Origin of the sequence: Microbacterium sp. Cr-K32 (assembly GCF_000708345.1) — a bacterium.
Taxonomy (GTDB): domain Bacteria; phylum Actinomycetota; class Actinomycetes; order Actinomycetales; family Microbacteriaceae; genus Microbacterium; species Microbacterium maritypicum_A.
Map to the genome: position 1 here is coordinate 223,903 of NZ_JARD01000028.1, position 346,483 is coordinate 570,385.

At 68.8% G+C, this 346,483-nt stretch carries 331 protein-coding genes, 2 tRNA genes, 1 pseudogene and 1 riboswitch; of the genes and pseudogenes, 151 read left to right on the plus strand and 183 right to left on the minus strand.

Translation table 11 applies throughout. The features are described 5' to 3' along the window. Nucleotides 1-61: 61 nt before the first annotated feature. Nucleotides 62-1,753, plus strand: a complete 1,692-nt coding sequence (locus GZ64_RS0115540) for an ABC-F family ATP-binding cassette domain-containing protein (RefSeq protein WP_029267463.1) — start codon at nucleotides 62-64, stop codon at nucleotides 1,751-1,753. Nucleotides 1,754-1,840: 87 nt separating this feature from the next. Here the strand turns inward: GZ64_RS0115540 and GZ64_RS0115545 are convergent, their stop codons facing one another. Genes GZ64_RS0115545 through GZ64_RS0115555 form a run of 3 tightly spaced genes read right to left on the minus strand, consistent with a single transcriptional unit; the run spans nucleotide 1,841 to nucleotide 4,562 of the window. After that, nucleotides 1,841-2,500, minus strand: a complete 660-nt coding sequence (locus GZ64_RS0115545; RefSeq protein WP_029260003.1) for a response regulator — start codon at nucleotides 2,498-2,500, stop codon at nucleotides 1,841-1,843. Further along, entirely contained in the window at nucleotides 2,497-3,768 is a 1,272-nt protein-coding gene (locus GZ64_RS0115550) for a sensor histidine kinase (protein WP_051668092.1), read from the minus strand. Before GZ64_RS0115550 ends, GZ64_RS0115545 begins: the two co-directional genes overlap by 4 nt. Nucleotides 3,769-3,800: 32 nt before the next feature. After that, entirely contained in the window at nucleotides 3,801-4,562 is a 762-nt protein-coding gene (locus GZ64_RS0115555; protein ID WP_197020537.1) for a DUF998 domain-containing protein, read from the minus strand. A gap of 228 nt (nucleotides 4,563-4,790) precedes the next feature. On the opposite strand from GZ64_RS0115555, the gene GZ64_RS0115560 reads away from it, so the two are divergent. The 4 genes from GZ64_RS0115560 (at nucleotide 4,791) to GZ64_RS0115575 (ending at nucleotide 11,453) form a co-directional block, all read left to right on the plus strand. Beyond that, entirely contained in the window at nucleotides 4,791-9,371 is a 4,581-nt protein-coding gene (locus tag GZ64_RS0115560) for an ATP-dependent helicase (protein WP_029267469.1), read from the plus strand. A 23-nt stretch (nucleotides 9,372-9,394) separates the two neighbouring features. Beyond that, entirely contained in the window at nucleotides 9,395-10,192 is a 798-nt protein-coding gene (locus GZ64_RS0115565) for an EI24 domain-containing protein (protein WP_029267471.1), read from the plus strand. Beyond that, the gene (locus GZ64_RS0115570) at nucleotides 10,192-10,965 is read left to right on the plus strand and encodes a DNA-formamidopyrimidine glycosylase family protein (protein WP_029267473.1); all 774 of its coding nucleotides are present in this window, start codon (nucleotides 10,192-10,194) and stop codon (nucleotides 10,963-10,965) included. The genes GZ64_RS0115565 and GZ64_RS0115570 overlap by 1 nt, the downstream gene beginning before the upstream one ends. Before the next feature lie 80 nt (nucleotides 10,966-11,045). After that, entirely contained in the window at nucleotides 11,046-11,453 is a 408-nt protein-coding gene (locus GZ64_RS0115575) for a DapH/DapD/GlmU-related protein (protein ID WP_017829277.1), read from the plus strand. A gap of 21 nt (nucleotides 11,454-11,474) precedes the next feature. Here GZ64_RS0115575 and GZ64_RS0115580 read toward each other — a convergent pair whose 3' ends face one another. From GZ64_RS0115580 to GZ64_RS0115590, 3 genes are all read right to left on the minus strand, one after another. Next, nucleotides 11,475-12,674, minus strand: coding sequence for an Ig-like domain-containing protein (locus GZ64_RS0115580; protein WP_029267475.1), 1,200 nt, complete (start codon nucleotides 12,672-12,674; stop codon nucleotides 11,475-11,477). A 102-nt stretch (nucleotides 12,675-12,776) separates the two neighbouring features. Continuing rightward, nucleotides 12,777-13,436: a LuxR C-terminal-related transcriptional regulator gene (locus tag GZ64_RS0115585; protein ID WP_029267477.1), complete on the minus strand. Its 660-nt coding sequence runs from the start codon at nucleotides 13,434-13,436 to the stop codon at nucleotides 12,777-12,779. Next, a complete protein-coding gene (locus GZ64_RS0115590) occupies nucleotides 13,429-14,676 on the minus strand; it encodes an ATP-binding protein (RefSeq protein WP_029267479.1) in 1,248 nt (415 codons plus the stop codon). The genes GZ64_RS0115585 and GZ64_RS0115590 overlap by 8 nt, the downstream gene beginning before the upstream one ends. Before the next feature lie 114 nt (nucleotides 14,677-14,790). Between GZ64_RS0115590 and GZ64_RS0115595 the strand changes: the two genes are divergently transcribed. Genes GZ64_RS0115595 through GZ64_RS0115610 form a run of 4 tightly spaced genes read left to right on the plus strand, consistent with a single transcriptional unit; the run spans nucleotide 14,791 to nucleotide 18,187 of the window. Further along, nucleotides 14,791-16,365: a PspC domain-containing protein gene (locus tag GZ64_RS0115595; RefSeq protein WP_029267482.1), complete on the plus strand. Its 1,575-nt coding sequence runs from the start codon at nucleotides 14,791-14,793 to the stop codon at nucleotides 16,363-16,365. Beyond that, complete coding sequence (locus tag GZ64_RS0115600; RefSeq protein ID WP_029259993.1) at nucleotides 16,365-16,676, plus strand: hypothetical protein; 312 nt, start codon at nucleotides 16,365-16,367, stop codon at nucleotides 16,674-16,676. Before GZ64_RS0115595 ends, GZ64_RS0115600 begins: the two co-directional genes overlap by 1 nt. Before the next feature lie 10 nt (nucleotides 16,677-16,686). Next, nucleotides 16,687-17,427 carry a LysR family transcriptional regulator substrate-binding protein gene (locus tag GZ64_RS0115605; protein WP_036271716.1) on the plus strand — a complete coding sequence of 247 codons (741 nt, stop codon included), beginning with the start codon at nucleotides 16,687-16,689 and terminating at the stop codon, nucleotides 17,425-17,427. A gap of 43 nt (nucleotides 17,428-17,470) precedes the next feature. Next, entirely contained in the window at nucleotides 17,471-18,187 is a 717-nt protein-coding gene (locus tag GZ64_RS0115610; RefSeq protein WP_029267484.1) for a glutamine amidotransferase-related protein, read from the plus strand. Between the two features lie 29 nt (nucleotides 18,188-18,216). Here GZ64_RS0115610 and GZ64_RS0115615 read toward each other — a convergent pair whose 3' ends face one another. Both GZ64_RS0115615 and GZ64_RS0115620 read right to left on the minus strand, forming a co-directional pair. Continuing rightward, on the minus strand, nucleotides 18,217-18,687 hold the full coding sequence (locus tag GZ64_RS0115615; protein ID WP_029267486.1) for a hypothetical protein: 471 nt from the start codon (nucleotides 18,685-18,687) through the stop codon (nucleotides 18,217-18,219). Continuing rightward, a complete protein-coding gene (locus GZ64_RS0115620; protein WP_021201196.1) occupies nucleotides 18,684-19,898 on the minus strand; it encodes a cation:proton antiporter in 1,215 nt (404 codons plus the stop codon). The genes GZ64_RS0115615 and GZ64_RS0115620 overlap by 4 nt, the downstream gene beginning before the upstream one ends. A 116-nt stretch (nucleotides 19,899-20,014) precedes the next feature. Here GZ64_RS0115620 and purU point away from each other — a divergent pair, with 116 nt between their 5' ends. Continuing rightward, nucleotides 20,015-20,866 carry a formyltetrahydrofolate deformylase gene (gene purU / locus GZ64_RS0115625; protein ID WP_021201197.1) on the plus strand — a complete coding sequence of 284 codons (852 nt, stop codon included), beginning with the start codon at nucleotides 20,015-20,017 and terminating at the stop codon, nucleotides 20,864-20,866. Nucleotides 20,867-20,992: 126 nt separating this feature from the next. On the opposite strand, the gene GZ64_RS0115630 is transcribed toward purU, so the two are convergent. Then, nucleotides 20,993-22,039, minus strand: a complete 1,047-nt coding sequence (locus GZ64_RS0115630; RefSeq protein WP_029267488.1) for an NAD(P)H-dependent flavin oxidoreductase — start codon at nucleotides 22,037-22,039, stop codon at nucleotides 20,993-20,995. 152 nt (nucleotides 22,040-22,191) lie between these two features. On the opposite strand from GZ64_RS0115630, the gene GZ64_RS0115635 reads away from it, so the two are divergent. Together GZ64_RS0115635 and GZ64_RS0115640 are read left to right on the plus strand one after the other, a co-directional pair. Continuing rightward, entirely contained in the window at nucleotides 22,192-22,464 is a 273-nt protein-coding gene (locus tag GZ64_RS0115635; protein ID WP_029259987.1) for a DUF6412 domain-containing protein, read from the plus strand. Nucleotides 22,465-22,530: 66 nt separating this feature from the next. Beyond that, on the plus strand, nucleotides 22,531-23,310 hold the full coding sequence (locus GZ64_RS0115640; RefSeq protein ID WP_029267490.1) for a YidC/Oxa1 family membrane protein insertase: 780 nt from the start codon (nucleotides 22,531-22,533) through the stop codon (nucleotides 23,308-23,310). Here the strand turns inward: GZ64_RS0115640 and GZ64_RS0115645 are convergent. From GZ64_RS0115645 to GZ64_RS0115655, 3 genes are all read right to left on the minus strand, one after another. After that, nucleotides 23,282-24,199 (minus strand): EamA family transporter, encoded by a 918-nt coding sequence (locus GZ64_RS0115645; RefSeq protein ID WP_029267493.1) that lies wholly within the window; start codon nucleotides 24,197-24,199, stop codon nucleotides 23,282-23,284. The genes GZ64_RS0115640 and GZ64_RS0115645 overlap by 29 nt on opposite strands. Before the next feature lie 50 nt (nucleotides 24,200-24,249). Next, on the minus strand, nucleotides 24,250-25,134 hold the full coding sequence (locus GZ64_RS0115650) for an SDR family oxidoreductase (RefSeq protein WP_029267494.1): 885 nt from the start codon (nucleotides 25,132-25,134) through the stop codon (nucleotides 24,250-24,252). A 202-nt stretch (nucleotides 25,135-25,336) separates the two neighbouring features. After that, on the minus strand, nucleotides 25,337-25,684 hold the full coding sequence (locus tag GZ64_RS0115655) for a DUF7882 family protein (protein ID WP_021201203.1): 348 nt from the start codon (nucleotides 25,682-25,684) through the stop codon (nucleotides 25,337-25,339). Nucleotides 25,685-25,875: 191 nt separating this feature from the next. On the opposite strand from GZ64_RS0115655, the gene GZ64_RS0115660 reads away from it, so the two are divergent. The 3 genes from GZ64_RS0115660 to GZ64_RS0115670 are packed head-to-tail and all read left to right on the plus strand — an operon-like array spanning nucleotide 25,876 to nucleotide 27,355. After that, nucleotides 25,876-26,355, plus strand: coding sequence for a hypothetical protein (locus tag GZ64_RS0115660; protein WP_021201204.1), 480 nt, complete (start codon nucleotides 25,876-25,878; stop codon nucleotides 26,353-26,355). Continuing rightward, nucleotides 26,352-26,765 (plus strand): CBS domain-containing protein, encoded by a 414-nt coding sequence (locus tag GZ64_RS0115665; protein WP_021201205.1) that lies wholly within the window; start codon nucleotides 26,352-26,354, stop codon nucleotides 26,763-26,765. Before GZ64_RS0115660 ends, GZ64_RS0115665 begins: the two co-directional genes overlap by 4 nt. Further along, nucleotides 26,762-27,355, plus strand: a complete 594-nt coding sequence (locus tag GZ64_RS0115670; protein WP_231479912.1) for a CinA family protein — start codon at nucleotides 26,762-26,764, stop codon at nucleotides 27,353-27,355. The genes GZ64_RS0115665 and GZ64_RS0115670 overlap by 4 nt, the downstream gene beginning before the upstream one ends. 17 nt (nucleotides 27,356-27,372) lie before the next feature. Here the strand turns inward: GZ64_RS0115670 and GZ64_RS0115675 are convergent, their stop codons facing one another. The 6 genes from GZ64_RS0115675 to GZ64_RS0115700 all read right to left on the minus strand — a co-directional run bounded on the left by GZ64_RS0115675 (nucleotide 27,373) and on the right by GZ64_RS0115700 (nucleotide 33,934). Beyond that, nucleotides 27,373-28,461: an alcohol dehydrogenase catalytic domain-containing protein gene (locus GZ64_RS0115675; protein WP_029267498.1), complete on the minus strand. Its 1,089-nt coding sequence runs from the start codon at nucleotides 28,459-28,461 to the stop codon at nucleotides 27,373-27,375. A 10-nt stretch (nucleotides 28,462-28,471) separates the two neighbouring features. Further along, on the minus strand, nucleotides 28,472-29,179 hold the full coding sequence (locus GZ64_RS0115680) for a phosphonatase-like hydrolase (protein WP_029267500.1): 708 nt from the start codon (nucleotides 29,177-29,179) through the stop codon (nucleotides 28,472-28,474). Then, entirely contained in the window at nucleotides 29,176-30,315 is a 1,140-nt protein-coding gene (locus tag GZ64_RS0115685; RefSeq protein ID WP_029267502.1) for a TIGR03364 family FAD-dependent oxidoreductase, read from the minus strand. Before GZ64_RS0115685 ends, GZ64_RS0115680 begins: the two co-directional genes overlap by 4 nt. Beyond that, nucleotides 30,312-32,069 (minus strand): phosphonate ABC transporter, permease protein PhnE, encoded by a 1,758-nt coding sequence (gene phnE / locus GZ64_RS0115690; protein WP_021201210.1) that lies wholly within the window; start codon nucleotides 32,067-32,069, stop codon nucleotides 30,312-30,314. Before phnE ends, GZ64_RS0115685 begins: the two co-directional genes overlap by 4 nt. Next, on the minus strand, nucleotides 32,066-32,896 hold the full coding sequence (phnC, locus tag GZ64_RS0115695; protein ID WP_029267504.1) for a phosphonate ABC transporter ATP-binding protein: 831 nt from the start codon (nucleotides 32,894-32,896) through the stop codon (nucleotides 32,066-32,068). The genes phnE and phnC overlap by 4 nt, the downstream gene beginning before the upstream one ends. A 108-nt stretch (nucleotides 32,897-33,004) precedes the next feature. Beyond that, a complete protein-coding gene (locus tag GZ64_RS0115700; protein WP_029267506.1) occupies nucleotides 33,005-33,934 on the minus strand; it encodes a phosphate/phosphite/phosphonate ABC transporter substrate-binding protein in 930 nt (309 codons plus the stop codon). Between the two features lie 169 nt (nucleotides 33,935-34,103). Between GZ64_RS0115700 and GZ64_RS0115705 the strand changes: the two genes are divergently transcribed. Continuing rightward, entirely contained in the window at nucleotides 34,104-34,847 is a 744-nt protein-coding gene (locus GZ64_RS0115705) for a GntR family transcriptional regulator (RefSeq protein WP_029259976.1), read from the plus strand. A 254-nt stretch (nucleotides 34,848-35,101) separates the two neighbouring features. Here GZ64_RS0115705 and GZ64_RS0115710 read toward each other — a convergent pair whose 3' ends face one another. Continuing rightward, the gene (locus GZ64_RS0115710; protein ID WP_021201214.1) at nucleotides 35,102-36,244 is read right to left on the minus strand and encodes a sensor histidine kinase; all 1,143 of its coding nucleotides are present in this window, start codon (nucleotides 36,242-36,244) and stop codon (nucleotides 35,102-35,104) included. A gap of 227 nt (nucleotides 36,245-36,471) precedes the next feature. On the opposite strand from GZ64_RS0115710, the gene GZ64_RS0115715 reads away from it, so the two are divergent. Then, nucleotides 36,472-37,128, plus strand: a complete 657-nt coding sequence (locus GZ64_RS0115715) for a response regulator (RefSeq protein WP_021201215.1) — start codon at nucleotides 36,472-36,474, stop codon at nucleotides 37,126-37,128. Here the strand turns inward: GZ64_RS0115715 and GZ64_RS0115720 are convergent, their stop codons facing one another. After that, a complete protein-coding gene (locus GZ64_RS0115720; RefSeq protein WP_021201216.1) occupies nucleotides 37,129-37,992 on the minus strand; it encodes an EamA family transporter in 864 nt (287 codons plus the stop codon). Nucleotides 37,993-38,230: 238 nt separating this feature from the next. Beyond that, entirely contained in the window at nucleotides 38,231-43,771 is a 5,541-nt protein-coding gene (locus GZ64_RS0115725) for a DUF11 domain-containing protein (RefSeq protein WP_029267508.1), read from the minus strand. Nucleotides 43,772-43,920: 149 nt separating this feature from the next. On the opposite strand from GZ64_RS0115725, the gene GZ64_RS0115730 reads away from it, so the two are divergent. The 3 genes from GZ64_RS0115730 to GZ64_RS0115740 all read left to right on the plus strand — a co-directional run bounded on the left by GZ64_RS0115730 (nucleotide 43,921) and on the right by GZ64_RS0115740 (nucleotide 47,274). Beyond that, nucleotides 43,921-45,204 carry a M18 family aminopeptidase gene (locus GZ64_RS0115730; RefSeq protein WP_029267511.1) on the plus strand — a complete coding sequence of 428 codons (1,284 nt, stop codon included), beginning with the start codon at nucleotides 43,921-43,923 and terminating at the stop codon, nucleotides 45,202-45,204. Nucleotides 45,205-45,271: 67 nt separating this feature from the next. Beyond that, on the plus strand, nucleotides 45,272-46,714 hold the full coding sequence (locus tag GZ64_RS0115735) for a purine-cytosine permease family protein (protein WP_029267512.1): 1,443 nt from the start codon (nucleotides 45,272-45,274) through the stop codon (nucleotides 46,712-46,714). Beyond that, nucleotides 46,711-47,274: a cysteine hydrolase gene (locus GZ64_RS0115740; RefSeq protein ID WP_029259971.1), complete on the plus strand. Its 564-nt coding sequence runs from the start codon at nucleotides 46,711-46,713 to the stop codon at nucleotides 47,272-47,274. The genes GZ64_RS0115735 and GZ64_RS0115740 overlap by 4 nt, the downstream gene beginning before the upstream one ends. 15 nt (nucleotides 47,275-47,289) lie before the next feature. On the opposite strand, the gene GZ64_RS0115745 is transcribed toward GZ64_RS0115740, so the two are convergent. After that, nucleotides 47,290-48,000 (minus strand): MBL fold metallo-hydrolase, encoded by a 711-nt coding sequence (locus GZ64_RS0115745; protein WP_029267514.1) that lies wholly within the window; start codon nucleotides 47,998-48,000, stop codon nucleotides 47,290-47,292. An 82-nt stretch (nucleotides 48,001-48,082) separates the two neighbouring features. Between GZ64_RS0115745 and GZ64_RS0115750 the strand changes: the two genes are divergently transcribed. Beyond that, a complete protein-coding gene (locus tag GZ64_RS0115750) occupies nucleotides 48,083-48,607 on the plus strand; it encodes a TetR/AcrR family transcriptional regulator (RefSeq protein ID WP_021201222.1) in 525 nt (174 codons plus the stop codon). A 69-nt stretch (nucleotides 48,608-48,676) separates the two neighbouring features. Here GZ64_RS0115750 and GZ64_RS0115755 read toward each other — a convergent pair whose 3' ends face one another. Together GZ64_RS0115755 and GZ64_RS0115760 are read right to left on the minus strand one after the other, a co-directional pair. Next, nucleotides 48,677-50,050, minus strand: coding sequence for a pyridoxal phosphate-dependent decarboxylase family protein (locus GZ64_RS0115755; RefSeq protein ID WP_021201223.1), 1,374 nt, complete (start codon nucleotides 50,048-50,050; stop codon nucleotides 48,677-48,679). Between the two features lie 10 nt (nucleotides 50,051-50,060). Then, nucleotides 50,061-50,747, minus strand: coding sequence for a TetR/AcrR family transcriptional regulator (locus GZ64_RS0115760; protein ID WP_081859774.1), 687 nt, complete (start codon nucleotides 50,745-50,747; stop codon nucleotides 50,061-50,063). 68 nt (nucleotides 50,748-50,815) lie between these two features. On the opposite strand from GZ64_RS0115760, the gene GZ64_RS0115765 reads away from it, so the two are divergent. From GZ64_RS0115765 to GZ64_RS0115790, 6 genes are all read left to right on the plus strand, one after another. Next, complete coding sequence (locus GZ64_RS0115765; protein ID WP_029267518.1) at nucleotides 50,816-51,856, plus strand: agmatine deiminase family protein; 1,041 nt, start codon at nucleotides 50,816-50,818, stop codon at nucleotides 51,854-51,856. Then, entirely contained in the window at nucleotides 51,856-53,571 is a 1,716-nt protein-coding gene (locus GZ64_RS0115770; protein WP_029267519.1) for an amidase, read from the plus strand. The genes GZ64_RS0115765 and GZ64_RS0115770 overlap by 1 nt, the downstream gene beginning before the upstream one ends. Nucleotides 53,572-53,634: 63 nt before the next feature. Continuing rightward, nucleotides 53,635-54,486: a tryptophan 2,3-dioxygenase gene (locus GZ64_RS0115775; RefSeq protein WP_029259964.1), complete on the plus strand. Its 852-nt coding sequence runs from the start codon at nucleotides 53,635-53,637 to the stop codon at nucleotides 54,484-54,486. Beyond that, nucleotides 54,486-55,436: a hypothetical protein gene (locus tag GZ64_RS0115780; RefSeq protein ID WP_051668094.1), complete on the plus strand. Its 951-nt coding sequence runs from the start codon at nucleotides 54,486-54,488 to the stop codon at nucleotides 55,434-55,436. Before GZ64_RS0115775 ends, GZ64_RS0115780 begins: the two co-directional genes overlap by 1 nt. Before the next feature lies 1 nt (nucleotide 55,437). Continuing rightward, nucleotides 55,438-56,676, plus strand: coding sequence for a kynureninase (locus GZ64_RS0115785; RefSeq protein ID WP_029267523.1), 1,239 nt, complete (start codon nucleotides 55,438-55,440; stop codon nucleotides 56,674-56,676). Further along, nucleotides 56,666-57,487, plus strand: a complete 822-nt coding sequence (locus GZ64_RS0115790) for a PaaX family transcriptional regulator (protein ID WP_029267525.1) — start codon at nucleotides 56,666-56,668, stop codon at nucleotides 57,485-57,487. The genes GZ64_RS0115785 and GZ64_RS0115790 overlap by 11 nt, the downstream gene beginning before the upstream one ends. Before the next feature lie 99 nt (nucleotides 57,488-57,586). Here the strand turns inward: GZ64_RS0115790 and GZ64_RS0115795 are convergent, their stop codons facing one another. Continuing rightward, nucleotides 57,587-58,081 carry an FBP domain-containing protein gene (locus GZ64_RS0115795; protein WP_029259960.1) on the minus strand — a complete coding sequence of 165 codons (495 nt, stop codon included), beginning with the start codon at nucleotides 58,079-58,081 and terminating at the stop codon, nucleotides 57,587-57,589. 297 nt (nucleotides 58,082-58,378) lie between these two features. Here GZ64_RS0115795 and GZ64_RS0115800 point away from each other — a divergent pair, with 297 nt between their 5' ends. Continuing rightward, on the plus strand, nucleotides 58,379-58,726 hold the full coding sequence (locus GZ64_RS0115800) for a hypothetical protein (RefSeq protein WP_029267527.1): 348 nt from the start codon (nucleotides 58,379-58,381) through the stop codon (nucleotides 58,724-58,726). A gap of 52 nt (nucleotides 58,727-58,778) precedes the next feature. Here the strand turns inward: GZ64_RS0115800 and GZ64_RS0115805 are convergent, their stop codons facing one another. Next, nucleotides 58,779-59,156 (minus strand): hypothetical protein, encoded by a 378-nt coding sequence (locus GZ64_RS0115805; protein ID WP_231479913.1) that lies wholly within the window; start codon nucleotides 59,154-59,156, stop codon nucleotides 58,779-58,781. A gap of 215 nt (nucleotides 59,157-59,371) precedes the next feature. On the opposite strand from GZ64_RS0115805, the gene GZ64_RS0115810 reads away from it, so the two are divergent. Continuing rightward, nucleotides 59,372-59,578: a CsbD family protein gene (locus GZ64_RS0115810; protein ID WP_017829324.1), complete on the plus strand. Its 207-nt coding sequence runs from the start codon at nucleotides 59,372-59,374 to the stop codon at nucleotides 59,576-59,578. 75 nt (nucleotides 59,579-59,653) lie between these two features. On the opposite strand, the gene GZ64_RS20085 is transcribed toward GZ64_RS0115810, so the two are convergent. Beyond that, a complete protein-coding gene (locus GZ64_RS20085) occupies nucleotides 59,654-59,818 on the minus strand; it encodes a hypothetical protein (protein ID WP_017201713.1) in 165 nt (54 codons plus the stop codon). 123 nt (nucleotides 59,819-59,941) lie between these two features. On the opposite strand from GZ64_RS20085, the gene GZ64_RS0115820 reads away from it, so the two are divergent. The 4 genes from GZ64_RS0115820 to GZ64_RS0115835 are packed head-to-tail and all read left to right on the plus strand — an operon-like array spanning nucleotide 59,942 to nucleotide 63,599. Continuing rightward, entirely contained in the window at nucleotides 59,942-60,208 is a 267-nt protein-coding gene (locus GZ64_RS0115820) for a DUF7218 family protein (RefSeq protein ID WP_021201234.1), read from the plus strand. Nucleotides 60,209-60,216: 8 nt separating this feature from the next. Continuing rightward, nucleotides 60,217-61,314 (plus strand): carboxylate-amine ligase, encoded by a 1,098-nt coding sequence (locus GZ64_RS0115825; RefSeq protein WP_036331651.1) that lies wholly within the window; start codon nucleotides 60,217-60,219, stop codon nucleotides 61,312-61,314. A gap of 60 nt (nucleotides 61,315-61,374) precedes the next feature. After that, nucleotides 61,375-62,772 carry an MFS transporter gene (locus GZ64_RS0115830; protein ID WP_029267533.1) on the plus strand — a complete coding sequence of 466 codons (1,398 nt, stop codon included), beginning with the start codon at nucleotides 61,375-61,377 and terminating at the stop codon, nucleotides 62,770-62,772. Continuing rightward, nucleotides 62,769-63,599, plus strand: coding sequence for an endo alpha-1,4 polygalactosaminidase (locus GZ64_RS0115835; protein ID WP_029267535.1), 831 nt, complete (start codon nucleotides 62,769-62,771; stop codon nucleotides 63,597-63,599). Before GZ64_RS0115830 ends, GZ64_RS0115835 begins: the two co-directional genes overlap by 4 nt. Before the next feature lie 13 nt (nucleotides 63,600-63,612). Here the strand turns inward: GZ64_RS0115835 and GZ64_RS0115840 are convergent, their stop codons facing one another. Beyond that, on the minus strand, nucleotides 63,613-64,464 hold the full coding sequence (locus GZ64_RS0115840; RefSeq protein WP_029267537.1) for a phytanoyl-CoA dioxygenase family protein: 852 nt from the start codon (nucleotides 64,462-64,464) through the stop codon (nucleotides 63,613-63,615). A 94-nt stretch (nucleotides 64,465-64,558) separates the two neighbouring features. Next, nucleotides 64,559-65,404: a helix-turn-helix domain-containing protein gene (locus GZ64_RS0115845; RefSeq protein ID WP_051668096.1), complete on the minus strand. Its 846-nt coding sequence runs from the start codon at nucleotides 65,402-65,404 to the stop codon at nucleotides 64,559-64,561. Nucleotides 65,405-65,559: 155 nt separating this feature from the next. Here GZ64_RS0115845 and GZ64_RS0115850 point away from each other — a divergent pair, with 155 nt between their 5' ends. Both GZ64_RS0115850 and GZ64_RS0115855 read left to right on the plus strand, forming a co-directional pair. Beyond that, nucleotides 65,560-66,615, plus strand: a complete 1,056-nt coding sequence (locus GZ64_RS0115850; protein WP_136025437.1) for an iron-containing redox enzyme family protein — start codon at nucleotides 65,560-65,562, stop codon at nucleotides 66,613-66,615. Next, on the plus strand, nucleotides 66,612-66,815 hold the full coding sequence (locus GZ64_RS0115855; RefSeq protein WP_021201241.1) for a CDGSH iron-sulfur domain-containing protein: 204 nt from the start codon (nucleotides 66,612-66,614) through the stop codon (nucleotides 66,813-66,815). The genes GZ64_RS0115850 and GZ64_RS0115855 overlap by 4 nt, the downstream gene beginning before the upstream one ends. 29 nt (nucleotides 66,816-66,844) lie before the next feature. Here the strand turns inward: GZ64_RS0115855 and GZ64_RS0115860 are convergent, their stop codons facing one another. Together GZ64_RS0115860 and GZ64_RS0115865 are read right to left on the minus strand one after the other, a co-directional pair. Next, nucleotides 66,845-67,720 (minus strand): heme o synthase, encoded by an 876-nt coding sequence (locus GZ64_RS0115860; protein ID WP_029267545.1) that lies wholly within the window; start codon nucleotides 67,718-67,720, stop codon nucleotides 66,845-66,847. 6 nt (nucleotides 67,721-67,726) lie between these two features. Continuing rightward, the gene (locus GZ64_RS0115865) at nucleotides 67,727-68,506 is read right to left on the minus strand and encodes a YggS family pyridoxal phosphate-dependent enzyme (RefSeq protein ID WP_051668098.1); all 780 of its coding nucleotides are present in this window, start codon (nucleotides 68,504-68,506) and stop codon (nucleotides 67,727-67,729) included. 80 nt (nucleotides 68,507-68,586) lie between these two features. Between GZ64_RS0115865 and gabT the strand changes: the two genes are divergently transcribed. Further along, entirely contained in the window at nucleotides 68,587-69,924 is a 1,338-nt protein-coding gene (gene gabT / locus GZ64_RS0115870) for a 4-aminobutyrate--2-oxoglutarate transaminase (RefSeq protein WP_021201244.1), read from the plus strand. Nucleotides 69,925-69,939: 15 nt separating this feature from the next. Here gabT and GZ64_RS0115875 read toward each other — a convergent pair whose 3' ends face one another. Continuing rightward, nucleotides 69,940-70,602, minus strand: coding sequence for an HAD-IA family hydrolase (locus GZ64_RS0115875; protein WP_197020538.1), 663 nt, complete (start codon nucleotides 70,600-70,602; stop codon nucleotides 69,940-69,942). Between the two features lie 69 nt (nucleotides 70,603-70,671). Between GZ64_RS0115875 and GZ64_RS0115880 the strand changes: the two genes are divergently transcribed. Further along, the gene (locus GZ64_RS0115880; RefSeq protein ID WP_029267551.1) at nucleotides 70,672-71,682 is read left to right on the plus strand and encodes a type I glyceraldehyde-3-phosphate dehydrogenase; all 1,011 of its coding nucleotides are present in this window, start codon (nucleotides 70,672-70,674) and stop codon (nucleotides 71,680-71,682) included. Next, entirely contained in the window at nucleotides 71,679-72,410 is a 732-nt protein-coding gene (locus GZ64_RS0115885) for a glutamine amidotransferase (protein WP_021201247.1), read from the plus strand. The genes GZ64_RS0115880 and GZ64_RS0115885 overlap by 4 nt, the downstream gene beginning before the upstream one ends. Nucleotides 72,411-72,507: 97 nt before the next feature. Here the strand turns inward: GZ64_RS0115885 and GZ64_RS0115890 are convergent, their stop codons facing one another. Continuing rightward, nucleotides 72,508-73,053: a carboxymuconolactone decarboxylase family protein gene (locus GZ64_RS0115890; protein WP_021201248.1), complete on the minus strand. Its 546-nt coding sequence runs from the start codon at nucleotides 73,051-73,053 to the stop codon at nucleotides 72,508-72,510. Between the two features lie 123 nt (nucleotides 73,054-73,176). Here GZ64_RS0115890 and GZ64_RS0115895 point away from each other — a divergent pair, with 123 nt between their 5' ends. Next, nucleotides 73,177-74,028, plus strand: a complete 852-nt coding sequence (locus tag GZ64_RS0115895; RefSeq protein ID WP_021201249.1) for an AraC family transcriptional regulator — start codon at nucleotides 73,177-73,179, stop codon at nucleotides 74,026-74,028. 35 nt (nucleotides 74,029-74,063) lie between these two features. Here GZ64_RS0115895 and GZ64_RS0115900 read toward each other — a convergent pair whose 3' ends face one another. The 4 genes from GZ64_RS0115900 to GZ64_RS0115915 all read right to left on the minus strand — a co-directional run bounded on the left by GZ64_RS0115900 (nucleotide 74,064) and on the right by GZ64_RS0115915 (nucleotide 77,912). Continuing rightward, nucleotides 74,064-75,176 carry a DegT/DnrJ/EryC1/StrS family aminotransferase gene (locus tag GZ64_RS0115900; protein ID WP_029259940.1) on the minus strand — a complete coding sequence of 371 codons (1,113 nt, stop codon included), beginning with the start codon at nucleotides 75,174-75,176 and terminating at the stop codon, nucleotides 74,064-74,066. A gap of 43 nt (nucleotides 75,177-75,219) precedes the next feature. Then, nucleotides 75,220-75,290 (minus strand) — tRNA-Cys (locus GZ64_RS0115905). Nucleotides 75,291-75,303: 13 nt separating this feature from the next. Beyond that, nucleotides 75,304-76,554: a pyridoxal phosphate-dependent aminotransferase gene (locus tag GZ64_RS0115910; protein WP_051668101.1), complete on the minus strand. Its 1,251-nt coding sequence runs from the start codon at nucleotides 76,552-76,554 to the stop codon at nucleotides 75,304-75,306. Continuing rightward, entirely contained in the window at nucleotides 76,551-77,912 is a 1,362-nt protein-coding gene (locus GZ64_RS0115915) for an aminotransferase class I/II-fold pyridoxal phosphate-dependent enzyme (RefSeq protein WP_051668103.1), read from the minus strand. The genes GZ64_RS0115910 and GZ64_RS0115915 overlap by 4 nt, the downstream gene beginning before the upstream one ends. Before the next feature lie 100 nt (nucleotides 77,913-78,012). Between GZ64_RS0115915 and GZ64_RS0115920 the strand changes: the two genes are divergently transcribed. Together GZ64_RS0115920 and GZ64_RS0115925 are read left to right on the plus strand one after the other, a co-directional pair. After that, entirely contained in the window at nucleotides 78,013-78,798 is a 786-nt protein-coding gene (locus GZ64_RS0115920) for a DNA/RNA non-specific endonuclease (RefSeq protein ID WP_029259937.1), read from the plus strand. Nucleotides 78,799-78,827: 29 nt separating this feature from the next. Next, on the plus strand, nucleotides 78,828-79,562 hold the full coding sequence (locus tag GZ64_RS0115925) for a hypothetical protein (protein WP_051668106.1): 735 nt from the start codon (nucleotides 78,828-78,830) through the stop codon (nucleotides 79,560-79,562). Here GZ64_RS0115925 and GZ64_RS0115930 read toward each other — a convergent pair. From GZ64_RS0115930 to GZ64_RS0115945, 4 genes are all read right to left on the minus strand, one after another. After that, on the minus strand, nucleotides 79,526-80,614 hold the full coding sequence (locus tag GZ64_RS0115930; protein ID WP_029267556.1) for an alkene reductase: 1,089 nt from the start codon (nucleotides 80,612-80,614) through the stop codon (nucleotides 79,526-79,528). The genes GZ64_RS0115925 and GZ64_RS0115930 overlap by 37 nt on opposite strands. Nucleotides 80,615-80,692: 78 nt before the next feature. Next, nucleotides 80,693-81,223 carry a MarR family winged helix-turn-helix transcriptional regulator gene (locus tag GZ64_RS0115935; protein ID WP_029267558.1) on the minus strand — a complete coding sequence of 177 codons (531 nt, stop codon included), beginning with the start codon at nucleotides 81,221-81,223 and terminating at the stop codon, nucleotides 80,693-80,695. Between the two features lie 54 nt (nucleotides 81,224-81,277). After that, nucleotides 81,278-81,772, minus strand: a complete 495-nt coding sequence (locus tag GZ64_RS0115940; protein WP_231479914.1) for a MarR family winged helix-turn-helix transcriptional regulator — start codon at nucleotides 81,770-81,772, stop codon at nucleotides 81,278-81,280. Continuing rightward, nucleotides 81,735-83,477 carry an MDR family MFS transporter gene (locus GZ64_RS0115945; protein ID WP_029267562.1) on the minus strand — a complete coding sequence of 581 codons (1,743 nt, stop codon included), beginning with the start codon at nucleotides 83,475-83,477 and terminating at the stop codon, nucleotides 81,735-81,737. The genes GZ64_RS0115940 and GZ64_RS0115945 overlap by 38 nt, the downstream gene beginning before the upstream one ends. Nucleotides 83,478-83,605: 128 nt before the next feature. Here GZ64_RS0115945 and GZ64_RS0115950 point away from each other — a divergent pair, with 128 nt between their 5' ends. Beyond that, the gene (locus GZ64_RS0115950; RefSeq protein WP_029267564.1) at nucleotides 83,606-84,496 is read left to right on the plus strand and encodes an alpha/beta fold hydrolase; all 891 of its coding nucleotides are present in this window, start codon (nucleotides 83,606-83,608) and stop codon (nucleotides 84,494-84,496) included. 13 nt (nucleotides 84,497-84,509) lie between these two features. Here GZ64_RS0115950 and GZ64_RS0115955 read toward each other — a convergent pair whose 3' ends face one another. After that, a complete protein-coding gene (locus tag GZ64_RS0115955; protein ID WP_029267566.1) occupies nucleotides 84,510-85,271 on the minus strand; it encodes a glycosyltransferase family 2 protein in 762 nt (253 codons plus the stop codon). 84 nt (nucleotides 85,272-85,355) lie between these two features. On the opposite strand from GZ64_RS0115955, the gene GZ64_RS0115960 reads away from it, so the two are divergent. After that, nucleotides 85,356-85,970 (plus strand): HAD-IA family hydrolase, encoded by a 615-nt coding sequence (locus tag GZ64_RS0115960; RefSeq protein ID WP_029267568.1) that lies wholly within the window; start codon nucleotides 85,356-85,358, stop codon nucleotides 85,968-85,970. A gap of 57 nt (nucleotides 85,971-86,027) precedes the next feature. On the opposite strand, the gene trpS is transcribed toward GZ64_RS0115960, so the two are convergent. The 3 genes from trpS to GZ64_RS0115975 all read right to left on the minus strand — a co-directional run bounded on the left by trpS (nucleotide 86,028) and on the right by GZ64_RS0115975 (nucleotide 89,645). Next, nucleotides 86,028-87,068 (minus strand): tryptophan--tRNA ligase, encoded by a 1,041-nt coding sequence (gene trpS, locus GZ64_RS0115965; RefSeq protein ID WP_029267570.1) that lies wholly within the window; start codon nucleotides 87,066-87,068, stop codon nucleotides 86,028-86,030. Nucleotides 87,069-87,256: 188 nt separating this feature from the next. Further along, nucleotides 87,257-88,558 (minus strand): aspartate--tRNA(Asn) ligase, encoded by a 1,302-nt coding sequence (aspS, locus tag GZ64_RS0115970; RefSeq protein WP_029267571.1) that lies wholly within the window; start codon nucleotides 88,556-88,558, stop codon nucleotides 87,257-87,259. A 139-nt stretch (nucleotides 88,559-88,697) separates the two neighbouring features. Next, nucleotides 88,698-89,645, minus strand: a complete 948-nt coding sequence (locus GZ64_RS0115975; protein WP_231479915.1) for a DMT family transporter — start codon at nucleotides 89,643-89,645, stop codon at nucleotides 88,698-88,700. A 47-nt stretch (nucleotides 89,646-89,692) separates the two neighbouring features. On the opposite strand from GZ64_RS0115975, the gene GZ64_RS0115980 reads away from it, so the two are divergent. Further along, entirely contained in the window at nucleotides 89,693-90,289 is a 597-nt protein-coding gene (locus GZ64_RS0115980) for a TetR/AcrR family transcriptional regulator (protein WP_029267575.1), read from the plus strand. A 9-nt stretch (nucleotides 90,290-90,298) separates the two neighbouring features. Here GZ64_RS0115980 and GZ64_RS19220 read toward each other — a convergent pair whose 3' ends face one another. Both GZ64_RS19220 and GZ64_RS19515 read right to left on the minus strand, forming a co-directional pair. Beyond that, nucleotides 90,299-91,450 carry an MFS transporter gene (locus tag GZ64_RS19220; RefSeq protein ID WP_081859776.1) on the minus strand — a complete coding sequence of 384 codons (1,152 nt, stop codon included), beginning with the start codon at nucleotides 91,448-91,450 and terminating at the stop codon, nucleotides 90,299-90,301. Continuing rightward, nucleotides 91,371-91,661 carry a hypothetical protein gene (locus GZ64_RS19515; protein ID WP_029267579.1) on the minus strand — a complete coding sequence of 97 codons (291 nt, stop codon included), beginning with the start codon at nucleotides 91,659-91,661 and terminating at the stop codon, nucleotides 91,371-91,373. The genes GZ64_RS19220 and GZ64_RS19515 overlap by 80 nt, the downstream gene beginning before the upstream one ends. A 101-nt stretch (nucleotides 91,662-91,762) precedes the next feature. On the opposite strand from GZ64_RS19515, the gene GZ64_RS19225 reads away from it, so the two are divergent. Further along, nucleotides 91,763-92,158 (plus strand): winged helix-turn-helix transcriptional regulator, encoded by a 396-nt coding sequence (locus GZ64_RS19225; RefSeq protein WP_029267580.1) that lies wholly within the window; start codon nucleotides 91,763-91,765, stop codon nucleotides 92,156-92,158. Here GZ64_RS19225 and GZ64_RS0116000 read toward each other — a convergent pair. Further along, nucleotides 92,155-93,036: a hypothetical protein gene (locus GZ64_RS0116000; RefSeq protein WP_029267582.1), complete on the minus strand. Its 882-nt coding sequence runs from the start codon at nucleotides 93,034-93,036 to the stop codon at nucleotides 92,155-92,157. The two genes, GZ64_RS19225 and GZ64_RS0116000, sit on opposite strands and share 4 nt — an antisense overlap. A 28-nt stretch (nucleotides 93,037-93,064) precedes the next feature. Next, the gene (locus GZ64_RS0116005) at nucleotides 93,065-93,445 is read right to left on the minus strand and encodes a hypothetical protein (RefSeq protein ID WP_029267584.1); all 381 of its coding nucleotides are present in this window, start codon (nucleotides 93,443-93,445) and stop codon (nucleotides 93,065-93,067) included. Between the two features lie 144 nt (nucleotides 93,446-93,589). Here GZ64_RS0116005 and GZ64_RS0116010 point away from each other — a divergent pair, with 144 nt between their 5' ends. The 3 genes from GZ64_RS0116010 to GZ64_RS0116020 are packed head-to-tail and all read left to right on the plus strand — an operon-like array spanning nucleotide 93,590 to nucleotide 96,944. Then, nucleotides 93,590-94,255, plus strand: coding sequence for a response regulator transcription factor (locus tag GZ64_RS0116010; protein ID WP_051668107.1), 666 nt, complete (start codon nucleotides 93,590-93,592; stop codon nucleotides 94,253-94,255). Next, nucleotides 94,252-95,640 (plus strand): sensor histidine kinase, encoded by a 1,389-nt coding sequence (locus GZ64_RS19520; RefSeq protein WP_051668109.1) that lies wholly within the window; start codon nucleotides 94,252-94,254, stop codon nucleotides 95,638-95,640. The genes GZ64_RS0116010 and GZ64_RS19520 overlap by 4 nt, the downstream gene beginning before the upstream one ends. 59 nt (nucleotides 95,641-95,699) lie before the next feature. Then, the gene (locus GZ64_RS0116020) at nucleotides 95,700-96,944 is read left to right on the plus strand and encodes an LCP family protein (RefSeq protein WP_029267589.1); all 1,245 of its coding nucleotides are present in this window, start codon (nucleotides 95,700-95,702) and stop codon (nucleotides 96,942-96,944) included. A 45-nt stretch (nucleotides 96,945-96,989) separates the two neighbouring features. On the opposite strand, the gene GZ64_RS0116025 is transcribed toward GZ64_RS0116020, so the two are convergent. From GZ64_RS0116025 to GZ64_RS0116065, 9 genes are all read right to left on the minus strand, one after another. Continuing rightward, complete coding sequence (locus GZ64_RS0116025; RefSeq protein ID WP_029259916.1) at nucleotides 96,990-99,524, minus strand: helix-turn-helix transcriptional regulator; 2,535 nt, start codon at nucleotides 99,522-99,524, stop codon at nucleotides 96,990-96,992. Between the two features lie 67 nt (nucleotides 99,525-99,591). Continuing rightward, nucleotides 99,592-100,293, minus strand: a complete 702-nt coding sequence (locus GZ64_RS0116030) for a class F sortase (RefSeq protein ID WP_051668111.1) — start codon at nucleotides 100,291-100,293, stop codon at nucleotides 99,592-99,594. A 118-nt stretch (nucleotides 100,294-100,411) separates the two neighbouring features. Continuing rightward, nucleotides 100,412-101,926 carry an Ig domain-containing protein gene (locus tag GZ64_RS0116035; protein ID WP_029259914.1) on the minus strand — a complete coding sequence of 505 codons (1,515 nt, stop codon included), beginning with the start codon at nucleotides 101,924-101,926 and terminating at the stop codon, nucleotides 100,412-100,414. A gap of 638 nt (nucleotides 101,927-102,564) precedes the next feature. Then, the gene (locus GZ64_RS19900; RefSeq protein ID WP_029267593.1) at nucleotides 102,565-106,740 is read right to left on the minus strand and encodes a PQQ-dependent sugar dehydrogenase; all 4,176 of its coding nucleotides are present in this window, start codon (nucleotides 106,738-106,740) and stop codon (nucleotides 102,565-102,567) included. Nucleotides 106,741-106,942: 202 nt separating this feature from the next. After that, entirely contained in the window at nucleotides 106,943-107,695 is a 753-nt protein-coding gene (locus GZ64_RS0116045) for an ABC transporter ATP-binding protein (protein ID WP_029267595.1), read from the minus strand. Further along, complete coding sequence (locus GZ64_RS0116050; RefSeq protein ID WP_029267597.1) at nucleotides 107,685-108,446, minus strand: ABC transporter ATP-binding protein; 762 nt, start codon at nucleotides 108,444-108,446, stop codon at nucleotides 107,685-107,687. Before GZ64_RS0116050 ends, GZ64_RS0116045 begins: the two co-directional genes overlap by 11 nt. After that, the gene (locus GZ64_RS0116055; RefSeq protein ID WP_231479916.1) at nucleotides 108,443-109,558 is read right to left on the minus strand and encodes a branched-chain amino acid ABC transporter permease; all 1,116 of its coding nucleotides are present in this window, start codon (nucleotides 109,556-109,558) and stop codon (nucleotides 108,443-108,445) included. The genes GZ64_RS0116050 and GZ64_RS0116055 overlap by 4 nt, the downstream gene beginning before the upstream one ends. Next, nucleotides 109,542-110,426 (minus strand): branched-chain amino acid ABC transporter permease, encoded by an 885-nt coding sequence (locus GZ64_RS0116060; protein WP_029259909.1) that lies wholly within the window; start codon nucleotides 110,424-110,426, stop codon nucleotides 109,542-109,544. Before GZ64_RS0116060 ends, GZ64_RS0116055 begins: the two co-directional genes overlap by 17 nt. A 7-nt stretch (nucleotides 110,427-110,433) precedes the next feature. Further along, complete coding sequence (locus tag GZ64_RS0116065) at nucleotides 110,434-111,669, minus strand: amino acid ABC transporter substrate-binding protein (RefSeq protein WP_197020539.1); 1,236 nt, start codon at nucleotides 111,667-111,669, stop codon at nucleotides 110,434-110,436. 126 nt (nucleotides 111,670-111,795) lie between these two features. Here GZ64_RS0116065 and GZ64_RS0116070 point away from each other — a divergent pair, with 126 nt between their 5' ends. From GZ64_RS0116070 to GZ64_RS0116080, 3 genes are all read left to right on the plus strand, one after another. Next, nucleotides 111,796-112,809 (plus strand): LacI family DNA-binding transcriptional regulator, encoded by a 1,014-nt coding sequence (locus GZ64_RS0116070; protein WP_029267606.1) that lies wholly within the window; start codon nucleotides 111,796-111,798, stop codon nucleotides 112,807-112,809. Between the two features lie 61 nt (nucleotides 112,810-112,870). Next, nucleotides 112,871-113,044, plus strand: coding sequence for an antitoxin VbhA family protein (locus GZ64_RS19525; RefSeq protein ID WP_168441008.1), 174 nt, complete (start codon nucleotides 112,871-112,873; stop codon nucleotides 113,042-113,044). Further along, entirely contained in the window at nucleotides 113,031-113,717 is a 687-nt protein-coding gene (locus GZ64_RS0116080; RefSeq protein ID WP_081859777.1) for a Fic/DOC family protein, read from the plus strand. The genes GZ64_RS19525 and GZ64_RS0116080 overlap by 14 nt, the downstream gene beginning before the upstream one ends. Nucleotides 113,718-113,773: 56 nt before the next feature. Here GZ64_RS0116080 and GZ64_RS0116085 read toward each other — a convergent pair whose 3' ends face one another. Together GZ64_RS0116085 and GZ64_RS0116090 are read right to left on the minus strand one after the other, a co-directional pair. After that, on the minus strand, nucleotides 113,774-115,273 hold the full coding sequence (locus GZ64_RS0116085) for an arylsulfatase (RefSeq protein ID WP_029267611.1): 1,500 nt from the start codon (nucleotides 115,271-115,273) through the stop codon (nucleotides 113,774-113,776). Between the two features lie 85 nt (nucleotides 115,274-115,358). Then, on the minus strand, nucleotides 115,359-116,252 hold the full coding sequence (locus tag GZ64_RS0116090) for a formylglycine-generating enzyme family protein (protein WP_021201277.1): 894 nt from the start codon (nucleotides 116,250-116,252) through the stop codon (nucleotides 115,359-115,361). 77 nt (nucleotides 116,253-116,329) lie between these two features. On the opposite strand from GZ64_RS0116090, the gene GZ64_RS0116095 reads away from it, so the two are divergent. Next, on the plus strand, nucleotides 116,330-116,641 hold the full coding sequence (locus tag GZ64_RS0116095) for an NIPSNAP family protein (RefSeq protein ID WP_021201278.1): 312 nt from the start codon (nucleotides 116,330-116,332) through the stop codon (nucleotides 116,639-116,641). Between the two features lie 2 nt (nucleotides 116,642-116,643). After that, on the plus strand, nucleotides 116,644-117,660 hold the full coding sequence (locus tag GZ64_RS20235; RefSeq protein ID WP_231479917.1) for a GNAT family N-acetyltransferase: 1,017 nt from the start codon (nucleotides 116,644-116,646) through the stop codon (nucleotides 117,658-117,660). 133 nt (nucleotides 117,661-117,793) lie between these two features. On the opposite strand, the gene GZ64_RS0116110 is transcribed toward GZ64_RS20235, so the two are convergent. After that, the gene (locus GZ64_RS0116110; protein WP_021201280.1) at nucleotides 117,794-118,621 is read right to left on the minus strand and encodes an SDR family NAD(P)-dependent oxidoreductase; all 828 of its coding nucleotides are present in this window, start codon (nucleotides 118,619-118,621) and stop codon (nucleotides 117,794-117,796) included. Between the two features lie 119 nt (nucleotides 118,622-118,740). Between GZ64_RS0116110 and GZ64_RS0116115 the strand changes: the two genes are divergently transcribed. Genes GZ64_RS0116115 through GZ64_RS0116125 form a run of 3 tightly spaced genes read left to right on the plus strand, consistent with a single transcriptional unit; the run spans nucleotide 118,741 to nucleotide 124,464 of the window. Next, nucleotides 118,741-121,644 carry a YhgE/Pip domain-containing protein gene (locus tag GZ64_RS0116115; protein WP_029267613.1) on the plus strand — a complete coding sequence of 968 codons (2,904 nt, stop codon included), beginning with the start codon at nucleotides 118,741-118,743 and terminating at the stop codon, nucleotides 121,642-121,644. Beyond that, nucleotides 121,641-123,821 (plus strand): YhgE/Pip domain-containing protein, encoded by a 2,181-nt coding sequence (locus tag GZ64_RS0116120; RefSeq protein ID WP_029267615.1) that lies wholly within the window; start codon nucleotides 121,641-121,643, stop codon nucleotides 123,819-123,821. Before GZ64_RS0116115 ends, GZ64_RS0116120 begins: the two co-directional genes overlap by 4 nt. Nucleotides 123,822-123,846: 25 nt before the next feature. After that, complete coding sequence (locus tag GZ64_RS0116125; RefSeq protein ID WP_021201283.1) at nucleotides 123,847-124,464, plus strand: TetR/AcrR family transcriptional regulator; 618 nt, start codon at nucleotides 123,847-123,849, stop codon at nucleotides 124,462-124,464. A gap of 120 nt (nucleotides 124,465-124,584) precedes the next feature. On the opposite strand, the gene GZ64_RS0116130 is transcribed toward GZ64_RS0116125, so the two are convergent. The 3 genes from GZ64_RS0116130 to GZ64_RS0116140 all read right to left on the minus strand — a co-directional run bounded on the left by GZ64_RS0116130 (nucleotide 124,585) and on the right by GZ64_RS0116140 (nucleotide 125,774). Then, complete coding sequence (locus GZ64_RS0116130; RefSeq protein ID WP_231479918.1) at nucleotides 124,585-125,073, minus strand: BLUF domain-containing protein; 489 nt, start codon at nucleotides 125,071-125,073, stop codon at nucleotides 124,585-124,587. 32 nt (nucleotides 125,074-125,105) lie between these two features. Then, nucleotides 125,106-125,360 (minus strand): hypothetical protein, encoded by a 255-nt coding sequence (locus GZ64_RS0116135; protein ID WP_029267617.1) that lies wholly within the window; start codon nucleotides 125,358-125,360, stop codon nucleotides 125,106-125,108. A 63-nt stretch (nucleotides 125,361-125,423) separates the two neighbouring features. Next, entirely contained in the window at nucleotides 125,424-125,774 is a 351-nt protein-coding gene (locus GZ64_RS0116140; RefSeq protein ID WP_051668116.1) for a hypothetical protein, read from the minus strand. 138 nt (nucleotides 125,775-125,912) lie between these two features. Between GZ64_RS0116140 and GZ64_RS0116145 the strand changes: the two genes are divergently transcribed. The 3 genes from GZ64_RS0116145 (at nucleotide 125,913) to GZ64_RS0116155 (ending at nucleotide 128,228) form a co-directional block, all read left to right on the plus strand. Next, complete coding sequence (locus GZ64_RS0116145; RefSeq protein WP_021201287.1) at nucleotides 125,913-127,313, plus strand: threonine/serine ThrE exporter family protein; 1,401 nt, start codon at nucleotides 125,913-125,915, stop codon at nucleotides 127,311-127,313. Nucleotides 127,314-127,595: 282 nt separating this feature from the next. Then, nucleotides 127,596-127,871, plus strand: coding sequence for a hypothetical protein (locus tag GZ64_RS0116150; RefSeq protein ID WP_029267619.1), 276 nt, complete (start codon nucleotides 127,596-127,598; stop codon nucleotides 127,869-127,871). Nucleotides 127,872-127,997: 126 nt separating this feature from the next. Further along, nucleotides 127,998-128,228 carry a hypothetical protein gene (locus tag GZ64_RS0116155; RefSeq protein WP_021201289.1) on the plus strand — a complete coding sequence of 77 codons (231 nt, stop codon included), beginning with the start codon at nucleotides 127,998-128,000 and terminating at the stop codon, nucleotides 128,226-128,228. A gap of 141 nt (nucleotides 128,229-128,369) precedes the next feature. Here GZ64_RS0116155 and GZ64_RS0116160 read toward each other — a convergent pair whose 3' ends face one another. Next, entirely contained in the window at nucleotides 128,370-128,666 is a 297-nt protein-coding gene (locus tag GZ64_RS0116160) for a DUF7882 family protein (protein ID WP_021201290.1), read from the minus strand. Between the two features lie 87 nt (nucleotides 128,667-128,753). Then, on the minus strand, nucleotides 128,754-129,278 hold the full coding sequence (locus GZ64_RS0116165; protein ID WP_021201291.1) for a hypothetical protein: 525 nt from the start codon (nucleotides 129,276-129,278) through the stop codon (nucleotides 128,754-128,756). A 59-nt stretch (nucleotides 129,279-129,337) separates the two neighbouring features. Between GZ64_RS0116165 and GZ64_RS0116170 the strand changes: the two genes are divergently transcribed. Continuing rightward, the gene (locus tag GZ64_RS0116170; protein ID WP_029267621.1) at nucleotides 129,338-130,381 is read left to right on the plus strand and encodes a hypothetical protein; all 1,044 of its coding nucleotides are present in this window, start codon (nucleotides 129,338-129,340) and stop codon (nucleotides 130,379-130,381) included. Nucleotides 130,382-130,412: 31 nt separating this feature from the next. On the opposite strand, the gene GZ64_RS0116175 is transcribed toward GZ64_RS0116170, so the two are convergent. The 3 genes from GZ64_RS0116175 to GZ64_RS0116185 all read right to left on the minus strand — a co-directional run bounded on the left by GZ64_RS0116175 (nucleotide 130,413) and on the right by GZ64_RS0116185 (nucleotide 132,801). Beyond that, nucleotides 130,413-131,423 carry an alpha/beta fold hydrolase gene (locus GZ64_RS0116175; RefSeq protein WP_051668117.1) on the minus strand — a complete coding sequence of 337 codons (1,011 nt, stop codon included), beginning with the start codon at nucleotides 131,421-131,423 and terminating at the stop codon, nucleotides 130,413-130,415. 65 nt (nucleotides 131,424-131,488) lie between these two features. After that, on the minus strand, nucleotides 131,489-132,172 hold the full coding sequence (locus GZ64_RS0116180; RefSeq protein WP_029267625.1) for a type 1 glutamine amidotransferase domain-containing protein: 684 nt from the start codon (nucleotides 132,170-132,172) through the stop codon (nucleotides 131,489-131,491). After that, a complete protein-coding gene (locus GZ64_RS0116185; protein WP_051668120.1) occupies nucleotides 132,169-132,801 on the minus strand; it encodes a TetR/AcrR family transcriptional regulator in 633 nt (210 codons plus the stop codon). Before GZ64_RS0116185 ends, GZ64_RS0116180 begins: the two co-directional genes overlap by 4 nt. Nucleotides 132,802-132,895: 94 nt before the next feature. On the opposite strand from GZ64_RS0116185, the gene GZ64_RS0116190 reads away from it, so the two are divergent. Both GZ64_RS0116190 and GZ64_RS20090 read left to right on the plus strand, forming a co-directional pair. Further along, nucleotides 132,896-133,840, plus strand: a complete 945-nt coding sequence (locus tag GZ64_RS0116190) for an NAD-dependent epimerase/dehydratase family protein (protein ID WP_021201296.1) — start codon at nucleotides 132,896-132,898, stop codon at nucleotides 133,838-133,840. A gap of 211 nt (nucleotides 133,841-134,051) precedes the next feature. After that, nucleotides 134,052-134,213, plus strand: coding sequence for a hypothetical protein (locus GZ64_RS20090; RefSeq protein WP_167255440.1), 162 nt, complete (start codon nucleotides 134,052-134,054; stop codon nucleotides 134,211-134,213). Between the two features lie 34 nt (nucleotides 134,214-134,247). Here the strand turns inward: GZ64_RS20090 and GZ64_RS0116200 are convergent, their stop codons facing one another. Both GZ64_RS0116200 and GZ64_RS0116205 read right to left on the minus strand, forming a co-directional pair. After that, a complete protein-coding gene (locus GZ64_RS0116200) occupies nucleotides 134,248-135,285 on the minus strand; it encodes a methionine synthase (protein ID WP_197020542.1) in 1,038 nt (345 codons plus the stop codon). Nucleotides 135,286-135,305: 20 nt separating this feature from the next. Then, entirely contained in the window at nucleotides 135,306-136,310 is a 1,005-nt protein-coding gene (locus tag GZ64_RS0116205; RefSeq protein ID WP_021201299.1) for a DUF1852 domain-containing protein, read from the minus strand. Nucleotides 136,311-136,432: 122 nt separating this feature from the next. On the opposite strand from GZ64_RS0116205, the gene GZ64_RS0116210 reads away from it, so the two are divergent. From GZ64_RS0116210 to GZ64_RS0116220, 3 genes are all read left to right on the plus strand, one after another. Beyond that, the gene (locus GZ64_RS0116210; protein WP_029267628.1) at nucleotides 136,433-137,374 is read left to right on the plus strand and encodes a LysR family transcriptional regulator; all 942 of its coding nucleotides are present in this window, start codon (nucleotides 136,433-136,435) and stop codon (nucleotides 137,372-137,374) included. A gap of 271 nt (nucleotides 137,375-137,645) precedes the next feature. After that, complete coding sequence (locus GZ64_RS0116215; protein ID WP_029267629.1) at nucleotides 137,646-138,083, plus strand: hypothetical protein; 438 nt, start codon at nucleotides 137,646-137,648, stop codon at nucleotides 138,081-138,083. After that, nucleotides 138,080-138,364, plus strand: coding sequence for an SHOCT domain-containing protein (locus GZ64_RS0116220; protein ID WP_029267630.1), 285 nt, complete (start codon nucleotides 138,080-138,082; stop codon nucleotides 138,362-138,364). The genes GZ64_RS0116215 and GZ64_RS0116220 overlap by 4 nt, the downstream gene beginning before the upstream one ends. A 76-nt stretch (nucleotides 138,365-138,440) precedes the next feature. Here the strand turns inward: GZ64_RS0116220 and GZ64_RS0116225 are convergent, their stop codons facing one another. Next, nucleotides 138,441-139,136, minus strand: a complete 696-nt coding sequence (locus GZ64_RS0116225) for a response regulator transcription factor (protein WP_081859779.1) — start codon at nucleotides 139,134-139,136, stop codon at nucleotides 138,441-138,443. Between the two features lie 177 nt (nucleotides 139,137-139,313). Here GZ64_RS0116225 and GZ64_RS0116230 point away from each other — a divergent pair, with 177 nt between their 5' ends. Then, the gene (locus tag GZ64_RS0116230; protein ID WP_029267634.1) at nucleotides 139,314-140,612 is read left to right on the plus strand and encodes a sensor histidine kinase; all 1,299 of its coding nucleotides are present in this window, start codon (nucleotides 139,314-139,316) and stop codon (nucleotides 140,610-140,612) included. Then, nucleotides 140,609-141,691: a hypothetical protein gene (locus GZ64_RS19530; RefSeq protein WP_029267637.1), complete on the plus strand. Its 1,083-nt coding sequence runs from the start codon at nucleotides 140,609-140,611 to the stop codon at nucleotides 141,689-141,691. The genes GZ64_RS0116230 and GZ64_RS19530 overlap by 4 nt, the downstream gene beginning before the upstream one ends. On the opposite strand, the gene GZ64_RS0116240 is transcribed toward GZ64_RS19530, so the two are convergent. From GZ64_RS0116240 to GZ64_RS0116255, 4 genes are all read right to left on the minus strand, one after another. Then, the gene (locus tag GZ64_RS0116240) at nucleotides 141,619-142,590 is read right to left on the minus strand and encodes a class C sortase (protein WP_081859780.1); all 972 of its coding nucleotides are present in this window, start codon (nucleotides 142,588-142,590) and stop codon (nucleotides 141,619-141,621) included. The genes GZ64_RS19530 and GZ64_RS0116240 overlap by 73 nt on opposite strands. 84 nt (nucleotides 142,591-142,674) lie before the next feature. After that, the gene (locus GZ64_RS0116245) at nucleotides 142,675-144,180 is read right to left on the minus strand and encodes a SpaH/EbpB family LPXTG-anchored major pilin (protein WP_051668123.1); all 1,506 of its coding nucleotides are present in this window, start codon (nucleotides 144,178-144,180) and stop codon (nucleotides 142,675-142,677) included. 44 nt (nucleotides 144,181-144,224) lie between these two features. Continuing rightward, the gene (locus GZ64_RS0116250; protein ID WP_136025380.1) at nucleotides 144,225-147,920 is read right to left on the minus strand and encodes a DUF11 domain-containing protein; all 3,696 of its coding nucleotides are present in this window, start codon (nucleotides 147,918-147,920) and stop codon (nucleotides 144,225-144,227) included. Between the two features lie 303 nt (nucleotides 147,921-148,223). Further along, nucleotides 148,224-148,655 (minus strand): SHOCT domain-containing protein, encoded by a 432-nt coding sequence (locus GZ64_RS0116255; protein WP_051668125.1) that lies wholly within the window; start codon nucleotides 148,653-148,655, stop codon nucleotides 148,224-148,226. A 247-nt stretch (nucleotides 148,656-148,902) separates the two neighbouring features. Between GZ64_RS0116255 and GZ64_RS0116260 the strand changes: the two genes are divergently transcribed. The 4 genes from GZ64_RS0116260 (at nucleotide 148,903) to GZ64_RS19240 (ending at nucleotide 154,623) form a co-directional block, all read left to right on the plus strand. Beyond that, nucleotides 148,903-149,112 (plus strand): hypothetical protein, encoded by a 210-nt coding sequence (locus tag GZ64_RS0116260; protein WP_029267649.1) that lies wholly within the window; start codon nucleotides 148,903-148,905, stop codon nucleotides 149,110-149,112. Between the two features lie 210 nt (nucleotides 149,113-149,322). Further along, nucleotides 149,323-152,031: a DUF7927 domain-containing protein gene (locus tag GZ64_RS19235; RefSeq protein WP_081859781.1), complete on the plus strand. Its 2,709-nt coding sequence runs from the start codon at nucleotides 149,323-149,325 to the stop codon at nucleotides 152,029-152,031. A gap of 49 nt (nucleotides 152,032-152,080) precedes the next feature. Further along, nucleotides 152,081-153,559, plus strand: a complete 1,479-nt coding sequence (locus tag GZ64_RS0116270) for a SpaH/EbpB family LPXTG-anchored major pilin (RefSeq protein ID WP_029267651.1) — start codon at nucleotides 152,081-152,083, stop codon at nucleotides 153,557-153,559. Nucleotides 153,560-153,690: 131 nt separating this feature from the next. Further along, a complete protein-coding gene (locus GZ64_RS19240; protein WP_051668128.1) occupies nucleotides 153,691-154,623 on the plus strand; it encodes a class C sortase in 933 nt (310 codons plus the stop codon). Here the strand turns inward: GZ64_RS19240 and GZ64_RS19535 are convergent. Beyond that, on the minus strand, nucleotides 154,620-154,844 hold the full coding sequence (locus GZ64_RS19535) for a hypothetical protein (RefSeq protein ID WP_029267655.1): 225 nt from the start codon (nucleotides 154,842-154,844) through the stop codon (nucleotides 154,620-154,622). The genes GZ64_RS19240 and GZ64_RS19535 overlap by 4 nt on opposite strands. A 9-nt stretch (nucleotides 154,845-154,853) precedes the next feature. Here GZ64_RS19535 and GZ64_RS0116285 point away from each other — a divergent pair. From GZ64_RS0116285 to GZ64_RS0116295, 3 genes and pseudogenes are all read left to right on the plus strand, one after another. Next, nucleotides 154,854-155,141: pseudogene (locus tag GZ64_RS0116285) on the plus strand (LysR family transcriptional regulator); the annotation flags it as partial. A gap of 115 nt (nucleotides 155,142-155,256) precedes the next feature. Next, a complete protein-coding gene (locus GZ64_RS0116290; protein WP_051668131.1) occupies nucleotides 155,257-155,511 on the plus strand; it encodes a type II toxin-antitoxin system VapB family antitoxin in 255 nt (84 codons plus the stop codon). Further along, nucleotides 155,508-155,912, plus strand: coding sequence for a PIN domain-containing protein (locus GZ64_RS0116295; protein ID WP_021201302.1), 405 nt, complete (start codon nucleotides 155,508-155,510; stop codon nucleotides 155,910-155,912). Before GZ64_RS0116290 ends, GZ64_RS0116295 begins: the two co-directional genes overlap by 4 nt. A 436-nt stretch (nucleotides 155,913-156,348) precedes the next feature. On the opposite strand, the gene GZ64_RS0116300 is transcribed toward GZ64_RS0116295, so the two are convergent. From GZ64_RS0116300 to GZ64_RS0116310, 3 genes are all read right to left on the minus strand, one after another. Continuing rightward, nucleotides 156,349-158,391, minus strand: a complete 2,043-nt coding sequence (locus tag GZ64_RS0116300; protein WP_029267660.1) for a hypothetical protein — start codon at nucleotides 158,389-158,391, stop codon at nucleotides 156,349-156,351. Nucleotides 158,392-158,557: 166 nt separating this feature from the next. Beyond that, nucleotides 158,558-159,466, minus strand: a complete 909-nt coding sequence (locus GZ64_RS0116305; protein ID WP_231479919.1) for a tyrosine-type recombinase/integrase — start codon at nucleotides 159,464-159,466, stop codon at nucleotides 158,558-158,560. Nucleotides 159,467-159,483: 17 nt separating this feature from the next. Next, nucleotides 159,484-159,708 carry a hypothetical protein gene (locus tag GZ64_RS0116310; RefSeq protein ID WP_029267665.1) on the minus strand — a complete coding sequence of 75 codons (225 nt, stop codon included), beginning with the start codon at nucleotides 159,706-159,708 and terminating at the stop codon, nucleotides 159,484-159,486. Between the two features lie 162 nt (nucleotides 159,709-159,870). On the opposite strand from GZ64_RS0116310, the gene GZ64_RS0116315 reads away from it, so the two are divergent. Together GZ64_RS0116315 and GZ64_RS0116320 are read left to right on the plus strand one after the other, a co-directional pair. Further along, nucleotides 159,871-160,974 (plus strand): restriction endonuclease, encoded by a 1,104-nt coding sequence (locus GZ64_RS0116315; RefSeq protein ID WP_136025512.1) that lies wholly within the window; start codon nucleotides 159,871-159,873, stop codon nucleotides 160,972-160,974. A 799-nt stretch (nucleotides 160,975-161,773) separates the two neighbouring features. After that, nucleotides 161,774-162,844, plus strand: coding sequence for a hypothetical protein (locus GZ64_RS0116320; RefSeq protein ID WP_051668133.1), 1,071 nt, complete (start codon nucleotides 161,774-161,776; stop codon nucleotides 162,842-162,844). Nucleotides 162,845-163,144: 300 nt separating this feature from the next. Here the strand turns inward: GZ64_RS0116320 and GZ64_RS0116325 are convergent. Next, a tRNA-Ser gene (locus tag GZ64_RS0116325) sits at nucleotides 163,145-163,235 on the minus strand. Nucleotides 163,236-163,298: 63 nt separating this feature from the next. Further along, nucleotides 163,299-164,345, minus strand: coding sequence for a hypothetical protein (locus GZ64_RS0116330; protein WP_029267671.1), 1,047 nt, complete (start codon nucleotides 164,343-164,345; stop codon nucleotides 163,299-163,301). Nucleotides 164,346-164,477: 132 nt separating this feature from the next. Between GZ64_RS0116330 and GZ64_RS0116335 the strand changes: the two genes are divergently transcribed. Then, nucleotides 164,478-165,254, plus strand: coding sequence for a hypothetical protein (locus tag GZ64_RS0116335; RefSeq protein WP_021201304.1), 777 nt, complete (start codon nucleotides 164,478-164,480; stop codon nucleotides 165,252-165,254). 45 nt (nucleotides 165,255-165,299) lie between these two features. Here the strand turns inward: GZ64_RS0116335 and cydC are convergent, their stop codons facing one another. The 5 genes from cydC to GZ64_RS0116360 are packed head-to-tail and all read right to left on the minus strand — an operon-like array spanning nucleotide 165,300 to nucleotide 171,798. Continuing rightward, a complete protein-coding gene (gene cydC, locus GZ64_RS0116340) occupies nucleotides 165,300-166,988 on the minus strand; it encodes a thiol reductant ABC exporter subunit CydC (RefSeq protein ID WP_051668135.1) in 1,689 nt (562 codons plus the stop codon). Beyond that, nucleotides 166,985-168,643 carry a thiol reductant ABC exporter subunit CydD gene (gene cydD / locus GZ64_RS0116345; RefSeq protein ID WP_029267676.1) on the minus strand — a complete coding sequence of 553 codons (1,659 nt, stop codon included), beginning with the start codon at nucleotides 168,641-168,643 and terminating at the stop codon, nucleotides 166,985-166,987. Before cydD ends, cydC begins: the two co-directional genes overlap by 4 nt. Continuing rightward, nucleotides 168,640-169,668: a cytochrome d ubiquinol oxidase subunit II gene (gene cydB, locus GZ64_RS0116350; RefSeq protein ID WP_029267678.1), complete on the minus strand. Its 1,029-nt coding sequence runs from the start codon at nucleotides 169,666-169,668 to the stop codon at nucleotides 168,640-168,642. Before cydB ends, cydD begins: the two co-directional genes overlap by 4 nt. Before the next feature lie 14 nt (nucleotides 169,669-169,682). After that, on the minus strand, nucleotides 169,683-171,098 hold the full coding sequence (locus tag GZ64_RS0116355) for a cytochrome ubiquinol oxidase subunit I (protein WP_029267680.1): 1,416 nt from the start codon (nucleotides 171,096-171,098) through the stop codon (nucleotides 169,683-169,685). Then, a complete protein-coding gene (locus GZ64_RS0116360) occupies nucleotides 171,085-171,798 on the minus strand; it encodes a helix-turn-helix transcriptional regulator (protein WP_029267682.1) in 714 nt (237 codons plus the stop codon). The genes GZ64_RS0116355 and GZ64_RS0116360 overlap by 14 nt, the downstream gene beginning before the upstream one ends. A 100-nt stretch (nucleotides 171,799-171,898) precedes the next feature. Between GZ64_RS0116360 and radA the strand changes: the two genes are divergently transcribed. Then, the gene (radA, locus tag GZ64_RS0116365) at nucleotides 171,899-173,266 is read left to right on the plus strand and encodes a DNA repair protein RadA (protein ID WP_021201310.1); all 1,368 of its coding nucleotides are present in this window, start codon (nucleotides 171,899-171,901) and stop codon (nucleotides 173,264-173,266) included. Between the two features lie 28 nt (nucleotides 173,267-173,294). On the opposite strand, the gene GZ64_RS0116370 is transcribed toward radA, so the two are convergent. The 4 genes from GZ64_RS0116370 to GZ64_RS0116385 form a co-directional block, all read right to left on the minus strand. Further along, nucleotides 173,295-173,705 carry a hypothetical protein gene (locus tag GZ64_RS0116370; protein ID WP_021201311.1) on the minus strand — a complete coding sequence of 137 codons (411 nt, stop codon included), beginning with the start codon at nucleotides 173,703-173,705 and terminating at the stop codon, nucleotides 173,295-173,297. A gap of 352 nt (nucleotides 173,706-174,057) precedes the next feature. Continuing rightward, complete coding sequence (locus GZ64_RS0116375; protein WP_021201312.1) at nucleotides 174,058-174,708, minus strand: hypothetical protein; 651 nt, start codon at nucleotides 174,706-174,708, stop codon at nucleotides 174,058-174,060. A gap of 68 nt (nucleotides 174,709-174,776) precedes the next feature. Next, the gene (locus tag GZ64_RS0116380; RefSeq protein WP_021201313.1) at nucleotides 174,777-175,277 is read right to left on the minus strand and encodes an amino-acid N-acetyltransferase; all 501 of its coding nucleotides are present in this window, start codon (nucleotides 175,275-175,277) and stop codon (nucleotides 174,777-174,779) included. Nucleotides 175,278-175,376: 99 nt separating this feature from the next. After that, nucleotides 175,377-177,911: an ATP-dependent Clp protease ATP-binding subunit gene (locus GZ64_RS0116385; RefSeq protein WP_021201314.1), complete on the minus strand. Its 2,535-nt coding sequence runs from the start codon at nucleotides 177,909-177,911 to the stop codon at nucleotides 175,377-175,379. A gap of 205 nt (nucleotides 177,912-178,116) precedes the next feature. Between GZ64_RS0116385 and GZ64_RS0116390 the strand changes: the two genes are divergently transcribed. From GZ64_RS0116390 to GZ64_RS0116410, 5 genes are all read left to right on the plus strand, one after another. Beyond that, the gene (locus GZ64_RS0116390; RefSeq protein WP_021201315.1) at nucleotides 178,117-178,746 is read left to right on the plus strand and encodes a hypothetical protein; all 630 of its coding nucleotides are present in this window, start codon (nucleotides 178,117-178,119) and stop codon (nucleotides 178,744-178,746) included. Next, on the plus strand, nucleotides 178,746-179,381 hold the full coding sequence (locus GZ64_RS0116395) for a hypothetical protein (RefSeq protein ID WP_029267684.1): 636 nt from the start codon (nucleotides 178,746-178,748) through the stop codon (nucleotides 179,379-179,381). The genes GZ64_RS0116390 and GZ64_RS0116395 overlap by 1 nt, the downstream gene beginning before the upstream one ends. After that, on the plus strand, nucleotides 179,381-180,154 hold the full coding sequence (locus tag GZ64_RS0116400; RefSeq protein WP_029259877.1) for a hypothetical protein: 774 nt from the start codon (nucleotides 179,381-179,383) through the stop codon (nucleotides 180,152-180,154). The genes GZ64_RS0116395 and GZ64_RS0116400 overlap by 1 nt, the downstream gene beginning before the upstream one ends. Beyond that, nucleotides 180,151-180,387 carry a helix-turn-helix domain-containing protein gene (locus GZ64_RS0116405; protein WP_021201318.1) on the plus strand — a complete coding sequence of 79 codons (237 nt, stop codon included), beginning with the start codon at nucleotides 180,151-180,153 and terminating at the stop codon, nucleotides 180,385-180,387. Before GZ64_RS0116400 ends, GZ64_RS0116405 begins: the two co-directional genes overlap by 4 nt. Nucleotides 180,388-180,535: 148 nt before the next feature. Then, nucleotides 180,536-181,960 (plus strand): dicarboxylate/amino acid:cation symporter, encoded by a 1,425-nt coding sequence (locus tag GZ64_RS0116410; protein WP_029267686.1) that lies wholly within the window; start codon nucleotides 180,536-180,538, stop codon nucleotides 181,958-181,960. Between the two features lie 81 nt (nucleotides 181,961-182,041). Here GZ64_RS0116410 and GZ64_RS0116415 read toward each other — a convergent pair whose 3' ends face one another. After that, a complete protein-coding gene (locus GZ64_RS0116415) occupies nucleotides 182,042-183,772 on the minus strand; it encodes a cation:proton antiporter (protein ID WP_021200012.1) in 1,731 nt (576 codons plus the stop codon). A 54-nt stretch (nucleotides 183,773-183,826) separates the two neighbouring features. Between GZ64_RS0116415 and GZ64_RS0116420 the strand changes: the two genes are divergently transcribed. Both GZ64_RS0116420 and GZ64_RS0116425 read left to right on the plus strand, forming a co-directional pair. Continuing rightward, nucleotides 183,827-184,873, plus strand: coding sequence for an LLM class flavin-dependent oxidoreductase (locus tag GZ64_RS0116420; protein ID WP_029267688.1), 1,047 nt, complete (start codon nucleotides 183,827-183,829; stop codon nucleotides 184,871-184,873). 125 nt (nucleotides 184,874-184,998) lie between these two features. Beyond that, nucleotides 184,999-185,208 carry a hypothetical protein gene (locus GZ64_RS0116425; protein ID WP_021200014.1) on the plus strand — a complete coding sequence of 70 codons (210 nt, stop codon included), beginning with the start codon at nucleotides 184,999-185,001 and terminating at the stop codon, nucleotides 185,206-185,208. Nucleotides 185,209-185,291: 83 nt separating this feature from the next. Here the strand turns inward: GZ64_RS0116425 and pheA are convergent, their stop codons facing one another. Next, nucleotides 185,292-186,242 (minus strand): prephenate dehydratase, encoded by a 951-nt coding sequence (pheA, locus tag GZ64_RS0116430; RefSeq protein WP_029259873.1) that lies wholly within the window; start codon nucleotides 186,240-186,242, stop codon nucleotides 185,292-185,294. A 79-nt stretch (nucleotides 186,243-186,321) separates the two neighbouring features. Between pheA and pgm the strand changes: the two genes are divergently transcribed. After that, on the plus strand, nucleotides 186,322-187,965 hold the full coding sequence (gene pgm, locus GZ64_RS0116435) for a phosphoglucomutase (alpha-D-glucose-1,6-bisphosphate-dependent) (protein WP_029267690.1): 1,644 nt from the start codon (nucleotides 186,322-186,324) through the stop codon (nucleotides 187,963-187,965). Between the two features lie 88 nt (nucleotides 187,966-188,053). Here pgm and GZ64_RS0116440 read toward each other — a convergent pair whose 3' ends face one another. The 6 genes from GZ64_RS0116440 to GZ64_RS0116465 all read right to left on the minus strand — a co-directional run bounded on the left by GZ64_RS0116440 (nucleotide 188,054) and on the right by GZ64_RS0116465 (nucleotide 194,966). Next, the gene (locus tag GZ64_RS0116440; protein ID WP_051668137.1) at nucleotides 188,054-189,187 is read right to left on the minus strand and encodes a glycerate kinase; all 1,134 of its coding nucleotides are present in this window, start codon (nucleotides 189,185-189,187) and stop codon (nucleotides 188,054-188,056) included. Next, entirely contained in the window at nucleotides 189,184-190,254 is a 1,071-nt protein-coding gene (locus GZ64_RS0116445; RefSeq protein WP_081859783.1) for a LacI family DNA-binding transcriptional regulator, read from the minus strand. The genes GZ64_RS0116440 and GZ64_RS0116445 overlap by 4 nt, the downstream gene beginning before the upstream one ends. Before the next feature lie 142 nt (nucleotides 190,255-190,396). Further along, nucleotides 190,397-191,293, minus strand: a complete 897-nt coding sequence (locus GZ64_RS0116450; RefSeq protein WP_051668139.1) for a sugar phosphate isomerase/epimerase family protein — start codon at nucleotides 191,291-191,293, stop codon at nucleotides 190,397-190,399. Then, the gene (locus tag GZ64_RS0116455) at nucleotides 191,290-192,567 is read right to left on the minus strand and encodes a dihydrodipicolinate synthase family protein (protein WP_029267698.1); all 1,278 of its coding nucleotides are present in this window, start codon (nucleotides 192,565-192,567) and stop codon (nucleotides 191,290-191,292) included. Before GZ64_RS0116455 ends, GZ64_RS0116450 begins: the two co-directional genes overlap by 4 nt. A gap of 7 nt (nucleotides 192,568-192,574) precedes the next feature. Further along, entirely contained in the window at nucleotides 192,575-193,738 is a 1,164-nt protein-coding gene (locus GZ64_RS0116460; RefSeq protein WP_029259868.1) for a Gfo/Idh/MocA family protein, read from the minus strand. 271 nt (nucleotides 193,739-194,009) lie between these two features. After that, complete coding sequence (locus GZ64_RS0116465) at nucleotides 194,010-194,966, minus strand: LacI family DNA-binding transcriptional regulator (protein WP_029267700.1); 957 nt, start codon at nucleotides 194,964-194,966, stop codon at nucleotides 194,010-194,012. A gap of 205 nt (nucleotides 194,967-195,171) precedes the next feature. On the opposite strand from GZ64_RS0116465, the gene galT reads away from it, so the two are divergent. The 3 genes from galT to galE are packed head-to-tail and all read left to right on the plus strand — an operon-like array spanning nucleotide 195,172 to nucleotide 198,594. Then, nucleotides 195,172-196,374, plus strand: a complete 1,203-nt coding sequence (gene galT / locus GZ64_RS0116470; RefSeq protein WP_029259866.1) for a galactose-1-phosphate uridylyltransferase — start codon at nucleotides 195,172-195,174, stop codon at nucleotides 196,372-196,374. Further along, nucleotides 196,371-197,564 (plus strand): galactokinase, encoded by a 1,194-nt coding sequence (galK, locus tag GZ64_RS0116475; RefSeq protein ID WP_029267702.1) that lies wholly within the window; start codon nucleotides 196,371-196,373, stop codon nucleotides 197,562-197,564. Before galT ends, galK begins: the two co-directional genes overlap by 4 nt. A 49-nt stretch (nucleotides 197,565-197,613) precedes the next feature. Then, the gene (gene galE / locus GZ64_RS0116480; RefSeq protein WP_029267704.1) at nucleotides 197,614-198,594 is read left to right on the plus strand and encodes a UDP-glucose 4-epimerase GalE; all 981 of its coding nucleotides are present in this window, start codon (nucleotides 197,614-197,616) and stop codon (nucleotides 198,592-198,594) included. A gap of 3 nt (nucleotides 198,595-198,597) precedes the next feature. Here galE and GZ64_RS0116485 read toward each other — a convergent pair whose 3' ends face one another. From GZ64_RS0116485 to GZ64_RS19540, 4 genes are all read right to left on the minus strand, one after another. Further along, nucleotides 198,598-199,935 (minus strand): MFS transporter, encoded by a 1,338-nt coding sequence (locus GZ64_RS0116485; protein ID WP_029267706.1) that lies wholly within the window; start codon nucleotides 199,933-199,935, stop codon nucleotides 198,598-198,600. Further along, complete coding sequence (locus tag GZ64_RS0116490) at nucleotides 199,932-200,879, minus strand: polysaccharide deacetylase family protein (RefSeq protein WP_029267708.1); 948 nt, start codon at nucleotides 200,877-200,879, stop codon at nucleotides 199,932-199,934. Before GZ64_RS0116490 ends, GZ64_RS0116485 begins: the two co-directional genes overlap by 4 nt. Nucleotides 200,880-200,968: 89 nt before the next feature. Further along, on the minus strand, nucleotides 200,969-202,117 hold the full coding sequence (locus tag GZ64_RS0116495; protein ID WP_029267709.1) for an ROK family transcriptional regulator: 1,149 nt from the start codon (nucleotides 202,115-202,117) through the stop codon (nucleotides 200,969-200,971). A gap of 265 nt (nucleotides 202,118-202,382) precedes the next feature. Then, nucleotides 202,383-203,915 (minus strand): HNH endonuclease signature motif containing protein, encoded by a 1,533-nt coding sequence (locus GZ64_RS19540; protein WP_051668141.1) that lies wholly within the window; start codon nucleotides 203,913-203,915, stop codon nucleotides 202,383-202,385. Nucleotides 203,916-204,675: 760 nt separating this feature from the next. Here GZ64_RS19540 and GZ64_RS0116510 point away from each other — a divergent pair. Both GZ64_RS0116510 and GZ64_RS0116515 read left to right on the plus strand, forming a co-directional pair. Then, the gene (locus GZ64_RS0116510; protein WP_051668143.1) at nucleotides 204,676-205,455 is read left to right on the plus strand and encodes a M23 family metallopeptidase; all 780 of its coding nucleotides are present in this window, start codon (nucleotides 204,676-204,678) and stop codon (nucleotides 205,453-205,455) included. A gap of 53 nt (nucleotides 205,456-205,508) precedes the next feature. Next, a complete protein-coding gene (locus tag GZ64_RS0116515; RefSeq protein WP_029267716.1) occupies nucleotides 205,509-206,033 on the plus strand; it encodes a GNAT family N-acetyltransferase in 525 nt (174 codons plus the stop codon). A gap of 80 nt (nucleotides 206,034-206,113) precedes the next feature. Here GZ64_RS0116515 and GZ64_RS0116520 read toward each other — a convergent pair whose 3' ends face one another. Continuing rightward, nucleotides 206,114-207,565, minus strand: a complete 1,452-nt coding sequence (locus tag GZ64_RS0116520) for a gamma-aminobutyraldehyde dehydrogenase (RefSeq protein ID WP_029267717.1) — start codon at nucleotides 207,563-207,565, stop codon at nucleotides 206,114-206,116. Nucleotides 207,566-207,664: 99 nt separating this feature from the next. Here GZ64_RS0116520 and GZ64_RS0116525 point away from each other — a divergent pair, with 99 nt between their 5' ends. From GZ64_RS0116525 to GZ64_RS0116535, 3 genes are read left to right on the plus strand one after another with little or no spacing between them, the layout of a single operon-like run. After that, complete coding sequence (locus GZ64_RS0116525; RefSeq protein ID WP_021200288.1) at nucleotides 207,665-208,132, plus strand: Lrp/AsnC family transcriptional regulator; 468 nt, start codon at nucleotides 207,665-207,667, stop codon at nucleotides 208,130-208,132. A 49-nt stretch (nucleotides 208,133-208,181) separates the two neighbouring features. After that, the gene (locus GZ64_RS0116530) at nucleotides 208,182-209,585 is read left to right on the plus strand and encodes an NAD(P)/FAD-dependent oxidoreductase (RefSeq protein WP_029267720.1); all 1,404 of its coding nucleotides are present in this window, start codon (nucleotides 208,182-208,184) and stop codon (nucleotides 209,583-209,585) included. Next, nucleotides 209,582-209,929 carry a cupin domain-containing protein gene (locus GZ64_RS0116535; protein ID WP_021200290.1) on the plus strand — a complete coding sequence of 116 codons (348 nt, stop codon included), beginning with the start codon at nucleotides 209,582-209,584 and terminating at the stop codon, nucleotides 209,927-209,929. Before GZ64_RS0116530 ends, GZ64_RS0116535 begins: the two co-directional genes overlap by 4 nt. Nucleotides 209,930-210,001: 72 nt before the next feature. Here GZ64_RS0116535 and GZ64_RS0116540 read toward each other — a convergent pair whose 3' ends face one another. The 3 genes from GZ64_RS0116540 to GZ64_RS0116550 are packed head-to-tail and all read right to left on the minus strand — an operon-like array spanning nucleotide 210,002 to nucleotide 213,584. After that, the gene (locus GZ64_RS0116540) at nucleotides 210,002-210,739 is read right to left on the minus strand and encodes a phosphatase PAP2 family protein (protein WP_051668145.1); all 738 of its coding nucleotides are present in this window, start codon (nucleotides 210,737-210,739) and stop codon (nucleotides 210,002-210,004) included. Continuing rightward, nucleotides 210,736-212,247, minus strand: a complete 1,512-nt coding sequence (locus tag GZ64_RS0116545) for a carboxylesterase/lipase family protein (RefSeq protein ID WP_029267724.1) — start codon at nucleotides 212,245-212,247, stop codon at nucleotides 210,736-210,738. Before GZ64_RS0116545 ends, GZ64_RS0116540 begins: the two co-directional genes overlap by 4 nt. A gap of 29 nt (nucleotides 212,248-212,276) precedes the next feature. Further along, nucleotides 212,277-213,584, minus strand: a complete 1,308-nt coding sequence (locus GZ64_RS0116550; RefSeq protein ID WP_021200293.1) for an MFS transporter — start codon at nucleotides 213,582-213,584, stop codon at nucleotides 212,277-212,279. A 159-nt stretch (nucleotides 213,585-213,743) separates the two neighbouring features. Between GZ64_RS0116550 and GZ64_RS0116555 the strand changes: the two genes are divergently transcribed. After that, a complete protein-coding gene (locus tag GZ64_RS0116555; RefSeq protein ID WP_029267725.1) occupies nucleotides 213,744-214,313 on the plus strand; it encodes a TetR/AcrR family transcriptional regulator in 570 nt (189 codons plus the stop codon). 9 nt (nucleotides 214,314-214,322) lie between these two features. Here the strand turns inward: GZ64_RS0116555 and GZ64_RS0116560 are convergent, their stop codons facing one another. The 5 genes from GZ64_RS0116560 to GZ64_RS0116580 all read right to left on the minus strand — a co-directional run bounded on the left by GZ64_RS0116560 (nucleotide 214,323) and on the right by GZ64_RS0116580 (nucleotide 219,083). After that, on the minus strand, nucleotides 214,323-215,288 hold the full coding sequence (locus GZ64_RS0116560) for a DNA-methyltransferase (RefSeq protein ID WP_036331750.1): 966 nt from the start codon (nucleotides 215,286-215,288) through the stop codon (nucleotides 214,323-214,325). A 59-nt stretch (nucleotides 215,289-215,347) separates the two neighbouring features. Continuing rightward, on the minus strand, nucleotides 215,348-216,397 hold the full coding sequence (locus GZ64_RS0116565; RefSeq protein WP_029259853.1) for a lipoate--protein ligase family protein: 1,050 nt from the start codon (nucleotides 216,395-216,397) through the stop codon (nucleotides 215,348-215,350). Between the two features lie 37 nt (nucleotides 216,398-216,434). After that, a complete protein-coding gene (locus tag GZ64_RS0116570; RefSeq protein WP_231479920.1) occupies nucleotides 216,435-217,226 on the minus strand; it encodes a DUF1684 domain-containing protein in 792 nt (263 codons plus the stop codon). A gap of 212 nt (nucleotides 217,227-217,438) precedes the next feature. Further along, nucleotides 217,439-218,290: an alpha/beta fold hydrolase gene (locus GZ64_RS0116575; protein ID WP_029259852.1), complete on the minus strand. Its 852-nt coding sequence runs from the start codon at nucleotides 218,288-218,290 to the stop codon at nucleotides 217,439-217,441. Nucleotides 218,291-218,345: 55 nt separating this feature from the next. Beyond that, entirely contained in the window at nucleotides 218,346-219,083 is a 738-nt protein-coding gene (locus tag GZ64_RS0116580; RefSeq protein ID WP_021200299.1) for a copper homeostasis protein CutC, read from the minus strand. A 59-nt stretch (nucleotides 219,084-219,142) separates the two neighbouring features. Between GZ64_RS0116580 and GZ64_RS0116585 the strand changes: the two genes are divergently transcribed. The 3 genes from GZ64_RS0116585 (at nucleotide 219,143) to GZ64_RS0116595 (ending at nucleotide 221,274) form a co-directional block, all read left to right on the plus strand. Next, nucleotides 219,143-219,583: a MarR family winged helix-turn-helix transcriptional regulator gene (locus tag GZ64_RS0116585; RefSeq protein ID WP_021200300.1), complete on the plus strand. Its 441-nt coding sequence runs from the start codon at nucleotides 219,143-219,145 to the stop codon at nucleotides 219,581-219,583. A gap of 5 nt (nucleotides 219,584-219,588) precedes the next feature. Continuing rightward, nucleotides 219,589-220,923: an MFS transporter gene (locus GZ64_RS0116590; protein WP_029267728.1), complete on the plus strand. Its 1,335-nt coding sequence runs from the start codon at nucleotides 219,589-219,591 to the stop codon at nucleotides 220,921-220,923. Nucleotides 220,924-220,986: 63 nt separating this feature from the next. Beyond that, complete coding sequence (locus GZ64_RS0116595) at nucleotides 220,987-221,274, plus strand: hypothetical protein (protein ID WP_021200302.1); 288 nt, start codon at nucleotides 220,987-220,989, stop codon at nucleotides 221,272-221,274. Between the two features lie 114 nt (nucleotides 221,275-221,388). On the opposite strand, the gene rocD is transcribed toward GZ64_RS0116595, so the two are convergent. From rocD to GZ64_RS0116645, 10 genes are all read right to left on the minus strand, one after another. Further along, on the minus strand, nucleotides 221,389-222,630 hold the full coding sequence (gene rocD / locus GZ64_RS0116600; RefSeq protein WP_021200303.1) for an ornithine--oxo-acid transaminase: 1,242 nt from the start codon (nucleotides 222,628-222,630) through the stop codon (nucleotides 221,389-221,391). After that, nucleotides 222,627-223,505, minus strand: a complete 879-nt coding sequence (ddaH, locus tag GZ64_RS0116605; RefSeq protein ID WP_029267732.1) for a dimethylargininase — start codon at nucleotides 223,503-223,505, stop codon at nucleotides 222,627-222,629. Before ddaH ends, rocD begins: the two co-directional genes overlap by 4 nt. Nucleotides 223,506-223,782: 277 nt before the next feature. Beyond that, on the minus strand, nucleotides 223,783-224,796 hold the full coding sequence (locus GZ64_RS0116610; RefSeq protein ID WP_029267733.1) for an NAD(P)-dependent alcohol dehydrogenase: 1,014 nt from the start codon (nucleotides 224,794-224,796) through the stop codon (nucleotides 223,783-223,785). Beyond that, nucleotides 224,793-225,023 carry a helix-turn-helix transcriptional regulator gene (locus GZ64_RS0116615; RefSeq protein WP_021200351.1) on the minus strand — a complete coding sequence of 77 codons (231 nt, stop codon included), beginning with the start codon at nucleotides 225,021-225,023 and terminating at the stop codon, nucleotides 224,793-224,795. Before GZ64_RS0116615 ends, GZ64_RS0116610 begins: the two co-directional genes overlap by 4 nt. Continuing rightward, nucleotides 225,023-225,457, minus strand: coding sequence for a hypothetical protein (locus GZ64_RS0116620; RefSeq protein ID WP_029267735.1), 435 nt, complete (start codon nucleotides 225,455-225,457; stop codon nucleotides 225,023-225,025). Before GZ64_RS0116620 ends, GZ64_RS0116615 begins: the two co-directional genes overlap by 1 nt. 81 nt (nucleotides 225,458-225,538) lie before the next feature. Beyond that, nucleotides 225,539-229,189: a proline dehydrogenase family protein gene (locus GZ64_RS0116625; RefSeq protein WP_029267737.1), complete on the minus strand. Its 3,651-nt coding sequence runs from the start codon at nucleotides 229,187-229,189 to the stop codon at nucleotides 225,539-225,541. Between the two features lie 103 nt (nucleotides 229,190-229,292). Beyond that, the gene (gene pntB, locus GZ64_RS0116630; protein WP_029267738.1) at nucleotides 229,293-230,690 is read right to left on the minus strand and encodes a Re/Si-specific NAD(P)(+) transhydrogenase subunit beta; all 1,398 of its coding nucleotides are present in this window, start codon (nucleotides 230,688-230,690) and stop codon (nucleotides 229,293-229,295) included. Further along, nucleotides 230,687-232,240, minus strand: coding sequence for a Re/Si-specific NAD(P)(+) transhydrogenase subunit alpha (locus GZ64_RS0116635; protein ID WP_029267740.1), 1,554 nt, complete (start codon nucleotides 232,238-232,240; stop codon nucleotides 230,687-230,689). Before GZ64_RS0116635 ends, pntB begins: the two co-directional genes overlap by 4 nt. Nucleotides 232,241-232,438: 198 nt before the next feature. Further along, on the minus strand, nucleotides 232,439-232,819 hold the full coding sequence (locus tag GZ64_RS0116640) for a hypothetical protein (RefSeq protein ID WP_136025510.1): 381 nt from the start codon (nucleotides 232,817-232,819) through the stop codon (nucleotides 232,439-232,441). Between the two features lie 133 nt (nucleotides 232,820-232,952). Then, on the minus strand, nucleotides 232,953-233,513 hold the full coding sequence (locus GZ64_RS0116645) for an acyl-CoA thioesterase (protein WP_021200345.1): 561 nt from the start codon (nucleotides 233,511-233,513) through the stop codon (nucleotides 232,953-232,955). Nucleotides 233,514-233,644: 131 nt separating this feature from the next. Here GZ64_RS0116645 and GZ64_RS0116650 point away from each other — a divergent pair, with 131 nt between their 5' ends. Next, nucleotides 233,645-234,154, plus strand: a complete 510-nt coding sequence (locus GZ64_RS0116650) for a GNAT family N-acetyltransferase (protein WP_029267742.1) — start codon at nucleotides 233,645-233,647, stop codon at nucleotides 234,152-234,154. Nucleotides 234,155-234,236: 82 nt separating this feature from the next. Here the strand turns inward: GZ64_RS0116650 and GZ64_RS0116655 are convergent, their stop codons facing one another. From GZ64_RS0116655 to GZ64_RS0116670, 4 genes are read right to left on the minus strand one after another with little or no spacing between them, the layout of a single operon-like run. After that, nucleotides 234,237-235,388: an acetyl-CoA C-acetyltransferase gene (locus GZ64_RS0116655; protein ID WP_029267744.1), complete on the minus strand. Its 1,152-nt coding sequence runs from the start codon at nucleotides 235,386-235,388 to the stop codon at nucleotides 234,237-234,239. A 33-nt stretch (nucleotides 235,389-235,421) separates the two neighbouring features. After that, nucleotides 235,422-237,113, minus strand: a complete 1,692-nt coding sequence (locus GZ64_RS0116660) for a cytochrome b/b6 domain-containing protein (protein ID WP_029267746.1) — start codon at nucleotides 237,111-237,113, stop codon at nucleotides 235,422-235,424. Nucleotides 237,114-237,115: 2 nt separating this feature from the next. Continuing rightward, complete coding sequence (locus GZ64_RS0116665; protein WP_029267748.1) at nucleotides 237,116-238,087, minus strand: electron transfer flavoprotein subunit alpha/FixB family protein; 972 nt, start codon at nucleotides 238,085-238,087, stop codon at nucleotides 237,116-237,118. A gap of 1 nt (nucleotide 238,088) precedes the next feature. Continuing rightward, on the minus strand, nucleotides 238,089-238,865 hold the full coding sequence (locus GZ64_RS0116670; RefSeq protein ID WP_029259516.1) for an electron transfer flavoprotein subunit beta/FixA family protein: 777 nt from the start codon (nucleotides 238,863-238,865) through the stop codon (nucleotides 238,089-238,091). A 140-nt stretch (nucleotides 238,866-239,005) separates the two neighbouring features. Between GZ64_RS0116670 and GZ64_RS0116675 the strand changes: the two genes are divergently transcribed. From GZ64_RS0116675 to GZ64_RS0116685, 3 genes are read left to right on the plus strand one after another with little or no spacing between them, the layout of a single operon-like run. Further along, nucleotides 239,006-239,542, plus strand: a complete 537-nt coding sequence (locus GZ64_RS0116675) for a MarR family winged helix-turn-helix transcriptional regulator (RefSeq protein WP_029267750.1) — start codon at nucleotides 239,006-239,008, stop codon at nucleotides 239,540-239,542. A gap of 1 nt (nucleotide 239,543) precedes the next feature. Beyond that, entirely contained in the window at nucleotides 239,544-240,014 is a 471-nt protein-coding gene (locus tag GZ64_RS0116680; protein ID WP_029259515.1) for an SRPBCC family protein, read from the plus strand. After that, nucleotides 240,011-240,454, plus strand: coding sequence for a YdeI/OmpD-associated family protein (locus GZ64_RS0116685; RefSeq protein WP_021200337.1), 444 nt, complete (start codon nucleotides 240,011-240,013; stop codon nucleotides 240,452-240,454). The genes GZ64_RS0116680 and GZ64_RS0116685 overlap by 4 nt, the downstream gene beginning before the upstream one ends. Before the next feature lie 68 nt (nucleotides 240,455-240,522). On the opposite strand, the gene GZ64_RS0116690 is transcribed toward GZ64_RS0116685, so the two are convergent. Genes GZ64_RS0116690 through GZ64_RS0116705 form a run of 4 tightly spaced genes read right to left on the minus strand, consistent with a single transcriptional unit; the run spans nucleotide 240,523 to nucleotide 244,966 of the window. Continuing rightward, on the minus strand, nucleotides 240,523-241,299 hold the full coding sequence (locus GZ64_RS0116690) for an enoyl-CoA hydratase-related protein (RefSeq protein ID WP_029267752.1): 777 nt from the start codon (nucleotides 241,297-241,299) through the stop codon (nucleotides 240,523-240,525). A gap of 28 nt (nucleotides 241,300-241,327) precedes the next feature. Further along, nucleotides 241,328-242,233 carry a 3-hydroxyisobutyrate dehydrogenase gene (gene mmsB / locus GZ64_RS0116695; protein WP_029259512.1) on the minus strand — a complete coding sequence of 302 codons (906 nt, stop codon included), beginning with the start codon at nucleotides 242,231-242,233 and terminating at the stop codon, nucleotides 241,328-241,330. Beyond that, nucleotides 242,230-243,435: an acyl-CoA dehydrogenase family protein gene (locus GZ64_RS0116700; protein WP_029259511.1), complete on the minus strand. Its 1,206-nt coding sequence runs from the start codon at nucleotides 243,433-243,435 to the stop codon at nucleotides 242,230-242,232. The genes mmsB and GZ64_RS0116700 overlap by 4 nt, the downstream gene beginning before the upstream one ends. A 28-nt stretch (nucleotides 243,436-243,463) precedes the next feature. Then, nucleotides 243,464-244,966: a CoA-acylating methylmalonate-semialdehyde dehydrogenase gene (locus GZ64_RS0116705; RefSeq protein ID WP_029267754.1), complete on the minus strand. Its 1,503-nt coding sequence runs from the start codon at nucleotides 244,964-244,966 to the stop codon at nucleotides 243,464-243,466. Between the two features lie 417 nt (nucleotides 244,967-245,383). On the opposite strand from GZ64_RS0116705, the gene GZ64_RS0116710 reads away from it, so the two are divergent. Then, nucleotides 245,384-245,968 (plus strand): antibiotic biosynthesis monooxygenase, encoded by a 585-nt coding sequence (locus GZ64_RS0116710; protein ID WP_029267757.1) that lies wholly within the window; start codon nucleotides 245,384-245,386, stop codon nucleotides 245,966-245,968. A 24-nt stretch (nucleotides 245,969-245,992) separates the two neighbouring features. Here GZ64_RS0116710 and GZ64_RS0116715 read toward each other — a convergent pair whose 3' ends face one another. Then, on the minus strand, nucleotides 245,993-246,886 hold the full coding sequence (locus GZ64_RS0116715) for a LysR family transcriptional regulator (RefSeq protein WP_029267758.1): 894 nt from the start codon (nucleotides 246,884-246,886) through the stop codon (nucleotides 245,993-245,995). A 95-nt stretch (nucleotides 246,887-246,981) separates the two neighbouring features. On the opposite strand from GZ64_RS0116715, the gene GZ64_RS0116720 reads away from it, so the two are divergent. Next, nucleotides 246,982-247,647 carry a type 1 glutamine amidotransferase domain-containing protein gene (locus GZ64_RS0116720; protein ID WP_021200330.1) on the plus strand — a complete coding sequence of 222 codons (666 nt, stop codon included), beginning with the start codon at nucleotides 246,982-246,984 and terminating at the stop codon, nucleotides 247,645-247,647. 40 nt (nucleotides 247,648-247,687) lie between these two features. Here GZ64_RS0116720 and GZ64_RS0116725 read toward each other — a convergent pair whose 3' ends face one another. The 6 genes from GZ64_RS0116725 to GZ64_RS0116750 form a co-directional block, all read right to left on the minus strand. Next, entirely contained in the window at nucleotides 247,688-249,175 is a 1,488-nt protein-coding gene (locus GZ64_RS0116725; protein WP_029267759.1) for an MFS transporter, read from the minus strand. Nucleotides 249,176-249,346: 171 nt separating this feature from the next. Then, nucleotides 249,347-250,480 (minus strand): bifunctional 2-methylcitrate synthase/citrate synthase, encoded by a 1,134-nt coding sequence (locus GZ64_RS0116730; RefSeq protein WP_029267762.1) that lies wholly within the window; start codon nucleotides 250,478-250,480, stop codon nucleotides 249,347-249,349. A gap of 2 nt (nucleotides 250,481-250,482) precedes the next feature. After that, the gene (gene prpB, locus GZ64_RS0116735) at nucleotides 250,483-251,385 is read right to left on the minus strand and encodes a methylisocitrate lyase (RefSeq protein ID WP_029267764.1); all 903 of its coding nucleotides are present in this window, start codon (nucleotides 251,383-251,385) and stop codon (nucleotides 250,483-250,485) included. Further along, nucleotides 251,385-252,911 (minus strand): MmgE/PrpD family protein, encoded by a 1,527-nt coding sequence (locus GZ64_RS0116740; RefSeq protein ID WP_029267765.1) that lies wholly within the window; start codon nucleotides 252,909-252,911, stop codon nucleotides 251,385-251,387. The genes prpB and GZ64_RS0116740 overlap by 1 nt, the downstream gene beginning before the upstream one ends. A gap of 3 nt (nucleotides 252,912-252,914) precedes the next feature. Further along, nucleotides 252,915-253,616: a GntR family transcriptional regulator gene (locus GZ64_RS0116745; protein ID WP_021200325.1), complete on the minus strand. Its 702-nt coding sequence runs from the start codon at nucleotides 253,614-253,616 to the stop codon at nucleotides 252,915-252,917. Nucleotides 253,617-253,650: 34 nt separating this feature from the next. Further along, a complete protein-coding gene (locus tag GZ64_RS0116750; protein ID WP_081859784.1) occupies nucleotides 253,651-254,703 on the minus strand; it encodes an EamA family transporter in 1,053 nt (350 codons plus the stop codon). A gap of 39 nt (nucleotides 254,704-254,742) precedes the next feature. Between GZ64_RS0116750 and GZ64_RS0116755 the strand changes: the two genes are divergently transcribed. From GZ64_RS0116755 to GZ64_RS0116785, 7 genes are all read left to right on the plus strand, one after another. Next, nucleotides 254,743-255,279 carry a CGNR zinc finger domain-containing protein gene (locus GZ64_RS0116755; RefSeq protein ID WP_029267770.1) on the plus strand — a complete coding sequence of 179 codons (537 nt, stop codon included), beginning with the start codon at nucleotides 254,743-254,745 and terminating at the stop codon, nucleotides 255,277-255,279. Between the two features lie 355 nt (nucleotides 255,280-255,634). Continuing rightward, nucleotides 255,635-256,210: a glucose-6-phosphate isomerase family protein gene (locus tag GZ64_RS0116760; RefSeq protein WP_021200322.1), complete on the plus strand. Its 576-nt coding sequence runs from the start codon at nucleotides 255,635-255,637 to the stop codon at nucleotides 256,208-256,210. Between the two features lie 9 nt (nucleotides 256,211-256,219). Next, on the plus strand, nucleotides 256,220-257,710 hold the full coding sequence (xylB, locus tag GZ64_RS0116765) for a xylulokinase (RefSeq protein WP_029267771.1): 1,491 nt from the start codon (nucleotides 256,220-256,222) through the stop codon (nucleotides 257,708-257,710). Next, nucleotides 257,686-258,693 (plus strand): phosphoglycerate dehydrogenase, encoded by a 1,008-nt coding sequence (locus GZ64_RS0116770; RefSeq protein ID WP_029267773.1) that lies wholly within the window; start codon nucleotides 257,686-257,688, stop codon nucleotides 258,691-258,693. The genes xylB and GZ64_RS0116770 overlap by 25 nt, the downstream gene beginning before the upstream one ends. Further along, a complete protein-coding gene (locus GZ64_RS0116775; protein ID WP_051668147.1) occupies nucleotides 258,690-259,649 on the plus strand; it encodes a shikimate dehydrogenase family protein in 960 nt (319 codons plus the stop codon). Before GZ64_RS0116770 ends, GZ64_RS0116775 begins: the two co-directional genes overlap by 4 nt. Continuing rightward, the gene (locus GZ64_RS0116780) at nucleotides 259,649-260,620 is read left to right on the plus strand and encodes a phosphotriesterase family protein (RefSeq protein WP_029267777.1); all 972 of its coding nucleotides are present in this window, start codon (nucleotides 259,649-259,651) and stop codon (nucleotides 260,618-260,620) included. The genes GZ64_RS0116775 and GZ64_RS0116780 overlap by 1 nt, the downstream gene beginning before the upstream one ends. Nucleotides 260,621-260,702: 82 nt before the next feature. After that, nucleotides 260,703-260,999: a putative quinol monooxygenase gene (locus GZ64_RS0116785; RefSeq protein WP_029267779.1), complete on the plus strand. Its 297-nt coding sequence runs from the start codon at nucleotides 260,703-260,705 to the stop codon at nucleotides 260,997-260,999. Nucleotides 261,000-261,014: 15 nt separating this feature from the next. Here GZ64_RS0116785 and GZ64_RS0116790 read toward each other — a convergent pair whose 3' ends face one another. From GZ64_RS0116790 to GZ64_RS0116810, 5 genes are all read right to left on the minus strand, one after another. After that, nucleotides 261,015-261,596, minus strand: coding sequence for a VOC family protein (locus tag GZ64_RS0116790; protein WP_029267782.1), 582 nt, complete (start codon nucleotides 261,594-261,596; stop codon nucleotides 261,015-261,017). Nucleotides 261,597-261,738: 142 nt separating this feature from the next. Then, nucleotides 261,739-262,740: an ABC transporter substrate-binding protein gene (locus GZ64_RS0116795; RefSeq protein WP_021198327.1), complete on the minus strand. Its 1,002-nt coding sequence runs from the start codon at nucleotides 262,738-262,740 to the stop codon at nucleotides 261,739-261,741. Between the two features lie 155 nt (nucleotides 262,741-262,895). Continuing rightward, nucleotides 262,896-263,930 carry an ABC transporter permease gene (locus GZ64_RS0116800; RefSeq protein ID WP_029258495.1) on the minus strand — a complete coding sequence of 345 codons (1,035 nt, stop codon included), beginning with the start codon at nucleotides 263,928-263,930 and terminating at the stop codon, nucleotides 262,896-262,898. Next, nucleotides 263,930-265,432, minus strand: coding sequence for a sugar ABC transporter ATP-binding protein (locus GZ64_RS0116805; RefSeq protein ID WP_021198325.1), 1,503 nt, complete (start codon nucleotides 265,430-265,432; stop codon nucleotides 263,930-263,932). Before GZ64_RS0116805 ends, GZ64_RS0116800 begins: the two co-directional genes overlap by 1 nt. A 189-nt stretch (nucleotides 265,433-265,621) precedes the next feature. After that, nucleotides 265,622-266,491, minus strand: a complete 870-nt coding sequence (locus GZ64_RS0116810; protein WP_029258496.1) for a sugar phosphate isomerase/epimerase family protein — start codon at nucleotides 266,489-266,491, stop codon at nucleotides 265,622-265,624. Nucleotides 266,492-266,702: 211 nt separating this feature from the next. On the opposite strand from GZ64_RS0116810, the gene GZ64_RS0116815 reads away from it, so the two are divergent. After that, nucleotides 266,703-267,704, plus strand: coding sequence for a LacI family DNA-binding transcriptional regulator (locus tag GZ64_RS0116815; protein WP_029258497.1), 1,002 nt, complete (start codon nucleotides 266,703-266,705; stop codon nucleotides 267,702-267,704). 129 nt (nucleotides 267,705-267,833) lie between these two features. On the opposite strand, the gene GZ64_RS0116820 is transcribed toward GZ64_RS0116815, so the two are convergent. Genes GZ64_RS0116820 through GZ64_RS0116830 form a run of 3 tightly spaced genes read right to left on the minus strand, consistent with a single transcriptional unit; the run spans nucleotide 267,834 to nucleotide 270,569 of the window. Then, a complete protein-coding gene (locus GZ64_RS0116820) occupies nucleotides 267,834-268,253 on the minus strand; it encodes an RbsD/FucU family protein (protein WP_021198322.1) in 420 nt (139 codons plus the stop codon). Nucleotides 268,254-268,300: 47 nt separating this feature from the next. Further along, nucleotides 268,301-269,287 carry an aldo/keto reductase gene (locus GZ64_RS0116825; RefSeq protein WP_029267784.1) on the minus strand — a complete coding sequence of 329 codons (987 nt, stop codon included), beginning with the start codon at nucleotides 269,285-269,287 and terminating at the stop codon, nucleotides 268,301-268,303. After that, nucleotides 269,274-270,569 carry an L-fuconate dehydratase gene (locus tag GZ64_RS0116830; protein ID WP_029267786.1) on the minus strand — a complete coding sequence of 432 codons (1,296 nt, stop codon included), beginning with the start codon at nucleotides 270,567-270,569 and terminating at the stop codon, nucleotides 269,274-269,276. Before GZ64_RS0116830 ends, GZ64_RS0116825 begins: the two co-directional genes overlap by 14 nt. Before the next feature lie 124 nt (nucleotides 270,570-270,693). On the opposite strand from GZ64_RS0116830, the gene GZ64_RS0116835 reads away from it, so the two are divergent. Together GZ64_RS0116835 and GZ64_RS0116840 are read left to right on the plus strand one after the other, a co-directional pair. After that, nucleotides 270,694-271,554, plus strand: coding sequence for a fumarylacetoacetate hydrolase family protein (locus GZ64_RS0116835; RefSeq protein WP_029258500.1), 861 nt, complete (start codon nucleotides 270,694-270,696; stop codon nucleotides 271,552-271,554). Further along, the gene (locus GZ64_RS0116840) at nucleotides 271,536-272,300 is read left to right on the plus strand and encodes an SDR family NAD(P)-dependent oxidoreductase (protein ID WP_029267788.1); all 765 of its coding nucleotides are present in this window, start codon (nucleotides 271,536-271,538) and stop codon (nucleotides 272,298-272,300) included. The genes GZ64_RS0116835 and GZ64_RS0116840 overlap by 19 nt, the downstream gene beginning before the upstream one ends. Before the next feature lie 167 nt (nucleotides 272,301-272,467). Here GZ64_RS0116840 and GZ64_RS0116845 read toward each other — a convergent pair whose 3' ends face one another. Continuing rightward, nucleotides 272,468-273,442 (minus strand): amidohydrolase family protein, encoded by a 975-nt coding sequence (locus GZ64_RS0116845; protein ID WP_029267790.1) that lies wholly within the window; start codon nucleotides 273,440-273,442, stop codon nucleotides 272,468-272,470. A 46-nt stretch (nucleotides 273,443-273,488) separates the two neighbouring features. Between GZ64_RS0116845 and GZ64_RS0116850 the strand changes: the two genes are divergently transcribed. Then, nucleotides 273,489-274,166 carry a FadR/GntR family transcriptional regulator gene (locus GZ64_RS0116850; RefSeq protein ID WP_029267791.1) on the plus strand — a complete coding sequence of 226 codons (678 nt, stop codon included), beginning with the start codon at nucleotides 273,489-273,491 and terminating at the stop codon, nucleotides 274,164-274,166. 29 nt (nucleotides 274,167-274,195) lie between these two features. Here GZ64_RS0116850 and GZ64_RS0116855 read toward each other — a convergent pair whose 3' ends face one another. Further along, a complete protein-coding gene (locus tag GZ64_RS0116855) occupies nucleotides 274,196-274,858 on the minus strand; it encodes a transaldolase family protein (RefSeq protein ID WP_029267793.1) in 663 nt (220 codons plus the stop codon). A gap of 118 nt (nucleotides 274,859-274,976) precedes the next feature. On the opposite strand from GZ64_RS0116855, the gene GZ64_RS0116860 reads away from it, so the two are divergent. Genes GZ64_RS0116860 through GZ64_RS0116880 form a run of 5 tightly spaced genes read left to right on the plus strand, consistent with a single transcriptional unit; the run spans nucleotide 274,977 to nucleotide 278,705 of the window. Continuing rightward, entirely contained in the window at nucleotides 274,977-275,951 is a 975-nt protein-coding gene (locus tag GZ64_RS0116860; RefSeq protein ID WP_029267795.1) for a ribokinase, read from the plus strand. A 37-nt stretch (nucleotides 275,952-275,988) separates the two neighbouring features. Continuing rightward, on the plus strand, nucleotides 275,989-276,393 hold the full coding sequence (gene rbsD, locus GZ64_RS0116865) for a D-ribose pyranase (RefSeq protein ID WP_029267797.1): 405 nt from the start codon (nucleotides 275,989-275,991) through the stop codon (nucleotides 276,391-276,393). Next, on the plus strand, nucleotides 276,393-277,205 hold the full coding sequence (locus tag GZ64_RS0116870) for a GntR family transcriptional regulator (protein WP_029267799.1): 813 nt from the start codon (nucleotides 276,393-276,395) through the stop codon (nucleotides 277,203-277,205). Before rbsD ends, GZ64_RS0116870 begins: the two co-directional genes overlap by 1 nt. Before the next feature lie 42 nt (nucleotides 277,206-277,247). Beyond that, nucleotides 277,248-277,604, plus strand: a complete 357-nt coding sequence (locus GZ64_RS0116875; protein ID WP_029267801.1) for a cupin domain-containing protein — start codon at nucleotides 277,248-277,250, stop codon at nucleotides 277,602-277,604. Between the two features lie 42 nt (nucleotides 277,605-277,646). Continuing rightward, entirely contained in the window at nucleotides 277,647-278,705 is a 1,059-nt protein-coding gene (locus GZ64_RS0116880; protein ID WP_029267803.1) for a PLP-dependent cysteine synthase family protein, read from the plus strand. 29 nt (nucleotides 278,706-278,734) lie between these two features. Here the strand turns inward: GZ64_RS0116880 and GZ64_RS0116885 are convergent, their stop codons facing one another. Continuing rightward, nucleotides 278,735-281,971 carry a hypothetical protein gene (locus tag GZ64_RS0116885; RefSeq protein ID WP_136025509.1) on the minus strand — a complete coding sequence of 1,079 codons (3,237 nt, stop codon included), beginning with the start codon at nucleotides 281,969-281,971 and terminating at the stop codon, nucleotides 278,735-278,737. Nucleotides 281,972-282,278: 307 nt separating this feature from the next. Between GZ64_RS0116885 and GZ64_RS0116890 the strand changes: the two genes are divergently transcribed. Continuing rightward, nucleotides 282,279-282,794, plus strand: coding sequence for a glycine cleavage system protein R (locus GZ64_RS0116890; protein ID WP_029258509.1), 516 nt, complete (start codon nucleotides 282,279-282,281; stop codon nucleotides 282,792-282,794). Between the two features lie 19 nt (nucleotides 282,795-282,813). Here GZ64_RS0116890 and GZ64_RS0116895 read toward each other — a convergent pair whose 3' ends face one another. Next, a complete protein-coding gene (locus tag GZ64_RS0116895; protein ID WP_021198307.1) occupies nucleotides 282,814-283,497 on the minus strand; it encodes a FadR/GntR family transcriptional regulator in 684 nt (227 codons plus the stop codon). A 165-nt stretch (nucleotides 283,498-283,662) separates the two neighbouring features. Here GZ64_RS0116895 and GZ64_RS0116900 point away from each other — a divergent pair, with 165 nt between their 5' ends. The 4 genes from GZ64_RS0116900 to GZ64_RS0116915 are packed head-to-tail and all read left to right on the plus strand — an operon-like array spanning nucleotide 283,663 to nucleotide 288,146. Beyond that, entirely contained in the window at nucleotides 283,663-284,898 is a 1,236-nt protein-coding gene (locus tag GZ64_RS0116900; protein ID WP_029267808.1) for an aminotransferase class V-fold PLP-dependent enzyme, read from the plus strand. Between the two features lie 54 nt (nucleotides 284,899-284,952). Then, the gene (locus GZ64_RS0116905) at nucleotides 284,953-286,263 is read left to right on the plus strand and encodes an ABC transporter substrate-binding protein (RefSeq protein WP_036331671.1); all 1,311 of its coding nucleotides are present in this window, start codon (nucleotides 284,953-284,955) and stop codon (nucleotides 286,261-286,263) included. 3 nt (nucleotides 286,264-286,266) lie between these two features. Next, nucleotides 286,267-287,229 carry a carbohydrate ABC transporter permease gene (locus GZ64_RS0116910; protein WP_021198304.1) on the plus strand — a complete coding sequence of 321 codons (963 nt, stop codon included), beginning with the start codon at nucleotides 286,267-286,269 and terminating at the stop codon, nucleotides 287,227-287,229. Further along, complete coding sequence (locus GZ64_RS0116915; RefSeq protein ID WP_029267812.1) at nucleotides 287,226-288,146, plus strand: carbohydrate ABC transporter permease; 921 nt, start codon at nucleotides 287,226-287,228, stop codon at nucleotides 288,144-288,146. Before GZ64_RS0116910 ends, GZ64_RS0116915 begins: the two co-directional genes overlap by 4 nt. Before the next feature lie 102 nt (nucleotides 288,147-288,248). Here the strand turns inward: GZ64_RS0116915 and GZ64_RS0116920 are convergent, their stop codons facing one another. Genes GZ64_RS0116920 through yczR form a run of 3 tightly spaced genes read right to left on the minus strand, consistent with a single transcriptional unit; the run spans nucleotide 288,249 to nucleotide 291,248 of the window. Next, complete coding sequence (locus tag GZ64_RS0116920; RefSeq protein ID WP_029267814.1) at nucleotides 288,249-289,262, minus strand: aldo/keto reductase family protein; 1,014 nt, start codon at nucleotides 289,260-289,262, stop codon at nucleotides 288,249-288,251. A gap of 53 nt (nucleotides 289,263-289,315) precedes the next feature. Then, nucleotides 289,316-289,825 (minus strand): hypothetical protein, encoded by a 510-nt coding sequence (locus tag GZ64_RS0116925; RefSeq protein ID WP_136025508.1) that lies wholly within the window; start codon nucleotides 289,823-289,825, stop codon nucleotides 289,316-289,318. Between the two features lie 10 nt (nucleotides 289,826-289,835). Continuing rightward, nucleotides 289,836-291,248, minus strand: a complete 1,413-nt coding sequence (gene yczR, locus GZ64_RS0116930) for an aminotransferase-like domain-containing protein (protein WP_029267818.1) — start codon at nucleotides 291,246-291,248, stop codon at nucleotides 289,836-289,838. 112 nt (nucleotides 291,249-291,360) lie between these two features. On the opposite strand from yczR, the gene GZ64_RS0116935 reads away from it, so the two are divergent. Beyond that, entirely contained in the window at nucleotides 291,361-291,669 is a 309-nt protein-coding gene (locus GZ64_RS0116935; protein WP_029258516.1) for a hypothetical protein, read from the plus strand. Nucleotides 291,670-291,709: 40 nt separating this feature from the next. Here the strand turns inward: GZ64_RS0116935 and GZ64_RS0116940 are convergent, their stop codons facing one another. Together GZ64_RS0116940 and GZ64_RS0116945 are read right to left on the minus strand one after the other, a co-directional pair. After that, nucleotides 291,710-293,350 carry a DUF4407 domain-containing protein gene (locus GZ64_RS0116940; RefSeq protein ID WP_029267820.1) on the minus strand — a complete coding sequence of 547 codons (1,641 nt, stop codon included), beginning with the start codon at nucleotides 293,348-293,350 and terminating at the stop codon, nucleotides 291,710-291,712. A gap of 86 nt (nucleotides 293,351-293,436) precedes the next feature. After that, a complete protein-coding gene (locus tag GZ64_RS0116945) occupies nucleotides 293,437-294,009 on the minus strand; it encodes a TetR/AcrR family transcriptional regulator (protein WP_029267822.1) in 573 nt (190 codons plus the stop codon). 65 nt (nucleotides 294,010-294,074) lie between these two features. Here GZ64_RS0116945 and GZ64_RS0116950 point away from each other — a divergent pair, with 65 nt between their 5' ends. Next, nucleotides 294,075-294,698, plus strand: a complete 624-nt coding sequence (locus tag GZ64_RS0116950) for an NAD(P)H-dependent oxidoreductase (RefSeq protein ID WP_029267824.1) — start codon at nucleotides 294,075-294,077, stop codon at nucleotides 294,696-294,698. Here the strand turns inward: GZ64_RS0116950 and rlmN are convergent. Beyond that, on the minus strand, nucleotides 294,647-295,948 hold the full coding sequence (gene rlmN / locus GZ64_RS0116955; RefSeq protein WP_029267826.1) for a 23S rRNA (adenine(2503)-C(2))-methyltransferase RlmN: 1,302 nt from the start codon (nucleotides 295,946-295,948) through the stop codon (nucleotides 294,647-294,649). The genes GZ64_RS0116950 and rlmN overlap by 52 nt on opposite strands. Before the next feature lie 71 nt (nucleotides 295,949-296,019). Between rlmN and GZ64_RS20330 the strand changes: the two genes are divergently transcribed. The 4 genes from GZ64_RS20330 to GZ64_RS0116975 all read left to right on the plus strand — a co-directional run bounded on the left by GZ64_RS20330 (nucleotide 296,020) and on the right by GZ64_RS0116975 (nucleotide 298,794). Next, nucleotides 296,020-296,580 (plus strand): ribosomal protein L7/L12, encoded by a 561-nt coding sequence (locus GZ64_RS20330; protein ID WP_029267828.1) that lies wholly within the window; start codon nucleotides 296,020-296,022, stop codon nucleotides 296,578-296,580. Between the two features lie 62 nt (nucleotides 296,581-296,642). Further along, nucleotides 296,643-297,281 (plus strand): bifunctional 4-hydroxy-2-oxoglutarate aldolase/2-dehydro-3-deoxy-phosphogluconate aldolase, encoded by a 639-nt coding sequence (locus GZ64_RS0116965; protein WP_029267830.1) that lies wholly within the window; start codon nucleotides 296,643-296,645, stop codon nucleotides 297,279-297,281. A 179-nt stretch (nucleotides 297,282-297,460) separates the two neighbouring features. Beyond that, nucleotides 297,461-298,048 (plus strand): ankyrin repeat domain-containing protein, encoded by a 588-nt coding sequence (locus tag GZ64_RS0116970; protein WP_231479921.1) that lies wholly within the window; start codon nucleotides 297,461-297,463, stop codon nucleotides 298,046-298,048. Next, nucleotides 298,045-298,794 carry a sulfite exporter TauE/SafE family protein gene (locus GZ64_RS0116975; protein WP_029267832.1) on the plus strand — a complete coding sequence of 250 codons (750 nt, stop codon included), beginning with the start codon at nucleotides 298,045-298,047 and terminating at the stop codon, nucleotides 298,792-298,794. The genes GZ64_RS0116970 and GZ64_RS0116975 overlap by 4 nt, the downstream gene beginning before the upstream one ends. Before the next feature lie 44 nt (nucleotides 298,795-298,838). Here GZ64_RS0116975 and GZ64_RS0116980 read toward each other — a convergent pair whose 3' ends face one another. Together GZ64_RS0116980 and GZ64_RS0116985 are read right to left on the minus strand one after the other, a co-directional pair. Continuing rightward, a complete protein-coding gene (locus GZ64_RS0116980) occupies nucleotides 298,839-299,669 on the minus strand; it encodes an SDR family oxidoreductase (RefSeq protein WP_021198290.1) in 831 nt (276 codons plus the stop codon). 46 nt (nucleotides 299,670-299,715) lie between these two features. Beyond that, nucleotides 299,716-300,474: an SDR family NAD(P)-dependent oxidoreductase gene (locus GZ64_RS0116985; RefSeq protein WP_021198289.1), complete on the minus strand. Its 759-nt coding sequence runs from the start codon at nucleotides 300,472-300,474 to the stop codon at nucleotides 299,716-299,718. Between the two features lie 169 nt (nucleotides 300,475-300,643). Between GZ64_RS0116985 and GZ64_RS0116990 the strand changes: the two genes are divergently transcribed. The 6 genes from GZ64_RS0116990 (at nucleotide 300,644) to GZ64_RS0117015 (ending at nucleotide 304,389) form a co-directional block, all read left to right on the plus strand. Then, on the plus strand, nucleotides 300,644-301,093 hold the full coding sequence (locus GZ64_RS0116990) for a hypothetical protein (protein ID WP_029267834.1): 450 nt from the start codon (nucleotides 300,644-300,646) through the stop codon (nucleotides 301,091-301,093). A 247-nt stretch (nucleotides 301,094-301,340) separates the two neighbouring features. Beyond that, on the plus strand, nucleotides 301,341-301,790 hold the full coding sequence (locus GZ64_RS0116995) for a hypothetical protein (RefSeq protein WP_136025507.1): 450 nt from the start codon (nucleotides 301,341-301,343) through the stop codon (nucleotides 301,788-301,790). Beyond that, the gene (locus GZ64_RS0117000; protein WP_036331674.1) at nucleotides 301,780-302,316 is read left to right on the plus strand and encodes a signal peptidase II; all 537 of its coding nucleotides are present in this window, start codon (nucleotides 301,780-301,782) and stop codon (nucleotides 302,314-302,316) included. The genes GZ64_RS0116995 and GZ64_RS0117000 overlap by 11 nt, the downstream gene beginning before the upstream one ends. Beyond that, nucleotides 302,313-303,251: a cytochrome c oxidase assembly protein gene (locus tag GZ64_RS0117005; RefSeq protein WP_029267840.1), complete on the plus strand. Its 939-nt coding sequence runs from the start codon at nucleotides 302,313-302,315 to the stop codon at nucleotides 303,249-303,251. Before GZ64_RS0117000 ends, GZ64_RS0117005 begins: the two co-directional genes overlap by 4 nt. Before the next feature lie 65 nt (nucleotides 303,252-303,316). Next, a complete protein-coding gene (locus tag GZ64_RS0117010) occupies nucleotides 303,317-304,042 on the plus strand; it encodes an aminoglycoside 3'-phosphotransferase (protein ID WP_029267841.1) in 726 nt (241 codons plus the stop codon). Continuing rightward, a complete protein-coding gene (locus GZ64_RS0117015) occupies nucleotides 304,039-304,389 on the plus strand; it encodes a CHY zinc finger protein (protein ID WP_029267843.1) in 351 nt (116 codons plus the stop codon). Before GZ64_RS0117010 ends, GZ64_RS0117015 begins: the two co-directional genes overlap by 4 nt. A gap of 6 nt (nucleotides 304,390-304,395) precedes the next feature. Here the strand turns inward: GZ64_RS0117015 and GZ64_RS0117020 are convergent, their stop codons facing one another. The 3 genes from GZ64_RS0117020 to GZ64_RS0117030 form a co-directional block, all read right to left on the minus strand. After that, entirely contained in the window at nucleotides 304,396-305,175 is a 780-nt protein-coding gene (locus GZ64_RS0117020) for an energy-coupling factor transporter transmembrane component T family protein (RefSeq protein ID WP_029267845.1), read from the minus strand. After that, nucleotides 305,172-306,641 carry an ABC transporter ATP-binding protein gene (locus GZ64_RS0117025; RefSeq protein WP_029267847.1) on the minus strand — a complete coding sequence of 490 codons (1,470 nt, stop codon included), beginning with the start codon at nucleotides 306,639-306,641 and terminating at the stop codon, nucleotides 305,172-305,174. The genes GZ64_RS0117020 and GZ64_RS0117025 overlap by 4 nt, the downstream gene beginning before the upstream one ends. Further along, a complete protein-coding gene (locus GZ64_RS0117030) occupies nucleotides 306,638-307,294 on the minus strand; it encodes an ECF transporter S component (RefSeq protein WP_197020541.1) in 657 nt (218 codons plus the stop codon). The genes GZ64_RS0117025 and GZ64_RS0117030 overlap by 4 nt, the downstream gene beginning before the upstream one ends. Beyond that, a riboswitch (TPP riboswitch) is annotated at nucleotides 307,287-307,396 on the minus strand. It overlaps the preceding gene by 8 nt. Nucleotides 307,397-307,478: 82 nt before the next feature. On the opposite strand from GZ64_RS0117030, the gene GZ64_RS0117035 reads away from it, so the two are divergent. After that, complete coding sequence (locus GZ64_RS0117035) at nucleotides 307,479-309,110, plus strand: D-alanyl-D-alanine carboxypeptidase family protein (RefSeq protein WP_051668155.1); 1,632 nt, start codon at nucleotides 307,479-307,481, stop codon at nucleotides 309,108-309,110. Between the two features lie 117 nt (nucleotides 309,111-309,227). On the opposite strand, the gene GZ64_RS0117040 is transcribed toward GZ64_RS0117035, so the two are convergent. Both GZ64_RS0117040 and GZ64_RS0117045 read right to left on the minus strand, forming a co-directional pair. Then, on the minus strand, nucleotides 309,228-311,492 hold the full coding sequence (locus tag GZ64_RS0117040; protein ID WP_029267852.1) for an ABC transporter ATP-binding protein: 2,265 nt from the start codon (nucleotides 311,490-311,492) through the stop codon (nucleotides 309,228-309,230). Next, nucleotides 311,489-313,216, minus strand: a complete 1,728-nt coding sequence (locus GZ64_RS0117045) for an ABC transporter ATP-binding protein (RefSeq protein ID WP_029258535.1) — start codon at nucleotides 313,214-313,216, stop codon at nucleotides 311,489-311,491. The genes GZ64_RS0117040 and GZ64_RS0117045 overlap by 4 nt, the downstream gene beginning before the upstream one ends. Before the next feature lie 267 nt (nucleotides 313,217-313,483). Between GZ64_RS0117045 and GZ64_RS0117050 the strand changes: the two genes are divergently transcribed. Together GZ64_RS0117050 and GZ64_RS0117055 are read left to right on the plus strand one after the other, a co-directional pair. Beyond that, nucleotides 313,484-314,548 carry a hypothetical protein gene (locus GZ64_RS0117050; protein ID WP_029267854.1) on the plus strand — a complete coding sequence of 355 codons (1,065 nt, stop codon included), beginning with the start codon at nucleotides 313,484-313,486 and terminating at the stop codon, nucleotides 314,546-314,548. Further along, on the plus strand, nucleotides 314,542-314,940 hold the full coding sequence (locus GZ64_RS0117055) for a GntR family transcriptional regulator (protein ID WP_051668157.1): 399 nt from the start codon (nucleotides 314,542-314,544) through the stop codon (nucleotides 314,938-314,940). Before GZ64_RS0117050 ends, GZ64_RS0117055 begins: the two co-directional genes overlap by 7 nt. Nucleotides 314,941-314,981: 41 nt before the next feature. Here GZ64_RS0117055 and GZ64_RS0117060 read toward each other — a convergent pair whose 3' ends face one another. Continuing rightward, a complete protein-coding gene (locus tag GZ64_RS0117060; RefSeq protein WP_029267858.1) occupies nucleotides 314,982-316,043 on the minus strand; it encodes an enoyl-CoA hydratase/isomerase family protein in 1,062 nt (353 codons plus the stop codon). Between the two features lie 113 nt (nucleotides 316,044-316,156). On the opposite strand from GZ64_RS0117060, the gene GZ64_RS19770 reads away from it, so the two are divergent. Next, nucleotides 316,157-318,166 (plus strand): ATP-binding cassette domain-containing protein, encoded by a 2,010-nt coding sequence (locus GZ64_RS19770; protein ID WP_081859787.1) that lies wholly within the window; start codon nucleotides 316,157-316,159, stop codon nucleotides 318,164-318,166. A gap of 102 nt (nucleotides 318,167-318,268) precedes the next feature. Here the strand turns inward: GZ64_RS19770 and GZ64_RS0117075 are convergent, their stop codons facing one another. The 11 genes from GZ64_RS0117075 to GZ64_RS0117125 form a co-directional block, all read right to left on the minus strand. Then, nucleotides 318,269-318,718, minus strand: a complete 450-nt coding sequence (locus GZ64_RS0117075; protein WP_021198274.1) for a hypothetical protein — start codon at nucleotides 318,716-318,718, stop codon at nucleotides 318,269-318,271. 210 nt (nucleotides 318,719-318,928) lie between these two features. Beyond that, entirely contained in the window at nucleotides 318,929-320,251 is a 1,323-nt protein-coding gene (gene hemL / locus GZ64_RS0117080) for a glutamate-1-semialdehyde 2,1-aminomutase (protein WP_029267860.1), read from the minus strand. A gap of 22 nt (nucleotides 320,252-320,273) precedes the next feature. Then, nucleotides 320,274-321,251, minus strand: a complete 978-nt coding sequence (gene hemB / locus GZ64_RS0117085) for a porphobilinogen synthase (RefSeq protein ID WP_029267862.1) — start codon at nucleotides 321,249-321,251, stop codon at nucleotides 320,274-320,276. Next, entirely contained in the window at nucleotides 321,248-322,045 is a 798-nt protein-coding gene (locus GZ64_RS0117090) for a uroporphyrinogen-III synthase (protein WP_021198270.1), read from the minus strand. Before GZ64_RS0117090 ends, hemB begins: the two co-directional genes overlap by 4 nt. Next, on the minus strand, nucleotides 322,042-323,037 hold the full coding sequence (gene hemC / locus GZ64_RS0117095; RefSeq protein ID WP_021198269.1) for a hydroxymethylbilane synthase: 996 nt from the start codon (nucleotides 323,035-323,037) through the stop codon (nucleotides 322,042-322,044). The genes GZ64_RS0117090 and hemC overlap by 4 nt, the downstream gene beginning before the upstream one ends. Before the next feature lie 4 nt (nucleotides 323,038-323,041). After that, nucleotides 323,042-323,722, minus strand: a complete 681-nt coding sequence (gene hemQ, locus GZ64_RS0117100; RefSeq protein ID WP_021198268.1) for a hydrogen peroxide-dependent heme synthase — start codon at nucleotides 323,720-323,722, stop codon at nucleotides 323,042-323,044. Between the two features lie 79 nt (nucleotides 323,723-323,801). Continuing rightward, nucleotides 323,802-324,074, minus strand: a complete 273-nt coding sequence (locus GZ64_RS0117105; RefSeq protein WP_029267864.1) for a hypothetical protein — start codon at nucleotides 324,072-324,074, stop codon at nucleotides 323,802-323,804. After that, entirely contained in the window at nucleotides 324,061-324,468 is a 408-nt protein-coding gene (locus tag GZ64_RS0117110; RefSeq protein ID WP_021198266.1) for a phage holin family protein, read from the minus strand. Before GZ64_RS0117110 ends, GZ64_RS0117105 begins: the two co-directional genes overlap by 14 nt. Before the next feature lies 1 nt (nucleotide 324,469). Continuing rightward, nucleotides 324,470-324,928, minus strand: a complete 459-nt coding sequence (locus GZ64_RS0117115; protein ID WP_021198265.1) for a hypothetical protein — start codon at nucleotides 324,926-324,928, stop codon at nucleotides 324,470-324,472. Between the two features lie 162 nt (nucleotides 324,929-325,090). Continuing rightward, entirely contained in the window at nucleotides 325,091-326,692 is a 1,602-nt protein-coding gene (locus GZ64_RS0117120; protein ID WP_029267865.1) for a protoporphyrinogen/coproporphyrinogen oxidase, read from the minus strand. 46 nt (nucleotides 326,693-326,738) lie between these two features. Further along, the gene (locus tag GZ64_RS0117125) at nucleotides 326,739-327,071 is read right to left on the minus strand and encodes a metalloregulator ArsR/SmtB family transcription factor (RefSeq protein ID WP_021198263.1); all 333 of its coding nucleotides are present in this window, start codon (nucleotides 327,069-327,071) and stop codon (nucleotides 326,739-326,741) included. A 67-nt stretch (nucleotides 327,072-327,138) separates the two neighbouring features. Between GZ64_RS0117125 and GZ64_RS0117130 the strand changes: the two genes are divergently transcribed. After that, nucleotides 327,139-328,041: an NAD(P)H-binding protein gene (locus tag GZ64_RS0117130; protein WP_029267867.1), complete on the plus strand. Its 903-nt coding sequence runs from the start codon at nucleotides 327,139-327,141 to the stop codon at nucleotides 328,039-328,041. A 2-nt stretch (nucleotides 328,042-328,043) separates the two neighbouring features. On the opposite strand, the gene hemE is transcribed toward GZ64_RS0117130, so the two are convergent. Next, nucleotides 328,044-329,066: a uroporphyrinogen decarboxylase gene (gene hemE, locus GZ64_RS0117135; protein WP_029267869.1), complete on the minus strand. Its 1,023-nt coding sequence runs from the start codon at nucleotides 329,064-329,066 to the stop codon at nucleotides 328,044-328,046. 87 nt (nucleotides 329,067-329,153) lie between these two features. Here hemE and GZ64_RS0117140 point away from each other — a divergent pair, with 87 nt between their 5' ends. From GZ64_RS0117140 to GZ64_RS0117155, 4 genes are all read left to right on the plus strand, one after another. Further along, the gene (locus GZ64_RS0117140) at nucleotides 329,154-330,449 is read left to right on the plus strand and encodes a glutamyl-tRNA reductase (RefSeq protein WP_029267871.1); all 1,296 of its coding nucleotides are present in this window, start codon (nucleotides 329,154-329,156) and stop codon (nucleotides 330,447-330,449) included. 87 nt (nucleotides 330,450-330,536) lie between these two features. Continuing rightward, nucleotides 330,537-331,292, plus strand: a complete 756-nt coding sequence (locus GZ64_RS0117145; protein WP_029267873.1) for a class I SAM-dependent DNA methyltransferase — start codon at nucleotides 330,537-330,539, stop codon at nucleotides 331,290-331,292. 14 nt (nucleotides 331,293-331,306) lie between these two features. Beyond that, nucleotides 331,307-331,879 carry an HhH-GPD-type base excision DNA repair protein gene (locus GZ64_RS0117150; RefSeq protein ID WP_029267875.1) on the plus strand — a complete coding sequence of 191 codons (573 nt, stop codon included), beginning with the start codon at nucleotides 331,307-331,309 and terminating at the stop codon, nucleotides 331,877-331,879. Continuing rightward, entirely contained in the window at nucleotides 331,876-332,301 is a 426-nt protein-coding gene (locus tag GZ64_RS0117155; RefSeq protein WP_029267877.1) for a DUF1801 domain-containing protein, read from the plus strand. The genes GZ64_RS0117150 and GZ64_RS0117155 overlap by 4 nt, the downstream gene beginning before the upstream one ends. Before the next feature lie 129 nt (nucleotides 332,302-332,430). Here the strand turns inward: GZ64_RS0117155 and GZ64_RS0117160 are convergent, their stop codons facing one another. Next, nucleotides 332,431-333,579: an epoxide hydrolase family protein gene (locus tag GZ64_RS0117160; protein ID WP_029267879.1), complete on the minus strand. Its 1,149-nt coding sequence runs from the start codon at nucleotides 333,577-333,579 to the stop codon at nucleotides 332,431-332,433. A gap of 68 nt (nucleotides 333,580-333,647) precedes the next feature. Between GZ64_RS0117160 and GZ64_RS0117165 the strand changes: the two genes are divergently transcribed. Further along, complete coding sequence (locus GZ64_RS0117165; RefSeq protein WP_029267881.1) at nucleotides 333,648-334,607, plus strand: helix-turn-helix transcriptional regulator; 960 nt, start codon at nucleotides 333,648-333,650, stop codon at nucleotides 334,605-334,607. A gap of 49 nt (nucleotides 334,608-334,656) precedes the next feature. On the opposite strand, the gene GZ64_RS0117170 is transcribed toward GZ64_RS0117165, so the two are convergent. Then, nucleotides 334,657-336,042 carry a glycine--tRNA ligase gene (locus GZ64_RS0117170; protein WP_029258549.1) on the minus strand — a complete coding sequence of 462 codons (1,386 nt, stop codon included), beginning with the start codon at nucleotides 336,040-336,042 and terminating at the stop codon, nucleotides 334,657-334,659. A gap of 115 nt (nucleotides 336,043-336,157) precedes the next feature. Between GZ64_RS0117170 and GZ64_RS0117175 the strand changes: the two genes are divergently transcribed. Beyond that, nucleotides 336,158-337,627 (plus strand): peptide MFS transporter, encoded by a 1,470-nt coding sequence (locus GZ64_RS0117175; RefSeq protein WP_029267883.1) that lies wholly within the window; start codon nucleotides 336,158-336,160, stop codon nucleotides 337,625-337,627. Nucleotides 337,628-337,667: 40 nt separating this feature from the next. Here the strand turns inward: GZ64_RS0117175 and GZ64_RS0117180 are convergent, their stop codons facing one another. Further along, nucleotides 337,668-338,357 carry a GNAT family N-acetyltransferase gene (locus tag GZ64_RS0117180; protein WP_029258551.1) on the minus strand — a complete coding sequence of 230 codons (690 nt, stop codon included), beginning with the start codon at nucleotides 338,355-338,357 and terminating at the stop codon, nucleotides 337,668-337,670. Between the two features lie 100 nt (nucleotides 338,358-338,457). Here GZ64_RS0117180 and GZ64_RS0117185 point away from each other — a divergent pair, with 100 nt between their 5' ends. Then, nucleotides 338,458-339,897, plus strand: a complete 1,440-nt coding sequence (locus GZ64_RS0117185) for an MFS transporter (protein ID WP_081859788.1) — start codon at nucleotides 338,458-338,460, stop codon at nucleotides 339,895-339,897. A gap of 18 nt (nucleotides 339,898-339,915) precedes the next feature. Here GZ64_RS0117185 and GZ64_RS0117190 read toward each other — a convergent pair whose 3' ends face one another. The 5 genes from GZ64_RS0117190 to GZ64_RS0117210 all read right to left on the minus strand — a co-directional run bounded on the left by GZ64_RS0117190 (nucleotide 339,916) and on the right by GZ64_RS0117210 (nucleotide 345,247). After that, nucleotides 339,916-340,317: a hypothetical protein gene (locus GZ64_RS0117190; protein ID WP_029258553.1), complete on the minus strand. Its 402-nt coding sequence runs from the start codon at nucleotides 340,315-340,317 to the stop codon at nucleotides 339,916-339,918. Between the two features lie 29 nt (nucleotides 340,318-340,346). Further along, nucleotides 340,347-341,312, minus strand: a complete 966-nt coding sequence (locus GZ64_RS0117195; protein ID WP_029267885.1) for a serine hydrolase — start codon at nucleotides 341,310-341,312, stop codon at nucleotides 340,347-340,349. 110 nt (nucleotides 341,313-341,422) lie between these two features. Then, complete coding sequence (locus GZ64_RS0117200; protein ID WP_029267887.1) at nucleotides 341,423-343,387, minus strand: M13 family metallopeptidase; 1,965 nt, start codon at nucleotides 343,385-343,387, stop codon at nucleotides 341,423-341,425. Nucleotides 343,388-343,397: 10 nt separating this feature from the next. Then, a complete protein-coding gene (locus GZ64_RS0117205; protein WP_029267889.1) occupies nucleotides 343,398-344,546 on the minus strand; it encodes a sensor histidine kinase in 1,149 nt (382 codons plus the stop codon). 2 nt (nucleotides 344,547-344,548) lie between these two features. Next, nucleotides 344,549-345,247, minus strand: a complete 699-nt coding sequence (locus GZ64_RS0117210; protein WP_029267892.1) for a response regulator transcription factor — start codon at nucleotides 345,245-345,247, stop codon at nucleotides 344,549-344,551. Nucleotides 345,248-345,414: 167 nt separating this feature from the next. Here GZ64_RS0117210 and GZ64_RS0117215 point away from each other — a divergent pair, with 167 nt between their 5' ends. Together GZ64_RS0117215 and GZ64_RS0117220 are read left to right on the plus strand one after the other, a co-directional pair. Beyond that, nucleotides 345,415-345,870 carry a DM13 domain-containing protein gene (locus GZ64_RS0117215; protein ID WP_029267894.1) on the plus strand — a complete coding sequence of 152 codons (456 nt, stop codon included), beginning with the start codon at nucleotides 345,415-345,417 and terminating at the stop codon, nucleotides 345,868-345,870. Further along, nucleotides 345,867-346,373: a DoxX family membrane protein gene (locus GZ64_RS0117220; protein ID WP_051668161.1), complete on the plus strand. Its 507-nt coding sequence runs from the start codon at nucleotides 345,867-345,869 to the stop codon at nucleotides 346,371-346,373. Before GZ64_RS0117215 ends, GZ64_RS0117220 begins: the two co-directional genes overlap by 4 nt. Nucleotides 346,374-346,483 lie beyond the last annotated feature (110 nt).

The window sequence follows — 346,483 nt, forward strand, 5'->3', positions numbered from 1 at the left end:
CGTGTCACGGCCCGGCAGGGGCTCGGTGTCAGTGCACCCTCGCACTCGACAGGAGACACTCATGTCAACTCCCACCACTCTTCACGCGTCGGTCATCCTCGACCGGCTCACCTTCACCTGGCCCGACGGCTCGGTCGCGCTCGACGGCGTCTCTGGCGCATTCGGCTCGGGACGCACCGGCCTGGTCGGTCGCAACGGCGCGGGCAAGTCGACGTTGCTGCGGCTGATGGCCGGCGAGCTCGAACCGACCTCGGGCATGGTCACGGCATCCGGCGAGGTCGCGTACCTTCCGCAGCAGCTGACTCTCGATGTCGACCGCCGCGTCGCCGAGCTTCTCGGAGTGTCGGAGGCGCTCGATGCCGTGCGGGCGATCAGCGCCGGCGACGTGGATCCCGCCCACTTCGACGCCGTCGGCGACGACTGGGACATCGAGGCGCGCGCCGAGGCGTCCCTGGCGGAGGCCGGACTCGCCTCGGACTTCCTCGACCGCAGGGTCGGCGAGCTGTCGGGCGGGGAGGCCGTGCTCGTCGCGATCGCCGGCATCCGTCTGCGCCGCGCACCGATCACGCTCCTCGACGAGCCGACCAACAACCTCGACCGTGACGCCAGGGCGAAGCTCGCGGCGATGGTGCGCGCCTGGAAAGGCACGCTCATCGTCGTCAGCCACGACCTGTCGCTGCTCGAGCTGATGGACGATACCGCCGAGCTCTACGCCCAGACCTTGAGCGTGTTCGGCGGTCCGTATTCGGAATGGCGTGCGTGGCTGGACGCCGAGCAGGATGCCGCGAAGCAGGCCGAGGTCACCGCCGCCCAGGTGCTCCGCAAGGAGAAACGGCAGCGGATCGAAGCCGAGGTGAAGCTCGCCCACCGCGCGCGCACCGCGAAGAAGGCGGAGATCGAGAAGCGGGTCCCGAAGATCGTCGCGCACGGCCGGAAGATGGCCGCCGAGGTATCGGCCGGCAGGCTCCGCACCGAGGTCGGAGCGAAGGAGGATGCCGCGCGCTCGGTTCTCGACGAGGCCGGGCGACGGGTACGCTCCGATTCGTCGATGAAGATCGAGCTGCCCGACCCGCAGGTGTCGCGCAGCCGCCGCATCGCGACGGTCGGCGATCACGAACGCGCGTGGGTGATCCAGGGGCCGGAGCGGGTCGCGCTGATCGGACGTAACGGCGCGGGGAAGACCACGCTGCTGGAGCGGTTGGTCGCCACCGGCGTTCACAGCTCAGGAGCAATGACTCCCGTCGGGCCGCAGGGGCGGGAAGGAAGCGGATCCGAGACGGAGGTCCTGAGTTCCGTACGGCCAGCCCTGCATGCCGAGGCCCATACCGACCTGATCGGCTACCTGCCGCAGCGGGTCGACGGCCTCGACGAGGAGCGGTCGGTGTTCGAGAACATCGCCGCCGCAGCGCCGCACGTGCCGGAGAAGGAACTGCGCAACCGCCTCGCGCGGTTCCTCATCCGCGGGGCCACCGCGGAGCGACCGGTCGCCGCCCTCTCCGGTGGCGAGCGCTTCCGCGTCGCGCTGGCGAAGCTGCTGCTCGCCGACCCGGCACCCCACCTCGTGGTGCTGGACGAGCCGACGAACAACCTCGACCTCGACACGGTCGACCAACTCGTCGACGCCCTCCGCGCCTACCGCGGGGCCGTGCTCATCGTGAGTCACGACGATGCGTTCCTGCGGCGGCTCGACCTCGATCTGACACTCCAGATCGACGCCGACGGCGCGCTCCAGGAGGTCTCGCTGGAGCAGTGACGTGCGGGAGGACGACAACGCGCGGAAGACGACGACGCGCGCCGGGACTCCGTTTCCTCGGCGCGCGCCGTCGTCGCACCGGAACCGTCAGACGAGGCCGACCTCGTAGGCGAGGATGACGGCTTGCACGCGGTCGCGCAGATCGAGCTTGAGCAGGATGCGGCCGACGTGGGTCTTCACCGTCGACTCCGACACGAACAGGCTCTCGCCGATCTCGGTGTTGTTGTATCCCTTGGCGATCGCGAGGAAGACATCCCGCTCGCGTTCGGTCAACACGTCCAGCCGTGAATCGACCGCCTCGGCCTGTCGGGGAAGACGGGTGGCGAACAGGTCGAGCATCGACCGTGTGACGCGCGGCGAGACGAGGGCGTCACCGGCGGCGATCGCGCGGATCGCGGCGGTCAGCTGCGCGGGCGGGGTGTTCTTCAGCAGGAACCCGCTCGCTCCTGCGCGGAGGCTGCCGAACGCGTACTCGTCGAGGTCGAAGGTCGTGAGCACCAGCACCCGGCTCGACGGCGTGCTCCGCACGATGCGCCTGGTCGCCTCGATCCCGTCCATCTCCGGCATCCGGATGTCCATCAGGATCACATCGGGTCGCAGATCGGCCGCGAGGTGCACGGCCTCCGCTCCTGAGACGGCCTCCCCGACCACCTGCATGTCATCTTCGGCATCGAGCACCATCCGCATGCCGCGACGGATCAACTCGTGGTCGTCCACGATGAGCAGCCGGATCTTCTCCTCGGTCATCCCTGTTCCTCCTGTTCGGGAAGTTCCACCCGCACGCGCCATCCGCCCTCGGGGAGCGGACCGGCGTCGACCGTCCCGCCGGCCAGCCGCGCGCGTTCCCGCACGCCCACGAGGCCGCGGCCCGATCCGACCGAGACCGCCGGCGGGCCCTGCCGGCCGTCATCGGTGACCTCGATCACGAGGACCTCTCCACGGAAATCGAGACTCACGAGCACCTCACGCGGGTCCTTGGCATAGCGCAGCGCATTCGTGAGCGCCTCCTGCACGATGCGGTGGATCGTGTTCTGCAGCGCCGGTGCCCCGGGCGCCGCCCCTTGCATGTGCACCGTCACCGGCAGACCCGCGGAGCGGAAGGTCTCGACCAGGGCCGTGAGTTCCGCCAGTCCGGGGTTGGGGCGCAGCGGGCTCTGCTCCTCGCCGTCGTCCGCGTCGTCGCCGAGCGCGCCCAGCAGCTGGCGCATCTCGACGAGCGATTGCCGTCCGACCTCGCCGATCTCCTGGATGGCGCTGCGCGAACGCTGCGGATCCTTCTCCGCGAGCGCGCCGGCGCCGTCGGCGAGCGACACCATGACCGACACGCTGTGCGCGACGACGTCGTGGATCTCGCGGGTGATCCTCGCGCGCTCGGCCAGCGTCGCGATCCGCGCCTGCTGGTCGCGTTCGCGTGCGAGCTGGTTGGCGCGGTCGAGGATCGCCCCGATGTAGCGCCGCCGGTCACCCACCGTGACTCCGAGGAGCGCGGCGATCAGCATCACGACGAGGAACAGCAGGCTGCCCGGCACATACGTGAAGCCGCCATCGGGGGCACCGCGGCGCAGCCAGTCGAGAGCGGGGAGCACCACGACCCCGGCCAGCACCGTCACCCCGAAGGCGACCCATCCGCTGCGATTCGAGCGGTAAACGAAGAGCGCGTAGAGGGCGAAGCCGACGCCGATCGGCTCGGCAGGCGTGTCGGCGATGAGCGCCACGACCGCGACGACCGCGAAGACCCCGAACGTGAGCCACGGTCGATACCTGCGGAAGAGGAGTCCGATCGCCGCGAGCACGCCCAGCACTATCGGGACGACGATCGGAGCGAGCGGGGACCAGTCGCCCGAGGAGAGGGGAGCGACGACCGCCCAGAACACACTCACGATGAGGTACGCGAAGGCGAGCAGACCGTCGAAGAGCCAGGGGTGGTTTCCCCAGAACCGCCGGACGATCCCCGGCGGCCGCGGCAGGTCCACCGACCGGGCCCCGCTCTCGCCGACGGATGCTGACTCTCGCATATGACGACTCTACGCACCGCACGTCGGGTTCCTCAGCGGGAGACGGCGACGAGCGCACCCGTCGCAGTGCGACGCGCGGTGCTCTGATGCGAATCGAGGGTCGGCGCCACCGGTTTCCACGTCTCGCGCCGCACCCGTCGACGCCGCTGCGCGACCGCCGTGTCCATTCCGAGGATCGCGAGCCACCCCATGCCGATGGTGGTCGCGACGAGCTCGAAGATGCTGCCGATGTCCGTGCGGAACTGCAGCAGGGAGAGGATGCCTCCCGCCGCGGCGATCACGGCCGTCGAGACGCCTGCGCCGAGCGACAGCACCCGGAGCGTGCGCCGACCTTCGACGAAGGAGACCTGCAGCATCGCGAACGCGGCCAGGGCGAAGGCGAGCACGGCGACCGTGGTGTGCACCAGATCCTGCCAGGTGAACGCGGGCCCGACCGGCAGCGGGCACCCGGTCGTGCACGTGACCTGCGAGGCCACCAGGAACAGCGATGATGCCATCGCCACCGAGAACGACGGCGACCAGATGCTCAACCACGGCACCGTCGAACGCAGCCCGCGCGAGGCCCAGGCCACAGCGAAGCCACCGGTGACGAGGAGCAGCAGTGCGAGCTCGAACCATCCCGCGGTCGGCTCGCCGTCGGCTCCGAGTCCGCTCACATACAGGACGCGGTCGATGCTCAGACGGGCGACCCAGATGATGGTCAGCGCGACGGCGACGAGCAGGCTTCCGACGATCGAGGCGACGATGCGGAGAGTGGTTCCGGCAGGGCGAGAGGCGGTGTTTTCGGTGGGCATAGGGAGACGGTATGAGCGGAGGCCACCCCGTCGCGTCGGCCCGAAGTGCCCACTGTCGAGGGGCGTCGTACCGAGGTACGACGCCCCGTCGTCGCCGCGATGCGGGGGAACGACCTCTGCCGAAAGCCGTCCCTTCGCGGTCGCGGGAGGTGTGCGCATGCGAACCTCCCACCTTCCGCCGACATCGTTCACGACCCCGATGTCCCCGGCCTCGACGAAGATGGAGGGATGAGCGACGTGCTCGACCGATTCACCCCCGCGACGCAGGACTGGTTCCGGGGTGCTTTTCCCGCGCCCACGCCGGCGCAGGCAGGCGCCTGGAATGCGATCTCCGCGGGCAAGCATGCGCTCGTGGTGGCACCGACCGGGTCGGGCAAGACACTGTCGGCGTTCCTGTGGGCGATCGACAGCGTCTTCCGGGAGCGCATGGCGGAGACCGCCCCTCCGGCGAAGGGCGAGCCACGCACGCGCATCCTCTACATCTCTCCGTTGAAAGCGCTCGGCGTCGACGTCGAGCGCAACCTCCGCTCGCCCCTGATCGGCATCGGACAGTCGGCCAGACGGCTCGGAGCCCCGGCGCCGGCGGTGACGGTCGGCGTGCGCTCGGGCGACACGACCTCGAGCGACCGACGCAAGCTCGTGTCCGACCCGCCCGACATCCTCATCACGACCCCCGAGTCTCTGTACCTCATGCTGACGAGCCGCGCAGGTGAGACGCTGCGCGGCGTGCACACCGTGATCATCGACGAGGTGCACGCGGTCGCCGCCACCAAGCGCGGCGCGCACCTCGCCGTGAGCCTGGAGCGCCTCGACGCGCTGCGCCGCGCGAACGGCATCGAGACTCCCGCGCAGCGCATCGGACTCTCGGCCACCGTCCGCCCGATCGACGAGGTCGCCCGGTTCCTCGGCGGCTCGGCTCCGGTCGAGATCGTCGCGCCCCCCGCATCCAAGACCTTCGAGCTCGGCGTGGTCGTGCCGATGGATGACATGACCAACCCGCCGCCCCCTCCCGGTGTGCCGGGGGATGCCGCCGATGCCGAGTACTCCGAGGTCACCGGCTCGGTCTGGCCGCACGTCGAGGAGGCGATCGTCGACCGCATCCTGCAGAACAACTCGACGATCGTGTTCGCCAACTCCCGTCGGCTCGCCGAGCGCCTCACCGGGCGTCTGAACGAGATCTACTCCGAGCGGATCGGCGTCGAACTTCCGGCGGCGACCGTACCCGCCGCCATGATGGCGCAGGCCGGAGCGACCGCAGGTGCCGATCCCGTGCTCGCGAAGGCGCACCACGGTTCGGTCTCGAAGGAGCAGCGCGCGCAGGTCGAGGAAGAGCTCAAGTCCGGCGTGCTGCGCTGCGTCGTCGCGACGAGCAGCCTCGAGCTCGGCATCGACATGGGAGCGGTCGACCTCGTGATCCAGGTCGAGGCACCACCCTCGGCGGCCTCCGGTCTGCAGCGGGTGGGCCGCGCCGGTCACCAGGTGGGCGAGATCAGTCGCGCCGCGCTCTTCCCGAAGCACCGCGGCGACGTGCTGCACACCGCGATCGTGACCGAGCGGATGCTCGCGGGCAAGATCGAGGCGATCCAGGTGCCGCGCAACCCGCTCGACATCCTCGCGCAGCAGACCGTCGCCGCGAGCGCCCTCGGAGCCATCGGGGTCGAGGAGTGGTTCGAGACGGTTCGCCGGTCGGCGCCCTTCCAGGCTCTTCCGCGTTCGGCCTACGAGGCGACGCTCGATCTGCTGGCCGGTCGATTCCCGTCCGACGAGTTCGCCGAGCTGCGCCCCCGACTGGTGTGGGATCGCGATGCCGGCACGCTGACCGGGCGACCGGGAGCACAACGGATCGCGGTGACCAGTGGCGGCACGATCCCGGACCGCGGCCTGTTCGGCGTCTTCGTGGCCGGCGAATCGACGGGCGCGCGGGTCGGCGAGCTCGACGAGGAGATGGTCTACGAGTCGCGGGTGGGCGACGTGTTCACGCTCGGTACGACGAGCTGGCGGATCGCGGAGATCACCCACGACCGCGTCAACGTGATCCCGGCCTACGGGCAGCCGGGCAAGGTGCCGTTCTGGCACGGCGACGGGATCGGCCGCCCGTTCGAGCTCGGCGAGGCTCTGGGCGCGTTCTCCCGCGAGGTGTCGGCGGCCACGCCCGAGAAGGCGGCGCAGAGACTGATCGACGCCGGACTCGACGAGCAGGCGCGAGCGAACCTGATGGCGCACCTGACCGAGCAGCGCGAAGCGACGGGCACGCTCCCGACCGACCGCACGCTCACCGTCGAACGCGGTCGCGACGAGGTCGGCGACTGGCGTGTCATCCTGCATTCCCCCTACGGCATGAAGGTGCACGCACCCTGGGCGCTGGCGATCAACGCCCGGGTGCGTGAGCGCCTCGGCGTCGAGGGGTCGGCGGTCGCGAGCGACGACGGCATCATCGTGCGCATCCCCGATGCCGAGGCCGAGCCGCCCGGCGCAGAGCTGTTCTTGTTCGAGCCCGACGAGCTGGAACACCTGGTCACCGAAGAGGTGGGCGGCTCCGCCCTGTTCGCGTCCCGCTTCCGCGAGTGCGCGGCGCGGGCACTGCTCATGCCCCGCATGAATCCCAACAAGCGCACCCCGCTGTGGCAGCAGCGACAGCGGTCGGCTCAGCTGCTCGAGGTGGCCAGGCGCCATCCGACCTTCCCGGTGATCCTCGAGACCCTGCGCGAAGTGCTGCAGGACGTCTACGACCTCCCCTCGTTGCGCACCCTCGCGACGTCGATCGCCGACCGCCGCATCCGCCTCGTCGAGACCGAGCCCGGCCAGCCCTCGCCGTATGCCCGTGACCTGCTGTTCGGCTACGTGGGCGCCTTCATGTACGAGGGCGACTCCCCTCTCGCCGAGCGCAGAGCGGCCGCTCTCTCGGTCGACCCCGCACTGCTCGGCGAGCTGCTGGGCACGGTCGAGCTGCGCGAACTGCTCGACCCCGACGTGATCGCCCAGTTCGAGCGCGAGGCGCAGCGTCTCGACCCCGATCGCCGAGCGCGCGGACTCGAGGGCGTCGCCGACCTGCTGCGGATGCTCGGCCCCCTCGACGCCGACGAGGCGACGGCCCGCCTCGACCCCGACTCGATCGTCGACACCTCGGCAGCCGCCCTGCTCGACGAGCTGATCACCGCGCGCCGGGCGATCCCCGTGACCATCGCCGGCACGAGCCGGGTCGCGGCGATCGAAGATGCAGGACGCCTGCGCGATGCCCTGGGCGCTGCGCTCCCGACCGGTGTCCCTGTCGCCTTCCTCGAACCCGTCGCCGACCCGCTCGGCGACCTCGTCGCCCGCCATGCCCGCACGCACGGCCCGTTCACGACGGATGCCATCGCCGCCCGGTTCGGACTCGGCGCCGCGGTGGCCCGGCACACCCTGCAGCGCCTCGAGACCGCGGGGCGGATCACGAGCGGCTACTTCCTGCCGGAGGCGGCGGGCAGCGGCGATGCGATCGAATGGTGCGACACCGAGGTGCTGCGCCGCCTGCGGATGCGCTCGCTCGCCGCGATCCGTGGATCGGTCGAACCGGTCTCCCCCGAGGCGTACGCCCGATTCCTGCCCGACTGGCAGCACATCGGTCGCCCCCTCGACGGCGTCGACGGCGTGCTCAGCGTGATCGAGCAGTTCGCCGGTGTTCCGATTCCCGCGAGCGCCTGGGAATCGTTGGTCCTCCCCTCCCGCGTGCGCGACTACTCCCCCGGGATGCTGGATGAGCTGACGGCCGCCGGCGAGGTCATCTGGTCGGGGCACGGCACGCTTCCGGGGCGCGACGGCTGGGTGTCGCTGCATCCCGCCGACATCGCGCCCTTCACCCTCCCGGAACGCGACGCCGAGATCGCCTCCGACTCCCTGGAATCCCGCATCCTCATCGCCCTCGACGTCGGCGGCGCCTACTTCGCCGGGCAGCTGAAAGACATGGCCGCGGCCGAGAACGAGCAGTCCGTGCTCGAGGCGCTGTGGTCGCTGACGTGGTCGGGCTACGTCACCAACGACACCTTCGCCCCGATCCGCTCTCTTCTCGCCGGCGGCTCGCAGGCACACAAGGTGAAGCGCCGCGCCCCCCGCGCCCGCACCTACCGCGGCGTGTCCTTCACCGGATCCGCCGCACCGCGACCCGCGTCGATCGGCGGACGCTGGTCGCTGCTGCCCGCACTCGAGACCGATCCCTCCCGTCGGGCGACCGTCACCGCCGGCCTCCTGCTCGACCGCTACGGCGTCGTGACCCGCGGCGCCGTGCAGGCCGAAGGCGTGCCCGGCGGCTTCGCGCAGGCCTATCGAGTGCTCGCCGGTTTCGAAGAGGCAGGGCACTGTCGCCGCGGCTACGTGATCGAGAAGCTCGGCGCCGCGCAATTCGCCGCCTCAGGCACCGTCGACCGACTGCGCACCTACGCGGGCCTCGCCGATCCACCACCCCGCACGGCCGTCACCCTCGCCGCGACCGACCCCGCGAACCCCTACGGTGCGGCGCTCGGCTGGCCCAAGCTCGACGGGGTGTCGCACCGCCCCGGGCGCAAGGCGGGAGGTCTGGTCGTCCTGGTCGACGGCACCCTGGTGCTCTCCCTGGAACGCGGTGGCCGCACGGTGCTGTCGTTCAGCGATGACGTCGACGTGCTGCGTGCCGCCACCGCCGACCTCGCCGCCACCGCGCGCAGCCGACGCCTCGATACCCTCACCGTCGAGAAGATCAACGGCGAGGGGGTCTACGGCACCGCACTCGCGCTCGCCCTGCAGGAGGCCGGCTTCGTGGCGACGCCGCGCGGATACACCCTCCGCAAGGTCGTCTGAGCGATGCCCCTACGCTGGAAGCCATGATCCGAGAGTTCGCCGCCGGCATCCGCACGCTGCTGCGGGGATTCGGCCTGTGGCGCACGCGGCCCGGCCTCATGGTGCTCGGCCTGATCCCCGCGATCATCGCCCTGATCCTGCTCGCCGCCGCACTCGTGCCGCTGATCATCTCGCTGCCGTCGGTCTCCACCTGGCTGACGCCGTTCGCCGAGGGGTGGCTCGAACCGTGGCGCGGACTGCTGCGGTCCGCAGTGAGCTTCGTGATCGTCGCGGCGGCGCTCGCCCTGGCCAGCGTCGTGTTCAGCGCTCTGACCCTGACGATCGGCGACCCGTTCTATCAGCGCATCTGGCACGCGGTCGAGGTCGATCTCGGTGACGCTCCCCCTGCCGACGGCGGCAGCTTCTGGAGCGCCCTCGGCGAAGGGCTCCGACTGGTCCTGCTCGGCATCCTGATCGCGATCCTCGTACTGCTGATCGGCCTCATCCCGGCCGTCGGTGGATTCCTCGGCCCCATCGCCGGTGTCGTGCTCACCGGTCGACTGCTCGCACGCGAACTGACGGGCCGCGCCTTCGACGCCCGCGACCTCAACCCCGCCGACCGAGCCGTGCTGTTCTCCGGCAGCCGCGCACGGGTGCTCGGCTTCGGTGTCGCGACCCAGCTCTGCTTCCTCATCCCCGGCGGCGCCGTCGCGATCATGCCCGCCGCCGTCGCCGGCAGCACCATGCTCGCGCGGGACATGCTCACCCGCGCCGGAACCGCTGCGCTGCCCACGACGACGACCCCGACGCCGCCCCCGCCGGCGCCCCTCGGGGCTTCCTGATGCCCGAGGGCGACACGGTCTTCCGCACGGCCCGACGCCTCGACGAAGCGCTGGCCGGTGCGGAGGTCACCCGCTTCGACCTCCGCGTCCCCCGGTTCGCCACGCTCGATCTGACCGGGCAGCCCGTGCACGGCGTGGTTCCCCGCGGCAAGCATCTGCTCATGCGCATCGGCGACAGCACACTGCATTCGCATCTGCGCATGGACGGCGCCTGGTTCACGTACCGCCCGGGAGAGAAGTGGCGGCACCCGGCGTTCAAGGTGCGCGGCGTCGTCGGCACACCGCGGAGTGAAGCCGTGGGCGTCGACATCGCCGAGATCGAGGTCGTCGCCACGCGCGACGAGGACCAGCTCGTGGGGTACCTGGGGCCGGATCCCCTCGCCGACAGCTGGGACGCGGCCGAAGCGGTCAGGCGTCTCGGGGCCGATACGCGCAGCATCCATGTCGCGCTCCTCGATCAGCGCAACGTCGCGGGGTTCGGCAATGAGTACGCCGCGGAACTCCTGTTCCTGCGCGGAATCCTGCCGACCACGCCGACGCCGGACGTCGATGTGTCCACCCTCATCGATCTCGGCGTCCGCACCATCCGCGCCAATCGCGACCGCCGCCACCGCACCTTCACCGGCATCGATCGCCCGGGTCAGGGCACCTGGGTGTACGGTCGCGCCGGACGCCCGTGCCGACGCTGCGGAACCCTCATCCGACGCGGCGAGCAGGGCGCCGATCCGACCCGCGAGCGCGTCACCTTCTGGTGCCCCTCCTGCCAGCGCTGACCACATCCATCCGCGGGAATGAATCCGCCGCTGCCGTGGTTGTTGATATATCCGGAGAACTCCGGAGCACGGGAGGAATCGTGGGCAAGAACTACGTCGACATCGAGAACGACCAGGGCGCGACGCTGCGGTATCGCAAGCACGCGAACGGCCGGGGTCTCGTCGCGCACGGCGCGAAGGTGCACCCGAAAGCGCACATCGAAGCCGGTGCGTATATCGAACCGGGGGCGCGCGTCGGCGCCGGGGCCACCATCGCCCGCGGCGCCTGGATCGACGAGGATGCCGTGATCGGCGAAGGCGCGTTCGTCGACGCGCACGCGCACGTCGGCCACGGTGCGGCGATCGGCGATCACGCCTACGTGGGTGTCCGCACCGACATCGGCGCCGGAGCGCGCATCGTCCGCGGCGCCAGGATCGGCGACGACGAGACGGTCGCCGCGGGACTCACCATCGCGACGGACCAGAAGGGCCTGTGGCTCGCGGCCTGACCGCCCGAGCCCTCGGCAGCATTACTGCTGCCTTTCCAGATGCCGGAACCGGCGTGAGCCGGTGATCGCCAGAACACCGAGCGTGACCAGTACCACGCCGAGTCCCGGTAGCGCGCTCGGCGACAGTCCACTGTCCGCCAGCGTGTCGGCTTGCGATGTACCGCCATCCGACGTGTCCGGGTCAGGCTCCGGCGGGAGCGGGATGAGTGTTCCCTGCCCGACGCCGCGTGCGGTCTGACGTTCCGCGAACCCGACGAACGAGACGGTCTGCGTGGACCCCGCATCGCTCGTCGCAAGCACCGCCTGGAACTCGGGCTGTTCATCCGAAGTGATGCCGGCGATGAGCCGGAACTCGCGGAGCGTTCCGGCCGGCACCTGTGCTTCCGGCACGACGCTGACGACCTGCGTGGCCGAATCGAGTCCCCCCGACACGGGCGTGCAACTCGCGGTCGGGATACCGACTGGGGCACCGAACTGCGCGTCGCTCGGATACGGATCTCCCGGCGTCCACGCGGCGTCGCGGTATTCGAGCTGCAGCGCCGCGCAATCCACGACGCTGGCACCATCCATCAGGGCGAGATCGAGGTTGTACAGCGGAATAGCGCTGAAGTACCTCCACTCGAGGGATGTGTCGTCGAGCACCGTTCCATGTACGCCTACGGCCTCGGTACTGACGTCGGTGATGCGATAGATCCTCACCGTTGCAGGGAACTCGCCACTGGACACCGCGATGGGGATGCCGAAGGCCGACGGCGTCGCTGCGGCGGCCGAGGCGCTCACCCTGGCTTGAAACGTCCCGGAACCGCTGACGGCGGTATGCGTGTCCACGTACGCGGCGAACGTCACCGTCACGGTGTCGCCTGCCCCGGTGCCGATGGCGATCGTCTCACCGTCCGCGGAAAGGATGGGGAAGGGCGCCAGGTCGGCGACCGACGTCGTGACGCCTCCAGAGCTCCGGAACGTCATGGTGGCGGTGTCGCCGGCTGTGGCCTCGTCGGGGAGGGTGAAGGCGAACGACACATCGACGAGCGATCCATCGGGAATCGACGTGGGATCACTCGTCTGCTGCCACGGCGTTCCCAGCACCGGCGAGATCGTGATCGAAGTGAACACGTCCCCGATCTCGGCGGCCGAAGCCTGCCGTGGCGGCGAGGCGAATGCGAAGGCGAAAGCCAGCAACGAGACGGCCCCGATCGCTCCGAATGCTCTTCCTGCACTCATTTTCGCTCCGTCCCGCTGTGCTGCCGATGGCTCGGCGCCCGGTTCGTTCAAGGCCAGAGTCTCGCGAATCGGAGCGACGCACAAGCCGGTTCTGCGCCACGACTACAGCAGGCGCCGCTCCGACGCCCATGCGGTGAGTTCGTGCCGCGACGACAGCTGCAGCTTCCGCAGCACCGATGACACGTGCGTCTCGACCGTCTTGATCGAGATGAACAGCTCCGACGCCACCTCCTTGTAGGCGTACCCGCGGGCGATGAGGCGCATGACCTCCTGCTCGCGCGCCGAGAGCCGGTCGAGCTCGTCGGTCGCGGTGGCGGTCTCTCCGGAGACCGCCCCGAACGCGTCCAGCACGAAGCCGGCGAGTCGCGGCGAGAACACGGCGTCTCCCTCGGCCACCGCCCGCACCGCGCTGCTGACCTCGATGCCGGACGAGCCCTTGGTGATGTAGCCCCTGGCCCCCGCACGGATCACCCGCACCACGTCGGCCGCCGCATCCGAGACGCTCAGCGCGAGGAACCGTGCGCTGGTGGGTGCCGAATCGCGGATCACGGCTTCACCGCCGGCCGCATCGTCGCCGCTTCCGCCCGGGAGATGCACGTCGAGAAGCACGACATCCGGCTGTGTCGCGCCGATCACGGTGATGGCGGAGGGCACGTCGGCCGCTTCGCCGACCACGTCGACGCCCGCGTCGAGATCGGCACGCAGGCCGGAGCGGAAGATCGAGTGGTCGTCGACGATCACGACCCGGATGCTGTCAGCCACGTTGTTCCTCCCGAGCGGGTGCCGGCCGCGCGGCCGGACGATCCTGGAGCGGGCCCGTCATGATCCGCAGGTGCACCTCGGTGCCGTTCTCGTCGCTGCGGACCGCTCCGCTGCCACCCGCACGCCGCATGCGCCCGATGATCGACTCCCGCACGCCCAGCCGATCGCTGGGCACGTCGTCGAGGCGGAACCCTGCACCTCGGTCACGGATGAACACGTCGACGCCCGAAGCGCTCCCCTCGATGTACACCGAGATCTCGCCACCCGCATGACGGGCTGCGTTCAGGATCGCCTCCCTGGCGGCCGCCGCGAGCTCCCCGCTCGCACGTTCGGTCGACAGTCCGGCCGAGACCACGTCGATGCGCACCGGATAGTCGAGCTCGAGCGCTCCCGCATAGTCGCGCAGGTCTGTCGGAAGGTCGCTGTCGGCCGGGGCGTCCCCGTCGTACAGCCACGCACGCAGCTCGCGCTCCTGCGCCCTGGCGAGGCGCGCGGCCTCGCTGGAGGCCCCCGCCCTGTTCTGGATCAGCGCCAGCGTCTGCAGCACCGAGTCGTGCAGGTGCGCGGCCATCTGGCTGCGCTGCTCCTCGCGGATGCGGCGCACGCGTTCACCCGAGAGCTCGCGCCATCGGGGGATCAACGTCGACGACACCACGGCCGCGAGTCCGCCCAGAGGAAGGAGCACGAGTGCCACGCCGGATCTGGCGACGGACCAGGACAGCAGGATCATGAACAGCAGAGCCAGCAGCAGGATCGAGAGGATCCGGATGCTCAGGGTGTGCCGGGGTCCTCGAGCCGTGTCCGTGCGGTCGATCAGCGTGGCCCAGAGCCCGGCACCCGTCGCGAACGCCGCCGTACCGCCCACGACCAACGCGGCGAGGTCCGGCGGGATCGATCCGCTCAACCAGTCGCTGCCCCCGCGCCAGACCAGCACGACGAGCATTCCCACGGCCGCGGGAGCGAGCAGCAGCCAGGCCACCGGCATCCGCCTCGTCGGCGCACCCTCCCCCTGCTCCCACGGCGTGAACATCCAGCACCAGGCGTAGAGGAGCACTCCTGCGCCGCCGCACAGGGTGAGGGCGATGAACAGTGTCCGCACGGTCCACACCCGCACGCCGAGATGACGCGCGAGCCCGGTGCTGACGCCGGCGACCAGGCAGTCGCGATCGCGGCTCAACGGCGGGCGCGGCGGTGCCGCGGCACGCGGGGGTCGCGCGGGAACGTGCGCCGAAGAGGACATGTGGCAATCCAATCACCCGCACGTGTGCTCCGGGGGCTCCCCTGCCCGGAATCAGGGTCCGTTCAGGGGTTCCCCCCATGGCAGCAATCCCGCTGTCGCCGCCAGGATCGAAGCATGACGATTCCGACTGCGCCCCCACCCCCCGCCGACCCCGCCGCTCCGGCCGTCGGCGCTCCGGGCACCGACATCCCGCGCGGTGCCGATCGCTTCCTGCTCTGGGTCGCCGGTCTCGGCGTCGCCCGTTCCGAGGGCTGGCTCGGCGGTGTCGCCGCCGGCATCGCCGCCCGCCTCCGCATCGACCCGCTGATCGTGCGGGGTGTGCTCGTGGTCGCGGCCCTGTTCGGACTGCCGGTGATCTTCCTCTACGCCGCCGCCTGGGCACTGCTGCCCGACATCGACGGACGTGTGCACGTGCGCGACCTCCTGCGCCGCGATTACCAGCCCGTGCAGTGGGGCATCCTGGCGATGGGCGTCATCGGCCTGTTCCCGACCGCGCCCCTCGCCGGCCGCCTGTTCGGGCTCGGATACGACGGCTGGTCCGCTCTGTCCCTCATCAGCTGGATCCTCGGGCTGGTGCTCGTCGCCGGCCTGCTCTTCCTGATCGTGCGCGCGGCCAGCCGCACGCCGGGAGCTTCCGCGTCCGATCTGCCGATGGCTTCCGCAGATCAGACGGCCCCGGCCGCGTCCGCTCCCCTCGACGGTTCGGGTACCGCCGAGGGGGCGGACGCCACTCTCTCCACGCAGGCGCTCCCCGCTGCCGACACCGTGACGGAGCCCGCCGCGCCGGATGCCGGGCTCGGGCTGACCCCGCCGGCGCCGCCGGCCCCGCTGCCGCCCGGATCCCAGGACCCTCTCGCCCTCGAGGCCTGGCGCGCTCAGCACGCCGCCTGGAAGGAGCAGGATCAGGCATGGCGCCGCCAGCAGCAGGATGTCGAACGGGCCGCCCGTGACCAGCTGCGCCGCGAGCGTCAGGCTGAGGCCGCCGTGTTCGCCGCGGAGGCGGCCGAGCGCCGCCGCATCCGCCGCGCATCGAACCCGCGAGCGGGCTTCGCCTTCGCCGCGACCATGATCGGCCTCGCCATCATCACGGGTGCCGCCGTCGGTCTCGTCGCCGGTGGGGAAGCCCTCTGCGGGGCACTGGGCCTGCTCGCCGCCGCCCTCATCCTCGCCCTCGGGATGATCGTCGCCGGGGCGTTCCGTCGGCGGAGCGGCTTCCTGGCCTTCGCGACAGTGCTCACGCTGGTGGGCGGACTGGTGGCCGGTGCATTCTCGGCCTTCCCCGGCGTCACACTCGGCTATGCCTCGATCGGCAACAACGCGCCCGCTCATGTGCGCCAGCCCTTCGGAGATGTGTACGTCACGCTGAACCCGCACGACGACGGCCCCCGGTCGATCGTCGTGGACAAGGGTTCCGGGAACACCTTCATCTACGTGCAGCCGGGAGTGGAGCTCGATCTGCGGGCCACCGTCGATACGGCCACCGTCTCCTGGACGCGGCAGGATGAGGAGAGAGGCGGGATCGTCGACAGCGGCGTCTGGCCCGTCGAGGAACGCGACGGACGCTCGTCCGTGTCGGAGAAGATCGCCGCGGAGAACGCCTCGACGACCACGGTCCAGCCGGTCACCATCCATCAGACCAGCGGCGAGATCGCCGTCATCGTCATCGAGCCCGCGAAGGAAGACCAGTGATGAGCACGCCGACGATCACCGAGACGACCACCCCGCCCCGCACCCGTTGGGCCGCCATCATCTGGGGGCTCCTGTTCGCCGCCATCGCGGGAGGTGCCCTCTGGGCGCTCGCCGACGAAACCCGACGCGAAGCGGTCGCGGACGCGCTCCTGGCTCTGACTCCACCCACGATCATCACGATCCTCCTGCTGACCGCGGGCGTGCTGCTGCTCGTCGGCGGCGCCACGGGACTCATCCGCCGGGCGCAGCGCAAGCTCGCGGCCGCGACCCCCGCTGCGTCACCGGAGGTGCCGGGGCCGCTCGCCGAGTAGCCTGGTCCCCATGGCGAATCAGGGAAGACGGCCCGCGAAGGGCGCAAGCCGCGGCACACCGGTTCGCCGGAACAAGGCCGCTCCTGCCGAGCGCTTCCCCCCGCAGAAGCCGAAGAAGAAGACCACCAAGGTGGTCTTCGACTCTCCGCAGCCCGAACCCGAGGCACCGCGCACCTTCCGTCTGGGCGCGGTGCCCGGCGCGACGCCCGGCAAGTGGGTCGATGCGTGGAAGCAGCGGATGCCGCACGTTCCGCTCGAACTCGTGGAGATCGAGGCGGCGTCCTCGCGGGCAGCGCTGGACGATCTCGATGCCGCCCTGGTGCGCCTGCCCCTCCTGGACGAGTCGTTGCACATCATCCCGCTCTACGACGAGCTCCCCGTCGTGGTCGCCGCGGCGGACTCGCATCTGATGGCGGCCGATGACCTCACGGCGGCAGACCTGGAGGGCGAGATCGTGATCGCGCTGACCGACGATGTGCTCGGTCCCCTCGATCTCCCGGGCGCACTCCCGGCGACGTTCGCGGCGCTCCCCACCGATGACGCGATCGCGACCGCGGCATCCGGAGTCGGCATCGTGATCGTCCCGATGTCGCTCGCCCGCAAGCACCACCGCAAGGACGCCGACCACCGCATCCTCACGGACGGACCGACCTCGACCGTGGCCCTGGCCTGGCCCCGCGAGCGCACCACACCCGATGTCGAGACGTTCGTGGGCATCGTCCGCGGCCGCACGGCGAACTCCTCGCGCTGACGACCGCGACGGCCGACCGCCGCACGCTCGTTAGAATCTCCTGATGGCCTCGCTTCTCTACATCTGCGTGCGTCCCGAGATCGGGGCGGCGGATGCCGAGCACGCTTCGTTCCGGCGGGCGCTGGGCGTGGACGTGGTCGACCGGCTCGACCTGCTGCAGACGCCGTTGCACATCGAGCGCCTGCGCGGCTACCGCGGCGTCGTGGTCGGCGGCTCGCCCTTCAACGTCTCCGACGCCGTGAAGACTCCGGAGCAGATGCGCGTCGAAGCCGATCTGCGGACTCTCGCCGATGCGGCGATGGCGGCAGAGATCGCGGTGTTCTTCACCTGTTTCAGCATCGGAGTCGTCACCCGCATGCTCGGTGGAGACGTCGTGACCGACACCCCCGAGCCCGCGAGCGCCACCGTGATCGAGACGACCCCCGAGGGCGCGCTCGACCCGGTTTTCGGTCCCAGCGGCTCCGCCCTCACCGTGTTCACCGCGCATAAGGAGAGCGCAGCGAACGTGCCTCCCGGTGCGGTGCTGCTGGCGACGAACGAGGTCTGCCCTGTGCAGGCCTACCGCGTGGGCACGCACCTGTATGCGGCGCAGTTCCACCCCGAGCCCACCCCTCGCGACTTCGCCGACCGGATGACCTTCTACCGCACCACCGGCTACTTCGACCCCGACGAGTTCGACGCGGTGCAGCAGCAGGTGCTCGCCGCATCCGTCACCGAGGGCGCTGCACTCCTGCGCCGCTTCGCCGAGACCTTCGCCTGAGTCGGTCCGCCGGAGTCGCTTCGCCGGCGTCAGCTCGACGCGGAGTCGCGCAGCAGCGCCACGCGCTCGCGCAGGTATGCCTCCAGCGGCATGAATCCACCGGCGGTGCTCCACCGCACGGAGGGGACCGCATCGATGAGGGCGAGCGGACCCGAGGAACCGCCGGCATCCACCGCATCGACGTCGATCACGCTCCACCCCACGTGCACCACGTCGCCCTCGTCGAAGCCGCCGCGCAGGGCCTCGGCACGGCGCTCGGCGCGCTCCCTCGCCGACTCGGCCGTGTAGCCGCGGCGACCAGGGTCGGCGGCGCGCAACACTTCATTCGTGGCCAGCGCGTGCGTATCGGTCAGCAGCAGCACGCCCAGGTGCCAGGCCGCGCCGACCCGCACGATGCGACGCCCGCGCCACCGGGAGTCGCGCTGCTCGCCGAGGCCCTCCTTCGGAGCGTCCTTCAGGTCTCTCGCGGCCTGGGTCAGGAGGGCGGATGCGGTGGTCACAGTTCTCCCTGCGTGGATTCGGCGGCGTGCGTCGGCCCGACGACCTCGGCGCGATCGCCGCGGAGCGTCATGCCGATGAGCGGATACAGCAGCACCGACAGCATGCCGGCCCCGACCAGCGCCGCGGCCGTGCCGGTGTCGAGCATCTTCTGGTCGACACCGATGGCCGTCACCGCGACGATGATCGGCAGGCCGGTCGCGGCGAGGAGCCCGAGGGCCGCCCGATCGCGCACGCTCGCACCGTGCGGAACAGAGAGCTGCGCCGCCGATCCACGGATCACCAGCAGGGCGACCAGGAAGATCGGCACCAGTGCGAGCGCGGACGACGAGGTGAGCAGCGCCTGCAGGTCGAAGGTGACGCCGGTGTAGAGGAAGAAGATCGGCACGAGGAAACCGAAGGCGATCGCCTCGATCTTGCTCTCGACCTCTTCCGCGTCCTTCTTCGGGGCGCGCGCCATGATGATGCGCCAGATCGCACCTGCCACGAAGGCGCCGAGCAGCATGTCGAGGTCGAGCATGACGCTGAGGCCGACGAGCGCGGCGATGAGGAGGATCACGAAGCGTACGCCGAACTGGTCGGAGGTGTGCAGCGTGGCGCGCACGATACGGTGCAGCCGTCCATGCGGCACACGATTGGCGAGAAGCACGGCGAGACCGGCGAGCACGACGAAGGTCAAGAGGATCACGGTGGCGATCGGCGTCGTCCGCGTGCTCAGGAAGATCGAGATCGCGATGAGCGGCAGGAACTCGCCGACCGCGCCGATCGCGCTGATCGCACGGCCGAAGGGGGTGTCGAGCTCGCGGGCATCGCGCAGGATGGGCATCAGCGTGCCCAACGCGGTCGAGCTCAGCGCGATGCCGATCACCACCATGCCCTCCCCCGGCGCGAAGAAGAACCCCAGCCCGATGCCCAGCAGGACGCTGAGCAGCCACCCGAGCGATGCGCGCGCCAGCGGCTTGCCCGCGACCATCTTGAAGTCGATCTCGGTTCCGGCGACGAAGAACAGCAGCGCCAGGCCGAAGTCGCTGAGCTTCTCGAGCAGCGGTCCCGGCTCGACCCAGCCGAGCACGGCCGGGCCGACGAGGATGCCGAGCACGAGCTCGAACACGACGATGGGCACCCGCACCACGGGTCGCACACCACGCGCGAGCAACGGCGCGGCGACCGCCAGCAGGGGGATCAGCACCAGACCGAGGTCGCTCGCTTCCATGCTCTCAGGGTAGGTGAGCCCGCCGCCTCGCGGGTGACGCGCTGCGGGTGATCTTTCGCGATTCGCCCGCTCGGCGCATCCACGGCAGAATCGATGCACACCCTCGAGGAGCCCCCATGTCTCAGCCCGATACCGCCCGCCTGCTCATCGCCTGCGACGACCAGCCCGGCATCGTCGCCGCCGTGGCCGGCGTGCTCGCGCAGCACGGGGCGAACATCATCTCGCTCGATCAGCACTCGACCGACTCCGAGGGGGGCCGCTTCTTCCAGCGCACGGTCATCCACCTCGACGGGCTGGCGGCCGCGCGTCCCGCACTGGAGGCCGACATCGCGGTCGTCGCCGAGCGCTTCCGCATGGAGTGGTCGCTGCATGACGTGGCCCGTCGCAAGCGCGTCGCGATCTTCGTCTCGAAGTACGATCACTGCCTGATGGAGCTGCTCTGGCGCACCCAGCGGGGACAGCTCGACATCGACATCACGATGGTCGTCTCCAACCACCCCGACCTGGCGGAGGCCGTCCGCTCGTTCGGGGTGCCGTTCGTGCACATCCCCTCCGGCGACAAGTCCGCGATGGAGGAGCGACAGCTCGAACTGCTGCGTGGCAACGTCGACCTGGTCGTGCTCGCCCGCTACATGCAGATCCTCACCGACGACTTCATCACCCGTCTCGAAGCCCCGGTGATCAACATCCATCACTCGTTCCTGCCCGCGTTCATCGGGGCGAACCCGTATGCGCGCGCCAAGGATCGCGGCGTCAAGCTCATCGGCGCGACCGCGCACTACGCGACCGCCGACCTCGACGAGGGACCGATCATCGAGCAGGATGTCACGCGCGTGACCCACTCCGAGTCGGCGGCCGAGCTGCAGAGCCGCGGTGCCGACGTCGAGCGCCTGGTGCTCGCCCGCGCCGTGCAGTGGCACGCCGAGGACCGCGTGATCGTGCACGGAAAGTCCACCGTCATCCTCTAGAGCAGCGTCTGGCTCGTGGAGCAGCGTCTGGCTCGCGAGGGTTCCGGTCGCACTCCCTGTCGCTCCGAGGCCGTCAGCGCGGCAGGAACTGCGACCGGAACGCCGCAGAGCGAGCGTCAGCGAGCATCAAGGAGCCCCCGGAACCCCCGCGAGCAGTTCGGCGAACACGTCCGCGGCGGTTTCATGGCGCACCAGCGGCGCGGCCTGCCCCATCCACAGCGACTGCAACGCGCCCAGGTTCTGCTCGCCGGCCGCTGTGCGAAAACGTCCGGTGAGCCAGTTCTGCATCGGGAACGGCGCGATCGTGCCGCTCGCCTCGATCGCCCGCACCACGCGGTTGCGCGCACCCCGGGCGAGGCGTCCGCTCATCGCGCGCGTGAGCACGGTCTCGTCGGCGGCGGTCGAGCGGATCGCGTCACGGTGCGCCTGGTTCGCCGCCGACTCCGCCGTCGCGAGGAAGGCCGTACCGACCTGCACACCGGCGGCGCCCAGAGCGAACGCCGCGGCCGCGCCGCGCCGGTCGGCGATGCCTCCCGCCGCGATCACGGGCACGTCGACCGCATCGACGACCTGCGGGATCAGGGCGAACGTCCCGACGAGCGACTCCTCGGCAGGGCGCAGGAACGACACCCGATGACCGGCGGCCTCCGCGCCGGTGGCGACCACGGCATCCACTCCTGCTGCGGCGAGCGCGACCGCCTCCGCCACCGTTGTCGCCGTGCCGACGATCCGGACGCCGCGACGTCGGGCCTCCTCCACCAGCACGTCGGAGGGCACCCCGAACACCACGCTCAGCACCGCGGGGTCGATCTCCCAGATGGCGTCGAGCTGCTCATCGAGGGAGGGCGTATAGCGCTCGGGTCTTCCGGGAACCTCGACCCCCACGGCTTCGTAGAAGGGCTCAAGTGCCTGCGCGAACACCGTGTGCTGCGGGTTCGGTTCGACCTCATCGCCTCTGGGCAGCCAGATGTTCACCGCGAACGGTCGATCGGTCAGGGAACGCAGCTCGGCCCCGGTCGCGCGGATGCGATCGCGGTCGTAGCCGTACAAGCCGAACGATCCCAGTCCGCCCGCATCGCTCACGGCCGCGGTGAGCGCCGTCGAGGAGAGCCCGCCGAAGGGGCCGAGGATGATCGGATGATCGATGCCGAGCAGGGCGCGCAGGTCACTCATGCTTCGACGTTACGCCCGCGGTGCAGGTATCGTCCCCGTTCGGATCGCGCGAACGGTTGCATTCGAGCCGCCGATGCGACGCTTCGCGCGATTCGAAGCCGGGGCGAAGCGCAGACCCCGGTGATACCCTCGTCGCAGGGAGGAGCGCGCACATGAGCGAGTGGTTCGGGCAGATGCTGAGCTTCGTCGCGACCGCGCTCGGTCTCGTCTCGATGCCCGACGCGGCGGCTCTCGGCCTCGCGATCGCGCTGCTCGCCGTGACCGCCCTCACGCTCGCCATCGTGCTGAGCGTGCGCCCCGGGGCCACAGCCGACGCCCCGCATCCGCTGCGGGCCATCGACGTCGGCACCCTCCTCACGCAGAGCGATCCCGATGCCGCGGGGCATCCGCGCCCTCGGGCGCCGGGAGTCGCGACCGCCGCGTAGTCCGTTCACACGACGGGACCACGCGGCTTTCGCCGACCCTTCCCGACGCCACGAACGGACACCCGCATGGACATCTTCGCCTTCCCCCCTCTCGCCGCCCTCCTCGACGCCGCCTACGGCGCCCTGACCGGGCTCTCCGACCTCCTCACCCCCCTCGCCGGTGCCTCTGCGGCCGCCCTCGCGGTGGTCCTCGTCACTCTGCTGGTGCGGGCGCTGCTCATTCCCGTCGGCATCTCCCAGGCCAAGGCCGAGCAGACCAGGGCGCGCCTCGCCCCGAAGCTGCGTGAGCTGCAGCGCCGCCACAAGAAGAACCCCGAGCGCCTGCAGAAGGAGACGCTGGCGCTGTACAAGGCCGAGAACACGTCGCCGTTCGCCGGGATGCTTCCCGTGCTGGCGCAGGCTCCGGTCGTCGGCATCCTCTACACGCTGTTCCTCCGACCGGAGATCGCGGGGCACCCGAACGAACTGCTCGCACACGACCTGTTCGGTGCGCCGCTCGGGACGAGCCTGGTGTCGGCGCTCTTCGGCGGCACGGCGACCACTGCCACGTTCCTCGTCTTCGGCGCGCTGCTGGCGGTGATGATCGTCGTCGCCGAGATCACCCGTCGCGTCTTCCGTCCGGCACCGGTGGCGGGCGACGGCTCTCCGCTGAACTCCCCCGCCATGCTGCGCGTCGTCTCGGCGATGCACTACCTCACCGCCGTCTTCGCCGCGTTCGTCCCGCTCGCTGCCGCGCTGTATCTCACGGTCACCGTGGTGTGGACGCTCGTGCAGCGTGTCATCCTGCGGCGGCGGTTCCCGCTGCCGACGCCCGCGGTCAGTCGGGCAGCGGTATCGGCGCGGTGAAGGGGCCGGAGGGGCCGCCGTCGCGACGGTCCCTCCGTACGCCGAGCGTGGTGCCGACGCTCGCGGCGATCACGAGCCCGACGGCGAGCATCCGCAGCGGTGTCGCGTCCTGCCCGAGGATGAGCCACCCGGCGAGGGTCGCGAACGCGGGTTCGAGGCTCAGCAGCACCCCGAACACCCGCTGCGGCAGACGGCGCAACGCCGCGAGTTCGAAGCTGTAGGGGATCACCGACGACAGCACCGCGGTGATCGCCGCGAGCAGCAGGAGCTGCGGGTCCATCGCGACCGTCGATGCGGCGGGGATACCGACCGGGATGAGGAGCACGGCCGCGACCACGAGGCCCATCGCCAGTCCGCTGCTCCCGGGGATCAGCGCGCCGACACGGGCGCTCATCCGGATGTACATCACCCAGAAGCCGGCGGCGATGAGGATGAACACGACCCCGCGCGGATCGAGCGGCTCGGCGCCGATCATGCCGTCGATGCCCAGGACGACCATGCCGAGCAGGGCGACCCCGACCCAGGCGAAGTCCGCGAGCTTGCGGGTGAGCACGGCGGCGAGCACGAGCGGACCGAGGAACTCGATCGCGACGGCGGGGCCCAGCGGGATGCGATCGATCGCGGCGTAGAAGAAGCCGTTCATCGCGGCGAGCGAGACACCGAAGAGCACCGCGGCGAGCCACTGCGGGCGGGTCCACTTCCGCGGTCGCGGGCGCACGATGACGACGAGCAGGATCGCGGCGATCGCGACGCGCAGCGAGGTCACGCCCCACGGCCCGAGCACGGGGAAGAGCTGGGCCGCGACCGCGGCCCCGAAAGGGAGCGAGAGGCAGGAGCCGATGACGAGCGCGACCCCCACGAGGGGACTGGACGCGGCGGGCTTCTGCACCAGACAAGCTTAGGCGGCGGCCCCCGGCCGGACCGCCGCCTCGACGCAGATCAGAGAGCCTTGCCGCCCGTGACCGCGATGACCGATCCGGAGGTGTACGACGACTCGGACGATGCCAGGTACACGTACGCCCCGGCCAGTTCTGCCGGCTGTCCCGCCCGGCCCAACGGGGTGTCGTCTCCGAAGGTCGCCAGCCGCTCGGCGTCCCACCCGGTCGCCGGGATCAGCGGCGTCCAGATCGGCCCGGGCGCGACGGCGTTGACCCGGATGCCCCTGGGCCCTGCCTCCTCCGCGAGCGCCTTCACGAACGCCACCTGCGCCGCCTTCGTCATGGCGTAGTCGATCAGTCCCGGCGAAGGGTTGTACGCCTGCACGGACGCGGTCACGATGATGCTCGCTCCAGGCTCGAGCCGGGGGTAGGCCGCCCGTGCCGAGAACAGCATTCCCGCGAGGTTGGTGTCGAACACCCGGCGCATCCGCTCCGTCTCCAGGTTCTCGAAGCCGTCGATGTCGTGCTGGTAGCCGGCGTTGAGCACGAGCACGTCGAGTCCGCCGAGCGCACTCCGCGTCCCCGCCACGATCTCGGTCGCGAACGCCTCGTCCCGCAGGTCACCGGCGAAACCCACTCCGGTGCGTCCCGCCTCGCGGACCAGGGCGAGGGTGTCCTCCGCGTCGTCCTGCTCCTCGGGCATGTGCGCGATCGCGATGTCCGCGCCCTCGCGTGCGAAGGCGATCGCCACGGCCCGCCCGATGCCCGAGTCTCCGCCGGTGATGAGGGCGCGGCGTCCGTCCAGGCGGCCGTGGCCGACGTAGGTCCGCTCGCCGTGGTCCGGTTCGGGCCTGGTCTCCTCGGTCAGTCCCGGCTGGTCCTGGTGCTGTGCGGGGAAACCCTCCTCGCGGTGCGCGTGCCGTGGGTCGGTGGTGTCGTCGGTCATGGCCGATCCTCCTCGTCTCGTCGGACGTGTCGTCGTCGGAGCAACCCTCCCCGATCGTCCCGTCCTTCGTCAGGGGGTTGACAGATCTCGCCGTTCGCCAGGGTGCCGTCGATGTCCGGGGCGCAACGCCGAGACCCACCGACGGATGCTCCGCGCCGGTGGGTCTCGATGAGGTGCGTGGGCTCGAGGAGAGCCCCGGAGGTCAGAGCGGGGGCGTGACCGGAACCTCTCCGGCACCGGGCTCGTCGCCGGCCTCGGCCGGTTCGGGAACCAGGTACAGACCGCTCGGAGCGTTCGCCGTGAACGCCAGCGCCTCGATCCACGCGCGGTTGATCGAAGGCTGACGGCTGCCGAAGTACTTGAAGACGAGCGAGCTCCCGGGCTGGATCCAGACGGTCGTGCGCCCGCCGCCCACGCTCGCATCTTCGCGCCAGCTGAACGGGAACGGCTCGCCGCGCCGCAGCTTCGCGGTGATGACGAGTTGCAGGTGGGTGAGGGCGCGGTCCTCGATCTCGGTCTTCACGCCGCCTTCGTAGACGAACTTTCCCATTGGTGGTGCTCCTTGGTCGCTGCCTGGCCGAGACGACGGCTTCGATCCATTGTCGCGCACTCCTCCGCCGGATGCCGCCCTCACGGGCGGGTGTGCCCGATGCCGACTCGATACACCGAAGTCAACCCCCTCGGCGAGACATCGACCGGAGCCTAGCCTCGGGGTCACTCGAACTCGAGAAGGGCAATGCCATGAACGACCGACACATCGACGACCGTCCCGACGAGGGCTACACGCCGACGACCACCCACGCCCAGTGGGGCGCGGGAAACCCGCGGCTGCGCATCACGCGGGACGACGAACGCACCGAATTCGCCCTGGAAGACGACGTGGTGCGCATCGGCTCGGCCGACGGCAACGAGCTGCGCCTCGCCGACACCGACCCCGTGCATGCCACGATCACGCACGACGACCGCGACGAGTATGTGTTGACGATGCACGGCGAGGGCGAGACGAACGCGAGCCTGGGTGTGGACGCGACCCATGTCGATGAGGACTCCGAGACACTGCGCACGGGAGCGCACTTCACGGCCGGTCCGTGGACTCTCGTGTTCGCGCGGGATGAGTTCGCCGATCACGGTCGCCCGTACGGAGGCCGCGCGGGCGGCGAGTACTCCGACCAGCCGCTCCAGCCTCCTCGCCCCGACTATGACGAGAGCGAAGAGCGATGACCACCACCCGCGACCTGATGACGCCGAGTCCGCGGTGCATCGGGGTGAACGATTCGCTGCGCATCGCCGCGTCCGTGATGGCGGATCTGGATGTCGGCGCCCTGCCGATCTGCGGCGAGGACAGCAAGCTGAAGGGCATGCTCACCGACCGCGACATCGTCGTCGGAGCGATCGCCCTCGGGATGGACCCGGAGACGACGCCGGCGTCCGCTCTCGCGAAGGGCAGGCCGGTCACGGTCGACGCCGACGACGACATCCGTGTGGCCCTCGATCGGATGCAGGAGAACCAGGTGCGACGCCTGCCGGTGATCGCCGATCGTCGGCTGGTCGGGATCGTCAGTCAGGCGGACATCGCCCGTTCGCTCTCCGCGGCGACGACCGGCAAGACAGTGGAGAGCATCTCACGGTGACCCTGCACGACGACCCCACAGCCGATCCGGACACCGAGACGGACGACGCGAACGACACCGAGGCGGACGGCACGAGCGGCGACCCCGGCATACGCAGCCACATCGCGCGACTGAGTGAGCTCGCCGCCGAGCGACCGTTGCGGGTCGGGGTGGCGGAGTCGCTCACGGCCGGCCTGCTCGCGCACACCATCGGCTCCGGCGACGCGGCCTCGGACTGGTTCGCCGGCGGCGTCGTCGCCTACCGGACGGACGTCAAGGAGCGAGTGCTCGGGCTGACGCCGGGGACCGATCCCTGCTCCTCCTCGTGCGCAGAACAGCTCGCCGCGGGGGCACGGCACCTCTTCGACGCCGACATCGCCGTGTCGACCACGGGCGTCGGAGGCCCCGAGCCGCAGGGGGGTCACCCCGCGGGGACCGTCTACCTGGGCTGGGCCACCGCTGACGATACGGGTCATCGGAGGCTCGCTCTGGTCGGCGACCCGGAAGAGGTCCTGGCCGCGACCGTCGCCGCCGCCGTCCGCCTGCTCGCCTTCCATTCCGAGGGGCTCCGCCCGCTCGGGCCCCTGCGCGGTCAGGACGCCGACGAGTAGCGTCGGCGATCCGGGCGTCACTGCCCCGGGATGAGCCCGATCCGCAGGGGCGCGCCCGGGCTAGCGGCTGCCGCCAGAGCCGCGTCGATCTCGAACAGCCCGCGCACCGCGCCGACCGCATCCGCGAACGGGTAGGCCCGCCCCCGTCCGGCGAGGAAGGCCACGGCATCGGCCAACTCGGCACCGGTGTAGTTGTGGACACCGGCGACCGTGACCAGCCGTCGCACGATGCTCTCGGCATCGAACGGCACCGGGTCGGCGGGGAACACGCTCCCGACGAGCACGACCGTGCCCCCGACCGCGACACCCGCGAGTGCCTCGGCCACGGCATGCCCCGAGGCCTCGATCACCACGTCGGGTTCACGGGCGAGACCCGTCGCGCCGAAGCGTGCGGCGAGCGCACGTCGATCCGGATTGGGGTCGAGCACCTCGACGGTCGCGCCCTGCTCGGCTGCGATGGCCGCAGCCGACAGCCCGACAAGTCCGGCCCCGTGAATCCGCACGGCGGCCCCGTCCAGGTCGCGGTCCTTGGCGGCCCTCGCCACCGCCGCCCAGGCGGTCGCCGTGGCGCACGACGCGGGGGCGAGCACCGAGGCGGGGAGCGCCTCCGGCACGCGCACGATGGCCGTCCCCTCCCGCAGCTGCACATGACTCGCGAAGGCTCCGGTGAGATCGCCGTGCGCGCCGACGCGGTCGTGTCCGTACTTCCCCAGGTCGCGGCATTTCTGCGGCATGCCCTGCAGGCAGCGGTCGCAGCACCCGCACGACACCGTGACCGACCAGACCACCCGGTCGCCGATCCGCAGCGGAGTGCCGTCGACGGTGAGCGCTCCGGCGTCGCCGGTCGCGATCACCCGCCCGACGCTCTCGTGTCCGAGCACGAGGGGCGTCGGCGCGGATCGACGGCCCTGCACGGTGTGCACATCGGAACCGCAGATCGTCGACATCTCGACCGCCACGAGCACATCGCCGTCGGCGAGCGCGACCCCGGGCACGGCGATCGTCTCATGCGGATGGCCCTCGCCGATCCAGACCATCGCGGTCGCCGCCGGGCGCAGAGCGACGTCTCTCCGGTGTCCGGGAGGACGGATCAGCAGCGTTCCCATGTCGGGCCTCTCAGGAGGTGGCGACGAGCGGGAGCAGTTCGCGCTGGACGAGCACGCCGCGCAAGGCGGTCACATCGCTCAGCACGGCATCCGCCCCTGCGGCGCTCAGCGCCGGACGATCGTGTGCACCGGTCAGCACGCCCGCGACAAATCCGGCACCGGCTCGGCGGCCCGACTCGACGTCGCTGACGGTGTCGCCGGCGACAGCGACGGCCTGGACAGAGGCGGTCTGCGTGCGCAGCAGCGCGGTGAGCACCAGGTCCGGGGCGGGACGCCCGCGTCCGGCATCGATCGGCGACAGGACGAGGTCGACGAGATCGCCCCAGCCCAGACCGTCGATCAGGGCGTCGCGGGTCACCGGGGCGAAGCCGGTGGTGAGCACGACCGTCAACCCGGCATCCTTCAGCCCCTGGATCGCGTCGGCGGCGCCAGGGACCTCGGAGATTCCCTGCTCGGAGACGATCTCGGCGTACGCGCCCTCGAACGCGGCGGTCGCCCGTGCGGCCGACTCGGCGTCGCCGCCGGAGAGGTGCGTGAAGACATCGATCTTCGACTGCCCCATCGTCACACGCACGTAGTCGAGCGCCTCGTCCCACGGCATCCGGTCCGCGACGCCCGTACGCTCGGCGGCGCGCTGGAACGCCTGTTCCACGACGCCGTCGTCGAGCACCGTGGTTCCCGCCATGTCGAGGACGACGAGTTCGAGAGGAGTGGTCATGATGTTCCTTCCATTGCTGCCGCCCACCCGAAGGCGGCGGTGAGATTCTCTTCGGCGAGCCCCAGCCCTGTGGTCATCCCGATGCCGGTCGTGGCGGCGAGCACCAGCACACCGTCGTCGGTCCGGTCGATCAGGAACTCCTGCCGCCCCTTCGCGTATACGCCCTGCCACCGCTCGATCACGCGGGGAGCCGGTGCGTCGAACAGCGCCTCCGCCTCGGCGAGGAACGCGGTGAACGCGGCCTCGGGCTGGAACGGCGCCGGGGCCACGGCCGTCGCGTGCGAGTCGCCGATGATGAGCGTGCCGTCGGGGAGCTGCGTGTACATCTGGTTGAGGTCGATCGCGGCGAGGTCGGGCCGCTCGGTGTGCAGGCGCTCCCGCAGCACGGCGGCCTCGGGTCCGTCGGAGAACCGACCGTAGCGGACGAGCGACCAGCCGGTGAGCAGCGGCGCCGCCAGCGGATGCCGGAACGACACGGCCGCCCGCATCATGTCCAGGGCGCAGCGGACCACCCCGTGCCGTTCGGCGACTTCGGGGAGCAGCTGATCGATGTCGTGGTTCACAGCGACGACGACGCTCCCGCAGGCGATCGGACCGCGGGTGGTCTCGACACGTCCGTCTCCGACCGCGGTGACGGCGGTACGGAAGCGGAACTCGACGCCCAGACGAGCCAGGTGACGCACGATGGCATCCGCCGCGGTGCGCGGATCCGTCTGCAGGTCGGTCTCGATGTGCGCGCCGCCGATGAGTCCCTCGGCACGGAGCGGGGCGAGACGCAGGAGCTCCGCGGAATCCAGCATCCGGATCCCGCCCTCGCGGGACGCGGCCTCCAGCACGGCGAGCTCATCGTCGTGCCGGGCGGCGACCAGCGTGCCCGACTCGCGCAGCCAGAAGCCCGCATCCTGGGAGAGGCGCAGCCACAGGTCGCGCGAGATGTCGGCGTACCGCCGGGCCTCCCCGCCCTGAGCCCCGATGCAGAGGTGCCCGAAGTTGCGGATCGTGGCGCCGACCGGTGCCTCGGTGCGGTCGACCACGATCACGCGCAGACCGTGCCGGACCGCCGCGTAGGCCGCACCGAGACCGACGATCCCGGAGCCGACGACGACCACGTCGGCCGTGTCGAGAAGACGATTCATCGGAACACCTTCCGCATCCACATCGCGAGCCCTTCGACCACCAGCACGGTGGCGAGGATCATCAGCACGATCGCCGTCACGGTCTCGTAGCGAGAGCCCTGGCTGGCGTTGAGCAGGTAATAGCCGACGCCGCCGCCGCCGACGATGCCGAGGATCGTCGCCGCGCGGATGTTCGTGTCGAGCATGTAGAAGCTGTGGCCGATGAGCGCCTGCATGCCCTGCGGCACTGTCGCCGAGGTATAGGTCTGCAGACGCGTCGCGCCCACCGCGCGAAGTGCGCGTTCCGGTCCGCGGTCCACTTCTTCGAAGGAGTCGGCGATGAGCTTGCCGAGCAGTCCGATGCCGCCGATGGCGAGAGCGATGACGCCGGCCTGCGCGCCGAGTCCGGTGATGACCACGAGCACGATCGCGAGGATCAGCTCCGGGATGCCGCGGATGCCGACGAGCAGCAGACGTGCCGTGCCACGGGCACCGGAGCTCGGGGCGACGTTGCGTGCCGCGAGCGAACCCAGCAGCAACGACGGGAGCAGGGTGAGCACGGTGGCCGCGAGGGCGATCGCGACGGTCTCGCGCATCGCCTGGAACATCGCGCTCGCGTCGTAGTTGCCGAACGACGGCGGCCAGAACTTCGCCGCCACCTCTGGCAGCTTGGCCCAGAACGTGATGAGATCCATCCAGTTGATCTGGCTGACCACGACGCTGCCGATCACCACGAGCACCGCGACGACGCCGGCGATCGTGTGGCGCACGCGCTGCGCGGTCCAGGGCCGCCGCACCGCGGTCTCCGGGCTGGCCGCCCAGGCGGGGCGGGCGTCGGGTGCCGATGCGGCGTTCGCGCCGAGACGCGGATGCAGGATCCTGTCGATCCACGATCGGGTGTGCTTCTGCTCGCCGAGCATCGCGCCGCGGACCATGCTCGAGACGATCTCCATCGCGACGCACAGGATGAAGATCACGAGGGCGATGCCGAGGCCCTTGCCGTAGTTGAGCGACTTGAACGCATACGACATCTCCAGGCCCAGACCGGCGACGCCGACGTAGCCGAGAACCACGCTGCCGCGCAGGTTGATGTCGTTGCGGTGCAGCACGGTGGCCACCCAGCTGGGCAGCACCTGCGGCAGGATGCCCGACGTGAACTCCTGCATCTTCGAGCCGCCCGCCGCACGGATGGCGAGGCGGGGGCCTTCATCGATCTGCTCGATCGCATCGGCGAACATCTTCGAGATCATGCCGATCGAGTGGATGCCGATGGCGAGGATCCCGGGAAGGGTGCCGAGCGAGAACATCAGCACGAACGCCATCGCGAGCACCACGTCGGGAAGCGCACGGGTGAGCACGCCGATGAACCGCGCGGCTGCGCGCCATCCGTTGCCCGGCGTGGTGTTGGCGGCGGCGAGGTAGGCGATCGGCACCGACAGCACGGCGGCGAGCAGCGTGCCCACGAGCACGAGTCCCACGGTGAGGGCGATCAGCCAGGCGAGGTCGCCAGGGGCGGGGAAGGTGAGACCGCCGACGCGTGCCATGAAGTTCTCGGCATTGCCCCAGCTCTGCACCATCGCCGGGAGGGAGATGTCGACATCGCGGACGGCGAGGATGCCGAGCACCACGAGGGCGACCAGGGTGAGGGATGCCGCGATCCGCTCCGGCGAGATCGGACGCCTCGGGGCACGCTCGGCGACGCTGCGCCCGCCGCCCTGAGCCACGGGGCCTCCGCCGCGTGTGGCGGCATCCGTCGCGGAATCGAGGGCCGTCATGATGCGGCCACCTGCGCAGCCGCCTCGACCAGCTCCTCGGCCACGGCACGGATCTCGGCGGTCGTGGTGGCGACGCGGCCATAGATCTCCATGACCTCGGCCTTGGTGAGATCGTCGGTCGGGGTGTCCAGCACCACTTCGCCGTGACGCAGACCGACGATGCGGTCTGCCCACGAGATCGCGAGGTCGACCTGGTGCAGGCTGCAGACGACGGTGAGTCCCTCGTCGGCGGCGATCTCCCGGATCAGCGCCATGACCTGCTCGCTCGACTCCGGGTCGAGCGAGGCGACCGGCTCGTCGGCGAGCAGGATGTCGGGCTTCTGCATCAGGGCCCTGGCGATGGCCACGCGCTGCTGCTGCCCACCCGAGAGGGTGTCGCTGCGCTGGTAGGCGCGGTCGAGCAGACCGACGCGATCGAGGTGCTCGAGTGCGGTGAGCTTGGCGGCACGCGAGTATCCCCAGAGGCCGAGGCGCGGCCCGCGCACGCCGGACAGCGATCCGGTGAGCACGTTCTCGAGCACGGTGAGCGAGGGCACCAGCTCGAACTGCTGGAAGATGAAGCCCACGCGGCTGCGGAGGTCGCGCAGCGCCCTGCCCTTCAGCGCCGGCACCTGTGAGCCCAGCACCTCGACCGAGCCCGCGGTGGGGGTCTCGAGACCGTCGAGGTGGCGCAGCAGGGTCGACTTCCCCGAGCCGGAGAGGCCGAGGAGCACGACGATCTCGCCGCGGGACACCTCGAGCGAGGCATCCTTCAGTGCGGTGGTCGTCCCGAAGGTCTTCGTCACGCCGTCGAGGCGGATGAGGGCGTCGGATGCCGAGGCGGTCATGTCGTAGCTCCTGTGGTGTCGTGAGTCGTGCGGTGGTGCCCTCCGTCCCGTCCGTGCGCGACGGAAGGGACGGAGGGCGCCGGGTGAGGGGAAGCGGTCAGGCCGGGCTCAGGCCTGGCACTGCTCCGCTTCGGTCTCCTTGCAGATGTCGCGGATCAGGTCGTAGTACGCGTCGTCGACCGGCTTCGTGGCGTAGAACACGCTGCGGAAGGCGTCGGTGTCGGCACCGTCGATGCCCGCGGCGATGATGTCGTCGATCGTGATCTCGGCGAGGCCGTCGATGAGCTTCTTCGAGACGTCGTCCGGGAGCGTGGAGGAGTAGACCAGCGGCGCACCGGGCACCATCGTCTCGTCGACGACCTTCACCTTGTCCGACTTCTCGACCTCGGAGTCCTCGGCGAAGCCCGCCTCGCACTCCACACCCTCGCCGACCTTGGTGACGCTGACGTCGTGCTTACCCGCGAAGACCGGCGTGATGTCGGTCTTGGGGTCGATGCCGGCCTTCAGCAGGTTGTAGGACGGGAACAGGTAGCCCGAGGTGGAGGACGGGTCGACGAAGCAGACCTTCTTGCCCTTGAAGTCGTCGATGCTCGTGATGTCGCTGCCGACCGGGACGATCGCCTGCGAGAAGTAACCCGGCTCCTGGCCCTCCTCGGTCACGATCGAGGAGATCGGGGTGAGCTTGGCACCGTTGTTGGTGGCGGTGACGTAGGTGAATCCGGAGAACGACGCGACGTCGACCTTGCCGGCGACCGCGGCCTCGATGAGTGCGGCGTAGTCGGTCGACTCGTGGTACTCGACCGTCTTGCCGGTGATCTCGGCGATGTAGTCCATGAGCGGCTGGTAGTTCGTCTCGGTGTCGACCGAGTCGGGCACGACGCCGAAGACGAGCGTGTTCTCGTCGACCGCGAATCCGCTGGCGGAGGACGACTCGTCGGCACCGGGTGTGCCGGCTGCGTCGGCCGAGCCGGAACAGGCGGCGAGGCCGAGGGCGAGGAGCGCGACGCCGGCGAGGGCGGGAAGAGCGCGAAGCTTCATGAGGACCTTTCAGGGTGTGAGGGGTGATCCACGGAAGACTCTCTCAGGTGCCACGCCGAGATATGTACCTAACTCGGAAGAGTTCAGGGCTCGTTTACCGAGCATTCGCCTGGATGAACACTCCTCGAACGTGATCGCGCCCACCGAGATGGCGAAGTAATGTACCTATGTGGCCGAAGCTGTGTACACCCAGATCGCCGACGACCTTCGCGCGCAGATCGCGGCGGGCACCCTGCGCCCGGGCGACGACGTCCCGACCGAGGCGGACCTCGCCGAGAAGTGGCGCACATCTCGCGGTCCGATCCGCAACGCCCTGGCCGCTCTGCGCGGCGAAGGTCTGATCGAGACGAGCCGCGGGCGGCCGGCGCGCGTGGTCGCCCGCAAGGCCAATCAGGCCGTCGACGTGTCGGTGCCGTTCACGCGCTGGGCTCGGGAGCTGGGCGTCACCCCGGGGGCGCAGACGCAGGAGCTGAGCCTGCGGCGCGCCGGCGATCTGGGAGCAGCACTCGGAGTCGACGCGAGCGACACCATCGTGAGCGTGGTCAGGCTGCGTCTGCTCGACGGCCGGCCGACCATGCTGGAGCGCCTCCACTACACGGAGGTCGCGGGACGACGATTGTTCGAGGTGAACCTCGACGAGGTCTCGATCACGGAGTACCTGGGCTCGGTCGGACACCCGATCGTCACGCTGCAGCACGTCATCGATGCGGTGGCCGCCGACGACCAGGATGCCGCACTGCTGCGCGTGCCCCGTGGCACGCCCATCCTGCGCCTCACACGCACGTCGCGCGATGCGGAGGGGCGGATCTTCGAGGCCTCGGAGGACCGCTACCTGAGCGAGGTCGTGCGCTTCACGGTCGCCGCGTCGGGGATCTCCACCGACGGCCATTTCATGCGTGCCGTCGGCGCCTAGCAGGACGTGCATGAGCACCGGTCGGGAGGCCGGAGAATCGGCCGTTAACGCAGAAGGCGATCGCGAGCGCGCAAGGTGTTTCAGAAGCCAGAAAGACCGCGCCCGCGATCGCAGCGCTGGGGACGCTTTATCTGGGGAGCCTTCAGATTACGGGAGGCTGCAACGCGTTCCACAGGGTCGAACGTCGAGACTTCTCTAGACTTTCGTCTAGGTTCTCGCGGATCGTGGAAGGGGTGCTCACACACTCTAGAGCATCAGACGACCGGAAGTCGGGCCGACACGACCCAGAATCCCTCGACTTCGCCGGCGCTGAACTCGCCGCTCGCGCCCATGACGCGCTCCGCCATCCTTCCCAGGCCGGTGCGACTGGAGGAGAGCTCGCGGCGCGGCGTCGTCGGGAGCGGGCTGCGCAGCGTGAGGTGGGCGACGTCGTCGTCCACGGCGAGGTCGATCTGCACCTCACCGGGTCCTGCGTATTTGAGGATGTTCGTGGCGGACTCGCGCACGATGCGCGCGAGGACGATCTCGACGGCACGCGGGATGCGCTCGTCGCGGGGGTCTCCGTCGCGGGCCACGGAGTGACCCGCGGATTCGAACTCGCTCTGCGCCTCGTCGATCGCCGCTGCGAGGTCGCCCGTCTGCACACTGGACGACTGCGGACCGTCGTCCGCCAATTCGATCACGAAGCGAAGATCGGTCATCGCCTTGCGCGCGGCGACACGGATCGCTTCCTGCGAATCGGTGCTGGTCTCGGGGTCTTCGAGCATCTGCACGTGCAGCGCCACCACCGTGAGGTGGTGCGCGATGCTGTCGTGCAGCTCACCGGCGATCCATCGTCGCTCGGCGAGCACTGCTTGACGTTCTTGTTCCGCGCGCTCCTCGAGTTCGCGCTCGAGGCGACTGCCCCGAGCGAAGGCGAGCCGCAGGGCGAACCCGACAGCTCCGGCCACCGTGGCGAAGATGAGGAACAGACCGACGTTCACATCGGTGTCGGCATCGCCGTTGGCGACGAGTGCTGCAGCGATGAGGAACGCACCGGTGTACGACAGGATCAGGGAGGTCCATCCCAGCCTCATGACCAGCCCGGCCGCGACAGCGGCTGCGGTCAGAACCTGGGACTCGGTTCCCACGAGGAATGATGTCGCGAACACGACGCCGAGGGCGCATGTCGCGATGAGTGGATTCCAGAGATAGAGGGCGAACGCTGCGGTACATGCGACGCTCACCAAAAGTGCGACCGGGTTCACACCCGGCGTGGTGAAAAAACCTATGACGTCCGTGGCGATGGTGATGGAGACGATGACCAGGACGACGATCCGCTCGATCGCGCTGAGCTTCTCGCCCCGACCCAACCGGAACGAATCCGCAGATCGTCGGGTGGACTGGTCGAAGGCCATGGTTCACTATCTCCTATTCGCCAGGTACGCTAGCGGACGAGACCAAAAAACTTGCCAACCTGCTGCCAGAAAGTCATTACGTTCACCTCCATTATGTAGTCGTTCGTCGATGTCTGTATTCATCTTCTCGGCGAACAACGCGGCGCACATCTGTCTCACGTCTAGAGGTTTTTGGCCAAAGGTCTACATGACGTCATCGAAGCGCTCCCGCCGTTAGGCTTCCCCCTATGCAGGAAATCCGTGTCGTGATCGTCGACGATGATCCATTGGTCCGTTCGGCGCTGTCGCACTTCGTGTCGCGTGACCCGGAGATCACCGTGATCGCGCAGGCGGAGGACGGCCTCGAGGCGATCGCCACGGTGGAACGCGAGCAGCCCGATGTGGTGATGATGGACGTGCAGATGCCCGAGATGGACGGCATCGAGGCCACCGGCGTGATCGCCGAGCGCTGGCCGCACGTCCGCGTCCTCGCGGTGACGACGCTCGACGGCAGCGACACGGTGCTTCCGATGCTCAGCGCCGGCGCCTCCGGCTACCTGCTCAAGGACTCCAGCGCCGACGACATCGTCACGGGCGTCCGCGAAGTGCACAGCGGCGCCAGCTCCCTCTCTCCCCGGATCGCCTCGATGCTGATCAAGCACGTCCGCGAATCTACGCCCGTGGCGGCCGACGCCGACGCCCTCGAGCCGCTCACCGAGCGCGAGGTCGAGGTGCTCCACTGCCTCGCCCAGGGCATGTCGAACGCCGAGATCGCCAAGGCGCTGATCGTCTCCGAGGGTACGGTGAAGGCGCATCTCGGCCGCATGATGTCCAAGTGGCACCTGCGCGACCGCGTGCAGATCCTCGTGACGGCCGCGCACGCTGGTCTCGTCAGCTTCCGCTGATCACCACGCGAGCAGGACGATCCCCGCGACGACGACGAGCGACGCCGCGATCCGCCAGGCGGGACGCGACTCCCGCAGCACGAACACCCCGAACAGGCTCACCAGCACCACGCTGACCTCGCGCAGGGGGGCCACCAGCGCGACCGGTGCGATCTGGATCGCGGTCAGCACCAGGATGTACGACAGCGGCGACAGGATGCCGAAGGCCAGGATGCGGCGCCATTGCGTGCGCCCGAGCGCCCATACCGCACCCCAGCGCCGACGCACCGCGATCGAGTAGAACGGCACCTGCAGCAGCGTGGTTCCGACCATGAACGCGACCGGCGAGAGGCCCCAGGTGCGTACCGCGTGCGCGTCCCAGATCGTGTAGACGGCTATCGCGACACCGGTGAGGAGCCCGAAGACGATGCCGGGATCGAGCCGCCGAGAACCCGCCCCTCTCCCCCGGTCGACGAGTCCGATGGCGACGACGCCGACGATCACGGCGGCGACGCCCACGAGGGCGACCGCCGAAGGACGCTCGCCCAGCAGCAGCACGGCCACGATCACCGAGAGGAAGGGGCCCGTGCCCCGCGCCGTCGCGTAGACGGTGGAGAGGTTGCCCTCCCGGTACCCGCGCTGGAGCACCGCCATGTAACCGACGTGCAGCACCGACGAGACGGCGACGCCGAGGGCGAACGACCCCAGGTCGTCGGCCCCGAGACCGCCGGTGAACGGCACCGCGCCGATCCACACGACGGTGCTGCCGACCGATCCCCACCACAGGAACGGCGCTCCGGCCCGGCTGATGCCGTGCGCGATGATGTTCCACGCCGCGTGGGCTATGGCGGCGCCGAAGACCAGGACGAAGGCGAGTGGAGACACGACGAGACCCTTCCGTCCGACGCGCGGCGCGACGAACAGGGTCCTCCGGGCTTTTGTCCTGTCAGATGACGGCTCTCCTGTGGAGGAGGGCCGTGGCGCCGCTCGGACCAGACGGGCGCGAACCCCGGAACCCTAGGCGCTATCGGGACGAGCCTAACGCGATCGGATGAACGGCGGGGAAACGACGACGCGCCCCGCTCGATCATCGGGCGGGGCGCGTCGTGCGGATGGAGCGGCGTCAGACCTCGACGTCGCGGCGACGCACGCGGGCGATCAGCAGCACCAGGGCACCGACCGCGAGCAACGCGAGCGCCCAGCCGATTCCGGTGATCACGCCACCCGTGGCGGCGAGCCCGTTCAGGTCGACCGTCGCGGTGGCGGCAGCCGTGACCGTCACGGCCCCGCCGACGCCACTCGCCGTGGCCACGTTGACGACCGTGCTCGCCGCGATGTCCGCCGTGGTGAGGGCGTAGGTCACCGGACCGCAGCTCGCCGTGGCGCCGGGAGCGAGGGCGGGGATCGCGCAGTCGACGACGCCACCCAGCTTCGGGTCGTCGATCTTCACGTTCGTCAGCGTCACCGCTCCCGTGTTGGTGACGGTGAACCGGAAGGCGATGGTGTCGCCCGCGTTCATCTTCCCGTTGCGGTCGGCATCGACGTAGTCGCCGCCGGTCTTCGTCAGGGCGATGGCCGGCTGTGCCACGAGCGGGGTCACCACGGTGTCGGTCGCGACCGGCGGGATCTCCGAGGTGCCGGTTCCCGTGGCGGTGGCCGTGTTCTCGATCTCGCCCGCATCGATCTCGGCCTGCGTGAGCACGGCAGGGGCGCCGGCCGCGCAGACGGTCGACTCACCCGGGGCGAGCTCGGTCGCATCGCACGTGACCGCCGCCCCGAGGCGCGGGTCGCTGACCGTGACGCCTGTGAGGGTCGTCGTGCCCGCGTTCGTCACGGTGAACGTGTACGCGATGGTGTCACCGGCATCCGTGCGTCCGTTGCCGTTGGCATCGACCACGGCTGCCGCGGACTTCAGCAGCGTGATGTCGTCGGTGCCCGCGACGCGCACGTCGGCCTCGTCCTGGGCGTCGGCGCTGCCGTTGCGCGACTGCCCCTCGACGGTGGCCACGTTGTGCACGGTCCCGTCGTCGACGTTCTGCTGCGTGAGCACATAATCGACCGGCCCGCAGGTGACCTCGTCACCCGGACTCAGCTCGAGACCGTCAAGAGCGGCGCAGTCGACCCTGCCACCCAGCAGTGGGTCGTCGAGGACGATGTCGCGCAGCACCGTCGTGCCGCTGTTGCGGATCGTGAACGTGTAGCCGACCGTGTCACCGGCTCCTGCCCGACCGTCTTCCCCGAGCGCGATCGCTCCCGGGGTCTTGGTCAGCTCGATCGCGCTCGTGCCCGTGATCACGACGTCGGCCGATGCGTCGTCGCTGACCGGACCGAGCGGGCTGGTGCCGGTCGTCGTGGCGGTGTTGCGGACGATCTCGGCCTCGATGTCGGCCTGGGTCAGCGTGTACGTGAACGAGCCGCAGTCCGAGGTGCCGCCCGGCGCGAGAGCACCGACTGCGCAGAGGGTTCCCGCACCGAGCATCGGGTCGGTGATCACCACACCCGTGAGGGTGGTGGTGCCGAGGTTGCGCACCGAGAAGGTGTAGTCGACCGTGTCACCGGCACCGATGAAGCCGTCGCCGTCGGCGTCGAGCACGCGCCCGACGTTCTTGAGCAGTTCGATCGCCGCGGTACCGGTGATGTCCACGTCCGCCTGCGCGGTGTCGGTCACCGTGCCGATCGGTGCGTTCGCCGTGACCGCGGCCTCGTTGTGCACGAGCCCGCCGTCGATGTCGGCCTGGGTGAGCGTGTAGGTGATCGGTGTGCAGGAGACCGACTGCCCCGGTGCGAGCGCGATTCCATCGAGCTCGGGGCACGTCACGGTTCCGCCGAGCATCGGGTCGGTGATCACCGCGTCGCGCAGCGTCGTCGTGCCGTTGTTCGTGACGGTGAACGTGTAGTCGATCGTGTCACCGGCTCCGACGGCGGAGTCGCCGTCCACGTCGACCACGGTCGACGGGTTCTTGGCGAGACTGATGCCGTTGGTCGCCGCGATCGTGACGTTCGCCTCGGCATCGTCGGTCGCGGGGCCCTGGGCCGACTGGGCCGTCACCGCGGCGGTGTTGCGCACCGTCCCGGCATCCACGTCCGCCTGCGTGAGCGTGTACGAGACCGGCGCGCAGGTCACCGTGCCGCCCGGTGCCAAGGGTGCGGCGAAGGCCGCGCACGCCACCGCACCGCCGAGCAGCGGGTCGGTGATCGCGGCACTGGTGAGCGTGACGTCGCCGGTGTTGCGGACCGTGAAGGTATAGGCGACCGTGTCACCCGCACCGATGCGTCCGTCGCCGTCGGTGTCGGTCGGAGCGCTGACGCTCTTGACGAGTTCGACCTGCGGCGTTCCCGAGACCGGAACGGTCACCGTCGAGGTGTTGTCGCTCGGGTCGGGGTCAGGAGTGTTCGAGGTCACCGTCGCCGTGTTCGACAGCGTCGCACCCGCGATCGACGGGTCGACCGTGCCGCTCACCGTCGCGGTGAAGGTGGCGCCGACCGCGAGGGTCGGCTGCGTGCACGCGAGCTGCGATCCGGTGACCGTGCACCCGGGGGTGGCGGTCGACGGATTCAGCAGGCCGGCGGGAAGGGCATCGGAGACCGCGACGGCGGAGGCGATGCTCGGCCCGCTGTTGGTCACGACGAGCGTGTAGGTCACGGCGCCGTTGAGAGGAGCCGGGTTCGCCGAGATCGTCTTGACGATCGCGAGGTCGGCGGAGGGCGTGACGGTCACCGACGCGGTGCCGGTGTTGTTCGACGTGTCAGGATCCGGCGTACGCGAACTCGCCGTCGCGGTGTTGGTCAGCTGTCCTTCCGTGTTGACGGTCGCGGTGACGGTGATCGTCTCGGAGTCGCCCGGCAGCAGGGTGCCCACCGTCCAGCGCGCGTCCTCCATCGACCACGTGCCTGTCGACGGCGTGGCTCCGGTGAGCATGAACCCGACGGGGAGCAGCTCGTCGAGCACCACGCCGGCGGCCGCCGACGGACCTTCGTTGGTGACCGTGACCTCGAACGTCGCGGTCCCGCCGAGCGGAACCGTCGGGGTCGAGGTCGTCTTGACGACGCTCACGTCGGCGTTCGGCGCGAGCGTGACGTCGACCGTCGAGGTGTTGTTGTCGGTGTTCGGATCCGGAGTCCCGGAGGTGGTCGTCGCGGTGTTCGACACCACGCCCGTCGCGGTCGTGCTCCACGTGCCCGTGACCTCGATCGCCACCGATCCACCGGGAGCGATGTCGCCGAGCTCGCACCCGACCGTCCCTCCGACGATCGAGCAGCCCGGTCCGTTGACGACGACGTCGAGGAATCCCGCCGGGAGCGTGTCCGAGACCGAGGCGCCGCGGGCGACGGAGGGCCCCGCGTTCGCAACCCGGAGCGTGTACGTGAAAGAGCTCCCCGGCTCGCCCGTCGTCGGCGCCGTCTTGACGATGCTCAGGTCAGCGCTCTGGACGACCTCGACGTCGACCGAGCTGGAGTTGTTCGTGGTGTCCCGGTCGGCCGCGGGGGCCGCGACGGACGCGGTGTTCGTCACGGTGCCGACGGGTGCATCGGCGTCGACCAGAGCGTGCACGACCACGTTCGACGGTCCCCCGACGAGGAACGACGCCCAGGTGCACATGATCGAACTCGCGGTGGATGTGCACGTCGCGCCGGGCGGGGCGTCGACACCCGTCACCGAGAACCCTTCGGGCACGGTGTCGACGAGCGCCACGTTCACGGCGTCCGACGCACCGAGGTTGCGTACAGCGAGAGTGAAGTCGATCGTGTCGCCGGCCGAGACCTGCGCGGCGGAGGCCGTCTTCACGACGGCCATGTCGGCGATCACATCGGGCTGGAAGCTGGTCGACGAGACGTTGTTCGCCGGGTTCGTGTCGGTCGTGCTGGTCGTCACCGTCGCGGTGTTCTGCAGCACAGCGGTGGCGCCGGGGTTGATCTCCACCACGACGAAGGTTTCGACGGAGCTCGCGCCGGGGGCGAGCGTACCCACCTGGCAGGTGAGCATCGACCCCTGAGCCGCGCACGTGCCCTGGCCGGGATCGGCGCTGATGAAGGTCGTGTCCGGGTCCAGCGGGTCGGTGACCACGACGTTGCGCGCCTCGGACGGCCCGGCGTTGAAGACCGAGAGGGTGTAGGTCACCTGCTCGCCGGCGACCGGCGTGGACGGGGAGAACGTCTTGACGATCGACACGTCGGTCTGGGCGGACATCGTGCTGACGACGCTCGCGGTGTTGTTCGCGAGATTCGGATCGGTGCGGGTGCCCGAGACCGTGGCGGTGTTCGACAACGAGGCCCCGGGGTCGCCCGACGGGGAGAGCGTTCCGGTGATCTTGATCTCGGTGCTCTGCCCGACCGCCATGTCCGGTACGGCGCAGTTCACCGTCGCGGTGACGGTGCACGTCACGTCACCCGAGTCGACCGTGACGTTCGTGATGCCTGCAGGGATGGGGTCGGTGACCGTCACCCCTGTCGCGGTCTGCGGGCCGTTGTTCGTCACACCGATCGTGAACGTCACCGGCTGGCCGGCGACCAGCGGATCCGTGTCGATGCTCTTGGTGATCGCCAGGTCGGCGGCGGCGTTCACAGGGGTCTGGGTCTCCTGGCTGACCGAGGTGCGGTCCTGGCCGACGACGTTGTCGCGGAAGGCGACCCGTGCCTCATTGACGATCGTGGTCGCCGCGGCCGAGACATTGACCTTGGCGTCGAAGGTGTAGCTCGTGCTCGCGCCCACGCCGATGGACCCTCCGGCGGTGGCGGTACCCCCGTCGCCGAGGCGCACCTGCACCGTGCGGCTCCCCGAGGTGTACGAGCCGCGGTCATCGCCGGCGGCGTCGGTGAGGGCGCCCGTGCCCGCTCCGCTGATGATCTTGAGCGAGCCCGGGACGAAGTCGATCCCTGCGGCGAGCACGTCGGACGACACCGACTGCAGCGCCGGGTTCCCGCCGCCGTTGTTCGTGGTGACCGTGTAGCGCAGCGTGTCGCCCACCTCAGCGGTCGTGCCTCCACGCGTCAGATTGGTCACCGACTTGTTCGTGATGAGACAGGGGCCGGTTCCGAAGGTGATGTCGTCGAGGAAGTTGCCGACGGAAGCGCTGCCACCAGCCGAGCTGACCGCCTCGAAGCCGAAGCGCGTCACCGTCTGACCCGCGGGAACGGTGTACGTGCCGGTGTGCGCGCCCCAGGCCGTGTTCCCGTCGGAGAGGTTGGGGCCGCTCTGCACGAGGGCTCCGGTCGGGGTGCCGATCACGACGCGCATGACGTCGGTCCCGGTGCGCCCGCGGTGCTTGAGCGACCACGACAGCGTCTGGCCCGGCGTCGTCGCCACGTCCTGATAGAGCCGGCTGGGGCTGTTCGCGTTGAGCTCGGCGAACTGCCGCCCCGCGGCGGCGGTGACGCCGTTGAATCCGCTGCTCCACAGCTCGATCTGGTTCAGGCTGTCGTTCGTGAACCACCCGGGGACCTGATTCTCGTCGGGGAGCGACACCGAGGCGTTCGGGATCACCGGCGCCTCGAACCCGCCGTTGACGAGGGCGACCGTTCCCTGACAGCTGGTCGGGGTCTGCGCCGCCGATGCCGATGTCGGAGCGACCGCTTCGGTGACGACGGTGAGGCCAGCAGCCAGCAGCAGTACCGAAGTCGCCCCCGCGATGGCGCGACGAATGGACAGACGTGGGTGTGCACGCATGTGAAGTTCTCCCCGGTTCACGGAAGAGCCCGAACCGGCATCTCCCCCGCTGGAAGGCTAACCCGGGTGTAGCCGAAAGTGGTAGACCCGCCTTCGGACGAAGTCCCCGACTACGCTCGAAGCACCGCGTTCTCCAGGAAGGTCACGACATGCCCGTCACCCCCGCAGCCCTCGCCCACGCCGAGGACCTCGCCGACTTCGTCGCCGCCTCGCCCTCGAGCTACCACGCGGCGGCCGAGGTCGCTCGACGACTGGAGGAATCGGGGTTCACGCGGCTGCAGGAGGAAGATGAATGGCCTCTTCAGCCCGGTGGGCGCTTCGTGGTCGTGCGCGACGGCGCGGCGATCGCCTGGGTCGTGCCGTCGGACGCCGCGACCACCATGCCGGTGCAGATCTTCGGCGCGCACACCGACTCCCCCGGGTTCAAGCTCAAGCCGCAGCCGACCACCGGTTCGCGGGGCTGGCTGCAGGCTGCAGTCGAGGTGTACGGCGGACCGCTGTTGAACTCCTGGCTCGACCGCGAGCTGCGCCTCGCCGGGCGACTGGCGCTGGCCGACGGCCGTGTCGTGCTGGCGGACACCGGCGCCCTGCTGCGCCTGCCGCAGCTCGCGATCCACCTCGATCGCGGCGTCAACAATGGGTTGGCCCTCGACAAGCAGACCGAGACGCAGCCCGTGTGGGGGCTGGGCGACCCGACCGAGGCCGACATCCTCGCCGAACTCGCCGCAGCGGCCGACGTGGCAGCGTCCGAGATCCGCGGATACGACGTGGTCATCGCCGACTCCGCACGCGGCGCGGTGTTCGGCAAGGACGACGCGTTCTTCGCCTCCGGCCGTCTCGACGACCTCGCCTCGGTGCACGCCGGCGTGGTCGCACTCGCGACGCACGAACCGCCCGCGGGCGCACCGATCGCGGTGCTCGCCGCGTTCGACCACGAGGAGCTCGGCTCGGAGTCCCGTTCCGGGGCCGCCGGCCCCTTCCTCGAAGACGTGCTCGAGCGCGTGTACTCGAGGCTGGGCGCCGATGGATCCGCGCGCCGTCAGGCGTATGCCTCGTCGTGGTGCCTGTCGAGCGACGTCGGACACTCGGTGCACCCGAACTATGCCGCCAAGCACGACCCCGTAGTGCAGCCGGTGCTCGGCTCGGGACCGATCCTGAAGATCAACGCCAACCAGCGCTATGCGACGGATGCGATCGGCACGGCGTCATGGCGGAGCTGGTGCGAGCGCGCAGGCGTCGCGACGCAGGAGTTCGTGTCGAACAACAGCGTGCCGTGCGGCTCGACGATCGGCCCGATCACGGCGACCCGCCTCGGCATCCGCACGGTCGACGTGGGCATCCCCATCCTCTCGATGCACTCCGCACGAGAGCTCGCCGGGGTCTCCGACCTGCACGATCTGGCCCGCACCGCGCAGTCGTTCTTCGCCGGCTGAGCACGCGGGCGGTTCCGGCCCACGCGAAGTCCGCCCGGCCGCGCCCCCGCAGTGCCAGGATGTGAGCATGACGGACATCAAGCCGGCCCTCATCGAGCGTGCGGGCATCGAGATCATCCCCGAATCCGAGCGCACCGCGAAGCCTCGTGACCTGTTCTGGCCGTGGTTCGCGGCGAACGTCTCGGTGTTCGGCATGTCGTACGGTTCGTTCGTGCTGGGCTTCGGCATCTCGTTCTGGCAGGCGACGATCGTCTCGGTCATCGGCATCGTGGTGTCGTTCCTGCTGTGCGGGCTCATCGCGATCGCCGGCAAGCGCGGCTCGGCCCCCACCATGGTGCTCTCCCGCGCGGCGTTCGGCGTGCAGGGCCAGAAGGTTCCGGGTATCGTCTCGTGGCTGACCTCGATCGGCTGGGAGACATTCCTCGCGATCATGGCGGTACTCGCCACCGCGACCGTCATCACGCAACTCGGAGGTGACGGCGACAGCATCTGGCTGCGCATCGTCGCGACCGTCATCGTCGCAGCGCTGATCGTGACCGCCTCCGTGCTCGGCTATCACACGATCATGAAGCTGCAGTCGGTGCTCACGTGGATCACCGGCGTGGTCACCGTGGTCTACATCGTCCTCGCGGCGCCGGCGATCGACTTCTCCGCCGTGCTGGCCCGCCCCGACGGCGGTATCGGTCAGGTGATCGGCGCGCTCGTGATGGTGATGACCGGATTCGGGCTCGGCTGGATCAACATCGCCGCCGACTGGTCGAGGTACCAGAAGCGCACGGCGTCCGACGGGGCGATCGTCGCCTGGAACACGATCGGCGGCTCCGTGGCACCCGTGATCCTCGTGGTGTTCGGCCTGCTGCTCGGCGGCTCCGACGAAGACCTCATGAACGCGATCGCCGCCGACCCGATCGGCGCGCTCGCCTCGATCCTTCCTCCCTGGGTACTCGTGCCGTTCCTGCTGACGGCCGTGCTCGCGCTCGTCTCGGGCGCGGTGCTGGGCATCTACTCCTCCGGGCTCACCCTGCTCAGCCTCGGCATCCGCATCCCGCGCCCGTCGGCGGCCGCGATCGACGGCGTGATCCTGACGCTCGGCACGATCTTCGTGGTGTTCTTCGCGACCGACTTCCTGGGGCCGTTCCAGAGCTTCCTGATCACGCTCGGTGTGCCGCTCGCCTCGTGGGCCGGCATCCTGATCGCCGACATCCTGCGCCGCCGGAAGGACTATGACGAGGAGGCCTTGTTCGATCAGAACGGTCGTTACGGCGCGTGGGACTGGACATCGATCGGTACCCTGGTCGTCACGAGCGTGATCGGTTGGGGCCTGGTCGTGAACAACTTCGCCGAGGATGCCGCGTGGAACAACTGGCAGGGCTACCTGCTGTTCCTCATCGGCGGCAGGGACGGCGAGTGGGCATACGCGAACCTCGGGGTGTTCTTCGCGCTGGTGCTGTCGTTCCTCGGGACCTACGTCGCCAGGGCCGCGAAGATCCGGCGCCAGGAGGCCGTGTGAGCACTCCGGCGGCCGGGGACACCTGGCTCGTGGTGATCGATCCGCAGGCGATCTTCGCCTCGCCGGCGTCTGCGTGGGGTTCACCTTTCTTCGCCGAGGCGATGCCGAGCATCCGCGCCCTGGCGGAGGCGTTCGGCGACCGCGTGCTCGTGACGCGCTGGGTGCCGACCGCCGATCGGTCCACGTCCTGGGGCGACTACTTCGCGGCCTGGCCGTTCGCCGACCAGCCGCCGGGCGACCCGCTGTTCGCCCTGGTGCCCGAAGCGATCGACCTCTCCCCGCATCCGAGCCTCGACCTGCCGACGTTCGGCAAGTGGGGCCCCGAGCTCGAAGCGGTGGTCGGTCGCGGAGGGCGCCTGGTGCTCGCCGGGGTCTCGACGGACTGCTGCGTGATCTCGACGGCTCTGGCCGCGGCCGACGCGGGTGCGCACGTCACGATCGCCGCCGATGCCTGCGCCGGCTCGACTGCGGAGAACCACGCGACTGCGCTGCACGTCATGGGACTGTATCCCCCGCAGATCACCGTGAGCGACACCGCCACCGTGCTCGGCAACCGCTGACGGCGGGCGTGGGCCTCAGTCCGAGGCTCGCACGGCGGCGGCGATGTCGGTCGGGGAGCCGTGCCAGGGCGCGCCGTGACCCGGCAGCACCCAGGAGGCCGAGACCGCGGCCAGGCGGTCGAGCGAGGCGAGCGCCTCGTCGGGCTCGTCCGTGAAGGGCGCGCGCTGCGCCCCGGTCCGTCCCGTGAGCACGTGCCGAGTGGTCAGCGCGTCGCCGACGAACACCGCGTCGACGGCCGGCACGTGCACCGCGATGCTCCCCGGCGAGTGGCCGGGCATCCCGATGACGACCGGAGCACCGGGCAGATCCAGCACGTCGCCGTCGCCGACTTCCGTGACGACCGACACGTGATGTGTGCGCAGGGCGTTCTTGCGCAGGCCGTAGGCGAAGAAGCCGAGCGTGGGCCCGATCTTCGCCGGTCCCATCGCGGTCTTCGGCTTCTCCCCGGTGCGCACACGATGGCCGTCGGCCGCATGGATGAACACCGGCACTCCCGCCTCTGTGCGCAGCCGCTCGGCGAAGCCGATGTGATCGCCGTCGCCGTGGGTGAGGACGAGTCCGCGGATGTCGGACAGCGGGCGACCGAGCGCGGCGAGTTCGCGCTGCAGATCGTGCCAGTGCCCTGGCAGCCCCGCGTCGATCAGGGTGATGCCCTCGGGCAGGTCGATCAGGTACGAGGCGACGATGTCGTTGCCGAGGCGGTGCAGGTGCGGTGCGAGCTTCATGGCGGATCCTCTCGGGATGATTGCGATGGCTACGTTACGTAGCTATCATGGCTATTGTCAATAGCCATCCAGGGAGGATCCGATGCCGACACCGGAACGCACGTCCACCGACGAGATCGTCGCGGCCGGCCGGGAGATCCTCGAGGTCGCGGGACCTTCGGGCCTCACGATGCAGGCGGTCGCGAACAGGGTGGGCGTCCGCGCCCCCTCGCTCTACAAGCGGGTGCGGGACCGGCATGCTCTGCACGCCGCCGTCGCCACCGCGTCGATCGATGCGCTCACGGCGCGGCTCGAAGCCGCGGGCGACGACATCGGTGCGCTCGCTCATGCCTACCGCGACTTCGCGCACGCGCATCCGGAGGGCTTCCGGATCATGTTCACGATCGCGGCTCCGCATGACGCGCTGGAACGTTCGGCGGCACCCCTCATGCGCGCCGCCGCCTCCCTGGTCGGTGACGACGACGCGCTCGACGCCGCCCGTCTGTTCACCGCCTGGGCGACCGGCTTCCTGCAGATGGAGCTGTCCGGAGCGTTCCGACTCGGCGGCGACGTCGACCGCGCTTTCGAGTACGGCCTGCGTCGACTCATCGCCGGGATGGCCGGCTGAACCGCCACGGGTTCGATCACTGTCGCGCACCGGCATCCGCAGCCGGACTCGCGCACCGGGGCCGCCGGGCTACTTCATCGTGTCGAGGATGCCGACGAGGTCTTCGAACGTGGTGAGGGGATTCAGGATGGCGAAGCGTGTGTTCGGACGCCCGGCATGGGAGCTGGGGACCACGAACGCCCGCTGCGAGTCGAGCAGGGCCGCCGACCATCGGTCGTAGTCGGCACGCTCCCAACCGTCGCGCTCGAACACCACGATCGACAGCTGCGGGTCTCGCACCAGACGCAGCTCCGGACGTCGGGCGATCTCCGCGGCGATCCGTCGCGTCAGCGCGAGTCCGGCACTCACCGCCTCACGGTAGGCCGTGACCCCATAGGTCGCGACCGAGAACCACATGGGCAGGCCGCGCGGGCGACGCGTCAACTGGATGGAGTAGTCCGAGGGGCTGAACTCGTCGACGTCGGTGAGGATGTCGAGGTATTCGGCATGCTGCGTGTGCGCCCGGCGCCCGCTGTCGGGGTCGCGGTAGATCAGCGCGCAGCAGTCGAACGGTGCGAACAGCCATTTGTGCGGATCGACGATGACCGAGTCGGCGCGCTCGACGCCGGCGAAGATGTGCCGCGCTTCCGGCGCCAGCATCGCGGTGAGACCGTAGGCACCGTCGATATGCAGCCAGAAATCGAACTCGTCCTTGAGCGCCGCGATCCCCTCGATGTCGTCGACGATGCCGAAGTTGGTCGAGCCGCCGGTCGCGACGACCGCACAGATCTCGTCACCGTGCGCGAGGAGGGCTTCGCGCACGCCCTCCGCGCGCAGCACGCCGTCGTCGCCCGCAGGAACCAGCAGCACGTCGGCATCCATCACCTTCGCGGCCGACTTGTTCGAGGAGTGCGCCTCGACGCTGCACAGGATCTTCCATCGGCTCGGCAGCTCCTTGCCGGCCGCGATCAGCCGCGCCTTCGCCGCCTCGCGCGCGGCGACCAGTGCCGAGAGGTTGCCGATCGTGCCGCCCTGCACGAACACTCCGCCCGCGGTCTCGGGCAGCCCGAACTCGCTCGCGAGCCACGACAGCACCTCGTTCTCGGCGTGCACGGCCCCCGCGCCCTCGAGCCAGCTGCCGCCGTAGAGCCCGGATGCCGACACGACGAGGTCGAACGCGATCGCCGCCATGGTCGGCGCTGTCGGGATGAACGACAGATACAACGGGTGACTCGTGGTCAGGCACGCCGGGGCGAGGACGTGCTCGAACACGCTGAGGGCACGCGCGGCCCCGAGTCCCGCATCGGTGATCGTGGGCCCGACGAGGCGGTTCAGCTCGGCCTCGGACTGGGGCTTGTCGAGCGGCACGTCGGCGGCGAGCATGCGACGACGCGAGTAGTCGAGCACGGCGTCGACGATCGCCGTCGATTCGGGCGAGGCCGCGTGCATGCGCACAGCATCCATGGGCGTTCCTTTACTTGTCATCAGATCGGGAGTCGGCAGATCGGGTGTCGGCAGATCGGGTGTCGGGCGGTGCGGTGTCGAGCGGTGCGGTGTCGAGCACGGCCGACAGTGCACGCCTGGCCAGGTCGGCGCGGTCGCGGGGCGCCCACTTCACGAGGGAGTGCGCGTTCATTCCGTCGACCATCGCGAGCAGCAGCCACGCGGCCATGTCGGCGCGGCCGGCCGCGATCGCACCGGTCGCCGCGGCCCGGGCGAAGATCTGCTCCAGCGCGCTCTGCCACGCGTCCATCTCCTGCCGCACGCGGGCGGCGAGCGCCTCGTTGCGAGCACCGAGCGCCCACGCCTGCACCCAGATCAGGGTGACGTCGTCGCGGTCGGCGTCGAGGAGTGTCTCGATCAGGCGCAGCAGACCGGCCCGCAGCGCGGCGGGGCCGTCGGCGCCATCGAACGCGGCGATCACCTCGTCGCGCTCCGCCGCCACGATCAGCCCGAACACATCGGCGACGAACGCGTCCATCCCCGGCCGGTAGTGCGCCACGAGCGCCGGAGTCACCCCGACGCGAGCGGCGACCGCCCGCACGGTGAGGCTCTCGAGACCACTCTCGCGCGCAAGGCCGATCGCGCCGTCGAGGATCGAGTGATCGCGCTCCTCCGGCGACATCCGGCGAGCGCCCGCACCTGTTGACGTGGTCTTCATCAGGGGTTACCGTAACACCTGTTGATCGCATGTTCAATAGAAGAACCGGCAGCAGCGAGGAGATCACGATGAGCTGGCGCATGCCCACCGAGACCGCACGTCACGAGCGCACCTGGATGGCGTTCCCTGCAGAGGGCGAGACCCTCGGCGACACCGACACGGCGCGCGAAGAGGGCTACGCCACCTGGACCGCCGTCGCCCATGCGGTCGCAGAATTCGAGCCCGTGTCGATGCTGGTCGACCCGAGCGAGGTCGACAGGGCCCGGCGCATGCTCAGCAGCAGCATCGAGATCGTCGAAGCGCCGGTCGACGAGTTCTGGATGCGCGATTCCGGGCCGACGTTCGTGGTCGACGACGACCGGCCGGGAGTGCTCGGTGCGGTCGACTGGATCTTCAACGGCTGGGGTGCGCCGGAATGGGCCGAGTGGCGCAAGGCCGCGCAGCACGCGCGCATCGTCGCCGGCGCCGTCGGGGCGGAGCTCGTGAGCTCCACACTCGTGAACGAGGGCGGCGGCATCCACGTCGACGGCGAGGGTACCGTGCTGCTCACCGAGACCGTGCAGCTCGACCCTCGGCGCAACCCCTTCGCCGACAAGCAGCGGATCGAGGCCGAGATGGCCCGCACTATCGGCGCGACCAAGGCCGTGTGGCTGCCCCGTGGGCTCACTCGCGACTATGACGACTTCGGCACGAACGGCCACGTCGACATCGTCGCCACCATCGTCTCGCCCGGGCGGCTGCTGCTGCACGATCAGCAGAACCCCGAGCACCCCGACCACGCCGTCACCCGTGAGCTGCGCGCCCTGCTCTCGGAGCAGACCGATGCCGCCGGACGCCGCTTCGAGGTGATCGACCTGCCCGCACCCTCCACGCTGACGGACCAGGAGGGGCCCGTCGACTGGAGCTACGTCAACCACCTGGTCACGAACGACGGCGTGGTGGCGTGCGGCTTCGGCGACGAGAAGGCGGATGCCGCGGCGCGCGCGATCCTCGCCGACGCCTACCCCGGACGCCGGGTCGTCACGGTGGATGCGCGCCCGCTGTTCGACCGCGGCGGAGGGATCCACTGCATCACTCAGCAGCAGCCCGCCCTCGACGGAAGCCACTGATGTTCGACGTGGTGGAGGCATCCATCGCCGAGCTGCGGCGCGCCCTCGAGACCGGCGAGACGACCGCGGTCGAACTCATCGACGCCTACCTCGCGCGCATCGCCGCCTTCGACGCCCCCGGCACGGCTACGGCGCTGAACGCCGTCGTCGTCGCCAACCCGGAGGCCCGTGCCGAGGCGGCGGCATCGGATGCTCGTCGCGCCCGCGGCGAGGCCCTCGGGCCCCTCGACGGCATCCCCTACACAGCGAAGGACAGCTACCTCGTGCGCGGCCTCACCGCCGCCGCGGGAAGTCCCGCTTTCGCGGAGCTCGTGGCCCAGCGCGATGCCTTCACGATCGAGCGGCTGCGTGCGGGCGGAGCCATCTGCCTCGGGCTCACGAACATGCCTCCGATGGCGAACGGCGGCATGCAGCGTGGCGCCTACGGTCGCGCGGAGAGTCCGTACAACGCGGCCTTCCTCACAGCGCCCTTCGCCTCCGGCTCGTCGAACGGCTCCGGCACGGCGACGGCGGCGAGTTTCGCCGCTTTCGGCCTCGGCGAGGAGACCTGGTCGAGCGGCCGGGGCCCCGCGACCAACAACGCGCTGTGCGCCTACACCCCCTCACGCGGCGTGATCTCGACCCGCGGGAACTGGCCTCTCGTGCCGACCATGGACGTCGTTGTGCCGCACACCCGCTCGATGGCCGATCTGCTCGAGGTGCTCGACGTGATCGTCGCCGACGACGCCGAGACCCGCGGCGACTTCTGGCGGGCGCAGCCGTGGGTCGAGCTGCCCGCCGCATCCGCCGTCCGCCCGGAGTCGTATCGCGCCCTCGCCGCGGACACGGCGCGCACGCTCGTCGGTGCACGCATCGGTATCCCCCGCATGTACATCAATGCGGACCCGGATGCCGGCAGCACCGACAGCCCGGGCATCGGCGGCCCCACCGGTCAGCGCATCGACACACGGGCGAGCATCATCGCGCGCTGGGAGGCCGCCCGCCGCGTCCTCACCGCTGCCGGAGCGACCGTGATCGAGGTCGACTTCCCCGTGGTGTCGAACTACGAGGGCGACCGTCCGGGGGCGCACACCATCGCGACTCGCGGCCTGGTGCCACCCGAGTACCTGCACCGCGAGATCGTCGACCTCTCGGCGTGGGCGTGGGAGGACTTCCTGCAGGCGAACGGCGACCCGGGCCTGCGCTCGCTCGCCGACGTCGACGGCGCCAGGATCTTCCCGCATCCGGTGGGCGCGCTTCCCGACCGTTACACGGGGTTCGACGACGATATCGCCGAGTATCCGGACTGGGTGCGCCGCCATCCCGACGTCTCGTTCAGGGACATGCCCGAGCTCGAAGACGGGCTGCGCGGCCTGGAGGAGACGCGCCGCCGTGACCTCGAGGTGTGGATGGACGTGCTCCGGCTCGACGCCGTGGTCTTCCCCGCGGTGGCCGATGTGGGGCCGGCCGACATGGACGTGAACCCGGAATCCGCCGACCTCGGCTGGCGCAACGGCGTGTGGATCGCGAACGGCAACCTCGCGATACGTCACCTCGGCATCCCGACCGTCACCGTGCCGATGGGACTGATGAGCGACATCGACATGCCGATCGGGCTGACATTCGCGGGACGGGCGTACGACGACACGCGACTGCTGCGTTTCGCCTCGGCATTCGAAGCGGCAGGCGGCCCCGGCACGCGTCGCACGCCGCCGACGCGCACCCCCGCGCTCTGAAAGAGCCGCCAGCGTGACATAACACTCCTGTGACGCTCGCCACGATAGTGATATGTTCGGCGCATGCACACCGAGAACGAACGCGCCCTCGAATCCGGTATCGTCACCGACCTCTCGGGGCGGATGACCTACGGCTCGTACCTGGCGCTCGACCAGCTGCTCACCGCGCAGCACCCGGTGAGCGCACCGCAGCACCACGACGAGATGCTGTTCATCATCCAGCACCAGACCACCGAGCTGTGGCTCAAGCAGCTGCTGCATGAGCTGTCCTCCGCTCGCGAGCTGCTCGCCCGCGACGACCTGCGCGAGGCCCTGAAGCGCATCGCCAGGGTCAAGCGCATCCAAGACGTGATGACACAGCAGTGGTCGGTGCTCGCCACGCTCACCCCCACCGAGTACGCACAGTTCCGCGGGGCACTGGGCAACTCGTCGGGCTTCCAGTCCGTGCAGTACCGGGCGGTGGAGTTCGCCCTCGGCAACAAGAATGCGAAGATGCTGAGCGTCTTCGCCGACCACCCCGCCAATCTCGCTCTGCTCACCGCCGAGTGGGAGAAGCCGACCCTGTACGACGAATTCCTGCGTTTCGCCGCCCGCCGTGGGCTGCCGATCCCGAGCTCGATCCTCCAGCGCGACGTGCGCGAGCCGTACCGGGAGACCCCGGAGCTGGTGCCGGCGATCCGCGAGATCTACCAGGACCCGAGCCGGTACTGGGACCTGTACGAGGCGTGCGAAGACCTGGTCGACCTCGAGGACAACTTCCAGTTCTGGCGCTTCCGGCACCTCAAGACCGTCGCCCGGACCATCGGAATGAAGGTCGGCACCGGTGGCTCCAGCGGGGTCGGATTCCTGCAGCGCGCGCTGGACCTGACGTTCTTCCCCGAGCTCTACACCGTGCGCACCGAGATCGGCAGCTGATGAAGGCCGCGACGTTCTTCGACGGGACCGCATGGCGCGAGGGCGTCGTCGAGCTCGCCGACGGGCGCGTGCGGCTGCGCGATGAGCGCCCCACCCCCGACCTCCCCCGCATCCCCGGCGCCATCACCGGCGGATTCACCGACCACCACGTGCACCTGCAGCTCGTCGCGCACGGCCTGCTGGCAGGGTCGCGCCTCGGCCGCGTGATCGACCTCGGCGGCAACCCCCAGGTGCTGAGCCGGCTCGCCGTGCAGGCGGTCGCGATCGACTATGCCGGCGCTTTCCTGACCGCTCCGGGCGGTTACCCCTCCGACCGCGACTGGGCCCCGGAGGGCTCCGTCCGCGAGATCACCGACGCGGATTCCGCTGCCGCTGCGGTCGCCGGGATGGCGGCGGCCGGAGCCACCCGTCTCAAGGTCACCAGCAACAGCACCGCAGGACCGGTGCTCTCCGACGACCTCTTCCGCGCGATCGTGCGGGCGGCCGACGAGCACGGCCTCGCGGTCGTCGTGCATGCCGAAGGGGCGGGCGAAGCGCAGCGCGTCGTGCGTCTCGGAGCCTCCCACCTGGCCCATGCCCCGTTCACGGAGCGCCTCGACGACGCGGAGATCGTGCGCCAGGCGGCCTCGGCCTCGTGGATCTCGACGCTCGCGATCCACCAAGACCCCGAGCGCGCGATCGCGATCGACAACGTGCGTCGCTTCCACGCCGCAGGCGGGACCGTGCTCTACGGCACCGATCTGGGCAACGGGCCGATGCCGGTCGACCTGAACCCGCGCGAGATCGCCGCCCTCCGCGAAGCCGGGCTCGACGACGCCGCCCTCCTGAGCGCACTCGCGCCCGGGGATCCGTTCGACCCCACCTCCGTGCTCCTCCTCTCGGGAGGACCAGCCTCGACCGCCGATCCGCTCGACGCCCGCCCCCTCACCCCCGCAGATCTGAAGGTGTGACATGACCACGACATCCGCCCCCTCGCTCCTCGCGCACGCCCGCGCTCTCGACGCCGCCGATCCGCTGCGCGCCCACCTCGACGCGTTCGCCGAAGCCCCGGGCGTCACGGCCTACCTCGACGGCAACTCCCTCGGCCGACCGCTGCGCGACATGCCCGACAAGCTCGCCGCGTTCGTGCGCGACGACTGGGGAACACGGCTGATCCGCTCCTGGGACGAGCAGTGGATGGCGCTGCCGATGGAGCTCGGTGACCGCATCGGGCGGGTGGCGCTCGGTGCCGCTGCCGGGCAGACGGTCGTCGCCGATTCGACCAGCGTGCTCATCTACAAGCTCATGCGCGCCGCCGCGAGCGCCGATCCCACCCGCACCGAACTCGTGATCGAGGCCGGCAACTTCCCCACCGACCGGTTCCTCGCCGAGGGGGTGGCCGTCGAGACCGGGATGACTCTGCGCTGGCTCGAACCCGACCCGGTGCACGGGGTGACCGTCTCCGACGTCGAGGCCGTCGTCTCCGCACGCACGGCGCTGGTGTCGCTGAGCCATGTCGACTACCGCTCGGGCGCCCTGGCCGACATGCCGGGCATCACGGCTGCCGCGCATGAGGCCGGAGCACTGATGATGTGGGATCTGTGCCACTCCGCCGGCGTGGTCCCGATGCAGCTCGACGAGTGGGGTGTCGACATGGCCGTCGGCTGCACCTACAAGTACTTGAACGGCGGACCGGGCTCCCCCGCCTTCGCCTACCTCCGCCACGGACTGCAGGGTGTGCTGCGCCAGCCGATCCAGGGCTGGTGGAGCGCCGCCGACATCTTCGCGATGGGGCCGGAGTACGTACCAGCGGGCGACATCCGCCAACTGCTCAGCGGCACGCCGCCGGTGACCTCGATGCTCGCGATGCAGGGCATGCTCGACCTCATCGAGCAGTCGACGGTCGAGGGCGTGCGGGCGAAGTCGCAGTCGCTGACCGATCTTGCGGTGCAGGCCTACGACGAGCTGCTCGCCCCTCTCGGCGTGCGACTGCTCAGCCCCCGCGACGCCGAGGTGCGCGGCGGTCATGTGACGATCGGCCACCCCGACTTCCGTGAGGTCACGCGGCGCCTGTGGGCGGACGGCATCATCCCCGACTTCCGGTTCCCGGATGGCATCCGCCTCGGCCTCTCCCCGCTCAGCACTTCGCACGTCGAGACGGTCACCGGCGTTCTCGCGGTGCGTGACGCGTTGGAGTCCGGTGACCTCTGACCCCGCCGTCGCCCCCGTGCTCGACGACATCGATGCGCGCCCCGGCAGCACCGCCTCGCTGCTGCGGACGTTCATCGGCGTCTTCCTGCGCCCGCTCGGCGGATGGATCTCGACGGCCGACCTGGTCGCTTTCGCCGGCGACCTGGGCATCGAAGCGGCACAGGCACGCACGGGTGTCGCCCGCCTCAAGCAGAAGGGCCTGCTGCTCGCCTCGCGCGAAGAGCAGATCGGCTATCGCCTCAATCCCGCAGCCACCGGGATGCTGGAACGTGGGGATCGACGCATCTTCGAGATGCGGGAGATGACGGATGCCGACACCTGGTGCCTGGTGTCGTTCTCGATCCCCGAGAGCGCACGGAGCGTACGCCACCAGTTGCGTCGACGGCTGCAGTGGATCGGCGCGGGTGTCGTATCGCCGGCGCTGTGGATCTGTCCCGGCCACCTTCAGGCGGAGGTGGAGCAGATCCTCCAGGAACTCGACGTGCGCGGCTGGGCGACGCTGTTCCCGACATCCGTGCCCGTCCCCGCCGGCACGCTGATCGAGGCCGCGGCGCAGTGGTGGGACCTGGAGGCGCTGCGCGGCGAGCATCTCTCTTTCCAGGGCGCGCTCGCGACGCTGCCCGCCGAGCCGTTCGCCGCGTACGTGCAGCTGATCGACCGTTGGCGGGTGCTGCCGTACACCGACCCGGGGCTTCCCCCCTCGATGCTGCCGACCGATTGGCCCGGTCGTCGCAGCTTCGACGAGTTCGCCCGTCGGTCGGCGGAACTGGCCGCACCCGCCTGGGCGCATGTGCGCGCCCGGATCGCCTAGTTCCGTCATCCACCCCGCCGTTCCGGTCGCACTTTCTGTCGCCTGCGCGCCTCGCGGGCGACAGGAAGTGCGACCGGAGCAATCCGAAGCCGGGATCGCCTAGCCCGCCTGCCCCGCGACCTCGGCGAGGAAGCCGGCCACGTGCTCCTGCAGTCGCAGGATGCGCAGGTCGCGCGCGAACTCGCGGTCGAACCCCTGGTAGGCCAGGGGCGGCAGGATGCGGACATTGTGGTTGCAGCCGAACTCGGCGCAGGTGAGCACGCCCACGCTGTCGCCCTTGCGTCCGGCCGGCCCGGCCTTGCGCGCGACGTACAGCTGCACGTCGTTGCGGAGCGTGACGTCTTCGCACCATGAGCATTGCGCCCGCGCGATCACGCGCTGTTCGGCGCGCTGCAGGAAGACGCCGACCGGGGCGTCGTCGATCCAGCTGACGACGTAGGCCCGGCGGGGCATCTTCGGGTCAGCCCAGCCGAGGAAGTCGAGGCGATCGAAGTCGATCTCGGCGAAGCCGTGCGGCAGGGTCAGGTCGGAGACCTCCTTGCGGGAGGCGTTGAGGAAGGAGGCGCGGATGCCGCGCTCGTCGATGGGACGCATGAGAATGAGTGCTTTCGGGGTGGTCGCCGCGAGGGCGAGTCGATGGGAGGAAGGTCCCGGACGCGGATGCCGGGTACGTCACGACACCGGGGACGGGGGTTCCGCCTCCGGTGGGTCCTCAGCCTCTGTCTGCGGCGCGGAAGGCGCCTGCAGCTCCGTTCTGCGCCCCGTGGGCGCTCATCGACGACAGCACCCGGCGAGCTTACACCCGTTTGTTTCACTCCGTGTCGGCCCGCCTGGGCACAGCGCGACGGGCGTCTTAGTCTTTCCGGAACGTCCGACCAGAAGGAGACCACCGTGTCCACGCCGCTGAACCGCCTTTCGCCCCTCCCGGTGCGTGAGCGTGCGGCGTGCATGTGCAGCCACGGCGGCCGGTGCTCCTCCTTCGCCCCCGGCCATGCTCTGCACCTCATCCAGGCACGCATCGCCTCGGCGACGCCCACGGAGTGGATCGACGCCCTGGTCGAGTCTGCCGACGCGGTATCGGGAGACCTCGTGGTGCGCACGCTCGACGGCGAAGCGCACGATCTGTGGAGCGGCTCCGGCGCTGCGCTCGAAGCCGCCCCAGGCACCCCCGTCGCACTCCACGCGCGCTACGGCGTGCTGGCCGTCGGCGGCACGCAGTACAACGTCGCCGCGGTCTGATCGCGCCCTGAGCCCGCCCCCGGTTCAGGCGTTCAGGTTCAGGCGCTCCGGTTCAGGCGCTCGCCATCAGCATGTCCTTCATGGCCGAGCAGGCGTCCATGCAGGCCTGGCACGCCTGAGCGCACATCCGGCAGACGTCGCTCTCGTCGGCATGCCGCGCGCACGCGTCCATGCACGTCCTGCACATCGCGATGCAGGCGTTCAGCATCGCCATCATCGACGCCGGGGTCATGCCCTGCATCCGCATCATCGACCGCATCATGGTGTTGCACATGTCGGCGCAGTTCATGCACGCCGGTGAGCAGTCCATCATCTGCGTCGAGCACACCGTGCAGGCCTGCTCGCAGGCAGCGCACGCATCCATGCACGCCTGCATGACGGCCATGTCCATCATCTGCATGTCGGGCATCGACTCCATGTTCTTCGACATGGCGCCCATCATCATCGAGTCCATCGCACACCGCTTCCTTGGTCGAGGTCCGCGGGCAGGACCACCCGCCTGGCGCCAGGCTAGTCCTTCCCGGTGCATGAGTCGATGGGCGCCGAACGTTGTCATGGTGCGAGCCGATTGTCAATCCCGTGGCCGCTTCTCCGCAGGAGTGAGAGTGTCGGAAGCAATCGATCCGCCTACGAGAGGAGCCGCACATGAGTGCCGCAGACGACATCAAGAACGCCGCCGAGAAGGCCGCCGGAAAGGTCAAGGAAGGCGTCGGAAAGCTCACCGACAACGAGAAGCTCGAAGCCGAGGGCAAGGCGGATCAGGTCAAGGCCTCCGCCAAGCAGGCCGGCGAGAACGTGAAGGACGCCGCGGGCAAGGCCGGCGACAGCGTCCGGGACGCGTTCGAGAAGTAAGACGCCCCACACACCGAAGAGGTGAGGCCCGCCGAACGGCGGGCCTCACCTCGATGGGTCAGACGTGTGGAGTCGTCAGACCTTGCGGCTGCCGCTGATCGCTCGGATCAACCAGGCGATCACAGCGATCGCGAGGAGGACGAGCCCGACCCACAGGAGGAACTGGAGCGACTGCACCAGTCCTCCGGTGATCGCAAGGATCACTGCGACGACGATGACGATGATCAGGAGGATGTTCATCGGTCTTTCCCTTCTTTCGGCAGGCGCGAACGCCCGACTGTGGTGCCTCCACGCTAGCCGTGGGAAGCGTTATGCCCGAGGGGGTTGACTTACCCCCTCCGAGTGCGCGAAGGAGACGAGCACATGCCAGGAAGACGCGACAACTCGCTGAAGGATCCCGAGCTGTACGAAGAGCTGAGGAAAGACGGCGCCTCGAAGGAGAAGGCCGCGCGCATCTCGAACGCCGCGGCGAAAGAGGGGCGCAGTGCCGTGGGGCGCCGCGGCGGCGAACACGGAGACTACGAGGATTGGACCGTGCCGGAGCTGCGCGCGCGTGCGAAGGAACTCGGTCTGACCGGCTACAGCGGCAAGCGGAAATCCGAGTTGATCTCCGCGCTCAGGAATCACTGAGGCCGCGGATGGCGCGCTTCGGCATCGAGGAGGAGTTCCTCTTCCTCGATGCGCACTCGCTGGTGCCCGTGACGCTCGCCGCCGGCACTCGCGAGCGCATCACGCGCCTCAAGACGGGCGGAGTGGTGACCAGAGAGTACCTGACCTCGCAGATCGAGTGCCTCACCGAGCCGGTCGCGACCGCGACGGACGCCGAAGCGCAGCTGACCCATCTGCGCGGCCTCATCGGATGGCACGCCCAGGATCAGCATGCCATCGCCGCCGGCACCGGCACCCCGTTCGCCTCGACCCGGTCCTCCGCCGTATCGCCCTCGCCGCACTACGACGACGTCGCGTCGCAGCTCGGACATCTCACGCGCGACCACGAGGTCAACGGGCTGCACGTGCACGTCGAGGTCACCGACGACGAGGAGCGGGTCCGCGCCCTGAACCGGGTGCGCGGCTGGCTCCCCGTGCTGCTGGCGCTCACCGGGAACAGCCCGTTCGTGAACGGACGGGATTCCGACTTCGCCAGTTGGCGCAGCATCCTGATCCGTCGGCTACCGTCGTCATGGGCCCCGCCATGCTTCCGCGATTACGACGACTATCGCTCGGGTGTGCAGCGTCTCATCGACGTCGGCGCGCTCACCGATGCGGCGTCGCTGTCATGGTCGGCCCGGATATCGGAGCGGTACCCGACCGTCGAGGTCCGGGTCTTCGACGCCCAGCTGACAGCCGAGGAATCGGTGTCCGCCGCGCTCCTCTCCCGCGCGCTCGTGCTCACCACCGATCTGCCGCTCGCCGACATCGGCGTCGACGGCATCGACGCCTCTCTGTGGACGGCGGCCCGCCGAGGGATGGACGCACGCCTGCTCGATCCGACGACCGGCGAGGCCGAAGACGCCTGGAAGCTCGCCGACCGCATGCTGTCCGCGATCGCTCCCACGCTCCGCGAACTCGGCGACGAGGATCGGGTCCGCGACGGCATGGATCGGCTGCGCACCGACGGGTCCGGTGCGCAGCGCCAGCGACGCGCCGTCGCCGAGGGCGGGACGCGTGCCCTCGGCGATCTTCTCCGCGCAGGGACAGCCGCACCGCTTCCCGCCCCCGCAGAGCAGCCTGCCTGATCTTCGCCGGCCCCGATCTTCACCGGCCCCGGCGTCCGATGACGGCGGTATGGTCGGCCTGTGGCCTCCTTCGCCCCGCTCCAGCGCCTCGTGATCTCGATCGCGGTGCTCGCGTCTTTCGTGACGTTCCTCGACGGCACGGTCGTCAACGTGGCGCTGCCCGCGATCAGTCGCGAACTCGGAGGCGGCATCACCACCCAGCAGTGGGTCGTCGACGCCTATCTGATCACTCTGAGTGCCCTGATCCTGCTGGCCGGATCGGTGTCGGACGCCTACGGCCGGGTGCTGGTGATGCGTATCGGGCTGATCGCCTTCGGCGTGGCATCCATCGCCGTGGCCGCGGCATTCGATCCACTCGTCATGATCATCGCCAGGGCCGCGCAGGGGGCAGCGGGTGCGCTGCTGGTGCCGAGCTCGCTCGCACTGATCACCGCGACCATGCGCTCCGATGTGCAGTCGAGGGCGATCGGCGTCTGGACGGCGTTCACCACGGGAGCACAGCTGGTCGGTCCACTGCTGGGCGGATTGTTCGTCGACTACCTGTCCTGGCGCTTCGTCTTCCTCATCAACGTGATCCCGATCGGCATCACTCTCCTCCTGCTCTCCCGTCTTCGTCTGCCCGAGCATCCCCGTGGCATCACGGTCGACTGGTGGAGCGGGGCGCTGTGCGCGGTCGGACTCGGCGCCGTGGTCTTCGCACTCATCGAACAGCCGAATCTGGGGTGGCAGTCGCCCGCGATCTGGATTCCGGCCGTGGCCGGCGCCGCCATGTTCGCCCTGTTCCTGTGGCGTCAGCAGCACTCGGCGTCGCCCCTCATGCCCCTGTGGCTGTTCCGGGTGCGCGACTTCGGCTGGGGCAACCTCGCCACCTTCTTCGTGTATGCGGCTCTGTCGCTCAACGGCTTCGTGGTCGGCGTCTACCTGCAGCAGGGGGCGGGCCTCAGCGCGACCGCCGCGGGATTGGCCAGCCTGCCCATGACCATCCTGATGATCCTCGTCAGCTCGCGCGCGGGCCAGTGGGCCGGCCGGTGGGGACCGCGCATCTTCATGACGGTCGGACCGCTGCTCATGGCGGTCGGCGCCCTCATGCTGCTTCTCGTCTCGGTCGACTTCGACTACTGGTGGCAGGTGCTGCCGGCGATGATCGTGATGGGCCTCGGGCTCTCGCTCACGGTCGCTCCGCTCACGGCCGCGATCCTCGGAGCGATCGACGAGAACCACTCGGGTATCGCCTCGGCCGTCAACAACGCCGTCTCGCGTGTCGCCGGGCTGCTCGTGGTGGCGATGCTGTCGACGATCGTCGGCGGTGCGCTCGACCTCGACGGGTTCCACAGCGCGGCATGGGTCACGGCGACGCTGCTCGTGATCGGCGGCGTGGTGTCGTGGATCGGCATCCGCCGCAATCCGGCCGAACCGACACCGGCCGACGCGGCCGCGACCGGCCCCGTGCCGCGATGACCGTGGCCGCACTCGCGCGAGGCCGATGGGCCGGTCTGATCGTCGTCGGAGCGCTCGCGCTGACGGCCTGCTCCCCCGCGCCCGCGCATTCGCCTTCGTCGGGCGTCACCCTTCCGCCCTCCGGCGCGGTGCCCGACTACCAGCTGGGCGGAGCTTACGCACCGGGCCCCGAGGTCGGCATCGTCGGGCGGGACCGGAGCGCCGAGCCCGTACCCGGCGTGTACTCGATCTGCTACGTGAACGGCTTCCAGACGCAGCCGGGCGAACTCGCAGACTGGCCGCGCGATCTGCTGCTCCAGCGCGGGGGCGAGGTCGTGTTCGATCCGGACTGGCCGGACGAGGCACTGCTCGACACCTCGACCGCGGAGCATCGAGACAGGATCTCCGAGACGGTGAAGCCCTGGATCGACGAATGCGCGGATGCCGGCTTCGACGCGGTGGAATTCGACAACCTCGACTCGTACTCACGGTCCGATGGTTCCCTCTCGTTCGACGACAGCCGGGCACTGGCCTCGCTCCTCGTCGATGCAGCCCACACCGCGGGGCTCGCCGCCGGGCAGAAGAACGCCGCCGAGGACGCGGCTCCGCTCCGCGCGCGGGTCGATTTCGACTTCGCGGTCACCGAGGAATGCGCCGCGTACGAGGAGTGCGAGGCCTACACGTCGGTCTACGGCGACCACGTCATCGACATCGAGTACGCCGACGAGCTCCCGCGGTCCTTCGCCGAGATGTGCGCCGACGACGCCTCTCCCGCCGCGATGGTGCTCCGCGACCGCGATCTCGTCACACCGGACGACGGCGCCTACGTGTTCGCGACCTGCGGCTGAGCGATCCGGCTGCTCAAAGACCGTCGTCCTCGTGCCAGTGCTCCTGCCAGCGCCAGTCGATCGGCTCGGATGCCCGCTGATAGCGGATGTCGGTGGAGAGACGGATACGCCCCTGCGGGTCGACGTTGTCGGTGCTGGCGTGCACCACGTACGACGAATGGACCATCACGTCGCCGGCCCGGTAGTCGGCGAGCAGCCACCGCGCATCGTGCGCCTCGGCGAGAGAAGGGAGGTCGGCCGTGATCGACGCAGCCGGGGGCCTGTCACCGCGATCCCGCTCGGCGGCGAGGGCCCAGTGGTGGCTGCCTTCGAGATAGGTGAGACCGCCCTGCTCGACGGGACAGTCTCCCAGGGGGATCCACATCGAGAGCACGCGCTCGCTTCCCTCGCGCAGATAGACGAGGTCGTAGTGTGCCTGTGTGGCGGTGCCGATGCCCGATTCGCCCGGACGGATGTGGCGGATGATCTTGCGCCGGTGCAGGTGCACGTCATCGCCGAGGAACCATTCGAACCACCCGCGGATGTCGGGGTGTCCGGTCAGCGCCGCGTATCGCTCCCCCGGAACGATCTCGTCGAACAGGGCGGCGCGGATCTTCGCCCTGTCGATCTCTCCCTGCGCGCCGATGCCGACGGCGGGATCGGAACCGTGCTCCGTGATCCCGGTGTCCGCCATCGCCGTGAAGTAGTACTCGCGGAACGAGGCGACCAGCTGCGGATCGAGCTGCTGCGGCAGATAGAGATAGCCGTCGCGACGCAACCGATCCCACAGCGCATCCTTGTCGCTGCGAATGGCGTCCGGCACGGGCTCCATCCTGCCCAGGCGGGACGGAGAATCGTCGAGGGTGTATCCGTTGGAGGTGAGCATGACTCCAGCGTCGGCGACACTTGGACTTCCGTCCATGGACTTTTCCGCCGGATCATTGGACTATCCGCGATGAACCGACCGCGACTTGGAGTATTCAGTCGAAGCGCGATCGGGCCTGCTGCCGGCGGAACGCCGATGGCGCGACCCCCGTGCGCCGCCGGAAGAGTCGGGAGAAATAGGCCGCGTCCTCGTAGCCGATCTGCGCGGCGATCTGCCCCACATCGAGCCTGGTCTCCGCCAGGAGCGACTGGGCCTGCGCGATGCGCACCTCGATGACCAGATCGTTCACTGTGAGCCCGGTCGCGGAACGCACGGCATCCCCCAGCTCGCGCGCGGTGAGCCCGACGGCGGCTGCCCGCTCGGCGACCGAGAGGGTCCGGGTCGCGCCACGAGTGACGAGGTCGACGATGGTGGCACCGGCCGCCGCCCCTTCCGCCGGATCCGCGGCATCGAGGATGGCGAGCAGGAGCCGTTGCGTCGCGACCGATGCGGCGATCTCCGCCCGCGCCCCCACCGCGGCGACAGCCACGCAGAGCTCACGGAAGATCGCATCCGCGTCTTCGACCGGCCGGAGGAGTTTCTGCACGGGCCGGTGGCGCCCTCCCAGTCCGGTCGTCTCGAATGCCGCGAAGGGCTCGCCCTCGAACAGCACCCAGTGCTCCGACCACCCCCGGGCGTCGGAGCCGTATCCGTGGCGCACTCCGGGCGTGAGCCAGATCACCGCCGGGCCCTCCACCGGCACCTGCAGGCCGCGCGGCTCGTACTCCTCGTAGGTGCCGCGCCCCTCGGAGATGTAGACGAGGCCGCGGGTCGGGAGTGCCCGCTGACGGAAAGGCGGCTGCAGGCCCGCCTGTTCCCCGGCTCCATGGCACGAGATCAGGAATCGTCGCATCGCATGGCGCGGTGAGGCGTAGTGGGACCAGGAGGCCGTCGGCGTCATCGACGTCAGCCTACTGCCGCGCCCGCAGTCCACCCCGCGCATCGCTCCGGCAGCTCCCGCGCGTGGCTCACGGAAGAGCCCACGTCAAGTCCCTGGCCGGATCCCACCGTTCCGCGCAGGATACGGAGTGTCCGCATCGATTGGGAGCTCGACACATGACCTCATCCGCCCCGGCAACCGCCCCGGCATCCGCACCAGCCCTGGAATTCTCCGACAGAGGGCCGGTGAGCCGCGCCGTGATCGCGCATCTCACCGGCGCGGAAGACGCCGGCGACCACACCACCCTCGCCGAGGAGGTCGTCGCGGCGAGCGCCGACGTCGTCCGCGACGACGACGTCCAGCTCGCCCTGTTCGTGCTCTACGCCTCCGCCTACGGATCGCTCCCGCAGCTCGATCCCGATCGGGAGTGGGATCCCGCGCTCCTCGCGACCCGGCGCCTGCTCGAAGCGGCCTTCGAGGGCGAGCTGCGCGCGAAGGTGCCGATGCCTGACCTCCCGGAGCCGACGGTCGATGCCGTCGGTCGAGCGCTCTTCGCGCTCGCGGGCGCCGATTCCGGACCGAGTCTCTCGCGGTACTTCGCGAAGAAGGCCACCGAGGCGCAGGCACAGGAGATGCTCATCCAGCGTTCGGCCTACACACTGCGCGAGGCGGACCCGCACTCCTGGGCGATTCCTCGATTGGACGGACGCGCCAAGGCGGCGCTCGTCGAGATCCAGTCCGACGAATACGGCGGCGGACGCCCGCATCGCGTGCATGCCACCCTCTTCGCGCGAGCGATGCGTGCGGCCGGTCTCGATGACACCTACGGCGCATACATCGACGATCTGCCCGCCGTCACGCTCGCGTCACTCAACATGATGTCGATGTTCGGACTCAATCGCCGCCTGGTCGGTTCGATCGTCGGACACCTGGCCGCCTACGAGATGACCTCGTCGATTCCCTGCCGCCTGTACGCCGACGGTCTGCGCCGGCTGGGGTTCGCCCCCGATGTCACCGAGTACTTCGACGAGCACGTCGAGGCCGACGCGGTGCACGAGCAGATCGCCGCCCGAGACCTCGCCGGCAGCCTCGCCGAGGACCGCCCGGAGCTCCTGCCCGACATCATGTTCGGTGCCGCCGCCGGCCTCACGATGGACGGGTGGGGCGGGGCGCACATCCTGGAGTCCTGGTCCGCGGGTGCCTCATCCCTCCGCGAACGGACACCGTCGTGAGCGGCGAGGATCGCGCGACGATCACGCCGTACCCCGACGGCCCGCTGCTCGTGCGGGGTGAGATCGATCTGCGCACGGCCGACGGCGAGCGGATCGCACCGCACCGCCGCACGGTCGCACTGTGCCGCTGCGGCCTCTCGGCGCTCAAGCCCTTCTGCGACGGCACCCACAAGGCGGCGGGCTTCCGCACCGACGACTGAGGCTGCCTCCGCGGCTCGGCGCCGGCGCGTCACCGCGTCAAGAGCGGATCGATGCCCACCGCCAGGAACAGCACCGCGAGATAGACGATCGACGCGCGGAAGACGAGCATGGGGCGCAGGTCCGCACCGCGCCGGTCGCGCACGCGCATGCGGTACGCAGAGAAGAGGAAACCCGCGCCTGCGGCGAGTGCCGTCACCACGTACAGTCCGCTGACTTCGGCGACGAGCGGGAGGGCCAGCGAGCACACGACCGTCGCCACGGCGAACCCGATCACCCTGACGGCGACATAGGCCGGGGCGCGCGTCGCACCGAGCATCGGCACTCCCGCACGCCGGTAGTCGTCCCGGTACCGGATCGAGAGCGGCCAGTAGTGCGCCGGAGTCCAGAAGAAGACCACGAGGAACAGCACGACGGCCGGCCATTCGATGCCGCCTCGCACCGCGCTCCAGCCGACGAGCACGGGAACGCACCCCGCGACACCGCCCCAGACCACGTTCTGCTCGGTGCGACGCTTCAGCAGTACCGTGTAGAACGCCACGTAGAGCACGAGTCCCGCTGTCGAGAGCGCAGCGGGCAACGGACCGACCAGGGTCAGCATCCACACGACGGAGCCTGCGGCGAGCACCCACGCGAAGGTCAGCCCAGCCCGCGGTGAGACGATGCCGGTGACCAGCGGACGCTGAGCCGTCCGTTCCATCAGCGCGTCGCTCTCCCGCTCGATGTACATGTTGAACGCACCGGCGGACCCGGCACTCAGCGCCCCGCCGATGAGCACCGCCGCCATCAGACCCAGATCGGGCAGGCCATCGGCAGCGAACACCATGACCGGGATCGTGGTGATGAGGAGGAGCTCGAGGATGCGGGGCTTGGTGAGTTCGACGTACGCGCGCAGGGTCTGCAGCACGCGCGTTCAGCCCTCGGGCCAGTAGTAGCTGTCCGGGAGCGCGCGGGCTCCGAAGATCGCCTGCCCCACGCGCACGCAGGTCGCCCCCTCTTCGACGGCGATCTCGTAGTCGCCCGACATGCCCATCGACAGCTCGCCCGCACCGATCAGGTCGGGGGCGTCTTCTCTGGCCTGATCTCGCAGCGTGCGCAGCAGGGAGAAGCACTCACGTACGCGGGTGTCGTCGGGGGTGAGGATGGCGAGCGTCATCAGGCCCCGCACCCGCAGCGTCCCGTAGGAGGGAAGCGCCTCCAGGAATGCCGGGAGCTCTTCGGGGGGCATCCCGAACTTCGAGTCCTCGGCCGAGGTGTTCACCTGCACGAAGACGTCGAGGCTGCGACCCGCGGCCTGGAGACGCCGATCGAGCGCCTCGGCGACGCGCAGCCGGTCGAGAGCCTGGAACTCCGCAGCGAATGCGGCGACGTCTCTCGCCTTGTTGGTCTGCAGGTGTCCGATGATCGACCACGACACATCGAGGTCGGCGGTCTCGCCGTTCTTGCGCACCGCCTCCTGCACCTTGTTCTCGCCCAGCAGGCGCATACCCGACTGGATCGCGACCCGGACGCGATCGGTCGGAACGGTCTTGCTCACCGGCAGCAGCGTCACCTCGTCCGGGTCACGGCCCGCTCGGTGCGCCGCCGCGGCGATGCGTGCTTCCACGCCCGCGAGGTTGCGCCGGAAGTCCTCGACGGTGAACGCCGTGGGATAGCGGTCGTCGGAGCCGACCGGTGCTTCCATTTTTGACATAGGTCAAACTGTAACATAGTCTTAGGCCGATTCGACCGGGCGAGGCCCTTCGCTCGGCACCGCTCACCCAAGGAGCCGCCATGCCCTCGTCTCTCGTCCTCCCCGACGCGTCCGCCGCGCCTTCCCTCCTGACCGAGGTGCCCGGCCCGCGCAGCCGGTCGATCCACGAACGTCGCACGAGAACGGTCGCGCGCGGTGTCGGGAGCATTCTGCCGGTGTACATCGCGCACGCCGAGGGTCCCTGGGTGACCGATGTCGACGGCAACCGCTTCCTCGACCTGGGCAGTGGCATCGGCGTCACCACCATCGGGCACGGCAATCCGGCCGCGATCGCCGCCGCCGCCGCACAGCTCGAGCAGGTGACGCACACCCTCTTCACGGTGACCCCCTATGAGGGCTACGTGCGACTGGCGGAGCGCCTCGCCGAGAAGACGCCGGGCGACCATGAGAAGCGCTCGGTGTTCGTGAACTCCGGCGCGGAGGCCGTCGAGAACGCGGTCAAGATCGCTCGTCGATACACCGGTCGCCGCGCGGTCGCCGCCCTCGACCACGCCTTCCACGGGCGCACCAACCTCACACTCGCGATGAACCACAAGGCCGCGTACGGCACCGGGTTCGGGCCCTTCGCCCCCGACATCCACCGCGTGCCCAACTCGTACCCCTACCGCGATGGACTCACCGGCGCGCAGGCGGCGCAGCGGACGATCGCCCACCTCGAACAGCGCATCGGCACCGCCGACCTCGCCGCTCTGATCGCCGAACCCATCCAGGGCGAGGGCGGATTCGTGGTTCCTGCAGACGGATATCTCCCCGCCTTGCAGGAATGGTGCACGCGCAACGGCGTGGTGTTCATCGCCGATGAGATCCAGACGGGGCTCGGCCGCACGGGCACCTGGTTCGCGAGCGAGCACTTCGGCGTGATCCCCGATCTCGTGCTCACGGCGAAGGGCATCGCGGCCGGACTCCCGCTCGCCGGCGTCACCGGTCGCGCCGAGATCATGGATGCGCCCGACCCGGGTGGGCTCGGGGGCACCTTCGGCGGCAACCCGGTCTCCATCGCCGCCGCCCTCTCGGTCTTCGACGAGCTCGACCGCGGCGACTTCTTCGCGGAGGCTCTGCGCATCGGCGCACGCCTCCAGGACCATCTCGCCGCCCTGGCCTCCCGCCACCCGTTGATCGGAGACGTCCGCGGGATCGGCGCGATGTACGCGTTCGAGCTGAGCGACCCCGACACGTCGCTGCCGGCAGCCGGGGCCGCGTCGGCGATCGCGGCCTACGCGGCCCAGCACGGCATCCTGCTGCTGACCGCGGGCAGCGACTCGAACGTCATCCGATTCCTGCCGACGCTCACGACCACCGACGATCAGATCGACATCGCCATGGACGTGATCGACCGCGCCCTGACGACGCTCGGCTGACGCTCTACCGGCACGTCAGTCGACCCCGCCGGCGGTGTCGACCACGAGGACGCCGTCCCGCCACCGAACCGCGCGGAGGTCTGCGACCACCACGTCGGGATCGCCGTCGGCCGATCCTGCTCCGACGCCGACGACGAATCCGGCACCCGCCGCGCGAGCCGAGCGGATCCCCGGGACCGAGTCCTCGAACACGATGCAGTCCTCGGCAGCACGCGCCAGCCGGTAGGCGCCGAGGAGGTACGGGTCGGGTTCCGGCTTGCCGCGAGGCACGTCCTCCGCCGCAACCAGGGTCGGAGGCCGTGGCACGTGGGAGCTCTGCAACCGGGCCAGCGCCACGGCGCGATTGCTGCTCGTCACGACCGCCCAGACATCACGCGGCAACGACCCCACGAGGCGTGCGGCACCGGGGATCACTCTCGTATGCACGGCCGCCTCGATCTCGAGGGCGACCAGTTCTGCAGTCGCGGCGGCCGCGGCATCCGGGCCCACCAGACCCGCGACGACTTCACTCGGCCTCATGCCATGCGGCGCATCCCGGAGGAAGTCGAACGACGGGGCGTGCCGACGCGCCCAGGCCTCCCAGGCGGGAGCCGCCGACGCGACCGAATCCACCAGGACGCCATCGCAGTCGAACAGCACGCCGGCGCGTTCGAACTCCCAGGAATCTCCGCTTCGCACATGTGATAATTTTGGCATAGGCCAAAACTATCATCGGCACGGGGGGACCGCGCCACGGAGGGGACCACCATGCCAACGAGGATCGCCGTCAACGGGCTCGGCCGGATCGGCCGCAACCAGCTCCGCCTGCTGCTCGCCCGCCGCTCGGAGCTCGAGCTCGTCGCGGTGAACGATCCGCGCGGGCCCCGTGCTCTCGCCGAGCTGCTGCAGCGAGACGGTCACAGCGGTCCGTCGACCCGCGGCGTGCGGTTCGACGACAAGCACCTCTTCCTCAACGGCCACGCGATCCGCATGTTCACGGAACGCGATCCGCTGCGGCTTCCGTGGGCGGCACTGGGGATCGACATCGTGATCGAGTCCACGGGGGCCGAGACCCGGTCCGACGACGCGAGGAAGCATCTGACCGCAGGGGCCAGGAAGGTGATCATGACCGTTCCCACCGCGGGCGACGACGGCACGTTCATGCGCGGGGTCAACGAGCACACCTACGACCCGACCCGGCACCACGTCATCTCCAGCGCCTCCTGCACGACGAACTGCCTCGCCCCCGTGGCGAAGGTCTTCCATGAGGCTTTCGGCATCGACGCCGGCCTCATGACGACGATCCACGCCGACTCGACAGACCTTCTCCTGCAGGACATCCCGCACTCCGATCCACGATCCGCCGGAGGGAAGGGCACGAAGATCTCCGCCGGCGACACCGGGGCGGCGCTGGCCATCGGACGCGTGATCCCCGAACTCGAGGGCCGTCTCGACGGCTTCGCCCTGCGCGTCCCGGCGATCAGCGGTTCCATCACGCATCTCACGGTCACCGCTTCCCGTCCGGTCACGGTCGACGAGGTCAGAGCCGCTTATGAGACCGCCGCCGACGGCCCGCTGAAGGGCATCCTGCGCTGCGCCGACGACGAGATCGCCATCGCCGACACCGTCATCGATCCGCATTCGTCGATCCTCGATGCCGGGCTGATCCGGGTGATCGGGTCGCAGGTGAAGATCTCCGCCTGGTACGACGACGAGTGGGGGTACTCGCACCGTCTCACCGAGCTCGCCGAATACGTCGCAGAAAGGCTGCCCGCATGACGAACGCCACCCCGTGGGAGCGCACCGCGCTCGCCTTCCGGCACGTGCACTTCGAAGACCTGGGAAACATCGAACCGCTCCTGCGCGAACGCGGGTATCGCGTGCAGTACGTCGACCTCGGGATCGAGGCCATCGACATCGAGCGGGTGGATGACGCCGATCTCCTGGTCGTCTTGGGGGGTCCGATCGGCGTGCACGACGCCGACGGCTATCCGATGCTGCATGCGTCGAAGGAGGCCGTCTCCCATCGACTCCGCTCCGGGCGGCCTCTGCTGGGGATCTGTCTCGGCGCGCAGCTGATCGCCGAGGCGCTGGGTGCCGAGGTGCGCCCGACAGGTGCGGTCGAGATCGGCTATGCACCGCTCGACCTCACCACGGAGGGCCTCGATTCGCCGTTGCGTCCGCTCGACGGCATGCCGGTGCTGCACTGGCACGGCGACGCCTTCACGATTCCCCCGAACGCCCGCCATCTCGCCTCTACGCCCGAGTTCCCGAACCAGGCTTTCAGCACGGACGCCGTGCTCGCCCTGCAGTTCCACCTCGAGGCCGACCACCGCACGATCGGTCGCTGGCTGATCGGCCACGCGCACGAGCTGCACCACAACGGCATCGATCCGCGCATCATCCGCGAGGATGCCAGAGCCTACGGACCGAAGCTCGAGAAGGCGGCTCGTTCCACCATCGCCGCCTGGTTGGATGCGGTCGAGAAGCCGACTTCCCCCGCCTGACGCCGCCGCCTACGGGCGCGCAGCACACGCAGAAGCCGACCGTGCACGCAGAAGGGGCCGGGTCCGCACGGACCCGGCCCCTTCTGCGTGGCGGCGTTCAGCTCGCGCGACGCAGCGCCACGCTCGGGAAGTCGATCGGGACATCTAGAGCGATGTTCACGTAGTTCGTGAACAGATTCAGCGCGACCTGTGCGATCGTCTCGACGATCTGCTCGTCGGTCCAGCCCTGCGCGCGCACGGCGTCGACGTCCGCCGAGGACACCTGGCCGCGTTCCTCGACGAGCTTCAGCGCGAAGGCGAGCAGTGCCGCCGTGCGCGGGTCGTCGGACTCGCCGCTCTGCGCGGCGGTGAGCGTCTCGCGGCTGAGACCGGCCTTCTTGCCGAGGGCGGTGTGCGCTGCGAGGCAGTACTGGCACGAGTTCCGGTCGGCGACGGCGACGGCGATCTGCTCGCCGAGCGCCGCGCCGAGGGATCCTCCGCCGAAGGCACCGAATGCGCTCCACATGCTCGTGAGAGCAGCAGGAGAATTGGCGACGGCGCGGAACATGGCCGGCACGGCTCCGAAAGCGCCGGCGATCTGGTCGAGCTGCTCCTTGACGTTTCCGGTGGCGTTGTCGCGGTCGATGAGAGGGACGTTGGGCACGGGATGCTCCTTCGATGACGGGATGGGCCCGGATCCGGGCTCACTTCAGTCTTTCGAAACATATCGGACGATACGCACCAAAGAGTCTTGCTTTCATGACATATCGTCCACGATACTGAAGGTATGCCCGCCGTCGACCGCCTCTCTCCCCTGCTCGAACGCTTCCGCGTGCGGACCCGGCTGTTCCACAACGGCCCCCTCTGCGGAACGACGGTCTTTCCGGCGAGCGGCGGCCACGGCTTCCTGCACGTCCTGCGCCGCGGCGAGATGGAGGTGACGCACCGCCGTGCGGACGGCAGCTCAGAGCGCGAGGTCATCACCCGACCGAGCCTGCTGTTCTTCCCCCGCCCGATCGACCACTCCTTCCTCAACGCACCGACCGATGAATCCGACTTCGCCTGCGCGACGCTCGACTTCGACGGCGGCGCCACGCACCCGCTGGTGCGCACTCTGCCGTCGTCGATCGTCCTGCCGCTCGACGAGGTCGAGACGCTCAGCCCCGCACTCGACCTGATGTTCTCCGAGGTCGACAACGTGCGGTGCGGTCGCCCCCTGGTGGCGGATCGCATGTTCGAGGTCGTGCTCATCCAGTTGTTGCGGTGGATGCTCGATCACGCCGAACGACTCGACCTCCCGCCAGGCTTGATACCCGGCCTCGCCGACGAGCGGCTCGCCCCCGCACTGGTCGCGATGCACGAGGCCCCAGGAGAGTCCTGGAGCCTGGAGGCCCTCGCCCGCACCGCCACGATGTCGCGAAGCGCATTCGCCGCCCGCTTCAAAGAGGTGCTCGGGCGCTCCCCCGGCGACTATCTCACGGAGTGGCGGCTCACGATCGCCCAGGAGCAACTGCGCGCGGGCGTGTCCGTGAGCACCGTGGCGGCGGAACTGGGCTACGCCAGCTCATCGGCGTTCTCGCGGGTGTTCGCTCAGCGCATCGGGCACTCGCCTCGAGCGTGGCTGACGCTCGCCGCGTGATGATCGACCGTGACAGGTCCGTGTGACGGAACCGATCAGCGACCGGCCGCGAGCACCGCTCGGAGCCCATCGATCACCCGTTCGAGATCGGCGGACGAGAGTGAGGGATGAACCGGGATGGAGAGCACTTCCTGCGCTGCCCGCTCGGTCTCCGGCAACTCCGCTTCCGGGGCGAACCTCTGCAGGGACGGCAGCCGATGGTTCGGGATCGGGTAGTAGACGCCTGCGCCGACCCCATGCTCGTCCCGCAGGGCATCACGCACACGATCCCGCTCGCCGTCGGCGATGCGGACGGTGTACTGGTGGTAGACGTGCTCGGCTTCGGGAGCGACCGGAGGCACGGTGAGACCGGGGAGGCCGGCGAGCTCGGCATCCAGCAGGGCGGCGTTCCGCTGTCGCTGCCGCGTCCACTCTCCCACCTTGCGCAACTGCACACGCCCCACCGCAGCATGTACCTCGCTCATGCGGTTGTTGTACCCGACGATCTCGTTCGCGTACTGCGTCTCCATCCCCTGATTGCGCAGCAGGCGGACGGTCCTGGCGAGATCGTCCCGAGCACACGAGACGATGCCGCCCTCGATGGCGGTCATGTTCTTGGTGGGGTACAGGCTGAACATCCCGAACGCACCGATGGTTCCCGCCGGACGTCCGCGCCAGGCGGCTCCGTGCGCCTGCGCGGCATCCTCGTAGATGGCGAGTCCGTGCTCTGCCGCCAGCGCTTCGATGCCATCGACGAGGAAGGGGTGCCCGTACAGGTGCACGGGCATGATCCCCTTCGTCCTCGGGGTGATCGCCGCCCGCACCCGTTCGGGGTCGAGGGTGAAGTGCGCCGGCTCGATGTCGGCGAAGACCGGAGTCGCCCCAGCGAGGACGACGGAGTTGGCGACGGCCGCGAAGGTGAAGGAGGGGACGATCACCTCATCCCCCGGACCCACGCCTGCGGCGATGAGCCCGAGCAGCTGACCGCTCGTGCCGGAGTTGACGGCGACCGCCGTCCGTCCGTCGAGGAACTGCGCGGAGAACTCGGCTTCGAAGGCTGCGACTTCCGCCCCCTGGGCGAGCATGCCGCTGCGGAGCACGCGTTCGACGGCGGCGACCTCGTCATCGCCGATGATCGGCTTGGCGGCGGGAATGAATGCGCTGTCCATCGTGGAAGCCCTTCGTCGGCGGCGGCTCGCATGAGCCCGGTTGAGGTGGAGGCAGGAATCGAACCTGCGTGCACGGTCTTGCGGACCGCGACCTGGCCACTCGGTCACTCCACCGGGTCGGATGTGCTCAGCGTCCCGGCGGCGAGTACCCGTTCAGGAACGTTCCGAGCCGACGGAGCGCGTCGGTGAGCACTTCGGCCTCCGGAAGGAAAGCGATCCGGAGGTGGTCGGGCGTCTGCAGGTTGAAGGCCCTGCCGTGTACGAGGAGGATCCGCTCGGCGTCGAGGAAGTCGAGCACCAGCTGCTCGTCGTCTTCGATGCCGTGCACCTCGGGATCCAGTCGCGGGAAGAGGTAGAGCCCCCCACCCGCCGGCTGCGTATCGACCCCGGGAATCGCCTCGAGCGCTTCGAGGGCCGCATCCCGTTGCCGCGTCAGCCGGCCGCCGGGCGCCACCAGAGCGTCGAGCGAGTCGTCGTGGGTCAGGGCCGCGGTGATCGCGTGCTGGGCCGGCACCGACGCGCACATGCGCATCGAGGCGAGCAGACGCACCCCGGAGAGGAAGGGATCGTCGCGGTGGAACCCCGTCGTCGTCATCCATGCCGCACGGTAGCCCGCGACACGGTGGGTCTTGGACAGCCCGGCGAACGTGACGCACGGAACGTCGGGGGCGATCTGCGCCATGGACACATGCGCGTATCCCGGAAAGACGACCCGGTCGTAGATCTCGTCCGAGAGCAGCAGGAGGCCGTGGCGCCGCGCGAGCTCGGCGATCCGCTCGAGGACCGTACGCGTGTAGACCGCACCGGTCGGATTGTTCGGGTTGATCACCACGATGGCCGCGGTTCGCGGACCGATCGCCGCCTCCATCGCGGCGAGGTCGGGCGTCCATCCTTCGGCCTCGAGGCACGGATAGTGCACCGCTCGCCCTCCGGCCAGCACGGTCGACGCCGTCCATAAGGGGTAGTCAGGGCTCGGGATGAGCACTTCGTCGCCCGGCTCGAGCAGCGCCTGCAGCGTCAGCCCCACGAGCTCCGAGACGCCGTTCCCCACGGTGATGTCGTCGATCCCCAGTGCGGGAAATCCGGGGCGCAGCGCGTAATGCGCTCCGATCGCTTCGCGGGTCTCGGGAAGACCGGCCGACTCGGAGTAGCCGTGCGCCTGAGGCAACGCCGAGCGGAGAGCCTCGACGATGGCCGGCGGGGCGTCGAAGCCGAACGGGGCGGGGTTGCCGATGTTGAGACGGAGGATGGACTCTCCGCGCTTCTCCAATTCGGCCGCGCGCTCGGCAACCGGTCCGCGCAGGTCGTACAGGACGCCTTCCAACCGCGAGGAGCGTCCGATCCGATGATCGGCCCTCTCCGGCCGGGACGGGGTCACGCCTCCACCCCCGCCGCGCTCGAGCCCCCGGCGACCCCGACGAGGTCGTCGACGAGGCGCTGCATCTCCGCGTCGTCGAGCGTGTGCACGGTCAGGCGAAGCTGGGTGGAGCCCTGCGAGCTGCCGGGATCGAGCGCGAACTCGGAGCCGGGGCGCACGAGCCACCCGCGCGAAGCGAGGCGACGGCTGATCTCCGTCGCATCGTCGCGGACGTCGACCCACACGTTGAGCCCGCTGTCCGCCTGCGCATGCATCCCCTGTTCGACGAGCATCGACACGAAGAGGCGGTTGCGCCCCGCATAGTGCGCGCCCGCCTCGATGATGAGCTCCCGGGTCTCGTCATCGCGCAGCATCGTGGCGGCGAGCCGCTGCATCACATGGCTCACCCACATGGTTCCGGGGCTCAGGCGCAGCGCCAGACGCTGAGCGGTCACGCGATCGGATGCCGTCACCGCGAGGCGCATGTCGGGCCCGAGGAACTTCGACACCGAGCGGACCAGCGCCCACCGCTGCTGCGTGGGGGCGATGATGCTCTCGTAGGGCGTGGGTGCGAGCATCGAGAAATGGTCGTCTTCGATGACGAGCACGTGCGGATGATCGGCGAGGACCTCGCGGAGCTCTCGTGCGCGTGCAGGACTGGTGCCGACACCGGTCGGGTTGTGGGCACGCGGCGTGCAGACGATCGCGCGCGCGCCGCTCTCGAGGGCCGCACGCAGGCCGGCGACGGTCATCCCTTCGCGATCGACGGGGATGGTGACCGGCACGTATCCGGCGAGACGCGCGGTGTGGATGCTGGAGAGGAAGCACGGGTCTTCGAGCCCGACGCGGTCGCCCTGCACCAGGGTCTGGGCCAAGAGGCGCTCGACGGCATCGACCGCCCCGGCGGTGATCGACAGGCGGAACGGACGCGGATGGTCGGCCGCGATCCACTCGGTCGCCCATTCGGCGAGGTCGGCGTCGATGACGGACTCACCGTAGAGCACGTGGCCGGGCGTGACAGCGGCGAAGGCGGCTGCGAGGTCGGGAAGGTGGGCGGGATCGGGATTGCCGCTGCCGAGATCACGCAGCACCGAGCCGGGGGTGAATCCCTCGTCGGGGTTCTGCGCCGGCCCGAGCACCGTGGTTCCGGTGCGGCCACCCGTGGCGGCGATGCGCGCGGTGACCAGCGAACGATAGGCCGCCAGCACCGTGTTCCTGTTCACGCCGAGGCGAGCGGCGAGGGATCTGACCGACGGCAGCTGGTCTCCCGGAGCGTATGCGCCCCGCTCGACGAGGTCGCGCACGCTCTCGGAGATCTCCGCCGCGGTCGACCCGACGATGCCATCTTCGACGTCTTCGCGATCGGGTGCCTGGGCCATGGTTCGACCGTAGGCGATCTTTTGACCTATGTCAAAAGATCCGCATGGTCTGCTTCGACTTCGGGGTGCGCACGTCGGAGGCACCGGGCACGATGGGGGCATGACCGACGGCTACGAATCGGACTTCCTCGGGAAACGGCTCCCCCTCCCCTGTCCCGAACGCGAGATGCGTTCGCTCCCGTATCCGCGATTCACGGTGCTGCTCGACCCCGAGCGGCGTCTCGCGGCGGTCACGGCGGTGAACATCGACGGCGCCACGCTGCAGGACCTGCCGCGCACCGGCGACTGGCGACTCGACGACCGCCTCCCGGCCGACGAGCAGACGGGACCCGAGGTGTACACGCGGAACGACCTCGACCGCGGGCACCTCGTGCGGCGACGAGACCCGGGATGGGGACCGACGCAGACCGCGCGCGCCGCCAGCGAGGCGACCTTCTTCTATCCCAACGCTGCACCGCAGGCTGCGGGATTCAACCAGTCGAAGGAACTGTGGCTCGGCCTCGAAGACCACGTGCTCGCTTACGCCGAGAGCACCGATCAGCGCCTGTCGGTGTTCACCGCCCCGGTGCTCGCCGAGAGCGATCCTCCCTACCGAGGCATCCGCGTGCCCCTCCGCTTCTGGAAGGTCGCCGCGTGGCAGGGACCGGATGGCCTCGCCGCCGCGGGCTTCGTGCTCGATCAGTCCGACCTCGTCGACATGCGGGATGAGACGCTCGCCGTCCCCCCGCTCGGCGCCTTCCGCACGTTCCAGGTGCCGATCGCCGACATCGCCGCACTCACCGGCATCGACCTCGGAGCACTGGTCGAGGCGGACACGCTCCCGCGACCGGGAGCGCGGGAGTCCGGATGGCGGACTCTCGACACCGCGGGCGACATCGTGCTGTGATCCGGGAGCGATCGCGCCACACTGGACCGATGGAGTACAGCGGAGTGGTCCCGACCGATGCCCCCGACCCGAGCATCGAGTCCGATGCCCGATTGCAGAGCCTCCCCTTCCCGGTATTCGAGCTGAAGCCGCAGCGCGCTCTCACGCGACTCCCCGTGGCCGGCTTCATGGAGATCTCCGGCGCAGCGGGCCGCGACGAGGTTTCGGCATCGTTCAGCTACACGCTGTGGCGGCACCCCGACGACCATGCCGATCCCCGCAACGAGATCGAGCTGGACGAACCCACACGGCGCTCCCTCACGGAAGAGCCGCCCTGGGGTCGTCCGGCCTGGCTGATCGCGCAGGTGCAGGCCCTCCGGTACCCGATGCTGTGGGAGGCGGTGCGGACGACCTGGCATGCATCGCCCGGCCGGGAGGGGGCCTCTCTCGCCGAGCAGCTCGCCGCGCACACCGACCACATCCTGCGCAACCGCTTCCGCGGCGAGCTCGGCCTCTCGACCGACCCCCGTGCCGACGCCGACGGGACCGGGAAGACCACGGCCGCCTCGGCATCGGACGCCTCGGTCGAGGTCGACGGCGAGGAGCATCCCGCGCTGTGCGTCGACACCGACCCGTTCGTCTACAGCATCGGCTTCCGGGTCGACGAGCACGTCGTGTGCACCGCGGTGATCCCGCGGGACGCTCTCGCCCTCATCGACCTCGCCCTCACGCGCTTGTCGACGCCGCCTCAGACTCCGGCGCGCACCGACTCCAGCGACGGGTAGTCGCTGTATCCCTCGGCGGTCCGGCCGTAGAACAGTTCGGGACGCGGGTCGTTGAGCTCGGCTCCCTGGATCCAGCGCTCGACCAGGTCGGGATTCGCGATCACGGGACGACCGGCGGCGACGGCGTCCGCCCGTCCGTCGGCGACGAGCGACTCGGCCTCATCCTTGGTCGTCTCCGCCGCGAAGCCGGTGTTGACGATCAGGGGCGCACCCGCCGTGCGACGGATGTGCTGCACGAGCTCTCCGGCGGGGTCGGCGTTGAGCACGTCGATGAACGCGAGGCCGAGCGGCGCGAGACCCTCGGCGAGGGCCGTGTAGGTCGCGCGGACATCCGCATCGTCCTCCTCCAGCACACCCTGGATGTTGTGCTGCGGCGACAGGCGGATGCCGGTGCGGTCGGCTCCGACAGCACCGGCGACGGCCGCGGTGACCTCGATCGCGAAGCGCGCGCGGTTCTCGGGCGATCCGCCGTACGAGTCCTCGCGGATGTTCGACACCGGCGAGAGGAACTCGTGCACGAGGTACCCGTTCGCGCCGTGCACCTCGACACCGTCGAAGCCGGCGGCGATCGCGTTGCGGGCGGCCTGCGCGAACTGCTCGACGACCTCGGGGATCTCGTCGAGGGTGAGCGCATGAGCAACCGGCAGATCGGCCTTGCCCTCGGGCGTGCGCGTCTGCCCGGGTGCCGCGAGCGCACTCGGACCGACGACTCGCGCCTCGCCCGAGATGGCGGGGTGCCCCACACGGCCACCGTGCATCAGCTGCATGACGATCGTTCCCCCCGCGTCATGGACGGCTGCGGTGATCGGCTTCCACCCCTCGATCTGCCCGGGCGTCACGATGCCCGGCTGCCCGGGGTACGACTTGCCTTCGGCGACCGGCCACGTGCCCTCGGAGATGATGAGCCCCTGCCCCGCACGCTGCCGGTAGTACTCCTCCATCGTCGCGGTCGGGACACCGTCGTCATCCGCACGGGTGCGGGTGAGAGGCGCCATGACGACGCGGTTGGACAGCTGCAGGGCGCCGAAGACGGCGGGCTCGTAGAGATTCACAGTGGGAGGTAAGGCGCGAGGGGATCAGCGTATTCCCGGTCGGCGTTTCGCTCCGCCGGACGAGGTCGGTCGTCTCCCTCAGCCGCCGAGGCCGGCGAGCAGATCGGCGAAGTGGTCGAGATCGGCCGCGGTCCAGTTGCGCAGCCGCTCGCCGATGCGCCCCTCATAGCGCGAACGGGCGAGCGCCACCCGCTCCTGCGCCAGGTCGGTCGCCACGAGCACACGGGCCCTGCGGTCTTCCGGGTCCGGCACGCTCTCCACGAGTCCGAGCTGTTCGAGCTGTCGCACCTGGCGGCTCACCGCCGACTTGTCGGTCTGCAGCCGTTCGATGATCGCTCCGGCCGAAGTCGCCTTTCCCGTCGCTATGGAGGTCAGCACCTGATAGCCGAGGGGCTGCAGATCGGGATGCACGGTCGCTGCGGCCTCACGCCAGCCGATGCGGATCCGCGCGAAGAGTCGACCCAGTTCCTGCTCGACCCTGGTGACGGCCTGGTCGAGGTCGGCGTCGCCCAGCAGGTCGGTCGCGGCAGCGGATGCACGGGTCTCGCCAGGGGCCCCCGCGGCATCATCGGCGGCTTCATCGGCAGGGGCGTCGGAGGAGGCGCTCATGCTCGCCAGTGTACGGCGAAGCCCCGCCGTCGATCGTGACGGCGGGGCTTCGGGTCAGACCTCGGCCAGCAGCCGGAAGGCCTTGGACGCCGCCCGGATCTCTTCGGGAGTCAGCTCATCGATCACGGCCTGGAGACGGGTGCCGTAGTCGCGGCGGACCGCGGCGAGCGCATCACAGGCCGTGGCGGTCACGCTCAGCACCCGCAGCCGACCGTCGCGCTCGTCGGGGCGGGACTCGAGGAGACCGAGCTCTTCCAGCATCCGCACCTGACGGCTGATGACCGACTTGTCCATCTCGAACCGCTCGGCGATCTCGTGCGCGTTGGCCGTTCCCGCCCTGTCGATGAAGGTCAGCAGTTTGTAGCCGGCCACCTGCAGCTCCGGGTGGACCCGGGCTGCGGATTCCTTCCACAGCGACCGGGTCCTCGCGAAGATGAGGTTCAGATGCGCCTGGAGGTCACCGAGCGCACTGTCGACATCCGACGCCGCGACCGCTGCCGAGGCCATGACCTCAGCGCTCCCCGTCCCGGTCTTCGCGGGCAACGTCATCACGGGCACGATCGTCGCGCTCGAGAACGCGGACCGCACCGGTCGCGGGGGCGCTGCCGGCACCCTCGATCCGGATGGTTCCGGTGGAGAGCGAGGCTCCGACCTCCGCCTCGGAGACCTCGATCACCGATTCCTCAGCCTGCTCGAGCATCTGCTCGGCGGCGTTCTTGGTCGACAGCGGCTTGTTCTTGATGAACGCGATCGCGATGATCGCGATCACCGCGAGCGGGATCGCGATGATGAAGGAATCGGCGATGCCGTGACCGTATGCTCCTTCGACGATCGTGCGGATCGTGTCGGGCAGCTGACCGACCTTGGGGACGTCACCCGAGGCGAGGTGCTTGAGCGCGTCGATCTCGGCGGGTGTCGACGGGACGAAGCCGTCGAGCGCATCGGTGATGTAGTTCGCGACGCTGGTGGACAGCAGCGAACCCATCACGGTGACGCCGATGGTGCCGGCGATCGTGCGGAAGAAGTTCACGTTCGACGAGGCGGCGCCCAGTTGCTGCGGAGCAGTGTCGTTCTGCACGATCAGCGTGAGGTTCTGCATGACCATGCCGAGGCCGGCGCCGAGCACGAACATGTAGACGGCGACGAGCGGGAACGGGGTGTCGTAGCGGAGCGTGGCCATCAGGCTGACGCCGGCGGTCGCGAGGACCGACCCGGTCAGCATCCAGCCCTTCCACTTGCCGAAGCGGCTCACGAGCTGGCCGATGATGATCGACGCCCCCATCTGGCCGATGATCATCGGGATGGTCATGAGGCCGGACTCGGTGGGCGTGGCGCCACGGGCGAGCTGGAAGTACTGCGCGAGGAACACCGACGTCGCGAACATCGAGACGCCGATCGCGATCGAGGCGATGACCGACAGGGTGAAGGTGCGGTTGCGGAACAGCGACATCGGGACGATCGGTTCCTTGACGAAGAACTCGACCGTGATGAACGCGGCGATCGCGACGGCGGCGGTGACGATCAGCATGATGCTCGTCGAGGAGTCCCAGTCGAACTGGTTGCCGCCCATCGAGACCCAGATCAGGAGGGTCGAGACGCCGACCGCGAGGAGCACGATGCCGAAGTAGTCGATCGAGACCTTGGTGTCGCGCTGGGGCTTCGGCAGGTGCAGGGTGAACTGCAGGAGCACCAGGGCGAGGATCGCGAACGGCACGCCGACGAAGAAGTTGGAGCGCCAGCCCCACACGTCGGTGAGGAGTCCGCCGAGCAGCGGGCCGCCGATGGTGCCGAGGGCCATGATGCCGCCGACGACGCCCATGTACTTCCCGCGCTCACGCGGGGAGATGATGAGGGCCACGGCGATCATGACCAGCGACATCAGGCCGCCGACGCCGATGCCCTGGATGACGCGGACCGCGATGAGCATGTTCGTGTCGGTCGAGAAGCCGGCGATCACGGTGCCGACCGTGAAGAGGATGAGGGAGATCTGGACGAGCACCTTGCGGTCGACGAGGTCGGCGAGCTTGCCCCAGATCGGGGTCGAGACGGCGGTGGCCAGAAGGCTCGCGGTGATGACCCAGGTGTACTGGGACTGCGTGCCGCCGAGGTCGGCGATGATGACCGGCATCGAGGTCGACACCACGGTGCCCGAGAGCACGGCGACGAACATGCCGACGACGAGTCCGGAGATCGCGGTGAAGACCTCGCGAGCCGACCGGGTCGTCTCGGGGGGTGCGGATGGGGTGTGTGTCACGGGGTAACGCTCCTGCGTAGAAAGTTGATCGAGGTCAACCATACGCCTTTAGTTGCCAAAGCGCAACTAAAGGCGTATGTGCTCGCGTCGTGCTTCTGCTCGGCGGAACCGAGCGGTACCGTGTCAGCGTGTCGACTGATTCCAGGAGCGGACGGGCGCCCGGCGCCCCGGCCTCTCTCGACGCGGCCATCGGGGACGTCGACTGGACCGTGCCTCCCGCCGGATCGACGAGTTCGTGGTTCCGTGCCCCCAGCGGCGAGTTGTCCGTGATCTCGCTGGGCGCACCCGAGCGTCCGCGCGTGGTCCTGGTGCCCGGGGCCACCGGCTCCAAGGAGGACTTCGCCCTGATGCTGCCGCTGCTGGCCGAGGCGGGGTACTTCGTGCAGTCGTTCGACCTCGCCGGGCAGTACGAGTCGCACGCGGCCGGCGCGGACTCCGCCTACACGTACGAGCTGTTCATCGCCGACCTGGTCGCATTCCTCGACGCGGGCGCGCCGGCGCATCTGCTCGGGTACTCGTTCGCCGGCACCGTCGCACAGCTGGTCGCCGTCCGTCGCCCCGACCTCGTGCTCTCCCTCACGCTCCTGACCACTCCTCCCGGTTCCGGCAACGTGTTCGCGAGCATGAAGTGGCTGGGACCCCTCGCCCCGATCGCGAGTCCTCGTCGCGGCGCCGGCCTCATGATCTGGGGGATCGTGACGAACAAGAACCGGGTGCCCCCACGGCGGCTCGAGTTCGTCCGCTCGCGGTTCGCGCTCACGAGCAGACGCAGCGTCGATGAGATCGTCGGCCTGATGATGGCCGCTCCCGATCTGCGCAGCCGCGTGCGGGGATTGCCGATGCCCAAGCTCGTCGTCGCGGGATCGCACGACCTGTGGCCGCTCGCCGCCCACGAACGGTATGCACGCGAGATCGGCGCGGAGTTCCGGGCGTACCCGACGGGACACAGCCCGAGCGAGACCACACCGCACCAGCTGACCGCCGACCTGCTCGATCTCTACGCGCGGGCTCGCGACTGACCCGCCTCCGGCGTCACCGACCGGCTGCGGACCTATCGGCCTCGCGCCGAGCCCGGCGCCGCTGATGCAGAGGCTCCGGCGACAGATGCAACCGCACCGTGGGCAGCACGTAGCTCAACCGCCGTCGCAGAGACGCCCAGTCCTGGAACGGTCGCGCCGACACCTCGACCACGAGGCCCCGATCGCGCAGCACCGTCATCTCCGGACGCACATGGAACGACAGGTCGAAGTCGTCGTGGATGTTCGTCGCCTCCCGATGCACCTCTCCGCTCAGCACCCGCCAGACGGAGGCACGCATCGCCATGTTCGATCCATAGAGGGGTGCGTGCCCGAGGACCGGAGCCATCGAGGCGTACATGCCGCCGATGTACAGGTGCGTCCCCATCCAATGCACCAGAGGCGTCGAACCGTAGAAGCGCGGTTCGCCGGTGACGAAGTCGACGTCGGGGCGGTCGCGGAAGGTGCGCTCGATCCGCTCCACCCAATCCGGCCCCGGGCGGGAATCGGCGTCGAGCCGGGCGATGATGTCGCTCGTCGCTGCGTCGTAACCGGCCGCCGATGCGCGCGGGATGCCCGGGACCGGCTCGGTGACGACCCGTGCCCCGAACCCCTCGGCGACGGCGACCGTGTCGTCGCTGCTGCCGTTGTCGACGATGACGATCTCATCGGCGATCCGGGTCTGATGCTCGAGTGCCCGCAGACACACCTCCAGCAGGCGGGCATCGTTCCGCACCGGGATCACCACGGACACGGAACGAGAGAAGGCGGTCGTCATCGTCCCCCTCCTTGGGCTGGTCGGCACTCAGACACAGTCTCCACCGTGCGCGGCCCCCGGGCGCGATTGAGCCAGGATGGTCGGATGATCCGTGTTGTCCTTTTCGACCTCGATGGCGTGATCCGGCACTTCGATCCGCAGAGCGTCGTCGACATCGAATACCGGCACGAGCTGGCGGCGGGAGTCATCGAGAGCGTCGCCTTCACCGCCCCGTTGGTCGACGATGTCACGACCGGGCGGATGAACCGAGCGGAATGGCTGCGTCGGATCGGTGAGCGGATCGGAGATGTCGATGCCGCTGAGGAGTGGGGTGCACAGACCCCGACCGTCGACGAGTCGGTGCTGGAACTCTCCGACGACATCCGGCATGCCGGCCTCCGCACCGCGGTCTTGACGAACGGCACGGACACGATCCCCGCTGAGGTCGCGGCACACGGCATCGCGACCAGGTTCGACGCGTTCTTCAACTCTGCCGACATCGGATATGCGAAACCCGACGCCCGCGCGTTCCAGCATGTCCTCGATGCGCTCGGAGTCAGGGCGGAGGAGGTCTTCTTCACCGACGATTCCGCGTCGAAACTCGCAGGAGCGCATCGTCTGTCCATGCTCACCCACCAGTACGAGGGCGTCGAGGCCCTCCGCACCCGACTGATCGAGGTGGGAGTGGACATCCCCGCCGCGGGAAGAATCGCCCTATGACGGATTCTTCGCGGCACTGATCGAGGCCAACGTCTGCTCCGCGGCAGGCATGCGTACTCAGTACACGGTCCCCATCGCCTCCCGCACCTCGTCGAGGGTCGCGTCGGCGATGCCACGGGCACGCTCGTTCCCCCGGCGGAGCACGGAGCGTACGAGGTCGGGATCAGCGGCGAAAGCTCGGCGGCGCTCCCGCAGGGGAGCGAGGAACTCGTTCACAGCGGTGGCGGCGAGCGACTTCAACGCGCTGCTGCCGCCGTCGCCGATGCGATCCGCCAGCTCCTCGGGAGAGACGTCCAGGCACAGAGCGGCCGTCGTCAGAAGCGCCGAGATGCCGGGGCGATGCTGCGGGTCGAAGGTGATCCGCCGATCCTGATCGGTCCGTGTGCGACGGATCGCCGCGACGGTCTCGTCCGGTGTCATCGACAGCGCGATCGCGTTGCCGTAGCTCTTCGACATCTTCCGGCCGTCGAGCCCCGGCACCTCCGGGGTCGCGGTGATCAGCGCCTCCGGAACCGGGAAGATCGCGCCGTACCGGTCGTTGAACCGCCGAGCGATCACCCGCGTCATCTCCACATGCGGCAGGTTGTCCTTCCCCACCGGCACGAGGTTGCCCTTGCAGAAGAGGATGTCGGCGGCCTGATGCACCGGGTAGGTCAGCAGCAGCCCGCTGAGCGCCCGCCCCGACGCCTCGAGCTCCGATTTGACCGTCGGGTTCCGGTGCAGCTCCGCCTCGGTGACGAGGCTGAGGAACGGCAGCAGCAGCTGGTTCAGCGCCGGAACCGACGAGTGGGTGAAGATCGTCGTCCGCTGCGGGTCGATCCCCGCGGCGAGGTAGTCGAGGACCGCACCGTACACGTTGTCGCGCACGTGCGCCGTCGTGTCGCGATCGGTGATGACCTGGTAGTCGGCGAGCACGAGGAACGTCTCGACCCCGGCATCCTGCAGCCGCACGCGCTCCCGGATGGTGCCGAAGAAATGTCCGAGGTGGAGCGCCCCGGTCGGGCGCTCCCCCGTGAGCACGCGGAACCTCTCCGGGTGCCCGGCCACGGCGTCGGCGACCTCCGTCGATCGCTGCGCGGTCGCGGTGAACGAATCCATCTGTCTCTCCCTGCGTCGGGAGCCGCACGGAGTTCTCGGGTGCTGTCACGAACTGCCGCGCAGCCCGTGATCATGCTTCAACCGGCTGCTATCGCAGCCACCACCATGCGGAGAGGTTGAAGTTCATGGAACAGATGCTATCGCGCACCGCGACCCGCGGAGTCACGACGGATGCCGACGCCGACCGCTCACGGGGTCAGCCGGTGCAGGTCGCGTGGGAAGAGCGTCACCTCCCGGATGTTCGACGCCTCGATGAGCCGCGACACCCAGCGCTCCAGGCCGATCGCGAAACCGCCATGCGGAGGCATCCCGTGGGCGAAGGCCGAGAGGTACGCAGAGTAGGCGTCGGGCGATTCGCCCCGCGCCTCGATGGCCGCGACGTACTCGGAGTGACGGTGCAGGCGTTGCCCGCCGGTCACGAGCTCGAGGCCACGGAAGATCAGGTCGAAGCTGTTGCTCCACCGCGGGTCGTCCGGCTGGGGGTGCGTGTAGAAGGGCCGCTTGCGCATCGGATACCCCTCCACGGCGAGCACGTCGCTGCCGTACCGCTCCTTCGCCCATTCGCCGAGAGCGCGCTCGTGCGCCGGAGCCAGGTCGGGCTCGTCGTCCGGGGCGCCGACCCGTCGCAGCGCGTCCTGGAAGTGGATCACCGGGATCTCGTCGGGGATCGTCGGAAGAGCGAGACCGAGGCGCTCGACGGCCTCCGCGCTCTCGGTGCGGATGCCGTCGATCATGCCGAGCAGGACCCGATGCAGCAGCGCGAGCACATCGCGATGGTCGCGGATGAAGCCCAGCTCGGCGTCGAGCGACACGTATTCGGCGAGGTGCCTCACCGTGTCGTGCGGCTCGGCTCGGAACACAGGCCCCGTCTCGTAGACGCGCTCGAAGACGCCGACCAGCTGCTGCTTAAAGAACTGCGGACTCTGCGCGAGGTAGGCGGTGGTGCCGAAGTAGTCGACGGGGAACACGTTGGCCCCCGACTCCGTGACGGAGTCGACGAGCTTGGGCGTCTGGATCTCGGTGAATCCCTCGGCGTCGAGCGTGTGACGGAATGCGCGCATGCTCGCCGCCGCCAGCTCCCACTTGGCACGCTGGGCAGGATGCCGCCAGGTCACGGCCGCATGGTCGAGCACGGTCGGAAGCGCGGCGTCGAGTGTGGGACGCCACAGCTCGACGACCGGGGTGCGCGCGGGCTCCGAGAGCAGGGCGATGTCGGGAGCGGTCACCTCGATGCCGCCGGGGGCATGCGCGTTCGCCGTGGCCGTGCCTTCGATGCGCACGACCGTCTCCTCACCCGGCAGGCCGCCGTCCGGCAGCTGTTCGGGCCGGAACACGATCTGCGCGAGTCCGGTGCGGTCGCGCAGGATCAGGAACGACACGGTGGCGAGTTCCCTGCGCCGATGCACGTGTCCCATGAGGGTGATGCGCGCGCCAGGGGGCGTGAACGGAAGCCGGGCGGCGAGAGTGCGAGCGGGGTCGGATGACGACATGATTCCTCCAGGTGGCGAAAGCCCTGGAGGTGCGGGCGGGGGCTAGATCGCGGTGCCACCACACCTTCGCCGATCGCTCATCGGCCTCTCGTCGATACGCCGGACGCGCGGGAGCCGCCTGCCCGAAGGCCGAGGGTCGTCACTCCCTCGCAGCTGCCGTCGCCATCGTAACATCGCGCTCACCCTCTCCCCCGGCGCGTGCTTCGCTCACGAGCACGGCCGCGACGCCGGCGGCGCACAGGACGAATCCGAGGAGCGTGATGACGGTGAGCGGCTCCCCGAGCAGCAGCGCTCCCGCGGCTGCGGTCGTCGGAGCGACCAGGAAGAGCAGCGCGTTCAATGCCGTGATGCCCACCCGGCGCAGCAGCCACCAGTACAGCCCGTAGGCGGCGAGAGTCGGGAAGGCCGCGGCGAATCCTGCGGCGAGCCAGAACGAGACGGATGCCGGGGGCGCGAGCGCTCCGAAGACCGCGGCGATGGGCACGAGTGCCACGGCCGTCACGGTCACGTGGATGGCCAGGGTGACGAGGGTGCCGGTCCGCGGCGCCGAGCGGCGCTGGAGGAACGTGCCGACGATCAGGCAGGCCATCGCCAGCGCCGGCCACACATAGCTGGACGGGTGCGCCTCCGAATCGTCGAGCTGCGACCGCACGACCAGGAGCACACCCGCCGCCCCGACGAGGAGTCCGGCCCACTGCACTCCGCGGACGCGCAGGCCCAGCAGCGGACCGACCAGGACCGCGACGATGAGCGGCTGCACTGCGTCGATCAGCGCGGTCGTCCCTGTCGCGACGCCCGCCGCGATCGCCGCATAGACCGATGCGCAGTAGCCGAACTGCGCGAAGAGGCCGATGAGCGCCTGCCGCCCGACATCGACGCGAGTGATGCCCTCGGAGGCCCCGGTGAGCACCACGATGACGACCAGGATCACCGCGAGCGGCACGAACCGCCACACGAGCAGGGTCAGGGGTGCCACGGCCTCGACGGCGATCGCGGGCACGAGGAAGCCGGAGCTCCACGTCACGACGAACGCCGCGGAGGCCAGCACCGTCACCACGAGACGAAGTACACCGATCTGTTTACTCATCTCGATGACTATACAGGTCGGTGTAGTCAGAGCGGTATAGTGATGACATGGCCGTCCCGGTTCCCGAACTCGCCCCGCTCACCCCCGGCGCCACCCGTGTGCTCGACGCGGCGTCACGACTCTTCTATGAACGCGGCATCCATGCGGTCGGCGTCGACACCATCGCCGACGCGGCCGGGGTCACGAAGAAGACGCTCTACGATCGGTTCGGCTCGAAGGAAGCCCTGGTCGTCTCCTACCTCCAGCACCGCGACGCACTCTGGCGCGCGCACGTCGCCCGGCACCTCGACCGCACTCCCGAGCCCGGCATCGATCGGGTCCTCGCCGTGTTCGACGCGGCGATCACCTGGTCCGACGAATACAGCCCGAAAGGGTGCAGTGCCATCAACGCCCGAGCGGAGATCGGCGACGGCCACGACGGCCACCCGGTCTTTCCCGAGGTGTCGCGGCAGAAGGCCTGGCTGCTGGAGCTGTTCTTCGAGCTGTGCCGCGAAGCGCGCCTCTCGAAACCCGCCCTGATGTCGAAGGCCATGATGCTGCTCTACGAAGGTGCGATCGTCACGGTCGGAATGGAGACCTTCGCCGAGCCGTTCCAGGTGGCGCGAGAGCTGGCGCGCACCGCTCTGGAGCAGGACCGGCGCTGACCGACCCCGTCAGCCGATCGACTGCTGCGGAGCCACGGTCCGGCGACGGACGAGCGGCATCACGGCAGCGGCGACCACGACGATCGCGGCGACGAGCACCGCCGTGGTGAAGCCGCCGACGACCACCGCGGCGATCGTTCCCAGAACCGCGATCCCGAGACCGCCGCCCAGCGCGAAGCCGACCTCCTGGATCGCGCCGACCTGACCGGCGTCGTCTTCGGTGGTGACATCGAAGAGCGCGGTGGCCGCGAGCGTCGCCCCGATGCCGAAGCCGAAGCCGACGAGAGCCAGCGGCGCGGCGACGACCTCGGGATCGGTGAAGAGCCACGCCATTCCGCCCGCCTGCAGCAGCAGCGCACCGACGGTGAGCGCTTCGGCCCGCACCCAGCGGAGCGCGATCGGGGCGATCACTCCGCCGATCGCGATGGCTGCCGCCTGCGGGAGGATCGCGAGACCGGCCTCGGCGGCGCTCCATCCTCTCGTGTCCTGCAGGTGCAGGCTCACCAGGAGCACGGATGCCGAGGAGACGCCGCTCGCGACAAGGATGCGGGTGATGGCGGGACTGAATCCCGGGATCCCGAACAGGCGCATGTCGATGAGCGGTTCGGACAGCCTCCGCTGGCGAAGGACGAAGAACACGAGACTGCCGACGGCGACCACTGCGGCGATCCCCGCCGGCACGGGGGCGACGAGCGCCTCGTGCAGGGCGAAGGCGAGCGCGCCGAGAGCCACGATCGACGTGGCGATGCTCGGAAGATCCCATGACGGCGCCCGGGAGCTGCGGGAATCGGGCACCAGCCAGAGGGCGAGCACGCCGGCGAGCACTGCCAGGGGCACGCTCCCCAGCAGCAGCCAGCGCCATCCCGGCCCCTCCGCGAGGAGCCCACCCAGAACCGGTCCCAGCGCACTGCCCACTCCGAACGTCGCCGTCCACAGCCCGTACGCCAGCACTCGTTCCCTGGCGTGGTACTTCGCACCGATCGTGGCGACCACGCCGGCGACGACGAACGCCTCGGCGACGCCGAGGAGCGCCCGGACCGCGATGAACAGCAGTCCGCTCTGCGCGAATCCGCCGACCCCGTTAAGCACCGCGAATCCGGCGAGGCCGATCAGCACGATCCGCTTCCGCCCGAAGGCGTCGCCGATCCGCGCCGCGAGGATGAGCGTCGCTGCGAGCGAGAGTGCGTAGACGTCGCGCGAGCCAGAGACCCTCGGTGTCGCTGAGGGCGAGCTCGCCGCGGATGGCCGGAAGCGCCGTGGAGACGCTGCTGATGGCGAGCGCGCCGATCAGGATCCCGAGCAGCAGAGGCACCATCGCGAACCAGAGACGAAGGGTCGAACGCGCAGCGGTCACGGTGGGGGCGGAAGTCACGTGTTCAGTCTGTAAAGTACAGACAGAAGCTGCAAGTACGGTCATTCCTGTCACGTACTGACACAGTGGATACTATGGGCGACCGGCACGAGGAGGGTGCGATGAGGGAGAAGACCGAGCGGATCGTGCGCGACTGGTCGGAGTCATGCGACGCCGAGGTGTCGATAGCGGTCCTCGGCGGGGCCTGGAAGCCGAGCATCCTCACGCTTCTCGGCGAGCACGAGGTGCTGCGGTTCGGAGAACTCGGGCGCCTCTTGGAGAACCCCACCGCGCGCGTGCTCACCCGCCAGCTGCGCGAGCTGGAGGAGGACGGACTCATCACCCGCACGGTGTACCGGCAGGTGCCGCCGAAGGTCGAGTATCGCCTCAGCGAACTCGGCACGACCGCGACGCCGCTGCTCGTCGAACTGACACGGTGGGGCACGCAGTACGCCGAACGGCAGCGCGCCTCGGTGACAGCCGGCACGTCCGACGACCGGGATCCGGTCGTCGCCTAGCGGTCTGCTCCGTCGCTGTCGAGGAAGACCCCGACGCGCTCGCCGTCGTACACGAACTGCAGCGCCGTTCCCGAGGGGAACCGTTCGCTGAGTTCCTTCGGCGCGCTGCTGTCGAACGGCACCTCGACGGTCGCGGGGAACGTGCCGACGGCGCAGCCGGTGTAGATGGGTCCGTCGTAGCTCCAGCTCGAGGAGGCGTCGAACTCCTCCACTTTCGGAACCTGGTCGGCCCGGGCGACGGTGAAGCACTCGCTCCCGATGCCCCCGCCGCCATACCCTCCCGTGGTCTCCATCAGAGCCAGGCCGTAGAAGTCGAACACGGCGGAACTCGGGCCGGCTCCCATCCACCCTGCCGGGATCTGCAGGGCCGACGTGGGTTCGAGGGTGGCGATCTGCGGCGCTCCGGAGGAGACGGCGACGGGAGCGATCTTCACGAGAGCGAAGGTGACGGCCGCCGAGATCGCGGCAGCAGCCACGATCGCGACCCACCAGAGGACCGTGGTCGTGCGCTCCGAGAACCAGGCCGCCATGCGCTCCGCCGGTTCCTCCTTCGGTGCGACCGGACCCGACGGATCGGCGGGAACATCGGCGGGGGCGTCGGCGAACACGTCGAGCGCGTCCCCCTCCGGCTCCGGCGCGCCTTCTCCCGGCCATGTCTCGTGCCGAGCGGAGTCGGCCGATCGGTTTCGGGCAGCCCGCCCGAGCTGCTCGACGTCGGGAACGGGCACGATGGCATCGGCCACCGCGGGCTTCGGCTGCCGCATCGCTTCCAGCTGCTGGAGGCGCCGGAGTGCGGCCGGGTCGTTCTCGATGTCCGCCGTCGGACCATAGGCGCGGGCCCGCAGGACGCGGAGCTCGTCTTCAGCAGCAGTGCTCATCTCCGGCATCGTCTCACAGGCCGGAGGATCAGCCGCAGAACGCCGAGGCCGAGTCCTTGAGCTGCTCGATCGCCTCGACCGTCTCTGGAGCCTGCAGGTCTGTCATGCCGCCGATCTGCGTGGCACCCGAGCGGATGAGGTCTCCCAGCTGGCCGTCGACGTTCGCCGCGAGCCCCTCGAGCGATGCGACGAGCTCATCGCGGGCGGCATCGGCCTGCTCCGCCGAGACCTCACCCTGGTCGAGCAGCGACTGGTACTGCCCGTAGGCGTCGTCGATCGTCGTGCAGGTCGCCTGCACGTCGATGCCCACGGCGTCGCCGGCCATCTGCGTCACCTGCGAGCACCCGGCGAGGAGCCCGGCGGCGAGTCCGGCAGCGAGGACGACGGGGAGGACCACGATTCGGCGCATGGCACGAGGGTAGCCGGTCCGCCTGACGGCCTCCTGCGCCGCGTGCGATCTCCTGCGGCGCGTGCGACCACGGGCGTGGAGCATGCGCACGGGCGCGCCCGTCTATCATCGCAAGCGCACGATGGCCGAGGAGGTGGGCGCCTGATGAAGGTCATGCTCGTGGACGACGATGCGGAGATCCGCCTCGGTTTCACGACCGCTCTGCGACGCCGGGGTCACACCGTCGATACAGCCGAGGATGTCGCCTCGGCCCGCCGGCTCGCCGCACTCATCGTCCCGGATGTCGCGATCATCGACGTCATGCTCCCGGACGGCGACGGGTTCTCGCTGTGCCGAGAGATCCGCACCCGATGGGGCTTCCCGACCGTGATGCTCACCGCGCGAGACGAGGATGCAGACGTCGTCGTCGGCCTCGACGCCGGAGCCGACGACTACATCGCCAAGCCCGTCAGCGTGGCCGTGCTCGAAGCACGCCTGCGGACGGTTCTGCGTCGCAGCTCCCGCCTCACCGTGGAGCCCCTGCGTGTCGGGTCGCTCGAACTGCACGAGGACTCCGCCGAGGCGCTGGCCGACGGCGAGCCCCTCCCGCTGAGCGCCACCGAGTTCCGGCTCCTCCATGAGCTGGCCCTGAATGACGGACACGCTCTGAGCCGCTCCCGACTGATCGACGCGGTCTGGGCGCAGTCGCCGCCCGACACCCCGCGGGTCGTGGACACCGCCATCCAGCGGCTGCGTGCCAAACTGACCGCAGCGAACGTCTCGACGCCGCAGCTGGAGACCATCCGCGGGATCGGGTACCGGCTGCGATGACCGCACGTCGGCGTCGCCCCACCCTCCGTGCGGCGATCGCGCTCGCCCTCGTGGGCAGCACGATCGCGGTGTCGGTCCTCGTCACCGGGGTCGTGGTGCTCACCGCGGGACGGATCGTCTACGAATCCCGGCAACAGGGGCTGCTCGACGAGTTCTCGACCACCGCGGACGCCCTGTTCACCTCCATCTCCACCGGGTCCCCCGAGGACACCTGGAAGTACTACGCCGAGATCCTTCCCGGCGAGACGGTCATCATCGACCTCGACAGCGGCCGGAGCGCGGGCGAGCTCCGGCCGGACCAGGTGCCGGATGCGCTCGCCATCGACGACACCCGTCGCTCCGGAGACCTGACGTCGCTGATGACCACGCTCGAAGGGCGCGACGTCTTCTTCGTCTCCGTGGTGCGGGACGATCTCCCCCAGGACCCGAGCGCCCGACTCGCCGTGGTCACGGCGTACTCGATGGAGCCGCAGCGGGAGCAGGTGCGGGAGCTCGTCATCTCCGGGGCGCTCCTGAGCGGCGGCGTGGTGGTGCTCGTCGTGCTGCTCGAACGCCTTCTCGGCGGAGCGTTGACACGCCCGCTCCGCCGTCTGGTCGACACCGCGCAGGCGGTCGGGTCCGGCGAGGGGCCACCGGCGTGGAAACCGTCGTTCGACGACGTCGACCGGGTGGCCGATGCTCTTCGCCTCTCCTCCGAACAGTTGGGGTCCACCATCGCGCAGCTGCAGCGCCGGGAAGCGGAGTCCCGACGGCTCGTCAGCGACGTCGCCCATGAGCTGCGCACGCCCCTCACGTCGATGATGGCGGTCGACGAACTCCTCGACGACGACGAGCAGACGACGGCGGAGGAGCGGGCGGTCGCCGCCGCGGTCGTACGCACCGGAACCCGCCGCCTGCACTCGCTGATCGAGCACCTGCTCGAACTCTCCCGCCTCGACGCCGGGGTCGCGCGCGTGCACCGCACGACCGTCTCTCTCCCCGATCTGCTGCACGACGTGATCGACGCGACAGGGGTCGATCACGTCGAGGTGTCGATCTCCCCCGATCTCCGCATCCACACCGACCCCGCCCGGCTGCACACCGTGGTGGCGAACCTGCTCACGAACGCCTCCAGGCACGGGCGACCACCCCTCACCGTCCGGGTGCACGAAGACGGGGACGCGGTGCACATCGACGTCGGCGACCAGGGCCCCGGCATCGCCGAGGCCGACACGGAGCGGGTGTTCGACCGCTTCGTCACCACCGACCGTTCGCGCTCCGACGGGGTGGGAACGGGGCTCGGTCTCGCGATCGCCCGCGACAACGCACGGCTCCTCGGCGGAGACCTCACACTCCTGGTCCGGTCTCCCGGGGCGACGTTCCGTGTGACCATGCCCCGCGTGTGACACTCGTGTGACATTCCTCCTCGACACTGGCCGTTCGCCGATGTCGAGAGGTCGTGCCCATGAGTCTTCCCCCGTCCCCTTCTCCGCGCAGACAGGCGTCTCCGAGCGGACAGCGCCGGAGACGCCTGCGGCGCTTCCTCACCCTGACCGCAATCGCCGTCCTGGTCATCGGCGGAGGAACGGTCGCGGTCGCGGCGATCCGGTTGTCGCAGAACGTCACCACGGTCGACCTGCACCCCGCACGCACGGACGAGCCACCCGTCGTCGCGGATTTCGACGGCGAGTTCGACGTGCTGCTCGTCGGTTCCGACGGTCGCGCAGGGCAGGGGGCACAGTACGGTGAGGGCGGCGACGTCGAAGGCAGCAGGAACGACGTGACGCTGCTGCTGCACGTGAACGAGTCGCACGACGCGGCCACCGTGATCTCCTTCCCGCGCGATCTGCTCGTCGACATGCCCGCATGCACCGACCCCGACTCCGGGAAGACCTGGGATGCCGGTCACCGGGTGCAGTTCAACGAGTCCCTCGCCCGCGGCGGACTGGGGTGCGTCGCCTCCACGGTCACGGCACTCACCGGGATCGATCTCGCCTACGCGGCGGAGATCAGCTTCACCGGGGTGATCGACGCTTCCGACGCGGTCGGCGGCGTGCCCATCTGCTTCGCCGGCCCGGTACACGATCGGCACTCCGGCTTGGAGATCCCCGAAGCCGGGACCTACGACCTCAGCGGAGAACAGGCTCTGGCGCTCCTGCGCTCCCGCTACGGCATCGGCGACGGGAGCGACCTCGCCCGCATCTCGACGCAGCAGGTGTTCCTCTCCTCTCTGGTGCGCACGCTCCGCGATCGGTCCACCTTGACGGATCCGGTGAAGCTCTACGGGATCGCCGATGCGGCGACCAGGAACATGACGCTGTCCACGCCGCTCGCCGACCTCGGCACCCTCGCGTCGATGGCGAAGGTCTTCAGCGACCTCCCCCTCGAGAACATCGCGTTCGTCTCCTATCCGCACCTTCCGGCGGGCGATCGTGTCGTCCCCGATGAGCAGGCCGCGGCCGCGCTGATGGAAGGGGTGACCTCGGGCGAGACGGTGAACATCAGCGCCGACCACACCGGCCGCGGCAGCGAGCTGGCCACCCCGCCGGTCGCCTCGCCGTCCGAAGGACCGACGACGACGCCCGGAACCGAGGCGCAGCCCGGCACCGAGACGCAGCCCGGCACCGAGACGCAGCCCGAGAGCCTGCCGGCGAACGTCGACGGGCAGAGTGCGGCGCAGGACACCTGCGTGCGCCCGTACTCCGGGTAGCGCGGGAGACTCCGCCGCCACCCGGGACTTTCGACGGTTCGACCGTCACAAAGACCTCTCGGGAAGGTACTCGGCGAGGTCTCGGCGGCTGGTCGTCGCGGTCTTCTTCATGATGCGGTGCAGATGGCTCTCCACCGTGCGCACGCTCAGCACCAGCTCCGTGGCGATCTGCTGGTTCGACCAGCCCATGGCTGCCAAGCGCGCGAGTTGGATCTCGCGCTTCGTCAGCAGGATATCCGCGCTGCGGAAGCGTGCCGCGTCGAACGTCCCCGGTTCGAGACCGGCGATGAGTTCCTCCCCGGCACGGCGTACGCGTTCCGCATCCTCCGCATGACCCGCGTCTTCGAAGAGCTGTGCCGCGCGGTCGTAGGCGTTGACGGCGAAGCCGGCGCGTCCGGTGCGCAGGAGCCGCGGTGCGGACTCCTCCAGTTGCGTCGGATTCTTCGTGACGAGTGCCTCGACATATGTGCGAAGGGCGCCGACGAACTCCCCCTCGACGGCATCGAGACGCGGACGGAGCTCCTCGAATCGCTCGGGATCAGGCCACAATTCCAACTCGATCAGATGCACCAGCACCGCGCTCCACCGTGCCCCGCGTCGCCAGAGGCGCTCAGCACCCTGGAGAAGCTCCTGACGTGCGGTATCGGCGCGCCCGGCGGCGAGCTGAATCTGGCTGCGCGGCCAGCTCGTCGACATGGCGGGAAACGGTCCATCCGAGATCGCGAGGCGCTCCGCCTGGTCCAATCTCGTCTGGGCGAGGCCTGCGCTCCCGGTGCGTCCCGCCACGATGCTCCCGATACACAGCGCTCCCAGAAGCGAGGTCGGCGCGTTCGAGCTCGGAGTCCCGACCGCGAGCGCCGTCTCCACCAACGTCGTGGCCTCCCGATAGTCTCCGCGGACCAGCTGGCACAGCGCAGCGAAGTAGGCGGTCGTGCGCACGGCGGTGGCATCCGCGGAGGCGCGCGCGTGATCGAGCGCACTGTAGGCGAGAAGAGTGGCTTGGGCATGTTCGCCTTTCGCGAGGCGCACCAGGCCGCGAACGGTCTCGTGATCTGCCCAGTCCGCGCCCAGACTGTGAGGATCCACTTCAGCCAGCTCCTCCTCCGCGGCCATGATCCGTCCGGCGATGAGGAGTCCGGCGGCCCGGATGACGCGGACGAATCCGCGAACGTCATCGGGGAGCCCCTCTGGTGGCGCGACTTCATCGCGGATGTCTCCGTCGTATCCCTCATAGAGCAGCTCCAGACGCATCCGCGCCGCCTGCAGCGCTGGACGGAACTTCCCTGCAGACGACTCACCGTCGCGCAGCAACTGCTTCGCCTGTGCGACGCTTCCCCGTCCGGCGAGCCAGGCCGAGTGCCAGCCCCGCAATCGCACACTCGCCATGAGGTCGTCATCATGGACCGTGCGGTCGAGGATCGAACGAACCTCCCGCTGTCCGAGGTCACCGGCGCCCAGCGCGAGCAGATACGCGAAGGCGTTCCTCGCGCTCGGGTCCTGCTCCCATCCGGCTCGAGCGAGAAGGAGTCGCGCGCGGGCCGCGTCCTGCACCGAGCGAACGAACATCGCGTCCGGCTGCGCGGCGTGGAGGTCGCTGACGTCGGTGACCCCGCGAAGGATTGATTCATCCGCGATGTATCCCGCGTCCCCGCGCGCCAACCGGGCGGCACGCGCAGGAAGCGCGAGGTGTCGGAAGTACTCGGCGATCAGAGGCGGAGCGACGGCCGACCGCAGTTGACCGTTGACCGGCTCGAATGTGAGAAGGGCCTTTTCCTCGAGCTTCTCGACGAGAGCCCCACCGAGGAGAGCCACGGTGCTGTCGAGATCGAGCGGGCCACCGAGACTCAGGCGTTCGAGCGCACCTCTCTCCCGTCGCCCCAGCGGTCCGATGTGGCGTTCCACGAGACGACCGAGCGTCGGGCTCCACAGCTCACTCTGCGCCACCCATACGCCGTCGACCAGAACCAGTTGCCCCTCCTGGATACCGACCTCCCAGATGCCGATGGCGAGGCCCGCGAGCCCTCCGGACTTGCCGAAGATGCGGCTCAACGTCGCGGGGTCGATCGCCGCGTCGGCGCGCTGTTCCAGCAGAGCCTCGAGTTCATCCAGCCGCAACGGCTGCAAGCGGAGTTGGTAGGCGCGTCCGAGGTGAGGGTTGCGCGCTCCCTGAAGCACTTCCTTGACGCGGCGGTGCGTCGTCACGACGGGGAACATCATCTGGTGCTGAACCGCCCGGATGACCCCCCACGACGCGTCGTCGAGGTGGTCGGCATCATCGACGAGCACGACGAAGTCCGCCTGCGCCGCCTCTCTGAGGCGTTGGGAGTAGCCACTGACGTCCGGCAACCGCGACACCTGCGCGGGGTCACCGAAGAACGCCGCGAGTGCTCCCAGCGGAACGCGCTTCAGTCCGGGCGCGCCGGCAATCAGCAGGACGGAGAAGCCGCTCGCCCGCAGCACCTCCTGAAGGCGGCGCAGGAAGGTGGTGCGTCCGTTACCCGGCCGACCATAAACCGCGACGTCGACACCGGATCGGACGTAGGCGACCGCATCGGTGAGGGCAACCTGATTGCCGAACATGCGTTCAGTTTGGCCTGGAAGGACAGAAGAAGCGAGGGATCGGAGGAATCGAGACCCCGATCGGGTCTCAAGAGGCAACGAGGTGGGCTTCGATCACCGTGTTCTGGACCGAGCGCGCGCCGGAGGGAAGCTGCTGACAGGTGATGATCACGAGCCGTCCCGGACGGTCGGCCCACAGCGCGGACTGCGCGGAGAGCTCCCCTTTGTCCACCGAGTACGACGAGTCCACCGCGTAGACCTTCTCTCCCACCAGCACCTGCGCACCCGCGGGCACGGCGGCACGTCCGTCGGCGACATCGATCAGGTAGTTGCCCGGCGCGACGCCAGGAGCGGGGATCGAGTGCATGACGACGTAGGTCGTGCCCGCAGACGGATCATCGGGGACGCCCAGGTTCCGCACGGTGTACGCCGATGTGAACCCCGGTGGGGTGATCTCACCATCGACCATGTCGAGCCCGCCGAGCGGCACGTCCAAGCCCACCGACGGTACGGCGAAGCGCTCACCGAGGTCCTCGACGACGTTCATGAGGGCGAGGGACTGAGGGGTCTGGATCGGGTCTTCGAGCACCACCGCGTTGCCGGCCATGTCTCGTGTCGATTCCGCAGGCGCGGAGGGCTCCTCGCCCGCGCCGAAGAGAAAGGGAAGTGCTGCCGCGACGACGATCAGAACCGCTGCGCCGGCGATCCACACGAAGGGGAGCCTGCGCTCGCGCCGGACGGACGCGGTGTCGGCATCGCCGGGAGTCGGGGAGACGGTCGGAATGTTCATGTCATCGAATCTGTCAGGAGGGAGCGGGAGAAAGGACGAGCCCGCGAAGGACGAGACGCACCGAGAAGCCGGCCCACGTCGTCATCGAGACGATGGGGCCGACCTCGGGACGGAGGACTCAGCTACGCTGCGCCCGGACCTTGCGGAAACCGATCACACCGGCCGCCGCCGCCAGCAGTGCGAGCAGCGCGGATCCGCCGACCGCCCAGGGAGCCGTCGAGTCCGCATCGGCGGCGAGCGCTCCTCCGGTGTGCACGGAGGGTCCACCCGCAGTCGCCGTGCCACCGTCGGAGGTGTCGGCCCCGGTGCTGTCATCCGGGATCGGTGCGGATGCTGCGCTCACGGTCCAGAGGAACGTGGTGTCGACCGTTGCCGCCGAGTCGGAGGATGCCGACACGGTGACGGTGTACTCACCGGCCGCAGTAGGAACGCCCGAGATCACACCGGTCGCGGAATCGATGGTCACTCCGTCCGGCAGGTTGTCAGCCGAGTAGCTCAGCGCGGATGAGTCGCTCGACGACGCCTCGACCTGAACCGCCACATCGTCGCCGACGGTGTTGACCTGGTCGTCGACTCCGGTCACGGTGATGGCCGGCACGGGAATGTCGTCGGAGGCGGCGACGGTGAGGGTGCTCGTGGCCGCGGCCGTGGGAGTGATCGCGCCCGTCGTCGGGTCCATTGCTGCTTCGAGCATGCGGCCCTCGGAACCGAACAGAGGGTGGAAGCCGTATCCGCCGGCAATGACCTGCAGGGCGGAACCCTCGGCCGTGTCATCGTCGACCGTGACCTGGAACGTGGCGGTCTCAGGGTCTCCCGAGCCGTTGTCGCCGACACCGGCGGGGTCGAGCTCGGCGGTGCTCCAGTGGAGGCGGTTGTCTGCATCGATGTCGACGGAGCCGCTCGTGGTCTGCAGCGAGCCGTCGACGAGGGTGGCGTGCGTGAGAAGGTCCGTCAGATCAGCTGCGGCGACGACGTTCTCGTTCGCGTTCCACAGATGAGTGAGCGCCGTGAGCGAGTAGGTGATCGTATCCCCCGCCTGCACCGTGCCCCCGGTTGCGGGAGTGCTGGCGAGTGTGAGTTCCTCCGAATACCACTGCGGGACATCCCATGTCGCGCGACAGTCCGTTTCGGTGCCGGTCTGGCAGTTTCCCGGCACCGTGTCGGTGCTCGTGGTGAGCGTGCTCGCCGAGACGGTGGCGTACTCGGAGTGGGTATCCGTGGTCCACGCTCTCATGGTGAACGGAGCAGAGACGAGAGCAGTCTTTCCTGCGGGGACCTCGAAGCTCAGGTGCTTCTCCTGCGTTCCGGACCAGGTGAGCGGAACTTGGGAGCCGTCGATCGTCACGGTCGGTGCAGACGTGTGGCCCAGGATGTCCTGTCGCCATTCCTGACCGTTCGTGCCGGAGACGCCGAAGGTGAGGTCGACGACGCCGGATTCGTCGGTGTTGTTCGAGGCAGCGATGCTGACGATCTGCTCGTCACCGTTGGCCCACTCGGAGGTGGGGTTGACGGCGACGTCGAGAGCATCCGTCTCCGCAGCGCTCGCGGCAAGCGGGGCGGCGAAGAGCCCCCCGGCGAGGATGGCGACCGCGCCCGCGCTGAGCGCGAAACGGCCGGACTTGGTGTTTCTCATGCTGTTCCTTACCTCGGCACCCGAATGGAGGATCGGATGCTGCTGTCGATGGGCACGGTTCGTGTTGTGCTGTCCCCCAGATCCGCGGACCGTGCACAACCCACCCCACCGCACCGCGGGGAGCTCTCCAGAGGATGGGATCCCCTTGACGTGGCACTTCCGAGCGATTGCAGTGATGGCCACGAGTCGCCTCAGTGGCCGCGCACGCCGGCATCAGAGGAAGTGCCGCCGGGGAATCGTGACGCGCCCCGCGTCCTCCCGCCGATACCTACGTCGACGGCGGCGACCACTTCACGCCTTACGAACGGCACCTCAGTCGGGGGACATCGATACGGAGTCGAAGCTGAACTGCGATCGAACGACTCTCCGGCTGATGTGATGGGACCGGTGATGCAGGCGGTGGGGACCGTCTTCATCTCGGGAGCGGCCTCTTCCGCTCCTCCCACTGCTGGCTCCCCGGCCAGCGGAGGTGGGTGACCCGCGCTCTCCCCAGTGTCCCGGTCACCCCCTCCATCCTCCTCGGGCGCGATCTCCGGTCGGTCGACTCTCGGACGCGGTCATCGACGGAGCGGGCCCCGGGAGGATCTGCTTCCCGGGGCCCGCTCCTTCGCACGACGTGGACTATCGTGCGGCGCTCGTCACGGCGAACCACCCGTCAGGGTGAACGGGACGGTCGTGGCATTGCCCGCCACGTCGTACACGATCAGAGTGTTCGCCCCGGCGACGGCTCCGAACGCTCCCGGCTTCACGAAGTTGAGGTCTGACCAGACGTTGTCCGTCAGGTCTTTCCCCACCCCGTTCAGGACCAGCCGATCCACCCTGCCCGCGTCGTTGAGCTTGTACGACACCAGGCCGTACGAGCCGCCCGCACCGACGGTGAACGCTCCACCGTCTTTGACGGTGACGGCGGGACCGGTGACGTCGAGGGTGAATCGCACGGTGGTGGCGTTGCCGGCCACGTCGTACACGACCAGGGTGTTCTCCCCCTCGACCGCCCCGAACGCGCCGGGGACGACACCGTTGAGGTCCGACCAGACCGCGTCCGTGAGGTCCTTCGGCACCCCGTTCAGCGTCAGCCGATCGATCATCCCGACATCCTGGAGCTGGAACGATGCCCTGCTGTAGGCGCCGTCCCGTCCGACCGTGAACTCCGCACCGCTCTTGACCGTCACCGCGGGCGCCGTGGTGTCCACGGCCGCCGCGGTGATCGAGAGGTCGCGCAGGCGCCCGAAGTTGTCGAAGGAGCCGAAGCCCACCCGGCCCTCGGGGAACGTCGTGTCGTTCGCGGTCATCAGCGGGGTGTCGAGGCCGTCCACGTAGACGGCGATTTCGCCGCTGTCGACGCAGCGGACCACACGCACGTCGTGCCACTCCTCGTCCGTGACCGCCGGTGGAGCACCGATCGCGCCGTCCCACTGATCGTCGATCCGCTCCCGATCCGCCTTGTTCACCTTGAAGATGCCGTTGTGCGGGTAGATCGAGTTGTCCTGCGAGAGGTGTGCGTAGTAGTACTCCGTGTCCGACTTCCAGCCGAACACGATGATCACGTCGCGGTTGTTCACGGAGGCCTTCTCGTCGAGGCGCACCTCGCCGGTGAGATCGAACGAGCCGAGCTCCGGCCCCTCGGTGAGCACGGCGTACTCGAACGGCCGGCGGATCCCGTCGTTCGGGTTGGTCCCCGCCTCGGTGAGCACGATCTGGTCACCGGGGAAGTCCCACTTGGCCGGTGTCCGCGGCGCCCAGTCGCCCTCCTCCATCACGTCGGTGATGACCTCGCCGTCCGGTGTGCAGGTCGGCGGCGTCGGCGGTTCGACCGGCGGCACGGCGTACAGCGCATACTGCGCCGCGACCTGCTCGGCCGTCGGCACCGTGTCGAGCAGCATGATGTCGTCCATCCGCCCGTTGAACGGATTGGCCTCCTTCGTGTTCTGCGGGAAGCTGCCGCCGATCTTGATGCCGGCCGGTGCGGTGTCGGACGTGGCTCCTCCACCCCACGGGTTCGCCGCGGTGTACTTCCCCGCGAGCTCCTCGCCGTTCATGAACAGCTTCATCTCGCCCGCCGCGAAGTCGAAGGTCGCCGCGAGGTGAACCCACTGCCCCTTCTTGAGGATCTCGTTCCACGGCAGGTCGGCCGCGAACGTCCACGAACCTGCGCCGTCGACTCGACGCCCGAGCGCCACGAGCTTGAGCTCGCCGTCGACCGTGATGACCTCGAGCAGCGCCCGCACCGCGTGACCGTCGGAGGTACCGGTGAGCACGCCCGCGAGACCGATCGCGTTGTACACGTCGTCGGGGTTCGCCGTGCCCGAGTTCGGGGCCGGGTGATCGCCGGTCGGCTTGAACCACCCCATGACGGCGGCCTTGTCGGTGTCGGCGAACGCGCCGAGCGAATCGACGCCGTCCGCGTCGTAGATGCCCGCCTTCCAGTCGTCGTTCGACGCGGTCCGCGGACTCATCTGCTGTGTCTGCAGGGCCTCTCCCGCACCGGGATAGGCGCGGTCCGCGACCCGCATCTCGACCCCGCCGTTGATCAGCGAGATATCGGTGCCGGAGCGCCCCTGATCGACCTCGATCGTCGGCGTCGCCGCGTCCGGGTGGTCGAAATCATGGTGCGTGACCACGTTCGGGGCGAGCGCCGGAAGGACGAACGGGGTGGTCGGCTCATCGACCGTCCGCGCCCCTGTGACCTTCCAGATCTTGCCGTTCGCCTTGGAGACGAGGTAGAGCTCGCCGTCGGCGTCGGAGCCGAACCGCAGGTCGACGCGTGTGTCGCCGACCAGCTTCTGGAACGTCGTCTCCTCACCGTCGGCGAAGACCCGCAGTTCCTCGATCGTGGCGAGGTCGTCGATGTCGCCGTCGTTGCGCACCATCTCCTCGGCATCCGTGGACAGCACCCAACCGCGCACCAGATCGGTGAAGAGGTAGCGCCCCTGGAGTTCGGGGATCTCACCGCGATAGACGAATCCGCCGTTCACGGCCACTCCCGCATCACCGGTCTGGCCGGGGTCGCGATTGTGATCGTAGGCGGCCACCGGGTAGGTGAAGCCGTTCTCGGCATCGTCCTTCGGCAGCGGGAAGATCTGCCGGTTCTCGGCGAGAAAGGAACCCTCCCGCACCGACCAGCCGAAGTTGTCTCCTGGTTCGACGGCGTAGATCGACTCGACCTGCCACTCGCCGATGTGCGCGAGATACATGGTGTGGTCGCCCTCGGTGTCCCAGCTGATGCGGTGCGGGTCGCGCATGCCCACCGCGTAGATCTCCGGCAGGGCATCCGCCTCGTCCACGAACGGGTTATCGGACGGGACGCCGTACTCGCCGTTCTCGCTGTCGTCGCCCGTCGGGCTCACGCGCAGGATCTTGCCCTGTGGTGTGGCCAGATCCTGCGGGTTGCCGTTGCCGACACCGTTGCCGCCGTCTCCGACCAGGATGTAGAGGTTGCCGTAATCGGCATCGCCCTCCGACACCGTCGGGTTGAACGCGATCTGCTGCACGGTGTGCACACGACCCGCGAACGGGATGCGCATGACTTCGCGGTGCGTTCCGGCGAAGGTCTCCGCCGACGGGTCGTCGGCCTTCCACTCGGTGATCACGCTGTGGAACGCGGTGGTGCCGAAGGCCGGGAAGTCCGGGGTGTCTTCGGTCAGCGCCGTGCCGCCCTCGGTGTGGACGGTGTAGAACAGCCCGTTCTCGGCGAAGTCGGGGTGGAACTCCGCGGAGCCGAGGCCCGTCCCGAGCCCTGCACTGTTGTGGAAGTTGTCGATGAACTCGTTCCGGACGTTGAGGTATGGGACGTATTCGCCCGATTCCTTGTCGACCAGGTAGAGGATGTCGTTGTTGTCGGGCACCATCAGCCGGCCGGAGTCGTCCGGCACCTCGTCGAGGTGCGTGATGCGGTTGTGGCGCACGAGGCGCGGGTCCTGCGTGGCCGGCGTCGTCTGCGACGCGGGCAGCTGCGCGAGCTCGGTCACCTCGATGCCGAGGTCGGCCATTCCCGGGTCGGGCAGCGGGTTCAGCAGCGGCTCATTCGCCGTGCCGCCCGGTGCGCAGTCGCCCGGGTTGCCCGTCGCGATCGCGAGGTTCTCGCCCGTGTTGTCGACGGCCACGTCGTCGAGCAGGAGGCGACCCATGCTCGTGGCGCCGTTCTTCCAGAAGAATCGGTCGAGCGCGCCGTTCACCGCCTGGCGGAAACCGAACTGCTGCTCGGCGCCCTCGGGGAGGCGGGTCTGCTGCTCGTATGCGCCGCCCTGGCTGTACACGGTGACCTTGTCGGCCGCGTTGTCGGCGACGATCCACACGCACTGCCAGGCGTCCTTCGACCACACGCCCGCCGGCGCGAACGACCCGCCGTCGCGCACGCGCAGCACGTCGTCGTTCTGGTTGTTCACGTAGGCGCGGCTGTGCGCGTAGTCGTTCGGCGCATCCACATCGGTCACCCCGAAGGAGGTGTCGACGCTGCCGGTGCGCAGGAAGCGGAAGAACAGCGTGCCGGTGGTGCCCTCGGCGATGGCCGGGATCGCGCGATACGACTGCTGACCGCCGCCGACGGACTCGACGACCTGGTTGTTACCGTTGAGCGGATCGGCGATCACACGGGGAGCCGCGGACGACGTCCATCCGTCCTGCCCGTTCAGTGCGACGCGCTCGTAGGCCTCGAAGTCGACGAGTTCGGTGAACGGCTCCGCCGCGACAGCAGGGCTCGTGGTCAGCAGCGCTCCGACCACGGCGGCCGCGGCGACGACCGCACCCGTTCGTCGTATGCCGAAGGATCGAGGAGGAGGTGCGACCGATCGGGAACTCGAGCTCGCGGTTCGCATGATTCGTTCGTGCATCAGAAACCTCTCAACGTCGTCGTCGTGTGGTGTCGTGCCGATGGTCGTGCCCCTCTCCGGGCCGGCACTACAGCGGAGAAGGCTCGAGCGGTACTGCAGTTCGGGGCATAAGCGCCTTCGGAAGCGCTTTCGCCGGATGGACGGGAAAGGCGGAAGGAGGCCGTCGCTGCCTCCTCCCGCCCGGGTTTCATCCCGCGTCGGGGACGGCGGGCTTGCCGCCGAGATACAGCGCGGCGAGGGTCGGATCGGCCAGGAGCTCGGATGCCGGACCTGAGATGTGCACGCGGCCGAGGTCGAGGACGCACCCGATGTCGGCGGTCTCCAGCGCGCGCCGGGCGTTCTGCTCGACGAGCAGCACGGCGGTGCCCGCATCGCGCATGCGCACGATCTGCTCGAACACCTTCTCGGTGGTCTTGGGGTCGAGACCCATCGACGGCTCGTCGAGGAGCACGACCTTGGGGCTGACCATGAGCGACCGTGCGAACTCGACCTGCTTCTGCTGGCCGCCCGAGAGCAGGCCGGCGAGCTGCTTCCACCGCTCCCCCACGATGGGGAAGAGGCTCTGCACGAACTCGACGCGCTCCTGGATGACCTTCTGATCCTTGAGCGTGAAGGCGCCGAGCATCACGTTCTCACCGACCGTCATCTCGCGGAACACGCTGTGTCCCTGCAGCACGTGCGCGAGCCCGTGACGCAGCATCGACTGCGGCCCCTCCCCCGTGATGTCTCGGCCGTCGACCTCGATCGTCCCCGACCGGGGCTTGAGCATGCCGCTGGCCACCTTGAGCACGGTCGACTTGCCGGCCCCGTTGGGGCCCACGAGGCAGACCACCGACCCGGGCGGCACTTCGACGGTGAGACCGCGCAGCACGAGCGCCGCACGGCCGTAGCCCGCCTCGATGTCGCGCAGCTCGAGCAGATTCTTCGCTTCAGACTCCAAGGTAGGCCTCCAGGACTCGGGGGTCTTGCTGGATGATCGCCGGGGTCCCCTCGGCGATCTGACGCCCGCGGTCGAACACCACGACGTGGTCGCACAAGCTCATGACCATCTCCATGTTGTGCTCGACGATGATGAACGTCTTGCCCTCGTCGTTGAGCTCGCGCACCAGGGTGGCGATGCGTCCGATGAGCGCGGGGTTCACGCCTCCCGCCGGCTCGTCGAGCATGATCGTGTCGGGTTCGGCCATGAGCACCCCCGCGAGCTCCAGCAGCTTCTGCTGGCCGTAGCTGAGGTTGCGCGCCTCGGCGTGCTCGAGGTGGTCGATGCCGACGCGTCGCAGCCATCCCCGCGCCCGTTCCAACTCGTCCGGGTCGGCTGCCGATCGGAGCTGATGCCAGACGCTCGGACTGCGTACCGCGACGAGCAGGTTCTCCATCACCGTCATGCGCGGGAACACCCGGCACAGCTGGAAGCTGCGTCCGATCCCGGCGCGGGCGATGCGGTCAGGCGACTTGCGGGTGATCGCCTGCCCCCGGTAGCGCACCTCTCCCGAGTCCGGCTTGATCATGCCGGTCACGCAGTTGAAGAAGGTGGTCTTGCCCGAGCCGTTCGGCCCGATCAGGCCGTTGACCTTGCCCTCCTGGAACGTGACCGTGGCACCGTCGACCGCTGTGACGCCGCCGAAGGACTTGGTCATCGAGACGGTGCTCAGGCTCTCGAGCGTCGTGGACTGTGCGGTGGGGGCGTTCATGACGAGGTCTCCTTCGTCGGGACATCCGCTGTTCGGGTCTTGTTCTGTTCGAGCAGTTCGCCGGCCGTCACCTCACGGATCGACGCCGCGTGGGACTTCCGGGTGAAGAGCCCCTTCACGGCCGGGATGATGCCGTCGGGCATGAAGAGCACGACGATTCCGAGCAGGATGCCGGTGGCGATGAGGTGGAACTGGGTGTCGCCGAACTCGAGCTTGAAGTACTCGAGCGCGATGCCGACGACGACGGCCCCGAGCAGCGGGCCGAAGAGATTCCGCACCCCGCCGAGCAACGCCATCAGCACCATGTACGAGCCGATCAGGATCGAGAACTGGAAGATCGGGTCGAGATCGCCGAACCACAGCGCGTAGAGTCCGCCGCCGAGCGCGACGAACAGCGCCGAGAGCACGTAGGCGATGAGCTTGTACCGCGTGGTCGGCACCCCGAGCGCCTGGGCCTTGTCCTCGTCCTCGCGGATCGACTTGAGCGCCGTTCCGAACTTGGACCGGTCGATGATCCACCACACCACGAGAGCTGCGGCCAGCAGCCCGGCGAACAGATAGTAGAAGATGCGGTGGTGCTCCGGCCGCAGCACGTCGAACGGACGTGGCACGTTCAGTCCCTCGGATCCGCCGGTCACGTCACGCCAGCTCTGGAACACCAGCAGCATGATCAGCACGAAGGCGATGGAGACGATCACGAACGAGGCGCCACGCACCCGGAGGGCGGCGATGCCGATCGGGATCGCGATGATCACGACGAGCACGGCGGCGAGGATCCAGGCCACGAACCCGGGAAGGTCGAGGAACTTGATCAGCAGTCCGGTGCCGTAGGCGCCGAGCCCGAAGTACGCGGCATGCCCGAGGGAGATGTAGCCCGTGAATCCGCCCATGAAGTTCCACCCCGTCGACAGCACGGCGTAGTTGAGGATCACGACGCCCGCCGAGAGGATGTACGGGTTCGGGGCGATGGTCGGGAAGGAGAGCACGAGCGCGGCCCCGACGATCAGGAGGACGATGCCCACCCACTTCGTGGAGGGGCGACGCACAGGGGCGGGTGGAGCGATCACGACCGTCTCGGTGGCGATCGGCTCTCTGCTAGAAGCGCTGGGCAAGACGACCTCCGAAGAAACCTTGCGGACGGAACATGAGCGTGGCGAAGAGCGCGACGTAGAACACCGTCTGCGCCCACGTCGGCCCCAGCGGAAGCTGGAGCAGGCTCTGCGCGACTCCGAGGATGAGAGCGGCGATGGCGGCACCGGGGATGCTGCCGAGTCCGCCCACGACGATGATCGCCATGAGCGGTCCGATCCAGTGCCAGTGCAGGGAGGGGTAGATCGTGGCGTCGAGCGAGAGCGCGGTGCCGCCGATCGCCGCGGTGGCGAGCCCGAGTCCGAATCCGTACCCGGCGACCCGATCGGTGTTGATGCCGACGAGCCGCGCAGCCTCGGGATGCTGGATCGTCGCCCGCAGCGCCTGACCGAACTTCGTGTACTTGAGCAGCACGAAAAGGAGCGCGAGGGCCACGGCCGCGAGACCGAACGCGATGAGCTTGACCACCGGCACCTGTGCGCCGAAGAAGTCGAGGCTCGCGCTGGCGTACGGCAGCGGGATGCGGCGCTGGGTCCCCGTGAAGAAGAACCCGAGAGCTCCCTCGATGATCAGCGCGACGGCGAAGGTGAGCAGCACCGACATCATGGTCAGAGTCAACGGCTTGAGTCGCGAGACGAGCAGCCGCTGCATCACGACGCCGGTCACGAAGAACAGGGGCACGGTGACGATGAGCGAGACGAGCGGATCGATGCCCGTCTCCCGGTTGAACCACCACGCGAGGTAGGCGGCCAGGATGAGGAAGGCCGAGTGCGCGATCATGACGACGCGCATGATCCCGAAGTACAGCGTGAGCCCGGCCGCCAGGAGGGCGTAGAGCCCTCCCAGCAGGACGCCGAGGATCAGGCTTTGCAGCAGCAGTGATCCACTCACGGGTGGATCACCACGTCGGCTTCGGGAAGAGGAAGTCGGCTTCCTTGACGTCCTCGGGGAGGACGATCAGGATCTCGCCGTCGATCCACTGCTGGATGAGGTGGGCGCCGGTGGGCTTGCCGGTCTCATCCCAGCTGAGCGGACCGACGACGGTCTCGACCTCGTTGTCGCGCAGCCAGTCGATGAGCTCCTGCTGGCACTCGCCCTGCTCGGCACAGCCGACGGCTTCCACCGCAGCGGCGACGACCTGACCGGTCGTGTAGGCGTTGGCCTCGTCCTCCGACGGCGGGTTGCCGTGCATCTCGGTGTACTTCTCGACGAACTCGATGTTGCTGGGGAACTGCGACTTCGGCGAGTACCCGGTGGGGGCGAGGATGCCCTCGCTCGCACCGCCGATGGCGGCGGCGAACTCGGGGTTGGTCGGAGCGGTGGAGAATGCGGCGAGCTCCGGCTGATAGTTGAGCTGCTGCAGCGCGATGATCAGGTTGACGGCGTCCTGATACTGCGTGCCGCCGATCACGATGTCGGCGTTCGACTGCGCGATCTTCGCCGCGATGGTGGAGAAGTCGGTGGTGTTCGGCGGGTACACCTCGTTCACGAGGATCTCGACGCCGGCATCCTCGAGCTTGTCCCTGAGGCCGTAGGCCGTGCCCTGCGCGAACGGGTCGTCCATCGAGGCGACGGCTGCCGTCTCCGGGCGTTCGCCCTCCGGGAGCGCGAGCAGGTAGTCGGCGAGGTTGTTGTAGTGGTCGTTCGCGATGGCGGGAGCGGCGTAGAAGAGGTTGTCGAAGCCCTGATCGAAGACTTCCTCCGCGGCACCGGCCGGCTCGACGAAGAGCATCCCGTACTCCTGCGCGACGCGGGCGGAGGGAACGACGAGACGTGTGGAGAACGGGCCGAAGACGAGGTCGACCCCGTCCTGCGCGATCAGCGATTCGTAGTCGGAGACGACCCGGTCGGCGTTGGACTGGTCGTCGAGGATCTTCAGTTCGACCCGTCGGCCCAGGAGGCCGCCGTTCTCATTGACGATGTCGCGCCAGGCTTCGTAACCGCGCTCGACGCCTTTGCCCGGCTCCGAGAAGTCTCCCGTGAGCGGCAGCGAGATGCCGATGACGATCGGATCGTCGGAGCCACCCCCCTCGGTTTGATCGCCGGTCGCCGAGCAGGCCGAAACCGTGAGCGCGGCGATCGACAGCGTTCCGATCGCTGCAGCGATCCGTCGACCGTATCTGGGTGCAGTCATCCGAGTCTCCTACGTCATCGTAGCGAAAGCGCTTTCGTAAGCGCTTCCGCCACTATAGTGGGACCGAAGAACGAAGAGCAACCTTCCGCGCAATCAGCGTTGATCTTGCTCCATGGGGGAGGTTTCGTGAAGCGTGAAGGGGCGCCACGACTCATCGATGTGGCCGAAGCCGCCGGGGTCTCGCTCGCGAGCGCGTCACGAGCCATGACCGGCGGCTCCGGAATCTCTCCGGAGGTGGCCGCGCATGTACGCGGGATCGCGACGCAGCTGGGATACGAACCCAACATGCACGCACGGGGCCTCGCCGGGGGGCTCGTACCGACGATCGGCCTCGTGGTGCACGAGATCGGCGACCCCTACTTCTCCGACATCGCGAGCGGCGTGATCCGCAGCGCGGCTCTCGAGAACCGTTCGGTGCAGATCGCCCAGGCCGACCGCACGCCCGACAGCGAGCTCGCGCAGGTGAAGTCGCTGCTGCGCCAACGCGTGGGGTCGATCATCATCGCCGGATCGGGATACGCCGATCCGGATCGCGAGCAGGGGATGTCCGAGGCGCTGCTGGACTTCACCCTGGCCGGCGGCCGTGCCGCGGTCATCGGCCGCCACCACCTGCCGGTCGATGCCGTACTGCCCGACAACCAGCGCGCCGGAGTCTCCGTCGGACGGCACCTCGCGGAACGGGGACACCGCCGGATCGGCGTCGTCGCCGGTCCACTCGACCTCAACACGGTCGCCGACCGTATCGCGGGCCTGCGTGAAGGCACGGACGGCACCGGCGTCGAGCTGACGGTGGTGTCCAAGGCATTCACCCGCGAGGGCGGCATCGAAGGCGCCCGCGAGCTCCTCGACCGCGACGTCACCGCCATCGTCGGGCTCAACGACGCGATGGCGATCGGCATCCTCAGCGAGCTGCGGCAGCACGGCATCCGGGTACCCGACGAGATGTCGGTCGTGGGCTTCGACGACATCGCCGTCGCCGCGGACGTGGCCCCCGCCCTCACCACCGCGCGTATCCCGATGTTCGAGATGGGCCAGCACGCCGTCTCCCTCATCCTCCGCCCCGCGAGCGACGAGGCGCGGACGATCGAGACCGCGCACGAGCTCATCATCCGTCAGTCGTCGGGCCCGCCCCGCGGCTGAGCGGACACCCACGCGGATGTCTCACGCGACGCTTAGAATGAGGGGGCGGAGGGAGGCAGACATGACGATCGCTCAAGCTCGATCACGTCGGGTCGAAGACACGATTCACAGCGCAGAGATCGAGGGCCTGGAGGTCACGCCCGAGACCCGTGCTGACGCCGACTCCTACGTTGCAGGAACGATCGACTCGGATGAGCTCGTGGATCGGGTGCGCGCACGGTATGGACTCTCCTGAGTTCACCGACCCCTATCTGATTCCGCACAGCAATGTGCTCCGGAACCTCGTCGGAGCCGCAACAGCCGAGACGCTCGCCGCCGCTGAGGCCGACCTCTCCTTCGCCCGTGCGCTACAGCTCCTCGATGCACCTGTCACCCCGACCAACGATCTCCGGGAGCTCCAGGCAATCCACCGGCACCTCTTCCAAGACCTCTATGACTGGGCGGGGAGTCTCCGCACGGTTGATGTTCGCAAGAACGTTCCCGGCGCTGACTGTTTCCTCCCTTACGGCTTCATCGAGCGTGCGTCCGGCATCTGCTTCTCCGAACTCGCCGCCGATCACTTCCTGGCCGGCCTGCCTCGCGCTTCCTTCGTCGAGCGGCTCGCCTACCACTACGAGAAGATCAACTACATCCACCCCTTCCGCGAGGGGAATGGGCGGACCCAGCGCATCTTCTGGAATCGCGTTGCGCTCGAAGCGGGCTGGCAACTCGACTGGCGCCCGGTCCACGGCGAGGAGAACCACCTGGCCGCGCGAATCGGGTCCGATGACCAGGACCTCCGTCCCCTCATCTCTATGTTCGACAGGATCGTCACGGAACCCGATACCTTCGACTCTGCCGGCTGGACGGCCGACGAGATACGACGCCTCTCGATCAATCGATCGGATGATCGAGGCACGCACGCCTGATCCAGCCGATCCCCCCTCGTCCGAGCCACCCCGGGCTGAGGGACTGTCGTGGACCGTCAGGAGTTGCCGGCCGTCGACTCCAGCTTCGCCATCACCTGGTTGATCGTGAACGACGCCGATTCCTGCCGTGCCGGGAACTCGACGAGCGTCTGCAGCATCCGCGCGACGTACGCCTGTGCCGGGACGAACAGGAAGACGTGGTCGAGCACCCAATCCCAATAGGTGTTCGATGTGATGTCGGCACGCTCGTATGGATCGGTGCGGAGGTTGAACAGCTTCGGGAAGCGCAGCTCGATGTAGGGCTCCTGCCACACCTGCAGCGTCCCCACGGCACGCTGCTCGAGGAACACGAGCTTCCAGTTCTCGAAGCGCAGCGCCGTGAGGTCGCCGTCGTCCGAGACGTAGAAGAAGTGTCGACGTGGGCTGTGCTCGACGGCACCCGTTATGTAGTCCAGTTGGTTGTTCCCGTCCAGGTGCACCGTGAAGTCCGTGCCGTGCAGCTCTGTTCCCGCCTTCAACCGCTCGGCGATATCGGTGTCTCCGACGGCGGCCAACAGCGTGACGAACCAGTCGTTGTGGCTCACGATGCCGTTGAGCGTCGTACCGGCGGGGATGTGTCCGGGCCAGCGGACCATCGCGGGCACGCGGTACGCGCCCTCCCAGTTGGAGTTCTTCTCATTGCGGAACGGGGTCATACCCGCATCCGGCCAGCTGTTCATGTGCGGGCCGTTGTCGGTGGAGTACATGACGATCGTGTTCTCGGCGAGCCCGAGCTCGTCGAGCAGATCGAGCAGACTCCCCACGACGTCATCGTGGTCGAGCATCGTGTCGTGATAGTTGGACTGCCAACGCCCGGCCCGCCCCTTGCTCTCCTTCTTGGTGTGGGTGCGGAAGTGCATGTGCGTCGAGTTGAACCAGACGAAGAAGGGCGTATCATCCTCGGCCTGGGCGCGGATGAAGTCGGCGGCCGCATCGCGGAACTCCTCGTCGACGGTCTCCATGCGCTTCTTCGTCAACGGACCGGTGTCCTCGATCCGCTGGGTGCCGTCCTCGTTCGCCCACGAGTGGAGCACACCCCGCGGGCGGAACTTCTCACTGAAGCCCGGGAATTCCTCGTCGGTCGGATAGTCGGGGTGCTCCGGCTCCTCCTCGGCATTGAGGTGGTACAGGTTGCCGAAGAACTCGTCGAAGCCGTGCGCGGTCGGCAGATGCTCGTCACGGTCACCGAGGTGGTTCTTGCCGAACTGCCCGGTGGCGTAGCCGTGGTGCTTGAGCGCGTCGGCGATCGTGGGGTCTTCGGGTTGCAGACCCAGCTTCGCCCCCGGCATCCCGACCTTGGTGAGTCCGGTGCGATACGGGTTCTGGCCGGTGATGAAGGCCGCGCGCCCCGCGGTGCAGCTCTGCTCGCCGTAGTAGTCGGTGAATTTCACACCCTCGTCGGCGATACGGTCGATGTTCGGCGTTCGATAGCCCATGAGGCCGTCGGAGTACGTGCTCAGGTTGCTGATGCCGATGTCATCGCCCCAGATGATGAGGATGTTGGGCTTGTCAGCCATGACGACTCCTTGCTTCGACGCGTGAGACGGGGCGATCGCCCTCGCTCGAAGCCAAGCACCTTCTCGCGGCTGTGCCCAGGGCGCCTCACTCGGAGCGGGTGAGACGGAATCCGATGTGCGACATACCGGTGTCCTCGGCCTGCGGCGAGCGCGCAGCCGGGCGGAAGCGCAGGCAGTAGTCCGGTGAGCAGAGGTGCGACCCACCCTTGAGCACGCGGCGCGGGATGTCGGGGAAACCCTCCTGCGCGCTGGCGACGGCGAGCAGGTTGGTGCGCTTGCCGGCGTCGACGGGGGTGTCGGAGAGGCGGATGTGCCGAGGGGTGTAGAAGTCGGTCGTCCACTCCCAGACGTTCGCGATCATGTCGTAGAGGCCGTAGCCGTTCGGGGGGTACGAGCCGACCGGCGCCGTACCTCCCACGCCCTGGTTGTCGTAGGGGAAACGTCCGAGCCACGAGTTCGCCTGGGCGATGCCGCCCGGGTAGGCCTCGTCGCCCCAGGCGAAGGGGGCGCCGTCCACTCCCCCGCGTGCCGCGTACTCGTGCTCGGCTTCGGTGGGCAGCCGCATCCCCACCCAGTCGGCGTAGGCGACCGCGTCTTCGAACGCGACATGCACGACCGGATGCTGCAGGCGATCGTCGATCGTCGAGTCGGGTCCGAACGGACGACGCCAGTACGCGCCGGGCTGCCAGCGCCACCAATTGCGCCAATCGCCCAGGTTCGTCGGCCCGGAGGTCGGTGTGAACACCATCGCGCCCGGCACGAGATCGGCGGGATCGGCGCCGGGGAACGCGGCAGGATCGAGCTCGCGCTCGGCGACGGTGACGTACCCGGTGGCGTCGACGAACTCGGCGTACTGTGCGTTCGTCACCTGGTAGCGGTCGATGAAGAACGAAGCGACCTCACGCCGGTGCGCCGGGCGCTCGTCGGGATAGAAGTCGTCTGACCCCATCAGGAAGGTCCCGCCCGGGATGTGGACCATATCGCGCGCGTTCGTCACGTGCTCAGCGTAGTGTCCGGGCTCTGCGACATCCGGACCGATCTGGAAAGATCATCCGCATGATCACCGTTCATCTGCGCTACGAGATCGACCCCGACAAGCTGGACGACTTCACCGAGTACGGGCGCACCTGGATCCGGCTCGTGGAGAAGCACGGCGGCACCCACCACGGCTACTTCCTGCCGAGCGAAGGCGACAGCGACGAGGCCTTCGCACTGTTCACCTTCCCGTCCCTCGCGGAGTACGAGGTCTACCGGACGGCCTCGAAGACCGACCCGGAGTGCGTCGAGGCGTTCGACTTCGCGCGCAGGACGCGGTGCATCCGCCGCTATGAGCGCCGCTTCCTCAGTCCGGTCTTCGAGGGGGTGTAGGCATGAACCCGCCGGCCGTCGACGTCTCGGCGCTCACGGACGTCGCCACGCTGTCGACCCCGCGACTTCGCCTCGAACCCCTGGGCGTCGCCCACCTCGACGGCGTGTGGGAAGGGTTGCTCGACGACGAGAGCATGCGGCTCACGGGCACGCGTCAGGTGTTCACCCGCGAGGCGGTGGTGCGACACCTCGATTCCCTCGCCGACCGCGACGACCGCGCCGACTGGGCGATCATCGAGCTCGGCTCCGAGGAGTACGTCGGCGAGATCGTCCTCAACGAGCTGGAGTCGGACGATGCGTCGATGAACTTCCGCATCGCGCTGAATCCCGGCCGGCTCGGGCGCGGCTTCGGCACCGAGGCGACCCGCGCCGTTCTCGATCACGCGTTCGACCGCATCGGGCTTCACCGCGTGAGTCTCGACGTCTTCTCGTTCAACCCCCGCGCGCAGCGCTCCTACGAAAAGGCAGGGTTCCGGTACGAGGGCCGCCAACGCGACACGCTGTTCTGGGACGGCGAGTGGGTCGACTCGATCCTCATGTCGGTCTTGAGCACCGACGAGCGGCCCGCCGCTCCCGAAGCCGCTGACATCGCGGATCGCCCCGAGAGAACCGCGGTTCCGAGGCACCTGAGCGACTTCCCATTGCACGCGTCCGTCGCCGTGTCGGACATCGACCGCGCCGTCACCTTCTATGAGGGCACTCTGCGGCTCCCCCTGGCACGGTCGGGTCCGAGCGCGCGGATCTCGGGTGGCAGTCGCGTCTATCGCTCAGGCGGCGACGAGGCATTGCACGTCTATCAGTCGACGACCGCAGGCACCTCGCAGGCGACCGTCGCGACCTGGCACGTCGACGACCTGGATCAGGTCGTCGACGAGCTCGCGGCGAACGACCTCGATTTCCTGCGCTACGACGGACTCAGCCACGATGCTCGGGGCATCACGGCGAGGGCCGGCGGAGGTCGGATCGTGTGGTTCGCAGACCCCGATGGCAACACGTTCGCCCTGGAGAGCGACCGCTGATCGCCGCTGCTCCGACGCGGGTTCTTCGGAAGTGCCGTCGGATCCGGGTCGGAGGTGCCGGCGCCGGGCTGCGGTCAAGACGAGGCCCGACCGGCGACCGCGCGCGATCGACGAGCGCGTGCGGGCGGAGTGATCAGCCCGCCGCGATCCACGATCGCGTGAAGCCGAGCACGCCGCTGCCGTCGGTGTCGGCGAGCGAGACGCCGACGAACCGCGTCGCCCCCTCCGAGCTCTGCCAGCGAAAGCGGTATTCGTCGGAGAGGACTGCCGCCGCGATCGCCGCCCCCGCGGATTCGGCGGACTGCGCGTTCGCGAAGGCCCCGGTGCTGCGCGCGATGTACGCATCCAGGAGCGAACCGTAGGGACCACCGCTCTCCGGCCGGATCGCGTTCTCGACGAAGGCGCTGGCGACCGCGGCTGGCTCGATCACGCTGATCCCGACACCGAAGCGCTCGGCGACCACCGCGAGCGACTGCATGAAGCCCTCCACGGCGAACTTCGCCCCGCAGTAGGCGTCGGCGAACGGCTGGCCGACCGCCCCGCCGACACTCGTCACGGTGAGGATGCGGCCGTTGCCACGCTCGCGCATCCCCGGCAGCACGAGCTTGGCGAGGTTGACCGGCGCCAGGTAGTTGATGTCGAGCTGCGCCTGGATCTGCTCCATCGTCAGCTGCTCGGCGGTGGCGACGTTCCCCTGTCCGGCGTTGTTCACCAGGACGCGGATGCCGCCGAGCTCCGCCTCGATCTCGGCCACCAGCCGGGCCGCGGCCGCATGATCCACGACATCGAGGGCGCGCACGTCGACCTCGACGCCCGCCTCGGCCGCAGCGTCCCGCAACGCCCCGGCCTTCCCGGTGTCGCGCATGGTCGCGACGACGTGCAGGCCTCGTCGTGCCAGTTCGACGGCGGCGTGGAGTCCCATTCCGGACGAGGTGCCGGTGATCAGTGCGATGTCGTTCATCAGGCGACTCTACGACCCGCGGTCCGGAATCCCCTGACGGTCACGACCCTGGACTGACGCATGCACCCGCTTCCAGCTAACTTGCACGTTGATGTGCACGTAATGTGTAAACTCGTCCTGTGAAACAGAGCTGGCGGGTCTACAAGCGCGACGTCAAGAGACTCTCCCGCGTCCCCAAAGCGTGGATCATCATCATCGGGGTGCTCATCACCCCTGCCCTGTACGCATGGTTCAACATCAACGCGTTCTGGGACCCCTACGCCCACACCGCGAACATCCGCGTGGCGGTCGTCGACCTCGACGAGGGCGCCACCTCCGACCTCACCGGCCACATCGACATCGGCGCGCAGGTGACGGAGCAGCTCGAGGACGACGACCAGCTCGGCTGGACCTTCATGGGCGAAGACGAGGCCCAGGAGGCCGTGAAGAAGGGCGACGTCTATGCGGCCATCGTCATCCCCGCCGCATTCAGCGAAGACCTGCTCAGCATCACCAGCGGCGACTTCACGCAGCCGTCGCTGCAGTATTACGTCAACGAGAAGGCCGGGGCGATCGCGCCGAAGATCACCGACGTCGGCGCCTCCGAGCTCGACAAGCAGGTCACGAGCGCGTTCAAGGAGCAGGTGGCACTCGCGGCGACGAACGCGCTCAAGGACGTCGGCGACTCCACCGAGCTGCGGCTGCTGAACGCGAGGGACAACACCCTCGATGCGTTCGACCAGGCGACACAGACACTCGCCTCGGCCCGCGAGAACCTCGCCGAGACCCAGGACGGGCTCGCCTCCTCGCGCGGCACGCTCTCGTCCGCACGGAACACGCTCGGCGACGTCGACAAGACGCTCGGCGATGTGCAGAAGTCGCTCGCCCAGACGCAGTCGATCATCGCGGAGACGCAGAAGGAGGTGATCGCGTTCAGCGACAGTGCCACCACCGCGTTCCTGCGGGGCACGACGCTGCTCGCCGACGTCTCATCGAAGGCGAACGTCTCGATCACCCGTCTCACCCAGAGCCTCGTGCAGGCGGGGGTGCGCATCGACGCCGGGATCGACGACGTCTCGAACGTGCTGAAGGCGAACGAGGCTGCGGTCACCCGGCTGCAGGCGCTCCTGGACGACACCGATCTCAGCGAGGACACGAAGCAGCGCCTGACCGAGGTCATCGCCTCGCTGCAGCAGCGCAACGCCACCGACCAGCAGCTGCTCGCCGACCTCAAGGACCTCAAGACCGCCGCCTCCGACACGGTGCGCTCCGTTCAGGCGACAGCCGACGCGGTCGACCAGGCGATGCAGGACACCCGCGACGCTTCATCGGCGATGCGCGACATCCTCACCCGCACCGTCCCCTCACTGAACAGCGCCATGTCGCAGCTGTCGGCGAGCGTCGGATCGTTCTCAGGGGCGCTGGACGCGCAGAAGGGCGTCCTCGCACAGGCCGATCAGCTGCTGGCAGGGTTGGACTCGCAACTCGTCGCCACCTCGTCGGCACTGGAGAGCTTCGACAACGACCTCGCGGGCATCGAGCAGGGTCTGCAGACGTCGCGCACCGACGTCGTCGCGCTAAACGCTGCATCCGAATGGGGCCTGCTCGGTACCCTGACCGATCTGGAACCCGAGCAGATCGCCCAGTTCATCTCCTCTCCGGTCGAGGTCGACGAGCACCTGGTGTTCCCGGTCGACACCTACGGGTCGGCGATGGCCGCGCTCTTCACGAACCTCTCGCTGTGGATCGGCTCCTTTGTGCTGATGGTGATCTTCCGCGTCGAGGTCGACACGGAGGGCGTCGAGGGCGTCACGGTGCGCGAGGCCTACTTCGGCCGCTTCTTCCTCTTCGCGACGCTCGCCGTGGGCCAGGCGCTGATCGTGTGCATCGGAAACCTCATCATCGGCGTGCAGACCGTGAGCGCCGCCGCGTTCGTCGGCACCGGTGTGCTCATCGCCCTCGCGTACGTGAGCATCATCTACGCCCTCTGCGTCGCGTTCGGGCACGTCGGCCGCGGTCTGTGCATCCTGCTGGTGATCATGCAGATCCCCGGTGCGTCCGGCCTGTACCCGATCGAGCTGATGCCCGGATTCTTCCGTGCGATCTATCCCCTCCTCCCATTCTCCTACGGCATCGACGCCATGCGGGAGACGATCGGGGGCTTCTACGACGGCCACTACTGGCGCTTCCTCGGCGCCCTCGCCGTGTTCGTCGCCCTCGCCTTCCTCCTTGGACTCGTCCTGCGTCGCCGCCTCGCGAACTTCACCCTGCTCTTCAACCGGCAGGTGCTCTCGACCGACCTCCTCATCGGCGAGAAGGTGCAGGTCGTCGGCAGCGGATACCGGCTCACCGACGTCATCCGGGCGCTGTCGAACCGCGCCGAGTACCGCGACGACCTCGCTCGGCGGGCCGAGCCGTTCACACGCCGCTACCCGACGCTGCTGAAGGCGACAGTGCTCACGGGTGTCGCGGGGCTCGTCGTTCTCGGCGTCCTCACCTGGGCGCTCCCCGGATCGAAAGCGCTGCTGCTGGGACTGTGGACCCTCTGGATACTGCTCGTGATCGGGTTCCTCGTGGCCATCGAGTACATCAAGCACAGCTTCGAGCACGGCGCAGAGGTCGCTGCTCTCGACGACGCCGAACTGCGCCAGCTCGCTCTCGCCGGCCCCGCCGGCCCTGCAGCGGTTCTGCGACCCACGGCTGATGAGTCGTCCGCCACCGTCCCGTACGTACCGGTCGCCCCGGTCGCCCCGGTCGCACCGGTCGCACCCGCTGAGGCGGATGACCGGGACACCTCCGAGGCGCCGCTCGCCGGCGCCGAGGCCGACGCACTGCTCACGGAGTGGTTCGATCCGGAAGCACAGTCGGAGACCACCGGCGACACGGAAGCGGAACCGGAGGCCGACCCCGCGGCTTCCGAGCCGACGGAGGAAGCGACCGCCACCGAGGCGGCCGACGACCCGCTCCCCCCGGAGGAAGAAGCACCCACCGCAGACGACGAGCCCGCCGACGACGAGCCCACAGAAGGGGAGGACCGCGCGTGAAGGACATCCTGCACCTGACGGCTCGCGACATCCGTCACGCGACCCAGAACGTGATGGCGTGCATCGTTCTGTTCGGCCTGGTCGTCATCCCCTCCCTGTTCACCTGGTTCAACGTCATCGCCAGCTGGGACCCGTTCGCGAACACCAAGGACCTGAAGATCGCCGTCGCCAGCACCGACGCCGGGTACGAGAGCGACCTGGTCCCGATCCGGGTGAACGTCGGCGAGCAGGTCCTCTCCCAGCTCCGCGGGAACGACCAGCTCGACTGGGTGATCACCGATGAGCACGACGCGATCGATGGGACCAAGGCGGGCGAGTACTACGCCGCCATCGTGCTGCCCGAGACGTTCAGCGCCGACATGCTGACGTTCTACGCCGACGGCGGCGACCGCACGCACATCGCGCTCTACACGAACGAGAAGAAGAACGCCCTGGCGCCGAAGATCACCGGCCAGGGCGCGGAGGGAGTGTCGTCCGCGATCAGCGACACGTTCGCCGAGACACTCGGCGACGTGGCGCTCGGCCTCGTCTCGTCGATGTCGGACTACCTCACCGATGAAGACACGCAGGCGACGCTCACGCGCATCGAGACTCGACTGGGAAGCGTGGGCGCTCAGCTGCGCTCGGGCGCGCGCACGGCCGACACGTTCACGGCCCTGCTCGAGACGAGCCGACCGCTGCTGGACAGCGCGTCGGCCCTGGTCGACGAGGCCGGCGACGCGTTCTCGGACACCTCGGGCGCTCTCGGCAGCGGAGTGGATGCGGCGAGCACGCTGAAATCGACCCTGCAGACGGCGGCGCAGTCGCTGGCGGACGCCCTCGCGGCCACATCGAACAGCTACGACGCGGTGGGCCAGCGCATCGACGAGCTCTACGCAGGTGCCGCCTCGCTCAGCGGCAGCCAGGTGCAGGCGATCACCACGCTCGCGGAGCGCGTGCAGCAGCAGATCGATCAGTATGCCGCGGTGAAGAACACGCTGGTGACGCAGGTCGGACCGAACCTTCCCGAATCCGCCCAGCCCGACTTCGACGCCGTGATCAGCCGACTCGACGAGGCGATCGCGCGGCAGCAGGCGCTGCAGCAGCGCCTGCAGACTGCGGCGACCGAGATCGCGGCCGGCAACGACTCGGCACAGAGCTCGCACCAGGAGATCACGGCGGCGATCGCCGAGGCCAAGAAGGCGATCGCCGACGCCCGGAGCACCTACGACGACGGGCTGAAGGCGCAGCTGAACGCCCTGTCGTCCACGCTCACGCAGATCGGGTCCGATGTGTCGGCGATCCGCTCCGACCTGTCCGGCATCACCTCCGGGCTGTCCGGAGCATCCGACTCCGTGCTGTCGACGCTGTCGCGAGCGCAGGAGGCCACGACGCAGCTGTCCGCATCGTTGAACGCCCTGGCCGACAGGTTCGACACCGTGCAGCAGTCGATCGCGAAGGCCGCGGACACCGGCGATCTCAGCGCGCTGATCGGCGCCGATCCGGGTGTGCTGGCCACGTCGCTCGCCGAGCCCGTGCGCCTCGATCGCACCGCGGTCTTCCCCGTGGCCGGGTTCGGTGCGGCCATGGCCCCGCTGTACATGATCCTCGCCCTGTGGGTCGGTGCCCTTCTGATGACGGTGACGATCCGCGTCGATGTGAACGCCGAGACGCTCCCCGACCGCCCCGAACTCACGCCGACGCAGAAGTACCTCGGCCGCTACGGCATCTTCGGTCTGGTCGGTCTCGCGCAGAGCACGTTGCTGACGCTCGGCCTGATCCTCTTCGTCCAGATCGAACCCGCGCATCCGCTTCTGCTGATTCTGGCCGGGTGGGCGATCTCGACCGTGTTCACGCTCATCGTGTACACGGCGGTGGTCGCGTTCGGCAACGCGGGCAAGGCGCTCGCCGTGCTGCTGCTCGTGATCCAGATCTCCGGGTCGGGCGGTGCGTACCCCCTGCAGCTGCTTCCGGACTGGTTCCAGAGCGTCAGTCCCTTCCTCCCCGCGACCTATGCCGTGAACATGGTGAGATCGACGATCGCCGGCGTCTACCAGGCCGACTTCTGGTGGGCGCTCGGCGCACTCGCGCTGTTCATCGTTCCGGCGCTGCTCCTCGGACTCGTGCTGCGGCGTCCGTTGATGACCTACAACCGCAAACTGGTCGAGGCGCTCGCGTCGACCAAGCTGATGTCCTGATCCCCGCGCCCCCGAAGGACCCGAAGTGACCGCACCGAACCCGCCGCGTCGACGCGACGCCCTGGCCAACCGGGAGGCCCTGCTGCGCGCGGCGCAGTCGGTGCTCGCGACCAACCCCACGGCGTCGCTCGATGTCATCGCGCAGGCGGCAGGCCTCACCCGCCGCGCCGTCTACGGCCACTTCGCCGACCGCGACAGCCTGCTCCGCGAGGTGATCGCGGTCGGTGCGCAGCGGTTCAACGCGATCGCCGAGACGACCGACGAGTCCGACCCCCGGGTGACCCTGGCACGGATGGCGACACGGCTGTGGCGGGAGGCCTCCGCCGTGCGCGCCTCGGCCAACATCGCCCTCGACGATGCGCATCTGGCCGATACGGTGCTCGCCCTGGCGCCGCTGCGTCGCCGCATCCGCGATCTGACCAGCGTCGGAGTGGACTCGGGGGCGTTCCGGGGAGACATGCCAGCCGATCTGCTCGCCTTCCTCATCGAGGAGACCGCCAGAGCAACACTGCGCGAACTGCGGCTCACCACGACCGACGCAGACTCGACCGTCGTCCGCGTGGTGCTGAGCATCGTGGGCCTCTCATGGACCGAGCAGGCCGAGCTCATCGCCGCACACCCAGAGGTCTTCGCGCAGGACTGAACCCTGCGTCCGAGACCGAGATCTACGACCGAGATCTGCGCGCAGTGCGGGGCTCTGGAGCAGGGCCGAGGGGACTGTTCCGTACCGTTCCCGGCCCGGCCGGCCCGGACGCGTGACCGCTCAGACGATCGCGTCGTCGTGCCGCGGCACCCCGTCCTCATCCAGGACCTCATCCGGGTCCGTCTCCACCGACGATGAGGACCGGTCCTCCGCGCGCACACGGAACCAGAGCGTGAGCTCGGTCAACGCTCTCACAGCTGTGCCGACATCCGACCCCGTATCCAGATCTGCGAACGAGTCCCGGTACCCGGTGGGAGCACTCCCGCGGCGCTGCAGTGGCCGATAGCCCATGGTCCAGTCCGCGAACCGACGCTCGCGGATCGGTTCCTCCAGGAGCACCCGCAGATCATGGTGTCGGGAATCCCCTCGGATGCTCTCGAGCACGCGCGCCACGGTGTCCGGATTCCCTTCCAGCACCTGAATGAACCGCCCCTCCCGGTGAAGGAGCATCCCGGTGATGCCCCGTCGAAGATTGAGACGTCGACACACGGTCAGCAGATGCTCGAGAGCCGTCGCGCGAAGCGGCTGAGACGCGGTGCTCGTGTACACCAAGGAGATCAACCCGGGTGCCGTGCCGCCGTTCACAGCGCCACCCCCTGCTCACCGTCGTGGACCGTCGGCGAGGGCTCCCCCGTCAGCTGCTCCACCGCGTTCGTGGCTGCTGCCAGCGTCGCGAAGTCGCCGAGCATACGGGACCGGGCGTCGAACGCGCGATACGCGCCGCCCGCCTGCCTGTCGACATATCCGAGGAAGTCGCCGCGGCGGCTCCCGACATGGAAGCCCTCCTCGACGCACGCCCAGAGGACGTCATGATCAGGTTGAGCAGAGTGCGGCACCCCAGCAGAATATGCGTGCGGCGCGCTCACCGCGCTCCCCTTTACAGCGGCCCCGCGGGTGCGCTAAGCGCGGGTACCGTGCTCGATGTCGATGTCGACCGCGGGAATCCCGAATCCGCCGTCGTCCTCGTCGTCGCCGGCGGTCCGCTGCGGGAACAGGGGGTGCATGCGGATCTGGGCGGCGTCTTCGGAGAAGTCGGGGTCATCGCCGTCGGAGGTCTGCGGACCGACGAGCAGATCGTTGCCGACGCCGACGATCAGGTCAGCGGAATCCTTCTTCCCGTCCACCACGATAGGAAGCCGCAGAGCCGCCGACTCCCCTTCACTCGCGAGGGCGGCGGCGAGAGCGACGAGCGCCTCGGCGACGTCGTCCGTCGTGACCACCTGTTGGCCTGCGTACGATACGAGTTTCATGTCTTCGACGGTGCCATCACGCGGGGCAGGCCCCAAGGGGGTTGTGCGGACCACGTCCGACGCGCTAACCGTGAGCGAGTGCGCCCACGACCGGACAGCCTTCCCCCGATCACGCGCCCGGGCGGGAGAATGGAGCATATGTCCGCGAGATCCCGCCGGCCGCTGTTCTCCTCCGTGCGCCGTCTGCTGCACACCGATCCCTCGGCCGTCGCGCACACCGAGGCGATGCCCGTCATCGACGAGCGCACCGTCCCCCGGGTGCTCGATCTCGCGACCCGCATCGGTGAATCGATGTTCGCCGTCGGCGCCTCAGCACACGAGGTCACGCTCGCGATCACCCGCGTGTGCGATGCCTACGGGATGCGGGGCGTGCAGGTCGACGTCACCTACAACTCGATCACGGTGTCGTTCCATCTGAGCGGCGAGGTCTGGCCCGAGACCCTCGTGCGCGTCGTGCGTGTCACCGCTCCCGATCACGCGAAGCTGCAGCGCGTGCAGGCCCTGGTCGCCGACATCGACGGCGGCCTCGACCTCGAATCCGCGCGCACCACGTTCCGCGCCATCCGGCGGGTGCCGTTCCGCTACCAGCAGCCGGTCGTGATCGTCGCGCGCGCCCTGCTCGCCGTCGGCGTCAGCATCATGCTCGGCGCCGCCCCGATCATCGTCGGTCTCACGTTCGTCGCGGCGCTGTGCGCGGCACTGACACAGGCGGGGCTCGCGCGACTCCGGGTGCCGCTGTTCTTCAGCCAGATCGCCGGAGGATTCGTGACCACGGTCGTGGCTGTCGTGGTCTCCGCGCTCGGTACCGCCGGGATCGAACCGTTCGTCGGCATCCGCCCGTCGATCATCGTCGCCTCCGGCATCGTGCTGATGCTCGCCGGCCTGACCGTGGTCGGCGCCGCGCAGGACGCGATCGACGGCTTCGCCCTCACGGCCGGCGGACGCATCCTCGATCTCACCATGCAGACCCTCGGCGTGGTGATCGGCATCCTCGTCGGCCTGGAACTCGGCGGCGTCCTGGGCTTCACCATGGACCTCCCCGACGACCCCGCGCCGTTCGGACCGCTCGTGAACCAGTTCGCCGGAGCGATCATCATCGCGGTCGCCGTAGCCGTGTTCAACGGTGCCGGCATCCGGATCATCCTCGTCAGCGCGCTGCTCAGCGCTGTCACCCTCGCCGGCTACTCGACATCGGTGGCGCTGAACCTGCACCCCGCGGCGGCGAGCGCGGTCGGTGCCCTGCTGGCGAGCTTCCTCGGGATGCTGATCGCACGCAACCTGCACGTGCCCTCGGTCGCGGTGACCACCGCCGCGATCGTGCCGCTCGTCCCCGGAGTCGCGGTGTTCCAGGGGCTGCTCGAGATGGTCCACGCGGCCGGCACCTCCACGGGCATGCTGCTCGCGGGGGGATCGCTCATCGATGCGGCGGTCATCGGCATCGGCCTGGCCTCCGGCGCCTCGCTCGGCCTCTATCTCGGCACCCCGGTGCGTGCCACGCTCGCGAGCGTGGCGAAGACGCGGGCCCGCGTCCGCCGCTGATCGGCGCCCACGGTGTTACCTGCTCGTCGAGTGCACGGGATCTCGCCGAGTGCACGGGGTGTTCGCGTCGACAGACCGTGCACTCGCGCGCAAGCCGTGCACTCGGTGCACCGCGAGCACCGCGGGTTGAGCAATATATCGGTCCGGATTACAATTCCAGTGAATTCTGGCGGGCTGAAGAGCGCCCGTTGACCGCGCGGACGCATGCACCGCGCCGCGCGGGGTGGTGCGCTCCTCGGCAGCCGATACCGGTCCACCGATGGGAGTGTTGAGTTGTTCACAATGCCCGATCCCCGATTCGAGCTGAGGAAGATCACCGAAACCGAGTGGCTGATCCTCGATCACCGCTATGCCCAGAATGACTCGCGACGCACGGTCGCGTGCATCTATGAGGTCGATGCCGCGGAGGTGGAGGTCGTCTGGCTGCGAGACCTCCCGCTCGCGAGTTCGTACATGACTGCCGCCGACGTGTGGGAAGACGTCCAGCGGTTCCATGCGCCGCGCCGCGCCGGCCGACCGATCCCGATCCCGCATCATCCGCCCCTCGCGACCGCCTGACCGGGCGATCACGCTCACGCAGGCGGGATTCTCCGCTCGCTCGCGCACGCCTGTCAACGGGCAGACGTGCACGCCTCACAGGGGCAAGACTGGGCGATCAATCCACCTCGGTGAACGGAGAACATGATGTCAGACCCGCAGGACCACACGGACGACACACCCGCAGTCGAAGCCCAAGGCATCGATCCCGACATGCCCTCGACCGACGACGGCCCCGAGACAGACGAGGACGACGACGAGAACGAGGACGAGAACGACAACCTCGGTGCGGAGAAGGGCAAGGGCACCCCTCCCACGGTGCCGCCCACGGGCGGTGGCTCCGAGGGTGTTCACGCCGAGGATGCTCGACGCGACTGACCGGAGTGGAGCGCCGTTGCATGCTCCCGCTCCAGGGACGGTGACGCGGGCTTCGGGCTCAGAGAAATGGGTGCCGGGCTCGGACAAATGGGGGGCGGACGGCGGGGACGGGAACGATCTCCGACTGTTCGCCGATCACTTTTAGCCGAGCTGATCGAGGACGAGTTCTCCGCGGGCGTTGAGGTTCTCCATCATCCGCTCGATGCGCTTGGTGTCGATCTCGGGCATCTTGGAGCCGTCGAAGGCGAGCGCCAGCGGAATCGCGGGGTGCATCCAGATGGTGAGCCGACCGGCAGGGTTCTTCTCCTCCGGCAGCCACGTCATCATGAAGCTCTCGTGTCGACGGAGCTTGGTGCCGATCACGATCTTCAGGTGCGCCAACGTCGCATCGTCGATCACGATCGGAGGCCGTGAACTGTTGTACTCGAGAGTTCCCATGCTCCGAGAATACGCGCCTCTGCGCGTCTCCGAGCCCGATGTCGACGCGTGATCGAGGCCGGACGGCCACCACCAGGCAGTCGCCTCTCAGTGTCCGTGCGCAAGCTGTTGGATCAGAACGACAACGCTGCCGAGCGCAACGAGGATTCCGAGCGCGATGGCCTGTTTCCACCATGGAGCGTCGGTCCGGCGTACGGCCACGTAGCCGATCAGTCCGAGGATCGCGACGTAGGTGATCGATGCGATCGTGAGAGCGGTTCCCAGATCGATCCACCCCAGTACAGCGAGGAGAAGGACGAGGAGAGGCACCGCCGCTGAAGCCATCGCCGTCCCGGTCAGACGAAGGAGTCGGCCGAACTCGCGGCGGTCAGGGAAGGTCGCATGCACGGCCAGGTGCGCCAGCAGCTCCGCGACGAATCCGGCGATGGCGATCGCGACGATTCCGACGAGGAGCGTGATGGTCGCGCGACCGGCGTCGGTGTGGGCGACGTTCGAGTTCTGGACGAGCACGATGGCGAGCCCCGTGAACGTGGCATAGACCCGCTCCTTGATCGACGCGGTGTCCACCCCCACCTCCTCGTCGTGGGTGCGCCCGTCGTCGGAAAACTGCATGCGCCGCAGATTATCAGCCATCCCCCGCGGGCCCATGTCGGATGTCGTAGCCTCGACGCATGGTGAGTCCCAGCGACAGCGCGGTCGTCGAAGCCCGGTCTGCTCCGCGGACCACGGCCGGGCGTTCGCTGGCGGTGATCGGACTGACGATCCCGCTCATGCTTCTGATCGACTACGCGGTGTCCTACGCAACGGTCGTCGCACTCTTCGGCGGTCTGCCGTTCGTCCTGATAACGGCGATCCTCATCGCGTTCGCCGTGCTCGCAGGCGGTATCGCGCTCCTGAGCACGGCGTTCACGGGACGGCCGGCGATCCTCGGCGGAGTGGTTGCCTCCGGGGTGCTCACGTGCGCGGGCGCGTTCGGGCTCGTGCGCGGCACCCTCGGTCCTCTGGCTCTTCAGACCGATGCCCTGCTGCATGTTGCGGTGTGTGCTCTCGCGGCTCTCACGTTGGGAATCTTCCTCGGGCCGATGCCGCTGCGGGTCGCGGGCGCGGTGTCCGCCGCGGCGCTGGTGGCCGTGCTGGCCCTCGTCCCGACACCGACCGAGACCGCGGCCGTCGATCGCGCGAATGCCGAGGCCGACCGTTCGGCCGAGGTGAAGGCGAGCTGGATGAGGTCGGGGAAGTTCCCGCTCGTGACCGACCTCGCCGGGTGGTCGAACGTCGAAGTCAGAGCGACCGGGACGGATGCCGCCACCTGGGTGCGCAGTGACACCGGCTCCGTCGCACGCATCATCATCCAGTGGAACGCGGTCGAACCCGACCCCCTCGCGCCGTGCAACTTCATCGGCGGACCCGGGCGGGAGTGGGATCGGGGTCCCGACCAGCTGCCGTCGTGGTGCGTGCGAGCAGGCGACCAGTGGTCGCGGTCAGACGGTACTGCCGTCTACAGCTACGACGCGGGCACCGGCACCACGATGTGGATCATGGCGTTCGGCGGGTACGACGCCGAACGTGTCGGCGGATCGAACGCTGCGACCGCGGAGGACATCGCCGCTCTGATCCCGTCGCTGCACCCGATGAGCCGGGAGGACGCGGAGCGCTACCTGCTTCCGACGTTCGACGGCATCGACAGCCCCGAGGTGCAGACGCCCGACCTGTGAGTCGACGTCACGCGTGAACCCCGCCGCCCGTTCAGGCGGAAGGCGCATGGGGCAGTGCCAGATCCACGAGGCTCACGACGAACTTCCCCGGCTCCTCGAACATGCACAGGTGTGCGGAGTTCTCGAACCAGACGACGTCCACCGACGGCGCCGACACCTCGTCGATCCAGCGCTCCACCGGAGCCGTCGGCGTTGTCCAGTCATGGCGTCCGAGGAACTGCAGCATCGGCACCGCGAACGAGGTCTTCGCACGAGCGTCGAAGGACAGCAGCGCCGGAAGCACGTGGGGCATGGTCACCTGTTGTCCGACGCCGACCAATGCCCGCTCATCAGCCGTGTAATACGGCGACAGCCCGGCCGCGTCCGTGAAGTAGGCGAAGTCCGAGCGGTAGGCGGAGAGTCCGCCGTAGTGCTGCGCCCATCTCCGGCACGTCACGATGCGCTCGATCGTGAGAGGCTGCGTGCCGGGATACTCGCCGAGCGACTGCAGTTCGGCGATGGCCTGCTCATTCCCGTCCGTGAGTGCGCTGCGCATCGCGAAACCGAAGCTCTCGGCCTCGTTCTCCGGACCGGAGATCACCTGCCCGACCCCGATGTAGGCCCAGAGCAGGTCCGGCCGCCGCTCCGCCAGGGTGAGGCCGATGATCGTTCCCCAGCTGTGCCCGAGCACGCCGACCGTGCTCACCCCGAGTTCATGCCGGAGCCAGGCGATCAGTTCCTCGAGGTCTTCGACGTACCGCTCGACGCTCAGATCCATCCCGTCGTGCGCCCCCGCCGCAGACCTCCCACTGGCGCGCTGGTCGTAGTTCACGACGGTGAAGTAGTCCTCGACCGCGCGTTGCCAGATCCACGATGACGGCAGCGAAGGGAGGGCCGGGCCGCCATGGCAGACGATGAGCACAGGGTTGCGGGTATCGCGCCCTCGAATCGAGACGAACTGCTCGACGCCGCCGAGCTCGACGAAGGTCGTGCGATCGATCGCTTCGGGATTCGGGAGGCGGCAGAGATCGGCGATCACTGCGGGACCGTTTTCGTCGGTCATGCCGTCACACTAGCGAGACGTGGGTACGGTCTTCCCTCTCGCCGCCCTCTCGCTCGCCGACGCGTTCAGAGCAGTGCGGCGACCTTCTCTGCCGTCTCCTTCGCGGAGCCGGGGTTCTGGCCCGTGACGAGATTCCCATCGACGACGGCATAGGAGACGAACGGCAGCAGCGCCTTCTCGTACAGGGCGCCGCGCTTCTTCATCTCCTCCTCCGCGTTGTACGGCACGAGCTTGTCCACACGGGCCAGCACCTCCTCTTGCCAGGCGAAGCCGGTGACCTTGCGACCGTCGACAAGGAGAGAGCCGTCCGAGAGTCGCGTGTTGAGCAGACCGCAGTAGCCATGGCAGACCGAGGACACGATCCCTCCCCGCTCCCAGATCTCCCGTGTGATCCGCTGCAGGCCTTCACTCTCCGGGAAGTCGTACATCACCGCGTGACCCCCGGTGAAGAAGATCGCGTCGTAGTCGGCGGAATCGACGTGGTCGGGCCGCAGAGTGGTCGCCAGCAACGCCATGCGTGCGGGGTCGGCACGCCATGCCTTCGCGGTCTTGTCGTAGTTGGGGAACTTCAGCGACCGGGGCTCCAGCGGCGAGGGCCCGCCAGCCGGACTGACGATCCGCTGCTCGAAACCTCGCTCCTCGAAAACCTCCCATGCATGGGTGAGTTCCGACAACCAGAGCCCGGTGGGGTGGTCGGGGTCGTCGTAGTGTCCGACGTTGGTGACGACGTGCAGGATGCGTCTGGTCATGCGAGTCTCCCGGGGATCGAATCGACCGCCGATGGCGGTGCCGCACGGGTGGCGATCGCGAAGATCGCGGCAACGGACGACCGCACCCGCTCAGCCACCGCTTCGGCGGGTTCGGGACGGAACTTGCCGTCGAGGTGCAGGAAGGCGAGGCCGTGGGCCATGCTCCACAGAGCCGTGGACAGGCTCGGTGCGTCAGCCCCGGGGAACAGCGCTTCGATCACGTCATTCAACACGGCGTGCAACCCATGGGACGCCCGCACACGGTCGCTGTCGGATTCGTCGCATTCGTTGCCGAACATCAGCCGGAAGACCGCGGGACGACGCAAGGCGAAGGTCACATAGGCGATTCCGAGCTGCGTGATGACGGCGGGCGCCGGCGAGGCGGCGGGGACTCGGTCCAGAGCGGAGGCGAGGTCGGCCTGCAGGTCCTTGAAACCTTCGACCGCGACGGCGGAGTCCAAGGCCTCCCGGTCGGCGAAGTGCCGATACGGGGCGGCCGGCGAGACCCCCGCCCGACGCGCGACGGCGCGAAGCGAAAACGGCTCCCCGGCCTCGAGAGCCTGTATCGCCGCATCCAGAAGAGCTGCACGGAGATCGCCGTGATGGTAGGTCTTCTCAGAAGTTGACACCGATAACATCCCCTCGTACGATCATGTAAGCAGTGTAAACATACCGTGTCGGATATCGCAATCGAAACGCCGCAATCGAAAGTCGAGTCGAGGAATGCAGACCATACTGGGCGCGAACGGACAGATCGCCGTGGAACTCGCACGCGAGCTGAACCGGAACCACACGTCCGACCTCAGACTCGTCAGCCGCAACCCCCGCAAGGTCAACGCCACCGACACCCTCGTACGAGCCGATCTTCTCGACGCCGTACAGACCGCCGCCGCGGTCGACGGCAGCGACGTCGTCTACTTCACCGCCGGCCTGCCCGCAGACACCGAGCTGTGGGAACGGCAGTTCCCGACGATGGTGAGGAACGCCCTCGACGCGGCCCGCGCCGCCGGCGCGAGTTTCGCCTACTTCGACAACACCTACATGTACCCGCAGGATGACCGGCTGCAGACCGAGGACACGCCCTTCGAACCGGTCGGCCCGAAGGGCAGGGTGCGTGCAGCGATGGCGTCGATGGTGCTCGACGAGATGGCGCGCGGCGACATCCCCGTGCTGATCGCCCGCGCGCCGGAGTTCTACGGCCCCGGGCGAACGCAGAGCTTCACGAACGCGCTCGTCATCGACAGGATCAAGAGCGGCAAACGTCCGCTCCTACCGGTGCGCGACGACCGGCAGCGCACTCTGATCTGGACGCCGGACGCGAGTCGTGCCCTCGCGACGCTGGGCAACGCCGCCGATACCTTTCACCAGACGTGGCACCTCCCCACAGACTCCGACCGTCCCACCTATCGACAGTTCGTCGCCATGGCAGAGTCCGCCTTCGGTCGACCAGCCGGGTCCGGGTACACCGTCGTCCCGAAGTGGGCGCTGAGCGCGGCCGGTCTCGCGTCTCGCCAGGCGCGTGAGATCAGAGAGCTCCTGCCGCGGTACGAGCACGACAACAGGTTCGACTCATCGAAGTTCGTCGGGCGATTCCCGGAGTTCGAGGTCACGAGCTACCGTCGCGGCGTCGACATCATCCGCGAAGAAGCGGTCGCGTCGAGCTTCTGACGGGGCGACGCTTACCGCCCGCTCGTCGGTGCCACGGGCTCGTGGACGTCCCTACGCGTTCGACCGCGCCTCATCCCGGAACTCGACCGCACTCACACGGTGAGTCCGCCATCACGATTCACCGATCCGAGAGCGATTCATCGCCGCGGTCAACCCCCTGACGCTCCCCCTCCGTCAGGAGTAGCTTCACGACCGAACGAAGGAGACGGATATGAGCGACCCGAAGAACACGCAGGGCACACCGGGCCCCGACGAAGAAGCTGACACCGCATCGGGCGGCGCTCCCGACGACGGTCCCGACACCGAAGAGGTGCTCGAGGCGGAGACGACCGACGAGAACGGGAAGCCGCTCGAGAACCCGTCCGGGGGGTGACCGATCGGGCCGGAGCCGCCTCCTCGCCGGAGCCTCAGACCCTTGCGGGCACGAGCTCGTCGCGAAGGATGGCGGCTCCCGCGCTGAGTGCTCGGAGCTTGCCACGCGCGACGTCACGCGACACCGGAGCCATGCCGCAGTTCGTGCTCGGGATGAGCTTGTCGGCGTCGACGAATCGGAGGGCGTTGCGGAGGGTGTCGGCGACCTCGTCCGGGGTCTCGATGGTCGGGCTGGCCACGTCGATGGCCCCGAGCATGACGTTCTTTCCTCGAATGAGCTCGATGAGGTCCAGAGGAACGTGCGAGTGGTGGCTCTCCAGTGAGACGGTGTCGATGATCGAGCGCTGCAGAAGCGGGAAGGACTTCTCGTACTGCCGCCATTCCGCGCCGAGGGTCGCCTTCCAGTCGGTGTTCGCCTTGATCCCGTATCCGTAGCAGATGTGCACCACGGTCTCCGCGCGCAGTCCTTCCGCCGCTCGCTCGAGCACCGCCACGCCCCAGTCCTGCACATCGTCGAAGAAGACGTTGAATGCCGGCTCGTCGAACTGGATGATGTCGACCCCGGCTGCTTCGAGCTCCTTCGCCTCCTGGTTGAGGATGGTCGCAAACTCCCACGCCAGCTTCTCGCGGCTCTTGTAGTGACGATCGTAGAGAGTGTCGATCATCGTCATCGGGCCGGGCAGCGCCCACTTGATCGGCTGATCGGTCTGCTGACGCAGGAACTTCGCATCCTCCACGAACACGGACTTCTCGCGGCTCACGGCCCCGACCACCGTCGGCACGCTGGCGTCGTATCGGTCGCGGATCCGCACGGTCTCGCGCTGGTCGAAGTCGACGCCGGAGAGGTGCTCGATGAACGTGGTGACGAAGTGCTGTCGGGTCTGCTCCCCGTCGCTGATGATGTCGATGCCGGCCTCGCGCTGCTCTTGGACGGCGATGCGCAGAGCATCCTGCGTACCCTCGATCAACGCGTCGCCCTGCAGTTTCCACGGAGACCAGAGCGTCTCCGGCTCGGCCAGCCAGGAGGGCTTCGGCAGACTGCCGACGATCGAGGTGGGGAGCAGCTCGCGCACGATCGACGATCTCTGGTTCGTCATCCGACGGCCACCAGGGATGCGGCGGAGGTGCCGGCGGCCCACTGCTCGAGCAGCTCACCGTGCGGGGTCATGAGGTGCGCATCGGCGTACTGCCCCTGCTCGGCCGCGAGCCTGCTGCGCTCCTCGCGGTCGTAGGCGATCTTGGTCACCGAGTAGTCCTGCTGTTCCAGAGTCGGCCGGTAGATGCTCGCGGCCTCGGAGTTCGCATTGTAGATCTCCGGACGGTAGATCTTCTGGAACGTCTCCATCGTGCTGATCGTGCCGATGAGCTGGAGGTTGGTGTAGTCGCTCAGCAGGTCCCCGCGGAAGTAGAAGGCCAGCGGGGCCACGCTGCCTCGCGGCATGAAGTACCGGACCGAGAGGCCCATCTTGCCGAAGTACTCGTCGGTCAGCGAGCCGTCCTTCTGCTCGTACTCGACACCGAGGATGGGGTGGTGGTTCTCGGTGCGGCGGTACGTCTTGCTCGTCGAGACGCTGATGCAGATGACGGGCGACAGCGAGAAGCGCTCCCGGTAGGCCTCGGAATCGAGGAAGTGCTGGAAGAGCTTGCCGTGCAGATCGCCGAAGTCGTCGGGGACGGTGAAACCCCCCGCGGCCTCGCTGGCCGCCGGCAACCGCACACTGAAGTCGAAGTCGCGGATGTACGACGAGAAGTTGTTGCCCACGATCCCCTGGGTGCGCGTGCCCGTCGACCGGTCGACGATGGTCACCTCCAGCACCTCGAGAAGAGGGAACTCCCGATCCTCCCCCTCCGTGGCGAACTGGATCGCGACCGAGACGATCTCGAGTTCGAGGGTGTAGCGGTCACGGCTCGGGTTGTCCCAGTGCGCCAGATCGTTGAACCGCCGGTCGATCATCGTCAGTGCATTGCGGAGGTTCTGCTGACGGTGCTCGCCGCGCGCCAGATTGGCGAAGTTCGTGGTGATGCGGGAATCGTCGGAGGGCGAGTAGTCCTCGTCGAAACGGGTCGTCGTGATGCGGAACGTGAATTCGGATGCCATGAGCGGCCAATCGGTGGGATGATCGGCCGGGCTCGGCCTCGATCGGGGGTTTCTCCATGATGACGAGTGCGGGCGCCCATCGGGTAATGCGCGCGAACTATGCCGTGACATAGGCTGAATCTATGGCCAAGCGTTCGAGCGGCATCACCCTACAACAGCTCACCTACTACATCGAGGTCGCTGCGGAGGGATCGATCAGCGCCGCCGCCGACCTGCTCTACGTCGCCCAGCCCACCATGTCGGCGGCGATGAAGGATCTGGAGAGCAGAGTGGGGCGCGTGCTCCTCCTCCGCTCCGCCCGCGGCGTGACGCTCACGACCGACGGTGTGGAGTTCCTCGGATACGCCCGGCAGGTCGTCGAGCAGGTCGCGCTCCTCGAACAGCGCTACCTCGGTCGTCCGCCGTCGCGACGCCTGCTCGGAGTGTCGACCCAGCACTACTCGTTCGCTGTCGACGCGTTAGTGCGGATGGTGAAGGCGACCTCGGCTGCCGAGTACGAGTTCTCTCTGCGGGAGACGCGGACGTGGGACATCATCGAAGACGTCCGCACGCTCCGCAGCGAGCTGGGGATCCTCTACCGGAACGACTTCAACCGCAACGTGATCGACAAGCTGCTCCGCGACTCCGGGCTCACCTTCCACCCGCTCTTCGTCGCACAGCCGCACATCTTCATCTCCCGCAAGAACCCCCTTGCCACCCGAGATCGCGTGACCCTCGACGATCTCGCCGACGTGCCGAGGCTCACCTTCGACCAGGGTGCGAACAACTCCTTCTACTTCGCCGAGGAGATCCTCTCCACCCTCTCCAGCCCCCAGGACATCCGCGTCTCCGACCGCGCGACCATCTTCAACCTGATGATCGGCCTCGACGGCTACACCATCTCGACGGGCATCATCAGCGACGACCTCGACCCCGAGATCGTCGCCATCCCGCTCGACGTCGACGAGAACATCGAGATCGGCTGGATCGGGCATGCGGCGATCCCCCTCACCGAGCAGGCACAGCGCTACCTCGCCGAACTGCGCACGGTGGTCTCCGAGTTCGGGGTGGAGTTGCTCGGCTGAAGTCGATGCTCCTGCAGGACCGCCCCAGGACTGTCGGGGCGGGCAGCGTGCGGGAACGACCGCGGCAGCCCGCCCCGGGTCGGTGATGAGGGAGTCACCGATCGGGCTGGGGGACCCAGAGACAGCATCGAACGCCCCTGCTGCCGCGGACAAGTCGAGCCGGGCGGAACCCCCACAACGAGGGGTACCGTGCTATGGACCGGGGCAACCGACCACGCACCTTCCTACGATGAACTTGACCGTGTTCTCGTGATCAGGAAAGAAGTACCCCGTGGCCACCCCCACCTTCGCAGGGCCCGTCGACTACGTCGTCTTCGCATTTCCGTCCGGTGCCTCGCTGCAGTCGGGCATGATCGCCGTGCGCGACCGTGTCGCCACGGGCGGGATCGAGGTGCTCGACATCGACGCGGTGCGGCGCGACAGCGACGATCGCCCGCTGCGGATACCCCTTCGGGAAGTGCTGGACCTCGGCGACGACGACATCGCCGCGCTGGCCGCGACGCAGTCGAACCTGCTCGACGCAGAAGACCTCGCCGGCATAGCCACCGCGCTCGAAGCCGGGCAGTACGCCTTGATCATCATCTACGAAGACCGCTCGCTTGCCGCGGCGGCCGAAGCGTTTGCGCTCTCCGGAGGCGTCGAGATGTTCACCGGAGCCGTCGACATCGCCGATCTCGAGACCATCATCGAAGGGGAGAACATCGAATGAGCCTGCTCCGCACCGCCGCTCGTGCCAGCGTCGCGACCCGGGTCATCGGAAACACCCACCGGCGCCAGCAGCAGCGATGGGCGGCGCACGACGCCGCTGGCCCGACAGTCGGGCCCGAGGTCGGGGCATCGACGCAGACCGCACCGGCTGCTTCTTCGGTCCCCGCGCTGACGTCGACCACGATCGCCCAACTCACCCAGCTGGGCCAGCTACGCGACTCTGGCGTTCTGACCGAGGAGGAGTTCCTCGCTCAGAAACAGCGTGTGCTCTCCGCAGGCTGAGTCGAGGCGCGGCTGCATCGGAGGACACACGGGACGCCGAGCGGTTCGTGCCGTCGCGATGATCTCGCTCGCCCGGCTACACCAGACCGTCTTCAGCGGCGCGCATGTGCAGATCGATCTTGGTCGGGGCTTGGCGCCCGACAGCGGCGTAACGCCCACGGATGCGACGAAGGTGATCGAGAACGGTGTCACGCGAGACGAAAAGGGCTTTCGCGACCTGCTCGGCGGTCTGACCTGAAGCGTATCTGGCCAGCACCTCGCTTTCTCGGCGCGTGAGATGCGCGTCGACGAAGGCGGTGTCCTCCAGGAGAGCGGTCGCCCAGTCCGGCGTCGCGATCGTCTCACCACGCGTGGTGGCTTCGATCGCCCGCATGATCCGCTCCGGTGATTCCGACTTGCGGATCATGCCGGACACACCCGCGTGGGCGGCCTCCCGCACGAGTCTCGCGTTCTCGCCGCTCGTGAATGCCACCACGCGAGTCTGATGCGCCGCTCCGGAGTCCGTGAGGCGTTCGACGTTCGTGCGCGGGGTGCTGCCATCGGCGAGCTGCAGATCGAGAAGCACGACGTCGAACTTCCCGCCGCCGGCCAAGAGTGCCTCGACGGTGCTTGCCGCGCCGACGACGCGCATACCGGGGAAGGTGTTGATGACGGCCGACATCCCCAGGATCATCGCCGGATGATCGTCGACGAGGCCGACGGCGATGCTCTTGCGACGATCTCCCTCGCGAGAGTCGCCCACCTGTCGTTCCCGGTCGATGTGCCGTGTCATCCCACTCCCTCAGAATGCGGACCTCAGCGGAACACTAGCAAGCGGGCCGGGCGGGAAGACCGCCACCGCCGGCGAAACCCCCCGTTCGAGGGGTTTCACGTCAGGGCGGTGCCCCCTCGACGCGCCATCTCGGTCGATACTTGGACGAGCGGCGCGTTCTGAGCGGAGGTCCCGATCATGTCTGGCACGACCAAGGCCGCGACAGATCGCGCCTCTGACAGGAAGCTCTGCGGCTTCGATCGCAGGCTGAGCCGTCTGCTCGGAGCCGGCGGCCTGACGATTCTGGCGATGTGGCTCGTCATCAATGTCGTCCCGGGCGAGTCGCGCTATGCCGGATGGTGGTTGAGCGGACACGTGATTCTCGCCGGGCTGTTCCTCCTCATCGCGGCCGCCCCGCCCCGAGTGCTGACCGTGCGGCTCCTCGAGCACGCCTGGGTCGTCATCCCGGCGCTCGGTGCGGTGCTGCAGACGACGGCATTCCTCGCGGAATCGAGACCGGCGGATCCGAGCATTCCCGCCGCGCACGAGATCTGGCAGATGACCTGGTTGCTCGGAGCGGTGTATCTGTCGCTCCTCGCCCTGCGAGTGGCCCATTCGCGCACATCGACGACGACGCTCCAGCTCGTCCAGGTGAATCTGCTCGGCGGCGCGCTGGCCCTCGGTCCGGTGGTGGGCTTCTGGCTGGAGTACCGCCAGCTTCCCTTCTCGGCGGCGTCGGCCTTCATCGTGCAGCTCACCAACGTCTCGTTCCCGATGCTCCTGCTCATCTTCCGAACGCGGATGATCTCCTACTTCGCCGTGCAGGAGCGGTGGAGACAGCGCACGGAGGCATCGGCATCGGCGAAGGCCCGACTTCTCAAGGAACGGGAGCTGGCCAGGCTGGCGCACGATACGGTGCTCGGAACCCTCAACAGCGCAGCACTGTGGTTTCGAGGCGATCCCGTGGTGTTGCCCGAGCAGGTCGTCGACATGGCTCGCGGCGCATTGCGCTCACTCGACGCACGCACGGAAGACCACTCGATCGAACAACCACTCGCTGTGCTCGAACAGGTCATCGTGAGCACGGCAGCGCAGCTCGGGGTGGAACTCGTGGAGGTGCGCTGCGCCGATGGTTCGGCGACGGTCCCCGGAGCCGTCGTCTCTGCCGTCAGCGATGCCATGAGCGAGGCGGTTCGCAACAGTCTGCGCCACGCGGCCGGCACCACGCCGCGCGTCACCGGATCGATTCGACCGGACCGTGTCGACCTCATGATCGAAGATGACGGCCCCGGCTTCGATCTCGCCACCGTTCCCCTCGACCGGATGGGCGTGCGCCAGTCGATCGTCCGACGCATGACCGACCTTCCCGGAGGGGACGCGGTGATCGACAGCGCCCCTGGACGAGCGACCCGCGTCCGTCTAGCCTGGCGCCGGCCCGCACCGACGGGGATGCAGGAACACGCCTCAGCGCGTCCGCACGAAGGCGCACCCTCATGACCTCCCCCACACTCGTCGGTCTCGGCGCGCGCCTTCCCCTCCTGTGGATCGGCTTTCTCATCATCTCGGCCCCGGTCGCCAGCGCGATCGAGAAGGGCAGCTTCGCCCACCCTGAGAACTGGGCGCTCTTCACGGCACTCTTCGGCGCCATCCTCGGATTGGTCGGCCTGCTCGCGCCCTGGAAACGCGGGCTCAGCCGACCCCGCCTGCACGTGCCGCTCATGCTCACCGGCGCCGTGATCACCGCGTCCGTCGTCGTCCTGATCGACACGCCGGCCTACGAACCGTCGATGTTCTCGGTGGCGATCGCACTGTGCAGCGCGGTGATCCTCTTCGGCGACGGCATACTCGGTGCGGTTGTGGGATTCGCACTCATCACGGTCCGCGCAGTGGCTGTCGTGCTCGTCGCGCCCTCTCCGGGGCTCATGTACGTCATCGACGTCTACCCGATCGCGTTGCTCATGGTCTCGCTCGTGTGGCTTCGCTACGCGCGGCGACTGAGCCGCAGAGAAGGCGGATTCCGCGCGCGCGCCAGCACCGCCCTGCGAGAGCTACAACAGCGCGAGCGTGCCCTCGCGGAGCTGCGGATGCGCAACTCGATCGCGTCCTCGGGCGCTCACAGCGCACTCGAGCAGATCGTCCGCACCGGCGTGCTCACCGACGATCTTCACGCCGAGGTCCGCGCCGCAGAAGCCGCGTTGCGCGACCACATCCGCTGCCCTGCGCTCGAGCATCCGCAGCTGACCACAGCGATCGCGACCGCGCGTCGCGAAGGTGTGAACGTCCTGCTCCTGAACGCGAGCACGGACGTCGGCGATCCGGACGACGTGATCGGCGACGAGCTCGCGACGGCGCTCGGCGACCTCGTGCGCCGCGCTTCTCCTGGCGACGACATCACCGTCCGTCTGCTCGCTCGGCGCACGAGCGAGCCCATCGCGGTGTCCGTGCTGCTCAATCGCGCGGGAGACGGGGGAAGCGAGGACGATTCAGGACTCCTCGAAGCGGATCAGGACGGCCCGGTCGTTCTCGACGCGGAAGGACGCCCCCGTGGCATCACCGATCCCCGATCTCTCCCGTGACTTCCGGCGGCGTGCCCTCGAACGTCGGCGGCCGCTGAATCGGGACGCGGCGCGTCGAGGAACCCGCGCCGCCCGAGGTAGAGCGAGAGCGCCCCGATTCCGGCGAGGAGGAGGACAGCCCACCATGGGAAACCGGGACCTTCCGGTGTATCCCCTGCCGCGGCGAGAGCGTCGGGAGGTGTGGGCGTGATGCGCTCGCCGGTGACGACGATGCGATGCGAGTTGATGCCGAGCGGGGTGCAGGTGATGAGGGTGACCAGGTCCCGCCCCGGCTCGGGGAGCAATGTCGCCGAGTCTGCGGGATCGATCACCTGCACGTCTCGCACGCGGTAGACCAGCGGCTCCCCGAAGACTTCGACCGTGAAGACGTCGCCCGCGGCGACGCGGTCGAGAGCGGTGAACATGGCAGCTTCGGCGAGCCCTCGGTGTGCGGTGATGACGGCGCGGGTGCTGTCGCCGCCGACGGGCAGGTGCGTGCCTTCCAGATGGCCGGCGCCGCGCCGGAGGGTCCGCTCGCTCGTGCCGTGGAACACGGGGAGGTCCACGCCGATCGAGGGGATCCTGATGCGTGCCATGAGCCCGTCATCAGCCGCGACGAGCATCTGGTCGTACACCAACGCGGTTCCGGCGGGGTTGGCGGCCACGACGGGCACGTTTCCGCCGGCGTCGAGGCGGACGCCCGCGACGAGTGCAGCGTTGTAGGCGCGCGCCTGTTCGAGCTGGTGCGTCGGCGCCGGTTCGATGTCGCCCATCGACGTCGCCGCGTTCCGGATGACGAGCGACTGGTCGTAGGACGAGATCCAGGTCGCCGCCGACGGATACAGCCCTGCCGCCAGCGCGATCGCCCCGCACAGGGTGATCGCCCATGTCAGAGGACGGGGGCTCCAGCGTCTGCGCATGTCATTCCGATCTCTGCGGCGGATGCTCTCGAGAGCGGTGGCGATGTCGAAGGGTCGTCGTCGCCACCGCTCTCAGATCACGGATCAGGCGTTCGCGGACTTCTTGCGTCGCGCGAGGATGAGTCCGATCATGACGGCGAGAGCGCCGACTCCGGCGACGCCCAGCAGGAGCTGACCGTCCGAGCCTGTGAAGGGCAGCACCGGGATCCCTGGCTGCGAGTTCTCGATCTCGATGTTGTCGGTCGTGACCGTGCCGCGCTCGATGGCGACGGGCGTGAAGGGATCTGCCGGAAGCACGTACCCGGCAGGCGCGACGGTCTCCTTCAGCACGTAGCAGCGCTGGGTGGCGTCGATCGCCGGGTTGACGCTGTCCGACACGAACAGTCCGCCGATGACGATCGTCCCATCGGAGCCGCTGGTGAAGGAGGTCTGCCCATCGACGCTGATCGGTGCTCCTGTCGCCGTCGATGCGGTGCAGTCGCCCGCGTAAGGGTCGGATGCCGCGTAGATCTCGAACACGGCGCCGCTGAGGGTGCCGGTGGCGCCAGAGGTGCCCGAGGCGCGCTTGAGCAGCGTGATGTCACCCCACGAGGTCTTGACTTCGTTCGAGGTCAGCGACGGGTTGGCTGCAGGGTCGAAGTCGGGGTTGTTGGGGAAGAACACCGCGGTGTTCGGGATCTCACCGTCGCCGATCTGCTCGATCGTGCCGGAGAAGGCGACGGTGATCTCTGCTCCGACGTGGGCGTTGGGGCCCTCGTCGAGCCAGGCGAGCCCTTCCGCCGTCATCGCGAATGTCACTTCCTGTCCGGCGTTGACGACGGTGTAGTACACGCTGTCGAGCGGTGCTCCGTCGACGGTGACCGTGACGTCGGCCGGATCGACAGGGGTGAGGCGGGAGTCGAGGACGTCGCGGATCGCGAAACCTGTCCAGGCGTCGCCCATCCGGGGTACGGGCACGGTCACGGGGAACGTGACGACGGACCCGAGGCCCAGATCCGACTGCTGCTCGATGGATTTGATGATCTCGCCGGCGGAGTTCTTCGGATAGGCGTGCACGTCGTACACCCAGCCGTTCTGGTGCGGAGTGGGGACGACGACGATGAACGGCTGCGCTCTGTCGATGATGTCGGCCGGTGCCGTGGTCTCGCAGACCTGGTAAGCCCCCAAAGGGAGCGATGCTGTCGCGGTGCCGCTGCTGTCCGTATCGGGCATGACCACAGGTGCGCCCAGGGAGAGCCCCGCCGGTGCGGTGCACGCCGCGCCGGGGGTGAGGCCGGAGAGATCCGCCCAGCTGTCACCATCCGTCACATCGATCGCGACCCCGTCGCGCAGCAGCGGATAGATCGTGAACCCGACGCCGGCGACCGGGTCGCTGAATGCACCTTCGGCCGGGGCCTGGCTCGGGTCGCCGGTGACCGCTTCGGACTGCTGCAGGTACTTGTGGACAGTCAACGAACCGGTGCGGTCCTCGTCGATGTTGCCGTAGTCCTGCGGGGCCGCCCAGGCGCTGCCGCCAGAGGTGAGGAGCGTGACGCCGAGGAGCACGGCCCCCGCTGTCGCGGCGATGCCGCGTCGGTGTGTGGCGTTCATGTGGAACTGCCTTTCTATGGATAAGGGCGGGTGAGTAGCTGCGCTCACTCCGGACTCGGAGCGGACTGCTGGAGCGTCTTCGCGTGTCGTCTCGACCGCCGCCGGACGAGGAGGAGGGTCAGCAGGGCGAGGAATGCGCCGGCGGCGATACCCACGAACAAGGTCGTTCCCATGCCGCCGGTGAGTGGAATGGCGGGAACCGTGCGTTGCTCGTTGACGATCCCTTCGAGCACCGTCACCCGTGTGCTGGCCAGCACCGTGACGTTGCGCGGGGTGTCATCGAGGACGAAACCGGAAGGAGCCTGAACCTCGATGAGCCGATAAGTGCCAGGGGTCAGTCCGTCGACCTGGATGCTCCCCGGTGCGGCGTCCTGATCTGCGCCCGCGCAGGGGGCGCTGGTGCAGTCGTCGATCTCCACAATCTCGCCGACCGCAGCTCCCGTCTGATCCACCGCCTGGAGCGTCCATCGCGAGTCCGACAGAAGCGCGCCGGACTCGCTGACCTTGGTCCACATCAGCGCCCCGAGGATGCGTGTCGTGGCACAGGACTCTCGTGCCTCGTTCGGCGCGGGGCACGGATGCAGAGGCGTGACGGACACCTCCCCATCGACCCCCCATCGATTGACGAGTAGCGCTCCCGCGTCGGTGACTTCGACGTCGCTACCCTCGACGATCTTCGCCTTCACCGTGAAGGCGAACACCTGCCCGAGGGGCATGCGCGGAAGCTGCCACGTCACACTCCCCGCCGCGTGGATGCCTCCGGAGGTCGCGCTGACGAACTCGACGCCGTCCGGGAGGGTGTCTCGAAGCGTGACGTCCGAGAGATCGCTGCCGCCGTCGTTCACCGCCGTGACCGTGTAGGTGAGGACATCTCCTACTCGTGCGGTCTCACGATCGACGATCTTGTCGATCGTGATGTGCGCGAAGTCCTCGTGCGCCACTCCGACCTTGGCCGACTCGACGACGGGGACCTGCTGTCCGTTGTTCACGTTCCTCTGCGCCGACGCGAACGTGTTCCATGCGACGTCCGTCGCCTCCAGGCCGGCGGGAGTGGTCATGTTGATGTCGACCGTGAAGCTGGTGTTGAACGCGTAGGTGGCCGAGGACACGAACTTGAGCGCGAGGATGCTGCTCAACAGCGCACCGCCGGGTGCGGCGGGCATCGCCGTCCAGTCGTCGACACAGCCGGGGTTCTGCGCATCGGGCAGGACCTCGGGACGACACGGATTCTCGGAGACGGAGTAGAAGGCGGTGACTGCGGAAGGAAGCGCGGAGATGCTCGTAAGTGTGGGTTGGAAGGTGCTCCCGCGCAGCTGCTCCATCGTGGTGGGAATCGTGCCGGTGTCGCCGACACGCGGCAGGAGGTCGTAGAGGACAACACGGTCCAGAGAGGCCGCGCCTCTGTTCGTCCAGGCAAGACGGAAGGTCGCCGTCCCGCCGGCGCCGTCGACGCTGCCGATCGCCGGGAAGGTCTTGAACCCGGAGTCGTTGCTGCCCTTCACCGATTTCGTGACCTGCACACCGGCAGATCCGTTCGGCGGCTGGATGGTGAACCGCACGAGAGAGGAACAGCTGAAGTCCTGAGCCGCCGCCGCAGGGGCTGCCCGTCCCTGCGTGCACATCTGCTGCGTGGCGGGATCAGAGAGGTTCACGACGGCCGTGTTCTCGAACGTCCCCGGACCGGGAGCCTTCGAGGGCACGTTGATCTCGAATCTGAACCGCTCGCCGAGGCCTCCTGCACGCAGCAGGGAGTTCACGACGCTCGCGGGCACTGTCAAGGTCAGTCTCGTGTTTCCGGTGGCCGGATCGGCCGTCGTGGAGACGACCGGGGTGAGCGTCGTCCACGTCGCGGAGCTGTAGCCGTACACCGCCGCTCTCGGGGCCCCGTTCGTCACCCACCCGCTGGGGAGTGTGTCCGTGAAGGTCAGATCGCCGGTGGTCGCTCCTGACAGGGCGACATCGGAGACGAATCTGAACTCTCCCACGCCCGGGTTCCACGTCTTGTTGATCCCGACCTGCGGCCCTTCCACGACGTAGATCGTCCCTCGCCCGGTCGGCGTCACCGCGAACGGCGCCTGGTCGCCCGCGAGGTAGGACGCCACCTCGCCTTGGTTCCGCACGAGGTCGCCTGCCTCACGGTCCGCATCCACGTAACCGCCGATGACGACCGAGGTGACGTTGTTCGTCATGCCGTCTGCACGGGGAATGACGATCTCGGCGACCTTCCCCACCGCAGAATCGGGCACGCGGTAGGTCCTGGTCAGCGGCAGACCGTTCGTCGCGCTCCACTCCTGGAACACGGAATCCAGATCGATCACGGAACCATCGACGAGTCTGGCTTTGACAGTGACACCAGAGGGGATCCCGACGCGCTCATTGCCCGTCGAGAACTGCGTGTCGATCGTCACCAGTGTGACATGGAATGCCGGATCGGTGCAGAGCTCGCCTCCTGCTGCATAGCTTTCGTATGCGCGACCGGAGACGTTGGTGGTGCACGGCACCGGGTCCACCAACGAGAACTGCGAAGAGGGCTGCGCGTTCGTCACCCTGATCTGATAGAGCCCTTCGATCCGTGCCGAGTTCTTGACAGCCGTGTCGGGCGCGAGGGAGACCTTCGACGTCGCGACGGTAGCGGCGACGCCTCGGCCCAACCACGCACCCGGGTAGGTCGCCGATCGATAGATGCCCGTGGCATTGGGGTCGTTCGCCGCACTGTCGCCGACAGTGTTCGCGAGAGGCCCATAGCCTGATTTCGACACTCCTGCACCCGGGAGGGCCGTCACCACTGTGATGTCGGCATCGCCTTCTTTGATCACCGCTGCGCCGCCGATCGACGTTCCCTGCGCGGTCACCGTGTTTCCGAGCACCGTCGCGTCGGGGACGGTTGCGTCGATCCTCGCTGTGATGCGAACGATCGCCGCGCTGCCGGAGGCGAGAGAGCAGGTCTCACCCACCTGCGCGGCAGTGAGCGCGATCGTGACGCTCTGCCCCGAGACGGTCGCTCCCGAAGGAACGCTCGAGACGTAGGTGAGGCCGGCCGGAAGCGTGTCCGTCAGGACGAGGGCGTCGAGATCCTCCACACCGACAGTACCGACGGAGCCGTTCGACGCGGCGCAGTTCCAGGAGATGCTGTAGGTCACGAGGTCGCCGGCCCTGTAGTACCGGAAGTCCGCGCTCTTCTTCACGTTCAGCGTGGGCCGTGCGGTCGCCACGGAGGAGACGGACGGTGCGGAGACCGCCGGGGTGTCGTCGCTGAAGGACATCGTCGGTGTGAGTGTCCACTGCGTCCCATCCGGCGTCACCCGGTTCGGCGGGATGATCCGGAAGTCGATGCTCCCGGACGTCCCCTGCGTGAGGTCGGTCAGAGCGATCACGAGCTCATCGCCTTCCACGCTCCAGCTCTCGATGAGCGCGTCCTGCGTGACGTCCACGCGCATTCCTGCGGCCGCGCCCAGCGGAATCCGGATCACCGGGTCCTGCGCACACGGGTCGGCGTTCACATTGCTGCACCCGAACGTGACCCGGTAGTTGAAGGCCGAACCGGAGGGCTGCGATGCGGACGAGAGCGAGGCGATCGTCAGTGTGGGCTGCGAGCTGGCATTCGCCGACGCGGACGCGGGCGACAGCACCCCTGCGGCGACCGCGACGACGATGAGGAACGACGCGATGCCCATCCCTCTGCGCTTCAGCGGTGTGCCCGGCGACGGCGCATGGCCGCCCCGCACGTCTGGCGTTGTCACGGTTGACCTCCTACTTGGCAGACTTCCGACCGACCGAGACGGTGACCGACGAGTCGGCGCACACGGCAGGGCCCGCGCGTGCTGCTTCGGGCAGCGGGGCACTCGCGACCGGTGTTCCTCTCAAGCAGAGGGCATGACGATCGCGTTCTCCCAGCGAGCACGCGTGAAACCCCCAGCAGTGGGGGTCGTATCTCGCGGAGACATGCGACCGCCCCGGCCTCCTCTTCGGGAGACCGGGGCGGTCGGCGGGGTCATCATCGGCGACGCTCGCGCTCGGCGACGAGCGCGGGTGTCACCGCGGCATCAGGAGAGTGCCTTGGCCTTGAGCGCCTCGTATTCGGACGCCGTGATCGTGCCGGCGTCTAGAAGCGCCTTGGCCTTCGCGATCTGATCAGCAGGCGTGCTCGGCTCGATCAGCGATCGCACGTACGTGGACTGCGATTCCCGTACCTGTGCCGCCTGTGCCTGGTTGCGCTCTCCCATCCCCCGACCGCGTGCGATGAGGTACACGAGTGCGGTGACGATGGGAAGGAACAGCAGGAAGATGATCCAGACCGCCTTCCATCCACCCTTCAGCGTGTTGTCACGGAACAGATCACCGATGATCGAGAACAGCACGAAGAGATACGTGACGAACAGGAAGACGGTGAGGAACCACCAGATCAGGTCGCCGAACGAGCCCCAGAAGCCCTGGTAGGGGTACGAGATGGGAGTCGCGGTCTCGAGAAGTCGCATGACGGTCTTTCGGGTTGAGGAGCGTGGGATCGCCTCATATCTTGTCAACGGGGTCGAGCGCCCGTCGTGTCGAGCGAGGAAGATCCGAAAGAGACCCCCAGTTGTGACGGCCAGGCCGACCGGTTCGGGTCTGCCCCTCACGATTCGGACTCCGGATCAGACCCTTTCGCCCCCAGAAGAAGTGGCTGGCGGAACGGACGCGCCGTCGATGTCCCGTGCCAGCTGACCCCCTGACTAGCCTCTTCTCATGGCTCGCAGCTTCACCCCTCGCACATCGACCGCGCTGCCCTCCCGGGGAAACGTCTTCGCGAAGGTGACGGTCACCGACGAGAACGGCTTCACTCTCGAATATGCCGAGTTCGAAGTCCCCCTGGGCATCGCCCAGGAAGCCATCGCCCTGCTGCATCTGCACGGCCCGAATCTCAGCGATCAGCATGGAGCACACGCCTCGATTTGAGGTCTGCACGTCGCCAAGTCTTCCTGCGCTCGATGAACTGGGCTCCCCGTGCGGCCTCGTGGCTGACGAACAGGATGTGTGGCTCGTAGGCCGTTGCTGAAGCGGGAGAGCGTGACCCCTACATGTGGGGATTTAGGCATCAAAAGCCTGGTGATCATGCCTCGCGCGCGTCTTCTATGTCAGTGACGAGCCTGACCACGGAGGGGAAGAATGACCTACTCATCCATCCACGGATCACCCGTGGCGCACCGGCTGCGGACGCGAACGCCTCGTCGAGGTCGTTTCACCGCCATCGCCATGGCGTTCCTTCTCGTCATCGGGCTCGGTGCGGCCGGTGCTCTGGCAACGGCATCGCCGGCCAGCGCGGAGACGAGCCCCACCGGAACGAGTATTCGCGAGCCTCAGAAGTTCTACGCGTACACCACGGCTGGGCAGAACCTCGATGTGACCTTCACGCGGGTGACAGGGTCGACGATCCCCACATTACTGCGGATCATCTCACCCGCCGGCGTTGCAACCTACTGCAGCATCGGGACCGCTTCGGGGAGCAGCTGCAGTCGTCTCAACCTGACGTCGCCGACAGCAGGTGTGTGGGAGATCTACTTCTACGCGAACGATGACTCCGACAGCCTCGGCCTGCACACCTGGAACATCCAGGTCCAGCAGGGAAGCAACAACCTGAGCGGACGGGTATGGAGCTACCGGTACCTCATGTATAACTCCACCCCCGCCACGTTCAACCTCTGGTATCTCTCACCTCAGGGCTACAAGTACCAGTCGACGCACGCGGACTTCTACGGCATCGACAGCGTGTTCGCCGCGAACCAGTTCGGGAACATCTACACGGACACCTGCTCGTCGGCCTATCGCAGCATCGAGACAACGCAGGGCGGGCCCTACTACGACCCCTCGTTCAGCAACAGGTCGGGCGACTGCGGCAAGCCGTATGCGATTTTCTTCCAGGCGCCGGCCGGAGCGCTGCCGGTTTCCGCAGTAGACGCCTTCGGGAACAGTCACGTACTCAACGGGCCTCCGGTTGCGCCGTCGGTGAGTAACCTCGCCTTCGTTCCCGATGCGCCGAACAGCCGCTCCGGGGAGTTCACCTTCACCGCGACAGCTGCGGTGGGAAATGCCACCCTGCTGATCGACGCCGACGGCGACGGCCAGTACGCAGGCCCGCTCGACCGATCGATTCCCGTCGGGATCTCCACCGATGGGACGCAGACCTCCACGTTCGACGGGCTCGACGGCGCCGGCACTCCCATCCCGGTCTCCGTCGCGATGAGCGCCTATCTCGCTGTCGACAAGGCGGGCGAGATCCATGTCCTGAGCGTGGATGTCGAGTCTCGTCAGGGAATCAGCATGACCGCCCTGAACGGGCCCGACAGCGGATCGTCGATCATCCACTGGAACGACTCGTTCCTGCAGACCGAACAACGGCTACCATGCCGGCCCACGACCTTGGACGCAACCGCTGGAGTGGACACCAGCGGCGGTCCGCGCCACACCTGGAACTGCTTCGGCCAGGCAGACATCAACGCCAACGACGGCATCGGCGGTTCATGGGGAGACACGCGGTCGATCGATGACTGGATGTTCCATACCGTCGACGTGCGCACCAACACCGTGATCCTGCCGGCAGTTTCCGCTTACACCGTGAAGAAGACATCCGACCTCGTCTCGGGGGACGCTGTCGCACCCGGCGACGAGGTCACCTACACCCTCACGGTGGCCCAGAGCGGCCCCGACGCCGTCGACGCGAGCCTGAGCGACGATCTGTCGGATGTTCTCGACGATGCCGAGATGCTCGGCTCAGTCACCGCGAGCATCGGCACAGCGACGCTGAACGGGACCGCGCTCGAATGGACCGGAACCGTCTCTGCAGGCGGGATCGCCACCATCACCTACACCGTGAAGGTCAAGGACCGCAGCGGACTGGCCGACGGTGGGAACTACACCCTCGGAAACGTCGTGACCAGCGCCGGATGTCAGGCGACTACCGATTGTGAGACCACGCACCCGGTCGGCACATACGCCGTCGCAAAGAGCGCCGACCCCGCATCGGGGACCGAGGTGCAGGCAGGCGACACAGTTGCCTACACCGTCACCGTCACCCAGGTGGGCACCGGCGCAGTGACCGGAGCATCTCTGGAAGACGACCTCAGCGACGTGCTCGACGATGCGACCTGGAACGGCGACCTGAGCGCCTCCTCCGACACGGCCTCTTTCGACGCCGCCACGGAGACGCTCGCATGGGCGGGTGACCTGGAGGTGGGCCAGCAGGTCACGGTCACGTACTCGGTGACGGTGACTTCGCTGGGAACCGAGTCGGACACGCTGTCGAATGTCGTGGCGAGCGAAGGTTGTGACGCCGACAGCTGCGAGACCGACCACCCGGTGTCGCCGAAGATCGTCACGATCCAGGTGCTCAAGGTCGGCGAAGACACCACTGGCACCGTCGTCCGCATGGACGGCTCCGCCTGGGCGATCTTCACGGTCGACAACGGCGGGACACCGATCCTGCCCGCGCTCGGAGATGCCGGTGCGACGGGACTCTTCCAGGCGACCACCCTCACCGCCGGCAACACCTACTGGCTCGAAGAGACCCAGGCGCTCACCGGATTCCAGCTGCTCGCGCAGCGCGTGCAGTTCACCGTGGGCGCGCTCGGTCAGATCCAGCTCGCGCCGGGAACATCGTCGAATGTGACGGTCGTGGATGTCGACGGCATCTCGACGATTCGTGTGCAGGACGTGCCGCAGTTCGCACTGCCCGCCACAGGCGGCACAGGCACCACGTGGATCTACCTCGTCGGAGGCGGCGTCATCGCCGCCGCGTTGATGCTCCTGGCCACCATGCACCTCGCCAAGCGTCGCCGCGTCGCTCCGGTGCACACGGCATCACACCCCGGGGCCGGCTAACCGGCCGTCCAGTCATCCATTGCACTACCCCTCGACAAGGAGAAGGAACATGAACAACCCGTACACCCGACGCGGGATTCGTGTCGGCATCGCCGCCGTCGCAGCAGCGACCGTGGCCCTACTCGGCCTCGCGCTGCCGGCCTCGGCTGCACCCCTGGTCGACCCCGACCAGATCGGCTCGATCACCGTCCACAAGTACGAGGCGCCCGACGCTGCAGCCGAGCTGCCCAGCAACGGCACCCAGGTCGACACGACCGGTCTCACGCCGCTGGCGGGTATGGACTTCACCCTCACGCAGGTCACCGACATCGACCTGTCGACCAACGCCGGATGGGTCGCCGCGAGCCAGCTCTCCGGCGCGTTCGACGCGTCCGACGCGGAGGGTTCGATCACCGCCGCCGGTCACGCTCTCGGCACCGGCTCGACTCAGACCACCAGCGTTGCCGGCACGGCTGCGTTCACGGGTCTTCCCGTCGGCCTGTATCTCGTCGAGGAGACGGGCTACCCCGCCGATGTCACCCCGGCAGCGCCCTTCCTGGTCACCGTGCCGCTGACCGACCCGAACAACCAGAACACCTGGCTGTACGACGTGCACGTCTACCCGAAGAACGCGGTCACCACGGCCCAGAAGACGGTCTCCGACGCGGCCTCGATCGAGCTCGGCGACACCGTCACCTGGACGATCACGGCCGACATCCCGAACGTCGACCCGATCGACGGCTACAAGATCGTCGACCCGCTCGATGACAAGCTCACCTACGTCGGCACCACGGTCACCCTCTCGGATGGCACTGCGCTCGTCGCCGGCGACTACACGGTCACTCACGACGCGGCGACGAACGCCGTCACGGTCGAGTTCACCGCAGCGGGTCTCGTGAAGATCGCCGCGAACATGACGGCTTCGGTGGTCGTTGCGATCGACACCACGGTCAACGCGGTCGGCGAGATCGCCAACCAGGCGCTGGTCTACCCGAACGCCGCGTCGTTCGACATCGCGCCCGGCCAGCTGGGCGGTCCGATGCCGACGAACACGCCGGAGACCAAGTGGGGCGAGTTCACCATCGAGAAGACCGACGGCACGAAGACGCTCCAGGGCGCGCAGTTCCAGGTCTTCACCTCCGCCGCTGACGCCGCCGCGCAGACCAACGCGGTCTCGCTCGGCGGGCAGACCACCTTCGAGGTCGACACGAACGGTCTGCTGACCCTCTCGGGGCTGCGCTATAGCGACCTCGCGAACAACCAGACGGTCGCCCCCGGTGACGCCGGCTTCATCCAGTACTACCTGGTCGAGACCACGGCACCCGACGGTTTCGAGTTGCTCGCTGAGCCCATCGAGTTCACCGTCACCGCCGCCAGCACCGCAGCGGGTGTGGACCTCGAAGTCGTCAACGTGCCCAGCAACGGTGGCTTCCTGCTGCCGATCACCGGTGGCACCGGCACCGGACTGCTGTACCTGGTCGGCTTCGCTCTGCTCGTCGGCGGCACGATCTTCATGATCGTCACCCGCCGCCGCAAGCAGCAGGCCTGACCTGATCCACGACGCCGGCATTCCACGCCGGCACCGTGCGGGGTGATCGCCGACCCCCAGCGGCGTTCGCCCCATCAGGGGGCGGCTCTTCCCCAGAGTCGCCCCCTCACGCACATCCATGAGGAGTTCCGATGACCGCTCTCGAAGACGCGCCCCTCACGCGCCGCGCCGCGCGAGAGCGCAGCCGCCGCCGATTCTCGCTGAGCTCCACCGTCGTTGCTGCCATGCTCCTGGCCGGGGTCAGCACGGTGACCTATCCCACCGCCGCGAACTGGTTCAGCGATCGCGCCCACGCCACCGAGGTGTCCGGGTACGTACAGGAGGTGCAGGATCTCGGAGATTCCGCCCTCCAGAAGATCCTGGGTGCCGCCGATCGGTACAACCACGACCTGCAGTCCGGACCATTGCGCGACCCGTTCGCGCTCGACGAAGAGGGCCGCTCGAAAGACGTCGAGGACGGCTGGGACGACTACGTCTCACAACTCGACTTCGGCGCTGAGGCCCCCCTGGCGCGCATCCGCATTCCCGAGATCGACGTAGACCTTCCGATCTACCACGGCACCGACGACGCCGTCCTGGACAAGGGTGTCGGGCACCTCTACGGGACGTCCCTCCCGGTCGGAGGCACCGGCACGCACGCGGTGCTCTCCGGACATTCCGGCATTCCCGGAAGCGCGCTCTTCACACGAGTGAGCCAGCTCGCGAACGACAGCTCCATCTACATCGACGTGGCGGGCACGACGCTCACCTACAAGGTCGAGCAGATTCTCACCGTCGCCCCGGACGACGCCACGAGCCTCCGCCAGGTCGTCGGACACGACTACATCACCCTCCTCACCTGCACACCGATCGGCGTGAACTCGCATCGACTGCTGGTGCGCGCGGAACGCGTCCCGGATGCCGTGGCTTCGGATGAGGCTGCGCGCGTCGCCCCTAACGCAACGGACCCCGGCTTCCCGTGGTGGGCTCTCTGGTCCGGTGCGACTCTCATCGGCTGCATCGCGCTCGCCTGGCCCCGCCGCACGACCGTCTCCTCCGCCGCAGAGGATTTCGACGACGCTTAGCGCCGTTCGAAGGCCCTCGACGCACGCTTCCACTGCACGACGATCATGTCGGGCAGCGACGATGCTCTCCCCTGGATCAGTCCTTCTTCGATAACTCTGCGATGCAGGTGGGTGTTCTTGGGCACCTCGCGGACGAGCGCCTCTTCCGTCGACGACGAGACTGATGGTGGGGTGAGCTCCGACCCCCAGGAGCGCCCCCAGCGTCGCTGCGATGCGGACACCTCGCCGACTTCGCCGAGGAGATCCTCTCCACCCTGTCGAGCCCGCGGGACATCCGCGTCTCCGACCGCGCCACCATCTTCAACCTGATGATCGGGCTCGACGGATACACCATCTCGACGGGCATCATCAGCGATGACCTCGATCCCGAGATCATCGCCATTCCCCTCGACATCGACGAACAGATCGAGATCGGCTGGATCGGCCATTCGGCGATCCCCCTCACCGAACAGGCGCAGCGCTACCTCGCCGAACTGCGCACCGTCGTCTCCGGCTTCGGGGTGGAACTGCTCGGCTGAAGCGTCGATGCTCCTGGCAAGGTGGTCGCCTCCACCGGACGCACTGACGGATCGTGCGCCCCGGCAAGGATTCTTATACAATGGCTTATACAGAACTTTCCGCGAAGGAGGAGCCATGGCCGTCACATCGATTGACATCGACCCCGACGAGCTTCAGCAGGCCAAGAAGCTTGCCGGCACGACCTCCAACCGCGAGACGGTGGATCTCGCGCTGCGCACGCTCATCGCGGTGCGCCGCCAGCCCGCCGCCGTGGAGCGCATCATCGCTCGCCACTTCGACACTGACCAGATCGACGCGCCGACGATCGCTCCGGACACGGGTCTGGATCCCGACAAGAGCGCTCCCCGGGAGAAGAGCACCGTTCGGTGACCACTTACCTCGTCGACAACAGCATCTGGCAGAAGGCAGGCAGGAGCACGGCGATCGGCGACAGGCTCCGGGCCCTGTCGCCGAATCACCTGATCATCACGTGCCCGCCGCAGGTCCTCGAGTACTGCCACTCCGCGCGCAATGCGAAGGAGTACGCAGAGTTGCGTGCGGACATGGAGGGGCTGCTCCCCGCGTGGGAACACCCCGACGAGCGTGACGCCCTCGACCTTCAGCAGGCGCTGTGGGACACAGGGCTCATGAGAGCAGCCGCAGCCTTCGACTGCCTCATCGCCGCATACGCGGTCGCCAACGACGCAGTGATCCTGAACTCGGACCAGGATTTCGGGTACATAGAAATGGCGACTGAGGGACGAGTCCGCCAGGAGTACGTCGCGGCCTGAGGTCAGACACATGTGAGCGTGCGGCGCCATCGAACTTCCAGGCAAGAGCGCTCGCTCTCGGGAGAGCCCCGTGATGACACGGAAAAACCCCCTCACTCGGAGGGGGCTTCCATGGCGGTGACGGTGGGATTTGAACCCATATCGTGCCCCAATCTCAGATTCGCGCCACCGCCAGATCAGCTGAAGAAGACGGAACCGCCTCCCTCCTGCGCACATCAGCAAACTCATGTTCGCAGGCCTTCCGTTACTGCTGCGTTACCGCTGGCCTCAACGCAGCCAACGACTCGAGAATTCGAAGCGACCGGACGCGACTTCATTCCCTTGAGGTAGAACTCTCCATTCCGCAAGGCCACAGGAGGAAGCTTGGTCACCGCTGTTGCTGCAGCAGTCGGCGTTCGAAGGGATCGCACGGTCCCCGAAGACTGAGACAACCGGGTCAGTCGAGCGCGAGCTTGCGCCGTGCTCGACGCTCGATACGCGCAGCCCACTTTGCCTCAAGCGGGCGCATCCAATCGCGAACCGTTCCAGGAACGAAGGTCCGGATGCCTGCGATCACGAGTGCGGGTATCGCCGCAACCCCCGCGAGCCACTTGAACTCTGGTGTCAGTTCCACGATCCCCAGGACCGCCAGCGCGAGCCAGACGATGATGAAGCCGACAAGCAAACCGGTCAGCCGCCGAGAGGCTGAGGTCTTCGCACGCTGCCGAATACGTTCATCGCGCACATTGTCCTTTTCGACTTGCGCTTTCACTAGCCTGACCGCGTCGTCACGCTCTTGTTCGGTCTGGGAAAGCGCGAGCGCCGCGGCGTCTCGCTGCTCGATGACCCGTTGCAAGGCTTCGACGTTATCGAGCCAGCTGGCCGCGGCTGTGTCTGCTGAAAGCTCGGCAAGGTTCGCGCGGGCCTCGGCTTGCATAGCCTTGTCCTCGAGTGGCCTCGCTTCATCTGAGCGCATGCGCTGCAAAACTACCAAGGGCAAATCCGGTGTGACCTCTCCAGCATCCCCCAGAGTTTCCTCCATCAGGACTGCACGGCTGACGGTCGTCGCTCGCAGGACAACCGCTTCATCGGGCGACACCTCCTCGCGCTTCTCCAGCTCATCCACCTCCTCGAGGTACCGAGACCATAGGGCGGGGCTCGGCTGCATTCCGGAGTATGCCGAGGCGAGCAGCAGCTTTGTAGGCACATCAGAATCGATGGCGGAACTCCGCACCCAGAGGATCCCCGCAAGGGCTTCATCTCGAATCGCGAGCGAAAACTGATCACGGGTCCGTTCAAAGGTGTTCGCTGCTATTACGACGCTGGTGTTCGAAGTAACTAGGACAGCTCGACAATGCTCGAGCGTAGAGGACGACCGTCCCCGCCTCATGCGGTGCACCGCCGACAGGGAGTCCACATCGAACAGCCTCGTGGAGTTCTCGCGATACCCCACCTTTGCCTGGAGTAGTTCTTCCAGTTTGTTCTCGTCGAGCGAATGCTCGTGCACGTACTCAGGTTTCTCCTGTACTTGCACCCCTCGATCCCGCACGTGTCGCTCAAGATCTGCTCGGACAAGCGCCACATCGACGGCAGACTTGCCCTGCTCGGAGAAGTTCAGGAAGGCTGCGTTGATCGACCTCGACGCGCGTCCCGACCGGAGGGCCTTCTCGACTCCCTCCAGGATCCCGTCGAGCTCCCTCAGCGAGTGCTGAAAGGCGATCACCTTCGCCCCTTGCGCACGAGCCATCTCGACGAGTTCCAGTGCGGGACGCTGCAAGACCTCACCGTCGTACCCCAGCAGATTCATGAGTATGGGCGTATCCAAGACCAGCGTGAGCCGATCGAGCGCCGTTCCCATCCCGCCAGTATCGAGAGTCAGGACCGACGCTAGAATCGCCCCCTTCGCAGCCTCTTCGACGTACCCGAAACGAACTTGATCACGAACGCTCAAGTCTGCAATAAACACCGACACCACGTAGTCGAACCGAGTGCTAGTGGGTGACACATCCGCCCTGCCTCGAAGACTCTGATTGAGCAACGGCACCGACTGCCGATCGATATAGTCAGCAAGCGCGGCGCCCACATCCTCCGGCAAAGCGTCATGCTCGTCCGGAAACCTTGTGGCAACAAACTCCCGAAAGACTGAGGCCAGCTCGTCTTGACGTCGCTGAAACGCAACCAGCTGTTCGGTAGCTGGGGTCTGTTCGCGTCCCGATTGGGTAATCGATACGAACTCGGTGCCGACAAACTCTGTGAGCCCAGCGCCGTTGGTACGCTTCAGCATCTTCCCCAGGGCAAGCTCAGGGATACGGATTCCGAAGGTCTCTCGAATTCGCGTGGCGACCGTGCGTCGCTCGACAGGACGACAGTTGTCCTGTGCGAGCGCGGCCAGCACGAACGCAGTGAAGTTGTCGAAGTAGGTTGGAGCATTCGCATTGAAGTTGGCCCGCAACACTGCGAAGCCAATGAGCGCGTTACTCGTCTTGAGATCCCCAGTCATCCGTCCAGAATATTGAATATCTGAGCGCTACGAGGACAACCCCCTCTAGAAGAGGTCGAAGCATCCGCGTTCCGCGAGCATGACTGCGAAGGCCATGGCGTGAACTGCTGGAACGCGCACGTCTTTTCTTTCCGTTCTCAAGCGCTTTGCAAGTAGAGGATCCCAGCTACAGCTCCCCCAGCGCCGTCGCCCGCGACACATTCAGTGCCGAAGCAACGTCGTCAAGATCGTCGTCGAACAGATCGGCATACGTGTCGAGAGTCATCGCGGCACTCGCGTGCCCGAGCATACGCTGGACCGCCTTGACGTTTGCGCCGGCGCTGATCGCGAGCGATGCGGCGGTGTGCCGCAGATCGTGCGGCGTCATCCGCGGCATGACCGCACGAATCCCCTCGCCCCGCACCCTGGACTCGGCAGCGTCGGACGCATCCTCGAGCCGGGCACGCTTGCATGCCCCGGCGAACCACCCGGACTTCGAGTTGCCCGGCCGAAGGTAGCCACCGGTCTCAGCAGGGAAGATCAGTTCGTCCGGACGCTTGAGCGAGATCGCTTGAGCCATTGCCGCATCCAGAAAGCCCGGGTACACAACCGTCCGACGCTCGTGCGTCTTCGGCGTTCCGACGATCACGTGGCCATTCACGATCACAGCGTTCGACGAGATGTTCAACCGGCGCCGCGACACGTCGACATCGGCGACCGTGAGCCCCGTCGCCTCACCCCACCGAAGCCCGGTGTACGCAAGGAAGCGCACGACGTCGGGATAGAGCGAAGCGGTTGCGAGCAGTTCGACCTGCTGATGCGTTAGGTACGCCCTCTGCTTCCTAACCTTGCGGGGCGTCTTCACTTCGCGCGCAGGGTTGGACTGGAGTCGGCGGTCGCGGACTGCCCCGTCGAGGATCGATGCGAGAACTCCGTGGCACCGCTTCACGGTGGTCGCCGAGCGCTTGACACTCAACTCCGCGACCCAAGCCGAGATCTCCGTGTGCCGGATGCTGCCGACACGGCGCGCGCCCCACGCAGGCTCGACATGGACACGCCACGCGCTCTCGTCGCTATGGAAGGTCGACGGCTTCACCGCGATGGCATGGGCGGTCAGCCACGCCGCGCCGAGTTCGCCGACGGTGACTCGAGACTCCCCTGGTGCTCCATACCCTGGCGGATCTCCTGGAGGCGCTTCAGGCGAAGGCGCTCCTTGAGCTCAGCCATGGCGACTCGGAGGAACTCGCTGCGGTTACCGCCACGGAACTCGGCCGAGATCTCGTCGAGAAGCGGGATGTCGGCCTCTTCGAGAGCGAAGCTGATGGGTCGAGCGGCCATCTCCGGCCTCCTCACTGATTAGTAACCGGCTATCAACGACACGGCGCACGGATCCGCAGGGCAACGGTGCCCGGTATCCATGGGAAGCTCTGGGTGAAAGCGAGTGTCTGGCAGGCGGGGAGACAGTGAGCCAACGTGGGCGGCCCCTGGCACACTGGCACCGTGACCGAACTCGATCCTCAAGATCTCAGCTGGGCTGAAGACTTCGGCGCCCGCTGGGGCGCTTCGTACCGGACTCCTCAAGACAGCGTCGAAGATATTTCGCGCGCGCTCAGCGAGAGCGCTGACGGCCCCCTTAACGCCCAGGCGATTGCCCATCAGAAGCGTGCCCTCGGCGTATCGGATCATGTCGAGCTCACTGAAACCGAGGCTCGCGCGGCCGTCCCGTACCTGACGGCGCTTGCCGAGGTTGTACTCCGGGAAATGCAATGGGCCCTGTACTGGCGGCGCCGGACGCTCGACAGAGGGGAACCGGACCCTGGCATCAACTATCTGAGTTTGCGCGCGGAGGCGACGTTCCGCGATTACCTCGAGGCGACGGGGCCGACAACAGACGGGCGGGTGAGAACCACCGCTACTGATGGGGCGTATCACTTCAACACGCCCGAGCCATCTACGAGCCAGAGCGCTCGACATGCAGGGACGGTTGCTGGCGCGTCCAGGTTGTCCTTCTCAGAGCGACGACGGGCACGCAAGGCTCAGAAGATAGCTGAGGCCGAAGGGGCGCTGACCGCTCAGCGGGCGCAGGAGCAGTGGGATCAGGAGCAGAGAGCACGGGCTCGCGAAGCCGCTCGACGGCGAGAAGAGAAGGTCCGTCTCGAGCACGAGGCGATACGTCGCCGTCGCCCGGAGGCGCCTGCGCCGCAGCCCTACGGCGTGAATCACAAGGGAGCTGAGCGACTGGTGGCTGATTGGATGCGCCATCTAGGAGTGCACGACGCGGCCGTAACGCAATACAGCGGTGACGGGGGCATCGATGTCGACAGTCGTCATGTCATCGCGCAAGTGAAGAATCTTCACGTGTCTGCGAGCGTGCCGATCGCCGACATCCGCGATCTGTTCGGGACAGCGCAGCACCGGCACAAAGGGGCGGTGCTGTTCACTAGTGGAATGGTCTCGCAAAACGGCATTCTCTTTTCCGACGAGACCGGGATTGCCCTGATCAGGTACGACGCTGAGAAGGGCACGCTTGCGGGGCTGAATCAACGCGGACAACAGGTGATCGCGTCTGGGTTCCCAACGGTCTTCGGATTCGACGAGTTCTGATCTCGACTCCCCTGGTGGGCAGCGTGCGGGGCGCACTACTCACGGTCACTGAATGCGCGGCCCCGCATGACGGCAGACACCGAAGCGAGCGATGTCGCGGCCACCCATGACGCGGTTGAGCGTGTACTTCGCGGGGAACTGCTCGAGAAGCGAGTTCTCTTCCTCGAAGGAACCTCGTGTCTTCCACGCGAAGACACGCGTGCGTAGTCGTCGAGCACCATGATGTAGAGCCCTCCCACGCCGTCCCATTGTGTGAGATCGGTGACCTCCAGCATCTGGCGACGGCCGCCTGCAGCGCAGTTTCGAATTCTCTTCGGTCGAGGGACACGAAGTGGGCCATGTTCAGGTCGTAGTTTTCGAGCGCCTGCTCGCGGTGAGCTTCGCACCACTCATCGGCGTGGATGCGGTGTTCGGCATCTTCGTAGATGTGGTCGATCCTGTCCCAGAGCACAGGATCGACCTCTCGATACCACCCCCCTTGATTCAGTGTGCGGCCAGCACATCGACAGTGATCGATCAGACGCGACACGTCTCCGCCACGGATGTTCTACGCTGCGCAACAGCGCCCGTTGGTAGGACTCGACGGATGAAGACCGTGGTCACTCTGAGCGGCCGGCGGTGACGAGTCAGCGCCGACCCGGCCGGGAGCCATGGATGCGAAGCGGGAGGGGACGGCAGAGCCCGCATGAAAGAGCGGAGGGCCCGACATGCGTACTCACTCGGAGCATAGGCAACGACGGACCCTCTCACCGCATGCCATCTACGATGACAGAGGCGGAATACAGAGAGGCTAACACAAATGACTGTTCGCAAGGTGGGCTGGGTCTCGCCGGCAAGGTTCGGTCCGTTCTTGGCAGCCTGCGATGGTGACAATGACCTGGCGTGGAATCTCTACGAGTGGAACGCGAAGGTCGCCTCTGCACTGTTCGAGTGCTTCCATCACACCGAAGTTCTGCTTCGCAACTCGATGATGAGTCGATTGTCGACTATCCACCCTCTTGCGTATCCCTGGCAACAGGGCCTCGACAGCGTGGTCAAGGCTGCCGAAAGACGGATGGACGCGACCACGAAGGCGGCAGCCCCCGATGCGATCATCTCCGAACTCACGCTCGGATTCTGGACCAACCTGCTCGAGCAACGTCCCGCAAACGAGGAGCTTTGGCGTCAACACCTCCGCCATGTCTTCCCCGGCTCTCCCGGGACGCGGGAGGCGGTGCACAAGTCGGTCACGGACATGCGGAATCTCCGCAATCGATGCGCTCACCAGGATTCGCTTCTGGACTTCGATCCGGGCATCGAGCTGAAGAAGCTCCTGTCACTGGTCGAGTGGATCGATCCGGAGGCGAGGATATGGCTAGAGGGTATTGAGAGCGTGTCAGCAGTCGCGAGTAGCCGCCCCGTTGCACCCGCCCGCGACGTCGTGATTGTCGCCGCCACCGCAGAGAGGCAGACAATTGATATGTACGACAGGGTGTCTGCGTACGTGTGCGCTAGCGATCGGTCGATTGCGCAGGTCACCCAGATGGGCTTCTACGTGAACAAGCAGATCGAGCCCTACTTCCCGACGATCGAGGAGAAGATCGTTCCCGCCCGATGGAATCGAGATGAAAGCAAGCGCCTTCTCGAGTCGGGGTCCCCGGTCGATCAACGTCTTGGCAAGGTGATGGCATACGGCCTTAAAAACGGTTGGCCCGCCGGGGAACAGGTGCAAGTGTTCCTCCTCTCGGACAAGCGATCGGATACGACCACCAAACGGGCGTCTCCAATCGCCCACGAGAAGTCTGGCCGCGGATCGGCGTTCGTCAAGAACCCCCGATACTTCGCCCGGGCAGCACTAATAGCAGCCACTGATACTGCTCACCTCGGTTGACGCGCCACTCGCGCGGACCTTTGTCCGGCTCTTCAGCGGCAGCATGCTTCTGTCTGCCACCGCCGCAGCAGCTGCAGTTCTGGCACTCATTCGCTCTGACGACATTGTCGTCCTCGAACACCAACACGACACTGGTCCAAGCAAGGCGTGCGGGAACGAGAAGGCGGCAGCCGACGGGTCGCCGGTCAGTCCCACCCCTACGCTTCGTTTCGCGTTACCACTGCGTTACCGCTGACCACTGCATACACAAAACGAAAGCCCCGCATCCCAGTGTTTCCAAGGGAGTCGGGGCCTTCGTGGTGGCGGTGACGGTGGGATTTGAACCCACGGTAGGGGGTTACCCTACACAACTTTTCGAGAGTTGCACCTTCGGCCGCTCGGACACGTCACCGCGGAATAGCTTACGCGACGCGGGGCCCGCACGCGAATCGAGACCCGCACACCGCCCCGCATGTCACCAGGCGGCGGCGACCTCGGCGTGCGTGCGCAGGATGCCCTCGGTCGATCCCGCGGGCGCGCGCCCGATGCCGCACTCGGTCGCGACCCCGAACTCGGTGGCGAACGGAGTCGCGGCGGCGACGCGACGGGCGGCGCCCTCCACCCCGTCCTCGCGGTGCACGAGGCCCAGGTAGAGCTCGCCGACCGGGGCGAGGCCTGTGAGCGGGGCGAAGTAGGCCTCGTCGTCGTGGTCGATCGGCACCGGCAGGTGCAGCCACGTGAGCGGACGGGCGGATGCCGCCACCACGGCGTTCGCGTACCGGACCAGGTTCGCGGCGTCGCGCGGCTCGAAGAAGTGCTTCTCCCCCGCGTCGCCGTAGCAGAGGTGCACACCCACCTCGACGTCGGCGGGCACCGCGTCGACCAGTGCGGCCAGGCGCGAGACCAGACCGTCGAACGGGTCGCCGGGCCACCACGCCTCCATGACCGCTCCGTAGCCCGCGGCGCGCTCGATGATGCCCATCTCGCTCGCGACGTCCCACTGCACCGCGAGGTCCTCGTGCGGGATGGCCTCGAGGATCTCGTCGAGCTCGCGCAGGATCGCGGCGGTGTAGACGGGCTCGATCGCGGCGCGGTCATCGCCGTGGAAGAAGGAGGAGATCACGGCGAGCGGCGTCGGCAGCGACACCTGGAACCGCACGCCGCCGGGCACCGTGCCCTCGGCCCGCAGCCGCTCGAACACCGCATACGACTCGATCGCGGCGGCGGCGTACCCCAGCGGCGGCATCTCGATGCTCGCAGCATCCACTCCCTCGGCGATGCGCAGGCCGCGGGCGTCGATGCCGGCGGGGAACGGGATGGGTTCGTCGCCTGTGCGCTCGATGCCCTCGGCCTCACCGATCACGTCGGGCTGGAACATGATCCAGTGGAACCGTTTGCCGACCTCGCCGTCCGGAATGCGACGGAGCCGGGTGCCGAGCAGTTCCGCAGCGGTGCGGATCGTGGTCTCGGCATCGTCGTAATTCACGCTGCCCACGAGGAGGGCACCCTGCGGCTGAGTCATACCCCTCAGGATATCGACGCTCCCGTCGGGCCTTTTCCCCGGCGAGACCCCCACGCTGCGATGGGCATTCGAGTTAGGATGGCCTAAGAACCCGCCGCCTGTGGGGGCAGCGATGACGGGAAGGTATTCATCATGGGCTTCATCACGTCCGAGGCGCTGTCCGAGACCGGCTACGTGGTCCTCGACGACCACACCTCCGCCACAGATCCCGCCGAATGGTTGGGCCTGGAGTACGTCGGCTGGCGCTCCTCCGGCATCACGCGCTTCGCCCCGCTCACCAGCTATGCCGGCGACGTCGACTGCAACGGCTTCTGGAACCACACCCCGCCGCGCACCGACAAGGATGGCGTCTGGGTCGCCTCGCAGGTCGCGGTCGCCCCGACGCTGCAACGCCGGGCACAGGAACCGGGCGCCGGCATCGGACGCTGCCGCGTGATCGAGCTGCAGCCGAACGAGTACGCCGACGCGATCTACAACCTGCACCAGGACGACAACAACCGCCTCAACGAAGAGGGCACCGGCTGGGTCGTCCGCGGGTTCTTCAACCTCTCCGACGACACCGAGTCGATGCTGATCCTGCGCGCCGACCGTTTCGATCCGGCGACCGAGATCCGCCTGCCGCTGCGCGCCGGCTCGCGCATCATCGTCGACACCCAGCGCTTCTGGCACGCGGTCTGGCACCGCGGCACCGCCCCGCGGTACGCGCTCATCACGTCATGGACCAGCGGCCCCGAGCTCGACGCCTACATCGCCGCCAACCACGGCGACCCGCACCCGAAGACCGTCGACCTCGACCCGCAGTTCGTCGACGATGCGCAGGTCGAGCTGCACCGCCGCATCGAGGAGCGCCGTCGCGCGTTCGAGGCTCAGGGCATCGTGATGGAACCGCCCGTCGACATGAACGTCTGAGGCGACGGCCCGCGAGTCTCCCCACAGGTTCCTTCTCGCTGCCCCTCAGATCGTGCGGCCGTCGTGAATCCGCACCACGCGGTCGACCGTCCCCTCGGGAGGCGCCACGTGCGAGATCAGCAGCACCGACTGCTCCCCCGCGGCCTGCAGCAGATCACGCAGCAGGGCATTCGATGCTTCCGGATCGACCCCCGCCGTCGGCTCGTCGAGGACCAGCACGGGGAAGCCACGCAGCAGCGCCCTGGCGAGCGCGATCCGCTGCGCCTGGCCACCGGACACCAGCGCACCGCGGTCGCCGACCCTCGCATCGAGGCCCCCACGCTCCCGCACCCAGTCACCGAGTCCGACCCGCTCCAGCACCGCCTGCAGGTCTTCGTCCGAGGCGGAGTCCCGCGCGAAGAGCAGGTTCTGGCGGATGTCCTCGTCGAACAGCTGAGGGCTCTGCTCGCACAGCCCGATCACGCGTCGCAGCGCCGGACCCGAGAGCTCCGCGGCATCGCGACCACCGACCAGATACTCGCCCTCCACGCGCAGGAAGCCGACCAGGGTCGCCGCGAGCGAACTCTTGCCCGCCCCGCTCGGCCCCGCGACCAGCACCCGTTCGCCGGGTCGGAGGTCGAGATCCACGCCTCTCAGAGCGGGCGTCCCGCCAGGCCAGGTCGCACGCGCGTCGCGCAGGCTTACAGCCGGGGTGCCTTCGAACTCGACGTCATCACCCGCGTCGGCGCGCAGCTCGTCCGGCATCCGCTCGGGCAACACGTCGACGATGCGCTCCGCGCTGGAACGCACGCTCCGCCACGATGCGGCGGCGATCGGCACCGCGCCGAAGATCTCGAACACCACCATCGGCACGAGCACGGCCACGGCCAGCCACGGCCCGTCGATCGAGCCGTCCGAGAGGCCGGGAGCCGCCGCGGCGAGCGCCCAGACCGAAGCGACTCCGGCGACCGCGGAGACCACGCCGGCGGCTACGGCCTGCGCGAGCGAGGCACGGTCGACAACGCGTCGCAGCGCGGCATCCGCTGCGGTGATCCGTGCACGGGCCTGCTCCTCCGCGCTATAGGCGATGAGCACGTCGAGGCTGCCGAAGTAGTCGACGAGGGCCGCCGAGAGCTCGGCCCGACGTTCCGAGACCTGCGCTTCGGCGCGTGAACCGAACACCCACCCCAAACCGATCGCGGCTGCCGCAGCGACGAGCAGGCACACGGCCAGCGTGAGCGCGGCGGCGGGCGATACGAACGCGATGAACCCGACGGCCCCGACAGCGACCAGAGCGGCGACCCCGAGCGGCTGCACCACCCGCAGCGGCAGGTTCTGCAGGTTCTCGACGTCGTCGACGAGAGCTGCGAGCACCTGTCCGCGATCCGTCGCGCCGAGTCCCGCTGGCGACAGCGGGATGAGTCGGCGCACCATGTCGGCGCGGGTCGAGGCGAGTTGACGCAGCGCGGCATCGTGTCCGCTCAGGCGCTCCAGATAGCGGGTGACCGCGCGCGAGACGGCGAAGAAGCGCACACCGACGACGGCGATCGACAGCGGCACCAGCGAGTCGACGATCGATGCGCTCACGATCAGCCACCCGCTGACGGCGAGCAGGCTCACGGCGGCGGCGGCCGAGAGCAGACCCCAGATCAGACCCGGCACGAAGCGGCCGAGCGGCGGTTGCGCGAGTCGCAGGATGGCGCCGACCCGGTGACCGCGGGAATGCACGGTGTCGGTTGTGCGGGGTGCAGTCATGCGTTCACCCCCAGCTCCACGATCTGATCCGCGATCTCCCGTGCGGTCCGACGGTGGGAGACGAGGAGGATCGTCGCACCGGCATCCGCCTTCTCGCGCAGCGATCGCCACAGCCGGTCCTCGGTCTCGGGGTCGAGTGCACTCGACGGCTCATCGAGTGCGAGCACGCGTCCGGACGCCGATGCCTGGCGATACAGGGCTCGAGCGACAGCCACTCGCTGCGCCTGCCCACCCGACAGCCCCGCTCCCTGCACGCCGAGCTCCAGCGCGGGGTCGATGCCCTCGGCGCAGGCATCGTCGAGCGCATCGCGCACCCGGTCGGCGTCCGGCTCAGGATCACCGAGGGTGACGTTCGCCGCCACGGTCCCGCGCGTGAGGCCAGGTGCCTGTCCCGCCCAGGCGAGCCACACCGACGGCGCGATCCCCCTCACGTCCGCGCCGCCGTAGGACGCTGTCCCCTCGAACTCGACCGCGCCCCGGAGCGCGGCCAGCAGCGACGACTTCCCCGACCCGCTCGGCCCTTCGAGGACCGTGATGGTCCCCGGCCCGGCAGCGAACGACACCGGCGGCAGGTCGCGCACCCGCAGACCCTCGACCACGAGGTTTCCGCCCTTCGCCGGTTCCACCTGCATCACCGATTCCCGGATGCCGGGGGCTTCGACGGCGATTCCTCCGGCATCCGTCGAAAGCTCCTGCAGCCGTGCGCGCTCACCTGCCGCATCCAGCACCTCGAACACGTCCTCCGTCGCCGCAACCCCTTCGGCGGCAGCGTGGAACTGCACCCCCACCTGCCGGATGGGCAGGAACGCCTCGGGAGCGAGCAGCAGCACGAACAGCCCGACCTCGAGAGTCAGATCACCCGACAGCAGCCGGAAGCCGACCGACACCGCGATCAGAGCCACCGCGATCGAGGCCAGCAGCTCCATCGCGAAGCCGGACAGGAACGAGAACCGCAGCACCTTCATGGTCTCGCGGCGGTACTCGTCCGCGGTGACCTCGATGCGGTCGGCAGCGCGACGATCGCGCCCGAACAGTCGCAGCGTCGACAGCCCCTGCACCGTGTCGGCGAAGCGTGCCGCGAGGCGCTGCAGCGTCTGCCACTGCCGCGTCTGGACGGTGCGGGTCGCCATGCCGATCAGGATGAGGAACAGCGGGATCAGCGGCAGCGTGATCACCGCGGTGAGTCCGCTCGGCCAGTCCTGCCACCACATGACCGCGACGAGCACCGGCGTCGCGATCACGGTCAGCACGAGCTGCGGGATGTAACGCGCGAAGTAGGCGTCGAGCGCTTCGAGTCCGTGGCCCGCGGTCACCGCGAGCGCGGTCTGGTTGCGTTGCGCGAGCCACCCTGGCCCGAGTTTCCCGACCGCAGCCACGAGCGCCGTGCGCAGCTGCATCCCCGTCTTGGCGGCGGCCCGTGTCCCCGCCGCATCAGAGGCCGCGATGAGCAGGCCTCGCAGCAGAGCCGTGAGCAGCAGCCAGAGCAGCGACGAGGTGACGTCCCGCCCCGCGAGCGCCCCCGTGATCGCTTCGGTCAACAGCCACGCGAAGGCGATCGTGACCGCGGTCTGGACGACGCCGATCAACGCGGATGCCGCGAGGAAACCCCTCGCGGCACCCGCGTATCTCAGCAGTCTCGGATCGACGGGTTTCACGCGTGTGCCGGAGCCCCCTCGATCGACTTCCGGGTGACCCGCTTGCGGAAGACCCAGTAGGTCCACGCCTGGTATGCGAGCACGAGCGGCATCGCGATCAAGGCCGTCCAGCTCATGATCTGCAGTGTGTACGGGGTGCTCGACGCGTTGGCGATCGTGAGGCTGTACGCCGGGTCGATCGTCGACGGCATCACGTACGGGAACAGCGCGGAGAAGAGCATGACCACGGCGAACAGCACCGTGAGCATCCCGGAGAAGAACGCCCACCCGTCGCGACGGACCATGGAGAGCCCGACAGCCGCGATCAGACTGACCGCCGCGAGCGCGCCGGCGCCGATGACCAGCCAGAGCAGCGGAGCCTCACGGCCCATCGCGATCGCGACCGTCCAGATCACCGTCGCGGCTGCGACGAGGATCGTCGGGATGGCGGCCTTCTTCGCGAGCTTCTGCGCGTCCTCGTGCACCTGACCATCGGTCTTGAGCGCCACGAACAGCACGCCGTGCAGGAAGAAGAGCAGCAGCGTGGTGACGCCGACCAGCAGTGCGTACGGGTTCAGCAGGGCGAAGAACCCGCCGACGTAGATGTGGTTCTCATCGATGGCCACGCCCTGCACGATGTTGCCGAACGCGACGCCCCACAGCAGCGCGGGAACGACCGAGCCGATGACGATCATCCGGTCGAAGCCGGCCTTCCACTTCGCGCTGTCACGCTGGTGTCGGTACTCGAACGAGACACCGCGCAGGATCAGCGCGAGCAGGATCAGCAGCAGCGGCAGGTAGAAGCCGCTGAACAGCGTGGCGTACCACTCGGGGAACGACGCGAACAGCACAGCGCCGGCCACGATGACCCAGGTCTCGTTGAGATCCCAGACCGGGCCGATCGTGTTGATGACCTGTCGGCGCGAGACGTCGTTCTTGCCGAGGAACGGAAGGGACATGCCGACACCGAAGTCGAAGCCGTCGAGCACGAAGTAGCCCACGAAGAAGAAGGCGACGATGAAGAACCAGAGTGTTGCGAGATCCATGATGCTCCTCCCTCTCAGTAGACGACCGACGGCAGCTGGGCCGTCTCGTCATGCGGCTTCTCTTCGGTGTCGGGCCCCTTCTGGGCGGCCCGGATGATGAGGCGGATCTCGACGACGGCGAGCGCCGCGTAGATCGCCGTGAACGCGATGAGCGATATCAGCACTTCGAGGCCGCTGACGCCCGGCGAGACGCCGTCCTGCGTGGTCATCAGCCCGAACACGATCCAGGGTTGTCTTCCCATCTCGGTGAAGACCCAGCCCATGATGTTGGCGGCCAGCGCGAGCGGGAACGACCAGATCGCGACCTTCCACATCCACGGTGCGACCGGCTTCTTGGCGCCCTTGCGGGTGACCCAGAGGCCCGCGACGGCGACGAGCGCTGCAGCGATGCCCAGGCCGATCATCCAGCGGAAGGCCCAGTACGTGATCCACAGGATCGGGGCGAAGTCGGTCAGACCGGTGGAGGCGTACGTCTGGGCGTACTCGGCGTTGAGGTCGTTGATGCCGTGCACGCACGCGTCGAGCGTGTGCGTCGACAGCAGCGAGAGCAGATACGGCACGCGGATCGAGAACAGCTCGGAGCTGCCGTCCGGTGTGCCGAGCGTGAAGATGCTGAACGAGGCATCCGGCCCGCACACCGTGTTGAAGGTCGCCTCGGCGGCGGCCATCTTCATCGGCTGCGCGGCGTACATCGCGAGGCCGAGCTGGTCGCCCGTGAGCACGACGCCCGCGGTGGAGACGATCATGGCCCACAGCCCGAACTTCAGCGAGATGCGCATGGTGTCGAAGTGCTGACCGCGGGACAGGTGCCAGGCCGAGACCGAGATGACGACACCGGCGGCGAACATGAACGCGCCGAAGATCGTGTGCGGGAACGCGGCGAGCGCGACCGGGTTGGTCAGCAGCGCCCAGAAGTCGGTCAGCTCCGCGCGGTTGGTCGCCTCGTTGAACGTGTAGCCCACCGGGTTCTGCATGAAGGCGTTGGCGGCGATGATGAAGTACGCCGAAAGGATGCTGCCGATCGAGACGCACCAGATCGTGGCGAGGTGCAGTTTCTGCGGGAGCTTGTCCCAGCCGAAGATCCACAACCCGATGAAGGTCGCCTCGAAGAAGAAGGCCAGCAGTCCCTCGAATGCGAGCGGAGCACCGAAGACGTCGCCGACGAAGCGGGAGTAGTCCGACCAGTTCATGCCGAACTGGAACTCCTGCACGATGCCGGTGACCACGCCCATGGCGAAGTTGATCAGGAAGATCTTGCCGAAGAAGCGGGTCAGGTGCAGGTACTGCACCTTGCCGGTGCGCACCCACGCGGTCTGGAAGATCGCCGCGACCAGCGCCATGCCGATCGTGAGCGGCACGAAGAGATAGTGGTAGACGGTCGTCAGCCCGAATTGCCATCGGGCCAGAGCGAGCGGATCAAGCCATTCCATGCACGACTCCTGTTCTGTGGTGCCGCTGCTTCGTGCTGTGACGCAGCGTTCCCTCGACCAGCGGCGCGGTGGTGTCGCGCAGCTGCACGGTGCAGTCCGACGGGAGGACAGCATCGCGTACGCACTCGGCTTCGAGTGGTCCGCCTGCCTCGTTCAGGACGCCTTGCATGAGTTCGAGGTGCACGCGGCACAGCATCGGGCGGTCTTCCGATCGTCCGGCGGCATGCGGGCACGGGCTGAGGTCGACGGTGAGCCGACGGTCGTCGAGGACGGGCTCGAAGCCGCTCTCCTCGAGGTGCTCCACGAGCGCGTCGAGCTGATAGGTGGCTTCTCGGCCGAGTCCGGACGCCACGGCATCCGGGAGCATGCTCCGCATCAGGTCCCCACGGCGCGCAGCGGCCTTGGCCTTGTCCCGCGCCACCGGACTGGAAGCTCCCGGCGCCCCGGTGGCGGCGCTGTACAGCGTGCGCGGCCGCCCTCTCGTGGTGCGGTGCTCGATCGTGGGGATCACGTAGCCGCCCTCGATCAGGCGCTGCAGGTGCTCGCGAACCGTGTTGGCGTGGAGCCCCGTGGCGTCGCACAGTTCGGTGATCGAGAGCTCTCCTCGGGTCTGCGAACTTCCCGCTTCGAAGAGCAAGTGCAGGATCTGCACCCGGGAGTAGCTCGAGATCGGCCCGCACACGGGCCCGCCGTTGGCCATGAACCCAGTATCCCGCGACGCTGCGAGTTTGCCGAGAGGTATGGCCGTGAATAAACACCTGGCCGATAGGGATGTCTGATGCCGGCGATAGCCTGGGGGCATGGCCACCCGGAAACCCGCTCCTCCCGCGTACGTGTGCACGGAATGCGGGTGGACGACCGCGAAGTGGGTCGGCCGCTGCGGCGAGTGTCAGCAGTGGGGAACGGTGCAGGAACAGGCGGCGCAGACCGGCATCCTCCGTCGCGTCGGCCCCGTCGCCCCGACGGCCGACCGTGCCGCTCGGCCCATCACGCAGATCACGACGCAGGATGCTCCGCGGCGCTCGAGCGGCGTCGGCGAGTTCGACCGTGTGCTCGGCGGCGGCATCGTGCCCGGCGCCGCCATCCTGCTCAGCGGAGAGCCGGGCGTCGGCAAGTCGACGCTGCTGCTCGAGGTCGCCGCCCAGGCCGCGCGCGGCGGGCGGCGCGTGCTCTACGCGAGCGCCGAGGAGTCCCCTGGCCAGGTGCGCCTGCGCGCCGAACGCACCGGCGCCCTGCACGACGAGCTCTACCTCGCCAGCGAGACCGATCTGGCGACGATCCTCGGCCACATCGACGAGGTCAAGCCCCAGCTGGTGATCGTCGACTCGGTGCAGACCGTCTCGTCGTCGCTGATCGACGGTGCCGCCGGGCAGCCGAGCCAGGTGCGCGAGGTCGCGGCCACCCTGATCCGCATCGCCAAGGACCGCGATCTGCCGATCATCATCGTCGGCCACGTCACGAAAGACGGTCAGGTCGCCGGTCCACGCGTGCTCGAGCACCTGGTCGACGTCGTCTGCCACTTCGAGGGCGACCGACAGACCTCGCTGCGCTTCATCCGCGCGCTCAAGAACCGCTTCGGCCCCACCGACGAGGTCGGCTGCTTCGAGATGACCGGAGACGGCATCGCCGAGGTGCCCGACCCCTCGGGGCTGTTCCTCTCGCAAGGGGCCACCGAGCCGGGTACCTGCGTCGCGATCTCGCTCGAAGGACGACGTGCGCTCCCTGTCGAGGTGCAGGCGCTGACGGTTCCCAGCAACGCACCGAATCCTCGCCGCATCGTGCACGGCCTCGACTCCTCACGGGTGGCGATGGTGCTGGCGATCCTCGAACGGCGCGCAGGCGTGCCCACCGGCAGCCTCGACGTGTACGTGTCGACGGTCGGCGGCGTGCGCTTCACCGAACCGGCAGCCGACCTTGCGATCGCCATCGCCGTGGCCGGTTCCATCCAACAGATATCGGTGCCGCGCACCGTCGCGGCGGTGGGCGAGCTCAGTCTCGCGGGCGAGATCCGTCCGGTGACCCAGGCGGCACAGCGGCGGTCCGAGGCTGCGCGTCTCGGCTACGAGCAGGTGGTCGACGATCGCTCGAAGACGCTCCGCGCCGCGCTCGGCGATGTGCGGGCGCGCAACACCTCACGCCGCGCCGACCGCGACATCCCGCCGTTCTGACCGGTACCGCGCCGACGGGAGGCGGGGCTCAGGCGTCGAGCGCCTTGAGCAGTTCGGCGGGGTCCGCCTGCATCGGGTGGGGCCCTGCGATGTCGAGGAAGACCGTGGTGATCGGATGCGCCGCCAGGAACTTCCGCAGCCACTCCGCGCTGTAGATGCCCACGCCCGGCGGCAGATTGGCCGGCTTGTTCTTCGCGTCGCTGAACAGCAGCAGCGCGAGGTCACCGGTCTTCGGGTCACGGTATGTCCACACCTCGCCGCTGTCGAGCGGGTTGTCACGCGCCCCGGGCTTGATCAGCGGCACGACGGTGGTGCCGTGACGGAGAGCGAGAGCGACCGCGGCGACGTCCTGCTTCTCCAGGGCCTGTGCCAGAGCATCCGACCGGAAGTCCTCGGGTGCGGGCTTGTTCTTCGCGGACTTCGCCTTCTTCGCTGCCATGTGTCCAGCTTATTCACGGCGCAACGCGCAGAGCACCGATTCGGCCGTGGATACGATTGGGGCCCTCTCGAGTCCCACATTGGGGACTGGGGTACTCGAGAGGGCCCTCGGACTCTCGGGCGGCGGTGTCGAAGCGCTGGGGACGCTGTAGTTCGACGCCACTGGGGATGGCTTGGTGCCGCTAATGCGGAGAGTCGCTTCTATGGTATCCCAAAGACCCACGGATGTCAGCATCGCGGGGGGATGACCGCCGATGTCGCTCCGTTTCGTGCGAGATCCGCCGATTCGCAACGATTTCCGACGAGGTTCACCGGGATCCCTTCGAACTCAGCGGAGCGCGATCCGGCACGACTCAGTAGAGCAGGATCTGCGCGCTCGACGGGCTCGTGAACCCGCCGATCGAGACCTCGACGTGGTACGAGGCTCCCCCGCCCGGTGCCCGCTGTCGGTTCTCCTGCGCGCAGGTCTCGACGCTCGAACGCGTGCGATCCCAGGTGACCGGGTCCTTGCTCGTGACGGTCGTGCCGGCCGTGAGCGTGGCGATCATGCTGCTCGGGTTCTCCTGGCAGTCGGTCGAACGCCACCACACGTCGGCGCCGCTGGAGATGGTGAAGGACTGGGTCGTCGATCCCACGTCGATCGTGCAGTCCTTCGTGCCCTTGTTCGTGAGCGAGATCGAGAGCTTCGGCAGCACGCCGGCTGCGTACGTCTCGGCGTCGGTCACGGCCGCGACCTCGATGTCGGCCGCCTCGCAGGGCGCGACCGCCGGAGTCTGCTCGGCTGACGGATCGGGGGTCGGCGACTCTCCGTCAGCGGTGGAGCTGGAGGAGGGCGAGGGAGATGTCGACGGCGTCGGAGACGGGGTGGACGCCGTGCCTGCGGCAGCCCACGGTCGCGCGATCAGAAGCCACGCTCCGATGCCGATGGCGGCGACGGCCAGCACGAGCGCGATCAGGACGACCAGTCGCCGACGACGGTACACGGCGGCGGAAGGACGAGGCATGTCTCCAGGCTAAGCGATCCTCTGCCACGACCCGGGGAGGCCCCTCGGCACGGACCGGCGAAGGAGTGTCAGAGCACCTTGAGCATGCGGGTGTTGCCGAGGGTGTTCGGCTTCACGTGCGCGAGATCGAGGAACTCCTCGACACCCGCGTCACCGCTGCGCAACAGCTGCGAGTACACGTCCGGGTCGACGACCTGCTCACCGATCGGCGTGTAGCCGCGTCGTCCGAAGAACTCCACCTCGAAGGTGAGGCAGAACAGGCGGGTCAGGCCGAGCATCCTGGCGTTCTCCTCGAGGCGGTCGACGATCGCACGTCCGACGCCGTGGTGCAGCCAGTCGTCGCGCACGAGCAGGGTGCGCACCTCGCCGAGGTCTTCCCAGATCACGTGCAGGGCACCGCACCCGATCAGCACCCCGTCGGCCTCTGCCACGACGAACTCCTGCACGGCGCCGTACAGCACCGCCAGATCCTTGCCGAGCAGGATGCGCTGCTCGACGAGCGGCTGCAGCAGGGTGCGGATGCCGACGATGTCAGCGCTGCGCGCCGGTCGGACGATGTACTCGCTCACACCACAAGCCTAGAACCCGGGACCCGGCGGCACCTGTACCGGACACAGGAAAGGGGCGGATGCCGCAGCATCCGCCCCTTCTCATGAATCGACCGGAGGTCACTCCCCGCTGGCGACCGCCAGGTCGGGGGTGCCGGCGATCGCGCCACCGCCGGTGTTGACGCCGACCGCGACGGGGCCGCCGTCGCGTGGGCCGTGCTCGAAGAGGAACTGCCCGTCCTTCGCGTCGACCTTCACGTGGTCACCGGAGTTGAGCTCGCCGTGCAGGATCTTCTCCGAGAGACGGTCCTCGACCTCGTGCTGCATCGCGCGACGCAGCGGTCGGGCACCGAGCGCGGGGTCGAACCCGATCTCGATGAGGCGCTCCTTGGCGGCCTGCGACAGCTCGATCGTCATGTCGCGGTCCAGCAGACGCTCGCCGAGGCGCTTGGTGAACAGATCCACGATCTGCACCAGCTCCTCCTTCGAGAGCTGCGGGAACACGATGATGTCGTCGACACGGTTCAGGAACTCGGGCTTGAAGTGCCGCTTGAGCTCTTCGTTCACCTTGCCCTTCATGCGGTCGTAGCTGGTCGAGTCGTTGCCCTCGATCTGGAAGCCGACGGGACCGCCCGCGATGTCGCGTGCACCGAGGTTGGTGGTCATGATGATGACCGTGTTCTTGAAGTCCACGATCCGACCCTGACCGTCGGTGAGTCGCCCCTCTTCGAGGATCTGCAGCAGCGAGTTGAAGATGTCCGGGTGGGCCTTCTCGATCTCGTCGAAGAGGACCACGCTGAACGGCTTGCGCCGCACCTTCTCGGTGAGCTGGCCGCCCTCTTCGAATCCGACGAATCCGGGAGGGGCACCGAACAGACGCGAGACGGTGTGCTTCTCACCGAACTCGCTCATGTCGAGCGAGATCAGCGCAGCCTCGTCGTCGAACAGGAACTCGGCGAGAGCCTTGGCGAGTTCGGTCTTTCCGACGCCCGTGGGGCCGGCGAAGATGAACGAGCCCGAGGGACGCTTCGGGTCCTTGAGGCCGGCACGCTGGCGACGGATCGTCTTGGAAAGGGCGGCGATCGCCTCTTCCTGACCGATGACGCGCTGGTGCAGGGCCTTCTCCATGAAGACGAGTCGGCTGGACTCCTCTTCCGTGAGCTTGAAGACCGGGATGCCAGTGGCCTGTGCGAGCACCTCGGCGATCAGACCCTCGTCGACGACCGCGGAGGTCGCGACGTCGCCCGCACGCCACTGCTTCTCGAGACGCAGACGCTCGGCGAGGAGGCTCTTCTCCTCATCGCGGAGGGCGGCGGCCTTCTCGAAGTCCTGCTCCTCGGAGGCGATCTCCTTCTGCTCGCGCACGGCGGCGATCTTCTCGTCGAATTCGCGCAGCTCGGGCGGGCTCGACAGGATCGACAGACGCAGGCGTGCGCCGGCCTCGTCGATCAGGTCGATGGCCTTGTCCGGGAGGAACCGGTCGGAGACGTAGCGGTCGGCGAGGTTCGCCGCGGCCACGATGGCGCCGTCGGTGATCTGCACCTTGTGGTGCGCCTCGTAACGGTCGCGGAGTCCCTTGAGGATGTTGATCGCGTGCGGCAGCGTCGGCTCGTTGACCTGCACCGGCTGGAAGCGGCGCTCGAGCGCGGCATCCTTCTCGAAGTGCTTGCGGTACTCGTCGAGCGTGGTCGCACCGATCGTCTGCAGCTCGCCACGGGCGAGGAGCGGCTTCAGGATGCTGGCCGCGTCGATCGCGCCCTCGGCGGCACCCGCACCCACGAGGGTGTGGATCTCGTCGATGAAGACGATGATGTCGCCGCGCGTGCGGATCTCCTTGGTGACCTTCTTCAGGCGCTCCTCGAAGTCGCCGCGGTAGCGGGAACCGGCGATGAGCGAGCCGAGGTCGAGCGAGTAGAGCTGCTTGTCCTTCAGCGTCTCGGGCACATCGCCCTTGACGATCGCCTGGGCCAGCCCCTCGACGACGGCGGTCTTGCCGACACCGGGCTCACCGATCAGGACGGGGTTGTTCTTGGAACGGCGGGAGAGGATCTGCATGACCCGCTCCGCCTCCTTCTCGCGCCCGATCACCGGGTCGAGCTTGTTGTCGCGCGCGGCCTGGGTGAGGTTGCGGCCGAACTGGTCGAGCACGGCGGATCCGCCCTGGGTGCCGGCCGGCGAGTCGTTGGTCTGCGCACCGACGGAAGCCGGCTCGCGACCGGGAGCTCCGGAGAGCAGCTGGATGACCTGCTGGCGGACCTTGTTGAGGTCGGCGCCGAGCTTGACGAGCACCTGGGCGGCGACGCCCTCACCCTCGCGGATGAGGCCGAGCAGGATGTGCTCGGTGCCGATGTAGTTGTGGCCGAGCTGCAGGGCCTCGCGGAGGCTGAGCTCGAGCACCTTCTTGGCGCGCGGGGTGAACGGGATGTGCCCGGTCGGCTGCTGCTGACCCTGGCCGATGATGTCCTGCACCTGCTCGCGCACGGCGTCGAGGGAGATGCCGAGGCTCTCGAGGGCCTTGGCGGCGACGCCTTCACCCTCGTGGATGAGGCCGAGCAGGATGTGCTCGGTCCCGATGTAGTTGTGGTTGAGCATCTTCGCCTCTTCTTGGGCGAGGACGACCACTCGACGGGCTCGGTCCGTGAATCTCTCGAACATGCTGTGACTCCTTATTCGCACGGGGCGAAGCGCTGACACCTGTGGCGTTCTCTGCGCCTGTACATCGAGAGTAACCACCGTGCGGGGCACGTATGCCCGTGTTCGCCGTGGGCATACCGGGGGTTGACCGAGTTATCGACAGTCGTTATGTTAACGACTGTCGATAACAACGAGTCCGCAGCGGACCGTGCAGGAGGGGGACGAAATGACCGAGGCACCGACGGCGACCAGAGCTGCGAGCCTGGTGGAGAAGACCGTCCTTGGCGTCATCGCCGGAGTAGCGGGGGCCATAGCCGTGGTCGATCTGGTCGGCGTCAGCATCCGCTCCGCCGTCCTCGTGACGAGCCCGGCGATCACGATTCCATCGATGCGGCTGCGGTCGGTCGACGCGCCCGCGGTGCTCGCGGCATCCTCCAACATCTCCGAAGCGCAGTACGACACCGTCACGCTCACGACCGTGGGCCTGAGCCTGTCTCCCCGCCTGCTGCTCGCGATCGCCGACGGACTGGCGGTCCTGGGACCGATCGTGCTGTGCATCGCGGTCGCGTGGCTGTGCGTCCGTCTCTTCATCGGCCGCCCCTTCGGCACGGCGGCCACCTGGGGGATCGGCGTCGCAGCCATCACCGTCATGGCGGGTGGTCTGCTGAGCCAGGCCGTGCGCGCCAACGCGTTCAGCGAGATCGCCTACGAGCTGGACCTCGCATCCGCGGGAGTCCCCACATTCGAGATGTCGATCGACCTCGCTCCACTCGGTTGGGCATTCGCGCTCGCGGTGGTCGCCGGCGCCTTCGAGATCGGTCAGCGTCTGCAGCGCGACACGGAAGGCCTCGTCTGATGACCAGCACCACCAACACGCGCTCCGAGAAGGCGGATGCGATCACCGTGATCCTGTACGCCGCCGTGGCGCTGGTCACGGTCGGGCTCGCCACCGTTCTGCGCGTCGGCAGCACCTTCCGCGAGACCGGGATCGCTTGGACGGTCCCCATCGACCAGCAGCCGATCTCCGCCACGACCGACTCCGGTGCCATCTCGATCGAGGGGTTCGCGGACGAGGCGATGGTCATCGCCGACGGGGTGAACGCGGCCTCGGTCACGGCCATCATCGCCGCCATCGCGCTGTGGGCTCTCGCGGCTGTCGCGGTCATCGCGGCGGTGACGCTGGTCGCCTGGAACTTCCTCCGCGGACGCTTCTTCGTCCGTCCGAACGCGCGAGCCTTCGACGTGATCGGTTGGACGCTCGTCGGCGCTCCGATCCTGATCGTGATGTTGGAGACGATGGGCCGCAACGGCGTCACCTCCGCTCTCGGCATCGGCGACGGGGAACCGGTGCATCCGATCGAGTTCTGGAGCGTCGCGCCGATCTTCGCCACCGGCGTGACGGTGGGCCTGATCGCAGTGGCATTCCGCCGCGGCATCCGGTTACAGAACGAGAAGCTCGCGCTCGAGAAGGAAACGGAAGGACTCGTCTGATGCTCAGCTTCGGTTCGGACGAGGTGTGGCCGTCCCTGCTCAACATCGGGATCGCGCTCGCGGTGATCGCGGTCATCCTCGGTGTCGTCGTGTGGAGAGGGCGCCGGAGGGGCAGCCGCACGATCGCGCTCGACGCGGCACTCACGCTCTCCGGGTGGTGGATCCTGATGTCGGCGGTGGGCGCTGTGATCTACATCTTCAAGGCGTTCACCGTCCCCTGGGCGGAGTTCGACGGTCAGACCCACGTGTATCTGGATTGGCCGGCCGGTCTGGCGTGCTCGGAGTTCGGTGACAGCGCAACGACGATGCTGACCTGTGGCAGCGAGCAGCTCTCCGAGTTCACTGTCGGCCAGGCGTCGCTGGGGCTCCGGTTGCTCGCGGCATCCGCACAACTGAGCAGCCTTGCTCTGGCCACCATGCCCGCGGTCATCGTGGCGGTCATCTGCTTCCAGACGTTGCGGGGCCGCGCGTTCTCACGCTCCGTGACGCGTGGCCTCACCGGCGGCGCGATCGCCGTGCTCGTGTTCGGCGTGGCGGCCGACCTCCTGAGCGGTATCGCAGCCACAGCCGGCCTTCGCGAGGTCTTCTCACCGGACAGCGAGTGGTACCCATCGTTCTACCAACTGACCGTCACGCCGCTCCCCTTCGTCGGCGCGCTCGGGCTGCTCGCTCTCGCCGCCGTGTTCCGTCAGGGCACACGTCTCGAGCAGGAAAGGGCGCAATTGCAGCAGGAGAAGGCGGTTCTCGAGAAGGACACGGAGGGACTGGTGTGAGCCCGGCGGAGAGCGATGACGAGTTCACCGGCATCCACTGCCGACTCGACGAGCTGCTCGCCGAACGCGGCATGACGCTCACCGAGCTGAGCGCCGCGGTCGGGGTGAGCATCGTGAACCTGTCGGTGCTGAAGAACGACCGCGCCCGTGCCATCCGCTACTCCACGCTGCGCGCGATCTGCGAGGCCCTCGACTGCGAGGTCGGCGAGCTGCTGGTGCTCGCCCCGCGCTGACGGCAACCGGGCCTTCCCGCCGCACCGAACGGATTCCGGCTCGCAACGTCATCCTTCGTCATATCCACCCAGGGAATTCTCAGGGAGTCATAGCGTTGGGCCTCATGGCGCGCACACGGTGCGCCGCGATTCTGGAGTCCCCACCCTCATGAGCACCACCGCACGCGCCCAGAAGGCGCCTGATACCCGCGGACCGGTCCGGAAGCTGCTGACCTCGTTCGGCTTCCAGATCCTCGCCGCTCTCGTCCTCGGCATCGCCGCCGGTCTGATCGGCCGCCAGCTCGGCGCGACCGCCGAGAACCCGACCGGGCTGTCCGCGACACTCGACACCATCGGCAACTCGTACGTGACGCTGCTGCGCGCCGCCGTCGTCCCCCTGATCTTCACAGCGATCGTCGCCAGCATCTCGAACCTGCGCCGCGTGCAGAACGCCGCACGCCTGGCGGGCCAGACGATCCTGTGGTTCGCGATCACCGCGTTCATCGCCGTGATCATCGGCATCGTCCTCGGCCTCGTGATCCAGCCCGGCAACCGCGCCGGCGAGGGCCTCGAGCCGGGTGACCCGTACACCGTGGGCACCTGGTGGAACTTCCTGCTCGGGCTCATCCCGCAGAACTTCCTCGGCCTCACCGTGAGCACCAACCCCGGAGCGGCTGAGGGCACGTTCTCGTCGAGCGTCGGCTTCAACATCCTGCAGGTCATCGTGGTCGCGGCCGTGGTCGGCATCGCCGCACTCAAGGCCGGTAAGAAGGCGGAGCCGTTCCTCGTCTTCACCGAGTCGCTGCTGAAGGTCATCCAGCGCGTGCTGTGGTGGATCATCCGCATCGCCCCGCTCGGCACGTTCGGGCTCATCGGCTCGGCGGTCATCAAGTACGGCTGGGAGAAGCTCGCCTCCCTCGGCTGGTTCGCCGCCGCCGTCTACATCGGTCTGGCCCTCGTGCTGTTCGTGGTCTACCCGATCCTCGTGCGCACGCACGGCCTCTCGATCAAGCAGTACTTCTCGGGCGTCTGGCCCGCCGTGCAGCTGGCCTTCGTCAGCCGCTCCTCGATCGGCACCCTGCCGCTCACCGAGCGCGTGACCGAGCGCAACCTCGGTGTGCCCCGCTCGTACGCCTCGTTCGCCGTGCCGCTGGGCGCGACGACCAAGATGGACGGCTGCGCCGCGATCTACCCGGCCATCGCCGCGATCTTCGTCGCGCAGTTCTTCGGCATCGAGCTGAACTTCGTGCAGTACCTGCTGATCGTCATCGTGTCGGTCGTCGGCTCGGCCGCCACCGCCGGCACCACGGGTGCTGTGGTGATGCTCACGCTGACGCTGTCGACCCTGGGCCTCCCGCTCGAGGGCGTGGGACTGCTGCTCGCGATCGACCCGATCCTCGACATGGGCCGCACCGCGGTCAACGTCGCCGGCCAGGCGCTGATCCCGACGATCGTCGCCAAGCGCGAGGGCATCCTGAACGAGGAGCTCTACAACGCGCCGCGTGAGGGCCTGCCCTTCGCCGACGACTCCGGAGACGACGACGCTCCCGAAGCGGATGCCTCCGCCGACAAGGAACCGGTCAGCGCCCGCTGACCTCGCCGCGGAACGGCAGAGCGCCTCGTCCCCTCGTGGGGCGAGGCGCTCTGCCGTTCGAGCATCGAAGCGGTCAGGGGGTCAGGCGCGGCCCTCCTGGCGCGTGGCGCCGCGGGTGTCGAGAGCGAGCTCCTCGGCGTCCATCGCGGCGATCAGCTCGCGCATGACCTCCTCATCGAGGTTGCCCGCGTCGCGTTCCGCGAGGAGGATGTCGCGACGCACCTGCAGCCACCCCTTCGACAGGGCGACGAGGTCTTCGTAGGAGGGTCGGCTCGCGGCATCCTCCACCTTCTGCGCCTCGTCGGTGTCCTTCTCGACCCGTGTCATCCGCTTGGTGAAGGCATCGAACACCCGGAGGTCGACCTCGCCGTACTTCGCCTCCCACTCGACCCGCTTCTCGGCGAGGAACTTCTTGCCGGCCTCACGGCTCTTCGCGCGCACTTCGGCGAGCGCCGCCTCATCCTCCTCCTCGTCCACATCGCTGGCGATGCCGAGGCTGCGGATGAGAAGAGGCAGGGTCAGACCCTGGATCAACAGCGTTCCGACGGTGACGATGAAGGCCACCACGACGATGGCGTGCGATGCCTGCGCGTCGAGGGTCGCGAGGTCGGCGGCGGCCACCGCGATCGCCAGCGTCACGACGCCGCGCATGCCCGCCCACGAGATGACGGCACTGTCCTTCCACGTGAGCGTGAGTCCGGCCATCCGGTCGCGCACGATCTGACTGCGCAGCTCGTCGGCGGTGTAGTTGCCCCAGCGCCGCGACTTCTGATGCCGTTTCTCGAACTCGCCGGACTCGACACCACGATCCCAGCGCTCGAGCTTGCGGCGGTCCTGGAAGTTCGCCCACGCACTGGTCGGATAGATGTAGAGCGGCCGCACGATGACGACCACGAGCAGCACCGCCCCGGAGAGCAGCAGGATCTGCCCGACCGACTCGCTGCCCAGGTCGCTGAGCACACGGGGGAACTGCAGCCCGATGTAGGCGAACACGAAGCTCTCCAGCAGCAGGTCGGCCGAAAGCCACAGCGGCTTCTCCTGCTGGCGGGTGGTGTAGTCGGTGCGCGGCGAGTTGTAGCCGACGTAGAGCCCCATCGCGACGACCGCCAGGACGCCCGATCCGAGCAGATGCTCGGCGATCGCATAAGCCCCGAACGGTGCGAGGAGTCCGAACGTGCCGATCACCACGGGATCGCTGATGCGCATGCGCAGCTGGTGCAGGACGATCCCGAACACCAGACCGACGGCCACACCCACTCCGACCGCCACCAGGAACTGCCAGATGCCGCCCCAGATCGAGACGGTGGCGCCCGCGAGGATCGCGGCGAAGACGCGGTACAGCGTGAGCGAGGTCGCATCGTTGATGAGGCTCTCGCCCGAGAGCACGGTCATGATCCGCCGGGGCAGACCGAGCCGACGGCCGATCGCCGCAGCGGACACCGCGTCCGGCGGAGCCACGATCGCGCCCAGGAGCAGCGCGCCGGGGAGGGTGAGGGACGGCAGGATCCACCATGCGACGAAGCCGACGGCCACGGCGGTGAGAAGCACCAGCCAGATGCCGAGGCGACGGATCTGCGGCAGGCTGCGCTTGAATCCGACGAACGACACATCGAGCGCGGCCGAGTACAGCAGCGGCGGCAGCACGAGGCTCAGGAGCACATGCCCATCGATGTCGAGGTCGGGCACGAAGGGCAGGAAGGATGCGGCGAGCGCCACGATCGTCACCAGCAGCGGGGCCGGCCAGCCTCGCCAGCGTGCAAACGCGGCGATCGCGACGGACCCGACGAGGACGTAGAAGATGCCTGCTTCCATGCCCCCCACGGTATCGGGGGAATGGAGGCGCTCAGGTGCGCGTTGTGGTTGAGGATGTCCCATACAGCTCTCTCCGTCCTCGACCTCGTTCCGGTGCGCACCGGCCAGACCAGCGCGGAGGCCATCGCCGCCTCCCTCGCGCTCGCGGAGACCGCCGACCGTCTCGGCTATCGCCGCTACTGGTTCGCCGAGCACCACAACATGCCGTCGGTGGCGTCGACCACTCCCCCGGTGCTGATCGCCGCTGCGGCCACCCGCACCTCGCGTGTGCGGCTGGGCTCTGGCGGAGTGATGCTGCCCAACCACGCACCGCTCATCGTCGCCGAGCAGTTCGCGGCCCTCGAAGCGATCGCGCCGGGACGCATCGACCTGGGCCTCGGCCGGGCACCGGGAAGCGACCCGGTGATCACGCAGCTGTTGCGCGGCTCGGGGACCACCAGCGACGTCGAGCAGTTCCCCCGCCACGTGCAGGACATCGCGGCCCTGCTGTCGGCAGACGGGGCTGCGCTGCGTTTCACCTCCGGCGGGGAATACACGGTGCGTGCGACGCCGGCCGCGACCGGCACCCCCGAGGTGTGGCTGCTCGGGTCGAGCGACTATTCCGCGCAGCTCGCCGCCTCGCACGGGCTGCCCTATGTCTTCGCGAACCACTTCTCGGGGCAGGGCCTCGAGCGCGCGCTCGACCTGTACCGCACCGGCTACCGTCCGAGCGAGGAGCACCCGGAGCCGCGCACGTTCCTCACCGTGAACGCGGTCGCCGCGCCCACGCAAGAGGAGGCGGAGGCCCGTGCGCTCCCGCAGCTGCGGATGATGGCACGCCTGCGTCTGAACCAGCCCCTCGCTGCTCTCGAGACCGTCGAGCAGGCGGCGGCGGCCGTGACGGATGCCGCCACCGACGAGGTCGTGCGGGCCGCCCGTTCGCGCTGGTTCGTCGGCACCGGCGAGAGCGTCGCCGCCGAGCTGCGTTCCTTCGCCGAGCGCTACGGCGTCGACGAGGTCATGCTCTCCCCCGTCGCCGGCGCCTACGACGCCGAGGCGAACGATGCACCGACCGGTCGCGCACAGACACTGGAACTGATCTCCGCCGCACTTCGCAGTTGACGTCGCGCGCCTGTCAACCCCTGGCTTTCCCGGCGGCACAGGCGTAGCGTCACGAACAGTGCCGTCGACAGGGGCGCGGCCCCCTCGGCGAACGCACTGTCGGCAGCAGCAGAAGGAGTTCGACGATGAGCACGACCAAGACTCTCGCCCTCTGGGTCGCCTACGGACGCAACGGTGTCGTCGGCAGCATCCGCCACGACGAGGACGGCTACACGGTCACGATGGTCGGATCGGATGCGACGACCGGAACCTACCCGAGCCTGGCCTCCGCGAAGGGTGCTCTGCACTCCCATATGGCTCCGGGCAGCGACTGGCCGCGCTTCCAGGAGCACTGAACCACCCGCACTGAACCACCCGCACTGGACCACGGCATCCGCCCGGGTCCCGCACGGGGATGGCGCGCAGCGGGCGGGTGACGTCAGGCTTCCGGCTCGCCGGAGAGGATGCCGCGCAGCCAGTCGCGCGCCTCGACGAACACGTCATCGGAGTAGCGGTCGGGGTACTGCACGATCTGCCGGTCCGCCCGCGGATACGACCCGAGGAAGACCACACGAGGGCTGAATCGACGGATGCCGAGCAGCGCGTCGGCCATGCGCTCGTGCTCGATGTGTCCGTCGGCGTCGATCACGAATCGGTAGCGCCCGAGTTCGTCGCCGATCGGCCGCGACTCGATGAGCGACAGGTTGATGCCGCGGGTCGAGAACTGCTCGAGCATCTCCAGGAGCGAACCGGGGTGGTCGTGCGGGAGCTCCACGATCAGCGAGGTCTTGTCGGCACCGGTCGGCTCGGGCGAACGGGTCGTGCGGGTGACCAGCACGAAGCGGGTCACGGCCTGCGCGTTGTCGCCGATGCCGTCTGCCAGCACCTCGACGTCGTAGTGGTTGACGATGCCGGGTGCCGCGATGGCCGCCTGCGCGGGCAGCGTGCCGTCGAGGACGCCGATCGCGGAGGCGACGTTGCTCGACGCGGGAACGTGCGAGTGTGACGGCAGGTGCGCGCCGAGCCACCCATGACACTGGGCGTAGGCGACCGGATGCGCCGCGATCACCTCGACCTGGTCGAGCGTCGTCCCCCGCGGAGCGACCAGCACGAAGTTCACCCGCACGAGATATTCGCCGATGATGCGCAGCCCCGGAAGCGTGGCCAGAGCATCCTGCGTGGTGGACACCCCGCCCTCGATCGAGTTCTCGATCGCGATCATCGCGGCGTCGCTCCGACCCTCGAGCACGTCGGCCAGAGCCTCGCCCACGTTGTGCACGGGTCGCCAGTTCTGGCCGCGGGCCTCGGCCACCTGATCGAGCGCCGCCTCCGTGAAGGTTCCGGCAGGGCCGAGATAGCTGTAGGTACGGCGTTCAGTCACGGGTTTCACCTTAGCCCTCGGCGGGCCGACGGCTCGTCCGGTCGACTTCTCGGATGCGGTCCCGCCGAACAGGGGGCAGACTGAGAGGATGACCAGCCGTGCCGGCCTCCCCGCGGAGGAAAGTGACCTGATCGATGTCGACGAACTGATCGCCGCCTACTACGACCGCACGCCGAACCCCGAGGTTCCTGCGGAACGCGTCGTGTTCGGCACCAGCGGTCATCGCGGTTCCTCGCTGTCGAACAGCTTCAACGAGAACCACATCCTCGCCACGACGCAGGCGATCGTGGACTACCGCGACGCGCAGGGCATCACCGGCCCGCTCTTCCTCGGCCGCGACACGCACGCGTTGTCGCTGCCCGCCGAGCGCAGCGCGATCGAGGTGCTGCTGGCGAACGGCATCGACGTGCGGGTCGACTCCCGCGACTCGTGGGTGCCCACTCCGGCGCTCAGTCACGCCATCCTCACCTACAACCGCGGCAAGGCGGCCGACGACCCCAGCCGCGCGGACGGCATCGTCGTCACCCCCTCGCACAACCCTCCGCGCGACGGCGGCTTCAAGTACAACCCGCCGCACGGCGGCCCCGCCGACACCGACGCCACGGGCTGGATCGCCGACCGCGCGAACGCCCTCATCGCCGCAGGACTCGACGGCGTGAAGCTCGAGCGCTTCGCCGACATCGACTGGGATGCCCTCACCGGCTACGACTTCCGAGACGCCTACGTGCGCGACCTGCCGTCGATCATCGACATCGACGCCATCCGCAGCGCCGGGGTGAGCATCGGCGCCGACCCGCTCGGCGGAGCCTCCGTCGAGTACTGGGCACTCATCGCCGAGATGCATGACCTCGACCTGACCGTCGTGAACCCCGAGGTCGATCCGACGTGGCGCTTCATGACGCTGGACTGGGACGAGAAGATCCGGATGGATCCGTCCTCACCGTCGGCAATGGCCTCCCTGGTCGCGAAGAAGGGGTCGTACGACGTGCTCACCGGGAACGACGCCGACGCCGACAGGCACGGCATCGTGACCCCCGACGCCGGACTGATGAACCCGAACCACTATCTCGCGGTCGCCATCGACTATCTGTTCTCGCACCGCGACGGCTGGCCGCGCGACGCCGCGATCGGCAAGACCCTGGTCTCGTCGATGATCATCGACCGGGTCGCCGAGTCGCTCGGACGGCGTCTGCTGGAGGTTCCGGTCGGGTTCAAGTGGTTCGTGCCGGGACTCCTCGACGGCTCGGTCGCCTTCGGTGGCGAGGAGTCGGCCGGGGCCTCGTTCCTCCGCAAGGACGGCTCGGTCTGGTCCACCGACAAGGACGGCATCCTGCTGTGTCTGCTGGCCGCCGAGATCATCGCCGTCACCGGCAAGACCCCGTCGGAGCGGTACCGCGAGCTGGAGACCGCCTTCGGTGCCTCCGCGTACCAGCGGGTGGACGCCCCGGCGACGCCCGAGCAGAAGGCCACGCTCGGCAAGCTCGCTCCCGAGGCCGTCACGGCGACCACGCTCGCGGGCGAGGACATCACCGCGAAGCTCTCGCATGCGCCCGGCACCGGCGCGGCGATCGGCGGCCTCAAGGTGCAGACCGAGCACGCGTGGTTCGCCGCCCGCCCGTCGGGCACCGAAGACGTCTACAAGCTCTACGCCGAGAGCCTGCGCGGCCCGGAGCACCTCGCCGAGGTGCAGGCCGAGGCGCGCGCCGTGGTCTCCGCCGCACTCGGAGGCTGAGCGGGCTCCGACCGTCGGCGAGAGGGCCGACGGTCGGAGGGCCGGCGGGCCGGCGGTCGGAGAGCCGATGGCCGGGACGCTTCTCGGCTCAGCCCCGCACGCTCCTGCGCGCTCGATCCTGCGCGGCCCGTGCCAGGTCGGCACCTGCGGCGCGCAGCCAGCGCACGGGTTCGGTGCGCGCAGCCTCCGACGATCCGGCCAGATCGGTGAGGGAGGCGGTGGCCGCGAACAGCGCGGTGTCGGCGTCCGGGGCGATCCGACCGGCCGCGAGCATCGCGTCGGTCCCCGCGACGGCGGCGAGTCCGGCGAGGAACGAAGGGACCTTGCCGTCACCCGACTGCCCATCGTACGAACCCTCCCCCGTGATGACCACGTCGGCGCCGGAAATCGCGGCGTCGAGGCCGATGAGGTCGGCCACCTCGGCGGCGCCGGGAGCGAGCGCGCCTCCCCAGGCCACGAGCGCAGCGCCCGTGCCGCCGGCCGCACCGTTGCCCTCGCCCGCGGGATCGACGCCGAGCAGCACGGCCAGACGACGAAGCCCGTCGTCGACGAGAGCGATGTCGTCCGGCGATCGCAGGCCCTTCTGCGGGCCGAACACCGCGGCGGCACCGCGCGGACCGGTGAGCGGATTGGTGACGTCGGTGAGCACGCGCACCTCGGGTGCCGGGCGCAGGGCGGTCAGATCCGCCGATGCGACGGAGGCGACCCCACGCGCACCGCGGGGAACCGGAGCCCCAGCGGCATCGAGGAACAGCGCACCGAGCGCCGAGAGCATCCCGGTGCCACCGTCGGTGGAGGCGCTGGAGCCGATGCCGACGACGAGTCGCGAGACGCCATGGTCGAGAGCCGCGGCCAGTGCTTGCCCCAGACCGGTCGTGTCGGCATCCCACGGACGCAGCTCGCGCAGCAACTCGATCCCGGAGGTCGACCCGAGATCGATCACGGCCGTGCCCGCCGGGGCATCGCGCGTCGGCGGGAGCAGCAACCAGGAGGTGTCGATCTTCTCGCCGGCCGGTCCGTCGACCGTGATCGGCATCCGCACGGCGCCGGGCACCGCCGCCTCGAACGCAGCCACCGTGCCCTCGCCGCCGTCCGCCATCGGCCGGTGCACGAACTCGGCGGTGGGATCGACCGTCGCCCAGCCGTCGGCGAGGGCCGTCGCGGCATCCGCCGCCGTGATCGTGCCCTTGAAGCTGTCCGGGGCCAGCACGACCCGCGTCACCCGGTGATCCCCGGGGTGCTGTCGCGCACGATGATCTCGAGCGGCAGGGGCGCCTGCTCCCATTCCGCATCGACCGTCGCGCGGAAAGCCTGATATCCGACCTCGCTCAACGGCACGCGCACGGTCGTCAACCGCGGGGTGGCATCGCTGCTCGCCGGCACGTCGTCGAACCCGCAGACCGCGATGTCGCTGCCGACCTCGCGCCCGGATTCACGGATCGCGGACATCGCACCGAGGGCCACCACGTCACTGATCGCGAAGATCAGGGTGCCGGGTTCGATGCCGTCGACGAGACCTTCTCTCATCTGGGCCGCCCCCGACTCCCGGCGGAAGTCACCCCGTCGCACGCTCTCGACCGCACCGCCTGCCGCCTCGAACCCGGCGTGGAAGCCGGCCAGACGATCATCCGAGGTCCGGACTCCGGCCGCCGCCCCGAGCGCGATCGCCGAACGGTACCCGAGCTCGGCCATCCGTCGGCCGAGCGCCTCCGCCCCGGAGCGGTTGTCGATCTCGATTCGACGCTCGCCCTCGCCGTCCGGCCCGAACGCCACGACCCGGCCGCCCAGGCGCACGAACTCCGCGAGTTCCTGCGCGGTCTCGGTCTCCGTGGGCTCCTGTGTGCGCGAGGCGGCGAGGATCAGACCTCGCGGCCGCTGCCCGCGAAGCGCACGCACGATCCGTGCCTCACGCGCCTGGTCGCGCTCGGTGATCGCGATCGTCACGACCAGGCCCTCCTCGTCGGCGCCGCGGGCAACACCCGACGCGATCAACCCGAAGTAGGGGTCGGCGATATCGGCGACGAGGAGGGCGATGACCGGTGATGTGCCGCGGGCGATCGACTGGGCCGAGACGTTCGCGGTGTATCCGAGCTTCTCCGCCGCTGATTCGACGCGTTCCCGGAACGACTCGGCGACTCGGCGCTCGGAACCGTTGAGCACCCGGGAAGCTGTCGCCAGGGAGACCCCGGCTTCTCGGGCGACGTCGTGCAGTGTGGGCGCCGGCCCCCGGGCGTGGCGCGGAGACCGCGTCGGCGACGGCCGCTCCGCGGACGTTGCGGGCTTGGTCATGACCCAGATCCTACTTCCCGACACGTGCGCCCGCCGGCACGGACGTCGGGTGGCTGCACGGCTGTCGGCCCGGATCCGCGGTCTTCTCCGTGCATCCGTGCATCCTCCTGAGAGGCGGTAAGAGACCGGTGTCCGAACACCTTCACGCGAGATGCGGAGAGACCGCGGCGGCGAACGTCTCGGCGGTGCGGCGCACCACGCTCTCGGGATCATCGGCCCAGATCTCGGCGTTGAAGATCTCGACCTCGATGTCGCGGTCGTACCCGGTCGCGACCACCGCGCGGGTGAGGGTGCCGAAATCGATCACGCCCTCGCCGGTGTAGTGCCGTGAGAGCAGCACGTCGGATGCGAGAGGCGTCTTCCAGTCGCACACCTGGTACGTGGCGATGCGTCCTTCACGACCGGCCCTCGCGATCTGCTCGAGCACCTGCGGGTCCCACCAGATGTGGAAGGTGTCGACGGCGGCGCCGACCACCTCCGGATCGAAGTCCCCGGCGATGTCGAGCGCCTGGCCGAGCGTCGAGACGACGGCGCGATCGGACGCGTACATCGGGTGCAGCGGTTCGATCGCGAGCGTCACACCGGCCGCCTTCGCCTCGGGAGCCAGCACACCGATCGCATCGCGCACGCGCTGCCGAGCCCCGATCAGGTCGCGCGATCCCGCGGGCAGGCCGCCCACGACCAGGACGAGCACAGCGGTCGAGCCCTCGGCACCGGCCGCGGCCAGCGTCGCGGTCTCCTCGATCGCCCGGCGGTTGTCGTCCAGCGCCGCCGCCCGCTCCGCCCCGTCCGGCAGCGTGAAGAACCCACCACGGCAGTGCGTCGAGAAGCGCAGGCCCGAGGCGCCGAGCATGCGGGCCGCGACGTCGAGGCCGACGTCGTTCACCGGCTCACGCCACAGTCCGATCGCCTCCACACCCGCGGCCGTCGTGACCCGCAGGGCCGTCGCGAGGTCGGCATGCTTGATGGTCGCCTGATTGATCGACAGGCGCGGGTCCGGGGCCGGCGCCTGGGCCTGGGCCGGGGAGGGGAGGCTCATGCGTCCACGCCGTTCAGACGCAGCATGCCGTGCCACCGCTCGCGGGCGAGGTCGGGCTGCTCCAGCGCCAGGGAGGCGTTGGCGAGCTCGATGATCCGGCTCAGGTGCGGCAGGCTGCGCGCGGAGTGCAGCCCGCCCACCATCTGAAAACCGGGCTGATGGCCGTTCATCCACGAAAGGAAGGCGACGCCCGTCTTGTAGTAGAACGTGGGAGTCGCGAAGACCTGCCTGCTCAGTTCCTCGGTCGGTCCGAGGATGCGCCGATACCGTTCCGGGTCGCCGGCGTCGAGTGCCTGGATCGCCGCCGACGCGACCGGGGTGATCGCAGCGAAGGCGCCGAGCAGGGCGTCGGAGTGCGTGCGCACGCCCGCTGCGTCCCCCGTGTCTTCCCCGAGTGCACGACCTGTCGCCGAGTGCACGCCCTGTTCACGCGAGGGAGCCGTCTGCTCGGCGAGATCGCGTGCAGTCGACGAGCCCGCCGCGGCACCTCCGATCAGGCTCACGTAGTTGAAGTCGTCGCCCGTGAACATCCGGACGCCCTCGGGGAGACGATCGCGTACCGAGACCTCGGACTCGGCGTTCAACAGGCTCATCTTGACTCCCGCCACCTTGTCCGGATTCTCGGCGATGATCTCCAGGAGCACGTCCGACGCCGCCTGCCAGTCGTCCGCGCCGAAGTAGCCCGCGAGCTCGGGATCGAACGCCGCACCGAGCCAATGCAGCACGACCGGAGTGGTCGCACGCGAGAGGACCTCTCGATACACACGCCGGTAGTCGTCCGCGTCCGTCGCGGCACGGGCCAGGTGACGGGAGGCCATGAGCACGGGGCCGGCGCCCTGCTCCTCGGTGAAGTGCAGTTGCTCGAGGTAGGCGGAGGTGAGCTGGTCGAGCGAGATGTGCGGTTCGGCGATGTGGTCGGTGTTGACACCCACCACGACGGATCCGCCCTCCTCACGGGCGACCTCGGCGCTGCGGGCGATCAGCTCGCGGGTGGCAGCGGCGTCCAACCCCATGTTCCGCTGCGCGGTGTCCATGGCATCGGCGACGCCGAGACCCCACGAGTACACGTTGCGGCGGAACGCGAGCGTGGCGTCCCAGTCGATGTCGGCCGGCTGCCCGGGAGTGTTGTCGGCGTGCACCTTCGGCACGACGTGTGCGGCGGCATACGCGACGCGGCTCTGCAGCGGGCCGGTCGGGCGCGTGTAGGTGCCGGAGTCATTGAGGGCGACGTCAGCGACATCGCCGTTCGCGCGGAGGAGGCGCAGGGTGCTCATGCTCACCTCAGTCCAGCGTCAGCTGCGACAGGGCGATCTTGCGACCCTCGGCGCTGGAGGTCAGACCGGCCTCGGCGAACTGCACGCCGCGCGCGCCCGCGAGCAGGTCGAACGGGTAGTCGGTGCCTTCGACGTACGAGACCAGGTACTCCTGCCATTGCTGGCGGAACCCGTTGAGGAACACGTCGTTGGTGGGTACGTTCTGCCAGTCGGCGTCGTAGTCGCGGGTGTCTTCCAGATCCGGGTTCCACACCGGCTTCGGCGTGGCATCACGCGGCTGGATCTTCGCCCCGAACAGTCCGACGACGGCGGAGCCATGCGTGCCGTCGACCTGGAACTCGACGAGCTCGTCCCGGTTCACCCGCACGGTCCACGAGGAGTTGATCTCCGCGATCACGCCCCCCTCGAGCTCGAAGATGCCGTAGGCCGCGTCCTCAGCGGTCGCGGTGTAATGCTCGCCCTTCTCATCCCAACGGTCGGCGATGTGCACCGCCGCCTGCGCGTAGACGCTCTCGACCTCGCCGAACAGGTTCTCGAGCACGTAGTTCCAGTGCGGGAACATGTCGGTGATGATCCCTCCGCCGTCTTCCGTGCGGTAGTTCCAGCTCGGGCGCTGCGCGGGCTGCCAGTCGCCCTCGAAGACCCAGTAACCGAACTCGCCACGCACCGAGAGGATGCGCCCGAAGAAGCCGGAGTCGATCAGACGCTTGAGCTTCTGAAGTCCGGGGAGGTAGAGCTTGTCATGCACGACGCCGGTCTTCACTCCCGCCCGGTCGGCGAGGCGGGCGAGGTCGAGCGCCTCGTCGAGCGATTCGGCGGTGGGCTTCTCGGTGTAGATCGCCTTTCCGGCCGCGATGGCCTTGCGGATAGCCGTGGCCCGGGCCTTGGTCACCAGGAAGTCCGCGTAGATCTCCCACCGCGGGTCGGCGAGGGCAGCGTCGAGGTCGGTCGTCCAGTCGTCGATCCCGTGCTTCGCGGCGAGTTCGGCGAGCTTGGCCTCGCTGCGGCCGACGAGGATCGGCTTCACCGTGATCTTCGAACCGTCGGGGAGCTCGATACCGCCCTCGTCACGGATCGCGAGGATCGAGCGCACCAGGTGCTGCCGGTACCCCATGCGTCCGGAGACGCCGTTCATGATGATCCCGATCTCGCGGGTGTTCGCCTGTGCCATGGTGTTCCGTTCCTGTCGCGGGACGCTGTCGTGCTTTCACCGAGGCAGTGGGAAAGCGCTTTCCGAGATCATGGCATGAGATGAGCGACGATCGCAACCATGGGTGGGGATCCCACGATCGGCCCGCCGGGAGGCAGACGATTGCGCACGGCGGACGCTGCAGCGTGCGCGGCAGCCGCGTCGTACGATTCGACGCACAGGACGGCCGACCGATTCGACGCGCAGGGCCGCCGACCGGTTCGCTGCGCGGGGCGGCCGGCCCGCACGGGAATCAGCGCGACGCGGTAGTGGCGCGCTCGACGAGTGCCGTCGGGATGACTCCGGATCCCTCTGCGGGCGCAGCGCCTTCGATCGCGTCCACCAGCGCTGACACCGCACGCTGGGCGAGCGCGGCGAAGTCCTGCCGGATCGTGGTCAGCGGCGGGCGGTAGTTCGCGGCGTCCGGCACATCATCGAAACCGATCACGCCGACGTCTTCCGGCACCCGACGGCCGTAGTCGGACAGCGCCCGCAGCAGCCCGAGCGCCATCTGATCGTTGGCGCAGAAGACGGCGGATGCCGTGCGCAGTTCCGCGCCGGCGGCGTACCCCGAGTCAGCGCTCCAGTCACCGCGGACGACGGCGGGCGGACGGACGCCGGCGGAGACGAGCGTCTCCCGCCATCCGCGTTCTCTCTCGGCCGCCGCGAAGGAGTCGGCTGGACCGGCGAGATGATGCACCCCGTCTCCCCCGAGGGCGAGAAGCCGGCGTGTGGCTGCGGCGGCGCCGCCCGCGTGATCGCTGTGCACCGACGTGAACCCGTCCTCGCTCGGGGCGTCGACGACCACGAGGTGCAGCCCGGCAGGCCGCTGCGCGTCGGAGACCAGGGCCGATGCCTCGTTCAGGACGATCGCACCGTCGACCTCCTGCTCCGCGAGCCGATCGAACGCGTCAGCGACGCCGCGGGTGGCGGTCACGAGGGTCACCGCGTACCCCCGTTCCGCCGCAGCTTCGGCCGTGGCCTGCAACATCCGGGAGTTGCCGACGGTGGCGAGGGTGGTGACGACGAGTCCGATCGTCTGCGAGCGCCCGGTGCGCAGAGCTCGGGCCGCGCGGTGGGGGCGATAACCGAGCTCCGCCATCGCGTGCTCGACGCGGGCACGGGTGTCGGGGTCGACGCGGGGGCTGCCGTTGACGACCCGCGAGACAGTCTGTCCCGAGACACCGGCACGGGCAGCGACCATGGCCATGGACACCCGTCCGGACGGGGGATTCCGACGATTCGACCCCGATCCGTCGACGCGGTCGCGTCTGCTCTGCCCCACCTCATCCTCCATCCGCTACGACGTCGCGCCGGCCCCGCCTTCTATCTCAGAGGCGTGCGATCTGCCTCAGAGGCGTGCGCGCAACTCCGTCATGTTGACGTTACCACGGCGCTGTGCGTACCATGTTGACGTGAACACGGACGATCTTCCTGAGTTGCGCACCGAGACTCTCGGCGCCGGCGTCGTCAGACGCGCCACCACCCTCGCCGACGGCCGCGACCTCATCTACTACGACGATCCCGGCACCGCGCTGGGCGCCGACCGAGCCGTCGACGCGCGCGCCCTCGACCCCCGCCCGGAGACCGCGACGATGCGTCTCGACGTGCTCACCGGCGACTGGATCACGGTCGCCGCGAACCGACAGAACCGCGTGATGATGCCCGGCGCCGACGCCGACCCGCTGGCCCCGCAGACACCCGGAAACCCCTCCGAGGTGCCCTCGCGGTACGACGTCGCCGTGTTCGAGAACCGCTCGCCCGCGTTCGGACCCGCCCTGGCCGCAGCGACGGGCGCCGCACCCCGGGCGTCGAACGCTCCTCGCGGGCTCGACGACCTCGCGGCCCTCGGCCTCGGCCGCACGCGCACCGCCGTCGGCCGCTGCGAGGTCGTCTGCTTCAGCCCCGAGCATGCCGGATCCTTCGGTACACAGACCGTCACCCGGGCGCGTACCGTGATCGAGGCATGGGCCGACCGCACCGCCGCACTCTCGCAGCTGCCCGGCATCGAGCAGATCTTCCCGTTCGAGAACCGGGGCGAGGCGATCGGCGTGACCCTGCCGCACCCGCACGGGCAGATCTACGCCTACCCGTATGTGACCCCGCGCACCACCCGCGTGCTGGAGGCGATCGGCCGCACCGCCCCCGACCTGTTCCAGCACATCCTCGAGTCCGAGCAGGCGTCCGAGCGCGTGGTGTTCCGCGGCGAGCACTGGACCGCCTTCGTGCCGTTCGCCGCACGCTGGCCACTCGAGGTGCACCTGATGCCGCACCGCCATGTGCCCGACTTCGCCGAGACCACTGAAGCCGAGCGTGACGAGCTCGCCCCGCTCTACCTGCGGCTGCTGCGCGGCGTCGATGCCCTCTACGACTCCCCGACGCCCTACATCGCCGCGTGGCACCAGGCCCCCGTGCACGTCGGGCGCGACACCGTGCGCCTGCACCTTCAACTCACGAGCCCGCGCCGTGCCGCCGACAAGCTGAAATTCCTCGCCGGCTCGGAAGCGGCGATGTGGGCCTGGGCCGCCGAAGTGCCTCCGGAAGTCGGTGCCGCACGCCTCCGCGAAGCGATCGAGCGCGCCTCGCACGACCAGCCCGACACCGGAGATTCTGCATGACCGCCGCACACGACGATGCCCTCGCCCTCTTCACCCGCCTGACCGGGCGTGAACCCGACGGAGTCTGGTCGGCGCCCGGGCGCGTGAACCTCATCGGCGAGCACACCGACTACAACGACGGGTTCGTGCTGCCGTTCGCCATCCCGCAGCGCACGGTGGCCGCGGTCGGTCGGCGCGATGACGACCGCGGTCGCGTCCTGGTCGGCTCCACATTCGCCGAAGAACCGGTCGAGGTCGCCCTCGACGAGCTCGACCGGCTCTTCCCCACTGCACCCGGCTCGCATCCGGCCGTCCCGGAGTGGGCCGCCTACCCGCTCGGGGTCGCCTGGGCGCTCGGTCAGGCGGCCGCCGAGCGCGGACCGTTCGGCGGGATGGACATCGCCATCGCCTCCGACGTGCCCGTGGGCGCCGGGCTCTCGTCCTCGGCCGCGATCGAGGGGGCGACATCCTCCGCCTTGAACGACCTGTGGGGCACCGGGTTCGACGGAACGGCCCTCGCCCGCATCGGACGACGGGCCGAGAACGAAGCCGTCGGCGCCCCCACAGGGATCATGGACCAGATGGCGTCGATGCTCGGCCGGCCCGACACCGCGATCTTCCTCGACTGCCGCACACTGGAGACCCGGCTCGTGCCTCTCGGCGTCGCCGAGGCAGGCCTCGCGGTCCTCGTGATCGACACCCGTGTGAAGCACGCCCACTCCACCGGCGGCTACCGCGAACGCCGGGCCTCGTGCGAACTCGGCGCCTCGATCATGGGAGTGCCTGCGCTGCGCGACATCTCGATCGACGACCTGCCGCGCGCTCAGAAGCTGATGGACGAGGTCACCTTCCGGCGCGTGCGTCACATCGTGACCGAGAACCAGCGGGTCCTCGACACCGTGCGGGTGTTGCGCGAGCAGGGCGTCCGAGCGATCGGCGACCTCCTGGTCGCCTCGCACGCATCGATGCGCGACGACTTCGAGATCTCGACCCCCGAACTGGACACCGCTGTCGACACCGCTCTGAGCGCCGGCGCCCTCGGTGCACGGATGACCGGCGGTGGGTTCGGAGGTGCCGCGATCGCCCTCGTCGAGCAGGCTGCCGTCGCATCGGTGTCGGATGCCGTGAACGCCGACTTCGCGAAGTCCCGGTTCGCGCCGCCCCTCCTGTTCACGGTCACCCCGTCGGCCGGCCCCCGCCGCGACGCCTGACAGAATGATCCATCGGGCCGCGACGACTCCGCGGCAGGAGAGGAATGCAATGTCCTGGATAGTCACCGGAGGCGCCGGCTACATCGGCGCCCACGTCGTCCGCGCTCTCGCGGATGCCGGGCTCACCCCGGTCGTGCTCGATGACCTGTCCAGCGGCGTCGAGTCCTTCGTGCCCGAGGGCGTGACATTCGTGCGGGGCAGCATCCTGGACCGTGAGCTGGTCGAGAAGACGCTGCGCGACCACGGTTCCGAGGGCGTGATCCACGTCGCGGGCTTCAAGTACGCCGGCGTCTCGATGCACCGCCCCCTGCACACCTACGCGCAGAACGTCGAGGGCACGCGGGTGATCCTCGAGGCCATGGAGGCCGCGGGAGTCTCGAACATCGTCTTCTCCTCCTCCGCCGCCGTGTTCGGCACGCCCGATGTGGCCCTCGTCGTGGAAGACACCGCCAAGAAGCCGGCCAGTCCCTACGGCGAGTCGAAGCTCATCGGCGAATGGTTGCTGCGCGACCAGGCGATCGCGACGGCGGAATCCGAGCGGCCCCTGCGACACACCTCTCTGCGGTACTTCAACGTGGTGGGCTCCGCCGATCCGACGGTCTACGACGTCAGCCCGCACAACCTCTTCCCGATCGTGTTCGAGGCGCTGCTGGCCGGGAAGACGCCCCGCATCAACGGCGACGACTACGCCACGGAAGACGGGACGAACGTGCGCGACTACGTGCACGTCGGCGACATCGCGGCCGCCCACGTCGCGGCCGCGCAGCGTCTGTCCGACGGACGTCCGATCGAAGCCGCCTACAACCTCGGCTCCGGTGACGGACTGAGTGTGAAGCAGATCATGGATGCCGTCGCCCGCGTGACCGGCATCGACTTCACACCCGAGATCGGCCCGCGCCGCCCCGGTGACCCCGACCGCATCGTCGCGACCGGTGAGCTCGCAGCCCGCGACCTCGACTGGACCATGCGGTACTCGGTCGACGAGATGGTGCGCACGGGGTGGGAAGCGCGGCAGGCCGCTCGCCCCTGACGGTCAGAGGTCGCGGGAGCGGATCGGGTACGCCCAGAAGCAGAGCCAGGCGAGGGCGGTGAACCCGAGCGGGATCACTGCGAGCATCAGCCGGATGCCGCCGTCGACGCTGTCGGGCTGCGTGTCACCGAGGGCGGCGTCGAAGCCGGAGGCCGTGAGCACCACGGCAGCGACGATCGCCTGCAGCACCACCGAGCCGCGCACCACGAACCCGTTCACCCCGAAGTAGGCGCCTTCGCGACGGTGACCGGTGCGCACGGCATCGTCGTCGATGATCTGCGCGAGCATGACCTCGAGCAACTGCAGCAGGCCCCCGACCCCCACGCCGACCGCGATCCCGACCAGCGCCGCGCCGATCACGTTCGACGGCGCGAGGTAGCCGAGCACGGACACCCCGAACACCGCGACGCTCCACAGCACAGCGGTGCGGGGGGAGGTGCGGCGGACGACCGCGCTCCACAGCATGATCGACGGGATCGCGGTGGCGAAGATGGCACCGAGCAGCAGGCTGCCCTGCCCCTCCGGCGCATGCAGGGAGTAGCGCACGTAGAAGGGGATCGCGGCGAGGATCACCGCGATCGAGGTCTGCACGAACAGCGAACCGAGCACATACGGAACGAACGCCCGGTTGCGGAACGTGTACTTCAGCTGGTCTGCCCAGCGCATCGCTTCCGACGATGCCGTCGACTCCGCATCCGGAAGCCGGCGCTCGATCATCCCGCCGAAGAACGACCAGACGAGCAGCACCAGGCAGACGGCGCCGAGAACCAAGGCCATTCCTGGCCACCCGATCGCGCTGTACAGCGCAGGGGCGCCCGCGGTGCCCAGGACCATGCCGAAGATCGCGAAGATCTGTCGCGGCACGTTGCCGCGGGCGCGTTCCTCCGTGGTGCGGAACATCTCGGGGAACAGTGCCGAGATGTTCAGCACCACCACGACGAACGCGATGTCGTACACCGCCACGACGACCAGGAACCAGGTGATGAGGCCGGCGACGGGGAGCTCCGGCGGCATCCAGACCAGCGCGAATGCGACGACCAGCGGCACGATGCCCAGGCCGATCCACGGGATGCGCCGGCCCCACGGAGTGCGCAGTCGGTCGGAGATCGTGCCGACGACGGGGTTGAGCACGGCGTTCAGGATGCCGTGAGCGATCATCGCGACCGCCACCCACGTGGCCGGTACGGCGAGGTGCGAGACGTAGAAGTACACGACGAAGGCCGAGAACGTCTGCGCCATCAGCTGCGTCGGGAAGCCCGAGGCTCCGAAGGCGATCGCCTGCGACCTGCTCGGGGCCGCGTCGAGGCGTCGGTCGCGCACCCGATCGCCCAGGGAGGTCACCGCACCTCTCCCCGCTGCAGGTCGCGTCCCCGCTGCAGGTCGCGCAGGTCGCGCCAGCCGATGCGCACGAGCCCCTCATCGTCGATGGCCTGCCGGACCGCGGGGTCCTTCAGCAGACGAAGCTCATATCCGCGCTTCGTCGCGCTGAAGTCCACGGCGGCGCGGAGCTCATCGTCGTCGACCATCGGATGGAGGTAGATCTCCGTGACCCCTGCCGGCACCGCGCGCAACAGCGCGATGAAGCCGTCACGCATCTGCGCGTACGTCTCCTCGTCCGGCGTGCCTTCACGCAGCAGCTCGAACGGGTGCGACCAGAGCCGGTCGATGATCTCGACGCCGGAAACATCGGCGGCCGCTGCCGCGGCATCGAGTTGAGACTGGAGCGCGGAGTCCTCGCCCACGCCGTCCATGCTGCGGGGCAGCCGGAACGGGAGGCCGTGGCGTGCAGCGAGCTCGAACACCGGCTGGAGGAAGCCGCGTCCGGTCACGAGTCCGTAGACCGAACCCATGTGATTGTCGAGATGCGTCACATCGACGCCGGCATCGAGCGCGGCCTGCACCTGAGCGGCGAGTTCGGCAGCGACGTCGTCGGCGGCGGCGTTCCGCTCGACGGAGAGTACATCGGTCGGGAAGAAGCCCGCATCATCGACAAGGGTCGTGGCGGTGCCGGTGAGCGGGCGCCACCGGTAGCGCGCCCATTCGCTGGTGAGCACGAGATGCACGCCGATATCGAGATCGGTGCGGGATGCGGCGAAGGCGAGGGCCTCCGGCGACCACGAGCACGGGACCATCACGGTCGACGAGTCGATGCTCCCGGATGTGAGCAGATCCATGATCGCGGTGTTCGCCGCGTGGCACATGCCGAAGTCGTCCGCATTGAGGATGATCGCCCGTGCGCCGGGCGGGAGGCCGAGTCGGTCGGCGAGATCGGACGGTGCGGTCATCGGGAGTCCTGTCGGGTGGTTCGAGCGACACTGCTCGGGCGGGCGATGTTCGGCGGGTGGTGTTCAGCAGGCGTTGGGGGGCGGGGTGTTCAGCGGGCGCTTTTGGGGGCGGGGGTGAGGATCCGGGTGAAGAGGTCGCCTCGGAGTGCGGCCGCAGCCTGGTCGACGGCGCCGATGAGCGGAGCCTCAGGCCCGAAGGAGGAGACGAGGAACCGCAGCGGGAGCTGCGCGTCATACTCGCCGGCGACGCGCTCGATGGCAGCGACGAGCACGGGATGAGCCGCCTTGCCACCGAGGACGAACGCCTCAGGGTCGAGCACCAGCCCGACGCTCCCGGCCACGAGAACGATGCGGCGGGCGACCTCGGAGATGATCTGGAGCGCTCCATCGTCTCCGAGGACTGCGGCCTCCAGATGATCGCTGAGAGATGCGGCGGGATCGCGACCGACGCCGAGCGCGAGGTCGCTGACGACTGCATCGCCCACGAGGGGAGCACCGATCGGGATGGGGGTCTGCGGCAGGTACATGACCTCACCGGCGACGCCGGAGAATCCACGGTGCAGCGCGCCGTCGATCACGATGCCCGCTCCGAGTCCGTCGTCGAGGAGCAACAGCGCGAAGCTGGTGAGGCTTCCTCCTCCGCCGCCGGTGAGTTCGGCGAGGGCCGCGAGGTTGACGTCGTTCTCGATGCGGACAGGACAGTCGAGGGCCGCGGCCAGTGCCGCACGGAAGGCGCCGCCGTCGGGACCGAGGTCGTCACGGATGCCTCCGTCAGCGGTGACGATGCCGGGCACCCCGACGACCGCGAGGTGCACGGCGCCCTTCGCCGCCTTCAACGAACGGCGGCACTCATCGACGAGCCCGACGATGTGGGCGACACGGTTCTCGGCGTCGGGGAACGGCGAGTGCGCCTCCGCCCGCACGATCCCGGTCGCGTCGACCAGCACGACGTGCGCCGCGTGGTGATCGACGTGCACGGCCGCGGCGAATCCGAGGCGCGGATGCAGGGCCACACGTCCGGCGGCGGGACCCCTCGTGTCCCGGTCCACTCCCGCAGGCGCGACTGCTCCGGCGTTCTCGAGCATCCGCAGCACCTGAGTCACAGCGGTACGCGACAACCCCGTGGCGGACATCAGCTCCGAGCGGGTCTGCGGGCCGCTGCGGGCGAGGGCCTCCAGGATCGCGCGGCCGTTGAGCGTGCGTAGCAGGCCCTGCGGTCCCGCGAGTGGTCTGGACATAGGTGTTCCGGAGGCGCCTCTCGTTTCGCGTACTTCACCCGGCTTCTGAGGCGGGCGCAGTGCCCGCCAGCATGCCACATCGCGTCGCACCAGTCGAGACTTCGCGCCGATTCCGGTGCCGGTGAGTGCCGTGGGGCAAGTCACGGTCACGGTCACGATCAGAGCCTCGAGTCGGCGCGGCTCGGCTCGGCTCGAAACGGCACGGTACGGCACGGCACGGCTCGAGTCGGCTCGGTGGCAACAATTCACACCCTGAGTGGTGGCGTCACACCCTGAGTGGTGCCGCGCTGCTGATGGCCGGCTCTCTGCGCCCGCCACCTCGGGATCGCCGCGTTCGCCACTGCCGGGTCGGGTCCCACCAGGCGGGGCCACGGATGTGCGGGATGCCGTGGCGCATGCGGATCTCCCATCCGCTGGTGCCAAGGGTGCGGTGGTGGTGCCAGCAGAGAGCGACGCCGTTGTCGGTGTGGGTGGGCCCGCCGCGCGCATGCTCTTGGACGTGGTGGATCTCGCACCACGTGGCGGGGACATGACAGCCGGGAATGAGGCATTCCCCGTCGCGGATGGCGATCGCGCGGCGTTGATGGGCGGTGAAGATCCGGTCGGTGGCGCCGATCCCGATGATGCGCCCGCCGGAGTCGAACATCACGCGCTGTATTCCGCCGGCGCAGGCGGTGTGCGCGGCGACCCGGATGGGAACGGGGGTGTCGATGCCGTCGATGTGGGCCCATCCGTTTCCCGTGGCGTAGTCGTCGGCAGCGACGGTCACGACCAGGGTCGGGGCGGCGCCTCCGAGGCGAGGCATGTCGTCATGGCGGGCGGCGATCCCGAGCGCGGCGGCGAGGATGTCGTGCTGCTTCTGCGCCCGAGATCGGGTGTCGACCATTCGGCCCGGATCACCGGATGGAAGGTCACCGTCGTCTGGCCCCGTGGGCTCGGTATCGCGACAGGGGGATTCTTCCGAGGGTCGGAACATCACTCCGGGGAGGGGAGGCCCGTCGACTTTCGGATTCAGGTGAGCGTCGAAGATGCGTTGCAGTTGTCCCGCGACTTCGGGCAGGAGCCCGCCTCGGACCGGGATGACCCCGTCTTTCGCCCGCCCCAAGACGATCCCCCGGGCGCGCATCGCGATGTCGTCCGCGGGTTCGGCGCCATCAGGATCGAGGTACTGCACGATGACCTGCGCCAGAATCCTCAAGTCCTCCGGCGTCGCCGCCGGCGCGGAGTCTCCTTCGACGCCCGCACCCGAATCCGCTCCTGGAACGTCCTGTGCACTCGCACCCGCGGCCGGGATCCCCCGCGAGTAGGCCGCCAGCTCCCCGTCCGCGAGCAACCGGTCTGCTGTCCCGACACGGATCCCGGCCTGTTCCACCGGCCCGATCGCGGCCAACAACCCGGCCACACCGAGGGCCCCGTCGAGTAGCGCCGCCCGCAGTTCGGGCCATCGCGCGGGCGAGCGGAACCCGGATGACAACTCCACCTCCCGGCGCACCGCCCGCGCCGCCTTCATCATCCGCCCTGCACCGGGCCCGTCCGTCCGCAGGACCCGCTGCAGCAACTCGCTCATCGTCCGGCACCCGAACTTCCCGCAGAATCCGGCCTCTCCCGACCCGGCGGGACGCCCATCGACCGACGCGACCGCCTCCACGACGACTGCCTCCGCCCGCCGCTGCACCTCACCCGCCACACGCAACAGGTCCATCTTCACCGCATCGGACATCACCGCCATCGCGTCAGAGTGCAACACGGCATCCAGGTCGGTCACCACCTGTTCGAGCACTTCCACGGGGTTGTTCATGGGTCGAGTCAACTCGGGGGTACCGACATTCCTTCCCGGATAAACCCCGATCAGAGCAATATTCCGGAACACGCGTAGAGCTCATGCGTCCTCCACGAACTCGCCCCGAATCCGTCTTTCCACATCTCAGGTAGAGGCGTGATGCTGCCACCCCCGAAGGTCCGACGCCGGAAGCAGAATCGGTACATGCGCATCGACACGACCCACACACAGAAGCCCATGAGCAAGAGCACCGATGACCGAGAGGCGAGTCGAATCATCCACCCTCGATTTGACGCTCGCGGTTTCGCGAATTAAATTACAGATCGGTAACGGTGGCATCCGGGGGGATCGACCGCCGCGCACGCCAGCCTCCCGGAAGGATCCCGTCACGAATTCCCTGCCACCCGAGCGCGATCACGACGCCTCGGAAGCTCCCACCGAAGTCCCTGACTCATCCCGACCGCTTTTGCGGCGTGACCTTCGACGCTCCGTTTCCGCGGACTCGCAGAGTCGCCGCCCGGCGAACACCGCCCATGCTGCTGCGGTACCGGAGACGACCCCGGAACCCGATCCGGCCGCCGCCTCCGCAGCAGTCACAGGGCCCACGCACGAAGCAGACACGGAACCCGCATCCTCTGCAACCCCCACATCCCCCGCGCCGGAGACAGTCCAGGCCGCACCCGACGCGGCTCCCCCTCGCGCACAGCCACTGCCACAGCCACAGCCACAGGCTCCCCACACCCCTCGCGCCTGGGATCCTCGCCTGCGCCCCCGCCACATGGCACTGAAGTCGACGCCGAAGACGGCCGCGACCTCTCGCGGCGAAGCCCGGCGACAGAAGCGCCAGTGGGCGAAGACCAAGGCGCTCGGCGCCACGCTGGCGATCGGCGTGATGATCACCGGGGCAGCGCTTCCCGCCCTCAACCCCGCGGGTGGCCCTGCCGCCGCCGCCAGCTCCAGCGTCTCGACCCTCGCCGATGGCACCGCGCAGTCCTACACGGCGAAGTCCGAGATCCGCGCTGTGATCGACCCACGGGGCAACTTCTCCGCGACCACGCCCGAGGAGATCAAGGAGACCCGTTCGCGCGCCGCCGCCGCAGCAGTCGCCGCCGGCATGCCGCTCTCGAGCGCGATGGACATCCCCCTCGCCGGACGCATCGTGATGCCGATGGCCGATGGGACCTACTCGTTCACCGACGGCTTCGGCGCCTCGCGGCCGGGACGTTCGCACCTCGGGCAGGACTTCGCCGCCCCGGTCGGCACACCGATCAATGCCGCCATGAAGGGCTGCGTCTCACGGTCCACGGAGAGCTACCAGGGCTACGGCGTGACGATCCAGATCGAGAGCATCGTCGACGGGCAGGCCGTGAGCACGGTCTACTCGCACATGACGTACGGAAGCCGTGCGGTCGAGGTCGGTGATTGCGTCGACGAGGGGCAGTACATCGGCGACGTCGGATCGACCGGCTACGTGTTCGGCTCCTGCCTGCACTTCGAGGTGCACATCAACACCGCGCCCGTCGACCCGCTGCCGTGGCTCAAGAAGAACGTGAGCTGATCGGCGTCGACCGCCCCCCTTCTCCCGTCTGCGGTTCACCGTAGGGTGGATGGATGAGCTCCCTGGAGATCCGCAACGCCCGCGCGGAGGACGCCGACGACATCGCCGGGGTGCATGTCCGCTCGTGGCAGGTCGCCTATCGCGGGCTCATCGACCAAGCCGTGCTCGACGGCCTCTCCATCGACGAGAGAGCTGTGGGCTGGCGTCGCACCCTCGCCGAACCGTTGCCGACGAGCCTCGGGACCGTCGTCGCCCTGCGCGACGACCGTATCGTCGGATGGGCTTCACTCGGCTCCGGACGCGACCCCGACGGGGTCGCCGACGGCGAGGTGTATGGCATCTACGCCGATCCCGCCGCCTGGTCTACGGGCGCGGGTCACGCCCTGTTGGAAGCCGCCGAACAGCGGATCGCCGAGGCCGGCCACAACCGCGCCTACCTCTGGGTCCTCGACGGCAACGAACGCGCCGATTCGTTCTACGCCCGCCACGGCTGGATCGAAGACGGCGCGATCAAGATCGAGGAACGCCCCCAGCTCACACTGCGCGAGCATCGTCGCGTGAAGCTGCTCGGCGCCTGACCTCGCACCTTCCGGCACCTCCGTCCTGCCTGACCTCGCGCCTTCCGGAACTTCCCGCCTTCCGGAACCTCGGGCGCCCCTCAGTCGAGAGCGCTCATGACGTGCTTGATGCGGGTGTAGTCGTCGAACCCGTATTGCGACAGGTCCTTGCCGTAGCCGGAGTGCTTGAACCCGCCGTGGGGCATGTCCGACACGAACGGGATGTGGGTGTTGATCCACACGCAGCCGAAGTCGAGGTCGCGAGAGAACCGCATCGCCCGGGCATGATCCGTGGTCCACACCGAGGCGGCGAGCGCGTAGGGCACGTCGTTCGCCATCCGCAGAGCCTCGTCGTCCTCCGAGAACGCCTGCACCGTGAGCACGGGTCCGAAGATCTCCCCCTGCACGACCTCGTCGTCCTGTCGTACTCCCGACACGATCGTGGGCTCCCAGAAGTACCCTCGATCGCCCTGGCGGCGTCCGCCGGTCTCGATCGTCGCGTGCGCGGGGAGCCGGTCGATGAATCCCTGCACCTGCGCGAGCTGCGCCGCACTGCTCAGGGGCCCGTACAGCACCCCCTCCTCGTCCGGGCCACCGGTGCGAGCGTGCGTCTTCGCCCGGGCGACCAGAGCGGCGACCAGCTCATCGTGCTTCGATTCGTGCACCAGCACCCTGGTGGCGGCAGTGCAGTCCTGTCCGCCGTTGAAGAAGGCACCGGTGATGATGCCCTCGACGGCCTTCTCGATCGACGCATCCGAGAACACGATCGCCGGAGCCTTGCCGCCCAGCTCGAGGTGCACCCGCTTGACGTCGTTCGCCGCTGAACGGGCCACGGCCATACCAGCCCGCACGGATCCGGTGATCGCCACCATCTGCGGCGTCGGGTGCTCGACCAGCGCGACACCGGTGTCCCGGTCGCCCAGGACGACGTTGAGCGTGCCGGCGGGAGTGTGCCGGGCAACGATCTCCGCGAGCAGCAGCGTGGTCAGTGGCGTGGACTCCGCGGGCTTCAGCACGACGGTGTTCCCGGCGGCCAGCGCGGGGGCGATCTTCCACACGGCCATGTTCAGCGGGTAGTTCCACGGCGTGACCTGACCGATCACGCCGACCGGCTCGCGCCGCACGAACGAGGTATGACCGGCGAGGTACTCCCCCGCTGCCCGACCCTCGAGGCTGCGTGCCGCCCCCGCGAAGAAGCGCAACTGGTCGACCGACTGCATGATCTCGTCGGCCACCAGGCTCGCGCGCGGCTTACCCGTGTCCTGCGATTCCAGGTCGGCGAACTCCTCCGCCCGCGCCTCCATCTCATCGGCGATGCGGAACAGCGCCAACTGGCGGTCGGCGGGCGTGGTATCGCGCCAGATCGGGAAGGCGGCGGATGCGGCGGCGTAGGCGGCATCGACGTCGACGGCGTCCGACACCGGGAGTTCCCCGTACGTCTCTTCGGTGACAGGATCGAGGAGCGGCATCCGCTCGGCACCACTCGCGTCGACGAAACGGCCGCCGATGAAGTTCTGCAGCGGCGCGGAGTTCTTCAGAAGATGACTGGGCATGGCGCCATCGTACCGACATCAGTACGGAATCTGAAGATCCAGCAATATGAAACAACTGAATCAGTTGCAGAGGGTGGGAATGACTGACAATATCGACACATGAGTACGAAGTCTTCCCAGCCTGCCCTTGATGACATCTCGAAGCGCATCGTCGAGCTGCTGCAGGAGGACGGGCGACGCCCCTACGCCGAGATCGCCCGCGAGGTCGGCCTCAGCGAGGCTGCGGCGCGCCAGCGGGTGCAGCGGATGACTGAAGCCGGGATCATCCAGATCGTCGCGGTCACCGACCCGATGCAGCTCGGCTTCCACCGTATGTCGATGATCGGAATCCGCGTCTCGGGCGATCCGCGAGAGATCGCCGAAGAACTCACCCGGATCCCCGAGCTGGCGTACGTCGTCGTCACGCTCGGCACGTTCGACATCCTCGTCGAGGCCGTGTGTGAGAACGACGAGCACCTGATCGACCTCATCGCGACCCGCATCCGCACCATCCCCGGCATCACCCACACCGAGAGCATGCTCTACGCCGGTCTCTACAAAGACCTCTACAACTGGGGCACGCGCTGACGCGCACCCCGCTCCCGTACCTCGCACCCGCACACCACGGAGAGAAACCATGGGCACCACCGTCTTCGAACGTCAGCAGCCGTCGCCGTCCGTCATCGACGACTCCCTCCGCGACACCGCGCTGCGGGTGTTCTGGCTCGACGACGTCGACCGGCCGACACATCCGCGGCTGAACGGCACGGTCCGCGCCGACCTCGCCATCGTCGGCGGCGGGTACGCCGGACTGTGGACGGCGGTGCGCGCCAAGGAGCGCGACCCCGAACGCCGCGTCGTGCTGCTCGAGGCCTCGCGCATCGCCTGGGCGGCCTCCGGCCGCAACGGCGGCTTCTGCGAGTCGAGCCTCACACACGGACACGAGAACGGCGTGAACCGCTGGCCGGAGGAGATCGACCGCCTCGAAGAGCTGGGACACGCGAACCTCGACGCCATCGGCGAGACCGTCGAGCACTACCGGATGGATGCGGAGTTCGAGCGCACCGGACAGCTGGCCGTCGCCATCGAGCCCCACCAGGTGGAGTGGTACCGCGATGAGCCGGGCTTCCTCGACCGCGCAGCGGTGCAGGCCGAGGTGCACTCCGAGACGTTCCTCGCCGGCGACTGGGACCGCGACGGCTGCGCGATGGTGCATCCGGCCAAGCTGGCTGTGGAGCTGGCCCGCGTGGCCGCCGACCTGGGCGTCGAGATCTACGAGCACAGTCTGGTCCGCGCCATCGAGGGCGACGGATCGGGACCGATCACGCTGGTCACTGCGAACGGCCGCGTGATCGCGGATGCCGTGGCGCTCGGGACGAACGTCTTCCCCTCGCTCCTCAAACGCAACCGCCTGATGACCGTGCCCGTGTACGACTACGTGCTGATGACCGAGCCGCTCTCCTCCGAGCAACTGGCCTCGATCGGCTGGTCGAACCGACAGGGGCTCGCCGACAGCGCGAACCAGTTCCACTACTACCGGCTCACGGGCGACAACCGCATCCTGTTCGGCGGCTACGACGCCATCTACCACTTCGGCGGCAAAGTGCGCGCGGAGTACGAGGACCGCATGGAGAGCCACCGCAAGCTCGCCTCGCACTTCTTCACGACCTTCCCGCAGCTGGAGGGCCTGCGCTTCACCCACCGCTGGGCCGGAGCGATCGACTCGTCGAGCCGCTTCTGCGCGTTCTTCGGCACCGCCCGCAAGGGCCGCGTGGCCTACGCGACCGGCTTCACCGGGCTCGGCGTCGGGGCCGCACGCTTCGCGGCCGACGTCATGCTCGACAAGCTGTCCGGTGAGGAGACCGAGCGCACCGCGCTGCGGATGGTGCGTGAGAAGCCCATCCCTTTCCCGCCCGAGCCTGCCGCCTCGATCGGCGTCAACCTCGTCCGCGCCGCGATGAACCAGGCCGATCACAACGAGGGCAGGCGCAACCTGTTCCTCAAGACGCTCGACGCCGTCGGCATGGGCTTCGACTCGTGAACGGTCTCGCCGCCGGGGCGGGACTGGATGCCGCAACCCTGCCTCTGGCACACGAGTCACTGCCTGCGGATGAGGTGCTCGCCGGCGCGCCCACGACCGCCGCGCAGGAACTCGCGACACTCGGCGGGACCGAGATCGGCGTCTGGGAGATGACCCCCGGCACCGCGACCGACACCGAGGCCGACGAGGTGTTCGTCGTGCTGTCGGGCCGCGCCACGATCGCGTTCGCCTCGTCCGGACTGCCTGACCTCGAGGTCGGTCCCGGCTCGGTCGTGCGCCTCGCCGAGGGCATGCGCACCACCTGGACCGTCACCGAGACCCTCCGCAAGATCTACATCACCTGACGCTCTTCGAATCGCGCGAAGGGCTGCTTCCCCGGGCGCGATGGAGCGTTCGCGCGATTCGAAGGCGAGAGATCAGCCTTTCCGAAGGAACCAGACGCGGCGCTCCTGATCGCGCCGCAGCCAGGGCAGGAACGCCCACCAGAGGAGGAGCGCGACCGCCGCCCCGCCGATCAGTCCGGCGCACGTGTCGGTGAACCAGTGCGCGTTGATGAGCGTGCGCTGCCACACCATGCCGACGGCCAGGAGCACTCCGAGCACGATCCAGACGCGGCGCGCCCAGACCGCGGATGCCGGGATCAGCGCGAGCACCGTGATGATGATCGCGGCCATGCTCACGGAATGTCCGGACGGGAACGAACCGTGGTCGACCTGCACGAGCGGTCCGAAGAGTCCACCGGCCGCATCTTCGGCCGGGCGCGGCCTGTCGACGAGGTTCTTCGTGAGCTGCGACAGCAGCCCTGGGCCGGCGAGCTGCACCGCGATCACGAACAGCGCGGAACGCCAACGCCCCATCAGCGACAGCACGAGCGGGAGGAGGATCATCATGAGCACCGCCCCAGGGAGCTGACCGAGATGCTGGAACATCTGCGCCAGCACGAAGCCGGGCAGCGTCGACTCCGGCCCGACCCCGACACCTCTGCGCCACAGGTCGTCGAGGCCCTGCGTCAACGGCGCATCGGGCGCTGCGAGCACGCCGACCGCGAGAGCCACGAACACCGCGAGCAGTCCGAGAGCGGTCCACAGCATCCACCGAGGGCGCGGCGAGGCCACCGGTCGGGTGGCATCCCCGACCGCGACAGCCGTGGTCACGACGGCGTTCCCAGCAGCGGCCGCACGGAAGCGTAGGCATCGGACATGTCGCGGGTCGGCACGTCGTAGACCCGCGCGATGCCCTTCGATCCCTGGTGACGCGGCCAACCGGGGTCTCCCCCGACGATGAACGCGACAGCGGCGCCGTGCACCTCGTCAGCCAGCTCTTGCGGCGGGTTCGGACCCGCGAGCGGCTCCATCGCCGGACCGTCGAGGCAGTCGAAGAAGAACGGCACATCGAGGCAGTGCTCGGCGAAGCCGAAGTGTCCGGACGGCCACGAGAAGCGGTACAGCCAGGTGGGAGCGGCGCCGCGGTCGGCGACGATCTTCAGCAGCGCCGAGCGGAACATCCGGTCCGTCAGCAGCCGACCGCCCACCCGGGCGTTGCCGAGTCCGGTGATGTCGGCGTTGGCGGCGAGGTACTGCCGACGCGCACTCTTCGGCAAGCCGAGCTTGTTCAACAGCAGCGACCTCGGCACCCAGCGCAGCTTCTTCTCGGAGCCTGCGAAGACCATCGTGAACTCGTCGTCGGTCGCACCGATCACGAGCGGCTTGTCGGCACCGACACCGGCGCGGAGGGCCTCACGCTTCGGGCGTGGCAGCAGGTCGCCGTCGACGGCCGGACCGAGCGGAAGGCCCTCTTCGACCACGCTCCCGAGCGAATCAGGACCGAGCTCGGTCGCCTTCTTCTGCAGTTCGAGGATGCGGTCCTCGGACAGCGTCGAGAACCCGGCCACGGTGGGCGCGACCCGGGCCGCTGCGGCGAGTCCGCGCCCGAAGGCCTCGGCGCGGGCCGGAGCCACGTCGGCGAGCGCACCGGAGATCGCGTACACGCCGTGGAACAGATGCTGCGCCTTCTCCATGCCGAGCAGGGTCAGCACGGCTCCTCCGCCGGCGGATTGCCCGGCGATCGTGACGCGCGACGGATCCCCGCCGAACTCAGCGATGTTCTGCTGCACCCACTCGAGGGCGAGCAGCCAGTCGCGCACGCCCCGGTTCGAGGGGGCATCCTCGATCCAGCCGAAGCCGTCGAAGCCCAGGCGGTAGGAGAGCGACACGGTCACGACGCCGTCACGGTTGAAGTTGCGGCCGTCGTACCAGGGACTCGCGGGTGAGCCGGCGAAGTATCCGCCGCCGTGGATCCAGACGAGAACGGGAAGACCGGCGCCCTGCGCGGCAGGGGTCGGGTCCGGCGTGAAGACGTTCACGTTGAGCGTCGAGTCGCCCTCGACGCTCGGTTCGGGGATGAGCGTCACCCCGGGGTCGCCGCGCTGGGCCGTGGCGGCGAACTCGAGCGCATCGCGTACTCCCTCCCACGGCGCTTTCGGCACGGGCGCCTGAAAACGCAGCGCGCCGATCGGCGCCTCCGCGAACGGGATGCCCAGGAACGCCGCCGACCGCGGATTCCCGCGCCCGCCCGTGGTCGGGCGCCAGCGGCCCCGCACCCGTCCGGCGGCCGTGGCCACCTCGACGAAGTCGGCGGTCGTCTCGAAGTCGGTATCCGTCATCACAGCATTCTCCTGCTCATTCCCGGTCATCAGCGCACTCCCTTGATCGGCGCGGTCGCGACGGCGGCGAGGATCACGAACACGATCGCGAAGACGAAGAGCATCGCGTAGCCGCCGACGGAGGTGATGATGACACCGCCGATGGCGGGACTCAACGCCTGCGGCACATTGGTCGCGACGTTGAGGATGCCGAGATCCTTGCCCGCCGAGACGCCCTCGTTCGGCAGCACCTCGGTCATGAGCGCCGCATCCACCGACATGTACAGGCCGAAACCGACGCCGTTGATGATGCTCATCAGGACCATGCCGGTCATGTTCGGCTGCAGCAGCGGCATCGCGAGGCCCGCGACCATCACGGCGGAGGCGGCGTAGATGAACACCTTGCGGCGCCCGACCCTGTCGCTCCACCACCCGGAGAGGGCGATCGCGATGAGCGTCGGGATGAAGGCCACGAGTGTGAGGGTGACGACGGCCCCCTGGGCATCCGCGAGCGGCAGGCCGATGTAGTCGGTGAGCATGTACAGCTGGTACGCGCTGACGACGAAGTAACCGAGGATCAGCAGGAACCGCGCGGCGAACGCCCAGGCGAAGTCCGGGTGACGGCGCGGGTCGATCCAGAATCCTCGGAAGAATGCACCCCAGCGGAACGCATCCACGGCCGCGTGCTTCGACGACCAGTCGCGGTTCACGAGTGCGAACAGCAGTGCCGCCACGATCACGGCACCGCCGAACACCGCGTAGCCGATGCCGATCTGCGCGGCGAAGGCACCGGCGAGCATGATGCCGACGGTCATGCCGACCTGCGTGCCGAGTCCGATCATCGCGCTCGCCCCGCCGCGCTTCGAACGCGGGAACCGATCGGCGGTGATCGCGGTCAGGGGCGCCTGGAAGAAGTTCAGCGCCACCTGGATGATCACCCAGAACACCGTGATCCAGAGGATGTCGGTCAGCGAGCCCAGCCCGAACAGGAAGATGCCGCCGATGATCGCGCCGAGCACCATCCACGGCACGCGGCGTCCGAAGCGCGAGCGCGTGCGGTCGCTCAACGCCCCCACGATCGGCTGCGCGAACAGCGTGAACACGAAGGAGATCGTGGTCACGACGGCGAGGTTGCCGACCTTGTTCGCCTCGTCGATCATCAGGATCTGGCTGGGAAGAAGGATCGCGATGAGTCCGCCGTAGGTGGCGAACAGCGTGAGGGAGGCGATCAGCAGGCTGGGCAGCAGCCGCCGGTTCGCCGGCGGACTCGCCGCCGGCTCCCCCGCTTCGGGCGGGACGGCGCGGATGGTGCCGGTCGGCGCCAGTTCGGCGGCGGGGTCGAGCGGGGACACGGACATGTCGGCTCCTCGTTGAGCGGAATGTTGAGCGGATCGGATCAATACCAAACGATGTTCGGTATTCACCCGACATGCTGACAGATCGTCTCCACCCTTCGCAAGTCATTCACGAACGTTGTTTGGCTTTTGTGATCTGGTCGTGACGGTTACCCTGGAGCCATGGCGACACGAGGGGCGTATGCGAAGGGTGTCGCCAAACGCGAGGAGATCCTCGAGGCCGCCCTCGCCGTCGTCGCGGAGCACGGATACCGCAGGGCCTCCGTACGCGAGATCGCGGATGCCGCCGGACTCAGCCCCGCGGGACTCCTGCACTACTTCGGCAGCAAGGAAGAGCTCTTCGTCGCGATCCTCCGCGCCAGAGACGACCGCGACGAGCAGGAATACGCGGGCGAAGACGCCTCCTCCGCGTTCCTCGCGGTCATGCGCCACAACACCTCGGTACCCGGTCTCGTGCAGCTGTACGCACAGCTGGCCGCCGAGGCCGGAGACCCCTCCCACCCCGCCCACGCCTATTTCCGCGAGCGCACCGAGCGGGTCGAGGCCTTCACCCGCGCCCAGGTCGCCGAAGACCAGAAAGCCGGACGGATGCGCGACGACCTCGACCCCGCCTGGGTGGTGCGTACTCTGCACGCCCTGGCCGACGGGCTCCAGGCCGCGTGGATGCTCGATCCGTCCCTCGACATGGCCGCCGAGATCGAGCAGTTCCTGGTGCTGCTGCGTCCGGCCTGACGACCCGCCTCAGTCGAGCGTCGTCGCGACGGCGTGCGGCATTCGGGCCCTCATGATCCGGACCGCCTCGGGGTTGTCGTCGACGAGCACGGCGTCGCGGCCGAGCGCCGAGGCGACAGCTCCCGTCGTGCCACTCCCCGCGAACAGATCGAGCACCCGGTCGCCGGGGCGACTCGACGCCGTGACGATACGCCGCAGGATCCCCTCGGGCTTCTGCGTGGGGTAGCCGGTCTTCTCCCGTCCGGTCGTCGGCACGATGGTGTGCCACCAGACGTCGGTGGGGAGTTTGCCGCGCGCGGCCTTCTCGGCCGTGACCAGCCCGGGCGCCATGTACGGCTCGCGGTCGACCTCGTCGGAGTTGAAGACATACTCCCGTGGGTTCTTCACGTAGACCAGGATCGTGTCGTGCTTGGTCGGCCAGCGGCTGCGCGACTTGGCACCGTAGTCGTAGGCCCAGATCAGCTCGTTGAGGAAGCAGTCGCGTCCGAAGACCGCGTCGAGCATGACCTTCGCGTAGTGCGCCTCGCGATAGTCGAGGTGCAGGTACAGAGTGCCGTCGTCGGCGAGCAGCCGCCAGGCCTCCTCGAGCCGCGGCATCAGGAAGGCGCCGTAATCGTCGAAGCGGTCGTCATAGGCACGCAGCATCCCGCGTACGCGCTCGTACGCATGGCCGTGGAAGCCGTGCCGCACCTCGGTCCCCGGCTCGGACTCGCCGGCACCCGGTGCAGAACTCAGGACGACCGGCTCCGTGTTCCCGGTTCGGACGGCTGCCGTGCCTGAATCCGCGCTCTCCTCCTGAGTCATGAACGTCCGCCGCGCAGTGACCACCTGCCGCTCCTGCGTGCGGCCGGTGTTGAACGGCGGATCGAGGTACACCAGGCTGAAGGACCCGGAGGGCAGGGTCGCCGCGACGGCGAGGTTGTCGCCCTCGACGATCGTCACCGCCCCCGGCACGACCGGCGCGATCACCGGCATGACGTCAGGCGCCGCGCCCTGCGGGTCCGCCGCGGCGGGAACAACCGGGTCCGGCGCCGTCACGGCACCCGATGCAGCCACGCCTCGGTGGCGAACTTCGACTCGACGAGCGCCTCGGCGTCGGCGTACTCGTCCGCAGAGATCGAACCGGTCTCGGCATGGGTCAGCGAGCGGAAGGTGTCCTTGAAGCGCTCGATGATCTCGGCGCGCTCGAGTCCGGTCTGGCTGCGCAGCGGATCGACGCGCTTGGCGGCGGATGCAGTGCCCTTGTCGCTGAGCTTCTCGCGGCCGATGCGCAGCACCTCGGTCATCATCTGCCCGTCGATGTCGTACGAGAGGGTGGCGTGGTGCAGGACGCCGCCGTTGGCGAGGCGCTTCTGGGCGGCACCGCCGATCTTGCCGGTCGGGCTCGCGATGTCGTTGAGCGGCTGGTAGACCGCGTCGATGCCGAGCGAGCGCAGCGCCTGCAGCACCCAGTCGTCGAGGAAGGCGTAGGAGTCGGCGAAGGTCATCCCCGCGACCAGGGATGCCGGCACATAGAGCGAGTACGTGATGATCTGCCCGGCGGCCATGAGCATCGCACCCCCGCCGGAGATGCGGCGGACGACGTCGAATCCGTGCTTCGCGGCACCCTCGGGGTCGACCTCGTTGCGGTACGACTGGAACGAGCCGATCACCACGGCCGACTCGTCCCACTCCCAGATGCGCAGGGTGGGTCGGCGGCGCCCTTCGCCCACGCGGGAGGTGAGCACCTCGTCGAGGGCCAGGTTCATGCGCGGCGAGACCGCCTTCTCGTGCACGATCTCCCAGTCGAAGTCACGCCACCCCGGGGCGGTCACGAGTGCGCGGCGCACCGCGGTGCCCACGGCCTCGGGTGTGAAGCCGAGCAGCTGAGCCCCGTCGGGGAGGGCTGCGCGCACCGCGGTCGCGATCGCGGTCGCATCGGACTCCACGGGCAGCCCATCGACCGCGGCGTTGATGTCGTCGAGCGCCGAGTCGGGTTCGAGGAAGAAGTCTCCGGCGAGGCGGAAGCGCGAGATCCGGTCGTCTTCGATCTCGAGGTCGACGACGACGAGCTTTCCCCCTGGGACCTTGTATTCACCGTGCACGGTTCCAGCTTAAGGCGCGCAGCCCTCGTTCCGGCGGTCAGCCTCCGAGCACCACCACGCGCTCTCCCGCCCTGATCGGCGTCGAATACCTGTTGCCGGCGGGCGGCAGCGGGCACACGAACTGATCCGAGAACGCACACGGTGGCAGGTAGGCGCGGTTGAAGTCGATCACGGCCGTGCCGTCGGCGGCGGGTTCGTCGACAGGGAGGAAGCGGAAGCGGTAGGTCTCGAGCCCGTTCGTCCCGTCGGCGAACACCGCGCTCAACGCGCCCTGAGCGCTCCTGGTCACGGTGAGCGTCTGCGGCGCCCCCGCCAGCTCGAACCGCAGCCGCCCGGCGACGGGAGTCTCGCGCGCATCGCCGTCGACCGAGGTGATCACGATCCGCTCGTCCGGGGTCTCCTCGAACACGGCCGGCAGCCGCCAGCGCTCATCGGGGGCGTAGGCGTCGATCGCCGTGAACCACTCGCGCTGCGGGCGCGCCGGATTCAGCACACGCAGGGCGAGCGTGCCGTGGCGCTCGAACACCCGCAGCTCACGCCGGCCGAGACGGATGCTCTCGCCTCCGCGCAGCACGACGGTGGATCCCGCCTGGCCGAGCTCGCTGCCACGGATACCCCCGTCGCCGGTGAGCGCCCAGAGCCCGGGGATGCCGTCGACGGCCGCCGCTTCGGTGATGAGCCAGTTCGTCGACTCGAGCGCCGACGGACCGTACTCCGAGCCCGCATAGCGTTCGCGTGACGCGTGCCAGTCCTGCCAGTCCTTCACGAAGCTCAACGGAGCGCTCCCTCCCGGCGAGGGAACCACACAGCGGGGGCTCTCCTCGCTCATGCGCGGAATATTGCCCCGAATCTACGGGGGCTCCGCGGCCGGCGAGGCGGTCGTGTCACACGCCTTCACCGCGCGTAACGCCGCGTCATACCGGCATCGTCGGAAAGATCTCACACCGAGACCCACGCTCTCCGCCGACACCCATGTTCACGTACGCGCGCCACGGTGGGTGTGGGCGCGGGCCGTGGGTCTCGCCGATGGCGACGTGGGTCTCAGCGCGCGGGGATGTGCGTGTCGAGCCAGGCGAGCACGTCGGCGCGCACCTCTTCCTGCTGCAGCTCGGCGAAGATCTCGTGCCGCGCATCCGGGTAGACGAGCGTCGTGACGTCGGTGAGACCGGAACGGCTGCGGTACTCGTCGGCGAGCTTGTGCACGCTGCGGGGTCCACCCACCGGGTCGTCGCGACCCACGAGCAGCAGCATCGGGATGTCGTGTCCCAGGTCCTTGGCCGGACGACCGTAGAGCTTCGCGGCCTCGATCGGGCCGAAGAGCTTGAGCAGCGGCACGTCGGTGGTCAGCGGATCCTCATCGAACGCGGCCCAGACGGCGGGGTCGCGGCTGAGCCATTCGAGACCGGTCGCGCCCTCGCCTGCCCAGCGCGCGTTCAGGGGCGCGGCGTTGAGCGACCCCGGCATCCGCAGTGCCGAGCCGGAGAGGATGACGGCGTCCCAGGCTTCCGGGTGGTCGTTGACGAGCATCTGCGCCAGGAACGAACCCCAGGAATGACCGAGCAGCACGAGGGGCAGATCGGGGTTCTCGTCGCGGATGATGCCCGTCAGCTGCCAGACGGCGTCCTCGGCCGCGCGCAGCCCGCCCTTGCCCAGACGGCCGAGCTTCTCCGGGCCGCCGTGCTGACGGATGCCGGTGCGACCGTGTCCACGATGGTCATCGGCGTAGACATGGAAACCGGCAGCGGTGAGCGCCGCGATCAGCGCGCCGTACCTCCCCGCGTGCTCGCCGACGCCGTGCAGCAGCTGCACCACGCCGCGGGGAGTCCCCTCGGCGGGATGGACGTCGTAGACGATGTCGACGCCATAGGCATCGGTGAACTCACGGGTATCCATCACGGTGCGAGCCTACCCATCACGCGAGAGGGCGGCTACCGGGCGAGGCGGGCGGCTACCGCGCGAGGGCATCCCGGATCGCGAAGGCGATGTCGCGATCGGTGACCTCGTATCCGCCGACCCCGTCGGAGGCGGAGCCCATGCGCACGCCGCCGTCCTGGGTCACGGCGCGCTTGGCGGAGAAGTGGATCGCATCGACCCCCGCCGCCGCCAGAACCGGGGCGCTGGCCACGTCGACGCCGCTGCCCGCCATGATCTCGATCTCGCCCTCGGCTGCGGCGACGAGGGCACGCAGCGTGTCGATGCCGTCGATCGCCGCGGACGCTCCCCCGGACGTGAGCACACGACGCAGGCCCAGCTCGCGGGCGCTCTGCAGTGTCGCGACAGGGTCGGCCGTCACATCGATCGCACGGTGCAGCGTGGCGGGCGCTCCCCCGGCCGCATCACGCAGACGCGCCATCGCGAACAGGTCGAGACGCCCGTCGGCATCCAGGGCACCGATGACCACACCGGAGGCACCGGAGGCGATCGCACGGCGCACGTCGAGCTCGGCGACCGCCAGCTCGTCGTCGTCGTAGTGGAATCCACCCGCGCGTGGGCGGATCAGCACGTGCACCTCGGGGCCGTCGGCTCCTGCCGCCTCGACGGCGAGTTCGAGCGTCGCCGGCGACGGGGTGAGTCCGCCGAGGGCGAGGGCGGTGGCGAGTTCGACGCGTGCAGCGCCGACCTCCTTGGCGATCCGCACTCCGGCGGGGTCCTGCACGGCGATTTCCAAGGCGAGCGATCGGGTCACCCCTCCATTGTGCCCGCTCTCCTGCCGGCATCCGGAAAATTAGATAGGCTATCTAAGTAATGTCTGCGTCTGATGAATCCCTCGACCTCACCGCCACAGACCTTCGCATGGCCACGTTCCGGCTGGCCCGCCGCCTTCGCTGCGCCCGCGCCGCCGACTCGATGAGCGACGCGCAGCTGGCGGTGCTCGCCGACCTGCGCATGAACGGACGCCGTACGATCTCGACCCTCGCCCAGCGCGAGCGCGTCACCGCACCGTCGATGACCAGCACGATCAACGGCCTCGAAGAGCAGGGCTTCGTCGTGCGCACCCCCGATGAGGACGATCGCCGCCGCGTGCAGGTCGACATCACCGAGGCCGGCAGCGAGATCGTCGTCGAGACCATCCGCCGTCGCGACGAGCTGCTCGCCGACATGCTGCGCGAGGTCGACTACTCCGAGGCCGAGCTGACCACGCTGCGTGAAGCCAGCGCCCTGATGAGGCGGGTGGTGGAGCGATGAGCGCCATGTTCCGCTCCTTCGCGAACATCAACTACCGGATCTGGTTCGCGGGCGCCCTGATCTCCAACGTCGGCGGGTGGATGCAGGCCACGGCGCAGGACTGGGTGGTGCTCACCGAGCTCACCGACAACGACGCCACCGCGATGGGCGTCACGATGGCCCTGCAGTTCGGGCCCCCGCTCGTGCTCGTGAGCCTGACCGGGTGGGTGGCCGACCGCTTCGACCGGCGGCACATCCTGTTCGCCACCCAGTCGGCGCTGCTCGCCCTCGCGATCGCGGTCGGCGCGCTGCTGCTGGGCGGCCTCATGACCCTGCCGATGATGTTCGGCTTCGCCCTCGGATTCGGCATCGTGAACGCGTTCGACGCTCCGGCTCGACAGGCGTTCGTCTCCGACATGGTCTCCACCGGCGACACCTCCAACGCGGTGGCCCTCAACTCCGCGTCGTTCAACCTCGCCCGTATGGTCGGACCCGCCGTCGGCGGCCTGCTGATCGTAGCGATCGGCTCGGGCTGGGTGTTCATCGTGAACGCGGCGACGTTCCTGGCGATGCTGCTCGCCCTGCTGCTCATGCGCCGCAGCCTGCTCGCCCCACGTCTGAAGAACCGCAATCGCGGGGGGCTCGCCGACGGGTTCCGGTACGTATGGGGGCGCAGCGACCTGCGCGTGGTGTTCGTGACGGTCTTCCTGATCGGCGCCTTCGGCATGAACTTCCCGATCTTCGCCTCGACCATGGCGCTCGAGTTCGGCGCGGGCGCCGACGGCTACGGCGTGCTCAGCTCGGTACTCGCGATCGGATCCCTCATCGGGGCGCTCCTCGCCGCCCGGCGCGATCGCGCCAGAGTGCGCGTGGTGATCCTCGCTGCCGGAGGTTTCGGCATCGCCGCGTTCGTGTCGTCGGCCATGCCCACGTATGCCTCCTACGCCGTCACTCTGACCTTCACCGGCTTCATGATCGTGACGCTGCTCACCACCGCCAACGGCTACGTGCAGATCACGACCGACCCCGCTCTGCGCGGACGCGTGCTCGCCCTGTATATGGCCGTCATCATGGGTTCTACCCCCATCGGGGCCCCCATCGCGGGATGGGTCGCCGACACGTTCGGCCCGCGGGCCGCGATCATGCTCGGTGGCACGGCCGGGTTCGTGGCCTGCGCGATCGGGGTGATCTGGGTCGCGACCTCCGGCCGACTCCGCCGGGACGAGAACCGCCGGTTCCTGCTCACGCTCGACGAGACCCGCCCGCTTCGCGTGATCGAGGTCGACCCGATCGAGTTCAGCGACGAGGCCGCCGTGACCACGCCGATCCGCACCGCCGAGAAGCGCAACCTCGGAGACTGACCCTCGTCGCGGGATTTGTCAACGCCCTGCACGACCCGGGGCGACCGGTCGTACCGTCTGTGCATGGACGAGAACACGGAACGCACCCCCCATCCGCAGGATCCGGCAGAGGGCGCGCCCGGCGTCGGAGCACCGGACGAAGACTCGGGCCAGGGCGACGGCACCGGCGGCGCCATCCAGGGCGACAGCTCGCGCGGCGAATCCACGGGCGGCGCCATCCAGGGCGACGCCGGCCAGGGCCATCGCGCAGCGCTCGGTGGCGACGAGCACACCGAGGATCAGCTCGACGCGGACAACGCCGCCGAAGAGGACACCCTCAAGACGCTCGATCCGGATTCCCCGCCCGCCTGAGCGTGCACGAGGGCAACGCCACCGCCAGCCGTCCATCCCCAGAGACGGCCCTCCCCTGCGGTGGCGTTGCTCGTGTCGCGTCGAGCCGCGCGGGTAGGGTTCTGCGCGTCGGGCCTAGGCGCCCAGCACGAGCTTGAGCTGCTCCACCGCCCAGTCGAGCTCGGTCGCGCGGATCACGAGCGGCGGAGCGATGCGCACCGTCTGTCCGTGCGTGTCCTTGACGAGCACGCCGCGTTCGAGCAGCTTCTCGGCGATCTGACGCCCGGTGCCCTTCGCGGGATCGATGTCGACGCCGGCCCAGAGCCCGGCGATGCGCACGGCCGTGACGCCGTGCCCGATCAGCGGCTGCAGCGCCTGCTCCAGGTGGGCGCCGAGTGCGCGCGCCCGCTCCTGGAACTCACCGGTCTGCAGCATCTCGACCACGCGCAGGCCCACGGCCGCGGCCAGCGGGTTGCCGCCGAACGTCGACCCGTGCTCGCCCGGTCGGATGACGCCCAGCACGTCGGCGTCGCCGACCACGGCGGATACCGGGAGGATGCCGCCGCCGAGCGCCTTGCCCAGGAGGTACAGGTCGGGCACGACGCCTTCACGATCGCACGCGAAGGTCTCGCCCACGCGGCCGAGCCCCGCCTGGATCTCGTCGGCGATGAACAACACGTTCTTCTCGTCGCAGATCTCGCGGATGCGGCGGAGGTAGCCCTCCGGCGGGATCACGACACCGGCCTCGCCCTGGATCGGCTCGACCAGCACGGCCGCCGTGTCGTCGGTGATGGCAGCGGCGATGGCATCCGCATCTCCGTACGGCACCACATCGAAGCCCGGCGTGTAGGGGCCGAAGTCGTCACGCGCCGTGTCGTCGTCGCTGAAGCTGACGATCGTCGTCGTGCGGCCGTGGAAGTTGCCGGCCGCGACGATGATGCGCGCCTTGCCCTCGGGGATGCCCTTGACGCGATAACCCCAGGCGCGGGCGACCTTGATGCCGGTCTCGACGGCCTCGGCACCGGTGTTCATCGGCAGCACGAGATCCTTGCCCGCCAGCTCCGCGAGCGCCGCGGCGAACGGCTCCAGCCGGTCGCTCTGGAACGCACGGCTGACGAGCGTGACCCGGCCGAGCTGCTCGGTGAGCGCGGCGACGAGGGCCGGATGCCGGTGGCCGAAGTTCACGGCCGAGTACGCCGCGAGCAGGTCGAGGTAACGCTTGCCCTCGACGTCGGTCACCCACGCACCCTCCGCGCGGGCGATGTTCACCGGCAGCGGGTGGTAGTTGTGGGCGACGTGCGGCTCGGTGCCCGCCTCTCCCGCCGTGGCCGCTGTTCCCGGGGTCGCTGTTCCCGTGGTCTCGTCGACCGCGGTCACTTCGCACCCCGCAGCTCGAGCGTGCAGCACTTGATGCCGCCGCCGCCGAGCAGCAGCTCGGACAGGTCCACCATGATCGGGTTGTAGCCGCGCTCGCGCAGCTGCTTCTCGAAGCCCTTCGCCCTCGGCGAGATGACCACGTTGTAGCCGTCGCTCGCCGAGTTCAGGCCGAACACCGAACCGTCCTCGTCAGAGACCAGGATCGCGTCGGGGAAGCGCTCCTCGAGGATCGCACGGCTGGCGTCGTCGAAGGCGCCGGGGAGGTAGGCGATGTTCGCGCGCTCCGGGCCGCCGTTCTCCACACCCTGCACCGGATCGAGCACGGCGATCGCGGTGTCGAGGTGGTAGAAACGCGGGTCGACCAGGTTGAGCGACACGACCTCGCGCCCGAAGACCTCGCCGACCTCGCGGTGGCTGTCGCCCGTGGAGCGGAAGCCGGTACCGGCCAGGATCACGTCGCCGACGAGCAGGAAGTCGCCCTCGCCCTCGTTGACCTCCTTCGGCATCACCGTGTCGTAGCCGGCGGCACGGAACCAGTCGGCGAAGGCCGGCGACTCGCCCTGACGCTCGACGAAACGGAACTCGGGCACGTAGGCGCGACCGTCGATGAGGAATCCGCCATTGGCCGTGTAGACCATGTCGGGGTAGCCGGGAAGCGGCTCGATGAGCTCGACCTCGTGGCCCAGCTCGATGTACAGGTCGTAGAGCTTCTGCCACTGCGCGACCGCGTTGGCGGTGTCGGTGGGCTTGGTCGGCTCCATCCACGGGTTGATGGAGTAGTTGACCGTGAAGTGCTCCGGCTTGCACATGAGATAGCGGCGGTGGTGCGCGGTGCGGGCGGGGGCGGTGGAGACGGCGGCTTCAGGCGTCGACATGGGTGCTCTCCTCGTGGGACGGGCGCGGCGGACGCTGTCCAGGGGCCCGGCGGTCCTTCGACCCTTCGCTCGATCGAGCGGGCGTCGGGGAAGATGCGACTCGGGCACGCCGAGGTCCATTCTGTCACCCGCCCCCTGTACGCCGCCAGAGCGCCGACCGTTCCCCTCCGCCCCCGGCCCCGGCCCCCGATCGCTCCGGTCGCACTTTCTGCCGCCGAAAGCGTCTGAAGGCGGCAGGAAGTGCGACCGGAACAATGCAGAGGGTGCGACCGGAGGGTCAGAGGGCGGAGCCGGTGACCACCAGCTTGCCGACGGTGTGGCCCGCTTCCAGACGGGCGAGAGCGGCGGATGCCTCGGCGAAGGGGTACTCCCGCTCGATCACGGGAACCACGCGGCCATCGGCGACGAGTTCGAGGAGCTTCGCCAGCACCTCGGGACGCGGCGTCGCGGCGAGTGGTCGGATGCTCCGCGAGCCGATCGACAGGAACACCGCGCGGAGCATCCGCGGGATCGGGCCGAGCACGTGTCCCCCGTCGCCCGTGACGAGTACGACCGTGCCGCCGGGCACCACGAGGCGCTTCAGCTCCCGCAACGGCATCCCTCCGGCGATGTCGACGATCGCATCGAATCGGCCGTCCGGCAGCGCACTCAGGGGCGACGTCCGGTGGTCGAAGGTGCGCACCGCACCCAGCTGCTCGATCAGGGGGGCATTGCGATCACGACAGGTCGCCCAGACCTCGGCGCCGCGGAGAGCTGCGAGCTGCACCGCGAACGTGCCGACCCCTCCGGAGGCACCGATGATCAGCACTCTCGGCGCGCCATCGGCGCGAGCACGCTGCGTGAGGCCGACGCCCGCGAGGTCGAGCGCCTGCCAGGCGGTTCCCCCGGCCACCGGGAGGCACGCGGCGGTCTCCGGGACGATATCGGTCGGGACGGGAACGAGCCGCGCGGCGGGAACGCTCACGTACTCGCCGAGACCTCCGCCGCCGACGAGCTCACCCACCACGTCTTCGCCGATCTCCGCGCCCACGACGTCGGGTCCGACGGCGACCACGGTGCCCGCGACCTCCATCCCGCGCACCGGGTGCTTCGGGCGGGTCAAGCCGAACACCGGACGCACGAGCAGCGGATCGCCGAGCAGGAGGCGCACATCGCCCGCGTTCAACGCCGTGGCGCGCACCCGCAGCAGCACCTCGCCGCGGCCGGGCGTCGGAACCGGGATGCGCTCGAGGGCGACGCCGTCGGCCGGACCGTACGTCTCCCGACGCCACGCCTTCATCGAACGGCTCATGATGATGCTCCTGACGTGTCGGGGTATTCGAAGATGTCGTCGAGCCCCACGCCGAACGCGCGGGCGATCTGGAAGGCGAGTTCGAGTGTCGGCGAGTACTTCTGCTGCTCGATCGCGATGAGGGTCTGGCGCGTCACGCCGACCGTGCGCGCGAGCTCGGCCTGGGTGAGTCCGGCCTGTTCGCGATGCGCGCGGATGGTGTTCGAGACGCGGGTGGGCTTGACCATCAGACGAGGCCCCGCCGGTAGGCGACCACCCGGGCGATGCCGCCGATGAACGCCGACACCGCGAAGCCCGCGAACATGGTGTTCGCGATCCAGAAGACATCGGCGCCGACGGCGCACAGCGCGATGACCCCGACACCGGCGATCACGACGAAAGCCTGCTCCACTCGGCCGCCCATGCGGCTGATGTCGCGGTCGCGGATGTCGGAACGGCCGACACCGTCGGGGTCTCTCAGCCCCGCGATGATGCCCCACCCGACGCTGAGGATGATCGTCGCGACGATGCCGCCGCCGATCACCCACAGCATGAGCGGGAACCAGTCGACAGCGGTGAGCGGCCCTCCCCCGGCCTGCTGGAGCACCAGCACGACGTAGACGACCATCACGATCGGGCTGACGATGAGTCCCGCCCAGGCATTGCGCTCTTCGTAGACCATGACGACTCCGATGTAAAAGATTATTGACACGCTCAGCGTACGTCCGTCGGTGAGGCGTGTCAAGAATTCTTTACACCAGGCTCAGATCACGTCGCTGCTCCACGGGTCGAGGTTGCCGTAGCGGTGGGCGGTGATCGAGATCGACTGCTCGTGCACGAACGGCAGCAGCTCGATGCGGGCGGCGGCCGTCACCTCGCCGTCGTACACTGCGAGATCGGGATCGCCGGCGGAAGCCGTGGCGAGTTTCGCGCGAAGGGCGGCGACACCCTCCCGCCCGCCGACCAGCCGCACCCGATCGCTCACCGGCAGCGCGACACCTTCAGGCGCATCGTCCTGTCGCAGCAGCCGCTGCAGCCACTCGTCGTCGCTCTCCAGAAACACCGGGGCATCCAGGTCACCGAGAGCGCGACGCACCTCGCCGGGCACCCCGACCGGAGTCGAGATGACGAACTTCGCCCCTGACCGCACACCCGCGATCACGACGCGCAGCAGATCCTGCAGTGCCGCATCGTCGGTCGCGCGGACCTCGACCGGCACCGGGCGATAGCGGAACAGGTTGCGCTCGACGCCGAGACGCGAGACATCACGGACCTGCCCGAACTCGCGGTCCCAGGCCAGCGCATCCGACAAGGCCGAGCGCCGCAACCACTCGAACGACTCGTAGGCGAGCGACGACTGGGCCGCCTCGATGAGGGCGGTGATGCGGGAGTCGAGTCCCCGCAGATGCAGCGTGCTGGAGGCCGGCCCACCCGGCAGGGAACGCCAGGATCCCAGACCGATGAGGTAGTTCGGGCCGCCCGCCTTGGCACCGGGGCCGACGGAGGAGCGCTTCCACCCTCCGAACGGCTGGCGCTGCACGATGGCTCCGGTGATGCCACGGTTCACGTAGAGGTTGCCCGCCTGCACACGGCCGAGCCAGAACGCGAGCTCCTCCGGGTCCTGGGTGTGGAGTCCTGCGGTGAGGCCGTAGGCGACGGCGTTCTGCATCTCGACGGCGCGCGCGAGCGTCGGCGCATGCATCACGCCGAGCACCGGCCCGAAGAACTCCTCGGTATGGAAACGCGACCCCGGCTGGACCCCGACCCGCACCCCGGGCCGCCACAGGCGTCGGCTGCCGTCGTCCCCCGCCGCGAGCGACGGTTCGATCAGCCATTGCTCGTCGCCCTCCAGCTCGCTCAGCGCCCACGCGAGCTTTCCGGTCGGCTGGTCGATCACCGGGCCCACCTCGGCCAGCGGATCGGTGGGCTGCCCGACGTGCAGCGACCGCACGGCGTCGGCCAGCTGACGCGCGAACCGGGCGGAGCGTCCGACCGGTCCCACGAGGATGGCGAGCGAGGCCGCCGAGCACTTCTGCCCGGCGTGTCCGAAAGCGCTCTTGACGAGGTCGGCGACCGCGAGATCGAGATCCGCCGAGGGGGTAATGATGATCGCGTTCTTGCCGCTGGTCTCCGCGAGAAGCGGCAGATCGGAGCGCCAGGAGCGGAACAGCGCCGCCGTGTCCCACGCGCCGGTGAGGATCACCCGGTCGACGGCGTCGTGCGTGATGAGCTCGCGGCCGAGCTCCCCCTCCTCGATGTCGACGAGCGCGAGCAGGTCGCGCGGCACCCCCGCCTGCCACAGGGTCTCGGCGATGACGGCGGCGCAGCGGCGGGCCTGCGGAGCGGGCTTGAAGACGACACCCGAACCTGCGGCGAGCGCGGCGAGCACCCCACCCGCGGGGATCGCGAGGGGGAAGTTCCAGGGCGGCGTGACGACGGTGACGGATGCCGGAACGAACACGGCGCCGGCGATCGCGTCGAGCTCGCGCGCCTTGGCGGCGTAGTAGCGGGCGAAGTCGACGGCTTCGCTGACCTCGACGTCGGCTTCCGCCAAGACCTTGCCCGTCTCGGAGGCCGCGACCTCGATGAGGTCCCCTCGCCGCGACTCGAGTGCGGCCGCCGCACGCAGCAGCACCTCGGCCCGCTCGGCAGCCGGCCGCCCACCCCAGGATGGAGCGGCCCGGCGCACGCCCTGCACGATCCGCTCGAGATCCTCGGGATCGGACACCCGTGCAGACGCGATCGTGGCGTCTCCCAGATCGGAGGCGGCGATGCGCTCGCGCACCTCGCGTGCCCACTCCCGGTTCGCGGGGAGAGCAGGATCGGTGTCGACCGTGTTCGAGAAGCCCGGAGCGCCACCGGCATCCTGGTCCAGCTCACGCGCCGAGTACACGGCGGTCTCGAGGAACGCCTCGCGCCCGCCGTCGTCGGATCCGCGCGAGATGCCGAGCACCGCCTTGGTGAGGTCGGTCTCGGGCACCGGGGCTGCGGGTGCCGTCCGCACGGACTCGTGCACGGGCGCGCTGCGGTCCTGCGTGCGACGCGGTCCGATGCGCAGCGTGGCGTCGCCCGACCTGTCCAGTGCATCGAGGAAGCGGTCCTGCTCCCGCACGAACAGCGACTCGTCCTCGCCGAGCCGGAACGCGGCGGAGAGGAAGTTTTCCGGCGAAGCATTCTCCTCGAGCCGGCGCACCAGGTAGCTGATCGCCACGTCGAACTCGGCGGGCTCGACCACCGGCACGTACAGCAGCACGGGGCCGACCTCACGCGAGACGGCCTGCACCTGCCCCTGGGCCATGCCCAGGAGCATCTCGAACTCGACGGCCTCGCGCACCCCCCGTTCTCCGGCGAGCAGCCAGGCATACGCGATGCCGAAGAGGTTGTGCCCTGCGATGCCCAGCTTCACGGCCGCGGTGTGCTCGGGCTGCAGAGCCCAATCCAGACAGCGCAGGTAGTTCGCGTCGGTGTCGAGCTTGGTGTCGTAGGTCGCGGGCGTCCAGCCGTGCATCCGGGCCTCGACGTTCTCCATCGCGAGGTTCGCCCCCTTCACGAGGCGCACCTTGATGCGGGCGCCGCCGTGCGCGACACGGTCCCGCGACCAGGCGGTGAGCTCCTGCAGGGCGGGCAGGGCGTCGGGCAGGTAGGCCTGCAGCACGATGCCCGCTTCGAGCCCGGCCAGGCGCGGGTCCTCGAGGATGCGCGTGAAGACCGCGATCGTGAGGTCGAGGTCGCGGTACTCCTCCATGTCGAGGTTCAGGAAGGTGCCGTCGGCCGCCGCCGTCAGGTACAGCGGGAGCAGTCTTTCGACCACCTCGTCGACGACCTCGTCGAACGCCCACATGGAGAGGTGGCTGATGATCGCCGAGACCTTCACCGAGACGTAGTCGACATCGGGACGCCGGATGAGCGCGTGGATGCCGTCGAGCCGTCGCCGCGCCTCCGCCTCGCCGAGCACGGCCTCGCCGAGCAGGTTCAGGTTGAGACGGGAGCCGCTCTCCCGGATCCGCTCGATCGCCGCCCCGAGCTTCGCAGGTCGCGCATCCACCACGAGATGCCCGACCATGTCACGGAGCACCCGACGGGCGATCGGCACGACGGGTGACGGCAGGACCTGCGCGACACCACCACCGAGACGCACGGCCGAGCGCAGGTACCAGGGCAGGAACTCCGGCACGATCGGTGCGATCCGATGCAGCTGCGAGGCGGCCGCGGTCAGGCTCTCCGGGCGCATGACGCCGTCGACGAAGCCGAGCGTGAACGGCAGCCCGTTCGTGTCCTGCAGCACGCCCGCGAGCCGTGCGGCCGCGGGGTCGGGTTCGATCGCCGCGGCCTCGATCGCCCACCGCCGAGCCAGCTCGACGGCACGGTCTGCGAGGGGTGCGGATGCCACGGCATCCGGCGGGAGGTCTGCCATGGATTTCAGCCTAGGTCTGGAGCAGGATCCTCCCGCCGTTCGAATCGCGCAAATGGTCGCTTTTCCCGCTCGGATGCCGTCATCTGCGCGATTCGAAACGGATTCAGAGCGCCGCGATGATGTCCTCCACCCGCTGTTTCGCATCTCCGAACAGCATCGACGCGTTGTCGCGGAAGAACAGCGGGTTCTGCACCCCTGCGTACCCGGCGGCCATCGAGCGCTTGAACACGATGACGCTCTCGGCCTCCCACACCTTCAGCACCGGCATCCCGGCGATCGGGCTCCCCGGGTCCTCGGCGGCGGCCGGGTTCACGGTGTCGTTCGCGCCGATGACCAGCACCACCGAGGTGGAGGCGAGGTAGTCGTTGATCTCGTCCATGCTCAGGACGATGTCGTACGGCACCTTGGCTTCGGCCAGCAGCACGTTCATGTGACCGGGCAGCCGTCCCGCGACCGGATGGATGCCGAACCGCACATCGACGCCCCGGTCGCGGAGCCGCCGGACCAGATCGGCGACGGGGTACTGCGCCTGTGCGACGGCCATGCCGTAGCCAGGGGTGATGACGACGCTGTCGGCGGCGACGAGCATCTCCGCCGCGCCCTCGGCGGTGATCTCGCGGTGCTCGCCGTATTCGGTGTCGTCGGAGGTCGGCGCCGCGACCCCGAATCCCCCGGCGATGACGGAGAGGAACGAGCGGTTCATGGCCTTGCACATCACGTACGAGAGGTACGCACCCGACGATCCGACGAGCGCGCCCGTGACGATCAGCAGGTCGTTGTTCAGGAGGAACCCCGCCGCGGCGGCGGCCCAACCCGAATAGCTGTTGAGCATCGAGACGACGACCGGCATGTCTCCGCCGCCGATCGAGGCGACCAGGTGCCAGCCCACGGCGAAGGCGAGCACGGTGACCGCGATCAGGAGCCACAGCTGCTGGTCGTTCACGAACCACACGGTCAGGGCGACGAACGCGATGAGAGCCCCGATGTTGAGCCCGTTCTTGCCCGGGAGCATGAGCGGCTTCGACGACATCTTCGCCGAGAGCTTGAGGTACGCCACGATCGACCCGGTGAAGGTGACGCCGCCGATGAAGATCCCGATGAACACCTCGGCGTTGTGGATGCCGACGAGCTCGGGGGCGATCTCCGGGTGCGCGAGGTAGCCGTTCCAGCCGACGAGCACCGCGGCGAGGCCGACGAAGCTGTGCAGGAGCGCGATGAGCTCGGGCATGCCGGTCATCTCCACGACCCGCGCTCGCCAGAGCCCGATGGCCGCCCCGATCAGCACCGCGGCCACGAGCAGGCCCAGCCCGAGGAAGGCACCGGTGCTCCATGCGTCGGCCATGGTGAGGGCGACCGTCGCGACCAGCGCGATCGCCATGCCCGCGATGCCGTAGACCACACCGGAGCGGGCGGATTCATGGCGACTGAGGCCGGCGAGGCTGAGGATGAACAGCAGGGCGGCGACGATGTAGGCCGCCCCGGCGAGCGCGTCGACGGTCATTTCCGGCCGCCCTTCGCCGATGTCCCGAGTGTGAACATCGCGAGCATTCGTCGGGTCACCGCGAACCCTCCGAAGATGTTGATGGAGGCCAGCAGCACCGCGATCGCGGCGAGCACCTGCACCACCGGCAGCGGCGACGTGATCTGCAGCATCGCGCCGACCACGATCACTCCCGAGATGGCGTTGGTCACCGACATGAGCGGGGTGTGCAGCGCGTGATGCACCTTGCCGATCACGTAGAAGCCGATCACCACCGACAGCACGAGCACCGTGAAGTGCTGCGGCAGCGGGGCCGGGGCGAACGCGTTCACGGCGAACAGCGCGGCGACGCCCACCACGATCAGCGTGACTTTGCGGGCGGCGGACATCTTCTTCGGCGGTGCGACCTCGACCGGCGCCGCCGCGGCCTTTGGGGCGGGAGCGGCGGCGACCTGCACGGCAGGCGGGGGCCAGGTGACCTCGCCGTCGCGCACGACCGTGACCGAGCGCTGCACGACATCGTCGAAGTCGATCACCAGCCGCCCGTCCTTCGCAGGCGTCAGCAGCGCCACGAGGTTGGCGAGGTTCGTGCCGTAGAGCTGGGAGGCCTGTGCGGCCAGACGCGAGGCCAGGTCGGTGTAGCCCAGGATGATCACACCGTTGTCCGTGACGACGCGCTCGCCCGCGACCGAGCCCTCGACGTTGCCGCCCTGGCCCGCGGCCATGTCGACGATCACGCTGCCCGGCTTCATCTGTGCGACATCGGATACCGTGATCAGGCGCGGCGCCGCGCGTCCGGGGATCAGCGCAGTGGTGATGATGATGTCCACGTCGGCGGCCTGCTCGGTGTAGATCTCGGCGGCCCTGCGGTCATAGTCCGCGCTGGTCGCCTTGGCATAGCCGTCGGTGGAGGCCGCGACCTCGACGTCGACCGGGAGGTAGCTGCCACCGATCGAGGTGACCTGGTCGGCGACCTCGGGGCGCGGATCCGTGGCGCGGACGATCGCACCGAGACTCGATGCCGCGCCGATGGCCGCAAGCCCCGCGACTCCGGCTCCCGCGACCAGCACCTTCGCCGGCGGCACCTTGCCCGCGGCGGTCACCTGCCCCGTGAAGAAGCGGCCGAACTCGTGCGCGGCCTCGACGACGGCCCGGTACCCGGCGATGTTCGCCATCGAGCTGAGCACGTCCATCGACTGCGCCCGCGAGATGCGCGGCACCGCATCGAGCGCGAGCGCCGTGATGCCGCGCTGCGCGAGCGACTGGACGAGATCGGGGCGCAGTGCCGGTGAGAGCAGGGCGATGAGGGTGGCGTCATCGGAGAGGAGGGCGATCTCCTCCGCCCCGGGAGCTGTGATCGCGAGGACGATCTCGCTCCCCCAGGCCTCTGCGCGATCCACCAGCGCCGCATCCGCCGCCGCGTACTCGGCGTCGGGGTACGAGGCCGCAGCGCCCGCTCCCCGCTCGACTCTGACCGTGTGGCCCAGCTTCCCGAGCGACGCGATCGTCGCCGGGGTGGCCGAGACCCGCGCTTCGCCCGCAGGCTCCCGCACGATGCCGATGACTGCCACTACTTCCTCCTCCGCCCGTCTGCGTCGACGGGATCACCGGGGCGTCTGCGCCCCTGACTTCCCGCTCAGAGTACTGAGGAGCGCTCCGGAAGCGCCCCTCCTTCGGCTCTGTGACAGGGAAAGAAGCGGGGTTCTTACGGAAAGCGGAGGAGGAAGATCTCGGGGCGCTCCCCCGGCGGCGAAGCGATCGTGTTCGGATCAGGAGGTTTCGACGAGCGCGGCCTGCGGAATCGGTCGGCCGCGAAACCACCTCCGCGATGGCGGAAGGAACAGCAGCACCGATTGACCGCCGCAGACCAGCACCGCCCAGAGTCCGAACGGCGTCGCGATCAGCAGCGCCATCATCGCCAGCGCCTGCACCACGACGACCCACCGCATCCACGCGGTGCGTCGGGCGAGCCCGATGAGGATCGTCATGTTCACCAGAAGGCCGAGCAGCACCACGACGCCCCAGAGAATCGACGATGTCCCGTTCGCCGGCGTGGGGAAGGCGCGGAAGAGCCAGACCAGGATGAACCCGGCCGCGATCCACGCCGCGACGAGAGTCGCCGAGAGCAGCATCGGGAGGACGATCGTCACGGGCATCCATTCCCGATCTGCTCGCGGGCGCTCCTGCGGCATGGATCCTCCCGACGTCATCGCGCTCAACCGTGCTCGTCTCGCGCGACACCCACCCTAAGGTCCGCCCGCCCGGGGTGTCGAGAACCGCTGCTCAGCCCCAGACGCTCGGGGCCTTCACCCGCACGGGAGGGAGGGCGGATGCCGCGGCCCAGTCGTGCACCCACGCATCGATCTCCGGCACGCCCTCGGGCTTGCCGACGGCGGCGAACAGCTCTTCGTTGCTGACGGTGCCGCCGGTACGGCGCAACATGCGCGAGCGCACGATCACCCGCGCGTAGATCTCTCCGTCGACGACGGCCCTGTGCTCGAGGAACACCGCCTTGTCGTCGTGCCCGATGAAGCGCGACTGCACCTCGAACCGCTGCCAGAGCTGGAGCGACTTGCGGAACGTGACCGTCTCGCTGGAGACGACCGCGTACCAGCCGCGGTCCTTCATCGCGTCGAACAGCCCGGTGCGTATCAGCAGATCCCAGCGTCCGAGGTCGAAGAGCGACAGATAGCGCCCGTTGTTCATGTGGCGCAGGATGTCGATGTCGGTCGGCAGCGTGGTCAGGTGGATGCTGCTGACCGACGACGCATCGAGAGTCCTCCCCCGCCGCACGCGGCGGCGAGCGCCGAGGATCACCAGGAGGGTCCGCCAGATCACGTTCACGAAGAATGATCGTAGCCAGGCGTGCACGATTCGCGAACATCATTGTGCGAACCCTCCATGCCGACGCATCGGGTGTCATCGAACATCCCCTCGATTTCCTCTTCGTGGACGCCGCGCGTAGAGTCACGAACATGAGCGCCGAAGCCCAGCCTGAAGTCATCGTCCGTCCGGTCCGTGATGTGGATGCGGAAGCCCTCGGTCGCGTGCATGCGCAGTGCTGGCACGAGACCTACGACCACCTGATCAGCAAGGCGGCGCTGGAGAAGGTCTCGCCCCGCCGCATGGCCGAGCTGTGGACGCACTGGGCCTCGCAAGGCCCCGAGTTCAAGATGAACGCCGCGCTCGTCGACGGCGAGATCGTCGGCTTCGTCGGCTCCGGTCCTGCCCGCGACAAGGATGCCCCCGCGTTCCGCGAGCTGTACTTCATCTACCTGCTCGACGCGTGGCACTCGACCGGCATCGGTCAGAAGCTGTTCGACGCGGCCGTCGAGAAGGACGAGCCTCTGTACCTGTGGGTGGCCGAGGACAACCCCCGCGCGCACCGCTTCTACACGCGCAACGGATTCCACCTCGACGGAGCATCGCACACGGAGCCGTTCCTCGGCGAGACGCTGACCGAAGTGCGCTTCGTCCGCCCCTGACACACCGCCGCGCACGAACGCAGAACGGGCCGTCTCCCCTCGGAGGCGGCCCGTTCTCGCTGTCGGTTCCGGTCGCTCCGGCTCAGAGGCGCTCGATGATGGTCACGTTCGCGATGCCGCCACCCTCGCACATCGCCTGCAGGCCGTACCTGCCGCCGGTGCGCTCGAGTTCGTTCAACATGGTCGTGAGCAGTCTGGTGCCGGTCGCACCGATGGGGTGCCCGAGGGCGATGGCCCCGCCGTTGACGTTGACCTTCTCGTGCGGGGCATCGAGTTCGCGCATCCAGGCGAGCACGACGGGCGCGAAGGCCTCGTTCACCTCGAACAGATCGATGTCGGCGACACTGAGTCCCGCGCGCTCCAGAGCATGCCGGGTCGCCGGGATGGGCGCGGTGAGCATGAGCACCGGACTGGCACCGCGAACGGTCATCCGATGGATGCGCGCGCGGGGCGTGAACCCGTGCTCGCGCACCGCCCGTTCGCTGGCGATGAGCACGGCGCTGGAGGCATCGCTGATCTGCGACGACACGGCAGCGGTGATCCGTCCCCCCTCCCGCAGCGGTGCGAGTCCGGCCATCCGCTCCAGGGACGTGTCCCGCCGCACCCCCTCGTCGTTGGCGAGGCCGTTCAGGGGCGCGATCTCGTTCGCGAAACGCCCCTCGTCCTGAGCGACGGCCGCACGACGGTGGCTCTCCAGGGCGAACTGCTCCATCTCCGCACGGGAGATGTCCCATTTCTCGGCGATCATCTCCGCACCGGCGAACTGCGAGATCTCCTGATCGCCGTAGCGCTCGCGCCAGCCGGGAGACTCCGCGTACGGGGTCGTGAAACCGTACTGCTCCCCGACGGTCGCGGCCGCGGTCAAAGGCACCTGGGACATGTTCTGCAGACCGCCCGCGATGACGAGGTCGTTCACACCGCTCATCACGGCCTGCGCCGCGAAGTGCACGGCCTGCTGGCTCGATCCGCACTGACGGTCGATCGTGACGCCGGGCACGTGCTCGGGGAATCCGGCGACCAGAGCGGCGGTGCGTGCGACATTCCCCGACTGCCCGCCGATCGCGTCGATCGTGCCGAGCACGACGTCGTCGATCGCGGCGGGATCGACACCGACGCGGTCGACCAGCGCCCGCAGGCTGTGCGCCCCGAGATCAGCGGGATGGATGCCGGAGAGCGATCCCCCACGCCGCCCCACCGGGGAACGGACCGCGTCGATGATGTATGCCTCGACCATGATCTTCCTTCCGTCGCGGGAGACGCGGTGACGTCAGCGGCCCGAGACCTTGCCGAACGCCTTCGCGATGGGCGCGAGCACGAGGGGCCGGGCGGCCACCCAGCCGATCGCGATCACCACGAGCGAGAGGATGAACACCCAGAATCCGGTCCAGGTGACCGCGTCCTGCGAAGCGAACATGTGGTTCAGGTTGCGCAGGAAGCCGGTGAGCATCACGAGGGCGACGTGGGCGATGATGAACGCCACGAAGTAGAGCATGATCGGGAAGTGCAGCGCGCGCGCCCACTCGACCGGGTAGGCCTTCGACAGCTTCTCGGCCTTCTTCGGCCAGAGCCCCGACATGCGGAATCCGGTGATCGCCGCCAGCGGTGCGGCGATGAACACGGTCGCGAAGTAGGCGAGCTGCTGCAGGCTGTTGTAGTTGTTCCAGCCGTTCTCGTGCGGCCAGTCGAACGAGACGTACTGGAGGGCCGCCGACAGCGCGTTCGGGAAGACCTCCCAGCTCGTCGGCACGATGCGCACCCAGTGACCGGTCACGAACAGCAGCACCACGAAGATCACGCCGTTCACGAGCCACAGGATGTCGAGCGACTGGTGGAACCAGAGGTTCAGGCTGATCTTGCCCTTGGCGTTGCCGCGGGGCGTCCAGAAGACGGTCGGCCGCTTCTCGGTACGCACCTGGAGCCCGGAACGGATGATCAGCACCATCAGGAACATGTTGAAGAAGTGCTGCCAGCCGACCCAGGGCGAGAACCCGGGTTCGACCGCGATCCCCGGCTCGTACTCGCCCGGGAAGGCTGCGAGGAAGTCCTGCATGAACGGGAAGCTCAGGAGTGCGCGCACGAACGCGATTGCGGCGCCCGCGAGGACTCCGAGCGCGGCGGCGCCGAACAGCACGGCGATGGCCTGGGGCCACGTCGGACGGCGTCGACCAGTCGCTGCGGCGGGTGCCTCGGCGATGTGACGTGGCGCGCGCCCGTTCCAGACCGTGCGCGTCCACGGGAGCGGGGTCGCGACGTCGGCGATGGCGGGTGCGGTCACGGGCGCCGCGACGGCGGGGGTGCTCCTCGGCCCGGTGCCCGCAGGAGCGACCGGAGCCGGAGCCACGGGCTCGACGGATGCCGCGACAGCAGGTGCGAGCGGGACGGTGTCTGCGGGGGGCCACGGCTCGCCGCCGACCACGCGGGGCAGTCCACGACGGACACCGCCTGCGGCAGCGATCGGCGCTTCGGGTGCGCTGACGGCGGGCGAGGGTGCGGGCGAGGGTGCGGTCGGGGGTGCGGTCGAGGCACCAGCCGTCGCCGGTGCGCTCCCGGTCGCCGAAGATGCGGGAACTGCTGCCGCGACGGCCGATACCGGCTGCGTCGCCTGCGGAGCGGGGGTCGCCACGGCGGCGGCGGGAGCGCCGGCGACCGATGGCGGCCAGGGCTCTCCGCCCGGCACGCGTGGCAGGCCGCGACGGATTCGCGCGGCTCCGGCGGTCGCCGCGGGAGCAGGGCTCCCGGTCGGCGCTGCGGTGGCCACGGCTGCCTGATCCACCGCCATGACGGACTCGCGGTCGGCGGGGACGGCATCCGACGCCGCCGCAGGCTCAGCCTCTGTCGACGTCGGAGCCTCGGGTGCCACGGCAACCGCCGGCTCCTCCACAGCCGCCGCATCGGCGGGGGGCCAGGGCTCTCCGCCCGGTACACGCGGCAGACCGCGTCGCAGCATCCGCGTCGCCATGGCTACTTCTTCCGCGCCTCGAGGGCGGCGATCACCTGCGGCACCACCGCGAACACGTCGCCGACGATCCCGAAGTCCGCCACGTCGAAGATCGGCGCCTCGGGGTCCTTGTTGATCGCGACGATGTTCTTCGACGTCTGCATGCCGGCACGATGCTGGATGGCGCCGGATATGCCGAGGGCGACATACAGCTGCGGCGACACCGAGACACCGGTCTGGCCGACCTGATGCGACTGCGGGATGTACCCCGCGTCGACGGCGGCCCTGGAGGCACCCACCGCGGCACCGAGCGCATCGGCGAGCTCTTCGACGAGCACGAACTTCTCCTTCGAGGCGAGACCTCGACCGCCGGAGACCACACGCGTGGCTCCGCGCAGGTCGGGACGGGACGAGGCGACCTCGACCGCCTCGACCGGACCGGCCGTCGCCGCGACCGCACCGGACGGGGTGACGTCGAGCACCTCGACCGAGTGCGACGGCACGGCCTCGGCGCGCGCGTCCACCGCGCCCTGGCGCACCGTGATCACCGGAGTGCCGAACGTGGGTGCCGAATCGACGAGGTAGGCCCCGCCGTAGACCGAGTGGTGGGCGACGACACCATCGTCATCGCGCGACACTCCGACCGCGTCGACCGACAGTGCGCTCTTCGTGCGCACCGCGAATCGTCCGGCCACGTCGCGTCCGGAGATCGAGTTCGAGATCAGCACGGCGTCGGGGCGCACCTGGGCGGCGGCCGCCTGCAGGGCGTCCACGATCGGCACGGTCAATGCCGTCGGCTCACCGTCGGCGGTCAGCACCACCGATGCACCCGCCGCGGCGGCCTGATCCACCGCGGCCGGACTGCCGCCCACGATCAGCGCGACCGGCGTGCCGATCGTCGAAGCCGCGCCGATGAGCGCCGCCGTGCTGCTCGCGACGTAGCCGGAGGGGTCGACGTCGACGAGGACGAGGATCGGGTTCTCGGAGGATGTCATCTCACACCAGCCTGTTCTGCACGAGGTAGTCGACGAGCTTGTCGGCCGCGTCACCCTCATCGGTGATCTTCACGCCGGCCGCCCGCGGGGGCTTCTCCGACACAGTGGTCATGATGGTGCGCGGAGCGACGGACGGATCCGCCGAAACGTCGAGGTCGGCGAGCGCAAGCACCTCGAGCGGCTTCTTCTTGGCCGCCATGATGCCCTTGAAGTTGGGGAACCGCGCGTCGGGAAGCGCCTCGGTGATCGAGATCACGGCGGGCAGCGGCGCCGAGACCGGCTGGCTGCCGGCATCCGAGCCACGGACGCCCGAGACGCCGTCGGCGGTGATCTCGACCGACGTGAGCGCGGTGGCCTGCGCGAATCCGAGATGTTCGGCCAACATCGCGGGAATGACGCCGCCGGAACCGTCGGTCGACAGGTTGCCCGTGATCACGAGGTCGGGGGCGCCGCGGCGGATCGCCGCGGCGAGAACTTCGGCGGTGAGACCGAGGTCGGCGCCGGCGAGCTGCTCGTCGGCGATGTGCACGGCCGAGCCCGCACCGATCGCGAGCGCCCGGCGCACGGACGCGGTCGAGCCCTCAGGAGCCATCGAGACCGCCACCACCTCGGTGCCGTCGTTCTTGTCGGCGTAGCTGAGCGCCACTTCGAGCGCCCGCTCCGTGATCTCGTCGAGGACCACGTCACCCGCCGCACGATCGGCGAGGCCGGTCTCGAGATTCAGCTTGCGATCGCCATAGGTGTCCGGCACCTCTTTGACCAGGACGAAGATCTTCATCGATTGCTCCTCACGACTGCTGCAATTCTAGACCGCGATACTGAGTTCCAGCTCACCTGCGACTGAGACTCATGGATGTCCACAGCGGATGCGTCGCGCGCCGTCGCCGCCCCCCGCGCTTGCGCCACTACCGTAGAGAAATGGCCCGACCCCGTCCGCTCCCCATCGATCCGCTCGCCGAGGCGAAGCGGCAGTGGCTCGCGCACGGCTGGACGGATGCCGCGGACGGCATGGCCCTGGTCACTTCGGTCATGCGGGCCCAGCAGCTGCTGCTCGCCCGTGTCGACGCGGCCCTGAAGCCCTTCGCTCTGAGCTTCGCCCGCTACGAGGTGCTGCGTCTGCTGGCTTTCAGCCGCGCCGGCAGCCTGCCCCTGTCGAGCGTGGTCGCCCGCCTCCAGGTGCACCCGACCACCGTGACGAGCACCGCGGAGCGCCTGGTGCGCGACGGTCTGATCGCGCGTGAGCCGCACCCCCATGACGGACGCGCTGCGCTGCTCGTGCTGACGGAGTCCGGCCGGGAACTGGTCGAGCGCGCCACACAGGCTCTCAACGCCGACGTGTTCGCCGAACCCGGTCTGAGCCGCGACGACGCCGCCGAGCTCGTCGCGATCGTCGCCCGGCTGCGCAAGGACGCCGGCGACTTCGCCGATCCGCGCCCGCAGCCCGAAGCCCTCTGACATGCCCCGGTTCGCGCTCGAGACGATCATCAGCGCGCCTCCTGCCGAGGTGTTCGCCGCATCGCTCGACCCGGCACTGCACGTGAAGAGCATGGCCCGGTTCGGCGAGACCATGGTCGAGGCGCCGGCCGGCGGCGTGTTCACCGAGGGGACCACCGCGACCTGGCGGGCACGCCACTTCGGCATCCCCTTCCGCCTGCGCTCGATCGTCTTCGACATCGATCCTCCCCACGCGTTCTCGGATCGGCAGATCTCCGGTCCGTTCGCGGCATTCCTGCACGAGCACCGTTTCGAGGAGCATCCGGCCGGCACGCTCATGCACGACACCGTGACCTTCCGCTCGCCGTTCGGCCCGCTCGGCCGAATCGTCGACGCGATGTTCCTCGGCGGGTACATGCGCCGCCTCATCATGGAGCGCAACGCGATTCTCGCCGCGGAATTCGAGGAGCCCGGGCGTACCCTTTCGGCATGAGCGAACTGCGCCTGCACACCGTCCTCACCGGCCGCGGCCCCGCTGCGGCGATCCTCCTCAGCGACGAGCAGGTGGCCTCTCTCGGCGCCGGCAAGGCGTTCCCGGTCGCCGTCACGATCGGCGGACGCACCGCCCGCCTGCGTCTGGCGCGGATGGGCAGCGAGAACATGATCGGTTTCAGCAAGGCCGTGCGCGCCGACCTCGGACTCGAGATCGACCAGGAGATCGACGCCGTGATCCGGGTGGACTCCGCCGAGCGCACGGTCGACGTTCCGGCCGAGCTCGCCGCGGCCCTGGACGCCGACCCCGCGCTGCGCACCGCCTTCGACGCCCTGTCGTACACCGCACGCAAAGAGCACGCGAGGAGCGTGGCCGAAGCGAAGCAGGAGGCGACTCGCGAACGTCGCATCACGAAGATCGTCGACGCGCTCCGCGGCTGACTGCTCCCCGATTCCGGCAGACATCTCGTCAGGCACTCGTCTCGTCAGGCACTCGTCTCGTCACGCACTCAGCGGTTCTGGAAGTCGGGCGCCCGCTTCTCCCGGAAGGCCGACATGCCCTCCTTCTGGTCCGCGGTGTCGAACAGCGCGGCGAACGCCTGCTTCTCGTGAGCCAGCCCCTCGGCGAGGGTCGTCTCCATCGCGGTATCGAGCGCGGCCTTCGCGGCGTACACCGACGGCAACGACTTGGAAGCGATCGTGTCGGCGAGCTTCGTCGCCTCGGCGAGGAGATCGGATGCCGGCACCACGCGCGACACGAGCCCGGAACGCTCCGCCTCCTCTGCGCCCATGAAGCGCCCGGACAGCACCAACTCGGCCGCCTTGTAGTATCCGACCGCACGGATCAGGCGCTGCGTACCGCCCATCCCGGGGATCACTCCGAGGTTGATCTCGGGCTGCCCGAACTTGGCGTTGTCGGCCGCGAGGATGATGTCGCACATCATCGCCAGCTCGCATCCCCCGCCCAGGGCGAAGCCGGAGACCGCGGCGATCACGGGTGTGCGCACGGCCGCGAAGTCGTGCCAGACACCGAAGTGATCGGTCTCCAGCATCTGCGCCGCGGACATGCCCTCCATCTCCTTGATGTCGGCACCGGCGGCGAAGGCCTTCTCGGAGCCGGTGACGACGATCGCACCGACGCCCTCGTCCGCATCGAAGGCGAGCGCCGCTGCGGTGACCTCCTCCGCGAGCCGACTGTTCAACGCGTTCAGCGCTTCCGGGCGGTTCAGGGTGATCCACCCCACCCGTCCGCGCTGCTCGACCAGGATCGTCTCGTACTCGGTCATGTCGCCCTCTCCGTCGAAGTACCGATCATCACACGCGGTCGTCGCGGATGTCGGTGATGATGCCGGAGAAGTCTCGCGTCGCGCCGTCGCCGGCCGCGAAGACGGCGTAGATCTCCTGGGCGAGCCGGCCCATGCGCGCATCGGTCGAGGTCTGCTCGATCGCCTGCAACGCGAGCCCGAGATCCTTGGCCATCAGCGCGCCGGCGAAGCCCGGCTGGTAGTCGCGATTGGCCGGGCTCGTGGGCACCGGGCCCGGCACGGGGCAGTTCGTGGTGATCGACCAGCACTGGCCCGAGGCCTGCGAGACGACGTCGAAGAGCGCCTGATGCTCGAGTCCGAGCCGCTCCCCCAGCACGAACGCTTCGGCGACCGCGATCTGCGAGACCGCGAGCACCATGTTGTTGCAGACCTTGGCCGCCTGTCCGAGTCCGGGACCGCCGCAGTGCACGATGCGCTTTCCCATGATCTCGAGCAGCGGCAACGCCGCGGCGAAGTCCTCGTCCGAGCCGCCGACCATGAACGCGAGCGTGCCGTTCTCCGCACCGACCACTCCGCCCGACACCGGAGCATCGACGTTGCGGTGACCGGCGGCGAGCGCGAGAGCGTGTGCAGCGCGCGCTTCGTCGACGGCGATCGTGGAGGATTCGATGAAGAGGGTGCCGGGTCGGGCCGCCGCCAGCAGTTCCGTGCGATAGGCCTCGATGACGTGCTTTCCGGCGGGGAACATCGTGATGACGACGTCGGCCTCGGACACCGCGTCCGCGCCGCTCGGGGCCACGCGGATGCCGGCCACCCGCGCGGCCTCGACGGCGGCGGGGACGAGGTCGAAGCCGTGCACCTCGTGACCGGCTTCGACGAGGTTCTTCGCCATCGGCAGCCCCATGTGGCCCAGCCCGAGGAACGCGACGACCGCCTTCGACGAGGAGGCGTTCATGATGCGCTCCGCGTCTGATCTCCGCCGCTGCGCTGGACCGACGCGGAACCCGCAGGTCGCAGCATCTCGCGTCCGACGATCAGTCGCATGATCTCGTTCGTCCCTTCCAGGATCTGGTGCACGCGCAGATCGCGGACCACCTTCTCGATCCCGTAGTCCTGCAGGTAGCCGTAGCCGCCGTGCAGCTGGAGGGCGCGGTTGGCGACGTCGAACCCGGCATCGGTCGCGAAGCGCTTGGCCATGGCGCAGCGCATCGTCGCATCGGGAGCGTGCTCGTCGACCGCCTGCGCGCCGTCACGCACCATGAGGCGTGCGGCGTGCAGGTCGGTGCGCATGTCGGCGATCGCGAACAGGATCGACTGCTTCTCGGCCAGCGGCTCTCCGAACGCCATCCGCTCGTGCACGTACTGCACGGCCTTGTCGAGCGCCCACTGCGCGCCGCCCAGCGAGCAGGCGGCGATGTTGAGCCGTCCGCCGTTGAGCGCCGACATCGCGATCGCGAAGCCGCGGCCCTCATCACCGAGCATGGCGGACGCCGGAACCCGGACACCGTCGAGGATCACCTGACGGGTGGGCTGAGCGTGCCAGCCCATCTTCTTCTCCGGTGCGCCGAAGCTCAGCGCTTCGGAATCGCCCGGGACGAGGAACGCGCTGATGCCGCGTGCTCCCGGCTCCCCCGTGCGCGCCATCACGACGTAGACGGCGGCCTCCCCGGCTCCGGAGATGAACTGCTTCACCCCGGTGAGCACGAAATGGTCGCCGTCGCGCACCGCGCTGGTCGCGATGTTCGCGGCATCCGACCCCGCGCCCGGCTCGGTGAGGCAGTAGCCGCCGAACTCGGACATGGCGGTGAGCTTCGGCAGCCATTCGCCGCGCTGTGTGTCGTCGCCGTAGGTGTCGATCATCCAGACCACCATGTTGTGGATGGAGATGTAGGCCGCGACGGCGGGGTCGCCCTTCGCGAGCTCCTCGAAGATCGCCACGGTGTCGAGGCGGCTGAGGCCGCTGCCACCGAACTCCTCGTCGACGTAGATGCCGCCGAGGCCGAGCTCGCCGGCACGGTTCAGCGACTCCCTCGGGAACAGGTGCTTCTCATCGCGTTCGGCGGCGTAGGGGGCGAGCTCGGTCTCGGCGAACTCGCGGACGGCGCCGATGATCGCCTCGCGCTCCTCGGCGGTGGTGGTGACGGTGGTCATGGTCATCGTGATTCCTTGTGGGAGGTGTCCGGGGCTAGTGCATGGTCGGGATGACGAAGCTGGCTCCATCGCGGATGCCTGCCGCGGGCCACCGGCTCGTCACCGTCTTGGTCTTCGTGTAGAACCGGAAGGCGTCGGTTCCGTGCTGGTTGAGGTCGCCGAATCCGCTGCGCTTCCAGCCGCCGAACGTGTAGTACGCGATCGGGACCGGGATCGGCACGTTCACGCCGACCATCCCGACCTCGACACGGGCCGCGAAGTCGCGGGCGGCGTCACCGTCGCGCGTGAAGATCGCGACGCCGTTGCCGTACTCGTGCTCCGAGGCCATCCGCAGCGCCTCCTCGTAGTCGGCGGCGCGGGCGATCACCAGGACAGGGCCGAAGATCTCCTCGCGGTAGATCGCCATGTCGGTGGTGACGTGGTCGAACAGGGTCGGGCCGAGGTAGAAGCCCTCCTCGTGCCCGTCGACCGTGAAGCCCCGGCCGTCGGCGAGGAGCGTCGCCCCCTCGTCGACCCCCTGCTGGATGTAGCCTTCGACCCGTTCGACGGCGGCTCGCGTGACCAGGGGCCCGTAGTCGACGTCGGGTGCGAGAGAGGGGCCGACCCGGAGCTGGGCGACACGTTCGGTGAGCTTGGCCGCGAGGGCGTCCGCCGTCTCCTGCCCCACCGGCACCGCGACCGAGATGGCCATGCAGCGCTCACCCGCCGAGCCGTAGCCGGAGCCGATCAGTGCGTCGACGGCCTGGTCGAGGTCGGCATCGGGCATCACGATCATGTGGTTCTTCGCTCCGCCGAAGCACTGCGCCCGCTTGCCGTGGGCCGCGGCCGTCGCGTAGATGTACTCGGCGATCGGGGTCGAACCGACGAAGCCGACCGCGCGGATGCGGTCCTCCGTGAGCAGGGTGTCGACGGCCTCCTTGTCGCCGTGGACCACGTTGAGGACGCCGGCGGGGAGGCCCGCCTCGAGGAACAGCTCGGCGATGCGCACCGGCACCGAGGGATCGCGCTCGCTGGGCTTGAGCACCACCGCATTGCCGGCGGCGAGAGCGGGCCCCGCCTTCCACAGCGGGATCATCGCGGGGAAGTTGAAGGGGGTGATCGCGGCGACGACCCCGAGCGGCTGGCGCATCGAATAGACGTCGATGCCGGTTCCGGCGCCGGTGGAGTACTCGCCCTTGAGCAGGTGCGGAGCGCCGGCGGAGAATTCGATGACCTCGAGACCCCGCTGGATGTCGCCCTTCGCGTCGTCGACCGTCTTGCCGTGCTCGCTCGCGAGCAGCTCGGCCAGCGACGTCATCTCCTGCTGCACCAGGTCGAGGAACCGCAACAGCACACGAGCGCGCTTCTGCGGATTGGTCGCCGCCCATGCGACCTGCGCCTCTTCGGCGTTCGCGATAACGCGACGCACCTCGTCGGCCGAGGCCAGGGGCACACGGGCCTGCACCGCTCCGGTGCTCGGATCGAACACGTCGGCGAAGCGACCCGAGTCGGGAGTGAGAAGCGATCCGCCCACGAAGTGCGGGATAGTACGAGTCATTGTGTGACATCCCTCCGTGCCGTCGTTGGCACATTGGGGAGTTTACTCGGAGTACCGGATATTTACTAGGACATCCTTGTATCGCCCCGCGCCCGCCGCTCGACTCGTGATCGAGGTTGTTCGCGTCTCGTTCACCACCGCGTCATCTCGCCCGGGTACAACTGCAGGTGCGCGGACAGAGACTCAGACCGGATCGGGTGTCACGTCTACCGCGCGCACGGTGAGCGCTCTCGCTCCCGTCGCGGCTCCCACGCCGCGAGACCCCCGCCGAATCGGGTCGGCGGGGGTCCTCCTCGTTCAGGCGGCGACGGCCTGAGCCACGCCGCATCCGAATTAGAATCGACGGTGCGCTGCCACCCCTGGCGCATCCGCTTCGGCGTTCTCACCCCGGACGCCCGTTCCCCCGAGGACCGCACCATGTCCGAACCCCTCACCGTGTCCATCCGCCGCGAAGTCGACCCCGAGCGCATCGTCGAGGCGACCGCCTGGGTGCAGACGGGGGTGAACCTCGCGACGAAGTATCCGGGCTTCCTCGGCTCGGGCTGGGTGCGCGCCGGCGAGGACTCGCAGGTCTGGCACATGCTCTACCGCTTCGCGAGCGAGGATTCGCTCACCGCCTGGGAGCAGTCGGCCGAGCGGGCATGGTGGTTGTCGATGGGCGAGGGCTTCGTGCGCAGCGAGCGCTCCAAGCGTCGCACCGGAATCGAGGGGTGGTTCGACGAGCCGACGACCGGGACGATCACGCTCCCCGCGTCCGGCGGCAGCACCGAGACCGTCACGGTCGCGCCCGCTCCGCCGCGCTGGAAGCAGGCCACCTCGATCTGGCTCGGTTTCTTCCCCGTGAACCTGGCCTTCACCTACGCGATGAGCCCTGTGCCGGGCTGGAACGAGCTGCCGATCTGGCTGCGCGCGCTCGTCACCACTCTCGTGCTCACGCCGATCATGGCCTACTGGGTGCTGCCGTTCGTGACCCGTTCGCTGCGGAGCTGGCTCACCCGCTGAGGCGCCGCACCTCTTCCGCATCCGTCACGCGACGGATGCCCGCAGCGCCCGATCGATCTCGGCCACCGCAGCCGTGAGCGGACCTGGCCGGCGCACCAGGTAGAGGGTGTTGATCGGCGGATCGTCGGTCTCGCGCAGCACGACCAGCCGACCGTCGGCGAGCTCCTCGGCGATCAGATAGGTCGGCAGCACCGTGATTCCCGCTCCGGCGACGGCTGCGGCGGCGAGCGCCCGGAGGTCGGACACGATCAGCGCGGGCTCGCGCTCGAGTCGAATGCCGAACGCATGCCGCCAGTACCGCCGCAGGATCGGTACGTCGTGGGCGTAGGCGAGAAGGGGGACGGTGTCGAGGTCGCCCGGTGCGAGCGCGGACGAAGGAGCGAGACCGAGGGAAGGGGCCGCGACGAGCACGAAGTCCTCATCGACGAGGGCCGCAGAAGGAAGGGCACGGCCCTTCGGTCGGACGGCGGAGATCACGAGGTCGAGGCTTCCGGCACGGAGCTGATCGAGCAGGTCTTCCGCGAGCCCCGCGGCGACCGTGATCCGTTGCCCCTCCGCGATCATCGACGCCAGCGCGGGCATCAGCACCCGCTCGACGAACTCCGCTGCGCCGCCGATTCGCATCGGGGGCGCCTCGGTCGGCGACGGGCTTCCGAGGGCGAGGGCGAGCGCGTCGAGCGGACCGGACAGGCGCGCAGCCAGGTCATCGGCGCGAGGGGTCGGGAGGATCCCCCGCGCGTGACGGACGAAGAGAGGCTCCCCGATGCTCCGCTCCAGAGCCTGCAGCTGCGTCGTCACCGAGGACTGGGCGACTCCCAGCGTGCGCGCCGCCGCCGACACGGACCCGGAGCGGTGCGCGGCGAGGAAGGTGCGCCACAGTGCGAGGTCACGCAACCCATCGCCATTCCGATCACTCATATCGGAAATCTATCGGAATCGGATGCGAGAGCTGTCCGTTGTCCTCGATATCGCATCCTGCACGGCGTCTGCCGTCCGACCCCTCTGGAGCACGCATGTCCTCTGTTCTCTTCGTCGTCACCGCCGCCCGCACCTGGACCCTCACCGACGGCACCGCGCACCCGACCGGTTACTGGGCCGAGGAGCTGCTCACTCCCTATCGCGCGCTGCGCGACGCGGGTCACTCGGTGTCGTTCGCGACCCCGGGCGGCGTCGCCCCCGTCGCCGATGCGTCCAGCCTCTCCGAGGGCGACGCCGAAGCGATCGCCGCGATCCATCAGCTCGCCGCCCCGCTGATCCTGGCCGACGTCGACCCCGCGGACTACGACGCCGTCTACTACCCCGGCGGGCACGGTCCGATGCAGGACCTCGCGGTCGACGAGGACTCGGCCGCGCTGATCACGGCGACGCTCGCCGCCGGCCGCCCGCTCGCGGCCGTCTGCCACGGACTGGCCGCCCTGCTTCCTGCCCGCACCGCAGCCGGAGAATCGGTCGTGGCCGGACGCCGCATCACCGGGTTCACCGATGAGGAGGAGCGCATCGGCGGCCTCGCCGACCGCGCACCCTTCCTGCTCGAGAGCGAACTGCGGGCCCGGGGCGCCGAGCTCGACATCGCCGCCCCGTGGAGCGACAACACCGTGATCGACGGCCTGCTCATCACCGGTCAGAACCCGCAGTCATCGGCATCCGCCGCCCGCGCGCTCATCGCGGCGCTCTCCTGAGCCGTCGCCGGCGCCGCGATCATCGCGGCGCCGGTTCTGCTCAGGCCCCCGATTCCCTGCCGCTCGCCTTCGCCTTCCCTCCGGACTCCACCAGCGAGAGCGGATCCGCGATGTCTTCCAGCGACTTCCCTGCGGCGCTCACCCCGAAGACCCCGCAGACGATACCTCCGAACATCATGATCGCCGCGCCGAGCACGTAGCCCCAGAACAGCGGGCCCCGGTCCCCGCTCTCGGCGCTCTGACCGATCAGGGCGCCGTAGAGCACCGGCGCGATCGCTCCGACCAGCTGCCCGATCGAGAAGATGTACGAGATGACCTGGCTCCGGAGCTCCAGCGGGAAGATCTCGCTGACCGTCAGGTACGCCGCGGAGGCGCCGGCCGAGGCGAAGAAGAACGAGGCGCACCAGAACGCCGTGTGCGTCGCGGCGTTGAGCACTCCGGCGTTGAACAGGAAGGCGCTCACGAGAAGGATGAGGCCGGCGAGCATGTACGTGCCGAACAGCATCCGCCGCCGCCCCCAGGTGTCGAAGAAGTGCCCGAGGATGAGCGCGCCGGCGAGGTTTCCGACCGCGAACACGATGAAGTACTGCGATGCCGACGCCGGCGGGGTGTCGTAGAAGTTCTCGAGCACCAGCGCATACGTGAAGAAGATCGCGTTGTACAGGAACGACTGCGTCACCATCATCGTGATGCCCACCAGCGTGCGCCGGGGATACTTGCGGAAGAGCACCTTCGCGATGACGAGGAACGGCACACGGCCGTACTCCTTGACCGTGATCGCCTTGCTCTCGTCGACCGGAGGGATCCTCTTGCCCTCCTTGCGGATGCGCTCCTCGATCTCGTCGACGTTGCGCTCCGCCGCTTCTTCGCGCCCGTGGGTCATCTGCCATCTCGGGCTCTCCGGGATGTGTCGGCGCATCCAGATGAGCAGAATCCCGAGAACCGGACCGAGGAAGAAGCTGAGTCGCCAGCCGATGTCCTCAGGGAGGATGTCGGTGTTCAGGAAGAACACGTTCGCCACGGCACCGAGCGCCGCGCCGCCCCAGTAGGTGCCGTTGATCGCGATGTCGACGCGGCCCCGGTACTTCGCCGGGATGATCTCGTCGATCGCCGAGTTGATCGCCGCGTACTCGCCGCCGATGCCGGCACCCGCGACGAACCGCCAGATGTAGAAGAACCAGGGCGCGAAGGCGAGTCCGGCGACGGCGGATCCGACGAGGTACACCGCGAGCGAGACGAGGAAGAGCTTCTTGCGTCCGAGGCGATCGGTGAGGCGTCCGAAGAAGAGCGCTCCGAACACCTGCCCGAGCAGATAGCACGTACCGGCGAGTCCCACCTCGGCCGGTCCCATCCCGAGCGTCGCGGCGTAGCCGTTGGCGGCGACGATCTGCACTTCGAGGCCGTCGAGGATCCACGAGAATCCGAGTCCCACGACGATCAGCCAGTGGAATCGAGACCAGGGCAGCCGGTCCATGCGTGCGGGAACGAGCGAGCGGACCTCCTTGACGGTGGTGTCGGATGCGGACATGGACCCTCCTTCGTCCGGGACGCGCGTTCGTCCCGGATACGGTCTTACTCCCGTCGCGCTCCCCGGCGCATCCGCTTGACCCCGGGCTGCCGGCACGCTACAGCCCCGAATCGCGCGAATGGCTCCATCCCGGGCGGAGATGGAGCCATTCAGGCGATGGGAACGCGGAGCTCAGGCGGAGACGTGCCGCTCGTCCGGGCCGTCGTAGAAGGACAGCGGACGGATCAACGCGTTCGCCCCGGCCTGCTCGATCACGTGCGCGGTCCACCCCGTCACCCGCGCCGCGACGAACAGCGGCGTGAAGGTCAGGGTGTCGAAGCCGATCAGGTTGTACGCGGGCCCTGAGGGGTAGTCGAGGTTCGGGTAGATGCCCTTGCGCGCGACGAACTCCGACTCGAGCGCATCGTAGAGAGCGGCGACCTCGGGGCGGTCGTAGTGCTCCACGAGGGTGTCGAGCGCGGCCTTCATGGTCGGCACCCGAGAGTCGCCCTTCTTGTAGACGCGGTGCCCGAAGCCCATGATCTTGCGCTTTTCGGCGAGCGCCTTGTCGAGCCACGGCACCACGTTGTCGGCTGTGCCGATGTCATCGAAGATGTGCAGCACGGCTTCGTTGGCGCCACCATGCAGCGGGCCCTTGAGAGCGCCGATCGCACCGACCACCGCCGAGTAGATGTCGCTCAGGGTCGAGGTGATCACGCGCGCGGTGAACGTCGAGGCGTTGAAGGAGTGCTCGGCGTACAGGATCATCGAGCGGTTGAACGCGTCGACCACCACGTCGTCCGCTTCTTCGCCGAAGGTCATCCAGAGGAAGTTCGCCGAGTAGTCGAGGTCGTCGCGCGGCGCGATGATCTCCTGTCCACGACGGCGACGCTGACCGTAGGCGACGATCGCCGGGAGGGCGGCGAACAGGCGGATGCTCCGCTCGAGGTTCTGCTCCGGACTGCCGCCTGCATCGAGCACGGAGCCGCCGGCACCGGGATCGGAGGCACCGATCAGGCTGACCGCGGTGCGCACTTCGTCCATCGGGTGCGCGTCCAACGGCACCAGATCGATCGCGGTCTTGACGTTGTCGGCCAGCGCACGGTGCTTCCGCTCCTCCAACCGGAACGCCGCGAGCTCCTCGGGCGTGGGCAGCTCACCGTTCCACAACAGGTACGCGACGGCTTCGAACGGCTGCGTGTCGGCCAGCTCCTGCACCGGGTAGCCGCGGTACAGCAGGCTGTTCGTCTCGGGGTTGACCTTCGAGATCGCGGTCGTGTCGACGACGACTCCCGCGAGGCCCTTCTTGATGTCCGGCTCGGTCATGGTCACTCCTTCGTGATGGTGAAGTTGAAGACGCCGGAGTCGAAGTGGTTGTACGACTCGTAGTCGATCAGATCGTAGAGATCGGCGCGATGCTGCATCTCGCCGAGCTTCGAGGTCAGATGCCCCTCCTCGTTCAGGGTATCCAGTGCGCGGCCCGCAGCCCCCATCGAGATGCGCAGCAGCGACACCGGCCAGATGACCAGGTTCACTCCCGCGTCGCGCAGCTGGTCGACCGAGAAGAGCTCGCTCTTGCCGAACTCGGTCATGTTCGCCAGGATCGGCACGTCGAGCGCCTCGGCCATGGCCTCGAACTCGGCGAGCGTGCGCATCGCCTCGGGGAACACCGCGTCGGCACCGGCATCCACCAGGGCCTTCGCGCGGTCGATCGCCGCGTCCAGCCCCTCGACCGCCCGGATGTCGGTGCGCGCCATGATGAGGAAGTTCTCGTCACGACGGGCGTCGGCGGCGGCACGGATGCGCTTGATCGCGGTGTTCTCGTCGACCACGGCCTTGCCGTCGAGGTGGCCGCAGCGCTTCGGGTTGATCTGGTCCTCGATGTGCGTGCCGGCCAGGCCCGCGTCCTCGAGCTCCTGGATCGTGCGGGCGACGTTCATCGGCTCGCCGAAGCCGGTGTCGGCGTCGACGATCGCGGGGAGGTCGGTCATGCGGGCGATCTGCTTCGCGCGTCCGGCGACCTCGGTCAGCGTGGTCAGACCGATGTCGGGCAGTCCCAGGTCGGCGGAGAGCACGGCGCCGGAGATGTAGACGCCGTCGAAGCCCTTCTGCTCGATCAGGCGGGCGCTCAGGGGGTTGAACGCGCCGGGGAAGCGCAGCAGTTCACCGCTCGCGAGCCGCTCACGGAACAGCCGCCGCTTCTCGGCGGGGGTGACGGTGGAATACAGCATCAGAACAGTCCTGCCGGCGTGGGTGCGGCCTCGAGCAGGCCGGGCTTCGCGACGATCGACAGCTCACCGACCTCGGCAGCCGTCAGCTCGGGCAGACGCTGCACGAGGGCGAGGAACCGCTCGATCTCGGCCGGCTCGAGCACGGGCTCTGCCAGCAGACGGAACTTCGCGATGTAGTTCTCGCGGGCGAACGGGCGTGCTCCCAGCGGGTGCGCGTCGGCCACGGCGATCTCGTCGACCACTGTCGAGCCGTCGGTCAGGCGGATCTCGACGCGACCGCCGAACGCCTTCTCTGCCGGGTCCTCCGAGTGGTAGCGGCGGGTCCACTCGGCGTCTTCGGCGGTGGTGATCTTGTGCCACAGCGCGACGGTGTCGGCGCGGCCCGCGCGCTCGGGGGCGTAGGAGTCGACGTGGTGCCACCCGCCATCCTGCAGCGCCACCGCGAAGATGTACGGCACCGAGTGGTCGAGTGTCTCGCGCGAAGCGGTCGGGTCGTACTTCTGCGGGTCGTTCGCGCCGGAGCCGATCACGTTGTGGGTGTGGTGGCTGGTGTGGATCACGATCTGATCGATGTTCGCGGGGTCGCGCAGCGCCGGGTTCTCGATGCCGAGCTTGCGGGCGAGGTCGATGAGCGCCTGCGCCTGGTACTCGGCCGAGTGCTCCTTCGTGTACGAGTCGAGGATCGCGCGCTTGGGCTCGCCGGCGGCGGGCAACGGCACGTCGTACGCCGCGTCCTTGCCGTCGAGCATCCAGGCGATCACACCGTCTTCGCCCTCATAGATCGGGGCGGGACTGGTCTGTCCGCGCATCGCCCGGTCGACGGCTTCGACGGCCATCTTGCCGGCGAAGGCCGGAGCGTGCGCCTTCCAGGTCGAGATCTCGCCCTTGCGGCTCTGACGCGTCGCGGTCGTGGTGTGCAGCGCCTGGCCGACGGCCTGGTAGATGGTCTCGACGTCGAGCCCGAGGAGGGTGCCGATGCCGGCCGCGGCAGACGGGCCGAGGTGGGCGACGTGATCGATCTTGTGCTTGTGCAGGCAGATCGCGCGCACCAGGTCCATCTGGATCTCGTAGCCGGTGGCGATGCCGCGCACGAGCGCCCGGCCGTCCTTGCCGGTGTGCTGTGCGACGGCGAGGATCGGCGGAATGTTGTCGCCGGGGTGCGAGTACTCCGCCGCGAGGAAGGTGTCGTGATAGTCGAGCTCGCGCACGGCCACACCGTTGGCCCAGGCCGCCCACTCGGGGCTGGTGCGGTGGTCGAGGGCGGCACCGAAGAGGTTCGCTCCGACGCCGCCGGTGGAGACAGGATGGCTGAACGCCTGCGCGCGGGCCGCGTTGATCGGGGCGCGGGTGAGGGAGGCCGCCGCCACCGAGGCGTTGTCGATGATGCGGTTGATGATCATGTCGACGACGTCCTGCTCGACCTCGACCTGATCGGCGGCGACCTGGGCGATCTTCCAGGCGAGCTGGTCTTCCCTGGCGAGGTTCTCGTTGCTGCGGTGCACGCGGACGTGGTGGGTGACAGTCATTTCTTATCCTTCACTGGTGCGGGGGTCGACGGTGGTGCGGGGGTCGACGGTGGTGCGGGGGTCGAGCGAATCGAGGATGCCGGCGAGCGCGTTGTGCAGGTGCACGTGCGTGGCGTGGGCGGCGAGGTCGCCGTCGCGCGCGGCGAGCGCCTCGGCGATGGTGCGGTGCTCTGCGGCGGAGGCGGCGAGGCGGGCGGGCTTGTCCCGGGCCATCCGACGCACGCGCACGAGGTGCGTGCGCACGGTGCGCAGCGCCGAGGCGATGTAGTCGTTCGCGACGGCCGCATCGAGCGCGGCATCGAAGCGGGCGATCAGGGCGTAGTACGCGTCGCGTCCCTCGACGGCGTCGAGATCGACGTGTGCGAACTCGTCCGCGAGTGCCGCGAAGAGCTGCGCGTCTCCTCTGGCGGCGGCGAGACGGGCGGAGCTCTCCTCGAGGGCGCGGCGGATCTCGAAGAGGGAACGGATGTCGTCGGCATCGAGACCCGCCACCACGGTGACCCGCGGCGACTGCTGCACGACGAGCCCGTCGGCGATGAGGCGCCGGAGCGCTTCGCGCATCGGCGTGCGGCTGACGCCCAGCCGCTCGGCCTGCTCGACCTCGCCGAGCACGACGCCGGCTGCCAGCGTGCCGGACTGGATGTCGTCGAGCAGGGCCGCGTACGCACGATCACTCGCGGAGGTGCGTTCGACGGCGATGGTCATGCCCTCAGTGTATACATAAAGCCAGGCTGCGGGCTCAGAAGTCGTCCTCGGCGTGCTTCCCGTATACATTATCGGCCGCGGGCATCGGCTCCACAGGCACCGGCCCCACAGGCACCGGCTCCACAGGCACCGGCTCCACGAACTCCGGCGCCGCGGGTTCGCCCAGCTTGACGACCACCACACCCACGAGCACCAGCACGCCACCGAGCGCCTGCAGCAGGTCGGGGAGCTGTCCGAGCAGCAGCCAGCCGAACAGGAGCGCGGCGACCACCTCGGCGAGCGCCACGAACGAGGCGAGTCGCGACCCCAGCATCCGCGTCGAGGCGATGCCGAGCAGGTACGCGAGCGCGGTCGCGACGACGCCCATCGCCAGCACCGGCACGAACCAGGGCACACTGCCGAACCGGTAGGCGATGTCGTCGGTCGTCCACCGGATCGGCAGCACACCGATCGCGCCGGCCACGGTGAGCCCGAGCGCGCCGAGCAGCAGACCGCTGCCGGCGAGAGCGATCGGCGGCAGCCCCGTGTCGGCTTTGGCCGAGAGCACGAAGTACGTCGCCGCCCCCACCATGGCCCCGAGCGCCCACAGGATGCCGGCCACGTTGACGTCGGCGCCGGTGAGGATGTCGAGCATGAGCACCAGTCCGACGAAGGCGATGGCCGCACCGATGATGCTCCGTCGTGTCGGACGCTCCCCCCGCCGCAACCAGAGCCACAGCAGCACCGCGATCGGAGCGGTGTACTCGATGAGCAGCGCCAGTCCGACATCCATGACCGCGACGGCCTGGAAGTAGAAGAGCTGGGTCGCGGCGACTGCCAGCAGTCCATAGGCGAGGATCATGCCCGCGTTGCGCCGCAGCAGCCCCCACCGTCCGCGCAGGGACAGGATCGCGGGGATCAGCAGTACGAGCGCGGCGACCCAGATGCGCGCGGTGACCGCGGCACCGGGCGTCCATCCCGCATCGATGAGCCCGCGCGCCCATCCACCCGACATTCCGAAGGCGAAAGCCGCGGCGATCGCCAGCGGCAGCCCGAGGCGCACCCCGCGGGCGGAAGCGACCGCCCTGTCACTGCTCACCGTGCTCATGATCGATGACGCTACTCGCGCGCGCTGTAAGATGTCAACATGATCTTCACCGATGACACGGAGGAGGCGCTGCGGTCCGCCGTCTGGCTGGTGAACTCCGCCGAACAGCCAGACACACTGACCGACCTCGACGATGAAGACACGTTCCTCCGCGAGTTCCCGTACACCGGGCGCCTCGACCGCGACGAGCTCGAGGTGGCGTCGCTGCGCGAGCTGCGTCCACGCCTGCGCACCATGCTGCTGGCACCGCGCGACGAGATGGCCGCGCACGTCAACGCCGCCCTCGCGGAGTCACGCCTCACCCCGGCTCTGCGCCGGCATGACGGCGTGGACTGGCACCTGCACGCCGTCGCCGACGAGCAGCCGTTCGCCGAGCGCATCCTGATCGAGACCGCGATGGCCCTGATCGACGTCATCCGCGCCGACGAGGGGTCGCGTCTCACCGTGTGCGAGGACGACACCTGCCGATCGATCGCCCTCGACCTCTCGCGCAACCGCTCGAAGCGGTACTGCTCGACCACGTGCGCGAACCGCAACGCCGTCGCCGCCTACCGAGCGAGGCTCGCGGCCGAGTGACCCGGCACTGACTCCGACGCCCTCCCCCCGGCTGCGCGCTCCGGCCCCGGCTGACCCCGCGTTCCGGTCGCGCGTGGCCCCCACGTTCCGGTCGCACTTCCTGCCGGGTTTTTCCCGATCAGGCGGCACCATCTGCGCCCGGAGCAGCAGCAACCGGCACCACCTGCGCCCGGAGGACCAGCAGCCGGCACCAACCGCGACCGGAGGACCGCCGCCGACCACCGCACCGCGCGCAGATGCGCGCCGCGGATCGCGCGCGGGAGCGATCCGCTCTGGACGCCACCTGTCATAACAGGTACAGTGAACCTGTCATTACAGGTTGCGCAGCGCCGCAGCACCGTTACGAGGAGCACCGATGCCCGAGTTCCATACCCCGCCGATCTCTCCGATGGCGATCGCCTTCGACGCCGAGAAGCTCACGCTCTCCCCCGAGGGCCCGACCCTCACCCGGCGGATGTCCGACCTCGAGGGGCTCTTCCTCGACGCAGATGCCTGGGCTGCGGCATCGGCCGGCGAGAACCCCGTGGTCTACACGGTCGTCAGCTCCCCCGTGCCCGAGATCGACCGCGAGCTGCCGCAGTCGATCACCACGATCATGCCCGGCGACACCTCCGGCGAGCTCTGGATGACCAAGGGCCACCAGCACCCGGACCACCAGGGCGAGATCTACCTGGCGTTGAAGGGGCAGGGCGGACTGCTGATGTTCGACGGCGAGCGCACCGAGTGGCTCGACATGCTCCCTGGCACGATCGGCTACATCCCTCCGGGCTGGGCTCACCGTTCCGTCAACACCGGCGACGAGCCCTACGCCTTCCTCGCGGTGTACCCGGGAGGAGCAGGACACGACTACGGCTGGGTGCTAGAGCACGGCATGGGCTCGCGCGCCTACCGCGGAGCCTCCGGCGTCGACCTGCGTCCCTACGCGGAATAGGCTCCGGCCATGATCATCGCGCACGACCTGGGCACCACCGGGAACAAGGCGTCGCTGCACCACGATGACGGCCGTCTCGTCGCCTCGGTCACCGTCCCCTACCCCGCGCACTTCGCCGCGGGCGGGGTCGCCGAGCAGGATCCCGCCGACTGGTGGGATGCGGTCGTCTCCGCCACGCGCGATCTGATCGCCCGCACCGGCACGGCCCCGACCGACATCGCCGGACTCGTGGTGAGCGGCCAGATGATGGGTGCCGTGCTGCTCGACGCCCATGGTGAGCCCGCACGCCCGGCGATCATCTGGGCCGACACCAGGGCCGGCGCGCAGCAGCGCGAGCTCGAGGCCGCGATCGGCGCCGAACGCGCCTACGGCATCCTGGGCCACCGCCTCAACCCCACCTACTCCGTCGAGAAGGTCATGTGGGTGCGCGACAACGAGCCCGACACCTGGGCGCGCGTGCGACGCGTCTGCGTCGCGAAGGACTTCATCGTGCTGCGCCTGACCGGGCGCCTCGCGACCGATCGCTCCGACGCGTCGGGCACGAACGCCTACGACCAGGCCGCGGGCACGTGGTCGGACGAGGTGCTGCAGGCTGCGCGCCTCGACCCGGCGTTGTTCCCCGAGATCCTGGAATCCACGCAGATCGCCGGCACGTTGACGGATGCCGCAGCCGACGCCCTCGGCCTCCCCGCGAGCGTGCGTGTGGTGATGGGCGGCGGCGACGGCCCGATGGCCGCCGTCGGCTCGGGTGTCGTCGCGCCGGAGGACGGCCCCTACGTCTGCCTGGGCACATCGTCGTGGATCTCGTTCGCGGCCGACGCCCCGCTGCACGACCCTGCGATGCGTACCTTCACATTCGACAACGTCGTGCCAGGCTCGTTCGTGCCGACCGCCACCATGCAGGCCGGCGGCGCCTCGGTGCAGTGGATCGCCGAGGCCCTCTCCCCCGATCCCGCGCACCCCGAGACCGGACGACTGACGGCCGAGGCCTCCGCCGACGTCGACACCGACGATCTCTACTTCCTCCCTTATCTGCTCGGCGAGCGCTCTCCGATGTGGGATCCGGAGGCGCGGGGCGCATTCGTCGGCCTCGCCCGCCACCACGCCAGGGCGCACCTCGTGCGGGCCGTGCTGGAGGGCACCGCGTTCAACCTGCTCAGCTGCATCCAGGCGTTCCGCGAAGCCGGCGCCGTGATCGACCGCATCGACGCGGTCGGCGGCGGAGCCCAGAGCGACGTGTACCTCTCGGTGCTCGCCGACGTGTGGGGTGTGCCCGTGCGCCGCCGGACGATCGTCGAAGAGGCGAACAGTCTCGGCGCCGCGGTGACCGCCGCGGTCGGGCTCGGCCTCACCGACTTCTCGGCCGCCCGCGCCCTGAGCGAGGTCACGGCCGAGTTCATTCCGGATGCGGCACGTCACGCCGTCTATGCCGAGCGGCACGCCCGCTTCGCCGACGCCTACACGGCTCTCGCGCCGTGGTTCGCCGGACGGCCGCGCTGATGGGCGTCATCCTCGTCACCAGCCGCTCGTTCTCCGATGGCGACCTCGACCTGGTCGAGCGCGCGGCGCAGGCGGGTCACCGCATCCTGCGCGGGCCTGCCCACCACGACCTCGACGAGCTGCGGTCGCTGCTGCACGGTGCCGACGCCTGGATAGCCGGCACCGGGTCCGTCACCGACGCGCATCTCGCCGCGGCCCCGAAGCTCAAGGTCGTCGCCCGCTATGGTGTCGGCACCGAGTCCGTCGATCTCGACGCCGCGCGCGACCGCGGCATCCCGGTGACCAACACCCCCGGTGCCAACGCCGACGCGGTCGCCGACCATGCGGTCGGACTGATGCTCGCGGCCCTCCGCTTCGTGCCCGACGGCGACCGCCGCGTGCGCGCGGGCGACTGGGGTGTGCGGCGTGGTCGCGAGCTCGGCGCCGCCACGGTCGGCATCGTCGGCTTCGGGCGCATCGGTCAGGGTGTCGCGGCACGGCTGAGCGGCTTCGGGCCGCGCGTGCTGGCGGCCGATCCGTTCCTTCCCGACGATGTCGTCCGGGAATGCGGTGCGGACCCCGTCTCGCTCGACGAGTTGTTCCGCGCCGCCGACGTGATCACGCTGCACGCTCCGGGCGGGCAGCGGCTCGTCGACGCCGAGCGCCTCGCCGGCATGCGACCGGGAACCGTGCTGGTCAACACCGCCCGCGGCGACCTGATCGACGAAGCCGCCGTGGCACAGGCGCTGCACGACCGCATCCTCGCCGGCTACGCGGCCGACACCCTCGACGGCGATACCGCGGCGCACGACAGCCCGCTGCTCGCGCCGGAACTCGCCGACCGCGTGATCGTCACCCCGCACCTGGGCGCACAGACCACGCAGGCGGTCGACAACATGGGGTCCCTGTCGCTCGCTGACGTGATCGCGGTCCTCTCCGGCGCCGAGCCCGCCCACCCCGTCCCCAGCCCCGTCCCCGTCGCCGTCCCCGAGGAGACCCGATGACCACCACCGCCGACGTCGTCGCCACCGCACACGCTCCGGCATCCGCCGACTACATGGGCTTCGTCGGGGTGACCACCGCGTCGTCGTCGATCATGAAGGTCTTCCCCCTGTGGGCCGACATCCTGGAGCTGCCGACGCGCACCCTGGTCGGCCACGACCTGCCGATGGATGCCGAGCCCGAGCAGTACCGCGCCATGGTCGAGCAGATCCGCGACGACCCCCATCACCGCGGCGCGCTCGTCACCACGCACAAGATGAACGTGTACGCCGCGGCATCCGACCTGTTCGACGAGCTCGACCCGTTCGCGGTGTCGTGCTCCGAGATCTCCAGCATCGCGAAGCGCGGCACGGTCCTGTCAGGGCGGGCGAAGGATCCGATCACCGTCGACCTGGCCCTGAACGACTTCCTTCCCGCCGATCACTTCGCTCGAACGGGCGGTGCGGTCGTGATCCTCGGGGCCGGTGGATCGGGCACCGCGCTGAGCTGGGCACTGGCCGAGCGGGCCGACGCCCCGTCGAAGATCACGGTCACCGCCCGCACACAGGACAAGCTCGACCACCTGCGCGAGGTGCACCGTCAGCACGGCACCCGCGAGGGCCTGATCGACTACGTCGTGACGGCGACCCCCGCAGACGCGGATGCCCTGGTGGCTGCGGCCCCCGCAGGATCGGTCATCGCGAACGCGACCGGACTCGGCAAGGACCGCCCCGGATCGCCCCTGACCGACGCCGTGGTGTTCCCCGAGGGGGCGTACGCATGGGAGTTCAACTACCGCGGCTCGCTCGAGTTCCTGCACCAGGCCGAGGCTCAGGCATCCGCCCGCGGGCTGCACGTGGTCGACGGGTGGCGCTACTTCATCCATGGCTGGTCGCAGGTGGTGGCCGACGTGTTCGAGCTCGACCTCACGCCCGACGTCGTCGAACGGCTCGCCGAGGCCGCGGAGTCGGTGCGCTGATGCCCGCCGTCGTCCGGACCGTGCTCGGCGACATCGCCCCTGCGCTCCTCGGGCGGGTGGACTATCACGAGCACCTGTTCCAGGTGACTCCGCTGCTGCCGGGCGACGAACTCGACGACGAGAAGGCCTCGGGCGAAGAAGCCGCCCTGCTGCAGGCGAGCGGGTTCGAGACGATGGTGGATGCCACGCCGTTCGGTCTCGCGCGCGACCCCGCAGCCCTCGCCCGGATCAGCGCCTCGACCGGGCTGCACATCGTCGCGACGACCGGACGACACCGGGAGGCCCACTACGGCGCGGACCATCCGATGCAGGTGTGGACCGCCGACCGTCTGGCCGCCCTCTTCATCGCCGACATCACGCGCGGTATGCCCGCCGACGACGGGGAGATCTTCGAGACACCCGAGGCGCCCCTCGCCGCGGCACCCGATGGCAGCCCCGTGCGCGCAGGTCTCCTCAAGGGCGGCGCCGACTACTGGCGCATCAGCCCGTTCGAGCGCACCACCCTGATCGCCGTGGCCGAGGCGCACCGCGCGACGGGCGCCCCGGTCATGGTGCATCTGGAGTTCGGCACGGCAGCCCACGAGGTGCTCGACCTGCTCGGGGCCGAGGGCGTGTCCGCCGACCGTGTCGTGCTGGCGCACGCCGACCGCGACCCCGACCCCGGGCTGCACGCGTCGCTCGCCGAACGCGGTGCCCACCTCGGGTACGACGGCTTCGCGCGTCCGCGCACCCGCTCCGACGCCGAACTGCTCGCCCTGACCGTCGCGGTGGTCGAGCGTGGTGCCGGCGACCGGATCGTGCTCGGCGGCGACGTCGCCCGGCGCACGAGGTACATCGCGTACGGCGGCATGCCCGGACTCGCCTACCTCGGCGACCGCTACCTCCCGCGCCTCCGCGCGGCCGTGGGAGACGAGGCCGTGCATCGAATGCTCGTGTCCACCCCGGCGCGGTTGCTGACCCTCTCGCCCTGACCCTGCCGCCCTGATCCGCGCCCTGAGCACGAGCATGGCCATGAGCATCCGCTTCCACCCCCGACACCCCCGAGGAGACACCGTGTCCGAGCCGACCATCCTGCACGCCACGTTCACCGCCCAGCCCGGAGCCGGCGATCGCGTGGCCGCCCTGGTGCGTGACTTCGCCGAGGTCGTGCGCGCCGAGGAGGGCAACGTCGTCTTCGATGCGACCCGGCTCGTCGACGACCCCGACCGCTTCTTCGTCTACGAGGTCTACCGCGACGAGGCGGCCTTCCAGGCGCACATCGCCGCCCCCGCCGGAGTCCCCTTCAACGTGGCGTTGCAGGAGCTCATCGTCGAACCGACGTCGCAGCTCACCTTCCTCCGCCGCCTCTGACGGCTGCGACGCCGTTCAGCGATCGAGCCGGGGATCCCGCAGGGCTGCCATCGCCTCCACAAGGCTCTCGTGGATGTACTCGAGCTCTGGCGAGGTGAAACTCGACCAGTCGTCTTCGGCGGCATCGTGCCCTTCGGCCTCTCCACCGTCCGTAGATCCGTTCCACGTGGCAACGTCCGCTCCGTCGGCATCCCCCGTCTGATCCTGCGGAACATGGGCGTAGACCCACCAGAGATTTTCCGAGGGGTCGGCGAAGCGCGAGAACGTATCTCCGAAGAAGTCGGTCGGCCGGGTCACGATACGGGCGCCGAGTTCGACGGCTCGTGCGAGCGTTCCCTCGACGTCGTCGACGTACACCTGGAGGAATCCGGGAGTGAAGGGCCAGTCGGGCTTGCGGTCGGCGACAGTGATGACGGAATCGCCGATGCGCAACTCTGAGTGCAGGATCAGTCCGTCGGTGTCGACGGTGCGGGCCTCGGGAACGTCGGTCGCCCCGAAGACCTCGATCACGAAGTCGATGATGCGGGCCGCGTCGTCGGTCATGAGGAAGGGGTTGATGGTGTTCGATCCTGCCGGGAGGGCGGGAGTGCTGCTCATGGTGTGTGTCCTTTCGTCGCGATCACTCTGACAGCCACCCCGGACAGATTCTGTCCTCGATCGTCGAACGCCGCCCCATGCCGGCCCCGAACACGAAGAAGCCCCCCACCCGAAGGTGAGGGGCTTCTTCATGCATGCGGTGTCACTCGTAGAGCACAGCGGCGATCTTCGGGTCGTCGATGTTGCTCTTGTCGTACCAGTACGAACCGGTGTCGTAGAACTTCTCGACGTCCTTGCCGTTGGCGGCGTCGTAGGCCGCCTGCACGACCTGGGCGCCGATGCCGATCGGGTCCTGCGTGATGGCACCGGCCATGGTGCCGTCCTTGATGGCGTTGATCTGTGCGGCACCGGAGTCGAAGCCGACGATGGTGATCTTGCCCTTCTCGAGGCCCAGCTCGTTCACGGCGTTCACGACGCCGATGGCCGAGCCCTCGTTGGTGCCGTAGATGCCCTTGAGGTCGGGGTGTGCCGCGATCAGGGTCTTGGCGATGTCAGCCGACTTGAGGTGGTCGCCGTCGCCGTACTGGATGTCGACGATCTCGATGTCGGGGTAGTCCGCCTTGATCTTGTCGACGAAGCCGTCGCGACGCTCGACACCGGTCGAGTTGATCTGCGAGTGGCCGACGATCGCGACCTGTCCTTCGCCGCCGATCAGGTCGGCCATGTGCTCGGCAGCGAGCGCACCGGCGACCTTGCTGTCGGTGGCCGACAGGCTGAGCCCGACGTCACCGTTGCAGGGGGCGTCGAAGTAGACGACGGGGATGTCCTTCGCCTTGGCCTGCTCGAGCGGAGCGACGCACGCCTCGGGGTCGAGGGCGGCGTAGGCGATGGCGTCCGGGTTCTTGTCGATCGCAGCGGTCAGCATCTCGAGCTGGCCGGCGATCTCGGTCTCGGCTGCGGGGCCCTCGAACGTGATCTTCACGCCGAGCTCCTTCGCCTTGTCCTCTGCACCCTTCTTCACGGCCTGCCAGAACTGGTGCTGGAAGCCCTTCGAGACCATGGCGATGTACATCTCGCCGTCGTTGCTGCCGCCGCTGCTCGAGCCTTCCTCGATCACGTCGCCGCCACCGCCGGCACAGCCGGCGAACACCAGTGCGGATGCGGCCACGAGGGCCACGAGTGCGGTCTTCTTCCCGAATTTCATGAAAACTCCATTGTTTGGGTACGGCTCGGTTTGTTCTGTGTGGATGCCGGACGGGCCGGCGCTGTGGACATTCCAGGTGCCTGTGCGGATGTCTCCGCGGAGCCGGCCGGAGCCGGAGGACGACGACGGGCACGGGTTTCGCCGCCGTCCAGGTCTCAGGTGCGCTGTCGGTTGCGGAGCGAGTCGAGGAACACCGCGAGCAGCACGACCACGCCGACGACGATGTTCTGCCACTCGGGCTGGATCGACATGATGCGCAGGCCGTTCACGAGCACGCTCATGATGAGCGCGCCGATCACGGTGCCGAGGATCGATCCGCGTCCGCCCAGCAGCGAGGTGCCGCCGATGATGACCGCGGCGATCGCCTGCAGTTCGTATCCGGTGCCGATCTGCGGCTGGGCCGAGTCGAGGCGGGAGGCGATGACGATGCCCGCGACGCCGGTGAACGCCCCGGCGAACATGTAGATCAGGATCGTCCAGCGACGCGTGTTGACACCCGAGAGGCGCGTGGCCTCTTCGTTCGATCCGATCGCGAACGTGTAGCGGCCGAGCAGCGTCTTCGACAGCACCAGGTAGGCGATGATCGCGAGCACGGCGGTGACGAGCACGGCGTTCGGGATGCCGGGGATGATCACGCCGAGGGCGATCTTCTTGAAGTCGGGGGCCGAGGTGGAGAAGTAGATCGGTGCGACCCCCGAGATCACGAGGGCGAGGCCGCCGGCGATCATCATCATCGCGAGGGTGGCGATGAACGGAGGAAGCCGGAGGAACGTGATGTTCACGCCGTTGACGAGCCCCATCAGCACGCCGGTCAGGATGCCGCCGATGACGCCGACCCATACCGGGAGCCCCATGTTCGTCACGAAGACACCCGTCATCACGGCGCACAGCGCCATGCCGGTGCCGATCGACAGGTCGATGCCGCCGGTGATGATGACGAAGGTGGTGCCGAGGGCGAGGATGCCGATGACGGCGGTCGACAGCAGCACGGTGGCGATGTTGCTGAAGGTGAAGAAGTTGGGGCTGGCGATCGAGAAGAAGATGATCAGCACGATGAGCGTGCCGAACGCCAGCGACTGCTGGAACTGACGCTTCAGGAACGCCCCGACGTCCCTCTTGTCGGTGTTCTCGTTCACGGCGGTCTGGATGATCGTCGTCGTCGACGATCCGGGCTGCTGCGGAGCGCTCATCAGTCTTCCTCCCCGTGGGCTGCGAGTTGCATGATCTTCTCCTGGCTTGCTTCCTCGTTGCGGAGCGTCCCGGTGATGCGACCGTTGGCGAAGACCGCGATGCGGTTCGCCACACGGAGGATCTCCGGGAGCTCGGATGAGATGACGATGATGGATTTGCCTGCGTCAGCGAGCTGCTGCATGAGGCGGTAGATCTCCTCCTTCGCGCCGACGTCGATCCCTCGGGTCGGCTCGTCGAAGATGAGGATGTCGCAGTCGCGCATCAGCCACCGGGCGATGACGACCTTCTGCTGGTTCCCTCCGGAGAGGAGCTTGACGACCTGGTTGACCGAGGGCGTCTTCACGCGCAGCTGCTGCACGTACTCCTTGGTACGGTTCTTCGCCTTGCTGTCGCCCATCCAGCCGATCGCATTGGCGTAGGAGCCGAGCGATGCGAGCACGGTGTTGAACGTCACGTCCTGCTCGAGCATGAGTCCGAGGAGCTTGCGGTCCTCCGAGAGGTATCCGACACCGTGGTGCACGGCATCCGCCGGCTGGGCGATGCGCACCGCGCGACCGTCGATGGCGATCGTGCCGCTGTCGCGGTGGTCGGCACCGATGACCGCACGGGCGGTCTCGGTGCGACCAGCGCCCATGAGCCCGGCGAAGCCGAGGATCTCACCCTTGTGCAACTGGAACGAGACGTCTTTCAAGAGGCTCTTGGTCGACAGACCCTGCACTTCGAGGACCACGGGGTCGTTCGCGTGCTCGCGGGCCTGGGGGCGGGTCCCCTCGTCGATCACACGCCCGACCATCATCTCGATGATCGTCGGGATGGTGATCTCGGACTTGTCGAGTGATCCGATGTATGTGCCGTCACGCAGGACGGTCACGCGGTCGGCCAGACGGCGCAGCTCGTCCATGCGGTGCGAGATGTAGACGATCCCGGTGCCGCGTGCCTTGAGCTGCTCGATCAGCACGAAGAGCGTCTCGACCTCGGTGTCGGTGAGGGCCGAGGTGGGCTCGTCCATGATGAGGACCTTGGCGTTGAAGGACAGCGCCTTGGCGATCTCGACCATCTGCTGCTCGGCCACCGTGAGCTCGCCGACGAGCTGACGGGGGTTCAGGTGGATGTCGAGGCGCTGCAGCAGGTCGGCGGTCTGCGCGTTCAGCTTGCGCTCCGACAGGAACGGCCCCGTGGTGGGCTCTCGCCCCACGTAGATGTTCTGCGCCACGGTCAGATCGGGCATCAGATTGAGCTCCTGATGGATGATCGTGATGCCGAGCTCCTGCGCCTGGAGGGGGCTCGTGAGCTCGACCTCCTGACCCTCGAACGTGATCGTGCCCTCGTCCTTGGTGTAGATCCCGGAGAGGATCTTCATCAGGGTCGACTTTCCCGCGCCGTTCTCGCCCACGAGCACGAGCACCTCGCCGGCGTGCACCTCGAGGTGCACGTCTTTCAGCGCCTGCACGCCGGGGAATCCTTTGCTGATCCCCTCGACCCGGAGGATGGGTCCACTCATGCGCTCACCTGCTTCCTTGAAGGTTCTGCTTCGACGTCGACGGATCATTCCGTCGCAAACATCGGATCAATTCTGCGTCCTACGCTACGGGCAGCGCAAGTTGTATCTAAATGTATCTAATGACGGCCGGATGGGGAAGACCTGTAATGACATCTTGATCTTCCGATGCTCCCCCGGCCGGATTCCCACTCAGTGGAGGCGGATCGACTCGACCGCCACGAGCTTGTCGCGGATGTACGCGTTCGCGTGGGCGCCGAGTTCGACGTTGTCGTTCCAGAGGTTGCGCCAGATGCCGAGCATGCGGCTGAGGTCGGGGGCGACGACCGCCGACGAGAACGACTCGAAGACGATCGGACCGTCGTAGCCGATGCGGCCGAGCGCCTTGAAGAACGTGTCGAAGTCGACCGTCCCGGTCCCGAGATAGCCACGGTGGCTCTCGCCGATGTGCACGTAGCGCAGGGCGGGGGCGGCATCGAGGACCGGCGCGAACATATCCGACTCCTCGATGTTCATGTGGTACGTGTCGATGTGGATCCCGAGGTTCGGCCGATCGACCTCGGCGACATACTCCAGAGCCTGCCTCGCCGTGTTCAGCACGTTGGTCTCGTAGCGGTTCACGACCTCGAGCGCGACGGAGACCCCACGCTCGGCGGCATGGTCGGCGACCCGCGCGATCGCGGCCTTGCTACTCGCGAGCCCTTCGGCCGTCACCGGCTCCATGTACTTCTTCATGGCGCTGTAGATCACCCCGCAGAAGTGCTGACCGCCCAGATCCGCGAGCACGTCGACGGCTTTCAGGAGCAGGGCTTCGCCGGCCGCGACGATCGTGGGGTCGGAGCTGGTGACGTCGGTCGCCTCGGAGAGTCCGAGCGAGGCGCTGACGGCGAGGTCGTACTCCTCCAACGCGTCCTTCGCGACGGAGACGTCGAACGAGAACGGGTCCATCAGCGGGAACTCGATGAGGTCGAAACCCGCCTCCTTGGTCTTGCGCACCGCCAGACGGATGCCCTCGGCATCGAAGTTCCCCGTCCAGACGAGCCCGTGGCAGCCGATGTTCATGAGACCTCTCCCAGCGGGTGTGCGGCACCGTCGCCGTCCGGGGTTGGCACGTGCCAACCCCGGTGTGCGAGTCACGCTACGTCGGTCGGACGAGCCCTGTCAAGAACTTTCTTGGCACGTTGCAACTCCTCCGATATCCTGAGGCCGCCGACGTGGTCAGGAGCCCCGACCGACGCGGCGACGATGAAGACAAAGATGACGAAGGAGCCCCATGCCCGCGAGCGTCAAGGACGTCGCCGCCCTCGCCGGAGTCTCCTCCTCCACCGTCTCCAACTACCTCAACCATCCGCACGTGCTCGGAGCCGCGACGCGGGAGCGGGTGCGCGCGGCGGTCGAACAACTCGGCTTCGTGCCGAACGAATCCGCCCGGCAGCTGCGTGCAGGATCGAGCAAGGCTCTCGCGCTCATCCTTCTCGACGCCTGGCTGCCCTACTTCCACGACCTCTCGCGTGGGGTCGAGGACGTGGCGCGAGAGGGCGGCTGGTCGCTGTTCTTCAGCAACAGCAATCGCGACGACGCGCAGGAGCGGCGCAACCTCGACATGTTCGAGGCGCACCGGGTGCAGGGCATCGTCATCTATCCGCTCGGCGACGTGGTGCCGCGCCTGGAGGGGCTCGCCGATCGCGGCATCCGTTCGGTCGTCGTGGGCCCGATCCCCGACTCGTCGAAGGTCGCCTCCGTGCTGTTCGACGACCGCGCCGGGGGGCGGCTCGCCGGCGAGCATCTCGTCGGACTCGGGCGAGAGCACATCCTGTTCCTCGGCAATCCGGCCGTGAGTCAGTCGAACGACCGCCTGGCCGGGCTGCGCGAAGCGGTGGCCGGCACCGACGTGACGGTATCCACGATCGAGGTACCGCACCTGGCGACAGAGGACGGCCTGCAGGCCGGCGCGCAGATCATCGCGATGCCCGCCTCCGAACGACCCGACGCCGTGTTCGCGGCGAACGACATGGTGGCGCTCGGCGTGCTCACCACGCTGCTGCGCCACGGAATCCGCGTGCCCGAGGAGATCGCGCTGGTCGGCTTCGACGACGTGGCGCAGGCCCACCAGGGCGTCGTACCGCTCACGAGCGTGCGGCAACCCGGCTACGAGATCGGCCGCGCCGCCGGGGCCGCCCTGCTGCAGCAGCTCGCCGATCCCTCGGCTCCCCCGCCTGCGACGACGCCGTTCCCTGCCGAGCTCATCGTGCGGGAATCGACCGTCGGTCGCTGAACTCGGCGTTCACAACTCCCGGTGTTCACAGCTCCCGGGTGTTCACAACTCAGGAGAAGAGAGCAGCTCAGAGTCGAAACGGCCGATCCGGCCGCCTCCGCCGAGGCCGTTCCCGGGTGGTGAACGGCGTCACGCCGACGCGTGCCCGACGACACCCTTGCGCAGCAGCGCGTTGCCGTACTTGCGGGTCTCGCCCGTGCGCACGAGCAGGTACGCGGCCTTCGCGACCTCGTAGTAGGCGAACCGCTCGACGAAAGCCGTCGTATCCACGGCCGTCCCCGCCGCGGCCATCAGCTCGTTCTGCACGTCGAGCACCTCGCCGTCAGCCGAGGTCATCAGGTCGATACCGGGCGCATCATCCAGAGGGAGCACCGTGCGGATGGCCGCCACGACCTCGGGGGTCGTCGTGCCGGGGAGATCGATCACCCGTGCGCCCAGACCCCATGCCGGGAAATGCGCGTCGGCGACGACCACGGCATCGGAGTGCCCCATGCGATCGAGGTGCAGCAGCAGCTCTCCGGTGAGCAGGGGATGGATTCCTTCGAGCACGAGTGCTCCTCTCGGTGAGGCGTCGGGTGATTCCGGCGACGGGTCGATCAGGCGGGGATGAGCCCTTCCGCCGCCAGGTTCTCCCACAGGGCCGTCGGGATCTCGATCGCTGCGTACTCCGCATTCTGCCGCAGCTGCGCCGGGCGGCTGCCGCCCACCACGACCGATCGCACGACGTCGGACTGCAGCGGGAACTGAATCGCCGCCGCGGGGAGCGGCACGTCGTGGTCGGCGCACACGGCGGCGATCCGCACGAGCCGGTCCCACAGCTCGTCCGGCAGCTGCCCGTACTCGTAGCGTCCGTCGCGACGCGGCTCGCTCGACGCGAGCAGACCCGAGTTGAAGACGGATGCCGCCACGATCCCGGTCCCGGTCTCGCGGCATGCGGGCAGCACATCGACCGCAGCCGGCTGTTCGAGGAGCGTGTAGCGACCGGCCACCATGACGAGGTCGAGGTCGGCCGAGCGCACGGCCGCCGCGAGCGCATCCGACACCATCGAGCCGATGCCGATCGCGGTCACCTCGCCATCGGCGCGCAACCCCTCCATCGCGGGCAGAGCCTCGGCGAGCGCGAGGTCGAGGTCGTGCCGCTCAGGGTCATGCAGGTAGAGAAGGTCGATGCGCTCGATGCCGAGGCGCTCGCGCGACTCGTCGACGCTCGTGCGGATACCCGCTTCCGAGAAGTCCCACACGCGCTGCAGGTCATCGGGAACGTGGAAGTCGTTCGCGGTGTCGAGACCGCCGCCGACGTGGTCGGGGTTCGGCCGCAGCAGGCGCCCGGCCTTGGTCGAGAGCACGTACTCGTCACGCGGCTTGGTCTGCAGGAAGGCCCCGAGCCGACGCTCGGAGAGTCCGAGCCCGTAATGCGGCGCCGTGTCGTAGAAGCGGATGCCGCTCTCCCACGCGGCATCCAGCACGGCCCAGGCCTCGTCATCGGTCAGCGGCCGAAACAGGTTGCCCACGTTCGCGGCACCGTAGCCGAGCGACGGGACGGTCAGGCGGTCAGGCACTCCCGCGCGATCAGGCACCGACATGTGCACCCTTCCAGGTGTAGGTCGCGATGCTGTCGGCCTTCATCTCCATGCCCGTTCCCGGCGCGGTGGGTGCCATGTACGAACCGCCCTGGATGTCGGTGGGCACGACGAAGTGCTCGTGCAGGTGGTCGACGAACTCGATCATGCGGCCCTCACGCGTGCCGGTGACGGCGACGAAGTCGAACATGGACAGGTGCTGCACAGCCTCGCACAGGCCCACACCGCCGGCGTGCGGGCAGACCGGCACGTCGAACTTCGCGGCGAGCAGCAGGTTGGCGATGTTCTCGTTCACGCCGGCGACGCGCACGGCGTCGATCTGCATGACGGAGATCGCCTCGGCCTGCAGCAGCTGCTTGAAGATGACGCGGTTCTGGGCGTGCTCGCCCGTCGCGACGCGGATCGGTGCGACGCCGCGAGCGATCTCGGCGTGACCGAGCACGTCGTCGGGGCTGGTGGGCTCCTCGATCCAGGCGGGGTGGAACTCGGCGAGCGCGTTGACCCACTCGATAGCCTCCGACACCTCCCAGCGCTGGTTCGCGTCGATCGCGATCGGGAAGTCGGGCCCGCACACCTCACGCGCCTTGCGGAAGCGGCGGATGTCGTCGTCGAGGTCGGCGCCGACCTTGAGCTTGATCTGGGTGAAGCCGTCGGCCATCGCTTCGCGGGCGAGGCGCTCGAGCTTCTCGTCGGAGTAGCCGAGCCATCCGGGGCTCGTGGTGTAGCCGGGATATCCGGAGGCGAGCAGTTGCTGTTCCCTCTCGGCCCGACCGGGCTCGGCGGCACGCAGGATCTCGAGGGCGTCGTCGCGGGTGAGGGCGTTGGTGAGGTACCGGAAGTCGACGAGGTCGACGAGCTCCTCCGGCGTCATACGGGCGAGCAGCTGCCAGAGCGGAAGGCCGGCGCGCTTGGCCTTGATGTCCCACAGCGCGTTGATGACCGCGCCGATGGCCATGTGCATGACGCCCTTCTCCGGCCCGAGCCAGCGCAGTTGCGAGTCGCCGATGATGTCGCGGAACGTGCCGCCCATGTCGTCGAGGAGGGGCTCGATCTCGCGACCCACCAGGTGACCTGCCAGCGCGTCGATGGCCGCGACCTGCACGTCGTTGCCGCGGCCGATCGTGAAGACGAACGCGTGGCCATCGATGTCGTCGTCGGCGTCGGTGCGCACGATGACGTACGCGGCCGAGTAGTCGGGGTCGGGGTTCATCGCGTCCGACCCGTCCAGGCTCAGGGACGTGGGGAAGCGGATGTCGGTGGTGTCGAGGGCGACGATACGGCTCACGGGATTCCTCTCGATGCGCGGCTGATTTCTTCCGCGCGGATCTCTTGGAGTGTAAACATCGGATGTCTATACTGTCAACGAGACCGGCCGCCTCATCGCGGCCTCCCGACCGATCAGGAGAAACATGAAGTTCGCGCGGCTCGGCACCCCCGGGAATGAGATCCCCGTCCTCGTGGAGGGCGACCGATACCTCGACCTCCGCCCCGTAACATCCGATGTGAACGGCGATTTCCTCGAGGGTGACTTCGTCGCCCGCGTCGTTGCCGCCCGCGATGCCGGAGACCTCCCCGAACTCGCGGACGCCGCATCGCTGCGCGTCGGCGCCCCGATCGCCCGCCCGAGTGCCGTGATCTGCATCGGCATGAACTACGCCGCTCACGCCGCCGAGTCGGGGTCGGAGCCGCCCACCATCCCGATCCTCTTCCTCAAGACGCCGAACACGGTCGTGGGCCCGAACGATGCGGTCACGATCCCGCGCGGCAGCGAGAAGACCGACTGGGAGGTCGAGCTCGGCATCGTGATCGGCACCCGCACCGCCTACCTCGACTCCCCCGACGAGTCGATGGCGCACGTGGCCGGCTTCGTCGCCGCGAACGACGTCTCCGAGCGCGACTTCCAGATGGCCGTCTCGGGCGGGCAGTGGTCGAAAGGCAAGATCGCGGCCGGCTTCAACCCCACCGGGCCCTGGCTCGTCACCCCCGACGAGGTGGATCACCACGCGCTCGGTCTTCGCAGCTTCGTGAACGGCGAGCCGCGGCAGGACTCGAACACGAGCGACATGATCTTCACCGTCGAGCACATCGTGCACCACCTCTCGCAGTACGTGACGCTGGAGCCCGGTGACCTCATCCTCACCGGCACGCCGCAGGGCGTCGCCCTGTCGGGCAAGTACCCCTATCTCGCCGCGGGCGACGTGGTCGAGATCGAGATCGACGGCCTCGGCCGTCAACGGCAGGAGTTCGTGGCATGGGAGGCCCGGAAGTGAGCGCATTGAACGGACTGGTGGCGATCGTCACCGGTGGAGCATCAGGGATCGGCGTGGCGATCGCCCAGCGTCTGCACGCCGACGGAGCGCGCATCGCGGTCCTCGACCGGGACACCACGGCGGCCGACCCCGCCTTCGCCGCCTTCACAGCCGATGTCTCCGACCGCAAGAGTGTCGACGCGGCGGTGAGCGCCGTGGCCGAGCGGTTCGGGCGCATCGACATCGTCGTCAACAACGCCGGCATCGGCGCACAGGGCGACATCACCGCGAACGACGACGACGAGTGGGCGCGCGTGCTCTCGGTCAACGTCACGGGCATCGCCCGCGTCACCTCGGCAGCCCTCCCCTGGCTGCGGAAGTCTCCGTCCGCCGCGGTCTGCAACACGGCATCCATCGCCTCCACGACAGGGTTGCCGCAACGGGCGCTCTACAGCGCGTCGAAGGGAGCCGTCGCAGCCCTCACCCGCGCGATGGCAGCCGACCACCTGCGCGAGGGCATCCGTGTGAACGCGGTCAACCCCGGCACCGCCGACACCCCGTGGGTGGGCCGACTGCTCGATTCGGCAGCCGACCCCGCCGCCGAGCGCGCCGCCCTCGAAGCACGCCAGCCGCACGGACGCCTGGTCAGCCCCGACGAGGTCGCCGCTGCGGTCGCCTACCTCGTGAGCCCCGCAGCGGGATCGACCACCGGCACCTTCATCGAGGTCGACGGCGGTATGGCCCAGCTGCGCCTGCGCGCGGAGTAGCATCCGCCTGCGTTCCGGTCGCAGTTGACGCCGCCTCCGTCGCGCGAGGGCGGCAACAATTGCGACCGGAAGCGCAGAGACCGACGCCGGACGACGGCAACTGCGACCGGCACCACCGAGACCGACCCCACGGCAGCAACCGCGACCGGAGCCGCAGGAATGCCGGGCTAGCCGCGGTGACCGCGGATCCAGCCCCGGAGGCCGGAGCGCGGAGCAGCATCAGACGGGATCTGCCGCGGCTGAGCGGTGCGATAGAACCGCTCGGCGTTCCCCCACAGGAGGGCGTCGAGGTCGTGGCCCCGCGACTCCGCCCACGCGACGACGGTGTCGGCCCAGCGCGACCGCGCGGTGGGCTGGTACGTCGCGGAGCCCTCCTCCGGCGCGTGCGGGTCGCCGGGCTCGGCGGGGCCGATGGCCGAGACCGGCCAGTCACTCCCCCACATCAGGCGCTCGATCCCGAAGGCATCCGCCGCCACGTCGAGGAACGGCTCCAGCTGCTCGGCGTTCCAGTCTCCGCCTGCCTCTCCCGGTAGGCCGGAGAGCTTGCAGAAGGTGTGCGGATGACGGGCGAGTTCGGCGAGATCGCGAGCCCACTCCGCCGACGGCGGGAGCGGCGAGGCCGCCGTGCCGACGGCGGGCTTGCCGAGATGGTCGAGCACGATCCGCAGCTCCGGGATCGCACCGGCGAAACGGGCGATCTCCGGGAGCTGATCGGCGCGCACGCACGCGTCGAAGGTCAGATCGCGCGCGGCGACCTCACGCGCGCCGGTCACGAACGCGGCCGAGACGGCCAGTCCGTCCGGCTCGCCCTGCAGGTTGTGCCGCACTCCGACGACGAGGGGCTCGGCCATGAGCCCCTCCAGGTGCGCGACCGTGTCGGTTCCCCGGTCGAGACGGATGCCGGCGACGATCCCGACGATGCCGAGCGCAGGCGCCAGCCCCGCGATCCACTGCACCTCGTCGAGGAAGTCGTCTTCGATGGTCTCCGCCTGCACGAACACCGACTTCTCCGGGTGCGCGGCGGACAGGCGGGCGAGCTCCAGCTCCCGGTCGGCGAACCGGTACGCCAGCGGCCCCTCGAGCCAGGTGTAGGTCAGCACCTCCGGATCCCAGAGGTGCAGGTGTGAATCGAGAACGCGCATGGCTCCATCCTGCCGGAGACATCCGATCAATCGCTAGGATGACGCCATGGCAGTCACCGACGAGGCGATCGAGAAGATCAAGGCGATGATCGTGGCGGGCGAGCTCGCCCCCGGCGATCGCCTTCCCCCCGAGAAGGAGCTTTCCGAGCGGCTCGGCCTCTCCCGCAGCTCGATGCGCGAGGCGGTCAAGGCGCTGGAGGTCATCCGGGTCCTCGACGTGCGACGCGGCGACGGCACCTACGTGACGAGCCTCGAACCGCATCTGCTGCTGGAGGCGATCGCGTTCGTCGTCGATATGCACGACGACGACTCGATGCTCGAGATCTTCGCGGTGCGCCGCATGCTGGAGTCGCAGGCAACAGGGCTGGCGGCCACCCTCGGCACGGAGAAGCAGATCGCCGAGCTGCAGGACGAGGTCGATGCGGTCGACGCGGCGGTGACCATCGAGTCTCTGGTCGACCACGACATCCGGTTCCATCGCGAGATCGTCGCGATGTCCGGCAACGCGTACCTCGCGAGTCTGATCGAGCATCTGAGCAGTCAGACCGTGCGCGCCCGCGTGTGGCGCGGCCTCACCGAGGGCGGCGCGGTCGAGCGCACCCTGTCCGAGCACCGGGCCATCGCCGACGCGATCGCCCAGCACGACTCCGCCCTCGCGACCTCGCTCGCCACCGCGCATATCGCGGGCGTGGAGCGCTGGCTGCGCCAGGCCGCGGCGAGCTGACCCCGCCTGCGGACTTCAGCAGACCACGCTCACGCGCCCAGGCGCACCATCGCGGCGTCGAACTCGGCGGCCGAGCTGTCGCTCACCTCATGGAAGAGCACCCGGTCGAGCACGTTCGGCGCAGCGGTGAAGTACGGCACTCCTGCAAGGCGCAGACCGGTGATGTCGTCCGGCGAGCGCAGCGATGCGGCGAGCACGTTCGAGTCGCTCCCCGCGCACACCTCCTGCATGCGGGCGATCGTCGCGTCGCCGTCGAGGCCCGCGTCGCGCATCCGTCCGAGGTATGGAGCGATGTACTGCGCACCGATCGAGGCGCACGCGAGGGCCTGCGCGACCGAGTACACGGCGGTGACCAGCACGGTGGCGCCGTCGCGCACGAGAGCGGATGCGGCGGCGAAGCCCGCCGCCGTGGCCGGGACCTTCACGGCCACGCGGTCGCCCAGTGCGCGGATGCCCTCGGCATTGCGGAGGAAGGACGCGGCGTCGCCGCCCCAGGTCTGGAAGAAGATCTCGCGCGCCCCCTCCGACTCCCACCGGGCGTAGAGCTCGGGGATCTCGGCGGCGGTGCGGCCTCCCCGTTCGAGGATGGTCGGGTTGGTGGTGACACCGTGCACCACGCCGGCGGCGAGCAGTCGGGAGACACGGTCGACGTCGGCGCTGTCGACGTACAGGCGTGGCGCGATCGGGTTCATCAGGGACTCCTCGCGGACAACCTGTCGTTACAGGTGCGGTTTCGGCTAATGTAATGACAGCCACCGCGGTCTGTCAAAGCGTCGGCTACGCCTGCCGTCGAGGAAGATCAGGAGCGAGATGACCCCCGCACACCCCGAGGACCGTACCGGCGTCGTCATCGTCGGCAGCGTCACGGCCGATGTGACCACCTTCTCCGGGCGTCTGCCCGCCAGGGGCGAGACGATTCTCGGGGACGAGTTCACGCTCATGCTGGGCGGCAAGGGCGCGAACCAGGCTGTCGCCGCCGGGCGCTCCGGTGCGCGCACGAGCTTCGTCGGCTGCGTCGGAGACGACCTGTTCCACGACCTGGTCGTCGACGGGCTGACCGCGGCCGGCGTCGACCTCGCGCACCTGCGCACGGTCCCCGGCCCGACAGGCGTGGCGCACATCCGCGTCGACTCGTCGGCGCAGAACGACATCGTCATGGTTCCGCTCGCCAATGCCGCCCTCAGCGCCGCGCAGATCGACGAGGCGCTCGCAGCCCTCGCCCCCACGACCTCGGTGCTGCTCACCCAGCTCGAGACGCCCTCCGCGCTCACCGCCCACATCACCGCGCGCGGTCGCGAGCACGGCATGACCGTGATCCTCGATCCCGCCCCGGCCGCCGAGCTCGACGCCGAGATCTGGCGGAGCATCGACATCGTCACCCCCAACGAGACCGAGGCGACGCTGATCAGCGGTATCGAGGTGACGGATGCCGCGTCGGCCGAGCAGGCCGGACGCTGGTTCCTCGCCCAGGGGGTCGGCGCCGCCGTGATCACCCTCGCGGGCCAGGGCTCGTGCGTCGTGACGGCCGAGGGCGCATCCGTGATCCCGCCGTTCCCGGTGGAGGCGGTCGACACGACCGCGGCGGGCGACGCCTACGCCGGCTATCTCGGCGCGGCCCTGGCGAATGGCAGCACCCTGGCGGATGCGGTGCGCCTGGCGACCGCCGCGGGCGCACTGACCGTCACGAAGCAGGGGGCATCACCGAGCCTCCCCCACCGCGCCGATGTCGACGCGTTCCTGGCGGAGCGCAGCTCAGCGCACGCCCCCGCACCCGTCGCGAGCTGAACCTGCGAACCGAGCATCCGGAGAACCGAGGAGACACATGCGCAAGACGGCCACCACGATCAATCCCGCGCTGTCCCGCGTGATCAGCGAGACCGGGCACACCGATCTGATCGTCGTCACCGACGCAGGCCTGCCCATCCCCCTGGGATCCGAGCGCATCGACCTGGCGTATCGCCCGGGGGCTCCGGCCTTCCTCGACGTGCTCGACACCGTGCTCGCCGAGCTGGTGGTCGAGGGGGCGACGGTCTCGGCCGAGGTCGCCGAGAAGAGCCCGGAGGTGCTGGCCGCACTGCGCGAGCGGTTCGCCGGCATGGGGTTCGAGATCGACCTCGTGCCGCATGTGGAGTTCAAGAAGCTCAGTCACGGCGCACGGGCGTTCGTGCGGTCCGGCGAGTTCACCCCCTACGCGAACGTGATCCTGCACGCGGGGGTGGCGTACTGATGGCCATCGTCGACGACGCGATCGACCGGCACTCCGCCGCGCCCATGTACGACCAGCTGCGCCAGCTGATCATCGACGGCATCGCCCGCGACGGCCTGCAGCCGGGCGACCCGCTGCCCGGCGAGCACCGCCTGTGCGAGCGCTACGGCATCTCGCGCACCGTCGTGCGCCAGGCGCTCGCCCAGCTGGAGCACGAGGGGCTCGTCGAACGGGTGAAGGGCAAGGGCACGTTCGTCTCCCGCCCCCGCACCAGCGAGAGCCTGGTGCACACGCTCGTCGGTCTGTACGACGACGTCGAGCGCCGCGGCGGACATGTGCACAGCGATGTGCTGCGGCACGAGCAGACGACGGCTGACGAGGAGGTCGCACTCGCCCTGGAGGTGCCGGTCGGATCCCCGGTCGTCGTGCTCGAGCGTCTGCGCCACGTCGACGGCGAACCGTGGTCGCTCTCGACGACCTGGATGCCGGAGGCCGTCGGATCCGTCACCCTCGGCGCCGACCTCTCCGAGGGATCGCTCTATCGACTGCTCGCCGACAACGACATCGTCGCGACGCACGGTGTGCGCTCGGCGGAGGCGACCGTGGCCACGCACGAGCAGGCTCAGCACCTGGGCGTGAGCGCCGGTTCGGCACTGCTGCGTCTACGCAGCGTCAGCCGCAGCGCCGACGGCACGCCCATCGAGTACTTCATCGCGTATCACCGCGGCGACCGTTCGCGTTTCGAGTTCCAGTTGCAGCAGGAGCAGTCTCAGGCATCGCTCCTGCACGTCGACGGCGACGGCGGGGCCTCCCCGGCCGGAACGGTCGGCTGAGGAGCCCTGTCGGCGGTACCGCGCCGGGTGTACCGTCACCGCATGATCACCGACGATCCCACCCTCACCGACCCCGACCACTACCGCACGCTCTGGGAGAACGAGCACGTCCGCGTGCTCGACTACACCGATGAGCCCGGCGACAAGACGACGCCGCACGATCATCCGAACAGCGTTCTGGTCACCCTCAGCGGCTTCTCCCGCCGCCTCAGCCTGGGCGACCGCTCCTTCGACACCGTCCTCGCCGCGGGACAGGCCGTGTGGTTGCCCGCGCAGCGTCATTCCGGCGAGAACACCGGAACGACGCCGACGCACACCATCCTCATCGAGCTCAAGGGCGATGCGGCAGGCGAGCCGACCTCCACCCACCTCGGCCCCGAGCGTCCCGCCGCCGCGTGATCGACCAGGGCGCCCGGCCGAGTGGCAGGTAGTGTCGAGGGCATGAGCGACTGGACCAGCACCGCGATCGCCCTGCTGGAAGCCGATGCCAACCGCAGCGCCGACACGCACCTGCACCTCTTCCCGCTGCCGCCCGAGTGGGGCATCGACCTGTACCTCAAGGACGAGTCCGTGCACCCGACGGGCTCCCTCAAGCACCGCCTCGCGCGTTCGCTGATCCTCTACGGCCTGGTCAACGGACGCATCCGCGAAGACACCACGCTCGTCGAGTCGTCGAGCGGATCGACCGCCGTGTCCGAGGCGTACTTCGCCCGCATGCTCGGGTTGCCGTTCATCACGGTCGTGCCCCGTTCGACCGTGCAGGAGAAGATCGACCTCATCGAGTTCTACGGCGGCACGTGCCACTTCGTCGACCGTGCGGAGGACATGTCGCCCGAGGCCCAACGTCTGGCCTCCGACTGCACCGGCCACTACCTCGACCAGTTCACGTTCGCCGAGCGCGCGACCGACTGGCGCGGCAACAACAACATCGCCGAGAGCGTGTTCAGCCAGCTCGCTCAGGAGCGGCATCCGATCCCCACCTGGATCGTCACGGGCGCCGGAACCGGCGGCACGAGTGCCACGTTCGGCCGGTACGTGAAGTATCGCCGACATGACACGAAGGTCGCGGTCGTCGACCCCGAAGGCTCGGCCTTCTACGACGGCTGGGCAGGGACCGTGGATCCGCCGGCCGGGCGCCCGAGCCGCATCGAGGGCATCGGCCGCCCCCGGGTCGAGGCCTCGTTCGTGCCGACCGTGATCGACGAGATGATCCAGGTGCCGGATGCCGGGTCGATCGCCGCGATCCGCCTGCTGCGCGAGCGCACCCTGCACTGGGCCGGCGGCTCGACCGGCACCAACCTCTACGGTGCGTTCCAGCTCATCGCCCGGATGCGGGCCGCGGGCGAGACCGGCAGTGTCGTGACCCTGATCTGCGACAGCGGCGTCCGCTACGCCGGCACCTACTACTCCGACGAGTGGGTCGCCGCCCAAGGCTGGGACCTCGCCCCGCACCGCGCGCGCCTCGATACGTTCCTGGAGTCCGGGGTCTGGGGGGACTGAGGGCTGCGGGCTACGCTGGCCGCAGAGCCCTACTGCACGGGTCTGCTCACCGTCACAATCACGGGGGAATCCTCATCAGACTCCGGTGCGACGAGGACGAAGCGAACTGTCTCGGCATGCTGAGGTGAGTGGAGTATTTGCTCAAGTCGCCGGGTTGCGGGAGCCGGCGATTTTTTGACGACCGCCTCGTCGATGCCAAGCCACCCCGATTCCAAGCGCGGAAAGACTACGAGCACGGCAGGCTCGCAGTCGACGCGAAGAAGAACAGCATCGTCCTCGAGCAGCCACGATCCTTCCAGCCTTTTCGAGGCTCCCCGGAACTGTTGCGCCTGTTCTTTGCTGATGAACACGCGCAACGCACGAAGTTGGAAGGGCAGCCGCACGAGCGCCCACCCTTGCCCCGGAACGACGCGAGCATTCCGATGCCTACGGCGCAGGGCCACCAACCTGCCGCAAGCCTCGATGAGTGTCCATAGTGGGCGGTCGGATCGCACACCACGGCCGCCGGAAACACGATTCCCACTCAGTCCTTCGAGCGCGGCCAACATCTCGTCGTCGATGTCGCCCTCATGAACTGCGGTAGCCAAGCGACAGACGTCCAGGCGAGACTGGCTCTGCCTCTGCGATAGCTCGATGTCGGCAAAGGCCTGATACAGGCTGCCGACTAGGTCATGGTGAAACGGCACGTCTCCGAGAAACCGATGTGTCAGTACCGCCAACCAGGCATTAATCAGGACGTCGGCGACTTCCTCGATCCCGAAGGCGCCGTCAGCAGCGCTCCTCGTTTCTTCCACCGCACGCGTCGCAGCTTCGAAGCGTCCGAGATAGACGAGGGTTTCCACACGCAGCGCCAACGCAGCACGCCTGAGAAAGTCGGGCGCCGTCGAGTCCGCGATGACTCTCTCGATACGCACGAGCGCGTCGCCGTCCCGCTCAGCAAGATCGAGAAGCTCGCGCGCGGCCCTGATGTCCTCGAACGCAGGGTGGCCGGCGCGGGAGAGCTGCCGTTCTAAGGCGCTGTAGGCGACGTCGATCAGTGTCCTGTGCGAAGGATCCTCCCGCGGATTTCGCCTGAGGAGATTGAGCACGGTCTCGAGCTGATACAAGACCGCTGTGCGATCCGACTCGGCGTCATCGACGGGCCACTGATCGAGCATCAGCACGCATTTCGATACGGCGTCGAGAATCTCCGGAGTCGGTCGTTCCAGCGTCGCCAAGTTAGACGCAATGGCAGCGTGAATCTTCGCTCGCAGTACGGGCGCGTGCTGACCCAGCGTGTTCAACACGTGAAGCTCGAGCTCGAAGTACTCGAGGCTAATCTCGGGCTGATTCAGCGCGCTCCACAGCACCGCCAGATTTCCCGCGAGGAGCGTGCCATACATCGACGCATAGCCCGATTCCAGGAGCCATCTCAGCGCAGATGTCGCTGAAGGCGCGACAAGTTCTGCATCCGCCCGAGCCCGCTCGTCGATCGCGCGAGTGACGTGCCCGTATGCAGACTCGATGACGCTGCGGAGCACCTCAGCGCGTCTGCGCACCGAGTGTCGCGCACGGACCACATGGAGCACGACTTCGTTGACTCGGAAGGTGCTCTGCAGAGATCGCGATTGTGCATCCATCCTCCGAGAGGCAAGCGAGAACTCGGCCAAAGCGAAGGCGACCGCGTCCACCACGGCGTCTGGATCGTCCTGAAGCTCCTCGTCCAGCAGATCGACAGCTGCGGTCACTGCGAGGTTCGCATGGGCGCTTCGCCCTGGGAGATAGGCCATCGTTTCCATGGTCGCGCTCGCCACGCCGTGCCGCCGGCTTCCCGGACCGGGCGATGACTTCGCTCTCGACTCCAGACCCTCGAGGGCAACCACAACGGCGCGGAGGAGCGTGCTGTGAGTCTTGTATCCCTCCGGCATCAGCACCTCTTCATCGATGATCTTGCTCATCAAGAGACTCACGTACTGAGGGGCGAACTCGATCCCCCGCCCGGAGGCGCTCAGGTACGCGCAAGCTAGATCGAGGGTGAGGGGCCAATCATCCAGATCCGCCGAAAGCTGACTCGCCTTCCTCCGCCAATCGGCGCTCGGCGCCGAAACCCCCATTCGCATCTCTAACAAGGCAATGGAATCGGTACGAGCGAGATGTGGTACCCCATGCGCCCGCCACCCGGACCACGCAACGGCGTTGGTCGACGTCGCGACGATATCCACGTGTCCGACCAGAGGACGCCACGGCTGAATTTCCTTCGCCGAGGCCGCATTGTCGAACACCAGCAGCCAAGTGTCCGAACTGGCAGCGAAGAGGTCTCGGAAGGATGCCGCGAGCTCAGCGCCGTCCGATCTCTCGTCGCCGATCCCCTCGGCCTGCTCTGACTCGCCGAGGATTCGCCGGACCGACTGTCGAATCGTGCTCAGATCGTGAGCATCGATCCACAGGATGTGGTCGTATGACGCAGCGCGATCTCTAGCGAAGGAGGCAGCGATAGTCGATTTTCCCGCCCCCGAGAAGCCTGTCAGAACCGCTCGTCGCGGCTGCCTCGTAGGCATTCCTCGCAGAGCCTCGTCCAGGAAAGCGCGAGCTTCGACACGGGGTATTGCTTCGATGTTGGGGATGGGTCCAGCCACAACACCCCAGTCATACGCGCCTCTAGCCTGCGCCACGACATGATCGGCGGGATAGAGCATCCGCTCGATCTGTTCGGCGGGAATCTCACAACCTGGGGTGGTCGCAGAACGCTCGAGCAGCCTCATCGCCACGCTGTAGACGAGGATCTCGGACGACTCCCGGCCGGTTCCCCAACCGAAGGAGTGGCGGAGCGCACGAATACGAGCGGCGAGAAACTCGAACGCATCGGGGAGTTGCCAGGCATCGACCACGACTTCGCATCGCGCGATGCGCCCGAGAACCTCGCTCGTGCTTTCGACGTTGAGAACGGCGCCCGCAGCCTCGAGAGCACCCTGTATCTCTCGCATGACGTCCGTCCCACCCAGAAGCTGCTGACGGGCAGCGTCCAGTGCAGCCCCGAGTTGCAGCAATGCTGATGCGACCGGGCGGTTAGTGCGAAAAGTGAATGTGGTGGAGGGCTCTCCTTGGACCATTCGTTCGAACACCCGAAGCGCTTCGGCGACGGTTACTCGGCGACCTGCAGAGCCAGAGACGCTCGACTTCGCTTGAACGACCCGAACGAACCTGCCCTCCTTGCGAAACGCGTAGTCGACGATGTCGTCGTCCGCACTCTCGAGGGACAAGGTCCAGTCACGCTCGCCCTGCTCCAAGAGACCGATGACCTCTTCCAGTACGGCAAGGTGCTGGTACCCAATCCCATACGCCGTCGCAGCCCCACCGCCCCTTCCCACCATGGTCTCAGTCCTCTGGAGGGCAGCAAAGGTTGGTCGTGAAGGCGTACGCACCGAGCCGCGCGGTGCAGCCCGCCGCCGACGGGCACGAGAGTCTCATTGCGCTCTTCCGTACCCTAAGGATCTGGGGATGCTCTGAATGCACATCGAACATGCGTCGACAGTATCGAACGGGCAGACAGAAGCAATCGCCAACTCTGCCAATACTTCCCCGTACGCTGGCCGCATGACTACTCTGATCCTCACCGTCGCGGGTGCAGACCGTCCTGGCCTCGTGGCCGCCGTCGCCGATGTCGTGGATGCGCACGGCGGCAACTGGGAGAACAGCTCACTGGCCGAGCTCGCCGGCACGTTCGCCGGCGTGATCGAGGTCTCGGTCGCGGATGACCGGGAGGCCGAGCTGTCGTCCGCACTGCGCGGCCTGCAGGGTCAGGGACTCCTCACGCTCGCCGTGCTCACCGGCACTCCGGATGCGGCTGCCGACGACGATCAGCTGCTCGAGATCCAGGTACTCGGCAACGACCGCCCCGGCATCGTGCGCGAGGTCTCCGGCGTGCTGAGTGCGCACGCCCTGAGCATCGAGGAGCTCGCCACCGAGACACGAGATGCCGCGATGGCCGGAGGGCGTCTGTTCGAAGCATCGGTCACCGCGAAGGTCCCCGCCTCCGTCGACCTCGACGCGCTGCGCACCGACCTCGAACGCATCGCCGCCGAGATCCAGGTCGACATCACCCTCGGCTGACCGGCCCGCAGGACGCGCGTCAGTCCTCGAGCCCCGAGTACCGCCGCACCCAGTACTCGGTGTAGGCGACGTGGGCGGAGGCTGCGGCACTCGCAGCGACCGGATCCGCCGCCGCCAGACCGCGCAGGATCGCGCGGTGCCCGGCATCGGAATGCACCTTGAGCTCGGCCGCATCCTCGGGGTCGGAGATGCGATACGCCCGCGACCGCGATCGCAGCACGTCAATCAGGCTGGTCAGCGCTTCGTTCCCCGCGACGCCGGAGATCGCCATGTGGAACTCGTGGTCGAGCCGCGACTGCGCCTCGAAGTCGGTGGTCGCCTCGATCTCGTCGAGCACGCGGTCCAGGGCCTCCACGGTCTCGTCGTCGATGCGGGCGGCGGCGAGCGCGGCCGCATGCGGTTCGAGCACGCGGCGGAGTTCGGTCAGTTCGAGCACGCCCGCCATCGGCAGCAGCCCGACCGTGAGCGACAGACTGCCGATCAGGTCGGCCGCGCGCAGCTCGCTGACGTAGCTGCCCGAGCCGTGACGGGTGTCGAGCACGCCGAGGGCGGCCAGCATCCGGATCGCTTCGCGGAGAGACCCGCGGGAGACGCCGAGACGTTCGCAGAGCTCGCCTTCGCTCGGCAGTCGGTCTCCGGGCCGCAGCGCACCGTCGGCGATCAGCGCCCGCAGCCCGTGCAACGCCGTGTCGAGTGCGCTCATCGTCATCCTCTCTGACACTCCCCCACCCCTCGTGAAGTCTGTCGGAACTCCCCTTCGCAGGAAACTCGTATGACAACTATGTTTCATCTTCACCTTTTCATGGCAGTTTTCCACGGCATGTGGCAAAGTTGTGCAACAACTCGCCCGACTCATCGATGAGGACTGATGCCCACACCGCTGTTCCCCGCACCGCTCACGCTGAACTCCGGCATGCGAGCGCGCGACGCCTGGCCCCTCGACCCGGCGGTGATCCACCTCAATCACGGATCCTTCGGCGCGGTCCCGTCCGTCGTCGTCGAGCACCAGGACGCCCTGCGCCGCCGCGCGGACCTCAGCCCCGTCGAGTGGTTCCCGCGCATCGCCGAGCGCGTACAGGCGGCCCGCGAGCGCACCGCCCCGTTCGTGGGCGCGCGCGCCGAGGACAGCGCCTTCGTGCCCAACGCCTCGGCCGCCGCGACCGTCGTCTACAACGCCCTGCAGCTCGAAGCCGGCGACGAGATCCTGGTGACCGACCAGGGCTACGGCGCCATCACCATGGGAGCCGAGCGCCTCGCCCGTCGGTTCGGGGCGCGCGTGCGCACCGTCGCCCTGCCGCTGCTCTCCTCCGACGACGAGATCGTTCAGCTCTTCGCCGATGAGCTCACCCCCCGCACACGTCTGATCGTGGTCGACCAGATCACCTCCCCGACCGCCCGCGTGCTGCCCACCCGACGCATCGCCGATGCGGCAGCCGAGCGCGGCGTGCGCACGCTCGTCGACGGCGCCCACGCCCCCGGCCTCATCCCGGATGCGGCCACCGTCGCGGGTGGCGACTGGTGGTTCGGGAACATGCACAAATGGCCGTGCGCCCCGCGCGGCTCCGCCCTGCTGGTGACCTCCGCCGCCGACCGCGACGAGCTCTGGCCGCTCATCGACTCGTGGGCCGCGCGGGAGGCGTACCCCTCCCGTTTCGACACGCAGGGAACGATCGACGCCACCACGTACCTGGCCACCCCGACCGCGATCGACTTCATCGAGAGCGAGTTCGGCTGGGCCTCGGCCCGCACGGCCATGGCGGAGATCGCCGACGCCGGCGCCGAGCTGATCGCCGAAGCCCTGCGCCCGTACGGTGACGAGGATCCGCTCACGCCACTCCCCTCTCCGGTGCCGTCGATGCGACTGGTGCGTCTTCCGCTCGGGCTCGGCGCGACCCGCGAAGAGGCCGACGCCCTGCGGATGGACCTGCTCGACGAGGTCGGCGTCGAGACGGCGTTCACGAGCTTCCGCGGGGTTGGCTACTTCCGGCTCTCGGCCCACCTCTACAACGAGGCCGCCGACTACGAGACCTTCGTCGAGCGCTGCGTGCCGCAGATCCTGAGCCGGGCCGGCATCCGTCCCGCCGACTCCCTCATCGTCCCCTGACCGCAACACCCACCCGACCGCAACACCCACCCCCACCCCACCGAGAGGCACATCGTGAAGAACAAGATCTTGACGACCGCAGCGGGATTCGGCACCGTCGCCGTCCTCGCTCTCACCGGCTGTTCCGCAAGCTCCGGCCCGTCCACCGACGGCACCGTCACCCTGCAGATGGTCGAGAGCCTGACCAACCCCGCCCGCACCGAGCTCCTGCGCGGGCTGCTCGACGACTTCGAGAAGGCGAACCCGAAGATCACGGTCAACCTCGTCTCGCCTCCCACCGAGCAGGCCGACGCGAAGATCCAGCAGATGCTGCAGTCCGGCAAGGGCGTCGACGTGCTGGAGGTGCGTGACATCACGGTCGGGCCGTTCGCGAACAACGGCTGGCTCTACGACCTGGGCCCCAACCTCGAGAAGTGGGACGGCTGGGACGCGCTGACCGACAACGCCCAGTCCGCTTCGGTCGCCGCCGACGGCAAGAGCTATTTCGTGCCCTACGGCTTCTACGGGCTATCGCTGTTCTACCGCACCGACCTGGTGAAGGACGCGGGCTTCGACGGTCCGCCGCACAGCTGGAAGGACCTTCTGGAGCAGGCGAGCACGATCCAGGACCCGTCGAACAACATCTACGGCTACGCCTTCCGCGGCGGTCAGAACGCCAACAGCAACGTGGTCGCGGCGATCGAGGCGTACACGATCGACGGACTCGACGTCGACGACGCGTTCCTGATGGAGGACGGCTCGACGATCTTCGCCGCACCCGAGGCACAGGACGCCGTCGACGACTACTTCGATCTGTTCAAGGAAGCCTCCCCGCCCTCCGCGGTCTCGTGGGGCTACCCCGAGATGGTCGCCGGCTTCACGAACGGCACCACGGCGTTCCTGCTGCAGGACCCCGAGGTCATCGCGACCGTGCAGGACTCCTCGCTGACCGAGGACCAGTGGGACACCGCTCCCCTGCTCGTCGGCCCCTCGGGCAAGGCCGCGCAGCCACTCGCCGTCGCGGGCTGGGGCGTCGCCGAGAACAGCGAGAACAAGGAGGCGGCCGTCAAGCTCGTCGAGTTCCTGTCGTCCGCCGAGCCCGCCACCGAGTTCGCACAGGCCAACAGCCTGGTGCCGATCATCACGGCCGCCGCCGACGACGAGTTCTACTCGTCCGGCCCGTGGACCAGCTACGTCACCATGACCGAAGACCCGGAGACCTACGTCAACGTGCGCCAGCCGCGCGGGGTCAGCTGGTGGACCGAGTGGATCCAGAAGTCCGACCAGGACGTGCAGAACGTGCTGCTGGGCAACATGTCGACCAGCGACCTGCTGGCCTCGTGGGATGCGTTCTGGACCGAGAAGTACGCCGCGGAAAAGGGCTGACCTGTGGCCCGCACCGCTCAGAAGGGAGGCTCCGTCGGCACTGCTTCGCAGCAGACCGCCGCCGGGGCCTCCCCGGCATCCCGCCGACGCCCGTTCCGCGGCCGTCAGGCGTGGACGCTGCTGGCCTTCCTCGCGCCGGCGATCGTCTTCGTCTGCTGGTTCACCTACTGGCCGATGCTGCAGGGCGCGCGCATGGCCTTCCACGACTGGAACCTGTGGGACCTCACCTCGACGCCGTTCGTCGGCTTCGACAACTTCCTCGCGGTGTTCCGGGATCCTGCCTTCCCGACCGTGGCGTGGAACTCTGTGCTCTGGGTCGTCGGCTCGCTCGTGCCGCAGCTCGTGATCGGATTCCTAATCGCCCTGGCCCTGCGCAAGAGGTTCCGCTTCCGCGGCCTCTACCAGGCGCTCGTGTTCTTCCCGTGGGCGGTGTCGGGCTTCCTGATCGGCATGCTGTTCCGCTGGATGTTCAACGCGGAGTTCGGCGTGGTCAACGACCTGCTCATGAAGGCGGGGCTGATCGACGCCCCGCTCCCCTGGTTGGCTGATCCGAAGCTCGCGATGTTCGCGGTGATCGTCGCCAACGTCTGGTACGGCGTGACGTTCTTCGCGATCATGATCCTCGCGGCGCTGCAGTCGGTGCCCGACGAGATGCTGGAGGCGGCGAGCCTCGACGGCGCGGGCAAGTTCCGGCAGCTGTTCTCGATCATCATCCCGTACATCTCGATGACGCTGCTGCTGACGATCCTGCTGCGCGTGATCTGGATCTTCAACTTCCCGGACATCATCTACGCGATGACCAACGGCGGCCCCGCCAACCAGACGCACATCATCACGACCTGGATGATCAACTACACCCAGCAGGGCAACTACGGCTTCGCGAGCGCGATCGGCCTCATCGTGATGGCGGTCCTGTTCGTGTTCTGCGCGTTCTACCTTATGGCGATGCGGAGAGTGCAGCGATGACAATGACAGACGCTTCCCGAACGGGATCCTCGATCACCGAGACCCGGCGCATCACCGTGCCGGATCCGGCATCCGCCCCGCGTCCGAAGCCGCGCGTCACGGTCGGCGGCGTCGTCCGCGTCGCGGGTCTCGGGCTCTGGCTCGTGATCACACTGTTCCCCCTCTACTGGATCGCGCTGACGTCGATCAAGTCACCCGGCACGATCAACCGGTTCCCGATCGAGTACTGGCCGAGCGAGCCCTCGCTCGAGAACTACATCAGCCTGTTCCAGAAGAGCTCGTTCGGCGTCTTCCTCGGCAACTCCGCGCTGGTCGCCGTCGTCGGCGGGGCAGTGGCGACGCTCATCGCCCTGCTGAGCGCCTACGTGCTCGCCCGGTTCGAGTTCCGCGGAAAGGGCGCGGTCCTGATCGCGTTCCTGCTCACTCAGATGATCCCGGCATTCATCGCGTTGGGCCCGCTCTACTCGATGATGACCGACCTGGGCCTGGTCGACACCAAGCCAGGACTCATCCTCGTGTACATCGCGATCTGCATCCCGTTCTCGACGGTCATGCTCCGCGGCTTCTTCGAGAACGTGCCGGACGCACTCGAAGAGGCGGCGATGATCGACGGATGCTCGCGCCTCGGAGCCCTGTTCCGGGTGCTCGTCCCGGTGATGACGCCCGGCATCATCGCGGCGTTCATCTTCAATTTCGTGAACTGCTGGAACGAACTGTTCCTGTCGGTCGTGCTGATGAACACCGACGCGAACCGCACCGTGCCCTCGGCGCTGAACGGCTTCATCTCCACCTTCAACATCGACTGGGGCTCGATGAGTGCCGCAGCCGTGCTGACGATCCTGCCGACCATGGCGATGTTCGCCCTCGCGAGCCGCTGGATCGTACAGGGCCTGACCGCGGGTGCCGTCAAGGAATGACCGTCGCCGAAACCCACGCCCAACGTCGAGACCCACCCGTGCGTACGTCAGCGGGGGTGGGTCTCGACGTTACCGATGGGTCTCGGCGTCAGATCAGGGCACTCAGACCAGGCGCGACTTCGGCGACACCGAGTAGGTGTTCTCGGCGTCGCGGTTGACCGTGTCGCCGAGGGCCGCGTCGATCGCCGCCATCGTGTCGGCGTCGAGAGTCACGCCCGAGGCCTTGACGGTCTCGGCGAGCTGCTCCGGACGAGAGGCCCCGACCAGCGCCGCGGCCACGTTCGGGTTCTGCAGCACCCACGCGATCGCGAGCTGCGGCATCGACAGGCCGGCCTGTTCGGCGATCGGCTTCAGGCGCTGGACGGCGGTGAGGATGTCGTCCTGCAGGAAGCTCTTGATGAAGTCGGCGCCGCTGTGCGGGTCGGTGGCGCGCGAGCCCTCCGGCACCGGCTGACCCGGCAGGTACTTGCCACTGAGCACACCCTGCGCCATCGGCGACCAGACGATCTGCGAGATGCCGAGCTCTTCGGACGCCGGGACGACCTTGCCCTCGATCACACGCCACAGCATCGAGTACTGGGGCTGGTTCGAGATGAGCTGGATGCCGAGCTGCTTCGCGAGAGCGTGCCCTTCGCGCAGCTGCTCCGCAGTCCACTCCGAGACGCCGATGTAGAGCGCCTTGCCCTGGCGGACGACGTCGGCGAAGGCCTGGAACGTCTCCTCCAGCGGGGTCTCGTAGTCGAAGCGGTGTGCCTGGTACAGATCGACGTAGTCGGTGCCGAGGCGCGCGAGCGAACCGTTGATCGATTCGAAGATGTGCTTGCGACTCAGGCCGGTGTCGTTCGGCCCCTTCGGACCGGTCGGGAAGTAGACCTTCGTGAAGATCTCCAGGCCTTCGCGGCGCTGCCCCTCCAGGGCCTTGCCGAGCACGACCTCCGCCGCCGTGTTGGCGTACGTGTCGGCGGTGTCGAAGGTGGTGATTCCGGCGTCGAGGGCGGCGTGGACGGTCTTGACGGCGGCGTCGTCGCCGACCTGCGAGGCGTGGGTGACCCAGTTGCCGTAGGTGATCTCCGAGACCTTGAGACCGCTGTTGCCGAGATAGCGATAGTTGACCATGGATCAACGCTACTGGCTGCCCGCCATGACGGGGCCGGACGCGAGGGAAGAGGTCAGGCCGACGCAGGAGCGGCGCGTGCCCGGAGCACGGCGACCACCCCGCCGAGCATCAGCAGGGCTGCTGCGAAGGCGCTGATGATGTAGAACGCTCGCACTCCGGGGAGGGAGACGCCCGCCGAGATCATGAAGGTATCGGCCAGCGCCATGCCCGGGGCGAATGAGGCGAAGAAGAAGCCCGGGGCTCCGAGCATGAGCAGACTCAGGAAGCCGGCAGCCGCGATCATCGGAGTGGCCCTCGACGTCATCGCGATCACACCGAGGGCGAGGGCGAGCACGACTCCCACCCCGAGAATCATGAAGGTCGTCGGCGCGTCGATCGACTCACCCGCTCCGCTCAGCTCAGCTCGGATCTGGTCGAGAGTGAACCCGGGAGCGGCCGCGAGCGGCGTCCACACCAAGATCTGCACCGCGGCGAGCGCAGCATAGATCGTGACGGCGAGCACACCGGCGATCGAGATCCACAGCGTCTGCATCCGCATGGTCCGACGCTGCATCCGAGTCATGCGGGTCAGCCTAGGAAGACATCCCGAGAGTCTCCCGATACTCGCGCCAGGCCGCTCCGAGGCGGCGGATGCCCTCGGCGAGCACATCGTCGGGGGCGGTGAAGGGGATGCGGATGTGATCGTCCGGCGACGCGGAAACGGCGAACGCCGCACTTCCGGCGATCGAGACACCGTGTGCGGCCGCCGTTCGGGCGAGCGCTGATGCTGACCCCACGGGCACCCGCACCCATAGCGACAGCCCGCCACGGGGCGGCTCGACCGTCCAGTCGGGCAGGTGCTCTGCCATCAGTCGCTGCAGCAGCCGGAGCCGCTCCTGGTGGATGCGGCTGTTCGCGCGGCGCAGGTCGTCGGCGCGCGCGATCAGGTCGAGAGCCAGCAGCTGACCCGGCACGCTGGTGGACTGGTCGGCGAGCTGACGCGCGCCACGCAGCCGTCGTACGAGCACGGGGTCCGCCCGCAACCAGCCGATCCGCAGGCCCGCCCACACCCACTTCGACACCGACTCGACCACGATGACGGGCGCGTCGGCGCGCTCGGCGGCGAGCGTGGGCGGCACCACCCCGTCGAAGGAGATGCCGGCGAGCACGCGATCCTCGATGACCGGAACGCCGTACTGCGCGGCGAGCGCGGCCACCCGATGCCGAGCAGCTGCAGGCAGGCGCGACCCGGTCGGGTTCTGGTGATGCGGGTTGAGGGCGACGAGTACCGGACGCAGACGAGCGAGGGCCTGCTCCAGCGCGTCGACGTTGAGACCGTCGTCGCCCATCGGGACGCCGTGCACCGAACCGCCGCGCAGGCCGACCGAATCAGTGACGCCCGGCCAGGTGATCTCCTCGGCGAGCACGATGTCGCCTGGGCCCACGAGCGCGTTGACGACGAGACTGATGGCCTGCTGCGCGCCGTGCGTGACGAGGATCTGCTCCGGTGTGGTCGGTGTTCCCTCGGCGGCGTACATGTCGGCGATGAGGGTGCGCAGCGCAGGCAGGCCCGCAGGGTCGGTCTCCGGCAGCAGGGCGAGGTCGAGCCGCGGCTTGTGATCGCGAATGAGCTGCACCCCGAGGTCGGAGATCTGCGGCACGGTGCGCAGGAGATCGATCGCGTTCGGCAGCGCCGAGAAGAGGGCCTCTCCGCGTCCTGGTCGTGAGGCAGGCACGGCGGTTGCAGCTGTCCCGGCGATGCGGGTGCCGCTCCCCTGCCGCCGGTCGACGAGACCGCGGTCTGCGAGGTCGCCGTACGCAGCGACGACCGTGCCGCGCGAGACGGACCCTGCCGCTGCCAGTGCGCGCTCCGCGGGCAGCCGGTCCCCCGGGCGCAGCTCTCCACTTGCGATCAGACCCTCGATGCCTCGCGCGAGCCGGGCGGCGAGAGTGCCGTCTCCCTGTGTCCAGCGGCCGAGCCGCGCCGAGAGCGCCTCCGAGGACACGTCACCTGCGTGGACGAGAGAGGCCGCTCGTACCGCAGGAATGGCCGATGCCTGATCCATTGGCCCGCTATTGGCCCTGTCCATCACGCTCATGAGAACCGATTCTGGACCAATGAACACGCATCTCGCCAGCCGTCCTTCAGAGACTGGACCGATCAATCCCGATTGGACCATCGCGCAGCTCTTGGAGTGGCTCAGCGATGATGTCCGCCAGCACGATGTCATGCTTCAGCATCCGCTCGCCCGCATCGAGGCACTGATGACCGGGGCGCGCTGGGCACGCACCCCGTCGACCGTGGCGTTGATCCGCTCGATCGCCGCCGCCGTCCGCGACGAACCGGTGCGGGGAAGCATCCGGGTCGGCGAGCTCTCCCCGCAGCAGGCGCCACGGATGCCGGAGCGGATTCCCCAACCCGCCTGACCGGAGCCTGGCGCAGCCTCGCCGCACCGCGATGCCCGGTTCAGCCGATCGTCGGGCGAACGAGCTGCTCCTGCTCCTCGAGCGTCTGCGCCTGCGCGCGCTTCTCCGCCCGTTCCCGCTCCTGCGCCTCGGCCGCCTCTCGGCGTTCCGCACGCGTCTGCGGCTCACCGGAGCCGGCCTCCGCTTGTATCCCCTGGGACTGATCCGTCACGATCTGCGCACGGTCTCGGAAGCCCTCAGCCGTCACCTTGTCGAGGGCGACCTGCTTGCGGATCGCGGCGGCTTTCTCGTAGAGGCTCGGATCACCGTAGCTCGTGAGCACCTTCACCAGCACCGGCAGCAGCTCGATCATGAAGAACAGCGCGGCTATGAGGATGTGCGCCCACAGAATCGAGGGCTCCTTCTCGCTCAGCCGGTTCAATCCACTGATCTGACTGAGCAGGCCGACCGCTCCGGCGTTGCCCTGCGCGACCGCATCGGCGCGTGCGTTGTACGCGGCGAGCGCCTGATCGTAGGAGTCGCGAGCTGTCGGCAGCTGCGACTTCGCCTGCTCGCGGTTCTGCGCCTCGGACGACGAGGTGTTCTCCTTCGCCGCAGTGCCGGCCGCGGCGAGCTCCTCGTTGGCGGTGCGCAGCTGGGCGGCGAGGGCGTCGTAGGTCTGCTGAGCCTCGGCGAGCTGAGCCTTGGCGGCGTCCGAACTGGCGCCCTGGCCGTTGACGCCGGTGCAGCCGGGAACGGTGCCGGCACCCTCACCCGTGAGCTCGCACTGGTACAGCACGCGCGCCTGGTCGATCACGGCCTGCTGGGCGGTCATCTTCGCGGTCACGTCGTCGACCGTGGCCTGAGCCGCGGACTCGGTCGCCGACGAGGAGTCGGTGCCGGCGACGATGCCGGTCGCCGCCTGGTTCTCGAGTTCGGCGACCTTGGCGGATGCCGCGTCGAGTGCGATCTTCTCCGGGCCGTTCTCGAGCGCCTCCTGGTCGGACTGCGACTGGGTGATGTTGGTGGAGGCGACCTCGCGGGCGATGTCGTTGTGGAAGATCTGCAGCACGAGTGGCTCGGCCACGACGAAGCCGATGATCGCGGCCATGATCACGCGCGGGATCGCAAGCCCGATGAGTCGCCAGACGTTCCTGGTCGAGCTCATGGTCGATGTGAGGAATCGGTCGAGGTTGAAGATGATGAGCGCCCAGACGAGCGCCAGGGGCACGGCCAACCAGACGGCCGCCTGCACCCCGGTGGTGAGTGCGAAGAGCATCGAGATCGCCGAGACGAGCGCGGTGCCGGCGAGCACGAAGAACATCTGCACGAAGCGCGGGGTCTCGCCGGGAACACGGTCGAGGATCTCGCCCTCCGCACCGCCGAGAATCGCGAGGGTTCGCGCGCGCGAACCGGGAGTGCGCGGTGCGCGCTTCGCGCGGGGACGGCGGATGCGCGGCTCCCGCGGCGGCTTCACCGGAGCGGGTTCTTCGGCGGCGGAATCGTCCGCGGCGATCGCGTCGGCAATCGGGGTCGTCTCTACGGGCACGGACTCGGGCACCTCACGGGTGGCGTGGTCGGTGCCGGTGGGCTCGAACTCACGCAGGAAGTCGAGGTCATCCGTGACGGCGTCGGGTTCGCCGTCGAGGATGATCCGACCCTGCGAGTCGTAGCGACCCGGTCGATGGGCGGAATAGGGCATTCGAACAATCTACGAAACCTCGCCTGTGCATCGCGTGGAAGAGTGCTTTGAGCGACTCACAGGTTGGACGACGCAACCGTGACGGATCACTCCGCGGGAAGCAGCCGATCGAGGGCCGCGGCGTAGGCCGACAGTCCGTCCTCGAGCGTGAAGTGGCCTGCCGCAGCGAGCGTGCCGAGCCCGTGGATCAGTCCCCACAGCGCGACGACATCCGTCGGTCGATCGAGGCCGACTGCCGCCGCCCCCTCGGCGAGCACCGCCTCGAGCCCGTCGATCAACGGCGCCATGGTGGGAGTCGGGGATCCGGGCACGCAGACCGTCGGGTCGTAGACGGCGTCGAACGCGTGCGGGTGCTCGACGGCGAAGCGGATGTACGCCGAGCCCCCGTCGGCGAGCGCGGCCCGCGGGGTCGAGGCCTTCTCGGCAGCGGTGCTCACCTGGCCCAGGAGATCGGCCATGCTGCGCTCGGCGATCGCCTTGAGCAGTCCCAGGCGGTCGGAGAAGTGATGGTACGGGGCGTTGTGGCTGACGTTCGCAGCTCGCGCGACCTCGCGCAGGCTGATCTCCGCCGCGGGCATCCGCTCCAGCAGCTGCATGGCGGCGTCTTCCAGAGCACGGGCGAGATCGCCGTGGTGGTACCCGTCCTTGGAACTTGACATGAGCAACATCCTCTCCTATCTTGACAGTGTCCACCAGCTTGACACTGTCCAGATAGGAACCGGAAATGCCCGCTCTCGTGATCGACGGCCACCCCGACGCCCGCTCCCTGACCGCCGCTCTCGCCCAGCGCTACGCCGCAGGGCACGGCGACGCCCGTGTGCTCACCCTCCGCGACCTCGGCTTCGACCCGAACCTGCGCTTCGGCTACCGCGAGCGCATGACGCTCGAGCCCGACCTCGTCGAGGCGAAGCGCGCGCTGCAGGACGCCGACACGATCGTCATCGCGACGCCGCTGTGGTGGGGGTCGGTGCCCGCGCTGCTCAAGGGCTTCTTCGACCGCGCCCTGCTGCCGCAGCAGGAGTACCGCTACACGAAGCTCGGGCTCGTCGAGGGACTGCTGCCCGCGCGAAGGGGCAGGCTGCTGCTGCTCGCGGACACGCCCTGGTACTTCACACCCTTCACGGGGCTGCCCGCCCAGACCCACGTCGCCCGAGGCACGATGCGCTTCTGCGGGATCCGCTCGGTGCGCACCCATCGCATGCTCGGCGTGAAGGATGCGAGCGAGACCACGATCTCCCGGTGGCTCGACCGCGCCGAGCACCTCGGCGCCGTCGACGCCCGCCGTGCCGGCCGGCCTCAGGCCATCGCGGCGGAGGCGGCCTCATCCTCGGTCGTGGCGACCAGCTGACCGCAGGCGCCGTCGATCTCCTTGCCGCGGGTGTCGCGGAGAGTCGTCGGGATGCCGGCGTCGTTGAGCCTGCGCACGAACTCGTTCGTGACGTCTTTCTCCGACGCCGTCCAGATCGAGCCCGGCGTGGGATTCAGCGGGATCGGGTTCACGTGCACCCAGCCGCGTCCACGCTGGTTGAGCTTCTCCGCCAGCAGATCGGCACGCCAGGCGTGATCGTTCATGTCCTTGATCAGGGCGTACTCGATCGAGACGCGGCGACCGGTCTTGGCGTAATAGTCGTAGGCGGCATCGAGGGCCTCGTCGACCTTCCAGCGCGAATTCACCGGGATGAGCTCGTCACGCAGGTGGTCGTCGGGGGCGTGCAGCGACAGCGCGAAGGTCACCGGGATGTTCTCGTCGGCGAGCTTCTTGATCGCGGGCACCAGGCCCACCGTCGAGACCGTGATGCCGCGGGCGCTCATCCCGAGCCCGTCCGGCTGCGGAGCGACCATCGAGCGCACCGCATCCATCACGCGCTTGTAGTTGGCGAGCGGCTCGCCCATCCCCATGAAGACGATGTTCGAGACGCGCTCCATGCTGTGGTCGTCGGACTTCTTGCCGCCCAGACCGCCCTCGGCGATGAGCCGGTTGGCGCGCACGATCTGTTCGATGATCTCGGCGGTCGACATGTTGCGGGTCAGGCCCGCCTGGCCGGTCGCGCAGAACGGGCAGTTCATGCCGCAGCCGGCCTGGCTCGACACGCACAGCGTGATGCGGCCGGGGTAGCGCATGAGAACCGACTCGACCAGGGCGCCGTCGTGCAGGCGCCACAGGAACTTGATCGTGTCGCCGCGGTCGGTCTCGAGGCGGCGGACCTCGGTGAGCAGCGGCGGGAGCATCCCGGCGACGAGCTGCTCGCGGGTGTCGGCCGGGAGGTCGGTCATCTGCTCGGGGTCCGACGTGTAGTGACGGAAGTAGTGCGTCGACAGCTGCTTGGCACGGAAGCCGGGCAGGCCGAGCTCTTTCACCTTCTCGACGCGCTCGGCCGGCGTGAGGTCAGCCAGGTGCACCGGCGGCTTGCCGCGCTTGGGGCTCGCGAACTGCAGCAGTGGACGCCCCTCGGCGTCCTTCTGCTGGGTCCATCCCTCGGTGGCAGGGCGCACCTGTGGCTTCCTGGTCTCGCGCACCTTCCCCTGGGCGGGGCGTCCCTGCGGGGCGGACGCGGATGCTGCGGGGCGCGTCTCGCGCGTGCGGGGAGTCTCGGTCATACCCTCCAGGGTACGCGGTGGCGGATGGGAAGGCCCTGGGGCGCGGGCGGTGACCTCTCTAGACTGAGCCCATGGATGCCGTGCTGTGGATCATCGCGATCGTCGTCGGCCTGATCGTCGTCGTGGCGATCCTCGCCGTCGCGGTCCGCGGCATGCGCCCCAAGCTGCCAGAGACGCAGGTGTTCACCCCGTCGCTGACGACCGCGCGCACGGCTCCCGCTTCGTCGGCGTCGACGGCCGTCTCCGGTTTGACGCCGAGCGTGATCGCCGAGATCGACCGGCTCGTCGGGGCCGGGCAGAAGATCCACGCCATCAAGCTGTACCGCGACCACTCGGGCGTCGGCCTCAAGGAAGCGAAGGACCGCATCGACCACTGGTCGGTCAGCACCACGGCGCCGCACCTCGCCGCCGTGTCGAACGCCACGGCCACGCGCTCGTCGATCACCCCGATGGTCGCGACCCCTTCGTCCGTGCGTGCGTCGCTGCCGGCTTCGGTGGCCTCCGAGATCGACCGGATGGTCGCTGGGGGTTCCGCCATCGCCGCGATCAAGGCGCTCCGCGAGCACACGGGACTCGGACTCAAGGAATCGAAGGACCTGATCGAGGCCTGGCCGCAAACCCACGCGTCCTGAACAACTTGTCGTTACAGGCTGCGCCCGGGAGAATGGACGTGCCCGCCCGATGAAGGAGCCCCATGTCCGACCGTCTCGACCGCGCCCGCACGACCGGCATCCTCGCCGTCCTCCGCGCCCCCTCCCCTGAACTGGCCATCGAGGCCTCGGAGGCGATCATCCGCGGCGGTGTCACCGGCATCGAGGTGACCTTCTCCACTCCGGACGCTCCGGCGGTCATCCGCGAACTCATCGCCCGCCACGGCGACGCCGCCTACGTCGGCGCGGGCACTGTGACCACCGCTGCACAGGCCGAGCACGCAGCGGATGCCGGAGCCGAGTTCCTGGTCAGCCCCGGCACACTGCCGCACCTCACGCGCAGCATGCTCGACACGGGCCGCGTCGTGATGACCGGCGCGATGACGCCGACCGAGGTCATGGGCGCGCTCGAGCTTGGCGTCGACGTCGTGAAGATCTTCCCGGCATCGCTCGGCGGCCCGTCCTACCTCGGCGCCCTGCGCGGACCGTTCCCCGATGCCCCGCTCATGCCCACCGGCGGCGTGAACCCCGACAACCTGGCCGCCTGGTTCGCCGCTGGCGCGGTCGCGGTCGGCGCGGGCGGAGATTTGGCGAACGGAACCTCGATCGCGAACGGCGACTGGGCCGACATCGAGCAGCGCGCCGCGCGATTCGCCACGGCACTCACCGCCGCGCGGAGCTGACCGCCACACGGGACTGATCACCGCGCGAGGTTGATCACCCGATGTCCGGCATCATTTGGTATACCGGATGCATGCGTGCGCGAAGGATGTTGGCCGTCGGCGCCGTCACAGTTGCTCTGCTGACCGTGACGGCCTGCACAGCAGCGCCGCATCCTTCCCCGTCGACCCAGGAGGCTGCCATGACCGAAGCCACTCGCGATCTGCTCGCCGCCGCTGAGGACGGAGACGCGATCGCCGTGCAGACGGCGATCGACGAGGGCGCGGACATCGAGGCGCGCGGATCCGGCGGGATGACAGCCCTGGTGGCGGCGACCAAGGCGAACCACGTCGACGCGGCCCGGGTCCTGATCGAGGCGGGGGCGGACGTGAACGCCAAAGACGACATCCAGGACTCCGCCTACCTCTACGCGGGCGCCCGCGGCCACGATGACATCCTTCGACTGACGCTCGACAACGGCGCCGACCTCGCGAGCACCAACCGCTTCGGCGGCACGGCGCTGATCCCCGCCTCCGAACGCGGACACCTCTCGACCGTCGAGATCCTGCTCGAGGCCGGTGTCGACCCTGACCACATCAACAACCTGAACTGGACGGCGCTGCACGAGGCGATCGTGCTCGGCGACGGATCCTCGACCTACGTCGACGTGGTTCGTGCCCTCCTCGACGGCGGGGCCGACAGTGGCATCACGGACGGCGACGGCGTGCTCCCGGTCGACCTCGCGAAGGCCAGGGGCTACGACGCGATCGTCGCCGAGCTCGAACGGTGATCGCCCTCGACCCGTGGGCCTGGGCGGCGCTCGCGGTGGCGGCGGCGGTCATCGGCATCTCGAAGACCGCACTGCCGGGCGGGAGCATCCTGGCGATCGCGCTGTTCGCGGCCGTCCTGCCCGCCCGCACCTCGACCGCGGCGACCCTGCTGCTCCTGATGGTCGGCGACCTGTTCGCCCTGTTCGCCTACCGCCGGCACGCGCACTGGCCCACGCTGCTGCGGCTCGCCCCCGCGGTCATCGCGGGATTGCTGGTCGGATTCGCGTTCCTCGCACTCGCCGGCGATGGTGTGGTGCGCCGTGCGATCGGAGTGATCCTGCTGCTCATGATCGCCGTGACGCTGTGGCGCCGGTGGCGGCAGAGCAGAGCGGATACCGCGTCACCGCCCTCCAGCGGCATCCTGCTCGCAGGCGCCTACGGCACGCTCGGCGGCTTCACGACCATGGTCGCGAACGCCGGCGGGCCCGTCATGTCGATGTACTTCCTGGCCACCCGCACCCCGGTGCAGGTGTTCCTCGGTACCTCCGCGTGGTTCTTCGCCATCATCAATGTGATCAAGGTGCCGTTCCTCGCGGGCCTCGGGCTGTTCGAGCCAGCGGTACTGCTGATGGATGCCGTGCTCGCACCGCTCGTGGTGGTCGGCGCGCTCCTCGGGTTGCGGGTCGCCCGTCGCATGAATCAGCGTGTGTTCGACCGCATCGTGATCGCACTCACGATCGTCGGTGCGGTCTACCTGCTGATCTGACCCCATCTATCTGCTCCCGCTCTGTCTCCGGGGCCGCGGGAACCTCAGTCGAGGAAGATGTCGGGGAAGAGCGCGCTGTCGGGAGTGCCGGGGATCGCGGCATAGCCGGAGAAGTCGGTCACACCGTCGGCTTCGAGCACGTCCTCGACGATGAGCGTCTGACCGGTGTACGACGCCGCGGGCTTGAGCAGCACGGCATACGCGGCGTCCGCATAGATGTCGGGCGTGCGGCTCGCAGCCATGACCTTGTCACCACCGAGGAGGTTCTGCACGGCCGCCGTCGCGATCGTGGTGCGCGGCCACAGGGTGTTGGCGGCGATCCCGTCGCGTGCGAACTCGGCGGCGAGGCCGAGGGTCGCCATGGTCATGCCGAACTTCGCGAGCGTGTATCCGGTGTGCGCGCCCAACCACTTCGGGGTCGGGTTGAGGGGCGGCGACAGTGAGAGGATGTGCGGGTTCTCGGCATCCTTCAGGATCGGCACGGCGGCGCGCGAGAGCATGAACGTGCCGCGTACGTTGACGTCCTGCATCAGGTCGTACTTCTTGGCGTTCAGGTCGAGCGAGCGCGAGAGGTCGATGACGCTGGCGTTGTTGATCACGATGTCGATGCCGCCGAACTCGCCCTGCGTCTTCATGACCGCTTCGGTGATGTCGTCGTCGTCGCGCACGTCGCCGACGATCGGCAGAGCCTGGCCGCCGGCCGCGCGGATCTGCTCGGCCGCGGTGTGGATCGTGCCTTCGAGCTTCGGATGCGGGGTGTCGGTCTTCGCGAGCATCGCGATGTTCGCTCCGTCGGCAGCCGCCCTCAGCGCGATCGCGAGGCCGATGCCGCGGCTGCCGCCCGACATCAAGATGGTCTTGCCTGCAAGGGACATGGGTTCTCCTGTGTTCTCGATCGCGGGTTCTGAGGGGTGCCGCGGGTCAGCGCGGCGCCATGCGGATGGCACCGTCGAGACGGATGGTCTCGCCGTTGAGGTAGCCGTTCTCGACGATCTGCTGCACGAGAGCGGCGTACTCGTCGGGGCGTCCGAGGCGCGAAGGGAAAGGCACCTGCTGGCCGAGCGAGTCCTGGGCCGCCTGCGGAAGACCCATCAGCATCGGGGTCTCCATGATGCCCGGAGCGATCGTGCACACCCTGATGCCGTAGCGGGCGAGCTCGCGCGCCACCGGGAGGGTCATGGCGTGCACGCCGCCCTTGGATGCGGAGTAGGCGGGTTGGCCGATCTGACCGTCGAACGCGGCGACGCTCGCGGTGTTCACGATGACGCCGCGCTCCTCGTCGTGCAGCTCGTTCTTCGCGATCACGGCGGATGCCTGCGAGATGACGTTGAACGTGCCGACGAGGTTGATGCGGATCACGCGCTCGAAGTCGGCGAGCACAGCCGGGTTGCCTTCGCGGTCGAGCACCTTGGCGGGCGGCGCGATGCCGGCGCAGTTCACGACCACCCGCAGCGGAGCGGCGGACTGCGCGGCTGCGACGGCCGCCTGCACCTCATCCGCGTTCGTGACGTCGGCCGCGACGAACAGCCCACCGAGTTCGTCCGCGATCTCGGCACCCTTCGACGAGGCGAGGTCGATGATCGTGACGTGCGCTCCCGCGGCGACGAGCCGGCGCGCCGTGGCGAGTCCGAGACCCGAGGCTCCTCCGGTGACGAGTGCACCCTGTCCGCTGATCTGCATCTGATGTTCTCCTTCGAACGTCGTCGTGCGACATGCATTGATGGAACGCAGTCCCAGCCTACGTGGTTCTTGGTTTCACCACGAGCCGAGGTACGGCGTCGAGAGCGAGCCTACGACACCGCCTCGCGCGCGAAGGAACCCGATAACCGATGCGGGTAGGATCCGGAGAATGCGCCGCTCGCCCGGGATCCTCCGATCCGCGGGCACCGTCGCCCCGCCGGTGATAATGCGGCTCATTACCACGGCGAGCCTGGCGCTCCTGCTGCTCTTCGCCTTCGCCGTGACCACCCACGGGGCGCAGGACGAGAACGGCGCTGCCCCCTCCCTCACCGCCGCAGTCGTCAACGCGTTCGACCATGCGGCCGCAGCCGCCCAGGAGCAGGTCCTCACCGCCGCACCCGACAGCGGGACGAGCGCTCTCGTCGGAGCTGCGCTCTGCGCTCTGGGCGTGCTGTGCGGGCTCGCCGTGATGCTCCTGCGAACACGCGCAGCGCACCGCCGGGCACTGGTCATGCGACTCCGAGCCGGATCCGAGGCTCTGCGTCGATCGTCCGCATCTCCCCCGCGCCCACGCGCGACGACGCTCTCCCTCCTCCAGCTCGGCCTCTCCCGAACCTGATCCGCCGGCCGCACCCGCGCGACCGCATCGATCGCTCGCAACCCGGCCTCCCCCGCGGCATCCCCTCGATGTCCCTGTCGACCTCCTGTGTCGACGTCTCGCGTCGACATCTCGCGTCGACTCCGTGCGTCGACTCCAGGTGTCCACTCCGCGCGACCCCGACTCCTGAAGCCGTGCGTTGCGTGCGCGGCACCATCCGAGGCTCCGCCCTCTCGAACAATCTGCTCTCACCCCTCGAAGGAGACCCATGAAAAGCCCCGTGGACGACGCCGATCGGCGCGCTCCCCAACGCCCGAGTCCGCAGACGAACCCGATCGGCTGGACGATGCGGCGCGCGGTGGGCAGGACCGTCATGGGAGCGGTGCTCAGCGTCCTGATCCTGCTCGTCGGCGGGGAGTCGGCGGCCGCACACGTGCCCCACAGCATGCTCGGCCGCTCAGAGACGGATACGCCCGCGACGACTCAGACCCCCGCACCCGCACCCGCACCCACACCCACACCGACCAGCAGCACGACGCACGAGCAGCAGAACGGCGAGCGGAGGGTGCAGCGCGACGACCTCGGATTCCTGGGGACCGTCTTCCTCGTCTGGATCGGCTTCCTCCTCGCCCTCGGAGCGACCGGGGTGGTCTTGGCGGGGCGCGCGCGGCGGAGACGCGATCGGGCAGCGGAGACGGGACCGTTCGATGAAGCGTGAGAGCGTCCCGAAGTACGCCGTCGCCTTCGTGATCGCCGGCCTCGTCGTCCTGATCGACCAGAGCACCAAAGCGGCCGCGATCGCCGGGCTCAGCCAGACGGAACGGATACCCGTTCTGGGTGATGCGCTCGGCCTGCAGCTCGCCTACAACCCCGGGGCGGTGCTGTCGCTGGGCTCCGGGGCGACCTGGGTGCTGACCGTGGTCGGCGTGGGCGCCGTCGCCGCCCTGTTCGTCGCCGCGGTCCGCGCACGCACGACGTGGCGGGCCTGGGGGTTGGGTTTCATCCTCGGGGGCGCCATCGGGAACGTGCTGGACCGTCTGCTCGCTCCCCCCGGGTTCGGCATCGGCCATGTCACCGACTTCCTCGCGTACGGGAACTGGTTCATCGGGAACCTCGCCGACGTCGCGCTCGCGATCGGAGGCGTCGTCCTCGTCATCGGGGCCGGGGTCCGTCACCGTGCGCAGACACGGAACGCGGCACTCGGCGACCGGCCGGACGACGAACGAGAGGGCGCGAACGGATGAACAACTGGATGCCGGACGCGCCGCCGACCTTCGCCGACCTCGTGCTGCCCGCACCGGGCCCGTTCCCCCTCCTGCCCCTGGTCGCCGCCGTGCTGGCCATGGCGTACCTCGTCGGCGCGATCCGCCTCTGGCGGCAGCACCGCCGGTGGCCCGTCTGGCGCACGGTCGTGTTCCTCCTGGGCTGCCTCGCGCTCGCGGCCGTCACCGGTCTCGGGGTCGAGGCATACGGCTACGCGCTGATGTCGGTGTTCATGTTCCAGCAGCTCACGCTGATGATCGCGATCCCGCCCCTGCTGGTGCTCGGATCACCGGGCACCCTGCTCCTGCGTGCCACGCCCCACCCCGGGCTGGGTGCCGCCGCGCTGCGTGCCGCGCACGGCGGACTCCGCAGCCGCGTCGCCCGATGGATCCTGAGCCCGTGGATCGCCCTGCCGGTGTACCTGATCGCGTTCTACGGTCTGTATCTGGCCGGTCTCGCCGATCGCGTCCTCGCTGCTCCCGGCGGTCACATCGCCCTGGAGGTCGGGTTCCTCATCGTGGGCATCCTGTTCGCGATCCCGGTGCTGAGCTCCGATCCCCTCCCCGTGCGTCTCGGGCACGGCGGGCGGGCACTCGACGTCTTCGCCGAGGCCGCCCTGCACGCGTTCTTCGGGGTCTTCCTGATGATGGCGACGACGATGCTCGTCGACCACTTCGTCGCCCCGACCCTCGCCCTCGGGATGGATCCGCTCGAGGACCAGCGTCTGGCGGGCGGTCTGGCCTGGTCCTACGGCGAGGCGCCGACGCTGCTGATGCTCGTGTACGTGATGCATCGGTGGTTCCGTGACGACACGGCCCGCGCCGCCGCCGATGACCGCTACGCCGATGCGCACGGCACGACTGAGCTCGACGCCTACAACGCCTACCTCGAAGGCCTGCGCGACGAGAGCCGATGAACCGCACCCGTCGCTGTCACCCGTCGCCGTCGCCGTCACCCGTCGCCGTCGGGCAGGATGGACGGATGAGCATCCCCTCCGCCTCCCTCGACGTGCCGACGCGGGTGCGCGAGCTCGCCCGCGGTGCGGCGCTCGTGCCGGTCTGGCTCAACGGGATCGGCGGGCTGACCTTCCGCACCGACGACGGCCGGTACATCAAGTGGGGGCCCCTCGACGATGAGGCGAACATGCGCGACGAAGCCGAGCGCATGCGGTGGGCGCGCACTTGGATCGCGGTGCCCGAGGTGCTCGAACAGGGGCAGGGCGAGACACACGAGTGGCTCGTCACCGTCGCGCTCGACGCGAGCAGTGCCGTCGACCCGCGCTGGGCCGACCAGCCCGAGACCGCGGTGCGGGCGGTCGGCGCGGGCCTGCGGGCGCTGCACGACGCCCTGCCCGTGGCCGAATGCCCCTGGGAGTGGAGCACGCAGTGGCGGATCGCCAACGCCGCCGACCGCGGAACGATCGTGCCCGACGAGCTGCTCCAGACGCCGCCGATCGACCGACTGGTGGTGTGCCACGGCGATGCCTGCATGCCGAACACGCTTCTCGACGCCGCCGGCCGTCCCGCCGCGTTCGTCGATCTCGCAGCTCTCGGAGTCGCCGACCGCTGGGCCGACATCGCCGTGGCATCGATGAGCACGATGTGGAACTTCGGATCTGGCTGGGAGGACACGCTCATCGAGGCCTACGGGGTCGAGCCCGACCGCGAGCGCCTCGACTACTACCGGCGGCTCTGGAACGAGACATGAGCGTGGCGCCCCCACCCGCCGGTCGACCGCCGGTGTTCGGCCCGGTCGTCGACGACATGACCCGGTGCGTGCACTACCGGGGCCCGACGGACATCATCGCGATCCGCTTCGCCTGCTGTGGCGATCACTACCCGTGCCACCGCTGCCACGAGGAGTCGGCGGGGCATCCGGCGCAGCAGTGGGCGCCGGATCAGCACGACACCGCGGCGATCCTCTGCGGCGCGTGCGGGCACGAACTCACGATCACCGAGTACTTCGCGGTGACGGGCTGCCCTCGCTGCACCGCCCCGTTCAACGAGCGCTGTGCTCTGCACCGGGAGCACTACTTCCAGCCGCGTTCGAGCTAGCCGACCCTAGCTCCACACAAACCGGAAGGTCCCGACGAGGACGGCGGCGGCAAGGGCGAGGGCCATGATCGCGATGCCGCCGATCAGCGCCACCGCATCGCGCGGGTGCAACCGCGACGGTCGCGACCAGGTGCGGGGGATGCCGGAGCCGAAGCCGCGCGCCTCCATCGCGAGTGCCAGCGTGGACCCGCGCCGCACCGCGAACACGAGCAGCACGAAGGCCATCGAGAAGAATCGTCGCAGCACACCCCGATCCCCCACGCCCCGTGCACGACGGGCCAGGCGCATGGTGCGCCAGTCGTCGAGGAACAGGCCCAGCATCCGGGTGCCGGCGAGGATGCCGAGCACGAAGCGACTCGGGAGCTTCGCGACCTGGGCCAGCGCATCGGCGAGCTCTGTGGGGTCGGTGCCGCCGAAGAGCAGGATCGTCGGCAGTCCGAGCGCGATCACGCGCAGGCTCACCGCGATCGCGAGCGTGATCGAATCCTCGCTGATCGTGGCGAATCCGAAGGTCCAGTAGATCCGCCCTGCGGGTTCGGCGTAGAGCAGCATGCTCACGCCGGCGATCGGTGCGAAGATCGCGATCGGCAGCAGGCGCTTCAGCACCGTCGACAGCCGCAGTCCGGTCAACGGCAGGCAGAGCAGCTGCAGGACGATCGCGGCCAGCGCGCTCGTGACGTCGATCGACGCGAACAGCGGCACCGACAGCAGCACCGCGAGCACCAGCTTCGTCACCGGGTTCACACCGTCGAGCCATACCGTCCGTGCGGTCTCGACCGCCGTCACGATGTCGCCTCCCCTTCGCGTCCCAGTTCGATGCGATGCCCGCCCAGGTGTCGGATCACGGCGTCGTCGTGCGTGACCGCGACGATCGACCGACCACGCGCGATCTCCTCCTGCAGGAGCGCGACGAGCGAGATCCATCCACGCCGGTCCTGCCCGAAGGTCGGCTCGTCGAGCACGATCACCTCGGGTGCTCCCGCCAGCACGGTCGCGACGGACAGTCGACGCTTCTGCCCGCCGGAGAGCGTGAACGGGTTGGCGAGCGCGAGAGATGCGAGTCCGAGGCGCTCGAGCAGCTCCTCGACGACGCCGTCCGTCTTCCCACGGTCCCACCCGAGGGCGCGCGGGCCGACGGCGAGCTCGTCGCGCAGCGTCTGCGTGAGGAACTGATGCTCCGGCTCCTGGAAGACCATGCCGATACGGGTGAGCAGCTCCCGCGAGGACCAGCGGATCGGGCGGGGGCCCTTGCGCCCCGCCAGCTCGGGTGCCGAACGCACTTCGCCGGCCTGCTCCGGGATGAGGCCGGCGAGGGTGAGTGCGAGCGTCGACTTGCCCGCGCCGTTCGGCCCGGTGATCACGGTCGCGTTCGCACGCGGCACGCGCAGGTCGAGCCCCGACTGCACGACGACGCCCGCCTCTCTCGCGATCGAGAGCGCGGAGGCCGTGAGGGCATCGGAGGCGGGAACCTGTTCGAGCATCGGAAGGTCGATGCCGCGGTCGGGCACCCACACCCCCGCATCGGCGAGCACGTCGCCGTGGGCCGCGAACACCTGCGCGGGCGCACCGTCGGCGAGGAGTCCTCCGTCGGCCGCCAGCACGATCACGCGCGTCATCAGATCGATCCAGATCGGGGTGCGGTGCTCGACGACCACGAGCGTCGCGCCGGTCGTCTCGACGGCGCGCTCGACACTCGCCCGCACCTCCCGCACCCCGTCCGGGTCGAGGTTCGCGGTGGGCTCGTCGAGCAGCAGCAGACCCGGTCGCATCGCGAGCACACCGGCCAGCACCAGCCGCTGCTTCTGCCCGCCGGAGAGCGCCTTCGTGGGGCGTCGCAGCGGAACATCGAGGCCGACGGCGTCGAGCGCCTCGGCGACGCGCCCCGGGATCTCGGACGCCGCGACGCCCAGGTTCTCGCAGCCGAACGCGACGTCGTCGCCGACCTTCGACAGCACGATGCCGGCGTCCGGGTCCTGCAGGACGAGTCCGACCTGACCATGCCGTGACTCGGGGGGCGCACCGTCGATGCGCAACGAACCCGTCCGTTCCCCCTCGTCGTCATCGCCGAGGACCCCGGCGAGACCGGCGAGCAGCGTCGACTTCCCTGCACCCGAGGCGCCGAGCAGGAGCACCCGCTCCCCCGGTTCGATCGTGAAGGAGACGTCCGCGACGGCGGGACGCTTTCGACCGGCGTACCGCCAGCCCCAGCCCGCAGCCTGCACGCGGGCCGGGGAGGCGAGGGTCACGCTCAGACCTCGCGCACGTGCTCTCGCCCGACGGCGAAGCGGTTGAGGGCGCCGGTGACGGCGAGGGCACGCACGAGCAGCCAACCGACCACGCCGGCCAGGATCGCCCCGGAGACGACCACGCTGATCAGATAGATCGTGTTGAACTCGACCGACTTCAGGATGTTCGGCGAGCTGCCGTAGAACAGCTCGAACACCCAGGCGGCCACGGCGGCTCCGACGCCGGCGAGCGCAGCGACTGCGATCCCGAAACGACGGTAGAAGAACAGGGCGAAGATGAGCTCTGCACCGAGGCCCTGCACGATGCCCGACAACACGGTCGAGACACCCCACACGTTGCCGATCAGCATCGACACGATCGCGGCGACCAGTTCGACCACGAGCGCGGCCCCCGGCTTGCGGATCACGAGACCGCCGACGACACCGCCGAGCAGCCAGATGCCCACGGCGATGCCACCGAGGCCCGGTGTCAGGGCGTCGGCCGCGCCGAACCAGGCGTATCCGATGGTGTTCCATCCCCAGAACACGAGACCGATCGCGACGCCGAGGACAGCGGCGACGACGATGTCGACGACGCGCCAGCGCCAGATCGATGGGCGGTGCAGCCCGTTCGCATCGGCGGATGCCTGCTGTGCGGATGTGGACGTAGGCGTACTCATCTGAACTCCTCCCTGCGCTGGCATGACCCAGATCAGGTTCGACGGTCGAAGCGCGATTCGCTCCCTCTCAGCCCGGCTCGCCGGACTCCCGTGGTTGTGCTGAAGATCCTACCCGCTGGCGACACCCGCGTGGCGACAGGGCTGTGCGCCGCGGAACCCGCCCGGGATTGGGTACCGTGAACGAGTGACCGCAACAGATCCCGCCGACGAGGCGACGGGCGTCGTCCGTGACGACGGCCCCGCGACCACCGCCCCCTCCGGCCCCGTCGATGCCGCGTCGGGCGGTTCGGTGCTCACGGCCGAGCAGACGTCAACCCGCGCGCTCGCACCGGAATCGGTGGTCGCCCCGGAACCGGCCACGCCCGCTCTGACGAAACCGCCATTCGTTCCGCGTGAGACTGCCGCGGGAGACGCCGACGATCCCCTCGCCGCGCTCGACGCGACCACCCCCCAGTGGGCGGACGAGACCACCACCGCCACCGCTCTGACCTGGGTGGACCCCGCGACGGTGGCCGACCACACCGCCACCGCGACTCTCGACGAGACGTCGGAAGCCGAGCGGACGAACGGTCTGCTCCGCGGTGCACGCCTGCGCCCGGCCATCGCCCGTCCCGGCATCCTCGTTCCACTGGCCACGCTCGTGGGCCTCGTCGCCGCGTATGCCGGCACCACGCTGCTCTGGCCGCTGCACGAGGTACCTCCGACAGTGCAGTCCGTCGAGTTCGCGACGACGCCCGCTGCCGCAGCCACCGTCACCTGGCCCACCGAGGGCGCGGGCGCCGTCGGCATCTCCGGCATGACCACTGCGGCCTCGATCCCCGATGCGGTGAGCATCGCGAGCATCACTAAGGTCGTGAGCAGCCTGATGGTGCTCGACCGTATGCCGCTGGCGGTGGGCGAACAGGGGCCCGAGTTCTCGTTCACCCGGGCCGACAGCGTGAAGTACTGGGACTACCGGCGCAGCGACCAGTCCGCACTCGATGTGCCGATCGGCGGGGTGCTGACCGAATATCAACTCCTGCAGGGCACGCTGATGGGATCGGCGAACAACTACATCGACCGGCTCGCGAGCGAGATCTGGGGGTCCGATCGCGAATTCGCCCGGGCCGCCGAGGTGTGGCTGCGCGAACGAGGCCTCACCGGCATCACCGTGGTGACGCCGTCCGGCTTCGACGAGCGCAATGTGGCCACCCCCGAGGCGCTGGTCACCCTCGGCGAGCGTGCCATGCAGAACCCGGTGTTCGCCGAGATCGTCGGCACCAAGTCGGTGGACCTCCCGGGCGCCGGCACCGTCGTCAACACGAACGGGATGCTCGACGATCCCGGTGTCGTCGGCGTCAAGACCGGCACGCTCGTCGGCTGGAACCTGCTCACCGCGAAGGACGTCGTCATCGGCGACACGACCGTGCACCTCTTCGCCGCGGCGCTGAACCAGGCCGGCAACGATGAGCGACTCGCTCTCACCCGCTCCCTGTTCGCGGAGGCGGAAGCGGCGCTGGAGGCGCAGCCGCCCGCCGTCGCGAAGGACACCGTGGTCGGTCAGGTCACGACCCCCTGGGGGGAGGAGGTCGACGTCATCACCGAGACCGATGCCGATGTGGTGCTGTGGAACGGGGCGACCGCCACCGCGGCGACGGCCTTCGATCTCGGCGAAGACCGTGAACAGGACGACGCCGTGGGCACGCTGACGACGACCGGTCCGCTCAACACCGTCACCACGCCTCTGGTGCTGGCCGAGGATGTGGAGGGGCCGAGCCCGTGGTGGCGTCTGACCCACCCGCTCGAGCTGCTCGGAATCAGGGCCGACCGCTCCTGACACCTCGTCACGCGCGCTGTGCCGGTGCCCGCGACGACGCGATCCGCGTACGACGACGCCCCACCCCGCGTGAGCGGAGTGGGGCGTCGTCGTGGGGATGCCGGAGGGCGGGAACGCTCAGGAACGGTGGCTCGAACCGTCGGCCCCGTCTTCCAGCAGGGCCTGGGCTGCCGCCGTCTCGGCAGCGGGCAGCTGAGCACCGATCGAGGCTCCGGCAACGGCGGCCGCAGCCTCCTCTCCTGCACCTTCGGCATCGCTCGCATCGCCCGAGACGACGACGGGCGTCGTGCCGGTGAGGGCGTCTTCGGCGTCGATGTCGGTCGCCGCCTGCTCGAACTGCGACTGGTACAGACGCCAGTAGGCGCCCCGCGCGGCGATGAGCTCGTCGTGCGTCCCCTTCTCCACGATGTCACCGTGCTCCATCACCAGGATGAGGTCGGCGTCGCGGATGGTCGACAGTCGGTGCGCGATCACGAACGACGTGCGTCCTTCACGAAGCGCGGCCATCGCGTGCTGCAGCAGCAGTTCGGTGCGGGTGTCGACGGCCGACGTGGCCTCATCGAGGATGAGGATCGACGGCTGAGCGACGAATGCCCGCGCGATGGTGATGAGCTGACGCTCGCCTGCCGACACGTTCGCGGCATCCTCGTCGAGCACCGTGTCGTAGCCCTCGGGGAGGGCGTGCACGAAGCGATCGACATAGGTCGCCTTGGCGGCGGCGAGAACCTCGTCATCGGTCGCGGTGGAGCGCCCGTAGCGGATGTTCTCGCGGATACTGCCGGCGAACAGCCACGGATCCTGGAGCACCATGCCGGTGCGCGACCGCAGTTCGTCGCGGGTCACCTCGGCGATGTCCTGGCCGTCGAGCATGATGCGCCCGCCGCTGAGCTCGTAGAAGCGCATGATCAGGTTGACCAAGGTCGTCTTTCCCGCACCGGTCGGACCGACGATGGCGACGGTCTGCCCCGGCTCCACCCGGAATGACAGGTCGCGGATGAGCGGACGCTCGGGTGTGTACGAGAACGCGACGTTCTCGAACTCTATGACGCCCTTGCCCTCCACCAGCTCGGGGGCATCGGCGTCGTCCGCCTCCTGCTCCTCGGCGTCGAGCAGTTCGAAGACCCGCTCGGCGGAGGCCGTGCCGGACTGCACGACCGCGGCCATGCCACCCAGCTCGGACAGGGGCTGCGTGAACTGCTGCGAGTACTGGATGAACGCCTGCACGTCGCCGAGACGGAGCTGGCCGTTCGCGACCATCAGACCCCCGAGCACCGCGATGCCCACGTAGCTGAGGTTTCCGACGAACATCATCGCCGGCATGATGATGCCGGAGAGGAACTGTGCCTTGAAGCTCGCCTGGAACAGCTCTTCGTTCTCGACCTGGAACTTGTCCAGCGCATCCTTCTCCCGGCCGAAGACCTTCACGAGCGCGTGGCCGGAGAATGCCTCCTCGACGCGGGCGTTCAGGCGACCGACCTTGCGCCACTGGGTGCCGAAGGCCTTCTGCGAGCGCGGTCCGATGATGCCGAAGATGACGCCCATGAGCGGCAGCGTGATGAGGGCGACGAGCGCGAGCTGCCACGAGATCGAGAACATCATCACGAGCACGCCGATCACGGTGAGCACCGAAGTGAGTGCTCCCGAGAGCGACTGCTGCATCGTCTGTGTGATGTTGTCGATGTCGTTCGTAACGCGCGAGATCAGCTCGCCGCGCTGCACCTTGTCGAAGTACGCCAGCGGCAGGCGGTTGATCTTCGCCTCGACCGACTCGCGCAGCCGCCACATGGTGCGGACCATGATCACGTTGATGACGTAGCCCTGGATCCAGGTGAGGAAGGCCGCGGCCACGTAGATGCCGAGCACCGCGGCGATGACGAGACGCAGCGCGTCGAAGTCGATGCCCTGGCCGACCGTGAAGTCGCCCAGCGCGCCGACCTGGTTCGCGAAGTCGTCCTGCCCACCGGCCCGCAGCGCCTCGACGACGACATCCTGCGACGTCCCGGCCGGGAAGCCGGGGAACCCGTCGGTCGGCTGTCCGAGCTGGATGGAGATGAAGCCCTTGTAGACGAGGTTGGTGGCCTCGGCGAGCACCTTGGGCGCCGCGACCGTCAGGACCACGCCGATCGCACCCAGGATCGACACGAAGACGAACCAGATGGCCGACGGCTTGAGCAGCCCGATCATGCGCGCGAAACTCGGACCGAAGTTGTCGGCCTTGCCCGGCGCGACGCTGTCCCAGTCGCCGGAGTTCTGACGTGCCTGCTCGGCGAGCTCGGCCTCGTACTTCTCCTCGGCGCTCAGCTCGACCTCGGCGACGGGCGCTGCCGCCTTGCCGCGGCCGCGTCTGGCCGTGCGCTTCTCGTTGTTGTCCTGCGCGCTCATGCGTCCACCCCCAGCTGCGACTCGACGATCTCTCGGTAGGTGTCGCTCGTCTCGAGCAGTTCCTCGTGCGTGCCGACGCCGACCATGGTTCCGCCGTCGAGGACGACGATGCGGTCCGCGTCCGTGATGGTGGAGATGCGCTGGGCGACCACGATCTTCGTCACGTGCGGGAGCTCCCGCCACAACGCCTGCCGCAATCGCGCGTCCGTCGTGAGGTCGAGGGCCGAGAACGAGTCGTCGAAGACCAGGATCTGCGGCTGGTGCACGATCGCGCGGGCGATCGCGAGTCGCTGACGCTGACCACCCGAGACGTTCGTGCCGCCCTGGGCGATGCGGGAGTCGAGACCATCGGGCATCTCCTCGACGAAGTCGCGACCCTGTGCGATGTCGAGCGCGTGCCACAGCTCTTCGTCGGTGGCCTCTTCCCGGCCGTAGCGCAGGTTCGACGCGACGGTGCCGGTGAAGAGGAACGGACGCTGCGGCACCAGGCCGATGCTGTCCCACAGCGACTCGACGTCGGCCTCGCGCACATCGGTGCCGCCGACGTGCACGGAACCGCCCGAGACGTCGAACAGGCGCGGGATGAGCGACACGAGGGTCGTCTTGCCCGAGCCGGTGGATCCGACGATCGCGACGGTCTCACCCGGCTGCGCGGCGAAGCTGATGCCGGTGAGCACGGGGGAATCGGCGCCGGGGTAGGTGAACTCGACGTCGTCGAGCGCCACGGATCCGGGGACCGGGAACTCGGTGACGCCGTTCTCGGGGCGGACCAGCGTGGACTCGGAGTCGAGAACCTCGCCGATGCGCTCGGCAGACACCGCGGCGCGCGGGATCATCATCGCCATGAAGCTCGCCATGATGACGCCGCCCATGATCTGGCCGATGTACTGCATGAAGGCGAACAGTGTGCCCACCTGCACCGTGCCGTTGTTGACCTCGATGCCGCCGAACCAGATGACCGAGACGACCGTGACGTTCAGGATGAGCATGAACAGCGGGAACAGCAGCACGAAGAGCGAGCCCACCTTGCGGCCGACGACCATGATGTCGGTGTTGGCGCCGCGGAAGCGGTCCTCCTCGATGCGCTCGCGCACGAATGCCCGCACGACGCGAACGCCGGTGAGCTGTTCGCGCATGATGCGGTTGACGTTGTCGAGCTTGCCCTGGTAGCTGCGGAACAACGGGACCATGCGCCCGATCACGAGGGCGGCCAGGATCAGCAGCAGCGGCACAGACACGGCGATGAGCCAGCTGAGGCCGACGTTCGTCTGCACGGCGAAGATGATGCCGCCGATCGCGAGGAGCGGCGCCGTGACGAGCATGGTCGCGCCCATCATCGCCAGCATCTGCACCTGCTGCACATCGTTCGTGTTGCGGGTGATGAGCGAGCCGGCGCCGAACTGCGAGACCTCACGCTCGGAGAAGCCGCTGACCTTGCCGAAGACGTCGGCGCGGATGTCGCGGCCGGCGCCCATCGCTGCGCGCGCGGCGAAGTACGTCGCGGTGACCGAGGCGATGATCTGCCCCAGCGAGACCGCGAGCATGAACAGACCGGTGCTCCAGATGTAGCCGGTGTCACCGCGGGCGACGCCCTTGTCGATGATGTCGGCGTTCAGTCGCGGGAGGTAGAGGGTCGCTGCGACGCTGGCGAGCTGGAAGACCAGCACCGCGAGCAGCAACCATCGGTATCGGGAGAGATAGCGGAGGAGGATTTTTCCCAGCACAGGCGGACTTTCTAGGAAGGATGGAGCGGCGGATTTCTCGGCAGACGGATGCCGACCGACAATCGGCCACAAGACAGAGTGCCACGATCCGCGGACATTCGTATCCCCCTCATGGGGGACCTTCGCTCACAGCGAACCGCTTCCCCTCCCGATCAGCGGTTTCTGCACACGGGCGAACAACGGCGAAGCGTTCCTTTCTTCACCTTTTGTGTTTACTCACTGATACAACTTGTGATAGACATATGGCACAAAGAGGACGGACTCCCCATGCACGCGACCATCGCATCCCCGATCCGATCCGGGCAGCTCCTGCTGGACCCCGGGCAGGTGCTCGGCGCTGTCTTCTCGATGCCCTGGGTGTCTCTGATCCTCGCGGCGATCATCGCGGTCGGCATCACCGTCACACCCCGATGGCGCGCACGGACCGAGAGCCGGGCGCGCCTCGCCCCGGCGGCATCCGGCGTGGTCTTCGCCCGTTACTCGCCGGAGCACCGCACCCTCGGAGTCGCCGCGATCGCGGTGATCGTGATCTTCGTCGCCGAGAACCTGATCACCGGGTACGCCCTCGACCTCAACGGCGTCGTCTCGTGGTGGCGCTACGCGACACCGGTGCTCACGGCCGGCATCGGTGTGGCCGTCCTGCTGGCCCTGATCGCGACGAGAGGCAGCACGCCGCCGGAGCGCCCCGTCCTCTCCGCCCGCCGCACCTGGCTGAGCTTCAGTCCGCGCATCGGTTCGGTGGGCGCCGCCGCAGCGCTGCTCGCTCTCACGGTCACGACACTGCTCGCCGGACTCGCCTCCTCGAACATCGACGGCGGCCCGTACGTTTTCCTCGAGATCGACGTGCCCAACGAGACGATCGACCCGATTCGTCCCTGGTTCTATGGCTGGGCATACGGCGTTCCGGTCCTGATCTGCACCATCGCGCTCGTCGGCGTGGTGATCGCCGCGCTGCACTCCAATGCGGCCCGCCCGTTCCTGCGGCCGGAGACGATCGTCGCCGAGCAGCGCGAACGACGCGACATCGCGGCGGGGATCACCCGGATCACCACATCGGCTGCGCTTCTCGCTCTGGCGGGCGCATGGCGGTTCATCGCCGACTCCGGTTCGATCAACGGACTCACCATCCAGGGCGACGGGCGCAGCGACTCCTACGAGACCTTCTGGCGATACGGCGAAGTCGCGGCCGTCGGCGGCTGGATGGCGCCGGCGCTCGAGATCGCCGCGTTCGTGCTGCTGCTCCTCACGACCACGCAGCTGTGCCCGCCGAGGTATGACCTGGAATCTGTTGCCGGCGTCGAGAAATCGGCCGAACGGGAGACCGCATGGTGAGCCCGACGCCCCGACTGTCACCGGCCGACGAGACGAATCCGGCACTCGACATCTACCGGCAGCTCCGCGGCCTCATCGTGTCGGGCCAGCTCGGCGCGGGCGAGCGACTGCCGACGGTCCGACAGACGGCCAGCGACCTGGGTGTCGCCCCCGGAACCGCCGCGCGCGCGTACAAGATGCTCGAAGGCGAGGGGCTGGTGGTCTCGCGCACGGCCGCGGGCACGCGGGTCGCCGAGACGGCGGGAATCCTCCCCGCATCGGTGCTCCGGCGCATCCGCGAGCTGGTCGACGAAGCCGACGCGACCGACGCGGATCCCGACGACGTCATCGACGTGCTCCGTGCGATCTGGAAGACGCGCTCGAGCCCCGACGTCGACCTCGAGTCCGACTAGGCGCGACGCTCAGAGAAAGCCCGACGCGGACGAACCCCTTCTCAGAACAGGGCGGGCTGCGGGACGTACGCGCGTGCAGGGGCGCCGGCGTCCGGGGCGAGCTCGGCCAGCGTGGGCGGGTCCCACTTCGGATCCCGGTCCTTGTCGACGATCTGCGCGCGGATGCCCTCGACGAGGTCGGGGTGCTCGTTCACGAACCACAGCACGCGGCGGTACTCGCCCTCGAGTGCGGCACGAAGCCCCGAAAGTTCACGCGCCTCGCGCACCGCATCGAGCGTGACAGCGAGGCCGGTCGGCGCGAGGCCCTCGAGAAGGTCCGCGATCGCGGCGGCCTCCGTCGTGCCCTGGGCCTGCAGGCGATCGATGATCTCGATCACGGTCGGAGCGGAGAAGGCGTCATCGATCCACTCCCGCCACGCCGGAAGCCGCGAGGGCTCCGGCGTCTCGTCGAACAGCAGGACGATCTCGCTGGGCCCCGTCGGATCGGCGCGGAAGGCGAGAGCCTCGCTCAAGGCGTCGAGGCGGTCCGACGGCACGAAGTGATCGGCGAAGCCGAGGTACACGGCATCCGCGCCGCTCATCGTCGCTCCGGTGAGGCCGAAGTACTCGCCGAAGCGCCCGGGGGCACGGCCGAGAAGCCAGGTGCCGCCGACGTCGGGCGTGAATCCGATGCGCGTCTCCGGCATCGCGAGCTTCGAGCGCTCCGTGACGATGCGGATCGCCGCGTGCCCGGCCAGGCCGATGCCTCCCCCCATCGTGATGCCGTCGGCGAAGGACACGACCGGCTTGGGGTATTCGGCGATCATCGCGTTCAGCGCGTACTCGGCACGGAAGAACTCCGCGGTCTGATCAGCCTGCCCCGCCACGATCTGCCCGTGCAGAGCCCGCACGTCGCCGCCGGCGCACATGCCGCGATCCCCCGCTCCGTCGAGCAGCACGATCTGCACGTCGGTGTCGTCGCGCCAGGCGTTCAGCGCTGTGGTGAGGCTCTTGATCATGCCGACGTCGAGGGCGTTGATGGCCTCGGGGCGGTTGAGCGTGAGCCGCCCGAGCGCCCCTTCGGTGCGGACGAGGACGCGGGATGCAGCGTGAGAATCGGTCACGCTGGCCAGGCTACCCCTTTCGGCAAGGGCGTCATTCCGCGCGAAATGCGGGATCCGACAGGGTTTTCCGGCAGGATAGGGAGGAACTGTTCAAATGCGACGAGAGGTCACGGATGCCTGAAGGACAGGTGCTCGAGTTCACGCACGTGACGAAGCGCTTCAATGAGGTGACCGCCGTCTCGGACTTCTCCGCGCGCGTCGAGCCCGGAGCCGTCACCGCCTTCCTCGGCCCGAACGGAGCCGGCAAGACCACCACGTTGCGCATCCTGCTCGGCCAGGTGCGCGCCACATCCGGCACGGCGACGATCGGCGGCACGACGTATGCCGAGCTCCGCCAGCCGCTGCGCACGATCGGCGCGGTACTCGAAGAGACCGTCTACCGTCCCCGTCGCACCGCCGAGCGCCAGCTGACCATCGCCGCCAAGGCGAACGGCATCCCGCTGGCACGCGTCGGCGAAGTGCTCTCCCTGGTCGGCCTCGAGGGCGAGGGCGACTCGCGCATCGGCGGCTTCTCGCTCGGCATGCGTCAGCGGCTCAGCGTCGCGAACGCGCTCCTCGGCGACCCCGGGGCCCTCGTCTTCGACGAGCCGGCCAACGGACTCGACCCCGAGGGGATCCGCTGGATGCGACTCCTGATGCGTCGCCTCGCCGACGAGGGACGCACGGTCCTCGTGTCGTCGCACGTCCTCAGCGAGGTCGAACAGGTCGCCGACAACGTGCTCGTGCTCTCGAAGGGCACGCTCGTGCTGGCCAGCGGAATCGAGACGCTCGCCGACCCCAAGGGCGGCTCCGTGATCGTGGACGCCGCGGATCGCGCCGGGCTGACGTCCGCGCTCGCTGCGGCCGGGTTCGACATCGAAGTGCTGCGCTCGGGTCTGACCGTGCGCGGCGGAGACGCCGAGACCGTGGGAGCCGTCGCGGCCGACGCAGGCATCGCCCTGAGCACCCTGGTGCAGCGCGGGCCGACTCTCGAAGACGTCTTCATCGACCTGATGAGGGGTGGCCGGTTCGCGCCGAGCGCTCCCGCAACGGCGACCCCGCTCGTCGCGCCGAACACCCCGGAGATTGCGCCCGAGGAGTCGACTCCCGCAGAGGCCGCTCCCGAAGAAGCATCTCCGGCACCCGCCGACTCCGTGGTCGCCATCCCGGTGGCCGCAGCAGCCGCCTGGGCGGCCGAGGCTGCGTCTGCTCCCGCAGGCGAGGCCGTGGCCTCGAATCTGGCAGCCTCGGTCGGCGCTGACGCATCCGACGTGTCCGACGCATCCGAGGCCTCCGTGGCAGAGAGCGCGGAGAGCGCTGCGGACGAGTCCTCCGCCGACGTGGATTCCACCGATACGATCGCGACCGGAGAGTCGACGTCCGAGGAGGAGACTCCCGCCGAAGACGCTCCGGACGAAGAGGCTTCTGTCGACGAAACACCGGGCGAAGAAGCATCGATCGGCGAGTCCGGCGACGTCGCCTCGGGTCCGTTCGAGGTGGGCGACGCTCCGACCCTCGGCGAACAGTCCACCGACGAACAGGCTCCGGCTCGATCCTTCGATGAGATCCTGTTCGGCGCCGCCGTGCCGGCGGACACCGCAGACACGACGCCGTCCGACCTGACCTCCGGTGACGAGGACCACAGCGGGGTCGAGATCTTCGCGGATCTCGACGACGCATCGGTCGCCACGGAATCGGACGCGCTGTCCTCCCACAGCGATGGCCCCTCATCCGCCGACACCGAGGACACCAGCTCTTCCGACGATGACGAGGAGGACCCGCGCTCTGCAGCGGTGAGTTCCATGCTCGCGGCCGCCGCCCGCGCGTACTACGAGGACGAGCCCAAGGACTACCCCCTGGGCGCAGAGGACGAGCCCGCCCAGGGCGAGGCGTCGGACAGCGAGGCTGCGGACGGCGATACGCCGGAGGCCCCCGCGGAGAACGCACACTGGAGCGTCGCCTCCACGGGCGTCATCGACACCGTGCCCCTGGCCGAGGGTTCCGCGGAAGGCGACGAGACGACTCCCGATGACTCTGACGAGAACACCGGTGAGAACCACGACGGCGAGAACCACGACGGCGAGAACCACGACGGAGAGAACCACGACGGCGAGAACCACGACGGGGAGCACCAGCACGGCTGAGCGCCTCGCCGACGAGAACGCCCTCCGGACCTGCGGGTCTGGAGGGCGTTCTGCGTTGAAGGGAGGCCGTGCATCGCGAGGCACCGCCTCCCGACGTCGGCGTCAGGCGGGCCGGGGGCGGATGACGGGGCGTCGTCGGCCCTTCGAGACCGGGACCGGTGCCGTGGCCACGATCTCCTCGACGTTCGCCGGTTCGGTCGACACATCGAGCCGGAGTGCCTGAGTGAGCGCGAGCCCGTGGCTGGTGGTGAGGATCAGTCGGCGGTACTGCGGGTCGCCTTCGAGATCGATCACGACGCTCGGGCGACGCCGGCGGATCAGCACGAAGTCGAGGCTGCCCGCGGCCTTCCAGCTGCCTGCGGCGAGAACACCGGGAATGTGCGTCCCCGGGTTCGGGACTCCGCGGAGCCAGGTCCAGGCGTCTTCCGTCAGCTGCACCTTGGTGATGGTGTCGCGCGCGATACGGAGGTTGTCACGGTGGAAGGTGGCGGCACGTTCGATCGGCGAGAGCACGACCTCCAGTTGCGTCTGGTCCAGCAGCAACGTCACCATGTCCCCCAGTCTGCCAGCGCGGCCCTGCCAGTTGTCTGGAAGTTGCTCACAGGAACGCAACGATCCCTTGTCGATCAGCACCAGTCATCACGCATTCCTCCCGAGATTCGAATATATGTACTATACTCGATTCATCGCGGCATCCGGGCGCCGAGAAGCACCGCTGGCGTCGGCGTCGAAGAGTGAAACCCGTGTGCGCGTGTGCCCGCGTTACGGCCGCGCCGCAGCCGCAGCGGTCGCAGCGACGGGAAGTGCGGCCTCGATCTGCTGCAGTTCCTCCTCGCCGTGTGCGGCGGTGAGGAACCAGGCTTCAAACACGCTCGGCGGAAGAGCGACGCCCTGCTCGCGCAGCGAGTGGAAGAACGGCGCGTAGCGGAACGACTCCTGCGCCTGCGCTTCGGCATAGTTGCGCGGCGCCGAGGCCCGGAAAGAAGCGTTGAACAGGTTGCCGGCGGTGGCCACCGCGTGCGTGACACCGGCCGACGTGAGCGCGGCGTCGAGCGCGGTGGACACCCGAGCGGATGCGGCGTCGACGGTCGCATAGACCTCGGGGGTCGCGAGCCGCAGCGTCGCGAGACCCGCAGCGACCGAGAGCGGGTTTCCGGACAGTGTGCCCGCCTGGTAGACCGGCCCGAGCGGGGCCAGCAGGTCCATGACCTCGGCACGTCCACCGAGCGCGGCCAGCGGCATGCCCCCGCCGACGACCTTGCCGAACGTGAAGATGTCGGGCAGGTAGTCCTCGCCGGCGGCGGCCTGCAGCCCCCAGAATCCGGCCGGGTGCACCCGGAATCCGGTGAGCACCTCGTCGAGGATCATCAGTGCGCCATGAGCATGCGCGGTCTCGGCGATCAGACGGTTGAATCCGGGCAGCGGAGCGACCACGCCCATGTTCGCAGCCGAGGCCTCGACGATGACGGCGGCGATGCGCTGACCGTGCTCGGCGAACACGGCGGCCAGAGCCTCCGGGTCGTTGTAGCCGATCACGAGGGTCTGGGCGGCGATCGGCGCGGGCACCCCGGCGGAGCCCGGCAGCGCGAGCGTCGCGACGCCGGAACCGGCTTCCGCGAGAAGGCCGTCGGAGTGGCCGTGGTAGTGACCGGCGAACTTCACGAGCAGGTCGCGACCGGTGGCACCGCGCGCGAGGCGGATGGCCGTCATGGTCGCCTCGGTGCCCGTGGAGACCAGGCGCACGCGCCCGATGGGTCGAGTCTCGCCGAACCGCACACGGTCGGCGATCAGCGCGGCGAGTTCGACCTCGCCCTCGGTCGGAGCGCCGAACGAGAGCCCGCGGGACGCCGCCTCCTGCACCGCGGCGACGATCTCCGGGTGCGCATGCCCGAGAAGCGCAGGACCCCACGAGGCGACGAGATCGACGTACTCGCGACCGGCGGCATCGGTGACCCTCGCGCCCTTCGCCGAGGCGAGGAACCGCGGCGTGCCGCCGACCGATCCGTAGGCGCGCACCGGCGAGTTGACCCCACCGGGAATCACCGCGCGGGCAGCGGAGAACAGGTCGTCGTTGCGGTCGGTCATGAAGGAGAGCTCCTCGCAGAAGTCAGTCGCGCAGCCAGCCGGCCGCTTCGGTGGCCCAGTAGGTGAGCACCGCATCCGCACCGGCGCGGCGGATGGAGAGAAGGGACTCGAGGATGGCCGCGCGACGGTCGATCCACCCGTTCGCACCGGCAGCCTCGATCATGGCGTACTCGCCGGAGACCTGATATGCCCACACTGGAATACTCACGGTGTCGCGCACCTCGCGCAGCACGTCGAGGAAGGCCATCGCCGGCTTCACCATGACGATGTCGGCTCCCTCGGCCTCATCGACGACGGCCTCGCGCACACCCTCGCGCCGGTTGCCCGGGTCGAGCTGGTACGTGCGACGATCGCCGGTGAGCTGAGAGTCGACAGCCTCGCGGAAGGGGCCGTAGAAGGCGCTGGCGTACTTCGCGGCATACGCGAGCAGGAGGGTGTCGGTGAACCCCTCGCCGTCGAGCGCCCGGCGGATCACCGCGACCTGGCCGTCCATCATCCCGGAAAGCCCCAGCAGCTGAGAACCTGCGCGCGCCTGTGCGAGCGCCATCGAGGTGTACCGCTCGAGAGTCGCGTCGTTGTCGACCGAGCCATCGGCGGCCAGAACGCCGCAGTGGCCGTGATCGGTGAACTCGTCCAGGCACAGGTCGGTCTGCACGACGAGCGCGTCGCCGACCTCGGCGGCCAGTGCCTCGGTCGCGACGTTCAGGATGCCGTGCGGATCGTCGGCTCCCGACCCGACGGCGTCACGGACGGCGGGCACGCCGAACAGCATCACTCCGCCGACACCGGCCTCCGCCGCCTGGACCGCCGCCGCGCGCAGTGAATCCAGGGAGTGCTGAGCGACGCCGGGCATCGAGCCGATCTGCACGGGCTCGGAGATGCCTTCGCGCACGAAGAGCGGAAGCACGAGCTGTCGAGGCTGCAGCGAGGTCTCACGCACGAGATCTCGCACTGCCCGCGACTGCCGCAGACGCCTCAGTCGAACGTCGGGAAAGCTCACGGCGCGAACTCGTCGGCCGCGTGCGGAAGAGTGAAGTGCGAGACCGCATCGATGAGCGCGTCAACGGTCTGGCGGTCGGCGACGACCGACACGGGCAGGCCCGCACGCTGCGCGTCCTTCGCGGTCCGCGGTCCGATCGCGGCGAGCAGTGTCTCGTCGGGGATCTCCGGGAACTGCTCGCGCACCTGCTCGGCGACCGACCCACTGGTGATCAGGATCGCGTTGATCCGTCCGTTCTCGACGTCGCGGCGGATGCGCTCCGTCACCGGCACTCCCACCGTGCGATAGGCGACGACGCCGTGCACGTCGTGACCAGCCTCGGAGAGCAACCGGCTCAGCACCGGCTTCGCGATCTCGCTGCGCAGGGCGAGGATACGGCGCGGCTCCTTCTCGAGGGCGATGAGCTGCTGCGCCATCCCCTCGGCGGAGTTGTCCTGCTCGGGAACCAGCGTCACCTCGTAGCCGACCGCCTGCAGAGCCGCGGCGGTCGTCTCACCGACGGCGGCGATCTTGGTCGCACGCGGCACGACGGCCCGGTGCGCGAAGAGCACGTCGACGGTGGTGGCGCTGGTGACGGTCAGCCAGTCGAACTCCCCCGCGGCCAGTTGCGCGAGCGCGGAGTCGAGCGTCGCCTGATCGGTCGTCGGCGCGAAGTTGATGAGCGGCGCGACGACGGGCACGGCGCCCAGCGCGCGCAGACTCGCGGCGACGCTGTCGCCCCACGGTCCGCCACGGGGCACGAGGATGCGCCAGCCGTCCAGCGGTCGGTCCTGCTTGATTTCGGAAGTGGTCATGAGGATTGCTCTCGGGATACGAGGCCGGCCGCCCCTTGATCGAGCAGCCGACGGGCAACAGTGAACCCGAGCTCGCGCGCTGCGTGCATCGGGTCTGCACCATCGGCAGCATCCGCTCCATTGCCACTGCCGTTCCGACGAATATACTCCCCGTTCAGGTCTTCGGTGACGTCGAGGCCGATCCGGCGCCCTCCGTCAGCGGCGTAGACGACCGTCCTGACCCGGATCGAGGAGCCGTCCACCACGGCGTGCGCGGCCATCGGCGCCTGGCATCCGGCATCCAGTCCCTGCAGGATCGCGCGCTCGACGGTGATGGCCAGACGGGTGTCGGCATCGTCGAGACCGGCGAGAGCCGCGAGCAGCTCTTCCGGTGCATCGGCACGGGTCTCGACGGCGAGCGATCCCTGCCCGGGCGCGGTCGGCCATTCGGCGAGACCGAGCTCTTCCCGTCGCAGCGGAGACTTCGCTCCGAGTCTCGAGAGGCCCGCCGCCGCGAGGATCACCGCATCCAGCTCCCCGGAGGCGACCCGGGCGAGACGGGAGTCGACGTTGCCGCGGATGTCGACCACCTCGGCGCCCGGCGCCCGACGACGCACCTGCGCGATACGACGCGGCGAACCGGTGCCGACCGTGCTGCCGGAGCGCAGTTCGTGCAGTGCGGTGCCGTCGCGGGTGAGGACCACATCGCGCGGATCCTCACGCTTCGGCGTCGCGGCGATCACGAGGCCATCGGGGATCGCCGTCGGCAGATCCTTCAGCGAGTGCACGAGGAAATCGCACTCCCCCGCGAACAGCGCCTCGCGAAGGCGCGTGGCGAAGATGCCCTGGCCGCCGATCTCGGAGAGGGATGCACGATTCGTGTCGCCCTCGCTGGTGATCGGGACGAGTTCGACCCGACGCCCCGAGAGCTTCTCGAGGGCCGTGGCGACATGGCCCGACTGCGCCTGCGCGAGCGCACTGCGACGGGTACCCAGACGGATGGGGGTGCTCATGGGCTTACTGGAGGACGTCCGCGATCTCGTCGAACCGGAGCCTGCGCCCCGTGTAGAAGGGCACCTCCTCCTTCACATACATGCGGGCATCGGTGTAGCGGAGGTCGCGCATCATGTCGACGAGGTCGGTGAGCTCATCGGCCTCGAGCGGAAGCAGCCACTCGTAGTCGCCGAGCGCGAACGACGCGACGGTGTTCGCGAGCACACCCTTGAAGGCGGCACCCTTGCGGCCGTGGTCGGCGAGCATCTTGCGACGCTCCTCCTCCGGCGCGAGGTACCACTCGGGCGTGCGCACGAACGGGTACAGGCACAGCCATTCCTTGGGGTCGACCCCGCGGAGGAAGCCCGGAACGTGCGAGCGGTTGAACTCGGCGTCGCGGTGCACGCCCATCACGTTCCACACCGGGAGCAGCGCACGCAGGAGTTCGGTGCGACGAAGGCGGCGGAGCGCCTTCTGCAGCTCCTCGGCGGTGTCGCCGTGCAGCCACACCATGAGGTCGGCATCGGCCTTGAGGCCGGAGACGTCGTAGAAGCCGCGGACGGTGACGCCGGAGTCCTCGATGTAGGAGACGATCGTCTCGAGCTCGGTCGAGTCGGTCTCCGTCACGGGGACGTCGGGGTTTCGTCGCCAGACAGCCCAGAGGGTGAAGCCGGACGGGTTCTCATCGCGCTCTTCGGACATCATGCTCCCCAGTCTGCCTCGTTTGCGCAGGAGCCGCTAATCACCCGCGAGGGCTGCTCACGGCATCCTGGAATGCTGCACCTCAGCGCGAGAGGAAGCGCGCGATCGCCCAGACCGCGCCCCCCACCGCCGCGGCGATGCCGACCGCGGCGGCGATCGCCCCGATCGGGTTGCGGTCCGCGAACACGCGGGCCTTCGCCGCCGCACGCGTCGATGCCTTCTCGACCCGGCGTGGGATGTTCCCCTTGAACTCGATCGCCGCGAGGGCGGCCTTCAGCTCGGCGCGGGCCGAGGCGACGGGGTCGACGATCCCGCCGGGAACGGCGGTGCGCGGCAGCGACTCAGAATTCGTCATCGCCGGCCTCCTTCACGAGTCGGATGTCCTCGGCGACGGCCTGCGCCGGGTTCTGGCGCGCGAGCACCTTGCGGAACTTGAGGATCCCGAGCAGCGCGAACAGCAGCACGGCGAGGATCAGGATGCCGAACACCGCGATCGCGGAGAGCCACACGGGCCACCAGGAGGACAGCCCGGCGATCGCGAACACGAGGATCACCGGCACGGCCCAGAACAGGAAGAACAGCGCGACGAGGAACCACACGGAACCGATGCCGGCGTCCTTCGAGGTGCGCGAGATCCACGCCTTCGCGGCGTCGATCTCGGCCTTGACCAGATTCGTGACGAGTTCCGGCAGGTCTCCGAGGAGAGTCAGCAGGCTGTCGTCGGCGCGATCGCGGTATCCGCGGGGCATGTCAGGCGCCGGACTTCTTGGGGGCGGACTTCGCAGCCGGCTTCTTGGCCGCGGGCTTCTTCGCGGCGGGCTTGGCTGCGGTCTTGGTCGACGTCTTGCTCGACGAGGCATTCGACGACGCGGTGGCCTTCGCGGCTTCGACCGCCTCTTCCGTCGCCTCGGCGAGGTCTTCGGCCGCCTCGCGTCCGGTGGCGATGGCGGAGTCGAGCCGCTGACCGGGCGTGCCGTTGCCGCTGACCGACTTCGCGACCTTCACGACCCCGGTCCAGAGAGCGCCGGGGACGGCTGCGGCCTTGTCGCCGACGAAGCCCTTGACCTTGGTGACCTGCTCCTGCACGGGATCGAGGTTCCACACCTTGAGCCACTGCGTCTTGATCTGCTCGTAGCGCTCACGTCCGGCACGGGTGCCGAGGACGTAGCCCACGCCGAGCCCGACGACGAGTCCGATCTTCCCCTTCATGGGGTCTCCTCACCTTGTTCCGGTAGTCCGGCCAGATTCGCCCGGTTGGGACCGGCCGCAGGCTTTCGCACCCCGCGGCCAGGTACCCAGCGTAACCCCGTATGCCGATTTCGGCATCTATGGGTCAGAGGGTTGACACGGAGGGCACTCCCACTCCGACGATCAGTCCCACAACAGGGCGCGTCGCAGACGGTCGGCCTCGTCCCGCGCGTCCGGGACCACCTGAGCGAGCCCCGTTCCCGCCAGCCAGGCCCCCACCGCGGCCACACCGGGCACCGCCTGGACAGCTGCGCGCGCCGCTGTGCGCCTTTCTCCGGACCCGATGATCGACGCCGGCTGCGACTGCACGAAGCGTCCCCGATGCGAGGCGACGACGGCCGCAGGGCCGATGGCGACGCCGAGCAGGGCGGCGGCTTCTCGCCGCGCGAGGTCTGCGGCCGCGTCGTCGCTCAGGCCCGCGGTGGCCGCCGGCTCGCCCTGCGCACCGAACGACACCCGGACGATCTGCCGAGCACCTGCGGCCTCGCGCACCCAGCCCCACTTCGCCGTCGAGTGGGTGAGCGCCTTGGCGGTGTGGCTGCCCGGGACGGTGAGCACGCCGGTACCGCGGGGCGGGGTGGCGAGTTCCGGCGCGTCGAGGAGGAGGGTGACGATCTCGATCTCGGGAGAGGCTGCGGCCTCTGTCTTCAGAAGGTCGGGCACCACCGAGGCGAGGAGTTCCCGCGCTGCGGATTCGGGGGTCGCGATGATGACGGCGTCGGCGGCGAGCTCCTCGATCACGGGCGGCGCGGAATCCTCGACGGCCGCCTGCAGCTCGACCACGAGCGGGTCTGCGTCGTCGACGCTCGAGGGAACCTCACGGGTAGGCGCGACCTCGACGTCGACAGTCCAGGCCGCCCCCACGTTGCGCACACGGCGCACGCGCACGCCCGTGCGCACGTCGGCGTCGAGCCGCACCAGGTCGGCGGCGAGCGCGTCGACGAGGGTGCTCATACCCCCGGAGAGTCCCTCCACGGCGGCTCCCGGTGTCGTAGAGGGGGTCTTCGCTGCTGGCGACTTCGCCCCCGACGCGGCGTGAGAGGCTTTCGCCGCAGCCTCGTCACGGAGCGTCTGCACAGCCCCCGAGAGGGAGCCGATCCGGGTCAGGGCGGCATTGAGTCCGGGCGCCGCGACATCGATGTCGACGTCGTCGGGAGAGGCGGAGTAGACACCGGTCGTCACGGGAGCGACGAGGCGATCCCGCACCTTCGCCCCCATGCGCGAGGCGACGAGCTTGCCGAGGCTGAGCTGGTGGCCGATCGTGAGTGGCGGCCGCACGCGATCCAGATAGGCGCGCCAGACGCCGGACCACCCGATGATGCGGCGGACGTCGGGCTGGAAAGGGTTGGCGGGGATGCCGAGGATGCCGCCGGCCGGGAGAGGTGCCGCGCCCACTCCGGGAATGCCGGCGAGCCATGCGCCGCCGGCCTGCGGGACCACGATGCGGTCGGCCAGTCCCAGCTCCTCGACGAGCGCGCGCACGAGGCCACCCCTGGTCGCGTAGCTCTCGGCGCCGGCATCGACGATCACGCCATCCAGATCGACTCGACGGATCGCGCCACCCAGATCGTCGGCAGCCTCGAGCACGGTGACGCGCATCCCGACCTTGGCGCACTCCCGCGCAGCGACGAGGCCCCCGATGCCGCCTCCGACCACGACGACATGCTTGTCCGCCGCACGGGCGGCGAGGTCGGACGGCTCGGCAGCGGAGGGCTCAGGGCTCATGCGTCAATTCTCGCACCGGGCCGGTCGGGCCCCGGCGACGGACGGTTCACGCCTCGACGGGCTCCGACGCACCGCGCCCGCGCTTGCGCACCTCGCGCAGCACGATCTGCTCAGGGCACACCGTGGAGAGGAAGTCGCCGACCGAGAGAGCCAGGCGCTCGCCGACGAGGGAGTAGAGGATGCGATTGGCGTCGCGGCGCTCGCTGATGAGTCCGGCCTGGCGGAGCACGCTCAGATGACGGGAGATGGTCGGGCCGCTCGCGGAGAAGCGCGACGCGATCTCGCCGGCCGCGAGCTCACCGTCTTTCAGGTCCTGCAGGATCTGGCGCCGCGTAGGGTGCGCCAGCGCTGCGAAGATGTCGGTCGCGCTGTCTGCCATGGTTGCAATATAGCACCTTTGCTAGATAGTGTTTAGCCGCGTAGCTAATGAGCAAAGGAGAGGCATCATGCGAGTTGCCATCACGGGCGGTACCGGTTTCGTCGGCAGGAACCTCGCCGAACGTCTCGACGATGCGGTCGTCGTCTCCCGTCGAAACGGCGTCGACATCACCGACGTCGACGCGCTGGCCTCCGCGTTCGAGGGGTGCGACGCCGTCGCGCACTGCGCCGGGATCAACCGCGAGATCGGAGAGCAGACCTTCCGTCGCGTGCACGTCGACGGCACGAGAGCCGTCGTGGAGGCCGCTCGCCGCGCGGGGGTGCAGCGCATCGTCCTCGTCAGCTTCCTCCGGGCACGCCCCGACTGCGGGTCCGGCTATCACGAGTCGAAGTGGGAGGCGGAAGAGATCGTGCGCGCCTCCGGCATCCCGCACACGATCCTCAAGTCCGGCATGATCTACGGCCCCGGCGACCACATGATCGACCACGTGACCAAGGCGGTGCGGACCCTGCCGTTCTTCTGGACCGTCGGATATCGCGAGCGCACGGCACGGCCGGTACCGGTCGAGGATGCGGTCGATGTGCTCGTCGCCGCTCTCGAGGGCCGCATCGAGGAACCGACGATCGCCGTCATGGGAGCCGACGAAATCACGCTCGGCGAGGCCATCCGCCGCATCGCCCGCGTCGCCGGACGCCGACCCGCCTTCGTCCCCGTGCCGACATGGATGGTGCGCGCGCTGGCGCAGGTGACGGAGTGGACCATGGTCGTGCCGCTCGTCGCGAAGGCCCAGGCGCGGATGCTCGCCGAAGGCGTGAGCGAACCCGCGCCGTTCGCTCCGGAAGCCCCCCTCGGGATCCGGCCGTCACGCCCGTTCGACGATGCGGGCATCCGCGAAGCACTTCCGCAGGGACGCTTCACCCTCGACGACCTGCGGATCACGCGCCGCCTGCAGCCGGCACGGAGGGCCTGAGGTCAGATCGTGTGCGCCAGCTCGACGATGCGGGTGAGCTGGTCGGGATCGGTCTCCGGAGGAACGCCGTGGCCGAGGTTGAGGATGTGGGCTCGCGCCGCACGGCCGCGCTCGACGACGTCGCGCACGTGGGCCTCGAGCACCGGCCACGGGGCTGCGAGGAGCGCCGGATCGATGTTGCCCTGCACCGTGACATCCGGCCCGAGGATCGCGGCCGCTTCGTCGAGCGGCTGGCGCCAGTCGACTCCCACCCCGTCGGCCGCACCGTCGAGGCGCATGTCGGCGAGGAACGGGCCGGTGCCGACGCCGAAGTGGATCGTCGGCAGACCGATGCCCGCAAGCGCCGCGTGCGAATGCGGGGCGACGAAGGCGCGGTAGTCGGCGGTGCTGAGGGATCCTGCCCAGCTGTCGAAGAGCTGGACGACCGAGGCTCCGGCGTCGCGCTGCGTCTCGAGGAAGCGGCGTGAGACCTTCGCGAGCCAGCCAGCCAGACGGTTCCACGAGTCCGGGTCGGAGTGCATCATGGCCCTGGCCCGCAGGTGCTCCTTGGAGGGACCGCCCTCGACGAGATAGGCCGCGAGCGTGAAGGGCGCGCCCGCGAACCCGATCAGCGGGGTGTCGCCCAGTTCCGCCGTGACGAGACGGACCGCTTCGGCGATGGCCGTGCCGTCCAGGTCGTCCGGGTCGATCGCGGTGATGCGCTCGACGTCGGCTGCCGTACGCACCGGGTTCGCGAACACCGGGCCGCGACCGGGCTCGATCTCGACATCGACGCCGGCGAGGCGCAGCGGGATCACGATGTCGCTGAAGAACACGGCCGCATCGACCCCGTGGCGACGCACCGGCTGCAGAGTGATCTCGGCGGCGAGGTCAGGGGTGAGGCAGGCATCCAGCATCCTGGTTCCGACGCGCAGCTCGCGGTACTCGGGCAACGACCGGCCGGCCTGTCGCATGAACCACACCGGAGGGTGGGCAGGACGGTCGCCGGCGAGGGCGCGCAGGAGCGGGGCGTCGGAGAGGGCCATGCGTCCATCCTCCCATCCGCGCCTTATGGAGCCGCCGAGTTCGACGGGTCGGGCCCTCGCCCGCAGACGCTCCGGTACAATCGATCTGTGCTGCTGTGTGTGACGGCGAGTCACAAGACCGCCTCCTTCGAATTGCTCGAACGCCTGAGCCGCACCCCCGACGACGTCGCTCCCACCATCGTGGGCATGACGCCGTGCGTGCAGGGTGCGGTCGTCCTGGCGACGTGCAACCGGTTCGAGGCGTACGTGGAAATGGACGAACCGGTCACCGCCGCCGGCGCCATCGGCGTCGAGGCCGTGATCGAGGCGGTCGAGTCCGCGACCGGCATCTCCGCCGCCGACCTCGACGGCGCCTACACCGTGCACTCGGGTCGACGCGTTGCCGAGCACCTCTTCTCCGTCGCCTCCGGCCTCGAATCCGTCGTCTCCGGCGAGGGCGAGATCGCCGGCCAGGTGCGCCGCGCCCTCAAGTCCGCCCGCAAGGACGGCACCACCTCGCCCGAGCTCGAGCGCCTCTTCCAGCGCGCCAGCCAGGCACAACGCAAGGTCAAGAACGTCACCGCCCTCGGTCGTGCCGGCCGCTCGCTCGTGCGCCTCGCGCTCGAACTCGCCGACAGCCGCATCGCCGACTGGTCCGCCGAGCGCGTGCTTCTGGTCGGCACCGGCGCCTACGCCGCGGTCACTCTCGCCACGCTCCGCGAGCGCGGCGCCGTGAACATCTCGGTGTACTCGCCCTCCGGCCGCGCCGAGGTCTTCGCCGCGAAGCACGGCATCCGTCCGATCACCGCCGACGAGTACGCCCGTACCGCCGCACACTCGAGCCTGCTCATCACCTGCACCACGGCCACGGAGCCCGTGCTCGGCCCCGAGCATCTGCAGCTGCCGACCGGCCTCGGCGCCGCGGGCTGCCCCGTCGGCGCGCACAGCCAGCTCGTGGTCGACCTCGGCATGCCGCGCAACGTCGACCCGGCCGTCGCTGCCCTCGAAGGGGTCGCACTGCTCGACCTCGAGACCATCCGCCTGCACGCACCTCTCGAAGAGCTGCAGGCGACGGATGCCGCTCGCAGCGTCGTCCGCGAAGCCGCCGAGACGTTCCATGTCGTGGGCGCGCGTCAGAGCGTGACCCCGTCGGTCGTGGCCTTCCGCTCGCACATCTTCGAGCTGCTCGAACGCGAGATCGATCGTGCCCGGGCGCGCGGCGACGAGGACGGAAAGGTCGAACAGGCCCTGCGTCACCTCTCCGGCGTGCTGCTGCACACTCCGACCGTGCGCGCTCACGAGCTCGCCGCGGCGGGTCGTGCCGACGAGTTCACCGCGGCACTGGCCGCGCTCTACGGCATCGCACCCGAGGCTGAGTCGTCGGAGGACGCCGCCACCGCCTGACGCGCTCGCGCTGCAGGTGCCACGCTTCGCCGCGGGGGCGACACTGGAGACCCGCGCCATGAGAGTGTGGGGCACGAGGAGGCGCGAATGACACAGGATCTGTACTCGGACGCGAGGCTGTACGATCTGCTGTTTCCGGCGACCAAGGCAGCCGTGGATTTCTACCGCGCCGAGGCCGACGGCAGGGGCGGGCATGTGCTCGAACTCGGATGCGGAACAGGTCACAAGCTGATCCCTATCGCGGCCGATGGACACCCGAGCGTCGGCCTCGACCTGTCGCAGGACATGCTGACTGCGGCGCGGCAGAAGGCTGACGAGCGCGGCGTGTCTGTCGAGTGGCAGCAAGGCGACATGCGCGACTTCGATCTGGACGACGAGTTCGACCTCATCTTCATCGCGGGCAACGCACTGCTGCACCTGCACGAGGCTGACGATATCGTGCAATGCTTCCGCGCAGTCAGGCGGCACCTCGCGCCCGGCGGACGGTTCGCGTTCGACATTTTCAATCCCGATGTGCGGCTCCTGGTCGACGCCGACGGGGTCCGGCGCCCGCGCACATCATTCACCGATCCAGGCCGCGGCGATGTCCACGTCGACGTCGCCGACACCTACGATGCTGCCGCGCAGGTGACACGCGGAACCTGGCACTTCTCGACGGACTCCGAACCCGACTTCCAGACGGTGTCAATCGAGGTGCGAAGCATCTTCCCCCAGGAACTGCCGGTGCTCCTTGCGCACGCTGGACTCCGTCTGGTCGAGCGCCTGGGCGATTGGGAGGGCAGCCCCTTCGGGGCGGACTCCTCAACCCAGCTCTGCATCTGCGAATCCGCCGATTGGTCGTAAGAGAGGATGGACTCATGGCCCTTCACATCACCGGCGACACCGCCGCCGACGAGCTGCTGACCGACAATCCGCTCGCCCTCCTCGTGGGGATGCTGCTCGACCAGCAGGTTCCGATGGAGACCGCGTTCGCCGGTCCGCTCAAGATCGAGCAGCGCACCGGAGCAGCCGACGCCGCGACGATCGCCGGCATGGCACCGGACGAGTTCCTCGAGGCGTTCAAGCAGACTCCGGCCGTGCACCGTTTCCCCGGGTCCATGGCGACACGCGTGCAGACACTGTGCCAGACCCTCGTCGACGACTGGGACGGCGACGCCGCCGCCCTGTGGACCGAAGGGGACCCGTCGGGGCCCGAGGTGCTGAAGCGACTGAAAGCCCTTCCCGGCTTCGGCGAGCAGAAGGCCAAGATCTTCCTCGCCCTCCTCGGCAAGCAGTACGGCTTCACGGGCGAGGGGTGGCGTGAGGCCTCCGCTCCCTATGGTGAGGACGGGTCGTACCGCAGCGTCGCCGACATCGTCTCGCCGGACTCGCTCGCGAAGGTGCGCGAGCACAAGAAGGCCATGAAGGCCGCGGCGAAGGCCCCGAAGTGAAACCCACGGGGGACGATGTCGCGGGGCTCATCGCCCGCTCCTCCCCCGCGGTCCGCCGCCGGGACGCCGAGACCCTGACCGCGCTCATGCAGGAGATCACCGGACGCGAACCGCAGACCTGGGGCACGATCATCGGGTTCGGATCCTGCCACTACCGCTACCCCACCGGCACGGAGGGCGACAGCGGACTGCTCGGCTTCGCACCGCGCAAGGCCGCCACCACGATCTACCTGTTCGACGGCGTGGCCGAGCACGCCGAGGCCCTGGCGGAGCTCGGCCCGCATACCACCGGCGTCGGCTGCCTGTACATCAAGGACCTCGAGCAGATCGACCTCGACGTGCTGCGCGGCATCCTGGAGCGCTCACTCGCCTGGGTCGAGGCCGGCGGCACCTCCGAGGTGCAGCTCACCGTCACGGGCTGAGTCGCGTCGCGAGCATGCTCGCAGGGTTCGAGGTTCGAGACCCATGCTGCGCGACGAGACCCATCCGCAGCAGCGTCTGCGCGGATGGGTCTCGGCGAGGAGCGTGGGTCTGGCCCGACGTGACAGGAGTCAGCCCTGAGCGGCGAAGAAGGTGCGGATGTCGCCGGCGAGCAGGTCGGGGCGCTCCAGAGCGGCGAAGTGCCCGCCCTCGTCGAAGCGGCTCCAGTGCACGATGTTCGAGTTGTCGCGTTCGGCGAACACCCGGATCGTCTGGAAGTCGTCGGCGAAGACCGCGACTCCGGTGCGCGCGGCGTTGATGCGCGGCTCGGCGCCTTCGGCCGCGGCGTCGGCCCTGGCGTTCTCCAGGTAGCTGCGGCTCATGCCGGATGCCGCGTTCGCGAACCAGTTCACGCTGACCTCGAGCAGGATCTTCTCCAGCGGTACGAGGGAGGTGCCGTTGCCGAACGAGTTGAACAGCTCGCTGTACGCGAGCAGCCCGACCGGGGAGTCGCTGATCCCCACCGACACGGTCTGCGGGCGCGAGGAGTTCATCGCGTTGTACCCGCCGACCGACTGGAACCACTGCATGTGCTCGAGGCCGGCGTAGTCCGCGGGCTCGAGCTTCTCGAACTCCGCCGGGTCACCCGAGGGGAACGAGAACAGCTGCAGCACGTGCAGTCCGAGGAAACCCTCCGGGTTCAGCAGTCCCAGCTCGCGCGCCACCATGGCGCCGTTGTCCGAGCCGTGGATGCCGTAGCTGTCGTAGCCGAGCCCGCGCATCAGCCGGTCGTAAGCCTGGGCGACCCGGGCGGTCGTCCACCCCGCAGAGGCGAGCGGCTGCGAGAAGCCGTACCCCGGCGCATCCGGGATGACGACGTCGAACGCGTCTTCCGCGCGGCCGCCGTGCGCCACCGGATCGACGAGACGGTCGATCACGTCGAGGTAGTCGACCGCCGAACCGGGGTAGGTGTGCGCGAGCAGCAGCGGCGTCGCGCTGTCGTGAGCCGACCGCACGTGGATGAAGTGGATCATCTGGCCGTCGATCTCGGTGGCGAAGTGCGGAACGGCGTTGATCTGCTCCTGAGCAGCAGCCCAGTCGAAGTCGCGCCAGGCGGCGATGGCCTCGCGCAGGTAGGAGTTGGGGGTGCCGGCATCCCAGTCATCCGTCGGCGACGGCTGCGGAAGACGGGTGCGGGCGAGGCGATCCTGGAGATCGGCGACCTCGGCGGCGGGGACCGAGACGGTGAAGGGGCGGAACGTGAGCGTCGTGTTTTCCATATCTCGAAGGTACGAGGGCATTAGGTTGGATCCGTTCCTAATGGATGAAGAACTTTCGAGGAGCTGTCATGGCTGATCCCACCGCGCGGCTGCTGGCCCTGCTGGCCCTGCTGCAGACCGGACCCGAGCGCTCCGGAACCGAGCTCGCCGCCCGGCTCGGTGTCTCCTCCCGCACCGTGCGGCACGACATCGAGCGGCTGCGCGACCTCGGATACCCGGTCGACGCCGCGCGCGGATCCATCGGAGGGTACCGTCTCGGCGCGGGCGGCAAGCTTCCCCCGCTGCTCCTCGACGACGAGGAGGCCGTGGCGGTCACGGTCGGACTCCGCGCTGCAGCGGGCATCGCCGGGGTGGCGGAGTCGGGGGCCAGGGCTCTCGCCAAGCTCGAACAGGTGCTGCCCTCGCACCTGCGCCCCACGGTGGATGCGCTCCGCTCGAGCGTCGACCGCGCCCCGGAGAACAACGACACCGACGCGCCGGACCCGGAGGTCGACGCCGCGTCGCTGCAGGCCATCGCGAGCGCGATCCGCAACGAGGAATGGCTGCGCTTCGACTACGAGGGCGCGCCCGTGCTGGTCGAGCCGTATCGGCTGCTCACCTGGGTGCGGCGCTGGTATCTGGTCGCCCGCAACCCCGCGACCGACGAGTGGGGGACGTACCGTGTCGACTGGATGGAGCTGCGGATGCCGACCCATCGCCGCTTCGATCCCCAGCCGCTGCCCGGCGGCGACTACACGGCGTTCGCGATGCGGACCATCGCCGTGAGCGGGTGGATCGTGCACGCCCGGCTGCGCATCGATGCGCCGGCCGCGGCGGTGCTCGATCGGATCCACGCCGCAGTCGGGGTGGTCGAGCCGGTCGACGACGAGCACTGCATCCTCGTCACCGGCGCCGACAGCCTCGACACCGTCGCCGCCTACATCGGCATGCTGATGATGGACTTCACGGTCGAGAGCCCGCCCGAGCTGATCCCCCGCCTGCAGCTGCTCTCCGAGCGCTACGCACGCGCGGTGGCCGGGAACACATGAAAGACCCCGCCGGCCTGCATGAGGCCGACGGGGTCCGGATGCCGGGTGCTCAGGCGCCGCGCAGGCGCTCGGCCAGGTACGCGTGCAGCTCGTCGATCGAGACGCGTTCCTGCGCCATGGTGTCGCGGTCGCGCACGGTGACGGCACGGTCGTCGAGGGAGTCGAAGTCGACCGTGACGCAGAACGGGGTGCCGATCTCGTCCTGACGACGGTAGCGGCGACCGATCGCACCGGCGTCGTCGAAGTCGACAGCCCACGAGCTGCGGAGCGTGTCGGCGACCTCGCGCGCGAGCGGCGACAGGTTCTCGTTGCGGCTGAGCGGCAGCACGGCGGCCTTGACCGGAGCCAGGCGCGGGTCGAGCTTGAGCACCGTGCGCACATCGGTGCCGCCCTTGGCGTTGGGCACCTGCTCCTCGCGGTAGGCGTCGACGAGGAACGCCATCATCGCGCGCGTGAGGCCGAAGGACGGCTCGATCACGTAGGGGGTGTAACGCTCGCCCGTTGCCTGGTCGAAGTACGTCAGGCTCTGGCCGGACGCCTCGCTGTGGCTGGAGAGGTCGTAGTCGGTGCGGTTCGCGACGCCCATGAGCTCGCCCCACTCCTTGCCCGCGAAGCCGAACTTGTACTCGACGTCGATCGTGCCGGCGGAGTAGTGCGCGCGATCGTCCTCCGGCACGTCGAACTGACGCATGTTCTCGGGGTCGATGCCGAGATCGATGAACCAGTTCCAGCAGGCCTCGACCCAGTGCTCGAACCACTCCTGCGCTTCGGCCGGCGGCGTGAAGAACTCGATCTCCATCTGCTCGAACTCGCGAGTGCGGAAGATGAAGTTTCCGGGCGTGATCTCGTTGCGGAACGCCTTGCCGACCTGGCCGATGCCGAACGGCGGCTTCTTGCGGCTCGCGGTGAGCACGTTCGAGAAGTTCACGAAGATGCCCTGCGCAGTCTCGGGGCGCAGGTAGTAGAGACCCGACTCGTCGTCGACGACGCCGAGGTAGGTCTTGACCAGACCGGAGAACGCCTTGGGCTCGGTGTACTGCCCCTTGGTGCCGCAGTTCGGGCAGGGGATGTCGGCGAGACCGTTCTCGGCCTTCCGGCCCTTGCGCGCCTCGAAGTCCTCGATGAGATTGTCGGCACGGAAGCGCTTGTGGCACTGCAGGCACTCGACCAGCGGGTCGGTGAAGGTCGCGACGTGACCCGACGCCTCCCACACGCGCTTGGGCAGGATGATGCTGGAGTCGAGGCCGACCATGTCGCCACGACCGCGCACGAACGTCTGCCACCACTGCCGGCGGATGTTCTCCTTGAGCTCCGTACCGAGGGGGCCATAGTCCCAGGCCGACCGGGAACCGCCGTAGATCTCACCCGCTTGGAACACGAACCCGCGGTGGCGGGCGAGGGCGATGACCTTGTCGAGGCGGGACTGTTCGGCCATGGTGGCTCCAATGGTCGGATGCGGGAGGAAACCCGTGAACACGGGCACCTCATTCTATCCGTGGTTCCCGCGCGCTCCCTGGCCCCGGCGGCTGCGCCGGAGTAGCGTCCTGGGGATGAGCACTGCAGCGCGAACACCGCGGACCCGCGACGACGACACCCGGTTCTTCGGGCAACCGTGGGCCCTGGTGCACATCTTCGGCGTGGAGATGTGGGAGCGCTTCAGCTTCTACGGCATGCAGGGCATCCTGCTCATCTACCTGTACTTCTCGCTGACCGAAGGCGGCCTCGGCATCCCCAAGGCGATCGCGGGCGGCATCGTGGGCGCGTACGGAGGATCGGTCTACCTCTCGACGATCCTGGGCGCGTGGCTCGCGGATCGCCTGTTCGGCGCGGAGCGGGTGCTGTTCGTCAGCGCGATGGTGATCGTGGCGGGACACCTCGCCCTCGCCCTGCTCCCCGGAGCGGTGGGTGTCGGCGTCGGCCTGGTGCTCGTCGCACTCGGCTCCGGTGGACTCAAGGCCAATGCGACGTCGGTCGTGGGCAGTCTCTACAGCGCCGACGATCCGCGACGGGATGCCGGGTTCTCGCTGTTCTACCTCGGCATCAACCTCGGCGCCTTCCTGGGTCCGATCCTCACCGGCATCCTGCAGTCCTCGCTCGGCTTCCACTACGGCTTCGGGCTCGCGGCCATCGGGATGACACTGGGACTCATCCAGTACGCGTTCGGCCGCACGTCGCTGCCCGCCTCGGCGCGGGAGGTGCCGAACCCGCTCCCGAAGTCCCGCTACCTCCTGGTCGGGCTCATCGCCGGTGGCGCGGTCGTACTCGTCGCCGTCCTGGTGCTGACCGGCGTGATCCGGCCCGACAACCTCGCCACCCTCGTGATCGGCGTCACGATCGTCGCCGCCGTCGCCTACTTCTCGGTGATCCTCGGCAGCCGTCGCATCGACGCCACCGAACGCTCCCGAGTATGGGCGTTCCTGCCGCTGTTCATCACGAGCGTCGCATTCTGGTCGCTGTACCAGCAGCAGTTCACCGTGCTGACGATCTACTCCGACCAGCGCCTGGACCGGAATCTCTTCGGATGGGAGATGCCCGTGTCGTGGGTGCAGTCCATCAATCCGGTGTTCATCATCATCCTGTCCGGCGTCTTCGCGGCGATCTGGACCAAGCTCGGGAAGCGACAGCCCTCGACCCCGGTCAAGTTCGCGCTGGCCGCGATCATCATGGGATCGGCGTTCCTGCTCTTCCTGCCGTTCGCCGGCGGAGGAGCGAACTCCACGCCGCTGCTCGCGATCGTCGGGATCCTCTTCGTGTTCACCGTGGCCGAGCTGCTCATCTCGCCGGTCGGCCTGTCGGCGGCGACCAAGCTCGCGCCGACCGTGTTCCGCACGCAGATGGTCGCGCTGTTCTTCCTGTCGATCGCGCTGGGCACGGCGATCTCCGGCTGGCTCGTGCAGTTCTACGACCCGGAGAACGAGGTGCCCTTCTTCTCGATCCTCGGCGGCATCGCCATCGTGGTCGGCATCGGACTGCTGCTCAGCGTGAAGCCCGTGCTGAAGCTCATGCGCGGGGTGCGCTGAGCGCTCCGCGTCCGCAGATCACGCGGTGAAGCGGATCCTCTCAGGCGGTGAAGAGGTAGCCGCGCGCGGTGTCGTACCCGGCGATCCGGAGGCCGCTGCCGAGCAGACCCTCCATCTGGGCACGCAGGCGCAGGCGCCACTCGTGAGCGGCCGCAGGATCGGAGACGCGCAGCGCCTCGATGTCGGCCGGGATCTCGAGGGTCTCCACGACCGTGTCGTCGGCCGGAGGCTTGGCGATGTCGGCGAGCGCCCACTCGACATCGAGGCGGTCGCTCTCATCGCCCGCGTCGCCGCCGCCGAAGATGCCGTAGCGGTTGACCGAGTAGCCGGTCGCGCGGGCGCCGAGCACGGTGAAGAAGAAGTGCGCGTTGCGTGCCACGAGCGGATCGAACACCCACGTGATGCGGCCGACGTCGCGGGAGAACGCCCACTGGCGCTGGTGCTCCTTGAGCTCGCGACCCCAACCGCGACCGCGGTATTCGGGGAGCAGGGCGGTGATGTGCGAGTGCATCGCACGGCGCGCGGGCTCGCCGAAGAAGGCGATGGAGGCGCCCACCATGCGCTCGTCGTCGCCCTCACCGTCGAAGAAGCCGACGACGTAGTTGCCCGACTGCTGCAGGGCACGCAGGGTTCCGGCATCCACCACGCGCTGCGGACCCCGGATGGAGTCGAGCAGGCCCTGCGCGTCGAGGATGAGTTCAACGGTGTCGAGATCACGGATGGTTCGCACGCACCCAGTCTGCCCCTCCTCGGCCCGTTCGAGGAATCGGAGGCGCGGATCGCATCCGCTGATCGACCCCGCACCGCTCGATCGCCGATAGCCTGAGCCGGTGGGTGCGAGTGACGACAGGGCCAGGAAGCGGCTCTCCCGCACCCCTCCCAAGTGGGCGATCGTCGCCGTGCTCGCCTTCGCGGGTCTCTGCTCGTCGTTCATGTTCACGCTGGTCGTGCCGCTGCAGGCCGAGCTGCCGCAACTGCTGAACGCCTCGCGCGAGGACACGACCTGGGTCGTCACGATCACCCTGCTCGTCGCCGCGGTCGCCACCCCCATCTCGGGCCGCCTCGGAGACATGTACGGCAAGCGCCGGGTCGTGATCGCACTCCTCGCGATCCTGATCCTCGGTTCCGTGATCGCCGCGGTCTCCGGTTCGATCGTCGGCGTGATCATCGGTCGCGCACTCCAGGGTGCGGTGACGGGCGTCGTGCCGCTCGGCATCGCGATCATGCGCGACGTGCTGCCACCCGAGCGCCTCGGCACCGCTGTGGCCCTCATGAGCGCGACGATGGGCGTCGGTGGGGCGATCGGCATGCCCGTGGCCGCCCTCCTCGCCCAGAACGCCGACTGGCACATGCTCTTCTGGCTCGCGGCCGCCCTCGGTGCCGTCGGCCTCGCGCTGGTGATCGCGGTGATCCCCGAGGACGTGCTGCGCTCCCCCGGCCGACTCGACGTGATCGGCGCCATCGGCCTCGCGATCGGCCTCACCGGCATCCTTCTCTTCGTCTCGCGGGGCGCGCAGTGGGGCTGGACCTCACCGCTGACGCTCACGTGCATCATCGGCGGACTCGCGGTGCTCCTGGTGTGGGGCTGGTACCAGCTGCGCACCACGGACCCTCTGCTCGATCTCCGCGTCGCCGCGCGGCCGGCGGTGCTGTTCACCAACATCGCCGCGATCGGCATGGGTTTCGCGCTCTTCGCCTCGAACGTGACGTTCCCGCAGATGCTCGAAGCGCCGGCCACCGGTGGCGGCTTCGGCCTCGACATGGTCGCCGCATCACTCGTGATCATGCCGGCAGGCCTGGTGATGATGGTGATCTCGCCGCTCTCGGGCTGGCTCGAGCGCACGGTCGGTCCGCGCCCGCTGTTCACGGTCGGCGCCACCGCGATCGTGCTCGCCTACGTGTTCGTGCTGCTGTGGTCGAGCGAGGTGTGGCACGTCCTCATCGCGAACCTGCTGATCGGCGTCGGGATCGGCTTCACGTTCGCCGCGATGCCGATGATCATCATGCGTTCCGTCCCCGCCAACGAGACCGGAGCGTCGAACGGGCTGAACGCGCTGTTCCGGTCGATCGGAACGTCGGGAGCCTCAGCCGTGATGGGTGGCGTCCTGGCCGCGATGAGCATGGACATCGACGGCGTCGCCGTTCCCACCAGGGCCGCGTTCGAGGTGTGCTTCTGGCTCGCGATCGCCGCGGGGGCGATCGCCGTGGTGCTGTCGCTCTTCATCCCGAGGCAGCGCGCAGCGGAGCAGCATCCGTCACTGCCCGACTGAGCCCGTCAGCGATCCACCTCAGCGCGCGATCGTGCGCGGATCCGGGTCGTCCTCGCGCGGTGGGCGCAGCCTGTCCGGGATCGGCCACGACAGGATGAACTGCGTAGTCGCTGGACGGGTCATATCGCCGAAGTCGTCGATCTTCACCACGATCCGTCCCGGAGCACCGTGCTCGTCGGGCGTCACCTCGAGGATGCGCACCCGCAGCGGGCGCTCGTCCTCGCCGTCCAGCATCCACGGATCGGCGAGCCAGGCGATGCCGTGCTGTTCGAGAGCAGCCTCGGCATCGAGCCACTCCGCGGGAGCGGAGATGGGTCGCCCGAGCACGTCGACGGGCACCCACTCGTCTCCATCGGGGTGGATCCATCCGAGCAGCTCGCCGTCGTCACGGCGGTGCGGGGTCCAGTCAGATCGCGGCATCCCTCGATGCTAGCGAGGGGACCCCTGGGTCAGTGCGTGTATTCCATGAGCTCGACGCCGAGCACCCGGAAGGCGTCGTGCGCACGCAGGCGATGCGTGATCGAGAGGTCGTCGAAGCACACGATGAGCGAATAGGCGACCCCGGCGCGAGGACCGGCGAGCACACCCGCCTCGGCGCGCACTCCGCGATCGCGACCGGTCTTGTTCACGAACAGGAGGCCGTGCGCATCGTGATCGTGCGCGAACGGGTCGAGACCCGTGGAGGCTGCGACCAGGCTCAGATCCTGGTTGAGGCTCAGCCACTCCGACACCTGCGCGCTGACGGCGGCGTCGACCACCTGCGAGTTCACCAGAGCGGAGAAGAGCCCGGCGAGCTCCCGCGCGGATCCCACGGCGACCTGCGGGGCGTCGTCGGGGCCGCGGCGGTCGCGGAAGCGGTCGAGCAGCGCGGTGCGACGCAGCCCGAGCGATTCGATGCGCTCGCGCACCCGATCGTGTCCGACCCGCTGCAGCAGCGCGTTCACCGCGATGGGATCTCCCGCGGTCGCCGCCATCACGGCGAGGTCTTCGAGGGGCAGCGCCGGCGCATGCAGATGACGCCACAGTCCCGAGGTCTCCACCGCCTCGACACTCTCGCGCTCGACGATCTCGAACGGATCGAGAGCACCGCTCTGGAAGCCCGCAGCGACCTCGATCAGGAGCGGCACCACGCCGAGGCCCGCGATCGGCATCGTGACGTGGTCGTCGCCGGCAAGCACGTGCACGTGGTTGTCGAGGTCGACGACGTGCACCGAGACCTGCGCACCGGCATCGACCAGCCCCTCCAGCGAGCGGAGGGTGGCCGTGAACGACCGGCGTCCGGCGGCGGCTCGTCGCGGGAGTCGACGGCTGGTGCGCTGGGAGCGGCGACCCGCGGCGGATGCCTCCGGGGCGCCGTCGAGGGACTCGGGGGCCGAGGAGTTGCGGAAGCCTTCACCAGGCTCGAGAGCGCCCACGCTGATCCTTAGGGGGGTGGATGTGCGGGATACCGAGGGGAGACGCTCCCCGGCGGCAGGGCTATCGTAACCCCACCGCCGGGGGATGCTTCACAGAGTGCGACGATTGGTCACCAGATGGTCACTCGCGATGCCGCGGGCAGCCAGAGGGCGTCGGTCTCGCTCACTCCGAACGCCTCGTAGAAGGCGTCGATGTTGCGCACGATCTGGTTGCAGCGGAACTCGTTCGGCGAGTGCGGGTCGATCGTCAGCAGGCGCAGCGTCTCGGCATCCCGGCTCTTCTGCTGCCACACCTGTGCCCACGACAGCAGCAGGCGCTGCACGCCCGTGTACCCGTCGATGACCGGGGCCTCCGCGCCGTCCAACGACAGCTCGTAGGCCTTCAACGCGATGCCGAGTCCGCCGAGGTCGCCGATGTTCTCGCCGATCGTGAGCGCGCCGTTCACGTGGTGCTCGGCATCCAGCCCCTCGGGGACGAGCGCGTCGTACTGCGCGATCAGGGCCTTCGTGCGTTCCTCGAAAGCCGAGCGGTCGGCATCCGTCCACCAGTCCTGCAACCGGCCGTCGCCGTCGTAGCGGCTGCCCTGGTCGTCGAATCCGTGGCCGATCTCGTGACCGATGACCGCCCCGATGCCCCCGTAGTTCGCGGCGGCGTCGCGACCGGCGTCGAAGAACGGGTACTGCAGGATCGCAGCCGGGAACACGATCTCGTTCATCGACGGGTTGTAGTACGCGTTGACCATCTGCGGCGGCATGTGCCACTCGGTGCGGTCGATGGGCTTGCCGACCTTGTCGACGTTGCGGTCGTGCTCGAAGATCGATGCGCGACGCACGTTGCCGAACAGGTCGGCCCGATCGATCTCGAGGCTCGAGTAGTCGCGCCACACCTCGGGGTGTCCGATCTTCGGGGTGAACGAGTCGAGCTTGGCGAGCGCGCGCTCCCGGGTCTCGGCCGTCATCCACTCGAGCTCGGTGATGCTCTGGCGATACGCCTCGATGAGGTGCGCGACCAGCTCGTCCATCGCGGCCTTCGCCGTCGGCGGGTAGTGCCGCTCGACGTAGACCTTGCCGATCGCCTCGCCGAGCGCGCCCTCGGTGAGCGAGACGCCGCGCTTCCAGCGCTCGCGCATGGTGGGGACGCCGGTGAGCTCGGTGCCGTAGAACGAGAAGTTCTCCTGCACGAGGTCGTCGGTCAGGTACGGAGCCGCCGCGTGCACGACCTTCGCACGCAGCCACGCCTTCCAGTCGTCGAGGCGCTCGGGCGTCAGCAGCGAGCCGAGCCCCTCGAAGAAGCTGGGCTGCGAGACCACGACCTCATCGAAGGCCGCCGGGTTCGACGGCGAGACCGCCTCGCGCCACGGGGTCAGGTCCACCCCGGCGAGCGCCTGCAGTTCGTCCCACGTCTTGAGGTTGTAGGTGGCCACGGCGTCACGGCTGCGCACGTTGTCCCAGTGGTGCCCGGCGAGCTCGGTCTCGAGCGCGATCGCACGGTCGGCGTTCGTCGCGGCGTCGGCGACGCCGGCCAGGCCGAGCAGCCGCTCGAGGTGTGCACGGTAGGCGGTCCGGGTGGCGGCGAACGTGTCGAGGCGGAAGTAGCTCTCGTCCGGCAGCGACAGACCCGCCTGCACGAGCACCGGAAGGTAGCGCTCGGGGTTGCCCGGGTCGCCGTCGACGTACAGGCCGATGACCGATGCACGGCCGTCGCGGTCGTAGGCGCCGACGGTGCGCAGGAACGAGGGGATGCCGTCGATCGCGTCGATCTCGGCGAGGGTCTCGGCCAGCGGCGTCACCCCGGCGGCATCGATGCGCTCGGTGTCCATGAAGCTCGCGAACAGATCGCCGATCTTGCGGGCGAGGGTCCCTTCCTCGGCGTCCTGCGACTCCTCGATGATCGCGCGCACGTCTTTCTCCGCCTGCTCGGCGAGGAGGTGGAACGAGCCCCAGCGCGCCTTGTCGCCCGGGATCTCGGTGCGGGCGAGCCACGCCCCGTTCACGTGACGATAGAGGTCGTCCTGCGGGCGGATGTCGGAGCTGAACTCATCAAGGGCGAGGCCCACGGGAAGAACGTCAGTCATGCGCTCCAGCCTATGACCCGCCTCCCCCGAACGGCAGGAGCACGTTCATGCGGAACCCCTCGTCGGTCCGCTCGGCGAAGACCTCTCCGCCGTGCGCACGCGCCAGGCCGCGCGCGATCGAGAGCCCGAGACCGGCCCCGGAAGCCACGCCGTCCTGGTCGATCGGGGCCGTGCGGGCCGCGTCCTCGCGCCAGCCGACGTCGAACATGCGGTCGAGATCCTCCACCGCGACACCCGCGCCGTGATCGAGGATGCCGAGCACGAGGCGGTTCCGCTCGACCTCGGTGGCCGAGATGACGATGTCCGTACCGCGCGGCGCATGCCGGATCGCGTTGGTCAGCAGGTTGACGACGATCCGTCCGAGCTGATGCGGGTCCGCCCAGAGCACGTGACCGCCCACGCCGCGCTCGACGATGCGCACGCCGTGGCGATCTGCGGCGGCCGCGACGTCGGCGACCGCATCCGAGACCACGTCGAGCAGCTCGACCTGCTGGGTCTGCAGCTGCACGGCTCCCGAGGTCAGCGTCGACAGCTCGAACAGGTCGTCCACCATGCGGCTCATCGTCTCCACCTGCACCCGCACCTGCCCGGCGAAGCGCTCCGGAGCATCGGCCGCGCCGTCTTCGATCGACTCGGCGAGCGCACGGACCGCCGTCAGGGGTGTGCGCAGATCGTGCGAGATCCAGGCGAAGAACCGCCGTCGCGCCGAGTCCAGCCGCTCCAGCTCGGCATTCGCGGCATCGACCTTCGCCGACACCTCGGCGAGCCGTACCGACAGATCGTCCAGCTCGCGCGATCCTCCCTGCTCGGCGACGATCACGCCTCCGCGGCCCACCTCGTCGAGCGATGCCGACAGACGATCGAACGACGACCGCATCGCCCTGGCCACCACCCAGGCAGTCGTGATCCCGAGCACAAGGGACACCCCGATCACCACGAGGAGCACGGTCAGGTCGTGCGTCGAGATGTACATCTCCAGCGAGATCGCGACGACCGAGGCCGCCATCGTGACGACCCCCGCGCTCGCGACCAGCATCAGCTGCGCGCGGACAGAGCGACGGCGCAGCACTCGCAGCACGGCGAGCGTGAGCGCCGCGACGCACCCGGCCACGAGCAGGCACGTCATCACGATCAGCAGCACATCGGCCCCGGCAAGCATGATCACGAGCGATCTCCCTCTGCCGAGAAACGGTATCCGACTCCCCACTCCGTGCGCAGGTGGACGGGGTCTCGCGGATCCTCCTCGATCTTCTCCCGCAGCCGGCGCACGTGCACGGTGACGGTCGAGGCCTCGCCGAAGCTCCAGCCCCAGGCTTCGCGGAGGATCTCCTCGCGACCGAGCGGGCGCCCCTCGTTGCGCACCAGGAAGTGCAGCAGGTCGTACTCACGACCGGTGAGGGCGATCTCCTCGCCGCGCACCCACACGCGCCGACGGAGCGGATCGATCGCGAACACGCCGGCACGCACCTCGCCGACCGCGGCCTGCGTCACCTGCGAGCGCCGTACCAGCGCACCGACGCGCATGAGCAGCTCCCGCAGCGAGAACGGCTTCGCGAGATAGTCGTCGACGCCGAACTCGAAGCCCTCGATGCGGTCCTCCACCTGTCCGAGAGCGGTGAGAAGCATGATGGGCACGTCCGAGAACGAGCGCAGATCACGGCACAGCTCATCACCGCTGATGCCCGGGAGCATCCGGTCGACGATCACCACGTCCGGGATGCTCCCGCGCAGCGCCGTCCGCGCCGAGACACCGTCGCCGAAGCTGGAGACCGCGTAGCCGTGGGCGCGCAGGTAGGCGCCCACCGCCTCCCTGACCGTGGGGTCGTCTTCGACCACGACGACCTCGGCTGGCTCCTGCATGGGGTCGACACTAGTCGCGCGATGCACGCCTCCGGCCGGTTCCTTACAGTCTTGAAAGGTCTTCTCCACCGGCGTCTGCGCATTCGTAGCGTTCATCGAAGTGCGATCCGCCGCGGCATCCGTCGCTCCGGGCGCAGAGTCGCACACACAGTGAACTGGAGAATCTCATGCGCAAGATCGCTCTCGCCGCCACCGCGGCCCTCACCCTCGCCCTGGCCCTGTCGGCGTGCAGCTCGCCGGCTGCGACGGAAGACGCCAAGCCCTCGTCTTCGGCGTCGCAGAGTGCCGACTCCGGCACCTCGACCACGAAGATGGACATGGCCGAGAAGACGGGCACCTTCGCGGGCCTGAACGACAAGAAGGTGTCGGGCACCGTCACCGTGACCGACGACGAGATCGCCCTGTCCGGGTTCTCGTCAGATGAAGGCCCCGATCTGCACGTCTACCTCACGAACGGCACCGATGAGGCCGCCGTCTCTGCAGGCATGCTCGTGGATGCCGTCTCGTTCGACACCGCCACCCAGACCTTCACGCTCGACGGCGTCGACACCTCGGAGTACTCCTACGTCGTGATCCACTGCGACAAGGCGAAGGCCGTGTTCGGAGCAGCCGAGCTCTCATGATCGGATCGCGACCCGCAGGCGTCCTCACCCTCTCGCTGCTCGGCGCCGGGGCCAGGGTGGCGGTCGGGGTGCTCTGGCTGATCGAGGGCATCCTGAAGTACCGGGCCGGATTCGGAGCGGCCGACATCGAGCTGGTGGCGCAGAGCACGGAGGGGAACCCTCGGGTGCCGTGGTTCTTCGAGCCGCTCGCGTCGTTCATGGGCATGGCGCCCGGTGTGTTCGGTGTGGTGATGCCCGCTCTCGAGGTCGCTCTCGGCGTGCTGCTGGTCGCGGGATTCCTGACCAGGATCGCGGCTTTCCTGTCGATCGGGACGCTCATGCTCTATTGGAGCGCGGACCAGCTGATCGCCCAGTACCCGGCGATGGTCGTGCTCTCCGCAGTCGTGCTCCTCCTCACCGTCTCCGGACGATTCGGGATGGACGGATGGCTGCGCGCTCGTCGGCGCGAATCGACCGAAGCGACCGAAGCGACTGCTGCGACTTCCGGTCTGTGGGAGGCCTGAAGCGTCGGCAGAGCCCGACCGTTCAAACGGGGACGCGGGTGCGGCCGGGTGGGGGCCCGGTCGCATCCGTATCAGCCGCGGCGTCGCAGGGAGAAGCGGCGGCGTCGCGG

What these genes read in the sequence shown, in the direction of transcription:
- GZ64_RS0115540 (WP_029267463.1), top strand. Translation starts at nt 62, where the DNA reads ATGTCAACTCCCACCACTCTTCACGCGTCGGTCATCCTCGACCGGCTC.
- GZ64_RS0115545 (WP_029260003.1), bottom strand. Translation starts at nt 2,500, where the DNA reads ATGACCGAGGAGAAGATCCGGCTGCTCATCGTGGACGACCACGAGTTG.
- GZ64_RS0115550 (WP_051668092.1), bottom strand. Translation starts at nt 3,768, where the DNA reads ATGCGAGAGTCAGCATCCGTCGGCGAGAGCGGGGCCCGGTCGGTGGAC.
- GZ64_RS0115555 (WP_197020537.1), bottom strand. Translation starts at nt 4,562, where the DNA reads ATGCCCACCGAAAACACCGCCTCTCGCCCTGCCGGAACCACTCTCCGC.
- GZ64_RS0115560 (WP_029267469.1), top strand. Translation starts at nt 4,791, where the DNA reads ATGAGCGACGTGCTCGACCGATTCACCCCCGCGACGCAGGACTGGTTC.
- GZ64_RS0115565 (WP_029267471.1), top strand. Translation starts at nt 9,395, where the DNA reads ATGATCCGAGAGTTCGCCGCCGGCATCCGCACGCTGCTGCGGGGATTC.
- GZ64_RS0115570 (WP_029267473.1), top strand. Translation starts at nt 10,192, where the DNA reads ATGCCCGAGGGCGACACGGTCTTCCGCACGGCCCGACGCCTCGACGAA.
- GZ64_RS0115580 (WP_029267475.1), bottom strand. Translation starts at nt 12,674, where the DNA reads ATGAGTGCAGGAAGAGCATTCGGAGCGATCGGGGCCGTCTCGTTGCTG.
- GZ64_RS0115590 (WP_029267479.1), bottom strand. Translation starts at nt 14,676, where the DNA reads ATGTCCTCTTCGGCGCACGTTCCCGCGCGACCCCCGCGTGCCGCGGCA.
- GZ64_RS0115595 (WP_029267482.1), top strand. Translation starts at nt 14,791, where the DNA reads ATGACGATTCCGACTGCGCCCCCACCCCCCGCCGACCCCGCCGCTCCG.
- GZ64_RS0115600 (WP_029259993.1), top strand. Translation starts at nt 16,365, where the DNA reads ATGAGCACGCCGACGATCACCGAGACGACCACCCCGCCCCGCACCCGT.
- GZ64_RS0115605 (WP_036271716.1), top strand. Translation starts at nt 16,687, where the DNA reads ATGGCGAATCAGGGAAGACGGCCCGCGAAGGGCGCAAGCCGCGGCACA.
- GZ64_RS0115610 (WP_029267484.1), top strand. Translation starts at nt 17,471, where the DNA reads ATGGCCTCGCTTCTCTACATCTGCGTGCGTCCCGAGATCGGGGCGGCG.
- GZ64_RS0115620 (WP_021201196.1), bottom strand. Translation starts at nt 19,898, where the DNA reads ATGGAAGCGAGCGACCTCGGTCTGGTGCTGATCCCCCTGCTGGCGGTC.
- purU (WP_021201197.1), top strand. Translation starts at nt 20,015, where the DNA reads ATGTCTCAGCCCGATACCGCCCGCCTGCTCATCGCCTGCGACGACCAG.
- GZ64_RS0115630 (WP_029267488.1), bottom strand. Translation starts at nt 22,039, where the DNA reads ATGAGTGACCTGCGCGCCCTGCTCGGCATCGATCATCCGATCATCCTC.
- GZ64_RS0115635 (WP_029259987.1), top strand. Translation starts at nt 22,192, where the DNA reads ATGAGCGAGTGGTTCGGGCAGATGCTGAGCTTCGTCGCGACCGCGCTC.
- GZ64_RS0115640 (WP_029267490.1), top strand. Translation starts at nt 22,531, where the DNA reads ATGGACATCTTCGCCTTCCCCCCTCTCGCCGCCCTCCTCGACGCCGCC.
- GZ64_RS0115650 (WP_029267494.1), bottom strand. Translation starts at nt 25,134, where the DNA reads ATGACCGACGACACCACCGACCCACGGCACGCGCACCGCGAGGAGGGT.
- GZ64_RS0115655 (WP_021201203.1), bottom strand. Translation starts at nt 25,684, where the DNA reads ATGGGAAAGTTCGTCTACGAAGGCGGCGTGAAGACCGAGATCGAGGAC.
- GZ64_RS0115660 (WP_021201204.1), top strand. Translation starts at nt 25,876, where the DNA reads ATGAACGACCGACACATCGACGACCGTCCCGACGAGGGCTACACGCCG.
- GZ64_RS0115665 (WP_021201205.1), top strand. Translation starts at nt 26,352, where the DNA reads ATGACCACCACCCGCGACCTGATGACGCCGAGTCCGCGGTGCATCGGG.
- GZ64_RS0115675 (WP_029267498.1), bottom strand. Translation starts at nt 28,461, where the DNA reads ATGGGAACGCTGCTGATCCGTCCTCCCGGACACCGGAGAGACGTCGCT.
- GZ64_RS0115680 (WP_029267500.1), bottom strand. Translation starts at nt 29,179, where the DNA reads ATGACCACTCCTCTCGAACTCGTCGTCCTCGACATGGCGGGAACCACG.
- GZ64_RS0115685 (WP_029267502.1), bottom strand. Translation starts at nt 30,315, where the DNA reads ATGAATCGTCTTCTCGACACGGCCGACGTGGTCGTCGTCGGCTCCGGG.
- phnE (WP_021201210.1), bottom strand. Translation starts at nt 32,069, where the DNA reads ATGACGGCCCTCGATTCCGCGACGGATGCCGCCACACGCGGCGGAGGC.
- phnC (WP_029267504.1), bottom strand. Translation starts at nt 32,896, where the DNA reads ATGACCGCCTCGGCATCCGACGCCCTCATCCGCCTCGACGGCGTGACG.
- GZ64_RS0115700 (WP_029267506.1), bottom strand. Translation starts at nt 33,934, where the DNA reads ATGAAGCTTCGCGCTCTTCCCGCCCTCGCCGGCGTCGCGCTCCTCGCC.
- GZ64_RS0115710 (WP_021201214.1), bottom strand. Translation starts at nt 36,244, where the DNA reads ATGGCCTTCGACCAGTCCACCCGACGATCTGCGGATTCGTTCCGGTTG.
- GZ64_RS0115715 (WP_021201215.1), top strand. Translation starts at nt 36,472, where the DNA reads ATGCAGGAAATCCGTGTCGTGATCGTCGACGATGATCCATTGGTCCGT.
- GZ64_RS0115725 (WP_029267508.1), bottom strand. Translation starts at nt 43,771, where the DNA reads ATGCGTGCACACCCACGTCTGTCCATTCGTCGCGCCATCGCGGGGGCG.
- GZ64_RS0115730 (WP_029267511.1), top strand. Translation starts at nt 43,921, where the DNA reads ATGCCCGTCACCCCCGCAGCCCTCGCCCACGCCGAGGACCTCGCCGAC.
- GZ64_RS0115735 (WP_029267512.1), top strand. Translation starts at nt 45,272, where the DNA reads ATGACGGACATCAAGCCGGCCCTCATCGAGCGTGCGGGCATCGAGATC.
- GZ64_RS0115745 (WP_029267514.1), bottom strand. Translation starts at nt 48,000, where the DNA reads ATGAAGCTCGCACCGCACCTGCACCGCCTCGGCAACGACATCGTCGCC.
- GZ64_RS0115750 (WP_021201222.1), top strand. Translation starts at nt 48,083, where the DNA reads ATGCCGACACCGGAACGCACGTCCACCGACGAGATCGTCGCGGCCGGC.
- GZ64_RS0115755 (WP_021201223.1), bottom strand. Translation starts at nt 50,050, where the DNA reads ATGGATGCTGTGCGCATGCACGCGGCCTCGCCCGAATCGACGGCGATC.
- GZ64_RS0115760 (WP_081859774.1), bottom strand. Translation starts at nt 50,747, where the DNA reads ATGAAGACCACGTCAACAGGTGCGGGCGCTCGCCGGATGTCGCCGGAG.
- GZ64_RS0115765 (WP_029267518.1), top strand. Translation starts at nt 50,816, where the DNA reads ATGAGCTGGCGCATGCCCACCGAGACCGCACGTCACGAGCGCACCTGG.
- GZ64_RS0115770 (WP_029267519.1), top strand. Translation starts at nt 51,856, where the DNA reads ATGTTCGACGTGGTGGAGGCATCCATCGCCGAGCTGCGGCGCGCCCTC.
- GZ64_RS0115775 (WP_029259964.1), top strand. Translation starts at nt 53,635, where the DNA reads ATGCACACCGAGAACGAACGCGCCCTCGAATCCGGTATCGTCACCGAC.
- GZ64_RS0115780 (WP_051668094.1), top strand. Translation starts at nt 54,486, where the DNA reads ATGAAGGCCGCGACGTTCTTCGACGGGACCGCATGGCGCGAGGGCGTC.
- GZ64_RS0115785 (WP_029267523.1), top strand. Translation starts at nt 55,438, where the DNA reads ATGACCACGACATCCGCCCCCTCGCTCCTCGCGCACGCCCGCGCTCTC.
- GZ64_RS0115795 (WP_029259960.1), bottom strand. Translation starts at nt 58,081, where the DNA reads ATGCGTCCCATCGACGAGCGCGGCATCCGCGCCTCCTTCCTCAACGCC.
- GZ64_RS0115805 (WP_231479913.1), bottom strand. Translation starts at nt 59,156, where the DNA reads ATGTCGAAGAACATGGAGTCGATGCCCGACATGCAGATGATGGACATG.
- GZ64_RS0115810 (WP_017829324.1), top strand. Translation starts at nt 59,372, where the DNA reads ATGAGTGCCGCAGACGACATCAAGAACGCCGCCGAGAAGGCCGCCGGA.
- GZ64_RS20085 (WP_017201713.1), bottom strand. Translation starts at nt 59,818, where the DNA reads ATGAACATCCTCCTGATCATCGTCATCGTCGTCGCAGTGATCCTTGCG.
- GZ64_RS0115820 (WP_021201234.1), top strand. Translation starts at nt 59,942, where the DNA reads ATGCCAGGAAGACGCGACAACTCGCTGAAGGATCCCGAGCTGTACGAA.
- GZ64_RS0115825 (WP_036331651.1), top strand. Translation starts at nt 60,217, where the DNA reads ATGGCGCGCTTCGGCATCGAGGAGGAGTTCCTCTTCCTCGATGCGCAC.
- GZ64_RS0115835 (WP_029267535.1), top strand. Translation starts at nt 62,769, where the DNA reads ATGACCGTGGCCGCACTCGCGCGAGGCCGATGGGCCGGTCTGATCGTC.
- GZ64_RS0115840 (WP_029267537.1), bottom strand. Translation starts at nt 64,464, where the DNA reads ATGCTCACCTCCAACGGATACACCCTCGACGATTCTCCGTCCCGCCTG.
- GZ64_RS0115845 (WP_051668096.1), bottom strand. Translation starts at nt 65,404, where the DNA reads ATGACGCCGACGGCCTCCTGGTCCCACTACGCCTCACCGCGCCATGCG.
- GZ64_RS0115850 (WP_136025437.1), top strand. Translation starts at nt 65,560, where the DNA reads ATGACCTCATCCGCCCCGGCAACCGCCCCGGCATCCGCACCAGCCCTG.
- GZ64_RS0115865 (WP_051668098.1), bottom strand. Translation starts at nt 68,506, where the DNA reads ATGTCAAAAATGGAAGCACCGGTCGGCTCCGACGACCGCTATCCCACG.
- gabT (WP_021201244.1), top strand. Translation starts at nt 68,587, where the DNA reads ATGCCCTCGTCTCTCGTCCTCCCCGACGCGTCCGCCGCGCCTTCCCTC.
- GZ64_RS0115880 (WP_029267551.1), top strand. Translation starts at nt 70,672, where the DNA reads ATGCCAACGAGGATCGCCGTCAACGGGCTCGGCCGGATCGGCCGCAAC.
- GZ64_RS0115885 (WP_021201247.1), top strand. Translation starts at nt 71,679, where the DNA reads ATGACGAACGCCACCCCGTGGGAGCGCACCGCGCTCGCCTTCCGGCAC.
- GZ64_RS0115895 (WP_021201249.1), top strand. Translation starts at nt 73,177, where the DNA reads ATGCCCGCCGTCGACCGCCTCTCTCCCCTGCTCGAACGCTTCCGCGTG.
- GZ64_RS0115900 (WP_029259940.1), bottom strand. Translation starts at nt 75,176, where the DNA reads ATGGACAGCGCATTCATTCCCGCCGCCAAGCCGATCATCGGCGATGAC.
- GZ64_RS0115915 (WP_051668103.1), bottom strand. Translation starts at nt 77,912, where the DNA reads ATGGCCCAGGCACCCGATCGCGAAGACGTCGAAGATGGCATCGTCGGG.
- GZ64_RS0115920 (WP_029259937.1), top strand. Translation starts at nt 78,013, where the DNA reads ATGACCGACGGCTACGAATCGGACTTCCTCGGGAAACGGCTCCCCCTC.
- GZ64_RS0115925 (WP_051668106.1), top strand. Translation starts at nt 78,828, where the DNA reads ATGGAGTACAGCGGAGTGGTCCCGACCGATGCCCCCGACCCGAGCATC.
- GZ64_RS0115935 (WP_029267558.1), bottom strand. Translation starts at nt 81,223, where the DNA reads ATGAGCGCCTCCTCCGACGCCCCTGCCGATGAAGCCGCCGATGATGCC.
- GZ64_RS0115940 (WP_231479914.1), bottom strand. Translation starts at nt 81,772, where the DNA reads ATGACGTTGCCCGCGAAGACCGGGACGGGGAGCGCTGAGGTCATGGCC.
- GZ64_RS0115955 (WP_029267566.1), bottom strand. Translation starts at nt 85,271, where the DNA reads ATGACGACCGCCTTCTCTCGTTCCGTGTCCGTGGTGATCCCGGTGCGG.
- GZ64_RS0115960 (WP_029267568.1), top strand. Translation starts at nt 85,356, where the DNA reads ATGATCCGTGTTGTCCTTTTCGACCTCGATGGCGTGATCCGGCACTTC.
- trpS (WP_029267570.1), bottom strand. Translation starts at nt 87,068, where the DNA reads ATGGATTCGTTCACCGCGACCGCGCAGCGATCGACGGAGGTCGCCGAC.
- aspS (WP_029267571.1), bottom strand. Translation starts at nt 88,558, where the DNA reads ATGTCGTCATCCGACCCCGCTCGCACTCTCGCCGCCCGGCTTCCGTTC.
- GZ64_RS0115975 (WP_231479915.1), bottom strand. Translation starts at nt 89,645, where the DNA reads ATGAGTAAACAGATCGGTGTACTTCGTCTCGTGGTGACGGTGCTGGCC.
- GZ64_RS0115980 (WP_029267575.1), top strand. Translation starts at nt 89,693, where the DNA reads ATGGCCGTCCCGGTTCCCGAACTCGCCCCGCTCACCCCCGGCGCCACC.
- GZ64_RS19225 (WP_029267580.1), top strand. Translation starts at nt 91,763, where the DNA reads ATGAGGGAGAAGACCGAGCGGATCGTGCGCGACTGGTCGGAGTCATGC.
- GZ64_RS0116000 (WP_029267582.1), bottom strand. Translation starts at nt 93,036, where the DNA reads ATGAGCACTGCTGCTGAAGACGAGCTCCGCGTCCTGCGGGCCCGCGCC.
- GZ64_RS0116005 (WP_029267584.1), bottom strand. Translation starts at nt 93,445, where the DNA reads ATGCGCCGAATCGTGGTCCTCCCCGTCGTCCTCGCTGCCGGACTCGCC.
- GZ64_RS0116010 (WP_051668107.1), top strand. Translation starts at nt 93,590, where the DNA reads ATGAAGGTCATGCTCGTGGACGACGATGCGGAGATCCGCCTCGGTTTC.
- GZ64_RS19520 (WP_051668109.1), top strand. Translation starts at nt 94,252, where the DNA reads ATGACCGCACGTCGGCGTCGCCCCACCCTCCGTGCGGCGATCGCGCTC.
- GZ64_RS0116020 (WP_029267589.1), top strand. Translation starts at nt 95,700, where the DNA reads ATGAGTCTTCCCCCGTCCCCTTCTCCGCGCAGACAGGCGTCTCCGAGC.
- GZ64_RS0116025 (WP_029259916.1), bottom strand. Translation starts at nt 99,524, where the DNA reads ATGTTCGGCAATCAGGTTGCCCTCACCGATGCGGTCGCCTACGTCCGA.
- GZ64_RS0116030 (WP_051668111.1), bottom strand. Translation starts at nt 100,293, where the DNA reads ATGAACATTCCGACCGTCTCCCCGACTCCCGGCGATGCCGACACCGCG.
- GZ64_RS0116035 (WP_029259914.1), bottom strand. Translation starts at nt 101,926, where the DNA reads ATGAGAAACACCAAGTCCGGCCGTTTCGCGCTCAGCGCGGGCGCGGTC.
- GZ64_RS19900 (WP_029267593.1), bottom strand. Translation starts at nt 106,740, where the DNA reads ATGCGAACCGCGAGCTCGAGTTCCCGATCGGTCGCACCTCCTCCTCGA.
- GZ64_RS0116050 (WP_029267597.1), bottom strand. Translation starts at nt 108,446, where the DNA reads ATGAACGCCCCCACCGCACAGTCCACGACGCTCGAGAGCCTGAGCACC.
- GZ64_RS0116065 (WP_197020539.1), bottom strand. Translation starts at nt 111,669, where the DNA reads ATGACTGCACCCAGATACGGTCGACGGATCGCTGCAGCGATCGGAACG.
- GZ64_RS19525 (WP_168441008.1), top strand. Translation starts at nt 112,871, where the DNA reads ATGACGATCGCTCAAGCTCGATCACGTCGGGTCGAAGACACGATTCAC.
- GZ64_RS0116080 (WP_081859777.1), top strand. Translation starts at nt 113,031, where the DNA reads ATGGACTCTCCTGAGTTCACCGACCCCTATCTGATTCCGCACAGCAAT.
- GZ64_RS0116085 (WP_029267611.1), bottom strand. Translation starts at nt 115,273, where the DNA reads ATGGCTGACAAGCCCAACATCCTCATCATCTGGGGCGATGACATCGGC.
- GZ64_RS0116090 (WP_021201277.1), bottom strand. Translation starts at nt 116,252, where the DNA reads ATGGTCCACATCCCGGGCGGGACCTTCCTGATGGGGTCAGACGACTTC.
- GZ64_RS0116095 (WP_021201278.1), top strand. Translation starts at nt 116,330, where the DNA reads ATGATCACCGTTCATCTGCGCTACGAGATCGACCCCGACAAGCTGGAC.
- GZ64_RS20235 (WP_231479917.1), top strand. Translation starts at nt 116,644, where the DNA reads ATGAACCCGCCGGCCGTCGACGTCTCGGCGCTCACGGACGTCGCCACG.
- GZ64_RS0116110 (WP_021201280.1), bottom strand. Translation starts at nt 118,621, where the DNA reads ATGAACGACATCGCACTGATCACCGGCACCTCGTCCGGAATGGGACTC.
- GZ64_RS0116140 (WP_051668116.1), bottom strand. Translation starts at nt 125,774, where the DNA reads ATGAAACTCGTATCGTACGCAGGCCAACAGGTGGTCACGACGGACGAC.
- GZ64_RS0116145 (WP_021201287.1), top strand. Translation starts at nt 125,913, where the DNA reads ATGTCCGCGAGATCCCGCCGGCCGCTGTTCTCCTCCGTGCGCCGTCTG.
- GZ64_RS0116150 (WP_029267619.1), top strand. Translation starts at nt 127,596, where the DNA reads ATGCCCGATCCCCGATTCGAGCTGAGGAAGATCACCGAAACCGAGTGG.
- GZ64_RS0116155 (WP_021201289.1), top strand. Translation starts at nt 127,998, where the DNA reads ATGTCAGACCCGCAGGACCACACGGACGACACACCCGCAGTCGAAGCC.
- GZ64_RS0116160 (WP_021201290.1), bottom strand. Translation starts at nt 128,666, where the DNA reads ATGGGAACTCTCGAGTACAACAGTTCACGGCCTCCGATCGTGATCGAC.
- GZ64_RS0116165 (WP_021201291.1), bottom strand. Translation starts at nt 129,278, where the DNA reads ATGCAGTTTTCCGACGACGGGCGCACCCACGACGAGGAGGTGGGGGTG.
- GZ64_RS0116170 (WP_029267621.1), top strand. Translation starts at nt 129,338, where the DNA reads ATGGTGAGTCCCAGCGACAGCGCGGTCGTCGAAGCCCGGTCTGCTCCG.
- GZ64_RS0116175 (WP_051668117.1), bottom strand. Translation starts at nt 131,423, where the DNA reads ATGACCGACGAAAACGGTCCCGCAGTGATCGCCGATCTCTGCCGCCTC.
- GZ64_RS0116180 (WP_029267625.1), bottom strand. Translation starts at nt 132,172, where the DNA reads ATGACCAGACGCATCCTGCACGTCGTCACCAACGTCGGACACTACGAC.
- GZ64_RS0116190 (WP_021201296.1), top strand. Translation starts at nt 132,896, where the DNA reads ATGCAGACCATACTGGGCGCGAACGGACAGATCGCCGTGGAACTCGCA.
- GZ64_RS20090 (WP_167255440.1), top strand. Translation starts at nt 134,052, where the DNA reads ATGAGCGACCCGAAGAACACGCAGGGCACACCGGGCCCCGACGAAGAA.
- GZ64_RS0116205 (WP_021201299.1), bottom strand. Translation starts at nt 136,310, where the DNA reads ATGGCATCCGAATTCACGTTCCGCATCACGACGACCCGTTTCGACGAG.
- GZ64_RS0116210 (WP_029267628.1), top strand. Translation starts at nt 136,433, where the DNA reads ATGGCCAAGCGTTCGAGCGGCATCACCCTACAACAGCTCACCTACTAC.
- GZ64_RS0116220 (WP_029267630.1), top strand. Translation starts at nt 138,080, where the DNA reads ATGAGCCTGCTCCGCACCGCCGCTCGTGCCAGCGTCGCGACCCGGGTC.
- GZ64_RS0116225 (WP_081859779.1), bottom strand. Translation starts at nt 139,136, where the DNA reads ATGACACGGCACATCGACCGGGAACGACAGGTGGGCGACTCTCGCGAG.
- GZ64_RS0116230 (WP_029267634.1), top strand. Translation starts at nt 139,314, where the DNA reads ATGTCTGGCACGACCAAGGCCGCGACAGATCGCGCCTCTGACAGGAAG.
- GZ64_RS19530 (WP_029267637.1), top strand. Translation starts at nt 140,609, where the DNA reads ATGACCTCCCCCACACTCGTCGGTCTCGGCGCGCGCCTTCCCCTCCTG.
- GZ64_RS0116240 (WP_081859780.1), bottom strand. Translation starts at nt 142,590, where the DNA reads ATGCGCAGACGCTGGAGCCCCCGTCCTCTGACATGGGCGATCACCCTG.
- GZ64_RS0116245 (WP_051668123.1), bottom strand. Translation starts at nt 144,180, where the DNA reads ATGAACGCCACACACCGACGCGGCATCGCCGCGACAGCGGGGGCCGTG.
- GZ64_RS0116255 (WP_051668125.1), bottom strand. Translation starts at nt 148,655, where the DNA reads ATGCGACTTCTCGAGACCGCGACTCCCATCTCGTACCCCTACCAGGGC.
- GZ64_RS0116260 (WP_029267649.1), top strand. Translation starts at nt 148,903, where the DNA reads ATGGCTCGCAGCTTCACCCCTCGCACATCGACCGCGCTGCCCTCCCGG.
- GZ64_RS19235 (WP_081859781.1), top strand. Translation starts at nt 149,323, where the DNA reads ATGACCTACTCATCCATCCACGGATCACCCGTGGCGCACCGGCTGCGG.
- GZ64_RS0116270 (WP_029267651.1), top strand. Translation starts at nt 152,081, where the DNA reads ATGAACAACCCGTACACCCGACGCGGGATTCGTGTCGGCATCGCCGCC.
- GZ64_RS19240 (WP_051668128.1), top strand. Translation starts at nt 153,691, where the DNA reads ATGACCGCTCTCGAAGACGCGCCCCTCACGCGCCGCGCCGCGCGAGAG.
- GZ64_RS0116290 (WP_051668131.1), top strand. Translation starts at nt 155,257, where the DNA reads ATGGCCGTCACATCGATTGACATCGACCCCGACGAGCTTCAGCAGGCC.
- GZ64_RS0116300 (WP_029267660.1), bottom strand. Translation starts at nt 158,391, where the DNA reads ATGACTGGGGATCTCAAGACGAGTAACGCGCTCATTGGCTTCGCAGTG.
- GZ64_RS0116310 (WP_029267665.1), bottom strand. Translation starts at nt 159,708, where the DNA reads ATGGCCGCTCGACCCATCAGCTTCGCTCTCGAAGAGGCCGACATCCCG.
- GZ64_RS0116320 (WP_051668133.1), top strand. Translation starts at nt 161,774, where the DNA reads ATGACTGTTCGCAAGGTGGGCTGGGTCTCGCCGGCAAGGTTCGGTCCG.
- GZ64_RS0116330 (WP_029267671.1), bottom strand. Translation starts at nt 164,345, where the DNA reads ATGACTCAGCCGCAGGGTGCCCTCCTCGTGGGCAGCGTGAATTACGAC.
- GZ64_RS0116335 (WP_021201304.1), top strand. Translation starts at nt 164,478, where the DNA reads ATGGGCTTCATCACGTCCGAGGCGCTGTCCGAGACCGGCTACGTGGTC.
- cydC (WP_051668135.1), bottom strand. Translation starts at nt 166,988, where the DNA reads ATGACTGCACCCCGCACAACCGACACCGTGCATTCCCGCGGTCACCGG.
- cydB (WP_029267678.1), bottom strand. Translation starts at nt 169,668, where the DNA reads ATGGATCTCGCAACACTCTGGTTCTTCATCGTCGCCTTCTTCTTCGTG.
- GZ64_RS0116355 (WP_029267680.1), bottom strand. Translation starts at nt 171,098, where the DNA reads ATGGAATGGCTTGATCCGCTCGCTCTGGCCCGATGGCAATTCGGGCTG.
- GZ64_RS0116360 (WP_029267682.1), bottom strand. Translation starts at nt 171,798, where the DNA reads ATGGCCAACGGCGGGCCCGTGTGCGGGCCGATCTCGAGCTACTCCCGG.
- radA (WP_021201310.1), top strand. Translation starts at nt 171,899, where the DNA reads ATGGCCACCCGGAAACCCGCTCCTCCCGCGTACGTGTGCACGGAATGC.
- GZ64_RS0116370 (WP_021201311.1), bottom strand. Translation starts at nt 173,705, where the DNA reads ATGGCAGCGAAGAAGGCGAAGTCCGCGAAGAACAAGCCCGCACCCGAG.
- GZ64_RS0116375 (WP_021201312.1), bottom strand. Translation starts at nt 174,708, where the DNA reads ATGCCTCGTCCTTCCGCCGCCGTGTACCGTCGTCGGCGACTGGTCGTC.
- GZ64_RS0116385 (WP_021201314.1), bottom strand. Translation starts at nt 177,911, where the DNA reads ATGTTCGAGAGATTCACGGACCGAGCCCGTCGAGTGGTCGTCCTCGCC.
- GZ64_RS0116390 (WP_021201315.1), top strand. Translation starts at nt 178,117, where the DNA reads ATGACCGAGGCACCGACGGCGACCAGAGCTGCGAGCCTGGTGGAGAAG.
- GZ64_RS0116395 (WP_029267684.1), top strand. Translation starts at nt 178,746, where the DNA reads ATGACCAGCACCACCAACACGCGCTCCGAGAAGGCGGATGCGATCACC.
- GZ64_RS0116400 (WP_029259877.1), top strand. Translation starts at nt 179,381, where the DNA reads ATGCTCAGCTTCGGTTCGGACGAGGTGTGGCCGTCCCTGCTCAACATC.
- GZ64_RS0116410 (WP_029267686.1), top strand. Translation starts at nt 180,536, where the DNA reads ATGAGCACCACCGCACGCGCCCAGAAGGCGCCTGATACCCGCGGACCG.
- GZ64_RS0116415 (WP_021200012.1), bottom strand. Translation starts at nt 183,772, where the DNA reads ATGGAAGCAGGCATCTTCTACGTCCTCGTCGGGTCCGTCGCGATCGCC.
- GZ64_RS0116420 (WP_029267688.1), top strand. Translation starts at nt 183,827, where the DNA reads ATGTCCCATACAGCTCTCTCCGTCCTCGACCTCGTTCCGGTGCGCACC.
- GZ64_RS0116425 (WP_021200014.1), top strand. Translation starts at nt 184,999, where the DNA reads ATGAGCACGACCAAGACTCTCGCCCTCTGGGTCGCCTACGGACGCAAC.
- pgm (WP_029267690.1), top strand. Translation starts at nt 186,322, where the DNA reads ATGACCAGCCGTGCCGGCCTCCCCGCGGAGGAAAGTGACCTGATCGAT.
- GZ64_RS0116445 (WP_081859783.1), bottom strand. Translation starts at nt 190,254, where the DNA reads ATGACCAAGCCCGCAACGTCCGCGGAGCGGCCGTCGCCGACGCGGTCT.
- GZ64_RS0116450 (WP_051668139.1), bottom strand. Translation starts at nt 191,293, where the DNA reads ATGAGCCTCCCCTCCCCGGCCCAGGCCCAGGCGCCGGCCCCGGACCCG.
- GZ64_RS0116455 (WP_029267698.1), bottom strand. Translation starts at nt 192,567, where the DNA reads ATGAGCACCCTGCGCCTCCTCCGCGCGAACGGCGATGTCGCTGACGTC.
- GZ64_RS0116460 (WP_029259868.1), bottom strand. Translation starts at nt 193,738, where the DNA reads ATGGCACAGGCGAACACCCGCGAGATCGGGATCATCATGAACGGCGTC.
- GZ64_RS0116465 (WP_029267700.1), bottom strand. Translation starts at nt 194,966, where the DNA reads ATGGCCATGGTCGCTGCCCGTGCCGGTGTCTCGGGACAGACTGTCTCG.
- galK (WP_029267702.1), top strand. Translation starts at nt 196,371, where the DNA reads ATGACCGCCGCACACGACGATGCCCTCGCCCTCTTCACCCGCCTGACC.
- galE (WP_029267704.1), top strand. Translation starts at nt 197,614, where the DNA reads ATGTCCTGGATAGTCACCGGAGGCGCCGGCTACATCGGCGCCCACGTC.
- GZ64_RS0116490 (WP_029267708.1), bottom strand. Translation starts at nt 200,879, where the DNA reads ATGACCGCACCGTCCGATCTCGCCGACCGACTCGGCCTCCCGCCCGGC.
- GZ64_RS0116495 (WP_029267709.1), bottom strand. Translation starts at nt 202,117, where the DNA reads ATGTCCAGACCACTCGCGGGACCGCAGGGCCTGCTACGCACGCTCAAC.
- GZ64_RS19540 (WP_051668141.1), bottom strand. Translation starts at nt 203,915, where the DNA reads ATGAACAACCCCGTGGAAGTGCTCGAACAGGTGGTGACCGACCTGGAT.
- GZ64_RS0116510 (WP_051668143.1), top strand. Translation starts at nt 204,676, where the DNA reads ATGGCACTGAAGTCGACGCCGAAGACGGCCGCGACCTCTCGCGGCGAA.
- GZ64_RS0116515 (WP_029267716.1), top strand. Translation starts at nt 205,509, where the DNA reads ATGAGCTCCCTGGAGATCCGCAACGCCCGCGCGGAGGACGCCGACGAC.
- GZ64_RS0116520 (WP_029267717.1), bottom strand. Translation starts at nt 207,565, where the DNA reads ATGCCCAGTCATCTTCTGAAGAACTCCGCGCCGCTGCAGAACTTCATC.
- GZ64_RS0116525 (WP_021200288.1), top strand. Translation starts at nt 207,665, where the DNA reads ATGAGTACGAAGTCTTCCCAGCCTGCCCTTGATGACATCTCGAAGCGC.
- GZ64_RS0116530 (WP_029267720.1), top strand. Translation starts at nt 208,182, where the DNA reads ATGGGCACCACCGTCTTCGAACGTCAGCAGCCGTCGCCGTCCGTCATC.
- GZ64_RS0116545 (WP_029267724.1), bottom strand. Translation starts at nt 212,247, where the DNA reads ATGACGGATACCGACTTCGAGACGACCGCCGACTTCGTCGAGGTGGCC.
- GZ64_RS0116550 (WP_021200293.1), bottom strand. Translation starts at nt 213,584, where the DNA reads ATGTCCGTGTCCCCGCTCGACCCCGCCGCCGAACTGGCGCCGACCGGC.
- GZ64_RS0116555 (WP_029267725.1), top strand. Translation starts at nt 213,744, where the DNA reads ATGGCGACACGAGGGGCGTATGCGAAGGGTGTCGCCAAACGCGAGGAG.
- GZ64_RS0116560 (WP_036331750.1), bottom strand. Translation starts at nt 215,288, where the DNA reads ATGCCGGTGATCGCGCCGGTCGTGCCGGGGGCGGTGACGATCGTCGAG.
- GZ64_RS0116570 (WP_231479920.1), bottom strand. Translation starts at nt 217,226, where the DNA reads ATGAGCGAGGAGAGCCCCCGCTGTGTGGTTCCCTCGCCGGGAGGGAGC.
- GZ64_RS0116575 (WP_029259852.1), bottom strand. Translation starts at nt 218,290, where the DNA reads ATGGATACCCGTGAGTTCACCGATGCCTATGGCGTCGACATCGTCTAC.
- GZ64_RS0116585 (WP_021200300.1), top strand. Translation starts at nt 219,143, where the DNA reads ATGTCTGCGTCTGATGAATCCCTCGACCTCACCGCCACAGACCTTCGC.
- GZ64_RS0116590 (WP_029267728.1), top strand. Translation starts at nt 219,589, where the DNA reads ATGTTCCGCTCCTTCGCGAACATCAACTACCGGATCTGGTTCGCGGGC.
- GZ64_RS0116595 (WP_021200302.1), top strand. Translation starts at nt 220,987, where the DNA reads ATGGACGAGAACACGGAACGCACCCCCCATCCGCAGGATCCGGCAGAG.
- ddaH (WP_029267732.1), bottom strand. Translation starts at nt 223,505, where the DNA reads ATGTCGACGCCTGAAGCCGCCGTCTCCACCGCCCCCGCCCGCACCGCG.
- GZ64_RS0116610 (WP_029267733.1), bottom strand. Translation starts at nt 224,796, where the DNA reads ATGAGCCGTTCGATGAAGGCGTGGCGTCGGGAGACGTACGGTCCGGCC.
- GZ64_RS0116615 (WP_021200351.1), bottom strand. Translation starts at nt 225,023, where the DNA reads ATGGTCAAGCCCACCCGCGTCTCGAACACCATCCGCGCGCATCGCGAA.
- GZ64_RS0116620 (WP_029267735.1), bottom strand. Translation starts at nt 225,457, where the DNA reads ATGGTCTACGAAGAGCGCAATGCCTGGGCGGGACTCATCGTCAGCCCG.
- GZ64_RS0116625 (WP_029267737.1), bottom strand. Translation starts at nt 229,189, where the DNA reads ATGGCAGACCTCCCGCCGGATGCCGTGGCATCCGCACCCCTCGCAGAC.
- pntB (WP_029267738.1), bottom strand. Translation starts at nt 230,690, where the DNA reads ATGACCGTCGACGCGCTCGCCGGGGCGGCCTACATCGTCGCCGCCCTG.
- GZ64_RS0116650 (WP_029267742.1), top strand. Translation starts at nt 233,645, where the DNA reads ATGAGCGCCGAAGCCCAGCCTGAAGTCATCGTCCGTCCGGTCCGTGAT.
- GZ64_RS0116655 (WP_029267744.1), bottom strand. Translation starts at nt 235,388, where the DNA reads ATGGTCGAGGCATACATCATCGACGCGGTCCGTTCCCCGGTGGGGCGG.
- GZ64_RS0116660 (WP_029267746.1), bottom strand. Translation starts at nt 237,113, where the DNA reads ATGGCGACGCGGATGCTGCGACGCGGTCTGCCGCGTGTACCGGGCGGA.
- GZ64_RS0116665 (WP_029267748.1), bottom strand. Translation starts at nt 238,087, where the DNA reads ATGACATCCTCCGAGAACCCGATCCTCGTCCTCGTCGACGTCGACCCC.
- GZ64_RS0116670 (WP_029259516.1), bottom strand. Translation starts at nt 238,865, where the DNA reads ATGAAGATCTTCGTCCTGGTCAAAGAGGTGCCGGACACCTATGGCGAT.
- GZ64_RS0116675 (WP_029267750.1), top strand. Translation starts at nt 239,006, where the DNA reads ATGGCCCGACCCCGTCCGCTCCCCATCGATCCGCTCGCCGAGGCGAAG.
- GZ64_RS0116680 (WP_029259515.1), top strand. Translation starts at nt 239,544, where the DNA reads ATGCCCCGGTTCGCGCTCGAGACGATCATCAGCGCGCCTCCTGCCGAG.
- GZ64_RS0116685 (WP_021200337.1), top strand. Translation starts at nt 240,011, where the DNA reads ATGAGCGAACTGCGCCTGCACACCGTCCTCACCGGCCGCGGCCCCGCT.
- GZ64_RS0116690 (WP_029267752.1), bottom strand. Translation starts at nt 241,299, where the DNA reads ATGACCGAGTACGAGACGATCCTGGTCGAGCAGCGCGGACGGGTGGGG.
- mmsB (WP_029259512.1), bottom strand. Translation starts at nt 242,233, where the DNA reads ATGAACGCCTCCTCGTCGAAGGCGGTCGTCGCGTTCCTCGGGCTGGGC.
- GZ64_RS0116700 (WP_029259511.1), bottom strand. Translation starts at nt 243,435, where the DNA reads ATGACCATGACCACCGTCACCACCACCGCCGAGGAGCGCGAGGCGATC.
- GZ64_RS0116705 (WP_029267754.1), bottom strand. Translation starts at nt 244,966, where the DNA reads ATGACTCGTACTATCCCGCACTTCGTGGGCGGATCGCTTCTCACTCCC.
- GZ64_RS0116710 (WP_029267757.1), top strand. Translation starts at nt 245,384, where the DNA reads ATGTCCGAACCCCTCACCGTGTCCATCCGCCGCGAAGTCGACCCCGAG.
- GZ64_RS0116715 (WP_029267758.1), bottom strand. Translation starts at nt 246,886, where the DNA reads ATGAGTGATCGGAATGGCGATGGGTTGCGTGACCTCGCACTGTGGCGC.
- GZ64_RS0116720 (WP_021200330.1), top strand. Translation starts at nt 246,982, where the DNA reads ATGTCCTCTGTTCTCTTCGTCGTCACCGCCGCCCGCACCTGGACCCTC.
- GZ64_RS0116725 (WP_029267759.1), bottom strand. Translation starts at nt 249,175, where the DNA reads ATGTCCGCATCCGACACCACCGTCAAGGAGGTCCGCTCGCTCGTTCCC.
- GZ64_RS0116730 (WP_029267762.1), bottom strand. Translation starts at nt 250,480, where the DNA reads ATGACCGAGCCGGACATCAAGAAGGGCCTCGCGGGAGTCGTCGTCGAC.
- prpB (WP_029267764.1), bottom strand. Translation starts at nt 251,385, where the DNA reads ATGCTGTATTCCACCGTCACCCCCGCCGAGAAGCGGCGGCTGTTCCGT.
- GZ64_RS0116740 (WP_029267765.1), bottom strand. Translation starts at nt 252,911, where the DNA reads ATGACTGTCACCCACCACGTCCGCGTGCACCGCAGCAACGAGAACCTC.
- GZ64_RS0116745 (WP_021200325.1), bottom strand. Translation starts at nt 253,616, where the DNA reads ATGACCATCGCCGTCGAACGCACCTCCGCGAGTGATCGTGCGTACGCG.
- GZ64_RS0116750 (WP_081859784.1), bottom strand. Translation starts at nt 254,703, where the DNA reads ATGAGCACGGTGAGCAGTGACAGGGCGGTCGCTTCCGCCCGCGGGGTG.
- GZ64_RS0116755 (WP_029267770.1), top strand. Translation starts at nt 254,743, where the DNA reads ATGATCTTCACCGATGACACGGAGGAGGCGCTGCGGTCCGCCGTCTGG.
- GZ64_RS0116760 (WP_021200322.1), top strand. Translation starts at nt 255,635, where the DNA reads ATGCCCGAGTTCCATACCCCGCCGATCTCTCCGATGGCGATCGCCTTC.
- xylB (WP_029267771.1), top strand. Translation starts at nt 256,220, where the DNA reads ATGATCATCGCGCACGACCTGGGCACCACCGGGAACAAGGCGTCGCTG.
- GZ64_RS0116775 (WP_051668147.1), top strand. Translation starts at nt 258,690, where the DNA reads ATGACCACCACCGCCGACGTCGTCGCCACCGCACACGCTCCGGCATCC.
- GZ64_RS0116780 (WP_029267777.1), top strand. Translation starts at nt 259,649, where the DNA reads ATGCCCGCCGTCGTCCGGACCGTGCTCGGCGACATCGCCCCTGCGCTC.
- GZ64_RS0116790 (WP_029267782.1), bottom strand. Translation starts at nt 261,596, where the DNA reads ATGAGCAGCACTCCCGCCCTCCCGGCAGGATCGAACACCATCAACCCC.
- GZ64_RS0116795 (WP_021198327.1), bottom strand. Translation starts at nt 262,740, where the DNA reads ATGAAATTCGGGAAGAAGACCGCACTCGTGGCCCTCGTGGCCGCATCC.
- GZ64_RS0116800 (WP_029258495.1), bottom strand. Translation starts at nt 263,930, where the DNA reads ATGAGCGCTCCGCAGCAGCCCGGATCGTCGACGACGACGATCATCCAG.
- GZ64_RS0116805 (WP_021198325.1), bottom strand. Translation starts at nt 265,432, where the DNA reads ATGAGTGGACCCATCCTCCGGGTCGAGGGGATCAGCAAAGGATTCCCC.
- GZ64_RS0116810 (WP_029258496.1), bottom strand. Translation starts at nt 266,491, where the DNA reads ATGAACATCGGCTGCCACGGGCTCGTCTGGACGGGGAACTTCGATGCC.
- GZ64_RS0116815 (WP_029258497.1), top strand. Translation starts at nt 266,703, where the DNA reads ATGCCCGCGAGCGTCAAGGACGTCGCCGCCCTCGCCGGAGTCTCCTCC.
- GZ64_RS0116825 (WP_029267784.1), bottom strand. Translation starts at nt 269,287, where the DNA reads ATGTCGGTGCCTGATCGCGCGGGAGTGCCTGACCGCCTGACCGTCCCG.
- GZ64_RS0116835 (WP_029258500.1), top strand. Translation starts at nt 270,694, where the DNA reads ATGAAGTTCGCGCGGCTCGGCACCCCCGGGAATGAGATCCCCGTCCTC.
- GZ64_RS0116840 (WP_029267788.1), top strand. Translation starts at nt 271,536, where the DNA reads ATGGGAGGCCCGGAAGTGAGCGCATTGAACGGACTGGTGGCGATCGTC.
- GZ64_RS0116845 (WP_029267790.1), bottom strand. Translation starts at nt 273,442, where the DNA reads ATGCGCGTTCTCGATTCACACCTGCACCTCTGGGATCCGGAGGTGCTG.
- GZ64_RS0116850 (WP_029267791.1), top strand. Translation starts at nt 273,489, where the DNA reads ATGGCAGTCACCGACGAGGCGATCGAGAAGATCAAGGCGATGATCGTG.
- GZ64_RS0116855 (WP_029267793.1), bottom strand. Translation starts at nt 274,858, where the DNA reads ATGAACCCGATCGCGCCACGCCTGTACGTCGACAGCGCCGACGTCGAC.
- GZ64_RS0116860 (WP_029267795.1), top strand. Translation starts at nt 274,977, where the DNA reads ATGACCCCCGCACACCCCGAGGACCGTACCGGCGTCGTCATCGTCGGC.
- rbsD (WP_029267797.1), top strand. Translation starts at nt 275,989, where the DNA reads ATGCGCAAGACGGCCACCACGATCAATCCCGCGCTGTCCCGCGTGATC.
- GZ64_RS0116870 (WP_029267799.1), top strand. Translation starts at nt 276,393, where the DNA reads ATGGCCATCGTCGACGACGCGATCGACCGGCACTCCGCCGCGCCCATG.
- GZ64_RS0116875 (WP_029267801.1), top strand. Translation starts at nt 277,248, where the DNA reads ATGATCACCGACGATCCCACCCTCACCGACCCCGACCACTACCGCACG.
- GZ64_RS0116880 (WP_029267803.1), top strand. Translation starts at nt 277,647, where the DNA reads ATGAGCGACTGGACCAGCACCGCGATCGCCCTGCTGGAAGCCGATGCC.
- GZ64_RS0116890 (WP_029258509.1), top strand. Translation starts at nt 282,279, where the DNA reads ATGACTACTCTGATCCTCACCGTCGCGGGTGCAGACCGTCCTGGCCTC.
- GZ64_RS0116895 (WP_021198307.1), bottom strand. Translation starts at nt 283,497, where the DNA reads ATGAGCGCACTCGACACGGCGTTGCACGGGCTGCGGGCGCTGATCGCC.
- GZ64_RS0116900 (WP_029267808.1), top strand. Translation starts at nt 283,663, where the DNA reads ATGCCCACACCGCTGTTCCCCGCACCGCTCACGCTGAACTCCGGCATG.
- GZ64_RS0116915 (WP_029267812.1), top strand. Translation starts at nt 287,226, where the DNA reads ATGACAATGACAGACGCTTCCCGAACGGGATCCTCGATCACCGAGACC.
- GZ64_RS0116920 (WP_029267814.1), bottom strand. Translation starts at nt 289,262, where the DNA reads ATGGTCAACTATCGCTATCTCGGCAACAGCGGTCTCAAGGTCTCGGAG.
- GZ64_RS0116925 (WP_136025508.1), bottom strand. Translation starts at nt 289,825, where the DNA reads ATGACTCGGATGCAGCGTCGGACCATGCGGATGCAGACGCTGTGGATC.
- GZ64_RS0116935 (WP_029258516.1), top strand. Translation starts at nt 291,361, where the DNA reads ATGAACACGCATCTCGCCAGCCGTCCTTCAGAGACTGGACCGATCAAT.
- GZ64_RS0116940 (WP_029267820.1), bottom strand. Translation starts at nt 293,350, where the DNA reads ATGCCCTATTCCGCCCATCGACCGGGTCGCTACGACTCGCAGGGTCGG.
- GZ64_RS0116945 (WP_029267822.1), bottom strand. Translation starts at nt 294,009, where the DNA reads ATGTCAAGTTCCAAGGACGGGTACCACCACGGCGATCTCGCCCGTGCT.
- GZ64_RS0116950 (WP_029267824.1), top strand. Translation starts at nt 294,075, where the DNA reads ATGCCCGCTCTCGTGATCGACGGCCACCCCGACGCCCGCTCCCTGACC.
- rlmN (WP_029267826.1), bottom strand. Translation starts at nt 295,948, where the DNA reads ATGACCGAGACTCCCCGCACGCGCGAGACGCGCCCCGCAGCATCCGCG.
- GZ64_RS20330 (WP_029267828.1), top strand. Translation starts at nt 296,020, where the DNA reads ATGGATGCCGTGCTGTGGATCATCGCGATCGTCGTCGGCCTGATCGTC.
- GZ64_RS0116965 (WP_029267830.1), top strand. Translation starts at nt 296,643, where the DNA reads ATGTCCGACCGTCTCGACCGCGCCCGCACGACCGGCATCCTCGCCGTC.
- GZ64_RS0116970 (WP_231479921.1), top strand. Translation starts at nt 297,461, where the DNA reads ATGACCGAAGCCACTCGCGATCTGCTCGCCGCCGCTGAGGACGGAGAC.
- GZ64_RS0116980 (WP_021198290.1), bottom strand. Translation starts at nt 299,669, where the DNA reads ATGTCCCTTGCAGGCAAGACCATCTTGATGTCGGGCGGCAGCCGCGGC.
- GZ64_RS0116985 (WP_021198289.1), bottom strand. Translation starts at nt 300,474, where the DNA reads ATGCAGATCAGCGGACAGGGTGCACTCGTCACCGGAGGAGCCTCGGGT.
- GZ64_RS0116990 (WP_029267834.1), top strand. Translation starts at nt 300,644, where the DNA reads ATGCGCCGCTCGCCCGGGATCCTCCGATCCGCGGGCACCGTCGCCCCG.
- GZ64_RS0116995 (WP_136025507.1), top strand. Translation starts at nt 301,341, where the DNA reads ATGAAAAGCCCCGTGGACGACGCCGATCGGCGCGCTCCCCAACGCCCG.
- GZ64_RS0117000 (WP_036331674.1), top strand. Translation starts at nt 301,780, where the DNA reads ATGAAGCGTGAGAGCGTCCCGAAGTACGCCGTCGCCTTCGTGATCGCC.
- GZ64_RS0117005 (WP_029267840.1), top strand. Translation starts at nt 302,313, where the DNA reads ATGAACAACTGGATGCCGGACGCGCCGCCGACCTTCGCCGACCTCGTG.
- GZ64_RS0117010 (WP_029267841.1), top strand. Translation starts at nt 303,317, where the DNA reads ATGAGCATCCCCTCCGCCTCCCTCGACGTGCCGACGCGGGTGCGCGAG.
- GZ64_RS0117015 (WP_029267843.1), top strand. Translation starts at nt 304,039, where the DNA reads ATGAGCGTGGCGCCCCCACCCGCCGGTCGACCGCCGGTGTTCGGCCCG.
- GZ64_RS0117030 (WP_197020541.1), bottom strand. Translation starts at nt 307,294, where the DNA reads ATGAGTACGCCTACGTCCACATCCGCACAGCAGGCATCCGCCGATGCG.
- GZ64_RS0117040 (WP_029267852.1), bottom strand. Translation starts at nt 311,492, where the DNA reads ATGAGCGCGCAGGACAACAACGAGAAGCGCACGGCCAGACGCGGCCGC.
- GZ64_RS0117050 (WP_029267854.1), top strand. Translation starts at nt 313,484, where the DNA reads ATGCACGCGACCATCGCATCCCCGATCCGATCCGGGCAGCTCCTGCTG.
- GZ64_RS0117055 (WP_051668157.1), top strand. Translation starts at nt 314,542, where the DNA reads ATGGTGAGCCCGACGCCCCGACTGTCACCGGCCGACGAGACGAATCCG.
- GZ64_RS19770 (WP_081859787.1), top strand. Translation starts at nt 316,157, where the DNA reads ATGCCTGAAGGACAGGTGCTCGAGTTCACGCACGTGACGAAGCGCTTC.
- GZ64_RS0117075 (WP_021198274.1), bottom strand. Translation starts at nt 318,718, where the DNA reads ATGGTGACGTTGCTGCTGGACCAGACGCAACTGGAGGTCGTGCTCTCG.
- hemL (WP_029267860.1), bottom strand. Translation starts at nt 320,251, where the DNA reads ATGACCGACCGCAACGACGACCTGTTCTCCGCTGCCCGCGCGGTGATT.
- GZ64_RS0117090 (WP_021198270.1), bottom strand. Translation starts at nt 322,045, where the DNA reads ATGACCACTTCCGAAATCAAGCAGGACCGACCGCTGGACGGCTGGCGC.
- hemC (WP_021198269.1), bottom strand. Translation starts at nt 323,037, where the DNA reads ATGAGCACCCCCATCCGTCTGGGTACCCGTCGCAGTGCGCTCGCGCAG.
- hemQ (WP_021198268.1), bottom strand. Translation starts at nt 323,722, where the DNA reads ATGATGTCCGAAGAGCGCGATGAGAACCCGTCCGGCTTCACCCTCTGG.
- GZ64_RS0117105 (WP_029267864.1), bottom strand. Translation starts at nt 324,074, where the DNA reads ATGACGAATTCTGAGTCGCTGCCGCGCACCGCCGTTCCCGGCGGGATC.
- GZ64_RS0117110 (WP_021198266.1), bottom strand. Translation starts at nt 324,468, where the DNA reads ATGCCCCGCGGATACCGCGATCGCGCCGACGACAGCCTGCTGACTCTC.
- GZ64_RS0117115 (WP_021198265.1), bottom strand. Translation starts at nt 324,928, where the DNA reads ATGAAGGGGAAGATCGGACTCGTCGTCGGGCTCGGCGTGGGCTACGTC.
- GZ64_RS0117120 (WP_029267865.1), bottom strand. Translation starts at nt 326,692, where the DNA reads ATGAGCCCTGAGCCCTCCGCTGCCGAGCCGTCCGACCTCGCCGCCCGT.
- GZ64_RS0117125 (WP_021198263.1), bottom strand. Translation starts at nt 327,071, where the DNA reads ATGGCAGACAGCGCGACCGACATCTTCGCAGCGCTGGCGCACCCTACG.
- GZ64_RS0117130 (WP_029267867.1), top strand. Translation starts at nt 327,139, where the DNA reads ATGCGAGTTGCCATCACGGGCGGTACCGGTTTCGTCGGCAGGAACCTC.
- hemE (WP_029267869.1), bottom strand. Translation starts at nt 329,066, where the DNA reads ATGGCCCTCTCCGACGCCCCGCTCCTGCGCGCCCTCGCCGGCGACCGT.
- GZ64_RS0117145 (WP_029267873.1), top strand. Translation starts at nt 330,537, where the DNA reads ATGACACAGGATCTGTACTCGGACGCGAGGCTGTACGATCTGCTGTTT.
- GZ64_RS0117150 (WP_029267875.1), top strand. Translation starts at nt 331,307, where the DNA reads ATGGCCCTTCACATCACCGGCGACACCGCCGCCGACGAGCTGCTGACC.
- GZ64_RS0117160 (WP_029267879.1), bottom strand. Translation starts at nt 333,579, where the DNA reads ATGGAAAACACGACGCTCACGTTCCGCCCCTTCACCGTCTCGGTCCCC.
- GZ64_RS0117165 (WP_029267881.1), top strand. Translation starts at nt 333,648, where the DNA reads ATGGCTGATCCCACCGCGCGGCTGCTGGCCCTGCTGGCCCTGCTGCAG.
- GZ64_RS0117170 (WP_029258549.1), bottom strand. Translation starts at nt 336,042, where the DNA reads ATGGCCGAACAGTCCCGCCTCGACAAGGTCATCGCCCTCGCCCGCCAC.
- GZ64_RS0117175 (WP_029267883.1), top strand. Translation starts at nt 336,158, where the DNA reads ATGAGCACTGCAGCGCGAACACCGCGGACCCGCGACGACGACACCCGG.
- GZ64_RS0117190 (WP_029258553.1), bottom strand. Translation starts at nt 340,317, where the DNA reads ATGCCGCGATCTGACTGGACCCCGCACCGCCGTGACGACGGCGAGCTG.
- GZ64_RS0117200 (WP_029267887.1), bottom strand. Translation starts at nt 343,387, where the DNA reads ATGACTGACGTTCTTCCCGTGGGCCTCGCCCTTGATGAGTTCAGCTCC.
- GZ64_RS0117205 (WP_029267889.1), bottom strand. Translation starts at nt 344,546, where the DNA reads ATGCTTGCCGGGGCCGATGTGCTGCTGATCGTGATGACGTGCCTGCTC.
- GZ64_RS0117210 (WP_029267892.1), bottom strand. Translation starts at nt 345,247, where the DNA reads ATGCAGGAGCCAGCCGAGGTCGTCGTGGTCGAAGACGACCCCACGGTC.
- GZ64_RS0117215 (WP_029267894.1), top strand. Translation starts at nt 345,415, where the DNA reads ATGCGCAAGATCGCTCTCGCCGCCACCGCGGCCCTCACCCTCGCCCTG.
- GZ64_RS0117220 (WP_051668161.1), top strand. Translation starts at nt 345,867, where the DNA reads ATGATCGGATCGCGACCCGCAGGCGTCCTCACCCTCTCGCTGCTCGGC.